The organism is Pseudomonas sp. HLS-6 TE3448 (assembly GCF_053629555.1).
Map to the genome: position 1 here is coordinate 3,772,007 of NZ_JBRJIO010000001.1, position 461,373 is coordinate 4,233,379.

Below are 461,373 nucleotides of genomic sequence, written 5' to 3' on the forward strand. Positions count from 1 at the left end.
CTATACCGCCTTCAGCGATGCGGTGGTCAGCGGGCTCTGGCAGTCCGTCGCGTTCTCACGACTGTTGGGCCTGACGGTGGCGTGTTGCGTACTGCTGGCCGTAGTGCTGTGGTGCACCCAGGCATTGGGCCGTTGGCTGGGCTTCAACCTGGAGGATCGCATCACCATCCTCTTTGCCGGCTCAAAGAAAAGCATGGCCACCGGTGTGCCAATGGCTCAGGTTTTGTTTGCCGGGGGTGGCATTGGCGCGGTAATCCTGCCGCTGATGATCTTTCACCAGATCCAGTTGATGGTTTGCGCGGTCTTGGCACAACGTTATGCGCGTCGCGTGGGTTGATACGGGTCGAGTTGTTGATTTCAGAACGGTCCTACAGCCAGCCGGCAGGTGGATCTGCTAGCGTCCAAGCTTTTCGGGCTATCGACCCATGGGGATACTGCTGTGCTCTGCCTGCCCACTGTTCGCTTGCTGTTTCCCGCTGCGGTTCTGCTGCTGACCGGCTGCCAGGCCCAATCCCTGCCATTGCCCAAGAGCGAAAAACTCTCTGCAGAAAAAGTCGCGCAGATCGCGACGACCATCGACCAGACCTACCCGAAGCTGTCCACCGACATACGCACCCAACTGCTCAATACCGTGGTGCAGTCGCTGGACAATATGGTGTTTGTCGAAGGCGGCGAGTTTCAGATGGGGGATTTTGGCTGGAAGTGTGACTATGACCCCAGCAATATGTGCGAATGGCCGTGTGGGGTTGAGCCAGAGCGGTTGTGCCCGATCAGCTTTCGTAACAATGACGACTTTGTTCATCCGGTAAAGCTGAGCAGCTACTATCTTTCAAAATTCCAGACCACGATACGCGATTTCGATCTGTTTTTTATTGCTCAAGGCAAGCCGCTGTATGACGCAGAAGATCGTAAGCGTGAGGACATACAGTTCCTGTACACACCCAATAATCCTGCACCGCCCAAAAGCTGGGATGAAGCCAAGGATTACTGCAATTGGCTGGGCAAGCTGAGTGGTTACCCAGTCGATTTACCCAGCGAAGCACAGTGGGAATATGCTGCTCGCAACCGTGGTCAGTATGTTTTTTTTGCTACCGATAACGGTGGTTTGGACTATGGGCGAAATTTTCCTCACCCCAATGAAACGCGCACCTTTGCTGTAGACCGTTTTGTACCCAACCCCCTGGGTATTTATAACCTCTCTGGCAACGCCGTTGACTGGGTTAATGACTGGTATGGTGCGGATTACTATCATCACTCCCCGGTGGAAAATCCAACCGGCCCAGAAACGGGAACACTGCGTGTACATAGAGGCTCAACCTATGCCGAAGGGCCGCTACTTTCTGCGAGTACGGTTCGGCGCTGGGCTGATGAGCCTGTAAAAAGCCGATACTTGCCCGGTTTTGGCTTCCGCTGCTCCATACAGTCCGATCAGCCACTCTGAGTAAGTAGCAGACAAGGGCGTAATCATCCGCCCTTGTCACTTTCAGTGCTTACGCTAGCCCTGTGAACCTGCCGCTGCGTTGCGCAGCCAATAGAATGTCCTGCTTGGTGCTAAAAGAGCTCGGCGACCAGGCCATGCGCTCCTCACTGCGTCCGGCTTTCGGACTGACGGCTAGCCCATCAATAAAGCGATTGAAGAAGCGTTGCTCGCGGGCATCGAGTAGCGAGTTGATTCGTGCCAGACTCTCCATGGCATTTACCTTTTGGGCTTTGGGATCGCAGTGTTCCAACACCTCGATAAACTGTCGCCAAGTGCGCACAGCTGAAAGCAGCATAATCAATGCACGCTCCCGACGCTCGTTAAAGCTCCAAACCAAGCTCTCTGACAACAGGTGGACCATGGGACCCATTGTCTCGGGCGGTAGCAGACTCAGGGGAATACGTTGCCCACCTATCCATACAGCGTGATACTTAAGTAAGTGGTCTGTCAGCCGTTCTGCTTCCAGCTTGGTCGCATTTCTTTTATTCCACCAAGCAGCCATTTCATACAAGCTTTCATGAAGTATTCTCTGGCTCTCATCTATAGGGTGACTAGCGACCTTAAATAGCCCTGCTACCAAGTAACTGAATGCTTCGTCAGTCACCCCCAGCAAATACCGGTAATCCACCTCTGCCAATGCTTTGCAAAACAGCAGGACCAGTTTTCCGACCAGTTCCACATCAACTACGGTAGTGAAACCGCCTCCTGCCCCTGGTCCCAGTACCAGCGAGCCACTGCAGCGGATAGCCACACGCCTTTCGGCAATCTCGATCCCAAACTCACCACTGGCGCCAATGCCTGCGGCAAAGTTCCCCTCCGCTTTGATCTGCGCCAGATTCACCCAGTTGCTGTTGGCATTCGCCTGCCCGGGCTCGATGTTGCCTGTGCCTTGCAGGTCGGGTTCGATCCATTGAAAGCTGCCGGTCAAGGCGCCTCCGGTTTGGGCGCCGGCAAACGCAGTGCCTTTGACCCCGATGTAGCCGCTTTTGCCGACGTCCAGGGTTGGCGTGCCGAGCAAGGCCGTTGCGCCCGCGGGCTGTTCGCGGGGTTTGTACTGTGTCTTTGTTGCCGCTTCCCCCTGTAATTGGGTGCCCACAAAGCAACTCAGCTCCAGCCGGCCACTCAGGCGGAACACGCCCAGGGGGTGGCGCACGGTCTTACCCTCGCCGTTGCGGTAGGTGATGCTGGCCAGGTAGCCGCCCTGGCTGGGGAAGTAGCTGTTGAAGGACACCGCGGCGTCGGCCAGGGAAAATTCGGCCGTGCCCTTGACCCCGACATCGATCAGCCCCTGCGCCGGGTTCCAGCTGTTGATGCCGGCACTGGCGCTGGCGGCGAAGCGCAAGGCCTGGGCGTCGGCCGAGACGGCGTAGCGGGCCGCGTCGGTGGCGTTGGAAGTCCAGGAGACTTCCTGGTGCAAGGTATTGAGCAGGTTGTCCTTGTCACTGCTCCACGAGGCCAGCTTGGCCTCCAGGCTACCCAGTGGCCCTGATTTGCGGGCGGTGCTGATCGCCGACTGAATATCCTTGATCAGTTCACCGGCCAACTGCTTGTTGAAGGGTTTACCAGCCAGAATCCGTGTACTGACATGCCCTTTCCAGTCGATGCGCTGGTGGAACGACGTGCGGATGTAGTGGCGACGGCTAGGGTCGCTGAACAGGATCAATTCCACCACATGAATACCGGTGCGCTGCTGATGCCCTTGTTCTGTTCTGCGCTCACGGCCTTTGCCGTGTTTGAGGTCGGGCATGGCCGCCGTGGAGCGGGTGCTGCTGGCTTCGGCTTCGCCCTTGCGCTGGGCAGCCAACTGCGTGCGCAGTTCGGTGATTTGCGCGTCGATATCCTGCACTTTCCGTTGCTGCAGTTGTTCCCAGTTGCTTTCGCGGCGGTTGCCCGAGAACAGGCTGGGCTTATAGCGTTGGTACCAGTCGCGGGCTTCCTGCAGCGTATAGAGTTGCCCGGACAAATCTTCCTCGGTCGTCGGCGCTGGTGTGCTCGGCTCAGCAGGTTCGACCGGCGCCTCACGGGTGAGCACGCCTGCGGCTTCGGCCTTGAGCGTCCAGTCCTCTTTGACGCAACGGGTGCAACTGCACGCGGCATAAGGCACTTCGATGCGGGCGCAGTGGCTGACAGGCTGGGCGGCTGCCAGCGTTTCGTGCAGTTCGTCCATCAGTTCACGAACGAAGGCGACTTCCTGTTTCAGGGCCTTGGCCTGCGGGGCGGTCAACACGCACAGGTGCGGCGAGCCTGTCACATGAACCACATCGACCAGTTCTTCCTGGCATTCGGTTCGGCCTTTAATGGAAAGGCAGGTCTGGCTGTCCGCGTGCATGCGCGGGGGCAACCGCGGACGCGAAGGCGTAGCAGGCAGGTTCAGTTGCCAGCCCACCTTGATCACATCGGGATCCTTGATGATGGGGTTGAGCGCCAGTACCTCTGGCACGCTAGACCCATTCTGCTGGGCGATGAGCACCAGCGTGTCGCCGGCTTTGACGGTGTAGGTGTTAACCAGCATCTGTTTGTCGTCCTTGTACGTTAGCGGCCCTCATGGCCAAGCCGCAGCCCTGAGTGCGCATAGCGATGAAGGTTGGGACGCTAACAAATGCCTATGAAAACCAATGTAGGACCATTCCTAGCGCTGCGACATCTCTATCCGAAAAATCGAGCACGTCATCTGGACTGTCTCCCGTGTAAGCGGCAGCATTGCCGGCGATACACCGATCGCCAGCAATGCCGACTACTACCGCTCTGCGTTCGCAGCCCTTACACACGGGCTTCCAGGATCAGGTTGAAGGGGGTTTCCGTTGCGCGGCGGAACCGGCTGAATCCCGCCTCGTTGAACACCTTGCGCAAGCGTGCCTCTCCGGCCTGCGCACCCAGGCCCAGGCCGACCTCCTGGGACAAGGAGTTGGGCGTGCAGATAAAGGTCGAGGCGGCGTAGAACAGCCGGCCCACCGGGTTGCTGTTCTCTTCCAGGGTGTCGTTGGCGTAGGGCTCGACCAGCAACACGGTGCCGTCCGGTTTCAGTGTTGCCCGGGCATGCCGGGCAGCCCCCACGGGGTCGCCCATGTCATGCAGGCAGTCGAAGTAGCAGATCAGGTCGTAGTCCGCACCGGGATAGTCCTTGGCGCTGGCCTGTATGAACTGCACGCGATCCTCTACACCGCCTTCCACCGCGCGCTGTGTTGCCGTGGCAATGGACGGTGCGTGGTAGTCAAAGCCGGTAAACCGCGACGCCGGGAAGGCCTGGGCCATGATCACGGTCGAGGCGCCATGCCCGCAGCCGACATCGGCCACCTTGGCGCCTGCACGCAATTTTTCGACGACGCCGTCCAGCGCGGGCAGCCACTCCGCGACCAGGTGCGCACGGTAGCCGGGCCTGAAGAAGCGCTCGGTGCCGCTGAACATGCAGGCGTGGTGCTCGCCCCATGGCAGGGCACCGTTGCCACGCATGGCTTTTACCAGCTTGTCCTTGTCGTGGAACAACGCTGAAATCACCACGGCGCCACCGGCGACGTACACCGGCGAGTCCTCTATCGCCAGGGCCATGGCCTGCTCTTCAGGCAGGCGGAACTGGCCCTCGGCATACTCCATGTAGCCTGACGCCGCTTGAGCACTCAACCATTCGCGCAGCAACCGGGCATTGCAACCGGTTTTGCTGGCCAGCGCTTCAGGGGTGGTGGGTTGGCTGTCGGCCATGGCCCGATACAGGCCCAGCTCTTCGCCAAGAATTACGTTGGCAAGCATTGCAGCGGCTCCCATGTCGGTCACCAGCTTGCCCATGAAGTCATTCAGTTTGGCCTCGTCCATGGTGTGTACTCCTTTCAGAAGACCACTATCAACGCAGGCACCGACCAGGTCGGTGACCTCCGGCCGTTACATCTGGGGGGAGGCTTTAAGTATAGTTCCGCACCGTAGTGACGGTGATCCGTTCGGCTCGCGCCCCGTGCTGGCTAGGAGCCGTGTTTGCCGAGCGCCTTGGCGACATCGGCCTGGATCTTGTAGGCCGGCGCTTCCACCGCGTCGTAATCACGGGTGTAGCGAGCGGCAAAGTCATCGACGCCCCATTGCTGGTACTGCTGCACATGCTTGAGCTCATGGGCCCATAGGGCGACGTTGTTCAGGGCGTCCTGCTCATGGCGGAAGACGATGATGTCCATCAAGGTCACGGCATTCACGTCGGGGTTTTGCAGCATGGCATTGGCGGCGTTCAGCTCCTGGGTATCGCCGACCTTGTAGCGGGCGCTGTCGAGGACCTGGAAGTCGTAGTAGGGTTCAAGTTGCACACGGATGTTCAGCGGAATCGGCTGAACATCACCCGCAGCGGCTGAATTGCGCGACTGCTTGATCCATCCGGCAAGGCCGGTAGCCGCAATTTGGCCGACTTGCGCAAAGACGGTACCGATCTCTGTTTGGCTGACCGGCGCGCAGAAGCAGCTGCCCATGCACACCTGGTACTGGCCGGTGGGGCATTGTGTGGTGGCGCCAGAGGCGAGCAGGGGGCTGCACAGGGTAATGCTCAGGGCCATCGAACGGCCCAGTGTACGCAAGGAAGCGGCTGGCATGAGGGGTCTGGAACCAAGGCTGATCGGCAATAAGGGCGGTGGATTCTAGCGACTGTTCGACCATTGAGAAGGCGGTAAGTTGCGTTGTCGGCCCGCAGTTATCACCTGTGTTCGCGGAGGCCTGGGGCCCGCGTTCCATGGCGCTGCCGACGGCCGTGTTGTTCAGCGCAGGGGGGCGGCGTAGAATCCCGGGCATCAGGCCGCACCCTCCATACTCATAATGATCTGTTGACTGCTCGCTTTACCCAGGGCTGCGCCCTTGGGTGGCGATAGCCTGCGCAGGTCTTTTGCGTATGAATTTGAGTTTCGAGTGCCCGTACAGGTACCGGGTTGGTTCTAGACCAGCCCGGCAGCGGCCCCTGTAGGCGGTGTGCTCCCAGAGCGTTGCCCATCTTTTGACAAATACACCCACGGATACGCGTGCCGGTAGTTGGTTGAGCGTGATTGCGCTGGCCCTGGCGGCTTTTATTTTCAACACCACCGAGTTCGTTCCGGTCGGCCTGCTGAGCGCCATCGGCGCGAGCTTTGAACTGTCGACCGCTCAGGTCGGCCTGATGCTGACGGTCTATGCCTGGGTCGTATCGTTGACCTCGCTGCCGATGATGCTGCTTACGCGCAATATCGAGCGGCGCAAGCTGCTGGTTCTGCTGTTTGTCCTGTTCATTGCCAGCCATGTGCTGTCCAGCATGGCCTGGAGCTTTGGCATGTTGCTGCTCAGCCGCATCGGTATTGCGTTGGCGCACGCTGTGTTCTGGTCGATCACCGCCTCGCTGGCCGTGCGCGTGGCGCCGCCGGGCAAGCAGGTGCAGGCACTCGGCCTGCTGGCGACCGGCACAACACTGGCGATGGTGTTGGGCATTCCGCTCGGGCGGGTGGTGGGCGAGGCGCTGGGTTGGCGGATGACCTTCATGGCGATTGCCGGGGTGTCCGGGTTAACCATGCTGTGCCTGGCCAAGTCCTTGCCGTTGCTGCCCAGCCAGAATTCCGGCTCGCTGCGAAGCCTGCCGGTGCTGTTCAAGCGGCCGGCGCTGGTGTCGCTCTATGTGCTGACCGCAATGGTGATTACCGCCCAGTTTACCGCTTACAGTTACATCGAGCCGTTTGTCGACGTCGTGGCGGCCATGAGCGGCGAGGTGACCACCTTGCTGTTATTGCTGTTCGGTGGTGCGGGGTTGTTCGGTTCGTTGCTGTTCAGCCGCTACAACAACCGCTTCCCTCGCGGTTTGCTGATGGCCTCAATCGCTGCACTGGCGCTGTGCCTGGCGCTGTTGTTGCCCCTCTCCGGTGGGGTATTGGCGCTGGGCGCGCTGTGCGTACTGTGGGGTGTGGCCATCATGTGTTTCGGGCTGGTGATGCAGGCCAAAGTGCTGAACCTGGCGCCGGATGCCACCGACGTGGCGATGTCGCTGCATTCGGCGATCTACAACATCGGTATCGGTGGTGGAGCCTTGCTCGGTAGCGTGGTGATCAGCCACGTGGGTGTGGCTCACATCGGCGTCGTCGGTGGTCTGCTGGCCGGGGCTGCACTGTTGGTGTGCGTGGTGACCACCTACCGCTACAGCGCGCCGGCCAAGGTTGTTTCGCAGTAGAGTGGCTCAGTAGCTGTTGCGTACTCGCCGGGTAGTACGCCAGTGGGTCAATACCCACCAGTAGACCAGGCCGTTGACCAGCAGCACCACGGCACACAGTACGATCTGGATCGAGGCGGTCAGCCCGGCCGGGTAGATCAACGGCCAGACATAGTGCTCAATAAACCCGCCGCTGTAGCCCGAACTGCCGGCGGCCTGGCGCAAGGTGTTTTCCCAGGCGGTCAGCGGGCAGGTCAAATGAAAGCCTTCGACCGCTGCGCCCCAGGCAATGGCCGGCACGTGGCACCAGATCAGCGGGCGCCACTTGAGCACCAGCAGTCCGCCAAAGAGCACAAAAAGAATGAACAGCAGATGAAACAGCACCAAACCATCGGCGCCCAGACGGTACAACATGATCACTCCTGAATCGGCTTACGGTCCCTGTTACGCAGCAGGATAATCCAGCTGCCATTACGGGCCGCAGTTTTATTTTAACGGGGTCGCTGGGGCTGCGCCGGTTAACATGAGTGACGGCCAGCCGCGGCTGCGGCTGGCCCCTGGTCGCTGAGAAGCCCCTCAAGGTGCTACGTGATAGGGGTTACGCGGGTCATGCTGCCAATCGAGGAAGGGTTTGCCGTTATCCTGCGCGACCATCTCGATACAACCCTGCACCGGGCAGGTGATCTGGCACAGGTTGCAGCCTACGCATTCGGCGTCGATCACCTCGTAGCGGTGACTGCCATCGGGCTGTTTCAGGCTGGCGATGGCCTGGTGCGAGGTGTCTTCGCAAGCGATATGGCAGCGACCGCAGCCGATGCAGGCCTGTTGGTCGATCCTGGCGATGACCTGGTAGTTGATGTCCAGGTACTTCCAGTCGGTGGTGTGGCCGACGGCCCGCCCGCTGAAATCCTGCAACGTGTGATAACCCTGGCTGTCCATCCAGCGTGAAAGGCCGTCCTTCATCGCTTCGACGATTCGAAAGCCGTGCAGCATGGCGGCGGTGCAGACCTGTACCGAACCACAGCCCAGCGCGATGAACTCGGCCGCATCGCGCCAACTGCCGATACCACCGATGCCGCTGATCGGCAGGCCCTGGGTGGCCGGGTCTCGGGCGATTTCGGCAACCATGTTCAGGGCAATCGGTTTCACCGCCGAACCGCAGTAACCGCCATGGGTACTCTGATTCCCGACAATGGGCAGGGCGACCATGCGCTCCAGGTCGACACTGGTGATGGAGTTGATGGTGTTGATCAATGACACCGCGTCAGCGCCGCCACGGTAGGCCGCACGTGCCGACTGGCGGATATCGGTGATGTTCGGCGTGAGTTTGACGATCACTGGCAGCTTGCTGTAAGTCTTGCACCAGCGGGTAACCTGCTCGACGTACTCCGGCACCTGGCCGACTGCCGCCCCCATGCCACGCTCAGGCATGCCGTGGGGGCAACCGAAGTTGAGCTCGATACCGTCAGCGCCGGTGGCTTCCACCAGCGGCAGGATGGCTTTCCAGGATGCCTCGACACAGGGCACCATCAACGACACGATCAGGGCGCGGTCGGGCCAGTCCTTTTTGACCTGGGTGATTTCGCGCAAGTTGATGTCCAGTGAGCGGTCGGTAATCAACTCGATGTTGTTGATCCCGATAACCTCGCGGTTGGCGCCATAGTGCGCCGAGTAACGTGAGGACACGTTGACCGCAGCCGGGTCTTCGCCAAGGGTCTTCCAGACCACGCCACCCCAGCCGGCCTCAAACGCACGGACCACGTTGTAGGCCTTGTCGGTGGGCGGGGCGGAGGCCAGCCAGAAAGGGTTAGGCGCTTTGATGCCCGCGAATTCGATCGACAGGTCTGCCATTTATGCGGCCTCCACGTGGTTCATCAGTTGGGCATGAATGGCCTGGGCTGCCAGCTTTCCGTGCTGCACGGCCTGGACGGTGAGGTCCTGCCCGAGTTGGGTACAGTCACCACCGGCATACACACCGGGGAGACTGGTGCGCATCTGTTCATCGACGCGAATGCGGTCGCCGTCGCGGGCCAGGAGTTGCCCGCTGGCGTCGTTCAGGGCGTGTTCATCGAAGGTCTGGCCGATGGCCTTGAAGATGGCATCGGCGGCCAGTTCGAAGGTTTCCCCGGTAGGCTGCAGGCGACCTTCGTCCAGGTGGGTACGAGCAAAGCGCATGCCGCGCACCCGACCCTGTTCATCCAGCAGGACTTCGTCGGGTTGTGCCCAGGTCAGCAGACGCACCTGATTGGCCTTGGCGATGTCCTGTTCATGTGCCGTTGCGCCCATGTCCGGGTAGCCACGGCGGTACACCAGGTTGACCTCACGAGCACCCAGGCGGGCCATCTGCACGGCCATGTCGATGGCGGTATTGCCGGCACCGAGCACGATGCAGCGCTCGGCCACTGGCAGTTGGCTCAGGTCGTCGGCCTGGCGTAGTTCGCAGATGTAGTCGGTGGCGGCGAGCAACCCCGGCGCGTTTTCGTTGGCCAGGCCGAGTTGACGGCTGGCGTTCAGGCCAAGGCCAAGGAACACCGCATCGAACTGTTGGCGCAGATCCGACAGGCTCAGGTTGTCGCCCAGTACCTGACCATGGCGTATTTCAATGCCGCCAATCTGCAGCACGAACGCCAGTTCGCGCTGGGCGAAGTCGTCGACCAGCTTGTACTTGGCGATCCCGTACTCGTTCAGCCCTCCGGCCTTGGGCCGTGCCTCGAAGATCACCACGTCGTGGCCATGCCAGGCCAGCCGATGGGCACAGGCCAACCCGGCCGGGCCGGCACCGACCACCGCGACGCGCTTGCCGGTAACGGGCGCGCGCTGGAAAGGGTGGGCGTCGAAGTCAGCGTGGTCCAGGGCGTAGCGCTGCAGCGCGCCGATCAGCACGGGTGCGCATTCCTGATGATGGTTGCGCACGCAGGCTTGCTCGCACAGCACCTCAGTCGGGCAGACCCGCGCGCAGCTGCCACCGAGGATGTTGGCCGAGAGAATTTTCTCGGCCGCGCCCTGGAGGTTGTCCTGATGAATGTTGCGGATAAAGGCGGGGATGTCGATTTCGCTGGGGCAGGCGTTGACGCACGGCGCATCGTAGCAATACAGGCAGCGTGCGCTTTCCAGCGCAGCCTGGCGGGCATTGAGCGGCGGCGCCAGGTCGCTGAAGCGCTCGGCCAGGGTGGCGTTATCGACGCCGGGGCGGGGGAGGTGATTCAAGGAGTCGATCACGGTGGTGGCCTCTGTTCTGATTGTTAGAGTCACTACGACCTGTGGAGCAGCGTCACGGCCTTGCTTTCAGCGTTTCACGGCGCTCGGCTTATGCAATTCGGCACGCTTGCTCAACAGGTCGAATACCGCAGGGTAGGCGGGCCGTTCGAGGTAGCGCCCGGCACCGCGCTCGGCGCGCAAGTCACCGTTGGCCCAGACCACGCGGCCTTGGCTGATGGTGTGGCTGGGTATGCCGCGCACGGTCTTGCCTTCGAAAATGTTGAAGTCGACGTTCTGGTGATGGGTCTTGGCCGAAATGGTCCGCGTGCCCTCCGGGTCCCAGAGCACCAGGTCGGCATCGGCGCCGACGCGCAGGGCACCCTTGCGCGGGAAGAGGTTGAAGATCTTCGCGGTGTTGGTCGAGGTCAGGGCGACGAAGTCGTGCACCGACAGTTTGCCGCTGTTGACCCCTTCATCCCAAAGCACGGCCATGCGGTCTTCAATGCCGGCCGTGCCATTGGGGATCTTGCTGAAATCGTTGCGCCCGGCGGCTTTCTGCTCGGCGCAGAAGCAGCAATGGTCGGTGGCGGTGGTGTGCAGGTTGCCTGATTGCAGGCCTTGCCACAGCGCCTGTTGGTGGCCGATTGGGCGGAACGGTGGGCTCATTACGTAGCCGGCGGCCGTCTGCCAGTCCGGGTGGCGGTAGACACTGTCATCCAGCAGCAGGTGCCCGGCCAGGACCTCGCCGTACACTGGCTGGCCCTTGGCCCGGGCGTAGCTGATTTCGTCGAGTGCCTCGCGGGTCGAGACATGCACCAGGTACAACGGCGTACCGAGGGTTTCGGCGATACGGATCGCGCGGCTGGCCGCCTCACCTTCGACCTGCGATGGCCGCGACAAGGGATGCGCCTCGGGGCCGGTGAGGCCCTGGGCCAGAAGCTTGCGTTGCAGGTGGTAGACCAGTTCGCCATTCTCGGCATGTACGGTAGGCACCGCGCCCAGTTCCAGGCAGCGCTCGAAACTGGCTACCAGGGTATCGTCGGCGGCCATGATCGCGTTCTTGTAGGCCATGAAGTGCTTGAAACTGTTCACACCGTGCTGTTGAACCAGTTCGCCCATTTCCTCCCGTACCTGTTCGCTCCACCAGGTGATTGCGACATGGAAGCCGTAGTCGGCGGCGGACTTCTCGGCCCAGCCACGCCACTGGTGGAAGGCTTCGAGCAGCGACTGCTGCGGGTTGGGAATGACGAAATCGATGATTGACGTGGTGCCACCGGCGAGGCCAGCGGCGGTGCCGCTGAAAAAGTCCTCGCTGGCCACGGTGCCCATGAAGGGCAATTGCATGTGGGTGTGCGGGTCGATGCCGCCCGGCATCAGGTACTGGCCGCTGCCGTCGAGTACCTCGCAGCCAGTGGGGACCTCGAGGTTGTCGCCAATGGCCTTGATCAGGCCGTCGGCGCAGAGCACATCAGCCCTGTATCGCTCTTCATGGGTAATCAGGGTGGCGCCACGGATCAACAACGTCATAGCGAAGCTCCTCACAGGCTTGACCGGTGTTCCGGTTCTACGTTTTGTGCCACGGGACGCTGCTGGCAGAATCCTGCCACTGCTGTCAGAAATTGAATCTAGTTGTGCTTTTTCGATTGGGCAAGAATATTTCTAATAAGCTTATTCCTAATTCAAGCTACTGATTTTTAAGGATAAAAAAACAAAATCAACAAATTGGTGCAGGCGCTCACCAAATTGACGCACTTGACAGAAAGCCGAAATGGTCAAGATTTCTCATGGGAAATCAGCGGTTTGACCGGGACAGGTGCGGGCCTATGGCAATCACCCAAAAATATTCCCTGCACCCCTTTGGTTCCCCAGGGGCGTACCTGCGTCAGGTGACCGTGAACCCAGTCGCCGCCGGGGTGCGTCCATCGGTGCTGTCGGTGCCGGGAAAGCGGCGTTGTACGCCGGTTTCAACACAATCGCAGCCGCCGTCGCCTGTTTCGGCACGCTTATTGTTTGCCGCCGCTGTGCGTTGGCCGGAGCCGCGATTGTTCAATGCAAGTGCAAGAACTCCAGCCATCGTCACGATGTGCAGACAATCAGAACAACAGTGGAGCGGCCATGCAGCAGATCAAATCGCAAGTGAGCGAACGCGACGGCTTGTTCGAGCTCGACGCCGGCAGTGATGTTCTCGAGAGCCCCCGGTACAACCACGATATTGCGCCGACCAAAGTCCACGAGCGCACCTGGAACAAATGGCATATCACTGCGCTGTGGGTCGGCATGTCGATCTGCGTGCCAACCTACACACTGGGCGGTGTGTTGACCGCCTACTTCGGTCTGACGGTTGGGGAGGCGTTGCTGGCGATCCTGCTGGCAAACGTCGTGGTGCTGGTACCACTGACACTCAATGCCTTTCCCGGGACCAAATACGGCATCCCTTTTCCGGTGTTGTTGCGCTCTTCATTCGGCATCATCGGCTCCAACGTGCCGTGCCTGATCCGTGCCTTGGTGGCGTGTGGCTGGTTTGGCATCCAGACGATGTTCGGCGGCCTGGCTATCCACCTGTTTTTTGGCGCGATCTCGCCCGAATGGAAAGCCTTGGGCGGCACCGGTGAGGTTATCGGCTTTCTGCTGTTCTGGACCTTGAACCTATGGGTGGTGTTGCGCGGTGCCGAGTCGATCAAATGGCTGGAAACCCTCTCGGCTCCATTGCTGGTGCTGGTGGGGGCTGGGTTGCTGTTCTGGGCCTTGCCGAACGTTTCCATCAGCGAACTGATGGCGCAACCGCCGAAACGCCCGGAAGGCGCGAGCGTGACCGGTTACTTTCTCGCCGGACTGACAGCCATGGTCGGTTTCTGGGCCACCTTGTCGCTGAACATCCCTGACTTCAGCCGCTACGCGAAAAGCCAGAAGGACCAGATCGTCGGGCAGATCATCGGTTTGCCGCTGACCATGTTCCTCTTCGCCGCCCTGGGGGTTGTACTGACGGCCGCATCGGCATCGCTGGTAGGGGAAACGGTGTCTGACCCGGTCAGCCTGATCGGGCACATCCAGAACCCGCTGTGGGTTGCCTTGGCGATGGCCCTGATCATCATCGCCACGCTGTCGACCAACACGGCTGCAAACATTGTTTCGCCGACCAACGACTTCCAGAACCTGGCGCCAAAATGGATCGGCCGTACCAGTGCCGTCATGCTGACCGGCGTGGTCGGGCTGTTGCTGATGGCCCATGAGTTGCTGAAAAAGCTCGGCCTGATCGTCTCTGAGGTAAGCCTGGAGTCGGTCTATTCCAACTGGCTGCTGGGGTACTCCAGCCTGCTGGGGCCGATTGCCGGAATCATGGTGGTGGACTATTTCCTGATTCGTCGGCAGACCCTGGACCTGGCTGGCCTCTACCGCGACGACGTGTATCCCGCCTGGAACCTGGCCGGTTTCGTCGCCTTCGGTGTGCCGGTGGCCCTGACCCTGTTGTCGCTAGGCAGCACGGCGTTCAGTTGGTTCTATGATTACGGCTGGTTTACCGGTTCGGCCTTGGGTGGGCTGATCTACTACATGCTTGGCAGCTTCAAGGCTTACCGCGCTGCGAGCGTCAAAGCCAGCGTTTAAACCCTCAGGCCCGTGGAGGCCCGTTGACTGATGCAGGAGATGCACATGCAAACAGCTCAGGACGTTCTGCAATCTACCCTCCACCACGTCGACGGAGGTCGACTCTGGCGTTCACTGATGGAGCTGGCGCAGCTTGGTGCCACCGCCAAAGGTGGCGTTTGCCGTCTGGCACTGACTGACCTGGACCGCCAGGCCCGTGACCTGTTCGTGACGTGGGCGCAGGCTGCCGGTTGTACGGTGACGGTGGATGCGGTGGGCAACATCTTTGCCCGTCGTCCAGGGCGCAACCCGACACTGCCGCCGGTGATGACCGGTAGCCATATCGACACGCAGCCTACGGGCGGCAAGTTCGATGGTTGCTTCGGGGTGATGGCGGGCCTTGAGGTGTTGCGCACCCTCAATGACCTGAAGGTGGAGACCGAAGCGCCACTGGAGGTGGTGGTCTGGACCAACGAGGAGGGCTCGCGTTTTGCTCCGTGCATGATGGGTTCGGGCGTCTTTGCCGAAAAGTTCACCCTTGAGGAAACCCTGGCCAAGACCGATGCCGAGGGCATCACTGTCGGCGAAGCACTCAATGCCATCGGCTACGCAGGATCGCGTGCGGTGACCGGGCACCCGGTGGGCGCCTATTTTGAAGCGCATATCGAACAGGGGCCGATACTTGAAGACCAGCAAAAGACCATTGGCGTGGTGCTCGGTGCCCTTGGCCAGAAGTGGTTTGACCTTAACCTGCGCGGGGTCGAGGCCCACGCCGGGCCGACACCCATGCACCTGCGCAAGGATGCGCTGGTGGGGGCAAGCGCTGTGGTGGCCGCCGTTAACCGCGTGGCACTGGAGCACCAGCCGCATGCCTGTGGCACCGTAGGGTGCCTGCAGGCCTACCCGGGATCGCGCAACGTCATTCCTGGCGAAGTGCGCATGACCCTGGACTTCCGTCACCTGGAGCCCGAGCGCCTGGCGTCGATGATCGCGCAGGTCAAGGATGTGATCACTGACACCTGTCGTCAGCATGGCCTGAGCTACACCCTGACGCCGACCGCCGACTTCCCGCCCCTGTACTTCCATGAACGTTGTGTGGAGGCGGTGCGTAATGCCGCCCAGGGGTTGGGCCTGTCACACATGGACATCGTCAGCGGTGCCGGGCATGACGCGATCTTCCTGGCAGAACTGGGGCCGGCCGGGATGATATTCGTACCATGCGAAGGCGGGATCAGCCACAACGAAATCGAGAATGCCGCACCGCAAGACCTCGCCGATGGGTGTGCGGTGTTGCTGCGGGCGATGTTGTCGGCAGCGCAGGCCATAGCGCGTGATCGGGAAGCGGCATGATCTCGAATTTACATTATGTGTATAGGGTATCTACTTGTTTTAATTAGATTAAATACCTGTACTTAAAGTAAATTCTAGCTTGTTATTTTGACCGCTTTCAGGGTTCTGTGACGGGCTTGCCTGCGATGGTTTCGAGGGGGCGTCAGTGAATGCGTGGCGCCTGCATCGTTGGCAAGCCAACGTCCCACAGGGGCAATTCAGGGCGTCGAACGCGGGCTTTGCGTCATGAGGTTGTCTTCATCCAGGCTTTCCTGAACCATCTGCAGAAAGGTTGCCACCAGTCGCCGTGAGCTCTGTTCGCGCAGGCACACCAGGGTTTCGGTCAAGCGTCGTTGGCAGTCGACAATCGGCAGGGCACAAACCCGCGCATCTGCGCCGAACTCGGCCGCCGACACCACCCCGACGCCAATGCCCACCACCACAGCCTCCCGCGCCGCTTCGCGGCCTTCGACCTGAATCGCCGGGCGAATGCGCAGGCCTGCGCGTTGCATTTCCTCTTCCAGGGTTTGCCGGGTCACCGAGCCCGGTTCGCGCAGCACGATGGGCGTGTCGTCGAGGTCCTGAAGGCTGATCGAGGCACGGTTTGCCCACGGGTGCTGGTGGGAGACGAAGGCGACCATCGGGTCGTCGCGCAAGGGCACGCAGAGCAGCCGTTGATCGTCGACATCGCGCCCCAGCAGGGCCAGGTCGGCCTGGTAGTTGAACAGGCGCAGCAGCGACTCGTCGGTGTTGCCCGTCTCGATCTTTACGCTGATGCCGGGGTAACGCTGGCAGAACCGGGCGATCTGCGGCAGCACGTGTACCGGGGCGTCTACCGCCAGTACCAGGGTGCCGGTTTGCAGCGCACGTGAATCCTGCAGCAGTTCGTGCGCTTCGTCCTCGCAGGCAAACAGGCGCTGGGTGATGCCCAGCAAGCGCTCACCCAGATCGGTCAGTTGCACCGAGCGTTTGTTGCGGTGGAACAGCAGGATGCCGAAACGCTCCTCCAGTTTGCGCACCTGATCGGAGATCGCCGGCTGAGTGAGGAATAATCGTTCGGCGGCACGGGTGAAGCTGCCGTGCAGCGCAACCGCGTGGAAAGCCTTGAGTTGAGCGTGTGAAACGGACATGGCGGCACCTGTTACAAGCTGAGCTTATATTTGAAATACGATAAATCGATTTTATTTATCAGTCAGTAATTGTTTCCATCGCTCTCAGCCCGCTGGCAACATTCGTTCGAGTGTGTCCCGGGCCATGGGCTCTGGACGACAGCGCAAACAACAACCGCGTATCCCCGGGATCCATCTGACCAGGTGATGGCCTTGCTTGGCCGTCACGCAGTGCGCAACACAAGAACAAGACAGGCGTTTTTTCCCAATTCTGCCGGCACACTCAGATTCCGAGGTCAGATTCACCATGAATAAACACATCGCAAGCATCAAACGTTGGCGCATGCAGATCTTCGCCATCACCTGGTTGGCCTATGCGGCGTTCTATTTCACCCGCAAGGCTTTCTCGGTGGCCAAACTGGGCATTGGCGAAGACCCCAGCTTCACCCTCGACAAAATGGCCATGGCCAACCTCGATGCGATCTACCTGACGGCCTATGCCGTCGGCCAGTTCACCTGGGGCATGCTCGCCGACCGCTTTGGTCCCAGGGTGGTGGTATTGGGCGGCCTGGTGATTTCGGCCGCCGCGGCGGTGGTCATGGGGAGTTATGCGACGTTCCCGATTTTCGCCACCTGCATGCTGATTCAGGGCTTGGCGCAATCCACCGGCTGGGCAGGGCTGTGCAAGAACATTGGCAGCTTCTTCCCGGCGGTTCAGCGCGGCCGTGTACTGGGGCTGTGGAGCTCTTGCTACGCCTTCGGCGGCCTGGTCGCCTCGCCGTTTGCTGGCTGGTGGGCGTACACGCTGATTGGCAGCTGGCACGCTGCATTTTTCTCCAGTGCTGCGGTGGTCGCTGTGGTGGCAGTGCTGTTCTTCTTCCTGCAGCGCAACAAGCCCGAGGACGTTGGCTTGCCGGCGGTTGAGCCGGAGCCGGAAAGCATGGTGCCTGGTACCACCCTGTGCAGCGTCTGGGCACCTCTACGCGAGATTCTGCGCAACCGCACGGTGCTCACCCTGGGCCTGGCCTATTTCATGTTGAAGCCGGCGCGCTACGCGATTCTGCTCTGGGGGCCGGTCATCGTCTTCGAGCAAATGCCGTCGCTGGGCAAGGTTGGCGCGGCCATCGTGCCCACTGCGTTTGAACTGGCCGGCTTGCTGGGGCCGATCATGATTGGCCTGGCCTCGGACAAACTGTTTGGCGCCCGGCGCATGCCCGCCTGTGTGCTCAGTCTGCTGGTGTTGACCGTGACGCTGGGGTTGTTCATGGGTGCGATGCACACCGGCAGCGTGATGTTGGTCGTGGCCTTGCTGTTTGTCATGGGCCTGACCCTCTATGGGCCGGATTCGATGATCAGCGGCGCCGCCGCAATTGACTTCGGTACCGCCAAAGCGGGCGCCACTGCTGCTGGTTTCGTCAATGGCTGTGGCTCGGTGGGGGCCATTCTTGGCGGCCTGCTGCCTGGCTACTTCGATACGGTCACGGTGTTCATTGTGTTTGCTGGCTGCGCCTTGTTCTCGGCGCTGGTACTGGTACCGCATTGGAACAGCCGCCCGGCCAGCCTGGCCGATACGGCAGCCGTCGCACCGAACACATCAATGGCAATCAAGCCAATGCGCACCTGAGTCGACAAGGAGACACACAATGAGGCCGTTCTGGTTACAGCAGGCATTGGACCAGGAAGAGGCGGCGCCTTGTGCGCCGCTGGCCGGTGACAGCCGTTGCGATGTATGCATCGTCGGCGGCGGCTACACCGGTTTGTGGACCGCGCTGATGCTCAAGGAGCAACAGCCGACGCTGGATATCCTGCTGATTGAGGCGGATACCTGCGGTGCAGGCGCCAGCGGGCGCAATGGTGGCTGTGCCTTGTCCTGGTCGGCCAAGTATTTCACGCTGGAGCGGCTGTTTGGGGTTCAGGAGGCCGTGCGCCTGGTCCGGGAGTCGGAACAGAGTATTCGGGCTATCGGCGACTACTGTACTGCCCATGGCATCGACGCCGACTACCGATTGGATGGCACCCTGTACACCGCCACCAACCCCGCTCAAGTGGGGGCGACAGACCGTGTGATCGCCGCGCTGGAGCGCCAGGGCGTGAATTCGTTCCAGCGTTTGCCATTGGCGCAGGTGCAGCGCCTGGCAGGTTCGCACAAGCACCTGGAGGGGTGGTTCTCGCCGGCGGCAGCAACGGTTCAGCCCGGTAAACTGGTACGTGGTTTGCGCCGGGTCGCGCTGCAGCGGGGCATTCGCATCCACGAACAGACTGCGATGACCGGCCTGCAGCAGGGGCGACAATCACAGGTACAGACCGCCCACGGTACGGTACACGCCGACCGTGTGGTGCTGGCCTTGAATGCCTGGATGGCACGGGCGTTCCCACAGTTCGAACGCAGCGTAGCGATTGTCTCCAGCGACATGATCATCACAGAGCCGTACCCACAGTTACTCGAACAGATGGGCTTGAACACAGGTATCAGTGTGCTGGATTCGCGGATTTTCGTGCATTACTACCACAACACCCCGGATGGCCGGCTGATGCTTGGCAAAGGCGGTAATACCTTTGCTTATGGCGGAAAAATGCTGCCGGTGTTCGATCAGCCGTCGCCTTACGAGCCGTTGTTGCGGCGAAGCCTTGGCGAGTTTTTCCCGGCATTGGCCGACGCACGGATCGCGGCGACCTGGAATGGCCCTTCTGACCGCTCGGTCACCGGCTTGCCGTTTTTTGGCCGGTTGCAGGGCGAGGGCCAGGTGTTCTATGGCTTTGGCTACTCCGGGAGTGGGGTGGGGCCTTGCCATATGGGCGGGCAGATTCTGTCCTCATTGGTTTTGGGGCTCGACAACCCCTGGACGCGCTCGCCGCTGGTCAATGGCCCGTTGGGCTATTTTCCACCTGAACCGATCCGTTACCTGGGGTCGTTGATGGTGCGCAATGCGATCCGGCGCAAGGAGCAGGCCGAAGACCATGGGCGCCGACCCCGCCGCCTGGATGTGCACCTAGCCAGGTTTGCTGCAGCGGCTGGCAAGGCCGACAAGGGTTGAGGCGATTTTTTGTCGATTGCGGCAAAGAGGGCGTATAAACTGCACCCACTTTGCCGGTCGCTACCTGAACCGGCGCTTGAAGCACAGAAAGAGAGTCGACATGGGCGCACAGTGGAAAGCCAAACATAAAGAAGCAGCAGCCAATGCCAAGGGCAAGATCTTCGGCAAGCTGGCCAAGGAAATCCAGATCGCCGCACGCGGTGGTGCCGACCCTGACATGAACTCCCGCCTGCGTCTGGTGGTCGAGCAGGCCAAGAAGGCCTCGATGCCTCGCGAAACCCTGGAGCGCGCGATCAAGAAAGGTGCTGGCCTGTCGGGTGACGTCGTGCAGTACACCCTGGTCAAGTACGAAGGTTTCGCTCCGCATCAGGTGCCACTGATCGTCGAGTGCCTGACCGACAACGTCAACCGCACCGTTGCTGAAATCCGCGTACTGTTCCGCAAGGGCCAGTTGGGTGCCGAGGGTTCGGTGTCCTGGGACTTCAACCACGTTGGCCTGATCGAAGCCAGCCCGGACAGCGCCGACGCCGACCCGGAAATGGCCGCCATCGAAGCCGGCGCCCAGGATTTCGAGCCTGCCGAAGAGGGCGCGACCCTGTTCATTACCGAAACCACCGATCTGGATGCGGTGCAGAAGGCGCTGCCTGAGCACGGTTTCAGCGTCATTTCGGCGAAAATCGGTTATGTACCGAAGAACCCCGTCACCCTCGACAGCGAAGAAAAGCTCGCTGAAGTCGAAGCCTTCCTTGAGGCCATCGATAACCACGACGACGTGCAAAACGTCTACGTCGGTCTGGCAGGCTAATACCTTCCCGTCACACTGCCGGGCAGTCTCGTTGCCTGCCCGGTGGTCGAGACGCCAGCATGGCGTTAACATCGGTCCTGCAATTGTTCCCATAACAACAATCAGGACGTTTATGAACAACACCCATGTACTTTCCATTCAGCAGTTGGCCTCGCCCGAGGGTTCCTGCTACGGCTGCGGCTGCTCCCATCCTACCGGTCTGCACGTTGAAAGCCATTGGGCCGAAGACGGCGTGCATGTGCTGTGCAAGCACACCCCGGCAAGTGAATTCCATGGTTGGCCGGGGCTGGTCTACGGCGGCCTGCTGGCGATGCTGGTCGATTGTCATTCCAACTGGACGGCAATGGCCTATCACTACCGTGCCGAGGGCCGTGAACCGGGTAGCCTGCCACGTATCGACTGCGTGACCGGGCAACTGAGCCTGACCTACCTCAAGCCTACCCCCATGGGCGTCGAGTTGGTGCTCAAGGCCCGCGTTGAAGGCGAAGTAGGGCGCAAGAGCCGGGTGATTTGCGAAATCTGGGCCGGTGATGTCCTGACCGTGACCGCCGACTCGGTGTTTGTTCGTGTAGACACCGAACGCCTGCGCCAACAGGCTCACACCCCCGCTTAAGGTTGTACGTCTTTGGAATGGCAGCCCTGTTGGCCGTGCAACGGGGGTGTCGCTCCGGCCCGCCTGTGTTGATGACTTGACCCGTTGAAAAGAGGTGTATACGCTCGCGCCACTCAGAAGCCTACCGACCGGTAGGTTTTGTCTGGGGCGAATTGGAAATCGAGCACATGCATACCGTAACGAAAACGCCATCACCGCCTGTTCGGTTTGCCGTGGCGCTGGCACTGATCGGCGCCCTGGGCCCTTCGGCAGTCGACATGTACCTGGCCAGCATGCCGACAATTGCTGCCGAATTCCGAACGTCATACGCCGCCGTGCAGTTGACCTTGACGGTGTTCCTGCTGGCCATGGGCGCCGGGCAACTGTTGTTTGGCCCACTGATCGATATGCTGGGTCGACGTCGGCCATTGTTGGCAGGGCTGCTGGTGTTCATCCTCAGTTCGGTATGGGCGGCCCGCGCAGACTCCCTCGACGCGTTGGTTGTGGCGCGCTTTGTCCAGGGCTTGGGCAGTGCCCTGACGCTGGTCGTGATCATGAGCATGGTGCGCGATGTCGCCGAAGGCGCCCGGGCGGCGCAACTCTTTGCCTTGCTGATGACCATTGAAGGCCTGGCGCCGGTTGTTGCGCCGGCCTTGGGGGGCGTTGTTGGTGCGCACTATGGCTGGCGAATGGTCATGCTGGTGTTGGCCGCGCTGGGTGCCGTCGTGCTGCTGAACGCCAGCCTGGTGCTCAAGGAAACCTTGCCTGCAGACCAGCGCATGGCCTTTCGACCCAGGGCGTGCCTGCGTACCTATGCAGGGATTGCCAGTGACCGGCAGTTCCTGCGCCCGGCGTTGGCGCTGGCGGCAGTGTTTTTCTTCCTGTTCGCCTACATTGGTGGCGCCGCGTACGTCTATCAGCGCCACTATGGGCTGTCGGTCGAGGCGTTTGGCACGCTGTTCGGAGCCACCGGCATTGCGATTTTGCTGGGGGCGATCACGGCGGGGCGGCTGGTGGCGCGCAAAGGGCTTGGGCGTTTGGCGTTGGTTGGTGCCGGCTGTATGTTGCTCGGTTCGCTACTGGTACTGACTGGCGCTGTTACCGCCAGCGGGCTGGTCGGGATCGTCGCAGGCATGGCCCTGGCCATGTTTGGGCTGGGCGTTGCCGAGGCCACGCTGATGTCGATGGCCATGGCTTCACAAACCCGTGCACTAGGCTCTACGGCGGCGTTGCTGGGGGCGTTTCAGTTGATCATTTCGTCGTTCGCCACGCCGTTGTCAGGCATCATGGCGCCTTTGGGCGCATCGCATTGGGCGCTGCTGCTGGCGCTGTCGGCTGCGTTGGTAGCGGTGCTGGTACGCGCCAGTGTGCGCTGTGCGCCTGGCGAGCAGCAGCATCTGGCCGGGCACTGAGGCCCGGGTAACTGTTTTCTGGAGAACGCTGCATGAGAACCCTGTCGCCTTCGGCAGAAAAGATATGTGTGATTGCCGTCGAGCATTTTGCCAACAGCGGCTACGACGCCTGTTCGCTCAATGACATTGCGGTGGCGGCGGGTATGCGCAAGCCATCGTTGTATGCGCATTTCAGCAGCAAGGACGACCTGTTCCAGGCCGTCTTCGAGCGTGCGGTGGAGGCAGAGCGGTTGTATGTCGAGGACTGTTTTGCTCATCCGCATGGCGATGTTCCCGGCGGGCTGTACTGCCAGCGTCTGGGTGAACGCTATCTAGGGTCGGCGCATTTGCGTTTCCTGCTGCGCACGGCGTTTTTTCCGCCGACGGAGCTGCGGGCCTGGATCTCTGCGGGTTTCGAGGGTTATCTGGCGCGGTTGGCGGCGTTGTTCGTTGCACGCATGAAGGCCTATCGGCCGACGTTCGAGGATGAGCAGGCCGTACTCTACCGGGATGCCTACATGGGAATTGTCGACAGTTTGGCGGTGGAGCTGATCTACGCCGGGCCTGAGGCCTATGCCCGACGGCTGGCCGCATTGTGGAAGGTGTTCGAGGACTCATTGGCGCGGTGCGGCGCCGAAAAATAAGACCTTAGTACCATGGCGGCTTCATTGAAGCGGTCCATACTCATCGTTCGCCCTTAAATAACAACAAGCTCAGGGTTCGACATCGATGACTTACCAGCACTGCTATGATCGCTCCATTGCTGACCCCGCTGCGTTTTGGGCCGAGCAAGCCAATGACTTGGCCTGGTACCGAAAACCGACACAGACGCTGACCGAAAACGCCGATGGTACGCACCAGTGGTTCAGCGATGGCCGCTTGAACAGCTGCTACCTGGCCCTTGATTATCAAATCGAGCAAGGCCGTGGCGAGCAAGTCGCGCTGATCTATGACTCCCCGGTAACCCACACCCAGCAAACCTTTACCTACCTGCAAATGCGCGACGAAGTCGCACGCCTGGCCGGCTTGCTGCGCCAGTTGGGTGTGGAAAAGGGTGACGGTGTCATCATCTATATGCCCATGGTGCCCCAGGCCGCCATGGCCATGCTCGCCTGTGCCCGCATTGGCGCGGTGCATTCGGTAGTGTTTGGTGGTTTTGCCGCCAATGAGTTGGCCCTGCGCATCGATGATGCCCGGCCAAAACTGCTGCTGACTGCCTCCTGCGGGTTGGAGTTCGACCGGGTCATTGCCTACAAACCCTTGGTCGACCGGGCCCTGCAACTGGCACAACATCAACCCAGGCAGGTACTGGTACTTCAGCGCCCGCAAGCTCGTGCCGAGATGATCGAGGGACGCGATCTGGATTGGCAGGCCGCCGTCGCCAGCGCTGAACCAGTCGCGCCGGTCGAGTTGGGCGCTGCCGACCCGCTCTACATCATGTACACCTCGGGCACCACCGGAAAACCCAAAGGTATCGTGCGCGAAAACGGCGGCAATGCCGTGGCGCTGAAGTTCGCCATGCAGCACATCTATGGCATGCAGCCGGGTGATGTCTGGTGGGGGATCTCCGATGTGGGCTGGGTGGTCGGGCACTCGTTGATCGTTTACGGGCCGCTGATGAATGGCTGCACCAGTGTGTTCTACGAGGGCAAGCCGATTCGTACACCAGACGCCGGTGCTTACTGGCGTGTGGTAGAGCAGTACAAGGTTAACGGGATGTTCTGCGCGCCGACAGCGATGCGGGCGGTTCGCAAGGAGGACCCCGAAGGCCTGTTGCTGCGTAAATATGACCTGAGCTCGTTGCGTCAGTTGTTCCTGGCCGGCGAGAAACTTGACTCCAGCACCCACCAATGGCTCGAGGCAACCAGTGGCAAGGCAGTCCACGATCACTGGTGGCAGACCGAAACCGGCTGGCCGGTGACAGCGCCTTGTGTCGGCCTTGATGGCAGTGGCGTGCGAGCAGGATCGAGCAACCGTGCGGTACCGGGGTACCACGTTCAGGTACTGGATGACGACGGGCATTTGCTGGGGCCGAATCAGCAAGGTGCCATTGTCATTGCCTTGCCGCTGCCGCCCGGCTGCAGCCAGACCTTGTGGGGCGACCATGCACGTTACGTACAGTCGTACCTGCAGACGTATCCGGGTTACTACCATACCGGAGACGGCGGTTACCTGGATGATGACGGCTTTGTCTACATCATGGGGCGCACCGATGATGTGATCAACGTCTCAGGCCATCGCCTCTCGACCGGTGAAATGGAAGACCTGGTGGCCGCCCATCCGGCCGTGGCCGAATGTGCGGTGATCGGTGTCTACGACGAGATCAAGGGCCAGGTGCCATTGGCACTGGTAGTGCTCAAGGACGCGACGCCAATCAGTGAGCAGCAGTTGCAGAGCGAGCTGGTTGCCCGCGTTCGCGAGCAGATCGGTGCACTGGCCTGCTTCAATCAGGTTCGTGTGGTCAAGCGCCTGCCCAAGACGCGCTCAGGGAAGATTCTCCGGGCCGTGTTGCGCAAGATCGCCGATCAACAGCCCTATACACCGCCATCGACGCTCGATGACCCCGCCGTGCTGGATGAGATCGAGGCGGTGCTCGCCAGCCTTGCTCGGGCAGGCTAAGGCGCTGACGGAACATGGCCTGTGCTCCAGGCCATGTTGGAGTTTGCGCAGGAGCGGAATAGATCGTGCACTTAGGTGTCCAGCGCCTTCTTTCTAGGCATATGCCTCGATAAAGCAATTGCGTATCTCGGCTTCCTGGCTGATGTCGGTCAGCCTGTCATATAGGGTCTTATCCAGCTCTTCATCGCGTCGATAGGGTGCTGTCAGTTCATAAATCTGCAACTGGATGGATATTGATTTAGTGTGAGTTTACTTTCGTGAAAACCAGCGTCTCGGCTCATATTGGGTGGGAATACAGCATGTGTGGAGAAAAATACTTACAAATGCAATCCATCCAACGGCATCATTGCCTTGAATGATAGGTTTTAATGTAGGGAAAACGACATCGTACCCGTACTTCACGGTGCTCATGTGAAAAGACCCAAAGAAAATGGCTAGGGACAATAATATAAAGAACCATTTCCACCTGAAGTTTTCGCCGGAAAAAAACCTCGATAAAAAATATAAAGAAAAAAGCGTTATCAAGGACAGTGCGAGATATATAACTGAAACGATAATAGTGCTTGTCATTGATTTTTGTGCTCCAGGTACATTGATCTACCTGTAACGCTATCGCTTACCGCTTCAAATGTAAGTGTGCTGGCCCCCATTGTTTTGTATGATCTTATGTAGTCGGTGTGTATATATCTAAATAGTCGCCATGAGTCTGGTCTTAATACCATTCTCCCGACGCCGTATGCAGAAAGCCCTAAGTCAATAGTACCATAAGCCATATTGCCTTCAAGGACCCCGCCACCGATTAGTTTAGCGCCCTCCTGATAAACTTTCCTGACGGGCCCTTGGGTGTCAGCGCGATTTTCCAAGAGGTTACGACCGTTCTCATAGAGGTTATTTGATCCATGGGCCATCATCGGGACACCCGCGAAAAGGCAAAGTGTTCCGGCTGATCCGTAGCAGATCCCGGCCCCTGTTGCTATCTGAAATGCCCCTGCGATTGCGCCAACGCCTTTCTGAGCGATCTCAAATGACTGGCTTAGCAGGCTGTCTTGTTCGTTTTTTAGGTCCTGTAGGCCTTGCTCAGGGCTTTTTTTGCCCTGCGAGACATCATTAACAATGCCTTTGGCGTAATAAGCGATCTCGCGGTTGAATTGTAAACGCAGTGCGCCGTCTTTGATATGTCGAACACCTAAGGTGCTGGCTTGGTTCCCAAGTTTTCCAGCAGCGGCACTGACCATCCAGTAATCACAGCTACCTGGCATGCAGCTTTCACTTGCTGGCTTCATTCGTTATTTTCCCATGTGCTATATCCGCTAGTGCCAGCAACGTGGTGAGTCCACGTGATGTCTCGGTAACGGATGGCTACATGTTCTTGCGGCTCGGCGTCACTCTGCAAAATAGCGTGAGGCATTTCAAATGTCAGGTCAGCAATAATCCCGCCATTGATGGTTACAGAATAGAATTTCTCCTGCAATCCAAAAGAAGACACTCGATAAAAACTGATTGTGCAGCTTATTTCCTCTCTGGATGAGAGCGCTTGAGCGAGGAGCGGTGAAGCCTTGTCCACGTTTTTGGTGATAATGATTGGACTATGTGTAGGCTTATTAATATTTCCGATGTTGACCATGTTGTGGGTGTAAGACAACACCATGATTTCGTCTGCATGCGCTGTCTGACACTTGTTGCCAATAGAGTCTTGGGTTGAACAACCCGCCGAAATCAGTCCTTGAGCCTTGCCGGTGATGGTCATGTAACCGTGGTTAGCCATGCGTGACACTCCTTTAGTCCGCCGGTCATCCTATTACAAGGGTTTGAGCTGTGCTGTAGGGCATTTCTGAAAATCTATAAAAAATATTTCGACCCCAAGAGCCGACTTCGGGGCCGTGAAAAATATGTCCTGATAAGGTTGTGGGTAGGTCGAGAAACGAGGGGGCTGACCTTGATTGCACTTTCTGTTCCGTTGTCCCCAACCCCATGTACCGCGAGGCTTCACCCTTGCGCAATCTGCTGCAACTGCCCAAGGCGGCTGCGGGTGCGGGCCAGGTCGTTGGCTGTCCCTTGCAGGGCGGCTTCCAATGGCTGTTCGCCAATCAGCACCAGGTACTTGTCCTGGTCGTAGAGCACGTCAATCAGGTTGATGAAACGCTGCTGGGCGGCGATCGAGCAGTCCGCCAGGTTTGGCAGGCCATCGATGACCCAGTGCTCGAAGCGCTGTGCCAATTGCAAGTAGTCGATGACGGCGGTGGGTTGTTCGCAAAGGGCCGCGAAGTCGAACGCAACACGCTCGCCGTCAACTAGCCAGGCCTGTACATCTCGTTTTCCCACTGCAAGGGCGGTGGGCTGCGCCGATGGCAGGTCGAGGGCAGCGCGTTGCTCGGCATTGCCTGGCCACAGGTAGCAACCTTGGGTAAAACGCTGGTGGCTGCCGCTGCCCGGCAGGCCCCGGTAGTCCTCGCCGCCCACTTCGACGACGTGCATGTGCTGTTTGATCAGGCGGATGACCGGTTCGAAACGCTGGTGGTAGAGCGGGTTTGGCAGTAGCCCTTCGGGTGGGTAGTTGGAGGTGACCAGCAGCAGGATGCGTCGCTCGAACAACGCCTTGAACAGTTGGGTGATGAGCATGGCATCACCGATGTCATGGACATGGAACTCATCGAAGCACAGGACTTTGCAGTCCTCGAGCAACTCGTCAAGGGTGCAGGCCAGCGCATTGTCGGCATGCCGATGACGGAACATGCCGTCGTGCAGCCGGGCGAAGAAGTCATGAAAGTGCAGGCGGCGTTTTTGCTCCAGGATGATTGCCCGGAAGAATCCCTCCAGCAACCAGCTTTTGCCGCGCCCGACACCGCCATAGAGGTACAGGCTGCGTGCCTGGCCCCGCGCCAGTTTTTCGACCTGCCCGGCCATGAAGCCGATCACCTGTTGCTGGCTGTGGCTCAGGGTGTAGCCCTGTTCGTGGGCTTTGTGCTGGAACCACAGGCGCAACTGCTGAGCGGGGCTATCGTTGAGGGTAGAGCCGCGTTGCATACGCTGGCGCAAGCTGCGCAAGGGTGAGTGAATCCAGGACGAAGAGGGCGGCTTTGCAGTCAACGTGGGTTCCTTGGCGTAAGGGGAACGAACAGCCCACCTAGAGCGAGCGCGGCTAATTTACCCAATAGCGACACAGGCGACCAGCGATCTTGAGCCCTGGCAGTGTTACGGTGCCTTGGGGCTTTCAGTGTGCGGCGCGACGCTCACACAAGGCCTCAAGACTGTCGCGCAGTGCCGCGCCATCGTCGTCCAGCGCCGGGCGGGCGTAGAGTGCCAGTGTCAACCCGGCGATGGGCGCGAAGCCTTCATTGACACCCAGTACGCGATGGCTGGGTTCAACACTGCGTGCCGGGATCAGGCTAACCCCCAAGCCTGCACTCACTGCCGCGCTGATGCTGGCTAGGCTGGTGCTGGAGTAACTGATACGCCAAGGGCGCCCGGCCGCTTCCAGCGCATGGATCATTTCCTGGCGATACAGCGCACCCACGGGGAACACCACCAAGGGCACGGGGTCGGTTATCGGGTGCCTGGCACTGCTGACCCAGGCCAACGGTTCCGGCCAGTACGCATGACAGTCACTGTCAGCGCCCCATTGCTTGACCAGCAGCAGGTCCAGTTCGCCATTACGGTACAAGTGCAGCAGCGGCAGGCTGAGGCCGCACTCGACCTCCAGGCGCATGCGTGGCCGCTCGGCCAGCAGGTGGCTCAATGGCGTCGTGAGAATCTCGCCCGCGAAGTCATCCGGCACCCCAAGACGCAACGCCACCTCCGGTTGCTGAGGGCTCAGGGCGTGGCGCGCTTCCTCTTCCAGGCGCAGGATGCGCCGGGCATAGCCCAGCAGCCGTTCGCCTGCTTCGGTCGGCCAGACCTGCCGCTGGCTGCGGTCCAGCAAACGGCAGCCCAGGCGTTGCTCCAACCGGATGATCTGTTGGCTGATGGTTGATTGGGTGAGGTGCAGGCGCTCGCCAGCGCGGGTGAAACTGCCGGCTTCGACGACTGTGACGAAGCTGCGCAACAGTAAAGGGTCAAGCATTCGAAATCCCACTGGCATGCATGAAATCAATTAATTTCATACTACCCCGGCGTCTCAGGATAATCACTGGCCTCTGTTGAATCTCATTAAAAGGCGCAAGCATGAACAGCGAAATGAACGCGCACCTGAGTCGGACCGGCGCGCTCGGCTGGCTGTTGGTGGTGGCGGTGGCGATTAACCTCAGGCCGATCCTGACCAGCATCGGCCCGTTGTTGGAGGAGATTCGCAACAGCACCGGCCTGGGTTACCAGCAGGCGGCACTGCTCACCGCGTTGCCGGTGTTGTGCATGGGCCTGGTACCGTTGCTGCAACCCTGGCTACGCCGCTGGCTGAGCGAGCACCACGGGATGCTTGCCGGGCTTGCAGCCATTGCCCTGGCGTGTACCTGGCGCCTGTTTCTGCACAGCGGTTCGGCGCTGATTGCCAGTGCCGCGTTGGCTGGCCTGGGCGTGGCCTTTATCCAGGCCTTGATGCCAGGCCTGGTCAATCGTTGGTTCCCCTCACGCCTGGCGTTGGCCATGGGCGTGTATTCGGCCGCGTTGATGAGCGGTGGCGGAATCGCCGCCGTGCTCGGCCCGCGGATCGCGGAAACGGCGGGGCACTGGCAGGCAGGGCTTGGAGTGTGGCTGCTCCCGGCGCTGCTGGCCCTGGTCTTGTGGTGCGTGGCGCGCCCCAGCGCGGAGCAGGCGCGCAGTGGGTCAGAGGCCAGGCGACACTTTTTCGGCAGCCGCCGCGCGTGGTTGCTGGCGGGCTACTTTGGCCTGATCAACGGTGGTTACACCAGCATGGTTGCCTGGTTGCCGGCCTACTATCGGCAGATCGGTGGCAGCGCCCAGGGCGGCGGCGAGTTGATCGGCTTGATGACAATTTTCCAGGTGTTGGGTGCGTTGGGCCTGCCGTTGCTGTTGCGGCGTTTGGCTGATCGGCGCCCGGGGCTGTTATTGGCCCTGTTGTCACAGTTGCTGGGCTTTGTCGGCCTGCTGATGCAACCTACATTATGGTCGGGGCTGTGGGTGGCGCTGATTGGTTTCGGCCTGGGCGCCTGCTTCAGCCTGAGCCTGACCCTCACCCTTGAACACTTGCGCGGCAAGCCTGCCGAGGCAGGGGCACTGGCGGCGTTTGTCCAAGGTATCGGTTTTATCATCACCGGCATCATTCCCTACCTGACAGGCTGGCTGCGGGATATCAGCGGCGATTTCCAGGCCTCGTGGTTGTTGCTGACCTTGACAGTGGTACTGATGCTCGTGGTGACCTTGCGCTTTTCTCCGGGCGGTTATGCCGGCGCCATGAGCGAGGAGGGTAAGCGTCAGGCGAGCCCTGTGGCCAGATGATGGGCGGCGGGTGTTTCACCCGTGTAACTGAAGGCGTGCCGTTGATCCGCAAAACCTACGCGTGGTCTGTGCGACGCCACACTCAAGGGTGTCAGCCATTTCCATTTGGAGGGCAACCCTCATGAAAGCCCGTTGGGTGTTGGTATCGGCCTTGCTGGCCTGTGCTGCTGTGCAGGCACAAGAAGCAGTACCGTTGTATCACTATGGCATGCCGCTGGATGTGGCCAAGGTGGTCAACCTGAGTGAGCCGGAGTCGATGCTGTGTGAGGTGGTAAAGGCACGTATGGTCTACAAGGATTCGGCCGGGCAACTGCGTAGCCTGGACTACCTGAAACTGGCGCAAGCCTGCAACCATGGCGGTTGATCCGCCGCCGTTGATGTTATGGCCTGAGTGCAGTCATGGTGCGTGTAGGTGTTGCTGAACGTCGTTGAGTGACCATGACCGCACACAAGGCTTTTGCCTGAGGTGAGTGAATCGGCGTAGCCTTGCCGTGTCAGCCGCAATGGATTCGCCCATGGCCCCGCGCAAACCCAGTATTCGCCAACGCAATGTCGACAGTATTCTCCTCGCTGCGGAAAAGGTATTTGCCGAAAAAGGCTTTGCCGGCACCGCCATGGCCGACATTGCCGAGGCTGCCGAACTGCCGCGTAGCAATGTGCACTATTACTTCAGTACCAAGGCAGAGTTGTATCAGGCTGTAGTGCTCGGCTTGCTTGAGGTGTGGAAACAGGATGCGCTGTGTTTCGAGCTGTATGACGATCCGAGGATCGTGCTCAGCAGCTACATACGCGCCAAGATGAATCATTCGCGCAGCCGGCCTCATGGCTCCAAGGTCTGGGCCGATGAAATTATCCATGGTGCGCCCAACCTCGGCACAGCCCTGGATGACAGCCTGTGTGGCTGGGCGAAACTGAAGGAGGCGAAAATTCGTCAGTGGGTCGAAGACGGACGCATCCTGCCGGTCGAGCCCTCAGGGTTGCTGTACATGATCTGGGCTTCGACCCAGCACTACGCCGATTTCAGCCATCAGGTCAGCCTGCTGAACGCGCATCAGCCCCTCGATGACCTGCAGTTTGAGCGCGCTGTGCAGACCGTCACCTGCGTCATCTTGCGAGGTATCGGGCTGGAACCCTGAGCGGCCACCCACTGGCAACGCCTGTTGTGGCATGCTTGCTGGCTTTGGTAACACCGGAATCAGGGAATGAACGGGCAGGATCTCAAGGACAGGCAGCAACTGCAGGCACGGCTTGAAAGGTGTGTTTCCGTGTATGCGCTGATCGACCCGTCTCAGGCGGGTGAGGGTGAAGACACGGTGTTGGATGGGGTTGAGGTGCGCTCGTTTGATGCCGCCCCGCGCTCCCTTGGCCTGGCGCTGAACAGTGAGTGGGAGCCCGAGTCCTGGTTGCTGCGCCTGAGCCCCTTGGCCATGGCGAGCTGGCCAGGGGAACGGCAGCCCGGCCTGAACTGGTTCAAGGTCGACTTCCGCCTGTCGTCATCGCCCGATGCACAAGCGTCGCTGTATGCCTTCAGGGCGCTTGACGATGCGCGAACGCCTTTGGAAATCCTCGATGTGCAGGTGCTGGACAAAGGCGAGACGCTTCGCAAACTGGTGCGCTTTAGCCAATTGCGCGGCCTGCCGGTTTCCTCCAAGGCGAGTATTGCCGAGTTGTTCCAGCAGGCTACCGATAATTGTGATTGGCCGATGTTGGTCGTGCATGATGTCGGCCAGGCTAACTGGAATTCACTGTATCCCAGTGCGATCTGCCCGTGCCGAGGCAAACACGCCGTGCTGTTCTACGACTGCGGTGTCCCGACTGGGTACAACTATGCCACCTTGCCCAGCCCGCCGTTGGACCCCTTTGCCAACGCGTCAGCCGAGGCACCGGTCATCCTGTCGCACTGGGACATGGACCACTGGGCTGGCGCTGCTGCCGGACAGCCGCTTTTCGGTGGCCGTGGTATTCGCATCGCGTGGGATCCACGGGCGCTTGATCGCCCCTGGATCGTACCCAATCAAGGGCGTGCGCAGAGCGGTCAGCGTGTTTCCAGCATGGGCTGGCGACTGGCGCTCGCCTTGGCGCGGCGGGGTAACCTCTACATCTGGCCGAGTCAGCTCAATGGCGTTGTCAGCCGTCAGGGCCATCGCATCATCAAGTGTCAGCCACAGGGTGGCCACAATGACAATAACAACACGGGCCTGGCACTGCTGATCAATGCCGGTGCTTCAAGGCGTGAGCCGCAGTACCTGCTAACAGTGGGCGATGCCGACTACGCGTCGTTATACCTTCATTACCCGCAAGTTCGGGCGTGTGGCTATCGAGGGCTGGTAGCCAGTCATCATGGTGGCAACATCAACAGTGTGCCGCCTGCGCCACTGGATCGCTGGAGCAAGCTGGTTTATTCACACGGCGCCAGGTACCACCATCCAACGCATGCTGCACGACTGGCCCACAGCGCCGCGGGCTGGCAACAGGTTCGCGAAACCCATCAGCGGCGCAATCGTCGTATTCGCGGAGGTGTTCAGCAACAGGTGGGCAGCGTGAGCCTGGGCAGTCACGTTGAGCCCTGCCTTTGCGCGCACCTGGGTGTGCCTGCCGATGCCAACTGCCCGATTCAGTAATGCCCGATCCGCTTTAGCGGTCGCCGCGCGCAAACGCGTGCAAGGTCTGGCCTTCCATCCGGTAGCGCACCTACGCATCCTGAGGCTGTGCGCCAATCGAACGGTAGAACTGAATGGCGACCATCGTAACCGTCAGGGTGTGACCATCAACTCTGCCGGCAGGCCAGCACCCATACTGACTGCATGGGTGCTGGCGTTCCTGCGGTCTAGCGGCGCACGCTTGCTGCGTGAATCAGCCTTGGCGTTTTACCACCAGCGTCAAGATGTCGTAGCTGGCCACCAGCTCGCCGAGCTGGTTGGTGACTTCGACATCCCAGGCCACGACCCCTTGCGGGATACCCTGCGGGCTCTTTTTGCCCTGGTCGATCTTGCGCTTGCAGGTCAGGCGCGCCTGGATGGTATCGCCGATGCCCACCGGATTGATAAAACGCAGGGTGTCCAGGCCATAGTTGGCCAGTACCGGGCCGGGTGCGGCGCTGACGAACAGCCCAGCTGCCGCCGATAGCACAAAGTAACCATGGGCGATGCGTTTGCCGAACTGCGATTCCTTGGCGGCGATGTCATCGAAGTGCATGTAGAAATGGTCGCCCGACAGGCAGCCGAAGTTGACCAGATCGGCTTCGGTCACGGTACGTCGATGGGTCAGCAGTGACTCACCAATCTGCAGGTCTTCAAAGTGACGGCGGAACGGGTGCACCTCGGTTTCGATCACCTCGGCGCCACGGACGTATTCACCGGTAACCGCCATCAGCATGCTCGGTGAGCCCTGCACGGCGGCGCGCTGCAGATAGTGCTTGACCGCACGCAGGCCGCCCAGTTCCTCACCGCCGCCGGCTCGACCGGGGCCGCCGTGCTTGAGCTGTGGCAGTGGCGAGCCGTGCCCTGTGGACTCTACTGCCGCTTCGCGGTCCAGCACCAGAAGGCGCCCGTGCCAGGCGGCAGCGGCGGGTATCGCCTTGGCGGCGACCTGGCGATCATGGGTGACCAGCGTTGCGACCAGGCTGCCTTTGCCGCGCGCTGCCAGCGCCAGGGCTTCGTCCAGATCGTCGTAGGCCATCAGTGTACTGACCGGGCCGAAGGCTTCGATATCGTGAGCACCGCCCTCGGCATGTGGATTGCGCGCCTGGAGCAGGGTCGGGGCGAAGAACGCACCTTCCGCGACGCCTTCGCCAACCGGGGCGAAACCATCGCGCTCGCCGAACAGCAGGTCGCAGCTTTGCAACAGGCTCTGCACACGTTCAGCGACATCGGCCTGTTGGCTATGGGAGGCGAGTGCGCCCATGCGTACGCCTTCCACCGATGGGTCGCCGACCACCACCTTGCTCAGGCGCTCGCGCAGGCGGGTAGCGACCGCGTCGATGTGCTTGGCCGGGACGATGGCGCGGCGGATGGCGGTACATTTCTGCCCGGCCTTGGTGGTCATCTCGCGGACCACTTCCTTGATGTACAGGTCAAACTCCGGGTCGTCCGGGGTTACGTCCGGGCCCAGAATCGCGCAGTTCAGCGAATCGGCCTCGGCCGTGAAAGGTACCGAATTGCGGATCAGGTTCGGCGTGACGCGCAGTTTGGCTGCGGTGTCGGCAGAACCGGTAAACGTGACCACGTCCTGGCCCTGCAAGCGGTCGAGCAAGTCGCCGGTGCCGCCGATCACCAATTGCAGGCTGCCGACCGGCAACAGGCCGGACTGATCCATCAGGCGCACGACTGCCTCGGTCAGGTAGCTGGTGGAGGTGGCCGGCTTGACGATACACGGCATGCCCGCAAGGAAGGTCGGCGCAAACTTTTCCAGCATGCCCCAGATCGGGAAGTTGAAGGCGTTGATGTGCACGGCCAGGCCCGCGCGCGGCACCAGGATATGGCTACCGGCGAAGTGGCCTTGCTTGCCCAGCGGCATGGCCGGGCCTTCATGGACGATGTTGCCCGAAGGCAGTTCACGGGTACCGATACCCGAGTAGGCGAACAGGGTGGCGTTGCCGCCTTCGATGTCGATCCAGCTGTCGGCACGGGTGGCGCCGCTGTGGTGCGACAGGGCATACAGCTGCTCCTTGCGTTCGCTCAGGTACAGCGCCAGGGCCTTCAGCCGGGCGGCACGCTGCTGGAAGTCCATGGCCATGAGTTCAGCCAGCCCACGTGCCCGTGCGTGTTCAATGGCTTCGGCGAAGTCTGGGCGCTCTTCGTGGCTGTAGGCCAGGACATGGCCGTCCAGGGCGCTGCGCAGGGGTTGAGCGCCGTGCTGGCCTATCCAGCGGCCGCCGATGAAGCTTTGCAAGGTTGGGGCGTGAGACATCAGGTGTTCTCCTACGTGAATAAGGCCGCTGCGCCAGCGCTGGCGCAGCGGGAGGGCGCTTACCAGAGCGCCAGGGTGTAGCCGACAATGAGGCGGTTCTCGTCCACGGCGTTGGTCAGGCCATTGCCGGAGCGGAAGGTGACGTTGCGCCAGCGCAGGCTGACGTTTTTCAGTGGCCCGCTCTGCACCACATAGGCGATATCGGTATCGCGTTCCCACTCACGACCGTTGTCCACGCTGGCCGTCTTGGCGTGACGACCGTCGGTGTAGCGGGTCATGAAGCTCAGGCCCGGTACGCCGAGGGCGGCGAAGTCGTAGTCATAGCGCACTTGCCAGGAGTCCAGGCCAGCGCGGGTGAAGGTGTTGTAGGTCACCAGGTTGACCACATAGGGGTCGCCACCATTGAGGAACGGGAACGCACTGTCGCCGGACTGCTGCTGGAAGTTGGTGCTGAACTTGTGGGCACCGACACCCAGGGTGAACATGCCGTTGAAGTTGCGGTTATCGATGCGCCCGGCGCGTTCGGCGCCGTCTTCACGGCTGTCGAAGTAGCGGATATCGCTGCGCAGGCTCAAGCCTTCGGCCAATGGCCAGGTATGCACCAGACCGACGAACTGCTGGCGGTAGATATCCTCCAGCTTGCCGTAGTAGTAGCTCAGTGCCAGTTGCGGGTTGATTGCCCAACTGCCGCCGGCAAAGTCGAAGGCGTCACTTGTGGCTGCGCCATACCCGATATCGTCACGGCTGGAGGAGTCGCGCAGATTGGTTTTGGTCAGCCGCCCGCCGTTGAAGGTCAGCCCGTCGAGTTCCTGGCTGGTCAGCAAACCACCCTGAAAGGTCGAAGCGAGCAGGCGGGTGTCGTTGTAGACCACCACCGGCAGCAGCGGCTGCAGGGTGCCCAGGCGCAGGACACTCTTTGATGCGCGCAGCTTGGCGGTCAAACCCAGTTCGCTGTAATCATCGTCCGGCTCCAGGCTGTTACGGCCGTAAGGCAGCAGGCCCGTACCCCGACGATCGCGGCTTGAGTCCAGTTTGATACCCAGTTGGCCCATGGCGTCGACACCGAAGCCCACCGTGCCTTCGGTGAAGCCCGACTCGATTTTCGTGGTAAACCCCTGTGCCCATTCGTCGGCCTTGGCCTGTGGCGCGTTGCTTTGACGAAAATCCCGATTCAGGTAGTGGTTACGCAGTTCGATCTTGGCGTGGCTGTCCTCGATAAAGTCAGCCAAGGCCGGTGCGGCGGCCATCGGCAGGGTGAGGCCAGCCAGCATGGCGGCAAGCTGTGGAGCGGAAGCAGTACGTATGTGGTTCATTATTTTTATACCCAACAGTCCTGTGACAGCGTTACGTAGTGGTCAGTGTTTACTGGCACCGGCGGCGCCGATTCCGGTCATCGAGCGAATGAACTGGGCCAGGTAGCGACCGCGTTCTTGCGCTGCTTGTGGTGAGCTGTCGGTCACTGAGAACACCCAGGCGCCAAGGAACGCCAGGCTCATGGAGAACAGGGCCGGGTTGTTGTAGGGGAACAGTGCCTTGTCGAAGTGCAGGACGTTGACCCAGACCGCCGGGCTGAGCACCAGCAGGGCGATAGCCGAGACCAGGCCAGCCATGCTGCCGGCGACTGCGCCGCGGGTGGTCAGGCCTTTCCAGAACATCGAGAGGAACAGCACCGGGAAGTTCACCGAGGCCGCAATGGCCAATACCAGGCCGGAGAGGAAGGCGATGTTCTGCGACTCGAAGAGCAGGCCGAGGATGATCGCCAGAACGCCGATGGCCAGGGTGGCAATACGCGACACGCGCATTTCTTCCTGCTCGGTGGCTTTGCCCTTGCGTACGACACAGGCATAAAGGTCATGGGAGACCGCCGAGGCACCGGACAGCGCCAGGCCGGCGACCACCGCCAGAATGGTGGCAAAGGCCACTGCCGAAATGAAACCGAGGAACAGGTTGCCGCCAACCGCTTGGGCCAGGTGCACGGCGATCATGTTGCCGCCGCCGATGATCGCGCCGCTGGCATCGCGGTAGGCTGGCTCGGTGCCCACCATGACGATGGCGCCAAAGCCGACGACAATCAGCAGCAGGTAGAAGTAGCCGATGAAACCGGTCGCGTAGAACACGCTCTTGCGCGCTTCCTTGGCGTCGCTGACGGTGAAGAAGCGCATCAGGATATGCGGCAGGCCGGCGGTCCCGAACATCATGCCCAGGCCCAGCGAAATCGCGTCGATCGGGTTGGACAACAGCCCGCCGGGCGCCATGATCGCTTGCCCCTTGGTGTGTACCGCTGCCGCGCCGGCAAACATCGCTTCAGTGCTGTAGCCAAAGTGACGCAGTACCATGAGTGCCATGAAGGTGGTGCCAGACAGCAACAGCACGGCCTTGATGATCTGCACCCAGGTCGTGGCCAGCATGCCGCCGAAGGTGACATAGAACACCATCAGTACGCCTACCAGAATGACCGCATACAGGTAGCTGATGCCAAACAACAACTCGATCAGCTTGCCGGCACCGACCATTTGCGCCACCAGGTACATCAGGGCCACGGTCAGGGTGCCAAACGCCGAGGTCAGGCGTACGGGTGTCTGTGCCAGACGATAGGAGACCACGTCGGCGAAGGTGTACTTGCCCAGGTTGCGCAAGCGCTCGGCAATCAGGAACAGGATGATCGGCCACCCGGCCAGGACGCCCAGTGCATAGAGCAGGCCGTCATAGCCATTGAGGAACATCATGGCGGAAATGCCGAGGAACGACGCCGCGCTGATCATGTCGCCAGCAATCGCCAGGCCGTTCTGGAAACCGGTCAGGCCGCCACCGGCGGTATAGAAGTCGCTGGCTGAGCGGGTGCGCCGTGCAGCCCAACGGGTAATGCCCAGGGTGAACAGGACGAACATCAGGAACATGCCGATGGCGTTCCAGTTCAACGGGCGGGCAGCATCGGCGGCGAGCGCCAGGTCGCTGATCATCAGGCCCGGCAGCAGTAAGGTAAATACGGGTTTCATTGGGCGCACTCCTGCCGGACTTTGTCGTTGAGCGGGTCGAGTACGTTGTTGGCGCGGTAGACGTAGATGCCGGTCAAGGCAAAGGACAACAGCACGATCACGACCCCGACCAGCATGCCGACCGAGGTGACCCCGCCACTCAGGGATTGACCCAAGGTGCTGGGTGAGAAGGCAACCAGCAGGACGAAGCCGTAGTAGATGACAAGCATGGCCAAGGTCAGCGACCAGTTCAGGCGCTGTTTACGCTTGACCAGCTGTTGAAAGTCCGGGTGCTTGCAGATGCTTTCGATATCGTTGGGTGTCATGGCGCTCTCTTGATCTTTTTTGTAGTTGTTTTGGGGGTATTGCCGGCTTGCGGCAGGGGCTGGCATTGCCGGCCCCTGCGGGTGGATCAAAGCTGGTCGAAATCCAGGACGACCTTGTCGCTGACCGGGTAGCTCTGGCACGAGAGCACGTAGCCGGCGGCCACTTCGTAGTCTTCAAGGGCGTGGTTGCTGTCCATCTCCACTTCACCTTCGACGACCTTGCACTTGCAGGTCGAGCACACGCCTGCCTTGCACGAGTAGGGCAGTTCGGCGCCGATGGCATTGCCGGCGTCGAGGATGCTCTGGCTGTTGCGCGGCAGGTCGAAGGCCAGGGCGCGGCCGTCGCTGATCACGGTGATCTGGCTGACCGCAGAATCTGCCTGGCGTGCCGCCTCGCGAGCTTCGCGACGCTGCTCGTTGCCGGCTGCGGCGAACAGCTCGAAATGGATGCGTTCGGCCGCCATGCCGCTGTCCTTGAGGCGGTCGCGGACGATCTCGGTCATGGCCTGTGGTCCGCAGATGAACGCAGCATCAAGACGCGGCACATCAAGCCAACGGCTGAACAGTTGCCCACACTTGTCCGCATCAATTCGGCCGTTATAAAGGTCGATGTCCTGCTGTTCGCGGCTGAAGACAAAAATCAGGTTCAAGCGCTGCAGGTAACGGTTTTTCAGGTCTTCAAGCTGTTCGCGGAACAGCGCACTGCTGCTGGCGCGGTTGCCGTAGAGCAGGGTGAAGTGGCTGTTGGGTTCGGTTTCCAGGGTGGTCTTGATGATCGACAGGATTGGGGTAATGCCGCTGCCAGCGGCAACCGCCAGATAGCGGCCCTGTCGCTCAGGGGCGAGGGCGATGTTGAAGCTGCCAGCTGGCGGCATGACCTCGAGCACATCGCCTGCGCTCAGCACGTCGTTGGCGAAGGCCGAGAAGCGACCACCCGGTACCCGCTTGACGGCCACACGCAACTCGCCGTCGTTGACCCCGGTGCAGATTGAATAGGAACGGCGTACTTCCTCACCGTCCAGCTGGGTGCGCATGACCAGGTATTGGCCCTGGGTAAAGCGAAACTGCTGGCTGAGCGTCGCCGGCACGTCGAACAGAATCGACACCGCATCGCGGGTTTCTGTGCGTACTTGCTTGACGGTCAGGCTGTGAAATTGGCTCATGGTGGCTCTCCATCACGCGCTTAGATGCACTTGAAGTAATCGAAGGGTTCGCGGCAATCGCAGCAGCGGTACAGGGCTTTGCAGGCGGTCGAGCCAAACTGGCTGAGCAGTTCGGTGTGCGCGCTGCCACATTGCGGGCAGTTCACGGTGCCGTCATCGCCGAGCAGGCTGCGTTTGTTGGCACTGCCCAGCGGGGGCGCGATGCCGTAGGCCAGCAAGCGCTCGCGGCCGGTGCTGGTGATCCAGTCGGTGGTCCAGGCCGGGTGCAACTGTCGTTCGAGCTGCGGCGCGCTAAACCCAGCGTCTTCCAGGGCCTGACGAATATCGGCTTCGATGACTTCAGTGGCGGGGCAACCGGAATAGGTCGGGGTGACCACGACATGCAAATGCCCGGCATTCCAGGCCAGTGCACGAACGATCCCCAGCTCTACCACGCTGATCACGGGCACTTCCGGGTCCATGACCCGGCCCAGCACCTGCCAGGCCTGGTCGAGGTCGCCGGGCGCCGCGTTGCGGGCGCCGAGGTCGCTGGCTATCAGCTCACCAGGTCGCATCGGGGTAGGCTCGTGGCAAGAACTGCATTTCAGCCAGCAGCAAGCCCAGGTGCTCGCTGTGCAGGCCCTGACGACCGCTGAGGTAGAAGTGGCAGGCCGGTGCCGGCACGGGCAGGGTGGCGCTGTCGAACGTTCGCTCGACCTGCTGTTGCCAGGCAGTGGCGATCTGCTGCGGGTCGCCGATAAGGCCCGCCGCGTGCAGGCGCTGCTCGACGGCATCGCTGTCGCTCAGCTCGACGGTGAAGCGCCACAGCTGCGGGATGGCTGCGAGCATGCGCTGGTGGCTTTCCTCGGTGCCGTCGCCCAGGCGCTCGACCCACTCGCTGGAGCGGCGCAGGTGATAGGTCACTTCTTTCACGGCCTTGGCGGCGATGCCTTGCAGGCGGCTGTCGCTGGAGTGGGTCAGGCCTTCCAGTACCGCCAGGTGCCAGGCGTCATAGAAGAACTGCTTGAGCACGGTGACGGCATAATCGCCATTGGGTTGCTCGACCAGCAACAGGTTGCGGTAGGCACGTTCGTCGCGGCGGAAGGCCAGGTGATCGGCATCTCGACCGTCATTGGCCAGCTCGGCGGCGTACTCCAGCCAGTTGCGGGCCTGGCCAACCAGGTCCAGGCCAACGTTCATCAAGGCCAGCTCTTCTTCCAGGGCGGGCGCCCGACCGCACCATTCACACAGGCGCTGGCCCTGGATCAGGGCGCTGTCGCCCAGGCGTAGCAGGTATTGGATCAGGTCCTGGTTCATCTTACATATGCCCCACTTCAGCCGGCAGCTCATAGAAGCTGGCATGGCGGTAGACCTTGTCTTGGGCGGGGTCGAACAACGGGTCTTTTTCGTCTGGCGACGAGGCGGTGATCAGTGCCGAGGGCACTACCCAGAGGCTCACCCCTTCGTTGCGGCGGGTGTACAGCTCACGGGCATTTTCGATGGCCATGGCGGCGTCGGCGGCATGTACGCTGCCGACATGCTTGTGGTTCAAACCGTGCTTGCTACGCACGAAAACTTCGAAAAGGGTCCACTCGGACATCTCGGCTACTCCAGATCAGGCGGCGTTCTTGTTGTGTTTTTTACGGGCGTGAGCAACGGCGGCGGCACGTACCCAGGCACCGTCTTCGATGGCCTTGCGACGGGTAGCGAGGCGTTCCTGGTTGCAGGGGCCGTTGCCCTTGAGCACCTCGTAGAACTCTTCCCACTGAATCGCACCGAAGTCGTAGTGGCCGCGTTCAGCGTTCCATTTCAGCTCCGGGTCGGGTGCGGTGCAGCCCAACAGTTCCAGTTGCGGTACGGTCTGGTCGATGAAGCGCTGGCGCAGTTCATCGTTGCTCTGGCGCTTGATCTTCCAGGCCATCGATTGCGCGCTGTTGGGTGAGTGTTCGTCGCTTGGGCCGAACATCATCAGGGCAGGCCACCACAGGCGATTGATGGCGTCCTGAACCATGTCCTTCTGTGCCTGGGTACCGTGACGCATCATGGTCAGGAGGATTTCGTAGCCCTGGCGCTGGTGAAAGCTCTCTTCCTTGCAGATACGGATCATTGCCCGCGAGTAGGGGCCGTAACTGGTGCGCTGCAGCACGACCTGGTTGACGATCGCGGCGCCGTCGACCAGCCAGCCAACGGCACCCATGTCCGCCCAGTTCAGGGTCGGGTAGTTGAAGATGCTGGAGTACTTGGCTTTGCCGCTGTGCAGCTTGGCGACTTCTTCGTCACGGTCGGCACCCAGGGTTTCCATGGCGCTGTACAGGTACAGGCCGTGGCCCGCTTCGTCCTGGATCTTGGCCATCAGTTGCAGTTTGCGCTTCAGGCTAGGGGCGCGAGTGACCCAGTTGCCTTCGGGCAGCATGCCGACGATTTCCGAGTGGGCGTGCTGGGAAATCTGTCGAATCAGGGTTTGCCGGTAGGCATCGGGCATCCAGTTCTTCGGTTCGATCTTGATTTCCGCATCGATCTTTTCCTGGAACGCGCGCTCCTGCTCGGACATCTCCTCCAGCGTCTTGAGGCGTTTTACGCCGGTCTCAACCAGTTGTGCGTACATGCTGTGTCTCCAGCCTTGAGGGGTGGGCTTGGGTCTGGCAGTAGTTATAAGTGATACATAATCAAATATCAAACACAAAAATACGTGTCGTATAAAATTTTTGTATCGCTTTTACCCGAACGGCGGGCGAAAAAAAGCCCCGCCGAAGCGAGGCTCTTTTCGTGCTGCTGGAATAGCCCTTATGGGGCGGGTTATGTGCGCTTGTCGAACACCCGACAGGCCTTGCCTTCGGAGCGTTTAATCGAAAACACGGGCTGCAGCACGATACGTGCACTGATGCCGATGTGGGTTTTGATGTGTCGGCTCAGATCGCCGCACAGGGCTTTCTGCTGATCCTCGCCAAGGTGCTGTTGGTCGGGCCTGAGCTCAACGTGTACATCGAGGCTGTCGAGATTGCCATTGCGATACAGATGCATCTCGTAGCACTCGGAAAGCTGTTTTATTTTCAGGACCTGTTCCTCGATCTGGGTCGGGAACACGTTGACACCCCGGATGATCAGCATGTCGTCACTACGTCCGGTGATCTTGTCGATGCGTCGCATCGGTCGGGCAGTGCCAGGCAGCAGGCGAGTGAGGTCGCGGGTGCGATAGCGAATCATCGGCAGCGCCTCTTTGCTCAAGGAGGTGAACACCAGTTCGCCCAACTCACCATCAGGGAGTACCGCCCCGGTCACCGGGTCGATGATTTCGGGATAGAAGTGGTCTTCCCAGACGGTAGGCCCGTCCTTGCTTTCCGCACACTCCATGGCGACGCCCGGCCCCATGATTTCCGAAAGGCCGTAGATGTCCAGGGCCGTGATGCCCAGGCGCGACTCAAGGGCGCTGCGTAGCTCAGGTGTCCAGGGCTCGGCGCCGAAAATACCCAGGCGCAGGGCCAGTTGGTGCGGGTCGATGCCTTGGCGCTCGATTTCATCGGCAATGTTCAGCATGTAGGACGGCGTGACCATGATGATGTCGGGCTGGAAGTCACGGATCAGTTGCACCTGCTTCTCGGTCTGGCCGCCGGACATCGGAATCACTGTACAGCCGAGGCGTTCGGCACCGTAGTGGGCGCCAAGGCCGCCTGTGAACAAGCCATAGCCGTAAGACACGTGAACTTTGTCGCCTTTGCGCCCACCGGCGGCACGGATCGAGCGGGCGACCACGTTGGCCCAGGTGTCAATGTCGTTCTGGGTGTAGCCGACCACGGTTGGCTTGCCGGTGGTGCCGCTGGACGCGTGCAGCCTGACGACATCGTGCATGGGCACGGCGAACATGCCGTAGGGGTAGTTGTCGCGCAGATCGGCCTTGTAGGTAAACGGGAGTTTTGCCAGGTCGTCGAGGCTGCGGATGTCGTCGGGGTGTACGCCGACTTCGTCGAAGCGCTGACGGTACATGGGGACATTCTGGTAGGCGTGACCGAGGCTCCAGCGCAAGCGCTCCAGCTGATGCTGGCGCAGTTGGTCGATGCTGGCGGTTTCCATCGGGTCGAGCACGGCGGCATTGCTGATCTGCATGTTCATGGGTTCACTCAAATTGTTTTTGTAAGGGCCGGGGCTACCGGCCTGAGTGCATGACGCCAAGAATACCTTGGGCGCCATGGCCTGGGGTGTACGTTCAGCCGTCAAGGCGCTCGATGATCAGCGCAATGCCCTGGCCTACACCGATGCACATGGTGCACAGGGCATAGCGCGCCTGACGTTCCTCCAACTCGATCAACGCGGTGGTCACCAGGCGGGCGCCGCTCATGCCCAGCGGGTGCCCCAGCGCGATCGCGCCACCATTGGGGTTGACCCGTGGATCATCGTCGGCGATGCCCAGTTCGCGCAGCACTGCCAACCCTTGTGCGGCAAAGGCTTCATTGAGCTCAATGATATCCATGTCGGCCAGGCTCAGGCCCGACCGCTCCAGAACCTTGCGGGTAGCCGGTACCGGGCCAATGCCCATGATCCGTGGTTCAACCCCGGCGGTGGCCATCGCCACGACCCGGGCGCGAGCTTTCAGGCCATAGCGCTGGGCTTCGGCGCGGCTGGCCAGGAGCAGGGCGCAAGCGCCGTCGTTGACGCCGGAGGCATTGCCTGCGGTGACCGTGCCATTGGCGCGGAACGGGGTACCGAGTTTCTGCAATTGTTCCAGCGTGGTTTCGGCGCGCGGGTGTTCGTCGTATTCGACCACCTTGGGTGGGCCTTTGCGCTGGGCGATCTGGACGGCGATGATTTCCTTGGCCAGTCGGCCACGGGCCTGCGCCGCGGCGGTGCGCTGCTGGCTACGCAAGGCGAACGCGTCCTGATCGGCACGGGAAATGTTGAACTGTTCGGCGACGTTCTCTGCCGTTTCCGGCATGGAATCGATGCCGTACTGCTGTTGCATCAGCGGGTTGACGAAACGCCAGCCAATGGTGGTGTCGAACAGCTCCGCCTGGCGCGAAAAAGCCTGCTCGGCCTTGCCCATGACCAGTGGTGCACGGGACATCGACTCGACGCCTCCGGCCAGCATCAATCCGGCTTCGCCACTGCGAATGGCCCGGGCCGCACTGCCGATGGCATCTAGGCCCGAGCCGCACAGGCGGTTCAGGGTGGTGCCGGGCACGCTCAGCGGCAAACCGGCCAACAGGGCAGACATGCGCGCGACGTTGCGATTGTCTTCGCCCGCCTGGTTGGCGCAGCCGTAGTACACATCGTCAATGGCGCTCCAGTCCAGTTGTGGGTGGCGCTGCATCAGTGCACGCAGCGGAACCGCACCGAGGTCGTCAGCGCGCACGCCACTGAGCGCTCCGGCGTAGCGGCCAATGGGGGTGCGCAGGGCATCAATGATCAATGCGTCGTTCATGCCGGGGTCTCCGTGTTCAGCACGCTGCCGCGCACTTTGTAGGACTTGCCGTGAAACAGGGCGATCAGTTCGCCCTGCTGGTTTTCAATGCGTACGTCGTAGTTGCCGGTACGGCCGCTGCGGCTTTGCTCGGTACACACCGCCGTCAACGTGTCGCCGAGTCGTGCCGGGGCGATGTAGTCGATGCTGCATCCAATCGCCACGGTGGCATCGTTGTAGCTGTTGCAGGCAAAAGCGAAGGCCGAATCCGCCAGGGCGAACAGGTAACCGCCGTGGCAGGTGCCGTGGCCCTGGAGCATGTCCTCGCGCACGCTCATGCCGACCCGCGCACTGCCAGGGGCGGTGGCGAGTAGGCGCATGCCCATGCCCTGGCTGGCCTGGTCGCGTTGGAACAGGGCCTGGGCGCAGCGGCTGGCCAGATCAAGACAGTCATTCATGGAACAGTGCTCCTTCGGCCAGTAGCCGACGCAGTTGCAAAGAAGGACGGTAACGTTCTTCGCCGTAAGCGGCCTGCAGGTTGCCCAGCACCTGGACAACCCGCTCGATACCGATGGCATCCGCCCAGGCCAGGGGGCCGCAGGGATAGTTGACCCCCGCGCACATGGCCAGATCCAGGTCCTTGGCGCTGGCAACGCCTTGCAACAGGGCGTCAGCTGCTTCATTGGCCAGCATGGCGACGGTACGCAGTACGCACAGGCCCGGGCTGTCCCGCAGGGCGCTGACGGCGATACCGGCACGGTTGAGCAGTGCGACGACCTGGTCGCGGGCCAGCGTAGGGGTGTCTGCCGCAGTGCTGATGGCCAACCGAGAGGCTTGTTGGTAATCAAGGGCGATGTCGAGCAGGACCAGGTTGTCCAGACCCTCCTCACGGGCCCGTTGGCTGGCCAATCGACCATCACTCAGCGCCACGGTGGCATCGCCGACCCGCAGCACGCCGCGGCCGGCTCGGCGTACCACGCTGATGCCGCTGGCTGCCAGTCGCGTGACCAGCGGTTCGAGCAGGCCGCTTTCGCCTTCCACGATCAGTTGCTCGACCACGGCGGTGCTGTGCAGGTTGCTCGGCTGGGGGCGCACAGCACCTTCACGGTAGTCATAAAAGCCAAGTCCACGCTTGCGACCCAAGTGGCCAGCGTCGACCAACTCTTTCTGGATCAATGAAGGCTGAAAGCGCATGTCCTGGTAGTAGGCGTCGAACACTGAGCAGGTGACGGCATAGTTGACGTCGTGTCCGATCAGGTCTGTCAGCTCGAAGGCGCCCATGCGAAAACCACCGGCTTCGCGCAACAGTGCATCGAGGCTGGCGCAATCGGCCACTCCCTCCTGCAGCAGACGCAGGCTTTCGGCATAGAACGGGCGAGCCACGCGGTTGACGATAAAGCCCGGCGTCGAGCGGGCCAGCACCGGTGTTTTGCCCCAGGCACGGGCGGTGGCCAGGATACAGGCTGCAACCTCTGGATCGGTGGCCAGGCCGCTGATCACTTCAACCAGGGCCATTAACGGTGCCGGGTTGAAAAAGTGCATGCCGACAACCTGGGCCGGGCGTTGAAGGCCTGCCGCCAGGCGGGTGATGGACAGTGACGAAGTGTTGCTGGCCAGGATGCAGTCACTGCGGCACAGGCCTTCCAGTTCGCTGAACAGTGCCTGCTTGATCTCCAGGTTCTCGACAATGGCCTCGATCACCAGCCCGGCATCGGCCAGAGCCTCAAGGCTATCGGCTGGCTGCAGCCGGGCGATGCAATCGGCCTGAGCGGTGGCCGCCAGCTTGCCGCTGGCAACGCGTTTGGCCAGCTGTTGGTCGATGTTGGCGATCGCCTGCGCGGCCGCGCCCGGACGATTGTCGTACAGCCGTACCGGGTGCCCGGCCTGGGCGGCCACTTGTGCGATGCCGGCCCCCATGGCACCAGCGCCGATCACTGCGATCAGGGTGTGCGGATTCAAGGCGGGCATGTTCAGCACCCCTTGAACACTGGGGTGCGCTTGGCCATGAAGGCGCTCACCCCTTCACGGTAGTCTTCGCTACGCCCGGCCAGGCGCTGGAGGTCGCGCTCGAGCGTCAGTTGCTGCTCGAAGGTGTTGTCCAGGCTGGCGTGCAGGCTACGTTTGATCAGGGCCAGGCCATAGGTCGGCTGAGTCGCCAGGTGTCGGGCCAATTTCAGTGCTTCATCACGCAAGTCAGCATCGTCGACACAGCGGTAGATCAAGCCCCACTCCACGGCCTGCTCGGCGCTCAAACGATCTCCCAGCAGGGCCAGGGCCTTGGCCCGAGCCATGCCGACCAATCGAGGCAGGGCCCAGGTGCCTGCAGAGTCGGGAATCAGGCCAATCTTGCAGAACGCCTGGATGAAGCTCGCGGAGCGGGCGGCCAGCACCAGGTCGCAGGCCAGCGGAATGTTGGCGCCGGCACCGGCTGCCACGCCGTTGACCGCACAGATAACCGGCATTGGCAGCTCACGCAGCGTGCGGATCAACGGGTTGTAGAAACGCTCGATGGATTCGCCCAGGTCTGGCACCGCTGCACCTGGCGCGACATTGCGGTCGCCCAGGTCCTGACCTGCGCAGAAGCCACGCCCCTCGGCAGTGAGTAACAGTACCCGCGCCTCGCCGCTCTGACGCACCGTCTTGAGTGCCTGGCGAACCTCTTCATGCATCTGGGTATTGAAACTGTTCAGTTGCTCAGGGCGATTGAGGCTGAGGCGTGCAACGCCGTCTTCAATGGAAAACAGAATGTGTTCAAACGTCATGGTGGCTGCCTTTGGTTGCAGGTCTGTCAATGTCGCGAAACGGACGCAGGGGCTTACTGGCCGTTGAAGCGGGCTGGGCGTTTTTCCTGGAAGGCGCGAATGCCCTCGTTTCGGTCGGCGGTGCCGGCGAGCAAGGTAAAGGCGTGGCGTTCAAAGCGCAGGCCGCTGGCCAGGTCGAGGTCCTGCGCCTTCAACAGCGCTTCCTTGGCCAGGCGTACCGCCAGCGGGGCCTTGTTGGCGATGGTGTTAGCAATCTGCAGGGCGCGTTCGACCGTCAGCTCTGGTGGTGTGATTTCACTGACCAACCCGGCCTCCAGTGCACGGCGTGCACTGATGGGCTCGCCGCTCAGGACCATCTGCATGGCGAGCGATTTGCCAACTGCGCGCAGTAGCCGTTGGGTGCCGCCTGCGCCCGGCATGATCCCCAGATTGATTTCGGGTTGACCGAACTGGGCATCTTCGCCAGCGATCAGGATGTCCGCGTGCATGGCCAGCTCGCAGCCGCCCCCCAGGGCATAGCCGTTGACTGCAGCGATCAAGGGTTTGGCGAAGCCGGTGATGCGCTGCCAGTGCGCCTGGCGGGGGTCGTTAAGCATGCCGACGAGGTCGCGCTCAGCCATTTCATTGAGGTCGGCGCCTGCCGCAAACGCCTTGCGGCTACCGGTCAGCACCACGGCGCGGATGGTGTCGTCGTGGTTGCAGCGTTCCAGTTCGTTCGCCAGTTCGGCGAGCAGTTCGGTGCTGAGTGCGTTCAGCGCCTGAGGGCGCTGCAGGGTGATCAGGCACACCGCCTGGTGGGATTGCACGGCAAGTGTTTGCGGCATGGCAAGGACTCTCGCAAGGCGGACGCGGCCTTTGGCCGGACTGGTTTTTTGGACGGGCCCCAGGGCCGTTTTTCCAGAGTATAGCCACAACGTGATACGCAAATACAATACTAAAATAAAATAGCGTGTCTTAAATTAGCGTGTCTCTTACTCGCGCCGCGTACTATTTCTGCCGATTTTTCTTGTCGAATGAGTCATTTCTGGATGTTTGGTGCTGTTGCAATGTGATACAAGAAAGACGATTTTTCAGCGAACAAAATTCCAGCTTTAGACGCGAGGAGCGTGCCTATGACGTGTTACAGCCTCGATGGACTGACGCCAGTGGTTCATCCAACGGCTTACGTTCACCCATCCGCCGTGTTGATCGGTGATGTAATCATCGGCCCGCGTTGCTATGTCGGCCCATTGGCCAGCTTGCGCGGTGACTTCGGTCGGATCGTGCTGGAGGAGGGCGCGAACGTTCAGGACACTTGCGTAATGCATGGTTTTCCGGACAGCGACACGGTAGTTGAACGCAATGGCCACGTCGGTCACGGCGCGGTACTGCACGGATGCCGGGTCGGTGCAGATGCCTTGATTGGCATGAATGCAGTGGTGATGGATAACGCGCATATCGCTGCGCGTTCGTTCGTTTCGGCCGGTGCGCTGGTCAAGGCCGGTTTCAGTTGCCCAGAGCAATCGTTGGTGCTGGGCTCACCTGCGCAGGTCAAGCGTCGGCTCAGCGATGAGGAAGTGGCCTGGAAGCAGGCCGGTACTCGCGAATATCAAGTGTTGGCGCAACGCTGCATGGCCTCGCTGCAGGAATGCACGCCACTGAGCGTCGTCGAGGCCGACCGCCGCCGTATCCATGACAGCGGGTTGCGCCCCAAGTCCTCGGGCAGCGCCTGAACAGCGCCCCGGCTGTGCCCTGAATGGTCATTGCTGACTGCCAGGGGTATATTTCTTATTTTTCGACCGGAACGCCCATGTCGTCCCTAGCTCCGCTCACTCAACTGATCGACCGTTTCCAGCAGCAAACGCCCATTCGCGCCAGTTCGTTGATCATCACGCTCTACGGTGATGCCATTGAGCCTCATGGCGGTACCGTGTGGCTGGGAAGCCTGATCCAGCTGCTCGAACCCGTTGGGATCAACGAGCGCTTGATTCGCACATCCATTTTTCGCTTGACCAAGGAGAACTGGCTAACGGCTGAAAAAGTCGGGCGGCGCAGCTATTACAGCTTGACCGGCACGGGACGGCGTCGTTTCGACAAGGCCTTCAAGCGGGTCTACGCCAGCACTTTACCGGCCTGGGACGGCTCGTGGTGCCTGGCAATGTTGACTCAACTGCCGGCCGACAAGCGCAAGCAGGTGCGCGAAGAGTTGGAGTGGCAAGGCTTTGGTGCGATTTCTCCGGTGGTGCTGGCGTGTCCACGTTGCGACCGGGCCGATGTGAACGCCACGCTTCTGGACCTCGGCGCACAGGAAGACACACTGCTGTTCGAGACCACTGCACAGGATGTGATGGCTTCAAAAGCACTGCGCATGCAGGTTCGCGAGAGTTGGAACATCGATGAGTTGGCTGCGCATTACAGCGAGTTCATCCAGTTGTTCCGGCCACTGTGGCAAAGCCTGCGCGAGCAGGAGCAACTCGACCCACAGGAATGCTTCCTGGCGCGCATCCTGCTGATTCATGAGTACCGCAAGCTGCTGCTGCGTGACCCGCAGTTGCCTGACGAATTGCTCCCTGGCGATTGGGAAGGGCGTGCAGCGCGGCAGTTGTGCCGGAATATCTATCGCTTGATCTATGCGGCAGCCGAGCAGTGGCTGGAGTCGGCGATGGAGACCGCCGACGGGCCGTTGCCGGATGCCAGCGCAGGGTTCTACAAGCGCTTTGGTGGCTTGCCGGTCGGCGCCGGGCCTGGCAGCGAAGCCGATACGGCGGACTAGCAGAAGCTGGCTCAGGTACCGTCTGGCGCGGACAGGAGGTGCTTGGCCCACGGCCGGTAATGCAATTCAAACACGGCCTGCGGATGGCAGCTTGTAGTGGTTTGCGGTGGAGCGGGGGTGGCCTTGAACGGTTGACCTTCCGTGCTGGTTTGGCGAAACGCTTCACGGATGATGCCAATCTCGCAGGCGAGCGCTGCCGCATACTGCTGGCGGACGAACTCAGGCAGGCGCCCGGTCCCCGCGCCGTCCTGCCACCATACCGTCAGGCCGAGACGGGCCAATGCCTCCAGCCACTGTGCTTGTCCGTTCGGTGACAGCTTGCCAGTGCTGAAGACACTAAGGTGCATGGGGCCACCTGCTTCGCGCAGGAAGGCTTGCAGCAGCGTGTGCAGCGCCTCACGGCGGTCGGCCTGTTGGAAGTGCAGGTCATCCAGTTCCATGGGCAGGTACCAACCGCTGACCGGAAGCGCCCAGGTGTCCTTTAGCCATTGCTGCTGAGCCAGCGATTGGCCCAGTTGTGCTTTCCAGTAGGCGATCAGGCCCGCGCCGTCCAGTTCGTCGATACGCCTGTAGTAGGCGTCGTCCATGTGCAGCCCGAGTACCAATTGCAGGCCCTGTTCATGGGCCAGGCGCAGGCTGTTGGCGAGCCAACCCTGGGCGCCGCCAAAGTCCTCGCTGCCGTAGCGGCTCCATTGCACGATCAGGGTCTGGACGCCCTGGTTTGCGGTTTCGCGCCAGAGGGTGCGCCACTGTGCCGGGCTCAGCGCCGCATCGCGGCTGAGCGGCTGGTAAAACAGACGTTCGTCAGCATTGACCAGAACACTCAGTATCAGCAGTAGCACGCCCAGTACGTATCGCCGCATCAGAAGTTCAACTCCACGCCCAGGAGCACGCCGTTGGCCCGCTCATATAGATTGCCGCCCAGCGCCTGCTGGTATTCGGTGCGAACTGTCAGATGGCCTCGGTAGGCGTTGTAGCGATCGTCATCGAACCACCATTGCCAGCGCAGGCCGAGGCCGGTGCGCAGGTCCTGACGCCAGTCGTTGCCGGGATCCTGGCTGGAAAACGCCAGAAAACCATAGGGCATCAGTGTTTGCGGGCGGGTAGATGGCAGTTTCCAGGTATGTCCCTGCTGGAAGCGTGATGTCCACTGGTGTTCGCCAGCGTGCGTCCACCAGGCAGCGTCCAGATAGAGAAACCGTTCATTCCAGTGGTTCTCCTCGACACGCCAGTCATTGCGGTAGTCACCTTGATCAAGGAACGAAGCAGTCGCGCGTATCAGCAGGTCATTGCTGCTCTGGGCATTGCCGCGCAGGTCGCCATAGTTGTCAGCGACCTTGCCGGGGCTGAGCAGTTGGCCGAGGCTGAGGCCGCTGTAGTGCTGATCGTCGATCTGGCGTTGCTGGTACAACTCGGCGTACAGGTTCAGGTTGGTGGTGCCCAAGGGCTTGTAGCGCAGGCCGAGCCCGGTCCCCATGCTTTGGGCATAGTGGCTGCGGTCCTGGCCGCCGAACAGCACTCGGCCATACACCGACAGTGTGCTGCCGTTGCGGCTCGGCTCATCACCCAGGGCATGGTCCCACAGGGCCAGCTGAACGTTTTGCGAGGCAGCACGGCGTTGCGGGTTGTTGCTGCGCAGGGTGTCGTTGGTCGAGACGCCCGCCGGCGACCAGGTGCTGGCCACGCTGATGCTGTCGCGTTGCGAAAGGCTTTGATGGGCGCGGCGTTGCCGGTACACACGGGCGGCAAGGCGGGTGTCATCGGTTCCGTCGTCCACCATGTTCTGTTCCAGGTCGATGATACGGCGCAGTTCCTGGCGGGCGGCCGCGCTGTTTTCAACCTCGTCGTAGCGCCAGGCCAGGGTTTCGCCGATGCGGTAGTCTTCTGGAAAGTCGTGGCTGGCCTGTATCAGGTAGGGCAGCGATTGCCTGCGCAGTTGTGGTGTGTCGGCGGCGGCCAGTCGCACGCCGTAGTCGGCGCGATAGCGCGGATTGTCGGGGGCGAGCCGTGCCGCTTCTGCCAGCCATTCACGGCTCTGCTGCGGGTCGTTGGCGTGTTGTGCGGTCACGGAGGCTGCATAGTAGTGATCGGCGCGCGGCTGATGGCGCAGGGCTTCGCGTTGCAGGGCCATGGCTTCGGCGAAAGCGCCACGGCGTTGCGCAATGGCCGCGCCCAATGCCCAGTCGTCGGCGCTGCTGTGTGGCGCAGCACGCCAATGCTCCCAGGCCTCTTGAGTGTGGTTGCTGTTCAAGGCGCTACGGGCGGCGGTGAGTCGGGCATTGGCGGTCCACTGATCGGAGGGCAGTTGCTGCCAGATCCTGTAGGCGGCTTCGGCGTCGCCCGCCGCGTCCAGTGCATAGGCCAATGGCACTTGGCTGGCCGGGTCGCCACGGCGTACGGCCGCCTGGTAATAGGCGACGGCCTCGCCGGGGCGTTCTGGCATCGCGCAGCGGCCCAGCGCACGCAACTCACCGATTTCACGAGGTATTGGCGGAGTCGCAGCGCGAACGACCTCGCAGTGACCACTCTGTGCCAAGCGTGCCAGCAGTTGCTCGCGGCTGGCGCTGTCGAGTTGCGGGATCAGGGTTTTCGCACGGCCTGCATCCAGTGGTCTGTCGACGCGGCTGTACAAACCACCTAACCGTTGCAGTAACACCGGTGGCCAGGCGCCTTGGCGACGGTCGTAGGCCTGTTCGAGCAGTTGTTGTGCACGGTCATCCTGATGGTGTGTGAGTTGCAGGTATGTCGCCTGATCCAGCGCCTCCAGGCTACCGTTGAGGTGGTAAAGGCGCTCCCAGGCATCAATGGCTTCACCCGGGCGATCGAGAGGATGCGCCACTGCTTCGACCGGCAGGCGTTGGGCCAAGGCCCTGCGGTCGCTTTGCTCGACGAGTTCCCTCAGTTGCTGACGCCGTTGCGGTTGCTCAAGGTCCTGCTTGGGTAATGCTTGCAGCCAGCGCAGCGCCAGGTTTTTTTGATCCAGCGCGATGGCTCGGTCGATCATTGCCAGGCGCATTTGGCGTGCCGCTTCGGCAGACGGCGGCTTGGCCAACAGTGCGCTCAGTGCTGTTTCGTCCAGGCGCTGGACGTAGGCATTGGCCAGGCGCCGCCACGGTTCTTCAGGCAACGGCCCGCGCGCGGCCAAAGGCGCGAGCTGTGCGATGGTTTGCTCACTGTTGTGCAGTTGCTCGGCCCAGTTGGCGCGCGCCATGCGCAGCAGACGATCATCACCTTTGCCTGGCAGTTGGTCGAGCCAGTCCAATGCCCGTTGGGCGCCCCCGAATTTGGCCAGGCTCAGGCTATAGGCTTGCCATAAGCGTATGCGTTGTGTGAGGTCACTGTCCGCGATCCAGCGCTCGACCTGGCTTTTACCGGGCGGGTCTTGCTCAATCCAGGTCAGGCGCAGTTGCAGCAGGGCGTCGGCGTGATCTGCGCTGGCGTCAAAGGCTTCGGCGACCTGTTCAGCCTCGCGGTAGCGTCGTTGCCGGGTAAGCGCCTCGATCAGAAGGGCGCGTGCATCATCGTTGTTGGGCACTTTCTCCAGCAGGTACCGGGTCAACCGCTCGACCTCTTGCCAGTTGTTGTTGCGCGCCTCGCGGTAGCTGCGGTCCATATAGGGGAAGCTGCGGAATCGCTCAAAACTACTGAGCGGCGCGGCGAGCGTCTGTGAACTGATACACGCCACCAGCAGGCTGGCAGCAATCAGCAGTGGACGTCGTTTCATGCCACTTCCTGCGCCATCTGATAGGCGATCCGCAGCTCGGCGGCCTGCTCGGCCAGCGTTTCCTTAAGAACCTCGGCGGTAATCAAACCGCGCGCCACCAGGTGCTCGCCGATGGACATCTGCTCCGGGTTGTAGTCAATGAGTACCTGATTGAACAAGCTGGTTGGCAAGATGCCACGCACCTGCAGCAGTGCGCCAAGCATGACCTGGTGATGGCTGACCCGCTCAAGGAGCGCAGCGTCGTCCTGATGCTTGGCCAGCACTGCGAGCATTTGCCGCGTGTCCTCCGGTTGCCAAGGGCTTGGGTAGTGATAACTCAATCCCAGGGTGACTCGCCCCTGGGGGGCCAGTTGGCAGCGTACGGGACGTTTCAACTGGCGACTGATCACACCCAGCGCTACCTGGCTGACAGGCCCCTCGCTGGCCAGAACCAGCGTCGGGCCGTCTTCAGCGACCGGCAGCACCGCATAAAGAATAGCCAGCCGACGAGGCAACTGGGCAATCAGCGCCGGGGTAATGTTGAACGGGTTGAGCGGCGCCCACGCCATGTCAAATTGCTCGGCAAGTGCCTGGACCAACTGCTCGCTGTCGATCAACCCTCGCAATAGCAGCTCACGCCCCAGGCGCCGGCGTACCGGGCTGGTCAGGGCATCCTGCAGTTGTGCTTCACTGATCAGCCCCTTGGCGACCAAACGCTGCCCCAACGGTTCGCGCATGGGGGTGGTCAGGGCCGGAAACTCGTGAGTGGTCTTGTCCCAGGCGACCCGTCGCGAGTCGCCCATCTCCAGGACTTGGCGCAGGGCACGCAGGTTGGCGAAAAAATTGACGAAATTGCTCCACATCATTCGGGGTGCCGAAAGCAGGCCCTCAATGATGCCGTAGTAACGGGTGACGAAATAACCGCGCTGAAGCAAACGATTGATCAACAGCAGGCCGTTGAGCCAGAGCAGTGTCGACAACAGGGCGCTGTCGGACAGGATGGACGGGAAGCGCCAGGCGTCGGGCGCGATTACCGTCACCAGCCACATGGCCAGCAACACCAGGAACAACAGGTTAACCAGAAAGCTCAGCAGGTAGGCAAACAGCCCGCGGCGATCACGCCAGAGGAAGTAGTTGAGTGCCCCGATGCGGCTCCAGCCCAGGTTGCTGGTGCCCTGAAAGACGATCCCCACGATCCAGCGCGACTTCTGGCGGATCGCGTTTCGCCAGTCACGCGGGAAGTGTTCGCGCACGCAGATAACCTGGGCAAATTCACGGCTCATGCCCCAATGCCACTCGCGCTTGAGCGCCAGTTGCGGGTCGCTTATCGAATAGCGGGCAAAGATGCACTTCATGCCTTTGTGCTTGAGCCTGAAGCCGATGTCGTAGTCTTCGGTCAGGCTCTGTACATCGAATGCGATACCGTCGCCGTCTTCAAGCAGTGCCGTGATAGCCCGGCGGCTGAAGCAGGTACCGACACCTGCGCTGGGAACCTGGCCGCTGAGCGCTTCGCGGACAATGACATCCTTGCCATGGTTTTCGGCGAACTCATCGACGTAATGACCCGCCGTGAACCCGTGCCATTGGGGGGCGAAGGGGTAGACCGGTATCTGAATCATGTCCTTGTCGGGCAGCAAGTAGTTGAACAGCCGCAACTCCATCGGCGAGATGACATCCTCGGCGTCATGCAGGATGAAACCGGCGAACTCGATCCTCGCATCGCGCTGGAAGCGCAGGATCGCGTCGATGATGTTGTTCAGGCAGTCGGCCTTGCTGGTGGGACCGGGGCGGGCACAGATGACTTTGTGAACGTTGGGATAATGCAGGCACACCGCATCGACATCGGCCTGGGTTTGCGGGTCGTTGGGGTAGGTGCCGACAAAAATCTGGTAGTTCTCGTAATCGAGGGTCGAGGCTGCCAGGCGCGCCATCTCGCCAACGACGCCCACTTCGTGCCAGGCCGGCACCATGATTGCCAGCGGTTTTTCCGGTACCTCGAACAGGCGGCGCTCGTCGGCGCGCGCATATTTGTCATAGATGCGAAAGCGTCGTACGAGTTTGCGCAACCAATAGATCAGGTCGATGAACAGATCGTCGAGCCCGAGCAGGAACATCAGGCTGGCCAGTACGATGGCCAGCAGCTTGAGGCCGAACAGCACGTAGGTCAGGGCGTCGACCAGGCCCAGGCTCATGGCATCTCTCGCCCGTTGGCGTTGTCCTCGAGCCAGCGGCTCAGTCGTTCGGCAATGCGCTCGCTGGCATGCCCGTCACCGTAAGGGCTGAGCACCCGGCTCATGTGGTGGTAGAGGTCGGGCTCTTCAAGCAGGCGGCTGGTTTCCTTGACGATCCGTTCGGTCTGAGTGCCCACCAGCAATACCGTGCCACCCTCCAGCACCGAGGGGCGCTCTGTTACCTTGCGCAGCACCAGCAGTGGCTTGCCCAGTGCCGGTGCTTCTTCCTGTATTCCTCCGGAATCGCTCAGGATCAGGTAGGCGCGGTCCATCAGCCAGACAAAGTGTCGATAGTCCTGAGGTGCGACCAACAGGATGTTCGGCTGATGCGAAAGCACCGAATAGACGGCCTTCTGGACGTGCGGATTAAGATGCACCGGGTAGACGAACTGAACATCGGGGTAACGCAGGGCCAGTTCGGCTATGGCCAGGCAGATACGCTCAAAGCCATGCCCGAAGTTTTCCCGGCGATGGCCAGTGATCAGCACCATGCGCTGGTCATCGCGCAAGGCCGACAGTGGCGAGCCGGTTGCCGGTTTCCAGTGGCTGCTCTTGAGGTGTTCGCGCATCCACAGCAAGGCATCGATGACTGTATTGCCGGTCACTTCGATCTGCTCCAGCACGATCCCTTCGTGCAGCAGGTTATCGCGGGCCTTCTTGGTTGGGGGGAAATGCAGGTCGGCGATGATCGTGGTCAGACGACGATTGGCTTCCTCGGGCCAGGGCGCCTTGAGGTTTCCGGTACGCAGGCCGGCCTCGACATGGGCAATCGGGATATGGCGGTTGAAGGCGCAGAGCGCAGCGATGAAGCTGGTGGTGGTGTCGCCGTGAACAAGGACGATATCCGGTTTCACCTGCTCGTAGTAAAGGTCGAGTTTACCCAGCAACTGTTGGGATAATCCGTTGAGGCTCTGGTTGTCGGTCATGACCTGAAGGTCGATGTCGACGGTCAGGCCGAAGTCCTTCAGAACGTGATTGAGCATTTCCCGGTGTTGCCCGCTGGAGCAGATGTTCAGCGCTATGTCGGGCCATTGGCGCAATACCCTCGCCAGCGGCGCCATCTTGATCGCTTCGGGGCGTGTGCCGAAAACCATCATGACTTTATAGGGCATGTTCGTGCTCCTCATAGCCTCCTTGCGCGTGCTAAAAGTTGTACGGTAATCATTTCCTGTAAAGGTTAGATACAAGCAGTTGCCCGAAAGCTTGTCCAATCGCTTGGTCGGACGCTTGAGGCCAAGCAGCGTAGCAGGCCTGGCACAAGTCATTGACGTAGGGGGGATACCTGAGCTAGTTTCCTGTTCATGACTTTACTCCCGCATTTGCCTCAGCACAGCATTATTACCGCCATTATCGTTTTGGCGGGCTAGCTGGCACTTGCACCGAACCCGCCCTGGAGGCGGGTTCTTTCTCTCTCTCCTGGGCACTTTGAAAAAAACCAGGAGTCACCGATGACCAGCCTTACCGCTTGCCCCAGCGTACCCACCGTCTTGACCACGATGCTGTCGGACTATGTGCGCAGGATTCTTGCCGCACCGGTGTATGACCTGGCCATTGAAACACCACTGCAATCGGCCCGTGCACTATCGGCTGCCTTGGGCAACGAGGTGTTGCTCAAGCGTGAAGACCTGCAGCCCACCTTTTCCTTCAAGATCCGTGGCGCGTATACCCGACTGAGTGCCTTGACTGCCGCCCAGCGCGCCTGTGGCGTGGTCACTGCGTCGGCAGGCAATCATGCTCAAGGCGTTGCCTTGGCGGCCCGCGAGTTGGCCATGACCGCCACCATCGTAATGCCAACCACCACCCCTGAACTGAAGGTCGAAGGTGTGCGCTCCCGTGGTGGCCACGTGGTGTTGCACGGTGACAGCTTCCCTCAAGCCCTGGCTCATGCGCTGACGTTGGCCGACACCGAGGGCATGACCTTTGTGCCGCCCTTCGATGACCCGGACGTCATTGCCGGGCAGGGCACTGTCGCCATGGAAATCCTTCGTCAGCAGCCTGGCAACCTGGATGCGATCTTTGTGCCGGTCGGTGGTGGTGGGTTGATCGCGGGGATCGCGGCGTATGTGAAGTACCTGCGTCCGCAGGTCAAGGTCATTGGTGTCGAGCCGGCGGACTCCAACTGCCTGCAAGCGGCCATGGCGGCCGGGGAGCGGGTGGTACTGTCACAGGTCGGCAGTTTCGCTGACGGTGTGGCCGTGGCGCAGATCGGTGCGCATTGTTTTGACGTGTGCCGTCACTTCGTGGATGAGGTGATCACTGTTGGCAACGATGAAATCTGCGCGGCGATCAAGGATATCTACGATGACACCCGTTCGATCACCGAACCATCGGGCGCATTGGCCGTCGCCGGCATCAAGCGGTATGTGGCATCGCGCGGTGTGAAGGGGCAGACGCTGGTGGCCATCGACTCGGGGGCCAACGTCAACTTCGACCGACTGCGTCACGTAGCCGAGCGCGCAGAACTGGGGGAGCAACGTGAAGCGATCATCGCGGTGACCATCCCGGAACAACCGGGCAGCTTCAGGGCGTTTTGCCAGGCACTGGGCAAGCGTCAGATCACCGAATTCAATTACCGCTATTACCCCGGCAAGGAGGCTCGCCTGTTCGTGGGCGTACAAACCCACCCCCAGCGGGATCCTCGTGCGCAGTTGTTGGCGAGCCTGCGTGATCAGGGCTACAGCGTGCTCGACCTGACGGATAACGAACTGGCCAAGCTACACATTCGTCACACGGTTGGCGGCCATGCTGGCCCCAGTGCCAACGAACGGGTCCTGCGCTTTGAGTTTCCAGAGCGCCCAGGCGCCTTGCTGGCGTTCCTTGAACGGCTGGGCAAGCGCTGGAACATCAGCCTGTTTCACTACCGTAACCACGGTGCGGCTGAGGCCCGGGTATTTACCGCTCTTGAAGTGCCAGAAGAGGAGCGTGCCGAGTTACCCGCGATGCTGGACGCCATAGGCTATCGCTACTGGGACGAAACGGATAATCCGGCCTACCAGTTGTTTCTGGGTTAAGCCCAGCGTTGCCTCAGATCAACACGCCGTTCAGCCTACAGGTAGATCCTGAGTGCAATCGCACATTGCATGAGGGATCGGACCATGAGCAGTACGTTTTTCATTCCAGCGGTCAACATCATGGGCATCGATTGCCTGGCAGAGGCAATGGATGCCATTGCCGGCTACGGTTTTCGCAAGGCCTTGATCGTCACCGATAGCGGCCTGGCCAAGGCCGGTGTTGCCGACAGGATTTCCGAGCAGCTGGCGGTGCGCGACATCGATGCCGCCATTTTTGACGGTGCCAAACCCAACCCCAGCATCGCCAATGTTGAGCAAGGGCTGGCCCTGCTGCAGCGTGAGCGCTGTGACTTTGTCATTTCATTGGGCGGTGGTTCGCCCCATGACTGTGCCAAGGGCATCGCGCTGTGTGCCACCAACGGCGGGCATATCCGTGACTACGAAGGTGTCGACCGTTCAGCCAAGCCGCAATTGCCACTGATTGCGATCAACACCACCGCCGGCACCGCCAGTGAAATGACTCGTTTCTGCATCATCACCGACGAGGCCCGCCACGTAAAAATGGCCATTGTCGACCGTAACGTGACACCGCTGTTGTCGGTCAACGACCCGGCGTTGATGGTGGCTATGCCGAAGTCACTGACCGCTGCAACCGGTATGGATGCGCTGACCCATGCGATTGAGGCGTATGTGTCGACGGCAGCCACGCCGATTACCGATGCCTGCGCGCTGAAAGCGATAGCGTTGATCAACGAGAACCTGCGTCAGGCCGTTAACGAAGGCTCCGACCTCAAGGCCCGCGAGAACATGGCCTATGCGCAGTTCCTGGCGGGCATGGCATTCAACAATGCCTCGCTGGGGTATGTGCATGCGATGGCTCATCAGTTGGGTGGCTTCTATGACTTGCCGCATGGCGTCTGTAATGCCGTGCTGCTGCCTCATGTACAGCGCTTCAACGCCAGCGTCAGTGCCACGCGCTTGCGCGATGTGGCCACGGCCATGGGTATCGAAACCAACGGCCTGACCCCGGAGCAGGGTAGTGATGCGGCCATCGCCGGGATCGTCAGCCTGGCACGGGCTATCGACATTCCGGTTGGCCTGGCGGTGCTCGGTGCCCGCGAAGAGGATATCCCGACGCTGGCGGCCAATGCGCTGAAAGACGCCTGCGGCCTGACCAACCCACGTCCGGCGAACCAGGCCGAGATTGAGGCCATCTTCAAGGCTGCGTTCTGATGTAACGCTGGCGCCGGTCAGCCCGGCGCCACGTTGTGGTCATTGGCAGCGGTTGCACGAAGTGAACTGCGACCACTGCGCAATCCTGCGCATGACCTGCAGGCGGATAACCAGAACGCTACCTTGAAATGTCCGCGTGGCCCGGTATTTATTACGAGTGAGGTTAGGCTCGTGAAAACCACCATTTGACTTTTCGTTTAACAGGGAGCGCAAACAAATGAATGAATATACAAATAAACGCAATCCATCCAATAAAGGGGGGCTCTGAGGTTATCTCTGGTCGATGCCCCAGAAACAGGAAGTCATTATTTTGAAGTATCTCTATGTAAGGGATCACAAAAAAGCCATTAAATACCAGGCAGGAATAAAATTTGGCGTAGCTTAAATCGCTGCCAGATAGGTGTACCTTTAGTAGGTAGGCCGCACTAATCCCGAAAATGGCTAAGACAGGGAAGAACCACAAAATCATTTGCCAGGCTCTTGAAATGATTGCTTTACTGTCTGAAAGTCGGTATACGCTTCAAAAGCCATCGCGCCAGTGCCCATGCCGTTATAGGAGCGCATATAGTCTGTCCTGATGTATCTAAATAAGCGCCAGGCATCCGGCTTTAATACGTATCGACCGAGGGCATATGCAGACAGCCCTAAATCGGCCGAACCATAGGCTATGTTCCCTTCAAGATGACCATAACCAACTGCTGTTGCTGCTATGTGATATCCCTTCCTGATTGGACCTTCGGTGTCCGTACGATCGTCTAAAAGATTGCGCCCGTTTTCATAAACGTTGTTTGCTCCATGGGCTATCATCGGCACACCCGCCAAGAGACATAGCGTACCGGCTGAGCCATAGCATATCCCTGCGCCTGTTATAATCTGCATTGCCCCGGCGATTGTGCCGGCGCCTTTTTTTGCAGCCTCCCATGACTGACTCAGCAAGCTGCTCTGTTCATTTTTTATAGCTGCCAGACCTTGTTCAGGGCTCTTTTTGCCCTGTGCAACATCATTAACAATGCTTCTTGCGTAGTAAGATACCTCGCGGGTAAATTGCAAGCGCAATGTGCCATCTTCAATGTGGCGGGCGCCTAATGTGCAGGCTTGATTAGTCAAGTTGCCAGCGGCCTTGCTTACAGCCCAGTAATCGCAGCTGTTTGGCTTGCAATTATTCTTTAACTGACCCATTCGTTACATCCCCATGAACGGTACTCGCCGAACGGTAAAATTCGCTAGAAGTTAGCAGTGCGGTTTGTTTCTTCTCTAGCCCTGTCGGTGATCGGCATATAATCGTGGTTCGCCATACCTACCACTCCTTTTAATCAGCTGAACATCCTATTCCAAGGGTTTCAGATGCGCTGTAGGGAGTTTCCGAAAAGCTATCCGAAATTATGTCGCAATGCGGTCTAGCGGCTCGGTAAACGAAACCGTCCGGTGTATGTCTACGGACACGCCACGAACCAGGCCGAGATTGAAGCCATCTTTGAGGCTGCGTTCTGATGTAAAGCTGGCGCCGGGCTGACCGGCGCCACGTTGATCAAACCACCCACGACAGCAGCATGATGAAGATGATGCCGACCACGGAGAGGATGGTTTCCATCATGCTCCAGGTCTTGAACGTCTGCGCTACGGTCATGTTGAAGTACTGCTTCACCAGCCAGAACCCCGCATCGTTGACGTGAGACAGGATCAACGAGCCAGCCCCGGTGGCCAGTACTAGCAATTCGCGGTTCACTCCGGGAATCATCCCGATCACCGGCGCAACAATTCCGGCGCCTGTGATGGTTGCGACTGTCGCTGATCCTGTGGCGATGCGAATCACCGCCGCTACCAGCCACGCGAGCATGATCGGCGAAATCTGCGCCTGGACGGCCATCTGCCCGATGACATTGCCGACACCGGTATCGACCAGCATTTGCTTGAAGCCACCACCGGCGCCAACGATCAGCACGATGGCGGCAGTAGGGGCCAGGCTTTGGTCCAGCAGTTTCATGATCTGCTGGCGGTTGAACCCGCGGGCTGAGCCAAAGGTATAGAACGCCAGCAACAGTGCGGCGAGCAGGGCGGTGATCGGGTGTCCGATCAGGTCCATCCACTGGCGGAAGATATGCTCGGCGGGCAGCACAACGTCGGCGAAGGTTTTCAGCAGCATCAGGAACACCGGCAGCAGCACGGTCATCAGCGTCACGCTGAAGCTCGGCAGGTTCTGCTGATCGGACTCACGCGCAATCTGCTCCATCAATGCCTGTGAGGGTGAGCCTGGGATATAACGCGAGATGAAGTTGCCATACAGCGGGCCAGCGATGATGGCGGTCGGCAGGGCAACGATCAGTCCGTAGAAAATCGTCTTGCCAATATCAGCATTGAAAATGCCAATCGCCAGCAGCGGACCTGGATGTGGCGGCACCAACCCGTGTACCACTGACAGGCCGGCGAGCAGCGGGATGCCGATCTTGATCAGCGACACACCGGAGCGTCGGGCAACGATGAACACCAGCGGGATGAGCAAGACGAAACCGATCTCGAAGAACAGCGGAATGCCCACCAGAAAGGCCGCGAACATCATGGCCCAATGGACGTACCGTTTGCCGAACGCACGGATCAGTGTCTGTGCGATCTGGTCGGCCCCGCCAGAGTCGGCCATCAGTTTGCCGAGCATGGTACCCAGTGCCAGGACAATACCGACGAAACCGAGCACACCGCCGAAACCGTCTTGAAATGACTTCATCACCTTGGCCACCGGCATGCCGGAGGTCAGGCCGAGGAAACCGGCAGCCAGTGTCAGGGCGACGAAGGGGTGGACTTTAAAGTAGGTAATCAGCAGCACCAGGCCGATGATGGTGAGCAGGGCGTCCAATAGCAGGTACGTGTCAGTTGCCAGTCCGAACATGGTTCAGAGCCTCATATTGTCTTTATTTTGGGCAGTATGGGTGGTGCTTGAAATGCCTGAGATAGCGCTATCTTTGGTGAACCGAAAAATCAGCCGTGGTCAGGCTGTTTGCGCCAGTACCGACTCACCGCAGGGCTTTAGCCATTGGTCCACCCTGGTTGCCAACTGATCGACCGGCAAGGTGGCATCCAGCACTAGTGTCAGCGGCTCGTCATGGGGGGCTTCAAGCGCTGCGAACTGGCTGTCGATCAGGCTGGCGGGCATGAAATGCCCCGGACGGGCGCGGACGCGCCGGGTGGCTTCTTCAGGGGACAATTCGAGGAAGACGAAACACAACGCCGGCACGGCATCACGCAAGGTCTGCCGGTAACGTTGCTTGAGGGCCGAGCAGGTGAGAATAGGGCGCTCGCCCGCGGCGATCGTAGCCTGCAGCTCTTCAGCCAGGCGTATCAACCAACCGGCGCGGTCGTGGTCGTCGAGTGGAATGCCTGCGCTCATTTTTTCGATGTTGGCGGCTGGATGAAAGGCATCGCCTTCGATCAAGTGCCCACCACTGCGTTCGGCAATAGCTGAACCAATGCGGCTCTTGCCGCATCCAGCTACACCCATTACCACTATCGCGGCCTGGGAAGTGTTCATCGGTACCTCCTGCAGAGCAAGATAGCGCTGTCTTTTGCCGGTAGAAAGATTGGCTCGGACGCTACCTGCCCAGATGTTATTGATTTTGTATTAGCAGTCTGGGTGTTCCTTGCAGCACGCACGCAGTTTTGCATTGCCTGACGCATGAGACAGCGCTACCTTAGTGCTCGTTCCCCATTCTTTGCAAGACAAAAATATCAGGCCCATGACCCGAATCGGCTCCCGCACTACCGGTCGTCCCACCCTGGCAGAAGTGGCCAGGCTTTCCGGGGTTTCCCCGATCACAGCGTCCCGCGCATTGCGCGGTGTCAGTACGGTTGCCCCGGAGCTGGTAGAAAAAGTCCAGGTGGCCGCGGCGACACTGGGCTATGTCGCCAACCCGGCTGCGCGTGCGTTGGCTTCGGCGCAAAGCCAGTCGGTGGTCGTGCTGATTCCGTCGTTGTCCAACCACTTGTTCATCGACACGCTCGAAGCGATCCATGAGGTCATGCGCCCGCGCGGGTTGGAGGTACTGATCGGTAACTACCACTACGACCTTGCCGAAGAGGAGAACCTGATCCGCAACTACCTGGCCTATCAACCCTGCGGCATTCTGCTGACTGGCTTCGATCGCACCGAGGCAGCGCAGCGGATGTTGAGCGCCAGTGCTGTGCCCTGCGTACACATGATGGAACTTGGCAACGCAGAAGGGGTGATCTCGGTAGGGTTCTCCCAGCGCGACGCTGGCCGCGCTGCCGCGCAACACCTGTTGGCCCGGGGGCGACGCAGGCTGGGCTTTATCGCCGCACAGCTGGATCCTCGTGTCATGCAGCGGGCTGAAGGTTTTCGAGAGGCGTTGGCCGAAGCGGGGCTGCAAGCGCCGGAGCTGGAGTTGCTGGCACCACAACCCTCATCCATTGGCCTGGGCAGTGAGCTGTTCAGCCAATTGATTGCCCAACACCCTGACCTCGACGGGATTTTCTTCTGTAACGACGACCTGGCGCAGGGTGCGATATTTCAAGCGTTGCGCCAGGGGATTTCAGTGCCAGAGCGTGTCGCGATGGTGGGGTTCAACGACTTGCCATCATCGGCTCACCTGGTACCCCGGTTGACCTCGATACGAACACCACGCGCCGCTGTCGGGCGTTGCGCGGCGCAAGCACTGCTGGCGGTGCTGGACGGCAAGAAAGGCGTGCAATCGGCACAGGACCTGGGCTTCGAGCTGGTTGTTCGCGAAAGCACCTGAGCCTGTGCTGAACGAATGCAGGGTGATGGCTTTTTGCTTGCGAGTGGCTAAGGGTAATCTATGCTCGGCAAAAAACGGCAAGGAGCTGAATGGCATGTTTGATTCTCATCGTAAGGCCGATCTTGCAGAAATCGAGCGGTGTAATCGGGCATTGGCTGATGCAAACGGGAAGTTGACCGCTATCAGCCAATCCATGGCGATCATCGAGTTCAGCCCGGACGGGGTGATACTCGAGGCCAACGACAACTTTTGCCTCACTATGGGCTACACCCTTGAGGAAATACGCGGCAAGCATCACCGTATCTTCTGCGAAGAAACGTTCGCCAAGAGTGAAGCCTATCGCCAGTTCTGGCGTGACCTGGCCCATGGCAACCCCTTGAGCGGCACCTTTGCGCGGTTGACCAAGGCCGGGCAGGAGGTTTGGCTTGAAGCCAGCTATATGCCGGTATTCGACGCTGACCGACATCTGACCCGTATCATCAAGGTGGCCTCGAACGTCACCCAACGGGTGACCCAGGAGCACGAGGCCAAGAGCCTGATAAATGCTATCAGCCGCTCCATGGCGGTCATCGAGTTTACCCCCGAAGGCAGGGTGATCCATGCCAACGAAAACTTCCTCACGACCATGGGTTATCGTCTGGACGAAGTGGTCGGTCGGCACCATGGCCTGTTTTGCCTGCCACGTGAGCGCGAGTCGGCAACTTACCGGGAGTTCTGGGCCTCGCTGAACCGTGGCGAATACCATTCGCACCGTTTTGAACGGGTCAACAAACGGGGGCAGGTTGTGTACCTGGAGGCGTCCTACAATCCGATCTTCGATACCAAGGGACGGTTGTACAAAGTGGTCAAGTTCGCCCGCGACATCACGGCCCAGGTCAGTACCCAGCAGTCTGCAGCGGAGGCCGCTCATGCGACCTCATTGCAAAACGATGCCTGTGCGCGAAAAGGTTCACAGGTCGTCCAGCAGGCGGTTCACGTGATCGAAGAGATCTCCGAAGAGCTCAACGCGGCTGCGCGCAACCTTGATGCCGTCAGCCAGCAATCCAAACTGATTGCGCAGATCGTCCAGACCATTGGCGGTATCGCCGACCAGACCAACCTGCTGGCACTCAATGCGGCCATCGAAGCCGCGCGTGCAGGCGATCATGGCCGTGGATTCGCGGTAGTTGCCGACGAGGTACGTAGCCTGGCTTCACGGACCAGCAAGGCCACGTTGGAGATCGTCGATGTCGTGCAGCAGAATCAAGACCTGTCGCTGAACGCAGTGGCGAGCATGCAGTCGAGCCTGTCTCGCACCGGGCGTGGTGTTGAGCTGGCAAACGAGGCGGGTGAGGTGATTCTGGAGATCCAGCAAGGCTCGCAGCATGTGGTCGATGCAATCAGTCAGATCAACTCGACACTCATGCTGAAGTGAGCCTAGTGGGTTGGGGTGCGTTGATTCAAATGCGCATCCAGGTCGGTCATGCTCTTTTCCAGTTTCAGGATCAGGGCGTGCAGTTCCTGTTGCGAGGGTTTTCCGGCGCAGGCCTGCTCTAGGGCTTCACAACACTGCACGACGCCGCGGGCCTTGAGCATTTTGGCCCCCCCTTTGATCCGATGCGCCAGTGCACGCACATCCTGATGCGTGGGAGAAGCGCCAAGTGACTGCAGTGCCTCAAGGTCTTTGGCGTTGCTCTCTGCCAGTTCCCCCAACAGGCGTGTGATCAGTTTCGGATCGCCCAGTGTCAGGTAGCGCAGGTTGTCGATATCGAAGCCGCTGCTGTCTGCGCTGGATGCGCTGTCTACAGGGCCAAGGCCACTTGCAGGTGCAGGATCGGCTTGAGGGCCGGCCCCGGCTGTCTGCAACTGGCGGCGCAACTCGTTCAGGCCGATGGGTTTGAACAGGCAGTCATTCATGCCGGAGGCCAGGCAGCGTTCTCGCTCTTCAGCTTGGGCATTGGCGGTCAGGCCGAGGATCAAGCAGGGGGGCAGGTTGTTCTCGGCTTCTGCACTGCGAATACGCCGGGTCAGTTCATGCCCGTCCATGATGGGCATGTTGCAGTCGCTGATAACTACATCGAAACGCTGGTTCTGCCATGCTTGTAACGCACGGCTGCCGTCATCCGCCAGGGTGACATCATGCCCCAGCACGCTCAGTTGCTTTTCAAGCAGCATCAGGTTGGCGGGGTAGTCGTCGACGACCAGAATGCTCAGCTTCGGACTGATGCCGTTCTGCGGCGCGTCCTCGGTTGGCAGGGTTGCCACGCTACTGGGGTCTATTCGTGGCAGGTAAAGCTCAATACAGATCCGGGTGCCTTGGCCAAGTGTGCTGTGCAACGTCAGGCGCCCACCCATGAGTTCACACAGTGTGCGGCTGATCACTAGCCCCAGCCCGGTACCTTGCTGGGAGCGCTGATGACTGGCTTGCACAAAGGGGCTGAACAAGCGGGCCTGGTCTTCGAGGCTGATGCCGACACCGGTGTCTTCCACGTCAAGCTGCAGGTCCATGTGCGGGTCTGAAGAGGTGCTGTCAGCGCGCAGGCTGACGGTGACATGGCCGTGTTCGGTGAACTTGATGGCATTGCTCAACAGGTTCGACAGTACCTGCCGGAAACGCAGGGGGTCGATCAATACCAGGCCGGGCAAGGGCCTTTGCAAGTCGGATCGCAACGTCAGCCCCTTGAGCCTTGCACTGCCTTCATGCATGCGCACGGTCGCGTCAATCACGGCCAGCAGGTCGGTCGGCTGAGGTGTCAGGGTCATGTGCCCTGACTCGATCCGGGCGATGTCAAGAATATCGCCGATCAGTTCCAGCAGGCCATTGGCAGCATCAGAGGCAACCTTCAGTGAAGCGGGGTCTGCGCGGTCTTGTTCGGCATCGATGACGGCCAGCTCCAACAGGCCGATGACTGCGTTCATCGGCGTTCGGATCTCATGGCTCATGGTTGCCAGAAAGGTACTTTTGGCCCTGTTGGCTGAATCGGCCTGTTCTTTGGCTTCACGTAACTCTTTAAGCAAGCGTTTGCTGAAACCCAACTGTTCCTGCAGCGCCTGTTCGGCCTCGGTACGTTGTCGAATCAGTTTGCGCAGGTAGTGGTTCCAGAAAAAAATGGCGCCAATCACCAGGCCGGCGCCGATCAGAATCTGCAGGATCAGTGCACGGTAGTTCTGCCAACGGTCATTGCTGATCAGTGCATTGGTTCGCCAGCGGTTGGTCAACTGGACCATCTCGTCCGGGGGGATGCTCAGCAGCGCCTTGTTAAGAATCGAATGCAGAACCGTGGCATCGGGCGCGGTGGCGAAGGCGGCGGTAACCGGTGTATCACCCAGCGTTGCACAGATCCGCAGACTGTCCTTGAACAACCTGCGAGTGAAGTAGACGGCATTCAAGTGAGTGCTGATGGCGGCATCTGCCCGGCCTTGAGCGACGTACTCCATCAGCGCCATGGCATTGGGCGCCTCGACCAACTGAATATCCGGGTGCTGCTTCAACAACTGGTCCTTGAACGCATAGTCGCGCACCACCGCCAGGCGTCGGTCCTTGAGCTGCTCAAGGCTCTGCGGTGCATCCTCGCGCAGGCTGGTGACAATCACTTGGGGGTTGGCCAGGTAGGGGCGGGTAAAATTGAGCCGGGCTTGCCGGGACGGGCCATACATCAGCGCCCCTGCTATGTCAGCCTGGCCATGTTCAACCTGCTCGATGATTGCCGATACCGAGGGAGCATCTACAAATTCGAACCTCAAGCCGGTGCGTAATGTGATCTGCTCCAGCAAGTCAACGGTGATACCGCGAAAGTGCTGGTTGTCATCCATGAACGTAAGCGGCGCGTAGGTGCTGTTCACTGCAACCCGTGCGATGGGGTGTTGTTCAATCCAGGCACGCTCAGTCGCATTCAGCGATGACGCTTCGCGGTTGAGCAGGATGCTCGCGTTACCACTGCTCCAGCGGCGCAGTACGTTCAGGCGGTCGCTGTCAGCGATATTGCCCAGGGCCTGGTTGACCAGGCGTAGCAAGGTCTGATTGTCGCGGGACAGCGCGAAGGAAAAACTGCTTCGATCATTTTTGACAAAATGCGAGATCCGCAAGCTGTCTTGAAAGTACCGGCCAATCAGATAGTCAGAACTGACGACATCACCGAAATAGGCCTCGGCCTGGCCCAAGGCCACGGCAGAAAGGGCGCTCAGGGTCGAGTTATAGAGTTGCAAGCGGGCAGCAGGGTAAAGCTGGCGAACCTCGGCCTCTGGCAGGTAGTGGTCCACCATGGCCAATGTCACGTTTGCCAGTGGGTCCTCTGCACTGCGGGGTTTGCCCAGTGGGGTGACAATGATGGGCTGGTCGTCGGCATACGGCTGACTCAGGATCAGCGTAGTGTCTGCCGCCTCATAGCCGTTGGCGCTGCCCAGCAGGTCGATGCGGCCTGCATCCAGGGCGGCGATGGCCTCACGGCGGCTTGAGAAACGTTGCACTTCAATCGGAATTTTCAACTGCTCGCCGAGCAGGCCTGCGTAATCGGCAGTCAGGCCCTCATAGTCGGTCTGGCTGAGGTTGATGTCGAACGGAGGGTAGTCCGGCGCCGAGGTGCCCAATACCAGCGTGCGCTTGTCTTTCAACCACTGACGGTCATCCTCCGACAGCGACAAGGGTTTACTGCTGCTCAAGGAGCGGGCGAGCAGCGTGCGCGGTTCGCCCTGGCTATCAGCGAAGGTGTGACTGGCTGTCAGCAATACCAGACAGCAGGCCAGAAGGGCCAGCCTCGGGCGCTTCATAGCATATTACGGTTGGCCAGATCGACCATTTCGACCAGCGAATTGACCTGTAGCTTCTCCATGATTCGGGTTTTGTAGGTACTGATGGTCTTTGGGCTGAGCTGAATGTCGTCAGCGATATCTTTGTTGGAGCGGCCTTTGGCGAGCAAGCGCAGCACGACCATTTCTTGAGCGGACAACTCTTCCAGGCGCTGCTTCTCAGTGCTCATCGGGCCGCGCAAGGACATGTCAGGGAAGTAGGAGTAACCGGACACAACCGCTTTCAAGGCCGCCATCAGGGAGTCGGCCGTCTCTTCCTTTTGAACAAAGGCGGAAGCACCTGCATCCAGGCACCTTCGGGCGTACAGCTCTGCTGCCTGTCCGGTGTACACCACAATGCGCGGCGGCTGATCCGCTTTCAGCAGACGCTGGATCACACTCAGGCCATCACGGCGTGGCAGCCCAAGGTCAAGAATGACAACGTCGGGTTTGAGCTTTTCAACCAACTGAATAGATTCTGCGCCGTCGCCGCACTCGCCCAGGACCTGGTGCCGCTGCTGTTCCAGCAGCATCTTCAAGCCAATACGAATAGTGGGGTGATCGTCGACGATTAAGACCTTCGCCATGCGCAACTCCTTGTCGTGAATGTGGGCCTTTTCTTGATTCTCTCAGGAAGGCGCGCCAGGCCGTTGTCGGCAAGCAGCGTACGATACGCAGAATAATAGCCAATGAGTATGGAGAGTATAGGAGCGTAGAAAAATATAGGTTGTTTAAGTGAAAAATCCTACGATCAAGGTGAAGCATGCCTAACTGCTATTGGAAAAACCGGAATCGCGGCCTCATATGAAGACGCGTTTCGGTGTGTCCTGCAGTTGAGAGGCTACTTGCTCGAGCGGGTTGGACAGCCGCTTTCCTTGACGATGCGTTGTTTCGAAGCAGGGTTGCGCACTAATGCTGCACCAACTCGTGGCGGACGGGCCGTTAGTTGACCGCCACAGTTTGGGCAGAGGCCCTTCAATTCATTGTTGTTGCAGTCTCGACAATAAGTGCATTCGAAGGAGCAGATGAACGCGTCCTGGCTGTCGCCAGGCAGATCGGTACCACAGCATTCACAGTTGGGGCGCAGTTCAAGCATGGTCGACTCCTTCATACTCAGTGAGTGTGCTGTCGCACACAGGTCGTCTAAGGCCGGTAGAGGTGTGCGTGGCCGGCACGGTATAGCGCCGATTCGGCAAAGGCATCTGCTGCCAGTACCCGTCCTACCAGAATCAATGCAGTACGCCGGAAGCCTTTGGCCTGGACTTGCGTCAGGATATCGTCCAGCGTGCCTTTGACCCAGTCCTGGTCCGGCCAGGTCGCACGGTGCACGACCGCGATTGGACAGTCCCCGCCATAGTGGGGGCGCAATTCTTCGACAATCTTTGCCAGGTGCTGCACTCCCAAGTGTATGGCAAGCGTAGCCTTGTGTGCGGCCAGGCTGGCCAGTTCCTCGCCAGCGGGCATCGGCGATTTGTCGGCATAGCGCGTGAGGATGACGCTCTGCGAAACCTCTGGCAGGGTCAGCTCGCAACCGAGTAAAGCGGCACTGGCGGCAGCAGCGGTGACACCGGGAATGATCTCGAAGGGAATCGCCAGTTCGCGCAAATGGCGAATCTGCTCACCAATGGCCCCATACAGGCTCGGGTCGCCACTGTGTACCCGGGCCACATCCTGGCCTTTGGCATGGGCTTCACGCATGGCCTCGATAATTTGCGCCAGGTGAAGCTCAGCGCTGTTGATCACGGTTTCGGCACGGTGCCCTTCGAGCACGGCAGCGGGCACCAGGGATCCAGCATAGATAATGACCGGGCAGCGATGAATCAGGCGCTGGCCCTTGACGGTAATCAGCTCCGGGTCGCCGGGGCCGGCACCGATGAAATAGACGGTCATGGGGTGAATCCTGAAGGTAAGGTCGATGCGAGGCGCAGATTATCCGTCAAAGGACGCGCCGCAGGCCAATGCCAGGGTGGCATTAAGGCTGGCATGGCGTGGAACAAGGAGCTGTGCAGGCATTGAGCCGTAGTGCTCGGCCAATGCAAGTGCAGCACTTTCAGCGACGCTGTAACAGCCGCTGTGGGCGAAGGCGGTGAGCGAACGGTGGGTCAGGCGTGATTCAAAGGTGGCTAACTGGGCAGCGCTGAAAAACAGCAGTGGAATGCCGAGTTGAGCGGCGAGGGCATGCAGGCCGGCCTCCTCGCTTTTCAGTTCGATACTGGCAAGGCCAAGCAGGTTATCGTGGCTGAGGCCATGGGCCTGCAGGGTTTGATCCAGTAGATCGCTCAAGGCTGCCACCGAACAGCCTCGGCGACAGCCCAACCCGGCGAATACTCGCAACGGATTGGGCCGTTCAGGCATTACGCCTGGCTCTGGCGACGGTAGAGCCAACTGCTGATCAAGCCCAATGCCAGCCAGAAGGCAGCGTTGGTCAGCAGTGAGGCGAGTTTGAATTCGGCCTCCAGTGCTTCCGGAGCCAAGGCCTCATGCGCGTCTGGCTGTGGTGCACCGATTACATGAGGGATGACCAGCAGTACGGCGCCCAGTAACTTGAGCAAACCGTTGTTGGCGAATGCAATAAGCCCCAAGCCAATGGCGGTGGCCGCTGCAGTACCGATCCACCAGAATTGGCGTTGCGCCAGATCGGCCGCGGCCGTTCCTGGCAACTCCGCTGGCAAGCCCAGCGTGGGCGCCAGGCAGAACACCGCAAAGCCTGCCAGGCCCCACAGTACGCCTGCGGCCCAACCAGCAGGCGCACGCAAGGTATACAGCCCCGCCAGTACCAGGGCAAAACCGACGGCCACTACCAGGTTGCTACCGGTCGTGGCCAGCAGCCGTTGCCAGCCGTCTTCGGGGGCCCAGGCTTGCGCATCGTGATGATGTTCGGCGGTACCCGCATCATGGCTGTGGGTTTCGACTGCAGGCGCTGCACTCTCGTAGGCTTCCGCCTTGATAATCAGCGGGGTGACCCACAGGCTTTGCAGCAAGGTCAGCAGCAGGGCAGCGAGCAGGCCGGTGAAGCCGGCCGTGCGGACAATGTGCTTGATCATGGCGCTGTCCCTTAGTGGCAAGGAAACGCGGCGCTGTGACGGGTGTCATGGGCAGCGTTGTGAACCGCCTCGATGTGCGAAAAACCCGCGAAGTAAACCAGGCACAAGCCCAGCAGCGATGCGCCGATAGCGACGACCAGGCGCTGGCTGCGAGTGGTACTGATGGCGGCGGAGTGGCTGTGGGCGGTTGTGACGGGCATGGTGCTTTCCTCTGAGGGGTTATCAGCAGCAGGCATGCGCAAGAAACCCATGGGCGGACTCACCCAGAGGTTGCAACAGCGCCCGCCCACCGCGGGTTTGTCAATTCTGTACTGGGCCGGTCTCCGGGCTTGCGAGGGCTGGCACTGTGCTTAGCCTGGAGCGTCACCTTCCCATGCCGCGTTGCTGGCACAGTGGTCTAGACGCTTTCCTCGCTTACCGTTGCGGGGGCAGCACCGGCATTGTCGCGCGTAACTCAGGCCGCGACGCACCGGTTTCCCGTTTCACCTCGTTAAAGGCACCCAAACGAAGGAGGTAGCAAATCATGGGCGCAGGTGCGCGTCAATCACAACGACGGTTGACCGACCCTGAACGACTGCGTAGCCTTGCCGTTTCGAGGTTCTCCGGTCAGCCCGGAGCTAAGACGGGAACGCGGTTTAAGCCGCGGCTGCCCCCGCAACTGTAAGCGTTGCAAAGCCTGGCATTGCCACTGCGTAGTTTTGCGGGAAGGCGCCGGTGCCGCTGGTATGTTCGCCAGCACGACGCAAGCCAGGAGACCTGCCTCGGACAGTTTCCGACATTCAACCGGGCGGGGTGATCCGGTAGCGAACGCGCACGGGCACATGACCCCCGTGGTTTTCGTCGTGCCCGCCCGCCATTGCTGCCAAGGGCAACGACATGAAAACACTGGCAAAACTCCCCGTCACCATCGTCACCGGCTTTCTCGGCTCGGGCAAAACCACGCTGTTGCGGCATATGCTCGACAATGCACAGGGTCGCCGTATTGCAGTCATCGTCAATGAGTTTGGCGAGCTGGGCATCGACGGTGAAATCCTCAAGCAATGCAGCATCGGCTGTACTGAAGAAGAGGCGAGCGGCCGGGTGTACGAGCTTGCCAACGGCTGCCTGTGCTGCACCGTGCAGGAAGAGTTCTTCCCGGTCATGCGCGAGCTGGTGGCGCGTCGTGGCGACCTGGACCATATCCTCATCGAAACCAGTGGCCTGGCCCTGCCAAAGCCTCTGGTACAAGCCTTCCAGTGGCCGGAAATCCGTAACGCCTGCACGGTCGATGCGGTCATTACCGTGGTCGACAGCCCGGCCGTGGCTGCCGGTACGTTTGCGGCGTATCCGGACCAGGTGGATGCCCAGCGTAAACTCGACCCGAACCTGGACCACGAGTCCCCGCTGCATGAACTGTTTGCCGACCAGCTGGCCAGTGCCGATCTGGTGGTACTGAACAAGGCCGACCTGATCGAGGCGCATGCCTTGGCAGCGGTACGCGCCGAAGTGGCCGAAGAGCTGCCACCCGCGGTCAAAGTCGTCGAGGCCAGCAGTGGCCGTCTACCGCTTGAAGTCTTGCTCGGATTGGCTGCGGAATCGGAAGCGCACATTGACGGTCGTCGCACTCACCATGACAGCCATCATGACGGCGAAGACCATGATGATCATGACCACGACGCTTTCGACTCCATTTCGATTGAGCTGCCTGAATCCGACGAGAGCTTGCTGCTTGATGCCTTGACCCAACTGGTCGTACGTCACGGCATCCTCCGCGCCAAAGGCTTTGCAGCCATTCCGGGCAAGCCGATGCGCCTGCTGATCCAGGGTGTCGGTACGCGTTTCGACAAGCACTTCGATCGTGCCTGGCGCGCAGACGAGCCGCGCAGTACCCGTCTGGTACTGATCGGCCAGGCGCTGGATGGTGCGACACTGGAAGCTGAACTGCGTACAGCGCTGGGCGCCTGACCCATGCACCTGCTGCGGACCCAGCCCGGCGGCTTTGTGCCGGATGACAGTATTGCCGACTTGGGCCAGACACCCGCCGAGCTGGTTATTCTCTGCAGCGGTGATTCACACCTGGCACTGCTGGCCGAAACGGCCCGGCAATTGCCGGAGGATTATCCCAGCCTGCGTCTGGCCAACCCGATGCAGGTGCAGAATCATGCGTCGGTAGACCTGTATGTTGACCAGGTGCTGCGCCATGCCAAGGTCATTTTGGTGTCGCTACACGGCGGCATTGGGTATTGGCGTTATGGCGTCGAGCAGTTGGTGGCATTGGCTGCCCAAGGCGTGCAGTTGATCCTGGTGCCGGGGGATGACCGTCCGGATCCGGAGTTGAGCAGCCTTGGCAACGTGCCGGCGGCAGACGCGGAGCGGCTCTGGCACTTTCTGCGGCAGGGCGGCAAGGCCAACGCGCTGAACCTCTTCAAATGCATGGCCAATCAATGGCTTGGGCGTGACTACAGCTGGGATATCCCCCAGCAGCTGCCCCGCACGGTGGTGTATCACCCGCAGCGCGAGGCGGCGGTACTGGACGACTGGTTCGCTGACTGGGTAGCCAGTCAGCCGGTGGTGGCTGTCCTGTTCTACCGCTCGCACCTGCAAGCGGCCAATACAGCCTTTATCGATGTGTTCTGCGAGCGCATCCGCGCCGCAGGGCTCAACCCGCTGCCCATCGCGGTGGCGAGCCTCAAGGAAGCCGAGTGCCTGGCCCAAGTGGAAGCCTGGCTGGACCAGGTCGAGGCCGCGCTGGTCATCAATACAACCGGGTTTGCCCAGTCCAGCCCGCAAAAGCCCCACCTTCGGCCATTTCGCCGCGATATTCCGGTGCTGCAGGCCATTTGTGCCCAAGACAACGAACCCGGTTGGCAGGCCAGCGAGCAGGGCTTGGGCGCACGTGATCTGGCGATGCACATTGCCTTGCCGGAGCTCGATGGGCGCATCATCACCCGCCCGATCAGTTTCAAGGACCTGGCGTGGCGCAGTGAGCGCAGCCAGTCGGATGTTGTCTGTTACCGTGCACAGCCGGAGCGTATGGACTTCGTTGCAGAGCTCGCACGCCGCTGGTGTGAACTGGCGCAACTGCCCAATGCCCAGAAGCGTGTGGCCCTGGTGCTTGCCAACTACCCGACCCGTGACGGGCGAATTGGCAACGGGGTAGGGCTGGACACCCCGGCTGCAGCGCTGAACATTCTACGGGCCCTTCAGGGGCAGGGTTATCCGGTTGGCGCCTTGCCGGACACTGGCACGGCATTGATCCAGGCCCTGCTCGGCGGTGTCAGTAACGATCTGGAAAGCCTTGATCAGCGCCCTTGTGCGCAAAGCATGGCGCTGGAGGACTACCGCGCCGCATTCGCCGCGCTACCGGCGGCCAACCAGGCTGCCGTGCGGGAGCGTTGGGGTGAACCTGAGCAGGACCCGATGTTCCGCAGTGGGCGGATGATGATCGCCGGCCTGCGTTTTGGCCTGACCTTCGTCGGTATTCAGCCTGCGCGTGGTTACCAACTGGACGCCAGTGCGGTTTACCACGACCCCGACCTGGTACCGCCTCATGGCTATCTGGCCTTCTACTTCTGGTTGCGTCATGGCTTTGCCGCCGATGCACTGATTCATGTCGGCAAGCACGGCAATCTGGAGTGGTTGCCAGGCAAGGGTGTCGGTCTTTCAGCGCAGTGCTGGCCTGATGCACTGCTGGGCCCGCTGCCAAACATCTATCCGTTCATCGTCAATGACCCGGGTGAAGGCGCCCAGGCCAAGCGCCGGACTCAGGCGGTGATCATTGATCACCTGATGCCGCCCTTGACCCGTGCCGAAACCTACGGCCCGTTGCGCGACCTGGAATTGCTCGCCGACGAGTATTACGAAGCTCAACTGCTCGACCCACGCCGAGCCACTGAGTTGCAGCGCGATATCCTCGCGCTGGTTCGTGACAATCATATCGATCGCGAACTGCAGTTGGAAAACAGCCTGGATGACGCCGCCGTCTGGTTGCCAAGGCTGGATACGTACCTGTGCGACCTCAAAGAGTCGCAGATTCGTGACGGCCTGCATGTGTTCGGAGAATCGCCCCAGGGCCGCCTGCGCCTGGACACCTTGCAGGCATTGCTGCGGGTAGAGCGGGGCGATGGCCGTGGTCAGCATGCCAGCTTGCCAAGGGCGCTGGCCAAGGCATTTGCCTTGGGCGTCGATCCGCTGGATTGCGATTTGGGCGCCGCCTGGCAAGGCCCGCGTCCGCATCTGTTGAATGAGCTAAGTGCCGACCCTTGGCGTACGGCGGGTGACACCCGTGAGCGACTGGAACTGTACGCACTGCGCTTGATCGAGCAGGCCTTGGGCGGCGTCGTGAGCTTGCCGGAAGAACCCTCCTGGAACGATGTCCGGGCGATTCTAGAGGCGCTGGTACAAACCGTCGCACCGCAGCTGGATGCCTGTGGGCCGGCAGAAATGCAGGGCCTGCTCGATGCGCTGGATGGGCGATTCGTGCCGGCCGGCCCGAGCGGCGCACCGAGCCGGGGGCGGCTCGACGTACTGCCAACTGGCCGTAACTTCTATACCGTGGACGTGCGCAACCTGCCGACCACGACTGCCTGGCGCCTGGGCTTTGCCTCGGCCAACCTGATACTGGAGCGCCACCTGCAGGACCACGGCGACCACCTGCGTCAGCTCGGGTTGTCGGTGTGGGGTACGGCCACCATGCGCACGGGCGGGGACGACATTGCCCAAGCCATGGCGCTGATGGGCGTACGCCCGGTATGGGCCAGTGGCAGTCAGCGCGTCGATGACTTCGAGATTTTGCCGTTGAGCCTGCTCGACAGGCCTCGGGTTGATGTGACCTTGCGGGTTTCGGGCTTCTTTCGCGATGCTTTCGGCAACCTGATCAAACTGTTCGATGCCGCCGTACAAGCGGTTGCAGCGCTGGACGAACCGGACGACCTCAACCCGTTGGCCGCGCGCGTACGGGCCGAACAGGCGGAGTTGCTGGCAACCGGCGTCGAACCGGAGCGGGCGCGACGTCAGGCAGGTTGGCGGGTGTTCGGGGCCAAGCCCGGCTCATATGGTGCGGGTGTACAAAACGCGATCGATGGTCGGCAGTGGAATCGTCGCGAGGACCTGGCCGAGGTTTACCTGAACTACGGCGGTTATGCCTATGGTGGCGCAGACGAAGGTACGCCTGCTCGCGGTCATTTTGCCCGTCGCCTGAGCCAGGTTCAGGCCGTGCTGCAGAACCAGGACAACCACGAGCACGACTTACTCGACTCCAATGATTACTACCAGTTCCAGGGCGGCATGCTGGCCGCCGTGGAAAGCCTCGGTGGCGCATCGGTGGCCAGCTATCATGGCGATCACAGCCAGCCGGAACGGCCACGCATCCGCACCCTCAAGGAAGAGTTGAACCGCGTCATCCGCGCCAGGGCGTTGAACCCCAAGTGGATTGACGGGGTCAAGCGTCATGGCTACAAGGGTGCCTTCGAGTTGGCGGCGACCGTCGATAACCTGTTTGCATTTGATGCCACTACGCACCTGATCGACGATCATCATTATCAGGCGCTGGCCGACGCCTATGTACTGGATGGCGAAACCCGGGATTTTATCCGTCAGCACAACCCCGATGCCTTGCGCGATATGACCGAACGCCTGCTGGAAGCCCAGCAGCGGGGCCTCTGGCAAACACCAGGCGCCTATAAAGAGGCGCTTGAAGAACAGTTGCTGGACGGTGAAGAAGAGAACTGAAATGACTGAAGCTGCACATTTTCCTCTGGCTGCGGTGGTCGGTGCCGATGACCTGAAACTGGCATTGTGCCTGACTGCAATCGATCCGAAGATCGGTGGTGTCCTGATCGAAGGTCCGCGCGGCATGGCCAAAAGTACGCTGGCCCGAGGCCTGGCGGACCTGCTCGGCGAAGGACCATTCGTGACCTTGCCCTTGGGCGCGACAGAGGAGCGACTGGTCGGTACGCTCGATCTGGATGCCGCACTCGGCCAAGGACGCGCGCAGTTTTCACCGGGTGTTCTGGCCAAGGCCGACGGTGGCGTGCTCTATGTCGACGAAGTCAACCTGCTGGCCGACCATCTGGTCGACCTGTTGCTGGATGTCGCTGCCAGTGGCACCAACCGTATCGAGCGTGACGGTATCTCTCACCGCCACAGTGCCCGTTTCGTGTTGATTGGCACCATGAACCCGGAAGAGGGCGAACTGCGACCACAGCTGCTTGACCGTTTCGGGTTGAATGTCGCCCTGGAGGGCCAGCCACTGCCGCAAGCGCGTGGGCATATCATTCGCCGGCGCCTGGCGTTCGACAGCGACCCCGTTGCGTTCTGCGCGCAGTGGGAGGAGGCGCAAGCCGCGTTACGGCTGCGCTGCCATGAAGCACGTGAACGCTTGTCCGCCATTGCCCTGGACGATCAAGCCTTGGTGAACATTACCGAGCGCTGCTTTGCCGCGGGCGTCGATGGCCTGCGTGCCGATCTGGTCTGGTTACGTGCCGCGCGCGCCCATGCAGCGTGGCGCGGCGCTCAGCACATCAGCGAACAGGATATCGATGCGGTGGCGGAATTCGCCTTGCGCCATCGCCGTCGTGATCATGCGACCGATTCGCCGCAGCCACAACCGCCCAAGTCGACAGGCAGCAGCCAGGCACAAGCGCAGTCAGAGGGTCAGTGGGGGGAGTTGCCACCGCAGGCAACCGCGACTGGCGTTCGACGCGAGGCGCCCAGCTGGCCAAAAAAGCCCTGAGCATCCGCCCGCCCAAGCACATTGTGGCGGATGCAAGGCCACATGCCGGTCGATTGAAGCGAGGTGAGCGGGGCGCAGCCGTTGCCAGCAGGCAGGGACGCGTTGCCTGGCCTGCCACGCTGCTCAAAGGGCGTCCACGTCAGCGCCTGGACCTATGCTGGGTTCAGCGTAGCGCCTCACCCCATGAACTGTGGGTGGTGATCGTCGATGCCTCGGCTTCAACTCGCCGTTACAAGGCGTTGAGCCATGCCAAAGGCTTGTTGGCCGAGTTCTTCGATCAGGCCTATCGGCAACGGGCACGCCTGGCACTGTTGACGGCCAGCGGCAAAGAGCCACGGTGGCAGCGTCAGGGGTTAAAAGCGTCGAGGGCGCTTGGCCCCTGGCTGGAAGCGCTGGGCGCTGGCGGTGGTACACCCTTGCTGGCGGCGCTGGAACAGGCCAGGCAGTGGTTGCTGCAGCGGGCCAAACGTTACCCGGACGAACAGCGGCGTTGCCTGATTCTGACCGACGGACGGCTTAGCGCCTGGCCAATGTTGCAAGCGTTACCCTGCACCAGTCTGTTGATTGACATGGAAATGGCGCCAGTACGCCTGGGGCGCGCTCGTCTGATGGCCGAACAACTACAGGCCGACTATCAACATATCGAGCAGTTCAAGCCGTTATAGGCCAGCCACTTAAGTGATGGCACTGATAATGCGGTTTGATATCACTGTTATAAGGCGCGTAATAAGTTCCTGCGTGGAAGTGCGTCAGAGTGACGCACTTCCACATTGACCTTACTGCTTATTCAGGCATCGACCATGGTTGTAGGTCGTAGCCTTTTTCGCTCAGTTCTGCCCGCACTTCTTCAATGAAATGCGCCAGTTGCGCCGGGTCGGAATAGGTACTGCTCGATACTTGCTTGCTGCCGATACGGGTGCTGGTCCGGTCGATCACCGCCAGGCTCAGCACGCCTGTACCGTTAGGTGAATCCCACGTTACGCATTGGAAGGGTTCAAACGCGTGAGTGGTGATTAGCAGTGCTTCGTTGACACGCAGCGAGGCGTTCATCGGGTCAGGTCCTCTCGTAATACCCAAACATTCATGGAGACCGCTACAGCGGTGAGTTACTTGTACTGATGCGCGCAGGGCTTGTTCAAGTCACATGCCTTATTAAAAAAAATCAGCGCGCTACGCTAACGTGTTGTTTTGCGGGTGTTGTTGGATATTCGGCGCCATAAAAAACTCCCGGCATCGCTTTCTTGCCAGCACCTGATGGACAAACGGTAGTGGGGACTGGACGGTTCGTTGCTACTGTTACAAACGGACTTGCCAACCTGCTGTTTTCACTGACTTTCCCAATAATTGACGTCAAGGATCGTTCATGCTCGAGCCCGCTCTGAGTCGCCGACTGTTGATTGTTGACCCCTGCGACGACTGCCATCGCCTGCTGCCTGGGTTGCGAAGTGTCGGCTGGGATGTCGATAGCTGTACGTTGGCGGCGGCCTCCGAGCAGCGCTGCGATGTGGGCTTGCTGCGCTTGCAGGCGTCGCACCTGCAGCACCCGGATGCCGTCAAGGATTTGATCAGTCGTAGCGGTACGGAATGGATTGCTGTGCTGAGTGCAGAGGAGTTGCGTACGCAGAATGTGGGGGATTTTGTCTGCGAATGGTTTTTTGACTTTCACACCCTGCCATTCGACGTCTCCCGGGTACAGGTCACGCTGGGACGTGCATTTGGTATGGCGCGCTTGCGCGGCAAAGGCGCGGTGCATGTGGGCGAGCCTGAGCACGAGTTGCTCGGCGACAGTCTGCCGATTCGTGAGTTACGCAAGTTACTCAGCAAGCTTGCGCCCACGGAGTCGCCGGTATTGATCCGTGGCGAAAGCGGCACGGGCAAGGAGCTAGTTGCACGCACGCTTCATCGCCAATCGCTGCGCCGAGATAAGCCCTTTGTGGCGATCAATTGCGGGGCGATCCCGGAGCATCTGATCCAGTCAGAGCTGTTTGGTCACGAGAAAGGCGCATTTACCGGCGCCCATCAGCGCAAGGTCGGCCGGATTGAGGCGGCCAATACCGGGACGCTGTTTCTCGACGAGATCGGCGACCTGCCGTTGGAGCTGCAGGCCAACCTGCTGCGCTTCCTTCAGGAAAAGCATATCGAGCGGGTTGGTGGCAGTCAGCCAATTCCTGTGGATGTAAGGGTCTTGGCGGCGACACACGTGGATCTGGAATCGGCGATCACCCGAGGACGGTTCCGGGAGGACCTGTACTATCGGCTCAATGTGCTGCAGGTGGTTACGGCGCCCCTGCGTGACCGGCATGGCGATCTGTCGATGCTGGCCAATCATTTTTCCCATTTCTACAGCCAGGAAACCGGCCGTCGCCCGCGCTCGTTCAGCGAGGATGCCTTGGCGGCCATGGGCAGGCACGATTGGCCGGGAAATGTGCGCGAGTTAGCCAACCGCGTGCGTCGAGGCCTGGTGCTGGCCGAAGGGCGGCAGATCGAAGCGCAGGACCTGGGCCTGCACGGGCTTGCCCTTGAGGTGGTTCCGATGGGCACGCTGGAGGACTACAAGCACCGTGCAGAGCGTCAGGCGCTGTGTGACGTGCTCAATCGCCACAGCGATAACCTGAGTGTTGCTGCGCGCGTGCTTGGCGTTTCACGCCCCACCTTCTATCGGCTGCTGCACAAGCATCAGATTCGCTGACGGGTCGCCACTGAGCATTGCCAGTTCTCCGAACGACGCCGAGGCATCGATGTAACGCATCGCGGACTTGGCGTCCTTCCAGCCCACATGACTCATCAGTGCTTTCAGGTCCCAGCCGCTGGCGGTCGCCCAAGTGGCGAAGCCGCGACGCAGCGAGTGGCCGGTGTAAAGCGCCGCGGGAACACCGCTGCGCTCGAAAATACGGCGTAACAGGCCGATCAGGCTGTTGCTGTTGAGCGCGTGCTCGCCGAGGTTCCCCCACCGGTCAAGTTTGCGGAACACCGGGCCGTAGGCAATCCCCGCAACCTCCAGCCAGCGCAGATAGGCTTGAACCGGGCAGAGCACCTTCAGTGCCGGCGCCTTATGGTGAACACCCAAGGCCAGGCGGTCGGCTTTGCTTTGCGGCAAGTAGATCGACAGGCCGGCACCTGCTTGCGCCTGAATGTGTTCGATGCGCAAACGTGCCAGTTCGTCCCCCCGAAAACCTTTCCAGAAGCCGAGCAGCAGCAGTGCGCTGTCGCGGCGAGCGCGTAACAGTCCGGGCATGTCCTGGCAGTGTTGCGCGTGCGTGGCCTCGCGCTCCAGGTGCGCGACCGCACCTTGCAGGTGTTGCAGCAGCAGGGGAGCTGCCTGCTTGGGCTGCGTGGGGTGCAAGCTGCGGATGCCTTTGATCATTTGGCGCACCAGCGGCGCTTTGGTCGGGTCGGCAAAGCCCTGGCTGGCATGCCATTGCCCTAGCGCGGCAAGGCGTTGCTTGAGGGTGTTGATGGAGTGCTCGCCCGCGTAGTCGGCCAGATAGCGGGCAATGCTTTCGGCGGTTGCCGGGAGAAAGCCGCCCCAGGTCACTTCGAAGTGTTCTACCGCCGCACGATAGCTACGCCGTGTGTTCTCGCGCACGGCGGCCTGTAGATAGCGATCGACGTTGTTCATTGCCCTTTCCTTGCGAATACGTACTGCCTGACAAGCTTCAGGTACGCATTCTAGCGTCTAAGATGCGATAAGCCTTGATTATTTAATCTTAGAATTTTGTTTTTTAAGTAATTTTCGAGGTAGTATCTGATATGTAATTACGTGGTACGTACCACAATACGAAATCGTAGGAGCACCCATGGCCCGAGGCGGTATCAACAAGGCAGTCGTTCAGAAAGCCAGGCAAGCGCTGCTGGCCAGGGGCGAGCACCCAAGTATCGATGCAGTACGTATCGAGCTGGGCAATACCGGTTCGAAAACCACAATTCACCGCTACCTGAAAGAGCTCGAGGCGCAGCAACCGGCCACGGTCGCCAGCACGCACACGCTAAGCGATGCACTGAGCCATTTGGTTGGCCAACTGGCTGAGCAGTTGCGCGAAGAGGCTGACTGCCGGGTAGGCGATGCCTGCGCCGTGTTCGAGGAAGAGAAACAGACATTGCTGGCGCAGTTGCAGCTCAGCCAGCAGGCCCTTGCGGCGCTGCAGCAACAGCAGCAGATTCAGGCTGCCGCGCTGGCCAGCGAATCCGCCGAACTGGCGACCACCCGCAGTGCCTTGCAGACCGAGCAGACCCGTAACGCGACACTGAATCAGGCCGTAGGTGAACTGCAGGTGCGTTTGGCGGACAAAGACGAGCAGATCCAGTCGCTCGAAGACAAACATCGGCATGCCCGTGATGCCTTGGAGCACTACCGCACGGCGAGCCGTGAACAGCGCGAGCAGGACCAACGCCGTCATGAGGGCCAACTGCAGCAGGTGCAGATGGAGATTCGCCAGTTGCAACAGAGCCTGATCGTCAAACAGGACGAGTTGACGCGCCTGAATCGCGACAATGAGCGCCTGCTCGTTGAAGCTCGGCAACTACAGCGCGAACGAATGGCATTGCAGGTTCAACATGAACAGCAGCAACAGCAGCTCCAGGCACTTAATGCCAGCCTCGCGCAGTCACAAGGGGCGCGTGAAGAGTTGCTTCGACAGGCACAGGCACAGGCCCAGCAGTTGGAAGAAAGCCGCTTGCAACAGGTGCTGCTGGTCCAGCGCAGCGAGCACCTGGAAGCGGCTTTACGCGAGCGTGAAGACGCATTGAGGCAACTACATGAAGCCGATCAGCCTATCGAAGATCGGCCGCACAACGACCTGTCACTGCACGACACCTCAACTTCCAACCGTGGTGAAGATCCCGTTGATCGGTGACACATTACCCCCATACGGCACCGTGGTGCCGGCTGCCAGGGCGATGCTGGCCCATACCCGCTGCATGCTCACATAATTGCCCAGCCAGTCACTGTGGTCGCCCTGCGTGCGGACATCAAAAAAACGACCATTGCCATTGCCACTCTTCAGCAACCCGGATGCGCCGCCCATCAATACCAACGGCATGTTGCGTGTGTGCTCCGGCGCGCCGTCGGCCATTTCACTGGTGAGCACGACCAGTGTGTGTTGGAGCAGGTTGTCGCTTGGTACATCAGGGTCTGCGCGTCTTGCCAACTCGTCCATGAACAGCTTGGCTTGGCGCACGTACCACTGCCGCGAACCCCTCCAGACTTCTTCACCTGCGTAGCGGTGTGCGCAATCGTGCGGGTTGGTTGTTGCGCTGACGTCGAGTATGTTCAGCGACTCGGCAGAACGACCCACCTGTAGGGTGGCGACCCGGGTCACACCGCAGGAGAGGGCCGTCGCAACGACCTGGTGATGGCTAGCCTGAACCTGGTTACGGAAGGCGGCTGAGCTGATCGGGTGGTCCTCGATACTGAGCGGCTCACACACCGAGGGGATGGCACCGTCCATATCGGTCTTGACTTGCTCCACGGCGTCGAGGTGATCTTTGAGCTTTTGCAGTTGTGAACCGGAAAGGCGCGACTGGACCTCCTGTATGTCTGCCAGCACTGGGTCAAACACATGTGCCCCACGCGCCTGAGTGTCTCGCGCGTCTTGACTGACCGCGCCGAACACCGCCTCGTACATGCGTACCGGGTTCTGGTGAGGTGCCCTGATCCCCTGTGCAGACCACGACACATACCAGGGGGTGCCATCGGTACCCGCGTGTGGCCCGGCGAACAGGCTGCGGTGCGAGGGCTGAGTGCCGGGCATGGCATCACCCAACAGGGTGTCGATCGAAGGCTTACTTGCCAGGTTGTCGCGCAGGGCATAGTTCCAACCATTGTGGCCTCCATTGCCCGGACCGAGGATAAATCCGCGCAAATACAGCGACTGTTCTCGGTAAGCCGCCAACTCCTGGCTGACCGCATTCAGCGTAAAATCACTGGTGTCGAGCGTGAAATCACGGTTTTTCAGGTCAAGGCCACGGCTGGCAGTACCGGCGACAGTGGGGAACCACAAACCATTGCCGTTATGTTCCGGGCCACTGTATGAGTCGACGGCCAATCCATCGGGGACAATAAAGAACACCACCTTGAGTTTGGCTTGCTGAGACTCCCCCAGCAGGGCCATCTTCGCCAAACCGACACGACTTAAGGGCAGCAACGCACCGGTGGCAGCCAGTTGCATCAGGAAGCGACGGCGACTTTTGAGCATGTCCATGATTATTCCCGTCCTTTTTTATGGAGAAAGGCATTGGAGGTAGCCAGGTTACGTATCATGTCGGTCAGCGAGCCCGAGGTTTTCAACCCCTCTGCCAACGTGTTCAAGGTGCCGGCGGTGCCCGCATCTGGCTCGTTGCCGAACGCAAAGCGGATGTAGCTATTGGCCATGCAGGATTGGGCTGCGTTGTTGGTGGGAATGAGCCGGGCGATGTCACGAACGTCCTGAACATGCGCCCATTCGATGAGGCCAGTGTTGTCGACGAAGGGGCCGGCGGCATTGATCGGCAGTTTTACCGGGTACTGGCCATAGTTGTAGGCATTCTCCTCGGTACGGTAACGCCCGGTCGCGTCATAGTGCTCCATTGATGCACCGGTATCGTTCATGTACTGGTGGCATTGCCAGCAGCTGCCCTGCGAGGCCTCTTTGCCGTTGACCAGGTCCCAGCGCTCACGGGTGGTCACCGCTTTGGCCGGGAACGTTGGCTCTCCGGGCATCGTATCGACCGGTGCGCCAAATTCGCGGCAGAACAACTGCTCACGGACCATGATCCCGCGTTTGACCAAGGAGGTGGCCTGATAGTCTGACGTTGCAGCTTGAGTCAGGCCCAGGTGCAGCAGGCCACCCCGACGGTCATCGACCGTCACCTTGCGCATTTCGTTGCCACTGACACCGGAGATGCCATAGTGCTCGGCCAGCGCCTGGTTCAGGAAGGTATAACCCGGGTTGAACAAGGCGTTGAAGCTGCCATTGCCGTTGGTCATCACCTCGCGTACCAGTCGGTACTGCTCGGCGGCCATGTCTTGAACAAGACTGGCACTCAAGCCGGGTTTTTCCTGAGCCCCGCGATTGGTCTTGATGTAATAGCTGATGAAGCGATTGAACTGCTCCACACCACGATCAGACCGCAACATTTCATCGACCTGCGCACTGATCTGCTCCGGTGTGTTCAGCAGCCCCTGCTCGGCCTTGCGTAACAGGGCAATGTCCGGAGTGGTCCCGAGGATCGCGAACGACAGCGCGGTCGCTGTTTCACTCGGTGTCAGTGTGTAGGTGCCGGAGCGCTGCGCATCGGCAACACCCAGTTCCGAACGGTAGAGGAAGTTCGGCGACAGCAGCAGCGCGGCAATCAGCGATGTCTGGCCATGTTCATCCTTCAAGCGCTGATAACGTGTGCGTTCTTCATTCGACAGCGGCCGGCGGAACACCTTATGCCCCAGGTCTGCCAGCGTCTCGGTGTTTGCAGACGCCGCGTTGGCAACGAACCAGGCCATGTCGTAGAGCGATTTCACGTCATCAGCCTGCAGCAGGCCATGGTCTGCATCGCCCGGGTACTTGAAGGTTTTCGGTGATTTATCCGCCGGTAGTTTTTCAGTGTTTATCGTGACGCCAAACAGATCCTGAACACTGTTGGCATACTCTAACGGGGTCAGCAGCCGCAGTTGGCGCTTACCATAAGACTCTGCCGGGTTCAGGTAGGGTGCCCAGACCACATCAAACAGGTGCCGGGAAATTTCCGACGCACACGTCACGTCACAGTGCCCGCTCACGGGCATGCTCATGATCTGTTTGACCAGCGCATCGCTGCCGGCAACGTTCCAGGTGGTCGCCTTGTTCTGATCGTTGAAGTAGTCAGGGGAGTGGCAGGTGCTACAGCTGGTTGCCAATACCTCCTGCCCCAGGTCAGTGACGGCGCGGTAGGTAATCGGCGTCAGCTCAATGTTGTTGCTGTCTTCGTTGATGGATACCGTTGTTTTCGTAGGTTCTGGAAGCTCCTTTGGATAGTAGGGGTAGATGAAGTCATATTCGCCATAGTTCAGAATTTCCTTGGCCTGACCGCCCCAGGGCACCTGGACCTCACGAGGTGCGGCGCCTGCGCTCTTGCTGAGCACGGTGACCTTCCAGAATGCGTCATTGACGGATGCAGGCTTGGCGGGCGCCTTGAGTGTGGCTTCAACCTCCACATGTGTTGGCCGTTTACGGTATTCCAGTTTCACGGCCCGGGTTTGGGTATCGATCTTGGTTCCGGCCTGTGTGTTACTGGCGAATGTGACATTTGTCGTGCGTTGGACAGGAATCCAGTCTGCGACATCGTTCAAGCGTACTTCGTACGTGCCGGGCTTCAAGCCATAAATCTGCAAGTCAGGGGTTTGAAAGTCAGGGGTGTTCCATGCCACCTGGAACATTCGAGTATGCCCATCAGGGTCCTTCAAGGTGCCGCTGACCATCTGGTCGGCCAAGTGCGCATCCGGTACAACGGTAGGTTGAAGGTGCAGCACCGTACCGGCTTGCATCCACTCCTTGGCGTCGAAACTGACGCGGTAGATCACGCCAGCCACATCGTCTGAAACCAGCAAGCTCTTGTCTGCCAGCTCGAGGAAGTCGGCCGGGCGGCCAACGCAGCTGTTGGTCAAACAATAGACATCGAAATTGTTCGGATCTTTAACCCAGCCATTGATCAACGGGATCTGATTAACCACCTTGGAATTGTTCTGGATACCCAGCATGCGAATCTCAAGCCCAGGCTCACCTGTCGCCCCCACACCGTGCGTAGCAACCAACAGGGGCTGTATGCCCTGGCCAAACAGGGGATTAGGCTTCCAGAACTTGATGCCCAGCGGTGCGGTATTGCTACCCAACTCATAGGCTGGCGGGGTGTGGTCGCTTTGATTGATGGCGGCGAGAGGTTTGTCCGAGATGATTGCACCCTTTACCAGCGGTGGTTGAGTGTCTCCTGGATTATTGAATTCATCGGCGGTAAAGCCGGGCGTACTACGACCAAACACGTAAGGCACGCCAAAGTGCATCGCATCATTTTTACCTTTTACAGCAGAACGCGCGATTCGATTGATTTCATCGGCGTTGGGGAAGCCCTGGCGATTGTTGTCGCTGAACCAGATCTTGTGGTCGTCGGGGTTCCAGTCGAAGCCCACCGAGTTGCGCACGCCCTTGGCCAGAATCTCCGACTTACCGGTTTCAAGGTCGTAGCGCAGCACTGTCCCGTAGCGTGGATCCCCAGGAATCATGCACAGGTTGCAGGGGATGCCAACCGCGGTATAAAGCCCCTTGTCCGTTGGATCAACGGGATTGAATTTTAACGGGTGCTTTTGGTGCCAGATGCGGTACCCCGGATGGACCAACGGTACCAGGGTGTCATCCGCCGGGAAGGTGATAACCCGCTCTGGCTTGGGATCGGTATACGTACTGTCGATATTTCGTACCCGGTACACACCGCCAGTGGTGGAATAGAACAGGTCACCATCGCGGTATGCCACGCCATGGGGTTCCTCAAGACCCGAGGCAACCAGGTAGATTCCCGTTGGCTTGCCCTCATCGTTCAATGGCAGTGCGTAAATGAAGTTGGCGGTACGACCGTCATACACATAGTTAGGGATCGCACTGGAGCCGACATACAACACCTTGTTGCCCATCGCCATCTGCCGAGGCTGAGACAATCCTTGGGCAAACAGCTCAACCTTGATACCAGGAAGGCCGCGTAGCTGGCTGATATCAACCGGGGGGCGGTACTTGACCGCAAACTGCTGTTTCTCACCGCTCTCTTGGGTGAAGCTGACCTTATTGGGTGTCGTCAGCGGCAGGTAGCCCTGCGCCGGGTCCATGATCAGGTCATAGTCACAGGCCTTCAGGCCTTCGATGGTTAGGGTGGTATTGGATTTTCCGGCGATCGGCACCGATTCGCCTTTGCAACGCAGCACGCCGGTGACTTCGATATCGCTACCGGGGCCTACACCCAGGGTGGTGGCTTTGTTAGGAAAATCACGCGTAACGGTGGAAAAGCTCAGCTCAAGTTTGTTGCTGCTCGGCGCGGCGTTACATTCGCCGAGGTCTTTCCAGGCATCCCCCCAGTTCGCCGACTGGCCGGGCGCATAAGCCGGTTGGTTACACCAGGCCCAACTGCCCACGCCATAGGGGGCCTCACTGTCCTTCCAGCACTCAAATGCGTGACCGACATTCGTTACCCAGGCCCCTTGTTGGTACTTCAAGGTTTTGCCGGCGTTGGCGTTGCCTGGCTTGCCTTGCCCCTTCACGGCATCAAGCGCGTATTGTTCGGCTTTGCAGGCCTCGGCACTTGCCTGCTTACCCGGTTCGAACTGGCTGGAAGAGGGGCGCTGCATGACCTTGCCATCGGTGGCAGCCTTGTTCTGTGCGTGAGCCTGCGTCGAAACAGCGCTACTGCAAAGAACGGTCAGTGTAAAAAACAGGTAAGGCGCACGCAGACGATGCTGCGCAGGTACGCGGGGAGTCGCCATAGTAGTAACCTCGTTGCACTCATACCAAGAGGAAATGACTTAGCCTTTGACTGCCGAGCAAGGGCCCAGCAAGCGCCAGACCTGGCTGTCTGGGGCAGGGGCTGTACCCTTGACCCACTGTTTTGCCGCATAGCGTTGCCCGTGGTAATGCACTTCATTGGGCGCGGTGTAATAGCGCTGGGCACTCCAGGGCACCGGGATGGTGCTAAGCAGGCTCCAGGCGTCGTTGCTGGAAGGCGGAGCGGTGCCGGTCGACCAGGATGAGATCCACACCGCGTGCTCGGCGCTGACTTTGATACCCGAGGCGTAATCCTTCGCCTCCCACGGCGTTACCTGCTCGGCCTCGGGGTCTCGGTAGTCGCACCCTGACGGTGCCGCAGTGATGGTTACGGTCTGTTCGGCAGAGGTCACACGGTGCCCCGCACTGTCGCTGGCGCGGGCGCTTACGCGATAGACGCCTGCGCCCACGTTGTTCCAGGTAAAGGTGTAAGGTGACGTGCTGTCTTGCCCGATCACGTCGGTGCCACGAAGAAACTCCACGAGGTGAATTGTCGCGTTGCCACTGGCAGTGGCGTTGGCGCTCAGTTGAACCGTCGCTGGCTCTACGGTTCCGCCGGCGACCGATACGCTGACTTCGGGGGGCTTGGGTCTGGCGCAGGGTAGTAGGCCGCTACAGTAGGCGCGGCGTCCCGCAATACACGGGCGTTGTCATGCTTGTCTTTCGACCCCAGAGGCAAGCCCTGGTAAGTCATCTGGGCATTCGACCAATAGTTGATGCGGCTGCAGCGCTGGCTGGCGTTACCCGGGCACTCATAGGCCATGACGGTACGCCAATGCCCGGGCCAGCGAATACCGTGGGCATAAACAGGCGTGACAGGCGCATCGTACTGATCCGGATCATGCCGGGCAGCCAAATTGTGGCCCAACTCATGGGCGAAGGTATGGTTGCTGAGGCACTTCGGGTCGGCGATGCTGACGCCGGCATTCTTGTTCAAGGCGGTGTAGGCCAAGCCACACACGTCGGGTATCACAGTAAGCAGGCTAAGCAGGTCGGCCCGACTGGCATCTCGTTGATACCGTGCGGGTTGTCCCAATTGTGCATCGTTGACATTCCACAACCGGGAGAGCACCTCTTTGCCGGTTGCAGTGCCCGATTCCGTCCAGTCGATGCGCTGCACACCGGCATTTTCAAACTGCACATTGATCTGACTGTTTTCCAGGCCGCTATTGGCCATGGCCAGCGCATTGGCGACGCTGGCGTCCATGTCGGGCATCAGCTCGAATGCTTTATTGGAAACCAGTGTCAGTACACGAATCACAACGGGTGCCGCGTGTGCCGCGGGTTTGGCGGGCGCTGCCGGCGTTGTTGCAGGCATGCCCGCAGGCTCCTCGTTGACCTCGTCATTGCCCTCGGGGAATTTTGACGCGTCGACCTTGACGACCGCATGCCGCCCGTCACCCAACGGCTCGATGCGATACAGTTGGTCATCAACCTTGACCACCCCCACCAGATGCGCCCCATGCCGTGTCAGGTAGGCCGTATTCTGGTCATCTGTCGGGCCTTGCCTGGCGCTGACGGTACCCTGCCAAGTAACAATGCCATCAGGCTGAGTACTGATTCGGGCCTTGTGGAATACCCTGGAGACCCCGGCCTCAAGGTCCAGTTGCAAGTCCCGGCTGGTTGCAGCGATTAATTCGCCCTGTACCTGAACCAGCGATATCGACAGGGTCGTCTTGTCGTCGGCAAGGTATCGCAGGACAGGGTTGGCGCTGCCGCGCAGTTGTTGTAGTGGCTCCTCGGCCAGTGGCTTCAATGGCCGCTCGGCCGCATGAGCGAGCAGGCTCATGCCTAGAGAAACAATCACGATGACCGATTTCAAACGTCGCGCCATTTCGCCACTCCTTCCTTGTTCACGAATGGGATCAAAGTAGGCGCTGCGCGAAGGGGTCGTCTACTGACAGAAATACCAGGGGGGGGGAGGGAAATGGTGGTTTGAAGAGGGCCTACGACAGAGGTCGAGCGACGGATTGCTGGAACCGTTGGCCGTTCGCATGACAGAATATGTGATTGCATAACGTTTGCTGAAGGCTCCACTCCCAGGACTGGTACCTTCCCGAAAGGATGGTAATACATGACTGATTTACTGACCCGACGCCAGGTTGTCGCCGGGATCAGCCTGCTGGGCCTGGGTGCTCTCGTAGGTTGTGATAGCTCAGGTGGCTTGTCGTTCAAGCACGGTAAAGACATGAGCAATCAGATCCTCGGGCGCTCATTCAAGCTGAAAGACCCTCAAGGCAATGAAAGAACCCTGTCGAGTTTCCGGGGCTCGATGCCCATGGTGTTCTTCGGCTTTACCCAATGCCCGGCGATTTGCCCAACGACGCTGGCACGTGCGGTGCAGATCAAGAAACTGATGGGCAAGGATGCCGATTTTCTTCAGGTGATCTTCATTACGCTCGACCCCGAGCGCGACACGCCAGAGGTGCTCGATGCTTATGTAAAAGCCTTCGACCCCTCGTTCGTCGCATTGTCCGGCACGCTGGAAGAGACTGCGCAGACCGCCAAGGAGTTTGGCGTGTTCTACGAGAAGATCCCCAGCGGCGAGACCTACACGTTGTCCCATACGGCAACCAGCTATGTTTATGACTCCCGAGGCGTGCTACGTCTTGGCCTGTCGCATTCCCTGACGGCAAAGGAATGTGCAGAAGACCTGCTCACTGTTATGGAGGTATGTTGATGCGTTCCACATTCGCTAGCTCGATGGTAGCCAAACCACTCAACCGCGCTGTGGCACTGTTCATGCTGCTGGGCGCAACATTGCCTGCGGTAGCGCAAACCGTCGTTGATGACGCCTGGGTACGGGCCACGGTGCCTCATCAGGCGGCAACCGGGGCATTCATGAAAATCACAGCCGACAGTGACAGCACGTTGCTCAGCGTTGAATCCCCGGTTGCCAAGACCGTGCAGATCCATCAGTCGCAGATGAAAAATGACGTCATGAGCATGCAGCCCGTGACGTCGGTGGCGCTGCCGGCAGGAACAGCCGTTACGCTGGAGCCTGCTGGCTACCATGTGATGCTGATCGACCTGGTCAAGCAGATCAAGGAAGGCGACGCGGTACCGCTGACGCTGGTGGTGAAAGATGCCAAGGGCCAGCTGGAACGCATCAACGTCAGCGCGCCGGCACGCGCGCTGAACATGCCAGACCATGAGCACATGTCGGGTCACATGCACATGGAGTGATTCTGTTCCAACCGGGACGAGTTCGCGTCGTCCCGGTGCTTCAGAAAGGTTCGTCGATGTACTTGAAGGGGTATTTGATGTCCTTGTAACGGCCGATTCTGCGTTTTGGCAATTTGACCTTCGGCTGTTTGATTTCCGTATAGGGTATTTGCGCTAGCAGGTGCGTCAGCAGGTTAAGCCGCACCCGTTTCTTGTCCTCCGACGGTGCAACGAACCATGGGGCCCATTGAGTGTCCGTTGCCTTGAACATTTCGTCCCGGGCACGTGTGTAGTCGTCCCAGCGGTTGAACGACAACACATCCATCGGCGACAACTTCCAGGTTTTTCGGCCATCGGTAATTCGGGCTCTGAGGCGGCGCTCCTGTTCTTTGGGGCTGACCTCCAGCCAGTATTTGAGCAAGATGATGCCCGAGCGCACGATGTGCCGTTCAAACATCGGCGTCAGCTCAAGAAACGTGCGCACCTGGTTTTCATCGGCAAACCCCATGACACGTTCGACACCCGCCCGGTTGTACCAACTGCGGTCGAAAATCACCACTTCACCACTGGCGGGGAAATGCGGCATATAGCGCTGCGAGTAGAGCTGGCTTTTTTCCCGCTCGGTAGGTGAGGGCAGAGCGATAACCCGAAAGACCCGCGGGCTGACACGCTCTGTCAATGCCTTGATGGTGCCGCCTTTGCCTGCGCCGTCGCGCCCTTCAAAAACCACCAGAACCTTTGCACCGGTCTCCACGACCCACTGCTGTAGCTTGACCAACTCAACATGCAATGCCTTCAGTTGCTTTTCATAGGTCTTGCGGTCGAGCTTTTTTTGCGATGGCTTGGCAGGATTGCGCGCTGTAGATTTCTCGTTTTTCATCGTTGCTCCTTTGCGCTACGCAGCTCTATTGGAGTGAAGCGTAGCCACTGCCATCCGATATGCGCTGCCGATAGTCGGCGGCTGAACGGTATGTGTGCTCACTTCACTCAGGGTGTACGACGAACCAGGCGGGCCACCCACGGGTTGGCGCTCAGGCCATGCAACAGCACACTCAGCAGAACGGTACAAATGGCGGTGGCGACCAAGGTGCTGGTGGACGCCAGTGGGTAGTCAATGATCATTACCGCGAAGACAATGGTCGCCAGCCCTCGTGGGCCAAACCACGCCATGAACAGGCGCGTCTCAAGGTCGAAGCGCGTTCCCAGCAGGCACAGCAACACGGGAAGCATACGTACGAGGGTCAAGCTGAGCAGGGCATACAGCCAAATATCCCAGGTCAGGCTGCTCCACGCTTTCGGTATCACCACCGCACCAAATACGCCCCAGGTGAGCACCGAGAGCAAGCTGGCAAACTCTTCGCTGGCCTGAAGCAGGTGATGTTTCTGCTCCTTGAACAGGTACCCGGCAAGCAGGCCGCCGACGAATGCGGCAATAAAGCCGCTGCCACCCAGCACTTGCGCCGTGGCAAAGCACAGCACCGCCAGCCCCGGCAGGGTGAGTTGCGACCATACCTGCATTTGCCACTGATGTTTCCAGGAGAGCTTTTGTAGTTGCCAGGCGATGAGCGTGAGGAGTATCCCGCTGAGCGCACCAATGCCAAGCTCTTCGGCGACCAGTTCCAGGGCGAGAAGTACCGGGTGTTGCGCTTGCTCTTCAACCAGTAACGCGAGGAAAAGCAAAAGTACCGGTACGCAGATCCCATCATTAAGGCCGCTTTCTACGTTAAGCCCTTCGCGCACGGGTTCGGCGACCTTCGGGTTGGTGACGACGGCTTTTCCCAGCGCCGCGTCGGTAGGCGCGAGCAGGGTTGCCAGGATTGCAAGCTCTATCAGCCGTACCTGCGGGAAGACCCAGAGCCCCACCAACCAGCCCAGTACGATGGTCAGAGGCAGACCGATCAACAGCAGGCGTAACGGCAACCCCTCATGGGCGCGCAGTACCTTGAGGTTTGCATTCGCAGCATCGCTGAACAATACAATGGCCAAGGTCAATTCTGCCAATGCCCTGAGGCCATCCTTGTCTATCCGCGGCTGCAGAATGCCCAAGAGCGCAGGGCCGAGTACGATCCCCACGAGCATGAACACCAGGGGGCCATTGAACAGCCGCTTCTCGAAACGCCCGGCGAAAATGCTGTAAACCAGCAGGAAGGCTGTGAATAGCGCAAGGTTCTGGTACATGTGCGGTTACTGTGGCGATGGACAGGTACTGCGCCCGTCACTGGCTGCTTGTGTAATCAACGTTACCAGTGCTTGAACGTTATGCTGGTGCGCGGCAACCAAGTCCTCAATCGTTACCCCCGAGGCCGTTCTGAATACGCTCCGACAACTCAAGGAGGGCGTGTTGTCCCCTGTGGTCAACGCGCGAAGTCGCCATTTGGTCTCGAGCAAGGCGTATTGCCCAGGCACCGAGTCGAATCGCTGAACATCCAGCCTCAAGCCGATCTTGTGCGAGGCTCCATTGCTGGGGAGCAAATCGACAAGCGCACTTTGCAGTTCGTCGGCGAGGCTCGCGCCCCACCATTCTGTCTCCAGAACGGCCAGGCCACTGTTGCCTTGGCGAACGACAATTTGCGGGCGGTCGACCTGCGGCGGCAGACTGAGCCGTTCAATCTGGATATCGAGGTGGCTGGAGCCCGATACGGCGGGGGCCTGGGTTGGCATCAGGGTGTGGTAGTGAATCGGATCGCTGCGGCACGCTGTGAGCAACAGTGCCAAAGCGATCGACAATGGTTTGAGCGGTAGCCGCATGGTGCAAACTCCTGCAATCAGTTACGCGAGGGTTCCAGGTTTTCTGCGGGTGCATCCTTGGGTCTGCCGCGCAACAGCGACTCGGGATGACGCCCGAAATAGTCCGACAGCTCCCGCAGGGAGCGCGACATACGCCCCACGTCATCCAGGGTTTGCTTGAGCTGCTCTCGCTGTGGCGAGTCGTCGGCCAGGGTCGTATTTGCCGATTGCAGGGTTTTGCTGATTTCTTGCAGCGTGCCGTGAACACCCGGCAGCGTGTTGCTGTTGAACTGTTGCAGGCCCTTGCGCAGTTCCACCAGATTACTGTCCAGGTTGTTGGCGATGCGCTCCAGTGGAAGTTTGTCCAGTTTGTCGAGCATTGACTGAAGTTTTTCCTGCAGTTGCTCCAGGCTTCCAGGCACCGTAGGCAAGCTGACGGGGCGCGCGTTTGGATCGAAGACCACCTTCTTCGCATCAGGGTAAAAATCCAGCGCAATATACAACTGCCCGGTCAGCAGATTGCCACTGCGCGCCTGAGCCCTGAGGCCATTGTCGATGAAGGTGCCGAACAGGCGTACGCTGGCCTGTTCGTCACTGGGATCATGCTTGAGCGCCTTGAGCATCTTGGCGTGAGCGGGCCCCAAGCGTTGCGGATAGATCACAATGCCAATGTTCGCCGGGAAGCTGTGGCGCTGCTCATCGTAGTCCAGGTTGACCGAGACGACCTTGCCGATGTCTATGCCAAGAAACTCCACCGGAGCGCCGACTTTCAGGCCGCGCAGTGCTTCATCGAAACGCAGTGACAGGTACTGCGCCTTGCCGTTAGGTGGCGCGAGGGCGGTTTCCTGGTCGGCAAACAGTTCAAAGGGGGAATCCTCAAGTGCTGGCCGGTCGTCAGGGCTGTAGTCCGGTGCACGAAAGGCGATACCGCCGACCAACAAGGAAGACAACGATTCAGTGCTCACCGCAAACCCATTAGCGCTGAGTTCGACGTCGACACCGCTGGCGTTCCAGAAGCGGGTGTCATTGGTGACGAAGGCATCATTGGGCGCATGGACAAACACTTCAATGTCCACGCCCTTGCCATCGGGCGCCAGGGTGTAGGACACCACCTGGCCGACGGGAATCTTGCGGTAATACACCGGCGAGCCAATGCCAAGCGAACCCAGGTCAGGTGCGCGCAGGGTGAAACGCTTTCCCGGCTCGCCGTAGGTGATGGGCGGTGGCACCTCCAGGCCGGTGAACGCTTTGGATCGCCCCTCACCTTGACCGACATCGGCACCGATGAAGTCACCGGACAGCAACGTGTCGATGCCAGAGACACCACCGGCGCCGATGCGTGGACGCACGACCCAGAACTGCGAACCGGTGCGGGTAAAGTGTTCCGCCTGTTTATCCAGTTTCAGGGTTGCAGTCACATTTTTCTGGTCGCTGCTCAACTGGACGTCAGTGACTTGGCCAATCACGACGTTACGGTATTTCACCGGCGTTTTGTTGGCGGTCAGCCCCTCACCGGTCTTGAAGGTGACAGTAATGACCGGGCCTTGTTGCAGCCAGTTATGCACCACCAGGGAAATGCCCACCAGGACTGCAATGATCGGAACAATCCACACCACCGAAACACTGAAGCGGCGGGTCTTGATGCTGGGCTGGCCGGGCATGGGTTGGCTATCAGGGGTTGCTGGCTTCATCCATGCGCTCCTCGGTTTTTTTGGGTTCCCAAATCAGACGCGGGTCGAAACTCATCGCCGAAAGCATGGTGAACACCACCACCAGACCGAAGAAGAGAATTCCCGGGCGCGGTTCAATGTCGCCAAGTGCCTGAAACTTGACCAGTGCCGCCACCAGGGCGACCACGATGACGTCGAGCATTGACCAGTAGCCAATGACCTCGACGAAGCGGTAGAGCTGTGCACGCTCTCTGCGGGCCCAGTCACTCTGGCGTTGTACGGTGACCAATAGCAGGGTCAAGGCGACGAATTTGGTCGCGGGTACGGCGATACTGGCGATGAAGATAATCGAAGCAATGTCCCAGGCGCCGTGCCCCCAGAACTCGATGACACCACTCATGATCGTGCTGTCGGCACCACTGCCGAACAGGCTCGTGTTCATCACCGGTAAAAGGTTGGCAGGGATATAGAAGATCAAGGCGGCAAGCATATAGGCCCAGGTGCGGGCCAACGCATCAGGCTTGCGTAGGTGCAGCGCCGCGCCGCAGCGAGGACAGGTGTGCGGGTGATCGGTCATGTCGCAAGCCATGTTGCAGGCATGGCAAAGGGCAAGGTTCAGCTCGGCGGCGAGTGCAGGCGTGCTCACGGCAACATCTCCCACAGATCGCGAACATCGCGCCCGGCAACCCTTATGATCAGCAAGCTCAACACGGCCAATGCAATCAGACCTATACCAGGCAGCACATCCAACATGCCCGCCAGTTTGAAAACCGCGACCATCGCGCCAAGCAGGCACACCTCAAGCATGCTCCAAGGCCTCAAGGTCTCAAGCCAACGCATGCACAGCTTGAACGCGGGAGAGCGTTTGGTAGCCATTGCAAAGGTCAGCACCCAGATCAACAGCACGAGTTGAAAGAGCGGCGCGATGATGATGGCGATGGCTGCCACGAGTGCAATGAAGGTGATAGGCCCGTTACTCAAGGCCCGCACCGAATCCCAGAGGGTTGCGCTGTTGCTCAGGCCTTGCAGACTGATACTCATGACCGGGTAGAAGTTGGCGAAAATCCACAGCACTGCCGCCGTAAGGCTCAACGCCAGACGTTGCTGCAAGGTCATTCCGTTGTACCGTTGAAGCACTGCGCCGCAACGCTGACACAAGGCTTTCTGATGTTTGGCAAGCGTGACTTTTTCGTACACGCAGTCACAGTGTTCGCAAATGATCAGACGATCAGTTTTCACCATGATCTGTGCTCTAGCAAAGGGCGAGGAACCGCTGTCACTAGCTCAATATAGAAGTGCGCTGCAATTGAGCAAATCAACCGGCGCGTTTTTAATCGCCAAGCGCTACTGTAGCCCCATAGTTTTTCACTTTGCTGCCCGCTTGAGGTGGCAGCAGCAGGGGCGGAGTGCCCCCACTGCAAACGGGTGTTCAGAGATCAAACGTGATGCCGGTGTAGAGCGCACGCCCGTCGCCAGGTGAATGCAGTGACGCATCGGCGCCATCCGGGTCGTACCAGACGTATTCGTAATAGCGGTTTGTCAGGTTCTTGAGCTGTACGTCGACACTGACCGACTCGGTTACCTTGTAGACAGCACCAAGGTTCATCAATACATAACCGCCGTAGGTACCTTGGGTGTTCTGCCGTTCCAGGTAGTAATTGGTCTGTCCATTCATCCATGCCGTCAACTGCAGGGCAGGGGTGGCCTGGTAGCTGACGCCGGCGTTGTACAAATGATGCGGTACGTGGTCGATTTCCTGGCCTTTACTGTCAGGCAAGGTCGCACTGGGCTGCAGGATCTTTGAATATTGCCAGGCGTAGGCCATCCAGAAATCGGTGCGCTCGTTGGGGTGCATATTCACCTGCAGGTCGTATCCCCAGCGCCGGGTTTCACCAACGTTGTCCGACTCTCCGCTCGGGTCGTTGAGACGGCGGCTGACCTCACCGGTGGCCTCCTGTTGCCAATAGGCGATACGTCCATCGACCCAGTCACTCGGGGTGAATTTGACGCCGGTTTCCCAGCCCTCATTGATCGAGGGCTCCAGGTCGGTGGTACGCGGAGGAATCTTGTACGCGGCTGCGCCTGTACCCACCTGAAATGTACGCCCCCAGTTGGCATAAACGCTGGCCACTTCCCAGGGTGAGTAAACAATGCTGAGCTTGGGCTGTTTGATCAGCCCGTAGTCGTTGATGTCGTAATCCGTGCCGGTCATTTCATTGGTGAAATCACCCTGGATTTTATCGACCCGGTAGGCAGGGACGATTTTCAACGACTCGAACGGTTTGATCTCGGCCTGAACATAAGCACCGTACGTGTCAAAGTCGAATGCTTGATCACGCGTCTGAGATTGGCGCACACGAGACTTGGTTTTGTAACGCTCACTCTTGTTCTGTTGCTGTTGCACATCTGCACCGGCTTCCAGCGCAAAGTCATACAACCCGTTGACTTCAGGGCGCCAGGTCAGGGAGGTAAGGGCACCGTATTGGGTTTCATAGGTGTCGCGCTCCTGTTGGGAGCTGGTGCGCCAGTACTGTGTCCAGCGACGGTCATCGTAGGTATTGACGTAGGTTTTAGCCGACCAGGCCAGGCTGTCGGTCAGCTCGGTATCGAAATGCAGGCTGACCTGGTTCATCCGCCGCGTGCCCTTGTCCGTCGCGTTGTAGCTGTTGGTCATAGTGGGATGATGGCGGGCGTCATCTTCTGTCAGGTAGCCGGGCTCCTGAGCTTCGGTTTCATAGTGACGGGCAATCAGGCCTATACGGTAGCTGTCGTCGTCCGGGGTATAGAACCACTTGCCTGACATGGAATACCGGTCAGCCTCGGCATGGTCACGGTAGCCATCGGCTTTCTGGTAGGCAATGAAGTAGTTTTGAGTCCAGTTGCTGCTTTCGATGCCCTTGGCCAATTGGGTCTCTTGGGTATTGAAGCTGCCATAGCGGACCCTGGCCTTGGTGTAGTCACCGCTGGTACGGGTCAACATGTTCACATTGCCTGCGATGTTGTTCAGACCGTAACGCGCATCACTGGTGCCGCGCACCACCTCGATGCTGTCGAGTTCGAGGGGGAAAATCATGTCCATATACGGCATGTTGCCGTCGTTGCTGTTGCTCGGAATGCCATCAATCAACAACTTGACGGCATTCACTTCGCCTTCACCGTTGAAGCCTCGGAAAGAAATTTTCCCCGAGGTAGTGCCTTGGTTGAACTCGGTGAGCATAACCCCCGGTGCGCGGCTGAACAGCTCCCAGCTGTAGTTGACTGGCATTTTTTCGAGGATATCGCCCCCAAGAACATCGACAGAGCTGACTACGCTGCTGGTTGCCAAGGGGCCTGCTGCTGCACCTGAAACAGTGACAGTGCCAAGGGTGAGTGTGGAGTCTTCGCTGCTTGAGGTTGCTGCAACGGCGATTGAAAGCGGATCAAATGCAGACAGGCTGGCGCTGAGCAAGGCAAGAAACGAGCGGGAAACAACGCGTTGTTTTACACGCGGCAAACTACATGGAGCAGGCATAACGCATACGTCCTGATGACCAAGAAAATTCAATCGTGCCAATGGCCGGGGCGAAATCGCCCTAGACCTGACAATGAATGCCTTGCCAGATACGGTCTGGAAGGCCTGGACTTAGTGATCAGGCAACAGGAGAGGCGCGGGGGTTGAGACGTGGCCAGAGCCGGCGGGGAGACGATGGTGGGAGCACCGGATTACGCAGTTCGGAATCGACAGCGAACAATCCAAAGACATGTCGAAAGTACGGCGAAGGCAACGCAGCCTGGCCATTGTGGCCACAGCAGCAATCGCCATGCTGCATACTGATTTTCAGTGACGCGGGTGCATGTGTATCGATCAGTTTGTCGAGCGCAGGCACACGAGAGGTAGAAGGGTTTGCGGAGCAGAAACCGCCCCACAGCGGCAACTGCAGATCTTGCGTCTGTAGCGCACGGCCTATGGGCATGGCCAACAGGTTGAGCAGCACAGCCAGGCAGGCAATCCAGGGGCTTATGCGTTTCAACGAGGCCATGAGGGGAAGGGCTGAGTTAAGAAGCCACTATTTAGCCGCAGTGGGGCGCAGATGTAAAAGTGCGTCAGTGTGCCATTTTGTCACATCCGGCGTGAGTGTATTCTGCCACCCCTGGCAACGGCGCGGCGAGCGGCTGGGACAAACGTTCTCTACCATAAAGCGCCAGTGCGACCATCAATGTACTTAGCCAGACAAATATCCCCGACCAAAAGGTATGGGACATAAAGTGCCAGCCTTGCAGCACCCGCGTCGTGCCGAAGACAAAACCAAGCAATAGCGCCCCCATCAGCACCTTTCTAGTGTGTTGCCAACGGTAGCGTCGCGCAATGAAGTACAGGGCCAGCATACTGAAGCCACCGGAAGCATGACCCCCTGGCCAACATCTTCCAGGGCCTGCCTTTTGCCACAAAGAGAAGTTATGGAACCACTCCATGCGAATTTCCTTGCCGCCATACAGTGTGGTTTCTACGGGGCAATACACGCCCGTGTGGCTTTTCAGGTAGTGGATAACACCCGTGCTCAGAGAAAAGGCCAATACGACAAACAGAAAATCGCGGCGATAACGGGTGGTAAAGCGCAACACGGGCGCGATACGGACGGCTTCCAGGACAGTTGTGACCCGCGATTGGGGATGAGGGGCGAGTCGAGGCCAGATAAACGACAGCAGTGATCCGATGATCGCTATTTCACCTGTCCAGTCCGGGATTACCCGGGCCCATTTATGAGTGATCTTTTCAAACAGCGTGTTGTGTTCAAGTGGAAACACACCGGTGACGGGGTCATAGAGCAGATCGCTGAATAAACGGTCGAGGTCTGCCAGGTCTGCCAGGTCGAACAGGACAAACACCGCCAACGCAAACAACAGGACATAACCCACGTTCGCCCGATAAAACGCTTTACGCGATATGGCCTGCATTGTTAGTTCACCGTTTGCTGTGCGACTTTCTGCCACTCATCAGCTGAAATGCTACCGAGAATTCGTGGCAGGCCTTTGTCACTGACCGAAACAAACAACGCCTGTGCATAGGCAATCGAGCGTTCGCCGCCCGGCACATTCTGCTCACGCTCAAACTGATCGATACAGCCACTGTGAGTCACCAGCACCAGATTCCGATTGGGCGTCTTGTGCTCAAGCACATTGTTGGCAAACCCCTTGTCGCAGAGCTTCAACCAGTCTTGACTGGCGACCGCATTACCGACAATCCGATCAGCTGTCTGCTGTGTCCTTAGCAAAGGACTGGCGAAAATATCGGTTTGCGCAAGACCAAGCGATTTGAGTCCCTTGCCGACCTGTGCAGCGGCCTGGCTACCATTGATGGTAATCCCCTCGTGCGCAGCAAGGCAGGGCGCCTTTGAGCGATCGCAGCGTTCCGCGTGGCGTATCAGTACAACAACTTCGCCTTTTTTCCAGCCCTCATAAACGCCGGCTTTGGCCATCGCACCGCTGGCGCTGAGGTCCGGCACATGCGGCCATGCCATGAACCAGACGGCAAGCGCCCCCAGTACAGCTGCCGCCGCAAGGCCAGCGGCAAGTTTGAGAGGGCGCGCGTACTTGTGGCGTAGCGCAAGGGGAAGGGCTTCTGCCCGGCCAATCACTGCGTGCAGCATCATGCAACTCCAGTGCAATATTTTTGAGGGGGCTGCGGCAAAGCACCGCGAAAGAGCGTTGTGCGCAGAAGATAGCGACGCGGGAAGAAATGACTCGTCAAACGGGTGTGAAGGGCGTGTGAAAACGGCTAAGGGTCAGTAGCCGTCAAGCATCTGGCAATTCATCCGCGCGTCCCCACCCGGCAGGCCCGGGCAGGGAAACACAAGGGTAGTGTCACTGTGTGACAGAAAGAGGTGTTTTGGGGCAGGCCGTTCCAAGGCCGATCAACAGTGCGCGCCGTTTTGGTTTCAGATAGGGCTCAACCTGCGCCAGCACGCAGGGTTGCAGTGCGTTGAGTTCTGCCGGGAGTGGTGCCTGGACAAACAGCAACCCGGGGGCCTCGGTGCGTGCCAGCGCCTGCTCGGCACTTATCGTCGCAACTGGACGCCCCATGTAATAGACCAGGCGCATATCCGGGGGGAGCAGGCTGTAAGCAGGCAGTTCAGGATGGGCTGCAGCAGCGCTACTGATTTGTGGGAACCCAGCGATCCGATGCGCAAAGGCTCTGGACTCGAAGCCCATATAGAACACGGTAAAACCCGCCAGCACGACAAGCGGCAGACCGATCATCAGCTTGCGCCAGGCATTGCCCACGCGCGACAACACCTCGCTCCACTGCCAGGCCAGCAGCAATGCAACCGCCGGATAGGTGGGTAGCAGGTACTTGGCGTGTTTTTCGGTAAACAGTGAGAAGAGGATCAAGGGCAGTACACTGCAGCAAAACAGCAGCATCAGCTCGGGACGGGCGCGAAGGCTGCGCCACAGTTGGCGCGGTTGAACCAGCAACACCAGCCAGAATGGAAAGAAGTCGCCAGCCAGGTACAACAGGTAGGCATACCAGGACTCAGCCCCCTGGCCCGAGATTTTTTTGACAATATCTTCATTCAGGATGCCAGCCCAAATGCCCCAGCCTTCCTGCAGCGAAACAGCCAAGTACCACGAACTACCGATTGCCAAGGCGATCAGCCAGCCCCATCCGTCACACAGGTAAGCCTTGGCCTTTGCGGAGCGCGTAATGCATGCAAACGCCAGAACAGGCGCAGTCACCCACAGCAAACAAACAGGCCCCTTGGTAAGGAGCGCGCATCCCAACAGGGCGTAACTGAGCCATACCCAGCCCCGACGCCCCTCATGAAACAGGTACTGCCAGGCGGCAAGCAAGGCCATGAAGCATAGGCCCGTGAGCGTCATTTCAATTTCTGCGCGGCGCGCGAAGAGGCTGAAACCGGCATTGGCGGCAAGAAAAATCAAGGCGAACAAACCAACCTGACGCCCTGCCAGACGCACCCCCTGCCAGTAGACAAGGCCGCAGCAAAGCGCGGCAAACAGGGCTGACGGCAGGCGCAGGCTCCATTCGCTCAGTGCCCCCAGCATTTGAGAGGACATCAGCGTCAACCAGTAGAAGAGCGGCGGCTTGGAGAGGTACAGATCACCGTTCATATACGGCAAAAGCCATTGACCAGTTTCCAGCATCTCTCGAGAAGTCACGGCACGGCGTGCCTCGTTCACACTCAAGAGCGGTATGCTGCCCAAGCCCCAGAACAGCAACAACAAGACCAGCATTAAAGCGATGATGGTGAAGGCGCGTGTTGCGTTGCCGGCAGCAAACTTCATGTGCAACCCCCTCGAACAGCCGCGTCAGGTGTATTTACTGTTTCTTGAACTGGTAAAACAGGTTCGGCTCACTGACCACATACAGGTTGCCATCACTGTCCATCGTCATGCCTTCGGCCTGAGGAGCGCTGTCCTTCATGTCGCTAATACCACCGCGTAACGAACGAATGCTGACAAAATTCCCGTCCCGATCCATTTCGGTAATGGACTTCGACTGATCACTCAGAATCAGCATATGGCCGGTGGCAGCATCGTAGTAGCCATCCGACAGATCCCTGGCAAAGACACTGCGATCGACCCACGAAGTAAGGTCAGCCACTTTGATCTTCAGTGGCGCCCCTATGGAATTGATCATCCCGGTGACTTCAAACAGCTGACGGGGATCCCGCTCCTTGATGGCGAACAACCGGTCATGTTCAGCATCGTAGGTCACACCCTCAAACCCTTTGTTCGTGTTGGTAAGATTGATCTCCAGGCTGATGAATTGAGTGTCATCGGCTTTGATCGGGCGAACCTCTGTCGGCAGGGTGATCACATTGAGTCGTTGCAGGTCTTCGTCGGCTACCACCACACGGCCTTGACCCAGATAAGCCAAGCCTTCGGTGTCTTTAAAACCCTCCAGCGGGTAGCGACTGACGATATCGCCAGCCTTGCTCAGTACCAACAACTCCATTGGCGTGTTGTTGGTGATGGCCAGCAGGCGATTCTGATCGTAGTCGTACGTGATGGCTGAGAGATTCCTCAGCGTGCTTTCCACCACCTTTCCATCAATGACCACCTTGTAGTCAGGTAACCAGATGTTCTGACCAGGCGCCGTGTCTCCTGCCCAGGCAGTGCGTAATTGAGCGTAGATCTGCTGATGTATGAAATAGCGTGACGATGCGGTATAGGCCAACACGAGCACGATCAACAATAACGCTGCGCCAATCCACTTCGGTGTAGCGAGAACCGGTAGCCCACGCGCTGTTTTCCCTGCAACTGAAATCACTGCATCAATCTCCAGGCAATACGAGGTAACCAGGCCGCTGACGGCCTGGTGATCAAATCAAGGAATTACAGGGGGCTGGTGTGCCAGCTGAAGCGGTACACGTTGGTTGGCGGTGCCGGGCGGCAACTACCGTTATCGGCGTCGGCACCGACCAGGAACCACTGCGCGCGCGACGTTTCGCCTAATTTACGAGCCTTGTCTGCCTGGAAGCAGCGCTCAAGCTCACTGGCGGGTACCAGTGCATAGGCCTTGGGATGCTCATGCAACCATAAGGCAGCCTGGTCGATCTTCGATCCGCTAAGGAAGCCAAAGTGGACAATCGGCTGCTTCGCGAACAACCAGTGCCCTTCGCGCCAATTGACAAGCACCAGATCGGCACCTTGGGTCAGTGCGGCGGTCTCGTTCATCAGCGTTTCATGTGGATTGCGACCTTCCTTGTGAGCTTCGACAAAACCGCGAGCAAACCAGAGGCAGAACCACAGGATCGCTACTGCTGTGAAAATCTTGCGCCCCATGGGGCGCTGGCCGAACCAGCGGCGAAGCAACCAAGGCACCAAGGGGGCAGCAACCAAGGCCAGGCCGGGCAGAGCCGGGTAGATGTACAACTTGCGTTTGCCGGTGCTCAAGCAGAAGAACAGCACCACGAGAATGACCCAGCCCAGCAATACCAGCACACGCCCGTCGTGCTTGAGCAGTTGCCGGCGCCACGCGGGTACCAGCCACGGCAAGGCGAGGAACATCGGCAGCCAATACTGCGGGATTACCTTGACGAAAAAGTACCAGAACGGTTCACGGTGATCCCATGCACTAGCGTAGCGATGAGCGGTTTGGCGTAACAGGATTTCCTTGATATAGGCCAGCTCTGCAGCATTGCCGCTCGACAGCGCCGTTACCACCAAAGGTACTAGCCAGACTGCAATGGCCAGCAGCATGACCAGCAACCCCAGCCACCAGCGTCGCCCTTGCCCAGGCATGGCAACCACACCCTTCCAGCCCTTGCTGACGGCATAGGCGTAGGGGATCAACATGAGCGCGGGGACAAAGCCGACCCCTTTACTGATCACCCCGAAGCCCATCGCCGCACAGCCCAGGTAGAACCAGCCCCAGGCGGGACCAAGCAAAAGATGACGAACCAGGCCGTACATGCCCAGCGCCACCCACAAGCATAAAAAGCTGTCGATCTGGCCTGTACGCAGAATACTGTAGGTCTGGTAGGTGGCAAGGAAGAGCAGGGCAGCAATGCGGCCGACACGGCGGTTCCACAAACGACGCCCGAGATCATGCAGCACTACCGTGGCGGTGACCGCCGAAAGTAGCCCGGGCAAGTACAATGCGACCTTTGGCAGGCCCGTCAACCAGGTGAAGAACGCAACCGCCCACATGAACAACGGCGGTTTATCTGGATAGATTTCAGCGGCACGATGTGGAATGAACCAGGAACCGCTTTGCAGCATTTCCAGAGCCACACCAAGAAAGCGCTCTTCGTCGACATTCATTGGTTGACGCAAGCCGAGGCCGGCGCCCACCAGTACAAGGGCTAGCAGGGCAAACGCGAGGCGTTCAGTCCTGTGGGAGGTGAACATACGCACCAGGCTTATTCCTTAAGCGTTTTGTTACGGGCAATCAGCTGTAGATTGCGCAAGTAGACGATGAAGCCGAAGGCTTGACCGGCGATGAAAACCGGGTCTTGCCGGTAGATCGCATACACCAGCAGCAGTGCACTGCCAAGAATGCTCAAGTACCAGAACCCCACAGGAATCAGGCTGCGTTTTTTGACTTCGCTATAGATCCACTGAAGCAAAAAGCGCCCGGTAAAGACAGCCTGCCCGGTAAACCCCAGGATGAGCCAGAGTGTTTCCCGAGTAATGTTCATACATCCACCTCTTGGGGGGTGGCGTCGAAACGGGTACGGCGGATTAGCCACCAGACACCCAGCAGGTCAAGAATCCCCACCAGTGCACGGTCCAGGTTGCCGTACTTAGAGGTCCCGGCCTGGCGATGGCGGTGATTGACCGGATGCACCAGCATTCGGCCTTTATTGCGCTGGATAAGTGCTGGCAGGTAACGGTGCATATGATCGAAGTAGGGCAGGCGCAAGAACGCTGCCCGCTCTATCAGCTTGAGCCCGCAACCAGTGTCTGGCGTAGCGTCCTTGAGCATGCGGCTGCGCAGGCCATTGGCGAATCGCGAAGCCCAGCGCTTGCTGGCTGTATCACGACGGTTCACCCGGTGTCCTGCGACGAGTTTGATGCCGTCGGCATCGCCTTCACTGCCACGAACCAATGCGATCATGCTTGGGATATCGGCGGGGTCATTCTGGCCGTCGCCGTCGAGCGTCACCAGCCAGTGCCCATGCGCGGCCTGAGCAGCGTTATAGATCGAAGTGCTCTGCCCGAGCGAACGCGCCTGATGCAAGATTCTCAACTGATCGAAACCGCTGCTTTTCAAGTTGCGCAGTTTTTCCAGCGTGTTGTCGGTACTACCATCGTCGACCACGATAATCTCGTACGCTTCGCCATCGAGAGCTGCACGTATCTCGTGCAGCAAAGGTGGTAGATTTGCCGCTTCATTCTTTGCTGGAATCAGCACAGAGATGTAAATGTTCTTGCTCATGACGCTCCCGCAACTATTTCTATGGTGTTGTGCCTTGCCTAGACTCGGTAATAGTTTCGGTACCACCTCACAAATTCAGCGACGCCCGTTTGAACTGTAACGGAAGGCGAAAAATCGACCCATTTGGCCAACGCCGAAACATCAGCCCAGGTTTTTTCAACATCGCCTGCCTGCATGGGCAATAAGTTGCGTTTTGCCTTGATACCCAGAGCGGACTCAAGGCACTCAACGAAGTCCAGAAGCTTTACCGGCTGACCGCGGCCGATGTTGTAAAGCTTGCTAGGAACGGCCGGTGCGACGGCGTCCTTCTCGGGCGACTGCCACGACGGAGGTCTCAACCGAAGGCGTACGATGCTCTCGACAATGTCATCGACGTAAGTAAAGTCGCGCGACATATTTCCGTCGTTGTAGATATCGATTGGCTGGTTTTCGAGGATCGCCCGGGTAAATTTGAACAGCGCCATATCTGGACGTCCCCACGGCCCGTAGACCGTAAAGAAGCGCAAGCCACTGGCCTGAATACCAAACAAGTGGGAGTAACTGTGAGCCATCAGCTCATTGGCGCGCTTGCTGGCGGCATACAGCGAAACCGGGTGATCGACGGCATCTTCGATACAGAACGGTAGCTTGTCGTTCGAGCCATAGACCGAGCTGCTCGAGGCGTAGATCAAATGCCGGGGCATGTGATATCGACAGGCTTCGAGCACATTCAGGAAACCAACCAGATTGGATGAGCCGTATGCATCCGGATTATCCAGGGAATAGCGGACCCCCGCCTGTGCAGCCAGGTGTATGACCTCGCTGAAGGCGTGCGCTTCGAACAAGGCGAGCAATGCTGGCTTGTCGACGATGTCCATGGTTTGAAAACGGAAGTTTTTAAACCCGGATAATGCCTTCAACCGGTCACGCTTGAGCTCAACGCTGTAGTAGTCATTGAGGTTGTCGATACCTAGAACGTCGACACCTTGCTCGCACAAGCGTTTAGCCGTGTGGAAGCCGATAAAACCTGCTGCGCCTGTAATCAGTACCGTCATTCGCTGTCCACCCGCCCACGTCCAATGCCGTAGTAGGCAAGGCCTGCGGCGGCCATGTGCTCGGGGTCAAACAGGTTCCTGCCGTCAAACACCACCCGGTCAGCAAGCAGTTGGGGAACCTGCTCCAGGTCAAGCACGCGGAAATCCTGCCATTCGGTGACGATCACCAACGCATCGGCACCTTGCAATGTGCCTTCCTTTGATGGCATCAACTGCAAGTCAGAGCGTTGACCATAATGACGCTCAAACTCCTGCATCGCTTGAGGATCATGGGCCTGAACCCGCGCACCGGCCTTCCACAAGGCTTCCAGCAACACGCGACTGGAGGCTTCACGAATGTCATCAGTGTTGGGTTTGAACGCAAGCCCCCACACCGCGAAGACCTTGCCGCGCAGTTCGTTGCGATAATGGCGCTGTATCTTTTCGAACAAGCGGTGCTTCTGTCGCTGATTGACCGCGTCTACGGCGCGCAACAGTTGGGTGTCGAAATCCACAAGCTCGGCTGTTTTTTGCAAGGCTGAGAGATCCTTGGGGAAACAGGAACCGCCAAAGCCGCAGCCGGGGTAGATAAAGTCGTAACCAATTCGCGAGTCGGAACCGATGCCACGTCTGACCATCTCGATATCGGCACCCAAATGCTCCGCCAGGTTGGCCATCTCGTTGATGAAGGAGATTTTCGTGGCGAGCATGCAGTTAGCGGCGTACTTGGTGAGTTCGGCGCTGCGCGCATCCATCTCGATGATTTTTTCGCGATTCCGGCTGAACGGTTGGTAAAGTTCGCGAATCAATTCAATGGTGGCAGGTTGTGCACCCCCAATAATGATGCGCTCAGGTCGCATGCAATCATTGACGGCGGAGCCTTCCTTGAGGAACTCGGGGTTGCTGACAACTTCAAAACGTAGCGCGCTGCCGTTGGATCGATCGGCAATCATGCTCTTGATTCGGTCGACGGTGCCTACAGGAGAGGTCGATTTATTGATAATGACCTTGTCGTGTGTGGCGTAAGCCATCAGTGTTTCGACCACCGCAAAAACGTTGCGCAGGTCAGCACTGCCGTCCTCACAGGGAGGGGTGCCCACTGCAATAAAGACGATGTCGGCAAAGGCAGTGGCCAACGCGGCGTCCGTGGTGAACTGGAGCCGCCCTGAGGCGAGGTTTTTTTCCAACAAAGCTGGGAGACCGGGCTCGAAAATAGGGCAGTGCCCTTCAAGCAGAGAAGCTATCCGCTGCTCGTCGACATCCACACAGCACACCGAATGCCCGACTTCGGCAAGGCATGCAGCTTGTGTAAGACCGACGTAGCCGGTTCCAAAAACAGTGACCTTCATCCTTTGCTATTCCTTATCGAAACGCATGCTATACACCTGGTAGCAGGCAGGCCGAGATGCTTTGCGAGAGCTCTGAAAAAAAATGTCACAAATTTGTTAAAATTTTGTTATTGCACCAAATTAATCCAGAAATACAGGAATGCCGCTCAGCCTTGCAGGGCAAGGCGCGGTTCGCGGTAAACGGCTGGATGTTTGGCTGAAAGAGGGTAGTCGATACAGTGATTACGGCCAGTTTCGCAGAACTGGAAATTCGCTTGTGAAGGGCGCGCCAGGGCCAAGAGCCCATAGATAGGCCTGCTTGTGGATGAATAGGATCGCTCGAGACGGAAAAGGCGTGCAGCAGAAGCCGGCCATCGAAACAGGAGGGAAGAGCACTCAGGGCTTGCGTAACGCGCGCGCAGGATCCCTCGGCTGGAAGGCCGTTGATCGTTAAGGTGGAATTTTTCGCCAAGCCTTCGTACAGCATGCTCAATCACCTTGATCTGCAATGCCCGCCATTTGGGCGTCGGTGACGGCCTGCCGTCGCATTGCATTTCTTGTTTTTATTGTTGGGCCGATAGACCCATGCCTCATCATCCGTCGAACCTCAGCCTAGAGCGTTATGGCTGCGCCGGAGTTGTGCTATATCAGGTTTTCGCATGCTACCTAGCGGTTGAGGAAAATTCCAGCGCAGGAAGACCCGAAACAAAGTGCAACACGCGTAGGGCAAGGGCCTGCACGGAGGAGGGCGTGGTTTTGCCAGGCCGGAGAAACACACAGCGTTTCTTACCGTAATAGACTTATAGTTATACGGTTCTTGTTGTATATTCTTACGAATAATAACCAGCGACTATCACGTGATGAGAGAACCAGAAAGGCGCGCTACTGCTCTAGCGTTGTACCCAGAGGACACACAAGAAGCGGCGGCCTTGCTGAAGCAAGCTGTACCCCTGATGATGCGTCACAGCATCCCTACCAACCCTGTGCACTACGCGCTTTGGTATACGTACTGCAGAGGGCAGGAGCCCGAGCTCAATCACCAACTGGATCGGCTTGTCCTGGAGGAAGGCGGTTTCCCCGCAGAGTCCGCCACCAAGCTTTTTCGCGACTTCATCATTCGAGACGAGTTGGAAGAGGCCCGCGCCGGGCAACAGCAAGCTATCGACCTCGTTGACGACATGGAGCGTGACGTCTCGCATAGCGTAAAGGTTAATCTGAACTTCCAGGCCAGCCTGGAGCATTGCATAGAGATGCTTGATGAACCGATCGCCTTGCCCAGCATACTGAGCGAGTTGCAACAGAGCACCCAGCTCATACAGGATCAACAGGCGCTTTTTCTCGGCCAGCTGCGCGCGGCCCAAAACGAGATCACCAGTCTGCGAGCAAAGCTTGAACGCGTTCAACTCGCGGCTACGGTCGACAGCCTGACGCAGGTATTCAACCGAAACACCTTCACACGCTTGCTGGAGCAAGCCCTGAGCAAAGGGCCTGATGATGGCGTAGCATTGGTCATGCTGGACATTGACCACTTCAAGCAGTTCAACGACCAGTACGGGCATCCACTAGGTGATCGAGTACTCCAGCATGTTGGCCAACTACTCCGCAACGCACTTCCTCCTCATGGCGTAGCGGCGCGCTATGGCGGCGAAGAATTCTGCGTCATCCTGCAACGATGTGCCGATATTGATAGCGTCTATGCCTTTGCCGAGCAGTTGCGCCTGAAAATCCGAACGCTGCGAATCAAGACACGGAGCACAGATGAATTGCTCGACACCGTAACCGCATCATTCGGCGTTGCCTTTGCCGAAAGTGATGACAGCGTGGAGAGTCTTATCACGCGTGCCGACGATGCTCTGTACCGTGCCAAGCGCAATGGCCGTAACCAGGTACAGTGACATTAGCGAAGGGCTGTCAACAGGGCAGGGTAGCGAGTTGCACCTGCCCCATGTCAGCCGCTTGATCGTGGCGTCTGTAGCATGAAGGCTACACGCCGTCCGGGATCTTCGATTGCATCATTTTTCTTCGATCCAGTCTTCTACCGTCCACAATGAACGTGCCATCCCCCACAGCATGAAGCGTTCGCTGCTCTTTGCGTGAACTGTCGAAGTATGCGGCGATGCCTTCGAGGACAACGATGTTGTATTTTTCGACGATATCAATGACCTTGCATTCGATATTCGCCACGCACTCTTTAATCAAGGGCGCCCCAACATGCTTTCCTTTCACAGGCGTTAGCCCGAACAATGCAAATTTGTCGGTGTCGGCGCCACTGCTGGTTCCAATACCCACGACATGATCAATCAGATCCACCGTAGGAATTGAAATCACGCACGCCCTGGATTTACTGAGCGCGGCGTATGAGTAGTTCCAAGGCCCTGTGGTGATCGCAATGATCGGCGTAAAGTCAACCACCATGGTCCATGAGAGGGTCATTATATTGTTCTTCTCACCCTCATTCGTGGTAACGAAAACAACCGGACCTGATTCGATCAGCGTGAACGCTTTACTGATGTTCATCTTTTCCATCACGTTGCGCTCACTCCGGCGTTTTTTTCAGATCCGCCGTCGAGGGTGACGCCATGACGCAGTACGTCAATACAAAATTCCGCTTCGTAAGGCGGAACATTGCATTCGACAATATCATGGGCAGCGACTTGTAGATGTACACCTACAATATCGGCATGGACCGGTTGCTGGCAGACATGCCGGTCGACCAGTACGGCAGTATAGATCCGGCGAGCGCCGAGTTGCGCGAGATACGCACAGGTACGCAGGAGCGAATGGCCTTCAAAAAGCACATCATCGACAATCAGCAAAGTGCTACCCGTGAGGTCTAGCGCACCCAGAAGCGGGTTTTCGGTCAATTGCGTGTGGGTATGCAGCACTTTCAGGTCATCGGCATAGCGCTTGACCTTCAGCGGATACAGCGGCAGTTCCGGCAGGCCGGTCTGACATGACAGAAGTCGTTGTAAACGCTGGGCCAGGGGCTCACCACGGCGCTGGATACCGATCAGTACTGCTTGAGTGGGCGGTAACAGCGCCGCAGCCTGTCTTGCCATCGCCTGCAATATGCAATCGAGTTCATCACTGTCGTACAAACGCAACCGTTGACCCGAAGGTATGATCGGCATGGCACGCTCCCGTTGAGGGCCGACAGATTGATCATAGCCCAAGGGCCGGTGTTGCTTTGGCGATTTCCCATGAAGTAAGGGCAGGGTGAGTGGAGGGGTGAATCACCGGTGATTAATAACTCAATTAAATACTCATTTAGTTGAGTTATAACTTCTGATTATTAACTTATCGTATCCGATGGGTCAGGGCGCTTCTACACATGTTTTCGCATCGCCGTAAATATCTTCGATCTGCTTCGCCTGAAGGACCTGCATTACCTAAGTACCAAGGACAACTAGCATACACAATGGCATTGATAGTTGCCTTATCCAGGCTGGACGACGGGCAGCCAGGATAATCAAACCAGGTCATCAGAACCTCTTTATGCTCAGCATCGAGCACACGCTTTTCGGAGCAACACAGTGATCGACATGAAAATCTAAAAAGTTGGGTTCATATCCCTGGCCGTAATCCGTACATGTTCGTAGAGACCTAAAAATCTGATTCAGTTGCACCTAAGGTTGCTCACCAGCATTTGCACCGCGCCGCCAAAATCGACCGAAACAAACCCGGTGACGCTTTGGGCAAGTTAGACGTTGATGCTATGAGCCAATCGTGATGATCCCGATAAACCGTTACAGTGGATGCTGGCCAGGAAGGCATCGCTAGCTGCTTGGCTGATGCGTAAACGACAGAGCTCTGACCTCGACAGGTTCTCACTTCAAATCTGCACACGCAGAGCCACAACGCATCCACACAAAGGTGCCCATAATGTATATTATGTTAAATAGTGTTTCTGGGCTGCGACGCCTTCTTTGTCTGCGTTTCGTAATCCCTGGACGGTAATTTTCCAAACTCGGACGCTTCGACCGAAGGAAATTCAAAGCCCTGCCCTTGTCTGCGCCACGCACAAGAACGTGCGCATGTTGTCCATGGCGCTGCCTCAAAAAACGACGGAAGCCTGTGTAATTCAATGAGTCATGACGGCCCCCACATTGACCCTCAAAAAATACTGCGCTATAAACACTCACAGTTTCTATTGTGCCTGACGCTTACCTCCAATCTCTTGATGCCAGATTCCATGACCGATACAGCCAAGCCGATCAAAAGCGCCAAGCCACGAAGCCGCTCATCCATCGGGGCTGTGCGCAGCCCTCAAAGCACCGAAGCGATTCTTGATGCGGCAACTGCCATCCTCAAGGAAAATGGGTACAAAGCGTTCACCATGGACGCATTGGTAGAGCGTGCAGGCTCCAGCAAACCCACCATCTATAGATGGTGGCGCAGTAAAGGCGCATTACTGCGCGATGTGTATGAGCGTGCAGCTGTGACGTTCGTTACATCCCCCGATACCGGAAACCTCGAGCAAGACCTGATCGAGCACTTGCGATCCTTGTGGGTGTGGTGGCGCTCATCCAGTGCTGGCGAGACGCTGCGCAGTGTGTTTATCGAAATTCAACTCGACATCGAAGCCATCGAGGAGTTTCGTACAGCCTTTCTTCCCCGCCGCGAGCGAACACTGCGGAAAATTTTTGCCAGAGCTGTGAGCAGAGGTGAAATCGTCGAAGGGCCGGCCATTGATGCTGCCGTAGCAATGCTGACCGGGACATCCTGGTTGCACTTGGTCACCGCAAATCTGGACAACCTGGAAGACATCGATCGTTCGGTTGCGCTTGTTGTACGAGGCCTTCGCATCGGCTGATGCCTTACAGGGAATAAATGCCGATGTTTTCTAACGCCCATAACGACACTGATAGTTTTTATAGGTTGCCCATCCTCCACTCGCGCCAACCGTGCGTAGGCATTTTTTGCGTCAGAGAATCCCGTTCATGAACACCAGAAAACACCGGGCTTTTAGAAGGGTTCCATCTACGTTACGCCATAGCGCGTACACCTCTATCGCCGTGCTGCTAGGCGCCCTCACCGGCTGCGCATTCAGTGACCTGACAACCAGCGCCCATATGAATACGCCGCAGGGTATGGAGCAGACCCTGGCCGATAGCGACATCAAGCTGTCACCTGCTGCGTGGCCCAGTGAAACCTGGTGGACCAGTTACAACGACGCTCAACTCAATGTGTTGGTCGTAGAGGCGCTGTCCGGTAGCCCGACGCTGCGTGCCGCGGCCGCGCGCGTGCATCAGGCCAATGCTCTGGAAGACATAGAGGGGGCATCGCTGTTGCCTCATGCAGAGGTTGGCATGAGTGTTACCCGCGAGCACTTCAGCTCCAACGGCACAACGCCTGCGCCGGCAAAAGGAACTTGGCAGAACGTCCATCTGGGTACGTTCAACCTAGGCTACGAACTGGACTTCTGGGGAAAGAACCGCGAGGCAGTGAACGCTGCGGTCGGGCGCCGTCATGCCCTGGAGGTAGACGAGCATGCGGCAGCACTCATGCTCTCGACTTCGGTGGTACAGACATACATAGCCTTGCAGGACAACTACGAGCAACTGGACCTGGCCCAAGCACTGCTGGATCAGCAGGAGCAGATTGAGAAGCTGACTCTGCAGCGATTTGCCGCCGAATTGGGTACGCAGATAGACATTAAGCAATCTCAAGCAGCTCTTCCTGCCAGCCGGGCCAACATCGCTGCGCTGAAGGAAGTGATCGAGCTCAACCAGAACAAATTGGCTTCGCTCTTGGGTAAAGGACCTGACCGTGGCCGAACAATCACACGGCCACATATGCGGGCAAGCAGTACTGTGACCCTGCCAACGGATCTTCCCGCCGAACTTATCGGTCACCGCCCGGATGTCGTAGCCCAGCGCTGGCGAGTAGAGGCATCAGGGCACGAGATCGAAGTCGCCAAGGCGCGGTTCTACCCCAACGTGAACCTCACTTCTTTCATTGGCATGCAGAGCCTTGCATTCGACACCTTCAACGACCACAGCAGTCGCATCCTCGGTGTATCCCCGGCCATCAGCTTGCCAAGCTTCGAAGGGGGTCGCCTGCGTGGCAACCTTGATGCGCAGAATGCAGCCTACGACCTAGCAGTAGAGAACTACAACCAGACAGTCATCGATGCGTTGCGAGACATTGCCGACCAGATTGCATCCCTGCGTTGGCTCAAAGAACGCTTGGCCCAACAAAACGAGGCTGTCGCTACGGCCCAGGCGGCCTCAGATCTGGTCAACAGTCGCTATGCGGCTGGCCTGGCAACTTACCTGCAGGTACTCGCCACACAAAACGCTACGTTGTCCGAGAAACGACAACTCGTCACTTTGCAGTCTCGTGCACTTTCCTTGCAGGCGAACCTCAGCCGAGCGCTGGGGGGCGGATATCGCCCTCAAATTCAACCTGATGCCGACGTAACTTCCACAGCAGCCCAAAAATCATGACCAGCAAAACACCGACACCCTCCTCCCCAGAGCAAGCCAGACCCTTCCGCTCCCCACAGTTGCTGTTGGCCCTGGCCATCGTGCTACTGGTCGTGGTCCTTGGAGGCTGGTACGCGACCCGTATGGGCGCAGAGTCTACCGATGATGCCTACGTTGAGGGCAATATCGTCCAGGTTACGTCCCAAGTCAGTGGTACGGTAACGGTCATCAGTGGCGACAATACCGATTATGTTGCTGCTCATAGCCCGCTGGTGACTCTCAACACAGTAGATGCCGAAATTCAGTTCGAGCGTGCCAAGTCCAACCTGGCGAGGGCGGTGCGCCAAGCACGAACCCAGTATTACCAGGTTCAGCAACTGGAAGCCGAGGTCAGCCAACGCAAGAACGACGTGCGCAAGGCCCAGGACGATGTGCGTCGACGTAATCAGCTCGCGTCCAGCGGCGCCGTGTCGCGGGAAGAGATCAGCCATACTCAGGAAGTGCTGAAAAACGCAGTTGCGGGCCTTGAGGGAACCCAGCACGCGCTGGCGGTTCGTCTGGCGATGGTCGATAACACTACGCTGCGCACGCACCCAGATGTCTTGGTGGCCGCCAGCAATTTGCGGGATGCATACATCGCTTTGCACCGTACGCAAATCAGCTCGCCGGTGAGCGGGCTGATCACCAAACGCACTGTTCAAGTCGGTCAGCGAATCAATCCCGGCGTGGCGTTGATGTCGGTGGTGCCGGTCGATCAGGTCTGGGTCAACGCCAACTTCAAAGAGTCCCAGATCGAAGACTTACGTATTGGCCAACCGGTCGAACTTCGTGCCGATGCTTACAGCCGTGACATCGTCTTCCACGGCACCATCGTAGGCTTGGATGCCGGCACAGGTAGCGCGTTCTCCCTGATGCCCGCGCAGAACGCAACAGGCAACTGGATCAAAGTGACCCAGCGCGTACCTGTGCGCATCGCCCTGGATGCCCAAGAAGTGCAACGGCACCCATTGCGTCTCGGCCTGTCCATGCGGGTCTCGGTAGATACACACGATCAAAACGGTGCTGTGTTGAACACGGCCAGCCCTACCCGTCCGGCCTACAGCACTTCCATTTTCGACAACGAGCTCAAGGATGCCAATCAGGTTGTTGAGCAGGTGATCAGCGCCAACGAGGATCATGGGCGTGACAACCAAAGTGTCAAACTTTAACGAGGGGCATCATGTACCGGAAAAATGCTGCCCTACTTGTAACGGTCGGATTGCTTTGCGCACTGGAGTACTTGCAGGCCGGAATGATTGCCTTCGCCTCGGCGCCGATTCGCGGTGAGATCGACGCCAGCCCTGAAGAATTCACACTTGTCGCGGCGCTTTATGCCTGCATTGCCGTTGTGGTGATCTCCAAGCAGCGCTGGCTGGTGGAGAGGCTCGGGTGGCGTAACTTCATGCTGGGTTCTATCAGCATCTTCGTAGTTGGCGCGCTGGTCTGTGGAGTCAGCGACGACTTGACGACCTTTACCGCAGGCAGAGTGATAATGGCATTGGGCGGCGCATCTTTCATGACGTCGGCCCGCCTGATGGTCAATTTCCTGCCCCCAGGACCAGGCCGTTTTATCGGTGTAAAAGTGTTCGCCACCGGGTTGGCCGTCGGCACCGCTTCCGCACCTTTCATTTCGTCCATGGTGGTTATTGAGGATACCTGGCATGCGATTTTCTGGGTTCTGATTACCGGGGCCCTGGTCGCTGGCTTGCTGGGTATGCGATTCCTACCCCGTGCGCCCGCTCCGATTGACGATCGAACACCCTCGACGCCTGCGAACATTCTGCTGTTGTCCGTGAGCAGCTTCTTTCTCTTGTACGTGTTGCAACGCTCCTACTACGACTTCTATAACGAGACATTCATTCTCGTTACATTCTCACTGTTAGCAGCGCTGGGGCTGTACATCTTCTTCCACGCCGAACACCGCAAAGACGCTCCGTTCCTCAAGGTCAGGGACCTCATGCAACCACGCTACCTACTCGGTGTCGCACTCTTCTGCTTCACCTATGTGGTACTGGGCGCAAATAACTACATGCTGCCGTACTTTCTGCAGACAGGCCTTGGATACTCTTGGGATACCATCGGGACTTTCCAGGCGTTTGGGCTCGGCGGTGCACTGGTGACGTGGCTGATCATGGCCGTGCTCATTCCGAAATTCCCGGCCCCGAAGAAATTCTTCCTGGCAGGCTTCGGCGCGCTGACAGGGTTTGGCTGGCTAATGTCATCCATCACAACGGACGCCAACATGTGGTCGAACATCTTGCCTGCGCTGTTCTTGAATGGCTGCTTCGTGATGCTGGTACTGGCAACTGCGGCCATGCAGACCTTCCGCGATGTAACCCATCACGACACACTGTTCGCCCACGCCTACCAAATCAAAAGCATGCTAGGTCAGATTGCCATGGCCATGGGTACAGCAGTGGCTACCTTGTTCCTGCAGTGGCGCACGACACTCCAGTACAACAATTTGAATGGACACTTCAGCCCCGGGGACCCTGTATATCTTGAACAGTCGCAGCACCTTGCGCAGGCCCTGACACCTCAGGTCGGCACGGCGGCGGCGAACCAGATCTCACTGTCGATGCTGACACAGAACCTCCACCAGCAATCAACCCTGATTGCCAGCATGGAATACTTCTGGTTTGTAATCGTTGTCGCGGTCATGGCACTGGGGGTATCGGCGGTTCAAAGAACCTTCAGGTGATTTGCCATCACGAAATCGTCAATGCGTTACGCCGGTATCCCGGTGAAAGAAGCCGGCATAGATCGCCGCTGGGTCAACCGGGCGGCGCAGTTCGCCATCCGATAGCCGCAGCCGTGGGAAAGCCGTGCTAGAAAAAAGAGCCGTCCGTACCCGAACGATACGGACGACCCAAAAACCAAAGCAGCAGTGTCGGGATAAAACTCAGAAAGGATATGGTTGGCCCGACGGCTCCACCGTTACCCATTTCACCTCAGTGAACTCTTCGATCACTGCACTGCCATCGAAGCGGCCATATCCGCTTTTCTTCATGCCGCCGTAAGGCGCCTGCGGCTCGTTTTGCACGGTCGCACCATTGATGTGAACGCAGCCAGCATCCAGTCGGCTGGCGAGGCCGAGTGCTTTGGTGACGTCACGGCTGAAGATCGAAGATGAAAGACCGTAGGCTGTATCGTTGGCAACGGCCAAGGCCTGCTCGGCCCCTTTTACCCTGACGATAGTGGTTACCGGGCCAAAGGTCTCCTCATCGTAGATGGCCATTTCCCGGGTCACGCAGTCGACCAATGTCGGGCCCATCAGTGCGCTCTGGGCGAGCCCCCCAGTGACAATTTTGGCTCCCTTGTTAACCGCATCATCCAGCAGATGATTGATCCGCTGTACGGAACCTTGACCAATCATGGGGCCGATCACACAGGCTGGAGATTTCGTCGGCAAGCCCGTCTCGAGTGCGCTGACTCGCTCGACAAAGCGGGCGACGAACACGTCCGCTACAGCTTCGTCCACCACGAAGCGCTCCGTGGACATGCAAATCTGCCCCTGGTACAAAAACGCGCCAAACACTGCGGCGTTTACAGCGCCCTCGATATCAGCATCATCCAGAACGATGAAAGGCGCTTTGCCCCCCAGTTCCAGCAGGCAACGCTTAAGATGGCTCGCACAGGTTTGCGCAATCATGCGACCGACCTTGGTTGAGCCTGTGAAGTTGACGCGACGTACGGTGTCATGGGCAACCAGTGCTTCGGTAACCGCCGCAGCATCTTCCGGAGCACTGATCAGAAAGTTGAGAACGCCCGCTGGCAAGCCGGCTTCGTAGAATGCCTCAGCCAGCAAAGCATGGGTGCGCGGGCTGCTCTCGGACCCCTTGAAGATCACCGTATTGCCGCACGCCAGTGGATACGCGATAGCGCGCGCGCCGAGAATGACCGGACCGTTCCATGGCACGATCGAAAGTACCGTACCGACAGGTTGGCGCAGGGTCATAGACAGAGCGCCGGGCTTGTCGGTGGGTATGGTTTCACCCTTGATCTGCGTGGTCATTGCAGCAGCTTCACGCAGCAGGTTTGCAGATGCCCCCACATTGAATTGCGCCCACAGCTGCGAGGCACCGATTTCATCGGCCATTGCGACGCAGAAATCCGTCATCTTGGCTTCGAGTGCATCGGCGGCGGCCAGCAAGATACGACGACGCTCTGTTGGCCCTGTACCAGCCCAGGTTCGGAACGCTCGCTCGGACGATTCTGCGGCACGCAGTGCGTCTGCAACGCTGCAAGCGGCACCGACGCTGACAGTATGCGAGCTGATGGGATCGACTCGCTGATAGGTCTTGCCGTCGGATGCGGATTGCTTCTGGTTATCTATCACCAGTTGTACAGTCATGGTAGATACCTCTAGGTAACAAAAAAATCAGGCTGCTGATACTGCCGGCATCCGCAAGATCGGCTTGATGGTCACGCCGCGCTCACTATCCGCCATGGCTTCGTTGACCTGATCGAACTCATAGAACTTGCATAGCTTGTCGAATGGGAACCGACCTTGCAGGTAGAGATCCACAAGCTTCGGAATGAACGCGTTGGCGACCACGTCGCCCTGGACGATACCCATGATGCGTTTGCCAGGGATCATCACTTCGTTGATGTTGAACGCTACTTCAGTTCCGAACTTGGTCGCGCCAACGATGCCGCAGGTGCCAAGCGTGGCCAGTGCATCGATGGCTTGGCGCAGCACTTCCGCGCGCCCCGAACACTCCAGACTGTAGTTGGCGCCGCCTGCGGTAATCTGTTGTATGCGCTCGACCGGGTTTTCTTCACAGCTGTTAATGACATGTGTCGCACCGAGTTCCAGCGCCAATTGAAGTCGGCTCGGGGTGACATCCACCGCGATGATGGTGGTCGCACCAGCGATACGGGCAGCCATGACTGAGGCCAGGCCGACTGCTCCTGCGCCGAAGGCGACGAAGCTGGAGCCAGCCTCGACCTTCAGTGCGTTCAGTACAGACCCTGCACCTGTCTGAATACCGCAACCCAGTGGCCCCAGCAATTCCAGCGGAGCCTCTTTGGCGACCTTGACCACGTTGCGTTCGTTGGCGATGGCATACGTCGAGAAGGATGACTGACCAAAGAAATGATCATGTATTGGCATGCCCGATTCACAGCCGCAGCTTGAAGCACTGCCATCCAAGCGACCGCCGCCAAAGTTCAGCGGGTGCATGTGCGTGCAGTGCGCCGGGTGTCCTGTCTCACAAGGCAGGCACAGGCCGCAAGACATGTAGGTCATCACAACATGATCACCCGGTTTGACCGTTGTCACCGCAGAGCCGACCGCATCGATCACACCTGCGCCCTCGTGGCCAAGAATGATCGGCATCGGTGTAGGGAACAGTTGGTCGCGTACTACCATATCGGTGTGACAGACACCCGATGCCACAACCCGTACACGAACTTCAGTGGGACGGGGTGCTTCGATCAGCACATCCTCGACCTTCAGAGGTGCACCTGACTCTCGCAGGACTGCCGCCTGGATACGCATCTTCTGCATATTATCGTGGGACATTTGCTTCTCCTCGAATACTCACACTGGCCAGCGGTGCGGATCAGGCTGGTTGCAGTGCACGTGGTCGCTGGCTTCGCTCGGTCGCTTTCTGGCTCACTGCAGGGCGCAAGCAAAAGTCGAAGGTCATTTCGGCAAAACGCCCTTCCACACCCCTTGCCTTGGCGCGCTCAGCGTCGTCGACAAATTGGATATCGCCGATCAGGCCGTCACGGGTTGCGTAGGCGAAGTCATCCCACAGGTACTTGTCGTTGGACAGGTTGATCTGGGTAGTGAGATGTTCATGCCCAGGCGCGGAGATGAAGAAATGCACGTGCGCTGGACGCTGCCCGTGTCTGCCAAGCGTATCGAGACACTCCTGGGTAGGGCCGGCCGGGTTGCAGCCATATCCGGATGGTACGATGCTGCGCGCGCGGTACCGGCCCTGCTCATCCGTGATGATCCGGCGGCGCAGGTTGTATTCGGATTGACTCTTGTCGAAGTAGGAGTAATTCCCTTCAGTGTTGGCTTGCCACAGGTCCACGACTGCACCAGCAATCGGCTGCCCCTGCAAGTCGACCACCTGCCCCTCAAGGAACATCACGGTCGCACGGTCATCCTCAGTCCCGTCATCCATGCGCGCGACACCTTCGCAGATCGGAGCGCCTGCGACATAGAGTGGGCCCTCGATCGTGCGCGGGGTTCCGCCAGTACGGCCCGCGGCTTCATCCTTGGCATCGGCCAGAAGATCAAGAAAGTGTTCAATACCCAGGCCGGCGACGAGCAAACCGGCTTCGTTCTTGGCACCCAGACGGTTCAGGTAGTCGACCGCTTTCCAGAATTCGTTTTCGGTAATTTCCAGGTCTTCGATTAGTCGCGCGACATCCTGCAGCACGCGCAGGATTATCTGTTTGCAGCGAGCATCGCCCTGGTCGTGATCAAAGCCGGCAGCTTGACGGAAAAACGCTTGAATTTCAGGCAGGTTGGAAATAGTGATCGCCATGGTGATGACACCTTCTTATATGTGTTCTGAGCGAGGCAAGGCATCAGCGCCCTGCCCTATCTTGGAATTGGATCAAGCCGCTTGCGCGTGCAAGCCGAGCTGCTCACGGGCCTGCAGCAGGTCTTCCTGCATGTCGTGATTCCACAGCCAGTCGAACCGCTCGGCGAGTACCTTGCCGAGCCGTTCCTTGTCTTCCAGTACCGCTGGGTCACGGAACTCGTAGAGTTCGCCAGCTTCCCAAGAGGTCCGCTGCACGCGGCATGCACGTGGCCGGCGTACTGCGTCATAGGCGTCGAGCACTGCCTGTGGACGCTTCTCCAGCACTTTCGGGTCAGCCAGCAGGCGCGCCAGCAGCCATGCATCCTCCAGCCCTTGCCCAGCACCAGCGCCCTGGTGCGGCAACATGGCATGGGCAGCGTCCCCGATCAGGCCGACACGGCCATAGACGTAACCCGGCAACTCCGCCAAATCGTGAAGTGCCCACAGCGAAGGCGTTGGAATGCATTCCAGAAGCACCTGCGCGGCGTCATCCCAGCCCTCGAACGCGGTCAGCATTTCTGCTTGTGTTGCGTTACGCACCCAAGGCGCATCGCTGGGCCAGACCGGGTTTGGTTGACTACGATCGGAGATGAACGCGACGACGTTGATCAAGCGCCCTTGCTTGACCGGGAAGGTCAGGATGTGGCCGTCCAGCCCAAGATACATCTGTGGAACATCGATAAGATGCTCATCAACGCCACGTGCCCGGTAGGCTTCGCGCAGTTGCTGGCTGTCAATGAGGCCTCGGTAGGCACAGGTACCGCTGAAACGAGGCGCAGCCAGTGGCTGGTTCAAGCCTTGCAGCACATGGTCACGGATCGAAGACTTGATGCCATCGGCACCGATCAACACGTCGCAGCGATGCTCAGTGCCATCAGTGAACGTTACTTGAACCTGTTCACCGTCCTGCTCCACGCGCTGGGCACGTTTGCCAAACTGGGCGATGCCCTCAGGGAGCTGGCTGGCCAGGGCGTCGAGGAAGTCGGCACGATGCACAGACGATTGCCCGACACCCTCGGCAACGCTGCACCCCAGATACTGGGCATCGCGCCCCATACGCCATTCGAACCAGATGTCCTGCCAAGGCGTAGGCGTGCTGTCAGCGATGTTGCGGTAGGGCTCGGCGATACCGAGGCCAGCGATGGCGCGCACGGCATTGGCGCCGAAGGAGACGCCTGCGCCTACTTCACCGAAAGCGGGCGCTGCTTCGAACAGTTGGACATTCAGATGAGTGTGACGGCACAGATCCAGTGACAGAGCAACGCCTGCGATACCACCACCGATAATCGAGACGTTCAGAGCAGAAGTAGAGGTTTGCATAGCAAGGTACCCTTGGGGCTGATTGTTATTGGAGTTCACGGATGATTACTGCTGCGTCGCTATTGATAAATACCGTGAAACCCATAAACGACATCACAGCTATGAATATTGCTCGCGAACACGAACGTCATGCGTTACCTGATTTCAAGCACGCAGGCCGACGTTCAAGCCGCTGAACACGCGCCCATCAGGAAGCCGCCTGCGTGCTGATCTGCACAGGCGACAGCACCTTGCGGTGCTTCAGAAAGACCAGGATCGCTGCCGCGCCAATGGCACCGGGTATGGCAAAAACCAGGAAGCTGGCCTGCAATGGCAAGTTTGACCCATGCAATAGCCCGCCAAGTACCGGGCCGATGATTGCCCCGGTTCGCCCTATTCCCATTGCCCAGCCCAACCCCGTGGACCGCACATGCGGCGGGTAATACTGCACAGCGCAAGCATTGGCCAGAATTTGAGTGCCGATGGTGCAAGCTCCAGCAATGGCGATCAGCAGATACAGCACCGCCAAAGGCGCCTTTATTGCCAGCAGGCTTAATGACAAGGCGCCGCAGGCAAAGAACATCAGTAAGACCTTGGTGATGCCCACCCGGTCGCCGAGCCAGCCACCTGCGATAGCGCCGACAATGGCGCCACCGTTCAGCACCAACAGGAACGCCAAGCTCGAATTGAGTCCGTAACCTGCGCTGTTCATTATCTTGGGTAACCACGAACTCAACGCGTAGACCATCAACAGGCAGCAGAAGAATGCGACCCACAAGGCCAAGGTGCTGACGAGGCGGCCATCACGGAACAGCTCCCCGATCGAGGCGGTTGAGCCACGCGCAACCGAATGAACCAACTGATCGTCTGCTTCGGGCAAGTAGCTTCGCGTCGTTTGCGCCAACAAGGATTTGGCCCGCTCGATTTGCCCGCTGCGCAGCAGAAAGTCCATCGACTCCGGCAACTGCCGCAGCAGCAGCGGGAGTATCAGCATCGGGATCAAGGCAACGTAGAATACCGCCTGCCATCCCCACTGCGGGATGAACAGCATACCCAGCCCCGCGGATAACATCCCGCCCAGCGAATAGCCGCTGAACATAATCGCAACCAAGGTGCTGCGTGATTTTTGCGGGGCGTATTCATTCATCAAGGCCACGACGTTCGGCATCACGCCACCGATCCCAAGCCCCGCAATGAAGCGACACAGCGCGAAGGCCGCAGGACTGGATGCAAGACCGTTCAATGCGGTGACGCCGCTAAACAGCAGCACACATATCATGATGGTCTTGCGGCGACCGACCCGGTCTGAGATCGATCCGAAAAACAAGGCGCCCAACATCATCCCGACCAGCGCACAGCTACCCAGTGCGCCCGCTTGCACTGCACTGAGCCCCCATTCGGTCATTAACGACGGCAACACCACGCCGTAGATCACCAGGTCGTAGCCGTCGAAGATGATGATAAGTGCGCACCAGACCAGAATTCGCGCATGAAAGGCATTGAAACGCGCCCCGTTTATCAGGGCCGAAACGTCGATTGTTCGCATGGCATTGCTCATTCTTGTAATTGTTATGGCGGGGCTTCAACCCCCTTGTTACGCCCTCAGCACCGTGGTGTATCGCTGGACGGTGACCAACAGGCTGAAGTGCGCTGAGGGTCATCATGACCAAGCCGACAGTGGTCTCACATGCAGCGAAACGAATAACCAGTATTTCCATCCTGAATATTCGTCACCACTTCACACACCTGATGCCGATATGGGAAATGCTTTCATCTAACGCCTGGGGCGAGCGTGCAGGGATACGGTTCGGCCAGGGAGAGCAGAGAGAGCAGAGAGAGCAGAGAGAGGTCAGGCTGGGGTTGCTGCCCTCCTCTGCGTTACGCCTGCAGCGCGCGCGGCCGCAAGCTGTGTTGTTCGTCGGGAGTTTCAGCTGCCGGTTGCAACTGGAAGTCAAAGGACAGTTCCGCAAAGCGCCCTTCTATACCTTGTTTGGCGGCCAGACCCGCATCCTCGATAAAGCGCACTTCCCCGATCAGCTCTTCGCGCGTGGCATAGGCAAAGTCATCCCAGAGGTACTTGTCCCCTATGGCTCACAACCGTAGCCGGAAGGAACAATGCTGCGAGCACGGTACCGACCGTCTGCATCGGTGATGATTCACAATGGCAAGCGTGGTACTCAGCGATCATCCTCATGAATCGACGAAGGATGGCGGCACAGGCCGGTCACTTCGATGTCCATGTAGGGGAACAGCGGCAGTTGCATGAGGGTGTCGTGCAGCGCTTCGACGCTGTCCACGTCGAACACACTGAAGTTGGCGTAGTGGCCGGCAATGCGCCACAGATGACGCCACTTGCCCTCACGCTGCAGGCGCTGGGCCAGTTCCTTTTCGTCAGCCTTCAAGCGGGCAGCCACTTGCGGGTCCATGTCCACTGGCAGCTTTACAGTCATCTTCACGTGAAACAGCATTTGCCAAATCTCCTATAAAAGGTTTCAAGTACGACGGAATCTGGCCAGGCGTTCTTCATCGAGCGTCAGCCCGAGGCCCGGCGTGGCAGGGACGTGCAACTGGAAGTCGCGGTACACAGGCGCTTCGGTCACGATTTCTTCGGTGAGCAGCAGTGGGCCGAACAGCTCCGTGTGCCATTGCATCTGATCCAGGGTGATGAACGCATGGGCCGATGCCAAGGTGCCCACTGCCCCTTCCAGCATGGTCCCGCCATACAGCGCAATGCCTGCTGCCTGGGCAATCTGGGCGGTGCGCAGCACGGCGCGAGGGCCGCCATTCTTGGCGATCTTCAGCGCGAAAATGCTGGCAGCGCCATCGGCCGCCAGACTGAAAGCGTCCTCGACACTTTCGATGGATTCGTCCGCCATGATGGGCGCCGGGCTGCGCTGGTTAAGCCGCACTTGCCCGCTTCGGTTGATCCGCGAAATCGGCTGTTCGATCAGGTCGATGCCGTTTTCACCCAGCACCTGGCAGCCCTTGATGGCCTGAGACTCGGTCCAGTATTGGTTGACGTCGACACGTACGCTGGCGCGATCGCCCAATGCTTTCTTGATGGCCACCACATGGACAAGGTCATGCTCCAGGGCATTGGCACCAATTTTGAGTTTGAAGATGCGGTGGCGACGTTGCTCGAGCATACACTCGGCTTCTTCGATGTCCTTGCCGGTGTCGCCACTGGCAAGGGTCCAGGCCACTTCCAGGGCATCACGCACCCGGCCGCCCAGCAACTCGCTGACAGGTAGCCCCAACCGCTTGCCTTGGGCATCGAGCAACGCCGTTTCCACTGCCGAGCGGGCGAATGTGTTGCCCTTGATGGCTTTGTCCAGGCGATGCATCGCCGCATTGATGTTCTCTGCGTCCTGGCCGATCAGCAAAGGCGCGAAGTAGCTGTCCAGGTTGCTCTTGATGCTTTCTGGGCTTTCATTGCCGTAGGCGAGCCCGCCAATGGTGGTGGCCTCACCGATCCCCTCGATGCCGTCGCTACACAACAAACGAAGGATGACCAGTGTCTGGCTGCGCATGGTGTGCATGGCCAGCTTGTGCGGGCGAATGGTCGGCAAGTCGACGATGATCGTCTCAAGGCGCTCGATTCGGGCTGCTTTCATTTCGGGTTCCATTACGCAAGGTAGAGGCTGGGGTGCGATGCCATTGCATCAATACCCATAGGATCTTGTTTCGTGTACCGTAGGATCGATCCATTGCATTCATTGAGTCCAATATTGTTTTCATCTCGAACAATACTCAGGAGGTATCGTGGATCTCAGGCATGTTCGTTACTTCCAGGCAGTCGCGAAAACCTTGAATTTCACCCGCGCTGCCGAGCGTCTGAACATCGCCAGCCGCCCCTGAGTCGCCAGATTCAGCAGTTGGAAGAACATCTGGGCACAGCATTGCTTGAGCGCAGACAACCGACGCAGGCCGGTTTTTCTATGAGCAGAGCGTCACCTTGCTCAAGCAGCTTGAACAGGTATGCGAAAACACCAGGCGTATAGGTGAAGGGCAGCGGCAATGGTTTGGCATAGGCTTTGCGCTGTCCACGCTCTATGCCGTACTGCCGGAGCTGATTACAGGTCTCACCGTGGGCCAGTGACATCAGTCCCATAACCCAGCGCTGCCTGGCAATCATCTCGACCATCAATCGTTAAGCGACGACGAGGCATCATGGAACTACGCGACCTGGATTTGAACCTGCTGCTGGTGTTCAACCAACTGCTGATCGACCGCAAGGTTTCCACCGCTGCTGAGCATCTTGAGTTGACCCAGCCTGCGATGAGCAATGCGCTCAAGCGACTGCGCACGGCACTGCAGGACGAACTGTTCGTTCGCACCTATCAGGGCATGGAGCCCACACCTTATGCGTTGCAACTGGCTGAGCCGGTGACACTCGCAATTCAAACGTTACGAGACGCGCTCGGTCGACAGGATGTGTTCGACCCCCGCACTTGCAACCGGCGCTTCACCATGGCCATGACCGACATCGGCGAAATCTACTTCATGCCCAAGTTGATGGACGCTTTGGCTGAGCTTGCGCCAGGCTGCACCATCAGCACGCTGCGCAATACCGCCGATACCCTTGCCGAAGGTTTGCAAAACGGGACCATCGATCTGGCGGTCGGGTTGTTGCCCCATTTGCAAGCAGGTTTCTTCCAGCGCCGCCTGTTCCATCATCGCTACGTGTGCCTATGCCGGGCAGGCCACCCCGCCACGCGGGAGCCCTTGACCGTAGAGCGTTTCACCCAGTATGACCACGTCAGGGTCGTTGCCGCTAATACAGGTCACGGCGAAGTCGATACTTTCTATTCAAGAGCAGGCGTGGTGCGCAACGTTCGCCTGGAAGTTCCCCACTTCGTTGCAGTGGGCCACATTCTGCAGCGAACCGACCTGCTAGCAACGGTGCCAGAGCGATTCGCGATCAGCTGTGAAGGCCCTTTCGACCTGTGTATATTGCCGCCCCCGGTTGAACTGCCGAACATCGAAATCAACCTGTTCTGGCATGCCCGCTTCAATAAAGATCCCGCCAATCGCTGGCTGCGACAACTGATGTTCGACCTGTTCTCGGATCACGAAACACCCGTTCGATAACCATTTAACGGTTGCGCTAGCCTTAACAAGGGATCTGAAGGCCCTCGCCTTAATCGACTTATCACAGGAACAATGCCGTGCTCAACGTGCGCACCACAGTAGAAACCGATGATCTTGATGTGTTGATCAAAGCCTTGGCACACCCGATCCGTCGTCAAATACTCTCGTGGCTGAAACAGCCTGCTGTGCACTTTCCCGATCAGTAATGAGGCGCTGATCGAAAGCATGCTGAAGGCCTTGCAAGATGCGCTGTAAATAAAAGTGAGCCTTCGTTATCACTCACGGAGGCTCATCCTGCCCAGTGCTGACGCATTGAGTTACCCGCGGTCCGCTGGTAACCGGTTAACCATGAAGTCGACGAAAGCCTTTATCTTGGGCAATGGTTGCCGGCTCGACGGCCACAATATAGTGAAATTGCGCCGATCTGACACATACGCTTCCAACAAAGATACCAGTCGCCCCTGTGCAAGAGCATCGACCAGTATGAAGTCGGGAAGGCAGGCAATACCCTGCCCGGCTTCAGCCATTGCCAGCAAGGGATCGATGGCATTGGCGACCGCACTTTGAGGAAGGTCCAGATGCACGGGTTTGCCGTGTTCGCTCAACGGCCAGGCATCCAGCTTGCCGCTCGAGGGATAGCGATAGTGTAAACACGCGTGACTTACCAACTCCGAGGGACGCTTCGGCGTGCCACGTTGTTCAAGATAGCCTGGAGTAGCGACGATGCGATGACTGAAACCCTGCAGTCTGCGCATCATCAATCTGGAGTCCTCTACTTCACCTATACGCATGACCGCGTCAAACCCCTCCTCGATCACATTCACGAGGCGATCACTGAAGTCCATCTCCAGCTCCACGGCTGGGTAGGTCTGTTGAAATGCGATCAGGTGGGGCATTAGGCGCATCCCCAACTGCGGCAAACTCAGTCGCAGCTTACCTTGCGGTTTTGCCGCCGACTGATGCAGTTCGCGCTCAGCCACCTCGAGTTCGGCGAAGATTCGGTGGCAGCGCTCCAGGAATAGCGCGCCTTCTGGTGTAAGGGTGATGGCTCGGGTGGAACGATGAAACAGCCGTACGCCAAGCCGCTCTTCCAGCCGGGCAATGGCTTTGCCGATAGCGGATGAGGACACCTCCAGACGCCTGCCGGCCTCCGTGAAACTGCGTGCTTCCGCGGCATAGACAAACGCCCCCAAGCCCCCCATCTGATCCATCATCGCAGACATTATTGCATCCAATTATTCCTGAATGTTAGGAATTGTAGCTTATTTTTCTTCACGATAATCCTCTCTATAGTCGTCCAACCGCTGTTGTCGAGCCTCTGATCATGGGCTCAAACGAATCGACGAGGTAAAGATGAGCTTCAAACATCCGTCCGCAACGTTGCCAACCGAACTGTCCAGCCACCGAGGGTTTGCAAGAGTGTTCCGCCCCGGGCACCTGACCTTCGGTTTCATTGCGCCTTTGGAGAGCTACCCGGAAACCCCTGGCCCGACACTGGCCAATCACACGGCCATGGCTCAGAAAGTCGATGAGGCAGGGTTCTCCGTCATCTGGCTGAGGGACGTTCCCTTCTATGACCCCCATTTTGGCGATGTCGCACAGGTGTTGGATCCGTTGGTCTATGCCGGCTATCTCGCCGCAGTCACCCGTAATATCGCGATCGGTACCGCCGGTATAGTGCTACCACTGCGCGACCCACTGATCGTTGCAAAGCAAGCTGCAAGTGTCGACCAATTGTTGGGAGGGCGCTTGATTCTGGGCCTTGCGGGCGGTGACCGGCCCATCGAATACCCCGCGTTCGGGGTTGAATTCGATAGCCGCGCCGACCGCTTCCGCGATGCGCTTGCGGTGCTCAGGGCAGCAACGGAACAGGACTGGCCAACTGTTTCTACGCTTTTTTATGGACAACTCACTGGCAGCCTCGACTTGGTACCCAAACCGTTGGCACCCAGGCTGCCAACCTTGGTTGTGGGCATGGCCGGACAGACGCTGGAGTGGATTGCCGAACACACGGACGGAATGATCGGCTACCTCAATAACCCCATCCGCGTGCCGAGCATCGTGTCCCAGTGGCAACAGGCTTCTGCCGGAAAACCGTTCAAGCCATACGGTTACGGAACCTTCTTCGACCTCGATTCAGACCCGAATGCACCACTGCAACAAGGGCGGGTAATGCGTGCCGGCCGTAATACCCTCATCGAATTGTGGTTGCGCCAGCAGGACCAAGGCGTTTCGCATGTCGCCCTGAACTTTAAACCACAACATCGCCCCGCCTCTGAAGTCATCGATGAGCTTGGTGAGTACGTGCTTCCGCATTTCCCTACCCATGTTCCCGCAGGCGCATAACCCATCTCAACGGAGTTTCACTATGCAACACGCTGTCCATGCGATGGATTTCATCTTTCAGACCAAATTGGGGACCTATCCCCTGGCGGTGCAGTGCGAAATGCTCGCCTCCCTGGGTTACCAGGGCATCACCGTATCGTCCTGGAGCGCTGAGCTCAGGGACCTGCCAAAGGTAAAGCGCGAATGGGGCCTGGACGTAGGCGCCATCTATGCGATCTACCGCAAGGGCCTGGAAGGCCGCATGATCAACCTGTTCGAAACGCTAGAAGGCTGTAGTTCCATTGAGCTCGCCCTGCACTCCGGTGACAGCATTCAAGACCATGACCTGCACATGCTCGAGCGGCTGCTGCCGATCTGCGAGCAACGCGGCATCCAGATCGCGCTGTATCCGCATATCCGTTACGGCATGCAGACGACCCGCGAGGCTGTTGAACTGTGCGAGCGTTTCGATCACGCCAATCTTGGCATCGTCTTCAACGGCTACCACTGGTATGCCTGCCAGGAAGGGGCACTGGAGCAACGACTGGATGCCGTCATGCCTTGGCTGCGTCAGGTGAACATTGCAGGTTGCCGCCTCTCTCCACTTGGTTGGGGAGGAGCGGCAACCATCGAGCCCTTGGATGAGGGGGAGATGGACAACTTCGTGTTGCTCGGCGCGCTGGAGCGCCGCGGTTACAAGGGCCGCTATGGGTTCCTAGGGTGGGAAAGCATGGGCGGCGATGTGCATGGCAATCTGCTGCGCTCGCTCACGGCATTCCGCTCCATGGAAGAGCGTCTGGCGCGTAATCCGCACTGGGCACTTATGACCGATCTTCCACGCTGACGCAGCGGTAACTGATGAACGCCATGAACAACCCCATCCACGCGCTCGACTCCTTTTTCTATACCTCAATGGGGGTATACAGCTTCCAGTCACAATGCGAGATGGTCGCTGAAGTCGGCTATGACGCAATAACCGTGGCGGCCTGGAGCGGACACCCACTGACCGATTTGAAACTGCTGCCGCAGGTGAAGGCAAAGCATGGGCTGGATGTAGCAGCCCTGTATTTGGTGCTGCATGAAGGGCGCAATGATCACCTGGTCAAGCAAATCGTCGAGTCAGTCGAGGGCGTGCAACTCATCGAATTGGCCATTCAAACCTCGATCAACGGCGTAAAGGCGATACTGCAGTCCATCGAGCGCTTGTTGCCTATTGTCGAGCGCAGGGGGCTAAAGCTAGCGCTTTACCCACATCGCAATCATGTCACCGAGACCACATCCCAAGTCGTAGAGGTGTGTCGATTTTTCGATCATCCTCAACTCGGCGCAGTCTTCAATGGCTACCACTGGTATGCCAGCCAAGAAGGCGACCTGCAAGGGCGTCTTGACGCCATGAAGCCTTGGCTGATGCAAGTGACCACCTCAGGGTCGACCCTTTCACAATTGGGGTGGGGAGGTGTTGCGACCATGGAACCGCCAGACCGGGGGGAACTGGACAACTTCGCATTGCTGGGTGCCCTTCAACGCATGGGATACAACGGCCGGATCGGTCTTCTCGGCTGGGATTACTGCGGTGACGTCTATATCAAGCTTCAGCGATCGCTCAAAGCCATGCGCGGCATCCAGCAGCGCCTGGCTGAACACCCAACCTGGGCAGACATCCCGCTCGCTCGCTAACGCTCTGGGTGCCGAGCAACGATGCCTGGCGCCCGCCTCTTCTACAAGGAGCTCTCATGACTGCACTCTCAGTACTTGACCTGATGATGATCGGTGAAGGCAACACCTTTTCCGATACGCTCGAAGGCGCCCGGTTGCTGGCCCGGCACGTCGAGCAGCACGGCTATCGCCGTTACTGGATCGCCGAACACCACGACTTGCCAGGCATCGGTTCGATGGCCACACCGTTAATTATCCAGCACCTGGCGGCGTCGACTTCGACCCTGCGCGTCGGCGCCGGCGGCATCATGTTGCCCAATCATTCGCCGCTGATCGTTGCTGAGCAGTTCGGTACGTTACATACGCTTTTTCCCGACCGGATCGACCTCGGTGTAGGCCGTGCTGCTGGCAGCGGCGGTCCGACCATTCGTGCCATCCGCGGCTTGGCGCAAGAGCGCGACTTCGCCCAGGACGTTGCCCGGCTGATCAATTACCTGCAAAACAATGGGCGCGAGCCAGTAAGTGCCCTTCCAGGGCGCCATGACGTACCGGTATGGGTGCTGGGTTCTGGCATGCAGGGCGCAGACCTGGCTGCGAAGATGGGGCTTCCCTACGCGTTCGCTTCACACTTCGCACCGCAGATGCTGATGCTGGCACTCGAGCATTACCGCACGAGCTTTCGCCCCTCCGAGTTCCTCGCCAAGCCCTACACCATGGCAGGAGTGAACGTGATTGCCGCACAAACACGAGCGCAAGCGCATTGGCTGGCGAGTTCACACCAGCAATGGGTGGTGAAGCTGCACGCAGGGCGGGCCGGCTTACTGCCAATGCCTGAAGAAGGGTATCTGAACAAGATCTCTGATTACGACCGGGAAGGTTTGAATCAGGCAATGGCCTGCACTGCAATCGGGGACATCGACGACGTGGGCACCTGGCTTCGTCAGTTCATCGCCACCACACAAGTCGATGAACTGATGATCGATGCGCGAATCCATGACCCTGTAGCGCGCTGCCGATCCTATCAATTGGCTGCGCAGTCTATTGCAGACCTGCTGGACAATTGAAAAACTTGGGCTCGAGCGGGAGAAATCCCGCTCATATTCCTACCCTCAGAGAATGTCGTCCACCACCCCGCCATCTACGCGAAGTGCAGCGCCGCTGGTAGCAGAAGCAAGCGTCGAACAGACGTAGACCACCATGTTGGCGACTTCGTCCATAGTCGCCGCGCGCTGAATCAAGGAAGTGGGACGATGCGACATGACGAAATCGGCTGCCAGCAGCCATTTGGCCAAGCCGCGGGATAGAGCCAGTTGAGGCATTTTCGACGGCTCCGTAATTGACCATAATTCCTTTAAAATCCGAAATTGGCAGCAATTTAGTCTACCTTCTGGGTATTTCAGTCTTGCCAAGGCGGCGAGGCAAAACGTTCAGCCAGGAAGTTGATGAGCGCGCGAACTTTGGGTGACAGGTGTTTGCGTGTCGGGTAGACAATGTAGACACCCAGTTCAACTGACTTGTACTCAGGCAACACCTCCACCAAAACCCCCGTGCTCAGGTCATTGCTGACCATGAAGCTCGGCTGCAAAGAAATACCGCCCCCTGCGACCGTGATGCTGCGACAGGTATCGCCATTGTTGCAGCGCACCGTCGACCGGGTGCGTACACTCTCGGGGCCAGAGGGCCCTGTAAAATGCCACTCATTACCGCTCGAAAAGTTCGTGTAGGCGATTGCACCGTGTTGTTCCAGGTCCGACAGGGTGGTTATGGCGGGGTGACTGGCCAGGTAATCGGGCGAAGCGCAAAGGCGCATCCGTGTCCCGGCAAGACGCCGACCAATAAGCGACGAACTTTCCATTCGGGCAATGCGCACCGCCGCGTCGAAGCCTTCGTCAACCAGGTCCACTTGCCTGTCGTTGAGGCTGATGTCCAACTCGATTTTTGGATAGAGCCGCATGAAGTCCGCCCAGACTGGCGCAAGGTGGAGTACACCAAAACTCAAAGGCGCATTGACCCGCAGCACGCCGGTGGGCTCCGGCGAGGCTGAAGTGACCGCCTCCTCTGCCTGATCCATCAATGCCAGCACTTCCCGCGCCTGGTGATAGAACTGCCTGCCTTCATCCGTCAACGAGAGCCGCCGGGTAGTGCGCTGAATCAACCGCACCCCAAGCCGCTCTTCCAGCGCATTGACATGACGCGATACTGCGGCCTTGGACATGTCCAGGGGTTCTGCAGCGCCGACAAAATTGCCCTTGTCGACCACAGTGCAAAACACCTGCATTTCGAGTGCACGATCCATTTTTGTCTCACTAAGTGGAACTGTAAGTCACATAAATGTGAGTTTATCCCAAAATTCAAGCCTATAGACTGTGCTCATCGGCCTTGTCCAGGCAGATCAAATGCATCAATTACCTAATTTCAAAAGCGGATACTCATCATGATTGACACTCGCACCGCCCCCTACGCCGCCCTTGCCATGCGACTGGCCCTGGGCATCATGTTCATTGCACACGGCCTGACCAAGGTTTTCGTATTCACCCCTTCGGGCACTGCAGGTTTCTTCGAGTCGATCGGCTTCCCGGGCTTTCTGGCATACCCGGTCATGGCGTTCGAAGTCATCGGCGGCCTGATGCTGGTGCTGGGTGTCTATGCTCGCTGGGTAGCTTGCGTAGCCGTGATTCAGCTGTTCGTTGCCGCTACCGTTCACTTCGGTAATGGCTGGAGCTTCACCAACGCAAACGGCGGCTGGGAGTATCCGATTTACTTGACCATCAGTGCTTTGGTCGTTGCCCTGTTGGGTGATGGCGCATACGCAGCCAAACCCGCCGTGAAAGCGTGAGCTGACTGCAGGCTCAACGCTACCTTCCCTTTCTGCTAATCGCGCTTTGCCCGGCCAGGTTCTCGCTCCCGTGTTCCCTTGGCCGGGATTTTCTTTTCGCCCCGCTTGAAAGAGTTGTACCTCTCCGTAGAAGGTAGATATAAATTCTACAAATATTGGATTTAAAGGCAGTTTATCGTTATCAATTTCTACACTACGATGAATCCACAGTTTGATTCGAGAGCAGACACTACTTTCCTTGCTTGCCTCAGCTGCTGACTTAACGTCTGCCCTCTTCCCGTCAGCAAGCTTTGAGGTACTCGTCCAATCACTATTCAAAAGGATTGTTCCTATGCCCGTAGTACGTGTCAGCTGGTTCGAAGGCAAAGACCATGCACAAAAAGCCGCTGTTGCCGCAGACATCACCGAGACGATCGTCAAAAACACCGGCACACCGGCAGAGTACATCTACGTCATCTTTGAAGACGTCAAACCATCGGATTGGGCTGGCGCCGGAAAGTTGTTCGCAGACGATCCTGAGAACACCTGAACCGTGTGAACACTCTCGCGCCGTTAGAACGTGACGGCGCGCTCCCATCCAGGCCAGATCATCGCCCACGACGAATTCATCCCATGCATCCCTACATTTCCTGCCTTTTTACCCTCGCCGTTAAACCGACCGATTTTCCGGAATTCAAAGCGCTGATCAGCAAGATCGTTGCAGTGACCAAGCAGGAACCGGGCACGCTGGTTTACGAATACAGCGTCAATGAAGACACCAACACCGTCCATATTTTGGAGCGTTACAACGCTGATGCAGTCGTCAGCCATGTGGACACCACCTTCGCTCCCTTCGGTGAGCGCTTTCTCGAGCTCTGCACAGTGAAAGGTTTGGTCGTTTATGGCACCCCGGATGCTGAAATCCGCAAACGCCTCGACCCCTTCGGCGCTGTGTACATGACACCTTTCGATGGCTTCAGCCGTTAACCGTTTTATTCAAGGAGTTCTTCATGTCGACGATTGCTCAAGCCATCAGGTCGCGCACTTCCATCAACCAGTACGACACCGAGCGAGGCTTGACTGACCAAGAGATCGCAAACCTGGTTGAACTGGCAACACTTGCGCCCTCGGCGTTCAATTCACAGAACTGGCGTTTTCTGGCGGTGCGAAGCCCAGAAGAAAAAGCCCGACTGCTGCCCTTGGCGTTCGGTCAGCAGAAGGTAGTGGACGCCGCCGTGACGTTCATCGTGTGCGGCACACTCGCCCCCCATGAGTCGCTGCCATCGGCACTGGAGCCCGCGCGCAATGCCGGCATTATCGACCAGTCGGTCTATGACATGTGGGTCCAGGCCGCTAAGGGCATGTACCAGGACAACCTGCAACTGCAGCGTGACGAGGCTATTCGCTCGGGCTCGCTCGCAGCGATGACCTTGATGCTGGCAGCTCAGGGTCAAGGCTTGGCGTCGACCCCGATGATTGGTTTCGATGCCGCGGCGGTAGCCAAAGCATTCGGCCTCACGGCGAATGACGTCCCTGTGATGCTGGTTACTGTCGGTTACCCCGGTGCCTCCAACTGGCCCCAGAAGCCCCGTAAAGCGGTGCATGAGGTTCTGGAACTGGTTTGACCGCAAAGCCCCTCTATTCACCGGTAGGGGGGCGACTCGGTGTGGCTAGATCCAACTTTATACCTGCCCCCCCCCGAGGACCGTATCTTGAGCTTCCCCATCGACAGGTTATCGCTCCGATCGCTCGTTGGAGACGACTTCCACCTCCCCCACTAAATCGCTGGCCAGCCCTGCGGCCTGCCGATTTTCAAGCGCTGACGATCAGCAGCTTTCGCACCAGTGACAATGTCCATCTGAGCTACTGGGAAGCCGGTAGCGGCCATCCCTTGATCTTCATTCCTGGATGGTCGGCCAACGGCGCATAGCGGGCGCCTCTTCATAAATAAAGATCGCCACCTGGCAATCATTCTTGCCAGCTCGCATGTGAGCTGCGCATCTGAAGTCAACTGCGAAATTGCCTCAAGAAAGCCAAGGCCCGATGGTCTTGGCTTTTCTGTTTCAGTCATACCAACAATCTCGATTAGTGAGACTATTAATCACATTTTGGCTGGTTTATCTCATTTTAATGGCCTATAGAATGACCTGATCGAAACGCAAACCAACGATCAGAGGTAGCTATGAAAATCACAGTAATTGGTACCGGCAACATGGGTTCGGGTTTTGCAAAGCAGCTCTCCAACGCGGGTCACACCGTACGTGTCACCGGCCGCGACCTCGCAAAAGCGCAAGCCTTGGCAGATCAGTATCCGAATGTCACTGCGTACGCCGCATCCGAAGCCTTGGGCGACAGCGATGCCGTGATCATTGCGACGGCCTACAACGATGCAGTTCCTGCATTGCACGGCTTGGGCGACCTAACCGGTAAGGTGGTCATCGATATAACCAACCCACTGAGCGCCGATTACATGTCGCTGACCATTGGCCACTCATCCAGCGCTGCTGAAGAAATCGCCAAGGCGGTACCCCAGGCGCACATCGTCAAAGCCTTCAACACCCTGTTCGCCCAAGTGCTTGCCGACGGCCCTGAATTCGCCGACAGCCAACGAGGCACCGTGTTTGTTGCCGCCGACCATGAGCGTGCCAAACAAACCGCGATCGCGCTGGCTCAAAGCATGGGCTGGAACACCGTTGACGCCGGTGGACTGGTTAATGCGCGGTATCTGGAGCCGCTGGCCGGGCTCAACATCTATCTCGGCTATGGCGCAGGCCTGGGCACGTCTATTGCCCCGGTGTGGTTGAGCAAGTAAACGTTTTTTGAGGATATGCCATGAACACGCCTTTACCTGTTCTCTTTGTGTCTCATGGGGCTCCCATGTTCGCAATCGAGCCCGGCCAAGCAGGGGATCAACTGGCCAAGCTCGGTCGCGAGCTGACGCAACCGCGCGCCATTGTGGTCATCTCGCCGCACTGGATGACCCGCGGCGAGGTCTGTGTCACTGCGAGCACTCATCCAGAAACCATCCATGATTTCGGTGGTTTTCCGGACGCGCTGTACGAGCTGCAGTATCCCGCACCAGGTGCACCGTCTCTGGCGCAGGAGATCGTAGATCTGTTGGGCGATGCCGGCTGGAAGGCACGGCTGGACGCTCGCCGCGGGCTCGATCATGGCGCATGGGTACCGCTGCTTTACCTGGCGCCCGAAGCATCCACGCCAGTGATCCAGGTATCCATGCCCATGCCAATGGATACTCACAGCGCATTGAAGCTGGGCCAGGCATTGAAGCCCTTGCGCGACATGAACGTGCTAATTGTCGCGTCGGGCAGCCTGACCCATAACCTGTACGAATTCAGAGGCGCAACTACTCACGGCGAAGCATACGTCAAACAATTTGCCGCCTGGACAGCGCACGTGCTCGAGGCCGGAGATACCGCACAAGTCCTAGATTACCGCCGCCTGGCGCCTGGCGCCGAGCGAGCCCATCCAACCGACGAGCACTTTCTGCCGTTGCTCATTGCCTTGGGCGCCGCAGGTGAAACCTACCATGTACGGATATTGGAGGGCGGTATCACCTATGGGGTGCTGGCGATGGACAGTTATGTCTTTTCCTCGGTAGCCCAAGCGCACATCGAGCCGACTCAGTTCAACAGAGGCAATGCCAACCATGCGTGACACCACGTTCTCCGACCCCGCCCGCGAACCGGGTACGGGTCTGATTTTCCGTAAGGCCTGCACCACTTCGTCGCCGAAGGGGCGCCTGATCCTGCTGCACGGAGTAGGTTCAAATGAAGCCAATCTGGCAAGCTTGGCCGCCTCGCTGCCCGAAGAGCTGGAAGTGATTCTGCTTCGAGGTCCGTTGCAACTCAGCCCGCAAGGATTTGCCTGGTTCCAGGTGACATTCACCAATGACGGTCCCTCGTACAATGAAGTGCAGGCTGAGACGAGCAGGCAACTGCTCCTACGCTTCATTGATGCCCTCCCCGCATTGCCAACTGTGATTGCCGGCTTCAGCCAAGGCGGCATCATGAGTGCCAGCGTCGCCCTAACCGAGCCTGAGCGAGTCGCAGGCTTTGCAATTCTCAGCGGCCGTATACTCCGTGAACTGGCCCCCATCATCGCCGAGCCGAATCGCCGCAAGCATCTGCACGCATTCATTGCCCACGGCCATGAAGACAACGTGCTGCCGGAGCACTGGGCGAAGGAAGCCGACGCCTGGCTGAGCACACTGGGGGTCGCTCACGAAACGCACTACTACAACATGGGTCACGAAATCGTTGCGCCAGAGCTGGCTGACTTCTCGCAATGGCTGGACAACACCTTTGCGCTCACCCCTTTACGTTGAGCACTCGGGTATCCTTTTGGGTAGCACTCACGCCTATCTGGTAAGTCTGCATGACTGACGACACGTTCAGCGGAATAAACATCTTTCTCGTAACGGCACGCTCAGCTACCTTCACCGAAGCGGCTGAGCGCTTAGGGCTATCTAAATCCGCAGTAGGCAAAGCCATAGCTCGGCTGGAGGAGCGACTCGGGACCTGCCTGTTCTACCGATCCACGCGCAAGCTGTCCCTGTCACCTGATGGCGAAGCCTACTTCGCCGTCTGGTCATCAGCGCTAGAGGAAATACGTTCAACCGAGAGCAGCTTTGGCAGTCAGTTGGGGGTTCCAGCAGGCCGGTTGAGAGTAGACATGCCCGTGGCGTTCGGCAAACAAGTGGTGCTGCCCGTATTGCTTAGCATGAGCCGCCGCTTCCCGCAGTTGCAGCTGACATTGACCTTCAGCGATCAGTTGGTGGACCTGACTGACGAGGGAATCGACCTGGCCATCCGATTCGGCAGCGTGGACAGCGTGCCGGGTCTAGTGGCGCGGCGCTTGACCTCCCACCGCTGGGTAACCTGCGCGTCCCCGGAATATCTCGACGAATTCGGTTGCCCCAAGACACTTGAGGACATGGCAGGCCACCGCGCCATCGTTGGCTATCGCCGTGGCGGCTTGTTGCCATGGAAAATGACTCAGGCCGGCCAGGCAATGAAGTATTCGCCTCCTGCCACGTACCAATTCGATGATGCCGAGGCCATGATCGCGGCGGCCGTGGCGGGACTGGGGATTTGCCAGATGCCCATCTGCCTGTTGGAACAATCGATCGCGAAAGGGGCACTTGTGCCGGTGCTGCAGGACTATGAGCCGGAGCCTGTAGAAGTTCATGCCCTGTGGTCCAAGAGCAATCATTTACGCCCCAAGATTCGTTGCTTGGTTGATGAGTTGCTAAGCCTTTTCGCAGCATCGCCCAGCACATCGTCGCCACGTTGATGGCCCACTACTGCTTAGGGTAGCCACTAACACTCTCATCAGGTTTTGACGCCTCGTTACGTTGCCTGATTCGGTATAATCCGCGGCGTGATTTCCATGCCCGAAAACCTTCCCGACCATCCTGTTTTGCTCAAGCAATTGCTCGAGCAAATGATCAATCAGCGCGCGTCTGACAAGGGCAGATTGTTGACAGCATGGCCACGTTAATACCGAGTCAGTGCCGTCCAGCGCTTGAGGCAGTATCCAGAGCTAAGGACGTGGCGGGCATGCTCGCCCGCGCGGCTCGGACTGAAGTCGTAAACGACTGCCTTGATCGCTGAAGATGGATAGAACCCGTGCTCTCAAATAGCTGCGGTCGCTAAAAATAGAAAACCCCTGAAACCATTAGGAGTCAGGGGTTTAGAAGTAGTGGTGCCCAGAGACGGAATCGAACCGCCGACACGGGGATTTTCAATCCCCTGCTCTACCGACTGAGCTATCTGGGCCGCAGCTGAATTAAACGTTTTTACGGCTGGAGCGTCAAGCATGAAATCAAAAAAAATCAATTAAATCCTATGCTTAGGATTTTCCATAATGTGGAAAAGCCACAAAGCTATTAGCGCTAAATAAAGCTGATGCCGCTCCCGCAAGGTCGCGAACACGATGAACAATTGAGCCTGATCACACTCAATTGAACACCCAGAGCACGCGGGTGAGCGTATCCGTCAGGTTGGCATAACGGAAGCTTGCATGGGGTTGTAGCTGAAAACTATCGTTTGCGTAGAGCGTCACGGGATCGCCCTCATCCAGCCAGACGGTCAGCTCGCCTTCAAGCACGAAGCAGCCCTGCTCCGAACTGTCGTCGAGGTACTCTTCCCCGCTGGTTGCCCCAGGCTCAAGACGGCTGTCAAGCATGGAGAAGCCGCCCGCTATCGTGGGCGAGACCAGGACATCGGTAATACCACCTCCGAAATACAGCGTACGACGCTCATGCGGACGCGTTACCCAACTAAGGTCACGGGGCTTGTTCAGGTTGTAAAAATAGGCTGTTGATACACCGAGTGTTTCGCTGATAGCCGTCAGGTCTGCCACGGTTGGGCGCGACACACCCCGTTCAACCTGGGAAAGAAAGCCAACCGATCGGCCAATGCGTTGAGCCAGCTCGCCCAGCGTCAGCCCTTTGAATTTGCGCAAGTCGCGAATCAGTATTGCCAGGCCTTCAACTTCTTCGTGCATTTTCATCATTAAACCCATCGATCAAAAAGTGCATGCGCTGCAAAGCCCTTACTCAACGCCTCAAAAAACCGACAACACGAATGCTTGCGCCTTATTGTCCAGGACACGGTTCACATACGCGTCAATCAACACCGGAGCTGCCGAGATTTTTGTGAAACGTGAGGGTAGAGAGGACAAGGCCAATCGCTCCCAAAGCGCTGCGCAGAGGTCGGCCAGGCAAGATGTCAGTATCGCAATCAGCAGGCTGTGAAGCGAGTTTGTGGGCCATGGTTAAGCGCAGCTGTAAAATTATTTAGTTATTTTCATGAAAAAATACATGAATAATTTCACAAATCAAGCGCGTCACGAAACTCGGCCGCAGCGTCGAGCGGTGCACGTTGTCGCTAGCGGGGCAAAACCCTGACGATGTACCAGGGCAAGTCAAGATCAAGGGCTCTGAAGGGTGATGCCTTTCAGCGACTGAGCGCAAAGCGAGCAGCTCGGCATGAGTCTGCAGACTGTCTGCAGAATCATGCCGAGGTGCTATGTCTTAATGGATAGCCTGATAAGTCAGGTCCAGGCACTTGCGAGCCTTTTCCACCAATTCGTCGATCTCTTCAATGCTGATCACCAGCGGCGGTGCGATGATCATGGTGTCGCCCACCGCGCGCATGATCAGGCCGTTGTCGAAACAGTGCTGGCGGCAAATCATGCCGACACCCTTGCCTTCGTAACGCGCCCGCGTGGCCTTATCCTTCACCAACTCGATCGCACCGAGCATGCCCAGGCCGCGCACTTCGCCCACCAGCGGGTGGTCAGCCAGTTCACGCAGGCGTTTTTGCAGATACGGTGCGGTCACTTCGCGAACCTGCTCGATAATCTTCTCCTCTCGCAGGATACGCAGGTTTTCCAGGCCCACCGCCGCCGCTACAGGGTGGCCGGAATAAGTGAAGCCGTGGTTGAAGTCGCCGCCTTCGCTGATCACCTTGGCCACTTCGTCACGCACGATCACACCGCCCATGGGGATGTAACCGGAGGTGAGGCCCTTGGCGATGGTCATCAGGTCGGGCTTGAGGCCGTAGTAGTCAGAACCAAACCACTGACCGGTACGGCCAAAGCCGCAGATCACTTCGTCGGCGACAAAGAGGATGTCGTACTTGGCGAGGATTTCCTTGATCTTCGGCCAGTAGGTCTGCGGCGGGATGATCACGCCGCCGGCGCCCTGGATCGGCTCGGCGATAAAGGCGGCGACATTGTTCTCGCCGACTTCCAGAATCTTCTTCTCCAACTGCTCGGCCGCCCACACGCCGAACTCGGCTTCGGTCATGTCACCGCCTTCGCCAAACCAGTACGGTTGCGGGATGTGCACGATATCCGGAATCAGGCCGCCCTGCTGGTGCATGCCGGCCATGCCGCCCAGGCCCGCGCCAGCCACGGTGGAGCCGTGGTAGCCGTTGATGCGGCCAATGATGACCTTCTTGTCCTTCTTGCCCTTGATCGCCCAGTAATGGCGAACCAGGCGCAATACGGTGTCGTTGCCTTCGGAGCCGGAGCCAGTGAAGAACACATGGCTCATACCTTGTGGGGCCACATCGGCAATCGCCTTGGCCAGCTCCAGCGCTGGCGGGTGCGCGGTCTGGAAGAACAGGTTGTAGTACGGCAGTTCCTTCATCTGCCGGCTGGCCACTTCGGCCAGTTCGTCACGACCGTAGCCGACTGCCACGCACCACAGGCCAGCCATGCCATCGAGAATCTTGTTGCCTTCGCTGTCCCACAGGTACACGCCCTTCGCCGAGGTGATGATGCGTGGGCCTTTCTCCGCAAGTTGTTTGACATCGCTGAAGGGTGCCAGATGATGATCACGGCTCATCGCTTGCCAGGCAAGCGTTTGCGAATTCTTTTCACTCATCTACTTCTCTCCATCAAAATACGCAGCCTGGCTGCGGGGGCATTTTTTTATATTGATAACGGCCAGTTTTCAGGCGGACTTCAACATCAGTTGGCGCAGTACCGAGCGTTGCCGGCAGGCTTTTCCAAACGACTGGAAGATCGTTAGGTAATGCGGGTTTTCAAGTACCTGAAACTCTGGATGCCATTGAACGGCAAGGGCAAAACCCTTGCTGTTTTCAACCGAGATCGCTTCCACCAATCCATCGGGTGCGCGTGCTTCCACTCTTAGCCCAGGCGCCAGTGAATCAATGCCCTGGCCATGTATGGAATTGACATCGATGATCGGCGGCAAGCCCATGCGGTCCATCACGCCGCCCGGCTGTATATGCATCTTGTGGCGTGGGCCGTACTGCTTTTCCATGGGCTCACCCTTGACTTCACGATGGTCCATGAACAAGCCGGTCTCATGAACTTTCTGGTGGAGGGTGCCTCCCAGCGCCACATTCATCTCCTGAAAGCCACGGCAAATACCGAGCACCGGAACACCCGCCGCGATGGCCGCACGCATGAGCGGCAAGGTCGTGGCATCACGCGCTGGGTCGTGATGGCTGCCCGGCGCACTGGCCGGACCGTTGTAATGGAACGGTTCTATATTGGACGGCGAGCCGGTGAAGATCAGCCCATCCACCAGGTCAATGATGTCGGCGGTATCTATCAGGTCAGCGAGACTGGGAATCACGATCGGCAAACCGCACGCCGCCTTGCTCGCAGCACGGGCATACTTCTCACTGATGGTCTGGGTAGCATGCAGCTCAATTTCGCTGGTGCATGCAGTGATGCCGATAACTGGCACACGTGGCATATCATTCTCCGGCAAATCAATCTTTCGAGTTGTATTCAAACTTGTGGGTAGAGCGTGCGGCGTAACGAGCGCATCAGGACTTACAAGAACCAGCGATATTCGCGCGCATTGATTTCGTTCAGAAAATCCAGTTGCTCCTGGCGCTTGTTTTCGCAGTAGACCATCACGAACTCACTGCCCAGCCCTTCATTGATCACCGGGTGGTGGCGCATGGCAGCCACTGCGCTCAGCGCGTCCTTGGGGAAGTCGATGCCGCTCTGGCGGTTTTCGTTCAGCGGCGCAATGGGTTCGACGCCGCGATCCAGGCCGTGCTCCATCCCCGTCAGAATGGCCGCCAGTACCAGATATGGGTTGGCATCGGCGCCAGCCAGCCGGTGTTCGATACGCAGGTTGCGCGGGTCGGACTCGGGAATGCGAATGCACGCGTCTCGGTCTTCAAAGCCCCAGCTAGCAAGGCTTGCAGCGTTGACCATCGCGCCGTAGCGGCGGTAGGCGTTGTGGTTGGGCGCGAAGATAGGCATGCAATGGGGCAGCAATTCCAGGCACCCCGCCACCGCATGGCGCAGGTTGCGCTGCTCGAAGCGTGCCAGGAGGTTGTTTCCGGCCTCGTCGTACAGGCTGACATGCACATGCATCCCGCTACCCGGGGCGTCCAGGTAAGGCTTGCTCATGAAGCTGGCGCGATAGCCGTGTTTCATCGCAACGCCGCGGGTACTGCGACAGAACAGCGCCGACCAGTCCGCCGCACTCAGAGCATCATCACTGTGGGAGAAGTTGATTTCGAATTGGCCAGGGCCCAGTTCCGCCGTGATGACATTCGCCGGCACGCCCTGCTCGTTGGCAACATCGACCATCTCGTGCAACACCGACGAAAAACGCGACAGTCGTTCGATATGCATGTTCGGCTGGTCGTCTTCATCATCGGTCGACGTATCGCGTGGGAACTGTGGCAGGCCGTCCTTAAGCTTGCGATCAAACAGGTAGAACTCAAGTTCGAAGGCAACCACCGGGCGCACGCCACGTCGGGCAAGGCGTTCGATCACACGGGCCAGCACTTCACGGGGCTCGAACTCGATAGGCTTCGAGGTGCCGTCCGAAGTGATCAGCATCTGCGCGATCACGTCCTTTTCCCAGCGCACCGGTTTCAACGTACCCGGCACCAGGCGCCGTGATGCATCCGGGTCGCCATCGGCAAAGCAATAGTCGCCAATATTGTACAGGCCGCCCTGGGTACCCAGCAGTACACAGTTCTGAGGCAACTTCAGGGGTGCCCCCGCTGCGACTTTCTCAAGCATATCCATGGGGTAGCGCTTGCCATAGAAGTGCCCGGGAATATCCAGCGCAATCAAGTCCACGTAACGAACTTCAGGGTACTTCGCTCGAAAAGAGCGCACTTCAGTCAGCAGATCCGGAAAGATGGCACTCATCTTCTTTTCCTTGTGAGGTGAACGAATTCAATTGAATACCCAGAACACGCGGGTGAGGTTGTCCGTCAGGTTGGCGTAACGGAAATGCGTGTGGGGTTGCAGCTGGAAGCTGTCGTTTGCATGGAGTGTCACGGGGTCGGCGTCTTCCAGCCAAACCGTCAGTTCGCCTTCGAGCACGAAACAGCCCTGCTCAGAACGGTCGCTCAGGTACTGATCGCCACTGGTGGCACCCGGCTCAAGACGGCTGTCGAGCATGGAGAAGCTGCCAGTAATACGAGGCGAGGCCAGTACATCGGTAATACCTGAGCCGAGGTACAGTGTGCGACGCTCATGGGGGCGAGTAACCCAACTGATGCCGCGTGGCTTACTCAGGTTGTAAAAGTACGCGGTCGATACACCGAGTGTTTCGCTGATAGCCGTGAGGTCCGCCACGGTCGGGCGCGACACCCCCTGCTCAACCTTGGAAAGAAAGTCATCCGAACGATCGACACGTTCAGCCAATTCGCCCAGTGTCAGGTTCTTGAATGTGCGCAGATCGTGGATAAAGATCGCCAGGCCTTCGACTTCTTCGTGCATCTTCATTGTTCAGGAGCATGCCGTGAAAATATTTGAGTTATTTTTCATGAAAAAATACATGAAAAATTTCACAGGTCAAGTCGAACGCTGAATTTGGCCGGACCATTGGTCAAGGCAGGTGCTCGCGCAGCAGCAAGCGCTGGGTGAAATCCAGCGCCAGCTACTCAGGTCATAGGGTTTGATTCAAACGAAGGGGACGGAGCAAAAGCTCACGCAGAAGAGGCAGGCCAAGCGGTCGCTGCGTCCTGGAAACGCCATTTTCTAGCGTCTGCCACGGGGCATCAAAGCAGCCTGTAAATCTCGGAAACCACGTGCATCGTTGCGTCTTCGAGCGTTCCTTCATTGCGGCATAGAAACCAGCCGTGATCTGCAATCGCTCGCTCGAACGCCTTGGTACTCGCGACCTGCTCCTCCTGGGTATGGAGCAGCGTACTGCTCAGCCCACGCGATCGTGCCGTTGCCCTCGCCCATGAAATATCAGGGGCGGTGACAACCCCTACATGCAGGTCTGGCACTCGCACGTTTCGCTCAATATTCAACTGCAGAATCTCTGCAAACGGGACTATCCGGCGAAACGCGGCATCCGACGGGTACCAGCGATCGATCAGGATGATGCTGTCCGGTGGCTGTTTAACCAGCACGTGCTGGGAAATCCAGGTACGGCTATCAGCAAAGCGTTCACAAACCCCCAACTCCAAATCCCGGCTGGGATTTCTGACGAGCGTGTTAACGAGGGCCATTGTTTCCCCCCTGTAGGGATCGCTTTTTTTCTCGCAAAGTCGGATCACCTTCTTGTTGTCCGCCCTCAGCACTTTCGTAACGGCCTCCAACAGTGTGGTTTTGCCGGTCCCCTTGGGCCCATCCAGAGAAATAAATAACTGACGATTCATTCTTCACATAACGATTGATATACGTCTTTTCCAAGACTCAAATCGCACAATAGCATTTTGCTTCCTTGACCATGGGGTATAAGCAGTGAGGACTCTCAGGTAAAACACTGCGATCTGGTGCATAGGCTAACACCCTGCTGTTTTACCCTCTTGACCAAACAGTGCCTTTCCAAAAAATCGATTTGCTCACCCTTGATCAGCACAGCACTGTTTTCTGAGGCTCAACACGCCTGCAATGAAAATCGAAGCCATACTTTCGTTTTCATGGAATATCCAGCTTAAATCGTAAAAACGAAGCTATGGCTTAGTTTTCCTTGACTTCATGGGTTTCGCCCACATAATCGCAGTTATAGCTTCGTTTTTACTGACAGCCAGACAGGTTGACCACACCATGAGCGCGCTCATACAGATCCATACCCCTGATGACTTGGGGAAGGCGGTACGCAAGGTTCGAAAGGCCCAAGGCATCACTCAGTCAGATCTGGCATTGATCGCTGGGAAGAGTCACGTATTGCTGAGAGATATCGAAACAGGAAAAGGCACTGTCTCTCTGGCCAGCGTTCTGCTCGTGATGCAGGAGTTAGGCATACGCCTCTACATGGATATACCCGGAAAATGAGAACACTCGAGGTTGTGATCAATGCGAATCACGTCGCGACGTTGAGAGACACCGCAGGCGTCTGGAGCCTTGAATACACCCCTGAATGGATTGCCAGCGCCGACGGTTACGACCTGTCTCCCGCATTTGCAAGAGCAAAGGGCGTGATCGTTGATGGTTCTTCAGAGCGCCCTGTTCAATGGTTCTTCGACAACCTGATGCCCACCTGAAAAATCTATCATTTTTCGTGCGTGCGGACTCCTACTACCTTGCCCCTCACTACGACCTCTTGTGCACGGCGGTCTATGGAGAGTTCGCAGCACCTTGGCTAGAGGCCGAACTGGTCTGGAAGCCAGAGGGTATCCCGCTCATGCAATGAATGCCGGTGAGAGCAGGCTTGTCAGGCGAATCGTTCATGGTGTGATCGCTGACATGGTGCGACAGCTGAAGGATTGATCGGGATATCTGTGAAACCAATTGCAGTAGCTACCATTAGACATTGCACATCCTTGCCGACGGCGATGCATTGCAGCTCGGCAAAGGCACGGACCTTCACTTAGCTGTCGTTCACTTTATAACCTGAGGGCGGAGTCAAGCATGCTGTACTTTCAGGAAATGCTGGGCACCGCCGTGTTTGCCATTACCGGGGTGTTGGCGATCCATAAGGTTGGTGTCGATTTGTTTGGGGCCGTGGTCCTGGGCATCATCACGGCAATTGGGGGTGGCACCCTTAGAGACCTGTTGCTCGATCAACCGATATTCTGGATTGCAGATTTCAACTACATCTGGGTTGCCTTGTTCGCAGCGCTGCTGGCTTTTTTTCTCACCAAGCGACTGCAACGACGCTATCGTCTGTTGCTCTACCTTGATGGCTTGGCGGCTGCCCTCTTTGGGTTGGTCGCTACCGAGAAAGTGCTGGGACTGCATCTTGCTGCGCCGCTGGCGGTGATGATGGGCCTGTTGACCAGTATTGGAGGTGGTATCGCGCGTGATGTTCTGGCCGCAAGACCCTCGCTGCTGATCTCACGTGAGATCTACGCCACGCCGATCCTGTTTGGGTGCAGCCTTTATGTCCTGCTGCGCAGTGCATTTCCGTCGATCTGGATTGCCGGTTGGGTGGCCTTGATATTCACCTCGGGCTTGAGGTTTCTCGCCATCTACAAGGAACTGCAAATGCCCGCGATTTTCTCCACCAAGCAAGGGTAAGGACTGGCCCAAGGTCGTGGCCGCTCACACGTAACGTGCGGCCTTTCTCGAGATCCGGCGTCGACTCCAGTACTTGCGAAACTCTTCAAGCCCGATCAGCGCCAGCACGAACGGTATTAACAACAGCCACACCTGCCAGGAAACCGGGCTGGTTCCCAGCAACTGGTTGCCCCAAGGGGTATAGGCGAACACCAGGATCAGCAAGACCTCGAGCATGACACCCCAGGTTATCAAGCGGTTCCCCCGCAGCCCTGTTTGCAGGCAAGACCGGCTTGCGCTACGGCACATGAAGACATTGACGATCTGCAACACGACGATTGCGACCATGCTGGCCGTGGTTCCCTGCAAGTAGAGCGCATCGCTGGAAGGCAGTGCCTGCCCCCACGTCCACCCTCCCCGCGTCAGCACAAAAAAGAACGCTGCCAATGTGCCAAGCGCTTCAACAAGCCCGAGAACCAGATAGCCTCGTAACGCCAAGGCCAGATTGAACAGACGTTGCTTGGGAGGGCGTGGTGGCCTGCGCATGATATCCGCGTCCGCCCGCTCTACCCCAAGCCCCAGCGCGGTCAATGAGTCGGTCCCCATGTCGATGGCCAGCATCTGCAGCGGCGTGATTGCCAGCGGAACCCTGGCAAGTGCGAAACACAGATAGGGGATCAGCTCAGCCATGTTGTGGGCCAGGATATAGGTCAGGAACTTGCGGATGTTGTCGAAGACTGCCCGGCCTTCAGCGATGGCGGAAACGATGCTCGCAAAGTTGTCGTCCAGCAGAACCATGTCGGCCGCTTCCCTGGCGACATCGGTTCCCGATACGCCCATGGCGATACCGACATGCGCATGCTTGAGCGCCGGCGCATCGTTAACCCCATCCCCCGTGACGGCAACGATCTCGCCCTTGCCTTCAAGCGCCGTGACAATACGCAGCTTCTGATCCGCCGAAATACGTGCACAGATGATTTGCGGTGCATCGAGCGCCAGCAGTAGCTGGGTATGCGACAGGTTCGTGATCTGCTCGCCACTGAGCACCAGCGGCGACGCAATGGTCACCAGGCCAATCTGCCGGGCAATGGCAACAGCGGTGTTAGGATGATCACCCGTGACCATGATGGTTTTGATGCCGGCCTGCCGACAGGCCATGATTGCCGCAGGCACCTCTGGCCTCGGTGGGTCCTGCAGGCCTGCGAGCCCTGCCAGTATCAAGCCTCGCTCACACGGTTCCTGCCCAGGTGGCAACCATCGCCAGGCCAGCGCCAGGACACGCAACCCTCGATCGGCCATGCGTTCTTGCGCGTTGAGAATGTTAGCCCTCAGCTCGCGTGAAAGCGGTTCTTGGCGCTGCAAATTCCAGGTCGACTCGCACAGCGGCAGCAATTTTTCCAATGCCCCTTTGCACAGCAACACCCGCCCTTCGGGGAGGTCATAAATCACCGACATACACATGCGAACGGCGTCGAAAGGCAGCTCGTCGATACGCTGTGCCCCATTCCACGGGGCGATCTGTGGCGCGGCCATGTGCATCAGCGCTTGCTCCATCGGGTCGCCACAGTACGTCGCGGTTTCACCCTGCCCGACAAGGCGCACGTTATGGCAAAGCCCGGCAACCCAGAAAAACGGCAGGTTCGCCTCGCACAATGTCGGTGGCAGGCCTTGCTCGACGTCCGGGTACTCACTGCCGTCCAGCCATAGGGTTTGTACGGTCATGCGGTTTTGCGTCAGTGTCCCGGTCTTGTCGGTACAGATCACCGTCACAGAGCCCAACGCCTCCACACAAGGCAAGTGTCGAATCAGTACCTGCTGGCGAGCCATGCGCTGAGTAGCCAGCACCAGCGCCAACGTCAGCGTCGGCAAGAGCCCTTCAGGTACCATCGCCACAATCAGGCCGATGGCGAAGATCAAGTCTTCCCAGAACGGAACGCCAAACAGGTTGCCCAGAAAGAAAAACAGCACGCTGATGCCCAATGAAAGTGCCAGGATGCTTCGGCTCAGGCGGATGATCTGAAGACGCAACGGCGACATCTGATCACCGCTGACTTGAGTCAGGTGTGCAATTCGCCCGAACTCGGTGTGGAGCCCCGTGGCAAATACGACGGCAGTGCCTTTACCGGACGTGATGGATGTACCGGCCAGCACGATGTTGCGGGCATGCAGCCGGTCTTCACTGTCGCAGGCAGATGCATCGCGCAGTTCGGCAGTGGCTTCGCCGGTGATCGTGGCGTTGTTGACCCGCATGCCAGAGGCTTCGATCAGCCGACCATCCGCAGGGACACTGTCGCCTTCCGCTAACAGCATCAGGTCCCCGGGCACCAGATCATCAATCATGATCGCTTGAACGGTTCCATCACGTTGTACCTGCACCTGCTGTGGCAACAACTTGACCAAGGCGCTTAAAGCCTTTTCGATGCGGTACTCCTGCCAGTATGAGAACACCCCGCTAATCAGGATGACGGCAACGATAGCCACGCCAAGGCGCCCCATGCCCTCACCGGGTACCTGCCATTCAACGGCAAAGGCCAGCAGTGCGGCAATCCAGAGCACAACGGAGAACAGTTGCGTGAACTCTGCGAGCAATGCCCACAAGCGGTTTCGGCGCTTGGCCGGTGCCACGTGGTTTGGCCCGAACTGCTGCAAGCGCCGCTGTGCCTCGCCAGAAGACAACCCCTGGGCCGTGGTGTGGAGGCTGGCCAGGGCATCGGTAACCGACTGCTGATGTATTTTCATGTGCGTGCCATTGGTGCCGAAAAGGAATGGACCGTTTCAATCACCCCATCAACAGCAAGTTAAGCTCAGGCAGAACTTGAGTTCAGGAATCCCTTGAGCGCCTTCAGCGAGCGGGTGTTGAGCACGTCATGTTTTTCCAGCCAGGCACGGCGTGCCTGTGCGACCCCATACTGCAAATAGGCAAAGTCGGCGCTGCGGTGGGCATCCGAGTTGATGCTGATGAGCACACCTTCATCCTTGGCGTACCGGCACTGCAGGTCCAGCAGGTCCATGCGTTGGGGCTGTGCATTGAGCTCAAGGCAGCAACCGCGCTGGCGAGCAGCCTTGATGATTGCGGGCAAATCCAGGTTCAGCGGGTCGCGCTGGTTGATGAGTCGGCATGACGGGTGCGCCAGCATCGTGAAATAGCGATGATCCATGGCCCGTAACAAGCGTTGGGTCTGCTGGCGCAGTGTCAGGAGAAAATGACTGTGTACTGCGCCAACCACCACGTCCAGCCGGCCCAAGATGTCATCCGGCAGGTCCAGGCTGCCGTCTTCGAGAATGTCCACCTCGATGCCCTTGAGCAGGGTAATGCCCTTCAGACGGGCATTTAGCGCATCAATCTGATCGATCTGCTTGAGCAACCTGTCGACATCCAGGCCATGGGCGACCCTGAGGGATCTCGAATGCTCGGTGATCGCCAGGTACTCCAACCCGGCCTGTTGTGCGGCCAACGCCATCACTTCCAGGCTGTGACTTCCGTCCGAAGCATCGGTGTGGGCATGCAAATCGCCTTTAAGGTCGCCCAACTCAATCAGCTTGGGCAAGGTGCCCGCTTGTGCCGCCGCAATCTCGCCGCGATCCTCACGCAGTTCAGGTGTCATCCATTCCAGCCCCAGCGCCTGATAGACAGCGCGCTCAGTGGCGCTGGCCACGCATTTTCTTGCGCTGAATACGCCGTACTCACTGAGTTTGAGACCTTGCTTTTGGGCCAGCTGGCGAATCGCAATGTTATGCGCCTTGCTGCCAGTGAAATACACCAGGGCTGCGCCATAGGCAGTTGGTTCGACCACACGCAGATCCACTTGCATACCGGTGCCCAGCACCACGCTGGCACGCGTGCGCCCGCGCACCAGCACAGTGGAAACGTCCTGATGCTTGAGCAAATGTGCGGTGACGTCCACCGACCGCGCAGCGGCAACCAGAATATCGATGTCCCCGACCGTATCGCGCATGCGTCGAACGCTGCCGGCAACCGTGGCAACCTCAACACCCGGGAGCTGTTTCAGGTAATCGGCAAGGCGACTGGCCACGGGAGCCACAACGGCCAGCGGCAGCCTGTGGTCCCTGCCGATCCCCTTCTGTGCCGCCTGCAGCAGCCGGGCCTCCATCTTTTCACCGAAGCCGGGCACATGACGAATGAGCCCCTCTTTGGCGGCGTGACACAGTTGCTGAACGGTTTCGATACCCAGGTCGTGATAGAGGTGTTTGATTCGTCTGGGCCCCAAGCCGGCGATGGAAAGCAGTTCGACCAAGCCCGCAGGCAATGCGGTACAGAGCCGTTGGCGTAGCGCACAGTCGCCGGTGGTAACGATTTCATTGATTTTGCCCGCAAGATCAACGCCGATACCTCTGAGTTTAGGAAGCGGCTCCCCCCGTGCGATCAGCTCTGCCACCTCGAAGGTCAAGGCCCTCAAGGTCCTTGCTGCATTGCGGTAGGCCCGAATACGGAAGGGATTGGCATCCTCGATTTCCAACAGATTGGCAATATCTTCAAAGACGGCGGCGATCTGATCATTTCCGACCACCTGCCCGGCCGTGGCCGAAGAAGGCAAAGCGGGTGCCGGCTCTTGAAGAGGTGCCACGGTCAGCTTCATAGCGCAATCGACTCGATGGACGTCATCAGATCAGCATTGCCGATCCCGCCAACCTGTCATTGATATACATCAGACATCGCCTGAATGTCGGTTCAAATTCACCCCCTGAAAATGTCGAACGGCTCGATTCTGAGCACCTTGCGTATCCCGACATAACTGGAGGCTGCGGCAATCAGCAGCACCAGGCCGAAGGCCAGCCCCAGGTTCCAGAATGTGATGATCGCGGCATAATTGGGCAGATAGGTGCGTACCGTGACGATCATCAACGTGACCAGGCCGACACCTAGACCGTACCCCGTGAGGGCTGTGAAGGTCGCCATGAAGAGGATCATGTAGATCAGCTCGCGGCCTTTGGCGCCAATAGCCTTGAGGGCTGCAAACTTGTCCAGGTTTTCCAGGATGAAGGTGTAAAACGTTTGCCCCGAGATGGATAGCCCGACCAGGAAACTGATGATGGTCATCGTCAGTATGTTGGTGCCAACCCCGGTCTGATAGATGTAGTACTCGGTGATGCGCTGATTGAACTCTTCCCTGGTCAAGGCGAGATAACCCAACTGGGCAACCTGCAGTTTGATGGCGGCTTGTGCGGCCTCGTTCCTGGGCTCCAGCAGAATGTACGACACCGTAAAGCGGGTGGTCGGGATGTATTCGATGGCGCGTCGGTAGGTGGTGTAGAGCGTCGGTACGCCGGTCAATCCGCTGGTCAGCACCTTGGCGATGCCGACGATGGTGCCGCGGTGGTCATTGAGCTCGAAGGCGGTGCCGATCCCGGGACTCTCCAGTTTCGAATATTCAGTATCGCGAACGACTATAAATGCGTTGTCTGCGTAGATGTCTTCGATAGCCCCCTGTTCAAGCTCTGGGCGACCGAACAGGCTGGTGTCGTCCAGGCCTACCACACTGACCGCTTGATAGGTGCCACTGGCTAACCTGACTTGCGCCCCGCCAATGAATACAGGCACTGCATAGCGCACCTGCTCCATGCTGCGTACAGCATCGAGCAGGTAATCCGGCAGCGGAATGACACTGGTCGGCGTATTCACGGCCGGGTCCATGATCCACATCGCTGCACCGATATTGGTCACCGTCGAGTAGGCGCGGTTCAGAATGCCGGCGAACATTGCAGTCATCTGCATCATCAGGAACACCGAGAACGTAATCCCGACCAGCAACGCCGAAAACTTGGCCTTGTCGTTCACCAGCAGTTTGAAGCCGATTTTCAGGATGCCTGAGTACTTCATGGCATTTGCCTGCTATCGGCGCTTGGGGGTGCATTCCACCAGCCGCCCCCAAGCGCAGCGAACAGCCCGACGGTGTCCTGGTGCCGCTGAGCCAGTGCTTGCAGATAGGCAATATTGATCTGCTGAAGCTGGACGTCGGCCACCAGCAGGTCCAGATAAGTCACCAGGCCGGATCGGTAGTTGGCTTGCAGCAAGCGCAACGCCTCCTCAGCACTGGCCTGCGCCTGCGCCTGCTTCAGAAGGACCTTCGCATCGAACTCCAACGCCTTGAGGGCATCGGCCACCTGGGCGAAAGACTCAAGCACGGTCTGTCGGTAATTCGCCGCCGCTTGCTGATAAGCATCAATCGCGGCTTGACGACCAAACCACAGGCTCCCCCCCTGAAACAACGGGATGTCGATCGAGGGGCCGATGCTCCAGAACCTCCCGGCACCCGCAAACAGTGAGCCCAGGCTTGAGCCTGCCGTCCCATAGGTCCCGGTCAGGCTGAAACTGGGAAACATCGCCGCCGTTGCTACGCCGATGTTGGCACTGGCGCGGTGTAGCTGCGCTTCAGCGGACAAGATATCCGGTCGCTGCCTCACCAGTTGCGAAGGCAGGCTGACCGGCAAATCGGTGGGCAGTGAAAGCGCTGTCAGTTCGATCTCGGGGACGCGCACCTCCGTCGGCGCGACGCCTTCGAGGGTGGCCAACAGGTGTTCGGACTGGCTGATTTTCTGCTCAAGTGCCGGCAGCAAAGCCTCGTTCGTGGCAATCAGGCTGCGTAGGCTGAGGCTGTCCGAATAAGGCGCCGTACCGCTACGTACCTGCACCTCAATGGTCTGTAACTGTTGCTTTTGCAGCCCGATCAACTGCTCCGTTGTGCGCAGTTGTGCGGCATAGCCCGCCCGTGCAATGGCTGTATTGACGACATTGGCGGTCAGGGCGAGGTAGGCCGCGCGGGTCAACCAGGTTTGGTGGTCGACTTCTGCCTGCAGCCCCTCCACGGTGCGGCGCGCGCCCCCAAAGATATCGAGCGTATAGCTGATCGTTCCACTCAGGGTGACAACATTGAACGTCGACCCTGCACTGTTCAGCCCTGGCTGTACCGGAGAACTACGCTCACGGGTCGCACCAGCACGCGCATCAAGCTGCGGATAGAAAACGCCATGACCGGCCATGAGTGTATTCTGGCTTTGCCGCAGGCTGGCCTCGGCAGCCTGCAGGGTCTGGTTGTTGGCGATTGCCTGGCGGACCACCGAGTTCAGAGCGTCAGACTTGAACAGTCGCCACCAGTCGAACGCAACGTCAGCACCCGGCGAAAAATGTTGCGTCTGGCCCTGCGCAGGGAGGGTGGCCGCTACCGGATTACGCACATAGGCGGTCTGCGGCGGCGCTGCCGGGCGTGAAAAATCAGGGCCTACCGTGCAGGCACTCATCAACATCAGCACGAGCATGGACAGCGCCCGTGCCTGTGGCCACAAAGGTCGATAGACGCTGCACAGGTCCATCATTTGCGTCCTATGAAGACATCCACCAACTGCCCCGGATACACCATCGGGAGGTCTTTTTTCTCGAACCGGAAAAGCACCGGCAACACCCTGAGGTCGACTTTCTCCTGCCGCTGATTGGACAACTGGATTTTCGGCGACACGTACGGCTGTACACGGACAAATTCCAGCGGCACCTTGATGTCCGAGCCATGAATCAGCATCTGTGCCTGGATATGTTCAGGCGCGGGCAAGCGGGTAATCAGGATCTCGTCCACATAGCAGCGTACCGCCAGGTGCGTCTGTTCAGCCCCCATCACCAGCAGCGGACTGAATTGCTGGGTGTACGGATCATAAGCGCCCTGAGGCGATACATAACTGCCCACCGTGGTATTGATAGCCAGGACCACGCCATCCACCGGCGCCATGATCGCGTATTGCGCCAGCGAGGCCTGCGTGGCCTTGAGCGCAGCCTGTGCTTGAGCGGCGTTATTTTTTGCAGTGTCCAGCGTGTCTTTGCTGATGGACTTGGGGTCAATCTGGTATGAGGCCACGCGCTTGAGGTACTGATCCTGGGCGGTTCGCAGGTTGGCCTGGGCCAATTCAACGTTTGCCCTGGGCACTGCATCATCGATGCTCACCAAAGGCATGCCGCGGGTGACCACCTGCCCCTCGTGCACCAAGACGTGAGTGACCGGCCCGGAAACCTGCGGATAAATCACGATGTTGGAGCCACCGGGCTGCTCGCTTTCGATGATGCCATTGGCATAAATGGCGGTTTCATAGGGGCTACTCGCCGGGGCGAAGGCTGGCGGCAAGGCATGGGGCGTACGCCCGAACAGATACGCAGCAACCAGCCCGGCCAGTACGCCGATGATCGCCAGCACAAACAGCACCCGGTTCTTCATGATGAAGTCCAGTCAGGTTCGCTGATACGGCCGTCCTCCATGTGGATGATTCGGTCGGCGTACTCGTTGATCCGCACATCGTGAGTGACGATCAGGATGCAACGCTGCTTGTTGAGGATCTTAGACTTTACAAAGGCAATGATCATCTTGCCCGTGTCGCCATCAAGAGAGGCAGTGGGCTCATCGAGAATCAGTATCTGCGGGCTGCCGATGATCGCACGGGCAATCGCCACACGCTGTTGTTCGCCGCCGGACAACTTGAGCGGCAGCACATCACCACGGTCCTTCAGGCCTACCACTTCAAGGCTCTGCTTCGCCTGCGCGATGGCCGCGTCCCAGTCACAATGCTTGAGGATCAAGGGAATCGCGACGTTCTCGGCAGCGGTCAAGCGCGCAAAAAGATGGTAGTCCTGAAACACGAACCCAATGCTATTGAGGCGTAACGCTGCCAATTGATCATTGTTCAAGGCCCAGATATCACATCCATTGATATGCACGGTTCCGGCGTCAGGCCTCAGGATGCCCGAGATCATGCTCAGGAGCGTGGTCTTGCCGCTCCCGGATGGGCCGACGATGAATACCATTTCGCCAAACTGAGCAACCAGCGAGACCTGGTCGACCGCTTTCATCCGTGCGTCGCCCTCCCCGAACCATTTGGTCAGGCCGCGCGAGACGATCGCTGGACGCGGGGCCGCAGCCGTTTGATCTGAACTCATGGGCACTCACTTGGCTTTATCGCCAGAACACTGCACGGCGCCTGGTGCAGCAGGTACTCGGCAGTGCTGCCCAAGCGTTTGTTCAAACCGCTGTGCTGCACCGTTCCCATGACGATCACGTCAGTCTGATGATCAACTGCAAACGCACAGATACTCGGCAAGGGTGTGCCCTCGATAAAGTGGCAGCGATCCGCTGGAACGCCATTGCGTTCGATCAGGGCCGAAAAGGCTTCGTGCTGGGCCTCTGACAACGCTTCGCAGATACCGGTGGCCAGCGGCAATGCACCGCCCCCCATATCCATGGCATACACCGCGGCCCAGTCATACACATGGACCAGGTCGAGCTGTGCGTTGCATTGTTCGGCCAGCTTCACGGCTGCGGCGATGATCTGGTCGTTGAAAACCAGGCCCTGCGCTTCACTGCGTAATACATCGACGATCGCCAGCACGTTGCGCGGCCTTGGGTGGAGGGCATTGGTGACCAGATGCACGGGCGCCGGACAATCGCGCAACAACCGCCAATCCAGTGGCGTAAAGAAGATCCGTTTCAACACCGACTCCTCCTGGGCATCCTTGATGATCAGCGCCAAGGGCATCTCATTGACGAAGTGCAGGATTTCCTCATAGGGGTCTTGAACCCAGACCACCTCACTGGTCACCTCGATCCGGTGCTTTCTCGCCTGCGCGGCTTGCTCCTCAAGCCATTGCCGATGGCTCTCCAGGTAGCCGTCACGGGCTTGCCGGATTTGCTCGGGGGCAAAAAAACCGGCCACCGCCAAGGCTTCGAGGTAATCGAATGCCACGATATGCAAAGGTAGTTGCATCGCCTGAGCCAAGGCCGTTGCGCGTTCAAACGCAGGCGTACGGGTCATTGATGATGGGGCAATCAAGAGCAAACGCTGGGTCTGGGACATGAGGCACCTCGGCGCGGGGCCATTTCAATGCTAGAACGACCACTCAAGGTTGAGCGCTTCGGGCGCGGACGACTTGATTTTTATCAGTTCAAGGCAAGTCGTTTACGTTGAAGTCCGTTTCGAAGGGGGAATGCAGTGGGCAGGTCACGGGTGCGCCGCGCCACAGGCCTGGAAATCGCTTTTTTTACGACTGAATTTGCCCGTCGAATAATCTCGAACTACAGTTTCAACGCGCCATCGCTCGTGTTTCAGGAGTCTTGTCTTTCACACATCCCGCAATAGCCAGTCAGTGCAGAATGGAGTTCTCATATGGCAATCAGCGCTATCGTCAATGCTGTCTTCAACATCGACAGCAAAACCTACACCGCGTCCCTCAACATCCCGAGTTCCGCCCCCACCAAGGACGCACCTTTCCAGTTCAGCGTGATCTCGCAGGCTCCGACGCCCGATGGAGGTAAAGCACCGGCTCCGCAGACACTGCTCGAGGTCGCCGTAGGCAGTACCAACCAGGTGTTCGTTGCCGTTTCACCGCCCATGGATGTGATTTCCGGTGCCATCGGCAGTGATGTGGTTCAAGACCTGAATGTTGTCGTGTCGGAAGGCACCTACAACCGCGAGAAGCATACCTTCAGCTAAGCAGCGCTCGAATGTGCGACGGGGTGTTCCTGACCACCTCGCCGCATCGAAGCCTATCGTCTGCGGGAGGGCCCTTCGCCCATGGATATCCGCATCTCGGCCCAGTTCGGCTGGTCAGAAATTTTTGGTGGAAAATTCAATAGCCAGAGCACCTGCGAACTGGACTTATCGCGGCAATACAGTCTGATCTACGCCGATCTGGCCACTCCTGGCGGCACCGGGCTCGACGTTTTCTCGTTGTTGAATGATGCGTTCGACACGCAACTGCCCACAGGAAAGATCCTGGTGCAGGATGCCGGCTTTTTCACCTTCAGCCATTTTGGCGATGGCGCGCCACCGAGCGGTACGACGCTGCTCAATGTATTCCCTCAGACGCCGATTCCCATGAGCGTGGCTGAAACGACCCTGTCCATGGACAGCACCTGTGGCTTCTGGCTCACGGTGCGACTCAAGGACATCGAGTTGTTCGACAGCTTGATCCAGATCGGTTATGACACCTCAGCAGGCGCCGGAGACACGCTCTCGCTGTCCGCACTATTGGCCAGCGGCACATCTGCAGGCTCTGCCGTAAAGCAGGCAGTCTATGAGGTGGCCCTGCCGAACTTCAAGTTGTTCGGCATGTTCGGTTTCGAGAACATCAAGGTGGGCTACCAGTTCACCACGGCCAGGCGACTGAGCATCAGCGGAAACCTGACCGTGACGGTGTTCAGCAACGACTATGCCTTCTCCGGTGCGCTGATTTCCGATGACGCAAAGAAAACCGTAACGGCCTGCCTGCAGGCGGCGCAACTTGATGCCACGATACCCTCGCTGTTCGGGGGGGCCATGACCGGCATCTCGTTCTCAAACCTTGTGTTCGGCGCCTATGTCCAGTATGGCGATGCCTCGGCACAGAAGCATTTTCAGGTGCAAGGTTCGGTGAAGGTGGGATCGGCTCAACTCACCGGGCAGATCTACCTGCAAAACGGCACGCCTCAGGTGGCAAGCGTCAAGGTCGACCAGACCCTATCAATCGGCGATCTGTTCAGACAGTGCCTGGGTATCAAGCAGCCGCCCACCTCGCTGATAGACATCACCTTCAAGGCCGGCAGCCAACTCTATTACTGCGCAACCGCAGGCGCCGCGCCGCTGAGCCTGAATACGTTCGCCTGCCCGGCGTCGGGAGGGACAGGCGTGGTGCCCGTCGCACCACCGGCCAGCAGCATTCCGTACCTGCCCGGTTTCAATATTCAGGCTGTTTTTGACCTGACGCTCGTCAGCACCCTCGAAGTGATCGGTAACATTCAGATTGCCAAGGATGGCATTACTGCGTCCATTGCCCTGACCAAACCCATCGACATCTATATTCTGACCATCGCTGCACCGAAGGCGACCAGCGCCACAGGCGGGCCGACGCTGTACATTTCCACGGTCGGCGATAACGCGTCCATGGGGTTCGCCGGCAGTCTGTGGTTCATGCAAGCGTCATTTGGCGTCGATATCACCGTGGCAGCAAGCAAGAACCAAAGCGGCAACCTGCAGATCGATGGAACGCTCACCGCCCTCTCCGATTACGCCCCCTTCCTGCCCAAGAACACGTCATTGGGGGTGCGCTACAGCAAGGATGGCGGGTTCCAGATTACCCACTGGCCAAACTTTGAATACCTGACCAAGGCCATCGACTTCATCAAGACCCTGCAGAAGCTGTCAAGTGAAGGCAAGCCTGGCTGCGGCCAACTGGCAGATTTCGCTTTCAATACGCTGCTCAAGTCCAACTTCACCATCAGCGTGTCGTTCAGTACGCAGAGTAACGGCGTAAGCTTGCAGCTTGACGGCAATTACACCCTTTCGATCGCCGACACCGCCCTCACTGCTGTGGCGATCCCCTTTCCCGGCATCGTTTCGATCCCCCTGCCCAACACTGCCAAGCTCTCTGAACTAGGCGCTTACATCGATAAAGCGCTTGAACAAGCGGCAGAGTCGTTCGTGCAGGGGCTACTCAAAAACAGCGAAGCCATTGCCACGCTTATCGCCCTGACAGCCGGCAAGGCGGCCGCCTCCTACGCTGCCACACTGGCGTGCCAACAACTGATCGAAGGTGCGGCCGCCGACGCAGTAGCGAGCACCGCAGCGGCGGCACTGGCGGCTGCCGAAGCCGCTGCCGCCGGTGCGGCGGGTGCTGCCGCCGCCGTAGCCGGTACGGTAACGGCTGTCGTGGCGATCCTGAACGGTACTGGCACTGGCACTGGCACTGGCACTGGCACTGGCACTGGCACTGGCACTCAGAGTGCTCCTACCCATCCCGCCGTCAATATCAACAACACGGTGGTGACACTGACGTGGGGCGGAGGCCAGGGTAACAGTGGCTACCATGCGCAACTGCTCGACAGTGCCGCAAAAGTTCTGCTCGACCAGCCCGGGCTGGCCATCGAGGCACGCCAGACCACTTTCGAGTTCGCCTCCAGTTGGCCTACCGGCACGTACAAGGCCCAGGTACAGGGCACCAATGCGTCATCCGCCAGCGCCTGGGTTGAGGCGCCGTTTCAGCGCCTGCCGACACCCGCGGACCTGGCCGCTCATCCCGACGACAGCCTCAAGCCTCCGAACACTGGCGTAACCTTGAGCTGGACGGCTGTGCAGAATGCCCTGTCGTACGTGCTTTCCAGTACCCATGCAGGCAGCACCTGGACGCCGGATCAAACGCTCCAGCCGACGACGCCGGGGCAGGCGCCGCCCACTCGCTGCAATGTGTTGTTCGATACGGTCGCGCCGGCTGGCGACTTCAGCTTCACCCTTGTCGCCCACGGCAACTCTGCCACGGTGCCCAGCCTGCCGAGCGAGGCTCTGGTACTGACTCGCCTCGGCACGCCGGTGAACCTGCAGGCAACAAGCTCAGGCGTCACCGCGACCCTTCGTTGGCAGCCAGTCCCCGGTGCCTCCGGCTATCAAGCGCTGATCACCGACGCAGACAGCGCCCTCCAGGTCAGCCTGCTGAACGCGAGTACACAGGGCGACAATCTGATTGCGTTACTGACGCTCAAGGGGGCCCCTGGAACGTCGCTCGTCTACCAATTGGCCGTGCAGGCGGTACCCGTTGCGGGTCAGTTGAATGTCATTGCCGGGGCACCTTCGAACGCGGTGAACGTCACGATCACAGCGTTTTCGAGCGCCGCCGACATGGCCAAGGCCCTTATCGCCGAAGCAGTCGAGGGGGGGCGATGCGGCCAATTGCTGCTAGACGCGTTCCCGAACCTGAGCCTGGACACCTTGGCCAGCGCCATGGCCCAAGCCGGTTATGCAGCCGCCGACACCAGCAAAGGACTGCTCCGCGCCTGGCCAGACACACCGCCGGCTGCGTTGGCGGCGGCGTTGACCCAGGCCTATCCGGACCCGGTTCAAATCGCGCGGGATATGCGCCATCAGGGAGCCCCTGGCACAGATTGCGCTCAGGCCCTGATCAAGGCGTACCCTGTCCTGACCGCCAAGGAGATGGCAAGCGCCATGGCGCAAGCCGGGTATCTGGCCGATGACACGTCAAGCGGATTGAAGGCGGCCTTCCCAGCCCTGTCGCCACTGGAGATGTCCGTCGCGCTAGTGAGTGCTTATCACTGAGGCAAAGAGCATGCGGTCACGCAAAGTGTGCTGATCGCCCCAAGGTCGGGTGGCATTCGACCGCCCTGTACAAACGCACGACCTGCATTATCACTACAAAGGAGCGTCACCATGATGATGGACGTACAACACATAGTCAGCCTCTTGGCCCCCTTGAAGCAGCAGGGCATGAGCCCGCTTCAGGCGGTGAATGCCCTGCTGTCGCAAGCATCGGCGGGCGACGGTTCGGTTGCGTTGGTAGTGCCCCATGAGGCGATCATCGCCAGCAGTGAAGCCGTGGCACGCGCCCTGACCCAGGTATTCGCGCCACTGAGCCCCGCAGAACTGGCCATGATCCTGCATGAGAGCTACCCCGCACTGTCGGCCCTCGACATTGGCAACGTCATCCTTGCCGCCGAGGTTTTTCCAGACACGCCGGCAGCAGTGATGTTAAGCGCCCTGACCGGCGCCGGGTTCGATGCGAACACCGCAGCCGATGCGGTGAATGTGCTTTACCCCATCACAGTCACGGTGCAATCCAACCAGCCCTGGCAAGCCACCGGGTTGCATGTCACAGGTCGCCAGGACACACAAATCAGCGCACAGGGCTCATGGACCGCCAACCCCGCAACCGGCATGGTGGGCCCCGCTGGCAACCGCGCATTCATCGCCAAACCCGGGTATACCCTGCCCGGTGCACCGGAAGGTGCGTTGGTCGCCAGGATTGGCGACAATGCGCCTTTCCTGGTAGGCACCCTGGGCCAGGCACCGGTCGGGCAGTCCGGGCAGATGCACCTGTGTATCAATGATGACGTCAATGGGATCTATGGCGCTGGGCTGAAGGATAACCACGGGACACTAGAGGTACATATCGTTACCCAACCCAGCTAGTACACAGCCACCAGGCAGCCGTTGCAGATAATCGGGCGGCTGTCTGGCAAACACCCGAGTGGGCTGATCGGGAGCCTGCGCGGTCATTCTGTGCCTGAGCGTTCCCGCTCGCCATAGAGCAAGGTTATGTTGACTCTTTTGTCAGCGTAACCCGGTCGGAATCTGATCGGCGCCGTCGCATGAAACAGGTCCGAGTTGAAGATGATTGCCCGGTTGCAGCGATACGGTATGACAACAGGCTTCGCACCTGCGTCTCTCAAAAAGGCAGAGATCCTGTCCCCTTGTCGGTTGTAGGCCTCGAAATCCCAATCCATTGGTGCTTCCACGTCATAGATCAGCAGCCCACCAGACGCCTGGTCCAGATTCGCCTCATCTGGCGTAATCCAGAAGTTCACGTTCACGGCTGCAAAATCCGCATGAGGGTGCGTTGCAGGTTGGTCATGCCGGTACTTGAACCCCCACATCTGCAACAGCGGATGCCGGCGACCAATCACATTCGGGAATGCCTGCTGGATCTCTTCGGCAATCTGCAACAACAACGGGCAATTGAAGCCGTCCCTGAAGAACGCGCCCAGGCGGTCATAGGCATACCTGTTGGCATGCCAGACGGTGGATTCCAGGCAGAACGTCTGCAACTCCGAGAGTGCTTTCGGCGTCAGGAAATCATCGATTACCACGATACCCAGCGTGCTTGCCAGATAGGCCTTCTCAGCGTCCAGGTTTACCCCGGTGCGCGACAACGCGTTTTCAGGCAGCCTCGCCGCCGGATAATGATGAACGATGCGCCCGTAAGTGCTCTTCATGTGCACAGCGTCAGCCACGCGCTGCCTCAACACAGCGTCGTTTTCGTTAAAACACTGAACCGCCTGGCCATAGCAGTCGATGATGCCATCGAAGACCTCGCCCAGCAGGCCGTGACTGCGTAAATACCGGTACTGTTCGAGGTCATGCTGCAGCTTGCCCGTCGATAACCTTGGCTCGGGTATCGTTACCAAGGGCGGATGGGCTGGCATCGGGTGATAAACACTGGCCCGGGTGACTGCGGCATACCGGGTCGCCCAGTAGCCCGCATCGACGAGATCGTTGGCCTTCAATGCCGTGCTGATCAGGTTGTCCAGTATTTCCGGGTCATGCGGGTAGCGCTCGACCAGCACCCGCCACATTGCCCTTGCTTCGTCGAACTTGCCAATGTGGACATACAAATGGGCAAGCAGGTAGGCAAGGTTCGCACGCGCCAGTTCAAATCCGGGGTCACGTTGCAAAGCCGTCTTGTAGCTGGCCAAAGCTTCTTCATTCTTGCCTTGCGCCTGCAAGGCCCAGCCCAGGTTGTTATGAGCCATAGGCCAGTCTGGCTGCTGTTTCGCAACAGCCCTGAAACAGACCTCGGCATCCTCGTAGCGACGAGAGAGGCACAGCCGGTGCCCCTCTTCGATCTGTGCGAGCCCGTCACCGGCTGCAGGCTGCTCATGCGCAGCCCGACCAGTACCCACCGCTGTGCCATAGCGAGGTGTTTGTGGCGCCAATGCTAGACAAACCCTCGAAACTGCTCCAGATACAAGCTCAGTTGCCTGGCATCGTCTATCGCTTCGTTGACGGTGCTTTCTACTGCGTCATTCCACGCGTGTATTTGCTCCCTGGCGGTATGGGTGTCGTCAAGCGCGGCCCAACTGGACTCTTGAACCTCAGTAACATCGAGCGCCCTTCGCTGACCATTTTCAGAAGCATTGAGCACAAAGTCATAGTTGAACAGAACGCTGCTTTCTATCAGTTTCGCCAGCATGCCGGTGCATCCAATAAACCCGACATAAACCTCGCCGTCGGTCGTGGCGATCGGAACCCCGGTGGTGGTCACTATCCCGCCAGGCGTCCTCATTTTGCTGATCTGGCCACCGGGCTGACTGTGCTCCTTGAGGCGAGTCTCCAGCGTGCGGGATGTATAGCCGCAATAGACCGGGAAGCACGCGCCGTCCGCGGTCGACGTGACGAAATAGAGGATATAGAGGCCAGCGCTTGTTACTGCCGGGGTATAGGTTCTGGTCATCTTGTAGGATGAGCCGCCATAGGCACGGATAATACCCGTTATGACCCGACTGTCCTGTTCTGCGTTCATGTGCACGTCCTTGTAGCCAGGGGTAGGAAATCGTTCGTACAAGAGCATAGCTGACGATTATCCAGCGGCCAGTTCCGCCTCTTTCTGCGCCCTGCGTCAGGGCTGTGGTCGCGGCGACTCCTCACGAGCAGGTGCTCGATGAAAAGACAAATAATTGATAACCATTACCATTAGTGTTACTTTCAGCAGCCCTACTTCACGCGCCCTGACTGCCGGGGCTATTGCGAAAACACGATGTTTGAACTGCAATCGGTCAGCTTCAGTGTTCCCGGACGAACCCTGCTGCACCCGCTGAACCTGAGAATCCCCCACGGCCGCATGGTCGGCCTGATCGGGCATAACGGCTCGGGGAAGTCGACATTGATCAAGCTGCTGGCCCGTCAGCAACTGCCAACCGAAGGGCAGATCACGCTGGACGACAAACCCCTGTCAGGCTGGCAGAACCGTGAATTCGCGCGACAGGTCGCTTACCTGCCGCAGCAACTGCCACCTGCCGACAACCTCACCGTGCGTGAGCTCGTCAGCCTTGGCCGCTACCCGTGGCACGGCGCCCTGGGGCGTTTTGGCAAAGAGGATCGCGAGCAGGTACAACGCGCCCTGGAGCTCACCCACACGCTCGTCTTTGCCGAGCGCATGGTCGACCATTTGTCCGGCGGCGAACGTCAACGTGTCTGGCTGGCGATGCTGCTTGCGCAAAACAGCCGCTACCTGCTCCTGGATGAACCCACCTCGGCCCTGGATATCGCCCATCAGGTAGAAGTGCTCGCGCTGGTCAAGAACCTGAGCGTTCAGTTAGGGCTTGGCGTGCTGGTGGTGCTCCACGACGTCAACATGGCTGCACGCTATTGCGACCATCTGCTCGCCCTGCATCAGGGGCGCCTGATGGCCGAAGGCAGCCCTGCCGAACTCATGCGCAGCGACACCCTGGAGAACATCTACGGCATCGCCATGGGCGTGCTGCCCCACCCTCAAGGCGGCTCACCCATCAGCTTCGTCTACTGACCCGGAGAGCATCCTGTTGCCTGCCATCGCGCTGCGTGCCGCTCTAACGATTGTGCTCTCTGTGTTGCTACCTGCCGCCTTCGCACAGCCTGTGACCTGGAACGATGATTTTGGTCCCGTCACCTTCAAGCAACCACCACGCCGGGTCATCGTGCTCGACTGGGGGCTTGTGGAGCAACTGCTGGCCATCGGCGTCACTCCCGTAGGGGTCGGCGAACCAGACGGTTATCGCCGCTGGGTATCGACCCCGGCGTTACCGACCAGCGTGGCCGATGTGGGGGCTCGTCGCGAGCCTAATCTGGAAGCCATGAGCCAGTTGCGCCCGGACCTGATCCTGGCAACACCCGAGTACGCCTCGATCCTGCCGCTGTTGAACGCGGTGGCGCCGACCATGCTCCTGGCCACGTTCGATGACAGTGGCCAGCCGTTGCAACGCTCGCGGCAGATCACAACGCTGCTTGGGCGCATGCTCGATCACCAAGCGCAGGCGGATGCCCTGCTCAAGCGAGTCGACAATCACTTCGCCGAAGCCCGGGCCGCGCTCGCCGGGCAAGCCCTGGAACCCTTGTACCTGGTCACCTTTCTTGATGAGCGGCACTTGCGCGTCAACGGTGGGCAAGGCCTTTACCAGGCGGTGCTCGATGAGCTCGGTTTACGTAACGCCTGGCACGGCCCCACCAGTTCCTGGGGGTTTGCGACCATTACCTTGGCGGCACTTGCCACCCCGTCCGATGCACGCCTGGTCCTGTTCGAGCCGTTGCCGGACGCCGCTGCGCTGAATCGCAACCCCATCTGGAAAGCCCTGAGCGCCGTGCGTGAGCAGCGCGTCGACAGCCTTCCTGCCGTATGGCCCTACGGCGGCGTCAGCAGTGCCGAGCGCCTCGCCCTGCTGCTAAAGCAGCGTTTTGCCCCGAGCGCCCAGCCATGATCCTGCGTTACATCAATCGCCACCCCGCACCGCTACTGACCCTGATGCTACTCGCAGCACTTGCCCTGGCAACCGGCAACCTTGCCACGCACCTGCCCCCTGGCCTGTGGTGGCAAGCCGTCAGCGCCCCCCAGACAGAACAACTCGACCAACTGCTGGTGCATTACAGTTGGCTGCCGCGAATGGCCATGGCCTGGTTGTGTGGCGCAACCCTGGCGCTGACCGGCTGCATACTGCAGCAAGCGTTACGCAACCCACTGGCCGAGCCTGCCACCCTTGGCATTGCTTCAGGCGCGCAACTGGCGTTGAGCATGGCCACCCTGTGGGCACCCGGGCTGCTCGTCCATGGCCGCGAATGGCTTGCGCTGGCCGGCGGCGCGGTGGCGCTGCTGCTGGTGTTCGCCCTGGCCTGGCGCAGAGCCTTCAGCCCGTTGGCACTGATCTTGGGCGGCATTCTTGTGTCGTTGTACTTCGGTGCGGTCAATGCCGGGTTGATGATCATCCACGGCCAGGAACTGGGGCCGCTGTTCATCTGGGGGGCCGGCTCACTCGTGCAACAGGACTGGCAGCAAGTAGCGTTTTTGCTGCCACGGCTGCTGCCGGCCCTGGGTGTGCTGCTGCTGATTCGTCCGCTGACCCTGCTTGGCCTGGAAGATTCCGGCGCCCGCGCACTGGGCCTTTCACTCAATGGCAGCCGTGTGATTGCCTTGGTGTTGGCCCTGTGGCTAAGCGGCTGCGTGGTGGCCAGCGTCGGCATGATCGGTTTTATTGGCCTTACAGCCCCCAGCCTGTGCAGCATGCTCGGTGCGCGCCGGCTGAAGGATCGACTGTTGTGGTCACCGGTGCTCGGTGCGCTGCTGCTATGGCTCACCGATCTGTTGGTGCAAAGCCTGGAAGGCTTTGACAGCGGCTTCCTGCCCACCGGCGCAGCGACGGCGCTGGTGGGTGCCCCACTGTTGATCTGGCTGATACAAGGCTTGCGCTTGCGCGGCGATGCGCCGCACTCAAGCGCCCACAGCAGCCGCCCCCGGTATTCAAACCGCATACTGTTGTCGGGCCTGGCGCTGTTGCTGGTCGCCACGGTGATGGTAGCGCTGGCCGTGGGCGATGGCCCGCAAGGCTGGACCTGGAGCCACGGCCCGATGCTTCAGGCGTTGCTGGAATGGCGCACGCCACGGGTGTTCGCCGCACTGGGCTGCGGAGCCTTGCTGGCGCTGGCGGGTTGCCTGATCCAACGCCTCACCGGTAACCCACTGGCAAGCCCGGAACTGCTCGGCATCAGTTCAGGGGCAGCCATGGGCATGTTGCTCGCCTTGATCGCACTGCCCGCTGCCAGCAACGGTACGCTGGTCGGAGCCAGTACCGCAGGCGCCGTGCTCACCTTCGCCGCGTTGCTGGCCTTGAGCCGACGTGACAACTTCTCGCCAACCCAACTGTTGCTGGTGGGCATCGCCGTCGGCGCGTTGTTCGATGCCTTGCTGCAAATACTCCTGGCCAACGGCGACTCACGCGCACAACACATGCTCAACTGGATGGCAGGCTCCACCTACCGCGCCAATGAGCAGACGGCGTGGCTGCTTGGGGGGATGTTGATGCTGTTCGGCGGGCTGTGCCTGATGCTTCATCGCTGGCTGGACATTCTGCCACTGGGTGAGGCCGCAACCCGAGGCTTCGGTGTCAGCCTTCGTGGTAGCCGCCTGGCATTACTGGGCTTGAGTGCGTTGATGACAGCCTGCGCCACGGTGGTCATTGGCCCCTTGAGCTTCATTGGCCTGCTGGCTCCGCACTTGACCCGTATGCTCGGGCTGGTACGGGCACGAGCACAACTGATGGGCGCCATTCTGCTGGGGGCCTTGGTGATGGTCGCGGCAGACTGGCTGGGGCGCAATGTGCTCTACCCTTACCAGATGCCCGCCGGTTTGCTGGCGGCGCTGATCGCGGGGCCTTACCTGATGCTGCAGTTGTGGCGGCGCTGAGCCGCCGGCTCATTCGACGCTCAGGCCGCGCTCAGCCAAGGCATAGCGCAACAACAGCTCATCGCTGATCAGCGGGCAATCGCTACAGCATTCATAACCGGGTAGCCCGTCACGCAGGCAACACTGGCGGCGCTGGCGGATCTGCAGCGGGCCTTGTGGCCCTGGCATCTGCACATAGCGCACCGGCTCGAACAGCCGGTTGCGCTTGCCGTGCGGCCACTCGCGAACCCTGATCAGCGCCTCGCCATGGGCCAGGGTGTCGGTCGGAAAGCCACGCTCGGCCAACACACCGACAATACTCTCCACATAGTTGCCGGCGTTGCTCCATAGCACCCGGGGCGACAGCTTGACCACGCGTGCCAGTGCATCGATGAAAGGCTCCAGGTTGCCCTCTATCAAGGGTGCAAATCGCTGCCAGGCATCATCAGGCGCTACCCGCTGACCCTGGTTCGGCAATACCAGGCGGGCAGGCAGCCCTTGCGCATCGATGACCACCTCGATGTCGTCCAGCGTGACGGGCAAGTGCCACCCCAGCACCAGGCTTGACGCCACCACCGCAGGCAGCACGGTCAGGAAATAGTCCTTGGACCATAAGGAGGCCAAGGCGCGCCGGTCGGCACCGGGATACCCCACGGCATACAGGTCCAGGCACTGTTCAAGCTGCTCGGCTTCAACAAAGCGTCGCCCTGACACCACCGGCTGGTCGCCGGCACTCAGGCTCAGGCCTTCGGCGTATACCGCCAGTTCTCCACAAAACAGAGGGGCCAATACATCGATCAAGAGCTGTACATCCGTGTAAGAGGCGGGCCAAAAGTCATTTCAAAAGGCATTACTGTGCCCGGTTTGCAGGCACAACGCCCAGTCGCTGGCGACAATGACGCAGGGCATCACGCAGGAGAAAATTGATCAGGGTCGGCGAGGCGTCCTCACGGCGTGCGGCTTCGCGCTGGGTATGCCCTTGCAGTTGGGTCATTTCAAAAATGCGCCGGGTGCGCTCGGGCAATTCCAACAAGGCGCGGTGCACCTGCTCAAGCATTGCCCGATGGATAACGGCAGCCTCCGGCGAGGGTTTGGAACACAACAGAACATACGCCTGCTCTTCCCCAACGCTGTGGCAGTTCTCCCAGTGCTGACGCCGCAGACGGTCGATGGACAGGTTGCGCACCATCCGGTAGAGATAACCCAGCGGATGGGCCACAGGCAGACAAACAGGCTGTTCACACAATTTGAGGTAGATATCCTGAGCAACATCTTCTGCCTGATAACGACAGCCCAGTATGGCGTTGGCTCTGTCGATCAATGCCTGGCGATTGTCCAGAAAAGCCATCAGTAGCTCCGGGTTGTTGTTCGTTCCATGAGTCGTCAAAGCGAAACACCTTCAGGTCAATAAGAAGGGGTGAGTCCGATCGCGAATAATGCTATTACAAACCATTATCATTAGCAATTAATGACAAGGTGTTACTACGCCGCGTTCGAGGCGAAACCGCCTGTGCGCTCAATGAAGCCAAAACCACGTGCATGGACCCATCCAGGCACGTGGTTAAGTTGCGCTCAAACCATTCAGGCGCCAGGCAACACCTCAGCCAGGCTGCGCAGGAACACTGGCTCCCGGACGATCCCGGCATGACTGCCCTCGATCTCCTGCCTGCTTTGCGTCTGCACGCCAATCCCCCGCTCCAATGCGGTCTGCGCAGCCATGGAAACCTCTGCCACTTCGCTTGACCACCAGCACTGCGGTGCCACATCGCAAGGCTTCAATGTGCAGTTAGCCGTCAGACCATTGAGGTGGCGCATCACGGCGAAACCTTGAGCGATATCCCCCTGCTCGATACGCGGCGCATCGCCACGTGATTGTGCGACCGCCCAGGCCAGTACGCCCTCGATCAACTCGGCATCGCTGCAGCCCTCGCGTCGCGCCTCAGCGATACGAGCCTGGACAGCGGCCAGCGGCACATCGCCGAACAACTCCACCAGGTAACGGGCAAAACCGCTGTCCAGGTCGGCGTGCTGCGCCTCACCCGTCGCAGCACCCACGCCAGGAACGAACGGGTCGACCAATCCAAGGAAGGCTACCGGTTCACCGGCCTCACGCAGCAACCGCGCCATCTCCACCGCGAGGGCGCCTCCCAGGGACCAGCCCAGCAGGTGATACGGCCCCTGCGGTTGAACCAGGCGAATCGCCTGTACATAGTCGTGGGCCATCTGCTCCAGAGAGCTGTCGCGCCAGCTCGGCTCTACAAAACTGCGGCACAACAAACCATCAACCTGCCAGGTCGCTTCCAATGCACGCGCCAGGGGGTAGTAACCAAACAGCGTGCCGCCGCCCGGGTGTACACAAAACAGCCGAGGGGCTCCTGCGCTGGCCTGATTGAGAGGCACACGCGGCGACACCTCGGCAGATGCCCCCTGCACCCGTTGCAACAGCTCACTCAAGCGCGGGTACTGCATCAGTTGATCGAGCCGGACCTTCAGGCCCAGTCGGTCTTGCAGTGCAGCGGTCAAGGTCAATGCCAACAGCGAATGGCCTCCGAGGTCGAAGAAGTTATCGTCAAGGCCCACACGCTCTACCTCCAGCACCTGCGCCCAGATACGGGCAACAGCCTGTTCAGTATCAGTCTGCGGCGCCCGATACTCACGGCCTGCAGCAGCGTCCGGCTCGGGTAGCGCGCGCCGGTCGAGCTTGCCGTTGGCCGTCAGTGGCAAGCTCGCCAACACCACGATCTGTGCCGGGACCATGTATTCCGGCAGCCGTTCGTGCAGGTGGGCCTTGAGCTCGTCCTGAATCGCCGGGTCCGGGCTGGCGACATAGCCCACCAGCCGGGGGCCACCGGCCCCTTCCTTGACCAGCACCGCCGCTTCGTTGACCTGCGGGTGGCTTTGCAACTGCGCTTCGATTTCCCCCAGCTCGATGCGGAAACCGCGAATCTTCACCTGCTGGTCGATACGCCCCAGGTATTCCAGGCTGCCATCGGACAGGCGCCGGGCCAGGTCGCCGCTGCGGTACAGGCGTTGGCTGGCATCGAACGGGCTGGCGATAAAACGTTCGCTGGTCATTTCCGGGCGATTCAGGTAGCCACGGGCCAGACCGGCACCACCGACGTACAACTCACCGGCAATGCCGACCGGTTGCGGGTTGAGGTCCGCATCCAGCACGTGCAGGCTGAGGTCGGCCAACGGTCGGCCAATCGGGCTCGGGCCTTTATGGGCAAGGTCTCGCTCGGTGATTTCCCGGTAGGTCACATGCACCGTGGTTTCGGTGATGCCATACATATTGATCAAGCGCGGCTGGCGATCACCGTAGCGCTCGAACCACGGCCGCAGGCTTTCCAGTTCCAGGGCTTCGCCGCCAAAAATCACGTAACGCAGGCTCAACGGCGCCGTGTTTTTCTGCGCCAGCGGGATCAACTGACGGAACGCCGACGGCGTCTGGTTCAACACCGTCACGCCCTCGTCGACCAGCAACGCCAGGAACTCTTCCGGTGACCGGCTGGTGAAATACGGCACGATCACCAAAGTGCCGCCATGCACCAGGGCGCCAAAGATTTCCCACACCGAGAAATCGAAGGCATAGGAATGGAACAGGGTCCAGACGTCGTCTTGGGTGAAACCGAAATCGCCCTGGGTGGCCTGGAACAGCCGCTCGACGTTGCGCTGGGTCAACTGCGCGCCTTTCGGTTGGCCGGTCGAGCCAGAGGTGTAGATCACATAGGCCAGTTGCTCCGGGTCGATGGTGACCTGTGGTGCGCTGCATGGCTCTGCAGAAAGGTCCAGGGTGTCCAGCGGCAATACCTGTACCGGCAACTGCAGGTCCAGGCTGGACAAGCTGATGACCTGTTGCAGGCCGGAGTCCTCGACCATGTAGGCCAAGCGCTCTGCCGGGTAGTCCGGGTCTAGCGGCACATAGGCACCGCCGGCCTTGAGCACAGCCAACAGGGCGACGATCAGTTCCGCTGAACGAGGCAAGGCCACGCCGACCAGCACATCAGTGCCCACGCCCAGGCGTATCAGCCGATGGGCCAGTTGGTTCGCGCGCTGCTCCAGCTCGGCGTAGCAGAAGCTGACACCCTGATGACGAATCGCCACGGCGTCAGGGCGCAGGGCCGCCTGTTCAGCGATGCGGGCGGATACCGGCACGAACGCCGGGAAATGCTGCTGCACTGCGCTCCACTGGGCCAACTGTCGCAACGCCACGGCATCGTTGAGCGGGATACGCCCCAACGCAACCTCGGCATCCTGGGCCATATTCAGCAAGATCTGCCGCAACTGCCCATCCAGGCGCATCAGTGTGGCTTGATCAAAGCATGAACAGTGGTAGCTGTAGCCGATCTCAAGGCGTTCACCGAGGTTGACGGTCAGGGCCAGCGGGTAGTTGGTCATCTCCAACTGTTCCATTGGGCCAAAGCGTGGGCCGCTGTCCGATGCCTGACGCAATGCCGCATCCACCGGGTAGTTCTCGAACACGATCAGCGTATCGAACAGGCCTTGGCCACCCTGCCCGGCCCAGCCCTGTATCGCGTACAGCGGTGTGTGTTCGTGCTCGCGCAGCGCCAGGTTGTCGGCCTGCAGCTTGCGCAAGTAGTCGCCCACTGCCTGCCCGGCGTCGAGCCGAACCAGTAGCGGCAAAGTATTGATGAACAGCCCCAGCCAGGATTCGGCGCCCTCCAGCTGTGTCGGACGCCCAGCCACGGTGACACCGGTGCACACGCTCTGCAGGCCGGTATAGCGTTGCAGCAACAGCAGCCATGCGCCCTGTACCAAGGTGTTGAGCGTAATCCGCTGGCGCTGGGCGAACGTTTGCAGAGCGGCCGTCTGCTCGACCGTCATTGCCTGTTTCCAGTTGCCCGAGCCCTCGCCGGCTGCAGGCGCGACCATGGTATTGGCCAGCAGGCATGGCTCATCGAGCAGGCTCAAGCGCTCACGCCAGAACGCCTCGCTGACGGTTGCATCCTGAGCCTGCAACCACTGGATGTATTGGCGATAACCGCCAGTGACTGGCCGCAGGCTGTGCGGGTCGGCATAGGCCTGCAGCACCTCACCGATCAGTTGGGCGCTACTCCAGCCATCAAGCAGCAAATGATGGCTGGTCCAGATCAGCCGGTAACGTTCGGGCTCGAAACGGATCAGGGTCAAACGTAGTAAAGGCGCCTCGTCCAGCTCAAAGCCACGGGCGTGATCGGCAGATGCGAATTGCTGCAACAACGACTGCACGTCACCCCGGTCACGATAGTCAAGTACCTGCAATGGCACCGCGACCTGGCGCCGAACCACTTGCAGCGGTTCAGGTAGATCACCGCGCCAGACAAAGCCCGTACGCAAGATGCCATGGCGTGCCAGCGCTATGTGCCAGGCGGCGCGAAAACGCTCGACATCCAGGTTGTCGACATCCACACAAAGCTGATTCACATAGGTTCCGGCCTCGGGTGCGTACAACGAATGGAACAGCAGGCCCTGCTGCATCGGTGCCAGCGGGTAGATGTCCTCAAGTGCATCAGCGCCCAGCGGCAGGCCATCAAGTTGCGACTGGCTCAAACGTACCAGCGGAAAGTCACTCGGCGTCACGCCGCCAGTACCGGCCTCCAGACAATGGTCGAGCAGCGCCTGCAAGGTGTCACGGTAGTCATCCACCAGCGCTTGCATGCGGGCAGTGCTATGGCGGGAGGTGTCAAAGCGCCAACTCAGGCTCAGCTCGCCGCCATAGACCTGGCCATTGATTTCCAGGCGCCGAGCCGGGCCGGATTGCGCGCCATGCTCACGACCGGCAGACTCAACGGCCGGTTGCAGCAAGCCGCCTTCAGCAAAGCTGCCATCGAACTGGCCGAGGTAGTTGAAGGTGATGTCAGCCCGCGGCAATGCCTGCATCGCGGCCCGGACCTGTGGCGTACCGAGGTAGCGGAGTGCGCCGAAACCGACGCCCTTGTGAGGTAGATTGCGCAGGGCCTCCTTGCAGCCCTTCAGTGTCGTTGCCGGATCGCTGTGAGCGCCAAGGCGCAACGGGTACAGGCTGGTGAACCAACCGACGGTACGGGTCAGGTCGAGGCCATCAAACAACGCCTCGCGGCCATGGCCTTCCAGATCAACCAGCACGCTAGGCTGCCCGCTCCAGGCGCACAAGGTACGGGCCAGGGCCGTCAGCAGCAGTTCGTCAATGCGCGTGCGGTACGCCGTGTTCGCGGTTTTCAGCAACTGGGCGGTGCGGGCCTTGTCCAGGGTCAGGGTCAGGCTTTCGATACCGCCGCCAGGGGTACCATCTTCGGGGAACTGATCCACGGGGCCGGCCAACTGCTGTTGCCAGTAGGCCACTTCCGTTTGCAGCACCTCGTCGTGGGCAAAGGCTTCCATGTGTTCGGCCCAGTACTTGTAGGCGCTGGTCTTGGCTGGCAACGGTAACCCGGCGTAGGCCTGCTGCAGATCCTCCAGCAGAATGCGCCACGACACGCCATCAACCACCAGGTGATGCACCACCAGCAGCAAGCGGGCCGTACCATCGGCCAGCCGAATATGCACGGCGCGCAGCAGTGGGCCGTCTTGCAGGCTGAGGCTGGCTTGCGCTTCGTCGCAATGGGCGGTGATTTCTGCGGCAGAAGACGCTTGGCGCTCCCACAACACGCCCTGTTCGTTCGGAGCTCGATGGTGTTGAACCCAGCGGCTCCCCTCCTGCTGCCAGCTCAAACGCAACGCGTCATGGTGCGCCACCAAGGCCTGCAAGGCACGGCTCAGCGCCTGGCTGTCCAGCGGTTGCGCAGCCTTGAGCAGCACTGACTGGTTCCAGTGGTGCCGCTGAGGAATCGGTTGTTCAAAGAACCAGGCCTGAATCGGCGTCAGCGGCACCGCGCCACTGACCGGGCCCTGATCAATGGCCAACCCGCCTTCCAGCGGTTTGGCCGCACGCGCCAGGGCTTGCAGAGTCTGGTGTTGGAACAGGTCTTTGGGCGTCAGCGCCAAACCGGCCTGCCGCGCACGGCTGACCACCTGGATCGAGACAATGGAGTCGCCACCCAACTCAAAGAAGTTGTCGTGCAGCCCGACCTGTTCCAGCCCCAGCACCTGTTGCCAGATCACGGCCAGTGCAAGTTCTTCCGGCGTGCTTGGCGCCTGATAAACCTGGCTTTCCCACACTGGCTCCGGCAGGGCCTTGCGGTCCACCTTGCCATTGGGGGTCAGCGGGAAGCGTTCCAGCACCAGGATCTTGCTCGGCACCATGTAGTCCGGCAACGCATCCTTGAGCTGTGCTTTAATTTCATCGCCCAAGCCATCATCGCGGCTCGACACCACGTAACCCACCAGGCGTTTGTCGCGTAGCAGCACCACCGCCTCACCGACGTCGGCATGGGCCTGCAGCCGCGCTTCGATTTCACCCAATTCGATGCGGTAGCCGCGCAGCTTGACCTGTTGGTCGATACGCCCCAGGTATTCCAGATTGCCGTCGGCCAGCCAGCGTACACGGTCGCCGGAGCGGTACAGCCGGCCACCGGTGGTGGAAAACGGGTCGGGCACAAAGCGCTCGGCGGTCAGGTCTGGGCGCTGGTGATAACCACGGGCCAGCCCTTCGCCGCCAATGTACAGCTCGCCCGCCACACCCGGTGGCAGCAGGTTAAGGTCGGCATCGAGCACGTACAGGGTGCGGTTGCCGACCGCACGGCCGATGGGGGCGTACGGTGTTTCGCACGGTACATTACCGTCTGCCCGCCACAGGGTCGGGGTGACGATGGTTTCCGTCGGCCCGTAACCGTTGATGATGCGCGGCGCTTTCAGGCCACGGCGCAGCAGCTCGAAGGTCTCCCGCGACACCGCTTCGCCACCAATGGTGCAGGAGCGCAGCCGCAACGACTGCGGATGCGCCAAGGCCCACTCGGCCAGTTGATGGGCATAGCTGGTGGGGAAATAGGCCACGGTAACGTCTTGGTCCACCAGCGTCTGGTAGCTCTGCTCTGCCGAGATCAGCCCCGGGCCACGCAGCACCAACCGGGCACCGAACATCATCGGCGACAACCACTGCTCCACCGCGCCGTCAAAACTGATCGAGGCAAAATGCAGGGCAATGTCTTCGGCGCTCATGCCGTACAGTTCCCCAGCAGCACGACAGTGCATGCTCAGGGCACCGTGCTCGACGGTCACGCCCTTGGGTTGGCCGGTCGAGCCAGAGGTGTAGATCATGTAGGCGCGTTGCTGCGGGGCGACCGTTAGTAACGGCGCCTGTGTTGGCGCGCAGCTCAGGTCCAGCTGGTCCAGGGCCACGACTTCGACGCCTTCCGGCCACTCCAGTGCCAGCGCGGCATCGCTCAGCACCCACTTCAGGCCCGCGTCCTTGGCCATGTAGGCCAGGCGCTCGGCCGGGTACTCCGGGTCCAGCGGCACGTAGGCGCCCCCGGCCTTGAGGATCGCCAACGGGGCGAGAATCAGTTCCAGCGAACGGTCCAGCGCGACGCCAACCAGGGTTTCCCGGCCCACGCCCAGATCGATCAAGCGATGGGCCAGCTGATTGGCACGCTGCTCCAGCTCGGCGAAGGTCAACGAGCGCTCGCCGCACACCAGCGCCACGCCGTCGGGACGCAAGGCGGCTTGCTGGCTGATGGCCTCATGCACCAGCGGCAGGTGTGGCGTAACCTCCGCTGGCTGGCTCCAAGTGTGCAGTTGGCGATGCTCGTCATCGGTCAACCAGTCCAACGCCAGCAACGGTTGCTGCGGTTGCTCCATGACTTGGCGCAGCACCGCCTCAAAACGCTGAGCAAAGCGCTCGATACTGGCAGGCAGGAACACATCCACGGCATAGGTGAACGACAGCACAATACGCCCGCTATCGTCTTCGCTGCTGTCCAGCCCCAGGTCAAACTGAGCGGCGGTTTCCACCTGATCCAAGGCTTCCAGGGTCAGCCCCGGCAGGTGAGCCAATGCGCCAAAGCGCTGCCGCTGATGGTTGAACAGTACCTGGAACAACGGGTTGTGGCTCAGGCTGCGTTCTGGATGCAACGCCTCAACCAATTGTTCGAAGGGCAGGTCCTGATTGGCCTGGGCGCCAAGGGCCCGTTCGCGTACCTGCTCCAGCAGGTCGGCAAAGCCTGCGTGGCTATCGACCACGCAGCGCAGCACCTGAGTGTTGACGAACAGACCGATCAACCCCTCGATTTCCAGCCGATTGCGGTTGGCCGTCGGCACGCCGATACGCAGGTCGCACTGGCCACTGGCCCTGTGCAGGCAGACGGCAAAGGTCGCCAGCAGTATCTGGAAGGTCGTCGAGCCCTGTGCCTGAGCGAACTCGCGCAGGCGTTGACCGAAGGCTTCGTCAAGTACACGCCGCTGCTGGGCACCGCGATAGCTTTGCACCGCTGGGCGCGGGAAGTCCCCCGGTAGCTCCAGCACCGCTGAGGTATCCCCCAACTGAGCCGTCCAGTACTCGAGCTGGCGTTGCAGCTCGCCGGCTTCGAGCCACTCGCGCTGCCATTGCGCATAGTCGGCGTACTGCACCGGCAACCCCGGAAGGTCCAGCGCATGGCCTTGAACACTAGCGCTATAGGCGGCAGCAAACTCATCCACCAACACGTTCATAGACCAGCCATCGGCAATGATGTGGTGCAAGGTCAACAGCAGCGCGTACTCGTCATCGGCCAAGGTCAACAGGGTGACCCGAAGCAACGGACCGTTAGCCAGGTCGAAGGGTTGCAAGGCTTCGGCTTCAACGGCGGCAGCCAGGGCTTCCGGGCCCTGCCCGCGCAAATCAATCGACCTGATGGCCAGGGGCGTCGGCGCATCAATCACCTGCCGTGGCTGTGCATCGGCATCTGCGATAAAACGGGTGCGCAGGCTTTCGTGACGCGCCACTAGCCCATCGAAAGCGTTCTGCAGCGCATTTCGATCGAGTTGACCACGCAGGCGCAGCGCGCCCGGAATGTTGTAGGCACTGTTGGCCGGCTCCAGTTGCGTGAGAAACCACAACCGTTGCTGAGCATAAGACAAGGCCAGTGGCAGGGTGCGATCAGCCGGGCTGATAGGCATCTGCGCAAACAGGTCGATACCTTTCTTCTTCAAGAGTGCGGCCAGTGCCTTGCGTTTTTCAGGGGCAAGGTCTTTCAAGGATGCGATCAGGCTTTGCATAAATTCAGTTCTGTCCTATTCCGCCAGCAGGGCTTCAAGTTCTTCAGTCGAAAGACCGTCGAGTTCCGCCAATGCCGCATGGATATCGTCTTGCAGTTCTTGGCGCGCAGCCTCGGCGTAAGGGCGCAATGCCTCGACATAACGGGCGAAGGCCTCAAGCTGTGGGTGTTCGAACAGCTCGCGCACACCAACGTCGAGATCGAACTCACGCTTGAGGCGTGAAACGGTCTGTACCGCCAGCAAGGAATGCCCGCCCCGTTCGAAAAAGTGGTCATCAAGGCCTACACGCTCCACGTCCAGTACCTGCGCCCAGATACGGGCAACAGCCTGTTCGGTATCGGTCTGCGGCGCCCGGTACTCGCGGCCTGCAGCAGCGTCCGGCTCGGGTAGCGCGCGACGGTCGAGCTTGCCGTTGGCGGTCAGTGGCAACGTCGGCAACACCACGATCTGTGCCGGGACCATGTACTCCGGCAGCCGTTCGTGCAGGTGGGCCTTGAGCTCGTCCTGAATCGCCAGGTCCGAGCTGGCGACATAACCCACCAGCCGGGGGCCACCGGCGCCCTCCTTGACCAGCACCGCCGCTTCGTTGACCTGCGGGTGGCTTTGCAACTGCGCTTCTATTTCCCCCAGCTCGATGCGGAAACCGCGAATCTTCACCTGCTGGTCGATACGCCCCAGGTATTCCAGGCTGCCATCGGACAGTCGCCGGGCCAGGTCGCCGCTGCGGTACAGACGTTGGCTGACATCGAACGGGCTGGCGATGAAACGTTCGCTGGTCAGTTCCGGGCGGTTCAGGTAGCCGCGGGCCAAGCCAGCACCACCGACATACAGCTCACCGGCAATGCCGACCGGTTGCGGATTGAGGTTGGCGTCCAGCACGTGCAGGCTGAGGTCGGCCAACGGCCGGCCAATTGGGCTCGGGCCTTTATGGGCAAGGTCTCTCTCGGTGATTTCGCGGTAAGTCACGTGCACCGTGGTCTCGGTGATGCCGTACATATTGATCAAGCGCGGCTGGCGATCGCCGTAGCGCTCGAACCACGGCCGCAGGCTTTCCAGTTCCAGGGCTTCGCCGCCGAAGATCACGTAACGCAGGCTCAACGGCGCCGTGTTTTTCTGCGCCAGCGGGATCAACTGACGGAACGCCGACGGCGTCTGGTTCAGCACCGTCACGCCCTCTTCGCTCAGGAGCTTGAGGAAGTCTTCCGGTGAACGGCTGGTGAAATACGGCACGATCACCAAAGAACCGCCGTGCACCAGGGCGCCAAAGATTTCCCACACCGAGAAATCGAAGGCATAGGAGTGAAACAGGGTCCAGATGTCGTCGTGGTTGAAACCGAAATCGCCCTGGGTGGCCTGGAACAGCCGCTCGACGTTGCGCTGGGTCAACTGCGCGCCTTTCGGCTTGCCGGTCGAGCCAGAGGTGTAGATCACATAGGCCAGTTGCTCAGGGTCGATGGTGACCTGTGGTGCGCTCGACGATTCTGCAGAAAGGTCCAGGGTATCGAGTGCCAACACCTGTACCGGCAACTGCAGGTCCAGGCTGGACAGGCTGATCACCTGTTGCAGGCCGGAGTCCTCGACCATGTAGGCCAGCCGCTCCGCCGGGTAGTCAGGATCCAGCGGCACGTAGGCACCGCCGGCCTTGAGCACGGCCAACAGAGCGACGATCAGCTCCGCTGAACGAGGCAAGGCCACGCCGACCAGCACATCGCTGCCCACACCGAGGCTCACCAAGCGATGGGCCAGTTGATTGGCACGTTGCTCCAGCTCGGCGTAGCAGAGGCTGACGCCCTGATGACGGATCGCCACGGCGTCAGGGCGTAACGCCGCCTGCGCGGCAATACGGGACGATACCGGCACGAACGCCGGGAAGTGTTGCTGCACTGCGCTCCAGTGCACCAGTTGTTGACGCGCGGTGACGTCATTCAGCTCCAGCCGCCCAAGCGGTTGCGCGGCATCGCGGGCCATACCGAGCATCAAGTAGCACAGTTGTGCCATCAGCTGCTGCACGGTTGTGTCATCGAATGCCGCACGGTCATGGCTACAGGCCAACGCCAATGCTTCACCCAGGTTAACGGTCAGGGCCAATGGGTAGTTGGTCATCTCCAATTGATCGACAGGGCCGAACTGCAGGGCCTGGTCCTGATGCTGGCGCAACGCCTGATCCACCGGGTAGTTTTCGAACACCACCAGCGTATCGAACTGCGCTTGCCCGCCTTGCCCAGCCCAGCCCTGTATCGCGTACAGCGGCGTGTGTTCATGCTCGCGCATGGCCAGGTTGTCGGTTTGCAGGGCGCGCAAGTAGTCGCCCACCGCCTGTTCGGCGAGCGGCTGCTGAATGACCGGCAATGTGTTGATGAACAGGCCCAGCCAGGACTCGACCCCTTCCAACTGCGTGGGGCGACCCGCTACGGTGACGCCGGCGCACACATGCTCAAGGCCCGTGTAGCGCTGCAGCAAGAGCAACCATGCACCCTGTACCAAGGTGTTGAGCGTGATCCGCTGGCGCTGTGCAAATTCGCGCAGACGATGTGTTTCGTCTTTGGTCAGCACCCGTGCGCATGCGCCATAACCGCTTTCCTGGCTCTGGGAGACAGCACTGGCCAACAGGCACGGTTCGTCCAGTGGCGCCAGCCGTGCACGCCAAAAGTGCTCACTGGCCTCAACATTCTGCTCTTGGAGCCAGTCGATGTAGTCACGGAAACCGCCTTTGACCGGTTTCAGTGCCAAGGGATCCGCGTAGTGGCGAAGTACCTCGCCAATCAGTTGGGCGTTGCTCCAGCCATCGAGTAACAGGTGATGGCTGGTCCAGATCAGTCGATGACGCTGGTCGCTGACGCGCACCAGGCACAAGCGCAGCAAGGGTGCGCGCTGCAAATCGAAGCCACGGGCGTGCTCTTCGCGTGCAACCTGTACCAGCGCCTTCTCGTCAACGGCGAGTTCACGCCAGTCGAGCACCTGCATCGGCACCTGTAACTGACGATGAACCACTTGTACCGGCGCTGGCAGGTCTTGCCAGGCAAAGCCCGTGCGCAGGATCGCGTGACGCTCCAGTGCAGCCTGCCAGGCGGCGCGGAAACGCTCGACATCTAGGCCGTCGATATCAACACACAGTTGGTTGATGTAAGTACCGGCGTGCGGTGCGAACAATGAGTGGAACAACAGCCCTTGCTGCATAGGCGACAGCGGGTAGATGTCTTCAATTTCACGTGGTGGGACGGCCAGGCCATCGAGTTGCGCCTGGGTCAGTTGCGCCAGTGGAAAATCACTGGGCGTCACACCGCAGGCCATTGGGCTCATGCAGTGATCAAGCAAGCGGATGAGTTCGCGCTGGTAATCGTCCAACAGCACCTGTAACCGGGCACGACTGAAACGGGCAGCGTCAAAGCGCCAACTCAAGCGCAACTCGCCGGCATACACCTGGCTGTTGATTTCCAGCGCAGCCAATGCGGGCGTACCCGCCCCCTGCTCCACCCCTGCCGATTCACTGGCGGGGTGCAGCAGGTCGTCGGCACCGAAACTGGCGTCGAACTGCCCCAGGTAGTTGAAGGTGACCTGTGCCGCAGGCAACTCATGCAACTGCGCGGCCCTTGCCAAGTAACGCAGGGCGCCATAACCAACACCTTTATGCGGCACCTGACGCAGGGTCTCTTTGCTCGCCTTCAGCGTCGTCGCCAGATCGCTGTGAGCGCCAAGGCGAACCGGGTACAGGCTGGTGAACCAACCAACGGTGCGGGTCAGGTCGAGGTCCGCGAACAACGCCTCGCGGCCATGGCCTTCCAGATCAACCAACACGCTAGGCTGACCGCTCCAGGCGCACAAGGTCCGGGCCAGGGCCGTCAGCAGCAGGTCATCAATGCGTGTGCGGTACGCCGCGTTCGCGGTTTTCAGCAACTGGGCGGTGCGGGCCTTGTCCAGGGTCAGGGTCAGGCTTTCGATACCGCCGCCGGGGGTGCCGTCCTCCGGGAACTGATCCACGGGCCCGGCCAACTGCTGTTGCCAGTAGGCCACTTCCGTTTGCAGCACCTCGCCGTGGGCAAAGGCTTCCATCTGTTCGGCCCAGTGCTTGTAGGCGCTGGTCTTGGCTGGCAATGGTTGCCCGGCATAGGCCTGCTGCAGATCCTCCAGCAGAATGCGCCACGACACACCATCAACCACCAGGTGATGCACCACCAGAAGCAAGCGGGCCGTCCCATCGGCCAGCCGCATATGCACGGCGCGCAGCAGTGGGCCGTCTTGCAGGTTCAGGCTGGCCTGAGCTTCGTCGCAATGGGCGGTGATTTCTGCGGCAGAAGCCGCTTGGCGCTCCCACAACACGCCCTGTTCGTTCGGAGTTCGATGGTGTTGAACCCAGCGGCTCCCCTCCTGTCTCCAGCTCATGCGCAAGGCGTCATGGTGCGCCACCAAGGCCTGCAAGGCGCGGTTCAGCGCCTGGCTGTCCAGCGGTTGCACGGCCTTGAGCAGTACCGACTGGTTCCAGTGGTGCCGCTGAGGAATCGGCTGTTCAAAGAACCAGGCCTGAATCGGCGTCAGCGGCACTGCGCCACTGACCGGGCCCTGGTCAATGACCAACCCGCCGTCCAGCGGTTTGGCCTCACGCGCCAGGGCTTGCAGAGTCTGGTGTTGAAACAGGTCTTTGGGGGTCAGCGCCAAACCGGCCTGCCGCGCACGGCTAACCACCTGGATCGAGACGATGGAGTCGCCACCCAGCTCAAAGAAGTTGTCGTGCAACCCGACCTGCTCCAACCCCAACACCTGCTGCCAGATAGCAGCCAGTGCACGTTCTTCCGGCGTGCCCGGTGCCTGATAAACCTGGCTCTCCCACACCGGCTCCGGCAGGGCCTTGCGGTCCACCTTGCCATTCGGGGTCAGCGGGAAGCGCTCCAGCACCAGGATCTTGCTCGGTACCATGTAGTCCGGCAGTTGCTGCCTCAATTCAGCGAGCAAGGTTTCAGCCAGGCTGTCATCCGCCGCAGCGACCACATAGCCCAGCAGATGCTTGCCATTGACCGCTACCAACGCTTCGCGAACCGCAGCATGGGCCAGCAGGCAGGCTTCGATTTCACCCAGTTCGATGCGGTAACCGCGCAACTTGATCTGCTGGTCGATACGCCCCAGGTATTCCAGTTGCCCGTCATGACGACGGCACACACGGTCACCAGTACGGTACAGGCGGCCACCGGTGCTCGAGAACGGGTCGGGGATAAAACGTTCGGCGGTCAGGTCCGGGCGCTGGTGGTAACCTCGCGCGAGCCCTTCGCCCCCTATGTACAACTCGCCGATCACGCCCGTCGGAACCGGGTTGAGGTCGGCATCGAGAATATGCGCCTGACGCGCCCCGACCACATCACCCAATGGCGCATAGGCGCGCGTTGACGGCCGACCATCGGCCTGCCAGAGCATCGGCGTGATGACGCATTCGGTCGGGCCGTAGCCATTGATCAACTGGCAACCCAGCGTCTGCTGGAGCAGGCTCAGGATTTGCGTTGGCACCGCTTCACCACCCAAGGTGCAGAGGCGAACCGCCAGCTTCCGCGGTTCACCGCGCAGGGTGTCGCCCAACTGCTGGGCATAGGACGGCGGCAGATCAAGCAGGCTGACCCGCTCGCTGTCCAGCACCTGCAACAAACGCTCGATGCCCCATACATCCTGCCCGCGCATCACCACCCGTGCCCCAGCGGCCAGCGGCAGCAACCACTGCTCGGCGGCGGCATCGAAGCCCAGCGAGGCGAACAGCAACATCGCATCATCCCGCGTCACCTGATAGATACCCTGCATCGCCGCCAAGTGACCGGCCAATGCACCATGGCTGACAGCCACAGACTTGGGCTTGCCGCTGGAACCGGAGGTATAGATCAGGTAGGCCAACTGCCCGGAATGCACCGTGACCTGGGGTTGGCTGTTGGATTCATGTTGCAGGTCCATCCGGTCCAGCACGTAGGCGCCAATACCCGTCGGCAGGCTCATCTCGGTCAGCGCTTCAGCCAGCACCCACTCAAGACCGGCTTCATGGGCCATAAGCGTCAGGCGCTCGACCGGCAATTCAGGGTCCAGCGGCAGGTAGGCAGCGCCGGCCTTGAGCACGGCCAGCATGGCGATCAAGGCGCGTGGCGTGCGCTGGCAGCAACACGCCCACGGGCTGCTCCGGCTGCAGTCCGTCACGGAGCAAGCGCTGAGCCAACTGGTTGCTGTGCGCATCCAGTTCAGCAAAGCTCATGTGCAAGCGTTTACCGTGCTCATCCCAGACCAGTGCCACCGCATCCGGCCGCTCAACCGCGTGTTGCGCGATGCGCTGATGAATGGGCAGTGCACCGCTGTAGCGGCTGGCGACTGCCGGTAGCTGACGCTCGGCGGGCAGTAGCAGGTCCAGGCCTGCCAGCGGTGCGCGAGGCTGGGCCAGCAGTTGCCCAAGCAAGCGCTCGAAGCGCTCAGCAAGACGGGCAATGCTCCGTGCTTCGAACAGTTCGACGGCGTAGGTAAAACTCAACTGCAATGAACCGTCCGCCGCCTCCAGGCTGTCCAGAATCAGTTCAAATTGCGCGTTACCCACGTGGTTGGGCAGCACTTCGGCGCTCAAGCCTGGCAACTGCCGTAAACCCTCTGCGGTTTCACGCTGATGGTTGAACATCACCTGGAACAACGGCGTACGGCTCAGGCTGCGCTCCGGTTGCAGCGCGTCCACCAGCCGCTCAAAGGGCACGTCCTGGTTCGCCTGGGCTTCAAGGCCAAGGGCATTGACCTGCTGCAGCAGTTGCGCGAAGCCCTCGCGCCCATCGACCTGAATACGCAGCACCTGGGTGTTGACGAAAAAGCCGATCAGGCCTTCGAGTTCCAACCGGTTACGGTTGGCTTGAGGAATACCGATGCGCAGGTCACGCTGGCCACTGTGCCGATACAGCAGCCAGGCATAGGACGCCAGGAGCAGCTGAAACAGCGATGCCCCGTGCTGCCCGGCCAATGCGCGCAAGCGTGTGCCGAAGGCGGCTGGCAAGGTCAGTACATGCTTGGCACCGCGCAGACTCGGCATTGCCGGGCGCGGATGGTCCAGCGGCAACTCCAGCAACGGCTGCTCGCCGCCCAGCCTGTCACACCAGTACGCCAGTTGTTCGGCGACCTGTGGGCCGTCCAGCCGCTGCTGTTGCCACAGCGCGTAGTCGGCATACTGCAGAGAAAGCGCTGGCAAACGCGCGGCGCGGCGCTCCTTGGCGGCGCGATACAGTTCGGCAAACTCCTCGATCACAATGCCCATCGAGGCACCGTCGGTGATGATGTGATGCAGGGTCACCAGCAACACCCAGCGGTCGTCCGCACGTTCCAGCAGGGTCACGCGCAACAATGGCCCATTGCCCAGATCAAACGGGCGCAAGGCTTCACGCCGGGCTTCTTCGAGTACGGCGGTGAACGACTGCCCATGCATCGGTACACGGGTGATGGAAATGGGTCGAGGCTCATCAATCAGCTGTTGCGGTTGGCCAGCGGCGTCGAGCGCAAAGCGTGTGCGCAGGCTTTCATGACGCGCCACCAGCGCGTCGAACGCCTGCTGCAGCGCCTGATGATCAAGCGTGCCCTGCAGTTGCAACGCAGCCGGAATGTTGTAGGCCGCGCTATCAGGCTCCATCTGCGCGAGGAACCACAGGCGTTGCTGTGCGGCCGATAACGGCAACACTGATGGTCGAGGTGCAGCCCTTAACGGTGCCTGCGCCGCAACCTGTTCAGGCAACTGTGCGACAGCGCTGGCAAAGCCGGAAAGGTCAGCGGCTTCAAACAGGCAACGCAACGGCACTTCACGCTTGAGTTGCCGACGAATGCGGCTGATCACCTGGGTTGCCAACAGCGAATGGCCACCCAGCTCAAAGAAATTGTCGTCCAGCCCTACCCGTTCAACACCCAGCACCTGCGCCCAGATCCCGGCCAGGCTGATCGCAGGCTCGCTGTCGGCGGCTCGCCATGCGCGGGCCTGCCATACCGGCTCAGGCAAGGCCAGCCGGTCGATCTTGCCATTGGGTGTCAGCGGCAGTTGCTCCAGCACCACGATCTGCACGGGCACCATGTACTCGGGCAGACTGCGACGCAGTTCGGCTTTAAGGGTTTCGGCCAGCGTTTCCCCCGCTGAAGCCGCGACATAACCGACCAGGCGCGTGCCAGCGGCGGCTTCTCGGGCCAGCACCACGGCAGCACGCACCTCGGCGTTGGCCAGCAGTTGCGCTTCGATTTCACCCAATTCAATGCGGAAGCCGCGAACCTTGACCTGATGGTCGATACGTCCGAGGTACTCCAGGACGCCATCGCGCCGCCAGCGCACCAGATCGCCTGTGCGGTACAAACGCGCCCCCGGCTCACCGAACGGGTCTGGCACAAAGCGCTCGGCGGTCAGGTCCGGGCGTTGATGGTAACCACGGGCCAGGCCTGCGCCGCCGATGTACAACTCTCCGGTGATGCCGACTGCAACCGGCTCAAGACGCGCATCGAGTACATAGGTCGAGGTCGCGGCGATGGGCCGGCCAATGGGTTGGTTCGCCGGGCTGACGGCGCGCATCGCTTGCGCGGTGGACCAGATGGTGGTCTCGGTGGGACCGTACAGGTTCCATAGCCGGGCACCGTTACTGCCCAGCGCTTCGGCCAGATCGCGCGGCAAGGCCTCTCCCCCGCAGATCAGGGTGTGCCGCGATGACGGCTGCCACCCGCTTTCCAGCAGGATGCGCCATGTCGCCGGGGTTGCCTGCATGACGTCGGCCTTTTCCAGCGCGGCTTGCAGCGCCAGGCCATCGCGGGCCTGTTCGGCACTGGCCAGCAGCACGCAGGCGCCACGCGTCAGCGGCAGGTACAGCTCCAACGCGGCGATATCGAACGACAGCGAGGTCACCGCCAGCCAGGACTGACCGGCAGCGATGCCCGGTGCCTCGGCCATCGATTGCAGGAAGTTGCTCAATGCGCCATGACGGACCATCACCCCCTTGGGTTTGCCGGTGGAGCCCGAGGTGTAGATGACGTACGCCAACTGCTCCTCAGCCACGGCAATGTTCGGGGCCGTGCTCGGCTCTGCGCCGAGGTCCAGTGTGTCCAGATGCAAGGCCTGGATCCCTTGCGCCACGTTCAGGCGATCTGCGACCACGGTGCTGGTCAATAGCAGCTCCAGGCCCGAATCTTCGATCATGTAGGCCAGGCGCCCCGCCGGGAACTCCGGGTCCAGCGGCACATAGGCAGCACCGGCCTTGAGCACGGCGAGTAACGCCACTAGCAGATGGGGAGATCGCTCCAGCGAGACCCCTACCCGCGCATCGGGGCCAACGCCCAGTGCCAGCAGCCGATGCGCCAGACGATTGGCCCGTTGCTCCAGCTCGACAAAGCTCAGGGTTGTGCCCTCGGCAACCAGCGCAGGTGCATCCCCCTGGCGTGCGGCGCAGGTTTCAATCAGGCGGTGCACCGCTGTCAGTTCCGGGAAGCTGCGGGTGTTGTTGGCCAAGGCCACGATGCTGCGACGCTCGTCCTCGTCGAGCAATGGCACCGCGTCCAGTGCACAATCCGGGGTCTGCGGCAGCACCTGCAACAGGCGCAGGAAGTGTCGCGCGAGCTGCTCAATACTGGCCGCGTCAAACAGGTCAGTGGCGTAGCCGAAGGTCAGCCGCAAGACGCCAGCGCTGTCCTCCTCACTGTCCAGGTTGAGGTCGAACTGCGCGTTACGGCTTTCACGCTCGAACGGCTCGACACGCAGCCCCGGTAACCGAGCCAGGGCATCAAGGTCACGACGCTGATGGTTGAACATCACCTGGAACAGCGGGTTGTGGCTCAAGCTGCGCTCAGGTTGCAACGCTTCGACCAGTTGCTCAAACGGCAGGTCTTGATGTGCCTGTGCCCCAAGGGCCGCTTGCTTGACCTGTTCAAGCAAGTGGGCGAAGCCCTGTTCGCCGTCCACCTCACTGCGCAACACCTGGGTGTTGACGAACAAACCGATCAACCCTTCACATTCCAGGCGCTGACGGTTGGCGATAGGCACGCCAATACGCAGGTCCCGCTGACCACTGTAGCGATACAACAGGACCTGAAACGCCCCGAGCAGCACCTGAAACAGGGTACAGCCGTGACGCTGGGCAAACTGACGCAGCTCATCGCTGAGCGCCGCCGGTACGACCAGCGCATGTTTGCTGCCACGGTAATCGCGCACTGCCGGGCGTGGGTGGTCGGCGGGCAGTTCGAGCATCGGCTGACGCTCACCCAGTTGGTGCCGCCAGTAGGCCAGTTGGCGATCCTGCTCACCCGCTTCCAGCCAACTGCGCTGCCACAACGCGTAGTCACGGTACTGGATCGTCAAGGCCGGGAGTTCGGGCTCGCTGCCGGCGCTGAACGCTGCATAGGCCTTGGCGAACTCGTCGATCAGTACCTTCATTGACCAGCCATCGGCGATGATGTGGTGCAGGGTTACCAACAGCACCTGCTCGTCATCGGCCAGACGCAGCAGGCCAACCCGCAGCAACGCGTCGTGTTGAAGGTCGAACGGCGTCAGGGCCTCGAGCGTGGCCGCGTCTCGCGCAGCGCCTTCACGTTTAGCGGCCGGCAAATCGCGCAGGTCCTGCTCGCGGATGTCCAGCGGTTGCTGGTTCAGCACGATCAACTGTGGCTGATCATCGTGACCACGCTGAATACGGCTGCGCAGTGTTTCATGACGCGCAACGATCCGCTCGAACGCACGCTGCAGGGCGGCACGGTCCAGTGTGCCGCTCAGGCGCAGCGAACCGGCGATGTTGTAGGCACTGCTCTGCGGCATCAATTGTGCGAGGAACCACAGGCGTTGCTGCGCGTATGACAGTACCCCACTGTGAGCACCGATCCCCGCAGGGATCGGCAGCAGGTTGAGGTTAAGGTTCTGTTCCCCCAAGCGTTGGAAAAACACCCGACGTTTCTCACCGGGCAGCGCCATGAAGCGCTGTGCCAGTTCTAGCGCGACAGTCTGGTCAAGCATGTTCAGTCAATCTCCAAATCGGTGAGAAGTGCTGCCATCCGGCGTGCGGTGTCGGCGTTCAACGCCTGGCTGTGGCAGGCATCGACCTGCGCGCAGAAACGCGTCAGGGTGGTGGCTTCAAAAAGCTCGCGTAGTGCAACCTGAGTACCCAACTGCTGTTGCACACGGGAAATCACCTGGGTTGCCAGCAGCGAGTGGCCGCCCAGTTCAAAGAAGTCATCGTCCAGGCCGACCCGCTCAACGCCTAACAGCTCGGCCCACAGGCCGGCTACAGCCCGCTCGGTATCGGTCTGCGGCGCCCGGTACTCGCGGCCTGCAGCAGCGTCCGGCTCGGGTAGCGCGCGACGGTCGAGCTTGCCGTTGGCGGTCAGGGGCAAGCTCGCCAACACCACGATCTGTGCCGGTACCATGTACTCCGGCAGCCGTTCGTGCAGGTGGGCCTTGAGCTCGTCCTGAATCGCCGGGTCCGGGCTGGCGACATAACCCACCAGCCGGGGGCCACCGGCCCCATCCTTGACCAGCACCGCCGCTTCGCTGACCAGGGGGTGGCTTTGCAACTGCGCTTCGATTTCACCCAGCTCGATGCGGAAACCACGAATCTTCACCTGCTGGTCGATACGCCCAAGGTATTCCAGGCTGCCATCGGACAGGCGCCGGGCCAGGTCGCCGCTGCGGTACAGCCGCTGGCTGGCATCGAACGGGCTGGCAATGAAACGTTCGCTGGTCAGTTCCGGGCGATTCAGGTAGCCACGGGCCAAGCCGGCACCACCGACGTAGAGCTCACCGACAATGCCGACCGGTTGCGGGTTGAGGTTGGCGTCCAGCACGTGCAGGCTGAGGTCGGCCAACGGTCGGCCAATCGGGCTCGGCCCCTTATGTGAAAGGTCTTGCCCGGTGATTTCCCGGTAGGTCACATGCACCGTGGTTTCGGTGATGCCGTACATGTTGATCAAGCGCGGCTGGCGATCGCCGTAGCGTTCGAACCACGGTCGCAGGCTTTCCAGTTCCAGGGCTTCGCCGCCGAAGATCACGTAACGCAGGCTCAACGGCGCCGTGTTTTTCTGCGCCAGCGGGATCAACTGACGGAACGCCGACGGCGTCTGGTTCAACACCGTCACGCCCTCTTCGCTCAGGAGCTTGAGGAAGTCTTCCGGTGAACGGCTGGTGAAATACGGCACGATCACCAAAGAACCGCCGTGCACCAGGGCGCCAAAGATTTCCCACACCGAGAAGTCGAAGGCGTAGGAATGGAACAGGGTCCAGACGTCGTCTTGGTTGAAGCCGAAATCGCCCTGGGTGGCCTGGAACAGCCGCTCGACGTTGCGCTGGGTCAACTGCGCGCCTTTCGGCTGACCGGTCGAGCCCGAGGTGTAGATCACATAGGCCAGTTGTTCCGGGTCGATAGTCACCTGTGGTGCGCTCGACGATTCTGCAGAAAGGTCCAGGGTATCGAGCGCCAACACCTGTACCGGCAACTGCAAGTCAAGACTGGACAGGCTGATGACCTGTTGCAGGCCGGAATCCTCGACCATGTAGGCCAGCCGCTCCGCCGGGTAGTCCGGATCCAGCGGCACATAGGCACCGCCGGCCTTGAGCACGGCCAACAGGGCGACGATCAGTTCCGCTGAACGAGGCAAGGCCACGCCGACCAGCACATCGCTGCCCACACCGAGGCTCACCAAGCGATGGGCCAGTTGATTGGCACGTTGCTCCAGTTCGGCATAGCAGACACTGACGCCCTGATGACGGATCGCCACGGCGTCAGGGCGCAACGCCGCCTGCGCGGCAATACGGGACGATACCGGCACGAACGCCGGGAAGTGTTGCTGAACTGCACTCCACTGCGCCAACTGCTGCCGCTCGGTAGCGCTGTTGAGCTGCACCCCACCCAGCGCTGTGTCACTGCCAGCCACCAGTTGTTTGAGCACCTGCAGCCAATGTGCGCCCAGCCGCTCAATGGTCGAGTGTTCGAAGCGTTCGGCGGCATACAACAGGCGTACGTGAACCACACCGTCAGTGTTTTCTTCGGTGTCCAGCACCAGGTCAAATTGAGCACTGCGCTCAGTCAGTTCCAGGCGTTCAAAGCCGAGCCCGGCGCGTTGCGCCAGGCCGGCGATATCGCGGCGCTGGTGGTTGAACAACACCTGAAACAGCGGGTGCGTCCCGGGTGTGCGCTGGCTGACCAGCGTCTCCACCAACTGCTCGAACGGCACGTCGGCGTGGGCCTGGGCGTTGAGGGTGACATCCCGGGCCTGGCCCAGCAGTTCGCCAACCGTCTGCACAGCAGCCAATTGCAGGCGCAGTACCAGCGTGTTGATCAAACAACCCACCAGCCCCTGGCTTTCGCCCTGTTCGCGGCCACTGACCGGCAAGCCGATGCGCACATCGTGTTGCCCGCTGTACCGCTGCAGCAGCAGACCGAAACCGGCCAGCAGCACATGGAACAAGGTACAGCCATTGGTTTGCGCGGTGTGGCGCAGATCCGCGAGCAATGCCCCGTCCAGCGTAAAGCCATGGCAGGCGCCACGCCCCTCCGACAGTTCCGGGCGGGCACGGTCATACGGCAGGGCCAGCGGTTCGCCCGCGTCCTCCAGTTGCGCGGTCCAGTAACCCAGTTGGCGTTGCATCTCGGCGCCATCCAGACGCTGACGCTGCCAGGCGACGTAATCGACGTAGTCCCACGCCAACACAGGCAACTGCGCAGTCCGCCCAGCCTTGGCGGCGGCGTAGCACTCACCCAGTTCGTCCATCAACAATGCCATGGACCAGCCATCGGCGATCAGGTGATGCAGGCACACCAGCACGACGTGGCGGTCCTGTTCAAGCTGCATCAGCGTGACCCGCAGCAACGACGCATGCTCCAGATCGAATGGACGGGCGATCTCGTCGGCGGCTATCTGATGCACTGCCGCAAGGCGTTGCCCCGGCGTTACATGACTCACGTCGACATCGCGCCACTGCGGTCTGCGCCCAGCGACGATCCTGAGTCGCGGTTGCCCAGCCTCATCGAAAAACGCGGCGCGCAGCATTTCATGGCGTTCCGCCAATTGGGCAAAGGCCTGGCGCAAGGCGTCATGCTGCAGTTCGCCGCTCAGTTGCAAGGCACCGGCAATGGTGTAGGCACTGCTTTGTGGGTCCAGTTGCGCCAGGAACCACAGCCGTTGTTGCGCCGCGGACAGGGGCAAGACGCCCGTGCGCGGTAGCCGGGGAATAGCCGGCGCCTCGGGTGCGGCCAAGGCCGTCGGCGCCGGTTGCAATGCCGCCAGGGCAGCAATGGTCGGCATGGCGAACAACTGTTTCGGTGTCAGCTTCAAGCCACGTTTTCTGGCACGGGCAATAATCTGCAGGCTCAGGATCGAGTCGCCGCCCAGTTCAAAGAAATTGTCGTCACGACCGACCTTGTCGCACTTGAGCACCGCCTGCCAGATCTCGGCCAGGAGGGTTTCGTGCTCGCCTTGCGGGGCCGCGAAGTGCTGCGTGGGGCTGGCCTCGGCCGGTGCGGTCGGCAAGGGCAAGGGCAAGGGCAAGGGCAAGGCGTTTCGATCGAGCTTGCCATTGGCATTCAATGGCAAACGCTCGAGCAGGATCAGTCGGGCCGGCACCAGATAGTCCGGCAGGTGCTGTGCAACGTGCTCGCGCAGGCTGGCCAGGTGCAGGTGTGTACCTGTTTCTGCTACCAGATAGCCCAGTAATTGCGGATGTTCATCGGCGTTCAGGCTGGCCAGTCGCACCGCAGCGGCCGCGACCCCCGGTAATGCACTCAAGCAGGCGGTGATGTCACCCAGTTCGACGCGGTTACCGCGAATCTTCACCTGATCGTCAGTGCGGCCGAGAAACTCCAGTTGCCCCTCACGCAGGCACACACGATCCCCCGTGCGGTACAGCCGCTCGCCCGGGAATGCAGGCGCGAAGACAAAGCGCTCAGCGGTCTGCCCGGCTTGCCCCAGGTACCCTCGCGCCAGGCAGCGACCGCTGAGGTACAGCTCTCCCGGCTGCCCGGCGGGCAACAACCGTTGCTCGGCATCCAGCACCCGCGCAACCACGTTGGCCAGCGGCCGGCCCAACGGCAGGCGATCGGGTGTCGAGTGATCAGCGCCCAGTGCCCAGGTCAACACGCCCACCGTGGTTTCACTCGGGCCATAGTGATTGATGATCCGGCAATCCGGACGCAATGCGCGAATGCGTTCCAACAGCGCCCTGTCGCAGGCTTCGCCCCCTACGATCAGGGTATGGCCGGGCAGCACATCGGCTGCGCGCTCGGCGTGCAACAGGCCACGCAAGTGGCTTGGCACGATTTTCAATACCTCAACCTGATGGCGCGTCATGTACTCGGCGAAGCGGTCGGGGTCAAAGCGCCGCTCCTGCCCGGGCACATGCAGCAGGCCGCCGTTACACAAAGCGCCGAACAGCTGGGTATGGCCCAGGTCTGCAGCACTGGTCGACACCAGCGCCATGCTTGCCTCGGAGGGCAATTGCAGGCGTTCGAGAATGGCCTGTACATAGTTGGCCAATGCGCCATGTTCGACCAGAACGCCTTTAGGCTGCCCGGTAGAGCCCGAGGTGTAGATCAGGTAGGCGCCCTGCTCGGCGGACACGCTCAGTGCCGGGGCTTCGGCGCTCTGGCCACTCAGCTCAGCGCTGTCCAGCGCCAACAGCGGATGCGCGCAAGCCACGGCCAACGTTTGGGTGGCTGCGTGGCACAGCAGCAACGCCGCACCGCTACCGTCAAGCAGCCTGCCAAGGCGTTCAGCGGGCTGGCGACAGTCCAGCGGCAGGTACACCGCACCGGCCTTGAGGATGCCGAGCAAACCGATGACCAGGTCAACCGATGGTTCGACACACAGGCCAACCGGCGTTTCCGGGCATACACCGCGCTGGATCAGTGCATGGGCCAGGCGGTTGGCGGCCGCTTCGACCTCGGCGCGACTCAGCCGTTGCTGTTCGTCCTGTAGCGCAGGGGCATCGGGATTCAGGGCCAACTGTTCGGCCCAGCCATCGAGCACCGTCACCCACGGGAACTCACGAGTATCGCCGCGCAGTTCACTCAGCGCGTGCGCTGCATCGCCTGGTAGCACCACCGGCAGTTGCTGCACAGGCTGTTCAGGTTGGTTGGCCATGGCCATCAGCACCTGCCGCACTTGCAGCAGCAAACGTTCGATCTGCTGGGCGGTGAACGCAGCGCGTTGGAACGAGAACGTAAGGTGCAGTTGCTCGTCGAGGCTGGCGATCAGGCTCAACGGGTAGTTGTTACGCCCACATGCCGCTGCCTCGGCCGCCTGATCGTCGAGCAGGCTCAGTTTCAGGCCCGCCGGTTGCTGGCGCAGCACCTCGTCCAGCGGGTAGTTCTCGAACACCAGAATGCTCTCGAACAGTGCGCCGCTCTGCACGCCGTCGCCGGGACGGGCCATGCGCTGCACGTCGGCCAGTGGGCTGTGCTCCAGCGCACGCAAGTCCAGGTTGGTGCGCTGCAATGCTTGCAACCAGGTCGCCACCGATTGCTCCGTCGGCAGCTGGACCCGCAGCGGCAAGGTGTTGATGAACAGCCCGACCATTTCCTCGACCCCGGCCAGCGGCAAGCCGCGACCAGACACCGTGATGCCGAACAGCACATCGCTGCTGTTGGCATAGTGCCCCAGCAACACGGCCCAGGCGCCCTGCAACAGGGTGTTGATGGTAACCCCCAGACGCTGCGCCGCAGCACGCAGATGCGCGGTTTCACTGTTTGCAAAGGTGCTGCCGAGTTCGGCATACCCCTGTTGCCCGGATGCCGTTGAAAGGCGACCCGGCAGCGGCGTCGGCGCCGTCCAGTCGGCCAATTGCCCACGCCAGAAGTCCTGGCGAGCCGCTACGGATTGCCGTTGCAGCCAACCGATATAGTCGGCGTACGGCCGTGAACCGATCGCGCCTGCCCCGGCTGCATGGCCATGATAATGGCCCAGCACATCGCGCAGGATCAGGCCCATGCTCCAGCCATCAAGGGCGATATGGTGGTTGCTCCAGATCATCCACCATTGCTCTTCAGCAACATGTAACAGGCCCAGGCGTATTTCACCGGCACGGCGGAAATCGAAACCGGCACGGCGTTCCCCGTCCAGCAGGTCCTGACGGCGTTGGCGCTGCTCGCTCAGGCTCAGGCCGCGCCAGTCATGGGCCTGCAGAGTGACCCGGGCATGGCGCTGCACCACCTGCAACGGCATGCCGACTTCTTCCCAGTAATAGGCGGTACGCAATACCGGATAGCGCTCGGCAACCCGGGTCCAGGCCGCAATCAATGCCTCCTGGTCCAGCAGGCCTTCGATGAGGAAGCCACGCTGGTAGAAGTAGGCATCCTCGGCGCCGTCTTGCAGAGCGTGGAACAGCATGCCCTGTTGCAGCGGCGATAACGGATAGACGTCTTCGATTTCGCGGGCCGCCAACGGCAAGCTGTCCAGTTGCTCCTGACTCAGGCGGGTCAGCGGGAAATCGCTTGGCGTCACCCCGCCCGCCTCGGTGCTCAGGCAATGTTCGAGGACTTCGTGCAACGCCTCGGCGTAGCCGTCCAGCAAGGCCTGCACACTGGCAACACTGTGCTGCGTCGTGTCGAAGCGCCAGTTCAGGCTCAGCTCGGCGCCATGCACCTGGGCATTGATTTCCAGGCGCTTGAGCGAGGGGGCTTGCGCGCTCTGTACTTGCCCGCACGACTCCGCTGCCAAGACGAACAGCCCCTGCGCAGCGAAGCTGGCGTCCAGTTGGCCGAGGTAGTTGAAGGTCACCTGCGCAGCAGGCAACTCAGCCAGTTGGGACGCCCTCGCCAGATAACGCAGGGCGCCGTAACCGACGCCTTTGTTGGGCACCTGACGCAAGGCTTCCTTGATTGCCTTCAGGTTCTCGCCGATGCCTTCGAAACGCATCAAACGCTGTGGGTACAGGCTGGTGAACCAACCGACGGTACGGGTCAGGTCGAGGTCCGCGAACAGCGCCTCGCGGCCATGACCTTCCAGATCGATCAGCACGCTGGGCTGCCCGCTCCAGGCGCACAAGGTCCGGGCCAGGGCCGTCAGCAGCAGGTCGTCAATGCGTGTGCGGTACGCTGTGTTCGCGGTTTTCAGCAACTGGGCGGTGCGGGCCTTGTCCAGGGTCAGGGTCAGGCTTTCGATACCGCCGCCAGGGGTGCCATCTTCCGGGAACTGATCCACGGGCCCGGCCAACTGCTGTTGCCAGTACGCCACTTCCGTTTGCAGCACCTCGCCGTGGGCAAAGGCCTCCATGTGTTCGGCCCAGTGCTTGTAGGCGCTGGTCTTGGCTGGCAACGGTAACCCGGCGTAGGCCTGCTGCAGATCCTCCAGCAGGATGCGCCACGACACGCCGTCAACCACCAAGTGATGCACCACCAGCAGCAAGCGGGCCGTCCCATCGGCCAGCCGAATATGCACGGCGCGCAGCAGTGGGCCGTCTTGCAGGCTGAGGCTGGCTTGCGCTTCGTCGCAATGGGCGGTGATTTCAGCAGCAGAAGCCGCTTCGCGCTCCCACAGCAAGGCCTGTTCGTTCGGAGCTCGATGGTGTTGAACCCAGCGGCTCCCCTGCTGCTGCCAGCTCAGGCGCAAGGCGTCATGGTGCGCCACCAAGGCCTGCAAGGCGCGGTTCAGCGCCTGGCTGTCCAGCGGTTGCGCAGCCTTGAGCAGCACCGACTGGTTCCAGTGGTGCCGCTGAGGAATCGGCTGTTCAAAGAACCAGGCCTGGATCGGCGTCAGCGGCACCGCGCCACTGACCGGGCCCTGGTCAATGGCCAACCCGCCTTCCAGCGGTTTGGCCGCACGCGCCAGGGCTTGCAGGGTCTGGTGCTGGAATAGGTCTTTGGGCGTCAGCGCCAAACCGGCCTGCCGCGCACGGCTAACCACCTGGATCGAGACGATGGAGTCGCCACCCAACTCAAAGAAGTTGTCGTGCAACCCGACCTGTTCCAGCCCCAGCACCTGTTGCCAGATCGCAGCCAAGGCCAACTCTTCGACAGAAGTCGGCGCTTGGAAGGCCTGGCTTTCCCACACCGGTTGCGGCAGGGCTTTGCGGTCCACCTTGCCATTGGGAGTCAACGGGAAGCGTTCCAGAATCAGGATCTTGCTCGGCACCATGTAGTCCGGCAGTTGCTGTTTCAGCTCGCTCAGCAGGGTTTCAATCAGGCCATCATCGCGGTTCGACACCACATAACCCACCAGGCGTTTGTCGCGCAGCAGCACCACCGCCTCACCGACGTCGGCATGGGCCTGCAGCCGCGCTTCGATTTCACCCAATTCGATGCGGTAGCCGCGCAGCTTGACCTGTTGGTCGATACGCCCTAGATATTCCAGATTGCCGTCAGCCAGCCAGCGCACGCGGTCGCCGGAGCGGTACAAGCGGCCACCGGTGGCGGAAAACGGGTCGGGCACAAAGCGCTCGGCGGTCAGGTCTGGGCGCTGGTGATAACCACGGGCCAGCCCTTCGCCGCCAATGTACAGCTCGCCCGCGACACCCGGTGGCAGCAGGTTAAGGTTGGCATCGAGCACGTACAGGGTGCGGTTGCCGACCGCACGGCCGATGGGGGCATAGGGTGTTTCGCACGGTACATCGCCGTCTGCCCGCCACAGGGTCGGGGTGACGATGGTTTCCGTCGGCCCGTAACCGTTGATGATGCGCGGCGCTTTCAGGCCACGGCGCAGCAGCTCGAAGGTCCCCCGCGACACCGCTTCGCCGCCAATGGTGCAGGAGCGCAGCCGCAACGACTGCGGATGCGCCAAGGCCCACTCGGCCAGTTGATGGGCATAGCTGGTGGGGAAATAGGCCACGGTAACGTCTTGGTCCACCAGCGTCTGGTAGCTCTGCTCTGCCGAGATCAGCCCCGGGCCACGCAGCACCAACCGGGCACCGAACATCATCGGCGACAACCACTGCTCCACCGCGCCATCGAAACTGATCGAGGCAAAATGCAGGGCAATGTCGTCGGCGCTCATGCCGTACAGTTCCCCAGCAGCACGACAGTGCATGCTCAGGGCACCGTGCTCGACGGTCACGCCCTTGGGTTGGCCGGTCGAACCAGAGGTGTAGATCATGTAGGCGCGTTGCTGCGGGGCGACCGTGAGTAACGGCGCCTGTGTTGGCGCGCAGCTCAGGTCCAACTGGTCCAGGGCCACGACTTCGACGCCTTCCGGCCACGCCAGTGCAAGCGAAGCATCGCTCAGCACCCACTTCAGGCCCGCGTCCTTGACCATGTAGGCCAGGCGCTCGGCCGGGTACTCCGGATCCAGCGGCACGTAGGCGCCCCCGGCCTTGAGGATCGCCAACGGGGCGAGAATCAGTTCCAGCGAGCGGTCCAGCGCGACGCCAACCAGGGTTTCCCGGCCCACGCCCAGGGCGATCAAGCGATGGGCCAACTGATTGGCTCGCTGCTCCAGCTCAGCGAAGGTCAGCGAGCGCTCGCCGCACACCAGCGCCACGGCGTCGGGACGCAAGGCGGCTTGCTGGCTGATGGCCTCATGCACCAGCGGCAGGTGTGGCGTAACGCCCGCTGGCTGGCTCCAGGTGTGCAGTTGGCGATGCTCGTCGGCATTCAACAGGTCCAGCTCGGCCAGCGGTCGAAACGCCCGCTCAGGCAACTGCGCCAGCAGGGCCAGCAATCGCTCGGCGATACGCACAACGCTGCGCTCATCAAAGCGCTTGTGCGCGTAGCTGAAGGTCAACACAAGGCTGCCGTCGGCCTGTTCTTCACTGTCCAGGCTGAGGTCAAACGGGGCATCCCCGAGCAGCCGTTGCAGGCCCAGCAATTGCAGGCCCGGCAAGGCGTGCAAGGCACTGTGATCCTGTTGCTGGTGGTTGAATGCCACCTGGAACAACGGGTTGTGGCCCAGGCTGCGCTCAGGCGCCAAGGCGTCCACCAGTTGCTCGAACGGCAGATCCTGATGGGCCTGGGCATCCAGCACCTCGCTGCGCGACTGGCGCAACAGCGCAACAAAGCTTTGCTGTGGATCGACATCGGCACGCAGTACCAGTGTGTTGACGAAGAAGCCGACCACGCCTTGCAGCTCCCGACGCGGACGATTGGCCACTGGCACGCCGAGACGGATGTCACGCTGCCCACTCAAGCGTTGCAGCAAGGCCTGGAACGCGGCCAGCAGCAGCATGAACAGGGTGCTGCCTTCGCCCAGCGCCAGGCGCCTTAACAGTGCAACCCGCGTGGCCGGCACGACCACACTGTAACGGGACGCCAACAGGGATGACTGCTCGCCGATAACGCTATCGACAGGCAACTCCAGGAGCGGCTGTTCGCCGCCCAGGCGCGACGTCCAGTAGTTCAATTGCCGCTGCTGTTCGTCGTCACGCTCAAGGCGCAAGCGCTGCCAATCGGCAAAGTCGACGTAGCCCACCGGCAGCGCTGGCAAGGTCAACGCCGTGCGGTCGCAGGGCTGCTCGCAAAAATGCGTGTAGAGCCGGGCGAACTCGTCGATCAGCACGTGCATCGAGCTACCGTCAGCGATGATGTGGTGCAGGTTGACCAGCAGCAACGCCTCATCGTCGGCGCGCTGAAGCACCTGTACACGGATCAATGGCCCGCACTGCAGATCGAACGGCTCACGCATTGCCTGATCGGCTCGTCTGCGCAGTTGCTCCAGGCTGTCGGCAGGCCAATGGTTGAAGGTCACCTGCAAGGCATCGACAGGCAGCAGGCGCAACCAGGGTTGGCCATCGCGCTGCGGGAACTCACTGCGCAGGCTTTCATGACGGGCGAACAATTGGCCAAAGGCCTGCTGTAGCGCGAGGCGGTTCAATACGCCACGCAGGTGCAAGGTCGCGGCGATGTGATACGCGCTACTGTGCGGTTCCAGCTGAGCAAGGAACCACAATCGGCGCTGACCGAGGGACAACGGCAGCGCGCCGCTGCGCGGCAACCGGCTGATCACCTCCAAGGCCGGTCGACCGCTGGCCAGCACGGTGTCCAGCACCGCAGCGAACGCACGCAGGGTGGGCGCTTCAAACAGCAGGCGCGGCGCCAACTGGATGCCGAGTTCATCCTGCAGGCGGGCCAGGCCCTGCATGGCAAGAATGGAGGTGCCGCCCAGGGCAAAGAAGCTGTCTTCGGGTAACACCTGCTCGACCTTCAGCACGTCCTGCCACAGCGCGGCGACATGCGCTTCCCGTGGGCTCAAGGCGGCGGCTGGCGCGTTGCCCGGCTCGCGCACCTGATCGGTCGGGTAAGACGCATACACGTCATCGCTGCCGGCCAACCACAAGTGGCGGCAGGTCGAGCGCTGCACTTTGCCACTGGTGGTCTTCGGCAATGTCCCTGGCTGCAACAACAGAATCACACTGGCCGGTTCTTGATGGGCCAGCGCCACGCACTCGCGAATCGCGCTGAACAAGGCGGACGGCGTGACCCGCTTCTGAACCGCACGGCTGACTTCCACGGCAATGCCGATACCCTCGCGGCCATCGACCTGCACCGCAAACGCCGCCACACGGCCTTTGCGCAGCAGATCGACTTGATCCTCGAGGTTTTTTTCGATGTCCTGTGGGTACAGGTTATGCCCGCGAATTATGATCAGGTCTTTGCTTCGACCGCTGACAAACAACGTGCCATCGTGTACAAAGCCCAGGTCGCCGGTGCGCAGGAATGTCTGCTGGCCGTCGCTCACGAAGGCTGCTGACGTGGCCTCGGGATTGCGCCAGTAGCCGTGGGTAACACTCGGCCCGGCAAAGCAGACTTCGCCAACCTGCCCGTCGGCCAGCGCGTGCAGTGAGCCCGGCGCGGCGATGCGCACCTCGTGCTCGGCCACCGGCCCGCCACACCCCACCAGGCAATCGCCCTGTTCTACGGCAACGGCCTGCCCCTGCGCCAGTTGATCGCGCACGAAGTGCTCGGCGCGCAAGCCCTGGCCTCGTTGACCGGCGCTGACGAACAGCGTCGCTTCGGCCAGGCCGTAGCACGGGAACAGCGCTTGTGGGTCGAACCCATAGGGTTCGAATTTCTCGCAGAACGCTTGCAGGGTGTCATGACGCACGGGCTCGGAGCCCGAGAACGCCAGGCGCCAACCGCTGAGGTCAAGGCCGGCCAGGGCACTGTCACGCACCCGCTCGACGCACAGGCGAAAGGCGAAATCCGGCCCGCCGCTGACGCTGCCGCCAAAGCGCGACACCGCTTGCAGCCAGCGCAACGGGCGCTCAAGGAAGTGCCGGGGCGACATCAACACCACTTCGATGCCGCTGTAGATCCCTTGCAGCAGGCTGCCGATCAGGCCCATGTCGTGATACAGCGGCAACCAACTGACGATCACATCGCGGTCATGAATGCCGAAACCGCTGCGAATCGCCCGCGCGTTGGCAATCAGGTTGTCGTGACCGACCATCACGCCTTTGGGCGTCGAGGTAGAGCCGGAGGTGTACTGCAAAAAGGCCAGGCCGTCAGGATCAATGCACGGCGGCTGCCACAGCGAAGCCAGGGCCGGGTCGAGTACATCGACCGCCATCAGTTCAATGCCGGCCAGTGCCGGCAGATCGCGCTGTAGCGCTTGCAGGCCCGGCAGCAAGGCACTGTCGGTGAGGATGAAGCGTGGCTCGGCGTCGCCGATGATCGCCAGCAAACGCTCAAGGTGCTGTGGCTTGAGCGATTCGGGTGGGTAAGCCGGCACAGCGACACAACCGGCGTACAGGCAGCCGAAGAACGCCCCGACATAATCGAGGCCGCTGGGGAACAGCAAGACCGCCCGCTCACCGGCCCCTGCACTGCCCTGCAGGGCAGCGCCGACGCTACGGGCGCGTACATCCAACTGGGCGAAACTGCAGGTCTGGCTGGTTTCGTCGCCATCGACCAGCCAGCGCAGCGCGGTACGGGTAGGTTGCCGCTCGGCGAGGTATTGCAGGCGTTCGACGAAAGTGCTGTCCGCGGGAATTTGCACGCTCATTACATCACTCGCTAAGAAAGAGTAGAAAAGCAGCGCCCGGTTGGGCGTCTGCACAATGCGAAGTCATCAAGAGGCCATTGACCCGTTTCAATCAGCTCGGTGGCCTTGAGCCATGGCTACCACCACCTTGCGCGGCCCTTCGAACGGGTGACGGGCGTGGGCGGTGAGCATGTTGTCGAGCATGAGGATGTCGCCGTTTTGCCAGGGGAAGCTGATCTCCTGTTCGGCGAGTACGCCGCGCACTTCATCGAGCAGGCTGTCCTCGATCGGCGAGCCGTCGGCGTAGTACACGTTGCGCGGCAGGTCGTGCGGTTCGACCACCTCCAGCAGCGAGGCACGCACCTCAGCCGGCAAGTTGGAGACGTGGAACAGGTGCGCCTGGTTGAACCAGACGTTGTCGCCGGTGCGTGGGTGCACCGCCGTTACCTGGCATACCTGGCTGGTACGCAGCTCACCGTCCTCCTTCCACTCACAGGCCACGCCGTGGCTGCGGCAATAGGCTTCGACATAGGCCTTGTCGGTACTGCCGAAGACATCTTCCCAAGCCACATCCAGGCCGTTGCCAAAGTTGCGCACATAGCGCAGGCCACGGCGGACAAGGTGTTCGCGCAGGCGCGCATCGATACGCCGGTACACCTCGCGGCTGTCGGCAATCGGCGTGGCGCCGCCAACCGTTGCGGCCTGGGCACAGTAGAACCAGATGCGCATCGGCCATTCGCGGGTGTAGGCCTGCTCGTTGTGCAAAGGAATGTGCTGGTGCTTGGGGTATTCGGTTGAGGTGTAGACGCCGCTCGACACCTTGCTGCGGGGTGTCGAGCCGAATTCGTAGCTGAGCAGCGGATGGCCGAACGCCGCCGCGAAGCCCTGGAATTCATCGATGCCGTTGACGTCGAAACCGCGGAACAGTAGCCCCCCGGCCTGCTCCAGGCGCGCACCGGCCAGGTCGCTGAGGGCGGCGAAGTTGGCCATCAGGGGCGCCCGCTCCTGCTTTGGGGTAATCAATAGCGGCAGGCTCTGGCCGGGAATCAATGCCTGGACGTCGACGCCCCAATCGGTGCAACTCATGCGTTCGTGCATCTGTGTAATCCTCCTGAACGCCGCCTCGGCGGCCTGCTGATTCATCCGCACACCCGTTCGCTGCGGCGCAATCGCGCAAGGTGTGCGCGCAGGTGGTCGAGCACCTGGGCTTCGCGCGCATGCAAAAAGAAGTGATCACCGACGAATGAGGTGCAACTGAAGGTGCCGAGGGTTTCACCGCGCCAGGCTTGCAGGGCGGCTGCGCCTATCGCGTCGCCATCACCGCCCAGCACGTGCACGGCACACGTCAGGGGTGGCCGGGGTACCGGGGCATAGTTGGCACACAGGCGAAAATCGGCGCGCAGCACCGGCAACACCATCGCCATCAGCTCAGGGCTGTGAATGACCGCTGCAGCCGTGCCGCCAAGCCGCTGCAACTCGTCGATCAGGTCAGCGTCGGCATCCAGCCGCGTGTAACGCTCATCGTCCCGATGACCGGGCGCGCTGGCACCAGAGAGGAACAGTTGCTCAGGTTGCGGCAACCCGCCGTGGCGCAAGGCATGGGCCACCTCGAAGGCAATCAGTGCGCCCAGGCTGTGACCGAAAAAGGCGTAGGGCGCATGAAGATCGGCACGCAACTCGGTGACCAGTTGTGCAACCAGAGGGGCCAACTGCTCGTGCAACGGCTCGCCAAAGCGAGCACCACGGCCCGGCAGCTCGACCGGTCGAACATCGAGCCAGGCCGGCAAGCCGCGGCGCCAGCGTGCATAGCACTGGGCGCTGGCCCCGGCATAGGGGAAACAGAAGAGTTTTACCACGAGGTCTTCTCCACCAATCGTCTACAACGCACCACAGAACCTGATGCGTGTATGGAACGTTATGCAGAGAAGACGAATGACAATGAGAATAATTTACAACAAGTGATACAGAACCAGATCAAGGCCTAGGAGCCAGTTCCAGGGTGTGATGTGCCTGCTGCTCAAGCCGTTTACGCTCGCTGATCATCGGCACCAGGCGACCGTTGGCCCAGCCCTCCAGCATGTCGCTGTAGTGCGCTGAAAAGGGATTGCCAGACTGACCGCTACTGAGGATGAAACCGGACGCTTGCGGATCATTGAGGTCATACACCGCACGCAGGCCTGGCCCGACATCGTCGAGGTACTGCCTACTGACCGGGTCGTAGTAGTAACCGGCATAGTTCACCGTATCCCGACCACCATCGTTGGCAATACTCAGGTTGAACAGCCGCGACAACACAGGCACATCGCCGAACACGGCATGACGGGACACGGCCTTGTGCGCATCGCCCCACTGCCACCCGCTCATGGCATCGCCGTACTGCTGGCTCAAATTATCCAGCGCTTGAGCCAGGGAGTCGCCCAGCAAACGTCGGCAGGCCGTGACGCCGTCTGCCTCACCCAGGGCTTCGCCACACCAGCGACTCGCCCCCGCGCGATCCGACAGCACCGAAGCGATAAAGGCAGGGTTGTGTGCGCCAATCTGCTCAAACAGGTCCCCCAGGCGTTCGCCATACAGGCGCTCGGTGAACAGGCGCAACCACTCGGCATAGATCAGCGGCTCGGCGCGCTCACGCAGCATCGCGCCATCCCAGTTGGCCAGGCGTTGCAAGGCTTCGCGGGTGCGGGAGTCTCGCTCAGGAACCTGCAACATCAACGGCAGCAACTGGCGGGCTACCGGATTGCTGGCGTCCATTTGCATGCGCTGCATGCCGTCGCGCGAATGGTTGACGCCTTCAGCCAGCAGTTCATGAATACGCTCAGCGCGATACGGCAGTACCCAGTTGGAGGTAATCCAGCGGTTGTAGCCCGGTGGCGTGATTTTCTGGTTTGCGGTGACCAGCTCGCCATTGGCCGGGTCGCGCTGTTGCGGCAAGTCGTCAAACGGTATGAACCCTTGCCAGTCATAGCGGGCCTCCCAACCGGGTGACGGGGCGCGGCCCATCAGGTCATTATCGGCTTGACGCTGCGGCACCCGGCCGGCAGCAATAAAACCGATGCTCCCGGCCGTATCGGCATAAACGATGTTCTGTTGTGGCGAGTGAAAGTTCCGCGTTGCGGCCAGCAATCCCGAACCATCGACTGCCAGCGCGGCCTTCAACGGGAATTGCAGGGAAAGGTCGTCATCACGCAGCCCGACCCACTCCAGTGCCATCACCCCGCCCTCGCCCGCCAGGTGCCCGGCGCGCTCCAGCACATCGGAAATCACCGGGCCATGGCGTGTGCTACGTACACGCAGCAGAACATCGTCGCCATCCTTGACCCGAATACGCTCCTCACGCACGGCAAACGCAGCACTGCCCTCAGGCGTCAGGTAATGGCTGCTGTCGCCGGGCAACTGCTTTTCCAGAAACAGATCGACGACATCCGAATGGGTGTTGGTGAATGACCAGGCGACGTGCTGATTACGGCCCAGAATGACCCCGGGCATGCCCGGCAATGTCGCACCGATGACATCCAGCCCCGGCGCATGAAGTTGCGCCAGGTACCATAAAGTGGGCGCGCTGAGCATCAGGTGCGGATCGTTGGCCAACAGTGGCTTGCCACTGTCGGTACGGCTACCGGCCAGCGCCCAGCTGTTGGAGCCGATGCCCACTGGCTGCCGCTCGGGCAAGGCAGCCAACAGCCCGGCCCATGGGCTGCCAGTGCCGGCATAGCGTTGCTTGAGGTCAGGCAGCACGGGGCGTTGATCGCCGGGATAGGCGGGCATCAGCTCGGCCACTTGCGCCGGGCTGAACTGTTGGCTCAGTTGTGCCGTGGCCAACTCATCCCAGAGATTGCCGGCCATGCGCCAGGCCATGAGCCGGAAAAACGCCAGCGAGTCGCTGGGCTGCCAGGGCCCTGGGCGAAAGCCGGCAATCACGAACTCTGGCGCCAATATCGGGTGCCCGGCCAGGTAGGCGTTGACGCCTTGGCTGTAGGCGTCCAGCGTGGCCCGGGTATTGGCATCCAGCACGGCCAGGTTGCGTTCGGCGATGGCCTGCAACCCCAGGGTGCGAAACACCCGGTCACTGGGCAACGCCTGGGCGCCGAACACCTCGGCCAAGGTGCCGGTGGCCATGCGCCGGTTCATCTCCATTTGCCACATCCGGTCCTGGGCATGCACGTAGCCAAGGGCGAAATAGGCATCAGCCGGGGTTTTCGCGAACAGGTGTGCGATGCCATCGGCATCACGCAGCACATCGACAGCGGCAGACAAGCCGCTCACCGACACCCTGCCCTCGGTTTGCGGCAACGAGCGCCAGGCGTAGACCGCCATGGCACCTGCCAGCAGCAGTAACGCCGCCAGCAGGAGGATGGCCAAGCGTTTCAGATAGATCATCGGGCTTCCGTTTCAACTGATCGATAGGCAATCACCGGGCGCCCTCAGTCGCTTGCGCTGAGGGCTGCCACGGCATCAAGAGAGGCGCGAGCCCGGGAAGGCCCCTGGAGCTCGACAAGTTGGCCGCCGTCCATCTTCAGCAAGCGATCGGCGAGGTGGAAATAGCGCTCGTCATGGGTGATGGCAAACACCGTTTTACCGGTACTGCGCAAATACTCCAGCACGCCGAGGTAGAACAGCTGACGGTATGCCGGGTCCTGGTCTGCGGCCCATTCATCCAGCAGTAATACGGGACGCTCTTCCAGCGCAGCCAGCATCAGTGCCAGACGTTTACGCTGGCCCTGGGAATAGGCCGTGCTCGGCAATCGCCCGTTGCTGGGCGTCACCTTGTCGCTGAGGGCCAGGCGCTCCAGCCATTGCGCCACCAGCGTCGAATCGGCCGTAGCGCCCTTGCCATCAAGCAACTGGGCAAACAGATGGAAGTCGGAGAACACCGCCGCGAACAATTGCCGGTAGGCAGGAAGTTGCTCCACCGCCAAAGGCTGACCATCAAGCAGAATCCGGCCGCTGTCGGGGATGCTCAAGCCACACAGCAGGCGTGCCATGCTCGACTTTCCGCTGCCGTTGCCGCCGATCAGGAACACCACTTCGCCGCGCTTCAGGGTCAGGTTCAACGGCCCTAGCGCAAACCCACCTTCACCGTCACGCTCGGCGTACCGGTAGCACACGTCTTCCAGCACAAGGTGCTCCCAGTCCGCTGGCAGCGCCTCAGGCAAGGCAAACCCCGCCTGATAGGGTGCCAGCGCCAGGCTGTCGAGTTTGGCCAGCGCGACATTGCCGGCAATCAGCCCGGGCATCGCCCCGACCAGCAGCCCCAGCGGTGTACTGAGGTACAACAGGCTGATCGCGAACGTGGTGGCGACGGCACGGTCAGCCCAACCAAAGTGGCTGGCGAGAAAGAAACTCACGCCGATGGCCACCAGCAGCATGACGCTGATCCAGTTGCTGTAGGCACTGTAGAACAGGTCGGCGCGGCTCTGGTGATAACGGTCCGCCTGGGCACTGCGCTCAAACTCCTCCTCATAGACCCGCCGCGCGCGGTGCCGATTGAGGCGCAATTCCTTACGCCCTTGCAGCACGGCAAGGTAACTGCCGTACAACTGATCGGCGGCCTCGCGGGCACTGGCCACTTCCCGGTTGGTGATCCCGAGCAAGCGCCAGGCCACCAACAGTGCCGCCCCGATCAGGGCCAGGGTCGCCAGAAACAAGGGCCAGGACAACCAGGCCAGGTAAGCACTGGCGGCGACGGTCAGTAGTGCGCCGTGAACCACCGCCGGCAGGCGTACGAAGGCTACCGACAAGGCTTGTACATCGACACTGAGGCTGGCCTGGAGTCGCGGCGCCCCCAAAGCGCCGAGGCGCGCCAGGGGCGTGTCGAGCATTCGCTTGAGCACGGTATTGCGCAGCGCCAGCACGCCGCGATGACCCAGCGTGGTCATGCCGATCTGCGCAATCACCCCCGAAACCATGACGGCAAGCAAGAGCACCGTGAACTGGGCCAATGCAGGCCCGAGTGCCGTACCGGGTTGAGCCAGACGCTGGTTGATGAACGCGATCACGCCAACACCGATGCCGGCATTCACGATGCTCAGCAGCGTAATGAACAGCGCGAGCCCGGGGTGGCGCCCAAAGAGCATTCGCATCAGTCTCATGGCCATGCCCTCCCGCTATGCACGTCGTCTGGGCCAGGCACCGGTAACGCGTAGAGCTGCCCGCCCTCCATTTTCAGAAGCCGGTCAGCGAGGTGAAAGTAATGATCGTCATGGGTAATCGCAATGACGGTCACACCCTGCTCGCTCAACTGCGGCAGCAACTGCTGATAGAAGGCACGGCGATACGCCGGGTCCTGATCGGCGGCCCATTCGTCAAGCAGCAACACGCCCCGCCCCTCGAGCACCGCAAGCAGCAGGCCCAAGCGTTTGCGCTGGCCTTGAGACAGTTCCAGATCAAGCAAGCGCGCCTGCTCGATGCGAACTTTGTGCGCCATGCGCAGCAGGGCCAGCCAGGCCTGAACAACATCACGCGGAGCATCCTCACCCGCCACGCCAAGGAGCTGGCGAAACAGGTGAAAATCGCTGAACACGGTACTGAACAACTGCTGGTAGGCAGCAAGGTCATGCTCGCCCACGGCTCGACCATCGACCCGCAGGCAACCGGTATCGGGCCGGTAAAGCCCGGTGATCAAGCGTGCCAAGGTGGACTTGCCGCTACCATTGCCACCGACCAGGAACACCCGCTCGCCGCGTTGCAGGGTCAGGTCCAGGGGGCCGACAACAAAACCCGAACCGTCCTCGGAGCGGTAGCGGTACGTCACGGCGTCCAGCTGCAAGCGCTGCCACCCCTCGAACGCCGTGGCAGCGGGCAGGTCGAATTCTTCCCGGTACGGCTGAAGTTGCAAGGCATTCAGCTTCTCCAGCGCCACGTTGGCCCCCAGCAGATTGGGAATCGCGCCCATGCTCGACACCAACGGTGCGCGCACGAACAGGATCACCACGGCAAAGGTCGACGCCACGGTGTAATCGGCCCAACCGTAGCCACCGACCAAGGCAAACACCAGCGCGAGGCTGGCCAGGATCATGCAGTTGACCCAGTTGCTGTTGGACCAATGGAAGGTATCGGCACGCACCACGTGATGAAAGTAGTCACCGGCACTGGCCAGGTACTCCTGCTCGTACAGGTGCTGCGCCCGGGTGCGGTTCAGTGCCAGCTCCTGTCGCCCCTCGATAACTGCGCGGTAATGCGCGTGCAGTGCATCATCCGCCTCGCGCAACTGGCGCATGTGCGCCTGGGTACGGCACATCAGCTGCTGGCTGACTACCACCATCAACGCCAGCCAGGCCAGGGTCGCGCCAAACAAGGGCAACGACAACCAGGCCAGGTAGCCAAAAGCGACCAAGGTGAGGATCGAGCCATAGACGATCTCCGGCAGGTTGATGAACCCGATGGTGATCTTCTGCACGTCGCCGCTCAGGCTGGCCAACAGACGCGCACTGCCCAGGCTTTCGAGACGATCCACATCCGAATCCAGCACTTGCTTGACCAACCTGCGGCGCAGACCATGAACAAATCGATGCCCAAGGCTGGCGATGAAGGCCTGCACGCCGAAACTCAACGCGAACAGCAATACCAACAAACCCGCGAACGCAAGCATCGCACCTTCGACAGCCCCCTCGGCGTCCATCAGGCGGTTCTTGATGAAGGCGATGACGCCAACATTCAGCACCGCGCTGGCCGCACTCAACAGCAACACCCCTAGCAACGGCCAGCGATACTGCCGGTAGATCAAGCCAAGCACCCCCATTCGTCCTCCCTTGGTTTAAACAGGTTGCGAAAAACAGCCTTTGCAACGGCCACTGCCAGCAGCGGTTACGCCCGCGCCTGTCGACCGCCCTCTTCACGCGCATGGCTCCAGGTCAGCGGTGGTGGCACGGGCGTTGTCGCATACAGCGGCTTTTCCGCGATGCTGTTGATGATCACTGCCGATCGCCACGCGGCCAGACTGAGTTGCGGGTCTGCAATGCCATGGGTGTATCGGCCCGCGTTCTGGACGTAAATCCGGTTACTCGCGGGGCCATCCCACTGCGCGGAATAGTCCTGATTGAGCACCAGGCCACCCTCCTGATCATGGACCAGCCGCGGAATCAAGGCGGCGATGCACTTGGGCAGGGTCTGCTGATAACCCGTGGCGAGAATCACCTCATCGGCATCGAGGCGTTCGCGGGCACCGTTGAAACCGTTGTGGTTCGTGAGCTGGAAATGGCCGCCGTGGCGCTGCATGGCCACCACTTCACGCTGCGGCAAAATGCGTGCAGGCACCGCTTGCGTGTTCAAGAACTCGTTCTCGTACAGCGCCTGGGACAATTCGCGCAAGGTCACCGGCGATACACCGTCGCCCGCCAGTTTCTGTTGAACCACCAAGCGGCGCTTGTCGGCTTCCGGCAGCGCATAGAATTCACGCACGTAGTCCGGAGAAAAGTATTCGTTGGTGAACGGGGTCTCATCCAGCGGTTCAAGGTTGGCACGGCGCGTGATCCAGTTCAGCTCGGACACCACCCCTCGACGCCCGGAGAGCACATCAAGGAAGATCTCCGCGCCACTCTGCCCGCCGCCCACCACGGTCACCCGCTTACCGGCCAGCGAATGCTGCGCATGCATGTAGCCATGGCTGTGCTGACAATGTTCACCGCCCAGCACGCGCCCCCACTCGGGAATGTGCGGCAGCAAACCGGTCGCGACCACGATATGCCGGGCTTTCAAGGACGGACGATTGGCGAAGCCGATGACAAAATCATGGCCATCGAACGTTACCTCCTGAACGTCGCTGGAAAACGCGACATTGGTCAACTGCTCAGACACCCAGCGCATGTAGTCCGCGTATTCGACGCGGCGCACATTCGTGTATTCCGCATTGATGAATCGGTAGAAGCGGCCTTTGTCGACCAGATAGTTCAGGAAACCATAGCGGCTGGCCGGGTCGACCGGCGTGACCATGTCCTTGAGGTAGGACGTCTGCATGTAGGTGCCGGGCAACATCATCCCGGCGTGCCAGTCGAAACGCGGCCTGCGCTCGAAGAAGCAACTGTTGAGCTGTGCCTGGGGGACCATAAGCGCGGCCAGACTCAGGTTGAACGGGCCGACGCCGATTCCGGCGACATCCAGACGCTTGGCCATTTGCAGCAGTTCCATCACGCGCTCCCTCTTGGTGCCCCCGCGCTACCGACTTCGGTCAGACAAGGAGGCATTGATACATGGGGCGGAGCAAACGCATCCGCCCCTCAATTCCCGGCAGTCGCCGGCCTGTCAGTGGGCCAATTGCTGTTGCAGGCTCAAGGGCCGCATGTCGGTCCAGACGCTGGCGATGTAAGCCAGGCACTCCTGCCGCAGGCCGCGCTTGCCGGCCTCCTGCCAACCTTCGGGAATCGCCTTGTATTCGGGCCATATGGAGTATTGCTGCTCACCATTGACGACCACGACGAAGACTGCGTTTTCACTGTCAAAACTCATAGTGTTCCTTCCTGTCGAACGGAATCATCGAAATGATTCGTAGGCAGATGCCTACAACCTGTTTGGGCTTGTCGAGGAAGTGACGAATGAGAATGATTTTAATTTAAGCGCAAGTCACCAGCGCCTGTTGGCCATGGTTCGGCGCATCGGCGAAGAACACTTCGCGCGGCAAGATCATCATGGCTGCGCGCTTGTGCGGGAAGTCGAATTCCTTCTCGCGATAGAAACCGGCCCGCTGCAGATAGTTGATCATCTTCGCGTTGTCGGCACGCGGCTCGGCCACCACGCGCTGGGTGCGGGCGTCATCAAGAAACAGGAAGTGCGCCAACGACGACAGCCAGGCACTCACCCGGTGAGCACCCCGGTAACGCTGCTCCCCGACCAGCATATGCACGCCACGGTCGTAATCTTGCACGTCGTAGTACGGCGCGATGCGGTCTTCGCGGGCCCAATAGGCCTCGAAGTACGCAAAAGGCTCATCATTGAAGCAGGCGATCAGGGGGTGCACTTTGGGGTCTGCCAGCAAAGCGTCCAGGTAGTCGCGATGCGCCTGCTGGCTGCCGGTCATTTCCCAGAACGCCGCTACACGCGGGTCATTCTGCCAACGGCTGAACACCTCCAGATCCTGCTGCGGATCGAGCGTGCGCAACGAAATCGTCTCAGCGATTTCCGCCACGTAACGTCGATACACCGTGCCAGGCTGACGCGGTGCACGTTGCGGATGGCGCTTGCCATTGCTCAAACGGTACTGCAACGGATACTGGCTGGACGGTGGATAGGCCAGCCAGGGTTGAGGATGCTGGCGGAACAAGTGCTGCGGGCAAATCAATGCTTCGCTGTCGGGTGCATGAACCGCCAGGCCTTCGCGCAACAAAAGGCTGACCTGAGCCTGCCCAGTAACCGACAGTGCAAGCTCACGTACCGGGTGCACCAGGAACGCCGCATGCAAGGCGGCCAGTGTCAGGTCCTTGACCCGCTCGACCTCGCACGGCCGCAGCATCAACCGGGCACGTTGGCCCCCCGTAGCCACGACGAGCGAGCCCACAAAGCGACCTTCGAGGTCGATGTTCAATTGATCACCCTGCTGCTCGATGGACAGTCGGCGGCCATCGACCTGCAGGAGGGATAAAGGAGAAAAAATCATGACAACACCTTGCTTGGCGGATGGGTTCACCCCCTCGATCCTGGAGGGGGCGAAGATGGCTACAGACGCTTACCAGTTGTAGGACACAGAGGTGGAGAGCATGCGCGGGTAACCGTAGTTGCAACGGAATTCCGTGCCTTGGCAGGTGGCATAGTTATTGTCGAGCAGGTTCTTGGCGTTCAACTGCACACGCCAGTTTTCCAGGTCGTAATGCACCATGGCGTCCACCAGGGCATAGGCCGGAATATCCAGTTTGTTGGCATCGTCACCGTAGCTGGAGCCGACATAGCGCACGCCAGCGCCAAAGCCCAGGCCTTTGATATCACCGTTCCTGAAGGTGTAATCCGCCCAGATCGAGGCCATTTTCTCCGGCACGTTGTACGGCCGGTTGCCTTCATAGTTGGTGTCCTTGGTGATCTCGACCTTGTTGTAGGTCAGGCTGGTAATCACGTTGAACGATTCGGTGATGCTGGCAACCGCTTCCAGCTCGACGCCGCGAGACTGGACCTCGCCAATCTGGACCTGCCGCTGGCCGCTCGGGTCGGTTGGATCGGGGGTCGGAACGTCCTTCTTGCGCAGGTCGAACAACGACAGCGTCACCGAGCTGTTGGAGCCCTTGGGCTGGTACTTGATACCCAGCTCATGTTGCTCGCCGGTGGTCGGCTTCATGAGGTCGGTGGTCAGGCCCACGTTGGGGGCGAATGATTGAGAATAGCTGTAGTACGGCGCCAGGCCATTGTCAGCCAGATACACCACACCTGCGCGGTAGGTCGCCTTGCGGTCGTTACGCTGGTTGGTACCCGCTGCGTTGCGCGCAGTCGCGTAGGCACCGGTACCACCGTCGCTGTCCTGGTTCACACGCGCCCAGTCAACCCGGCCACCCAAGGTAAAGGCAAACTTGTCGATCTTGAACTGATCCTGGGTGTAGATACCCAGCTGACGCACCTTACTGACCACGTCGTTGGACGTCGCCAGGTCGCTCGGTGTCCAGTTGCCGTAGGTTGGGTTATAGAGATCGAAGGGGTTCGGGTCACCGCCCGGGCTGCCCTGGTTGAAGATGTCGTAGGTGGTGTACTGCATGTCACCGCCCAGGGTGACGTTATGCTCGACAGGGCCGGTGTTGAAGTTTGCATGGGCCTGGTTGTCCAATGCCCAGCCAGTGACGGTGGTCTTGGAGGTCAACGCACCACGGTAACCCTGGCCAAAGTCGCCTGGTGCCAGGTCTGCCGTTGGTGCAGGGTTGTAATAACCCAGGCCATAAATGGACTTGTAGTCCAGGGTCAAATGGCGGTAGCGGAAATTCTGCTTGAAGCTCCAGACATCGTTGAACACATGATCGAAGGTGTAGCCGATGCTTTCCTGATCGCGATCGAAGTGGTCGAAGTCCGGCTCGCCAGCGAACAGGTCGGTGTCATAGCGGCCCAATGGGTTGGTTTTGACCGTGCCCTCGTACGGCAGGTACTGGAACACCGAGCCCAGGCGCTCGTGCTGAACCTGCGCAAGGACTGTCAGCGAGGTGTTGTCATCGATGTTCCAAGTCAGTGCCGGGGCGATGAACCAGCTCTCTTCGTCGACATGATCGATCTGCGTGGAGCCGTCCTTTATCTGCGCAGTCAGACGCCCCAGGAAACGGCCATCGTCATCCAGCTTGCCGCCAATATCGAACGCACCGACTTTCTTGTCGTAACTGCCGTACTCGGCCCGGATCTCACGAATGGGCGCCGCGGTCGGACGCTTGCTGACCTGGTTGACCAGACCGCCCGGCGAGCTTTGGCCGAACAGCACCGAGCTGGGGCCACGCACCACTTCAACACTTTCAAGGCTGTAAGGGTCGACACGCCACATGCCGTAGTTGCGGTTCAGCAGGTTCAGGCCATCGAGAAACAGGCCATCGTTGGACTGATCGAAACCGCGGATGTAGATGTAGTCATTGCGGTTATCGGCACCGAACGGCTCGGCGTTTACCCCTGCGGTGTAACGCAGGGCTTCGCTGAGGGTTTGCGCATCCTGTGCGTTCATTTGCTTGCGCGTGACTACCGTAACCGACTGCGGGTTTTCGATCAGCGGCACGTTGCTCTTGGTGATGCCCTGCGCTTGAGTGGCGACGTAACCGGTGTCTTCCACCGCCTTGGCCTCCACTGCCGAAGGCGCCAACTCCACATACGTCCCGGAGCCGGTATCGGCTGCGTTCTGAGCGTACGCCACGCCCATCGGCAGCAGCGAGCTCAACGCCGTCACAGCCCCCAGCCCCAGCCACTGTGACGAGAACGCACCGGCCCCGAATTTCCCTGCACTAGACCCCAATTTCATGACGCTCCCCGCTCCCTGTAGACGTTGTTGACTGTCGCTATTGAGAATAGTTTACAGTTGCGAACGCTAACAGGAAACACTTCACCCACGCAAACAGGTGGTAGCGCTAGCCTTGCGGCAGCAATTGTGTGCTGTAGATATCGAGTCGGGCATTCACCGGCCCACCAAGCCGCATCGGTTGAGATCTTGGGTCGTACTGCTAACCTGCGGGGGCCAGTGGAAGGTTTGGGTAGGGGGAGTCGTGGATCGTATCGGATAGCTAAACGAAAATCGCCGCATAGTTACGCGCCTAGAAAAACTCGCAAAACATTATGCGGCGATGGCCTCACCTACTTGTGCTACGTGGCGTTTGAGACAGTAATTTACGTATGAAATACGAGACCATTAAAAAGAATATATTTTATTCAGAGGACCTCACACCAATAACACATCGAATTTTTTAATCACGCACTTTTTGCCCCACTACGGGCGTGGCGTGGCACAATTAAATCATCAAAAAACCCTTACAGGGTGACCTATTTCATTTACAATCCGTAATCTTTCAGCAAGCATCATCAAGCGATTATACCTCTCTCTATGCTCAGGAAGGCTGTCCATGTTTTTACGAAAAACACAAACCTCGATAACCTTTATTCGCCCAGTCTCTGGCAAACCTGGATAAATATTGATGCCTTCCTTACCCACGAGCAGCACCTCATTATAACTAAACGTGTTCACCAACAAATCTTCCGGAGTACGAATCTGATTAAACCCACCCGGCATTACTACCTTTTTGCGAAGATTTACCCCTGAAAAAATAGCATCTGCCAAAGCAAAGGAGTTCGTTACTCGCCGCCCCCCCTTGGCACTTACGTCCTGTTCAGTCCCAATATGATTAGGAAAAGCGAGATCACGATGATGCGTGCCCAAAATGTTCTGAATCGGCACATCCAACACAAAGCCCAACTCACCAAAAGCAAGCGTCCGCCTTGGTAAAAGTATATCCAAAGCCGTCATGGCACTCGCATCAAAGAGCGATGCACTGATTATATCCCATGTTTTAAACAGATCTTCCGCAGGATTATTCAGCAGCGGACTGGTGGTCTCATAGCATTCACGTATTGTATGTATCAATGCCCGGCCCGGCCGTAATTTATTTGTCTCCCATCGCCTCAAAATCTCAACCTTACTCATAGCACACCTCCACATCCTGTTAAAGAATTACAACAACCACCTTCAAGCTATTAAATTGCCACTCATGGCCTCCCACGCACATTTATTGACACAAACGCTGCATTAACATCCACACAATCAAACCGCCTCACCCCCTGACTATCAAACGGCGCACCCGCACGACCCACACGTAACTGCAAGCGCACTTCTTCGCCCTCGAAATCAAACACCAGCTGACGTGCCTCGGGATCTTCGGTCGGGATTTGCCGTGCCTGGTCGATCAGGCGAAACCACGCCCACGGCCCGGTGCTTTTGCGGATGAGGGTGCGGCCGTCAAGCAGTGTCACGCTGGCCCGGATTTCGCTGCCCAGGGCTTTGCCGGGCCATTCGAACAGCGCCGACCCCAGCGGCCCATGGCTGTAGTTCAAGCGCGCACCGTCGTAGTCCAGGGTGAAACGGGCGATGCGCTCGCTCATCATCAGCGGGCTGAGTTCGAATGCCAGCTGTGCCTGGTGTTGGCCCGCCGGGAAAAAGCTGTCGCGCAGCTGTGCGGCGTTCTCCAGGGTGGCCAGCAGTGGCGCACTGACGCCGCCCACCGAAGCGCCCTCGTTCAAGCGCCAGGGGCGTGACCGGGTATCAAGCTGCCCGTCCAGGTGCTGCTCTACAAAGCGCTGCAGCACGCCGTCAGCCGCAAACAACCGGTTGAAATCGTCCAGCGACGCCTGGGTGTCTGAATCGCCGTCGAACGGGTAACGCCCGCTCAGCGCACGCTCACAGAGGGGCGCGACGTCGCTGGCCCATGCACGCTCAAGCACGTGTCGGGTGTGTTGCTGCACGTGCTGCTGACCGACCTGAACGATGTCCAGCATCATGGGTTGAAGCAGCGCGGGCAGTTGCTCCACCTCTTCCCTCAGGCGTTGCAACGAATCGCTGGCGTCCATGGGCACTTTCTGCCGCACGCCCTGTTGGCTGGCGTCGATGAACAAGGCGGTGTCTTTCAAGGCGAGCAGCAACTGCTCGGACGTGCTCGCCGGTGCCTCGGCCGCCAGCCATTGGTGCAGGGGCTTGAAATGCTGGGTGACCGGATGAGGCAACGGGCTGACCGCCGGTACCGGTTGAGCCAGGCCAACCCGCTGCTGCAAATGCTCGCCTTTCTGCAGGGCGCGCTCCAGCAAGCCGTGGGATGGTAGTACGGGCGACAGCTGGGTGTGGCGCGCCGCCGCGTGCAACAGTTCCAGCAACGGCGAGTCGCGTTGCGCCAGTTGCAACAACCGGCGCGGTACATGTTCGGACTGATCCAGGCCGCTGACTTGCAGGTCGTCGAAAAACGCCTCCCACTGCTCGATATAGGCCTGATGGTAGAGCGCTAGCACCTCGTCCTTGATGGGCTTGATGCTCAGCACCTCAGCCTGCCCCATCAGGCGTCGCTCTTGTACAAGCGCTAGCGCCAGCATTGGCTCGACGCGTGCGCTAAAACGCCGGTGCCCCTCCACGGTGTAAAGCCCCGGTACCCCACGGGCCTGGGATTCTCCGCTGCGCTTGGTGAACAGCAACAGGCCGCCCGCGCCCAGTACAGAGGCGATACTGAATTCGCTCAAGGTGCGATCATCCACCTGCTCCAGTAGCTGCCGGTACAACCGATGCGCCACAGGTTCAGCCGCCAGCTGGTTGCGCGCCTGCTCGATGAGCCCGCGGTCCAGTGGCCGTGGCGTAGACAGTGCCAGGCGTTTGAGCAACCGTTGCAGGTGCTCGTCAAACTGCTGATGCTGCGCGTCACTCAGGCGGCTTCCGGCACTGTCGCGAAAGGCGCTGGCGTACCACTCGCCCAGCGCTTGCGCATCAAAGCGCCCTTCACCGCCAAGCATCAGGTACAACGACAGGCTCTGGCGCAGTGTTGCTTCGCTAAGGGTTTGAGCACGGCGTAGACGATCTTCGAGACGCTGCAGCAGATCGGCCAGCACCTGCTGTTCAAGGGCATGCGCATAGGCTTGCGCCGCATGCAACTGCAATTGACGACCGGTCGACCAGGGCAACCAGCCCTGGTCGAGGGTGTGCGCCATGTGGGCGAGCCGATCAAGCCGCAGCAGGGTGTCGCCCCCCAGCACCGGGGTGTTGGCATGATGGGGCGCCTGCTGTAACGCTGCTATCTGTTGATCGGCGTGTTCCAGGCGACGGGTCTGATCGCGGTGCAGGCTGAGCAACAGCAGGCCGAGCATCAGGCTGATTGCCGGCACCAGAACGTGTGCCCATGACCTGCCCCATGCCAGCCCCTGGCGCATTGGCGTGCGCAGTCGGCCGGGGCGCCAACAGGTGTGCAACGCCCGCAACAAGACCGGGGCCGGCGATTCGACCGTGGCCGGTTGTGCACTGAAACGCACCGACTGCAGGGCGACCTGGGCAATGCCGCGTTCTTGGGCCAGGGCCGTTTCCAGCACCGCCTGCAGGCTCATGGAGAGTGCGCGCCACATCGGCGTGAAGCCGAACAGCATGGAGCGCACCTGAACATCCGGCTCGCGCTGAAGACGTTCGAGCGCGGTGCTGTGCAGGTCGGCAATCAGCGCCCTCATGCGCGGGCCTAAGGTCGCGAGCAGGTCTCGGTTACGCAGGGCAGGCGCAAACGCCAGGCTCAATTCACGCCGGTCTGCCGCCAGCCACGCCAGCGACTCCGTGTACCCAGGCAGTTGCTCACAACCGCTGACGATCACCTGCACCGACAGGGCGTTACCAAAGCGACTGGCCAGTTCTTCAAGGCGCGCACGGAGCATCAGTGCCAACTGATCGCGTTCGGCAACGCTCGCTTTGTGTAACTGCAGCGCCGACAGCACCAGCAGGATTCCGCGCGGCAGTGTGCCGCCAACCTCAGCCTGTTTGAGCTCATCGAGCAACAGACGCCACAGCCGTGCCTGCTCAGGTTGAGACGGGCTCAGCAGGCTGCCGTTGATATCGAACAGGGCGAAACCACTCACCGTGGCACAGCGCAGGTCGTCATCGGCGTTGCCGCTCAGGCCGAGCAACGGGCCCTTGTCCAGCCCGGGCGGGCCGATCAGCAAGAACCCCGGCAATCGGCCACTGGCGCGTTGAAACCAGGCCTGCAGCCGCTCGCGCAGCAGCCGTTCCCGGTCCGAACAGGCCTCCTGCGGCGCGGCGTCGGCCAAAGGCGCTGGATCGGTTTCCTTTGTGCGCTGACGCCGACGCAGCCATAGCACCAGAGCCAGGACGGCAAGCCCGGCGCAGAGCAGCAGACGGCTAGCCACGCTGGCCAAGGGTGCGTAACCATCGACTGCCAGACGCTGGCCATGCATCAGGACCAGGTACATCATAACTACAAGGCCCAGCAGCGCCGAACAGGCGAACAGCAGGGTTTTCATGGCGCGCAGAAGCATGGCAGCAACATCCGCAAGTAAAAGGTGTGTGGGAATGCCGTCTCAGTCAGCCTTGCGTGGGATAGGCGAAAATTTCCACGCGACGGTTTCGGGCACGGTTATCCGGGCTGTCATTGGCGAACAACGGTTCAAGCTCACCACGCCCCTCGGCGGTATAGCGCAGAGGGTCAATGTCATTGCCCACCAGCGCGCGAAGCACGGTCTCGGCACGGGCCAGCGACAATGCCTGATTGGAAATCAAGCGGGTCGCCACCGGCGTGTCGTCACTGTGGCCAATCACCTTGATGTGCACCGGCCACTGCTCCAGTGCAGCGGCAATACGCTTCAATACAGGCTCGTAGAGCGACGCCACTTCGCTACCGCCGGCAGCAAACAAGCCGGAGGAACTGATCGTGATGCGCACGCCAAGGCCGTCTTCAAGCAGGTACAGGCGACCGGCCCGTACGTCTGCGGAAAGCGCCAGGGCCAGTTGCTGCGCCAAGGTGTTCAGCGGTGCCTGCTCCAGTGCCTGCAACCGCACCAGGGTTTGGTAGGAACGGTTTTCCAGGTGATAGGCCAAGCCGGCCGCCAGCATCACCAGCAACGCCCCACACCCCCACCAGACATAACGGCGACGGCTGAAGTAGTCATGACGCCAACCACGCACCTGCTCATCCGGGCTGACCGCGGGCAGGTAGCCGCGTTGCATGCGAATCGTTTCGAACAGGTGGTTACGCCGCAGCGCAAGCGCGGCGCGCCCTTCACTCTGAATGCGGTAGCGGCCCTCCAGGCCAAGTGCCAGGCACAGGTACATCACTTCCAGCAGCGGGAGGTTTTCCTCAGGCTTGAGCTCTGCTGCATCGAGGTAGCCAAAAAAACCGTCTCCTCCCGAGGTCTGGCCATGGAAGATCATCAGCAGGCTGTGTTTCGACCACTCTCCCCTGCCCCATTCAGCACTGGAGATGGTCTCATCGAGCAGCGTACACATCGCATACTGGGCGCGCTCAACCAGGCTGACCGGTACGCGATCCTCCACCGCCTTTCGATGGAACGTACGCATCTGGGTGACCAGATGGGCGCGCAGATCATCAAGGTCGGGCGCCTGCTCAAGGCTGCGCAGCAGCACGACCTCATACAGCAGGTCACTGGCATGCAGCCCAAGCCCTTCGCTGCTCAGCGCGGGCAAGGCGTCATGTGGCCGCGCTGTCGGGGCCGGCAACGCCGACGCGCCCCAGCGCGCCTTGATGTTTGCAAGAGGGGTCCAGAAACGGCGTTTCATTGAGGCTCCTTGATCGCCCAGAAGGCCAGTTGCAAGCCCGGAAAATCACCGGCCACATGCAGGCCGAAACCGGCGCTGCTGCCAAGTGCCTGCCACAACGGGTTGTCGCGCTGAAGCTCGAAGTAGCTGAAGCCTGCGTAATACGGCAGTTCACGCGGCGCGGCCGGCAGAACACAGACGTTGATTCCGGGTAGCTGCAGGTCGACGAGGTCGGCAACGCGTTCGCTTGGCCCAACCTTCAGGCACGTCGGGAACACCTTGCGCAGTTCGTCATCCGGCACTTGCGCACGCACTGCAAGTACAAAGCGGGCGCTGCCATACAGGCTGGTGTCGAGCACCGCGGCAACACGAATACCGTGTTCACGCTCATTCAAGGCCAGGGGCACTACATCGGTTCCGGCCTGCGCACTGAGGATATGAGCCAGGTCGATCATGACGGGGTCGAAGCTGTCGGCGAGCCGATCATGCCGGTACACCGGATAGGACTTTGGCCGCTTGCTGGTTTCAGAGAAAATCGCCAACTCACCAGCCAGGGCGACCAACTCACGGAACAGGACCTCGGGGTGCAAGCCTGGGTAGCTGGCCAGGTGGGCGAGCATCGGCTCGGCTCGGTTGATCGTCTGCAGCATCAGAAAATGATGGACCTCGGCGATTCCACCCAGCCCTGGTACGCCCATGTTGGTCGCCAACATGTAGCCCCGCTGCCGAACACGGCCGAGGAAGTCATCCACGAATGCCGCCAGCCGCGGCGCCAGGCGCCAGTTCAGAACCGGAGCAATGAAGGCCTCATCCAGGCTGACCTGGCCACCGGAACTGCGTTCAAGCACCCGGGCGACATCCAGATACACATGTGACTGCTCGACGTCTTGCCGACGTGCCAGGCGCAGGTTGAGCCGGGCAAGCTGCAAGGTCGCCTCTGCGGCACCCTCGGCGGTGCTGTCCTGCACCGTGGCCTCCAGCCGATGGTAGCGCGACAGGCTGTCGGCGGCAGGTGCGTGCTCGACGTCAATGTGTGCAGCGCCCGCCCTGGGCAAGGCCAATACCACGTCCAGCCCGCGTGCGCCTTCAGGGACAACAAAGCCGGCCTGCGCCAGGCCTTGGCTATCGAGGCTGAACAGCGTGCCATCGGGTAGAACACCTGCACACTCGAGCAACTGGATTCGCCCCAGGAGCAACTGCGCCGGGTCGAGTTTCAGTGCGCTGAACCCCCAAACGTTAGCCTGTACCGCTTGCAACCCCTGAACCAACTGCGCCTGCACGTGGCGTTGTTGCTGTTGGAAATGTTGCGGCTGGAGGAACATGCCTTCCGACCAAACAACCCCGTCATTGCTGAGCATGTGTTAAGCCCTCTGCTAGTGGAATGGCCTGAACCGATACCCTGTCACGCGCCAGGTTCACCTTCAGTACCTCGGGGCTTTGGGCTTGAAAGACATCTACCGCGCGCCATTGAGCGTTATCCAGGTCGCGGTACTCCGCGACCACGCCCACCAGGCGCATCTGCGGATGGGGTACGAAAAGGTGTTCGCGCCGTTCGCCAGGGCTTAATTGAAACGTCTCGCGCATGAGCCAGGTCGCATCGGCCGACGACTCATTGGCATGCTCAAGCCGTGACAGATCCGCCTTGAGGAAGGTTGTGGCATCGCTCAGCTGATAGAACGTGAGCAACACAGGAGACGGACGACCGAAGAGGTTCGGATTGACATCGAGCGCCGCCACAATGTCCACGCGCTTTTTCGGGTCGAGTGGCGCAGGCGCCTGAAACCAGCCGAATGCCTGGCAGCCCTGCAGCAATCCCAGGGCCATCAGCAATGTGCCACGCAGCACCGTGCGCGGGACCTGTGCAATGGTGTTAGTCGCGGCCATCATCAGCCTCCTTGGGAGCTTTGGTTTTTTTCGGTTTTTGCGGTTGTTTGGGTGACGGCGCCTCTGCGGACGCCGAGCTACCCTCGCCGCCCCCGTTGATATCGACCTTGCCCTTGCCGTCGATGGCCACCATCGCGCCATTGATCGAAACCCCCTTGGGGCCCAACTCCACCGTGCTGGAACCGGCCTTGAGCACCAGCGTCTGGCCCGCTTCAAGGGTGATCGTCTGGCTGCCCTTGACGTCGACACTGCTGGCACCGAGCTTGAACTTGCCGCCAACCTTGGTATCGCTGTCTGCGCCGATGTCCAGTGAATGCGCGCCGCCCAACTTGACCTGCTGATCAGCGCCCACCTCGAGCGAGCAACTGCCGTTGATCGCACAGGCCTGGTCGCCACCGACATCAAGCGAGTAGTCCGTGCTGACCCGAGCGTTAAGGTCACCTTCGATGTGCTCGTGGGCGTCTTTCATCACCTGGCGGTAAGCGTTGCCGCCTACCTTGAGGTGTATGTCGTTGCCGATGTGTTCAAAGGCATCGTTACGCACCGTGATGTCCTGGTTGCGCCCGGCATGGAACAACAACTGCTCGGCGCCGCCCTTGTCCTCGAAACGCAGTTCGTTGTAGACATCCTCGGCACCCAGCGACTGACTCTTGATGCCACTGCGAGCGACCTGCGCGGGTAACGCGTAGGGTGGCCGCATGCCGCCGTTGTAGAGGCTCCCGGTCACCAGCGGACGGTCAGGATTGCCGTCGAGAAATTCCACCACGACCTCTTGGCCTACCCGTGGCAGGAAAACCGCCCCCCAGCGCTGCCCGGCCAGGGGTTGCGCGACACGCACCCAGCATGAGCAGTTCTCGTTGCGCTGGTCGCTACGGTCCCAGTGGAACTGCACCTTGATCCGCCCGAATTCGTCGACCCACAGCGGCTCGCCCTCCTTGCCGACGACGAACGCGGTCTGCGGACCAACGATCTTTGGCCGTGGCGTCTTGAGTTCGGCGCGGTAGCAACCGTCGCTGCGGATCGCCACGAGCTGACAACTGAAACGTGGGCCACTGACGCCGTAGGTCGAGGTCACACAGGTTGCCTGAAGCTGTGCCTGGACGATCAGGTACTGCGTGTTCTGATTGTCCTCGGGATGCCCCTCAAGGGTGAAGCAGCCCCCGGGCAGAAGATACGGCGCGCAACCTGCTGCGCGGATGCGCTGCTGTTCGGCATTCAGCGCCTGTACCCGAACCTTGGTCGCTGCCTCCCCCGCAGTGACATCATTGAAGTGCCCTGGGTAGTGGTAGTGTTCATAAGTGGCCTGATCATGTGCCATGACCACCGAGGCATCGGCGCCGAGCACGCTGGCTTCGCGGGTGTTGGCCTTGGTGAAATCGAAGTCCGTGGCACGCACTCGACCACTGCACACCACCTGCTCCGGCACCCACGCCGAAAAGCGATTGAACAGCTCGGGCTGCCCTCCACCCAGTTCAAACCGATGATCACCTTCAAGCAGCGTGTGCTCGCTCATTGAATCGGTGATCACCAGGCAGTGCCCTTCAGCGGTGTGCCGGAAAAAGTAGTAAAGCCCGGCCTCCTCCATCAGGCGGCTGACAAAGGCGAAATCGCTCTCACAGAACTGCACGCAGTATTCCAGCGCCGGGTACTGCTCAAGGGGCACACAGTCCAGGTTTCCCGGGTATGCGCTCAGTACCTCCTTGAGCACCTCAGGTACCGACATGTTTTGAAAAATCCGGCTGTTGCTCGCACAGGTTGCAAACCATAACCAGGGGCGCAGTAAAAACTCATAGCACGGCAGTTGGCCCTGATCCGCCACACGGCGGAAACCACAGATGTGCGCGTGCAGGACACGTGCAGGCGCTTGAACGTCGTACGGGAGCTCGACGACCAGGGGCTGGCCCAGCCAATCATCGGCCTTCAGTTCGCCCTCCGGGCTCAGGGCCTTGACCGTGTATTCAAACAACTGGCTCAGCCCCTCGCTACCGTCCAGGCCGGCGAACAACAGCGCACTGGAACCTGGCGGCCCGGCGAAGGAGCAGGAGGTAGGGGCGTGTTTTGCAGAAGCGCTAGTCACGTGCAGCCCTCAGGCAATCATCGTTTTACGGGTACCGGGCTGAACGATCTTGATCACGCCCCCCCAGTTGCACAGGCAGGTGCATTGGCTATGCAGCGCCGGCTGCCCCGCGAGATGGGTCTTGGTAGCGCCGGGTGTCCAGGGCGAGGCCGTTGCCGGCACACAGGGCATTGGGGTCAGTACCCCCATTGCCGCAGACGTCGCGGCGGAGACCGTCGGATTGGTCATCGACGAACACACGCCGAACGGGGCGATGTTGACCATCGGCTTGTGGTCCATGATGTTGGCGGCGGGCTGGCCTTCAACGTTGTAGCGGTTTACCGGCAGTACAGCCAAGTTCGCAGGCGCGGCCCCGAATGAACACCGTAACAGCGCCCCCATTACAACTTGTTCTGGCACAGCAGCCCCTCCGCTGAATAATTGGTTACGTTATGCGGCAACCGACACCGATGAAAACGTGAAGCGGTATTTTGGCCAAAACCACGAAGCGTTAAATAGGAAAAATCCGAGAGGCACGAAGGATTTTCAGACAGCGTTTTGTTTAACCCAATGGTTTGATCGCACACCCATTTCATCTATTCACCCGCCAAACTCATTTGCCAGTACGCCAAACAAGCAAACACCTCGCGCCCACATAGCCAACAGGCGCGCGGTGTTAAACCGTGCTGTTTTAAACCGAATTGTTTTAAACCGAGTTGTAGCGAAGCAGCCTCTGTGGCCTGAGCCACGCGCCTTAAAACGGGGAGTGCCGACTAAAAAAGGCCTTAGTCATTGGCAAACTCGTAAATAATCCCTGCATCGCCAACCGATAAACTGACCCGTTGAGGCACGGTCTGATTTATTTCGCCCAGCAAGAATGCGCGACTGAGCTGCGGTAAAAGCCCATTCGTCAAAATGGAATCAACCATGCGCCCGCCACTGTGTATATCGGTGCACTGGCTGACGATATAGTCCACCAATACCGCGTCATAGTGCAGCGGTACCTGATAACGCTGTTCTACGCGTGCGGCAACGCGCTTTAGTTGCAACTCGACAATACGGGCCAACATGTCGTCGTTGAGCGCAAAGTACGGAATGGCCACCAGGCGACCGAGCAGCGCGGGCGGGAACACGCGTAGCAGTTCCGGCTTGAGCCGCTGTTCAAGGTCTTGGTCCGTCTCGGTGCCTTGCCGGTTGAACAGCACTTCGGAGCCCACGTTGGTGGTCATCAGGATCAAGGTATTGCGAAAATCGATGACCTGGCCCTCGCCGTCTTCCATCCAGCCCTTGTCGAACACCTGGAAGAACACTTCATGGACGTCGGGGTGAGCCTTTTCAATCTCGTCGAGCAGGATCACGCAGTGCGGCCGACGGCGCACCGCCTCGGTCAAGACACCGCCTTCACCGTAACCGACATAGCCCGGCGGCGCGCCCTTGAGCGAAGCAACGGTGTGCGGCTCCTGGTACTCACTCATGTTGATCGTTACCAGGTTGTGCTCACCGCCATACAGCAGTTCCGCCAGGGCCAGGGCGGTTTCCGTCTTGCCTACGCCAGAAGGGCCGGCAAGCAGGAACACCCCTACCGGTTTGCCCGGGTGATCGAGCCCGGCACGGGAGGTCTGAATACGACGGGCAATCGCTTCCATCGCATGAGATTGGCCAATGACACGCTCACCCAGGCGCTCGGCGAGGTTGAGGATGGTTTCAATTTCATTGCGCTGCAGGGTGCCCAGCGGAATGCCGGTCCAGCCTTGCAGCACGCTGGCCACCGACTGCGCGTCGACATCCGTCAGTACCAGGGCAGGCACTTCAGACTGGGCGGCGTGCAAGCGCTGCTGCAATGCTTCGGTGCGCTCCAGAAAGGCGGCCTGCAGTTCAGCCTGCTCCACGCTTGGCGCGAGGTGCTCGGTGCAGAGGCGTTCGCGCAACTGCTGGATCTCGCCGACCCAAGCGGTTTGCGCCTGCCAGCGCTTTTCCAGCTCAGCACTGCGCTGCTGTTCATCGCGCAGTTGCTGCGAAAGACGTTGCAGGCGCTCAGGGTCGAGCAGGCCAATGGCCTGCTCCGTTTGCACCACCACTTTTTCAGCGCGCAGGTTTGCAATGCGCTCGCGGCTGTCAGCCAGTTGTGCGGGCATCGCTTGCTGACTGATGCCAACCCGCGCACAGGCGGTGTCGAGCAGGCTGATGGCTTTATCCGGGAGTTGGCGATCCGGCAGATAACGGTGTGACAGGTGGACGGCAGCCACCACCGCCTCATCGAGGATCTGCACCCGATGGTGACGCTGCAACGTGGGCAGCACACTGCGCAACATGGTGATCGCAACCTCGGGGCTCGGTTCGTCTACCCGCAGCACCTGAAAACGTCGCTTGAGCGCGGGGTCCTTCTCGATGTGCTTTTTATACTCGCTCCAGGTCGTGGCGCCGATCGTACGCAGTTTGCCCCGCGCCAGCATCGGCTTGAGCAGGTTGGCCGCGTCACCGGTACCGGCCTGGCCGCCTGCGCCGACCAGGGTATGCACTTCGTCGATGAACAAGAGTGTCGGTTGCGTGGCCGCCTGCACCTCGTCGACCACCTGGCGCAGGCGCTGCTCGAACTCGCCCTTGACGCTGGCACCGGCCTGCAACAAGCCGATATCCAGCGCCAGCACGCGGGCCACGAGGAACGCTTCGGGCACGTCACCGGCGACAATTCGCTGGGCAAAGCCCTCGACCACAGCGGTTTTTCCAACGCCCGCCTCACCGGCCAGCAATGGGTTGTTCTGACGCCGACGCATCAAAATGTCGATGAGTTGACGCACCTCCTCATTGCGCCCCAGCACCGGGTCGAGGTTGCCAAGCCGTGCCTGCTCGGTGAGGTCGCTGGTGTAACGCTGCAATGTGCTGGAAGCTTCACGGGGCTGGTCCGTTGGTGCTCCGTCACCGGGTACCACGGGCTGCTCCGGTGAACGCTGGACAATTTCGTGGAACTGTTCGAGCAGCGTCTCACGATTGATCTTCTCGAACTCACGGGACATTGCGAACAAGGTATGCCGCAAGCTTCCCGTGCCCAGCACACCGAGCAACAAGTGACCGCTGCGAATTCTGCTCGCATCCAGTTGCAGCGCCCCATACAACCAGCCGCGCTCCATGGCTTCGTCCAACTGAGCGGAAAGGTCGACGACCGAGGCCGCCTGCGCGGGCAAGCGGTCGAGGGCACTGATCAAATCGCTGGAAAGCGTGCCCGCGTTCAGGCCGAAGCGCTCGTTGATGCGTCGCAGGTCGGAGTCTGGCTGTTGCAGCACCAGCTGGAACCAATGCACCAGCTCAACGTAAGGGTTGCCTCGTACCCGACACAAGGTTGTGGCGGACTCCATCGCCTGATAAGCCAAGGTGTCGAGCTTTCCAAAAAGCTTGGCGCGGCTGATGTCAGTCATGGCGCAGTTCCTGTTGTAGTCATTGAAGACGAGCCGGGGTCAGAACACAGGCTCGTGGTTGAGTCGCGGGGCGGTTGCTGGACAACCAGGAGGTCAGGCCGAGGGACAGATTGCCCCCCAGACGCATCGGCGTATTGGCACTCGGTGCGAGCAGCAGTTGCACATCCCACTCAAAGCCGCAGCCCAGGTAGTCATCCACCAGGCGTGCCAGGTCGCGCAACGCCTCGGTGCCAGGCAAGAAGCGTGTCATATCGGCCAGCGACAGCGGCCCGAGTGTCACGCGAACGCTGTGCTGGACATTCCACGCCCTGCGCCCGAGCAAGGAACTGCGCCCCAGTTGCGCGGCCTCGGTGCCAGCACCCAATTGCAGTTGATCTGTCGGCGCCAATGCACTCCAGCGCCCATGCCATTGATGCAGGGTGACGGGCACCTGCAGGTGATCGCGTAACACACCCAGCAGGCCCTCGGCACTGCGTCGCTGGTCGAGGTATTGGCTGGCGTAATAGCGTTCGCTGTGCGGAACGAACGCTTGCACATACTCGGAAAAACGGTCCTGGCTTGGTCGGTCTGCGCAGACGACCGGGCGCGCCATCGCCCAGCTGCGATACAACAGGCACAGCAGGCGGTGGTGAAAGATGTCCAGAAAACCCGCCAGTGTTCCGTCGTTGTGGTTGATCTGCCGGGACAAGGCCTCTTCACTGAAGGGCAACGGCATCGGGCCATTGACCCCGGTCAGGCCAAAAAAGGTCACCCGCAACTGTGGCGGCAGCCCCTCGCGCAGTTGCAGGTTGCGCAGCATGGCCGGCTCGAAGGCCAGTGACACCGCCTGGCCCAGGCGCAGTAGATCCTCACGCAGGTGTTCCGACGTGCCCAGGCGCGGGCGCTGCGGGTCGAGCGCATCCAGGCAGCGCAACGCGCTGAAAAAATCAAAACGCCAGGCCTGACGCTGCAATTGCTCCCAAGGGCTCACAGGGTCATGCATTGGCTACTCCTCACCGGCCAGCGCATGATCATCCCGCGTCCCACGGTGTACAGCACGGTCTGGGTAAACGCATTGATGGCCGCATAGCGGGCGAAAAAAACATCCAGCACCGCACCGAAAGCAACAGTACCAATGCCCTCGCACGCGGCATCATCGAGGGTCAGATGCAGTTGCAAGCCACGGCCGAACGCTACCGGCCCGCTGCCGGGCAAGCGCTGCGTCAGCACGGTGGCGCGCAAGGAAACGATGCCTTCAAGCAGGCGCTGCAGCACCGCATCATCCGGGGCGATGTAAAGCGATAGCAGTTCGCGCAACGCCTGCGCCCCGGCCTGTCCATCGTCATTGGCCAGTGGCAGGTAGTTACGCGACAAATGCTGAATTGCCTGCCAGGGCCCCTCGCCCGAAACCGGCACAGCGAGCGGCGTCGACGGGCCGGCCAGCCTGCGAATGGCCAGCACGGGCGCACTGACATCCAGGACAAAATCGGTATTGCCCTTGCCAAAGCCAATGTGCAACGGCAGGTCGCGGTTTGAGCAGAGCACTTCAGCCGCCAGTTGATGCAGGTCTGGTCGATACGGCGGGTGCTGAGAGTCTACCAGGGCAATCGACAGGTCGCTGCCCGCATAAGACGGCTTGCCATGCAGGGCAGCCGAGCGCGGGCGGCTGGGCGCCCGGTGTACCTGGAAAAAGCCGGTGCCGGCTGCGTCGGTTGCCCGCGCCTGCGGCGAATACAATGGCACAAAGCGCTGGCGCTCGCGGCTGCCGCTAAAGTAGCCGTGCACCTCCAGCACCTGATGAACTTCGTGGTTCAAGGGGTTCGCCTGGTCGACCAGCACAGGAATCTCCGGCCGATGGTGCAACACGTTGATGCGATCAGTACGTTTTTGGAACAGGTTCTGCACCGGCGCACAGAACAGATTGAACATCGAACCATCGAGCCCGGCGGGCAGCTGATTGGACAACGGCGCCAACACGATCAGCAGTTCCAGGTGCTCACCATCGCACCGGCGTACTGCGGGGCCCAACCCGGACAGGTTGATAAAGCGCTGCCCTTCGGGAAACGCCAGAAAACGCCTGAGCAGCGCAAAGCCGGCGTGCCCGCTGACGCCACGCAAGGGTTCCTGTGTGTCAGGCGCGCCTTCAAGATTGGCCTGGGTGATGCACGCGGGCTCAATGAATTCGCACCACGCCGGGGTGTCCTCAGACGGCCTTGCAAGCACACCGACTGCACGCGAGAGCAGCGCTTCGTGAACCGCCAGCGCCCCTGCCCCACTCAAGTACACGCACAGCGCGTCCAGAGCAATCTGCTTGAACGTGACGCCCGTGGTGGTTCGCAAGCGCAGCCGCAACACCGAGTGCGCCTGGCCGGTAAACCTGGCAGGCAACCCTGATAGCAGGCTGGTACTGGCAAGGTAGTCGGCAGACTCGATCTGCACCGGCCACAAGGTGACCGGCTGAGTACTACGCCACTCACAACGCACGGTGCGCCCGTCAAGCTCGGCAACCGCGCTCAACGCGGTACTGGCGGGCAGGCAGAAGCCATTGAGCAGGCTGCCCTGATGTTTGTCCGGCGTGAACTGCACCACCGCCATGGACGGCAGTGGCATTAACGATTGAGGCTGGAGCTGCTCCAGCAGGTTGCCGGTGAACTGCGGAAACTCCGACGCCATCTGCAGTTGAATGCGGGCCGTCAGGAACCCCAGCCCCTCGAGCAGACGCTCCACACCGGGGTCGTGGCTGTGTTGGGTGTCCAGGCCAATGTGGCTTGCCACCTTGGGGTAGGCCTTGGCAAATTCGGCAGCCCCTTCTCGCAGGAACTGCAATTCGCGCTCGTACAAGCGCAACAGTCGCTCATCCATGCCGCCCCCTGAACGGTGCTGTATCGAGGTGTACCGCACCACTTTGGGTATTCCAGATGGAGCGAAAGGTGAACGGGTGAGCGACCTCTGCATCGCGCAGTTGCCCCTCGATGACCATCTGTATTTCGAACAGGGGCGCTTCGGTGCGGCTTATCCAGGAAACCTGCAAGCTGTGGCGAATCACCCTTGGCTCGTAGGCCAGAATGGCCTGATGAATACGCTTCACCAGAGCCTCCGGAGAAAAACTGGAGAGTGTCTCGCCCGCAATGCTGTCAATCCCGTAGTTCAGTACAGAGCGAGCGACGTAAGGCGCTTGGCTGAGGTCCAGTGTGCTGACAAGCCCACGGGTATTTAGCAGCGTGCTCAGATCTTCGCGTAAACGGGACAGTTGCCCATCCTTGCTTGCTGTGGCGTTCGGGGAAGCCACAGCATGGAAGTTCACGCTTAAACGCTCCAGCAAGGTATGGGCGCAGCTCTTCATGGGTAAACCTGATCGGTCACGATTAACTGGAAACACAACAGAATCGATACAACACGCTCAAGGTGAACCCCAATCAGCGTTCACCTTGGCTATGCCGACCGTGCTGTTACGCAGCTGGTGCGCTGTTACTAATTAAGTCGTACGATTTTTCCACGAAGCCTTTTTTCACCCCACCATCAAAATAATGGTACTCGTATTTGATCTCTGAAAAATTCAGCGTAATGTGTTCCGACGGACGATTACCACTTGAGCCTTGCGTAGAATAAGAGCTAACGATTGGATCGCCCAACTCAAGCGACACCATTTTCTGCAGCGTTTTATTTGACCCTGCGGCGTGCAAACTTACTATAGTAGCCTTAGTGAACGCCGTACCAATTTTCGCTTGAATAAAAAACTCCGGCGACGTCTTATCCGCTCCCTTTGTCAGCATCAGCTCAGAAACATGGGCATTACTAACATCACGATCATTCCCATGCACTTGAATGTGTCGTGCGGAATTAATAGCGTACGATTCGAAGACAATCCAATCTTCATAACCCTTGACGGTGGAAGTCCCTTTAATCTCCGGCTCAAATTTTACCAAAATCATGTATTTCTCCTAGCATATAAAATAGTGAGTATTTCACGCTTTTACAGATGGCAACTTCGAAACCAGGCGCAATGAAACCGTCAGGCCTTCCAGCTGGTAGTGCGGACGCAAGAAAAACTTGGCCCGATAAAACCCTGGATTCGCCGCGTCCTCTTCGACCATAACTTCCGCAGCCGCCAGCGGCTTGCGCGCTTTATCGATATCCGTCGCCGTTGCCGGGTTCAGATCGACATAGCGCATGATCCAACTGTTAAGCCAGCGCTCTAAATCCGCACGTTCTTTGAACGAACCAATCTTGTCGCGCACGATGCACTTCAAGTAATGGGCAAAACGGCAGGTGGCAAACAGGTAAGGCAAGCGCGCGGCCAATTGCGCGTTCGAGGTTGCATCGGGGTCGTCGTACTGCTGCGGGCTATGCAGCGACTGCGCCCCGATAAACGCCGCTACCGACGTGTTCTTGCAATGCACCAGCGGCATGAAACCGTTGTTCGCCAGTTCCAGCTCGCGACGATCACTGATGGCGATCTCGGTTGGGCAGGTCATGTCAACACCACCGTCTTCGCTCGGGTAGGTGTGCACGGGAAGCCCGCTGATTGCACCACCCGACTCGATACCGCGGATCTGCGAGCACCAACCAAACTGCTTGAACGACTGGTTGATGTTCAAGCCCATGGCATAAGCCGCATTGACCCAGAGGTAGTTGCTGGCGTCACCCTGGGTCACTTCTTCAAAGTTGAAATTTTCCACCGGCGCGGTTTTCGCACCGTAAGGAATACGCCCGAGGAAACGCGGCAGTGTCAGGCCCACGTAGCGCGAGTCTTCGGAACTGCGCAGGTTGCGCCACGCCGCATGCTCAGGGGTCTGGAAGATCTTGCTCAAGTCACGTGGGTTGGCCAGCTCTTGCCACGAGTCCATCAGCAGCGCGCCTGGGTCGGCAGCGCTGATCAGTGGCGCATGGGCTGCCGCCGCGATCTTGGCCATGGACGACAGCAGTTCGACATCCGGCGGGCTGTTGTCAAAGTAGTAGTCGGCAATCAGTACACCGAAGGGCTCGCCACCAAACTGGCCGTACTCGTGCTCATAGATCTTCTTGAACAACGGGCTTTGGTCCCAGGCCGCGCCTTTGAACTTTTTCAGTTCACGGGCCAGATCGCCCTTGGAGACGTTGAAGAAGCGAATCTTCAGCTTCTCGTCGGTTTCCGTATTGCTGACCAAATAATGCAAGCCGCGCCAGGACGCTTCGAGCTTCTGGAAGTCGTCGTGGTGCAAGATCGCGTTGATCTGGCTCGACAACTTGCTGTCGATCGCGGCGATAAGCGCCTCAATGGTGCTCAGCGTGTCGTCCGCAATCAGGTGCGTCGCGCTCAGCGCCTGCTCAGCCAGGGTGTGCACCGCAGCGTGCAGCGCTTCACTGGCCCGCTCGCTGCGCGGCTTGAACTCGCGTTGCAGCAGGCTGCCGAAACTATCGGGAGCATCGGTCGTCAGCTGACTGTCAGCGACCTGTATCTGTTCAGTTGCAACCATGGCGGCTTACCTCATTCAGTGGTTTGGGCAGGAGACTTCGCTTGCGCCAGCAACGAACTCATGAGCGCAGGGTCCTGGAGCAACTGCGCGACCAGTTGCTCAGCGCCACTCTTGCCATCCATGTAGGTCAAGAGGTTGGAGAGCTGATTGCGCGCCTCCAACAACTTGTTGAGGGGTTCGACATTGCGTGCGATAGCGCCCGGGCTGAAGTCGTCCATGCTCTTGATATCCAGGGCAATGGACAGCTGGCCTTCGCCGGTCAGCTCATTCTTGACTGCAAACTTCAACGACGGCGCAATGGCATTCATGCGCTCATCGAAGTTATCAATATCAATTTCCAGAAACTTCCGATCGGCCACGGACGGCAAGTGCGCAGTATTAGCACCCGACAAATCCGTCAATACACCGTTCACAAAAGGAATTTCTACTGTTTTCTCGGCCCCGTAGAGTTCGACGTCGTAGTCGATCTGAACCCGCGGCGCGCGGTTACGACCAATAAACTTTTGCCCACTATTACTCGACATGACACCCCCTCAAATAGAAACCTTAAACCCTCAATCTTCCTGTTCACCCGCCAACGCGCGCATCTCGCCAACACTTGACGGTGCAAGTTCGGCGATTATTTCCAGAAACTCTTTTCCCGCGAGCCGGCGCACTCTGCGGACCAACATGGGGATCGGACTGCTGGGCTCATGACGGCTGTAATACGCCTCGATCGCCTCAAGCGCGACGACCACCTCCTCTCGCGAGGAAAACGCTGTTGACCCTGCGTGCTGGTAAACCACCGGCGGTGGCGTCGGTCGCTCCTCCAGTCGCTCAATGGCCACTGCCTGGGCCGTGTTACGCAACCGGCTGTCAACGACCTGAATCCATTGCTGCAGGAGCAGCACCATGGAATGCAGCGGCGAAACCGCGTCCAGGCCGGTCTTTTCATCCAGGCACTGACCGATATCGACCAACAGCTTTTTAAGGCGCTTCAGCACGCCCAACCCGCGCATGAGATCCGCCGAACAAAGTGGCTCGATCAACCCGGTCAAGCGCACCAGCGAGGCGTCACGCTCCGCGGACTCGTTTGCACTGGAAATCAATGCCAGGTCCGAACAACAGAGGTTGTCGCCCCCTGGGATACGGGCTAGCACTTCGCGGCGCAGCCTGACACCGATGGTCGACGGCACCGCAAGTTCTGCAAGCGCATTGACCCTGACCAACGGATCAAAGTGATCTTCGGCACTGAGCCGGGGATGCACGCTCTCCCAACGCTCCCGAAGCAAAAAGGCAATCAACTGCAGGCCATTGGCAAAGCCCGTCAAGCCCTCACGCTCAAGCCATGCGCGCGCCAGGCAAACAGCCACGCGAAGATCATGTGTGCGTTTGAACAAACTGATGCAGCGCGCCTCGACGGAAATCCAGTCAATGGGTTCAGGGACAAATACATAATCGCCGTATTGCGACTCTTCCCGCACCGTTACTTGATTGAACAGCTCAAGGAACTCTGCATCGTATTCAAGATGCTCACCACACCCTTCATTGGCAAGCGCAGCAATAAAATTATCCACACTCATGCGTTAGCCTTTTGCAACAAACGTTAGTTGCGAAACTTGTTGATCGGGGCATGACAACATTGCTGCCCAGGCCTTGAATACAAACGGGGAAACGTGAAGAAGCGCTATAAGCACGCAACCACTAAAAATGCAGCGGGCTGTTTTTCAATACCCTGATAGCGACCCAATTACTGAAATGACTGTCAGCATGTTCTATCTATCGGTGTTTGCCGACGACGCTATTGTGCTGATCAACAGGGCCCGTGAAAGTAGGTTTAGTTACCGCAGCAATGTAGGACGCTTCCTGCGAAATGAAGGCGTCGTTACCCTATTGACCACAGATGCCTGCGCGCCGGGCCTCAGATGCCCTGTCACGGTTAACGGCCAGGGTGAACGCTTTGGTGCATGCATGCCCCGGCCAGTGCGCTTAAACTGAGCGCCTTAACGATGCCGTGCCCCCGGCACGACAGCCGCAGATGATCACCTCAAGCAAGAGACCCTTAATGGCAAACCACGACCTCACTTTCCTCCCCGATCCCGACCCGGAATCCATCTCATCTGACGTCGCCAGTTTCGGCGGCGTGCTGGTTTCAACGCAGATCCCGACCCGCGCTGACGGCAGCCTGGAGCTGGGCGGCATCGTCGAGCAGAGCGAATGCACCCTGCAGGCACTCAAGGTTGCGCTGGAGCGCGCAGGCAGTTCCATGGACCGTGTGATGCACCTGACCATCTACCTCACCGACATGGCCGACCGTGCCGCGTTCAATGAGGTTTACCAGCGCTTTTTCGCCAGGCCCTGGCCGGTGCGCGCCGCGATCGGCGTGGCGGCCCTTGCCGTTGAAGGCATGCGCGTAGAAGTCACGGCGATGGCCGCCAAGGGCTGAATACACGGTGTTATCCAGTGGCGGCCCTCCGCGAGCGGCCGCCACCGGGCAGCAGGTGGGTGCCGGTCAAGCGTTTCGCAGCTACAATGCGCGCCTTGACCGTGACAAACGACCAGAAAAACATGTCCCTGCCCAAGCATCACCTGGAATTACTCAGCCCCGCCCGCGATGTTGCCATTGCTCGCGAGGCTATCCTGCATGGCGCTGATGCCGTGTACATCGGCGGCCCGAGCTTCGGCGCCCGCCACAACGCCTGCAACGAAGTGAGTGATATCGCTCAATTGGTAGCGTTCGCCCGTCGCTACCACGCCCGGGTGTTCACTACCATCAACACGATCCTGCACGACAATGAGCTGGAGCCGGCACGCAAGCTGATCCATCAACTGTACGATGCCGGTGTCGATGCACTGATCGTCCAGGACCTGGGCGTGATGGAGCTGGATATCCCGCCAATCGAACTGCACGCCAGTACCCAGACCGACATCCGTACGCTGGAGCGGGCGAAGTTCCTCGACCAGGCTGGCTTCTCTCAACTGGTACTGGCCCGCGAACTGAACCTCAGTGAAATCCGCGCCATCGCCGACGAAACCGATGCGGCGATCGAGTTCTTTATTCACGGCGCGCTGTGCGTGGCCTTCTCTGGCCAGTGCAATATCTCTCACGCCCAGACCGGCCGCAGCGCCAACCGCGGCGACTGCTCCCAGGCCTGCCGCCTGCCCTACACCTTGAAAGACGATCAAGGCCGCGTGGTTGCCTACGAAAAGCACCTGCTGTCGATGAAGGACAACAACCAGAGCGCCAACATTCGCGCACTGGTGGAAGCCGGCGTGCGCTCGTTCAAGATCGAAGGGCGCTACAAGGACATGGGCTACGTGAAGAACATCACCGCCTATTACCGCCAGCGCCTGGACGAGGTCCTCGAAGACCGCCCAGACCTGGCCCGTGCCTCCAGCGGCCGCACCGCGCACTTTTTCGTGCCCGATCCAGACAAGACCTTCCACCGCGGCAGTACCGACTACTTCGTCAGCGAGCGCAAGATCGACATCGGCGCCTTTGATTCGCCAACCTTCACCGGCCTGCCGGTGGGTGTCGTCGAGAAGGTCGGCAAGCGTGATCTGCTGGTAGTCAGTCATGAGCCGTTGTCCAACGGCGACGGCCTCAATGTGCTGGTCAAACGCGAAGTGGTGGGTTTTCGCGCCAACATCGCCGAAGCCAAGGGCGAGTTCGAAGAAGATGGCGAAAAGCGTTACCGCTACCGCGTCGAACCCAACGAAATGCCCGAGGGCCTGCACCAGTTGCGCCCAGGCCACCCGCTGAGCCGCAACCTGGACCACAACTGGCAGCAAGCGCTGCTCAAGACGTCCGCCGAGCGCCGGGTCGGTCTTTCCTGGCTCGCTCGCCTGCGCGAAGATCGCCTGGAACTGACCGCCACCAGTGAGGAAGGCATCACCGCCAGCGCTGCCCTGGACGGCCCGTTCGGCCTGGCCAACAAGCCGGAACAGGCCCTGGAGCAATTGCATGACCTGCTTGGCCAGTTGGGTACCACCCAGTACCACGCCACGGCCATCACGCTGGATGCACCCCAGGCGTATTTCATCCCCAACTCGCAGCTCAAGGCGTTACGCCGCGAGGTCATCGATGCGCTGACCATGGCCCGTATCAACGCCCACCCACGTGGCAGCCGCAAAGCCGAGACAGATCCGCCACCGGTATACCCGGAGTCGCACCTGTCGTTCCTGGCCAACGTCTACAACCAGAAGGCCCGCGATTTCTATCACCGCCATGGCGTGAAGCTGATCGACGCCGCCTTCGAGGCCCACGAGGAAACCGGCGAAGTGCCGGTGATGATCACCAAGCACTGCTTGCGTTTTTCCTTCAACCTCTGCCCCAAACAGGCCAAGGGCGTCACCGGTGTGCGCACCAAGGTCGCACCGATGCAACTGATACATGGCGACGAGGTGCTGACGCTGAAGTTCGACTGCAAGCCTTGCGAAATGCACGTCATCGGCAAGATGAAGGGCCACATCCTTGACCTGCCGCAACCGGGCAGTGTGGTGGAACAGGTCGTCGGGCACATCAGCCCGGAAGATTTGCTCAAGACCATTCCTCGCGCCCCTCACTGAGTAATCATGTAGCGCTCAAGGCAAGCCGCATCCCCTGATTTCGGCCTGCACCTACAACAGGGCCCCTGGTTTTCCAAGGGCCCTGTTGTCATTCAAGGGCCTTGTCAGCGAGAAAGCGTGAAGTGGGAAAATACACTTTGAATGTTAACGATAATTACTATTATTATCGCGCCTTCAAATTGCTACCACTCGCCTCCAAGGATTGCGCCTTCCATGCGTCGCACGTTCGTCTCGCTATGCCTGCTTCATGCTGTTACACCCACCGTGTGGGCTAATCCTTCAAATGAAACCGAGCCACCGCTGGTCGAGCTGCAAGCCTTGAGTATCAATGCCGACGCCGCCGATGCCGAGCGCGCCGACGGCCCGGTGCAAGGCTACAAGGCAACCCGCTCGGCCAGTGCGACCCGTACCGACACCGCCCTGCATGAAACCCCGCAGTCCGTCAGTGTGGTGCCACGCGATGTGCTTGAAGACACCGGTTCGACCCGATTGCAGGACGCGTTGGACTACGCTGGCGGCGTTGGCCGGGCCAACAACTTCGGTGGCCAGGGCTTGACCACCTTTACTGTCCGAGGCTTTACCACCGGCGAGTTCTACCGCAACGGTTTTCCTATCAACCGCGGCTACCCGAACGCCCCCGATGCCAACACCGTCGAGCGGCTCGAGGTGTTACGCGGCCCGGCTACCAGCCTTTACGGCCGTGGCGATCCCGGCGGCACCTTCAACGTGGTCAGCAAACAGCCGCAGGTTGAGCAAAAGGTGACTGTCGGCAGCCAGATCGACGACCAAGGCATGCACCGCGCCACCCTCGATGCTACGGGTGCGCTCAACCAGGAGGGTTCACTGGCGTATCGTTTGAACCTGCTGGGCGAAGGTGGCGAGAGTTTCCGCGACAATGTCGAGAGTGAGCGTTACGACGTTGCGCCCGTGCTGAGCTGGCAGGTCAACGAGACTACCCGGATCGTTTTCGAGGGTGACTTCATGCGTAACAACCACCCGCTCGACCGAGGCCTGACGCGCTATGCCACGCAAAAAGGCAGCGCCTCGCGTGATACCAACATCTGGGAAAAAGGCAGCGACAACCTGCTGCACAATGACAACAACATGGCTCAACTGCGCTTCGACCACGCGCTGAACGACGACTGGACACTGGCCGGTGGCGTGCAGATGCTTGACGGCAGCCTCGAAGGCAACGCCGTGGAAGCCAACGCCCTGCAAGCGGACGGCCACACCCTGAACCGTAACTTCAACTATCGCAAGCTGGAGTGGACCGATCGGGACGTGCAACTGAACCTGACGGGGCACTTCGATACCGCCGGTTTCGCCCATACCCTGCTGACCGGCGTCGAGTACGAGGACTACGACTACAAGTCGATCATCCAGCGCTCTGCGACAGGGGCATCGGCTTACCCCATCGATATCTTCGATCCCGTGCTCGGCCAACCCCGCCCTGCCCTGACCCGAACCACAACCCATGACAAGGAAAACCTGAAGACCTGGGCGTTTTTTGTCCAGGACCAGGTAGCCCTGACCGAGCGTCTCAAGGCATTGGCCGGGGTACGCGTCGAGCGCTTCGAGCACGACTACAACAACTACCTGCCCAACAGCCAAGGCTGGGAAGCGGCCGACAACGCTGTCACCCCACGCTTTGGCCTGATGTATGACCTGACCGATACCCTTGCGGTGTATGCCAACACGGCGCGCTCGTTCAAGCCCAACAGCGGTGCCAGCCGCCAGGATGAGGGGTTTGCTCCGGAAAAAGGCAAATCCGTCGAACTGGGTATGAAGTGGGAAGCACTTGAACGTCAGTTGAGCGTCGATGCAGCGGTGTATCAGATCGTCAAGGAAAACGTCCTGACCGTCGACCCAGTCAATGATGACTACAAGGTTGCAGCGGGCGAGGTGCGCAGCCGTGGTCTGGACCTCAACATTGCAGGCAACCTCACGCCCGAGTGGCGGATTATCGGGGGCTATGCCTACGTTGATGCCGAGGTGACCAAGGACAACTCACTGGAGACTGGGACACGACTGGCCAACATTCCCCGCAACACCTTCAGCCTGCTCAACGTCTATGAGTTCCAGGATGGCATAGCCCAGGGGCTGGGGCTGGGCATGGGGGTCAAATATGTCGATGACCGGGCCGGGCAGACCATCGCACAGACCTACACCATGGACCGTTACAACGTGGTCGACCTGTTGAGCTTCTACAAGCTCAACGAACATGTACGTCTGAACCTCGACGTGAAAAACGTATTCAACAAAGGCTATGACGAAGGCGCGTTCAACAACTACGTCTATCCCGGTGCGCCGCGTACGGTTCAGGCGGGCATCGCCTATACCTTCTGACGCGTCAACGGCATACGGCCCAGCCACTGGACGAGCGGGTACTTGCGCACCGGCTCGTCGCCCTGTTGCGTTTGCTCAATTGCAGCGCACTTCTATAGTGAGCTGATGGGTTTGCGGCACCGTCCGCAACGCCACCTGTTGGCCGACACGGGTGGCGGCGTTCCGATCCCGTTCAGGAGGGACATACGTATGCCTGCAAACCGCTTTCTCGGTGTAAACAGCGGTCGGGAGCTGCTGGACGTGCTGATTCGTGCCGGGATGATCGCCGTGCTGGTGAGCTGGTGCTTTCAGATTTTCCAGCCGTTCTTGAACCTGATGCTATGGGCAGTGATCCTGGCAATCACACTTTACCCCTTGAATCAGAAACTCGCGGTCGTATTCGGCAATCGACCGGGACTGGCCAGCATCCTGCTGATTCTGCTGGGGCTCGCCTGCCTGATTGGCCCGTTGAGCTTGCTGGGGAGCTCAGTCGCCAACTCCGTACAAAACAGCATGCAGACGCTACATAACCAGGCCCTCGAAATTCCTCCACCGCCAGACTCGGTGCGCAGTTGGCCTTTGATCGGTGAAACCCTGTTTGGTATCTGGAGCCGTGCGTCCAATGACTTGAGCTGGGCATACTCGCAGATCGCCCCCCATATCAAAGGGGTCAGCAAAACCCTGCTGGTCCAGCTGGCGGGCATCGGGACAGGCGTCCTGGTGTTTGTCGCAGCCCTCATGATCGCCGGCCTGATGATGGCAAAAGGCGACAGTCTGCAGCACAGTGCCGTGGCTATCGCCTCACGCATTTCCGGTGCAGAGCGCGGCACACAGCTTGCAGCGCTGTGTACCTCCACCATCCGTGCAGTGGCCCAGGGCGTTGTCGGCATTGCCTTTATCCAGATGTTGATGGTGGGTATTGGCCTGGTCGCGATGGGCGTGCCCGCAGCCGGGTTGCTGTCACTGGTCGTGTTGCTGCTGGGCATTACCCAGCTGCCGACGATCTTGATCCTCCTGCCTATTGTGATCTATGTGTTCGCGCATGATGGCGTGAGCGTCGCGACCATCGTCTTCACGGCCTGGATGATATTTGCCGGGCTTTCGGACAACATTCTCAAGCCCCTGCTATTGGGACGAGGCGTGGCAGTGCCGATGCCGGTCGTGCTGATTGGCGCCTTGGGCGGGATGTTGAGCAACGGCATCATCGGGTTGTTCATCGGGCCGGTGATTCTGGCGGTGGGGTATCAGCTCTTCATGAACTGGGTCTATCAGACACTGCCAGATGACGGTCCCGACGCAAGTGACACGCCGGAAAAACCGCCCGCCGACTGAGCTCACGGCCACCCGGGCATCTGTGCGTCGGGCTGCGCGCCCAGCAGAATATCGAACAGCGCCTGCGCCGCAGCCGAAAGCTCATGGCCGGGCTTGGTCAACACTCCAATAGCCCGCTCCACCGGATCGCGCAAGGTAATGCACCGTGCGCCCAACTCCTGCATTTGCCTGGCGCACAACGCCGGTACCGTGCTGACACCCAGCCCGCTGGCAACCATTCGGCCAACGGTCGCAAGCTGATGGCTTTCAAACTCCACCGCCAACTTCAATTGCCGCGCTTGAAGGTGATCTTCAAGCATCACCCGCACGCTTGAGGGGCGTTGCAAGGTAATAAAGGGCTGCTCAAGCAAGGTTTGCCAGTCGACCTCTTGAAGTTCAGCCAGCGGCGAGTCGAGCGGCACCACGGCAACGAATCGATCACGGTACAGCGTTGTAAACGCCAGTGACGAACTCTGCAGCGGCTCAAAAGCGACGCCCAGCTCCACCTGGCGATCGCGGACCATTTCCACCACCTGCTCGTTGATCACATCGTTTACCGTGACGCCAACCTTGGGGTATCGCGTACGAAAGGTTTTCAGGATCGGCGGCAGCAGGTTGCAGGCGAACGATGGCATCGCCGCCAGGGTGACGCGGCCGCGCTGGAGCGTGAACCGCTGGCGGATTTCATCCTCTGCGTTGTCCCAGTCGGCGATCAGGCGGCGGGCCAGGGGCAATAGCGACTCACCTTCCGGGGTCAGGGTAACCGTGCGCGTGGTGCGGCTGAACAATCGCCCACCCAACCCCTCCTCCAAGGACTTGATGGTCAGGCTCAGCGCTGATTGCGACAGGTGCAACCGCTCGCAGGCCACGGCAAAACTCAGGCTCTGCGCCACCGCCCAAAAGGCCCGTATCTGCTTGACCGTCATGACTGCTCCTGTATCGCTGCGCTTTATTGAGGTTTATCGATCAATTCATCTTAAAAATCAATTTAACAAATATATGTATTGGCGCAACACTTCAGCACAAATGGCCCTGAACACGGAGAGAGTCAATGCAAGAAGTCGTCATTGTCGCCGCCACCCGCACCGCGATCGGCAGTTTTCAAGGCTCACTGGCTGCGATCCCTGCGACGGAGCTGGGTGCTTCGGTGATACGCAACCTGCTGCAACAGGCCGGGATTTGCGGCAGTGAAGTGGATGAAGTCATCCTCGGCCAGGTACTCACCGCTGGCAGTGGCCAGAACCCGGCACGTCAAGCGGCGATTCTCGCCGGCCTGCCCCATGCGGTGCCAGCACTGACCCTGAACAAGGTCTGCGGCTCAGGCCTCAAGGCGCTGCACCTCGGTGCCCAGGCCATTCGGTGTGGCGACGCCGAGGTGATCATCGCCGGCGGCATGGAAAACATGAGCCTGGCGCCTTATGTACTGCCGGCCGCCCGCACGGGGCTGCGCATGGGCCATGCCAGCATGATCGACAGCATGATCAGTGACGGCTTGTGGGATGCCTTCAACGACTATCACATGGGTATTACCGCCGAGAACCTGGTGGAGCAGTACGCGATCAGCCGTGAAGCGCAGGACGCATTTGCCGCAGCCTCCCAACAGAAGGCCTGCGCCGCCATCGAGGCCGGTCGCTTCATCGATGAAATCACACCGATCCTGATCCCGCAGCGCAAGGGCGAGCCCATTGCGTTCGCCACCGACGAACAGCCACGCAGCGCAACCACTGCCGAATCCCTGGGCAAGCTCAAGCCAGCGTTCAAGAAAGACGGCAGTGTCACCGCTGGCAACGCGTCCAGCCTCAACGACGGCGCAGCAGCGGTGCTGTTGATGAGTGCAGAGAAAGCCAAGGCCCTGGGCTTGCCCGCACTGGCCCGCATTGCCGCCTACGCCAATGCCGGGGTTGACCCGGCAATCATGGGCATTGGCCCGGTCAACGCAACCCGTCGCTGCCTGGAAAAGGCTGGTTGGACCCTGGACCAACTGGACCTGATCGAAGCCAACGAGGCCTTCGCCGCACAGGCGCTCTCGGTAGGTAAAGAGCTGGGTTGGGATGCAGACAAGGTCAACGTCAATGGAGGTGCCATCGCGCTTGGGCACCCTATCGGTGCTTCCGGTTGCCGGGTGCTGGTGACCCTGCTGCATGAAATGATCAAACGTGATGTCCACAAAGGCCTGGCCACGCTGTGCATCGGTGGTGGTCAGGGTGTTGCCCTGGCACTTGAGCGCGACTGATCAAGCCGAGGTGCAATAGAACAGCGCCGGTCAGCACAGCGTGTGCTGACCGGCGTGTTTGCTGGCGTTTTAGCCCAGCAACTGAACCTTGCCACTCGCCAACTCGTAGACCCCACCGACAATCTTCAAGCGCTTGGCGGCCAGCGCTTCGATCAACACCGCAGACGCCCCTTTCAGGCGCTCGACGTTGTCCAGAACGTTCTGGCGAATTGCGTTGTCGAGCACATTGCCCGATTTGCCCATCACGGCCTTGACCGAAGGCTCCACCGCTTTGGCAAGCGTGTCGATATGCCCTGGGAAGGTCGTGCCATCGGTTGCCCGCTGCACCCCTGCCTTTACCGCGCCACAGGCTTCGTGACCCAGCACCATGATCACCGGGGTGCCCAGCACCGCTACGGCGTACTCAAGGCTGGCCAGGCCATCGGTGGTAACGAAATTGCCGGCCACGCGCACAGCAAAGATGTCGCCACGGGCACTGTCAAAGGCGTACTCCGGGGCAATGCGTGAATCTGCACAGCTGAGGATGGCCGCAAAGGGGTTTTGCCCGGATGCCAAGGCTTCCCGCTCGGAGAGGAAGTCATGCCGACGGGCGACGCCCTCGACATACCGCTGATTACCGGCCATCAACCGAGACAGCGCCAGGTCGGGCGTCAGGGCATTCTGTGGTTTGGGTAACGGGCCATCCTTGGGTGCAGCGATCGCTGGCATGGCCGGTAGCATCATCGCCCCAGCTGTCAACAAGGCGGCACCGCCACCAAAACGTAAAAACTGTCGGCGACTGGCTTGGCTGGCCGTATTGCGTTGCTCGTTACATTCACACATGGGCATACCTTCTCGGAAGCACGTAAAACGCGCATTTTCCGGCTATCCGCCTCCCGTGAACGCCGGATAAGTCTGATAGTTCTGTAGGCGAAATCTTTATATGACACGTAAAGCCTCAACCCAGTCGACGCCTGGACCGCCAAGCCCCCGCGATGACTGCTTATCGTAAAGCAGCCATTATTCTGCGTATGCGCTGAATGTCGGCCTATATTGAAGGTGTCGATGCCGGTGAAGCGTGCGCGCCTGACACCTTCATTGACCCACGCTATTCCGGGGAGCTAGCGGACCATCCAAACCGTTGGAGGTGTCACATGAGCCAATATCAGCGCATCTTTCTCATCGCCGGCCCGAGCATGCGCCATTCGCCCGCCATGCAGCGCGCGCAAGCAATTGCCGATGCGACCGGGGCGGCCCTGCACATCACGTTGTTTATCGAAGATGTCGACATTCTGGGCCTGATGAGCGGTGGCGAAGCCTTGCGCAAACAACTGCAGGATGAGCACCGCAAGTGGCTTGCCGATGAGGCTGACGTCATGCGCCGCAGCGGCATTGATGTCACCAGCGAAGTGGTGCTCACCCGTACCGTGTACGAAGACATGCTTGAGCAGGTGAAGCGGCTGCAGCCGGACCTGGTGATCAAAGACGTTCACCATGAGTCATTGCTCAAACGTGTATTCATCACGCCGCTGGACTGGCACTTGCTCAGAGAATGTCCGGCTGCTGTGCATTTTGTCAGCCAGATTCAATGCCCATTGCCACGTGTCATCGTCGCTGCCGTGGACCTCGCCCCACAACACACGCAAAACCCGGCCTCAACTACCAACGACTGCATCATGGCGACGGCTACCCGGCTCGCTGAACAATGCGATGCTGAGCTCCACTTGCTGCACGCCTACGATACGGCACACACCCATATCACCGATGCAGGTGCCGGGACGGTAACGATGCCAGGGTTCAACAGTGAAGTACGCAAAGCACTGCAGCATGCGTTCACTCAGCTTGCCGAACACTATGGGATACCGCCTGAGCGACAACACCTTCTGGCCGGATTCCCCATCAAGGCGATTGCCGAATTTGCCGCGCAGCACCGCGCAGACGTCATCGTCATGGGCAACACCCATCACACAGGTCTTGATAAACGAGTAGGCAGCACCACCGAGCATGTGCTCTATCAAGTGCCCTGCAACATACTGGCAACTCGAGAAAAACTTGAACCCTGAGGAACCGTCCATGTTTACACCCGGTCATCTGCGTCGCACTAACAACCCGAATATCCCTGGCGTTCCAACGTTCGACATTGAGGTGTTCTATGAGGTCCGTCAGGTTCCCCAAGAAGGCATGCTGATGCACTTCACGATGTCCGGGGAGGTCAATGGTCGTGCTTTTTCCGAAGAGTTCGACATGCACCGAGATACCGCGCACAACTTTGCCAGCCTGATTGCCAAGCATGCGGTCAAAAATGGCGTACCACCCAATGCCAGCCCAATCATGCGCAATCACAGCGAATACGACGCGATGTTCAAGGATATTCGCGACAAACTGGGTATCAAGCCGGGGGATCCGATCAACCTGGATAACCTGGACAAAGACGGTCTCTGAGCCCTGCCCTGGTCGGTTGATCTACCTGGCACCCACAGCGCAAGTCGCCCCCTGAAGCAGCGAGCCCCTAAGGTGCCCGGTGATCACCGTCCGGATCGGCGGGCGGACTGTACCATTTGTCTCTGGGCACCCACTTCGCCTCGGGCGGGTCGCCCAGATAGTGCGGCGACATGATCTGCACGCCGTACTCATTGAACACGTCCTGGATATTGGCATGCAGCAGGGTCAACAACTCCGCACGCGGACGAGGTTGGCTCGGAATGGCTTGCGCCACTAACCGGTACTCGGGGTAGAAGTCCGACAGCGCCGTCTGGAACACCTGCGGTGGAGGCTGTTCGAGTACGCCCGTGGTACGCCGAGCAGCTTCCAACAACATCGCTTCCACCTGCCGCCAAGGCGTGTCGTAGCCAATGGTGACAGTGGTGTCGACGACATAACCAGCTCCTTGCACGGTGCGCGAGTAATTCTTGGTCACCGCATTGGTGATCATCGAATTGGGCAGGGTCAGCACTTCTCCAAGCCCGGTACGAATGCGAGTCGTAAACATCCCAAGCTCCGTCACAGTGCCTTCATGCTCACCGATACGCACAAACTCGCCCGGGCGCAATGTACGCGTGTAGGTCAGTATCAACCCGGCCGCCGCCTGCCCGACCACACTGCTGGCGCCCAGCGAGATCATCAGGCCGATCAGTACCGACAGGCCCTTGAAGGCTTCCGTATGAGCGCCCGGCAGGTACGGGTAGGCCATTGCCAGAGCAAACAGCCAGATGGCCAGCGAGGTCAGGCGCGTGGTGGGTTGCAGGGTTTCTTCGTTGAGCCAACCGAAAACACCCGCCATGGCGATACGCCGCAGCACGCTTTTGCTAAAACCACTGAAGCCACGAGCAATGAGGAAAATCGCCAGCACAACACCCAGCCGAGGCACAGCGTCGATCATGCTCTCGAACAATGACTGGGCAACGCTGAGCAAGTAGTTGTTCAGGCTCTCACCCCAAGGGCGCGTATACGGAAAGCGTGAAAGCACAAAGCCCAACCACTGATACGTGAGCAACACCACCAGCACCCAACGCACGAACCACAAGACACGGCTAATCAAGGGGTACAGGTAACTGGCGTCGATCAGCGGCATCTGGCCAATCTTCAACGACAGCGCATGCCGTTTCATCAATGCCGGCAGTACCGCAAGCAACCTGCGGCGAATGAAAAAGATCAACCACAACAGACCAAACAGCAGCAGAGAGGCCAACGCAGAGGCCAGCGCAGCCCGGAGCATTTGCTGCACACTTCGCGCTTCCTGGGTTTCAGCAACGACCAGGCGCAAGTTCTGCGCAGCACCCTGTGCCGCTTGCATCACCGACTCGAACTGCAGTTCATCAACGTCCTTGGGAGAGATGATGAAAGCCCGCCTGGGCCCTATCAGCACCAGATAGCTGTCCAACATCGGATCAACGCTGACCTCAAGCGAGTCTGCGCTGTCGAGTGCCTCATTGATTACTGCAGTGGCGTGCTTCACCCGCAGTTCCGGCACTTCGCCAAGCAACGATGCCCGAAAGACCGTAATTGTGCGGTTGGCGATCTTCAACTCAGCGCTGGGCAGCGGCTCTGTTGGCGTGTCGGCGGCAACACCCAAGGCTGGCATCAGCCAGCAGCACCACAAAAGTATCCCTACCAGCGCCCGACTACGCATACGCTCTCAGCCCCCTCGACACAGACGACCATCGCAGATGGTGTTTTCGCCAGTGTAGTCGCTGTTGCCAGAGGGGCAGCGGGAGCTATTCCCGAGAGCGGAGTTTAGGTCGACCTTTCCGGGGCGACGCAGGTAACGGCCGAACATGACGGTTCATATAAAGCCTTGTTTTTTGGTGGAGTTATGCCGCCAACATGCAGGACAAATGGCGTACAGCCTTCAGGATGAATTCGTTGAGTTATGCACCAGCATGCGAAAAACAGGGCCGTTAACTACCACAGATTACGCAACCTTGGAACATAAAAACGTAAGCTGCAGGCAGCAATAATAAGAAAAACAACTCCAACAACACCCCAATAGTAATGACCCTCAATCGGAACTATTGCCGTCACGCCCCACACAACGAACAACGCATAAAACATCGATGAACCAATAATGGCCAAATACAAACCAAAAATAGAAAAATCAATACGCATGACTTATGGAGCCTCATGAATACAAATTATAAAAATCAATATACCCTGCGTTCATAGGCGATATGGAGCACACGACACAAGAGGCCGAGAACCTGTCGCTTCTGCCATGGCCGGGGTGCTCAGCGAAAACCCGTCTTGCAGCAGGTGGATGTGCCGCATGGTTTCCAATGGATAAGGCTTACGGCCGCCACCCGCCTTTGGATGGAGCCCTCACAATGAGATAGCTTTGGAACTATCGGTTTTCCAGCCCGCAACCAAAAGCCCCGCAGACGTTGATCTGCGGGGCTTTCAAATATAGAGGCCGAGGTCGAACCGGCGTAGAAAGGTTTTGCAATTCGACAGGACGATGATCAGCACGCTGAACTGCGTCATCTGCCGCACACGACGCATCTTTCAGGGGCCTGCAAGCAATGCTTTTAATCCATCACAGATCTGTGTAAAACAGATCGGATCCAAAACGCACAGGGGTTTCAATCATGATCTACCGTCCATTGGGCCAAAGCGGCCTGCAAGTGTCCGCGCTGACCCTGGGCAGCATGATGTTCGGCGAACAGACCAGCGCCGAAGACTCGCTGCGTATCATCGACAAGGCCTGGGACCAGGGCATCAACTTCATCGATACCGCTGACGTCTACAACGGCGGCCGCTCCGAAGAAATTGTCGGCGAAGCCATCGCCCGCCATCGTCAGGATTGGGTGCTGGCCTCCAAGGTGGGCTTCGGCCCCGTGGATGGCGTTCCCAACCGCAGCGGGCTGAGCCGCAAGCATATTTTCAATGCCATCGAAGCCAGCCTGACACGCCTGGGCACGGACTACCTGGACATCTACTACCTGCACCGCGAAGACCACGGCACCCCGCTGGAGGTCACCGTATCCGCCATCGGCGACCTGCTGCGCCAGGGCAAGATCCGCCATTGGGGTGTGTCGAATTTTCGCGGCTGGCGCATTGCCGAGATCGTCAACCTGGCCGAGCGCATGGGTGTCGCAAAACCCGTGGTCAGCCAGCCGTTGTACAACATCGTCAACCGTCAGGCCGAACCTGAGCAGTTCACCGCCGCCGCCCATCATGGCTTGGGCATCGTCCCCTTCAGCCCACTGGCCCGCGGCGTGCTCAGCGGCAAGTACGCGCCCAATGCCACCCCCGACGCCAACAGCAGGGCCGGACGCCAGGACAAACGTATCCTGGAAACGGAATGGCGAGCCGAGTCGCTGGAAATCGCCCAGAAGATCCACGCCTACACCGAAACCAAAGGCGTTGGCATGGTCGAGTTCGCCATTGCCTGGGTGCTCAACAATCGGCTGATCAGTTCAGCCATCGTTGGCCCGCGCACCGAGGCCCAATGGGACACCTACAGCGGCGCCCTGTCGGTCGAGATCAACGCCGAAGACGAAGCCTTCATCGACGCGCTGGTGACCCCGGGCCATGCCTCAACCCATGGCTACAACGATGTCAGCCACTTCGTCAGCGGACGTCTGCCGCGCTGAGTACCGGGCCCAGAAGGTGGCTGATGGCAGCCTTGAGCTTCATCGGCCGCACCGGTTTGTTCAGCAAGCTGTGCCCCAAGGACCGCACTTGCTGCTTGAGTTCGTTGCTGTAGTTGGCGGTGATCATCAAGGCGGGCAAGGGTGTCGCGCGCCGGGCGTTGATCGCAGCCACGGCGTCAACACCATTGCGGTCGTTATCCAGGTGGTAGTCGGCAATCAACAGGTCGGCACCGGTATGGTCGATGGCCACTTGGCGAGCCAGGTCTGCTTCGCTCAGCGCGGTCACCACTTCGCACCCCCATTGTTCAAGCAAGGTGCGCATCCCCGCGCAGATCGCCGCGTCGTTGTCCAACACCCAGACGCGCGCGCCCTGCAGGCGTTCCACAAACGGCTCCAGCGGTGGCGCGGCGATGCGACTGCGAGGCCCGCGCTTGCTGCGCGGCACTTCAATGGAGAACACAGAGCCTTTACCCGGCGTCGAGCGTACCGCGATCCGGTGCCCTAGAATGCCGGCGATTTTTTCCACGATGGCCAACCCCAGCCCCAAACCGCGATCCTGATCCGGGCGCTGAACATCACCGCGCTTGAACTCCTGGAAGATCTCTCCGCGCTTGTCGGCAGCAATACCGATACCGGTATCCCAAACCTCAATCAACAACCGCTTACCGCGCCGACGACAGCCCAGCAACACGCGGCCTCGGGGGGTATAGCGGATGGCGTTGCTGAGCAGGTTGCGCAGGATGCGCGCCAACAGCTGGATGTCACTGCGCACTTTCAGGCTGCACGGTACGTAATCCAACCGTAAACCTTCAGTGTCGGCAATGTGGGCATATTCCGCCGCAAGGTTATCGAGCAGGTCACTCAGCGCGAAAGGCGCAACATCGGCCTTGATCACCCCGGCATCGAGCTTGGAAATATCAACCAGGGTACCGAGCAGGTTCTCCACATCATCCAGCGAGTTGCTGACATTGCGCACCAGCGCCGGGCTGCTGCTGGGCTGCTCCTGCAACGCGCTGGTAAACAATCGCGCCGCATTGAGTGGCTGCAGCAAGTCATGGCTGACGGCAGCGAGGAACTTGGTCTTGGACAGGTTGGCCCGATCGGCATCCTGCTTGGCCTCCCGCAGCCGCGCCTCGGCCGTGCGTCGTTCCTCGATCTCGCGCAACAGCTGCTGATTGAGGCTTGTCAGCTCGGCGGTACGTTCGCGTACCCGCACTTCGAGGTGTTGATAGGCCTGGTGCAAGGCCTCTGCAGTACGCCGACGCTCAGTGATGTCGCGAATCAGCACGAAGATTCCGACCACTTCACCACTGGCCAACTGATTAGGGACATAGGAGCGCAGCATGTAGCGTTCCTGGCCGTTGACGTTGGTTTCAGCCATTTCAAAGGTCACGCTCTCGCCCGCCAGCGCGCGTTCGACGTAGCTTTCCAGGCGCTGGCAGTGCTCGGGGCTGTGCGCCTCGCGCAGGCTCTGGCCGAGCATCAGGCCGCGTGGCCAGCAATACCACTGCTCGTACACCTTGTTGGTGAACTCGTAGACCAGATCGGCATTGAGGTAGGCAATGAGCGCCGGTACGTGGTCGGTAATCAGGCGAATCCAGCGCTCGCTTTCGCTCAGTGCTTCAGCATGCTGGTAACGCTCGGTAATGTCGGTGAAGGTGTTGACGAACCCACCTGCGGGCAATGGATGAGTACGTATCTCCAACATGCGCCCATCGTACAGGCGCTGCTCCAGTTCGCGGATGGCGCGGCCATTGGCATCGCGACTGGAGGGGGTCAGCAAGGCCAATTCGCTGTCGCCGATCACTTCGGCGAAGTCACGATGGGCGGCAATCGGTGCCAGCCCGCTGAGTTCGAGAAAGCGTCGATTCCACAATTCGAGAACACCGTCGGCACTGACCATCGCCACCCCTTGGGAGAGGTTGTCGACGGCCCGTTGCAACAGCCGCGTTTTCTGTGCGAGCGCCTGCTCACGGCGCTGGGTTTCACTGAGTTTGACCTCGGTGATATCGGTGAACAGCATCACCCGCCCACCGTCACGGGTCGGGCGCTCGCTGACCTGCAGCCAGCGCCCGTTATGCAGGCGGTACACCGCGTGTTCTTCAGCCGAGCCGCGCAACGCCTCGGCAAACAGGCCGGTGCTGTGCATCAGGCGCTTGACCTCGGCCAGGCGCATGCCACTGATGATGCGGATCCGGCTACCGGCCCAAAAGGCCTTGAACCGGCTATTGAACAACACGATACGCAGGTCCTGATCGAACAGCACGAACGCGTCCGAGATGCTCTCAATCGCATCGACCAGGTGCTGATGGGCCGTCTCGGCGCGCAATCGGGCGTCGCTGAGCAAATGATTGCTGGCCTTGAGTTCAGCCATCGCCTGGTTCAACGCATCGGTACGCTCGCGCACCTGCTCGGCCAGGACGACCGAGTGCTGGAATGCTGCGTAGGAGTCGTCAGGACGCGCAGCCCCCGACTCCAGGCGTTCAATCAGCGCCGCATTGATTCTGGCCAGTTTTTGATTGGCCCGCTGGAGCTGTGCAATCTGCTCCGCTGCGCAAATCTCGGGGCCGTCCAATGGCAACACCGGTGAAGGTCTGGTTGATGTGCATGCCATTGAACTGTTCTCCATAGGAGTTGAAGCCAAGCACTCGGCGTTCGCGCAGGAATGTACTGACGGCGGCAAAGTCATCGCTGCCTTCAAGCTCAAGGCGCCGCAGGAAGCAGTCGCAACCGATGGTCAACAGCAGCGGCCCCAGGCGTTGCTGCAACCCTTCGAACAACTGCTCCAGGTTGGGTATCAGCGGCCCGGGGTGCATGGCGCTGAGCACGATGCCGTTCTCCACCGCGCAGTAGAAACTCAGGCTCAAGTCATCGTGAACCTGTTGAATGGCCCGTACGTAGAAGCGCTCGTTGAGCCGAACGGCCAGCGGGTGCGCAGCAAAGGTCCGGTGATTGATCGCCTCAACCGGCACGCCGATCAGTTGTGCATATTCCAATGCCGCAGGTTCGGCATTGAGCTCATACACACGGCGCAGGTTGCGGTCAGCCCGGGTGACGACCAGCTTCTCTGTACGTGGCTGGATGTGGTGGGTGGTAAACACCTCGAAATCCAGCCAGGTATTGACCAGCAGTACCACTGCCGCGCCCGTGTGGAAGGCGCCGTCAAAATAGACATGGGTGTGGTGCAAGTAGTTGTCGTCGCCGGCCGAACCACCGAAATGCGGGATATCCCCCAGTGCCGCACTGAGGGCCGCGAGGAACATTTCTTCACGACTGGACAAGCCATCAAGCAAGGTCAGGGCGAAGCTGTGGCCCTTGATCGGTGCCAGGGTGTTACCCCGGCAACCACCGACCAGACGCTCAACCATGTGTTGAGCATCGATCAGGCTGAAGTGCTGCATGTGATCGACCAGTTCGGCGGCAATGGAAAACTGCCGATGGTCGAAACCCAGCGCCGTGACACACCCGCGACCGTAGCCGTCAGGGGTGATCTCTCCGGCACTGGTACAACCGGCCAGGCGGATCCCGCCAAAGCTTTGCCCCAGCGCCTGAGCCAAGGCTGGCAGGTCGTACTCGGCCGAGCAGAAAAACAGCACAAACCCCAAATGCGGGTGCAGCAGTTGCCGAGCCATGTCCTGCGCCACCTCGTCGGCGGCTGCGGCCCGTGACATGGCGCTGATGACACCTTCGGCCTGAAACTGCTGCATAACGGCCTCCTGGGTGGGGCGATAGCTCATGGCGGCAGTGTACGAGCGGTGCAGCACAGGCCGAATGCTACTTGGGTACTGGGTTGGCGTGTCGTTGGTTGTAGTGCCGTGGGTGTCAGGCGCAGGCCCGGTCAGGAACCAGAGGCATGGGAGCTCACCAGGTCAGCACGGCCCCCACCGCGAAGGTATCGGTGTCTTCGTTCTGGGCATCGCCCTCATGCCCGGTGATCTCGAACTGGTTGTACTCGGCCACCAGCTTGAGGTTGTCGTTGATGTCATGAAACAAGGCGACACCTCGGGTCTCGTAATCCGCCCCGGTATTGACCGCACCGTTGCCATCGTCGTTGGTCTTGCCATAGGACAATGCCACGCGGTTCTTGCCGAACCGGTACGAGCCCTGCATCAGGTAGCCCTTGCTGTCCACCTCACGCAACGTCGCTTCCCCGGCATTGTTGGTAAAAAACGGGTTGATCCCTTTGGCGGTAAAGCCGGAGCCGGTCAGCGAAAAGCTGCCCATTTTGGCCTGCACACCGTAGCCGAGCCCTTTGGAGGTCACCGTATCGACCGTACTGTCGGTGTTCTCCGAAGTCTGGTAGGAGCCGTTGAGCCAACTGTAGATCTGCGCGCCACCGAGGTCGAACTGATAGGTAATCTCGCTCTCGGTACGCGGGGCTTCCTGATAGGCCTTGCCCACATCGCTGTCATCGTTGGTATCAACCGGATCCATGATCCCCACCGCCACACGCAGCCCGTCCATCAGCGGCGTGCGGTAGGTAATCTGTGAGGTCGGGAACGGGTATGGATAGCCGCTGCCGATGTTGCCGAACGATACCCCGCCACCGTCCACCAGCCCCAGGGTGTCGCTGACCTGGCCATAACCGGCAAGCAACTCGTCGAGCAGGATGTTGGAGCGGGCAAACAGACCGAAGTCCTTGCCGATCAGCACTTCGCCCCACTCGGGGTTGGCCACGGTGCCGTAGAACTGCCGGACGTCGATGGCCGTGTCAGTGCCGTTGGTCTCACTGTCGTTGATGGTCACCCAGAACGAAGCACGCCCGCCCAGCTTCAGGTCATCGACCTGACGGGTCATGTTGAAACCCAGGTAGTTGGGCAGAAAGCCCATTTTCACCCGTGACTGGCGCCGATCGTACTGCTCACCCGCACGGTCGACATCACTGTTGACGTAGAAGGCGTTGATGTAGCCGTCGGTAGCGAAGGTGGTCTGGTCTTTGTCGTACAGCATGATTTCGGCCTCGGCCAAGGGGCTAAGGCCCAGGGCTGCGACGCTGGCGAGCAAGGGCAGGAAACGGGCATTGGCGTTGTTATTGTTGTGCATGGCGCTCTCCGCAAGCAGGGGGACAGGTGTCGGAGGCGATTATCGGAAGCCTGCGCTGGCTGCCCTACACTGCATTGGAGGCAAAGTGCTGCTGCTTTGGCCCGGCGTGACAGGCGGTGGGCCAAGGGCACTAGTACCGCGTACGGCGGTGCCACAACGCTAAAGTGCCAGTACTGTAGGCATAAGGCGTGGTTCGCCATGCAAAAATGCAGATTAGGACTGCAGTTTTGCGGATTGTATTCGGCAAATTTGCACTGCTACGATCCGGCAATCCTTGAAGGCTCATCCACAGCGTGACAATTCATGTGGAAAATCAATAACAAAGCAGGGAGATAGCGATGACCGCGCAAGCCCACCCTCCGGTCTCTGTCGACACGACCCAAGTACTGGCGGAGGTCCGCAACCATATCGGTTACCTGACGCTCAACCGCCCCGCCGGCCTCAATGCCATCACACTGGAAATGGTGCGCAGCCTGCACCAGCACCTCAAGGCCTGGAGCAGCGATCCTCAGGTACGTGCTGTCGTCCTGCGTGGCGAAGGCCCGAAGGGCTTCTGCGCCGGTGGTGACATCCGCTCGCTCTATGACAGCTACAAAGCCGGTGACAGCCTGCACAAGGACTTCTTCGTCGAGGAATATGCCCTTGACCTGGCGATCCATCATTACCGCAAACCGATCCTCGCCTTGATGGACGGTTTCACACTGGGCGGCGGCATGGGCCTGGCGCAAGGCGCCGAGTTGCGTATCGTCACCGAACGCAGCCGCCTGGCCATGCCGGAAACCGCCATCGGCTACTTCCCGGATGTCGGCGGCAGCTACTTCCTCTCGCGCATCCCCGGCGAGCTGGGCATCTACCTGGGTGTCAGCGGCGTGCAGGTGCAGGCCGCCGATGCACTCTATTGCGGGCTGGCTGACTGGTACGTCGAGAGCAGCCAGTTGGCCGTGCTGGACGAGCGCCTGGACAAGCTGAACTGGAGTGCCAACCCACTCAAGGACCTGCAAGGCGTACTGGCCAAGCTCGGCACCCAGGCGCTGGACAATCCGCCACTGGCAGGCCTGCGCCCTGCCATCGACCACTTCTTCGCCCAGCCCGACCTGCCGAGCATCATCGAGCAACTGCGCAGCGTGAGCGTCGCCGATAGCCGCGAGTGGGCCTTGAAAACCGCAGAGATCCTCGAGAGTCGCTCACCGCTGGCCATGGCGGTCACCTTGCAGATGCTTCGTCGGGGTCGCACGCTAAGCCTTGAAGACTGCTTCAAAATGGAACTGCACCTGGACCGGCAATGGTTCGAGCACGGCGACCTGATCGAAGGCGTACGTGCGCTGATCATCGACAAGGACAAACAACCGCGCTGGAACCCGCCGACCCTAGCGGCGCTGGAATCCAAGCGCGTCGACCAATTCTTCGAAGGCCTCTGAGGGCTGGAGTACGCACATGCAAGACCTGGAACTGACTGAAGAACAGATCATGATCCGCGACATGGCGCGCGACTTCGCCCGAGGCGAAATTGCCCCCCACGCCCAAGCATGGGAAAAAGCCGGCTGGATCGACGATGGTGTGGTCGCGAAGATGGGCGAACTCGGCCTGCTCGGCATGGTCGTGCCGGAACAATGGGGCGGCAGCTACACCGACTACGTCGCCTACGCCCTGGCGGTTGAAGAGATTTCCGTGGGTGACGGCGCCACAGGCGCGTTGATGAGTATTCACAACTCGGTAGGCTGCGGCCCGCTGCTGGCCTATGGCAGCGCCGAGCAACAACAGACCTGGCTTGAGCCACTGGCCACGGGCAAGGTCATCGGCTGCTTCTGCCTCACCGAACCACAAGCCGGCTCGGAAGCCCACAACCTGCGCACCCGTGCCGAGCTGCAAGGCGATCACTGGGTCATCAACGGTGCCAAGCAGTTCGTCAGCAATGCCCGCCGCGCTGGCCTGGCGATTGTCTTTGCCGTGACCGATCCAGAGTTGGGCAAGAAAGGCCTCTCAGCCTTCCTGGTGCCTACCGACAACGAAGGCTTTGTCGTCGATCGCAGCGAGCACAAGATGGGTATCCGTGCCTCCGACACCTGCGCCGTGACATTGAACAACTGCCGTATTCCTGCAGCCAACCTGCTGGGCGAGCGCGGCAAAGGCCTGGCCATCGCACTGTCCAACCTTGAAGGCGGGCGTATCGGCATTGCTGCCCAGGCATTGGGCATCGCCCGCGCTGCGTTTGAAGCGGCCCTGACTTACTCCCGCGACCGTATCCAGTTCGGCAAGCCGATCAACGAACACCAGAGCATCGCCAACCTGCTGGCCGACATGCAGTTGCAGATCAACGCCGCACGCTTGCTTATCCTGCACGCCGCGCGCCTGCGCAGCGCTGGCTTGCCGTGCCTGTCGGAAGCCTCCCAGGCCAAGCTGTTCGCCTCGGAAATGGCCGAGCGAGTATGTTCCAAGGCGATTCAGGTGCATGGCGGCTATGGCTACCTGGAAGACTACCCGGTTGAGCGTTACTACCGCGATGCGCGGATTACCCAGATCTATGAAGGCTCCAGCGAAATCCAGCGGATGCTGATTGCGCGGGAATTGAAGCACTACCCGCTCTGACCGCTACAAAAGCCAGCCTCTGCTGTGAGAGGCTGGCTTGCCAGCGCTACAAGCGCAGCGTAATAGCGGCCAAACCTCAGCGATCCACCCGACGCAACACGTCACGTTCATACTGCGGATACAGATGGCTGACGGTTCGGGTCAGCTCATACTGGGTCAGGCTGATCCCGGCAAAGCGCTCAGGGATCGGCGTTGCCAATACCTCGTTCATCTCAAGCCCTTGCAGGGCGCTGTCGTGCAGCAGCCCATCGAGCCATCCCAGGTAATCCACCATTTGCTCAAAGGGCGCCGAGTCATTGGCCAGCGGACCATGGCCAGGTACCAGCACCGTCCAGGGCAAGCCTTTCAACTGCTGCAAGTCCTGCAGCCAGACGTCCAGCCCCGGGCTGTGCGGTGTGGTCAGGGCGCGTTGATAGAACAACAGATCACCGGCGAACAGCACCCCGGTCTTTTCATCGAATACTGCTAGGTCCGCACCGCTGTGGCCGCTGAGCGCCAACAGACGCAAGGGGTGGCTGCCAAACACCTGCTGGCCGGGCTCAAGCACCTGGTCTGGCAAGCGCACCTGAGTGCCGCGCATCCAGTCACCCACCAGCCGGTACATGTTTTCGGCCAAGGCATCGCCCTGCTCCTTGAGCCGCACACCCGTCCCGGCCAGGGCCCCGACAGGCACATCGGCAAACGCCTGGTTACCCAGCGCATGGTCGGGGTGATGGTGGGTCAACAGCACCTGCACGACCGGCTTGTCGGTCACACGGGCGATGGCCTGGCGCAAGGCCTGGCCGTAACGCAGCGACGGCCCCGTGTCGATCACCACAACGCCGGCTTCTGTGACAATAAACGCGCTGTTGACGATGTTTGCACCATTGCTGCGAGAGAAGTTTTCGGTGCTGCCCTCCAGCATCCAGGTGTCGGTGGCGATCTGGCGCGGCATCAGCCGGTAGTCCAGATCGGCAAGGCTCGGCAGGCTGAACGCAGCCAGCAATAGCACTATCAAGCGCATGGGTGGGTCTCACTCCAGGGCAGCATCGAATTGATTGCCGTTGTTGTCGCGCAAGCGTAGCCGTACCGGGCCGGTATCGCGCAGATCGAAAGAAAGGCTGGGGTTCTCACTCACCGCCGGGTACAACACCAGGGTCGCCAACGAGTGGCCGGCGACGTCGAACAGTTCAGCCTGCTCGATGAAAAACTCCGGTGTGCCCGCCACCAGGCCATTGTCCATGGGGTGCGCAACGTGCACGCGCAGGCGACTGAACCCCTCTCGCGGGTAGCGGCCACCCAGTACCTGGCCCAGGCGCTGCTCCCAGTCAGGTTGGCTACGCACCACGCTGGGCGCCGTACAGCCGCCACCCGCCGCATCGATCAGGGTCGAGCCGACATGCCAGATGCCGTCTTCGGTCTGCACGGCTGCGCGCAAGGCCGTGGCCTGCTCAATACGGATACGGATCGCCAGCCAAGGCAACACATGAGGCCCCGGTTTAAAGTCGACGATTGTCGGCAAGGGGTTGAGCTCTGCCCAGGCAATGATGCGCGTAACCTTACCCGGCACGTCACGCGCATCGATTTGCAGCGGCACCTGGCGGGCGTCCTCGGCAAATGGCGGGGCAATCACGCGCACCCGCGCATCAAAAAGATAGGGGTCGTCCTTGATCCACTGTTTACGGTAGAACTCCCACATCACCGACGGTACCGGGTCCGGCCCTGGCTCAATGGCCTGCACAGGCATACCGAGCATCAGCAGCGCCAGCAGCAACGGCCCGCGGCTCATGGCTCACTCCTCGACGTGCACGCTGTCCAGGTAGCTGCGTACCGCCCAAAGCGCTTCCTGGCTCAGGTAATCTGCCATTTTCGGCATGTACACACGACCGTCGCGCACCGCGCCGTTGCGTACGCGCTCAACAAACCATTCATCGCCGTTCACGCCGGCATCGAGCAGGCGCAGGTCCGGTGCAATACCGCCGGATTTGGCCTCCAGACCGTGGCAGGCGGCGCAGTTCTGGTTATAGGCAGACGCACCGATCGAAACCGCCTTTTCCTGTTGTTCGGTGTTGCGATAAGGGTTTTCCGTGCGCCATTCGCTGCCCAGTTGCTCCAGACCGTCGGTCTTGACCGCCTGGGGAACGACGTTGCCATGGGCGAAGACTGCGCCCGCACTCAACAGGCTGCCCGTCACGATCAGGCTCAACCAGGCTTTCTTTACTGTTTTCATTGTTCTGCCCTCGACTTCTCTGCACGATGCACGCGAAAACCTCTCGACTGAAAGGTTCTGCCGGGCATCTTAGGAAGGCCGCAGAGGTGCCCCCATGCTGCTTTGGTGGTCGCGCCTTACTCCCTTGGTAGTAGGGCTTGTGGGGCAGTGCCAAATCATATCCGGGGTGGGAAGTTTTCCCGGGGCAGGCGGGAGTTTTTCCGTATCACGCAGCGCAGCAGCGTTCCAGTCTATGCAGGCCAAAACCTCCATTGGGAACACTCACCATGACAATAAGATCGTTACCCGCCGCGCTTTCGCCACTGTCCATCGCCGTGCAGACCGTCCTGCTGGTCGGCAGCCTTGCCCTGGCCCCGGCCGCCCATGCCAAGCCCGTGAGCTGGGAAGACATCGCCAACGACCACACGACCACCGAAAACGTCTTGCAGTACGGCATGGGCACCAACGCTCAGCGCTGGAGCCCGCTGGCTCAGGTCAACGACAAGAACGTGTTCAAGCTGACCCCCGCCTGGTCCTATTCGTTTGGCGATGAGAAGCAGCGGGGCCAGGAATCCCAGGCCATCGTCAACGACGGTGTGATCTATGTGACCGGCTCATACTCGCGGGTATTCGCCCTCGACGCCAAGACCGGCAAGCGTCTGTGGACCTACAACCACCGCCTGCCCGACAACATCCGTCCGTGCTGCGACGTGGTCAACCGTGGCGCCGCCATCTACGGCGACAAGATCTACTTCGGCACCCTCGACGCCCGGGTCATCGCACTGAACAAGGACACCGGCAAGGTCGTCTGGAACAAGAAGTTCGGCGACCACAGCGCCGGTTACACCATGACCGGTGCGCCGACCTTCGTCAAAGACCAGAAAAGCGGCAAGGTCCTGATGATTCACGGCAGCTCTGGCGATGAATTTGGCGTGGTCGGCCAACTGTTCGCCCGCGACCCGGACACCGGTGAAGAAGTCTGGATGCGTCCGTTCGTTGAAGGCCACATGGGCCGCCTGAACGGCAAGGACAGCACCCCGACCGGTGACGTCAAGGCGCCGTCCTGGCCGAACGACCCCACCACCGAAACCGGCAAGGTCGAAGCCTGGAGCCATGGCGGCGGCGCCCCTTGGCAGAGCGCCAGTTTCGATCCCGAAACCAACACCGTCATCGTCGGTGCCGGCAACCCTGGCCCGTGGAACACCTGGGCACGTACCGCCAAAGACGGCAACCCACACGACTACGACAGCCTCTACACCTCCGGCCAGGTAGGCGTCGACGCCACCACCGGCGAAGTGAAATGGTTCTACCAGCACACCCCGAACGACGCCTGGGACTTCTCCGGCAACAACGAACTGGTGCTGTTTGACTACAAGGACAAGGATGGCAAGCAGTACAAGGCCACCGCCCACGCCGACCGTAACGGTTTCTTCTACGTGGTTGACCGCACCAACGGCAAGCTGAAGAACGCCTTCCCGTTCGCCGACAACATCACCTGGGCCAGCCATATCGACCTCAAGACCGGTCGCCCGGTCGAAAACCCGGGGCAGCGTCCAGCCAAGCCTGAGCCAGGCCAGACGAAGGGCAAGCCGGTCGAAGTCTCGCCGCCGTTCCTGGGTGGCAAGAACTGGAACCCAATGGCCTACAGCCAGGACACCGGTTTGTTCTACGTGCCGTCCAACCAGTGGAAAGAGGAATACTGGACCGAAGAGGTCAACTACAAGAAAGGCTCGGCGTACCTTGGCATGGGCTTCCGTATCAAGCGCATGTACGAAGACCACGTCGGCTCGCTGCGAGCCATGGACCCGACCACCGGCAAGATGGTCTGGGAACACAAAGAGCGCCTGCCGCTCTGGGCCGGTGTACTGGCCACCAAGGGCAACCTGGTGTTTACCGGTACCGGTGACGGCTTCTTCAAGGCCTTCAACGCCAAGACCGGTGAAGAGCTGTGGAAATTCCAGACCGGTAGCGGCATCGTTTCGCCGCCCATTACCTGGGAGCAAGACGGCGAGCAGTACATTGGCGTAACCGTCGGCTATGGCGGCGCGGTACCACTGTGGGGTGGCGACATGGCCGAGCTGACCAAGCCGGTGGCACAGGGTGGTTCGTTCTGGGTGTTCAAGATCCCGGCCTGGGACACCAAGACCGCTCAGCGCTGATGTGAACCTCAGGGGCGCCTCTGGCGCCCATCGCCAGCAATGTCGGCAGCTACCGCAACGCGTTGTAGCTGCCGGCTTGCCAGCGATAGCCCTCTCACTGCCCCAGGAGACTCCCATGAAGTACCTTCCACTGCTGCTCGCCGTGGCCATGAGCCCCGTCTTCGCCGCCAGTAGCGACACCGGCGACGACACGCCGTTGACGATCAACGGCTGCGTCATCCAGCCCGAAAGCCAGTGCCCCGATGCAGACCTGCGCAATGCCGACCTGAGCAACCAGGACCTGCGCAAGATGAACCTGGCGGGCGCGGATCTGCGCGGGGCCAACCTGCGGCACGCCCGCCTCGACCTGGCCAACCTGGAAAAAGCCAACCTGCAAGGCGCCAACCTGACCCGCGCCAGCCTGCAACAAAGCAACCTGCGCCTGGCTGACCTGAGCGGCGCCAACCTGATAGCGGCGCAAGCCTGGGGGGTCTTTGCTCAGGGTGCCAATTTCAACGATGCCAACCTCAGCGCAGCCTACCTGGAGTTTGGTCGACTCTCCGGTGCCAAGCTGCACAAGGCCAACCTGCAAGCTGCGGACCTGGAAATGACCTGGCTGAGCAAAGCCGACCTCAGGGGCGCCAGCCTGGTCGATGCCAACCTGCAAGAAGCCAAACTGGGTGAGAGCAACCTGGAACAGGCCGACCTGCGCGGCAGTCGCCAGCACTATGCGAATTTTCAGGACAGCAATATGGAGGCCTGCCAAGGCTGCCCGGTTTCGTGGGACTAAGCGGCAATCCGCAGCAGGCCGGCGTCAATCGCCAGGTGCACCAGCTCGGCCTGCGAGCTGACCTGCAGTTTGCTCTTGAGCAAGGTCAGGTAGTTGGAAACGGTCTTGGCGCTGATACACAACTGCTCGGCAATGAGCCGGCTCGGCGTACCTTTAGCCAGCATCAGGAAGATCTCCGTCTCACGCTGCGTGAGGCCGCGAAGGCGTGCGTCGCCTGCCTGCATAGGGTGGGACTGGCAGGCCAGTTGGGTCGCCAAGGACTGTTCGATGTAGGCATGCCCGGACAGCACCCGACGAACCGCTTCCACCAGTACCTGAGGTTTCACGGCTTTGGACAAGTAGCCGCAGGCGCCGGCATCAAGCGCTTGTCGCACCAGGCTCAATTCGGTGTGTTCGCTGAAAAACAGGATTCGCAACTGCGGTACGCGCTGACGCAGGCGCCGGGTGGTTTCCAGGCCGCTGATACCGGGCAGGTCGAAATCCATGATCAATAACCCTGGCAGTTGCTCCTGCACCCGCTGCAGGGCCTCCTCACCACTGGCCGCCTCGGCAATCAGCAGCTCGGGCAACGCCTGGCGCAAGGTGTGTGCCAGGCCAAGGCGGACCATCGGGTGGTCGTCGACCAGCAAGATCTCCATACAGCCTCCGGCAGTGAGTGGGTTGGTCGTCGCAGACCTTCATGCTAGAGCTGCCACAACGCGCACAATCTAATACTTTGGTACTGCTTTAGCTGTCGATGGTCGCATTCACAAAGCGTCACGACTGGCCTGTAATGAAGGCATAACAAAAATGAGACTGCCGACCATGTTGCGTGCCATGTCCGCCCTCCTCTGCCTGACGCTATCTGCCGTCGTGGCACTGCCGGTGCTTGCCGAAACGCCGCTGTTTTCCAGCGATGGCTACCGCATTGCACTGTATCGAAGCCCCACCCCTGCCCACGCTGAACCGGCGCAAACCCTCGACACCAAACAGTTGCAAAGCCTGCTGCGGGAAACACCGGGGCCTGTGCTGATCGATGTCTACCGCCGCACCTGGTTGCATGGCCAGTTCATCGATAGCGAAGCGCATGCCAACCTGCCCGGTAGCCATTGGCTGGCCAACACCGGAGATGGCGAGTTGAGCGCCGACTGGGCGGCCTACTTCCAGAAACACCTGCACCGCCTGAGCGCTGGCGACCGGCAACGCCCACTGGTGTTCTATTGCCGCTCTGATTGCTGGTTAAGCTGGAACGCGGTCAAACGTGCTGCCAGGCTGGGCTACACCCGGTTGTACTGGTACCGTGACGGCATCGACGCGTGGGAGGCCGCCGGGCTGCCACTGAGCGCTGCAACACCCGAAGTCTTCCCCTGAGTTTCCTGCCTGCGAGCATGACCACAACAATAAGGTGCAAAGCCATGTACAAGATTCTGATCGCCGACGACCACCCGCTGTTTCGCGAGGCCATCCACAATGTGATCAGTGACGGCTTCCCAGGCAGTGAAGTGCTGGAAACCGCCGACCTGGATAGTGCCCTGGCCCTCACTCAGAGCGCCGATGACCTCGACTTGATCCTGCTTGATCTGAACATGCCGGGCATGCACGGTCTCGGCGGGCTGATCAACCTGCGTAACGAGGCCCCCACAGTACCGGTGGTCATTGTCTCGGCTGAACAGGACAAGCAAGTGGTCCTGCAGGCCATCACCTATGGCGCGGTGGGCTTCATCACCAAATCCTCACCACGGTCGCAAATGACCGAAGCCATCGAGCAGATCCTGAACGGCAATGTCTACCTGCCGCCTGACATCATCCGCACCCAGAAAAACACCAGCCGGCGTAGCCAGAGCGAGCCTCAGGGGTTTGCCCCGGAACTGCTCCAGGCGCTGACCCGCAAGCAACTGCTGGTGCTTGAACGAATGACCAAGGGTGAGTCGAACAAGCAGATCGCCTACAACCTCGATATCGCCGAAACCACGGTCAAGGCCCATGTCTCGGCCATTCTGCGCAAGCTCAACGTGCATAACCGGGTGCAGGCGATTCTCAGTGCCGGCGACATCGACTTTACCGCCTACTTGCGACGCTGAGCGGGCAGGTTTATCGCACTCATGCAAAAAGACTATTGAATCAGCGGGCCGCCCTACAGTAAGCTCGGGAACATCAACTGGAGCCAGACATGTCACTTACCACCCTCACTCAAGCACGTCACACCGGTCGCCTCGCGCAGCCGCTGCTGGCTATTGCCGAGTGCGGTACCTGCGCTCCAGCCAGCTTTTATTTTGGGTATTGGTTTAGCCAACGGCGCCGCTGATACCTACACCGGCGCCCACTTCCAAGGGGACGCCAGGCACAGAGAATACTCAACCCCCGGTCGGCTCCCCGACCGGGGGTTTTGTTTTTTGGGCGTCGTACACCACACACATTGAGGAACAGCACATGAACTACAGCACTTATTACCGTTACCCAGGTTGCATCGCGTGGCGATTTAGCCAGTTCCGTTCGGGCCTGCCAGCCGCCGCCGATCGGTCAAACACAGGTGGCAACGACACAGATGATCTTAATCCGGCCCACTGTCGAACACCTCGATAGGGCCGGCTGCGCGGGCCAGAACCCGCTCTTCGCCAAGGATTCCCGAACATGCAATCGTCCAGCCTCGCTCTGCCCCTGACTCACCCGCAACCTCAGGTTGCCGCCAATACCGCTGTTAGCCAGCGCCTGCCCAGCAGCCACATGCTCAAGCAGCACCTGCCGCTATCCAATGCGCTCAGCGCACAGGTCGAGCAGCACCGCCAAGCCGTCAAAGCCATCCTCGAAGGCCGCGATCCACGCCTGTTGGTCGTCGTCGGCCCCTGCTCCATCCACGACCCGCAATCTGCACTGGAATACGCCGAGCGCCTGGCCCATCTGGCCGAACGCGTCGATGACCAGATGCTGCTGGTGATGCGCGCCTACATCGAAAAGCCACGCACTACGGTCGGATGGAAAGGCCTGGTCTATGATCCGCAGCTGGATGGCAGCGATGACATGCACGGCGGCTTGAACCTGTCACGGCGCCTGATGCTGGACATGCTTGCGCTGGGCTTGCCGATTGCCACCGAGTTGTTGCAACCCATGGCCGCAGGCTACTTCGACGACCTGCTGAGCTGGGCCGCCATCGGTGCCCGCACGACCGAGTCACAGGTACACCGCGAGATGGTCAGTGGCCTGGCCCTGCCGGTGGGCTTCAAGAATGGCACCGACGGCAGTATCGGGATTGCCTGCGATGCCATTCGCAGCGCCGCTCATGGCCATCGTCATTTCGGCATCGATGCCCAAGGGCACCCGGCCATCATCGAGACCCTGGGCAATCCGGATACCCACCTGGTATTGCGCGGTGGTCACAAGGGCCCCAACTACGATCGCCAGAGCATTGAGCAGGCCCGCAAAGGGCTGGAAAGCGTCGGCCTGGCGCCGCGTATCATGGTCGACTGCAGCCATGCCAACAGCGGCAAGGACCCGGCCCGCCAACCACAGGTGTTCAACGAGGTGCTGGAGCAGCGCCTGCAGGGTGACCGCGCGCTGGTTGCGGTCATGCTGGAGAGCCATTTGTTCGACGGCTGCCAGGCACTGGGCAAGCAACCACTGCGCTATGGGGTATCGATCACCGACGGCTGCCTGGGCTGGAACAGCACAGAGACGTTGCTCACCAATGCCGCCGACGCACTGCGCGAGAATGCGCGGGAAAAACCCGGCGCAATCCTGTAGGCTCGCCATTTTAACGCCAAGGAGCCCTGTATCATGGCCAAAGCCACTGCCCGTCACATCCTGGTTGCCAGCGAAGCCAAGTGCAACGAACTGAAAGCCGAAATCGAAGCCGGTGCCGACTTCGCTGAAATCGCGAAGAAGCACTCCACCTGCCCGTCCAGCCGCCAAGGCGGCGACCTGGGCAGCTTCGGCCCTGGCCAGATGGTCAAGGAGTTCGACACCGTGGTCTTCAGCGCACCGGTCAATACCGTACAAGGCCCGGTGAAGACCCAGTTCGGTTACCACCTGCTGGAAGTCACCAGCCGCCAGGACTAAACGTCATCGGCATCCAGCGCACGGCCCCTGTGGGTCGTGCGCCTGGCACTGGGCCTGGAAGGATCGCAGTGCGTTGCCCCGCCGTCGTTGCGTACACTGTCAGAACGAACAGACACACACCGCCAAACGATCAGGCCAACCTTCCATGCGGTCAGCATTCTGCTACGTCCTCGCCCTGCTTTTGGTGCCAATCACCGCATTGGCAGCGCCTTCACACGCACTGACCGTCTACGGTGAAGCCCCCCGCTACGCCGCCGGCTTCCAGCATTTCGCCTACACCAATCCCGCTGCTCCGAAAGGCGGGACGATGCGCCGCTCGGCGCTGGAAATCGGCCAGTTCGACCATGTGTTGCCCTACATCGACAAGGGCATCGGCGTCAGCCAGGTAGACGGCTGGTTGTACGCACCCTTGGCGGTGCGCAGCGAAGATGAGCCCTATACCGTCTATGGTTTGGTCGCAGAGCGAATGGAGCGTGGCCCGGATGGCTTATGGTTGCGTTTCTACCTCGACCCGCGCGCGCGCTTTGCCGATGGAACGCCGATTCGCGCTGAAGATGTGAAATACACCTTCGCGCTGCTGATGCGTGAGGGCAACCTGAAGTACCGCACACAGTTTGCCGATGTTGCCGCGGTCGAAGTGGAGCAGCCAGGCCAGGTGCGCTTCCTCTTCAAGAACAATCAGAACCGCACCCTGCCGCTGGACCTGGCAACCCTGCCCGTGCTGCCTGAACACTGGTGGAAAACCCGCGACTTCGCAGCCGGTGGCGGCTTTGAAGCCCCACTGGGCAGCGGCCCCTATCGCATTGCACACATCGACAATGGTCGCAGCGTCACCTTCGAGCGCAATCGCGACTGGTGGGGCAAAGACCTGCCGGTCAATCGCGGACGCTACAACTTCGACCAGATCCGCATCGAGTACTTCGGCGATACCGATGTAGCACGGCAGGTGCTGCGCGGCGGCGGCTACGACTACAACCGCGAGTTTTCTGCCACCGGCTACACCTTGGGCTACAACGGCCCGGCACTGGACGACGGTCGCCTGCAGCGCGCACACCTGGCCCGAGAAGCGCCACAAAGCGCCCAAGGGTTTGTCTTCAACCTGCAACGGCCCGTGTTCCAGGACCGGCGCGTGCGTCAGGCATTGGCCCTGCTCTGGGACTTTGAGTGGAGCAACCGGCAGATGATGCGAAACCTGTACATCCGCCAGAACAGCTACTTTGCCAATACAGCACTGGCGGCAACGAAACCGCCAGATGCAGAAGAGCTGGCCTTGCTCGAACCGTTGCGCGGGCAGATTCCCGATGAAGCCTTCAGCCAGGTGTTCGAGGCGCCGAAAACCGATGGTTCAGGCTTGATCCGCGCCCAGCAACTCCAGGCCCTGGCGTTGCTGAACGCGGCGGGCTGGCGAGCTCAAGGCGACCACTTGGTCAATGCCCAGGGCGAACCCCTGAGTTTCACCTTCCTCAATGCCCAAAACGGCTTTGAGCGCTTGTTGCTGCCGTGGAAGAGAACCCTGGCACAGATCGGCATTACCCTGGACATCCGCCGTATCGACGCCTCGCAGTACATCAACCGCGTGATGGAACGCGACTACGACATGATCGTCACCGGCTACCCCGTATCGCCCTCCCCAGGCCTTGAGTTGTACAACTACTTCGGTTCCGCAGCCGCCGACGACCCAGGTTCAAACAACTACATGGTGCTGCGCGACCCGGCCGTGGACCGTTTGATCGATGGCCTGGTAAAAGCCGCAACCCAGGCGGACATGCTGCGCCATGCGCATGCACTGGACCGGGTGCTGCAATGGAACCACTACTGGATTCCCAACTACTATCCACCGGGCTCCTCTACTGTGTGGTGGAACCGTTTCGGCCAGCCGAAGGTGCAGGCCAGCAACGATGAGGCGCTGGACACCTGGTGGGAAATCAGCCCCACACCACTGACCAACGCACAGATGGCTGAACAGCTTGGCAAGGGCACCGTGGCCGGGAGCAAACCATGACCGGCTATATCCTGCGACGCCTGCTGCTGATCGTGCCGACCCTGCTGATCATCCTGCTGGTGAACTTCGTCATCATCCAGGCGGCACCTGGCGGCCCGGTGGAACAAGCCGTCGCCCGTCTGCAGGGCATCGGTGCTGGCGCCCCGGGTTCCAGCAGCGAAACCCTGCACAGCGGCTCGCGGGCCAGCCGTGGCCTGGACCCCAAGCTACTGGATGACATCAAGCGCCAGTACGGCTTCGACAAATCGGCGCCCGAACGGCTCTGGCTGATGCTGAGCAACTACGCCCGGCTCGACTTCGGCAAGAGCTTCTTTCGCGGCGCGACCGTCACCGACCTGATCCTCGAGAAAATGCCGGTCACGCTGTCCTTGGGCTTCTGGGCGACCTTGATTACCTACCTGGTTTCCATCCCCCTGGGCATTCGCAAGGCGGTGCATCATGGCAGTGCCTTCGACGCCTGGAGCAGCACATTGATCGTGATTGGCTATGCCTTGCCGGCCTTTCTCTTCGCCCTGCTGTTGATCGTGTTGTTCGCCGGCGGCACCTCACTGAACTGGTTCCCGGTACGCGGCCTGGTCTCGGAGAACTTTGCCGAGCTGAGCCTGCTGGGCAAAGTGGCCGACTACTTCTGGCACCTGGTATTGCCGGTCGGCGCCTTGGTGATCGGCGGCTTCGCCACCTTGACCCTGCTGACCAAGAACGCCTTTCTCAACGAAATCACCCGCCACTATGTACTCACCGCCCGGGCCAAGGGGCTGAGCCAGCGGCGGGTGCTGTATGGCCATGTGTTCCGTAACGCGATACTGCTGGTGGTGGCCGGCATTCCGCAGGCACTGATCTCGGTATTTTTCGCCGGTTCGCTGTTGATCGAGGTGATTTTCTCCCTCGATGGCCTGGGCCGCATGAGCTACGAAGCCGCCGTATCACGGGATTACCCGGTGGTATTCGGCTCGCTGTTCATCTTCACCCTGTTCGGCCTGCTGATCCGCTTGCTGGGCGACCTGTGCTACACCCTGGTCGACCCGCGCATCGACTTCGCGACGAGGAGCGCATGATGTTCAAGCCTTCACCGCTAGCCCTTCGGCGCTTCCAGCGTTTTCGGCGCAACCGTCGTGGCTGGTGGTCGCTGTGGCTGTTCATCGGCCTTTTTACCCTGTGCCTGGGGGCTGAGCTGATCGCCAACGACAAACCCTTGCTGCTGGGCTACAAAGGCGACCTGTATTTCCCAGCCTTCAAGCGCTACACCGAACAGGATTTTGGCGGGCAGTTGCCCTTTCAGCCCGACTACCGCAGCCAGTACGTGCGCCAGTTGATCGCGCAACAGGGTGGCTGGATGCTCTTTGCGCCGATCCCCTTCAGCGCCGACACCCCCAACTACGACCTGCTGCAACCTACCCCCAGCCCGCCGTCGACAGACAACTGGCTAGGCACCGACGACCAGGCCCGCGATGTGTTGGCGAGGGTGCTCTACGGCACGCGAGTATCGATCCTCTTTGCCTTGGCGCTGACCGCCGTCAGTACGCTGATTGGCGTTGCCGCTGGCGCACTGCAGGGCTATCACGGTGGTTGGGTCGACCTGATCGGTCAACGCCTGCTGGAAGTCTGGTCGGGCTTGCCGGTGCTGTACCTGCTGATCATTCTCTCTGGTTTCGTCGAACCGAACTTCTGGTGGCTGCTGGGGATCATGGCCCTGTTCTCCTGGCTGGCCCTGGTGGATGTCGTACGTGCCGAATTCCTCCGTGGGCGCAACCTGGAATACGTGTTGGCAGCACGGGCCATGGGCCTGCCTGATCGGCTGGTGATCCTCCGGCATATCCTGCCCAACGCCATGAGTGCCACCCTCACCTACCTGCCATTCATTCTCACCGGGGCCATTTCGACCCTTACCGCCCTGGACTTCCTTGGCTTTGGCATGCCTGCCGGCAGCGCCTCGCTGGGCGAACTGGTGAACCAGGGCAAACAGAACCTGCAGGCACCGTGGCTGGGCTTCACCGCCTTCTTCGCCTTGGCGCTGATCCTGTCACTGTTGGTGTTCATTGGCGATGCCTTGCGCGAAGCCTTCGATCCTCGGGCCTGAGCGGTGCATAATTCCTGACCCGGCCCCAAGGAGCGGTTCATGCACGACAGCGACAACCTCAAGGACTATCAGCGGGTACGCTTACTGGCGATTCGCTCGCTGTTCGAAATCATCGAGCAATCCAGCGAAGGCACGGTGATCGTTGACCGCGATGCACGCATCGTCTGGATGAACGAGCGCTATGCCCGCCGCTTCGGCCTGGAGGATGCCAGCAGCGCCATCGGCCAACCGTGCGAAGCGGTGATCCCCGGCACCCTGATGCGTGAAGTGGTCAGCAACGGGCGCCCCATACTGCTCGACATGCTCGACACCCCCAAAGAACCGCTGGTGGTGATGCGCCTGCCCATTCAGGATGCCAAAGGCGGCGTGATCGGCGCCATTGGCTTCGCCTTGTTTGATGAGCTGCGCAGCCTCTCGCCATTGCTCAAGCGCTATTCGAGCATGCAGCAGGAACTGGCCTCGACCCGCTCGCTGCTGCAGGCGCGCCAGGCCAAGTACAGCTTCGCCCAGTTCATTGGCACCAGCGCGGCAACCCTCGAGATCAAACGCCGTGCCCGACGCGGTGCAGGCAGCGACTCCCCGGTGCTGCTGCTCGGCGAAACCGGCACCGGCAAGGAACTCCTGGCCCATGCCATTCACGCGGCCTCACCGCGTGCGCACAAGGCGTTTGTCAGCATCAACAGCGCGGCCATCCCCGAGGCCTTGCTGGAAGCCGAGTTCTTCGGCACGGCGCCAGGCGCCTTTACCGGTGCAGACCGCAAGGGCCGCCCCGGCAAACTGCAGATCGCCCAAGGCGGCACCTTGTTCCTCGACGAAATTGGCGACATGCCGTTGCCGCTACAGAGCAAGCTGTTACGTGTACTGCAAGAGAAAGAGTACGAACCCGTTGGCTCCAACCAGGTGATGCGCAGTGACGTACGGATCATCGCGGCCACGTCGACAAACCTGGAGGCTGCCATGGCCAATGGCAGCTTCCGTGCCGACCTGTATTACCGGCTCAATGTCTTGCCGATCAATGTGCCACCGCTGCGCGCACGGCTGGAAGATCTGCCGGCCCTGAGCGAGGCGATTCTGGAAGACCTGGGCAGCCAGCATGAGCTGGAGGCCGAGGCCCAGGCGCTGCTGCTCCGGCATGCCTGGCCGGGCAACATACGTGAACTGCGCAACGTACTGGAGCGAGCGACCTTGCTGGCCGATCATCCACGACTCGGCGCGAGCGACATCCAGGCCGCCTTGGGCACCTTGGCACCGCTGGCGCAACAAGCGCCACAGAAAACCTACAAACAGGCCTGCGAAGATTTCGAGCGGCAGTTACTGACCGATACGTTGGCGCAGTGCGCAGGCAACGTGCCAGAAGCCGCCAGACAACTGGGCCTTGGCCGTTCGACCCTGTACAAGAAAATGGTTGCGCTGGGGTTGTGATCATCGCCGGCCTTGCGCGCAGCGCTTGTCTCCATAAAGAGAAACACCGTCTCTTTATAGAGACAGAAGCTATACAGCGCTAATCCGGCTGATTTCCAGCGCCACAGCGCACTCAGGCCAATCACTTGTCTCTGTTCAGAGAAAATAGCGCCTCGCATTGCGCTCAAAAACAATAAAACCCTTATATTTCAATACCTTGTAAAACTGGCACGAATCCCGCTATCTCCGTCGCATCAACAAAAACAAGATGCCTCAAGGAGACACTCGATGAGTGTAATCATCGCCCTGGCAGCGCTTGCGCTGCTGATGCTGGCTGCTTACCGTGGTTATAGCGTTATCCTGTTCGCCCCCATCGCCGCGCTTGGCGCGGTGTTGCTGACAGACCCTTCTGCCGTTGCACCCGCCTTTACCGGGGTGTTCATGGAGAAAATGGTCGGGTTCATCAAGCTCTACTTCCCGGTGTTTCTGCTGGGTGCCGTATTCGGCAAGCTGATTGAACTGTCCGGCTTTTCCCGCTCGATTGTCGCTGCAGCCATACGCGTCCTCGGTACCCGCCAGGCAATGCTGGTGATCGTACTGGTCTGCGCCCTGCTGACCTATGGTGGCGTTTCGCTGTTCGTGGTGGTTTTCGCCGTCTACCCGTTCGCGGCCGAAATGTTTCGCCAGAGCAACATCCCCAAGCGGCTGATCCCGGCCACCATTGCCCTGGGCGCGTTCTCCTTCACCATGGACGCCTTGCCCGGCACCCCACAGATCCAGAACATCATCCCCAGTACCTTCTTCAACACCACCGCCTGGGCAGCGCCGTGGCTGGGGCTGATCGGTACGGTGTTCGTTTTCTGTGCCGGCATGCTTTACCTGCAACGCCAACGCAACAAGGCCCAACGGGCCGGCGAAGGTTACGGCACGGATTTGCGCAACGAGCCCGAAACAGCCACCGACCTGACCCTGCCCAACCCGCTGTTGGCCCTGTCGCCACTGGTGTTGGTGGGGGTGATGAACCTGCTGTTTACCCACTGGATTCCCGCCTGGTACGGCAAGACCCATAGCTTGAGCCTGCCCGGCATGAGCACCCCGGTACAAAGCGATATCGCCAAGCTCACCGCAATCTGGGCGGTAGAAGCCGCGTTGCTGATTGGCATTCTGATGGTGCTGGTGTGCGGCTACAGGGCCATTCGCACGCGCCTGGCAGAGGGCACCAAGAGCGCCGTCAACGGTGCCTTGCTGGCCGCGATGAATACCGCGTCGGAGTACGGCTTCGGTGCAGTCATCGCCTCGCTGCCGGGCTTTCTGGTGCTGGCCGATGCGCTCAAGAGCATTCCCAACCCACTGGTCAACGAAGCCGTCACCGTCACCCTGCTGGCGGGCATTACCGGCTCTGCGTCCGGCGGCATGAGCATCGCCCTGGCAGCCATGTCGGAGACGTTCATCGCTGCCGCCAACGCCGCGAACATTCCGCTGGAAGTACTGCACCGCGTGGCTTCGATGGCCAGCGGTGGCATGGACACCCTGCCCCACAACGGCGCGGTGATTACCTTGCTGGCAGTCACCGGGCTAACCCACCGCGAAGCCTACAAGGACATTTTCGGCATCACCCTGATCAAGACCCTGGCGGTATTCGTGGTTATCGCCACTTTCTACGCCACGGGCATCGTTTAAGGAGCACAACATGAACTTCAACGGTAAAACCGCATTGGTGACCGGCTCTACCAGTGGTATTGGCCTGGGGATCGCGCAGGTATTGGCCCAAGCCGGTGCCAACCTCATACTCAACGGCTTCGGTGACGCCAGTGCGGCCATCGCCGAGGTTGCCCGTCACGGCACCCGCGTGGGCCACCACCCCGCCGACCTGAGTGATGTGCAGCAGATCGAAGACCTCTTCGCCTATGCCAACCGCGAGTTCGGGGGTGTCGATATCCTGGTCAACAATGCCGGCATCCAGCACGTTGCGCCGGTTGAGTCCTTCCCCACCGAGCGCTGGGACGCGATCATCGCGCTCAACCTGTCGGCCGTGTTCCATAGCACGCGGCTGGCACTGCCGGGCATGCGCCAACGCAACTGGGGGCGGATCATCAATATCGCCTCGGTGCATGGCCAGGTCGGCTCGGTGGGTAAAGCCGCCTATGTTGCGGCCAAGCACGGGGTGATCGGGCTGACCAAGGTGGTTGGGCTGGAAACCGCCACGACCCCGATCACCTGCAATGCTATCTGCCCTGGCTGGGTGCTGACGCCGCTGGTGCAAAAGCAGATCGACGACCGCGCCGCAGGTGGCATCGATCCGCAGCAGGCGCAACACGATCTGTTGGCCGAGAAGCAGCCGTCACTGGCCTTCGTCACCCCCGAACACCTGGGCGAGCTGGTAGCGTTCCTCTGTAGTGAGGCTGGCAGCCAGGTTCGCGGCGCCGCCTGGAACATCGACGGCGGCTGGCTGGCCCAGTAAGGCAGGTGCTTTGCCAGACGGGCTGCGGCCAACACAGCAATTCTGGCTGTCAGCCCCGAGGTTGGCGAATACACTGTTCTCAGGACGATAACAAAGAGGACATGGCATGAACGAGGTGCTCTGGCGCCCGACCGAGGCGCAAATCCAGGCCAGCCCGATGGATGCCTTTCGTCGGCAGATCAACCGTCGCCATGGGGTGCACCTTGACGACTACCATGACCTGCACCGCTGGAGCATCGAGCAGCGCGAGGCCTTCTGGCAGGCCCTGGCCGACACGTTCGAGGTGCGCTGGCATCAGCCACCCCGGCAAGTGCTCGAGGAAGGCCCGCACATGCCCGATGCTCGCTGGTTCAGCGGCGCGACCCTGAATTTCGCCGAGCACCTGTTGCGCCGCGACGACCTCCGCCGTGACAACTGCGCCGTGGTGTCTCTGCGCGAAGACGGCAGCCGTTTCACCCTCAGCCACACGGAGCTGGCCGCCCAGGTTGCAGGGCTGCAGCGCAGTTTCAAGGCGATCGGTATCGGTGTCGGCGACCGTGTCGCGGCCTGTCTGCCTAACACCTGGCATACCCTGGTGGCGATGCTCGCCTGCACCAGCCTGGGCGCCGTCTGGTCGTGCTCCTCGCCAGAGTTCGGTACCCATGGCATTGTCGACCGCTTTGGCCAGATCGAACCCAAACTGCTGATCGTCTGCGCGGGTTATCACTACGCCGGCAAAGACATCGACCAGACCGATAAAATCAACGAGGTACTGGCCCAGTTGCCAAACCTTGAGCAGGTGCTGGTGCTGCCGTACACCCGCACGCAAGCGCAGACTGCGGACTTCCACTGCGCGGCCAAGGTCAGCCTGTGGGACGACTTCTATCAGCCAGGCGGTACACCGACGTTTACGCCCCTGCCGTTCGACCACCCGCTCTACATCCTGTACTCCAGTGGGACTACCGGTGTGCCCAAGTGCATCGTTCATTCGGCCGGAGGTGTGCTGCTGCAACACCTGAAGGAACATGGCCTGCACAACAGCCTTGGCCCAGGCGACACCCTGTTCTACTACACCACCTGTGGCTGGATGATGTGGAACTGGCTGGTCAGCGGCTTGGCCCTGGGCGCGACGCTGGTGCTGTACGATGGCTCGCCGCTGTACCCTGACGCGGGGCGCCTGCTCGACCTGATCGACAGCGAGTCAATCAGCGTGTTCGGCACCAGCGCAAAGTACCTGACTGCACTGGAGCATGAAGGCCTGCAACCGCGGCTCAGCCACCGTCTGGAGCGCTTGCGCCTGCTACTGTCCACCGGCTCGCCGTTGTCACCGCAGAGCTATGACTACGTGTACCGCGCGTTCAAGCACGACCTGCATCTGGTGTCGATGTCGGGCGGTACCGACATCGTCTCCTGTTTCGTGATCGGCAACCCCACCCTGCCCGTAAGGCGTGGCGAGATCCAGTGCAAGAGCCTGGGCATGGCAGTAGAGGTCTGGAACGATGAGGGCCACCCGGTGATTGGCGAAAAAGGCGAGCTGGTCTGTACCCGACACTTCCCGGCGATGCCGTTGGGGTTCTGGAACGACCCGCAGGCCGAGCGTTTCAAGGCGGCCTACTTCAGCCAGTTTCCCGGTGTGTGGGCACAGGGCGACTATGCCGAGGAAACGGCCAGCGGCGGCATTATCATCCACGGCCGCTCCGACGCCGTACTCAACCCCGGCGGCGTGCGCATCGGTACGGCTGAGATCTACCGTCAGGTAGAAAAGATCGACGAGGTGCTGGAAAGCGTCGCCATCGGTCAACACTGGCAGGACGATGTTCGGGTGGTGCTGTTCGTCCGGCTGCGCGACGGTATCGTCCTCGATGATGCCCTGCAAACACGCATCCGCCAGACCATCCGTGCCAACACGACACCACGGCATGTACCCGCAGTGATTGTGGCGGTCAGCGATATCCCACGCACCATCAGCGGCAAGATCGTCGAGTTGGCAGTACGTAATGTGGTTCACGGTCAGCCGGTGAAAAATACCGATGCCTTGGCCAACCCCGAAGCACTGGCACATTTTCGCGACCGCGCAGAGCTGCGCGATGAGGCATAATCGGCGCTTTTCTCAGGCGTCACAGAGGTACCTACAGCCATGAAAGCACAGGCCCGCCATATTCTGGTCAAAACCGCCGAAGAGGCCGAGCAACTCAAGCAACGCATTGCCAAGGGCGAAGCCTTTGACGTGCTGGCCAAAAAGTTCTCCACCTGCCCTTCCGGCAAGCGCGGCGGCGATTTGGGCGAAGTGCGCCCCGGGCAGATGGTCGGTGCAATTGACCAGGTAATTTTCAAGAAACCCCTGCGTACCGTGCACGGGCCGATCAAGAGTAAATTCGGTTACCACCTGGTGCAGGTGTTCTTCCGCGACTGAACCCGGCCCGGGCTTCTCCAGCGGCGAGCCGCGGTAACCGTTCACCACCTGTCATTTCTGTCAGTTGTCAGTTTCGGCCATTGGGTTATACCCCTTGGAGCACACAGACGTGCGCCATTGAGGTACTCAAGCATGCGAAAATTTCGCTGGCTCATGACCCTCGGGGCCTTGCCCCTGTTGGGTGACGCCGCTTTTGCAGCCTGCAGCTTCGCCCCGGGGAGTGGCGACGATGCTTACGTGTGTGACAGTGGCATCGCTGCATCACTGTCCGACACCTCAGGCGACAACAGCCTGCTGATGCCCACGGATGGCACCGGCAGTATTACGGGCAACGTGACCTTTGGCGCTGGACGTGATCGGGTGCAGATTGATTCCGGCACCATTGCGGGCAACGTCGGCCAAGGGGGCGGTATCGACACCTTCGTCATGAACGGAGGACAGATCCAATCACTCACCCAAGGCGATGGCCTCGATACTTTTCTCATGAGCGGTGGGCGCATCGTCGGCGCGTTCGAGGATGGCGACTACGCCATCATGACGGGTGGCCGGATTGGCCGCGTGAACATGAAACTGGACGACAACCTGTTCGACATGTCCGGGGGCAGCATCGACGGCAACCTGGTGGCCGGCTTCGGCAACGATACGATCCTCCTCAGCAATGGCAACATCGGCGGCAACATCAGTCTCAGCGGGGGTACCGACAGCGTGACCATCAGCGGCGGCGAGGTCGGTGGCGACGTACTGCTGAGTTTCGGTAACGACCGTTTCATCTGGAAAGACGGCGGTGTAATCCGCGGCAGCGTGCAAACAGGCCCTGATGATGATCAGGCATTGCTGATCAACCTTGATGAAACACATCTGGCCACTACCCGGCTGATTGATGGCGGCGATGGCAATGACCACCTGATCTTCGACACCAGTAGCCCGGAGAACGGCGCGCGTTATGTGGGATGGGAGACCGTGTCATTGAACAATGGCTCGGTGCTCACCTTGAACGATACCCTCTTGCTGGGCGATACAAACAGTGGCACTGGCGTGCTGAACATCGATTCCAGCAGCCAGTTGCTGTCACACAGCGGCGCCGTAGCGCCACTGGCCGCCGGGCAGCACGCCACGCTGAACAATGCAGGGCTGGTCGACCTGAGTGGTGGCAGCGATGCGCAAGGGCGCCTGACACTGACCGGCGATTACATCGGGCTCAATGGGGTTCTCAGACTCAACAGCGTCCTGGCCAGCGATGCAGCCCATTCCGACCGCTTGATCGTCAGCGAAGGCAGCATTTCCGGCACCACAACCTTGCAGGTCAACAACCTGAACGGCGTTGGCGCGCAAACTGCCCAAAACGGGATACAGGTGGTTGAGGCGACAGCCGGCGCAACCAGCAGCGCCGATGCCTTCCGCCTGGGCTCGTCGCTGTCTGCCGGTGCGTATGAGTACTACCTGTTCAAAGGCGGCGTCACGGCGGGCAGCGAGAACAACTGGTACCTGCGCTCGAGCGTGATCGCCCCCGTCACAACGGCGGAGCCGGGTGAGGCGCCGCCCGCCCTGAGTGTGCCGGTCGCGGCCCCTGGAACCCCGGCATTACCGACAGCGATCGCCGGTGAGAGCATCCCCCTTTACCGCGCAGAGGTGCCACTGTATGCGGCAGCAAGCCGTGCAGCTGCGCTGCTGCCGCGCCTGACCCTGAGTACGTTCCATGAGCGCCAGGGTGAACAGAACCTGCTCAACGAAACCGGGCCGATTGCCGCCGGTTGGGCGCGAACTGTTGGTGATCAACTGCGGCAACGTTGGTCTGGTACGGTTACCCCGAGCCTTGACGGCGATCTGCGCGGCTATCAGGTGGGGCATGATCTGTATGCCGCGCTCGACAATGACGGCTACCGCCACCACCTGGGGCTGTACCTCGGTCATGCCCGGCTCACGGGTGATATCAGCGGTTTTGCCTTGGGTTTCACCGACAATCACGTCGGTGACGTGCGCCTGGATGGCGATAGCATAGGCGCCTATTGGACGCTGGTCGGCCCGCAACAGTGGTACCTGGATGGCGTGCTGCAGTACACCGACCTGGACGGTCGCACCCGCTCAGATCGCGGCGTCACATTGGACCTGAACGGCCACACGATTACCGGCTCGCTGGAAAGCGGCTATCCATTGCCCTTGAACAGCCGGTGGGTGGTGGAACCGCAGGCACAACTGATCGTCCAGTCGGTCAGCCTGCACAGTGCCAATGATGGGATCTCACGGATCAGCTACGACAACCAGCACGACATCAGCGCGCGCGTGGGCGCACGCCTTAAAGGCCATTTCCAGGCCGGTCGAGTACCCGTGCAACCTTACCTGCGCAGTAACATCTGGCAGAGCTTCGGCGGGCGCGACAGCGTCAGCTTCGACGCTGCCGATGCGATCAAGACAGATCACAAAAGCACCTGGATGGATGTCGGCGCAGGCCTCAGCGCCCAGCCAAGCCCCTCCCTCAGCGTTTACGCCAGCCTGGATTACGGCTACAACCTCGACAGCCGCCAACAGGAACAGGTCGGCGCCAACCTCGGCCTGCGTGTGAGGTGGTAGCGGGTCTCACGCGCGGCGGGCAGCCAGCAGACCAACACCTGCGCAGGCAAGCAACGACGCACTGACGCGGTTGAACAGCCGGCGCCGAGCCGGCTGGCTGAACCAGCGCTGCATGTACGCCCCCAACCAGGCATAAATAGCAATGGCCAACCATTCCAGCAGCAGGAACAAGCCACCCAATACCGCAAACTGTTCACTGACTGCAGTGTCGCTGGACACATTGACGAACTGTGGCAGGAACGCGGTGAAGATCAAAATGGCCTTGGGGTTGCCAGCTGCGACCCAGAATTCCTGACGCGCCAGGCGCAGGGTACCGGCATCGCGCTCCACGGCCACGCCGTCTTGCCCGACCGGCGCCCACCACAACTGCCAGGCGATGTAGAACAGGTAGGCCGCCCCCAGCACCTTGATCATCAGGAACAAATACTCACTGGCGTGCAAGACCACGGCCAGCCCGGTCGCGGCCAGGGCGATCATCCCGGCAAAGGCCAGCAGGCGACCGGCACCCGCCACGCAAGCGGTACGCAGACCGTAGCGGCTGGCGTTGTTAAGGGACAGCAGGTTGTTGGGCCCCGGCGCCATGTTCAAGGCAAAGCAGGCGGGCACAAACAGCAAGAGGCTCGAGATGTCCATGGGCCACTCCAAAAACCTCAAGACTCTCGCCTGGCCGACCTCACGTCAAGCGCGGCCAACTCCAGAAAGGAGAAATGCCCATTCAACCAGCCGCCGGTATCGATATGCCAGACATTACCGAGCACCCGCACTGATGGCCCTGGCGTATGCCCGACAATCAGCGCCCGCAAACCCGCGACAGGTGTCGGGTCATTCTGCTGCAAGCGCCGACGGGACCACTGGCAAATGTCCTGCGCGGCTTTCACCGGACCAACAGCCAGTTGATCACACCACGCCTGCCAACTGGGACACGGGCAGTCGGCGTGCAGCACACCGACCGGGCCAGCAAGCGTGTCGATCTCCAACGCCAGCGGCAAACGGGCAAATTGCTCGGCATATCGGGCCTGCTCTGCGGCAGGGCTGTCCAGGAACCAGGCACCACCATTGGCCCGATACAATTCAACATCGAGCCACTGTCCTTGAACATGGGCCACGGCAAGCGCCTCGTGATTGCCCTGCACGGCAAAGAACCAGGGGCGCTGCAACCAGGCAAGCACCTCTTCGCTGTTTGGCCCGCGATCAACCAGATCGCCCACGCTGAACAGGCGGTCCCTGCTGGCATCGAAGCCAATCAATGCCAGTGCCTGCTCCAACCGCCGAAAATGGCCGTGAATATCACCGACCGCGAAATCCCGGCCCCGTTCATTACGCGCAACGCGCTGCAAGCGTCCCACCGCGCCCCTCCTGCTGATACGAGGCTCAGGTTTTCACGAAGACAATCCAGGACGGCGAAGAGTCGATGATCTGCTCCTCGAACGCGAGCTGAACCTGGCCAAGGCCGAAAGGGGCTATTTACTTCAAGCATAGCCCGCCCTGAACACGTGCCTTCACGCCTCAGGCAAGCCAATCCGTGAACGGAGGTTTGCAAACGGGGAACTACAGGCACTCGTACACAGCACGTTTAACCGATGCATGCCAAGGCGCGCCCTCATAGAAGGAAATCAGGCTGCCCTCACCTTGCCGATGAACCTCAAGGTAGTCACTGGCAGTCACGCTGCCTGACACGCTGAGCTCATAGCCTCTGGAGATCGCCTTGCGATCCACCTGAGCATGCTGCTGTTGCTGCCAACGCGCCATGACACACGCGCTATAGTCGTCCGGCGACTTTGCCGAGCGCTCTGAAATCGTTGGGGAATTGGGCGTGAGGGCCACTGGCAATGAGCATCCCGCCAGGAGCACGCTGATCATCGCGGCGACGACTGTCTTCTGCATGGCACACCTTGAGCAAAAGCCGGCACTTTAGATCAAAGCGGCGGGGTTGTGACCTCACCAAAGGTCTAGCTAGGGCGGATAGGCGGCAGCGGCTATTAGCGCACGGCGTGACTGCTGACTTTTCGATTACATCACTTTCACGCAGCCTTCACAGCCCAACGCCTAAGGTCGCAACTGCTCCTTTGGAAACTCCACATCAGCCCGCCTCCCCTAGCGGGCTTTTTTTTGCTCGCCAGGGCTTGAATGCGTGTGGGGACTGGCGGTAGGCATTACAGCGTTGCCATTCAGCATCAGGTTATTGCGATTGCCGGTTCAGGCATCATGTGATGTTGCCGCAGAAGAGATTGACACTCCCGTCCATCGGGCCGGCCCTCAAGACCAGGACATAGTCCCCAGAGCGAAGCGCAGCCAGTGAAACAGGCGCTATGGTGGACAGCCGCATTGGTGACGACATAGACCTTGTCGTCATCGACTGATTCATCTCATAGACCGGCTTTGGCCCCATGCGCTCACACGTCCCTGAGTAGATATACGTGTCGATGTGCACAGGTAATGCCGTACCGCTTGGCACCCCGCCCAAAACAATCGAAAGCCCCGTCCTGTTTCCCGTCGTTGGCGACAACAACGCTGATGCCACATGGCCCGTGTTGTACTGAGTGGCGTTAAGAGCAACGTTGACCACCTGATGATCACCCGCTGTTGCCACGCCTGAGAGCAAGCCGGCTGTCACCAGCAATGCCAGTGAGGGTACTCTGTTCATCGTAAGCCTCCTGATTTTTCAGGTTACGTTGACGTGATCCCCCCACTAGATTCTAGTCAGCCAGCATCGGCGTGATTATCTTTCGACGACCGGTCCCACGCTACGCCCAAATGACCGTCTCGCTATTGATTATCGGTAGTCGATCAGGGTTGATTTCACGCTCACAATGAAGAAACGTCTGAGTTCTCTCGACATCAAAAGCCCGCATGGCCCTCTGCTTCATGATCAGGGATGAAACCCCGAAGTGCCCGCACTCCGGGCATACGAGCTCAATGCCATCCATTTCAGAGTCCACTTCCCGCGCGTCTGCAGAACAGATCAAGCACTTCATGGTTATCCCCTTAATCAGCACCACACTATAGCCTCGCAACTGCTGATAATTCCTGGTTACGATGCCGCAGATCCGGAGCGTGGCGAAGGATACGGCCCCTTCCCAGATACCCCCAGTGCGCGCTGCTGGTAGTGTTGCACGGCCCGCATCAGCGACTCGGCTTCCAGGCGAAGACGCTCAACCTCTTCAGGTGGCGTCGATGAATCTCTAGCCTTGTGATACGCGCAAACAGCCTCAAGGGCTCTTTTTAGAAGCTGCTCACCCGCCTTCATCATCTCGGTCAGATCCATGGTGCAGCCCCCAGGCTTGCTCGCTCGTCTGGAGTATAGGCAGCGATCTGGCTGCCCCCTGCATTTAGGCGCTAATGCCCTGTACCCCAGGGTCCTGGAAAGTGTATCTGTGCCGTATACCCACCGATCATCCGCCACAGATACACTTTGCAAAAAAACAGCGCTTGAAGAATCAAAGCGGTTATTTCTAGTCTGTCATCAGTGACGCCGGGCCCCTCTGACGGCATGCAGCCGCCATGTCGGAGTCATAGTTGGTAAAACTACGACTAACAGGAGAGGCTCATGACTGTCTTACATTCGATCATCTTCGCTGATGTGCTGGGCACTGCCGCCTGGCTCTGGCTGACTTTCCTTGCGATCGTCATCGCATTACTCGCCTTTGACCTCGGCGTCCTGCATCGCGAACACCGAGAAATCAATGTAAAGGAGAGTTTGCTACTGTCGGCGGGCTACATATCCATGGGCTTGCTTTTCTCCGTCTGGGTCTACTTCCAGAAGGGGGCCGACGCCAGTATGGATTACCTGACCGGCTTCTTGATCGAGAAGTCGCTCTCGATGGATAACGTTTTCGTCATCGCATTGATTTTCGGATTCCTGGCCATTCCCCGGGCACTTCAGCATCGCGTACTGTTCTGGGGAATCATGGGTGTGATCGTGCTCCGGGCCATCATGATTGGCTTGGGCGCTGCTTTGATCGCCGAGTTCAGCTGGGTTCTTTATATATTCGGCGCCTTCCTGCTGTTCACGGGTGTTAAAATGCTTTTTGCGTCGGTTAACGATCAACCCGATCTGGAGAACAATCGATTCGTCAAATTCCTGCGCAGCCATCTGCGCATAACAGAGCGCCTTCACGGACAATCGTTCTTCATTCGTCAAGCGGACAAGACAGGCAAGAAGGTGCTCTGGATTACACCCTTGTTCCTGGCGTTGATTCTGATTGAATGTGCCGACCTGGTATTTGCCATTGACAGTGTTCCCGCCATCTTCTCAATCACCCAAGATACCTTTGTCATTTACACATCAAATATCTTTGCCATCTTGGGCCTTCGCGCACTGTACTTTGCACTTGCCGCGATGATTCATCGTTTTACCTACCTGAAATACGCCTTGGCTCTGGTGCTCGTGTTCATCGGCGCAAAGATCTTTCTACACGACATCGTCGGCAAGGTACCTGCTGCAGTATCGCTAAGCGTCACACTTGCGTTGCTCACAGGTGGGGTATTGTTGTCACTGTGGAAGACGCGAGTACGGGCAGGCGATGAAGGCGATCACTGAATTGAGAGCCTGAGCGTGTAGCGCGTGAAACAGGAATTCGACCTGTGAAGGTCGCCCCCACCAATGGCGACCTCTCATCACCAAACGGGGCATTCACGACCGGAAGCCGTATAACTGCCGTCATACCCATGTATCCCTCCTGCGCGAATGCAGCAGGGATACGTTATTGTTCATTAAGGGTTGAAAGTCCACGTCCCTTTGCTAGTATCAACAACAACCTCGACAACATCACAGCGTCGATATTCGATGTTGTAGCTATAAGTAATCGTTTTACCAAAAGGCAAGCTTACTGGCTTTTTGGGATTAGCCATGCTTTCCGTACACTGATTGCGATTTACTATGACGCCATTGATCGTTAAGTCGTCCGCAACACTCACTATATTCACTGTGCGATACGGCGTTCTGACAGCGCCATACTTAAACAGTCTTTCATCGACATTTATTTTGACGGGCGATGTTTCTGCTTTTGGCTTTTCAGCGACTGTGTTCGCCAAATTATTGTCGAGCGGGCTTTTAAGCCCAGAAAGCCCAGCCATTAACAACGTTCTGGACGCCTTAATGCTTTCAGGCTTGCATGTGTGACTCCCTGTTTCCTTTCCCATTTGATCCATGAGACTAAAATAAGCACCTTGCTTACCTTCACGCGTTTCGTAAACAACAGCGATTGCACCATCAATATCAGCGTCAGTACCACGCAGAACGAATGACTGCACCCCTCCAGCATTATTCAAGATTTGCTGTGCGCCACCGGAAGGAGCATCAAGTTTAATCACACTCCCGCCTTCGTCAGGGTCATCATCTGCCCCCAGAAACTCGATATATACTGTATCACTGACGTGACTGAGGGTCATGACCTCGCCAGTATCGAGCGTACATTCCAGATCATAATTCTCATTCGCGTAAGCAGACGCGAAGATAGACGTAAGCAGTGCGGTTGCAACTATTTTCTTCATTAAGTCTCTTTCCTTAGATGGCAGCGCGGTGGAGCAAGCAGGACGATCAAGCGTGATACTGCTGGAAACTCTACGAGGGATGGCTATCTGCCACGTCGGGCCAAGTTTAAGTCGATTTAGCTTGGTGGTGGTAGATCTCCACTACTGCTGAGTGAAAATCGCTCACCCAACCCTCGGCAGCTACTTCCAGCTTGTCGTATCCCCTTGAGAGAGCATCTCCCGCTTCATCTGCCACGGCCTGTCTCCCGGCAAAATGACGCCTATCTTCACCGTCACTCTCCCAATCACGGAGCAAGGCACTTCCCTTCGCTCAACCTCTTCCGGAAAGAGAACGCCGTTAGCTTCGTTGTAACGGCGCAGTGCGTCCATTGCCTGCCGCCATAACGGCTGACCGGCTTTCATCTTCCCTTCCAGATCGTCCATGACTGAGCCCCGATCATTCGGTCAGGGCAGTCCAGGCGGCCTCTCAAGCCAGTTAGACTATTCGTTCACGGCTAACATCGCCAACAAAGGCTTGTACGTGTACTTGTGCTTGTCGGCATCGGCGAGAATAATGGGCTCCGCAAAAACTTATCAGCGAAGAAGTTATGTATTCAGTCAAGCTCATGATGGCCGGAATCCTGATTCCGTCCTGTGCCTTAGCTATCGATGCAAACCAGCCCACAGCGTGGACTCAAGAGCCTAAGACCTTCATGGGCGTGGATCTTCAGGGGGACTTCCTCAAAAATGTAGATGAGTGCTCGGCTAGCAAAAGCGCCTCAACAGAACCCTGTCGCATCGCTACCGAAACTCCGGCCAAATTTCTGATCCAGGGCGCCAAGTCCAACCGCGTGTTGCTCGGCTACCAGCTTATTGTCCACCTATCCGACAACAAAATTGAAAAGCTTGTGTTCGCGGGGCCGTCGAATAGTAGCGCCCTCGTTGCCGATATGCTGAGAACTGATTACGGCCCGCCTACAGCTAGCAAGATCAATCTGGTTAAAATGAAATCAGGCGCCACCTTTGATAACGAAGTTCTTCAATGGGAGGGCGAAAGCATATCCATCTGCTCTCAGCGCAACGACGAGGACCTCGGCACCTACAGCGTGGTGTTAACCAACTCGCCAATTTCTATCAGCAACCTACAGAATGAAGAGCAATCATCCAGCCCGGACGTATCACAACTGTGAGCGCGTCCAGCGCTGAAATCCCGCCACATCTAATTCAAACACAGTTCATTTATACAGGGCTGCGCCGCCGTCAAGGCAGCTTGATCAGCAATGATCCCGGCCCGGATATCGAGAATGTTTCGTCCAGCAATTGCCAGATCGTCGGCATCGTCGTGCGGTCGCCGCGGAATCTCTAAAAATGCCAAAAAAGAAGCGGCCTACAGACACCGCCACAGCAACCGCTGTTGACATTGAAAGATCCATTCAGGCCCTGAATAAAATGGCTGAACGCCTTTGGGGGGATGACCGCGAGGCCGAGACGAAAGCCCTCATCAATGCCTTGGATTCGTTAAACCGGGCGCTGGACCGGATCAGGCTTGGCGAAAGTTGCAGGATTGTGACGCTCCATTAGCGCATGACTCTGTAAATTTTCAGGGGCTTATATGCACCTCATGCCCTCGGGCAGGCCAGGCGCCTTGCTGATTTGCGCAAAATGGCCTCAAAGTCCGCTACGCCATCCAGCCCTTTGTATTCCAACCAGGAAAAGGCGGGATGTGGATCAGGGAGCCAAGTGTTACAATCAAGCACTTCAAGCTCGCGCTCGCTGCGCTGAGCATCCGTGAACGTCGGCAGTACGACACGCGCCATACCTACGCAACTATGTGCCTAATGGCTGGGATGAACCCTGCGTTCATCGCGAACCAACTCGGCCACAGCGTCGAGATGCTGCTTTCTACCTACGCAAAATGGATCAGCTCCTCCTCGGATTGGAGGGAGCTGGAGAAGCTGCCGACTAGAGTCTGATTGGCCCAAAATAGACTACGGCACCTAAACACACCTCTGGAACCCCCGCAGGATAAGCACTTGATTTCTACCGCAAATATCACCATGCAGTTCGGCGCCAAGCCGCTGTTCGAGAACGTCTCGGTCAAATTCGGCAACGGCAACCGTTACGGCCTGATCGGCGCCAACGGTTGTGGCAAGTCGACCTTCATGAAAATCCTCGGCAGCGACCTGGAGCCATCCGCAGGCCAGGTCATGCTGGAGCCGAACGTACGCCTGGGTAAGCTGCGTCAAGACCAGTTCGCCTATGAAGAATTCACCGTGATCGATACCGTGATCATGGGCCACGAAGAGCTCTGGCGGGTCAAGGCCGAGCGCGACCGCATCTACTCGCTGCCGGAAATGACCGAAGAGGACGGCATGGCCGTCGCTGAGCTGGAAACCGAGTTCGCCGAAATGGACGGCTACACCGCCGAGTCCCGTGCCGGTGAGTTGCTGCTGGGCCTGGGTATTCCGCTCGAGCAGCATTTCGGCCCGATGAGTGAAGTTGCCCCAGGCTGGAAACTGCGCGTGCTGCTGGCACAGGCGCTGTTCTCGGACCCGGAAGTGCTGCTGCTCGACGAACCGACCAACCACCTGGACATCAACACCATCCGTTGGCTGGAAAACATCCTCACGGCGCGTAACAGCACCATGATCATCATTTCCCACGACCGGCACTTCCTGAACAGTGTCTGCACCCATATGGCCGACCTGGACTACGGTGAGCTGCGCCTGTTCCCGGGCAACTACGACGAGTACATGATCGCCGCGACCCAGTCGCGCGAGCAGTTGCTGTCGGACAACGCCAAGAAGAAAGCCCAGATCGCCGAGCTGCAGACCTTCGTCAGCCGGTTCTCGGCCAACGCCTCGAAAGCCAAGCAGGCCACGTCGCGGGCCAAGCAGATCGACAAGATCCAGCTGGCTGAAGTCAAGCCTTCGAGCCGTGTCAGCCCGTTCATCCGCTTCGAGCAGACGAAAAAGCTGCACCGTCAGGCAGTTACCGTCGAGAACGTCTCCAAGGGCTTCGATGGCAATACCCTGTTCAAGAACTTCAGCTTCCAGGTCGAAGCCGGCGAGCGCGTGGCGATCATTGGCCCGAACGGTATTGGTAAAACCACCTTGCTGCGTACGCTGGTCGGCGAACTGCCGGTAGACAGCGGTGAAGTGAAGTGGACCGAAAGCGCCGAGATCGGTTACTACGCCCAGGACCACGCCTCGGACTTCGAAGACGATGTCAGCCTGTTCGACTGGATGGGCCAGTGGACCCAGGGCGGCGAGCAGCTGGTTCGCGGCACGCTGGGTCGCATGCTGTTCTCCAACGATGAAATCCTCAAGTCGGTCAAGGTGATTTCCGGTGGTGAGCAAGGCCGTATGCTGTTCGGCAAGCTGATCCTGCAAAAGCCCAACGTACTGCTGATGGACGAACCGACCAACCACTTGGACATGGAGTCGATCGAGGCCCTCAACATGGCGCTGGAGAACTACCCGGGTACGCTGGTGTTCGTCAGCCACGACCGTGAGTTCGTGTCCTCGCTGGCCACCCGCATCATCGAGTTGAGCGCCAACGGTGTCGTGGACTTCAGCGGCACCTACGATGACTACCTGCGTAGCCAGGGTGTAATCGTTTAACACTCGTAAAAAGCCTGCTTGAAGGCGATGGCGTGCTACCCGGCCCCGTCGCCACAAGCGGGACGCCTATAAAAGCAGGCTAACGGACCGCCAAGATTCGTTAGCCTGCTTTCTTTTTCCCTCGCATACAGCGATGATGGCGTTTCCAAACGCCCATCCTGTGTAGCCATGTCTGCGCTAGAACCCGCCGCACTGCCGGCAACGACGATTACCCGAAAAATCGTCTCGATCATCTTCTATACCTTTATCGCCTTCCTCTGCGTAGGGCTGCCAATTGCCGTGCTGCCGGGTTACGTGCATGAGCAGTTGGGCTTCAGTCCGGTTGTGGCCGGGATAACCATAGGCTTGCAGTACTTCGCCACGCTGGTCAGCAGGCCGATGGCCGGGCGCGTGGCTGATAGCCTGGGCGGCAAGCGTGCAATCATCTACGGCCTGCTCGCCATTGCCCTGAGCGGCCTGGCGACGGCGGCCTCGACACTGCTGGTCAGTATGCCCTTGCTCAGCCTGGCGGTATTGCTGACCGGGCGCGTGCTGCTGGGCCTTGCCCAAGGGTTGATTGGTGTTGCCAGCTTGAGCTGGGGCATCAGCCAGGTGGGGATAGCGCATACAGCACGGGTCATCTCCTGGAATGGCATCGCCTCTTATGGCGCCATCGCCATTGGTGCGCCGCTTGGGGTGAAACTGAACCAGTTGCTGAACTTCGCAAGCATCGGCCTGGTCCTGTTTGTCCTGGCGACATTGGCCCTGCTGGTGATCCGCAACAAGCCTTCGCTACCGGTCGTTGCCGGCGAGCGCCTGCCGTTCTGGACGGCCTTCGGGCGGGTAGCGCCCTGTGGTGTTGGCCTGACGTTGGCGTCCATCGGCTATGGCACCCTGACCACCTTCGTGACCCTTTTCTACAGTGAGCGTGGCTGGACCGGCGCAGCCTGGTGCCTGAGTGCGTTCGGGGTCTGCTTCATTCTGTCCCGCTTGCTGTTCGTCAATGCGGTGAATCGCTGGGGCGGTTATCCAGTTGCGGTTGTCTGCATGGCGACTGAAGCCGCTGGCCTGGCGTTGCTCTGGCTGGCGCCCTCCCCGCTACTGGCATTGCTCGGCGCGGGCCTCAGCGGTGCCGGGCTGTCGCTGGTCTACCCGGCACTGGGCCTTGAAGCCATCAAACAAGTACCCAGTAGCAGCCGTGGCGCGGGTTTGGGCGCTTACGCAGTGTTCTTCGACCTGGCCCTGGCCATCGCCGGGCCGCTAATGGGCGCGGTAGCTGCACATCTAGGCTATGAATCGATCTTCGGTATCGCGTCATTGCTGGCATTACTTGGAGTCGGGTTGGTACTGCTGCTGTCGCGGCGCAGCGCACATACTCACTGATCAGCCGTACGCCATCCCGTACGGTCCGCTCGCCCAAGCGTCTGACTGAAAAACAACGCCGCCTCCGACTGCAGCGAATGATGAATGCTGGCACGGTCGACGCCCTCGGCGTCGGTGCATAGCGCGGCCATGTGAACACGCTGGGCTTCATCGCATGGCGCCATGAAAATGAAATGCCCTGCACCGGCCAGCAGCCGGTAATCAGGACTGCGAGGCAGTTTACGCGCCAGCGCAGCGGCGTTCTTGTCGATTGCCAGCAACTGATCGCGATCACCACTGTAGATCAGCGCCGGTACTTTTACCCCGGCCAGGGCATGACGACCGAACATCAGGCTCAACGGCGCCATCAGCAACAATGCCTTGATCCTTGAGTCTGCGGCGGGCAGCAGGTCGTCACGGTCGGCGATCAGTTGCCCGCGCATCTTGCAGGCGTCAGCATCCAGTGGGCGTTCTTCACAATAACGGCGCAGGCGATCCAGTTCCGGGCGTGCGCCGGAAAGGATCAACGCGGTTTCACCACCCGCCGAATAACCAATCACCCCGACCTGCTCGGCGTTGACATAGGGCGCCAGCAGCTTGTCGTTCAGGGTTGCGCTGATGGCAGCGCTGATCTGCAGCGGACGCCCATAGAGGTTGCTCAGGGTGCCCAGTCGGCTGTGATCCTGGGCATTGTCCCCCGGGTGCACCACCGCCACCACCACAAAGCCCTTGCGTGCCAGTGCCGTTGCCAGGTCATGCAATGCCAATGGCGTACCGGTATTGCCATGGGAAAGCATCAAGAGCGGGAAACGCCCCATCGCAATGGGTGCCTCAAAACCGGCTTCCACCCGATAGCCTTCAACCCGGCTCCAATGTGCTGGCCCAGTGGCCGGGTAAAAGGCCAAGGCCTGCATCGGCTGTTCGTCCAGCGGGTCGGCGAGGATCATCCGGTGCAACCCCACATGCCAGCGCTCGCCCGCCTCGCCCGGCAGCGACAACACGATCCCGATCACCGCGAGGATGAACAAACCAGACAGACGCTGCATGGCTGACACCTTGTCCCTTTATAGCCAGCGATCAGCATAGGCTGGCGCACTGCGCGCCAGATGAAAACTGAATGAAAAAACCGACTGCCGGTTACCCCGGCAGTCGGCTTATGCGGTGGTTACTCGAAATCAGGCAGCTGCAAACAGCTCGTTATCGATCTGAGCGCGCGCTGCACTCATGGCATTGTTGCGGTGTTCATCGCCATATGCCAAGCCATGGGCGCGGACGAACTCGACATCGGTGATACCAATAAAGCCCAGGAACACCTTGAGAAAATCTTCATGACCGACACCGGTTGGCTGGCCAACATGCAGGCCACCCGAGGTGGATACGACAATGACTTTCTTGCCACCACACAGGCCTTCAGGGCCAGCCTCGGTGTAGCGGAAGGTTTTACCGGCAACCGCGATACGGTCGATCCAGGCTTTCAGTTGGCTGGGAACGCTGAAGTTGTACATCGGTGCGGCAATCACCACCGCATCGGCATCCAGAAACTCTTGCAGTGTTTCGCTGCTCAGTTGAGCTTCGTGCTTCTGGGCGGCATCGCGCAGTTCTTCTGGCGTACCAGCACTGACCAGGGTGGCAGCGGAAAAATGGCTGATGGCATCACTGGCCAGGTCGCGGTAAGTTACTTCTACAGTGGCGTCAGCCGCCTGCCAGGCCTGCACGACTTCACGGCTCAACTGACGGGAAGCCGAATTTTCGCCGAGGATACTGGAATCGATGTGCAACAGTTTCATGGGTGTTCTCCTGGATTTTGAAGACCGCGAGTCGGCGATCACGATGGAGAGAATCCTACCCAAACAGCGAATAGAGGATTAGTCGGCAAAAATGCGTTAGTTTGTCCTAAATACAGAACAGTGCAGGACAAGCTATGCAAGACCTCAATGATCTCTATTACTTTGCCCGGGTGGTTGAGGCCGGAGGCTTCTCTGCGGCCGGGCGTCTGCTTGGTATACCCAAGTCCCGGTTATCCCGACGCATTGCCGAACTGGAAGAACGCCTGGGGACTCGCCTGCTGCAACGCACGACCCGACAACTGAAGCTGACCGGGGTTGGCGAGCGCTACCTGCGTCATTGCCAGGCCATGCTGCTGGAAGCGGAGATGGCCGACGAAGCGGTTGCAAGCATGGTCAGCGAACCACGCGGGCGCTTGCGCGTGTCCTCACCGGTTGCGTTGGCCCATGCATTCTTGCCAGAAGTCATCAGCAGCTTCCTGGCACGCTACCCACAGGTACAGCTGGACATGGTGCTGCTCAATCGTCGGGTTGATGTGATCACCGAGGGTATTGACGTTGCATTGCGCGTACGCGACCAGGGCGACGAAGACCCTACCCTGGTCACGCGGCGTTTGCGCCAGGCACAAATGCTGTTGGTCGCAGCACCGAACTTCGCCGCCGAGCATGTCATCGAGCAACCACAGGACTTGATCAATGTACCCGTGCTGGGCGCGCTGGAGGCTGACCGCCTGGTTCACCTGCGCCTGCTGGATGCCAAGGGCAATCGCGAGGACCTGGCGCTGGAGGCGAGGCTTGGTATTGATGACTTTGTCGTACGAAAATCCGCCGCCGTTGCCGGCCTGGGGTTCACGGCCCTGCCGATCATGCATTGCGAAGAAGAACTCGCCCGCGGCGAACTGATCCGCCTATTGCCCGACTGGTCGCTACCCAGCGGCTATCTGCAGGCGGTCTACCCGCACAGGCGAGGTGTACTACCTGCCGTACGCGCCTGGATTGATCACCTGGTCATTTCATTTGAAGCCTGTGGAGAGCGTTATGTCTGAAGATGACGTGGTGCAGTTTTGCCTGAGCCTGCCGGGCGTACAGGACGATTACAAATGGGGGGGCGTCCGGGTGTTCTCTGTGGCCGGCAACAAGATGTTCGCCCTGATCAACCTGAACCGCGCCGACCTGGCCTTCAAGGTCGACAACGAGCTGTTCCTTGGCTATGTGGACAGGCCCGGTATTCGCCCGGCACCATATCTGGCTCGCGCCCACTGGGTCAGCATGGAGCAGCCCTACCCCATGGGCCGTGAAGAACTGTGCGATCTGCTGCAACGGTCGCACCAACTGGTGGTACGACGCTTACCGAAGCGTTTGCAAGCGGGCTTGTTGCTCTGATTGGCGCGGGCAGGCTCAGCGCTTACTGAAACAGTCTGCCCAGCCCGCGCCCCGCCAGCACCAGATAATCAACCCAGAACACCTGATGCGCGGCGACGATTGCCCAGAAGATCAACTGAAACGACAGTTTGCGGGTCTTGTGCCGAAAGGCCTGCTGAGCCACCAGGGCGCCTGGCCAACCGCCACACAGCTCAACGACGTGAAGCCATTTTTCCGGGGTCCGCCAGGTATTGTTGCGCGCCTTGCGTTTGTCGTTCCAATAAAGGAAGACGCTGAGCAGGCTGGCTATCGGGTAGAGCACTGCTGGCAACCAGGAATGCCCGCCCTGCAGCATCTGCAGCACACCCCAGGACGGAAACAGGCAGATACCGGCAAACAGCGACAGTTTGAGCTTGAGGTGTTGAACCGCGCCTCGGACTGGGGCCGGGCGCGGCTTGACAGCAGCCTGACGCACCCGGTCAGCTCTGCGCCGTTGCCCAGTCGACCAGCCCGAATTGCCAGGTGGCCAGAATGATCAGGCCGAAGGCAATCCGGTACCAGGCAAAAACGGCATAGCTGTGGCTGGCAATGAACCGCAGCAGCGCACGCACCGAGATCATGGCAAAAATGAACGAGACCACAAAGCCAATCGCGAACACCGGGAAGTCACCGGCCTGGAACAGTGCACGGTACTTGTAGCCCGAATACACCGCTGCACCCACCATGGTCGGCATGGCCAGGAAGAACGAGAACTCGGTCGCAGCCTTGCGTGACAGCCCGAACAGCAAACCACCAATGATGGTGGAGCCTGAACGCGAAGTGCCTGGAATCATCGCCAGACATTGGGCTACACCGATCTTCAAGGCATCGCTCCAGCGCATGTCGTCTACATGCTCGACAGACACCACATGCTCCCGACGCTCGGCCCACAGCATGATCACGCCGCCCACCACCAACGCCGTCGCAACGGTAATCGGGTTGAACAGGTAGTGATGAATCAGGTCGGCAAACAGCACACCCAGGACCACTGCCGGCGTGAATGCGATCAGCAGGTTGGCAGTGAAGCGTTGCGCCTGGCGTTGGCGCGGCAGCCCAACGACCACGTCAAAGATCTTGCCCCGAAATTCCCAGACCACTGCCAGGATCGCCCCCAACTGGATGATGATGTTGAAGGCCATGGCCCGTTCACCGCCGAAATTGATCAGATCGGCAACAACGATCTGGTGGCCGGTACTGGAGATGGGCAGAAATTCCGTCAAGCCCTCGACAATCCCAAGTATTACAGCCTGCATGGCGGTCCAAAAATCCATCATTCCCCCGTGAAGCGCTGCTCAAGGCAGGCCCCTTCATGTTTTCTAAAGTGGTGTATGCACGGTAAATCACAGCGACAGTGGATCGTGAAACCACGGAAAAGGTTCACGCCCCTCAAGGTTTATCGCTTTGGCGCCGAAATGCTAGCAGACCTGCCGGATAAACGCTGCTGATCTACGCAACAGATGCCTCTGGATCAAGCACTTAGCCCTTGGTCGACTAGGTAAGGGCAGTAAAAACGTGCTTGGATGCACAAGACAATAAAAATACCTGAGTGACCTACATGAAGACTCTACGGAATATGTCGATCAGCCGCAGGCTTTGGCTCATCCTGGTGGTGGCGGTGGTGATGTTGTTTGCCCTGGGGCTGTTGATGCTGCGCCAGATTCACGGTGACCTTTACCAGGCCAAGGCCGAAAAAACCCGCCATGTGGTCGAAACTGCTGCGGGCATCCTGACCTACTACCAAGGGCTTGAGGCAAGCGGTAGCCTGACCCGCGATGCGGCTCAGCAACAGGCGCTGAACGCTGTACGCGGCTTGCGCTACAACCAGAACGAGTACTTCTGGATCAACGACCTCGAGCCGAAGATGATCATGCACCCGGCCAACCCCAAGCTCGACGGCCAGGTACTCTCAGGCATCAAGGACCCAGACGGCTTCGCCTTGTTCAATGCCATGGTTGCGCTGGCCAAGGACAAGGGGGCTGGCAGCATCGATTACCGCTGGCCTAAACCCGGGGCGAGCGATCCGGTACAGAAAACGTCGTATATCCAACTGTTCAAGCCTTGGGGCTGGATCATTGGTTCAGGCATCTATATCGATGACATGAAAGCCGAGTTCAACCGGCAACTGCGTGATGCCTCGCTGCTGGGGTTGGCTATTGCGCTGATCATGGGACTGCTGGTCGTAGTGATCGCGCGCAGCATTTCCCGCCCCTTGCAGGAGGCGGTCGATGCCATGGCCACCATCGCCAGCGGCGAAAGCGACCTGACCCGCCGCCTAGACACCCATGGCCGCGACGAGATTACGCAATTGGGGACACACTTCAACAGCTTCACGGCACAGCTGCAGCAGGTGGTCGGCCAATTGCATGACGCTGCACGCGCGCTGGGCCACTCGGCAGTCGAGATGGGCGACAACGCCAACCAGGCCGAACTGCGCAGCGAACAACAGTCGCAGCAGATGGAACAGGTCGCCACCGCCATCAACGAGGTCACCTACGCGGTACAGGATGTGGCCAAGAACGCCGAACAAGCCTCCACCGAGATGCAAGACGCCCAGCACCGTGCAGAACAGGGGCAGCAGAGCATCCAGGGCAGCCTGCAACGTATCGGTGAACTCTCCGGCACCATTGATGAAGCCGTTGAAGTCATTCAGGCCTTGGCCAACCAGAGCACGAAGATTGGCAGCGTTCTGGAAGTGATCCGGGCCATTGCCGAGCAGACCAACCTGTTGGCGCTCAACGCGGCCATCGAGGCGGCCCGCGCAGGTGAGCAAGGCCGCGGGTTCGCGGTGGTTGCCGATGAGGTACGCCTGCTGGCGCAGCGCACTCAGCAGTCCACCGCCGAAATCCAGACCATGATCGAACACCTGCAAGGGCAGTCCGAAGCGGCAGTCAAGGCCATCGGTGCCAGCAGCACCGCTTCGCGCCAAACGGTTGAGCAGGCCAGTGAAGCCGGTGCCAGCCTCGATGCAATCAGCCAGGTGCTACTCAACCTCAATGCCCTGAACGCCTCGATTGCCAGCGCCACCTTGCAGCAATCCCATGTGGTTGAAGAGATCAATCGCAACGTGACAGAAACTGCCGACCTGTCTCGGCAAACCGCCAGTGCAGCACAACAGTCCAGCAGTGCCGGCCTGGCATTGCGCCAGCTCAGCGAGCGCCTTGAACAATTGTTGCGCCAGTTCCACGTCTAAAGCCCCGCGCACCTGTGGCGTGTTCTGCGCCACAGGTTACAATCCCCGCCTCTTTCGAACCTGCCTCAAGGAATGCCGATGTCCGGCCTCGAACTGTTCGCCGCCGTGCTCGGCGTCATTGCCGTTTGGCTCACCGTCAAACAGAACCCCTGGTGCTGGCCGATTGGTCTGGTGATGGTGCTGCTGTACAGCGTGGTCTTTTACGAGGTGAAACTGTACTCCGACATGCTGCTGCAACTGGTGTATGCGCTGTTGCAGGTCTACGGCTGGTGGCAATGGACACGCCCCGAGCGCCTCGCCGAGGCACGCCAGGTCAGCTCCCTGCAACCTGCACCGCTGCTGTTTGGCCTGGGCCTGGGCGCACTGGCAAGCCTGGGGTTGGGTGCGGCCATGGCCACCTGGACAGATGCGGCGCAACCCTGGCTGGATGCCACGCTGACGGCCTTCAGCCTGGTGGCGCAATTATGGATGGCGCAAAAGCGCCTGCAATGCTGGGCGCTATGGATTGTCCTTGACGTCATCTTCGTCGGTTTGTTTGTGTACAAGGCGCTTTACCTGACGGCAGCACTCTACGCCCTGTTCACCCTGATCGCTGTCCAGGGCTGGCGTGAGTGGCAACGCGACCCTGCCTTGGTGAACGCGTGAAAGTGTTGGTGCTGAGCGGCCCCGAGTCCAGCGGGAAGAGCTGGCTTGGCAGCGAAATCCAGGCCTGTTTCGGCGGCGAACTGGTTGGCGAATACGTACGCCACTTCATTGACCGCGAGCAACGTGACACCTGCTACGCCGACATCCCGGCCATCGCCCGTGGCCAGTTGGCCTGGGAGGATGCAGCGCGCGGCAGAGCGCCTGAGCTGTTGATCCTCGACACCCATCTGCTGAGCAACCTGCTCTGGAGCCGCACGCTGTTCGGTGACTGCCCACACTGGGTCGAATCAGCGTTGCTTGAGCGCCGCTACGACCTGCACCTGCTGCTCAGCCCAACGTCAGTTGAATGGGTAGACGACGGACAGCGCTGCCAACCGGAATTGGCCCAGCGCCTGGCATTTTTCGAGGAAAGCCGCGCCTGGCTGGAGCAACATCAACAACCGTTCATCGCCATCGACGGTGACTGGAACCGACGAAAAAACGCGGTTTTTGATGCGGTTGCAGGTTTGCTGTACCACTAAGCCATTGGGTTGTTACATCAGCGATACACTGCCACCTGCGCTAACCCCCGGTCTTGATGGGTTGACTCCATGATTGCCGAGCAGTGTAAACCTGGCGTAACAGGGTACGGGGTGCCCAGAAGGGCAACATCTGTCTCACCACCGTTACATCGCCCTGCCCTCCCCGCAGTCGCTTATCCGCAACTCTTTGATATTTCAAAATAAACCAAAAGCGGCACGCCTTCTGCTCTCCTTCTCACAACGCTGATAGGGCCAGCGAACTTGAAGAAGGAACCGCCGCCGTGGGGAATCAGAACAACCACCTGCTTCGTCTTCTGCTGATGGGATGCGCATTGAGCGCCACCTTCTGCCTGCCCGTTCAGGCTGCCGGGAATGGGGTCATCGTTCTGCAACGCGATGTACAGGCCCGCCCAGCGGTACGTCCCACCGGTACACCAGACCCGCACCCGACTACCGTCAGCGCCAATCCGTCCAAACGCGTAACAGCCCAAACCAATAATGAGCTCAGTGACGGCGATTTCGCAGGTGTTGCCAGCGGTTCATCGCTGATGACGCGCGTACTGACCCCAGACAACTCCGGCACTGTTCGCGGCCTGGGCGCGGCGCAACAGGTGCGTCTGCCTGGCATGGCCGGCGGCTCCGGGGCGGGCAGCGGTGGCGGTAACAGCATCTCCAATCAGGTCAATCAAAACGTTCAGCGTGGCATGGCTCCGCTGCAGATCCTGACGGGAGGCCGCTGAAATGAGGTACTCACTCCTGTTTCTGGCCCTGTGCAGCAGCGGCCTCGCGCTGGCCGGATCCCCAGTCAAGGATAATGCCAGTATCAACACAAGCGGCCAAGGCTACCGCGGCAATATCGCGATCAACCAGGCAGCGGGCGATCAGCAGCAACAGAACAACAGCCGGGCTATTGCCATCGGCACCAACGCCAATGCCTCAACCCAGATTCGTCAACACATCGATACTGCCACGAGCCAGGCACGTGATGCCCGGGCCGGTATTGGCGGCAACTCTTTCAGCAATGGCAGCGGCGCACTGGGTATCAACCAGTCAGCCGGTGCCAATACTCAACAAGTCAATGCCGTGCGGGTCAGCATCAGTGCCGTTCCGCAAAGCATCGACGACAGCGTCCTCGATCAACAAAACGTGGCGCTGGTAAAAGGCTCCGACCCAACTGATCAAGCACCCGGCAGCCGCCAGATCGCGAACAGCGATCGGGCCTTCACCGGCAGCCGTGGTGTGATCCAGTTGAATCAGAGCGCCGGGGTGGGCAACCGAATGGCAAACACCCTGAGCGTACGGGTTGCGGACTGACCCGACAGGTAACCAAGTAAAAACAACACTTAACTACCTAAAAAAAGCGGAGAAACACCATGAAACCTCAAATGGCACTTAAGCCTCTGGTTTTCGCACTCGCAGCGGTCATGGCTGTTGCTGCACACGCAGGCGGACGTAATGACGACCACGGCGGCCATAACGGTGGTCATAATGGCGGCCACAATGGTGGTCACAATAATGGCCAAAGCGTTCTGCTGGGCCTGCTGATCAATGCAGGCTCCCTGGCCAAAGTTGGCGACACCCAAAACAACTATGGGAACAGTGTCACCAACCAAGCCACTGAAAATACCGCCACGATGGACAACTCGGCCAACAACTCTCAGGGCAACCTGGGCGTTAACGTGGCCGCTGGTGACGGTAACCAACAAGACAACGTTGCCGCTATCGCCACAGCCGATGAGCGTTTCATCTTCGGTAGCGCTATCGCCGACTCCACCGCAACTCAAAATAACACCGGCAACACCGTTAAAAACTACTCGACCCAAAACGCTGCCACCCTCAACAACTCGGCCAACGGCAGCTCGGGTAACATTGGTATTAACGTTACCGCTGGCGACTTCAACCAACAGAAAAACAACATGGCGATCGCCGTATCCGGTGGCCGTGTGGCCTCAGCCACAGCGAATGCCACTCAGACCACCTCTGGCCTGGACGTCACCAACAAAGCTGACCGCACCTACGACACCAAAACACTCCGCTCCTCCTTCTACGCTTCGGGTTCCTACCAAGGCGACGGCAAAGGCTGGGTCGGCGGCGACGATCACCATGGTGGTGGCGGCCACAACAACGACGACCGTCGTGGTGGTGGCGGTGGTCATGACGACGACAAACAACCGCTCAAATTCCACGAAGAAGGCACCTTTGTGCTGAGCGGCGTAGCCACCTATCAAGTGCTGACCCCAAGTGGCTGGATCAACCCTGTGACCAACAGCGCCTCGCTGACCAACTCGCTGAACGGCGTGTCGGGCAACGTCGGTGCCAACGTCTCGGCGGGCTCGGGCAACCAACAAAGCAACTCGCTGTCCATCGCAGCAGGCTGCAAGGCTTGCCTGTAGACGCAACAGTGAACGGGGCCCTTCGGGGCCCCTTTCCTTGCTTTCACAGGGTGTGAATACCATGCGAATAGCCCTGCTAGCGGCGCTGATAGGTTTGGCCAGCGTGGCCGAAGCTGCACAGATGCCCATCGCCGCCCTGCCTGGCGGTACGGTCATTTACAAGCCAGTTCAAAGCCTGCGCGAGCGACGCTTCGCGGACCTGGTGCAACAGAAAACCGATTTCAGCTGCGGCGCTGCAGCGCTGGCAACCGTACTCAAGCAAGCCTACTGGCTGGACGTGGACGAGGCCCACATCATTGAGGGCATGCTGGCCAACTCCGATCAGGAACTGGTGAAAACCCAAGGTTTCTCGATGCTCGACATGAAACGCTACGTCGAGAGCATTGGCATGCGCGCCCGTGGTTACCGCATCGCACCAGAGAACCTTTCAAGCGTCAGCATTCCGGTTGTGGTGCTGATGGACATTCGTGGCTACAAGCATTTTGTGGTGCTACAGCGCACCGAAAAAGACTGGGTATACGTTGGTGACCCGGTACTTGGCCACAAACGTTATGCATTCGACGACTTCATCAAAGGCTGGAACGGGATCATTTTCGCCGTGATCGGCCCTGGGTACGACAAGGCCAATGCCCTGCTCGACCCGCCCGTACCTCTGAGCGCCAAGAACAAAATCAACAATTTCCATCCCGTCCAGGATGCGGAATTGATGGAGTTCGGCTTCATTCAGAGTGACTTTTTCTAATGACAAGGGGCATGAAGCTCTGGGGAGATACCCGATGAAGACTTCAACCTTGCTGGTTGCCGCCTGCCTGGCAGCCAGTTTGCCTGCCCAGGCGCAGGTATTTAAACCGATCGAGGTAAAAGACAGCGAATTGGCCGATCTGCGCGGGCGCTATGTGATGCCGGGGCGAATCATCAGCTTTGGTGTTGTGATGAACAGCACCTGGCAGAATGCCAATGGCGACCGCATCGGTGCAACGGCCACAATGCATGTTCAGCAAAACACCTTCAAGCCGCAGTTCTATGTCTCGCTGATCAACGACAAAGGTAATGGCAACGCCACGCCACCAGGCACCGGTAGCGTGTCGGGCGGTTCAGGGCTAAACAACACCCAGGGCGTTACCCAGACATTGCAGGCTGCCGGTGACTACAACACCGCGTACAACAACGTATCCATCAACGTGAAAGAGGGCAAGACCGCAACAGCCAATGGAACACCCTCAGGGCAGGTGCTGGCAGGCGGCTCAAGTATCAGCGGCAGCAACGGCGCTGGCACCCTGAACATCTCGGCAGGCGCCAATGGCATCAAGATGGGCATCAACGCCAGCAACAATCAGGGCTATACCGTGCAGAGCCTGGCCCAAGGCGGCTTGTCGCAGGCAGCAGTGCTGCTGGGCGGGAACAACGTTGTCAGCAACATGACACAGCTCAATGTCGTCCTGCGTGACAACATGCCCACGGCTGGAGCGCTGAACTGCAACCTTGATCAACTCAAGGGCCTTCGCATCTCAGGATATTGAACTACGCTCTGTCTCAACATTCGTAGATGGAAGGGACGGCTAACCCATGCATCGTTCGTTTTCACTGAAAGCTGCAGTATGTTTAAGCACATTAGTCCCGGCGACGTTCCTCCAAGCGGCGCCGGACCCTCAGGTAGAAGCGTTGAAACAGGAACTGCAGGCACTGCGCCAGCGCTATGACGCTCAGCAGCAGGCACTGATGGTCCTGGAGCAACGTGTTCGTCAAGTCGAAGAGCAACCTGCAGCGCCGCCGCCCAAACGCTTGACACGCTCACCGGCCTCACAACCGCGTACGGGCCAGACCGTTGCTGCATCGGGCACTGGCAGCTCCTACGGTGAGTCGCTGAAAGACGATTCGCAACCGGCGCAAAGTGTCTCCAACCTCTATGACGAAGCCAGCGGCTTTTTTGGTGGCGGCAAGTTCAGCGTTGAAACCGGTATTACCTACGCGCGCTACGATACCCGGCAGTTGATTCTCAACGGCTTCCTGGCACTGGACTCGATCTTCCTCGGTAATATCAACCTCGACCGGATCAAGGCCGACAACTGGACCCTCGACGTTACCGGGCGCTACAACCTTAACCAGCGTTGGCAATTCGACGTAAACGTACCTGTGGTCTACCGCGAGTCCACCTACCAATCCGGTGGTGCTCAAAATAACGCTCAAGGTATTACCGAACAAACCGTTACCCGTGACCCCACTATCGGTGATGTCAACTTTGGCGTGGCGTACAAGTTCCTCGACGAATCGGAAAGCCTGCCAGATACGGTCTTTACCCTTCGGGTCAAAGCGCCGACCGGCCAGGAACCCTTCGGTATCAAGCTGCTCCAGGACCCCAACAACGACAGCCTGTTCTACCCCGAGGACCTGCCGACCGGCAACGGTGTCTGGTCGATCACGCCGGGCATCTCGCTGGTCAAGACGTTCGACCCGGCGGTGCTGTTCGGCAGCCTGAGTTACACACACAACCTGGAAGAGTCGTTCAGCGATATCAGCTCTACCGTCGGCCAGAGCAATCCGGGCAAGGTCAGGCTGGGAGACAGTTTCCAGGTGGGTGCGGGGATCGCGTTTGCGCTTAACGAAAAGATGAGTATGTCGTTCTCGGTGTCCGACCTGATTGTCAAAAAATCAAAAATCAACCAAACGGATACCAATGATGGCTGGGTCACGGTGCCCAGCAGCGATGCCAACGCCGCCTACTTCAACGTTGGCATGACCCTGGCTGCCACCGATAAGCTGACCATCGTCCCCAACCTGTCGATCGGCCTGACCGACGACGCCCCGGACTTTACCTTCAGCCTGAAATTCCCGTACTACTTCTAAGCATCAAGCACGCCTTGTGGTCGCCTGCAGGTAGCGTCCACAAGGCCAACCTACGCCCGGCGGTCAAAAATGAAGCATCGGTTGCTGACTGTGCGGCTGCTCGGCTAACCAGCGCTCAAAGCTGTCGGCAGGCATGGGTCGACCAATCAGGTACCCTTGCCCTTGGTCACAGCCGGCATTGCGTAAAAATGCATGCTGGGCATGTGTCTCGATACCTTCTGCCGTAATGCGAAAGCCCAACGCGTGCCCCAGGTCAATGATCGACTGGGTAATCGCAACCCCGTCGTCATCATCAGGCAGATCCTTGATGAACGTGCGGTCGATTTTCAGGTGATCAATCGGCAGCACTTTCAGGTAGGCCAGCGAAGAGTAGCCTGTACCGAAGTCGTCGACGGCCGTTGCCACGCCCATCTGCTGCAACTGCGTAAGAATCTCGCAGGCGTGCTGCGGGCTCTCCATGAGCAAGCTCTCGGTAATTTCCACCTCCAGCAATGTTGCGGGAAGATCGTAACGTTGCAAGGCACGAGACAGGCTCTCGACAAAGTTGCTGCGCTCAATCTGCAACGCCGCCACGTTGATTGCCAACGGCCCGGGCAAGCGTTCACGCGCACGCCAGCAGGCAAGCTGAGCGCACGCAAGATCGAGGACTTTCTCACCGAGCGGAATGATCAGACCAGTACGTTCGGCCAGCGGAATGAAATCTGCCGGAGACACCAGGCCGTGCTCTGGATCACGCCAACGCAACAACGCTTCCGCGCCTTCGACACGGCCACTGAACAGGTCGATCTTGGGTTGGTACCACAGTTCGAATTCATTCTGCTGCAACGCCCTGCGCAACGCGCCTTCAAGAAAGATCCGCTGCTGCAACTGCTGGGTCATGTCGGGATGGTAGGTGCGATAGGTATTACGGCCGCTTTCCTTTGCCGCATACATCGCCGTATCGGCATGGCGCAGCAAGCTGTCACAGGTATGCCCGTGCTCGGGGTAGAAGGCGACACCTATACTACCGGTGACCAGCGCGGCCGTGCCCTTGAGATCGAAGGGCTGCTGCATGGCCAGCAGCAACCCTTGTACCTGCGCCATGACCTGATCGTCCTGCGGGCAACACAATACAAATGCAAACTCATCGCCGCCCAAACGGCACGCCGTGTCCTGGGCCGTGAGCAGCTCGACGAAACGCCGGGTGGTCTGCTGAAGAAGGAGATCGCCCAACGGGTGACCGAGGCTGTCGTTGACCAGTTTGAAACCGTCGATATCCAGTATCAACACGCCCAAGCGCTCGCCGTTGGCAATGGCAAGTTCAAGACGCCGCTGGAACAACAGCCGATTGGGCAGCCCCGTCACGGCATCATAATGCGCCGACTGTTCCAGCCGAGCCTGCGAGCGTTTCAGCTCATCGTTACGCTGATGAATCACCTGGTTGCTACGGATCAACTGCGCTACGAACAAGCAGAACACGCCTGTGCAGGCCAGAGAGAACATAAACAGCGGCGAAGCGAACAGGCTCATCGTCGGCCAACCGCCATGAGGGGTTGCAGCCAACTGCCAATGCCCACCCGGCACATCAACGTTGAGCGTCACGCCAGGCTCGTTGAACAACGTAGCCTGCCCCCAAATGACCGCGCCTTGATCCCCGCGACCGTCGGCGCCCCGCAAAGCCAGTTCAAACGCGCCGTCTTGATCCAGGCCCGCGGCCTTGAGCAGGCGGTCGGTATCGGCAACGATCGAAAGGTTGCCCCAATAGGTATTGCCCGACGGACCACCGACAAACACGGGACGCCGGTAGATCAGCCCTCGCCCGCCTTGATAAAGGTCAACGGGCCCGGCCAGCACCGCATGATGACTGTCCCGCGCACGCTGTAGCATCGGGTATTGCGTCGGCAATGTCCGATAGTCCAGCCCGAGCACACGTTGATTGCCCTCTAGCGGGAAGACATCAGCGACAACGTCCGCAGGTGCCACAGCGATGTGCCGTATATAGGGCACTGAAGCAATGGCCTGACGGGCCATGTCGCGGAAATGCTGAGGCGTGATGGTGCCATCAGCGCTGATGAGCTGAGCAATTCCTTCGGTTTCGCCGAACGCAGAACGTAGTTGAGCCTCAAGGCCGGCACGCAAGCCTGAAAGCCGCGCACTGGCATTGCCCATCAACTCGCTTTCCTGGCGCTGCACATCCAGATGGCCCAATGTCACCGACAAACCGATGCCCACCACCGCGAAACCGATCGGTAATAGCCTGAACAAAGGCGTGCGCATGCTGCGGGGCCAAATCCAGATACGAGCAAACGTTACGGTTCTGGTTGTCATACGCCTGCTTTTCACTGACGGGGCGACAGTTTATCGACCTTTTTCGAACAACATTGAGCGGTACTGGCTTTTTTTTACAGGCTGGCGCTATGCTGCAACTGAATCGTTTCACCCATATTCCAACAAGAGGTGCTACGCATGAACCATCTGCTTGATTCACTGTTCCCCAACGCCACCGAAGTGCCTGAAGCCTGGCGTTTGAGTGAACCGCTGGAGCAGCGCGATTACCTGGTCGACGGCCAACTGCAACAATGGCATGGCCCGCTGGCGACCGTGCGCAGCCCGATCTGGCTGAAAGGCCCTGACGGCGAACAGCAGGTGATTCTGGGCAGCGCGCCACTACTGGATGCCGAGACCGCGCTGACTGCGCTGGATGCCGCCGTACGTGCCTACGACAAGGGTCGCGGCGCCTGGCCCACGCTGCGTGTAGCTGAACGTATCCAGCACGTCGAGGCGTTCCTGGCACGCATGCGCGAACAGCGTTCAGCCGTGGTCAAACTGCTGATGTGGGAAATCGGCAAGAACCTGAAGGACTCGGAGAAAGAGTTCGATCGCACCTGCGACTACATCGTCGACACCATCAACGCGCTCAAGGAACTGGACCGCCGCTCCAGCCGCTTTGAACTGGAGCAGGACACCCTCGGGCAGATACGCCGTGCGCCCTTGGGCGTTGCGCTGTGCATGGGGCCTTACAACTACCCCTTGAACGAAACCTTCACCACCCTGATTCCAGCGCTGATCATGGGCAACACCGTGGTGTTCAAACCAGCCAAGTTCGGTGTGCTGTTGATCCGCCCATTGCTTGAGGCGTTCCGTGACAGCTTCCCTGCCGGGGTCATCAACGTCATCTATGGCCGTGGCCGCGATACCGTCAGCGCGCTGATGGCCAGTGGCAAGATTGATGTCTTCGCGTTCATCGGCACCAACAAGGCCGCCAGCGACCTGAAAAAGCTCCACCCGCGCCCACACCGCCTGCGCGCAGCCCTGGGGCTGGATGCGAAAAACCCGGGGATCGTGCTGCCGGACGTCGACCTGGACAACGCAGTCAACGAGGCAGTGACTGGTGCGCTGTCATTCAACGGCCAGCGGTGCACTGCACTGAAGATCCTCTTTGTGCACGAACAGGTGGTCGAGCAGTTTCTCGATAAATTTCAGCAGAAACTGGCAGCGCTCAAGCCCGGCATGCCCTGGGAGGCCGGTGTCAGCCTGACGCCACTGCCTGAGCCGGGAAAAATCGAATACCTCGATGGCCTGGTTGCCGATGCCCTCACCAAAGGCGCCGAGGTGATCAACCCCAATGGTGGGGACAGCCGCGGTTCGTTCTTCTACCCGGCCCTGCTCTACCCGGTGAACGCCAACATGCGCGTGTACCACGAGGAACAATTCGGCCCGGTAGTACCGGTTGTGCCCTACCGTGATCTACAGACCGTGATCGACTATGTACTGGACTCGGACTTCGGCCAACAACTGAGCCTGTTCGGCAATAATTCTGCGCAGATTGGCAGCCTGGTCGATACCTTTGCCAACCAGGTGGGCCGCATCAATCTCAATGCCCAGTGCCAGCGCGGCCCGGACACCTACCCGTTCAACGGCCGAAAAAATTCTGCCGAGGGCACCTTGTCGGTCCATGACGCGCTACGCGTGTTCTCGATCCGTACACTGGTTGCAACCCGATTCCAGGAAAGCAACAAGCAACTGATCAGCGACATTATCCGTAACCGCGAGTCGAGCTTCCTCACTACCGACTATATTTTCTGAACGACAGCAGCACCGCTGACATTCCCGTTTCCCAGCGCAAGAATCACTGCCTTGTGTGGGTGACAGGTGACGTTGCGGTGCATTTCGCTTACCTTGCCGACAAAGGATTTCTGGCCAGGACCGTGCATGAGAATCATCGAGAAAAACACTACGCTGGTGCGCACCCTTACCGCCGCCGAGAACGACCTGGTTTGTCGCTTTGTCGACGGCAGCCTGGAAGGTCATCGCCTGTTACAGGCCAACCAGTTCCTGATGAAGGTGCGCGCCGCTGGCCATTGGTTGGCATGCGAATGCCAGCAACAGGTGATGCCAATACTCAATGTCACCCTCAATAGCAACACCGGCACGCTGTTTCTGAAGAACAACCCAGGCACCCCCGAACATGCTGTCGACTGTCCATTCGGCAAGGCAGCACGCGAGGGTGAAAGCATACGTAGCGAACACACTCAGTTTCCAGCGGCATGGCTGCCCCCTGATACGCCACTGCGCTTGATCGGGGACTTTCCTCGCGACGAGGACACCAGCACTGCAAGCGGCACGGGCGAAAAACGCGAACAGCAAAAGCTGCTGTCCCTGCTGCTGACCCTGATCGAAGCCAGCGGCCTGAACGTCTATGCCACACACCTGAAGAAAGACCTGAGCGGACAGTTCGCCGAGCTGCGCGGAGTCGCCAGCCGCTACCCGTTGGTCGAGCGGGTACCGGCGAGCAACTACCTGGAAACCCGCCTGGACATGAAGCACATGATGATGCTCAAGGCACGCCTGCGAGAATCATCGGCCTTTGGCAACCACCGGCGCTATGGTTTGATCCTCGATTGCGTCAACCAGATCAAGGCACGCAAGGTATTCAACGACCGTAGCGAAGACGGCTTCGACTTCCAGGGGCATCACCTGCTCTGGGGCGGCAGCAAGACCCCGGGGCCGTTGTTGGCGCTGGCGATCTATTCCCCGACCCGTGCAGGCAGCCACTTTTACGAACTGATCCATGTCGCCAGCGTACCCGTACTCTCGCGCGGGCAGTTGTTTCCGATCTACCGCGACGAAGAGCGCGAGCCATTGAAGATGCTGCAGTCGCTGATCGACTGGATGGCCAGCAAGGGGGTCAAGGTCATCATGCGCCGACCGGTCATCGGCGCCGAGGTCATGGATGAGCTGGTGCTCAGCTCCGACCAGGACCGCGTGTTGTCGGTGTCACTGACCGAACAACCCTTGGGCCCGGAACCGGAGGTCGAACACTTCAAGCGTTACGCCGACTTCAAGAGCCTGGACACCTTCCGCAAGTACGTGGCGGGCTTTTTCATGCGCGAACGCGATTGAGGCCGCACTCACCATTGACGCTTGTCGGGCCGGGTCAACCCCAGCTTTTCAATCCGATAACGCAGCATGTCGCGACTCAAACCCAGTAAACGAGCCGACTTGGTGACATTCCAGTCGGTTCGATCGAGCATCTTGCGCACCATGTCCCGCTCCACCTCCGGAAGGCTCATGTTATCGACGGCAGCAGTAACGCTTCCATTGCCATTACGCCACTCGGCGAGCGGCTCTGAATACTCGAGGGGCTCATCCACCAGGCTCATGCAGACGTTCAGCTGATGCGGTGCAATCACATCGTGCTGAGCGAGTAGCACCGTCTGTTCGAGCATGTTGCGCAGCTCGCGGACGTTGCCCGGCCAACTGTAGCAAAGCAGCAACGACTCGGCCTCGTCGCTGAAACGCAGGTTCGGCTTGCCATAGCGCTTGCCATGCTGAGCAAGAAAATGCCGAGCCAGCAAAAGAATGTCTTCACCACGGGCATACAGTCGCGGCACCTTGATCGAGATGATACGCAGGCGAAAGAACAGGTCGCGGCGGAATTTGCCCTGTTGAACCATCTGTTCCAGGTTGCAGTTGGTCGCGCTGATGATCCGTAAATCGACCTTACGCTCCTTCACCGCGCCAATACGGCGGATGGTCCGGTCTTCCAGCAGTTTGAGCAGCTTGGCTTGCAGCAACAGATCCATTTCGCCAATTTCATCGAGGAACAACGTACCGCCATCTGCTGCTTCGACCAGGCCAAGCCGGCGATCCTTGGCATCGGTAAAGGCGCCCTTCTCATGGCCGAAGAGCTCGGCCTCCAGCAGGTTGGCCGGGATAGAGGCACAGTTGAACTCAATAAACGGCCCCTTGCTGCGCACGCCGTCAAAATGCAGCGCACGGGCGACCAACTCCTTGCCGGTGCCGGTTTCACCCTCCACCAACACAGGTGGAAGGTCGCCCCCGTCCATGCGTCGTTCAGCGTCCAGCAACTGGCCCAGGGTCTGTTTCAACGCGAGCATGGCCGGCGACTCGCCGATCAACGATTGAAACCCGGACTTCTGCGCCTCGCGCTCCTGATAGAACGACAACGTCCGCTCCATGCGGTCGGTGACCAGTGCCTTGTCAAGCATCAACTTCAATTCGGCCAAGGCCACGGGCTTGGTCAGATAATGAAAGGCTCCCTCTTTCATCGCCGCGACCGCATCCTCGACATTGCCGTAACCGGTCATCATGATCACCTTGAGCTCAGGCGCCCGGGCGACCAGAGTTCTGATCAGTTCATGACCATTCATGCCCGGCAGCGAGTTATCGGTCAGCACCGCATCGGGCTGCAGATGCTCCAGTTTCTCGAGCGCTTCCTCCGCGCTGTGGCACACCGTGACCTCAAACTGCTTGCGCTCCAGGTAGGTCTGGATGTTTCCGGCAAGTATTTCATCATCCTCCACTAGCAGAATGCTGTGTTCCATGGTCCCCTCCGGCCAATTTGAAAGTGAGGCAGACACGGGTTCCTTCCGCTTGACGGCTGGTCAGGCTGACCGCCCCGCCGAAACGCTCCATGATACGTTTGACCAACATCAGGCCGACCCCTAGACCGCCCTGCTTGGTCGTGAAAAACGGTTTGAATACCATCCGTTCCTGCTGTTCGCTCATACCTTTTCCGGTATCGCTCAACGTCAACTGTAGCTGCTGGTCATCAGCCAGCAGTGTCACCTCAATGCTCAGGCGCCCCCCCTTGGGCATCGCTTCCAGGGCGTTTGAAAACAGGCTGTTCAGTATCTGCGTGAGTAACACTTTCTGGCTGATCACCCTCGCCGAGGCCGGCAAGCGCGCCTCGACCCGCACCCCGCAACGCTCGGCCTGTTGGGCGAATGCAAGTTGAGTGTCCTCCAGCACAGCCAACAGATCGACCGCCTCGGCATCATCATCCACGGGGCGCAGGGACGCGAGCAGGTCGCGTACCCAGCGGGACATTCGGTCAACCTGGCTGATGATGTCACCGATATTTTTCTGAGCACCCTGGCTGGCAACCTCGTGAGCGAGTTCTGCACTGGAACGGATGGTTGCCAGCGGGTTGCGCAGGCTATGGGCTACCGCCGAGGACATCTCGCCCAGCGCAACGAAGGTTTCGCTGGCGATCAGTTGCGATTGCTGGCTCTGCATCATCCCGGCTGCACGCCGAACGATCCAGAACAGGCCGAGATAGATCAACAGCCCACCCAGAATGGTAGAGCCCCAGATCAGCACATAACCACGCTGAATACGCCTCACCAGGTCCTGAGGTTCCTTGTAGATTTCCACCATCGATACAACATGCGTACCGGTAGCATCGAACATAGGAATGTAGTTCTCGATAAACAGGTACCGTGGCTCGCGTTCGAACCGCTGCTCATCACGCCCCTCCTCGGCTTTGTGATAACTGGCGGAAACCGAGAGCTTCGACTTAAACGACTCCTCAAGGTCCTCATCACCGACAATTTTTCGGCCAATCAGCTCCGGGTTGGTTGACCAGATGACGGTCCTGTCGTCAGCGTAGGCGTTCGCCAACAGGGTATCGGGCAGGTGTTTGATGTGATCAAAAAACTCCGTCCTGGCGGCAACAGCTTCCTTGAGCGGCAGCCCCTCGATGGTGCCATCGTTGCGCGGGTCAAGCAGCTCACCCATGCTCACCCCGGCAATGATCCGTGCATGACGCACCTCGGCCTGGGCCATTGCTTGAATGAACTGAGCCGTCAACATGGCATCGCGCTCAACGCTGTCGGTGACAACGAAGCGTGTCGATACGTAACCCAGGCCTATGGCGACCGATGCGATGATCGACAGGCTCACGACCGAAAACCAGCGCAGTAAATTGAAGGGGCGCTGGCTGATCGCCTGCGTTTCTTTCTCGATTATTCGCGCATCGAGCATCTGCATTGGATTGCTCCTCAACAGCCGTTGCTGTACTGAAGCCTAGAGTGCGGTTGTATCGAGTTCTGCATCAGCCAGACGAAAGCTCAGTTGCACACAAGTGCCTTGGCCTTCTCGACTACTCAACCTTACCGTCCCGCCGAAACGCTCCATGACACGCTTGACCAGCATCAGACCAACACCCAAACCACCCTGTTTGGTCGTAAAGAAGGGCCTGAACGCCATTCGCTGTTGCTGAATACTCATCCCCTTGCCGTTATCACAGACCCGCAGCACCAGGCTCCGTCGATCCTGACGAACGAACTCCACGCTCAACCTTCCACCCCCTGCCATTGCCTCCAGCGCATTGGCGATCAGGCTGTTGAACAATTGCCCCAACAGCACCGGCTGGCTCATCACAGGTGTTGCCGGCAATGACGCCACGCTGACCTGAACCCCGGCTTGAGCGATCTGCACGCTGAACGCCTGTAGACACTCATGCAGAACCTGGGCCAGATCAACCGGGATGGCGTCACCATCCAGCGGACGCAATGACTGAAGCAACTCGCGTACCCACTGCGACATCCGGTCAACCTGGCTGATAATGTCAGCAATGTTTTTCTTCGCCGCGCCATCGTCGAACTCATCGGCCAACTCGGCGCTTGAGCGAATGTTCGCCAGTGGATTACGCAGACTGTGAGCCACTGCTGATGACATTTCGCCCAAAGCAACATAGGTCTGGTTTGCAACCAATCGCCGCTGTTGCTGCGCCAGGGTGCGCGCGGCCCTGCGCACAATGCCGTAAAGACCGAAGTAGACAATCGCAGCACCTGCCAGAGTGCCAACCCAAAGGAGCAGCAGCCCCTGCTCGATGCGGTCGATCAGGTCCCGAGGCTCCTTGTAGATTTCAACCATCGCCGTCACGCGTTCCCCATCGGTATCGAACAGGGGAATGTAGTTCTCGATGAACAGTTGCTGGGGGGGCGTAATGAATTTGCGCTCGCTGCGCGCATCCTCAACATCGTGGTAGCTGGCCGAAACACGCCGTTTGTGATCAAACGCCCGGTCCAGGTCATCGTCGGACTCAATCATCTTGCCAATCAACGCCGGGTTGCTCGACCAGATCACCATCCGATCCGGCGCATAGATATTGGCCAAAAGCACATCGGGCAGGTGCGCGATGTGATCAAGAAACTCTCCGCGCGCGGCGCGACGGGCTTCGGGATCAACATCGGCGAAGGCGTTGTCCAGGCGCGGGTCGAGCAGTTCACCCATGGTCCGCACGTTGGGAATCGATACATGGCGCACTTCGGCCAAGGCAATTGACTGGATGAACTGCGCAGTCAGCAACGCATCGCGCTCAACACTTTCACTGATGACAAAGCGGCTGGAAATTACCCCCAGGCCTACCGCGACCGAAGCGATCACGGCAAGGCTCACAGCAGCGTACCAACGCAGCAGGTTGAACGGCTTTCTCACCGCAACGGCGTTCAGGCTTGGTTGACAGTCCATCGTGGTCTCCAACGTTGGCACTCCTAGGGTTATAGCCTATTGCCATGCCCCCGGCCTGATTCCCCACACCTTTGCCCCAGCCAGCCCCCAACCCTGGGGCTGGATCCCCGTCTGGCAAGGCGTGTTTTTCTGGCCTGTTGCAACGCTGAAGCCCGCGCCCTGCTGAGGCTGAAGCGACGTTTACGACACTTGGCATGGAATTTGCCGAACCCCTGCAGACGCCCCAAATCATGGGTCAGCTTGTAGGAGGAACGCTCATGCACCGTCTACCGCCCCACCCTATGGCGCTGCTGGCGCTGGCAACACTTTTACACAACACGGCACAGGCCGCGCTGTTCGATGTTGACCCCGGCCCATACCTGCAGACCAACGGTAAGTTCGCCGCCTGGTATCAGGACAGTCATGGCCGGGTCCTGGATCTGTGCCTGTCCAAGGCAATCAGCACTCGGGTTGCCGGTGCACCTGGCGCCCCTTCTTACATGTGTACGCTGCTGCCAACACCGGATGTGTTCAACGACACCCAACCCATCGTCTTCCCCACAAACTTCCCTGATGAAGCATTCTGGTTCACTGCCGATGCCGCCATTGTCGATGCCACACGCGGTATCGACCTGAACTATGGCGCGGCCATCGAAGCGGCGTTCAGTGGCGGCCTGCCACTGGATAACGACCAAGTCAGCTTCGCCCGGGTGCGTATACGCGTCGACGTACCCACCGCCGGCACCTATGTCATCACGCACCCCTACGGTGTCGAGGTGTTTGACGTCACCACCCCCGGCAGGCGGGCCATCAACATGACCCGTGACATCGGCATCGGCGCCCCGCAAACCTACACCGGCGCACTTAAAGGCGATGTTGGCCCGTTCCTGCGCAGCGTCAACGGCCCCTATACCGAAACCAACCCGGAAACGGGGGCCAGCGAACGCTTCATCGGCGATCCAAACCTGGTTGAAGCGGTTACCGGCAGCCCGCTCAATACCAACTACCTGCGGATCGAGGGGCCCAACGGCCTGGACCTGCGTACCGAACTGTTCTCGGTATCCGGCAAGCTCTCCAGCGTCGTCCGCCCAACGCCGCTGATTCCATTGCGCAGTACCTACTCACGGCACACTGAAGACGGCAACCTGCGAGCGCAACAAGACGTATTCGTCCAGGCCCCGCCACAACCGGCGACGGTCACACTGAGCAGTGAGGCCCCTGCCCGGGCCTTGACCGAAGCCAATACCACCGGCGCCTGGTACACCCAATCGACACTTAACCCAAGCCTGCCGGCCACCCTGCAGGTAACCGCCGATAACCAGACAGCAATACCAGGCAGTACGCCCACCACCCAGGCAATGCCGCTCACTGACCTAGTGACCATACAGCGTGCCGAGTACAGCCTGGCCTCGGCGCAACTGACCCTGGTCGCCTCAAGCAGCGACGAAACCAGCCCTCCCACCCTCACTGCCACCACCGGTAACGGCAGCGCCATTGGCGACCTGAGCGGCGACGGAGCGCTCAAGAGCTTGACCACCGGTCTCTCGCCGATTCCGCCCGCCAGCGTCCAGGTGACCAGCAGCAACGGCGGCAGCGACAGCGAAGAAGTGGTTCTCGTGCCATGAACGCGATCACGCTTAGACCCGTAGCAGGAGGCAGCATGAATAACTGGCCACGCCTGGCGCTCTGCGCAGCCGGGCTCTCTCTCTCGCTGGCCGGCAATGCCTGGGCCGGCCTCGCAGCGGTAGACCCCGGGCCCTACACCCTGGCTACCGGACGCTATCCCATTTGGTATCAGGATCACGCCAACCTGTCACTGGAACTGTGCCAGTCGCGGGCTGCCAGTTCGCGGGTTGCCGCGACAGTCCCTCCGGCCTATATGTGTACCTTGCTGCCGGAACCTGGCATCTACGACGATGCCCTGCCGCTGGTATTTCCGGACAACTGGCCACCGGAAATGTTCTGGTTCCTGGCCGAGACCACTATCCCGGCCGTGGGTAACAGCGGGTTTTCCCTGGACGCCTACGTCGCCGGCATTGAAGCGGCATTCGCCTCGGGGAATCCACTTGATGGTGACCAACAGAGCTTTGCCCGGATTCGCATCCGCGCGTCGGTACCCGTCGCCGGTACCTACACCATCACTCACCCTTACGGGGTCGAAACGGTCAATGTCACCAGCCCCGGTCGGCGTGCGATCAATATCACCCGCGATATCGGTATTGGCGCACCGGGTGATTTCACTGGCGCGTTGAACGGCAACATCGGACCGTTCCTGCGCAGCGTCAACGGCCCATACACCGAGATCAACCCCGACACCGGCGCCAGCGAAACCTACATTGGTGACCCAAACCTCACCGAACCGGTCACCGGCAGCCCAAATGACACCAACTTTGTCCGCATTCAGGGCCCTAACGGCAGCATCGAGACCAACCTGTTCACACTGTCCGGCAAGGTCCTAGATCCGCGTGCGCAAACGCCGGTGGAGCTTGAGCGTGCCAGTTATCAGCGCACGGCTCAGGGCACGCGCCTTGAAGTGTTTGCCAAGGCTCCCGCGGATGCGACCCTGTGCCTGCGTGAAACGGTGGCCCTGGTACCGGGAACACCTCCTTCGGCCTGTCAGTACAACCTGCTGACCGACAATAACGGCTTGTTCTTCGTCGAGCGGCTGATACCCGATGCCCCACCCTCAGTGGTGGTCCTGACCGCCAGCAGCACCAGCGGAGGCACCCAACCCACCGCGTTGTCAGGCAAGTTGCATGATGTCGTCAAGGTGCAGACCGCTCGCTACGACTGGAGCAACCAACGGCTGCTGATCGAGGCCCGCTCGAGTGATGAAGTGCAGGTCCCTGACCTGATCGCGCAAGGCTATGGTCGTCTGTCGAAAAACGGCACGACGCAGAGCCTCACCATCAACGACCTGAAGCAACCGCCCGCCACTGTCACAGTCAAGTCCGCTGCCGGCGGTAGCGACACTGAACTTGTGCAGGTCGTTGGCAATGCGCCGGTGCAAGCGGCTAATCAGGCTCCGGTCGCACTGGCCGACAGCGGCAGTACCAGCTTTGGCGTACCGCTGACGCTGAACCTGTTGAGTAATGACAGCGACCCGGACGGTGACGTACCGCTGACGATCGTTGACCTGACTCAGCCGGCCAATGGCCTTGGCAGCGTGGCCTTGAGTGGCAGTACCGCCGTGGTCTACACCCCACCGCCGGTGGTCAACGCACCGCTGGTCGCAACCTTCAGCTACAAGGCCCAGGACAGCAAAGGGCTGAAATCGGACGCGACGACGGTGACCGTCAATGTCGCACCGAACCAACCGCCCACTGCCGTCAACGACAGCGCAGCCACGCTGGGCGTACCGATAACCATCAACGTGCTGACCAATGACACCGATCCCGAGGGCAACATCCCACTGACAGTGGCCAGCGTCACCCAACCGCCAACCGGACGCGGCACCGTTACCACCAATGGCACACAAGTCACCTACACGCCACCTGCCACCGTCACCAGCGCCTTCAGTACCAGCTTCAGCTACATCGCCAGTGACGCGTTCGGGGCGCTGTCGACCCCGGCAACGGTCAGCATGCAAGTGTCGCCAAAACCGGCCCAGGAAACGTTCACGGTCACCACGGCACAGGTCCAGGCACGTTCCAACAACCGCTACAACTGGGACTTCAGTGGTACTTCGTCAGTGACCACCGGCAATACCGTCACCGTGCAGGTCACCACCACCAACGGGCTGGTCACCCTGGGCAGTACAGCGGTGCCGATCACCGGACGCTGGCGGTTGTCGGTCAGTAACAGCACCACGGTGATCCCGTCAGCCAACCCAACAGCGACCATCACCACCAGCCAAGGCACTGTACGTACCGTGCCGGTCAACGTGCAGTAACCCAAGGAGAACTGTGCGATGCCGCGCCTACCCTCCCTGCTGCTCTGCCTGGCCTTGATCGGCCAGGCGGTGCAGGCCGACGACCTGATGGATAACGCCGACCTGGTCGCAGGCTCAGACCTGGGCGAGTCGATGACACTGCTGCCCGCAACGGCGCCATCCACTCAACAAGCGCTGATAGAGCAACAAGGCCAGGCGAACAACGCCACCCTTGGCCAGGATGGCCAGGCCCTGCTCGGTCATATCGTCCAGGCCGGTAGCGCACAGGAGGCGTACATCCTGCAACAAGGCAATGACCTGATGGCCGGTATCAGCCAGTACGGTTACGGCAACAGCGCATCGATCCGGCAGAACGGCAGTCACAACCGGGCAGAAATAGCTCAGATCGGCAACAGCAACAACGCCAGTATCGAACAAACCGGCACCGGACTTTCCAGCGCCGTGGTTCAAGCCGGAAACGGCCAGCAGGTGCAGGTCACCCAATACCGCTAAACCCTGGAGGCACTACCATGTTCAAGCTCGCTCCCTTAAGCGTCGCCATTGTCCTGGGCCTTTCCGGCCAGGCGATGGCAGATGACAGCCAGTCAAACCAGAACCAGTACGGTAACGAGAACATCGCCGAGGTCAAACAGACCATGGCAAGCTACAGCTCAGCCACTCAAAACCAGTACGGTGAGGGCAACAATTCCGCAGCCTTGCAGGACAACGCTACGGGTGACATCCAGCAAAACCATACCGGCCAATACAACGCCGGTTATGCTGAACAGTTGATGGAAACCGCAGGGCAGATCAAGCAACAGGCGGTCGGCAGCTACAACAACACCCATGCCAGTCAGTCGCTGGGTAACGGCAACCTGGCGCAACAGAGCCAGGAAGGTAGCAACAACTTCTCCTTCGTCTATCAGGATGGCCAGAACGGCAGCACGGCCATCACTCAGCAGTGGGGCAATGGCAACGAAGCCAACGTCGAGCAACTGTTTGGCGGCACCGCCAACCAGGCCTTGATCATGCAAACCGGCACCGGCAACTTCAGTGCTGCCGAACACCTCAGCCACCAGAATGGTCAGATCGGCATCTTCCAGACGGGTGACAGCAACTGGGCCTACGGTGATCAACGCGACGGCCAGGGCGGGTCCATCACCATCAACCAGAATGGTGCCTTGAACTCCACCGAAGTCTGGCAAGACCAACAAACCGCCAGCCAGGCCGTCCTGAACCAATATGGGCAAACCAACGAAGCGGTGATCGACCAGAGCTTCGGTGCCGACAACCTGGCGACCCTGACACAAACCGGCGGTTTCAACGCGATCTACGCCGATCAGTTTGAATCGCAGAACTCAGTGACCAACCTGTTCCAGAACGGCCACGGCAACGTCCACTACACCTACCAGACAGGCGACAACCATACGCTCAAAGCCAGCGCCAACGGCACGGGTAACAAGGTACTGGCAAGTAGCTGGAAAGGTGACAAGGCCGGCGGCCAGTTTGGCAGTGGACAACGTGCCGACATCAAACAGACAGGCACCGACAACAGTGCCAATTTCACTCAAGCCGATAGCAACAACGAGCTGTACTTTGAACAGAACGGCAGCGACAACATGTTGATCGCCGATCAACGGGGTACTGCCAACTACGCAGAGGGCATCAGCACCGGCGTTGCCAACAGCGTCAAGCTGGATCAGTCCGGCATGGGTAACCAAAGCTATGTGAACCAGTTGTACGGGGATCATAACCAGGTCGACATCAAGCAAACCGATGGCGTCAACCTGGCCTATGTGACCCAAGGCGGCTCAGCCAACCAGGCGACGGTCGATCAGAGTGGTACCAACATGAACGCCGCCATCCAGCAGTTCGGTACCGGCAACCAGGCTGCCGTGCTCCAGCAGTGATCATCCCGCCTTGGCCGCGACCGGTGATCGGCTGGTCGCGGTCTTTTTTTGTGTGCCGTCCGCAGCCGTTGGTGCGCCCTTTTCGGCGGACAGGATTGCTCGACGGCCCCCGGCCCACCGGCAGGTAATAAATTCCTGAATAGTCGTAGGATTTTTCCCAATCAGCCTGACGTGACCAAATAAGCTCAATCGCAAGGGTATGCTTTCCTCCTGCACCGACCAGCACACATGCTGCCGACACATCACAGGAGAGAACATGGTTTCCGTCAACGCCGCCGCCCTGCCCCCCACACCCCACATGAAGGCAACCTTGCAGCCTGCGCCTGCCGCAGTGTCTGTCAGCCTGGCAAAGCCCGCACCTCAGTACGGAGTGCAGGTCAACCTGTCAGAAACCGGCACGCACAAGTCGGCGCAGGAGAACGGCAAGCACGCGGATATCGACGCCAGCAACCTGCCCGAAACCGTGAAGACGGTATTGAAGTCGGTTCGGGAAATCCAGGAGCGGATCAACGAGAAGATGGACGAACTCAAAGCCGTAATGAATGACCATTTGCTCCCCATAAAGTCGCGTGAAGCGAAAATCCATGGTTTGCAAATAGAGCTGGCCAGCCTGACCAGCGAGCTGAACAAGGCCACACAGGTGCTACGCCGGACCGAAAACGAAATGAAACTGTCAACGGCCGAGAAGAACCTGTCCAAGGCCCTGGCCAATCCCTATCGATAACCCGGCAACATTGATCTGTACGCAAGGCACCAACAGGGTCTGGCCGATCACTGTGCCTGGTACTGGCTCAAGTACCGCTCCAGCACGGCGTTGTCACCACTGCCGTCGTTCGACACCTGCCACAACTTGCGCTCAATACCTTGGGCCAGCAAATGCCCGACGGCCGATTCAATCGCTGACAGCACGCACAGCTGTGCGGGCTCATTGGTGGTGTAGCCGACCTCGGCCTCCAGCAGCTTCTTGAACTCGATGAACTTGAACACCCCGGCACTGCGACCGACCGAGTAGATCGTCTTGCTGGTCATCACGTTGGCCAGTACCTGGCCCGTGCGTACATCCACGGCCCTCAGGTTGACCGATACCTGATCTACCCGGTATTCGCGGGACAGGTCGATACCCAGGTAACGTGCGCCTTCACCACCGCTACGGACGTTGGTGTCATAGGCAATGATGCCGCCTTCAAGCATAAGGTTGGCGGCCTGCAAAGGTGGCAGCTCTGCCTGAATGTTGACCGGAGTATCGGGCTTTTTCTGCGAAGCTCGAATGATCTTGCGTTCGGTCAGCAGATTCTGCAGCCCTTCGCGCTCCAGCACCACGAACCAGCCACTGGCCTGCATGGCATCCATCAGCATACTGGCAGCGCCTTGAGTCACGCTGGTGGAAAAGGAGCTGGCCGGGGTTGGCTTGTATTGCCCGGTCTGGTCACGGAAACCATAAACCACTGCCATCAACCGCCCCTTCGGACGTGGCATGTTGAGCAGGTCGTAATAGGTGGAGGCGCGAGGCGTCAGGGTTGGCGTCTCGGTGTCGTGTTCCGCCGGCATTGGTGTGCGCAGACCACAGCCTTGCAGACCGGCCAGGATCAACAGCATCGTCAGAAGTCGTTTCATGATCGTCACTCCCATTGACCCGACACACCTCAAGGATTGAGGCCGTTTACCTGGATTTCGGAAATTTCGCCGGTTGCCCGGTCCGTCACCTGGATGGTCAGCGCACCCGAATCGTCGATCACATTGATCAGGAACGAATCCGTGGACATGCTGCCGGTGTTGCCATTGGAGATGTTGTCCAACAGTTGCGACAGCAGCCGCGACTCCAACTGATTGGTGAAACGCTCCAGGGCCGAAGTGCCCGCGATAGAGGATCGGCTCTTGATCGACGGGTCCTCGTAATCATTCTGCGACTGCGCGTTGTTCAAGAGCCACGTGCCATTCAACGGGTTGCCGCCGAACGCTGGGTTGACAGGGGTGTAGACCAGCTCGGTGGCCGATGCCTGCTGACAGACAACACCAGCGGCCAACAGGCAGAGTGCGCGAGAAACAGTGCTCATAGTTCATCCCTCTCCAGATCGGTGGTGTCTTGCAGCAGGTTCTGAAGCTTGCGCTGGACAACCTCTGCCCTGACCAGGTCGGCAGCTTCATAGGCTGCGTCCTTGAGTTCCACGGTGTTGGGCGGCAAAAATCGCCGGTAGATCACGCGTTGCTGATACTCGACTGTCACCAGGCTGCCCCAGCGAGCCGACGGCCGCTCACGCACCACCAGGTTGAAATCCAGGCGGCTGGTGGCGCGCAGTCGCTCGGCGAAGCTGTAATAGAAGTCGCGGCCAATATGGGAGATCGTGTTATCGACGATGAACCCTGTCATTTCGTCTTCCTCTGCCGCCAGCGCCGGACCGGCCAGGGCCAGCAGCACCACGGCCAGCAGCAGCCGGTTCATGGCCGACTACCCGAGCGCCGGGCCCCGGCGCTCTCGGCAAAGGCTTTCTCGGCGACGAACTGCCAGTCGCTGTAATGCCCTAACCCCTCGAAATCGGACCATTGTGCGTCGAACCCCGCCTGTTTGAGCGGTACGTCATGTGACAGGCTGTAGATGCCGGTGATACGCCCATCCAACCCACGCATCAGGCCCCACTCACTGCTGTTGGTGATCGGGTCCGAATAGCGTTTGCGCAAATGCCGACGCGGTTGCGGGAAACGGTCATCCTCGACCAGGTCATCCAGCGATGCGGGGTACTGGGCCAGGCCCGGAGAACTGCGGTAGTAGCTGCGCAAGGCCTGGGCGTACTGGGCCCCGACCCAGAGCAATTCGCGCTCTTTATCGCGGCGAGCAACGCTGGACCACACCTGCCCGGTTGCAGCCAGGCCGATGCCCAGCACGGCGATCAGCATCAGCATGCCCAGATAAGTGAAACCGGCCTGGGCCTTACCATTCAGCATAGAGGCTGCCATCTCGGGCCCTCCCGCTTGCGCCGCTCTTGATATCGCCTACTGCGCCCGACACGCCCTCAGGAGGGGGCTGCAGCTGCCAGAGGTCGCGTCGTTCGGTAATCGGGTCCAGAGGCATGGCCCGCAAGTAGCGTTGTTCCACCAATTGCTCCAGGGAATCGGGGTAACGCCCGGTATCGCCGTAGTAGTGGTCCAGCGCCTCGCGCAGCACCGCCAGGCTTTGGCGCAGGGTAGTCTCACGGGCGTTGTCCAGGCTGTTGAAGTAGCGCGGTACGGCGATGGTCATCAGGGTGGCGATAATCGCCATCACCACCAGCAGTTCGATCAGGGTGAAACCTTTGTTCCGGCGCATATCGGTCACCACTGGCTGTAGGCAATGCCGTTGAGCCCCCTGCCCGGGGCGCGAGAGTAGATGTCGAAGACGTCATCACCTTCACGCGGGCTGTCGGCCGGGCTGTTGTAGGCACGCACTCCCCACCCCCCCTCATCGTCCCGCTTGGCTTCCAGCAGCGGGTCATGGGGAATACGCCGCAGGAAGTAGAACTTCGCGCCCTTGGCGCTGCGCACATCGCGCACGCCTTCTACCAATACCGCCAGGCTTGGCGGATAACCGCTGGCATTGAGGTTCTTCTCGATGTAACCGGCGTCGTAAGCGCGTTTGTAGGCATCAATGGCATCACGCACCTGATACAGCGCTGCCTTGAGTTGCTGCTCTTTGCCACGGCGTACCAGGGTTTCGGCCAATGGTGCGGCCATGGCGGCGAGCAGCCCGATCAGGGCCAGGGTCACCACCACTTCGATCAGGGTGAAACCGCCAGTGCTGCGTTTCATGATTCAAGGCCTCGGCAAAACGGCCAGCGGTGCTTCCTGCACGTCGCTAGGGCGGTTGAGGTTACGGATCTGCATGCTGGTTTCAGTGCCGGTAGGAAACTCCATGTCCGACGGGCTCTGGTAAGGCAGGTTGCGCACGATGCGCGGGGTGATCGACAGCACCAATTCAGACTTGCCCATGTTGTCCTTGTTGCTGCCAAACAGTCGGCCCAGCCCGGGGATATCGCCCAGCAGCGGAATCTTGTTACCGGAAGCGCCATGATCGTTGCGTACCAGGCCGGCAAGGATCTGCGTCTCGCCATCGTGCAGGCGCAGGCTAGTCTGGGCGTTGCGGGTATCGACCTGAACCGGAATGGTGCCTTGGCGAGTCGGCTCCAGCGGCGTGGCGTTGCTCACCTCCAGACCAATCTTGATCGCCACTTCGTTGTTCAGGTGCACCACCGGCGTCACCTCCAGCTTGAGACCGACGTCCAGGTAGGTAACGCTCTCGGTAATCACTGGCCCCTGGGTCGACGGCACCGAAGTGGCGCTGATGATCGGCACGCGCTGACCAATATGGATACGCGCCTGCTCGCGATTGCTGACCCGAATCACCGGGCTGGCCAAGGTATTGATGTCATTGTCCTGCGCATTGATCTTCGCCTGTGGCGACGGCGTGATAGTGATCCGGCTGGAATTGATGCCGCGCAGTTGGTCGAGCACGCTCACAGGCTTGCCCTCGCTGGTGACCACCCCGAAGGTGTTTGGCCATTGCAGGCCCAGGTCGAGGATGCGTGAACGGGCCACTTCCATGACCTCTACTTCCAGCACCACCTCGGGGTTGGACTGATCCTGGGACTGCAGCAGTTTTTCGGCCATGCGAACGGCATCCGGGGTATCACGCATGGTCATGGTGTTCAAACGCTCATCAACGAACACATCACGGGTCTTGAGCATGGTCTTGATCATGTTCATCGCGGTGTTGGCATCGATGCTGGTGAGGTAGAAGGTGCGCATCACCAGTTCCTGGTAGTCCTTGGTTTTCTGCGGCGAGTCGGGGTAGATCAACAAGGTGTTCTCGTTCACCACCTTCTGGTGCAACTGGTTCTGATCCAACAGCAGGGCCACGGCGTCTTCGATGCGCACCTCACGCACAAAGATCGTGGCTTTCAGGTCTGGCCGCAGGTCCTTGTCAAAAATGAAATTGAGCCCGGCGACCTGCGACAACACCTCGAAGATGGTCTTCAGGTTGGCATCGCGGAACTCCAGCGTGACCGGCTTTTCCAAGCGGGTACGCAACTGTGGGTTGGGCTGAGCGGTACGCGCCTGCACCTGCTCGATATTGCGCCGCAGTGTCAGGCCTTCGGCGTTTTGCGGATCGAGCAACAACACCTCGCGCATGTGCCGCTCCGCGCCGAACAGGTCGCCCTGACGCAATGCCGCCTGCCCCAGCGCGATGCGCTCACCCAGGTCCTGCATTTGTTCAATCTGGCGCACCGCGTCCTGCGCCCGACGGTTGTTCGGCTCAAGGGTGAGCACCCGTCCATAGCCCATCCGCGCCCCGGCAAAGTCGTGCCGCGAACGGTCACTGTCGGCCTGCGTCAGCAGCGCTTCAACCGACTTTGCCCGGCCTTGGGCCAGAGCAATGTTCAATTCGGTATCACGCGGTGCGCTTTTCAGGCCCTCTTCGAGCCGAGCAATGCCGGCTTCGTACTGGCCCTCCTCGATCAAGGCCAGGCCATCCTTGCGGGCAGCGGTCGAACCACAACCAGCCACTGCCACAAACAGCGCCAACAGCAGGAACGGCGCAGGCTTGCAAATCCTTGGCGAATTCATTGTGCACTCCCTACAGACAAAGTCTGGGACAATTGCATCGGCAGGTAGACCAGGCTCAGCTCCGTGGCGGAGATCTGCTCGATCCGGTAGGTGTCATCAATCACGTCGCCCTGACGGACGACATAGAGTTTTTCGCCGCTTTGCAGGAACACTTGTTGATCGTCGCGGTTCTGCAGGCGCCCGACGAAGTGGAACGGCAGCGCCGGGGGCACAGGTAACGCTTCAACCGGGGCCACGGCTACAGGCGCCTCGGTGACCGTGGCCAACACTGCGGCAGGCTTCCAGCTTTTACTGGCGAACAGATCGACTGCGGCCAGCGGAGCAGAATGCGCGCGGATGGCCTTGTTCACAGGCGCCTGCGCCGGGCTGCGGCTGACCGTGGCCACAGGCTCGGACATGTCCTGTTCGGCTTGTTCGAACCAATGCCCTGGCGCCCAGGCCGCGGCGGCCGCCACACCCAGGAAAACCAACCACAGCACCGTGCGTTGAGTGTTCATCACGACCTCGACAGGTAAAGGGTCATGCGGATACGCCCGTTAAGCTCGCTGTCACCGATCTGCTTGCGTTGCAGGTCGAGGTCTTCGAGTACCAGCGCTGGCAACTGTCCGAGCAACGCGCGCAGAAAACGGCGGATCTGCGGGTAGCTGCCGCGCAACGGCAGGAGGATCTGATAGCGGGCCAAGCGGGTCTTCGGATCGACCCCCAAGGCATACTCGCCGCGAGCCAGGCTAATTTTTTCGGCCCGGGCCAGCGCGTAGATCCTGTCGATCACCTCGGTGGCCTGCGGTTGTGCCGGCAGTTGCTTGTGAAAATCGTCCAGTGGGTTATGCGACGACACCGGCGCCACCCACTCTCCGCGCTGCAGGCGCTGCAACTGCCGCTCAGCCTCGGCGTACTGCTGACGCAAAGCATTCAGTTGCTGCCACTGCGGCAGCAGGCCAAGGCCGGTCAGCAGCAGCGTTGCCGTCACCAGTACGACCGTCGCCAGGCCTGGCCAGCCAAGGCGCAACAGCTGTTCGTGGACAATCAGGCTAGGGATGCGCATTGCCGGTCTCCCACGTGGCGGACAAGTTGAACTGCACCGGGTGCTCGGCCTGCCGCACGACAATTTCGTGATTAAGCAGCGATACATCGCGCAGCTCGGTACTGGCTTCCAGGCGTTTGTGAAACGCCAGCATTGCTTCAAGGTCGCGCGCCTCGGCTGCGATGCGCAGTTGCCCCTTGCGGGCATCCGGGCTCAGCGCAAGCAATGCGACATCCTCCAGCGACATGCCTTCGAGCATGGCGAACAGATGTTCCCAAGGCCGTTGCAATTGCTCGGAAACACTGCGCATCTGCGCCAGGCGCTCATCCTGCTCACGGCGCTGACTGGCCGACAGTGTCGGTTGCGGGCGTGGGCCAGTCCCCAGTTTCTGTTCGGCCTGGTGCAACCGGCCCTGCAGGGCGACCTGCTCGCTTTCCAGGCTCTGCTGTAGCCACAGCAGGCCAACCAGCGACGCCAGGCTCAGGCCAGCCACAACCCAGACCAGTCGCCCACTGCGGCGTGGTTGAAAGTCGAGTTCCAGGCGGCGCATGTCAGGCCACCACCCGAGCCATGACGCTGAGCACGTCCTGACCCGGCTCCACAAGGGGTGTCAGCTCACACAGTTCGACACCATCAAGCTGCGGGCGGCTCTGCACGCGCCCCGGGGCATGGACGAAAATTGCCAGGGGTTGCCCGTCCTGCAACTGGCACTCACGAGCAATCAACGCCTGCAAGGAGGCATCACCGTCACTGCCGCTTTGCGTGCGCAGTTGTTGCCAACCACCCTGCCTGGCCAGCAACACAAGGCTGCGTTGCGGCTCGGCCAGGACAAACAGAAAGTCGCCTTGCCCAAAGCGTGCGGCAAAACGGTTGTAGGCCCCCATCAGATAAGGCTGCACTGCACGCAAGCGCAGCCTGGACTCGACGCTCACCTGCTCCAACCCCTGCAATAACGCTTCCGGCACCGCCGCCGCCACCCTCGCCCGCCCACTCGCCTCCGGCGAAAGGCAAATCCGCCAGCCCTCCAGGCTCTGCCCGTAGTGCGCCTCGAAACAGGCACGGGCATAGCCCTGCAACTCTGCCGGGGTGGAAATCGCGTCGCTCCAGGGCAGCAGACAGAAACGGCAGTAGTCGGCCGACAGCAGCACGCGCAGTTCATTACGCCGACGGGGCTGCTCGCCGAGCAGGTTACGTAGCGCCTGCAGGGCTGTGGCGACAGCCTGGCTGCGTTCGGCAACGAACCCCTGGCTGCCAAACCAGCGCCGCTGGCCAAGACCGACACCGTTGGCACCCAGGACCGCGATGAATGGATCAGACGATAAATGTGACACGATTGATCTCCTCCAGGGTGGTCCGCCCCTCACGCACCAGCGCCAGTGCCGAGCTGCGCAGCAGGCGTAAGCCACGCTGGCAGGCCAGGGCCTTTATCCGGGCAATCGGTTGGCGCTCGACAATCATCTGGCGTAACTCGTCGTCCAGATGAAGCAACTCGGCGATGGCGGTACGCCCGCGGTAGCCGCTGCCCCGGCACTGGCCGCAGCCGCTGCCGTGGACAAAGCGATAGTCCTGGCAGTCCTGCTGGGCCAGGCCGGAGGCAGCCAGTTCCTCGTCGCTGGGCGTGCAAGGCACCGCACAATGCGGGCAGACCAGACGAATCAGGCGTTGGGCCAGCACGGCGTTGAGGGCCGAGACAAAACTGTAGGGGTCGACCTGCATCTGGCTGAAGCGGCCGATCACATCGAAGACGTTGTTGGCATGGATGGTGGTGAACACAAGGTGACCGGTGAGTGCCGACTGCACGGCAATTTGCGCGGTGTCCGGGTCTCGGATCTCACCGACCATGATCTTGTCCGGGTCGTGGCGCAGGATCGAACGCAGGCCACGGGCAAAGGTCAGGCCCTTCTTTTCGTTCACGGGGATTTGCAGCACGCCCGGCAACTGGTACTCGACCGGGTCTTCAATGGTGATGATCTTGTCCACCCCCCGGTTGATCTCACTGATCATCGCGTACAGCGTGGTGGTCTTGCCGCTGCCGGTGGGCCCGGTGACCAGCACCATGCCATAGGGCTCGCCGGCAAGCCGACGCAGGCTGCGCAGGGTTTCATCGGCAAAGCCCAGGGCTTGTAGCTGCACACCGCTGACCTGATCTGCCAGGTCCTGCTTGTCGAGCACCCGCAGCACTGCATCCTCGCCAAAGATGCTGGGCATGATCGACACCCGGAAGTCGATCTGCCGAGCGCTGATGCCGATCTTGAAGCGACCGTCCTGAGGCACGCGTTTTTCGCCGATGTCCAGCTCCGCCATGACCTTGATCCGCGAGACGGCCTGTTCGGCGAACTCCACGCCGCTGATCTTGCTGATGGTGTTGAGTACGCCGTCGATACGGTACTTGATCACCAGGCCGCTGCCGGTCATACCCAGATGGATATCACTGGCATGCATTTTCAGAGCGTCATAGAGGGTCGAGTTGACCAGTTTGACCACACGGCTCTGGTCTTCGCTGATGCTGGCCAGCGACAGGCTTTGCAGGGTTTCGGCTTCCAACCCCTCAACCTCGTTGTCGAGGGAGTCGACGGCATGGAAGCTCTCTTCATGACGCGCCAGAAAAGCTGCCAGGTCAGCGGCCTGCACCAGGTACAACGGTGCACCCTGCAAGCACTCATCGATCCAGGCCAGGCGTGCGTCGTCGAAGGGGTCGGCAAACACACCAATGGTTTGCCCGGCATGTTGCAGCAGGATGAATTCGCGCTTCAGGCACTGGGCCAGGCTGACCCGCTCAAACAGTGGGTTGGCAGCAAACAGGGCCTGGGTATCAAGTACCGGATAGTGCAGGCTGGCGCCCAGGCTGGCCACGAACGCCGCGAGTGGCTGTTCGCTGATGGCCTCGAGGGCCTGTAGCACGCGCTCACCGGTTTCCTCGGCCCGGGCCCTGGCCTGCGCCATCTGCTCGCGCCCCAGAGGAGCGCTGACAGCAGCATCGAGGGTTGCTTGTAGGCCAGGAAACGATGGTTGCATGGCAAGCACTCCAACGCAGCGGGGGCGGTAGCCCAACTGGCGCGGGAGGCTCTCTCGGCGGATGCCGGAACGTCTATCGCGCCCCTACTCCCCGGTGCGCTGCTTGTCGTCATCCAGCCCCGGCGGCTTGGCGTTGTTACGCCTGCGATCCGCCAGTACCCAGCTGCCGTCATACAACTGCATGGGGAAAGACTCCTTCTTGCCCTGACGTCGCTCGACGAACCCTTCAGCCATGCTTGCCCCGGCTCGCGCCTGGTGCTCAACGCCCATCAGGTCAAAGACTGCACGTGCCAACTCCGCTAGCGGAAACGGCTTGAACAGGATGTGACTGACACCCAGCTGAGTGGCACGCTCACAGACCTCGGCGGTCGGATGCGCGGTAATCAGCACGAAATGGCAGCGCCTGCCTTGCCGGCGGACAGCCTCCAGAACCTGAAACCCCTCCATATCGGGTAACCGGAAGTCGAGCACTACGACATCGGGGTTGACGCTGGCAGCAAGGCCAATGCCGGTTTCGCCGTCGTAGGCAACATGGACGTGCAGGCCTTGTGCAACCAGGTACGCCTGGAGGTTCTGCGCAAGGGTCTGTTCGTCATCGACAATCAGAACACTGTTAACCAAGGTCGACTCCTTGAAACTTCACAGACCCGGCTTTCCGGTCTGACTGAGTGCGGCCTTGTACAGGCTTACGCACACTTCATGCCAGGCGCGATAGGGTGTGTTTGGCAACGGTATGGCATTGATTTTCCGAGCTTCGCCCAAGACAACTGAACATAGCCCCCCCAACCCCGGGGACTGGCTGGCCTTTTGCCCCTAGTCTTTCCCCCAATACTGGGGAAGTCTAGCGCGACTCCAGTCGTTCAACGACGGCGTGATCACGCAAGCGTTTCAACAACGCCTGACGTGCCTGCATCTGTTGTCGTTCGTGCAGCATTTGCTTCGCCAGCGCAAGCCCCTGCTCCCCTTTGACAGCGGCAGACAGCTCCAGGTTCTGTTCAGCCGCCAATGTCTGTTGAAAGGCCAGGACTTGCGTGTCGTCAGGCTCTGCTACCTGGGACAGTTGAATGAATACCTGTTGCGCGGCTATTTCGCGGCGCGTGTACAGCGCGAACCCAGGCTCATCGAAGCCAGCTTCAGCCAGGCGTCGCGCAAACACATCGGCCGAACCGAAGGCCTGACGCAGTTGTTCGATATGCTTGGCAACAGCGGCATCGCTGACTTCAATACCCCGGCGCTGGGCTTCCTGCCAAAGCAGCTCCTTATCGATCAGTTCAGTCAGTGCCTGCTCGCGCAGACGCTTGTACAGGCTTGGGCTGCGAATACTGGTCAATGCCCGCCCCTGAGCCTGGAGGTAGTCGGCAAAATAGCGCTCCAGACGGAACTGGCTGATCGGCACGTCGTTGACCCGCACCACGGGCGGGCTGTCGTCCGCCCATGCCGCGATACTGGAGCAGAGCAAGCACAACAGAATGAACACGCGCATGATCCACCTCCGTCGAAACCACAGGGATGCCTCGCCAGCGATACAGACACGGCCAAGGCTGACACCTACTGGAGGTGAAAGCGTGGGCCCGGCAACTCGACACCGACCACATGAGCACGGCTCAAGCCCTGGCGTCGGCCTGGACCGAAGCTCAGCGGTGGGGTCAACCCCGTATCAAATCCATACACACCTTCCAACGCCGCCAGCAGTTTTTCCCGGCTGGCATCTCGCCCGGCGCGCTTCAAACCCTCAACCAACAGTTGCAACGAGCAGTAGGCGGTGACTTGAAGCAGTGTCTGCTGCCCCCCCAGCCCTTGGTTCTTGCGCACTTCGGCCAGTGCCGCGCGGCCAGCCTCGGTCCAGTCGCCGGGTACGAACGGATAGGCCAGAAACAGCCGTTGCGACCACTGGGCAGGCACGTTCGCAACCTCGCCGGCGACCTGGCTGGATGCGGCAAACAGATAAGGTGCCTGCCCGGCGTTCAGCAGGCTCTCGGTCAAGCGTGTCAACCCTGCGCCATCCCCCAGGAAGAACACCGAGCGCACCCCATCGGTAAGCGGCTGACGGGCCTCATAAGCCTCTCGGCGCAGCGCCCGCCAGCCCTCCTGATGCAAGCCTTGCTGTAATACATCAGCAAGGGCCGCCTGCTCCGGCCCGCTGTAGAGGATCAATGCCGACTGCTCTTTCACCCCCAAACGCTCGGCGGCGTAATCGGCCAGGCTGAGCAATTGCTCTCGCACACCGGGCAGAGGCTCGAATATCAACCGGCTCTGCACGCTGGCAGCGGGCAGGCTCAACGCACCGATCATCGGCACCCCGCTGCGCTCGAGCATAGGCGGCAATGCCGTACCCAGCGCAGGGGCCAAGGGCGATAAAAGGGCGAACACCCGCTCTTGCTCAATGAGCCGTTTGAGCGCCTGTTCAGCACTGGTTCGATCAGGCCCGGGATCGACCACGGTGAGCTGCAGTTGGCGCCCATGAATACCGCCCTGCTGGTTGATACGCTCGATACTGCCTTGCAGCACAGCACCGACCACCCGCGCGGCCTCGGCCAACGGCCCGCTCTGCGGCAACAGTGTGCCAATACGCAGTTGCCGCTCTTCGACCCCGGGGTCGCGGTCTTCGGCAAGGCGCTTGAGGTACGCCGTAAGGTTGCGTTGATCGGCCATGGACAGGACAAACCGTGGCATGGCCGGATCGAGTACATTTCCAGCCGGATCGCGGCCCTCCTGAATGACCCGCGCCAGGCTCGCCTCCGTATAAGCCGGGTACTGCCGCCCATTGACCCGATGTTCACCGGCCCCGCGAGTCAGGCGTTGCCAGTTCAACGCTGGCGGACGAACCCCGCCCTCCGGTCGGCCTGTGCCATCGGCCCCATGGCAACTGGCACAGGGCACCACACTGGCCGGCACCAGAATGTCCGCAGCCCCGACCCGGGCCGACACCTGCGCATCCCCAGTGGCCAGCCCTTCGCGGTACAGGCGTTTGCCGGCCTGCTCCTGTGGCGTCAACTCAAGGGCCTGCGCGACGCTACCCACGCCCATCAGCAGCGCCAGCCAAAACAGCCCCCAGCGATTCATGATCAACGTCCAGCCAGCGGTTGGGTCAACAGTTGCAGGCGCTGGGCGATCGCCTGCGGCGGCGCATCAGGGCGGATCTTACTCCAGCGTTTGCTGGCGACATCGCCGGCAATCAGCAGGGTTGAATGCTGCTCCGGACTGGGCACCAGATGCCCGAGCCGGGCCAGCACCTGCTCGACCTCGGCCTGCCCGCCGGTGAGAAACAGCCAGTTCGGTCCATCGACACCCTGCTTCTGCGCAAACGCTTTGAGCACCGCTGGCGTGTCGTTCTGCGGGTCACTGGTCACGGAAATGAAGTACACCTGGCGGGCCAACGACTCACCCAGCGCATCGCGGACATCCTTGAGTTTGCGGGTGATCAGCGGGCACGCATCATTGCAATGGGTGAAGATCACATTCAACAGCACCACACGGTCTTTCAGGACATCGCTGTAAAAACGCAGACTGTTGCCGTTCTGGTCCAGCACAGTGGTGTCAGTGAACCAGGTTTGCGCGTCCCGTGTTCCAGCCCCCGTGCTCGATACCGCAGGCGTCGCGCTGGGCGCGGCATGGCCCTCGTGGGCCATGGCCAGCGAGGCGAGAAGCCACAGGCAGGCCCCCAGGGCCACCCCTTCAAGGCGTTTCATGCTGCGCGGTACACCCGTTGATTGGCTCATGGCTGCTGCTCCTGAGCGACAGCGGTATGCCGGGCATGCACCCGACGGGCGCTGAGACGGTTGATCTCGGCAATCAGCAACGCCGGATCGGTGAAACCGTAATAGCGGGTCCAGTGGCCACTGTGCCCGTCACCGACCAGAATCAGCGGGGGATGTTGCCCCAGATCCGGGCTCAAGCTGCCCAGGCCCTTGAGGGTTTCATTCACCGCATATGGCGTACCGGTCAACCAGCTCCAACCCGGGCCTTTCTGGAAGGTCCGCGCGTAGTCCAGCAAGCGCTGCGGGTCGTCACGCTGCGGGTCGACACTGATCGACACCAACTGCACCTCCTCTCCCACCCGCCCGCCGAGTTGCTGCTGAACCTTGCCCATGATCGACGACACCACCGGGCATACCGTCGTGCAATGGGTATAGATAAAGCCCATGACCACCAGTTTGTCGCCCACCAGGTCCTTTTCCAGGCGCACAGGCATACCGTGCTGGTTCACTAACTGAACATCGGCAAAGCGCACATGTGCCTTTTCCTGAGTGGGTGCTGGCGCGGTATGCCCGGCGTGCCCGTCATGGGCCTGAACAGCCCCCAGGCTGATACCCAGCACGCAGAGTGTCAGCACAGCACTATGTTTGATTGCGTTCATGGCGAACTCCCGTCTGCAGTGGGTCATTGGGCATTGGCGGGCAACACCCGCACGCTGGTGTAATTCTTCTCGGCAAAGCCTTTGCCCAGTGAGGGCGCCTGTACATGCAGGTACCAGGCGCCCGCCTCAGCCAACTCCAGCGGCGCCTCATAAACACCCTCACCGACCTCGCGCACCGGGCTGTCTTTGGCTCGCGAAGACGGTGCCAGGAAATAGCGCAGTGTCAGGTCCTTGATTCCATTGCGCGGGGTACCATCGCCTTCGACGATCCGGAAGCGCGCGACAAAGGGGTTGCCCTGCACCACCTGTGGCCGCTCCAGCAGAAATTCTACCCGCGGTATGTGCTGCCGAGGCCCATTGGCCGACGCCAGCACTTCGGTGCTGAAGCAATGGATGATCTGCGGCTGATTGAGCAGAAAGGCCACATCGAACTTGCCCGCCGCTGGCAGTTTCACCGTCGAACTGTAGACCCCAGGGGCCACCTCGCGCAGGCTGCGGTCGATGACCAGGGCGGCACGGGCGTTATGCCCACGGTTGAGGTAACCCGACATCGGCGCGTTCATCCCCTCGGCATAGAAGTAGGTGGTGTTGTCCACGGGGTTTACAACAAATACCGAGTTCTCGTCGCGGGCCACGCTCAGGCTCCGGGCCAACGGCAGGTCACCCGCTTGACGGGGTGCCGCAGGCCCGGCATCAAAGCCCTGGGTAATCGGTTGGCGACCTTCACCCAGGGTGGCGAGGTTGATCATGGTGACCTTGGGTGAGGCCAGGCCACGGATATAGGCATAGGCCTTGGTGAACGTCAGTTGATAAGGCTCTGCCGACACCTCCAGTTCATGTATCGCCTTGTCAGTACTGGCATCGATGATCACCGCCCGGTTTTCCAGCGTGTTGAGCACGATCCCGAAACGCCCATCACGGCTGAAGCTCATTGGCCCTAGGCCTTGCCTGGCCTGAATACGGCTGCGCAGTCGATGGCTGGCCACATCGATCACGCTGATGCCGCCATCACGCCCATCGGCCACGTAGATCGCCTGAGACAATGCCGAGTACGCCACTGACAAGGGGTGCGGGCCGACCTTGAGGCTCTTCACCAGGCTCAAGTCGCTACTGTCGATCACGCTGACAGTACCGCTATCGCGATTACTGACAAAGGCATAACGCGAGTCCTGGCTGAAGGCAATTTCGTGGTGCCCGGCTCCGGTAGCAATGAACTTCAAGGTCCTGTGGGTTTGCCCATCGATCACTGTCACACCGCTCTGCGTGGCATCAGTCGCATTGTTGCCAACCCAGAGCAGGCGCTGGTCCGGCTGCATGGCAATGCGTACGGGCTGCTTACCGGCACTCAGCAACCCGGCCATCTGGAACGTCTCGGTGTTCACCAGTGCGACCTGATCCGCTGCGGGCAGGGTCACAAACACGTGTTTGTCATCGGCACTGGCCACCCAATCCATCGGAGGCTGAGGCAGGTCGATACGTGCCAGCGTGCTGGTCACGCCGCCCACCGATACCGACGGATCAATTACCGTCAAACTGGCATCCTTGTTCAACACCAGCAGGAAGTAACTGTTCAAGTCCAGTAACGGCCGGGCACCAATACTGCTCTTGAGGAACAGGCCAACCCGCGCCTTGCAACTCTTGTCACGCTCACTGGCCGCCTCACCGACACGTGCGGGGTCGATCCAGGCCCCGGGTGACACGCCCGACAACGGCTGCCCGGTGTTCTGCTCGGTGACCTTGAAGCGAATACTGGCAAAGCCGCCCTCACTCAAGGCGCCGGCAGAGCCCAACGGCCTGGCCTCGAACTCTACGGTGACCCCATCACGGCTCAAGCGATGGGCGCTATCGAGATCAGTGGTGGCGCCCACCGCGGCGATCTCGGCCCGAGGATCACACCAGAGGTTTTCATAGCTGATCCCCAGGCCTATGAGCGTCAACCCCGCCAGCATCCCCAGGTACAGTGGCTTGTTTCTCTTGTTCATTGCCTGTCCCCCATCCCGATTACGGTCTGACTACTGTGCTGGCGCAGTGGCTGGCGGTGCTTCGTTGGTGACCCGCAGAATCCCCCACAGCCCTGCGGCGTTACCGTAGGCAGCGTAATCACGGAACAGGTAGTCACCCGGTATGGCATTGGCACCACCGGCACTGCGGTGCATGAAGCTGAAGTGCGCAGCCGGCAGCACGCTCTCCTGGGCACCGATGTACATCGATTGTGGGTTGTAACCGAAGCGCACAGAGCCGATGCCCGGCAGTAACATCGGGTAACCCAGGGCGTCCGACTTCTCGGACTGCAAGGCGTGCTGTGCCCAGACGTGGCCATCGAGCTGGAACGTGGTGCCACGGCTACCGCCGGACGGCATCAGGATATGGGTACGGAACGGTTGCCCCGGCTTGGCCCAGAGCACCGGCGTTTGCGGATCACCGCCCACCAACGCATTGCTATAGGCCATATGCACGTCAGGCACATCGGCCCAGCCATGGCCATCGGCATGCCCAAACGGCGCGTTAGGCGCAAGGCCGAAGCGCAGCCACAGCGGCTCGGCCTTGTAGTTGATGGCCATAGCCGAGTTGTCCTGCGGGTCACTCCCTGCGCCGTTACCTTCAGCAGCGATACCCTCCACCGGCCGCCCATTGGCCCAACGCAGGTTCAGGGCCTTCTGCCAGACTGTGGCAAAATCACGGTAACTCGTCTGGCCCGGCGCCTGTACCGTCGCCGAAGCACGGCTATGTGCATCTTCGCTCCAGGTCGCCCCTACCGGCACGATGCTCATGCCCCCGCCCAAGCCTTTCTGCGGTTGCTTGATCGGGTCGGCTGGCGTCAGGTTCAGGCCACCGAACTCGATGGGCGTACTGTTGATGTTGTCCACCTGGCGGCCCAGTTGCGAAACCGGCTTGCCTTCACGCTCCAGGTGCCCGGCGTAGTACTGATAGACCTTGCTCGGATAAGCACCATTGCCCGTGCGCGGCGGTACGGTTTGCACCGGGTTGATGCCGACGTTGGTGCCGTCCGACTTGGTGATGTCATAGGCCAACAGCTGAGCATGCAAACCAACATGGCTGGAGGGCCGCATCAGGTTGTTGTTGAAGGTGGTCGAACCCTCACTGTCATTGCGGTTACGCTTGACCACCCCATGCATCACGGCAGTACTGGCAAGGTCTGGCATCACCAGTGGCAGGCGGTTTTCCAGGGTGACATTGATGCAGTCACCCGCGGCGGCACGCAGCACCAACGGCTCCACCGGTACCCCGGGCTTGAGTTTGCCCGTGATCGGATCAAGGTCGCTCTTGCGTACGTACAGCACCGCCGTCGGGTCATGCAGCGGGCCGCTCTGACCACCAATAGTGAAGGTTTCGCCGTCCTCGGGATCGGTCACCGTCACTTGCGCAATGCTGATCGGACGACTGTTATAGACCAACGTGCCGCCATTGGCCTTGAGCGGACCACCGACGTGCTGACCAATACCAGCCGGATCATTGATAGCCAGGTTCAGTGTATTGCCGAGGATATCGTTAGCCAGTGCCGCAACAACCTCATAGCTGCGTTGCGGTGTTGGCCGAGTACCAATGCCGTTGGGATTAGGACTGTAGCGCGGGCACACGCCATCAAAGGCGATGGTATTGCGCACGGCAATCGGTTTAGGGTTGTTCGGCAGCGCAAACAGGTCTGGGCGGACTGCCGTGTAGTTACGCATCACCCCCCACAAACCATTCCAGTAGCCTTCCAGCGATGCGTCCAGGGAATAGAGGTAATCGCCGGTCGGCGCAGCCGAGCTGGAAACCATCGACACCGGCGCCATGAAGCCGAGCTGCTCGGAAATCCCGACCATTTGCGACGACTTCCAGCCTGAGTTGGAGCTGTTGCCAAAGCCCGAACCGCTTTGCAGCCACTTCACACCATGCAGGGTCACGTTATGTTCCTCTTCGTGACCGCCGGCATGCATCCGCAGGCGCACATTGTCACCCGAGTAGGTGCGCAGCATGGGCGTGAACGGGTCACCCGGCTCACTGCCACCCTTGTTGATGTGCGGCGGGAACAACGTCGTGCCACCGGTTGGGCCAACTGCAGAAGTGACCGCCGAAGGGGCCAGGTTCATGGCCGGGATAGCACGGTCGGTGCGGCTTTGCATGCCATAGGCGAGGTCACCTGCCAGGCCATCGGCCTGCATGCCGCGCTTGCCGTCCGGGCCGATACGGTTCGGGTCGAACACCCGCAGCGCCAAAGGCTCGTTCCGATAGTTGACGACAAACATGCCAGGGTCATCCACCGAGATAGCCTGTGGGCATGGCCGGCTTGGACAGCCAGGCATCAACCCGCCACGGGCTTCTGCCACCGCTTCGAGCAGGCTGGCAGCGGCTTTGCGAACCGGCGGGTTGATGGCATAGCGGAAGCTGTCGGCAGTTGCCGGGAACGCTTGAGCATTGGGTATACCGTCTGGTCCGGCACCGACATACACCCCAGCTTCATAGGCATGCTGGAAGTCGCTGTACTCCAGGAAGAACTCACGGTAGCTGTCATTGCGCCCGTCACCGTCCAGGTCACCGGTACTGACCACCGCTTGCCATGAGGTTGGACCACCATCCTGACGCAATGCGGTGTTGTACAGCGCCTCACCCGTCTCGGCATGGAACCAGGTGGAGCCTGCAGGTTCGGCCAGCACAGTGGCGTACAGGCCCAATTGTTGGTGCGTCGATGGGCCGAGGTGGTCGTGGGTGAAGATAGTGCCCAAACCGCGATCGACGTTGTTCACGTTGACCACCGGGTCGGCGAACCAGCGCTGCATGGCGGTGCGTGCGCCCACCCAGTCAGCCCGACCATAGCGACCAAAGAACGGATGCGCCTTGGCATGCGGGCACTGCGCCGTACCTTCGCGGGAATCACCCGGCTGGCAGTCGTTGAACTCACGAATGGCCTCGATACGCTCCACCACACTGCCGGGCGAGAGTACACCATCTTCATAGTTCCAGCCGTTGGCCGAGCCGTCGGCAGCGGTGAGGTCCCACTTCGGCAGGTGGATATGCTGGCCGATCACGTCAGTTGGCGTGCGCACCTGATAGTCGTCCATCTCATAGAACGAAGGGATCAGGTTGGTCTGCTGGTACATCACGCAATCGAAGGTGTTGATGCGCATCACCAAAGGCTCTGGCGGGCGCTGTTTGTTGATCACGCCCCAGGCATCTTCCCAAAGAGCAAGAATGCGCGCTTGCGGGAAGTGATAGCCCACCTTGTTGTACACCGCGTCGAACTGAATGTTGGCGGCCTTGTACACCCGCGGATGATCTGCAGTGAACGCCGAGGCGCCGGTGAAGCTCATACCGTCCAGGCGCTCGCCGCTGTTGAACTCACCCGTGCCGGCGCCACGCGTCAGACGTTTGCCACGGTCGTCCATGCACGGTTCATAGAACGGTGCACCGGCCATGGGCAAGGCACCATTGGTTCGGAAGTTACGCGCCACCAACTGGTTGCCCGGCAGCACCGCAAAGCTGGGGTGATCGGGCTTGGCGTGGTAGGCCATGGCCGACTGCTCGACATCGGTGCCCTCTTCCGGCAGGAACACGGCCTTGGCACGGGTAACCTGCTTGGAGAAGTCCAGGGCGGTCGTCGTGGTCAATGCTTGACCGCCCGCGGCAACACCGTCCAGGGCGTGCCGTGGCAAGCCCCCGTCCCAGCCACCGACCTGATCGGGGTCCAGATTGCTCCACAGTGTATTGCCACTGTCGCGCAATTCACGGGCCTTGGCGGGGTCGAGCATATCCAGCGGTGGGGTTGGCGGGCGTTGCCCCACTGTGCTCTCCAGGCCACCGATCCAGAACGGATAGCCAGGGTTTTTCAACGTGCCATCGGCGTTGCGGTTGGCTTCGCTGCGATCAACCAATGCCAACGAACCGATAGCGCGAGGCGCAGCATCCTGAGCATCACTGTCGTCGCCAGCCACCTCGCCTTCATCATCGTCGTCGTTATCCGCCACCAGGGTCTCGGCCAGCTTCGGCACCACCGCAACCTTGCCCGGCATCGGCGCCATCGCCTTGCCAGGCAGCGGCACCACGGCAGGAATCGGCGTACCAGCGACAATTTCGCCATCCGGCAATGCCCGTGCCCCCGTGGCGGGCTTACCGCTACGCAATGCCCAAGGCTGGTCGTGAAAACCGGCCTGGCCCTGCTCGGAAACCTCCAGTCGCGTACCTTCCTCAAACACATCATGCACCCGCCACATGCTCCACATGCCTTGGGCAAAATGCGGGTAGAAGTGGCAATGGTAGATGGCATCGCCCGCTACACGGTTACGGTTGCCCGAGCCACCGTTGGCGATTTCGTAGGTGTAGCCGGCACCAGGGCCAATGCCCTGGGCGTCGACATAGTCAGAGTTGTCATCGTTGGGGTTGAACAGCCACTGATGGCCGTGCAGGTGGAAAATGTGCTGCTCATGGCCATTGTGCGTGTTGCGGAACTTGACGAAGTCGCCGATGTAACTGTGATTGACGTTCGAGGGTTCCGCAGGATAGAGCGCCATGCTGGCCTTGACCCCGATATCCTTCGCATCCGGAACCTCGCCAGGACGGATGTTTTCCAGGCCGACGTTGGCCGGCACATCCACCAGCATTGCCACGTCCCCCACAGTGTGAGCGCTCAGAAAGAACTCTTCATAGGCGCATGACAGGCAGTCATGCATAGGCCCGACACCCAGCCGGTTGGCAATGACCTCCGCGCCCATGCCACCTGAGCCGTAGTTGATCATGAACGAATCGCGTGTGGGTTCGAGTACGTGGCCCATTACCGGATCAGCCCAGTAACCCGGAAATGCCTGAGTACCTGCCACCTCATCAGTGAACATCGAGGCAAAGTCGCGGAATGGCTCTAGCCGATTGGGCAACGCCGGGTTGCGCTTGCCAATGCTTTCCAGCGGATAGGTCGAGGGTGGGAATGAGCCGTCAGGGTTAGGCCCCATGACAATCGCATCGGTTTCGCTGGAGATGATCTCGTTACCGTCGACCATGGCAATGATCGGCATACCGGCCTTGCCTTCACTGAGCCAAGGCTCACGTTGTGGGTAGCGTGCCTCATAGTCGACAATCGGCTGGCCGGTCGGGGCACGACCGGTAGCGCTCAGGCGCATTTCCTCTTCAGTCAGGGTGTTACGGTAGGTGCGCCCACCTTTGGGTACAACTACCACTTGCCCGAACAAGCCATTGGACACGTTGCCCGCAGCGCCTTCACCGCCAAAGGTCGCGCCCTTGCTGGTGGCGGCAAACGCCCCTTCGCGCTCCGCATAAAGGGTGTAGGTACGAGAGGCACCAGGAGCAACCAGGAAGTTGGCGTTGCGTCCGGTGTTGGCGGCGATATCGCCAATACTGTTGACCGGCTGCAGACCGTTGACCTGGAAACCGACATGACGGTCAGTAACCTGATCGTCGACAATCAGGTCATGCTCATCGTCCACCAGGTCCTTGTTCGGGTTGGCCTGGTACGCCAGCAGGTTCTGCAGATTGACGGTCAGGCAATCGCCCGCTGCAACCCGCAGCACGATGGGCCGCGGGCGCTTGTCCGGGCGCAGCGAAACCTTGCCGGGAACAGCTGCGCCACCTCGAGCCAATGACACCTGGTGCTCATCGACCACGTCCCCACGCAGGGCGAACATCATACCGTTGGCGTTCTGCGCCCCCAGACGGTTGAACATCATTGGCTGGTCTAGCGCGACGATGTTAGCCACCCAGGTGCGCTGACAACTGACAGCGGCTTCGGTGTAGCCCGGCAAACCAAGCAAGGCCGTAGCGAGCAACAGAAAAGGGGTCAGGACATTGCCTTTGATTGTGATCATCGGGGCTTGCCTCGGGTTACGTATGAACGTCAAACCCTGATCAGCAAGCGCCATGCCACAACAATTTTCCCTTCTGATTCAATACATTATTGTGAACAAACAGAAAAAGGTGGGGCTTAATGCCCGACATTCCCCACTTTCCCCAGGGATGGTGGGGCTAGGGCCGGGTTAGGCGCTATGGATGAATCATAGGGGCTTCCACAGGCTGAGTTGGATGCTGCCGCTCTGCCTTTACATGGGCGACCAGATCTGCCAAAGCCCGACTGCTGGACAATTCATCCGCGCGAATTCCGGCCACGGTCAACGCTGGACCATATGCGTCCTGCTCCAGCTGAATCGTCAGTGAGCCATCATCGAGGCAGGACACCACGCAGTGAGAAGGCAAAAAAGCCTGTTCGATGACCTGACGTAATTCAAGGCTGCAAATGCCGTGTAATGACATGATCAACTCCTGCGTATAAGGTGGTTGAAAAGGCAGTAATCCCCCTGTTTTCCGCGCATTTCAAATTGATAAATACGATGCTTGGGAACAGCGTCATGCACCGCCATTATTCTTGTACAACAACAGTGTTGATTCACTGTTTTGTACAGCCTTGTACAGCCCCGATAGAGCGCCGCCAAAAGGCCAATGGCCAGGTGATCTCATTGACAGTGCCGGACGCATCGGTCACGACACCAGCCCGGCCTGATGATCGACCAACAAAACCGCTGCATTGTGCTTGTCCAGACGGGTGCAAGGGACGCTCATGGTCTTGCTCCTTGTAGTTGAGGCACAACGTGCGGGATCGCAATACGGATACACCAGACTAGTCGGCGTTGTGGTCGCCGGCCTTGCCTTTGGTCATCTGGCCGAAGCGACCGGCATGAAAGTCGTCAAACGCCTCGGCAATCTCGGCCTCGCTGTTCATCACGAACGGGCCGTAACCGACGATCGGCTCGTCAATCGGCTCGCCACTGAGCAGCAGCACGCTGGCATCCTGAGTTGCCTCCAGCAGCACCTCATCGCCGTCACGCTCAAACAGCACCAGTTGTGCCGCACCAGCGCCCTGCTCGCCGTTGACCCTCACCTCGCCGCGCAACACTACCAACGCCGCGCTATGGCCCACCTCGAGCGGCAGCGACAATGACGCCCCGGCGTTCAGCTGGATGTCCCAGACGTTCATGGGCGTGAAGGTCCGGGCCGGGCCTTTATGGCTAAGGTACTCACCGGCAATCACCCGCAGGCTTCCCCCATCGTTGGCCAATGGCACACGCGGGATATCGCCATTGAGCAGGGTCTGGTAGCCCGGCGCTGCGAGCTTGTCGCGTGCCGGAAGATTGACCCACAACTGCACCATTTCCAGGGTACCGCCGGTGGCCGCAAACGTCGCAGCGTGAAATTCTTCGTGGAGAATGCCTTGGGCCGCGGTCATCCACTGCACATCACCCGGGCCGATCAAGCCGCCTGCCCCCGTTGAATCGCGGTGCTCCAACTCGCCCTGATACACAATGGTCACCGTTTCGAACCCCCGGTGGGGGTGCTGCCCGACCCCACGCCGGGCAGCGGTCGGGGTAAAGGTGTATGGGCCGGCGTAGTCCAGCAACAAAAACGGGCTGATGTGCCGCGCCAGGTTGTCGTAGGTGAACAGGCTGCGAACCGGAAAGCCGTCACCCACCCAATGGGGCTGGGGGCTGCGGTAGATGCCTTGGATCGTTTTCATGAGATACCTCCTCTCGTGCATGGCTATAACAATACGTATGCAACGACAGTGGCGGTAGACCCGCAAAAACGCCCTCAGCGTTCCATCTACAGAACAGTCGGGGCAGGACCGTGCAAGAGAAAATCCTCGACGCGCTTGGCGCTGTCAGCAGGATGCTCCTGCATGAAGCAATGCCCACCGGGCACCACTGCCGAGGTGACGCAACGGTTGATGCTTACCCAGCGCGCGACCGAGGGCGGTACGAAGGGGTAGGTCTGCTCGCCGTGCAAAACCAGCGTTGGCGTCCTGACCTTGGCCAGTGATGCCCACAACCGCCGCGGAAAGGAACTGAACAATTCCATCTCGCGGCTGGGCCGACACTTCAACGCTACCCCTTCGCCACAATCCGTCAAGGCATGCTCCACATAAGCCTGCAGCGCCGCATCGCTCCAGCCCTTGAAGGTTCCCCGCCCCTGAAGCCCTGCATGGGCAGCGGCACGGTCCGGCCAGTGGCTGCGGCGCGTGGCCGCCTTGCGCGCCAAGGTATGACGACGGTGCATGCCCACCATCGACGCCACGCCCAACACGGCGATCATCGAGCGGCTGAACAGCACCGGATCAAGCAGCACCGCCCGTTGAAACAGCGTCGGTTCATGGGCCAGGATCAAACTGGTCAATACCCCACCGAAGCTGTGCCCCAGCGCAAAACAGGGCACGTCGGCATAGGCGCCACGCCCGGCCTCAAAGGCTTCAACAGCCAACTCGGCGGTACGGTTCCAACCAAGAAACACCCCGCCATGGTCGCTGTCGCCATGGCCCTGGACATCGCTCAGCCACAGATCGAAGGACTCACTTAGCACCTCCAGCATGGGCCGGTAGGCCAGGCAGCAGAAGCCGGTGCCGTGCAGAAAATGCAACAACGGCTTGCCACTGGGCGGCGAACGCCAGCCACGCAAGGTGAAACCGGCTGAAGACGGAAAAGACCACGGAACGAGGTGCATGCAGGTCACTGAATACAGGGCGGCACAATAGCCAGGGAGGCTGATTACAACGTCGCCCCCTGGCAAGTTCAAGCACCTTGCGATTTAGTCGGCGTGTTTGTCTGAAATCGCCGGTTCCACGCCTGGCACGCTTACTGAAAACTGTGCGAGGCAAACAACAATGGGTACAGCGAAATCACCAGCAATGCGGCCATCAGCCAATTGAATGCCATCAACCAGCGCGGGTTCTGCAACACCTGGCGCAACGCACTGCCAAACATGACCCAGACACAGACGCTGGGCAGGTTGACCAATGCAAACAGTGTGGCAATGACCATGACATTGGTCAGGTAACCCTGCGCCGGGGTGTAGGTGGTAATCGCACCAACCGCCATCACCCAGGCCTTCGGATTAACCCATTGAAACGCCGCCGCGCCCCAGAACCCCAGTGGCCTGGGCGTTTCCGAGCGGGTCGCCGACAGCGGGCCGGACGTTGCGATCTTCCAGGCCAGGTACAACAGGTACGCGGCCCCCACGTAACGCAACAGGGTGTAGAGGGGAGGAAACGTCTTGAATACTTCACCGAGCCCAAAACCTACAGCCAGCACCATGACCATGAATCCGACACTGATGCCGACGGCGTGAGGAATCGAACGACGCACGCCAAAATTCACCCCGGAGGCCAGCAGCATGGTGTTGTTCGGCCCCGGCGTAATCGAGGACACAAAGGCAAAGAGCACAAAGGCTAGAAGCAGGTCGAGGGAGGCAAACATGGCGGCGGCATCCTTGGAGTCGTTGTGTCACGACACTAACGGAACCCGCAGCGGCAACAGCCATACAGTTACCGGAAAATAGTGCACTACACCTACCTGTGCCGCACCTGCGTGATGACGCCTGCCGACTACCCACGGGGTAAGCGAATCCGGAACTGCGCACCGCCCAGCGCCGACTGCTCCGCCGTCAGGCTTCCACCCTGGCTCTCGATCGCCCGTCGGCTGATCGCCAGGCCAAGCCCAAAACCACCGGTGGTGCGATCGCGGCTGCGGTCCAGGCGGTAGAACGGCTGGAAAATCCGCTGACGCTCCTCAGGTGGAATGCCAATGCCGTCGTCTTCCACCGTCAACAGGCAGGCACCCTGCTCGTCCATGTCCACGCGCAACAGCAAACTGCGGTGACAGTAGCGCATGGCGTTTCGTATCAGATTCTGAACCGCCCGCGCCGTGAGCCTCGGGTCGAGCACGAAACGCGGCAAGCCGGCTTCGGCCCGCACCTCCCACTCAATGCCACGGCCATCCAGTTCCTCGGCGAAACTGCCGAGGATACTGTCGACATACTCGGTCAACGACACCTCGACGCGTTCAGCCAACTGCCCTGGCGTCTGCAAGCGGCTGTAGGACAGCAGTTCCAGGACCAGCTCATCCAGTTCCCGCACATGGCCAACCAGTTCCAGCAGGCGCTTGCGACTGGCCGGCGGCACTTCGTCGAACAGCAACACCAGCCCGAAGTCGAGCCGGGTCAGTGGAGTGCGCAGTTCATGGGAGACGGCATTAAGCAATTCACGCTGTTGGGTCAACAAGCGCTCAATATCCTGGGCCATGGTGTCGAAGACCGTGGCCAGGTCGCCGATATCCGAGCGCGGCGAAATGTGCGTACGCTCCGACAACTGCCCTTGGCCCAGACGCTGGGCCGTCGCCTGCAGCCGTTTCAGGTCTCGCCAGTGCGGCCAGACCCAGAGCAACAGGCAACTGAGCAAGGCCGCGCCGATCAATACGGTAATCCCCCAGGACAACAGGTTGATCTCCAGGGGGTCCGGCGGGTTGCGCAACTCAACCAGCCACTGGTCGTCCAAGGGGGCAATGGCGGTGCTGTAGTAGCCCCATTCGCCCACCCGGACGACAAACTGCCCGGCGCCCAGCCTCGCGCGCTCGGCAGGGCTCAGTTCGGTCTCGTCCTGGCGGCGCAATTCGACTTCCAGCGGTGCAAAGTCAGCCGCCAACGCTTGCGCCACTTCAGGCCACTGGGTCGAGGGCACGTGCTGGAACTGCTTGAGCATCAAGCGCTGCACACCTTGGGCCTGCTGCAGGTTGTAGGCTTCGTAGCGCTCGTGGAACACGCTCAGGATCAGCTCGGGAATCAGGAAGATGGCCCCGGCGTAGCTGACGATGGTGATCAGGTACAGGCGGACAAGGATTTTCAGCATGGTTCGGGCAGCGCCTTCAGCATTCCCATTCGACTCGGCTGAACAAGTAACCCTTGCCCCACACCGTCTTGATCTTGCGTGCTTCGCCCGCATTGTCGTCAAACTTGCGGCGCAACTTGGAGATAGCGACATCCACCGAGCGGTCAGTGCCGTTGAACTCGATACCGCGCAGGTGCTGCAGGATGCAATCCCGGCTGAGTACCGTGCCGGCATTACGCGCCAGCACCACCAACAGGTTGAACTCGCCGCTGGACAACTCCACTGGTTGCGCGTCCCAGTGCACAGTGCGCTCGGTAAGGTCGATCTGCAGGCCACCGATCTGGATCAGGTCCGAAGCCACTTGAGGTTCATTGACACTACTGCGCCGTAGCAACGTGCGCACCCGCGCCAGCAGCACCCGAGGTTCACAGGGTTTGCTGACATAATCGTCGGCCCCCATTTCCAGGCCCAGCACCTGGTCATGACTGTCATCACGCGCGGTGAGCATCAGGATGGGCAACACGGCCGACTCGGCACGCAGCAGGCGACACACCTGCAAACCGTCCAGGCCCGGCAGCATCAGGTCGAGGATGACCAGGTCGGGCTTGTTACGGCGCGCTTCCTCAAGCACGTGGTCGCCGCGAGCGATCACCCGGACGAAAAAACCGTTGCGTTGCAGGTAGCTGGCGATCAATTCGGACAGCGCGCTGTCGTCTTCGACCAAAAGAATATTTGTCATGGAAAGTGCGTAAGCGCAAATGAGTTCGGCAGGATATCTAACCTCGCACACGCGAGGCGGTAATCTTCACACTTTTTCACAGACCGCCTACAGAGCTTAACAGTTGCGCCGGGGGTGCCTGCCTTAGCATGGCCGTGTCATTTTCGGAAGATCCGCATGTCCAGCCCAAGCCCCTCCCGTCTACGCACCCTGCCCGCCCTTGTCCTGCTCGGCCTGGCGCTGGCGGCCTGCGACAAGCAAGCCCCGGTCGAAGAAAAAGCACCGCCACGCCCTGTTTCGGTGGAAACCGTGCGTGTCGAACCCTTGGCCATCAGCAGCGAGTTGTCCGGGCGCATTCTGGCCCCGCGCACCGCAGAGGTACGCGCGCGAGTCGCCGGCGTGGTGCTCAAGCGGGTGTACCGCGAAGGCAGCGACGTCAAACAGGGGGAGGTCTTGTTCCGCATCGACCCGGCACCGTTTCAAGCCGACTACGACAGCGCCCGTGCCGCCCTGGCCAAAGCCGAGGCCAACCAGTTCCAGGCGCGCCTGCAGGACCAGCGCTACAGCGAGTTGATCGCCATCAATGCGATCAGCCGCCAGGACTACGACAACGCCCGCGCCGCCGCCCTCCAGGCCAATGCGGACGTCGCCGCTGCCAAGGCTGCACTTGAGCGTGCGCGCTTGAACCTGGGGTATGCCACCGTCACCGCGCCGATTTCCGGGCGCATTGGCCGTGCCTTGGTCACCGAGGGCGCACTGGTCGGGCAGAACGAGTCGACGCCTCTGGCGACGATCCAGCAACTGGACCCGATCCACGCCGACCTGACCCAGTCCACCCGGGAACTGAACGCGCTGCGCCGGGCACTGCGCGCCGGCGAGCTGCAACAGGTCGGCCAGGACCAGGCACGTGCCACGTTGATCCAGGACGACGGCACGGCTTACCCATTGCCCGGCAAGTTGCTGTTTTCGGACATCAGTGTCGACCCGAGCACAGGGCAGATTACCCTGCGCAGCGAATTCCCCAACCCTGATCTTGACCTGCTGCCGGGCAGTTTTATACGCGTTCGCCTGGAACAGGCCATCAAGCAACAGGCAATCAGCGTGCCGCAGCGCGCCATCCTGCGTGACAGCGCCGGCCAACCGCGAGTGCTGCTGGTGGATGCCGAGCAACGCATCAGCGAGCGCCCGATCGTGCTGGGCAGCGCGCAACAGGACCGCTGGATCGTCAGCGAAGGCCTGGTTCCGGGCGAGCGCGTAGTCATCGAAGGCCTGCAACATGTGCGAGTAGGTGATCAGGTGCACGTCACCCCTGCCGCCAAGGAAGCCGCTTCTGTCGTACAGACCACTGGCCAATGAGGGCCTGATCAATGCCGCAATTTTTTATTGACCGCCCGGTGTTCGCCTGGGTGGTCGCGCTGTTCATCCTGCTGGCCGGCGCGCTGGCCATCCCGCAACTGCCGGTGGCCCAATACCCTAACGTAGCCCCGCCACAGGTAGAGATCTATGCCGTCTACCCGGGTGCATCGGCACAGACAATCGATGAGAGCGTCGTCAGCCTGATCGAGCAGGAGCTCAACGGTGCCGACCACCTGCTGTACTTCCAGTCGCAAAGCAGCCTGGGCAGCGCCACCATCACCGCCACCTTCGAGCCGGGCACCAACCCTGAACTGGCTCAGGTGGATGTGCAAAACCGCCTGAAGATCGTCGAGTCGCGTTTGCCGCGCGCGGTCACTCAGCAAGGCCTGCAAGTGGAGAAAGTTTCCACCGGGTTCCTGATGCTGGTGACCCTGACGGCTGAAAACGAGTCTCTGGACGAAGTCGCCCTCAGCGACTTCCTGGCGCGCAACGTCATGAACGAGATCCGCCGCCTCAACGGTGTCGGCAAGGCGCAGCTGTACGGCGCCGAGCGCGCCATGCGCATCTGGATCGACCCGCAGAAACTGATCGGCTTCAACCTGACCCCCGAAGACGTCAACCTGGCCATTGCCGCACAGAACACCCAGGTAGCCCCCGGCAGTATCGGTGACCTGCCAGGGCGGGCGACCCAGGAAATAACCGCCAACGTGGTAGTCAAAGGCCAACTGTCGACACCGGAGGCGTTCGCCGACATCGTCTTGCGGGCCAACCCGGATGGCTCGCGGGTAACCCTCGGCGACGTCGCACGGGTAGAGATTGGCAGCCAGGAGTACCAGTTCGGCACGCGCCTTAACGGCAAGCCGTCGACCGCCTTCAGCGTGCAACTGTCACCGGGTGCCAACGCCATGCAAACCGCGACCCTGGTCCGCGCCAAGATGGACGAGTTGTCGCGCTACTTTCCGGCAGGCGCCCGCTACGACATCCCCTATGACACCTCGCCGTTCGTGAAAGTCTCCATCGAGCAGGTCATCAACACCCTGCTCGAAGCGATGCTGCTGGTGTTCGCGGTGATGTTTCTGTTCCTGCAGAATATCCGCTACACCCTGATCCCGACCCTGGTTGTGCCTGTGGCGCTGATGGGGACCTTTGCAGTAATGCTCGGCATGGGGTTCTCGATCAACGTACTGACCCTGTTCGGGATGGTGCTGGCCATCGGCATCCTGGTCGATGACGCCATCGTGGTGGTGGAAAACGTCGAACGGATCATGGCCGAGGAAGGCCTGCCGCCCCGAGAGGCCACCCGCAAGGCCATGGGCCAGATCAGTGGGGCCATCGTCGGGATTACCCTGGTGCTGGTCGCGGTGTTCCTGCCGATGGCCTTCATGCCAGGCTCCGTGGGAGTGATCTATCAGCAGTTCTCGTTGGCGATGGCCGTGTCGATCCTGTTCTCGGCCTTTCTCGCCCTGAGCCTGACACCCGCCCTGTGCGCCACCTTGCTCAAGCCCATCGAAAGCGGTCATGCGCAAAAGCGCGGTTTCTTTGGCGCGTTCAACCGGCGCTTCGAACGCCTCACCGACGGCTACCAATCCTGGGTGACCCATGCCCTCAAGCGCAGCGGACGCTACCTGCTGGTGTACGGCCTGCTGCTGGCCGGCCTGGGCTACCTGTTCAGCCAACTGCCCTCCTCGTTCCTGCCGACCGAAGACCAGGGCTACACCATCACTGACGTCCAGCTCCCGCCCGGTGCCAGCAAGCCACGTACCGAGCAGGTTGCGGCGCAGATCGAAGCGCACAACGCCGAAGAACCCGGTATAGGCAACACCACGGTGATCATGGGCTTCAGCTTTTCCGGCACCGGGCAGAACGCGGCACTGGTCTTCACCACACTCAAGGACTGGTCCGAGCGAAGCGCCGAGGACAGTGCAGCGGCCATCGCTGAGCGCGCCACCGCCGCTTTCAGCCAGTTCAAGAACGCAATTGCCTACTCGGTGCTGCCACCACCGGTCGACGGGCTTGGCACGTCCAGCGGCTTTGAGTTCCGCCTGCAGGACCGTGGCGGTCTCGGCCACACCAACCTGATGGCCGCACGCGATCAGCTACTGGCCGCTGCCGAGAAAAGCCCGGTGCTGATCAACGTACGTGAAAGCGCCCTGGCCGAAAGCCCGCAGGTGCAACTGGAGGTAGACCGCAAGCAGGCCAACGCCCTGGGCGTTTCCTTTGCCGACATCGGCACCGTGCTCAACACCGCCATCGGTTCGACCTACGTCAACGACTTCCCCAACCAGGGCCGGATGCAGCGGGTGGTGGTACAGGCCGAGGGCGACAGCCGCAGCCAGGTCGAAGACCTGATGAAAATCCATGTCCGCAACAGCAGCGGCAAGATGGTGCCACTGTCGGCGTTCACCCGCGCCCATTGGGTCTCCGGGCCGGTACAGTTGACGCGCTACAACGGTTACCCGGCGATCGCGGTGTCCGGTGAACCAGCGCCTGGCTACAGCTCGGGCGAGGCCATGGCAGAGGTCGAGCGCCTGGTCAGCCAGTTACCACTGGGCATGGGCCTGGAGTGGACCGGCCTGTCGCTGCAGGAGCGGCTGTCCGGCAGCCAGGCGCCCATGCTGATGGCGCTCTCGCTGCTGGTGGTGTTCCTGTGCCTGGCGGCACTCTATGAAAGCTGGTCGATCCCGACCGCGGTGCTGTTGGTGGTGCCCCTGGGCGTGCTGGGCGCGGTGCTCGCAGTGACCCTGCGAGGCATGCCCAACGACGTGTTCTTCAAGGTCGGCCTGATCACCTTGATCGGCCTGTCGGCGAAGAACGCGATCCTGATCATCGAATTCGCCAAGCATCTGGTGGACGAAGGCCACGACCTGATAGACGCGACGGTACAGGCCGCGCGCCTGCGCCTGCGGCCCATCGTCATGACCTCACTGGCGTTCATCCTAGGCGTCGTGCCGCTGGCCATCGCCACTGGCGCCAGTTCGGCCAGCCAGCAGGCAATCGGCACCGGGGTAATTGGCGGCATGCTCAGCGCAACGCTGGCCGTGGTATTCGTACCGGTGTTTTTCGTGGTGGTCATGCGCCTGGCGGGCACGCGACGACGCCAGCCTGAGGGCACGGTCAGCCTGGAAAGCTGATGGACAGCCAAAGCCGGTCATGGGATCGTGAGCGGCTTTGGCGCTACAGGTAAACATTCATGATCCAGCTTCCGTCGCCCTGCTCCATCCTCCTCTTGGCGGGCGGTCGTGGCCAGCGTATGGGCGGACGCGACAAGGGCCTGATTCCCTGGCACGGGCAGCCCCTGATTGCCCACGCCCAGGCCGTGGTGCGTCCACTGACCGATGACCTGATCATTTCCTGTAACCGCCACGCCGAGCAGTACCGGCCCTATGCCGATCATCTGGTCAGTGACGAATCAGGCGACTATCCAGGCCCGTTGGCCGGTGTGCTCAGCGGGTTGGCCCAGGCGCGTCACCCGTGGCTACTGGTGCTCGCGTGCGATGCACCGCTGATCGACCGCACACTGGTTCTTGACCTGCTGAGCCAGGCGAACGATCAGGGGCGACCGGCGATGATTCGTCAGGATGGCCAGTGGCAACCGATGTTCTGCCTGCTGCCGAGCAGCCTGCTCGACGACCTTCGCCAGCGCTGGAGCCAGGGTGAGCGCAGCCTGCTGCGAGCCCTGCTGGCGCAGCCACTGCAGGCGCTGGAGTATCCACTGGACGATCCACGCTTGAGCAACTTCAACTCACCAGAGCACCTGGTGCCATGACTGTCAGCAAGCGCGAACCGGACACGGAAACGCGATATAGCGACCGCACTCAAGGCCTGAGGTCGTTGAAGAACGCTTTACTGCCATCAACCTGAGACGATGCCCGGGGCAGGTTCTGCGCCTCCCCGGTCGGCGTCTCGACGTGCCAGTAACAATGCCTGACGGCGCGGGTAACCGCGACATAGGCCAGGCGCAGGACTTCGTCCTTCTGCGCGTTGTCGTAGGCTTCAGGGTCACCGCTACGGCCAAGCCCCGCCTGGCGATAGACCTGGTTCTTGTACGGGGAACGGGTGACGTGCTGACAATCGCCAAGCATGAACACCGCATCCGCCTGCAGCCCCTTGGCGCTGTGGTAGGTCAACTGACGGAACCGGCGCTGCCCCGGCGCAAGGCTTTTCTCATGGTTGACCAGCGAATACAAATGCTCTGAAATCAATGACTTATCACTGCTTTTTCGATACAACATCATCACCGAATCGCCCTGCCGGTAATGCGCCATCAACTGCTGGGCAAGCGCAGCCTCGTCACGCGGCTGTACCGTGACCGGCACCGCACCCTCGGCCGCCAGGCCGCAGGCCTTGGCTTTCTTGCCATTGATCGCCGGCGCCGGCTTAACGATGTGCTCGGCCGCATCGATGATGTGCTGGTGGCTGCGGTAATTGTCGCTGAGCATCACCCGCGTATTGGCTGGCGAAACGAATTCCTTGGCGAACTCCATGAAGTACTTGGGTGAGCTACCCCGCCAGCCATAGATCGATTGCCAGTCATCGCCCACACACAGCAGCGACGAATGCTGGGCGGTGCGCCCCACATGCAATGCCGGCCCACGCCTACGGATTTCACGCAGGCTGGCCCTTAGCCAGGAAACGATCTGCGGCGAGACATCCTGGAATTCGTCGATCATCAAGTGCGCCAAAGGCCTGAGCAAGGCATCGGGCAACAAGCGCAGGTTCTCGGGGTTGTTCTCCGAGAACAGGGCGAACATCCGGTTGTAGCTCATGATCGGCGGCGACTGCGCCAACAGGTGGTTCTCCAGCGCCCGCCAGTACAGGCTCAACGCCTCGAAGAACAGTGCATCGCTATCACCTGCCGGAAAACTCATGCTTGCGACTGCCGCGCCCACGTCCAGCCCGAGGTTCTCGATGAACCCGGCAGCACTGACGAAAGCATCCAGGAGCGGCACCGACGAGAGCTCGCCCTTGACCTTGTAGTCAAAGCCCGGCCCGGCCACGGCATCCGTTGCAAGGGAGGCAGTCAAGCGCTTGGCTGCAGAATAGTTTTCCAGCCATATCAAGGGTTTATCGCAGAAAGCTTGAAACAGTGTGCGCTTGATAACCCATTCGGCCCACACCGGTAACTTGGCGTTCGAACGCTTGTAGTCCTTGTTTTCACCGGGATCGAAGCCCAGTACCACCCAGGCATCGAGTTCGGCAATATAGCCATGGACGTGAAAACGGCTGCCATTGATCTCCACGGTTTCCCGGCGTGGCTCAATGCCCTTGATCGGCCACGCGCCCGCCCTGAACCAGAGGTCTTCAATCGTGTCGCACAACTCCTCGTCGCGCTCGGCGGACAGTTGCGTCACGGCCACACGCTTCTGCACGTCGGGATGATCGCGGTCCAATGCCTTGAGCTGCAAGGCCTGGCGCCGCAGGGACATGATCAACTCGGCAAAGCGTGGGCTGCCCTGCATCAGGTCGCGGTAGCACAGGTTCAGTTGCTGACGCTGGGCATCATTGATACGCAGGTCGAACGGGTTGGTCTCGGCATTCGACTCGCTGCCACCCGGTAACTCACTGCCCAGCGTCTCAAAGGCCCGCAGCTGGCTGAAGCCCGGCAGGCTGCGCACCAGTGGCAGAATCCGCGAATGGAAGGTGCGCACCAACTCGCGGGCCTCTACCGGGCTCAGGTTGATGCCCCACAGGGCAAACACCTGGGTCAGTCGTGCGATGAAGTCCTTGCGCGACTCGCGCGTGAACGTGACCACGGTCATGGCGTCCAGTTCATAGCCCAGGTAGTGACGCAACAGCAGAATACGCAGCACCAGGGACGTCGACTTGCCGGCACCGGCACCGGCAATCACGCAGGTCGAAGGCGTCTCACTGAAGATCATTTTCCATTGCGCGGTGCTTGGCTGCGCCTGGGCTGGCAAGCGCTGCGCAACGTCGGCCTTGAAGCGTTTTTTAAGCTCCGTGGTGAGCGGCAGGCGCCAATCGTCGAACAGGCTGTCGTCCTGCCCCGGCACTGCGTGGGCATCGGGGCGAGTATCACGGATCACCAGAACCTGGCGGCCAGCCTCGAAGCCATCGACACGGCCCTCCTCATAACCCTCGCGCAGGCCCTCGGCATGGCCGGTACGTTGACCGCTGGCATGCCCCTGAAACCACGAGTCGCGGTGCTGAGCCTGCAGCCGGCTCAGGCCTCGACCCAGTACACGGGCCAGCAGCCGTCTGACCCAGGGTAACTGGGCCGGCGGGGTTAATTCCGGGGGGTGCTTGGGGCGCTCGTGTGACACACCGACTCCAACTGAAAAGGGCTCTGCCGCCATGTTCGCTCCATTGACCGCAAAGCACCAGCCGAATGCTTACAGATCAGTCAATTAGGCGATGAAGTGAATCAATCACTGCACCTTAAGCATCTAATAAACCGATCAGAATCAGCCATAATTTACGCTTAATTTCGATTATTAATTGCGCGATCATCGTTTACATAAACCTTGCCGAGGAGATGAATCATGCTGCAACTTCGCCCGTTCGCCACACTGGGCCATGCCAACCACGGCTGGCTGGATGCCCATCATCACTTTTCATTCGCCGAATACTACGACCCCGAGCGCATGCACTGGGGCACCCTGCGGGTCTGGAACGATGACCTGATCGCCGCAGGCAGCGGTTTCCCACCGCACCCACACCGCGACATGGAAATCATCACCTATGTCCGCGAAGGCGCCATCAGCCACCAGGACAACCTGGGCAACAAAGGCCGTACGGAAGCCGGCGATGTGCAAGTGATGAGCGCCGGGACCGGGATCGTCCACAGTGAGTACAACCTGGAGAAGGTTGATACACGCATCTTCCAGATCTGGATCATTCCAGAGCGCAGCGGCGAAGCACCCTCGTGGGGCACCCGTCCGTTTCCCAAGGGTGAGCGCGGTGAAGGCTTCGTGACCCTGGCCAGTGGCCGTGAAGGTGATGAGCAGAGCTTGCACATTCGGGCTGACGCACGGCTGGTCGCGGCTACCCTGAAAGCCGGAGAAGGCGCCGAGTACGTGCTGGACAGCGGACGTCGCGGCTATCTGGTGCCGGCCAAAGGGCTGGTCGAGGTCAACGGCGTGCGCGCCGCTGCCCGTGACGGCCTGGCGATCGAAGATGAATCGTTGTTGCGGGTGACTGCGCTGGAGGACAGCGAAATCGTTCTGGTGGATGTCGCCTGACCGCCCCCCGCCAAGCCTGCTCCCATAGAACCTGTAGGAGCCGGGCTTGCCCGCGATACAAACGCCGCGAACCCACTGGCCCACCGACGCCATCGCAGGCAAGCCAGCTCCAACAGAGCCCGCACAGCCTGTAGGAGCCGGGCTTGCCCGCGATGCAGACGCCGCGAACTCATGGATACCCCGCCGACGCCATCGCAGGCAAGCCAGCTCCAACAAAGCCCGCGCCAGCCTGTAGGAGCCGGGCTTGCCCGCGATGCAGACGCCGCGAGCTCACTGACACCCCACCGATTCCATCGCAGGCAAGCCAGCTCCAACAGAGCCAGCGCCAACCTGTAGGAGCCGGGCTTGCCCGCGATGCAGACGCCGCGAACTCACGGATACGCCACCGACGCTATCGCAGGCAAGCCAGCTCCAACAGAGCCCGCGCAGCCTGTAGGAGCCGGGCTTGCCCGCGATGCAGGCGCCGCGAACTCACAGGCACCCCACCGACGCCATCGCAGGCAAGCCAGCTCCAACAGAGCCCGCACAGCCTGTAGGAGCCGGGCTTGCCCGCGATACAGACGCCGCGAACTCACGGATACCCCACCGACGCCATCGCAGGCAAGCCAGCTCCAACAGAGCCAGCGCCAACCTGTAGGAGCCGGGCTTGCCCGCGATACAGACGCCGCGAACTCACGGATACGCCACCGACGCTATCGCAGGCAAGCCAGCTCCAACAGAGCCCGCGCAGCCCGTAGGAGCCGGGCTTGCCGCGATACAGACGCCGCGAACTCACGGATACCCCACCGACGCTATCGCAGGCAAGCCTGCTCCAACAAAGCCCGCGCAGCCTGTAGGAGCCGGGCTTGCCCGCGATGCAAACGCCGCGAACTCACGGATACCCCACCGACGCTATCGCAGGCAAGCCTGCTCCAACAGGGCCCGCGCAAGCTGTAGGCGCGGGGCTTGTGCGCGACCGATGATCAAGAAATGGCGTTGTCGACCAATTCCTGGGCTTCGCTTACCAGGCGCTGCAAATGCGCATCATCGATAAAGCTTTCGGCGTAGATTTTGTAGATGTCCTCGGTACCCGACGGACGCGCCGCAAACCAGCCGTTGGCGGTCATCACTTTCAAACCGCCAATGGCCTGGCCATTGCCTGGAGCATGGCTGAGGATCTGCTGAATCGGCTCACCGGCCAGCTCAGTGGACTTCACCTGCTCCGGCGCCAGTTTGCTCAACAAGGCTTTCTGTTGCGGGTTGGCCTTGGCCTCGACACGCGTTGCGAATGGCTCACCCAGCTCGGCAGTCAGTGCCGCATAGGCCTGGCTCGGGTTACGCCCGGTACGTGCGGTGATCTCCGCCGCCAGCAACGCCGGGATCAGGCCGTCCTTGTCGGTGGCCCAGACACTGCCATCCTTGCGCAGGAACGAAGCGCCTGCACTCTCTTCGCCACCAAAACCGAGCGAACCGTCGAACAACCCTTCGGCGAAGAACTTGAAACCCACCGGTACTTCGTAGAGGCGACGCCCCAAGCGTGCCGTCACCCGGTCGATCAGGCCGCTGCTGACCACCGTCTTGCCGACGGCTGCATCGGCGCGCCACTGCGGACGGTTCTGGAACAGGTAGTCAATGGCAACCGCCAGGTAGTTGTTCGGTGCCAGCAGGCCGTTCGGCGTTACGATGCCGTGGCGGTCATGGTCGGGATCGCAGGCAAAGGCAACGTCAAAACGCTCACGCAGACCGATCAGGCCCTGCATGGCATAAGGCGAGGACGGGTCCATGCGGATCTGGCCGTCCCAGTCCACGCTCATGAAGCGGAAGGTCGGGTCGACCTCAGTGTTGACCACCTCCAGGTTCAGGCGATAGTGATCGGCAATGGCCGACCAGTAGCGCACACCGGCACCGCCCAGCGGGTCAACGCCCAGGCGCAGGTTGGCACCACGAATAGCATCGAAATCAATCACATTGATCAGATCGCTGACGTAGTTGCCCAGGTAGTCATGGCGATGGGTCGTGCTGGCCTTGAGCGCCTGCTCGTAGTCCATGCGTTTCACATCTTTCAGGCCATCGGCCAGCAGTTCGTTGGCCTTGGCCTCGATCCACTTGGTGACGTCGCTGTCAGCCGGGCCGCCATTGGGCGGGTTGTACTTGAAACCGCCGCTCTGTGGTGGGTTGTGCGACGGCGTGATGACCACACCATCAGCCAGCCCGCGGCTGCGACCACGGTTGTAACAGAGAATCGCGTGAGACACTGCTGGCGTTGGCGTGTACTCATCGTCCTTGGCCAGCATCACTTCGACGCCATTGGCCGCCAGTACCTGCAGTGCGGTAGCCGCTGCCGGGGTGGACAGTGCATGGGTGTCGATGCCGACGAACAGCGGACCATCGATGCCTTTGACCTTGCGATACAGGCAGATGGCCTGGCTGATAGCCAGCACATGGTCTTCGTTGAAACTCAACTCCAGCGAACTGCCGCGATGCCCGGAGGTACCAAACGCCACGCGTTGGGTGGCGATGCCGGCGTCCGGCCGGCCAGAGTAATAGGCGGTCAGCAGTCGAGGGATATCGACCAGAATCGACGCAGGTGCCGGTTTGCCCGCCAGGGGACTGAGCTTCATGCAAAACCTCAAGAATGGGTGTTCAGGGTAATGAAAGGACACAGTTTACTGGCAGTTTGACCTTAAGGCGACGAGGAAGCTCCCTGCCCTGACGACTATTTTTTTTGCGGTGCCCACCAGCCTGGAAACATCTGCTGTACCTTCTGCTCGGCGAACCGGTCATCAATCAGCATGACCACCCCACGGTCCTGCGGGCCACGAATGACGCGCCCTGCGGCCTGGATAACCTTGCGCACGCCCGGGTACAGGTAGGTGTAATCGAAGCCCGCGCCAAACCGCTCGGCCATGCGCTGCTTGATCTGCTCGTTGACCGGGTTGACTTGTGGCAGGCCCAAGGTGGCGACGAATGCGCCGATCAGGCGGGTTCCCGGTAGATCGACCCCTTCGGCGAACGCCCCGCCCAACACCGCGAAACCAACCCCTTGCCCACCTTCGACAAAGCGTTCGAGAAACGCTTGGCGTGCCTCCTCCGCCATCCCTTGCGACTGACGCCATTGGGGAATGGCCGGGTACCGCGTTGCCAGCATTTCAGCCACCTGCTGCAGGTACTCGAAGCTGCTGAAAAACGCCAGGTAGTTGCCTGGTTGCCGGGCGTACTGCTCGGCAATCAGCTCGCTGATAGGGGCAATGGATGCCTGACGGTGCTGGTAGCGCGTCGACACATTGCTCACCACGCGCACCTGCAACTGCTCTGCGACAAAAGGCGATGCCACTTCCAGCCAGGCAGTGTCGCCTGGCATCCCCAGCAAGTCGGCATAGAACTGCCGGGGGCCGAGGGTGGCGGAAAACAGCACAACGCTGCGCGCCGCCGCCATTTTCGGCGCGATCAATGCCGCGGGCAGCACGTTGCGCAGGCACAGGGTGGACAGGCTGCGCCGCCCCTGCCCCTCGCGCTTACTGATGTCGAACAGGAAGTTCCCATCAAAGACCTCGCTCAAGCGGCTGAACTGCAGCGCACGGAAATAGAAGTCCATCAGTGCAGGGTCCAGCCCCGACGGGGCCTGATTCATCTGTTCCTGAATCAGCGTCAGGCAGCGCTGCAAGGCCTTGAGAAAGGCCGTCGGCAACTCGGCACTGGCCCTGTAGAGCGCAACCTGGTCATTGTGCAGGGCATTCCATTGACGATTGAGTTGCTGCAGGGCACTGCTCATGCCGACAGGCTTGCTGCGACGCAGGCTCTGCAACAACCACTGATCGAGGCTCGCGCTGTACATCTGGCGGGCGCGCTCGACCAGGTTGTGCGCCTCGTCCACCAACACCGCCACCCGCCATTGGTTGACCTGGGCCAGGCCGTACAACAAGGCGCTTTGATCAAAGTAATAGTTGTAGTCGGCGACCACCACATCGACCCAGCGTGCCATCTCCTGGCTCAAGTAGTAGGGACAGACCTGATGCGTCAGCGCCACCTCGTGCAACGCAGCTTTATCCAGCAAGGCGACTTCCCGGGCCGCCTGGCGAGCCGCCGGCAATCGGTCATAAAAGCCCTTGGCCAACGGGCAGGATTCGCCATGGCAGGCGTTCTGCGGATACTCGCAGGCCTTGTCCCTGGCCACCAGCTCAAGGCTGCGCAGCGCCAACGTCGGGGCACTGGTCATGACCTGGCGCACCGCCTCCAGCGCCAAGGCCCTGCCCGGCGTCTTGGCGGTCAGGAACAACACTTTGTCCAGCTGTTGCGGCACGACAGCCTTGAGCATCGGGAACAACGTGCCCAGGGTCTTGCCGATACCCGTTGTGGCCTGGGCCATCAGACAACGGCCGGTGCTGACCGCCTTGTACACCGTTTCGGCCAGATCGCGCTGGCCGCTGCGCATCTGCGCATAGGGAAAGCTCAATGCCTGCAACCCGCTGTTACGCTCGCTCAGGCGCTGCATCTGCGGGATCGCCCAACCCAGAAACATCGCACATTGCTGCTTGAAGTACTGCTCCAATGCCTCGGCCTGGTAGTGCTGCTCGATACGCGTCTCGCGGTCACTGTCGACATCAAGGTAGACCAGCGCCAGGTGAATGTCGGTCAGTTGCCGCGCGCTGCACAGCAGCCAGCCATAAATGCGCGCCTGCGCCCAATGCAGCTCGCGGTGGTTATGCGGTTGGCTGGCAAGGTCGCCCCGGTAGGTCTTGATCTCCTCCAGACGGTTGGCTGATGGCGCGTAACCGTCGGCGCGGCCGCGCACGCGCAGTTGCTCGTAACAGCCCTCCAGGGTGACTTCTGCTTCATAGTCGGGCCCGCGCCGAGCAACCACCCGGCGATGCCCGGCCACTCCCTCCTGCGCCGTGGGCGACGGGGTGAAGCGCAGGTCAAGATCGCCCTGTTTTGCGGTGAATTCGCAGAGGGCACGCACCGCGACTACGTAGCTCATGACGCCTGCGGCGCCCATTGCACATGGCAGACCTCGACCGGCAGGCCATGCTCACTGCAGAACGCTATCCAGCGCAGCTGGTTGTCCTGCAGGCGGTCGCCAGGCCCCTTGACCTCGATCATTCGGTAACGCCGCGCCTCGGGCCACAGTTGAATCAGGTCTGGCATGCCGGCGCGGTTATGCTTGATATCTTCCAGCAAGCGCCGGAAACACGCGGACAGATGCTCAGCGGGAAGGCACGCCAAGGCCTGCTCCAACAGCGTTTCGTCAAGCACCTCCCACACCACGAAAGGCGACTGCAAGCCGCGCTTCACCGCATGGTTGGCGCGAATCGTCTGGTGATAGCGACCGTCTTCCAACTGCGCCAGGCAATCGCCAAACAGCGCCTCACGACGTGCGTGGAAACCGGGATCATGAAGGTCCTGAGGGCCACGTTGGAAAGGGTGGAAGAACGCACCCGGCAGCGGCGCGAAAATCGCGTCCCAGCAAAGCAGGCCGAACAGGCCATTGAACAGGCAGTTCTCGACGTAGAACACCTGACCGCCCTCTTCCTCCAGATGCTGCTGGACTGCCCGCTCGACACCCAGCGTCGAATGCTCGCGAGGCAGGTTGAGGTCGACCCGGTGTACGTCAGGTGCGCTGCGCCTCGGCTGCGCGGGCCCACCCAGCTTGCGCCGCAGGCGCGGCAGTACGCGGTCCAACGCCTGCGCTTGCAGTGCATTGAGCGGCTGTTCACTGACCGCCTCGGCCAGATTCAGCGCCGCCGCCCACTGTTCGTCGCGCTCCAACACCCGTATGTGGCGTAATGGCGCCTGCGGGTGCGCACTGAGCGGATAGATCTGCTGGGCCAGCGCCCAGTTACCCTCGCGCTCACACTGCTGGCCCAGGTGGAACAGCAAACGAGCGCGACGGCGTTCCAGCCAGGGGTTAAGGCTGTGCAGGCACTCGGCACGCGCCAGTACCTGCTCGACAGCCCCCCCCGCAGCCAACTGCTCGGCACACTCATGCAGGGCCAAGGCGACCTCGACATCGTTGCGCTCACGCATCGCCCGGGAATCGGCACTGAACGCCACCTGCTCGTAACGCAGTACGCCAAGGTCAGCCAATACGAATTCGGACCAGTCCTGGTGCAGATTGCCAAAGAACAGCAGGCGCAAGCGGTCGCACAGGGCTTGCAAGCGCCACGCGTAGACAACCTCGGCAAACCCCGGATACCACTCGGACAAACGACGTGGTTCTGGGTACAGCGGTGCCAGTTGCGCGAAGAGCTCGGGTTTGGCCGCACGCGGGCGCGTCAATGCCGTGGCGAAACAGTCAACGATTTCATCCTTGCGCAGCATCTGGAACAGCTGTTCCAGGCTCAGCACGGCATCATCGTCGACCCACGCCAGGACCACCAACGGCGCCAGGGCCTCGGCTGACGGGCCGATTTCGGCGTATTCCAACTTGCTTGCGCGGAACAACTGCCCCTTGCGCATCACCATGCGCACCAGCATCGCCCGTGTGGCCTGCGGTTGTTGGCGGAACTGGCGAATGAAATCATGCTCCTGCTCCGAGAGCAGATCGGCATAACGCAGCAGCAACCAGTCCAGTACCTGCTGGAAGTTGTGGAGGTAGTAAAACGGATCAGAAACAGGGTGAGCGATCACAGCAGGCAGGCAACCAGAATGTCCAGGCACTGGTTATACATACAGATCAGCTCTCTTGGCAACTTCCCGTGATCAGCGGCTTGCCATGGCCCTGCCAGGTGACAGATCGCTTACCGGGTGACCGAGCGTTTTACTCAACGTCTCGGCTTCAAGCCAGTACAACTTCTGCAAGGTCGACAGCGGCAAGCCACTGATATTCACCAGCCACTGAACAACCGGCTCAGGTGCCCGCTGCTCACGCAGCGCCTTGTGCATGTAGGGCAACGCAACCAGCATACCCGGGTGACACTGGCGCAAAAACGCCTCCAGCCGCTTGCCGCCTTCGATAAAGGGCGCAAACAGCAGACAGATCAACTGAGCCTCACTCAAGCCATAGGCCTGAGTGGCAAGATCAGCGGCCTGCTGGCGACGCTGCGCCAACTGATCGGCGCCCTGCCACGCTACCAGGACCTCGCGCTGCAGTAGCGGCGACATCTGCTTGCGCTGCATCCGAATACCGGCTCGCTTGAGGTAATCGCTCACGCCGTCCGCGTAGCACTGCCCGTGTACATGCTCGCGCCGAAGGCCCCACAGGTGCGCGCTCAGCAGTGGTGTGACGCAATCCGACTCGCTGAGCACGCACGAATGCTCACTGCACTGGAAACCAAGAAACGCGCTTAACACCTCAGACTCCGCGTCAAACGGCTGGTGAACCAGATCATCGATCGCAATGAACCGCAAAGGGCGTTGATTGCCGGAGAAGTACTGGGTTTGCAGCGACAGGCCCAGCAACCGTTGCAGGTGTTGACGCCGCACCGCGCTCAGCGCGTCGATCATCGCCCGGGGAAATGTCGCGACCTGGGCACTGAGGCCAACACCCGCTCGCCTCAGCTTGCGCCGCCCCCAGGCCAGGTAGCGCTTGCGCTCAGGCAAGGGGTCGGCGCTGATGACCGCATCCACACCGCCGTCCCATGCTATTGCATGCCGGTACAGGTCGGCCAGGCCCGCGTAACAGCACCCACAGAATGGGGGGCAAGCCACCCCGCCCGCCAGATGCCCGGCCAACAACAGATCGTTGCGGTCTGCCTGACGCTGGTTCGGCGACGAGAGCTGAGCACTGTCGAACGGCTGCATGACACCATCGTCGAGCACCAGCACTTCAACACGCGGGTCATCCTGGACAAACAGTGCCGAGTAACCACGCTCGATGTTCGCGATGACGTCAGCGGTCATGCCGGCATGCCGGGCGGTGGCAATGCGCAGGTTGAAGGTCGCGTGAGCGCGAGCCGCAATACTCAATTGCGCAGCCCGCAGAAATGCCAGGGCATGAACACTGTCTTTGCCACCCCCATGGGCATACATCACTTTGAAGCTACCGACGCGCTCATAGCCGCCCGCGGCGACGATTACGCGCTGGATCAACAGTTGCAATGAAGCGCGCTGAGCCTGGGAAAAGCGTTCCATCAGTCGCTGAAGGACTTGTCGATAGACATACTGCATGGCCTGGTCATGAACGCTACTCATAATGCTTACCTGCTGTACCGGAAAAGCTGACGACCGTGTTCGACCGCGAGAGCAGATCGGGGAGAAGAATGAAGGTGGCCATAGATATTTCCTACAGAGCCATAGGACGTCTAGAGGACAAACGCGCAGGCGCAACGCCTGCCCCAGGCTTTTTCGTGAATCCGCAGAGGTCGCCTTTAATCAGTCGAACAATCATTTCTCGCTCCGTGAGAGGACAGTGAGTGGGGTATCCAGTTAACGTGTCGGACAAGCCGCAGTACTTTTTCCTATTCATTCAACAGTAAGCCAATACGCGCTCATCCGTTTCAGCAAACCGAGTAGGAAATTTCTGAAGCTCACTCAGAGCGCCAAGCGCGGGCGTCTTGGCGTGGAATATCGCAGGCAAGCCCCCTGTGAAGTGACTTGCCTACGACGGTATTGGCGGGGGTAAATACCAAGGTGCCAACTATTGCAGTTGGCCATCCAATACAGCGATCTGCTTGAATCCGTCGCCGTCACGCAGCAAAAACACCGCATCCATACCCCGCTGCTGCGCCAAGGCAACGCCTTCATCCGGGCCCAGCACCATCAACGCGGTGGCCCAGGCATCCGCGTACATGCAACTGGTGGCAACCACCGAAACCGCCGCCAGCGGCGAGCTGAGTGCGCGGCCACGGGCCGGGTCCATGGTGTGTGAATACACTACGCCGTCGCGCTCGACCCAATGCCGGTAGTCACCGGAGGTGGCGATGGAGGCATCGCTGAGCTCCATGACCCCCAGCACCTCTCGACGGCCACGCAGCGGCTTTTCAATCGCGATGTTCCAGGGTTCGCCCGAGGGCTTGTGCCCGGCGGCACGCATCTCGCCATCGATGCCGACCAGGTAATGCCTGATGCCAGCCTGTTCCAGGCAGTGAGCCAGTTGGTCGACACCAAAGCCTTTGGCGATGCCGTTCAAGTCCAGGGTAATGGGCAAGCGTTTACGTACACGCTGAGCGCTGAAGTCGAGTTCAAGGGCCGCAGAGGCGCGGTTTCGCTTCTGGCTACCCTTCACCAGCGGCAGTTCGGCGGATTGGCCGCCCGCACCAAACCCCCAGGCGTTGACCAGGTCGCCCACGCCGATATCGAAGGCCCCCTGTGACTCATGCTCGATACGCAGCGCAGTCGACAAGACCCACAGCAAGGCGTCGGGAATCACCCTCCACGCCCCCACCGGCAAGGCGTTGAACTGCATCAAAGCGGAGTCGGGCTTCCAGGTGGACATCTGCTGGTCCACGGCATCGACCGCCTGAAACAACTGCGCACCCAACACCGCCAAGTCCTGGCCCGCTGGCGCATAGAAGACGGCGCTGTAGCGAGTTCCCATGGTTTCGCCATTCAGGCTGTAGCGCTCAAGCGCCGCCGCTTCAGAACACATCTTCACGGTATCGCCCCTGTACGTTAAGGGTTTCGACGTTCAGGCAAATGGGTGCCAACAGCCCATCAAACACCTGCCTGACGCTTTCTGCCATTTCACGCCCACCGCAGACCAGCACCTGCGCACCGCTCTGGATGAGCGCCTGCAACTTCAGCGCATCGGCGCGAATACGGTCTTGAACATAAGCGCGCTCCGCACCGCGAGAAAACGCCGTGCTCAAGTGATGGAGCCGTCCGTCCTCCAGGTAAGTACCCAGTTCGTCCTCATAGAGGAACTCCGTTGTGGCCGAACGCCCACCCCAGTACAGGTTGATCGGGCGCGCCCGGTGGTTCTTGCGGATAAAACCTACCAAAGGTCCGATCCCGGTACCCGCGCCCACCAGAATGACCGGTGCCTGCCCGGCACTGGGGCGGAAATGCGGGTGTTGCTGAACAAACGCTTCGATGCGACCGCCAAGCGGCAGCGTATGCAGGTATCCCGAGCACAGCCCCTGCGCATGCCGGCGCACACAGATCTCCACCACCCCATCGCTACGGCTGGTGGCAATCGAGTAGAACCTCGCCTCTTCCCCGCGGCTCGGTACCACACCCAGCAAGTCACCGGGCTCGAACGCTGGCAAGCGGTCCTTGCCCAGCAATCGGGACAGCAGATTACGACCGCTGCCGGGTACCGGTGCAAAACGCAAGACGGCGGTACTGGTTGCCTCGGTTTCGCCATAGACCACCCGCTCGATCAATTCGAGGCTGCGTGTCGGCACCGAGACGCGTGCCGGTTTCAGCAGCAATTCGACCCCCAATTGTTCGGCAAGGGCACTGCCCCACTGGCTGAAGGCCTCGGCATCGCCACGGTCAACCGTTGCCAAGGGCAGCAACATCGAGCAACCCGCGCCCTGCAAGGCATCCTGTACCCGGTGGGCATAGGCGCAGAACTGTTTGAAACGCGAGTCACCAAAGCCCAGCACCGCAACGCTCAGGTCCGGGCCCAACTGTGCCTGTTGCAGACGCGCCATGAACGCACTGGCGGAGTCCGGGGCGTGGCCGTCGCCGTAGGTCGAGGTCAGTACCAGCAGGCGCTTGGCCTGGCGATAGCGCGGTTGCAAGCTGTTCATGGTGGCGGTATGCACGGCATGGCCAGCGTTCGTCAGCGCATCATGCACGGCACTGGCAAATGCCCAGGTGGTCGCCGACTGACTGCCGACCAACACCACGGTATCCGCCTGTTGCGCGCCGACGTTGGCACGCAGTGTCGGCGTCAGCTTGCGCCGTTGCCACCAGATCAGTGTGCCGGTAATGGCCAACAACGGCACTGCCGACACACACAGGCCACACAGCAGGCTCAACCACCAGTAGCCTTCGCCGGTGTGCAATTGATAGACCGTCTCATACACCTGACGCGTCAGCGTGTGGGCCTGATAATTCAGCAGTTCGCCTGATGCCGGGTCGACGTAGCCATCGCCAGACGCAGTTCTAAGGGTGATGACTCCGTTGCTGTCATTGGGCTTGGGAAACTCCAGCTCACGCAGGTCAGCGATATCAACCGCCTTGAGTGCCTTGAGGTCAGCAACGGCCGCATGCGGGCCTTGTGCAACCTGGCTGGGATAGGCCGGCTCAAGCGCCATGCCATCGTCGATCAGGCCAAAGGTGACACCGGACATGTACAGGCCTGTCACCGACAGCAGTATCAGCCCCGGCAGGCTCAGGCGGCCAGCGGCCGAGTGCCAGCGCTGAGAACGGTCGCCCGTTGATCGGGACAGCAGCATGCGCCACCCGCCCATTTTGCGGGCCAACAGCACCACACCAGACAGTGACAGCAGCGCCATCGCCAGGGCGACGACACCACTGACGCCGCGCCCCACATCGCCCGCGAAAAACGAACGGTGCAAGTCCCGCATCCAGGCCATGAAGGCACCCGGCTCGTAGGACCCAAGCGCTGCTCCTGTGCGCGGATCGACACGCAAGGTGTCACCGCCGTGCTTCGAGTCGACGGTCACCCGAACTTCGCCTGACGGTGCGCGCTCGATCAGTTCGACACCGGCAACCTGTTGGGTAATCCGCGAGGCGACGACGGCGGCGCTGACACCCTGCAGCGGGCTGCCGACATCCAGACGCGTGAGTGTCGGTTGCAGTGCCAGGGTCACACCACTCAGGGCGACGACCATGACCAGCACACTCAGCGCCACACCTGGCCATGAATGAAGTTTGCGCAGCATTAGCCTGTACCTCACCGGTATCAGAGATCGTAACGGAAGCTATCGACGTAACCGTTGCCCGACGTGGCCTTGCCTGAGCCTTCGCGGGTCAGCGGCACCTGGACTTCGGCGCTGTTTTCGCGCTTGTCTTCCACCGCGGTATCGATGCGGATTTGATAGCCGGCGTCGATCAATGCATCAGCAATGTCCACCGACACTTTCAGCGTTTCACCACTGCCGACGCTGGCGCCACTGACGCCGTCGAATTCGGCAGCATTCAGGCCGCTGCCACGGGCCCAGTCACGCAGGTGCTTGTAGTACTTGGCCTTCTTGCCGGCCACCCACAGGGTACGTTCGTACTTGCCCTGGGCATCGGTCAGGTAAATGGCAACATAGGCACCGTTGCCCCGATAGGATTGCAGGGTGCTGGTGAGGGTGACTTCCCGAGCGTGAGCAAATGCTGGGGCAGCGGCGACACCTGCGAGTGCAAGGGAAAAGACAGCCTTTTTCATCGAGAAGCCCTCAGGCAGAGGAAAAGATGGCTTCACGATAACGGCCATTACTTAATGGAAGCTGAACAGGCTTTCAGCGGTACTTAAGGGTTCCTTAAGGTGCTTGTGCAGCAACGGCACGGGTACGGGCCCGGTCAGTCAGCGCGCGTTTTGCCCAGTAGCAGGAGCAATGACAGCGCCGAAAACACGGCACCCGCGTAGAACGCAATCGCCGCACCATAGGCTTGCCAAAGCCAGCCGGCAATCACACTCGCCAGCAGCAAGGCCAGCCCACCGACCAGGTTGAACACCCCGAATGCCGTGCCTTTCAGAGCGGCGGGCGTGGTATCGGCGACCAGTGTGGCCAGCGTGCCCTGGCTAAAGCCCATGTGCAGCCCCCACAGCGCAACCCCGGCCATCATCGCCCAGGCGCTTTGGGCATACGCCAGTACAACGTCAGCCAGTATCAGCAACACCAGGCTCATGGACAACAGCGCCGTGCGGCTCATTCGGTCCGACCACTTACCGACCGGGTATGCCGACACCATGTAGAAACCCGCCATCACCACCATGACCACAGGCACCCAAGTCGCCGCGAAACCTGCCTGCTGTGCACGCAGGATCAGAAACGCCTCACTGAAACGTGCCAGTGAAAACGCCGCACCAATGGCCACGACCCACCAGTACTCAGCGGAAAACTGCTTCAACGACGCCATTCGCAACGGCGCACGGAAATGCCGCTCGCCCGCCTCATGGACAGGCTCGCGGATCCCCACCAGTAACAACCCGACGGCCAGCGCTGCAGGAATCACGGCAAACCACAGAACCGACGAAATCGCCCCGGCAAAGATGGTCATCAACAGAATGGCCAGCAGTGGCCCGAGAAAGGCGCCCACGGTGTCCATCGCCTGGCGCAAGCCAAAGCAGGCACCGCGAATGTCGGCAGGCGCCACATCGGCGACCAGTGCGTCGCGTGGTGCGCCGCGTATACCTTTGCCGATCCGGTCCAGAATACGTGCGGTAAATACCACGCCTGCCGAACTGGCCAGTGGGAACAGTGGCTTGGTCAGGGCCGCAAGCCCATAGCCAAGCAACAGCAACTCCTTGCGCCGCCCGATGAAGTCGCTGAACGCACCGGAAAACACTTTCACGATCAAGGCGGTAGCTTCTGCCACCCCTTCGATGATACCTACCGCCAGGATGCTGATGCCCAGCTCACCCACCAGATACAGGGGTAACAGGCTATGCACCAGTTCGGACGACAGGTCCATGAACAGGCTGACAAAACCCAGCGTCCAGACCGTTCGCGGGATACGTGGAAGCGAACGATCGGCCCCCCTGTTCATCGAGTACCCCCTGACGATGACCTTGGCCGGCGGGAACTACATACCCGCCGCTGATGCAACCAGAGCATAGTCGATCGCCCTGCCCGCCTCCTGCGCCTTGGCCCTCGTCATGTTTGGGATTACGCCAGGACCTCTGGCTCGTTCACCGTGGGTTTTACCGTCGCCCGTGCGTCGAAAGCGCCACCCGTCAGCACTTGGTCTGCAAGCGTCACCGGCTTTTTCCCAGGCAACAGCGGGAACACCAGCTCGGCAAAGCGAATCGACTCTTCCAAATGCGGGTAACCCGACAGTACGAAGCTGTCGACACCCAGTTCGGCGTACTCCTGCAAGCGCGCCGCAACCGTTTGTGGGTCGCCGACCAATGCCGTACCCGCGCCGCCACGCACCAGACCGACCCCGGCCCAGAGGTTCGGGCTGACTTCCAGTTGGTCGCGCCGCCCGCCGTGCAAGGCGGCCATGCGTCGCTGGCCTTCGGAGTCCATGCGGGCGTAGTTGGCCTGGGCGCTGGCAATGGTGTCGTCGTCCAGGTGGCTGATCAGCCGTTCGGCGGCAGCCCAGGCTTGCTCGGTGGTCTCGCGCACGATCACATGCAGACGCACGCCAAAACGCACTGTACGCCCGTATTTCGCCGCACGTTCACGCACATCGGCAATTTTTTCGGCCACCGCGGCCGGCGGCTCGCCCCAGGTCAGGTAAGCATCCACGTGCTTGGCCGCCAGCTCATGGGCGGCTGCCGAGGAGCCACCGAAGTACAGCGGTGGATAGGGTGTCTGTACTGGCGGGAAGACGTTCGAAGCCTGTTTGACGTTGACGTGTTTGCCTTGGAAATCCAGGGTCTTGCCAGCCAGCAGTTGGCGCCACACGGTGAGGAATTCGTCTGCTGCTTCGTAGCGCTGGTCGTGATCGAGGTAGACGCCCTCTGCCGCCAGCTCAGTGGCATCGCCACCGGGTACGACATTGAGCAGCAGGCGGCCGTTCAGCGCCTGGTCGAGGGTGGCGGCTTGCCGCGCCGCCACCGTCGGGCCGCTCACAGAGGTGCGCAATGCGACCAGCAGTTTGATCCGCTGGGTCACCGGCACCAGGCTCGCAGCGGTGACCCACGGGTCCAGGCAACTGCTGCCGGTTGGAATCAACAAACCGTCGTAGCCCAGGCTTTCAGCGGTCACTGCAATCTGGCGCATGTAGGCGTTGGTCGCCGGGCGACCGGACGACGACTTGCCCAGGTAGCGGGTGTCACCAGAGGTGGGTAGAAACCAGAAAATCTCCAAGCTCATAGGTACAGGCCTCAATAAGGAATGCGCGGCTGACAGGGCAACCCGTTCTGGCGCAAGGCGCGCGGCATCCGTGCCGTCGGTATGTTGCGCGCGCTCTGCGGCGCGCTGAGCAGCAACGTGGCTGTATGGGACAGCGGTGAGCAAGAGCTGTACCAGCTGCCGACGGGCCCGGCTAAAAGCCTCTCGGGCCGGAGAAAACCGGCCGAGCGACCAGCGCTCATAGCCCGCTGACGGCGTGGCAACTATTGCCCAGCCAACAACACTGTTGATTGGCTGTTGCCAGGAAAACACCTGCACCGGGAACCCGCAGAAAAATCCACAGGCCGCGATCCAGAGCCCCCCGGCACGTCACGGCAACGCCTTAAGCTAATAACTAAAATGTCTTTATTTAAAGGTTGTTAGATCAATTACATTCAACAGCGCACACACCGATACTGTTGTGCCTTACGCAGCTCAGCAGTGTTGCCAGCCCAACAGCCCGTCTACGACTGGACGGCTGGGCGCCAAACGGGGCGCTACAAACACCGTCTTTTTACTCATAGGCCCGACCATGCAACTACTCACGCTGCCGCCCTCACCCGCACTGGCCACGTCGATCCGCGCCACTGCGCAGGTTTTCGAAGACCCTAAATCGCAAGCGCTGCTGGCGCACCTGCAACAGATCGCGCCCAGTGACGCCAGCGTGTTGATCATTGGTGAAACCGGTACCGGCAAGGAGTTGGTGGCGCGTCACCTGCACAACCTCAGTGCCCGGCGCAACAAGCCGTTTATCGCGGTGAACTGCGGCGCCTTCTCTGAAACGCTGGTGGAAGCCGAGTTGTTCGGCCACGAGAAAGGCGCCTTCACCGGCGCCCTGAGCGCCAAGGCCGGCTGGTTTGAAGAGGCCAACGGCGGCACGCTGTTCCTTGACGAGATCGGCGATTTGCCAATGCCCATCCAGGTCAAACTGTTGCGCGTGCTGCAGGAGCGGGAAGTGGTGCGCCTGGGCTCACGCAAGAGCATCCCGATCAATGTGCGGGTGCTGGCCGCCACCAACGTGCAACTGGAAAAGGCGATCAATGCCGGGCATTTCCGCGAGGATCTCTACTACCGCCTGAACGTCGTCAGCCTGGAGCTCAACCCTCTGCGTGAGCGACCAGGCGATATCCTGCCGCTGATTCGCCACTTCATTGCCGAGTACAGCAGACGCCTCGGCTACGGCGAGATTGTGATGGATGCCGAGGCTCAGCAGAAACTGGTGAACTATTCCTGGCCGGGCAACATTCGCGAGCTGGAAAACGTCATTCACCACACGTTGTTGATCTGCCGTGACAACCTGATACGCGCACATGACCTGCACCTGTCCAATTTGCGCATAGAGCGCCAGGAGAGCAGCAACCACAACGACAGCGCCGAAGCCTTGCTGGAACAGGCCTTCCAGAAATTGTTCGAAGAGGAAAGCGGTGCCTTGCATGAACGGGTCGAGGCACTGCTGCTGCGCGCCGCCTACCGTTTCTCCCACTACAACCAGGTGCACACCGCCAACCTGCTCGGCCTGAGCCGCAACATCACCCGGGCAATGCTGATCAAAAGCGGCGAGCTGGTGGTCAATAAACGCCAACCCGCACCACGCGAGACCGGTGCCAGGGCATTCAACCTGTCAATCTGAACACCCGTGATCAATACAAAGAAGCCCGGGGCTATCCCATCGATAGCCCCGGGCTTTTCAGCTTCAACAGCGCAAGCCCCTTCAGCGTGGCGCGAGGTACCCCAGCAACTGCACCCGGTCGGCCAGCGTCGCCGCTTTTGCGATCAGCGCCTCGGCATCGCCCTGAACCGGCACGCCGATCAGCAAGCGCCCTTGGGCGCGCCCCTGAATACGCTCGACGCCGCCGTGCAGCAAACGGCTCTGGGGCCCCAGAGCCCGGGCAATCGCCAGCAGGTCCACCTCGTGCCGGTGGCCGCTGAACTGCAGGCTCAACAGCCGCTCATCCGTCACGGCGCCCGGCCCAGCGTGCAACCGCTGCTGCAGATCGGCAGGTACGTCACTGAGCTGACGGCCCAGCAGGGTGCGGGTGACCTCATGCTGTGGGTCACCGAATAGTTGCCAGACCTCGCCCTGCTCCACCACCTCTCCGCGCTCCAGCACGACCACCCGGTCGCAGATCGCCCGGATGACTTCCATTTCGTGAGTGATCAATACAATGGTCAGGCCCAGGCGGCGGTTGATATCGCGCAGCAGGGCCAGGATTGCCTGAGTACTTTCCGGGTCGAGGGCTGAGGTAGCCTCGTCACAAAGCAGGATTTGCGGCTGGTGCACCAAGGCACGGGCAATGCCGACGCGCTGCTTCTGCCCTCCGGACAGTTGCGCCGGGTAGGCCTGATGCTTGTCCTGCAACCCCACCAGAGCCAGCAGTTCGCTGACCTTGCTGGCAATCTGCGTCTTGTCCACCCCGGCCATGCGCAAGGGCAGTGCCACGTTGTCCCAGACGGTTTTCGCCGACATCAGGTTGAAGTGCTGAAAAATCATGCCCACTCGCCGCCGCAACTGCACCAGCTGCGCGGCGTTGTACAGGCCGATATCCTGATCGTCGATCAGCACCCGACCGCTGCTCGGCTGCTCGAGGCGATTGAGGGTGCGAATCAGCGATGACTTGCCAGCGCCGCTACGGCCAATGATGCCAAATACCTCACCGTGACGAATTGCCAGGTTCAGGTTGCTCAACGCTGGCTGGGGATTGCCCGGGTAGTGCTTGCCTACCCCTTGCAGGCGGATATGCGCCGGTTCATGCAGGGTGCTCACCTGCGCCCCGCGACGGGCGGAGGGCGCCGGCGCCAGATCAGCAGGTACAACCTTGAGTGCAGTGTACTGGGTCATCTGAATGGGCTTCCTGACAGCCACGATGCCGACAGGGCTTAGAACCCTGGGGCAATCTGGCCTTTGTAACGGGCAAGGATGAATTCACGCACCTGTGGCGAGTTCAGCGCTTTGGCCAGTTTCTGCACGGCCGGGCTCTGCAGGTTGTCCGGACGGGCGACCAGGTACTCGACGTAGAGGTCCTTGCCCTTCTCGACAATCAGCGCACTGCTGGTGTCGATACCGGCTTCAAGGGCGTAGTTGGCAAACACGAAAGCCAGGTCGACCTGGCTTACCGAGCGCGCCAACAGTGCGCCTTCCAGCTCACGAATCTTCAGTTTCTTCGGGTTCTCGGCGATATCGCGCTGGGTCGCCAAGGTGTTGCTTGGGTCTTTCAGTTTGATCAGGCCAGCTTCATGCAGCAGTACCAATGCCCGGCCTGTGTTGACCGGGTCGTTGGGTATCGCCACCGAGGCGCCGTCCTTGAGTTCCGACAAGTCCTTGATCTTGGTTGAATAGGCGCCAAAGGGCTCGATATGCACGCCGACCACCGGCACCAGGTTGGTGTGGCGGGTCTTGTTGAACTCGTCGAGGAACGGCCGGTACTGGTAGTAGTTGGCGTCGAGGTTCTTTTCTGCCAGTTGCAGGTTGGGCTGGATGAAGTCGGAGAACACCTTGATGTCCAGATCGACGCCCTCCTTGGCCAGTGCCGGTTTCACGAATTCGAGAATTTCCGCATGGGGAACCGGGGTAGCACCCACGACCAGTTTTTCACCCGCCTGCACGCTGAACGCGACCACGGCAGCCAGAATGGCAATAGCCTTTTTCATTACAGTGACTCCTTGAACAGTAGAGGATTGGCCGTCGTGGGGTGGACGTGGGGCCACAGTTGGCAGCACTACCCGGCTGCCACTCGGGAGGATATTTTTCAGCGTCGGCTGTAACGCACCACCAACCGGTCACCGCTGACCTGCAGGGCCTGCACCAGGACAATCAGCAAAAGCACGGTGACCACCATCACATCGGTCTGGAAACGCTGATAACCAAAGCGAATGGCCAGATCGCCCAGGCCACCGCCACCGATCACCCCGGCCATTGCGGTGTAATCCACCAGGACAATGGCGGTGACGGTCACGGCAGCGATCAGCCCGGTGCGTGCTTCAGGCAGCAAGGTGTGCCAGATGATCTGCCAGGTGCTGCCGCCCATGGATTGGGTTGCCTCGACCAGGCCTCGGTCGACCTCGCGCAGGGCGGTTTCCACCAACCGGGCGAAGAACGGCGTGCAGCCCACCACCAGCGGCGGAATGGCGCCTGCCACGCCCAGCGAAGTACCGGTCAACAGCGTGGTTACCGGTACCAGAACAATCAGAAGAATAATGAACGGCAACGAACGCAGGGTGTTCACCAGCACCGACAGGCCGCGGTACACACCCGGGGTTTCGTGCAGCTGCTGTTTGCCGGTGAGGTACAGCCACACCCCCAACGGCAAGCCCAACAGCACGGTAAAGCTCAGCGCAGCGCCGAGCATGGTCAGGGTATCGAGGCAGGCCTGAGCGATTTCCCCACCATTGAGATTGGCGAACAGTTCGTTCATCCCTTCACTCCCCAGTGCAGTCCGCCCTACGACCAGTCATGGCGTGGCGGTTTAACCCCATTGAGCAACCAGTTGCCCACCACGTGGTACTTCCAGCGCACCGGGTCGTGCAGGGTATGCACGCGGGCGTTGCGCCAATGCCGGTCATGGTTGTGCAGGGCCAGTGAGGAACGCGTGCCGCCCAGTTCGAACAGACGGTTACTGGCTTCCAGGGCGATTTCCGTTGTCAGTACCTTGGCCTTGGCGACGGCCACCGAAGCCCGTGCCACCCCGTCTTCGTCCGGCGCCGCCCGCACGCTGTCCATGACCTTGCCGGCGCGCTCCAGCAATGCTTCTGCAGCCTCCAGGCGGATGCTCAGGTTGCCGACCTGGACGATAGTCAGCGGGTCTTCACTGGCCTTGGCCAGCCCGGCGTCGATCCATGGCCGCGCATGCTCACGCACAAAGCGCACGGTGTCGCGCAGCGCAGCCTGGGCAATACCGGCATCGATGGCGGCGGTGGTGATCTGCGCAAACGGCCCGGCCAGGGTCGGGTTCTCGTAAGAGCGGTAAGTCTGGAACACATTGAACGCCGGTACCCGCAGGTTCTGCGCCAGTACCGTACCGCTGGCGGTATTACGCTGCCCGATACTGGCCCAATCATCGACCACGGTCAGCCCATCGGTGTGGCGTGGCACAAAGGCCAGGTGCGCCCTGCCCTCGGCATCCAGCGCCAAGACGCCCAGCCAGTGAGCGTAGAGCGAACCGGTGCAGTAACCCTTGCGCCCATTGATGACGATGGACTCGCCATCGTGGGTAAAGCGCGTCTGGATGTCCTGTACCGTCTTGCCGCCCGTCTCGGACAGTGCGTTGGCGAAACGATTGCCCTTGAGCGCCAGGCCGAAGAAAAAGCGCTTTTGCGCCTCACTGCCCTGCAGGCGGATGTCTTCGAGCAAGCAATAGTGGTTTTGTGGAATCTGCCCCAGCGACGCATCGGCCGCGGAAATAATGGCAATCACTTCGGCCAGGGTGGCGTAGGACACCTCAGCGCCACCGAAGGCCTTGGGCACGGTAATACCCCACAGGCCGCTGTTGGAGAACACATCCACCACCTCGGCGGGCACCTGGCGCTGGCGATCACGCTCGGCGTCGCCCTCCAGCAGGAAAGCTGCAACCTTGTGCGCAACGGCAATGGCTTCGGCATCGCTGCGGATCACATGCGCATCCGGCTCGGAAAGTGGGTAGTGCGCGCTGGTCAGGGTGTTCGGCATAGGTTCCTCACGGCTTACTCATCGTCGGCCACCACCTTCGGCGGCCTTTTGATGAGGCAATGCAGGAGCCATGCCAGTATTTTTATCCTTATATTTCAGTATCTTATGATTATTTTTGAAATCCAAGCAGTGTAAAAAGCAACAAAGTGTTGGGTGCCTGTTGCCTGGCGAACAGTTCGCCAGGGATCCGCGTACTGCTACGCAGCAAAACCCCGCGATAAACAAAAGCGATACCCGCTTAAAGATTTCCAAGAGGCCGCCCCACGGCCTGCAGCCGTAGACTCACCCCACTCCGCGATGCGGTCAGGTGATTCCTGCCGGTCATCAGTGTTTTCGAATGCCCGGCGGAATTTTCACCACTACAAAAACAAAAGGTGAATGCGCATGCTCAATCAAACTGTCGATGTGAAAGCGTGGATCGACAACCGGCCCATGACAGGCTACCAGTGGCTTATTCTCGGTTTGTGCTTCCTCATTGTCCTGTTCGACGGCTTCGACGTCGCGGTCATGGGCTTCATCGCCCCTTCGCTGATGCAGGAATGGGGGTTGTCCCGTGCGGCCTTCGGCCCAGTGATGAGTGCCGGCATGGTGGGCCTGGCAATAGGTGCCCTGACCGCCGGCCCCTACGCCGACCGCTTCGGGCGCAAGCGGGTACTGGTTTTCGCCGTGACCGGCTTCAGCCTCCTCAGCCTGGGCTGTGCATTTGCCCGCAACCCTTATGAGCTGGCGGCCTTGCGCCTGCTGATCGGTATCGCGCTGGGCGCGGCATTGCCAAACACCACGACCCTGCTCTCGGAATACCTCCCCGAGCGCAATCGTTCACTGCTGATCACCCTCATGTTCACCGGGTTCAACCTGGGCTCGGGTGCCGGTGGCCTGCTGGCCGCCTGGCTGATCCCTCTGCATGGCTGGCAATCGGTACTGATGGCCGGCGGTATTCTGCCCTTGCTGCTCCTGCCCGCTCTTTGGTTCCTGCTGCCTGAGTCGGCGCGTTTCCTGGCGGCGCGCAATGCACCCGCGAGCCAGATCGCCAAGGTCTTGAACCGGCTGGGCGGCACCTTCGATGCGAACACCTGCTTTACCGTTGCCGAACCCAAGGCCCAGCATAAAGCACCTGTACGCATGCTGTTCAGTGAGCGCTATCGCCTAGGTACCCTGGCACTCTGGATGACCTACTTCATGGGCCTGCTGGTGATCTACCTGACCATGGGCTGGCTGCCAACACTGCTGCGTGACAGCGGCCTGAGCATCGAGCGGGCAGCCACCCTGACCGGCCTGTTCCAGATCGGCGGCACCGTCGGCGCCATCGTCGTCGGCTGGATCATGGACCGCCGCAACCCGAACGGCGTCATCGCCACATCCTATGCCCTGGGAGGCACCTTCATTCTCTTGCTTGGGGCCTTGAGCCTGGAGTCGAACTTGCTGGCCGTGGGCGTGATTGCCGCGGGCTTCTTCATGAGCGGTGCGCAAACCGGCCTGAATGCCTTTGCGCCCAACTACTACCCAACGGACTTTCGCGCCACTGGCGTCAGCTGGATGCTCGGCATCGGTCGCTTCGGAGCAATTTTCGGCTCGCTGATCGGTGGCGTGATTCTAAGCTTGGGGCTGGGCCTGCCCACCCTGTTCACCCTCCTTGGCTTGCCGGCCTTCATCGCGGCCCTGGCGATTCTGGCCAACGGTCAGGCAAGGCGCCGCGCCAACCAGACGTTGATCGCGCAATGATCCGCTTCGTTTAAAGGAAACTCACATGGCACGTATTATTGGTGGTCTTGCGGTCTCGCACACCCCAACCATCGGCTTCGCAGTCGATCACGATAAACAGGACGAGGCAGCCTGGGCGCCGATTTTCCAAGGCTTCGAGCCGATCAAGGCCTGGCTGAAGGAACAGCAACCCGATGTGCTGTTCTACATCTTCAACGACCATGTCACATCGTTCTTCTTTGACCATTACGGCGCCTTCACCCTGGGTGTCGACGAGCGCTACGACGTGGCTGATGAAGGTGGCAACCCACGTGCGCTGCCGCCCATCAGGGGCCATGCGGCACTGTCACGGCACATCGGCGAAAGCCTGATGAGCGATGAGTTCGACATGGGCTTTTTCCGCGACAAACCGCTGGATCACGGTTTCTTCTCGCCCATGTCGGCCCTGCTACCCTGTGAACCCGACTGGCCAGTGGAAATCGTCCCCCTTCAGGTCGGCGTCCTGCAGTTCCCGGTTCCCAGCGCAGCGCGTTGCTACAAACTGGGCCAGGCCCTGCGCCGCGCCATCGAGAGCTACCCGCAAGACCTCAAGGTTGCGATCGTGGCAACCGGCGGTGTGTCGCATCAGGTGCACGGCGAGCGCTGCGGCTTCAATAACCCGCAGTGGGATGCCCAGTTCATTGACCTGTTCGTCAACGACCCGGTGCGCCTGAGTGAAATGACCCTGGCCGAATACGCCACGCTCGGCGGCATGGAGGGTGCAGAAGTGATCACCTGGCTGATCATGCGCGGCGCGCTGTCATCGACGGTGAAGCAACTGCACTACGACTACTACCTGCCCTCCATGACCGGCATCGCCACGCTGCTGCTGGAAAACCAGGCGCGCCCAGTGCCGGCCGAACTGAACGCACGTCACCTGCAACACATGGGCCGTCAACTGGCCGGTATCGAGAAGCTGGAAGGCACCTACCCGTTCACACTGGAACGCAGTGCCAAGGGTTATCGCCTGAACAAGTTCCTGCACCGCATGATCGAACCGAACTGGCGCCAGCGCTTTCTGGACGCACCCGAAACCCTGTTCGAGGAAGCCGGGCTGAGCAAAGAAGAACGCGACCTGCTGCGCCGACGTGATTGGCGGGGATTGATTCACTACGGCGCGATCTTCTTCGTCCTGGAGAAGCTCGCCGCCGTCCTCGGCATCCCCAACCTGCACGTCTATGCAGCCATGCGCGGGCAAAGCCTGGAAGACTTCATGAAAACCCGCAACCAGCAAGTGCTGTACTCGGTAGCAGGTAAAACCGCACGCTGATCCATGGGCGGGGCCAGCGCGAAAAGGCGAAGGCCCCTACCCCCACCCGCTGCACCAGCGCCCGCCCAGGCCAACCCTGCAACAGCCCCATTCGACCTGCCCTGCAACGGGGCGGCGGGCCACGCTTTGCTCAAAAAACGGAGAACAACAACAATGAAAACAACCGTCACCCCTCGCTTGCTCTGCACCCTGGCGATTGCATCTGCACTGCCACTGGAGGGGTTCGCAGAGGGTTTCAGCGATGACGCCAGTGCGACACTGACTCTTCGAAATTTCTATCTGAATCGAAACTTCGTCGATCAGACCAGACAGGGCAAGGCCGAAGAATGGACGCAGAGCTTCATTCTCGACGCCAAGTCTGGCTTCACCCAAGGCACCGTCGGCTTTGGCCTGGATGTACTCGGCCTGTACAGCCTCAAGCTCGATAGCGGCAAAGGCACCACCAACACCCAGCTACTGCCGGTACATGACGACGGTCGGCCTGCAGACGACTATGGACGCCTGGCCCTTGCGGCGAAGGCCCGCGTATCGAAAACCGAACTGAAAGTCGGCGAGTGGATGCCCGTGCTGCCGATCCTGCGCGCCGATGATGCACGGTCACTGCCGCAGACCTTCCAGGGCGCCCAGATCAGCTCGCGGGAAATCGACCACCTGACCCTCTACGGCGGGCAAATCCGCGGCAACAGCCCGCGCAACGACGCCAGCATGGAAGACCTGTCGCTGTTCACCCGTACCGCGTACACCACTGACCGGTTCAACTTTGCGGGCGGCGAATACCGGCTGAATCAGGACCGCACGTTGATTGGCCTGTGGAACGCCGAACTCAAGGACATCTACCAGCAACAATACTTGCAACTGCAGCACTCACAACCGCTGGGGCGCTGGGTATTGGGCGCCAACCTCGGCTATTTCTGGGGCAAGGAAGACGGCAGCGCGCGGGCTGGCGAACTGGACAACCGCACCGCTTCCGGGTTGTTCTCCGCCAAGTACGGCGCCAGCACCTTCTATGTCGGGCTGCAGAAAGTCATGGGTAAAGACGAGTGGTTCCGCGTCAACGGCACCAGTGGCGGCGTGCTGGCCAACGACAGCTTCAACTCCAGCTACGAAAACGCCAGGGAGCGCTCCTGGCAACTGCGCTACGACCACGATTTCGCCGGTTTCGGCGTACCGGGCCTGACCTTCATGACCCGCTACATTCACGGCACCGACGTGCATAACAGCAGCACCACGGATGGCACCGAATGGGGCCGCGAGAGCGAACTGACCTACACCGTGCAAAGTGGCAGCTTCAAGGCCCTCAACGTCAAATGGCGCAACTCCAGCATCCGCCGTGACTGGGGCAGCACCAACAGCTTCGACGAGAACCGTCTGATCATCAGTTATCCGCTCAGCCTGCTCTGATCCACCCGCAACAGGCTGGCCGAACGTTCGGCCGGCCTGTTAGCCATCCACCTGCTCGCGAATCGCCTGGCGAATGATCGTCATCATGACCTGCGCGGCGGGCGAATGCAGGCAACCACTGCGGTAAGTCAGGCCAATGGCACGGGTGGTCTGCTTCAGCTGCACCGGCAGGATGCACAGCGCCCCCGAGGCAATGTCCTGCTCCAGTTGGTGGGCGGACACAATGGCCAGCATGTCCGAGCGCAGCAACAGCCCGCGAATGATCGCCAAGTCGCCACTTTCGACCACCGGCCAGGGCACGGCCAGGCCCGAGTCGGTGAACCACGCGTCCAACAATTGCCGCGCCGGCGAGCCGCCCCGTGGCAACACCCAGTGCGCCTCACTGAGCGCTTCGCGTCCAACCGGCACGCTGCACAGCGGGTGGTCACGGCGCGCCAGTATGACCATTTCCTCCGTCAGCAAGGCCTCGCCGACCAGGTCCGAGGCATAGTCGGCCGAACGCAAGGCCCCCAGAATGAAATCGACATCGCCGGCCCGCAGTTCGGTAGCCAGCAGGTCGAACGGGCTCTCGTTGGTGATCACGCGAATGCCGGGGTGCGCGGCCGTGAGCCGAACGATGGCGTCCGGCAGTATGCGGGTACGCCCCAACGGCAGCGCGCCGACATGCACCACACCCTGCAATGTGCCGCGCATTGCGGTGATATCGGCCTGAATATGCCGCAGTTCGTTCAGCGCACGACGGATCGGAAAGACAATCTCGTGGCTGGCCCGCGTCGGTTGCAAGCCCCGTGGTGTTCGCTCGAACAGCGATTGCCCACAACCACCCTCCAGCACCTTCAGCGCCGCACTGACGGCAGGTTGGCTCAAGCCAAAATGGCGCGCCACCGTCTGCATGTGGCAGGTCTCGCAGAGTTTGACGAACACCTGCAAGCGCCGGGCCTGGAACAGGTAGAGCGGCTCGACCGCTTTGCCCGCTGCCCCCTCCAATAGCCGTGGCACCGTCTCCAGCTCCGCCAGAACACGCCGTGCTCGGGGCAGCACCCGGGCGCCATAGTCGGTCAGGCGCATGCCGTTGACATGCCGCTCAAACAGCGGCACCTCGAGGCGCGCCTCCAGCTCGGCGATTGCCCGCGTGACCACCGACTGCGCCCGGTAAACAGCCTCGGAGGCCTTCGACACGCTGCCCAGTTCAGCCACCCGAACGAACGCTCGCACCTGCATCAGGTTTGGAAGCTCATCAGCCAACATTCGTGCTCATACCTTCTGGAAGTCTCATGCTGGCGGAACTATGCCCCTGCGTCTTGAGGACATCAATAAGAAAAACGCATACCTCGAACAACTGAACGCATTATTCGCCAGTGGCGCTGAGTGACATGCTTTTCAAAAAGCAGGAGGACACCTCGCCATGATCGATGTACAGAAAACCGCACTGGTCGTCAGCGCACATTCCGCCGATTTCGTCTGGCGCGCAGGCGGCGCCATCGCCCTGCATGCCGCACAAGGCTATGCCGTACATATCGTCTGCCTGTCGATGGGTGAACGCGGTGAGTCCGCCAAGCTGTGGCGCAAGGGCGACATGAGCGAGGAGCGGGTCAAGGCCGTGCGCCGTGACGAAGCCCTGGCAGCAGCAGAGGTGTTGGGAGCCAGCGTCGAGTTTTTCGACATCGGCGATTACCCGATGCGTGCCGATACAGACACCCTGTTTCGCCTGGCCGATGTGTTCCGTCGCGTGCAACCGGCCTTTGTCCTCAGCCACTCGCTGAAGGACCCCTACAACTATGACCACCCCTTGGCCATGAACCTGACCCAGGAGGCGCGCATCATCGCCCAGGCCGAAGGCTACAACCCCGGCGAGAAAATCCTCGGGGCACCGCCGGTCTACAGCTTCGAGCCGCACCAACCAGAGCAGTGCGAGTGGCGCCCGGATGTGTTCCTCGACATCACGGAGGTCTGGGACAAGAAGTACGCTGCGATCCAGTGCATGGCCGGTCAGGAACACCTCTGGGAGTACTACACCCGCGTGGCACTGCAGCGGGGCGTACAGGCCAAACGCAATGTCGGCATCACCTCTAGTCGCAACATTGTCTACGCCGAGGGTTACCAGAGCCTCTTTCCACGGGTTACGGAGCACCTGGCATGAGCGCACTGATCGGAAAAACCGGGATTGTCGTACGCAACGCCCCCCGTGCCGACGCCGCGCTGATCGACGAACTGGGGCGCTTCGGCGTAGCCACGGTGCATGAAGCACAAGGGCGCAAGGGGCTGCTCGGCGCGTCGCTGCGGCCCATCCAGCAAGGGGTGTCGATCAGCGGCTCAGCCGTCACGGTACTGGTGGCGCCGGGCGACAACTGGATGTTTCATGTCGCCGTCGAACAGTGCCGGCCAGGCGATGTCCTGGTCGTGGCACCCAGTTCACCCTGCACCGACGGCTATTTCGGCGACTTGCTCGCCACCTCGCTCAAGGCACGCGGTGTACGCGCACTGGTGATCGACGCCGGCATCCGTGATAGCCACACACTGCGTCAGATGGGCTTCCCGGTCTGGTCCAGCGCCATCAACGCCCAGGGCACGGTGAAAGAAGTGCTGGGCTCGGTCAACCTGCCGCTGGTCTGCGCCGGCCAATTGATCAACCCCGGGGATGTTCTGGTGGGCGACGACGATGGCGTCGTGGTCGTACGCCACAACGAGGTGCATCAGGTCGTAGAGGCCACGCGCAAACGCGCCGACCTGGAGGAACAAAAGCGTGTACGCCTGGCCAATGGCGAACTCGGTCTGGACCTCTACAACATGCGCCAGCGCCTGGCCGAAAAGGGCCTGCGCTACGTCGATAGCCTGGATGAACTGGAGGGCTGAGCATGAGCCAGGTACGTATACCTTGCCTGCTGATGCGCGGTGGCACCTCCAAGGGCGCCTACTTCCTGGCCAGCGACCTGCCCAGCCAACCGACACAGCGCGACCGCCTGTTGCTCGCGGTCATGGGCTCACCGGACAAACGCCAGATCGATGGCATCGGAGGCAGCGACCCGCTCACCAGCAAGGTCGCGATCATCAAGCCGTCTGACCGACCCGATGCCGACGTTGACTACCTGTTCGCTCAGGTACTGGTGGATGAACCACGGGTGGATTACGGCCAGAACTGCGGCAACATTCTTGCGGGTGTCGGTCCGTTCGCCATCGAAAAGGGGCTGGTCGCGATTCACGCAGCCATCACCCCGGTACGGATCTTCATGGAAAACACCGGACAAGTCGCGGTCGCGCAGGTACCGACACCGAACGGTGCCATCTGCTACGCCGGGGAAACCCGGATCGACGGCGTACCCGGTCAGGCCGCGCCCATACTCATCGAGTTCGCGGATGTCGCCGGTTCCAGTTGCGGCGCGCTGCTGCCAACCGGCAATGCGCGGGATGTCTTCGACGGCGTCGAAGTGACCTGCATCGACAACGGCATGCCGGTCGTGCTGGTGCGCGCTGCAGACCTGGGCTGCAGTGGTGAGGAAAGCCCCGAACAACTAGACGCAAACACACTGCTGAAGGCCCGCCTTGAGTCGATCCGCCTGCAGGCAGGACCGCGCATGAACCTGGGTGACGTCAGCGCGCGCAATGTGCCGAAAATGTGCCTGGTCGCGCCGGCGCAGTCGGGGGGTGCCATCAGCACCCGCTCGTTCATCCCCCACCGCTGCCATACCGCTATCGGCGTGTTCGGGGCCGTGAGTGCGGCCACCGCCTGCCTGATCGAAGGTTCTGTCGCACACGCCATCGCGCACCTACCGGGCGGTGAGGTAAAGCGTATATCGGTGGAGCATCCAACCGGCGAGTTCAGCGTCGAGATCCGCCTGCACAACGGCCAGATCGCCGGCTGCGGCCTGATCCGTACCGCCAGGCTGTTGTTCGAAGGAAGGGTCTGTGTACCGGAATCGCTGTCGCAGCAGTGAGCATGAACGATGGGGTCGCACTGTGGTTGCATGCCAGCCAGCAAAGGGAGCGCTGGGCTTCAGCGACCCGACGGTACCTTTGCCAGCGGCATCGTGCCCGTCACGGGCTATTTGTTGGCGATCACTGCGGCGAGTAACGGCGCCGCCTGCTCATCGGTCAGTGCAGGGTGAATCTCCATGCTCATGAGATCCGTCCATTCAAGTGCCCACTTTTGCATCAGCGCGGCATCGCTGGCTTCTGCGATACCGACACCGGTCATGCGCCCGATGGCATGCCAGCGCCCCAGCAGGGTCACACCTGCGGGTGGAGCGCCTCCCGTCTTGAGAAACCGCTCGATTGCCGCGTTACGACGTTCCGACGAAATTGACCAACTGACAATGAACAACATCGGCCACCTCCTGCCAGGGATTGGCACCTGTTTTTCGGTTCGCGCACCGAGCCTGCATAACAACCCAGATACGCTGCGGTTAGTACCGTTTGTACCGTTTGTACCGTTTGTACATTGCTCCTGAGTGAACTGAAACACTGCTCCCTTGTGAAGGCATAGCAGCCGCGAGCATTGACCGTACGACCACTGATCCTCTTTCCTCGCCGCAGCGCTGGCAGCTCCAGTGTGCTTTACTTCTGCCACCCGAGCGCTGAATGCTTGTGGAGCGCACAGCGCATGGCTTGCGAGTACACTCTGACGACAAGTATTGGGATACCAAGGTTGTAATCAGCGCGACAGGTGGGGCGTGTCATTGACCAGCCCTTGGGGAAACAGCGATGCCTAAGTTGGTTATACCCTTGCCCGACAATGACGCAGCGTTTCTTTCGACGGCCGCCGCTGCGGCGGCTCTTGCAGGAGTGCCTATCGAAACCCTAAACAGTCAGTGTTTTTGCATCAGCCTGGATAAAGACGCCCTGCGCGAGACCCTGGAGTCGACTCTCGGTCAGCCTGGCTTGTTTGAGCTTGTGCAGCAACGCTGCCCCCACCTATTTGCCGCCCATCCGGTCTTTATCGCACCAGCCCACTTGGATCGAATGGCGCAGGTCGTGCGCGCGGTCGAATCAGTCGTTGCACTCCCGGCTTACCGAGAGGAAGTGCTGGCTCACTCTCCTGCTATCGCACGACATGACCCAGGTGGGGCCAAGGGAGTGTTCTTTGGGTATGACTTCCATGTCACCCAGAACAATTTCGGCCTGATCGAGATCAACACCAATGCGGGTGGGGCGATGCTCAATGCAGTGTTATCAAGAGCGCAGCACGCCTGCTGCCCGGCTATAGAGCAGTTGCTGCCACCATCAAGAAGAGCTGAGGTAATTGAGAGCAGCATTAGTGCAATGTTTCGTCAGGAGTGGTCACAGTATGGGCGGGACAAACCGTTGCGCAGTATTGCCATTGTCGATGAGACGCCCAAGCAACAATACCTGTACCCAGAGTTCCTGCTGTTCCAGCAGTTGTTCCAACGCAACGGTATAGAAGCAGTGATCGTCGACCCCTCCGAACTGAGCCTGAGGGATGGACAGCTTTGGCATGAACAGTTGGCCATCGACATGGTCTACAACCGTTTAACCGACTTTTCCCTCGAGGCCGTTGGCAATGCCACACTGCGCCAAGCCTACCTTGAACGAGCCACGCTACTCACACCACACCCGCAAGCCCATGCCTTATACGCAGACAAACGCAATTTGGCCTTACTCTGTGATGCCCAACGATTGAACGCATGGAAGGTTCCACAAGCGACCCAAGATCTATTACTGACCAGCATTCCGCATACCGAAGTCATTACGGCAGAAAATGCTGAGCGCCTTTGGCAGGAGCGCCGGGGGCTGTTCTTCAAACCTTGCACCGGATTTGGCAGCCGGGCAGCCTACCGTGGTGACAAGCTCACCCAGCGGGTCTGGCAGGAGATTATTGCAGGTAGTTATGTAGCCCAAGCCTTGATCCTGCCAGGCCAAAGAACCCTATCAGCCGAAACGACAGTCTCAGTGCTGAAGTTCGACGTTCGTAACTACGCCTATGCTGGCGAGGTACTGTCAGTGGCCGCACGGCTATACCAAGGCCAGACAACCAACTTCCGTACGTTGGGCGGCGGCTTTGCTCCTGTGTATCCAGGCCCACAAAGAGCAGGTTGACGCATAGGCAGGCCTCCAGCCCATAACGTTGAAACCCAGCCGGACCGCACAGTGCCAGGCGGTCAGCCAAGGGCATTGGGAGCCAAAGTAGACGGTCGTGGCACCGCCTAACCGGCATAACCCAGTACGGGGAGGCCTATCGATCGCTTACTGCCTTGCATATTCTTTTACACAGATAGACAGCTGAGCCAGGACATAGGTCTCTGAACTGCTCTGTTTGAGAGATCATAGGCGGCTCAGAGCCTCGTTGACGTACCTCATATCCCTGCTGCTCAAAAAACCTGAGGCATTTGTAGTTAGCAGGTGCAATCGAGTAACGCCTAGTTCGGCTGCCTTTAGCTCAATGAGCTGAAGCAGCGATACCCCAACGCCTTTTGATCGATATGCAGGATCAACGATTATTGACCGCAGCAATCCATCCGCCTCATAGGTTTCAAACCCTCCCCATCCGACCGTCGTACCATTCAGCGTGAACTCAAAAAAGGTACGGCCTGGCAGCTCAATATCGTCTGCTGGTAAGTCAGCGGATTCCAGGGCAGTGCGAAGGCGCTCCAATTGCTTGCCAACAATTTCCGTTGCGAGGATCGTCATTCCGTTCTCCATACATTACCAGCAAGACTCTCCATACCGGAACACAGCTCGAAACTGAGCAAGGCAAGCTGCATCCATTACTCATCAACGATGATGGTTGCGAATGCAGTGGTCACGTCGCATGCAAACAGGTGGTCAGGTGAATGACGGCGTGATGGCGTAAGGTCTTTTTCAGGCTGTCACTTTCGCTGTTCTCCCCCACGAGTGATGTATCGTAGGCTCTGCTGACCGCAGAATGTCGTGCATCAAGCTTTTCGGGCTTAATCCCACTTGCTTTCCTAGAAATGATAAATAGCATCACTCCGTACAAAACGCCTGAGAGATATCGTCCGCTCAAGCCTGGCACTCACGAACTAGTATTTTTTCTACCGCGCACACGCAGCAATCTGCTACCAGACGTGTTGACCCGCACCTTAAGGCTATCAAGGAGCCGTCCAGAGCAGGGAGCAATTCGCGTCATAACGTGACGAATATCATCTAAAGGTATTGGCCATCATCATGAAAAAAATTACGCGAGCGCTCATTGAGAGTTCCCGATCGCTGACAGATCGGCTGGCGGCCCTGCATACGAAATTGATCGAGACGGTTCCAGGTGTAGACCGCATCGCCTGCGCGCTGTACGACCCGCAGGAAGACACACTAAAGACATTCATCAACAGCACACACAATGGAACTGCCTTGGTAGGGTATGAGTACCCATTGTCTGACAGTTACTCACTTAAAGCGTTAGCCGATAGTGGCGAATTTCGGGTTCTGGATGAGATTGCTTCAGCGATTTTCTCTGACTCTGCGCACTCAATCTGGCTCAAAGATCAAGGCTACCAGTCATCTTTCACTGTGCCGATCTATGATGAGGGCGAGCTGCTAGGATTCGTCTTTTTCGACTCGAGTCAACCTGCCACATTTAACGTGCAGGTACAGAGAGACCTTGTCCTCTACACCAGCTTGATCCGCATGTCGATTACCAGCGAGATATCAGCCATCAGGATGGCAGTCGAGACGACGCGTGTAGTGCGTCAGCTCACCGAGATGCGCGATTTCGAGACCGGTGCGCACTTGGAACGCATGGGCCGCTACTCGCACATCATTGCGCGCGCAGTTGCGAAATCACGCGGGCTCAACGACGAGTTTGTCGAAAGCGTGTGCCTGTTTGCCCCTTTGCACGACGTTGGAAAAATAGCCGTACCGGATCGAATCCTGCTGAAGCCAGGCCGGCTGGATGCCGATGAACGCGCGATTATGGAAACCCATGTCGAGAAGGGCATGGAGATCATCGAACGAATGATGGGCAAAGGAGGTATCAACGCATTTCCAGAGTCCTCCATACTCAGGAATATCGTCTTGTGCCACCACGAGCTTCTGGATGGAACGGGTTATCCACGAGGCCTTGTCGGTGATGAAGTGCCGCTAGAGGCGCGCATTGTGACCGTTGCGGACATCTTCGATGCGCTCACCTCTCAAAGGCCATACAAGAAACAATGGTCACTGGACGAGGCCTTTGCGGAGCTCAGCCTTCTCGCGGATCAAGGGAAGCTGGATAAAGACTGTGTTATGGCACTGATAGAACAGGCTGAGACGGTACAGCACGTTATGACGAAATACATTGATGCCGATGTTTAATTAGCCTAATGGTCGCTGCTTAAGGGACGCGGCAGGGATGGCAGTTACCTAACCCCGCGCAGATCTGTAAATACGGAACTACCGCTTACCGCTCCTGCATCGGGTACCAAGTGGCTTGATGTTCACGCCTTTACACCCACGGCAGTCTGGTCGCCACCGACCACCATGGCAAGTTCTACAAAACTGAAGGAGCGTGCGGGGCATTAACGCTTCAGGCTCATGGCGTCACTTGATAGCCGCGCTGCTGCATGCACGTGCTGTAGGCAGAGGATGTACTGGCGCTGTTCTGGTCCGCATTGCGCCGGTCTTGGCGCCGGTCCTGGCGCTGCCGCGATCCACCGACCGCCATCCCGGCCACCGCGGCATTCTTGGCCTGGTTCTGCCGGTAGTCTTGCTTTACATCATCGTCGACCCGGTCATACACCTCGTCATGCTGACGCATGCGCGCCCCGGCAACCGCCGCCCCCGCGACCGCGCCGGTAGCGGCACCACGGGCACGACCACCCGATTGCGTAGTGTTGGTGCTGCTGGCGCTGCCAGCCTGTGCCTGGCAGGCGCTGATGTCCTGCTGGACAGTCTCCGGGGACTGGCCCTTGAGCGGTGTAACGGTCTCGGCCGTGGCGCCAAGGCAAAATAGCGAGAGGAGCGTTGCTACGCAGGGAACAAGGGCGGTTCTCATAAGGGCTCCACTGTCATTTAGCGTGGTCTGAGGATTGAAGTCTAGCGCGACAGGTCGACCATACCCCTACGGCTGGACCTACGGTCTCAAGGGCACCGCGCGGACGCTTCGCGATAGCTGCCCCTGCGCTACTCACTCCAGTGGAAGTTAACCGTGCCGGTTGACGTGCCGGCGAGCGCAATGCTGCGCCGCTGTTCACGGCCATCAGTGCGGGCAATCACAAGGTATTTGTCTGCCGGCAACTGTACATACACCAGCGGCCCTACCTGACTCAGCGACAGTACAGGCTTGCCACTTTCAGTCTGAATCACCAGATCGACATTGCTGACGTACTGGTTAGCGGGCCCCGTTGAAAAGGTCAGGTGCAGGTTATAGCCCTTCGTCTGCTGAAGGGCCGTCGACTCGTCCAGGCCAATGCCTCCGCTGAGGTAGCGGATTCCGTTCTGCTCCTGAGGTTCCAGTTGTACCGCCGAGCTATCGACTGTTTCTTCAGTCGTCGCGTACAGCATCGCTGAAGACAGCCCGAGCAGCAGCGCCAAGGCAAGCCTTGAACGTGTCAGTTTATGAGTGAATATCATGATGACGTGCTCCTTGATGCGCTAGCGCGCATAGGGGTGACAACTACTTGGCTTCGTGGCCGATGATTCCGCCAATCGCGGCGCCGCCGACAGTGCCCATGGTGCTGCCACCGGTCAAAACGGCACCACCGACAGCGCCAACGCCCGCGCCAATGGCCGTGTTACGCCCCTGTGTCGACATGCTCGGACAGCCACTCAGGCTGACGAGCAAACCCACCATCAAGGCGCTATACGTGAATCTGTGCAAGGTGCTCATACTGTTCTCCGACGAATACTGGCAGGGATCTACCTATGACCCAGCATGCGCGTGCCCGTCCGCCAGCGTCTGTGCGCTAGTACACGTAGGCCTATGTGTTTCAGCGAACAGACCCTGTGTCGCCAATCCCTCAAACTCAGAAAACGGAGCGGCACGGTTCGACACCGCGTTCCGATTGGCTCCAAGGCGTAGCGCGAGCAAACGCCCTGCGCTGCCCTGTACTCACGACAAAGGACGTACACCATGGTCATTCATTTCAAGGTCGCCGGGCATCTCGCCTGCGGCCATCACGGCGACAACCTCAGCGCCACACTTGAGCTTTCAAAGGTGAAATGCCGCAGTTGCCGTAACACCGATGCCTTCAAGGCAGCCCGCAGAGACCTGCGTAACGCCACGCGCCGTTCCGCACGACACGCAAAGGGGGCTCACGCCATCAATGACTGGCGCGCGGATTGGCGGGCAAAACTCGCCGCAATGCCCGGTCGTCAGCGACTTCCAAGGGGCTTCCACGGTCAATCATTCGTCTAGCAATACAGGCGGCAACCGTTGGCTGGTTGCCGTGTATCTGGCGACTGATACGTTTTCTCGAAACGCTGTAAAACCAGCGCTTGAGCAGGCCTGCGGCCAGGCATCACACGTTCAGCAGGAACATGGCCTTGGCCAGAAACAGGATGCCGAGCATATGCAACAGCACACTGAGATGGAGCCACCGTGATCGTGATGCGGTCATGCGGCCGGTGCGCATCAGGTACACCACGCCGATGAACTGCACGAGGATACTCAGGGCCAGGCCGATTTTCAGCGCCATCATGGTCCCGAGGCTGCTGGCCAAGGGGTTGTGCAGCACCGCGCGATACTGCCAGGCCAACCCCAGGCCTGCACCGTAAAGCACCGGTATCACCCAGCGCATGACACTGCGCGCACGCAGGCCCAAGGCTTTGGACAACTGCTCGCGCGGGGCCTGCTCCAGTTGTCGGGTCACCCGACTGAGGATCATCACCTCAAAAAAAACACCGCCAATGAAAAAGGCTGCCGCCGTCAGGTGGATAAACTTCAACAACAGGTAACTCATAGCGTCTCCATCAGCCTGGGTGACCATCAGCGCGGGTGCGCCAGAGCATGGGCGCATAGCAGAACAGGTACTGGGCAAAGGCCCCCGCCCAGCAGGCAGCCGCCAGCCAAAGAGCCGGCTGGTGCCAGAAACTGACCGCCAATACGCGAAACAGGCTGCCCAGGTTGAGCAATACGAATGCCCAGGCAAACCCCTGTGGCAGCACCAGAGGACGCCCGGTATGCCCCAGCGAGACACGCGCCAGCATGGCCAGGACCAACCCGCCCAAGGCGCCGACCGTGAACGCATGCAACGCCAGGCTTACACTGCCGAGCAGACCGAAATGCCAGAGCGCCATGCCAAAGCAGGCCATTGCCAACCAGGCATACGCCACATGCAGTGACCACAACAACGGCTGCTTCAGCAGGCCACGATCAAACCAGCGCAACAGACGAATACCATGCCCCGCGGCCAAGGCAATAAAGACCAACCCCAGCCAGGCGTGCACCTGCAGCGCAAGCCCCGACGCATACAGGATCGCCAGCCAAACCGTGACAATCAGCAACGCCCAGTCCAGCCAGGCCCAAGGCTGAACGGCAGCCGCACGCCCGAGCCCCCGTTGGGTGAAGAATGGAATCACCCGCCCGCCAATCAACCCCATCATGGCGGCGACCAGCCAGACTGCCGCCCAGACACCTTGGCGCTGCCAACCGTCGTTTGCCTGCTGCAGCCCGAGCTGCGTCAACAGATCGGCCCCCAACAGCAACACCAGGACCGCCACAATCGGATAGTTACGGGTTTGCCGTACCGCCCACAGCTGATACGCCATGACCAGGGCCACACAGGCAAAGAACATCAGGTTGGCCGTCATCAGCAACGGTGGTGAACCCGCCCACCATGCCAGCCGAGCCGCCAACCAGATCACCACCAGCACGCCGAGGGGCTTGCCAGACAGGCCGGGGCGCCCCGTCCAGGTCTGTACCGCAGTCAGCAGAAAACCGGCAATGATCGCTCCAGCGAAACCGAAGACCAGTTCATGTCGATGCCACGCCAGCCAGCCGCCCACGGGCTGCGCTGTAATGCCATCCCCCAGCAAGGCGAAAACCCAGAGGGGCACGGCCAAGGCGGCCAAGGTACTGCCAAGCAGAAAAAAGGGCCGAAAACTCAGGCGCAATAATGGCCACGTGCTCATGGCCTGGCGTTTATCGAGAATCTGCATGGTTTCTCCGGGAGGCAGGCCGTTCAACCGCCTCAGTTTCGCAGCTCTATGCCCATGTCGCCATGACAGACATCAAGCATTGGGCCACAGATTTCGCCACCTGCTCACCTTGCTTTATGCGACGTGGCGGCAGCCTTGATCATCAGCGCCTATAGTCCAATCTCCTATCGCTGACAGGGAAGCGTGCGATGCCATCGCGTCGAATTCCACTTTATGTCCACATTGCCTACCTGTTCGTTGGCCTGCTGCTGACCTTCGCCATTTTCAGCAACGGCTATCAGTTTCTACAGAACCGCGAACAGATGGTCAGTGGCGCGAAAAAACACTTTGAACTGGTCCGTCAGCTCGCCATTTCCGAACTGGACGCCCTCTACCGACCCACGGTGAGTACGGTGTCATTACTGGCCCATCAGCGCCTGATGCGTGCGCAGACGCTTGAGGCACGCCTGGATAGCCTGCAGTTTCTGGCTGCCGCCCTGGATAGCCAGCCCGCATTGACTTCGCTGTACATGGGCTACGACACCGGTGATTTTTTCATGATCCGTCCGTGGCGCAATGAAGCCGCATTGGTTCCGCTGTTCAACCCTCCCGCCGGGACACGTTGGATCGTGCAGAGTATCCAGGTGATCGACGGTCAGCCATTGGGTGAGCATCTGTTCATCGGTCCGGACTTTCAGGTGATAGAGCGACGGGCACGGCCGGACTACCGCTACGACCCACGCGGCCGTCAGTGGTTTATCGCCGCTAAACAGCGCGGTGATCTGTACGTCACCGATCCGTACGTGTTTTTCTCCACTGGACAGCCCGGCGTGTCCTTTGCCCACCCCACCGAGAACGGCAGCGGCGTTGCGGGGGCAGACATCACCCTAAGCTCGCTGAACGCACTGCTGCTGGAGCTTAAAGCCACCCCGGACAGCCGCATCGCCCTGCTCAACGCCAAGGGCGAAGTGCTCAGCTGGCAAAAAGGTGCACCGCAGATGCTTGATGACGGCGCTGGCAAACTGCGCTTACCTCGCCTGGATGAGTTGCAGGCGCCGATACTGCAACGCCTGGTGAGCATACTGAACGAGCGCACAGAGGACGGCCTGAGCTTTCAGGCTGCTGGCGACGACTGGCAAGGCATCCGCATTGCCCTGCCCACTGTCGGCGGGCAGACCCTGACATTGTTGATGGCGGCGCCCTACCGTGAGCTGCTGGCCGACGCCATCGCACTGCGCAACCGCGGCATGCTGATTGCCTTGGCCTTGCTGGTCCTTGGCGTACTGATGGCCCTGGCCATGGCGCGCCTGGCGTCCAAACCCCTGCAAGCCTTGACCGCCGAAGCAGAAAAAATCGAGCACTTCAACTTCGACGAGCCCATCGAGGTAGAGTCGCAGATTGCCGAGGTGGTCGACCTGTCTCGCGCCATGGGCAGCATGAAAAACACCATTCACCGCTTCCTTGAGTTATCGATTGCCCTCTCCAGCGAGACCAACTTCCAGCGGCTGCTGGCCCATCTGGTACGTGAAATGCAGGAGATCACCAGCGCCGAGGTCAGCCTGATCTACCTGGCAGATGCTGATGCCACTCGCCTGCAACTGGCCCGTGTTCACTGCCGAAACGGCCCGTTCGACGCAGAGCCTGGCAGTGATATCGAGCTTGCCGTGGCTCATGATCATCCCGTGGTACGGGCCATGCGCGCGGCCACACCCTGCGCAGTGTCGGCTGATGAGTTGCAGCGCAACTTTCCGCCGTTCAGCAACATCAATCAGCCCTTGTCATTGTGGGTACTGCCGCTGAAGAGCCGGGCAGGCGATCTGCTTGGCGCACTGGCGCTGCTGGTCGACGAGCAGCACCACGCGCTGAACCCGGAACTGATGGCCTTTGTCGAGGCACTGTCCACAACCTCGGCGGTGGCGCTGAACACCCAGCGCCTGATCGATGAGCAGAAGGTTCTGCTGGAAGCCTTCATTCAGTTGATCGCCGGGGCCATTGATGCCAAGAGCCCCTACACCGGCGGGCACTGCCAACGTGTGCCTGAGCTGACCAAGATGCTCGCTCGCGCCGCCTGTGCCGAGCGCAGCGGGCCTTTCGCTACCTTCAACCTGACTGAAGAACAGTGGGAGGAACTGCACATTGCCGCCTGGCTGCACGACTGCGGCAAAGTCACGACGCCGGAGTACGTGGTGGACAAGGCAACCAAACTGGAAACCCTGCACGATCGTATCCATGAAATACGCATGCGCTTTGAAGTGCTCAAGCGCGACGCAGAACTGGCCTGCTGGCAGGCAATCGCGGCGGGTGGCGATAGCGATTTGCTGCAGGCCGCACTGGCTGAGCAGTTGCATGAGCTGGACGAGGAATTCGCCTTCGTTGCCCAGTGTAATGAAGGCGGCGAGTTCATGGCCCCGGAGCGGGTCGAGCGGCTACAGCGCATCGCCGCGCGCACCTGGCGGCGTACCCTGTCCGATCGCCTTGGCATTTCCCATGAGGAGAAAGCGCGCAAGAACCTCAACCCGGAGCCGGCACTGCCCGTCGACGAGTCGCTACTGGCCGACAAACCCGAACACATTTTCCCTCGCGGGCCGCGCGAACAGATGCCTGCCGACAACCCTTGGGGCTTCAAGGTCAAGGTGCCTGAACATCTGTACAACCGCGGCGAGCTCTACAACCTCAGCATTGACCGAGGCACCCTTGTCGAGGAAGAACGCTACAAGATCAACGAACACATCATCCAGACCCTGATCATGCTGGAGAAGCTGCCGTTCCCAAGGCACCTGCGGCGCGTGCCGGAGATCGCCGGTGGCCATCACGAGAAAATGGACGGTACCGGCTACCCCAAGGGCCTGACACGCGAGCAGATGAGTGTGCCTGCCAGGATGATGGCGATTGCCGATATCTTTGAGGCGCTCACCGCCGTCGACCGCCCCTACAAACAGGGCAAGACCCTGTCCGAGGCGATCAGGATCATGGGCTTCATGCGCAAGGATCAGCACATCGACGCGGAGCTGTTCGCGCTGTTCCTGCGCTCGGGTATCTATCGTCAATACGCCGAACGCTACATGCCCCCGGCGCTGATCGACGAGGTGGATATTGCCGCCTACCTGTAGCCGCTTGCGTTTATACGGATATCCCGGCCTGCTGCACAAAGGCACGCGCCTGGCGGGTCAGTTGATCGAGATGCCGGTCACGCTGCTTTTCCGCTTCCACCATCGCTTTCTTGCCCTGTTGCTGAAGCAGATAGGTGTGTATCTGGCGTACCTCCACTGAACGGTAGATGGGCGCTACATCCAGCACTGCCACATGCCCGTGGGTGCTGTGGTCACGGGTGTTCATCAGTACTTGCGGGCCACGCACGCCGATGACCTGAAACCCCATCGACTCGAAGCACGGCACTTTACCGGTAAAGCACGCCAGCTCGGCATGTGGGTAGCGACTCAGCATGGCCTGCACCATCGCCCGGGCAACGCCCTGACGCCGGTGGCTGATCGGCACGGCCATATAGGCGACCGAGCACGCCTCGGGATCACCCGTCGCGGGCAGGTACAGCAGAAAGCCGACAACCGTTGCCGGGTCGTCGGCATCCAGGGCCACGATCAGCTCGACAGGCATTCCCCTGGAACCGTCCATCGCCTCTAGATAAAGATGAACCTCGTAGCCAACACCGTATTGGTAAAGCCGATAGAGCGGGTTGCTCGGCGCAATGGCCACCGCGCTGATGTCCGTGACGTAATCGACGACCATCTGCATGATCTGGCTTCTGATCGCCTCGGGGGGTGGGCTTTCAAGGCGGGTGACAGTGAACATTGCGTTTCGAACTCCGGGACTAAGGCATGCCCATGGCCTGAGACGTTGGCGCTGGGCGCTGACATAATACCCCGTCTTTACGCCGCTGGCCTGCTACACGGCTCACCGATGATGAGGGGGTACCAGAGCAAAACCGCGCTCAACCGCGCAGGCGCCCTGCCAGTGCCGGTATCACTATCGCTGGCACCGGGCGTGCCAACAGGTACCCCTGGCCCAGCTCGCAGCCCAGCCGCAGCAGTTCGTCGGCGGTGCATTGATCTTCGATGCCTTCGGCCAGGGTTGCCAGCCCCAGCGAGCGCGCCATCTGGATGATCGCTTCGACGATGGCGTGGCCATCGGCGGCGCTGGTCATCCCGCGCACAAAGGACTGGTCGATCTTGAGCGTGTCTACCGGCAGCCGACGCAAGTACGCCAGCGAGGAATAGCCGGTGCCGAAATCGTCGATAGACAGCTTGATGCCATAGGATTTAAGGCTGATCAGCGTCGCCAGTACCTGCTCGGTGTCTTCGATCAGGCTCGACTCCGTCAGCTCCAGTTCCAGTGCCGACGCTGGCAAGCCGGCATCGCTCAGCGCCTGCTTGATCACCGTTTCCAGCGAGTGGTGGTGCAGTTGCACGGGCGACAGGTTGACCGCGACTCTTGGAATATCCAGCCCACTGGCCCGCCATTGTGCGGCCTGCCGGCAGGCCTGCTGGATAATCCAGTCGCCCATTGGCACGATCAACCCGCTTTCTTCAGCCGCAGTAATGAATCGGTCTGGCGAAATCAGCCCTTGGGTTGGATGCTCCCAGCGTACCAGCGCTTCGGCACCGACAATACGACCGCTGCCGAGCTCGAACTGCAACTGGTAATGCAGCGTCAGCTCATGCTGGTCGATGGCCTGGCGCAGGCTGTTGAGCAGTTGCAGGCGCTCACTGACCTCCAAGTTCATGGCAGCGCTGTAGAAGCGCCAGGTCTTGCGGCCGGCCTGCTTGGCCTTGTACATGGCCGTTTCAGCATTACGCAGCAATTCAGCCGGTGCTTCGCCATCGTGAGGGGCCAGGGCGACGCCGATAGACACTGAGGTTGAGATTGCCTGCCCGGCAATCCGGAAGGGCGCAGCCAGCAGGTCGAGAATGGTTTGCGGTACCTTGGCAATGTCATCTGCATTCACCGGGCCAGTCAGCAGTACAGCAAACTCATCACCACCATAGCGACACACGGTAGCCGTCGCAGGCAACCCCTCACGCAGGCGCTCACCTATCGCCCGCAGCAGGTCGTCGCCGTGGGCATGGCCCAGGGAATCGTTGACCAGCTTGAATGCATCGACATCCAGAAAGAGCAAGACGACCGGGTGGTCGTCACCCCGCATACTGACCAGCGCCTGCAGCGTCCGGTCTTGCAGCAATGCCAGATTAGGCAGGCCGGTCAGCGTATCGTAGAACGACATGACCTCGATGCGCTTCTCGGCAGCCTGGCGGTCGGCGATTTCTACAGCAAGACGCTCGTAGGGTTCGCGCACGCTTGAAACAAACACAATGCGGTAGATCAGGCAGTACGAGAGGACCTTGTACAGGTGCCCGGTCAGGCTGTAGAGCCCGTTGACGTTGTGATAGGCGGTAAAGCACAGCTCCGCAAGAATGGAGATCAGCGCGGCGGCCAGCAGGCCATTAGCGTCGAAGGAATGGTTATACCGCGCCTGCCAAAAGCGCGCTGCTGCAATGGCCAGCAAGCCGATGATGGCCCACTCCATGGCGATCTTGAACGGTGTGAGACCGCTGCCCTCAATGAAGGTACTCGGCCAGACTTCGGGAAAAAACAGACCGAGTACATAAACCATCGCCACCATCGTCAATGCCGCAAGCAGCATTGGCAAGCGCGGGGTACGGCTGGTCAACGGACGCCATGGGCGAATCGAGATCAGCAATAATGTCGCTGCGATCAGTAGACGCGACACCAACCAGAAATCAATCGCTTTTTCAGGGGACGCCGGGGTAACGAACATGGGCATGCCCTTGTAGGACAGCACATGGGCGAGATCAAGCAGCGCAATAGAGAGAAACGCACAACCGAGCAGCAACAGGTTACTGGGCTGCCCTGCCCGGTAGCTATGCCAGGTAACCGCAAACACCAGTACCGCGACCGTAATCGCAAAGATCTCACAAATCGCGTGCACCGCCACCGGGAACCAGTCGGCACTGCCATGCACGGCCGGCGGCGCAAACCATATGGCGAGCAGCGCAACGCCGAGTACAACGACCATGGTCAGGTGGTTGCTGTCGCGAGGCTGACGGTCTGTAGCGGGGAGTGTCGGAGAAGAACTGCTCGGATAGGTCATAGGCACAATCAGGCTGTGTTTCCGATAGCAGCATGGATACCGTCAGCTGCGGGCGGTCGCCATTGTATAAGGCGTCCTGAGCTAAAACCATATTTAAAATGGGTTTACTCGCGCACTTCAAGGCCCTGAAGCCGCGTAAATCAAGGCACGTACGTCCCAATATTGCGAAAACCCGGCGGGGTAAAGATTTTTATTCTCACAGGCAATGTTATAGAGTAACCAGATGAATGCCTAACAACCCCGCATTGCGAACGACCCATGACCCCTGCTCTTGCTCACACCACGACCACTGCCACTGCCAACCGGTTGCTCTCGATTGATGCCTTGAGGGGGCTGGTCATGCTCTTCATGTTGCTGGACCACGTCCGGGAGACCTTCCTGCTCCATCGACAAGTGTCCGACCCGATGGACATAACGGTGACAGAACCTGCACTGTTCGTCAGCCGGACCCTGGCCCACCTGTGTGCGCCTGTGTTTGTCTTGCTGACCGGGCTGTCGGCTTACCTGTTCGGTGAAAAGTACGCCGGTAAAAGCGATGTGAGCGGTTTTCTGTTCAAGCGTGGGCTGTTTCTGCTGGTACTGGAATTCACCCTGGTCAACTTCGCCTGGACGTTCCAGTTGCCACCCACGGTTATCTACCTGCAGGTGATCTGGGCGATTGGCCTGAGCATGATTGCCTTGTCAGCCCTGGTCTGGCTGCCGCGGCAGGTCCTGCTGGGTTTGAGCCTGCTGATCATTGTCGGCCACAACCTGCTCGACCCGCTGTGCTTCCCGGAAGGGACGGCGCTGCACGTGCCGTGGGCGATTTTGCATGATCGCGGCTGGATCGAGCTGTCGGATACCCTGCGGCTGCGCACCTCTTATCCCGTGCTGCCGTGGATTGGCGTCATCGGCCTGGGCTATGCCATCGGCCCCTGGTTCGCACGCAGTGCAACGCCGGCTGCACGCCAACGCAAACTGCTAGGCTGGGCAAGCCTCGGTTTAATTGGCTTTGTTGCCTTGCGCCTGCTCAATGGCTACGGCGAACGCCCCTGGGCGGCCGGCGAAACTCCGCTGCATACGTTGATGAGCTTCTTCAACATCACCAAGTACCCGCCATCCCTGCTCTTCCTTGCCCTGACCCTGAGCCTTGGCCTGTTGCTGCTGCTAACGTTCGAGCGCCTCCAGAAACACAAGACCATCGGCCCGTTGACCGTGCTCGGGTCGGCGCCAATGTTCTTCTACCTGCTGCATCTGTACGCACTGAAAGGGCTGTATGTGCTCGCCGTGGCGCTGTTTGGGCTGAACCAGGGCGACTATTTCGGATTCGATGGCATCTGGGCCATCTGGTTGACCGCCGGGGTGCTGGCGGTGGCGCTATACCCTGCAGTACGCAGGTTCGCGACTTTGAAGGCTCAACGCCGTGATATTGCCTGGCTCAAGTATTTCTAACGGCCATTGCACAGCATCGCCATGGTCGGCCCACGGCGATGCCGAGGCGGGATTAACCCAGCAATTGCGGATCGATCATGTCGCACTCAAAGGCCAGCCAGCCGCCATTCGGTTCGGCATGGCCGTTAACAATCGGGCCGTAGTAGGACAGGCCGTTCTTAAGGGTAATGCACACATGCGTCGGTGCTTCCGGCGCAGCCAGCTGACCAGTGAAATGCACCTTCTTCAGGTTGTCCGTCACCGCTTCCAGGCCAATGGCTACGTTTTCATTGTCGACCGCCTCGACCTCTCCCGCGCTTTGCTCAGCGCTGACGGTCACGGTGGCTGTGTCTTGGTACATGCTTGAACTCCATCGGCAGGGCATTCGGCACAGTGCCGCGCCAAAAAGACACTAGGGTAAGCCAGTGACGGCATTAGCTGAAGCGCCTACGCGAAAACATTTACCGGCGACACGGCCAAGGTGGCGGAGAAAAACCCATATCAGTTGAGCACCCAACGCTGGCGAATGCGGTCACTCACCGCGTCGACGATCAACACCAGCGCCAGCATGGCGATGATCACGGTGCTGGCCCGAGACTCCTGGAACAGGCTGAGCGTCATGTACAGCATCTGGCCCAGCCCTCCGGCACCGACGAAACCCAGTACCGCAGCCATACGGATGTTGTTTTCCCAGCGGTACAGGGTGTAGGCCAACAGTTGCGGCCAAAGGTTGGGCAGCATGCCGTAGCAGAACGCCGAAACCTGGCTGCCGCCCTGCAAGCGAATGGCCTGGGCCGCTGCAGTGGGTGTGTTCTCGAAGGCTTCAGCATACAGCCGGCCCAGCACACCCGCCGTGTGCAAGGCCAGCGCCAGAGTACCGGCATTTGGCCCAAGCCCTGCGGCCAGTACCATCAGCACCGCCCAGACCAGTTCGGGTATCGCCCGCAAGGCATTGAGCAGCAGCCGTGCGAGCCCACGCAAGGCTCCGCCGAACAATCCGGCCGCAGGCAATGCCAGAAGCAGGCCCAGCGCCGCCGCCAACAGCGTGCCTACACCCGAAATGGCCAGTGTTTCCAGCGCACCCCGCGCCACGGCCTGCAGGTGCTCGCGACTGGTATCAGGGTTGAGGAAACGCGCCGCGTACTCCCCCATCTTGCCCGCCCCGCCCTCACCCACCAACGCCCACAGATCCAGGCTCAAGTAAGCAAACGACGACACGATCGCGGCCAACACCGCAAACAGCACCAGCAGGTTGATCAGGCGCCTCATGCCAGCCTCCTGCGCAGCAAGCCACTGAGTTGATCGGCCAGCCAGACCAGCACCAGGAACGTCAGCAACATACTGGCCACTTCCGCGCCAGCAAACATGCGCATCGACAAATCGATCTGCTGGCCCAGCCCGCCAGCGCCAACAAACCCCATCACCACCGAAGCCCGAATCGCGCACTCCCAGCGGTAGATGGTGTACGACACCAGCTCTGTACCCGCACAGGGCAAAATACCGTAGAAAAAGGCCCCAAGACGCGTGCTGCCAGCTTGCAGCAACGCATGGGCAGGCCGCTGATCGACCGACTCGAAAATCTCCGCATAGACTTTGCCCAACATGCCGCTGTAAGTAATGGCGATGGCCAGCACGCCCGCAGTCGGCCCCAGGCCCACGGCCCTTACGAACAGCAACGCCCAGACGATTTCCGGCACACTGCGCAGAAACACCATGAGCGCACGCACCGGCCAGCGCAGTGCCACAGCCAAGGCACTGGGGCGCCCGCCCCGGGAGGCTGCGGACAACGACAACGCACGGGTGGCCAGCAGGCTGGCCGGGACCGCCAGGAGCAAGGCCAGCGTCATGCCCGCCGTGGCGACGGCGAGGGTTTGCAGCGTGGCGTCCCATAGCAACTCAAGGAACGCCTGGTCATGAGCCGGCGGCCAGAAAGCGCTGACGAAGCTGCCGATCTGACGACGGCTGTCGGCCTGAAACAACACACCGAGGTCGAGTTCGCTCAGGTGCAGCCCCGGCCAGAGCAGTGCCAGCGCCAGCAGGGTCAGCAACAGCCGTGGCGCGGTTGCCGGGTCGCGCAGGTCACGACTCAGCATCGGGGAATCTGCAGGGTCAGCGGCGCGACGGGCTGAACCGGCGAGGTCAGTTGCTCATTGGCGTACAAGGCATCAAGCAAGCCCTCGGTCACTTCAGCCGCCGGTTTGTCGAACACCAGACGGCCTTCACGAATACCGATCACCCGCGCGAAGTGGGCCAATGCCAGGTCCACCGCATGCAGGCTGGCAACCAGGGTAATACCCCGTACGCTGGCGTAGCTGCACAGGGTCGCCAGGCTATGCGCAGCGAGCACCGGGTCCATCGCCGAGACCGGTTCATCGGCCAGCAGCAGGTCCGGCTGCTGGTACAGCACACGGGCGATGCCGACTCGCTGCAATTGCCCGCCGGAGAGTTGTTGGCACTGCACGAACAGTTTGTCCGCCAGGTCGAGGCTCGACAGCACGGCGCGCGCGCCGGCCACATCGACGGGCCGCAGCAGGCTGAGCAACCCACGCAGGGTCCCCCACTGCCCCAGCCGGCCGGCCAGTACGGTCGTGACCACCCGCTGACGCGGCGGCAAGGGTGGCACCTGATGAATCAGCCCCAGGCGCGTACGCAGCTTTTGCCTCAGCCGCGCCGAAAGGTGCCAGGGCCGCTGGCCGAGCACCTCCAGCTCACCGCTGCCTGGTTTGATGGCGGTGGCGATCAGGTGCAGCAAGCTCGACTTGCCAGCACCCGAGGGGCCAATAATCGCCACCTGCTCGCCGGCCTCGATGGTCAGGTTCAGGTCACGCAGCGCTTGCAGCGCACCATGATTGAGGCAGGCCCCGGTCAGTCGGATCGTCATTTCAGCAGTTCAGCAGCCCGAGCGGCCTCTTCAATACCCGCATAGTTCTCCGGGCGCGTTTCGATGAAACGGGTAGCCGCCTGCAGATCAAGAATGGCCTTGTGCTCGGGGTTGGCCGGATCAAGGGCCAGGAACGCCGCCTTGATCTTCTGCGCCAGCGCCGGGTCAAGGCTGCCACGCACGGTCCAGTTGTAGTCGAAGTACGTAGGCGTCGTGGCGAACACGTGTACCTTGCTGGTATCGACCTTGCCAGCGGCCACCAGTTTGTCCCACACACTGGCGTTGAGCACACCGCCGTCGACCTTGCCCGCCTGCACCCAGGCAGCCGTGGCGTCATGGGCACCGGAATACGCTACGCGACTGAAGAAGGTTTCTGGCTTGATACCGTCCTTGAGCATGAAGTAACGCGGCATCAGGCTACCGGAAGTGGACGATACCGAGCCAAAGGCAAAGGTCTTGCCCTTGAGATCAGACAACTGTTTGACCTGCGGGTCGGCCGTGATGAATTTGCTGGTGAACCGGGCATCCTGCTCGCGCTGTACCAGCGGCGTGGCGCCAGGGCTTTTCAGGTGAACCTGAACGAAGGTGAAACCGCCAAGCCAGGCGAGGTCCAGACGGTCACTGGCCAAAGCCTCGACCACCGCCGGGTAATCGGCCACCGGCACAAATTCCACCTTCATGCCCAATTGCTGCTCAAGATAAGCGCCCAGCGGCTTGAACTTGCGCAGCAGCTCGGTTGGGGCTTCATCGGGAATCGCGCTGACGCGCAAGGTTTCGGTGGCCTGAGCCAGAAAAGCGGAACCACTCAGTACCAGGCCGGCAAGCAGTGCCAGGGTGTTTTTGAGCATGGGAGTTCTCCGGTTCGACAGCGCAATAGGTAGGGCTTACAGGTGCCGAATTATAGGAGTTAGCAGCGCAAAGACCAGCTTTGCTAGAATCCGGCGCTATAACTCCTTGAGGTGCGACATGAGCGAACCAATTCGCCTGACCCAGTACAGCCACGGTGCCGGCTGCGGCTGCAAGATTTCCCCCAAGGTGCTGGACGTGATCCTGGCCGGTAGCGGCGCCCAGCATCTGGACCCGAAACTCTGGGTCGGCAATGCCTCACGCGATGACGCCGCCGTCTACGCACTCGATGACGAGCGCGGCGTGGTCTCGACCACCGATTTCTTTATGCCGATTGTCGATGACCCCTATGATTTCGGCCGTATTGCCGCCACCAACGCCATCAGCGATATCTACGCGATGGGTGGCGACCCACTGATGGCCATCGCGATTCTCGGCTGGCCAGTGAACCTGCTGCCCGCAGAAGTGGCCCGCGAAGTGATCCGTGGCGGCCGCGCCGTATGCGATGCCGCAGGCATTCCCTTGGCCGGTGGCCACTCCATTGATGCACCCGAGCCGATTTTCGGCCTGGCCGTCACCGGCGTGGTCGAAAAGCGCCACATGAAACGCAACGATACCGCCACACAGGGCTGCCGCCTCTACCTGACCAAGCCGCTGGGGATTGGCATTCTCACCACGGCAGAAAAGAAAGCCCGGTTGCGCGAGGAAGACAAACACCTGGCCCGCGACTGGATGTGCACACTGAACACACCCGGCAGCCGCTTCGGCAAGTTGCCAGGTGTTCAGGCGATGACCGACGTTACCGGTTTCGGCCTGCTCGGCCACCTTGTGGAAATGGCCGACGGCAGCAACCTGACCGCACGCATCACCTACAGCGCCGTACCGCGCCTGCCCGGGGTCGATTACTACCTGGCCGAAGGCTGTGTGCCTGGCGGCACGCAACGCAACTTCGACAGTTACGGCGAGAAGATCGCAGCCCTGAGTGATGAACAGAAAAACCTGCTCTGCGATCCGCAGACCAGCGGCGGCCTGTTAGTTGCGGTAAGCCCCGAGGGTGAAGCCGAATTCCTGTCTGTAGCCGCCGAACTGGGCCTGACACTGGCCCCGATCGGTGAGCTGGTCGAGCGACAGCGGTACGCGGTAGAGGTGGTGTAATGGCTGACAACACCCACGACTACCGCACACTCTTTCTCAATGATGTGCCGCTGATGGACGTTCGTGCCCCCGTTGAATTCAACAAAGGTGCCTTTCCTGGCGTAGTCAACCTGCCGCTGATGAATGATCAGGAACGTCAGCGAGTCGGCACCTGCTACAAGCAACGCGGCCAGCAGGCGGCCATTGAACTGGGTCACCAACTCGTCTGCGGCGCTACCAAGGACGAGCGCATTGCCGCCTGGGCTGCCTTTGCCCGGGCCAATCCCAACGGATACCTGTACTGCTTTCGCGGCGGGCTGCGCTCTCAGATCACCCAGCAGTGGCTCAAGGACGAGGCCGGTATCGACTACCCGCGTGTAGTCGGTGGCTACAAGGCAATGCGCACCTTCCTCCTTGAGACCACCCAGCAGGCCGTGGCGCAGTGCGATTTCGTCCTGGTCGGCGGCCTCACCGGCACCGGCAAGACCGAGGTGATCCATGCCTTGCGCAACGCCATCGACCTGGAGGGGCTGGCCAACCACCGTGGTTCCAGCTTCGGCAAGCGCGCTACCGGCCAGCCGGCACAGATTGACTTTGAAAACCGCCTGGCAATCGACCTGCTGAAAAAGCGTGATGCCGGTATCGAACAGTTCGTACTCGAGGACGAGAGCCGCCTGGTCGGCAGCTGCAACCTGCCCCTGGAGCTCTACCAGGGCATGCAGCAGTACCCCATGATCTGGCTCGAAGACAGCCTGGAACACCGTATCGAACGCATCCTTCAGGACTACGTCACGGGCCTGTGTGCCGAGTTCATCGCTGTCCACGGCGAGGAGACGGGGTTCGCACAGTATGCCCAGCGCTTGCAAAACAGCATGGCGAACATCCAGAAACGCCTGGGTGGCGAGCGCTACAAGCGTTTCTCGACCCTGCTGCAGGACGCGCTCGATGAGCAGCAACGCAGTGCTCAGGTTGACTTGCACCGCGGCTGGATCGCAGGCCTGCTGAACGAGTATTACGACCCGATGTACGCCTTCCAGCGCGCCAGCAAGGGCGAACGGGTTGAATTCGTTGGCGAACAACAGGCCGTCATCGAGTACCTGCAACAGCGCATGGCACGCCACTAAGCGCTATCAATCGCCCTGCCCTACTTCAGATAAGACCTGAGCAGAGCGGCAATCTGGTCGACTTCGGCTTGCCGCTGCTGCGCTGTCAAATCCTCTGCTCCGAGGTGCTCACGAATGTGACCCTCCATCACCTCAGTCATCAAGCCATTGACGGCGCCGCGAATGGCCGCGATCTGCTGCAGGATCGCGATGCAGTCAGTGTCCTGCTCCAGTGCCGTTTCCAGTGCCGTTTCCAGTGCCGTTGCCTGCCCTTTGATCCGGCGAATCCGGGTCAGCAGTTGCTTCTTGCCTTTGGTTGTGTGTGCCATTGCATTCTCGCCAATTAGTATACTGGGGTATAGTATTCGAACCCCCTGATATCCCGAGCATGATACCCATGAATTCACTGGCCTCCGAGTACCGGCATTCCCATGTCTTCGACGAAGGGAATCCGCTGGCGGAAAAAAAGACCCGCTGGGCCCTGGGTTTGACCCTGGTGATGATGGTCGCAGAGATCTGCGGCGGCTGGTTGTCCAACTCGATGGCGCTGCTTGCCGACGGCTGGCACATGAGTTCACACGCTCTGGCGCTGGGCTTGTCGGTGTTTGCCTATCGCGCGGCCCGGCAATTGGCCAATGACGGGCGCTTTGCGTTTGGCACCTGGAAAATCGAGATACTGGGTGGCTACTCGAGCGCCATCGTGCTGCTGGGTATCGCGGGCTTGATGCTGTTCCAGTCCGTCGAGCGACTGTTCAGCCCCAGCCCGATCCATTATGACGAAGCCATCGCGATTGCCATTGTCGGGTTGGCGGTGAACCTGGCCTGCGCCTGGCTGCTCAAGGACGATCACTCGCATCATCACGATCATCACCACGGGCACGCTCATGAAGGGCATGGACATGGACATGACCACCACCATCACGACCTGAACCTGCGCTCAGCCTACCTGCACGTCATTGCCGATGCGGCGACTTCGGTGCTGGCAATCATCGCCCTGATCGGCGGCAAACTCTGGGGCGCGGTATGGCTGGACCCATTGATCGGGATTGTCGGCGCGGCAATGGTTGCGATCTGGGCCGTAGGCCTGCTGCGTGAAACCGGGCGCGTGCTGCTGGATGCCGAGATGGACGCGCCAGTCGTCGAGGAAATCCGCGAGGTGATCGAGCAGTTCCCCATCCAGGCGGAAATCGCCGACCTGCATGTCTGGCGTGTTGGTAAAGGAAAGTACGCCTGTATCCTCTCCCTCGTCAGCCACGGCTCATTCAACGCCGATGCCGTGCGCCGGCGGTTGAGTATTCACGAAGAACTGGTACACATTACGGTAGAGGTGAATCAGCCCCGCGCGGCGTGATCCACCTCTACGACAACGACAGCCCTGCGTATCACCCGCTAGCGGTGTCGGGTATCAAGACGGGCTTCAGGCGCGGGGCTTCTGCGCCTGATCCAGGGCGCGTAGCACCTGGACTTGCGGGGGTGTCGCCAGCCAGCCGCTGATGCGACTGCGGTAGGCCTGAAAATGCGCGCTGTCACGGTGAGCCTCCAGTGCTGCCTGGTCGGCATAGGTCTCGAACAACGAGAACCCGGCGCCACCGTCAAGGTCCGCAAACAGGTCATAGCACAGGTTACCCGGCTCTTGGCGGGTAGCGGCGACCATCGTGCGCAGCTCCGCCTCAACCTGTGCCTGGTGCTCCGGCAACGCGACTACACGGGCAATGACGTGAATCATCAATACAGTCTCCTCTCTGCGATATTCAGTGCTGAAGGGCGGCCAGTCTACTGGCTGACCTGATAGCGTTCCAGCCAGTGGGCGTAGGGCGTGGGCAGCACCCAGGAAGGGCGTTCTACCTGCAGTTGCAGTGCCGCCTGGTAGGGCCAATTGGGGTTGGCCAGGTGAGCGCGACCCACCATCACCAAATCCATCTGACCCTCGGCCAGGGTAGCTTGCGCGATTGCCGGGCTGTCGATGCCCCACGCAGCAGCCACCGGCAGTTCCGCTTCACGACGCACGCGCTCGGCAATCGGCGCAAGGAACGCTGGCCCCCATGGAATAGAGACGTCCGGCACAGTGAAACCCACGCTGACACTGAGCAGGTCCAGCCCACCCCGGCGAAATGCCTTGGCCAGCTCGATGGACTCTTCCAGCGTCGCCTCATCGCGACCGTCATATTCAATGACACCGAAACGCGCGGTCAGCGGCAGGTGCTCTGGCCAGACCTCACGCACCTGCGCCAGGGTTTCAAGCAGGAAGCGGCTACGGTTTTCAAAGCTGCCACCGTAGGCATCATCGCGCTGGTTGCTATGGCTGGAAAAGAAGCTCTGGCCCAGGTAACCATGAGCAAAATGCAGCTCCAGCCACTCAAAACCGGCCGCCAGGGCACGGCGTGCCGCCGCCACGAAGTCCGCGCGAACACGGGCAATGTCTTCGAGGGTCATGGCCTTTGGGGTTTTCGGCAGATGAGCACCGAAAGGAATCGCCGAGGGTGCCAGGGTGTCCCAACCACGGGCATCCTCTGCGCCAATGTGATCGTCGCCTTCCCACGGACGATTGGCACTGGCCTTGCGACCGGCATGAGCGATCTGAATACCCGGTACGGCACCGGCGCGCTTGATCGCAGAGGCGACCTCAGCCAACGCGTCGGCCTGGGCATCGTTCCAGATGCCGGCACAACCCGGGGTAATGCGCCCTTCCGGCGAAACAGCGGTAGCCTCGACAATGACCAGGCCGGCACCACCACGCGCAAGGCTGGTGTAGTGCGCCAGGTGCCAGTCATTGATCAAGCCGTCGGTGGCGGTGTATTGGCACATCGGTGGGACGGCAATGCGGTTGCGCAAGGTCACGCCCTTGAGCTGGAGCGGGGTAAAGAGTGCGGACATGTAATCAACTCGTCTGATGCTGAAACGAAGAGAAGGCAGGCTGAACAGCGCCTGCCTCAGGGGCAGCCAGCTCGCAGGCCTTAGAGCAGCTTGAGCAAGGCGTGGGCGGTGGCATCGGAGGACGCCGGGTTCTGCCCGGTTACAAGCAGGCCATCGACGACCACATGGCTGTGCCAGTCCTCGGCACGGCTGTAGACCCCACCATGGCCTTTGAGCATGTCTTCAACCAGAAAAGGCACCACGTCCGTCAAGTTGACAGCCGCTTCTTCGGTGTTACTGAAACCCGTCACCTGCTTGCCCTTGACCAAAGGCGCGCCGTTGGCGTCCACAGTGTGGCGCAGCACCGCTGGAGCGTGGCAGACCGCACCAACGGGCTTGCCCAGTGCCTGGAAACGTTCAATCAGGGCGATCGAGCGCGGGTCTTCAGCAAGGTCCCAGAGCGGACCATGACCACCGGGGTAAAACAATGCATCGAAATCATCGGCGTTGACCTGAGCCAAGGTCAGGGTGCTGGCCAGGGCCTTGCGTGCAGCCTCATCGGCCTGGAAGCGCTCAGTGGCGGCAGTCTGCGCGCCGGGATCGTCGCTCTTGGGGTCGATCGGCGGCTGGCCGCCCTTGGGCGAGGCCAGGGTGACCTGCGCCCCTGCATCGAGAAATGCGTAGTAAGGGGCTGCGAACTCTTCCAGCCAGAAGCCGGTCTTGTGGCCTGTATTACCCAGGGTGTCGTGGGACGTGAGCACCATCAAAATGTTCATCGGGTTCTCCTGCTATGGCCGCGGGGCCAGTGATGAGTCAGTGCCGAGGATCTTAGAGCGGGACTCGGGATTCGATAAATCGAACGCAGTGATTTACGGTATTCGATTAATGAATAGCAGGTAGCACCCGGGCTACAGGGCGGTGCCCAGTACCTGACGCAACTGCGCGCCACGCGCATCGGCAACGTCACTGATCAATGCATAGTTATAGTCACCGCGAGACCAGTAGCGCGCCTGCAGTTCGCCCTCGGTGCGCTCACCACTGGGCATCCGCACATAACGCTCACTGGGAGAACGCAGGAACAGGCTGACACGCTCACCGTTTCGGTCCTGGAACAGCAGCAGCGCGGCCGGGCCCTGCTCATTGCTCAGCAACCGTGCCCCTACCGGGGTAAACCCATAGGCCGAGAGGTCCGGCAGATTACCGGCATGCCTGAAGTGCTGGCCCAACCAGGCCTGCAGTTGCTCTGGGGTGTTTACCGACAAATCCAGGGAGGATGCATAGGCGAACAACCGGTGCGCCTGCACGGCGTCGGCCATCGGCGGGTTGCCTGCCATCAGGTTGACCTCCCGCGCCTGCCAGCCACCCAGCCCCCCTACACCCAAGGCGACCAGCAGCATCGCAGCACTGGCCCAGCGGCGCTGGCGACGCTGACGCAGGTCGCGGCGAACCCAGCCCGGGTCGAGACGCGGGTTAGGCGCCTGTTCGATTTGCCCTGCCAGGGCAGCACGCAAACGCCGGGCATCGGCACGCCAGGCATCAAGCTCGGCGGCCCGCTGCGGATGTGCCGCCAGGTACCTGTCAACCTCACGTCGGCGTTCGGGCAGCAACCGATCATCGACGTAAGCCTGTAATTCCTCTTCGGATGGGATCAACCGACTCATTTCAACCTCCGCAACCCAGGGGGCAACGGCGTGCCCTCGGTCAGTTCTCGCAGTGCTGCACGGGCCCGCGACAAACGCGACATCACCGTGCCAATCGGTACATCCAGGGCCTGCGCGGCCTCCTTGTAGCTCATGCCTTCAACACTCACCATCATCAACAAGGCGCGCTGCTCTGCCGAAAGCCTGGCAAAGGCAGCCAGGCCAGACTGAGCCTCGACAATGTCCTCGGTATTGTTCCCGACCTCTTCGGCCCGCCCGAACCAGCTCAGCCAGCGCATATGGCGGCGCTCTCGACGCTTGCTGTCGAGAAACTGCCGGTAGAGGATCGAGAACAGCCAGGCACGCAAGCTCGCAGGATCACGCTGCTGCGCGCCCCGGCTCAATGCTCGCTCAACCGTCGCCTGCACCAGGTCGTCGGCGCTCGTGCCCTCGCGGGTCAACCACAAGGCGAAACGGCGCAGCCGCTGAAGCATCTCGCGCAGTTGGTCGTCATCCAGTTCGTTCATCGAGTGATCCGTGATCTTCGTGCAGTCAGTGTACGAGGCAGACGGCCGACCGCGAATTTTATTCCAGGCCAATGGAATAAAACTTCAGCGGGTGCGTCGTACCCGCTCATTTACTGACCTGGATAGCACCATGAGCACTCCGCTAAACGGTCGCGCCCGTACGCTGCGCCTGACTGCCATCGGCCTTGGCGTCGCTGCAATGGGCGCAGGCTTTGCCTTTACCGCCGGCTGGATCGGCCCGGACCGGTTGACACCGAAACGTATCGTCGACACCTTCGAAGCTCAGGCCGGACACTACCCTGGCTACCGGAAAAACCACGCCAAAGGCCTGTGCGTCAGCGGCTACTTTGAAAGCAGCGGCCAGGCCGCCGAACTCTCAAGCGCTCGGGTGTTTGCCCAGCCAAGGGTACCGGTTATTGGCCGCTTCGCCATCGGCGGCGCCAACCCGCATAGCGCCGATGCCAGCGTCGCCACTCGCAGCCTGGCCGTGGAATTCACCACCGATGATGGGCAACGCTGGCGCAGTGGCATGAATACCCCGCCGGTACTGGCAGTGAACACCATCGAGGGTTTCTACGAACAGGTACTGGCAATGACCCCGGTACCCGCCACCGGTAAACCCGACCCGGCAAGGTTGCAGGCCTTCTTTGCCGCACACCCGGAAAGCGCGGCCTTTCGCCAGTGGGTCAAGGACTATAAGCCCTCCGACAGCTTTGCCAGTTCGGCTTACCACAGCATCAACGCCTTTCGCCTGATCGACGCCAAGGGCACCCCGCATTACGTGCGCTGGAAACTACAGCCACTGACCCCGTTCAGTGCATTACCGGCCCAGGTGGAAGACCCGAATTACCTGCAGAATGACCTGCGCAAACGCCTGACCGAAGGCCCCTTGCGCTGGAACCTGCTGTTGACCCTGGCCGAGCCGGGCGATGCGGTTAACGACCCTGCTCAACCCTGGCCTGAGCAACGGCGGCAAGTCAACGCGGGCACCGTGGTCATTGAGCAGGTCGATGCGGCCGAGCAAGGCGCCTGCCGTGACCTGAACTTCGACCCGCTGATTCTGCCAACCGGCATTGAACCGTCTGCTGATCCGATTCTCGCCGCCCGCTCGGCCGCCTACTCGGAATCCTTCAACCGCCGCAGCCGCGAAGCGGCCCATTCAGGAGTACAACCATGAACCCCTCCTTCCATCCCCTGCTGCGCGGGCTGCACTGGCTGATGGCTCTGCTGATCCTGAGCATGCTGTTCATCGGTGCAGGCATGATCAGTGACCTGTCACCCCGGCACACCCTGTTGGTCAGCGTACACAAGCTGGTGGGGCTGGCCCTTCTGGTCTTGGTACTGATCCGTATCGGCGTGCGCGTGTGCGTTGGAAGCCCCCCATTGCCGAGCGACTTGCCATCGCCTCAACGCTGGGCAGCCAAGGCATCGCACCTGGTGCTCTACGGGATGATGCTGGCCATGCCGCTGCTTGGCTGGGGCATGCTTTCGGCGGGAGGTTATCCATTACCCCTGCAGTTACCTGCACTGCTGCCTCAGGATATCCGCGTCTACGCCGTCCTTCGCCAGGCGCATGGCTGGCTCGCCTACCTGCTCTTCGCGACCGTGTTGTTGCACTTGGCGGCGGCGTTGGTTCACGGCTTGATCCGCCGCGACGGCGTGTTACGCAGCATGTGGTCGGGACGTGTCAATTGAGCGTGCGCTACTGAGGGCCCGAGTGTGCTTTAATGCGTCGCCATTTATTTTTGACACTAAGGCAGCTATGGATACGGGGACACGACTCAGACTGGTGCGTGAACGCAACAAGCTCTCGCAACGGGAACTGGCCAGACGCAGCGGCTTGACCAACTCGACGATCTCGCAGATCGAGCAAAACCGCGTCAGCCCGTCGGTCAGTTCCCTGAAGAAACTGCTCGAAGGCATCCCGATGTCTCTGGCAGAGTTTTTCAGCTTCGATGAACCGCCGCGCCAGGAACGCTTCGTGTTCCGCTCCAACGAACAACCCGACCTGGGCAATAGCGGCCTGCGCCTGTTGCTGGTCGGCGCCAGCGTGGAAGGTCGGCAAATGCGTATGCTGCGCGAACTGTATGCACCCGGCGCAGACTCCGGTGAAGAGCCGATCGTGCATACCGAGGGCGAGGAATGCGGCCTGGTTACCCGTGGCACCATCGAATTGCGCGTCGATGGCCAGGTCAGCGTGCTCAATTCCGGTGACGGTTACTACTTCCCCACCACCCTGCCCCACAGCTTCAAGAACATCGGCCCGGATGAAGCCGAAATCATCAGCGCCAACACCCCGGCGAACTTCTGACGGGCAAGCGCCTGCGAGCGTGAGCCTGCCTGCAAAGGTGTTGACTGGGTGTCAGTGAGTTCGCGGTGTGTGCATCACTGGCACGCCAGTTCCCACACGGTGGCGACGCCACCGCGAAGTCTCACCCTGTTTTCACATCCAGCCCAGCCAGTGCCACCAGGTCGCCGCGAACACCAGCATCAGCAGGTAGCCGATCAGGGTAATCACCACACCGACCCGCGCAAACTGCCTGGCATTGAAGGTTTCGGTACCCAGGCAGACCATGTTCTGCGGCGCGTTGATCGGCAAGATGAAGCCATAACTGACGACAAACCCCAACGCCATGGTCATCCCCAGGCGACTGAAGTCGCCCGGAAGCGTCTGCAGCACGGCAATCAGAATGGGCAGCAGCGCCGAGGTCAGTGCGGTGGCACTGGCGAAGCCGAGGTGGATAAGGATCAGGAACGCCGCAAGAATCGAGAACACCCCCAATGTACCGAGTTGGTCCAGGCCGGTATGGGCCACGACCTGCTGCCCCAGCCACTGCCCGGCCTGCGTCGTGAGCAAGGTAGTGCCCAGGCTGATCCCGACACCGAAGACAATCACCGTGCCCCACGGAATGCGCGACTGCACATCTTTCCAGGTCATCACGCCAAAGCGCGGCAGCAACAGCAAGACCAGCCCGGCGTAGGTGGTCGAGGTCGTGTCAAAGCGATGCAACTTGCCTTCGGTGGCCCAGGCCAGCAGCAACAGGACCGAAACGCCTAGCAGGCGTTTCTGCGCAGACGTCATCGGCCCCAATGCGGCCAACTGATCCGCCACCGCCGCCTTGCCACCGGGAATGCTGTCGCTCTCTGGCGGAAGCATTTTCAGTACCACGACGATCAGCACCAACGACATGAGCACCGCCCAGGGTGCACCGGCGATCAGCCAGTCAATCCAAGACACCCGCCCGCCGAGCATTTTGTCCATGAAGCCCACTGTCAGCAGGTTCTGTGCCGCTGCGGTCTGGATACCGATGTTCCAGATACTGGTGCCCTGCGCAACGATAATCATGATCCCGGCGGCGATGTTTGAGCGCTTGTCGACGCCAAAGGCCGCAATCACCCCCATCATGATCGGCACGACACAGGCACTGCGCGCCGTCGCGCTGGGCACTACCAGGCTAAGCAATACCGTGACTGCGACGGCGCCCAAGAGGATGCGCCGGGTGCTGACACCGACACTGGACAAGGTCACCAGTGCGATACGCCGGTCCAGCCCGGTATGGGTCATGGCCGCCGCAATGAACAAAGCGCCAACCACCAGCGCCAGCGCTGCGTTGGAGAACCCGGTCAAGGCCATGGTGATCCCGGCGGACGAACCGTACGTCACCGAGGGGTCGGCCAGGGTCGGTGCCGTGCCAAGCAAGAACGCCATCAGCGAGGTGATCATGATGGCGCTGGCTTCGTACGACACCGCTTCAGTGATCCAGATGACCACGGCAAATGCGAGGATCGCCAAAACCCGCTGCCCCGCCACAGGCAAGTCAGCCGGCAATGGCAGCAACAGCACCGCAATCAAGGCCGCAATACCGACCATAAGGCCCAATGGCAGCGAAGCCTTGGCGGTTTCTGAAGAAGGCGCGGAGGCCGGTGAATGCATGAGGATCTCCCTGAAAGGCATGTGCCGGTCATGATCCACCATCCCGATGACACCTGCGCTGATGCGGATCAATAAGCCCGGGGCCGGTATTGTCGGACAATATGTAGTGAAGATAAAAAAACACTACAAACCCTATTGACGCCGTTCATCGCCGCTTGCATGATGCAGACGTCTCCCCGATCGGGAGCGCTGGCAAGGGTGTTCCAGACGGCTCAACGGATCCAAGAGCTGTCGCTGGATGGGTACTGCCCAAAAGGCAGAAAGTAGAAGCCCCCTGTTGTGACGCTGCTGTAGCAGCTTTCTGTCAACGCTACATGATTGGCGCCAAGCAATAACTCAACAATTAATGGTGGTTAAGGGGGCTTTAATGATGAACTTGAACAATCAACCTACTATCGACGAATTGGCCCGGCTGTTCGCAGCACGCAAGGACAGTCTCGACAGCCACATTCTCTGGGTCTGCGACTCGGGCGAAGTTCGCATCGACAAGGTCTCGCCGCTGGCTGGCGAAGAAGAGTTCGAGCAACGCAACCCGAACATGCGTGCCCGCTTCAAGATGTACCGCCGTGGCCATGGCTACGTCGGCAAGAAGGCCGCTGCCGATACCCACTTCATCGGTAACGTACTGCAGACCCTGCAACATGAATGGGCCGCCGTACAAAACCAGCCTGGCGTACGCTTGATCGACCGTTACAGCTGATCACGTCATTGCAACGAGAAAGCCCGGCCTGAAAAGGTCGGGCTTTTTTCGTTCAAGGCGGTGCCGGCTCTGGCTACAATGACGCTTTGAGCTCATGAGTCCTGGGGATGAACAAACCTGCATTCGGTACCGGCGATGCATCCTACCAAGCCGCTGGCGGCATTGATGGCCTGCGCCGACTGGTCGACGATTTCTATCGGTTAATGGACGAACGCCCGGAAGCTGCACTCATTCGACGCATGCACCCGCAAGATTTGAGCATGGCCCGGGACAAACTGGCCTGTTTTCTCAGCGGCTGGCTGGGTGGACCACGGCTGTTCAGTGAGCGTTATGGGCCCATCTCGATCCCGGCATTCCATGCCCAGTGGCCGATCGATGAAACCCATAGCGCCCTGTGGCTTGAGTGCATGGCACAGGCCATTGCCTTGCAACCCTACGACGCGGACTTTGCCGAGTACCTGCTAACGCAGTTACGCGTGCCAGCCCAACGCATTGTCCAGGCCAGCCACAATCGCCACGGCACGCCCTAGGCCTGGCGCCGTAACGTTTGGGTTTCAATCGCTATCGCGCCCGTGGCCAAGGCCCGGGCCCGATCAACCCCCCACACCAACGCCCGGGTCATGCTTTCGCAAGGCCGGTTCGCATAGTATTCCTCGACCAACGCCTTGCCGTTGCGGGCATAGATACCCACGAACAACTGTGTAGCGCCAGTACGTGAAAGGCGGGTTTTCACATCAATACTGATGCCGTCGCTGAGTTTTTCATCATGGCTACGGCAGCTCAATTGCCGGTCTGCCCAGCGCCAATAAGTCGCTTCCCTGATACGCATTGAGGTCCTCCTCGATTGAATCGCACCTAGTAAGACACACAAGTGTTACAGCCGCGAGACCAACTGCTCAGGCGTTTGAGCGAGATCAATCAATCAGAAAAAATACCTTGCTCAACAGGCTGTTACCGACAAAAGGCATTAAAAAGCCCCTCATGCAGACGGGGCTATTCTTGACGTGTTCGTTAACGCTTCGGTACCACAACCCTGGGCACGAACTTGGCCAGACGACGCCGCTGCTGACTGACAGGCGGGTTCAGGCCTGACGCATCGTCGGCAGTCATGTTGGCGAAACCGAGCCTGACTGCCGCCTGGCCACAGCGGACCCGGCTATTGATTGGAAACTCGTCCCCATCGTCTTCAATGTAAGGATCACTCATCCTTGCGCCCCCTTCTGCGATAGACCGCTACCGGTAACCCATCGATTACCTGAAAATACCGGCCATCAACAGAAACTGAGACTAGCTGGTCATTTGCAGACTTACAGTCCGAAATGCAAAAAGCCCGACCAGCTGCCTCACCGAGGACACCGTTGACTCAGCGCCAGCGGCTCAAACGGCTCCACAAGCCCAGCAGCGTGTTCTCGATCGAACTGCTGGCGGCCAAGCCAACCCGCTCCTGCAGGCTTTTGCGCTCGGCAAAATGCAGGTGATAGAGGTTCGCCTCTCGGGCACGGTCGCTGAGGTACTCATCGCTGGTTTTCAGCTCATCAACCAGATGCTTGTTCAGCGCGGCAACCCCCAACCAGACTTCGCCGGTGGCGACCTCATCGATGTGCAACTGAGGGCGATAGCGCGACACGAAATCCTTGAACAGCTGGTGAGTGACGTCCAGGTCTTCCTGAAACTTCTCCCGCCCCTTCTCGGTGTTCTCGCCGAAGACGGTCAGGGTGCGCTTGTACTCACCTGCGGTCAGCACTTCAAAGTCGATGTCATGCTTTTTCAGCAAGCGATTGACGTTGGGCAACTGCGCCACCACGCCGATGGAGCCCAGCACGGCAAACGGTGCACTGACGATTTTCTCGCCGATACAGGCCATCATGTAGCCGCCGCTGGCCGCGACCTTGTCGATGCACACGGTCAGTGGTACACCCGCATGGCGAATGCGCGCCAACTGCGAAGCGGCCAGGCCGTAGCTGTGGACCATGCCGCCGCCGCTCTCCAGGCGCAACACGACCTCGTCACGCGGCGTCGCGAGCGTCAGCAGCGCCGTAATTTCATGCCGCAGGCTGTCGGTGGCAGACGCCTTGATGTCACCGTCGAAGTCCAGCACGAAGACCCGGCTTTTCTCGTCAGGTGTTTTTTTCTGCAACTTCTCGGCCTTGCCCTGCTGCTTGCGCAAGGCCTTGAGCTGGGCCTTGTCGAGCAGGCTGGTCTCCAGCCGCTCACGCAACTCCTTATAGAAGTCGTTGAGCTTGGTAACCTGCAATTGCCCACTGGCCTTGCGCCGACCCTTGCCACGCAGGCCGGCGAGGGCCGACAGAACAACCAGTATCGCGATCACCAGGGTCGCGGTCTTGGCGAGAAAGCTTGCGTACTCAGCCAGAAACTCCACAGTAACTCCTTAACATGCCTGCGCCCATACGGCGCGAACCAGAGCTCAAGCATACCGACGCTACCCCGCCCCTGCCAGCGCCTGAAAACACCGGCATTACAGTTCAAACAACCTTTTCAAACGCTTGTATGTTTTTTCATTGACAGCCTGACAGCGGCAACCTAACCTCGCCGAAACCCTTAATTCCGGCAGACGGTCGCAACGTGGGCAGCATTTACCTGATTCGACATGGCCAGGCCTCCTTTGGTGCAGACGACTACGACGTCCTATCGCCCGTCGGTGTTCGCCAGAGCACCGTGCTTGGCGAACACCTGGCCGAACTGGGCCTGCGCCTGGACCGTTGCCTGGCCGGCGATCTGCGTCGCCAGCAGGATACCGGGCGCCTGGCACTGGCGCGCATGCAGGAGGCAGGCGCCACGGTGCCGAGGCTGGAAACCGACAGCGCCTTCAACGAGTTCGATGCTGATACGCTGATTCGCGCCCTGCTGCCGAGCCTGCTGCCAGACGAGCCCCACGCACTGGATGTCTTGCGCAACGCGGCACAACACCGCAGTGAGTTTCAGCGTATTTTCGCCCTGATTGTTCGCCGCTGGCACACGGGTGACTACCATCACCCCGAGGTGGAAAGCTGGCAGGGTTTCGTCGCCCGGGTAGATGCCGGGTTGCAACGCGTGCTGCAACAGGCCGAGCATGGCGACAATATCGCGATCTTTACGTCGGGCGGCACCATTACTGCCCTGCTCCACCTGATTACCCGAATGACACCAGACCAGGCCTTCGCACTGAACTGGCAGATCATCAACACCTCGCTCAGCCAATTGAAGTTTCGTGGCAGCGAGGTGGCCCTGGCTTCCTTCAACAGCCAAGCCCATGTGCAGCTGTTGAAGGCGCCGGAACTCATGACCTATCGTTGAGTACCGGCCCATGGTGACCTTTGCCGGTCGCCGAAATCACTTAATAAGGAATGCACCATGACCTCTGTAGCTGATGCCGTTCAAGCCATGAAATCCAAGTTCAACCCAGCTGCCGCTGCTGGCCTGGACCTGGTTTTCGGTTTCAACGTGACCGACGAAGACAAGCACTACGCGCTGATCATCAAGGATGGCACCTGTGACCTGCAGGAAGGCGAAAACCCAGACGCCAACGTCACCCTGGTCATGGACAGCGAAACCCTCAAGGGTATCGTCAGCGGCGAAACCGACGGCATGCAGGCCTTCATGGGCGGCAAGCTGCGCGTTGAGGGCGACATGATGCTGTCGATGAAGCTCAGCGAGCTGTTCCCGGTTTAAGCCGTCTGCCGGATGCAATTGAAACCGAAGTGTTGCCTGCTTCGGTTTTTTTTCGCCTGCATTTTGCTGGCCCATCAGGACCGCTGATCGACCGGCAACACGACCGCCAATAAGGCCCTGCGGCACTTGTTCGGCCCGAGGGCCAGAATTAGATTAGCCAATAATCTCAGGCCTCAATCATAAGGGATAAGCATGACGCTCAACGACCAGTCCACCCAGGTCCGTCCCGGCGAAGAACTCGACGTCGCCCTCATCGACCCTTATCTGAAAGCACAGATTCCCGGCCTGGACGGCACGCCGCGCATCAGTCAGTTCCCCGGCGGGGCCTCGAACCTGACCTACCTGCTGCAGTACCCGCAGCAGGAACTGGTACTGCGCCGCCCGCCTTTCGGGCACAAGGCCAAATCGGCCCACGACATGGGCCGTGAGTTCCGTATCCTCAACCAGCTCAACCGTGGTTTCCCGTACTGCCCCAAGGCCTATGTGCATTGCACCGACGCCTCGTTGATCGGCAGCGAATTCTACGTAATGGAACGGGTCAAGGGCATCATCCTGCGCGCCGACCTGCCGGCAGAGCTGAACCTGAACGCCGAGCGCACCGAAGCCTTGTGCAAGAGCTTCATCGATCGCCTGGTCGAGCTGCATCAGGTCGACTATAGCGCCTGCAACCTGACCGACCTTGGCAAGCCTGAAGGTTACGTGCAGCGCCAGATCGAAGGCTGGAGCAGTCGCTACGAGAAGGCATTGACCCCTGACGCGCCGCGCTGGGAAGCCGTGGTCGCCTGGCTGCGCGAGAAGATGCCGGCAGACCACGCGCGCCCCGGCATCATTCACAACGACTACCGCTTCGACAACGTGATCCTCGATGCCGCCAACCCAATGCGGATCATCGGCGTACTGGACTGGGAAATGACCACCCTCGGCGACCCGCTGATGGACCTGGGTAACACCCTGGCGTATTGGATCGAAGCAACAGACCCTGCCCCCGTACAACTGATGCGCCGCCAGCCGAGTAACGCCCCCGGAATGCTGACCCGTCGCCAATTCGTTGATTACTACGCCGAACGGGCGGGCATCACGATCGATAATATTGATTTTTACTACACCTACGGCCTGTTTCGCCTGGCCGGTATCATCCAGCAGATCTACTACCGCTTTTATCACGGGCAAACCCAGGACAAGCGTTTCGCCCCGTTCATCCACATGAACAGACTGCTGGAGCATATGAGCCTGCAGGTCATCGAAAAATCCAGCCTTTGACACCAACAAGAAGAAAGGAAAAGCCCATGTCCAAGACCCAACTGTTCGACCTCGACGGCAAGATCGCCTTTGTCTCGGGGGCCAGCCGTGGCATCGGCGAAGCCATTGCGCACCTGTTGGCCCAGCAGGGCGCCCATGTCATCGTCTCCAGCCGCAAGCTCGAAGGCTGCCAGCACGTCGCCGATGCCATTATCGCGGCAGGCGGCAAGGCGACCGCCGTGGCATGTCACATCGGCGAAATGGAACAGATCCGCGAGACCTTTGCCGTTATTCGCGGGCAATTCGGGCGCCTGGACATTCTGGTAAACAATGCCGCCACCAACCCGCAGTTCTGCAACGTGCTGGACACCGACCTGAGTGCCTTCCAGAAGACCGTTGATGTGAATATCCGCGGCTACTTCTTCATGTCGGTGGAAGCCGGCAAGCTCATGCGCGAGCACGGCGGCGGCAGTATTATCAACGTCGCCTCGATCAATGGGGTTTCGCCGGGGCTGTTTCAGGGCATCTACTCGGTAACGAAAGCCGCCGTCATCAACATGACCAAGGTGTTCGCCAAGGAGTGCGCCCCGTTCGGTATCCGCTGCAATGCCCTGCTGCCCGGCCTGACCGATACCAAGTTCGCCTCCGCGCTGGTCAAGAACGAGGCCATCCTCAACACGGCCCTGCAACAGATTCCGCTCAAGCGCGTGGCCGATCCCAAGGAAATGGCGGGTGCGGTGCTGTATCTGGCCAGCGATGCCTCGAGCTACACCACAGGGGTGGCGTTGAACGTCGATGGCGGTTTCCTGTCCTGAGCCGCGCGGCGAGGCGGTTTGTTGGCTTGCCTGCGGCTGCAGGCGCCAGCAAGGCTGGCTCCAGCAGGCACCTGGCGGTACCATGTCGGCCCTTCTGCGCCCTGCCGAATTAAGCCGATTAAATGCCTTTTGAACTCAGCGTTGACCTGACCACCCTCGCCATCCTCGCCGCCGTTGCTTTTGTCGCCGGCTTTATCGATGCCATCGCCGGTGGCGGCGGATTGCTTACCACCCCCGCCCTGCTGACTGCCGGCCTGCCACCGCACCTGGTATTGGGTACCAACAAACTCAGCTCGACCTTTGGCTCGGCTACCGCCGGTTTCACGTTCTACCGGCGCAAGCTGTTCGACCCCATTCAATGGCGTCGAGGCCTGATCGGTACGGCGATTGGTGCATTGATTGGCGCGGTCACCGCCCATTACCTGCCCGCCGAGTGGTTGAACAAGATGCTACCGGTGATCGTCTTCGCCTGCGGCGTCTACCTGTTGTTCGGCGGCACGCCCAAGGCACCACTGGACGCCAACGCGCCAATCAAGAAAGGCAGGCAGTTTCCCCAAGGCTTTTCCCTGGGTTTCTATGACGGCGTTGCCGGCCCTGGCACGGGCGCCTTCTGGACCGTCAGTAGCCTGCTGCTGTACCCCATCGACCTGGTACGGGCCAGCGGTGTGGCGCGCAGCATGAACTTTGTCAGCAACGCAGCTGCACTGTCGGTGTTCATCTTTTCGGGGCAAGTGGACTGGCTGATCGGGCTGTCCATGGGTTCAGCGCTGATGGTGGGTGCGTTTTTCGGTGCACGCACCGCCATCAGCGGCGGCGCCAAGTTTATCCGCCCGGTGTTCATCACCGTCGTGCTCGGACTGACTGTCCGCTTAGCTTGGCAACACTGGTTCAGCCAGGCCTGAACGACGGGCTACATAAAGGTCAATCAGGTACCGGGCGATAGAGCGGCTTGCTGGCAACGGCGGCAATGCATCGACCCGGAACCACCGGGCATCCTCGATCTCGTCAGGCTGCATGACGATCTCGCCCCCGGCGTACTCAGCATGGAACCCCAGCATCATGGAGTGCGGGAACGGCCAGCACTGGCTGCCGACGTACTGGATGTTCTTCACCTCGACCTGCACTTCCTCACGCACTTCACGAACCAGGCAGTCTTCAGCGGACTCACCTGGTTCGGCAAAGCCTGCAAGGGTGCTGTACACCCCGGTGACAAAGCGTGGTGAACGGGCCAGCAGGATTTCATCGCCACGGGTGATCAGCACAATCATGCTGGGCGAGATACGTGGGTAGAAACGCAGGTCGCACGGCGCGCAGTACATCGCGCGCTCCCAGTGGATCTGTTGCATCGGCTGACCACAACTGCCGCAGAAGCGGTGTTCACGGGCCCAGGTACCGATCTGCGCGGCGTACCCCAGCACCTTGTAAATCTCGAAGTCACCTTCGAGCATGAACTGGCGCAGCCCACGCCAGCTGCAGCCGGGTACGTCCTGCTCGGCCTTGAGCTCCAACAGAAACACCGGTTGCCCATCAAAATAGCCGATGCCGTGTTCGCACAACACCTCCAGGCCCTGGCGCTTGAGCCAATCGCGGGGAAACAAGGCACCATTATCGTCGACCAGAAAACCCTGGGCACAGCGGGCGACCGCCAAGCCGCCGCTGATGTTCGTATCCAGTACCGCGGTTGTCCAACGCACTGACATATTCCGGTTCCTTGTGCGAGCCCGCGGCTGGGTGGTTTCAGTCGGCGAACTCGGGTTTCTGTTTACTCATGTGGGCAGCCATGGCTACCCGCAGATCGGTGGACTGCAGCATGGCAGCATTCCAGGTGGCGATGTACTCCAGACCATCGTCGATGCGGTGGTCGCGCATGTAGCTGAGCATCTCCTTGGTGCCGGCCACGGCAATGGGGGATTTTCCCGCAATTTCCTTGGCAATGGCAAAGACCCCGTCGAGCAGGCTGGCCTGATCGGTGAAGGTACGGTTGACCAGGCCGATTTGCCGCGCCTCTTCTGCGTCGATGGTACGGCCGGTATAGGCCAGCTCTCGCACCAGGCCATCGCCGATGATACGTGGCAAACGCTGCAAGGTGCCGACGTCCGCCGCCATGCCCATGTCGATTTCCTTGATCGAGAATTGTGCATCGCTGGCGGCATAGCGCATGTCGCAGGCGGTGATCAGGTCGATGGCACCCCCCAGGCAGTAGCCCTGAATGGCCGCCAGGACCGGTTTGCGGCAGGTGTCAACGGCATTGAAGGACGCCTGCATCTGCAAAATGGTGCGCCGCAGCAGGCGCGCATTGCGGCCAACGTCCTTGCCCAACTGGTTGGCCACCGAGGCCAGCAGCATCAGGTCGATGCCGGACGAGAAATGCTTGCCCGCGCCGCTTATCACCACGACCCGCACAGCATCGGTATCGTCGATCCATTTGAAAATGTCGATGATTTCCGCCCAGAACGCGGCGTTCATCGCGTTGACCTTTTCCGGACGGTTGATCTGTACATGGGCAATGTTGTTCGACAGTTCGACCTTGAACGCTTGATAGTCGGTCACAACGGCACTCCTCGGGCTAAGGCAGGGTTAGTCGCAGGACTATATCAAGGTGACGGCCGACACCCAGACCGTGGTTTTGCCAAAACAAGGACTACATCCGCCTTGATCTTGTCGCCCACATCCGGCAAGTTGCGCAGCTGTTGAATCATAAGGATACATTTTTCATGTCCCGCTCCCTGGCCGGCGCCCTGGCCCACAATTTTCTCGGGCAGTCGCCACGTTGGTATAAAGCCACCATTTGCCTGTTCCTGCTGCTCAACCCACTGTTGCTGTTTACCCTCGGCCCGGTAGTGGCTGGCTGGGTACTGGTAATCGAATTCATTTTCACCTTGGGCATGGCGCTCAAGTGCTACCCATTGATGCCAGGCGGGTTACTGATGGTCGAAGCCCTGTTGCTGGGGATGACCACGCCACAAACACTGTACGAAGAGCTGCAACACAACTTCCCGGTGATCCTGCTGCTGATGTTCATGGTGGCCGGCATCTACTTCATGAAAGAGCTGTTGCTGTTCGTGTTCTCGCGCATCCTGCTCGGGGTGCGCTCAAAGGCCCTGTTGTCGCTGCTGTTCTGTTTCCTCTCGGCGTTTCTGTCGGCCTTCCTTGATGCCCTCACCGTGACCGCGGTGATCATCAGTGCCGCCGTGGGCTTCTACTCGGTGTACCACCGGGTGGCATCAGGCAACAACCCACGCGAAGAGTCGCTGGTCGATGATGATCAGCACCTGGCCAACCTGCACCATGAAGACCTGCAACAGTTCCGCGCCTTTCTGCGTAGCCTGCTGATGCACGGCGCAGTCGGCACGGCACTGGGCGGTGTCTGCACCCTGGTGGGTGAGCCGCAGAACCTGCTGATCGGTCATGAAATGGGCTGGCACTTTGCCGACTTCTTCCTCAAAGTCGCACCGGTGTCCTTGCCCGTACTGGCCGCCGGCCTGGTGACCTGCGTGCTGCTGGAGAAACTGCGCTGGTTTGGCTATGGCACCTTGCTGCCGGACAACGTGCGCCGCGTGCTCGCCGCCTACGCCGCCGAAGACGATGCTGCCCGGACCTCCCAGCAACGCGCCGCACTGCTGATTCAGGGCCTGGCCGCCTTGATCCTGATTGTCAGCCTTGGCCTGCACATCGCCGAAGTGGGCCTGATCGGCCTGCTGGTCATCGTGTTGATCACCAGCTTCACCGGGATTACCGATGAACATCGGCTGGGCCGCGCCTTCCAGGACGCCATGCCATTCACCTCGTTGTTGGTGGTGTTCTTTGCCGTGGTCGCGGTCATCCACCAACAACAACTGTTCAGCCCGCTGATTGCAGCGGTACTGGCCCTGCCGGCCGAGCAGCAGCCCGGCATGCTGTTCATTGCCAACGGCCTATTGTCGGCGATCAGCGATAACGTCTTCGTCGCCACGATCTACATCACCGAGGTCAAGCAGGCGTTCCTGGCGGGCAGCATGAGCCGCGAGCATTTCGAAACCCTGGCGGTGGCGATCAACACCGGCACCAACCTGCCGAGTGTGGCCACCCCGAATGGCCAGGCGGCGTTCCTGTTCCTGCTGACGTCGGCCATCGCACCGCTGATTCGCCTGTCCTACGGGCGGATGGTCTGGATGGCCCTGCCCTACACCATCGTCATGGGCGGGCTGGGCTGGTGGGCCGTGACCTATTGGCTGTAGGCCAACAGCACACTTGAGCGCCGAACAGGGCTTCGACAGGCAACCGCCGGTCGAAGCCCTGTTTTTTTCAGCCAATTTTCAGCCAATCGGATGCCAGGCGCGGTGATCCCGTGCCAGCAGTTCATCCGCTGCAGCCGGGCCATCTTCGCCAGCCGCATACGGCTGTACATCACCGCCACACTGCCACGCATCGAGAAAAGGCTGTACCGCACGCCAGCCATTCTCGATGTTGTCGGCGCGCTGGAACAACGTCTGGTCGCCGGTCAGGCAGTCATAGATCAGCGTTTCGTAGCCCGTTGATGGCTGCATCTTGAAAAAATCCTTGTAGGCAAAGCCGAACTCCACCGTCTCCATGGCAAGGGTTGGCCCCGGGCGTTTGGCTTGCAGGTCAAACCACATCCCTTCATTGGGCTGGATCTGGATTTTCAGGTAGTTGGGCTTCGGCCGCTCGGCATCGCTGTCACGAAACTGCGCATAAGGTGCCGGCTTGAAGCAGATGGCGATTTCGGTATCACGCACGCTCATCCGCTTGCCGGTGCGCAGGTAAAATGGCACCCCGACCCAGCGCCAGTTGTCGATCATGACTTTCAACGCAACATAGGTTTCGGTCTGGCTATGCGGGCCAACCCTGGGCTCTTCGCGATACCCCGGCAGTTTCTTGCGCCCTTGTTTGCCTGCCGTATACTGCCCACGCACCGAATTTTTCAAAGCCATGGCCATCGACCAAGGCCGGATAGCCCCGATCACCTTGGCCTTTTCGCTGCGCACGGCGTCGGCGCCAAACGCCGCTGGCGGCTCCATGGCAACCATCGCCAGCAACTGGAACAAGTGATTTGGCACCATGTCCCGCAATGCCCCGGTGTGGTCGTAAAACCCGCCACGGCTTTCCACGCCGATGGTTTCGGCTGCGGTGATCTGCACATGATCAATGTAGTGATTATTCCAGAAGGCCTCGAACAAGCCGTTGGAGAAGCGGCTGACAAGAATGTTCTGCACCGTCTCTTTGCCCAGGTAGTGGTCGATGCGGTAGATCTGCTTTTCGCTCATCACCGCGAGCAACGACGCATTCAACGCCTCAGCGCTGGCCAGGTCGGAACCGAACGGTTTTTCCACCACAACCCGACGAAAGCCGTTGGCTTCGTCGAGCAACCCTGCACCGCCCAGTTGCCGGGCCACCTCGGCGAAAAAACGCGGCGCGGTAGCCAGATAGAAGATGGCATTGCCCGTGCCGCTCTTGTCGATCCGTTGTGCGATGGCTTGATAGGTGGTCGAGGCGAGGAAATCGCCAGTCAGATAATGAATACGCCTGGCCAGGCGCCCCCATCGTTTTTCATCAAAACAGCGTGCGCACTCATTACCCTGGTCGCGTTCACGCATGAAGGCTTCCAGACGCGCGGCAAACTCACGGTCGGCGGACGGGTTGTGATCGACCCCGACAATACGCATGCGCGGGTCAAGCAAGCCATCACGCTGCAGGTTGAACAGGGCGGGCATCAGCAGACGTTTGACCAGATCGCCATTGGCACCAAACAGAAACAGCGTACACGGTGCAGCGGTTTCAGCCTTGGCTAGCGTCATTCGAACTTCTCACTGTGCCCACCAAAACCAAAACGCATCGCTGAAAGCAGCTTGTCGGCATAGGTGCCTTGCTGCTGGCGTGAGCGGAAGCGCGCAAACAGGGCACTCGACAACACCGGCACGGGCACTGCCTGCTCGACTGCCGCATCAATGGTCCAGCGCCCCTCGCCACTGTCGGCAACGGCGCTGCTGAAACTGTCGAGTTGCGGATCGGCGACCAGCGCGCTGGCGGTCAGGTCTAGCAGCCAGGACGTGACGACACTGCCACGGCGCCAGACTTCGGCAATCTCGGCCAGGTCGAGGTCAAGACGCTGCTCGGCGGGCAGTGCTGCGCTGGCTTTGCTCTTGAGCAGGTCGAAGCCCTCGGCATAAGCCTGCATCAGGCCATACTCGATGCCATTGTGGATCATCTTCACATAATGACCGGCACCTGCAGGCCCGGCATGGATGTAGCCCTGCTCAGCGCGCCCGAGCGGCCCCGTGCGCCCCTCGGTACGGGTAACGTTGCCAACCCCCGGCGCCAGCGCGATGAACAACGATTCCAACCGTTCCACGATGGCTGCCTCGCCACCGATCATCATGCAATAGCCGCGCTCCAGGCCCCAGACGCCGCCCGAGGTTCCTACATCGACATAATGCAGTTGACGTGTGGCCAAGGTGTCGGCCCGACGGATGTCATCCTTGTAGTGGGTGTTACCACCATCAATAATCACGTCATCGGCTTCCAGCAGGTCGGCCAACCGGGCAATGGTCTGCTCGGTAGCCTCACCAGCTGGCAGCATTACCCACACGGCCCGCGGCTTGTCCAGCAGACCAACCATGTCCTCGAGGCTCTGCGCGCCGCGCGCGCCTTCAACGACCAGGGCATCGATTGCCTCCACGTTACGGTCGTGAACCACTGGAAGATGGCCATGGCGCATCAACCTTCTCGCGATGTTGCCGCCCATGCGGCCCAGCCCCACGATTCCCAATTGCATGACGATGGCTCCACTGGATGTCGGAAAATTCAGCCCGTTGTTGGGCTCAAGATTAGTCCAGAGAGAGGCATTGGCCGTCATAAAGCGCACCGACGCGCGATGACTGACCGGCCAACGCCTGCAGCAGCGCCGTCGTTCACTCAGGGTTGGCCGAGAAACACGTCATCTGCGGTTTTCTTGTCCAGTTTGGCGCGATAGATCGCAATCACCTGCTGGCCGTCGCTGGCCTGCGCTTTCTGCCACTGCAAGCCTTGTCGTCGTTGCTCGCGGGTTTTCACATGGGCAGCGCTGAAGTCACGCTCGGCTGCGTCGGCACTGGCGTAATGGAAATGGGCATACCAGAGCACTTCGCCATCCTTGTCACGTATTTCGTACTCATCCAGGTAGTCCACCAGCCGTTGCTGCTTGTCCTTCAACGGTTTACGCCTGACGGTACGTGCGATGGTGATCGCCTTCTGCTCGTGCAGGTAGGCAATCCGTGCAGCCGTTGGCAGTTGGCGTTTGATCATCTCGATACGAATCCGCTTGCCAGCCTCGCGCATCTGCTCGGACTTGTCCCATAAGGCCTTGTTTATCAATTCTGCAGACTGCCCCGTCACCGCCTCATCGGTCGCGTTGTCACGAATGAGCAGCGCATCGATCTGCGAGTACAAGTCAATCAAGGGCCGAGCCTGCAACACCAGCAGGTCCTCCATGTCAGAAGGCAACTGAGCCGTCAGTGACTGGGCCTGAGCACGCGCAATGGACTGATCGGCTTGACGCAACAGCGCATCGGCACGCCCCAACAATGTCCGCAGGGCAACACCCGGTTGCGCGGCGGCCTGTGTCCGTTGGGCCATTGGCACCTCGCGCCACACCGACTCGCCGGGGGTCTGTTCATAACTGGTAATGACCGTGTTCTCGATCGGGTCCATTACATCGACAATCGCCGGTTGCCCCGCGTGCCCCTCAGCACGGCGCTGCCCGATGACCAGGCGCTGCCCTCGGGTACGAATCAGCGTTTTACCCCGGCTGGAAGGCCCCGGTTTGGGCTTTGGCGCTTTGGGAAGGTGAGTGATCTGCTCTGCCAGCGCCTGTAATGCCTGGTCCAGGAGTTTATGAATCAGATCGCGCAGCGGCGCCAGCAACGCCTGATGTTCGGCTTCATCAAGGCTTTGACGGTAGTTATCGAGCGTGTCGAGTGATTTTTGGTAGCTTCGTACCGCGTTATCCAACACCTCCACCTGCTCCTGCGCCGACAAGGCAGGGTCCTTCGCATCGATTCTCAACCGACAGGCCAGTTTGGCTTGCGGAACGACCTGTTCCAGCAACACCGTGCTGCTGTCTTCGATCTTCAGCATGATCCCGAGGGCAATCGTGTACAACTGCGTCCCCCGCCAGGCCAGGGAGGATGACAACCCGACCTGAAGCAGTTGAATTTCCGTCAAGTAACGAGGGCCATCAGGAAGCGTTTTTTCCAATACTGGCGCCAGCGACTCCATGGCGTAAGTCGTCTCGGCAATTTCAGTGATTTGGGCCTGTTGCTTGGCACAATACTTCTCCAACAGTGCACGTTCCGGCGTACCGTGCCCCTTGAGCAACGCAGGCAACCCGCCTCGCCCCTCGAAACTGTCGACCAAGCGGTCGATCAACTGCTTGACGCTAAAGCGCTGCAAACGCAGCTCTGAAGACAGTTGCCCCTTGACCAGCATGTGCTGCCTGAGCATTTCGGCCATAATGCGCCGATAGCCGCTTACCGCCGAGAGGTCGTTCAGCGTTTGCATGTTGCTGATCACCTGCCCGACCAGTTCGTCGTGCTGACGCAGCCGTTCAATCAGGCTGGCCAATTCAGCCCCGGATAATTCCTCTGGGCGCCTGGGTGCGTCCCGCAGCGCTTCCAGTTGCGCACGCTGGGTTGTCAGCTCTCCCTGTAACGCTGCAATACGCGCCTGCTTGCTCACCTGGGCCGCACGTATACGCGCACTGCCGTGCATGCCACCGCGCAGGCGTAAACGCAGATCCAACGCCCAGGTGCCATCGGCCTGACGTTTCAGCCAGGGCCCCGGCTCATCCGGTGTGCGGCTGTCGGCGATGCGCACCCCCTCCTCATCCACTCGCACCGGGTAAACGTCATGGCCGATCTGAACCCAGTTTTTGTGCTGAAAGGAATACACGCCCTGCGCATCCGGCGAGCCGAGTGTGTCGATTGATTTAGCTGAGCGAAAACGTGCCAGCGCCCGAACCTGTGCACTCGACAACTCGCCTTGAGCCGAGGACCAGGAAAAGTCCAACTGATTGAGCACCGTACCGTTACTCAATACCGCGGGCGCCTCTTCAACACGCAGCGATATCGGAGCCTCGGTTGCCGGGGGTAACGGCGCAGCTCCCGCAGCCGATGGCCTTACCGGTAGCGGCAGTAACTCCAGGACGTACATCAGGCAGAACAACAGATCAAGCAAGGCCGGTACAAGTTGCGACGGGCTGGTCTGGCCATTGAGCTGCTGTACACCATGGGCGAACGCCAGCGCCCAACCCACAGCGGCCAAGGGGCCGCGCACAAATGGCAACAGCGTATTGAACAGCAGCCAACTGAGCGTTTGCCAATGCTTTGCACGGTCCTCGGCATTGGAGATGGACTGCAGGTCGGCAATGCGCAGCAGTTGCGCAACAGTTCCTTCATAGATATGCCGAGCGGCCTCACCCGGCAGTGCCAGGCTACTCAACACTACAGGTGCCGGCGTTTCGATGGCCTGGAAATCGGGTTCCAGCAGAACCCTTCGCAGGTGCGGCTCGCTGAAACCGCCATGGTCGTAGATCGGCCGTACCAGATCGGCCAAGCGGGACAGGATGTCCGCCTGCAACCCTGGGTCAGCCACAATCTGCTCCAACAGTGCCTTGCGTGAGGCAAACTGCAACAGCGGCGTGGCGTGCAGGGGTCGAAACAACAGCAGAGGCCCCGGCGAGGAAGGCTCTATCAAGTAGGTGTTCTCTACCTTGTCTGCCGAGGCGCCCGGTTCAGCGACAAAGGCCAGTGCGGACACCGTTGGCGACGGCTCCGCAGGCGATGACGTCAGTGCAACCGCCAATTCATAGCCCGCCTCGGTAAAGCCACATGCACCGCGAATGGTGTATTCAAGTGCCAGCAACGGCAGTTGCCCATACCATTGGGCCCTGAACAACGGATAGCGCAGTTCAACCTGCGCAGCATCATCACGCAGTTGGTTTGCCAACAAGGCCTGATACTGCGCGCCTGCATCGACGCTGCGGACCAGGTGCCTGACATAGTCAATGTCGAACCATTCCGGCAAGGCAGCAGCGCCTCGGGTGCGGACTTCAAGTGCCCCGGGGCGCAAGCTCTCGAGGTTGTCGAGTGCCAGTTGTGTCAGGCTGCGGACGCTGGTTTTAATCGTACCCTGCACCGTCAGGTTGCCAGCGCTACCCAACGCTGCACCGATCACCTCATGATTGAGGACTTCGATCTGCTCGATCGCCACGGCCTGGGCATCAGGGTGATCAAGCAGCATTTGTTGCTGCAGGCGCTTTTGTGCAAAGACCTCGATGGTCGGAATACCGTCGAGATAAGAACGGCCACTCATGACCTCCGGTATCTGTGCCACTGCCTTGAGGCACTGAAGGTAGCGATCCTGGTCGCTTTTGCGTGCGCTCAACAACCACTCTGGGAGATGCCGGGACAGCTCACGTGCATAATCAATGGCCTGCAGCTGCCCGATGGCTTGCATCGAGATCACGCCATCCAGCGTTGCAGCGAAGGCACTGCCATCAAGGTCCGCGCGCGTGCCCATCAGGTCAATCCAATGGAGCTGCTGCTCAAGCAGCAAACGCGCCTGAGCCTCGAACATATCGCCAAGGGTACGGGAAACGGCACAGGCGGTCGCACGGTGCTCGAACCACTGTTCAACATACTGCAGCAACGCCTGGAGTGAGTCGAAGGGTTGCAGATAGCCGCTCAGGTCGTACAGGTACACCTGGGTATTGTGCTCACCCTCCAGCCCACTGATGATCAGGCTGCTCATCAATTCGCCAGCGCCCCCCTGCTCGCCCGGCGGTACACCCAGCACGTACAGCTTTACCTTGGCCAGTTCGGTAACCCGTGAACGATCCGCCTCGACAGGGTAGCGGGCCAGTTCCGTCAGCAGTGACTGCTGGGTAACGGTAAGGCGACCCGACGCCTTCGCGACCTGGACTGCGCTTGCAAAATGCTGCCGCAGCCAGTGCTCAGTGCAACTGAGCGGCGTTTGCCCGTTGGGTAATGCGCGGTTCCAGAATTCGACCAGCGCCTGTTTGTACGCATCGAGAAGTGCAGTGCCGCAGGCATTGATCAGCAACTCCACGGCATGCAGATCAAGCGTCAGGGCTTGAGGAAATTCGGCGCCTTGCTCTTGCGTCAGGAAATCATGGCCGGGGGTAAGGTTGCAGGTCACTTTGCTGGCACACTGCTGAACCACCGCTTGGACCAGGCTCAGCGCGGTACTCGCCTGGTCAGAGACCGGCCCACGCACGGTGACATGCAGCGGGTCCAGCGTTGCGGGCAATTGCCGCGCTGCCCATTCTCGGCTCAGTAGTTGCTCGGCCACCGTGCCCAGGGTGGGTCGGGAGGCAACGATCCCGGCCAAGGTCATTGCCTGTGAAACATGGCGCTCGCGCCATTGGGCATAGTGTAGGTCTGTCATCTGAAAAGCCTTCTTGTATAGAACTGAAGGCCCGATTTGAACGCAGTGCTGCCAATGCCACGCGGTATCCTGATACCGCCCTGCAACAAAACCGCTTAACCTTCGCAAAACCCTCGCTAAAGTGACCAGCGGGTCACATATTTCACTCAAGCTCTCCTACACTCATAAAGCTGCCCGGATAACGTTTGGGGAATTTGCCCTGTCGCACCGGTCACGCCTGAAAAACGGGCTAACCACCCAGTAGTACCCAGGCCAGGGTTCCTGACAACAGGTGCGCCCCTTCCACCCTCCGTCTGAAACACGCCTTCGGCGGAAAGCATCAATGGGTGCGGCGTTTGCATGCAAGAAAACGAACACTTCAACACGACGTATAAAACAGAGAAATCGCTTTACCGCTAATGACCATTTCGGGTGCCATTACACCCGTTTGCATAGGGACGGAGAGACGTATGATTGATGCTGCTGTCGAACCTCATGTAACGCATTTCACTGCTCAAGTCATCGAGCCGGCCAGTCCCCCTTTCGCACCTGCAGCGACGCCATCCAGGCCCGTACCACAGCAAAACCCGAACAAGAAAAAAATCCTGTTCGTCACCTCCGAGATCGCCGATCTGGTCAAGACCGGTGGCTTGGGCGACGTCTCGGCTGCCTTGCCGCGCGCCATGAGCCACCTGCATGACGTGCGGGTACTGATCCCCGGCTATCCGCAGGTGCTGGAAAGCGACAATCCGATTCATCTGGTCGGGGAACTGGGCGGGCACGCCGCACTCCCTCCCTGCAAGATCGGCCGCATGGACCTGGCCGACGGCCTGGTGATCTATGTCCTGATCTGCCCAGAACTGTACCAGCGCGAAGGCACGCCCTACGGGGCAAACAATGGCCGCGACTGGCCTGACAACCACATCCGTTTCGCCCGCCTGGGGCTGGCCGCCGCCGAGATCGCGGCTGGCGAGGGCATGGTGCACTGGAAGCCCGACCTGGTGCATGCCCATGACTGGCCCGCTGGCCTGGCGCCGGCGTACATGCACTGGCGCGGCCTGCATACCCCAACCCTGTTCACCATTCACAACCTCGCCTATCAGGGGGTGGTCAGCCGGGCGTGCTGCCCGGAACTGGCCATCCCAGAACACGCCCTGCAGCAGGAAGGCATGGAGTTCTATGGCAAGCTGTCCTTCCTCAAGGCCGGCCTTGCCTATTCCAGCCACATCACCACAGTCAGCGCCACCTACGCGCAGGAAATCACCACACCAGCGTTTGGCTGCGGCCTCGACGGTTTTCTCTCGAGCAAGGCGCAGTCGGGCCTGTTGAGTGGCATTCCCAACGGCATCGACGAGAGCTGGGATTCGGCTACCGACACCCACCTGAGCCACCCCTTCAGCCTCAACGACTGGGAGGGCAAGGCGCGCAATACCCAACAGGTACGCACACTGTTCGGTTTGCAGCCCAGCGAGGGGCCACTGTTTGCAGTCGTGTCACGACTGGTCTATCAGAAAGGCCTGGACCTGACGCTGGGCGTTGCCGAATACATCGTCCAACAAGGCGGCCAGATCGCGATTATCGGTCGTGGCGAGCCGGAAGAAGAACAGGCCATGCGTGACCTGGCGCTACGTTTTCCAGGGCAGATCGGCGTACGCATCGGTTTCAATGAAACTGACGCCCGGCGCATGTTTGCCGGCAGCGACTTCCTGCTGATGCCGTCACGCTATGAACCCTGTGGCCTCAGCCAGATGTATGCGCAGCGCTTCGGTTCACTGCCGGTAGCCCGCAATACCGGCGGCCTGGCCGACACCATCGAAAATGGCGTCACCGGGTTTCTGTTCAACGAGTCTACGGTGGAGAGTTACCGCGAAGCCTTGAGCCGGGCCTTTTATGTCTATGCCAAAAAAGACCTGCTGCACGCCATGCGCTGCCTGTCGATGACCCAACCCTTCAACTGGTGCCAGGCGGTAGAGCCCTACGCCCGTTTGTATGAAGCGTTGGTAGAACGCGCCACTCAAGGTCACTCATGAGCACGAGGTAACGGGCATGCCCAAAAGCCCGGCCCAGTTGCCAACCCTCGGTAATCACCTGCTGGAGCACGAAACTAGCCGTTTCGCGCTCCGGGCACCGGAGCCTTCCCATGACTGACCACGCCTTGCTCTTGCTGGCGCACCGTGCCGGCCTGCAAGTGGACTGGACCGACGCCAACGGCCGTCAACAACGGGTCACCGACACCGTCCTGCGTAAAATGCTGGCCGGGTTGGGCCACCCAGCCGACACCCCAGCAGCCATCGAGAAGAGCCTGAGCGCACTGCTCAAAGCCCATGACGCCAAGCATCTCCCCCCCCTGTTGACGGTGGATCTGGGGCATCCTCTGGACCTATCGCACTACTTTGCCGCAGGCAGCACCTGCCAGGTGACACTGGAAGACACGCATGAAAAGTCACTGCAACTGGACGCCCATGCCATGCTGCCCGGCACGCTGCCAATCGGCTACCACCAGGTGGCGATTGACGGACGCACCTTCACCCTCGCCGTTGCGCCTTTGCGTTGCTACAGCCTGGCGGATGCCTTGGGTACCGATCATCCACGCTGCTGGGGGCTGAGCGCTCAACTCTATAGCCTGCGTCGCCCGGGTGATGGCGGTTTCGGTGACTGCCTGGCACTGGAGGCGCTGGCACGCAGTGCCGCCGAGCGCGGTGCTGATGCCCTGGCTATCAGCCCGGTGCATGCGATGTTTGCCAGCGACACTGAACGCTACAGCCCCTACTCACCGTCCAGCCGACTGTTTCTGAACAGCCTGTACGCCAGCCCGGCGATTATTTTTGGCGAGCGTGCCGTACGCCAGGCAAATGAACAGATCGGGCAAGAGGAACTGCAACGCCTCGAAGACCTTCCACTGATCGAATGGCCCAGTGCCGCGAAGGCCAAGCAGCGCCTGCTAGAGGCGTTGTACCGAGACTTCATCCAGCAGGAACACCCGCTGTACAACGACTTCCAGAGCTTTCGCGACACCGGTGGTCAAGCCCTGGAGCATCACTGCCGCTTTGAAGCCATGCTGGAGGCCGCCGCTGAACGCGGCATGGACGCTGACTGGCGGCATTGGCCGAAAACCTGGCACAACCCCTACAGCGCGGAGGTCGCAGCCTTCGCCGAGCAGCACGCCGAACGGGTTACTTATCACGCGTTCTGCCAATGGCTGATTACCCGCAGCCTTGAACGTGCACAGGACGCTGCCCGCAGCAACGGCATGAGCGTTGGCCTGATCAGCGACCTGGCCATCGGTGCTGACGGTGTTGGCAGCCAGGCCTGGAGTCGCCAGGACGAACTGTTGGCCGACTTCAGCATCGGCGCGCCGCCCGACCTGCTCAACCGTGCCGGGCAGAAGTGGGGCCTGTGTGCATTTTCCCCTGAAGGACTGCGGCGCAATGGCTTTCGCGCCTTTATCGAGATGCTCAGGGCCAGCTTTCAGCATGCCGGGGGCTTGCGCATCGACCATGTACTGGGCCTGCAGCGGCTCTGGCTGATCCCCTTGGACGCCGAAGCGGGTGACGGCGCCTACCTGCACTACCCGCTCGACGACCTGTTGCGCCTGCTGAGCCTGGAATCGGTGCGACACAAGGGCATTGTGCTGGGTGAAGACCTCGGAACCATACCGGAAGGCTTGCGCGACAAGCTCTCCGCACGGGCCATACTCGGCCTTCGTGTGCTGTTGTTTGAGCAGCATGGACATGGCCAGTTCAAGCCGATCCTTGATTGGCCGGACGATGCGCTGGCCACCAGCAGCACCCACGACCTGCCACCGCTGGCCGGCTGGCTGCAGGCCCGCGACATCGATTGGAACCAGCGTCTGGGGTTGATCGACGCCATCACCGAGCGGCACTGGCGCGAAACCCGCGTAACGGAATGCAAAGGCCTGCGCAGCATTCTGGAACAGAACTACCACCAGTCGCTCCCGGACAGTGATTCGCTCATCGATGCCTGCGTACGCTTTATCGGCCATACCCGCGCGCCGCTGGTGCTGCTGCCATTGGAGGATGCCTTGGGTATTGATGAACAGCCCAACCTTCCGGGTACGGTCAGCGGCCATCCCAACTGGCGTCGACGCTTCGCCCTGAACGCCGATGCCTTGCTCGATGACCCGGACGCCGCTCGCCGCCTGGAGCTGCTGGCGCGAGCCCGTGAACAAGCCTTCGAGCGTGACAGATGAATTCAACCCCGGCGATCTCGGCGCTGCTGCCCAGCGGTTTGCCTGCCACTGCAACACCCCACTTGATCCCGGCACAGAACCGGGACAACACACCTGTGCTTCTACCCTTTGTCTTGTCCTCTGCCAGCTGTTCGGGACGTGCTGACACATTTCCCGTCAATCTCGTTATCCAGCCTATCGCCTGAAACAGGAGCATCAAGATGAGTGTCGAGGAAAAACGCATTAAAGAATTCGCCTACCTGATCTGGGAGTCGGAAGGTAAACCCGACGGCCAGGAGCATCGCCATTGGGAGATGGCACGCAAACTGGCTGAGGCCGAAGCACTGGCACCCAAGGCAAAACCGCGCAAACCCAAAGCTGCCGCCAGCGCCCCCTCACGTGCTAGCCCCGCCAGCGCAGACAAGCCAGCGTCGGTGAAAAAGCCACGCACCACCAGAAAGCCTGCCGCACAGTAAGCGCACTGCAACGTCGGCCTGCCTGCACAGGCCGACGTATGAGCAAGCGACAGATGAACGGCGAGTGCATCCGTTGACGGCACGAGATGGCCCGGAACTGCGACCGCCCCCACCCACCGGCCCCATGAAGCAAGGACCTCCATGACGACACGCAAGCCCGCTGCGCCACTCCATGAACCTTCGCGATTGCGCGAGGGCCTGCCCTATCCGCTGGGTGCAACCTGGGATGGCCTGGGCGTCAATTTTGCACTGTTCTCAGCCAACGCAACCAAAGTTGAACTGTGCCTGTTCGACGCTGACGGTCAGGTGGAACTTGAGCGAATCGAACTGCCTGAGTACACCGACGAGATCTACCACGGCTACCTGCCCGACGCGCACCCAGGGTTGCTCTATGGCTACCGTGTGCATGGTCCCTACGCGCCGGAAAACGGCCACCGTTTCAACCCCAACAAACTGCTGATCGACCCCTACGCCAAACAGTTGGTCGGCGAAGTGCGGTGGTCCGAAGCACTGTTTGGCTACACCATCGGCCACCCCGACGGCGACCTGAGTTTTGACACCCGCGACAGCGCGCCCTTCGTGCCCAAGTGCAAGGTCATCGACCCGGCCTACACCTGGGGGCGCGATCAGCGCGTCAACGTCCCCTGGGATCGAACCCTGCTGTATGAGGCACACGTACGCGGCATCAGCATGCGCCATCCGGCCGTACCGGAGCCCCACCGCGGCACCTTTGCCGGTTTGATGTGCGAGGCGTTGTTGAGCCATATCAAACAGCTGGGGGTTACCTCCGTTGAACTGCTGCCCATTCATGCATTTGTCAACGACCAGCACTTGCTGAAAAAAGGCATGAACAATTTCTGGGGCTACAACAGCATCGCGTTTTTTGCCCCTCATCAGCGTTATCTGGCCAGCGGCAAAATCGCCGAATTCAAGGAGATGGTCGCGCACCTGCACGATGCCGGGCTGGAGGTCATACTCGATGTGGTCTACAACCACACCGCCGAAGGCAATGAGCAAGGCCCGACCCTGTCCATGCGCGGTATCGACAATGCCTCCTACTACCGCCTGATGCCCGATAACAAGCGGCTCTATATCAACGACTCAGGCACCGGCAACACCCTCGACCTGAGCCACCCGTGCGTGCTGCAACTGGTGACCGACTCCTTGCGCTATTGGGCTGGCGACATGCACGTGGACGGGTTCCGCTTTGACCTGGCGACCATCCTTGGTCGCTACCATAGCGGTTATGACGAGCGTCACAGTTTTCTTGTTGCCTGTCGCCAGGACCCACTGTTACGTCAGCTCAAACTGATCGCCGAACCCTGGGACTGTGGCCCCGGAGGCTATCAGGTGGGCAACTTCGCTCCCGGCTGGGCGGAGTGGAACGACCGCTTCCGCGACACCATGCGTGCCTTCTGGAAGGGTGACGAGGGCCAGTTGACGGACTTCGCCTCGCGTATGACCGCCTCCGGCGAGCTGTTCAACCGACGTGGCCGACGGCCTTTCGCCTCAGTGAACTTCATCACCGCCCACGACGGTTTCACCCTGCGCGACCTGGTGTCCTATAACCAGAAACACAACCTGGACAACGACGAGAACAACCAGGACGGCAGCGACCACAACCTGTCCTGGAACCATGGCGTCGAAGGCCCTACCGACAACCCCGAGATCCGTGCCCTGCGCATGCAGCAAATGCGCAATTTCTTCGCAACCCTGCTGCTGGCCCAAGGCACCCCCATGATCGTCGCGGGCGACGAGTTCAGCCGTACCCAGCACGGCAATAACAACGCCTATTGTCAGGACAGCGAGATCGGCTGGGTCAACTGGGACCTGGATGAAGAGGGCACAGCCCTGCTCGACTTCGTCAAACGCCTGACCGCACTGCGCCAGCACTACCCGGTGCTGCGCCGTTCGCGCTTCCTGGTGGGCACATTCAATGAAGCCCTGGGCGTCAAGGATGTCACCTGGCTGGCAACCGACGGCCACGAAATGACCATAGAGCAATGGCATGACCACCAAGGGCGCTGTCTGGGCATGCTGCTGAACGGGCGGGCACAGGCCAGCGGCATCCTGCGCCCGGGGAACGACGCGAGCCTGCTGTTGATCGTCAACGCCTACCACGACCCACGCACCTTCACCTTGCCTGCAGTCCCGGATGGCAACCACTGGAGCTGCCTGCTCAATACCGCCCGGCCTGCGGAGGGCAAGACCAGACGGCTGGCGTTCGGCAGCAAACTGAAGGTCAGCGGCCGTTCTCTGGTGTTGTTGGAACTGCACGCTGCCGAGGATGCGTGATTTCGGGCGTGCTGATCTTCGTCGAGGCGGCAGGCTCGTTTTTTTAGTTTTTACAAATCAGATAGTTAAGCCTTTTCGCACGCCTTGATCATTTTTCATACCGAAAGACACGAAAAGTGCGCAACAAGGAACGAGCGCGCCAGGAAAGATTCAACACCGTTGCAGTGCACTGCCCGCAAGCACTCCTTAGAAATGATTCGAAATAGCCAGCCCCGTTGAAAGACCCTCCGGGGCTATTAAAAATGAAGAAATCATAATTTTCAGCACATTAGATGCTCCAACGCTCCCCTCACGACACATTCACAATTTCTTGACGCATGCCTTGACCTCTCCTTAGCTTCAGGGAGTGAAACCATACAAAAATACTCATTCCGGGCCTCTAGCTCGCGTCTTTTCGCGCAAGCCTGGGGCTGGTTTGCTGGCGCGTGTCGCCCTCTGATTTTGTCGTACAGCCCGTGACATTCAGCCAGGCCATTGGCTGTTACAACAGAGGAGATCCGCCATGAAAAAAACATCGAGTCCTTCGGGCTTTGAGTATGTTTTCTACGCGGTTTCCACGTCGCTGCTAATCGCAACCCCTGTGGAAACCCATGCAGTGAGCCTAGAGGATAACGATTCGTTCTACGCACAATCGGCGGACCTGCCGGTTGTGTCGCTGCAACCGGTCAGCGTTGCGGGGTTGAGCCTGAGCAGCCTGAGCGGCTTCTCTGGACGCCAGGCGGAGCGCGCAATTCAGGTTCCACAGGACAGCATTGCCAGCCAATGGGCGCAGTTCCTTCCATCCCCTGGCAAGCCTGCAGGCACTGCACCGTACAACCTTGACGCGCCGAACCAGAACCTGCAGATCAGCCCCGACCTGTTCGTCCGTGAAACCAGTGATGGCAATACTCACCGTGCTGGTTTCTTCGTCGGTCACAGCAACTTGCAAAGCCGCTTTGATGGTATGCGCCCACGCGGCAGCGAACCGAAAAATGCGGTCAAGCTGGAAGGTGAAAGCCTGGGCGTCTATTGGAGCATGACCCATGACCAAGGCTGGCATGTGGATGCTGTCGCCATGGGTACCCGCTTCGATGCCAGCGGCCGCAACGAAAGCGGTACTCGCCTGGACGGTACAGGCCATGCGCTAACCCTCTCGGTAGAAGGTGGCTACCCCATTGGCCTGGGTGACAACTGGGTGATCGAACCACAGGCACAATTGATCAACCAACAGTACTACCCCGGGAACCCTAACCAGGCCGAAATGCTGCAAAGCCACGACAGCCTGCCGAACTGGAGCGGACGCGTCGGCGCGCGCTTGTCTGGACGCTATGAAGTGCGTGGCATGCCGATCGAGCCCTACGTGCGCACCAACGTCTGGTATGACTTCTCCAACGCCGACACCCTTAGCCTCGACAAGGTAGACAAAGTCAGCAGTAGCCGCAGCTCTGCCACGATTGAACTGGGGATGGGCCTGGTCGCGCGGATGACACCCAAGGTGAGCCTGTTCGTCAGTGCCGACTACAGCAGCGTTGTCGACGATAACGCCCTGAATGGCTTGATTGGCAATCTGGGTATACGGGTGCGCTGGTAGTGGCGTGGCCCCATCGTCGGCAACGCCGGTTCCTGCATGGGGCTCGGCATACCAGCCCCAGCAGGCGGCAGGCGGCTATGCCGGACGCAGGATCAACACCGCCAGCGGTGGCAGGTTCAGTGCCAGTGACCGCGCTTGCCCATGGCTGGCAATCGGCTCACTGGCCACGCTGCCACCATTGCCGTAATTGGACCCGGCATAGCATTCGGCATCGCTGTTGAGCACCTCACGCCAGTGCTCACCGCAGGGTACACCGATGCGGTAGCCCTCACGCGGCACAGGGGTGAAATTGGCGACCACCAACAACGGCTCACCTTTCGCGCTCCAGCGCAGCCAAGCGTAGACACTGTTGTGTGCATCGTCACCGATCAGCCATTGAAAGCCGCCTGGCAGGCAGTCCTGCTCATGTAACGCGCGCTCCTCGCGGTACAACCGATTGAGGTCCCCCACCAGACGCTGAACGCCCAGATGCTCGGAGTACTTGAGCAGGTACCAGTCCAGCTCACTGTCGTGGTTCCACTCACGCCACTGGCCGAATTCGCAGCCCATGAACAGCAGCTTCTTGCCAGGATGCGCCCACATGAAGGTCAGGTACGCACGAAGATTGGCAAATTTCTGCCAACGGTCGCCCGGCATCTTGTCAATCAGAGAGTGCTTGCCATGCACCACTTCGTCATGGGAAATCGGCAGGATGAAATGCTCGGAGTAGGCATAGATCAGGCCGAAACTCATCTCGTTGTGGTGGTGCACGCGGTGCACCGGATCGTTCTGGATATAGTGCAGGGTGTCGTGCATCCAGCCCATGTTCCACTTGTAGGAAAAGCCCAGCCCGCCCTGCTGAGTCGGCTGGCTGACACCGGGCCAGGCCGTCGACTCTTCAGCGATCATCAGCGCACCCGGCACTTCCTCGGCAACCACCGCGTTCAAATGCTTCAGGAAGTCGATGGCCTCAAGGTTCTCACGACCACCGTGACGGTTGGGTATCCACTCACCTTCGTTACGCGAATAATCGCGATACAGCATCGAGGCCACCGCATCGACCCGTAACCCATCAATGTGGAAATGCTTGAGCCAGTGCAGTGCCGAAGCCAGCATGAACCCATGAACTTCGGTACGGCCAAGGTTGTAGATCAGCGTATCCCAGTCCTGATGAAAGCCCTCCAGCGGGTTGTCATACTCATACAGTGCCGTGCCATCAAAACGTGCCAGGCCGTGGGTGTCGGTCGGGAAGTGTGCCGGTACCCAATCGAGAATCACACCGATGTCGGCCTGATGGCAGGCGTCGATAAAGGCAGCGAAATCCTCGGCCGAACCGTAGCGTGCCGTGGGCGCAAACAGCGACAACGGCTGATACCCCCAAGAGCCGCCGAACGGATGCTCCATGATCGGCATGAGTTCAATATGGGTAAAGTCCAGGCTCTGGATGTAGGGGATCAGGCGCTCGGCCAGCTCTCGCCAGTTGTAAAACCTTGCAACCTCACCCTCATCGTCCAGCTCGCACTGCCAGGAACCCGCATGCAGTTCATAAATTGACAATGGCGCATCGGTGGCCTGGCGAGCACTGCGATTCTGCATCCAGTAGTGATCCTGCCAGTCATGCTGCAGGTGCCCAGCCACCTTCGACGCCGTGCTCGGTGGCAGCTCCGTGGCCCGGGCCAAGGGGTCGGCCCTAAGCGGCAGGATCCCTTCATGGCCGAGAATTTCGTACTTGTATGCCTCGCCGGGATACAACCGAGGCACGAACACTTCCCAGACCCCGCTGGAATGGCGCAAGCGCATCGGATGCCGACGTCCGTCCCAGTTGTTGAAATCACCCACTACCGAGACCCGCCGGGCATTGGGCGCCCACACCGAGAAACACACGCCATCAACACCGTCCACCTGCATCGGCTGCGCACCGAAACGCGAGGACAGGTCGCGGTGATTGCCTTCGGCGAACAGGTAAAGGTCCGTATCACCCAGTAGCGGGCCAAAGCTGTAGGGGTCTTCGGTGATTTGCTCGTCACCCTCCCAACCGATCTTCAAGCGATAAGCCTGTGCCGTACCGATACGCCCGGTAAACAGTCCCTCTACGTCACCCTGCACCAGGTCGGCGAGCACCTCATCACGGTCACGGGCCAATACCTGTACCGTCAATGCCTTGGGCAGGTAGACCGTGACCCACTGAGCGCCGGCACCATCAAGGTGCGGCCCCAGGACTGCAAACGGATCGGCATGCTCGGCCTTTACCAGCGCCTCGATATCCCGTTGGTCAAGCCGCCCCTGCTCCCGCTTGTGCACGCTCATCTACTGCTCTCCCAGGTACTGATAAGCCCATGCAGACCATGCAAGGACACGGCCAACCGCTTGGGCGGTCGGCGTCATGAGCCCCTGCACCAGCCAACACCCTGGCAGCAGCATAGACGACTGAACGCAGCGTGCGCGCTTGATATGCGCGCTGGCGTTAACCGCGCTTGCAGGTATTGATACCCAACAATGCGTACGCCGGACAAAAGCGGAAAATACCGGTCAATACCGGCACTACGCCGATCCAGCCCCAAACGCCGATCACCCCGGCCAGGCTCAGGCCGATGAGGATCAGGCCAGCGATAACACGTAGGCTACCGTCGATGGTTCCAACATTTGCGTTCATGGTGATCTCCCGATCAATGCGCGCGCCGACGCTCCAGCGCCGCGAACAGCAACATGCCGGCCAGCATGGCCAACACGAAGACAACGCTTTGCCAATGCCCGGTTAACAACACTGCAACCGCCGGCCCCGGACAGATACCGGCAATTCCCCAGCCTATACCGAACACCAGACCACCGACGATCAAGCGACGATCCAGCTCACGCTTGACCGGCAGTTGCATGGGCAGGCCCAGTAACGACGTCGAGCGCTTGCGGGCCACGCTCATAGGCACAAAGGCCACAGCTATCGCTCCCACCATCACCAGTGCCAGCGAGGGGTCCCAGGCACCGCCCAGGTCTAGAAACGCCAGTACTTTGCCTGGGTTGGCCATCCCCGCCAGCAGGAGCCCGATACCGAACAACAGCCCTGCAAGAAACGCTGTCAGCTTGTTCATGCTCAACCTCCCCATAGATGACGCAGGACAAACACCGTGGCAAAACCACTGGCCATGAAACACAAGGTTGCCACCAGCGAGCGCCCAGACAACCGTGAGATGCCACACACCCCATGGCCACTGGTGCACCCGGCGCCATAACGTGTACCGATACCAACCAGCAAACCGGCGCTTACCAGACCAAACACCCCGTTCTGGAACTCAAGGCTTGGCAGCGCAGCAAAAAGCCCCCAGACCAATGGCGCGACCAGCAGCCCCAACAAAAACAGCGCCTTTTCGCTACGCCCCTCGCCGTCGCGCTGCAACACGCTACCCAGCAGACCGCTGATACCGGCAATCCGCCCGTTGGCCAGCACGAACAGGCTGGCCGCCAGGCCAATCAGCGCACCACCGGCCAGGGATGAGCCTGGCGTGAAATGTAACCAGTCGATGTTCACGAAGCCTCTCCTGCACAGAACAGTTGATACAGCGTATTGATCACCGCCAGCGCCGCCGGGCTGCTGATCCGGTAATAGATCTGCTTGCCTTCACGGCGGGTGGCAACCAAGCCCTCGCGACGCAACACCGCGAGCTGTTGCGACAGCGTCGGTTGTTGAATGCCCAGCAGCGCCTCCAGTTCACTGACATTGCGCTCGCCCTCGGTCAGTTGGCACAGCAACAGAAGACGATCCGGGTTGGCCAGGGCCTTGAGCAACTGACTGGCCTGGTCGGCATTGGCATGCAGTTGCTGGATATCGAGGGGCTGCACGTGGCTATTCATGTCAGGCGGGCTATTCAATTAAGATAATAACAATCTATTACTTTGTATAGTGTATGGCAAGCAAAACGCCACCGGGAGGCGACATTGCATCACTCCTTGGTGGCGTCTGCTGATCGACGTTGATTTACCCGTTGTTGCCCTGACGCGTGCGCAGCTCCTCGATACTGATTTCGCGCATGCGGAACTTCTGCACTTTCCCGGTAACAGTCATCGGGAACTCGTCGACAAAGCGGAAGTAACGCGGTGTCTTGAAGTGCGCAATACGGCTCTTGCACCACTGCTGCAGCTCGACATCGCTGGCGCTGTGGCCCGGGTGGAACTTGATCCAGGCCACGATTTCCTCGCCATAGCGGTCATCCGGAATGCCAATGACCTGCACATCGGCCACCGCGGGATGGGTGAAGAAGAACTCTTCCAGTTCGCGTGGGTAGATGTTCTCCCCGCCGCGGATGATCATGTCCTTGTTGCGCCCGGCTATGCATACATACCCCCGCTCATCCATCGTCGCCAGGTCACCGGTATGCATCCAGCCTGCCGGGTCGATGGCATCACTGGTTGCCGACGGGTTGCCCCAGTAACCGAGCATGACGCTGTAGCCCCGGGTACAGAGCTCACCAATCTGCCCACGCGGGACGACGCAGCCGTGCTCATCGATGATCTTGCTTTCCAGTTGCGGCTGGGTGCGCCCTACCGTGGTCACCCGCAGCTCCAGCTCATCGTCCGGCCCGGTCTGCAACGACACCGGGCTGGTCTCGGTCATGCCATAGGCGATCTGCACTTCACTCATGTGCATCTCATTGATGACCCGGCGCATCACTTCAATCGGACAGGTCGCACCAGCCATGATCCCCGTGCGCAGGCTGGAGAGATCGAACTCACCACGTTGCGGGTGATCGAGCAAGGCAATGAACATGGTCGGTACGCCATACAACGCCGTGGCCCGCTCTTCACTGACCGTACTCAGGGTCAGCAATGGGTCGAAGGCATCGTTGGGGTAAATCATGGTGCTGCCATGGGTGACGCAGCCCAGGTTACCCATGACCATGCCGAAGCAATGGTACAGCGGCACCGGGATCACCATACGGTCGTGCTCGGTAAGCCCCAGGCTTTCACCCACCATGTAGCCATTGTTGAGGATGTTGTAATGGCTCAGCGTCGCGCCTTTCGGGAAGCCGGTGGTGCCGGAGGTGTACTGGATGTTCACCGGCTGATCGAACTGCAGGCTGTGCTGACGGGCCAGGTACTCCTGCTCACTGACACCCTCGGCCAACGCAGCCAGATTACCCCAGGCGAGAAAACCGCCCGGCGGTTGTGCCGCAAGGCTGATCACACCGTGCAGATCCGGCAGACGCTCACTGTTCAACTGACCAGGCGCCTGATGTGCCAGGTCAGGCAACAGCTCGCCGAGCATCTCATGGTAGTTCGAGGTTTTGAACGCATCGGCACAGATCAGCCACTGGCAGCCTGACTGTCTGAGTACATACTCCAACTCACTGGTGCGGTAGGCCGGGTTGATGTTGACCAGGATCACACCGACCTTGGCACTGGCGAACTGGGCAATGCACCATTGAGCGCAGTTCGGCGCCCAGATACCCAGTCGATCACCGGTTTTCATGCCCAGCGCCATAAACGCTTTGGCATGCTGGTCGACACTGTCAGCCAGTTGCTGCCAGGTGTAACGTATCTGCTGGTGACGCACCACCAGGGCCTCACGATCAGCAAAGCGTGAGGCCGTGTGGTCGAAAGCCTGGCCGATGGTCTTGGCCAGCAAGGGTTTGTCCTGGCGGCCCTGGGTGTAGCTCGGTTGATTCATGGCGGTCCCTTTTTGTGTTTGTTCTGGGAGCGGATTCAAGCGGCTCTTACTCTGGCGCAAATTTACGTTAACGTAAAGGTCATGGTGCGATTGACAGTTAACAGCGGCAGGTTTACGTTAACGTAAAGGTTAGAAATGAACGGCCACGGTACTGGCCAGTCGCTGAAAGCCTGCGACACGGACCTCACAGAACACACCTCCCAAGAACAACCATTAAAGGTGCCAGCATGCGTTATCCGACCCTGAACTTTGCCCTTGGCGAAACCATCGACATGCTCCGCGACCAGGTCCAGGCCTTCGTTGCGGCGGAACTGGCGCCACGCGCCGCGCAAATCGACCACGACAACCTGTTCCCCGTCGATATGTGGCGCAAGTTCGGTGACATGGGCCTGCTCGGCATCACCGTACCGGAAGAATATGGCGGTGCTGGCCTGGGCTACCTGGCCCACGTGGTAAGCATGGAAGAAATCAGCCGTGGCTCGGCCTCGGTCGCCCTCTCCTACGGTGCGCACTCCAACCTGTGCGTGAACCAGATCAACCGTAACGGCACCCACGACCAGAAAACCAAGTACCTGCCGAAACTGATCAGCGGCGAACACATCGGCGCACTGGCCATGAGCGAACCCAACGCCGGTTCCGACGTGGTCTCGATGAAGCTGCGCGCTGACAAGCGCGGCGACCACTATGTACTCAATGGCAGCAAGACCTGGATCACCAACGGCCCGGACGCCAACACCTACGTGATCTACGCGAAGACCGATCTGGAGAAAGGGGCGCACGGCATCACCGCCTTTATTGTCGAGCGTGACTGGAAAGGCTTCACCCGCAGCAACAAGTTCGACAAGCTGGGCATGCGCGGCTCCAACACCTGCGAGCTGTTCTTCGACGACGTCGAGGTGCCGGAAGAAAACATCCTCGGCAGCCTCAACGGTGGCGTCAAAGTGCTGATGAGCGGCCTGGACTACGAGCGCGTGGTACTGTCCGGCGGCCCGACCGGGATCATGCAAGCCTGCATGGACATCGTCGTGCCGTACATCCATGACCGCAAGCAGTTCGGCCAGAGCATCGGCGAGTTCCAGCTGATCCAGGGCAAAGTGGCTGACATGTACACCCAGCTCAACGCCAGCCGTGCCTACCTGTATGCCGTGGCCCAGGCCTGCGACCGCCGCGAGACGACCCGCAAGGACGCTGCCGGGGTGATCCTGTACAGCGCCGAACGCGCCACACAGATGGCCCTGGACGCCATCCAGATTCTCGGCGGCAATGGCTACATCAATGAATTCCCTGCCGGCCGCCTGCTGCGCGACGCGAAGCTGTACGAGATCGGTGCCGGCACCAGCGAGATTCGCCGGATGCTGATCGGTCGCGAACTGTTCAACGAATCCCGCTGAGCTGCGATAAGGAAAAGGCGCCCATGGCTATCCTGCACTCCCAGATCAACCCGCGCTCGGCGGAGTTCGCCCACAACAGCGCGGCCATGCTCGAACAGGTTCAGGCCTTGCGCACCCTGCTCGCCCAGGTTCACCAGGGCGGCGGCGCCAAGGCACAGGAGCGGCATACCTCTCGTGGCAAACTGCTGCCGCGCGAGCGCATCGACCGTCTGCTTGACCCCGGCTCACCGTTTCTCGAAATCGGCCAACTGGCCGCCCATGCGGTGTATGGCGAGGACGTTCCGGCGGCCGGGGTAATCGCCGGCATCGGCCGTATCGAAGGCGTCGAATGCATGATCGTGGCCAACGATGCCACGGTCAAAGGCGGCTCCTACTACCCATTGACGGTGAAAAAGCACCTGCGCGCTCAGGCGATTGCCCTGCAGAATCGTCTGCCCTGCATTTACCTGGTGGACTCAGGCGGGGCCAACCTGCCGCGTCAGGACGAAGTATTCCCAGACCGCGAACATTTCGGGCGGATCTTCTTCAACCAGGCCAACATGAGTGCCATCGGCATTCCACAGATCGCGGTGGTGATGGGCTCCTGCACCGCAGGCGGCGCCTATGTGCCGGCCATGGCCGATGAAGCCATCATGGTTCGCCAGCAAGCGACCATCTTCCTTGCCGGCCCACCGTTGGTGAAAGCGGCCACCGGCGAAGTGGTAAGCGCCGAAGACCTCGGCGGTGCCGACGTACACTGCAAGACCAGTGGCGTCGCCGACCACTACGCTGACAACGACGAACACGCCCTGGCGATTGCCCGGCGCTGCGTGGCCAACCTGAACTGGCACAAGCTCGGCACCTTGCAGCAGCGCATGCCGATCGCGCCGCTGTATGACGCTGAGGAACTCTATGGCGTGGTTCCAGCCGATGCCAAACAGCCGTTCGATGTGCGTGAAGTGATCGCCCGCCTGGTCGACGGCTCGGTGTTTGATGAGTTCAAGGCACTGTTTGGTACCACCCTGGTGTGCGGCTTCGCCCACCTGCACGGCTACCCGATTGCGATCCTGGCCAACAACGGCATCCTGTTTGCCGAAGCGGCGCAAAAAGGTGCGCACTTCATCGAGCTGGCGTGCCAACGTGGCATTCCGTTGCTGTTCCTGCAGAACATCACCGGCTTCATGGTCGGCCAGAAGTACGAAGCCGGCGGCATCGCCAAGCACGGCGCCAAGCTGGTCACCGCCGTGGCCTGCGCCCAGGTGCCGAAGTTCACCGTGATCATCGGCGGCAGCTTCGGTGCGGGCAACTACGGGATGTGCGGCCGGGCCTACGACCCACGTTTCCTGTGGATGTGGCCGAACGCCCGAATCGGCGTGATGGGTGCCGAACAGGCGGCCGGGGTACTGGCCCAGGTCAAGCGCGAGCAGAGCGAACGCAGCGGCCAGCCATTCAGCGCCGACGACGAAGCGCGGCTCAAGCAACCGATCCTTGACCAGTACGAGCACCAGGGCCATCCCTACTACTCCAGTGCCCGGCTCTGGGACGACGGCGTCATTGACCCGGCACAGACCCGCGATGTCTTGGGCCTGGCCTTGTCGGCGGCACTCAACGCACCGATCGAGCAAAGCCGTTTCGGCATTTTCCGGATGTGACCGATGAGCGACTTCACGACCCTCGAACTGATCAAGGACCCACGCGGTTTCGCCACACTGTGGCTGAGTCGCGAGGACAAGAACAACGCCTTCAACGCACAGATGATCCGTGAGTTGATCCTGGCCATCGACGCCGTCGGCAACGATGCCAGCCTGCGCTTCTTGCTGCTGCGCGGACGCGGACGGCACTTCAGCGCCGGGGCAGACCTGGCCTGGATGCAGCAATCGGCACAACTGGACTACAACACCAACCTGGACGATGCCCGCGAACTGGCCGAGCTGATGTACAACCTGGCCAAGCTCAAGCTACCGACCCTGGCAGTGGTGCAAGGCGCCGCCTTCGGGGGTGCGCTGGGGTTGATCAGTTGCTGCGACATGGCCATTGGCAGCGAAGATGCCCAACTGTGCCTGTCGGAAGTACGTATCGGCCTCGCCCCTGCGGTGATCAGCCCGTTCGTGGTTCAAGCCATGGGGGAGCGTGCCGCACGCCGCTATGCACTGACCGCCGAGCGTTTCAGCGGCCTGCGTGCCCGTGATCTGGGTTTGCTGGCCGAAGCCTACCCCTTGGCCGAACTGGAACAGCAGGTCGAGCTATGGGTCACCAACCTGCTGCAGAACAGCCCGCAGGCGATGCGCACCAGCAAAGAGCTGTTGCGTGAAGTCGGCCATGGCGAGCTCACCCCTGCCCTGCGCCGCTATTGCGAAACCGCCATTGCCCGAATCCGGGTCAGCGCCGAAGGCCAGGAAGGCCTGCGCGCCTTTCTGGAAAAACGCACGCCGAACTGGCACGTCGAACCCAACAAGAAGGAACCGCGCCCATGAGCCGTCCCACGCTGACCACCCTGCTGGTTGCCAACCGTGGCGAAATCGCCTGCCGCGTCATGCGCACCGCCAAAGCCCTTGGCCTGACCACCGTGGCCGTTCACAGTGCTGTGGACCGCGAGGCCCGGCATAGCCGCGAAGCCGATATCCGCGTTGACCTGGGCGGAGCAAAAGCCGCTGAAAGCTACCTGGATGTTGCGAAGTTGATTGCTGCGGCCAAGGCCAGCGGCGCCCAGGCCATTCACCCCGGCTACGGCTTCCTTTCGGAAAACGCCGGCTTTGCCCGCGCCATCGAAGAGGCCGGCCTGATATTCCTCGGCCCACCCGCTTCGGCCATCGAGGCCATGGGCAGCAAGTCAGCGGCCAAAGCCCTGATGGAAACCGCCGGTGTGCCACTGGTACCGGGCTATCACGGTGAAGCCCAGGACCTGGAAACCTTCCGCGCGGCCGCCGAAAAGATCGGTTACCCGGTACTCCTCAAGGCGACGGCCGGTGGTGGCGGCAAAGGCATGAAAGTGGTCGAACAGGAAAGCCAGTTGGGCGAAGCCCTGGCGTCGGCCCAGCGTGAGGCGCTGTCGTCGTTCGGCGATGCCCGCATGCTGGTGGAAAAATACGTGCTCAAGCCCCGCCACGTGGAAATCCAGGTATTTGCCGACCAACACGGCAACTGCCTGTACCTGAACGAGCGTGACTGTTCCATTCAGCGGCGCCACCAGAAGGTCGTCGAGGAAGCGCCAGCGCCCGGTTTGAGTGAGCAACAACGTCAGGCGATGGGTGAAGCCGCTGTGCGCGCGGCTCAAGCCATCGGTTATGTGGGGGCCGGTACCGTAGAATTCCTGCTCGACGCCCGGGGCGAATTCTTCTTCATGGAGATGAACACCCGCCTGCAGGTCGAACACCCGGTCACCGAAGCCATTACCGGCCTCGACCTGGTCGCCTGGCAGATCCGTGTTGCCTGCGGTGAGCCGTTGCCGATCACCCAGGCACAGGTACCGCTCAACGGTCACGCCATCGAAGTACGCTTGTACGCAGAGGATCCGGCCAACGATTTCCTCCCGGCCACTGGGGATCTGACGCTGTACCGCGAGTCGGCTCCCGGTGCTGGGCGTCGGGTCGACAGCGGTGTCAGCGAAGGCGACAGCATTTCGCCCTACTACGACCCAATGCTCGGCAAGCTGATTGCCTGGGGCGAAAACCGTGAGCAGGCACGCCTGCGCCTGCTGGCGATGCTCGACGAGTTCGCCATCGGTGGCCTGAAAACCAACATTGCCTTCCTGCGGCGCATTCTCGCGCACCCGGCGTTTGCCGACGCCGAGCTGGATACCGGGTTCATTCCACGCTATCAGGCGCAACTGTTGCCTGAAGCCGACACGCTACCTGCCGAGTTCTGGCAAGCGGCTGCCGAAGCCTTCATCCAGAGTGAACCGCTGGTACAACGCGATGACGACCGGCATTCGCCATGGGCCACCCACAGCGGCTTGCGCCTGGGCGTGCCAGCGCATATCAGCCTGCACCTGCGCTGCAATACCGAAGAACAGGCTGTCAGCCTTGACCACAGCGCGCCCTCAACCCTGACGCTGCGCGGAGAGCAGTTGGTCCACGAGCACAACGGCTTGCGTCGCCAGCACCTGGCGATCCGCCGTGGCAATACGCTGTATCTGCAGTGGAATGGCGAACTCCAGGCAATCACTCAGCTCGACCCGATTGCCGAAGCCGATGCCAGCCACAGCCATCAAGGCGGCTTGGGCGCGCCCATGAACGGCAGCATTGTGCGGGTCATGGTGGAAGTCGGCCAGGTTGTCGAAGCCGGTACGCCACTGGTGGTGCTGGAAGCCATGAAGATGGAACACAGCATCCGTGCACCGCATAACGGTACAGTGAAAGCCTTGTTCTGTGAGGAAGGCGACATGGTCAGCGAAGGCAGCGTACTGGTCGAGCTGGAAGGCACGGACGTTTAATACCACCTGCGACGCCAGTAGCCTGGGAGACCGGCTGCTGGCGCCGAGCGAAGGGTGCCGATCAGAACTTCATCGTGGCCTGCACCACCACACCGATCATTTCACACGCGTCATCGCATACAACCTTGGGATAGGTCGGGTTGAGCGGGCGCAGATAACGCTGCCCGCCTTCCTCGATCAACTGCCGGAAGACCGGCGTCGTACTCGTGGGCAAGCGGGCAATCACCAGTTTGCCGGGCAGTGCCGATAGCCCCGCGTCCACCAGGATCAGCATCCCGGCGGGCACACTCAAGCCCACCGGCGCCGTCATCGCATCGCCCTGCACCTCCAGCCAGAACGCCGAACCCTGGGCGTAATAATCGGTGGCTTCAAAACGTGCCTCAGGGTCTTCCACCCCGAGGCTTTCCCAGTGCGTGACCGGGTAGCGAAAATACAGATTGTGCTGTGGGATACGTCCTTCGGCATCTGTAGCCGAATTCTGATCGTCACCATAGGAACCGGAGGATTCGGCGAGTTCGGTAACCAGCGCGAACTCCATCGGCGGCAATCCGAGCACCACCAGAATCTGGTTCATCGTCTCCAGTTTTGGCCGGCGCTCGTTGCGCAACCAATGCCCGACGGCGCCTTGGGTCACCCCAATGCGCTCACCCAACTTTTCCTGCGTGATCTTCAGCTCACACATTCTGGCCCTGACCAGGGCAATCCATTTATCCATTGCTGGCACGATACGGACTGCCCCGAAGCTCTCAATACACAAATTGTAGTATTTAAAACGTCGAAATAAATACATCTCGTACTTATCGTTAATACACCCACCCACAATCGCCACAGGCAGCCCCCATGAGCTCACATTCACCGGATGCACTGGATGCCAAACTGGACAGCGAATCGCTGAGCAGCAGCGACGCCGCCCGACGTGCATTGGACTACTACCTCAACCCCCCACAGCGCGCCGCAGAAATGGAGGCACCGTTTTTTGTCCCGCGCCCCGATCTTGGCCGCCTGAAAGCCAGCGAACACGCCTGCAGCCTGCTGCGCTGTGCGTCGGCAACCACCTATGAAATGGCAGACGACCTCAAAGGCACACGGCGCGACATGGCGCTGTCAGTGGTGCACATCATCAACATGGCATTGGCTCTGGTGGAGCACAGCCTGGGCGAGCGAACTGGCTTGCCGCCAGGAATCGAAAGCACCTGACTCGGCGGGTGAGTAATGGCCCGAATGGGTCATCACGCGGGAAAACAGACACACCGAGAAACCTATTTTCTGCCATGACAGAAAATTCACTTGACCTGCAAATGATAACGATTATTATTGGCAGCAACTGGTCGCGAGACTGGTTGGATAAACTGAAAGCTCACAGGTCGGACTCTCAGGTTATCTCCTCATCAGGCTAATCACGGTTTTTGACCCGGCTTTTTGCCGGGTCTTTTTTTTTGCGCTTGTCCCGTCCGAATGGCCGCATTCAAGCACCACGCCCCACCCGTTTTCTTGCAAGGAGCCCGTACCATGACCCCTCTGTTGCTGCCCCTTGAATCCCCTGCCCTCGCCGCCCCTGGTGATCAGGCACTGCTGCAGCGCCTGAAAAAACTCCCGCGCCGCGCTCAACAGGTGTTCCTGCTCAATCGCCTCGATCAATGGTCGTTTGCCATGATCGCCGAACACCTGGCCGTCCCTCCAAGCACGGTGGAGCGGTACATGAACCAGGTGCTGCAAAGCGTGCAACCCGCCACTGACCCGCTAGCCCGTGAGGCCGGGTACTGGTATGTGCGCCTGCAAAACCCGCAGATCACCGCCAGCGAACGTATCGACTTTCGCCGCTGGCTGGACAGCGCCCCCGCCCACCTGAAAGCCTTCCATGCCACTGAGCTGCGCTGGCGCAGCCTGCTCGCACCCGCGCAGGTACTGGGCGATGGCCGCGGCTACCGTCGGGTTCGTCCGGTACTGTCCCTGGGTGGTTGCTCGGTCGCCATTGCCGTACTGCTCGGTACGCTGCTGACACTCGGTTTCTGCGCCTGACGCAGGGGTGTAGAGTAAAGGGCACAACAACGCTGAAGGAGCCTGGTAATGAGCGTGACGCTGTCCCCCCTGCACATCACTTGCGATTTCGATTCCGGTAACATCGTGGTTCGCGACGCCAGCGAGCCCTCTCAGGTGCGCCTGGCGATCCGTCCCGATACCCGCAGCGATCATTTCCAGTGGTTTCACTTCAAGGCCAGCGGGCTGACCCCAGGGCACACACACCGCTTCACCCTGGAGAACGCTGGGCAATCCTCCTATAACCAGGCATGGGACGGCTATCAGGCGGTTGCCTCTTATGATCAGCAACACTGGTTTCGGGTACCGACCCAGTTCGACGGCCAGGCACTGCACTTCCAGCTTGAGGCCGGCGAACAGCAGGCCTGGTTTGCCTACTTTGAACCCTACTCCCGCGCCCGCCACAACCAACTGATTGAACGGGCAATCAGCCTGCCTGGCGTGGAACTGCTGGCCACAGGGCGCAGCGTCGAAGGGCGAGACATCCCGCTACTGCGCGCAGGCGACGGCGCAGCAGGCAAACGCAAGCTGTGGATCATCGCCCAGCAGCATCCCGGCGAGCACATGGCCGAGTGGTTCATGGAGGGCGTGATTGATCGCCTGCAGGCCAACGATGCAACGGTTCAGGCGCTGCTGAAGGTGGCCGACCTGTACCTGATCCCGAACATGAACCCCGACGGCGCCTTCCACGGGCACCTGCGCACCAATGCTCAGGGCAAGGACCTCAACCGCGCCTGGCAGGACGCCAGTGTCGAACACAGTCCGGAAGTGTTCTTTGCCCAGCAACAAATGAAACTGCAAGGTGTCGACCTGTTCCTCGACATTCACGGCGATGAAGAAATCCCTCACGTCTTCACCGCAGGCAGCGAAGGTACACCAGGCTACACGCCCCGTATCGAGCAACTGGAAAGCGCGTTCCGTGAGCGCTTGTGCCGCCTGACCGCGGACTTCCAGCAAGTGCATGGCTACCCGCGCGACAAACCTGGGCAGGCGAACCTGACCCTGGCCTGTAACAGCGTTGCGCAGGCCTATGGCTGCCTGGCACTGACCCTCGAAATGCCGTTCAAAGACCACGACGACGCACCCAATGCCGTTACCGGCTGGTCTGGGCAGCGCTCCAAAGCGCTGGCCAGTGCGGTGCTGGATACGCTAGCGCCGATGGTCGGCGACCTGCGTTGAGTGCTTGCGGTTGGCCCTGGTGCGTTCAGCGCGTCGTGGCCAACCGTAACCGATAGCTTCCCGGGCTCTCACCCGTCCATTTCTTGAAGGCCCGGTGAAAGGCACTGGGCTCCTGAAAACCCGTCTGCTCGGCAATTTCCGCGACACTCAGTTCACTGCCACGCAGGCACTCGAACGCCATCGCCCGGCGCACTTCATCCTTGATCTGCTGGAACGAACAGCCCTCACGCTCCAACTGCCGACGAAAACTGCTGGGGCTCAAGCCTTCCCCCTCGGCCATGGCCAACAATGTCGGCCATTGCCCGTACTGCCGTGCACGCAAATGCCGATAAACCCTTGCTGCCAGGCCGTTCTGATTACGGTAGCGAATCACCAGCCACTGCGGCGCACTGTGCAGGAAGGTCTTCAGTGCCCCCAGGTCCTGAACCACCGGCAGGCGCAGGTAGTCGGCAGCAAATTCGATTTCGGTATGCCCCGCCCCCAACTGCAGGTTCGGCCCCCACAGCAGCGCGTCATCATCCAGCGGGGCACGGGAGTCGGCCAGCTCCGTGCGGTCGATGCCGATACGCCGCCCACTCAGCCAGCACAACAGGCTGATCACCAGCACCAGGAAGGTTTCTTCTGCATAGACCCGGGTTTGTGCATCGGCCATCGTCGACTCCAGGCGGATCACCGCGCGCTGCCCCTTGAGGGTCAATACACCCTTGAGGTCACGCAGGAACAGCGCAAAGTAACTCAAACACTGGCGCAAGGCTTTTTCCAGGTTGGGCTCCTGGATCAGGCCACGGCAGATCAAGGCAAAACTGCCCAATGGCATGCCGTGGCTGTCGAGGTGGAAGAACTCGTCATCCAGTTCGTGAATCAGAATAAGCCAGAGCCGGGCGAAGGCCTTCGCCGGCACCCGGGCGCCCGGCTCGTCAAGCAGCTCAACAGCGATGCCGGCCTGCTCCAGCAGCGCAGCCGCGCGCGCAGGCTGATCACGCAAGCCATGAAGCATGACATGAACAAAATACACCGCGACCGAATCGTTTTCCCGCATGGCTGGTTCCGCTGTAACACGCACTGGTATGGCAAAAAATGCCAGCTCGTCTGGACAGTTATGGCATAGGACGACAGCGTCCCTTTGCCTAGACTCGACTGCATCCTGAAGCTGGTGCCCGGCATTCTCGCAGAGCCGAACACTGCCACGCCACGCTTTCGCACTCTGGAGTCGACGATGAACAACCACGAAATCTATGTAGTCAGCGCCGTACGCTCGGCCATTGGTACATTTGGCGGCTCGCTGAAAGACCTGCCGCTGGCGGATCTGGCCACTCAAGTCTGCCGCGCCGGCATCGAGCGCGCCGGCATCGACCCGGCCCAGATCGGCCATGTGGTCATGGGCACCGTGATTCCAACCGAAGCGCGCGATGCCTACCTGGGCCGCGTTGCAGCAATGAATGCCGGCATTCCCAAGGAAACCCCGGCCTTCAACGTCAACCGCCTGTGCGGTTCGGGCCTGCAGGCAATCGTCTCCGCCGCCCAGAGCCTGATGCTGGGCGATGCCGAAGTCGCACTGGCCACCGGTGCCGAATCCATGAGCCGTGGCCCTTACCTGCTGCCACAGGCCCGTTGGGGCGCGCGCATGGGCGACCTGCAGGGTATCGACTATATGGTCGGCGTCCTGCATGACCCCTTTGAACACTTCCATATGGGCATCACTGCCGAAAACGTCGCGGCCAAACTGGGCATCAGCCGCCAAATGCAGGACGAACTGGCCCTGACCAGCCAGCGCCGCGCAGCCCGTGCCATTGCCGAGGGTCGCTTCGCCGGGCAGATCGTCACGATCGAAGTCCCTGGGCGCAAAGGGCCACAGCAGTTCAGCATTGATGAACACGTGCGCGGCGAGGTCAGCCTTGAGCAACTGGCCGGCATGAAAACCGTATTCAAGAAGGACGGTACGGTCACCGCCGGTAACGCCAGCGGCCTGAACGACGGTGCCGGGGCCTTGGTGCTGGCCACTGGCGAT

General features: G+C 60.3%; 370 protein-coding genes, 1 tRNA gene, 12 pseudogenes and 2 riboswitches (2 of these 385 only partly in view). Of the genes and pseudogenes, 155 read left to right on the plus strand and 228 right to left on the minus strand.

Annotation, left to right across the window (positions count from 1 at the left end; genetic code table 11):
* A protein-coding gene (locus tag AB7M23_RS17425) for a bile acid:sodium symporter family protein (protein WP_454241492.1) crosses the window boundary here: on the plus strand, nucleotides 1-337 show its 3' end. It extends 629 nt beyond the left edge of the window; 337 of the gene's 966 nt are visible here — the last part of the coding sequence; the start codon falls outside the window, past its left edge; it ends in the stop codon at nucleotides 335-337.
* Between the two features lie 102 nt (nucleotides 338-439).
* Complete coding sequence (locus tag AB7M23_RS17430) at nucleotides 440-1,441, plus strand: formylglycine-generating enzyme family protein (RefSeq protein ID WP_454241493.1); 1,002 nt, start codon at nucleotides 440-442, stop codon at nucleotides 1,439-1,441.
* Between the two features lie 49 nt (nucleotides 1,442-1,490).
* Here the strand turns inward: AB7M23_RS17430 and AB7M23_RS17435 are convergent, their stop codons facing one another.
* The 3 genes from AB7M23_RS17435 to AB7M23_RS17445 form a co-directional block, all read right to left on the minus strand.
* Nucleotides 1,491-3,992: a LysM peptidoglycan-binding domain-containing protein gene (locus AB7M23_RS17435; RefSeq protein WP_454241494.1), complete on the minus strand. Its 2,502-nt coding sequence runs from the start codon at nucleotides 3,990-3,992 to the stop codon at nucleotides 1,491-1,493.
* Nucleotides 3,993-4,240: 248 nt separating this feature from the next.
* Nucleotides 4,241-5,287 (minus strand): class I SAM-dependent methyltransferase, encoded by a 1,047-nt coding sequence (locus AB7M23_RS17440; protein ID WP_099774708.1) that lies wholly within the window; start codon nucleotides 5,285-5,287, stop codon nucleotides 4,241-4,243.
* Nucleotides 5,288-5,430: 143 nt separating this feature from the next.
* Entirely contained in the window at nucleotides 5,431-6,042 is a 612-nt protein-coding gene (locus AB7M23_RS17445) for an eCIS core domain-containing protein (RefSeq protein ID WP_083199920.1), read from the minus strand.
* Nucleotides 6,043-6,437: 395 nt separating this feature from the next.
* On the opposite strand from AB7M23_RS17445, the gene AB7M23_RS17450 reads away from it, so the two are divergent.
* On the plus strand, nucleotides 6,438-7,631 hold the full coding sequence (locus tag AB7M23_RS17450) for a sugar transporter (protein WP_065761935.1): 1,194 nt from the start codon (nucleotides 6,438-6,440) through the stop codon (nucleotides 7,629-7,631).
* A 6-nt stretch (nucleotides 7,632-7,637) separates the two neighbouring features.
* Here the strand turns inward: AB7M23_RS17450 and AB7M23_RS17455 are convergent, their stop codons facing one another.
* From AB7M23_RS17455 to hydA, 4 genes are all read right to left on the minus strand, one after another.
* Nucleotides 7,638-8,024 carry a DUF2784 domain-containing protein gene (locus AB7M23_RS17455; RefSeq protein ID WP_454241495.1) on the minus strand — a complete coding sequence of 129 codons (387 nt, stop codon included), beginning with the start codon at nucleotides 8,022-8,024 and terminating at the stop codon, nucleotides 7,638-7,640.
* 162 nt (nucleotides 8,025-8,186) lie between these two features.
* Nucleotides 8,187-9,461 carry an NAD-dependent dihydropyrimidine dehydrogenase subunit PreA gene (gene preA, locus AB7M23_RS17460; protein ID WP_454241496.1) on the minus strand — a complete coding sequence of 425 codons (1,275 nt, stop codon included), beginning with the start codon at nucleotides 9,459-9,461 and terminating at the stop codon, nucleotides 8,187-8,189.
* Nucleotides 9,462-10,829 (minus strand): NAD(P)-dependent oxidoreductase, encoded by a 1,368-nt coding sequence (locus AB7M23_RS17465; RefSeq protein WP_454241497.1) that lies wholly within the window; start codon nucleotides 10,827-10,829, stop codon nucleotides 9,462-9,464.
* 66 nt (nucleotides 10,830-10,895) lie between these two features.
* A complete protein-coding gene (hydA, locus tag AB7M23_RS17470) occupies nucleotides 10,896-12,335 on the minus strand; it encodes a dihydropyrimidinase (RefSeq protein WP_330522644.1) in 1,440 nt (479 codons plus the stop codon).
* Nucleotides 12,336-12,923: 588 nt separating this feature from the next.
* Here hydA and AB7M23_RS17475 point away from each other — a divergent pair.
* Both AB7M23_RS17475 and AB7M23_RS17480 read left to right on the plus strand, forming a co-directional pair.
* Complete coding sequence (locus AB7M23_RS17475) at nucleotides 12,924-14,411, plus strand: NCS1 family nucleobase:cation symporter-1 (RefSeq protein ID WP_454241498.1); 1,488 nt, start codon at nucleotides 12,924-12,926, stop codon at nucleotides 14,409-14,411.
* A gap of 45 nt (nucleotides 14,412-14,456) precedes the next feature.
* On the plus strand, nucleotides 14,457-15,740 hold the full coding sequence (locus AB7M23_RS17480) for a Zn-dependent hydrolase (protein ID WP_409277107.1): 1,284 nt from the start codon (nucleotides 14,457-14,459) through the stop codon (nucleotides 15,738-15,740).
* Between the two features lie 197 nt (nucleotides 15,741-15,937).
* Here the strand turns inward: AB7M23_RS17480 and AB7M23_RS17485 are convergent, their stop codons facing one another.
* A complete protein-coding gene (locus AB7M23_RS17485; RefSeq protein ID WP_454241499.1) occupies nucleotides 15,938-16,849 on the minus strand; it encodes a LysR family transcriptional regulator in 912 nt (303 codons plus the stop codon).
* A 286-nt stretch (nucleotides 16,850-17,135) separates the two neighbouring features.
* On the opposite strand from AB7M23_RS17485, the gene AB7M23_RS17490 reads away from it, so the two are divergent.
* From AB7M23_RS17490 to AB7M23_RS17520, 7 genes are all read left to right on the plus strand, one after another.
* Nucleotides 17,136-18,452: an MFS transporter gene (locus tag AB7M23_RS17490; RefSeq protein ID WP_102052278.1), complete on the plus strand. Its 1,317-nt coding sequence runs from the start codon at nucleotides 17,136-17,138 to the stop codon at nucleotides 18,450-18,452.
* Between the two features lie 19 nt (nucleotides 18,453-18,471).
* Nucleotides 18,472-19,863 (plus strand): FAD-dependent oxidoreductase, encoded by a 1,392-nt coding sequence (locus AB7M23_RS17495; protein WP_454241500.1) that lies wholly within the window; start codon nucleotides 18,472-18,474, stop codon nucleotides 19,861-19,863.
* A gap of 100 nt (nucleotides 19,864-19,963) precedes the next feature.
* The gene (locus AB7M23_RS17500) at nucleotides 19,964-20,668 is read left to right on the plus strand and encodes a YebC/PmpR family DNA-binding transcriptional regulator (protein ID WP_102052280.1); all 705 of its coding nucleotides are present in this window, start codon (nucleotides 19,964-19,966) and stop codon (nucleotides 20,666-20,668) included.
* A gap of 112 nt (nucleotides 20,669-20,780) precedes the next feature.
* A complete protein-coding gene (locus AB7M23_RS17505) occupies nucleotides 20,781-21,281 on the plus strand; it encodes a PaaI family thioesterase (RefSeq protein ID WP_065758377.1) in 501 nt (166 codons plus the stop codon).
* A 167-nt stretch (nucleotides 21,282-21,448) separates the two neighbouring features.
* A complete protein-coding gene (locus AB7M23_RS17510; RefSeq protein ID WP_454241501.1) occupies nucleotides 21,449-22,672 on the plus strand; it encodes a multidrug effflux MFS transporter in 1,224 nt (407 codons plus the stop codon).
* Between the two features lie 32 nt (nucleotides 22,673-22,704).
* Entirely contained in the window at nucleotides 22,705-23,295 is a 591-nt protein-coding gene (locus AB7M23_RS17515) for a TetR/AcrR family transcriptional regulator (RefSeq protein ID WP_454241502.1), read from the plus strand.
* An 85-nt stretch (nucleotides 23,296-23,380) separates the two neighbouring features.
* Nucleotides 23,381-25,270, plus strand: a complete 1,890-nt coding sequence (locus AB7M23_RS17520) for a propionyl-CoA synthetase (protein WP_102052282.1) — start codon at nucleotides 23,381-23,383, stop codon at nucleotides 25,268-25,270.
* A 566-nt stretch (nucleotides 25,271-25,836) separates the two neighbouring features.
* Here the strand turns inward: AB7M23_RS17520 and AB7M23_RS17525 are convergent.
* The 4 genes from AB7M23_RS17525 to AB7M23_RS17540 all read right to left on the minus strand — a co-directional run bounded on the left by AB7M23_RS17525 (nucleotide 25,837) and on the right by AB7M23_RS17540 (nucleotide 29,330).
* On the minus strand, nucleotides 25,837-26,553 hold the full coding sequence (locus AB7M23_RS17525; protein ID WP_454241503.1) for a DUF4225 domain-containing protein: 717 nt from the start codon (nucleotides 26,551-26,553) through the stop codon (nucleotides 25,837-25,839).
* Complete coding sequence (locus tag AB7M23_RS17530; RefSeq protein WP_065758381.1) at nucleotides 26,550-27,035, minus strand: Hcp family type VI secretion system effector; 486 nt, start codon at nucleotides 27,033-27,035, stop codon at nucleotides 26,550-26,552. Before AB7M23_RS17530 ends, AB7M23_RS17525 begins: the two co-directional genes overlap by 4 nt.
* Before the next feature lie 221 nt (nucleotides 27,036-27,256).
* On the minus strand, nucleotides 27,257-28,357 hold the full coding sequence (zapE, locus tag AB7M23_RS17535) for a cell division protein ZapE (RefSeq protein ID WP_454241504.1): 1,101 nt from the start codon (nucleotides 28,355-28,357) through the stop codon (nucleotides 27,257-27,259).
* Nucleotides 28,358-28,481: 124 nt separating this feature from the next.
* Entirely contained in the window at nucleotides 28,482-29,330 is an 849-nt protein-coding gene (locus AB7M23_RS17540; protein ID WP_065758382.1) for a LysR substrate-binding domain-containing protein, read from the minus strand.
* Nucleotides 29,331-29,431: 101 nt separating this feature from the next.
* Here AB7M23_RS17540 and AB7M23_RS17545 point away from each other — a divergent pair, with 101 nt between their 5' ends.
* The 4 genes from AB7M23_RS17545 to AB7M23_RS17560 all read left to right on the plus strand — a co-directional run bounded on the left by AB7M23_RS17545 (nucleotide 29,432) and on the right by AB7M23_RS17560 (nucleotide 33,282).
* Complete coding sequence (locus AB7M23_RS17545; protein WP_454241505.1) at nucleotides 29,432-30,661, plus strand: cyanate transporter; 1,230 nt, start codon at nucleotides 29,432-29,434, stop codon at nucleotides 30,659-30,661.
* A 121-nt stretch (nucleotides 30,662-30,782) separates the two neighbouring features.
* Nucleotides 30,783-31,025, plus strand: a complete 243-nt coding sequence (locus AB7M23_RS17550; RefSeq protein ID WP_454241506.1) for a DUF2790 domain-containing protein — start codon at nucleotides 30,783-30,785, stop codon at nucleotides 31,023-31,025.
* Between the two features lie 151 nt (nucleotides 31,026-31,176).
* Nucleotides 31,177-31,797, plus strand: a complete 621-nt coding sequence (locus tag AB7M23_RS17555) for a TetR/AcrR family transcriptional regulator (RefSeq protein ID WP_099774730.1) — start codon at nucleotides 31,177-31,179, stop codon at nucleotides 31,795-31,797.
* Between the two features lie 66 nt (nucleotides 31,798-31,863).
* Nucleotides 31,864-33,282 (plus strand): hypothetical protein, encoded by a 1,419-nt coding sequence (locus tag AB7M23_RS17560; RefSeq protein WP_454241507.1) that lies wholly within the window; start codon nucleotides 31,864-31,866, stop codon nucleotides 33,280-33,282.
* 232 nt (nucleotides 33,283-33,514) lie between these two features.
* Here the strand turns inward: AB7M23_RS17560 and paaZ are convergent, their stop codons facing one another.
* The 15 genes from paaZ to paaF form a co-directional block, all read right to left on the minus strand.
* The gene (gene paaZ, locus AB7M23_RS17565; protein ID WP_330522633.1) at nucleotides 33,515-35,569 is read right to left on the minus strand and encodes a phenylacetic acid degradation bifunctional protein PaaZ; all 2,055 of its coding nucleotides are present in this window, start codon (nucleotides 35,567-35,569) and stop codon (nucleotides 33,515-33,517) included.
* Between the two features lie 59 nt (nucleotides 35,570-35,628).
* Nucleotides 35,629-36,882: an OprD family porin gene (locus AB7M23_RS17570; protein ID WP_102052286.1), complete on the minus strand. Its 1,254-nt coding sequence runs from the start codon at nucleotides 36,880-36,882 to the stop codon at nucleotides 35,629-35,631.
* A gap of 42 nt (nucleotides 36,883-36,924) precedes the next feature.
* Entirely contained in the window at nucleotides 36,925-38,565 is a 1,641-nt protein-coding gene (locus tag AB7M23_RS17575) for a cation acetate symporter (RefSeq protein WP_218060839.1), read from the minus strand.
* Nucleotides 38,562-38,870 (minus strand): DUF485 domain-containing protein, encoded by a 309-nt coding sequence (locus AB7M23_RS17580; RefSeq protein ID WP_102052287.1) that lies wholly within the window; start codon nucleotides 38,868-38,870, stop codon nucleotides 38,562-38,564. Before AB7M23_RS17580 ends, AB7M23_RS17575 begins: the two co-directional genes overlap by 4 nt.
* A gap of 86 nt (nucleotides 38,871-38,956) precedes the next feature.
* The gene (gene paaE, locus AB7M23_RS17585) at nucleotides 38,957-40,033 is read right to left on the minus strand and encodes a 1,2-phenylacetyl-CoA epoxidase subunit PaaE (RefSeq protein ID WP_065758390.1); all 1,077 of its coding nucleotides are present in this window, start codon (nucleotides 40,031-40,033) and stop codon (nucleotides 38,957-38,959) included.
* 20 nt (nucleotides 40,034-40,053) lie between these two features.
* Nucleotides 40,054-40,587, minus strand: a complete 534-nt coding sequence (gene paaD / locus AB7M23_RS17590) for a 1,2-phenylacetyl-CoA epoxidase subunit PaaD (protein ID WP_454241508.1) — start codon at nucleotides 40,585-40,587, stop codon at nucleotides 40,054-40,056.
* Nucleotides 40,574-41,329 carry a 1,2-phenylacetyl-CoA epoxidase subunit PaaC gene (paaC, locus tag AB7M23_RS17595; protein WP_454241509.1) on the minus strand — a complete coding sequence of 252 codons (756 nt, stop codon included), beginning with the start codon at nucleotides 41,327-41,329 and terminating at the stop codon, nucleotides 40,574-40,576. The genes paaD and paaC overlap by 14 nt, the downstream gene beginning before the upstream one ends.
* 1 nt (nucleotide 41,330) lies before the next feature.
* Nucleotides 41,331-41,612: a 1,2-phenylacetyl-CoA epoxidase subunit PaaB gene (gene paaB, locus AB7M23_RS17600; protein WP_454241510.1), complete on the minus strand. Its 282-nt coding sequence runs from the start codon at nucleotides 41,610-41,612 to the stop codon at nucleotides 41,331-41,333.
* A 15-nt stretch (nucleotides 41,613-41,627) separates the two neighbouring features.
* The gene (gene paaA, locus AB7M23_RS17605; protein ID WP_065758394.1) at nucleotides 41,628-42,617 is read right to left on the minus strand and encodes a 1,2-phenylacetyl-CoA epoxidase subunit PaaA; all 990 of its coding nucleotides are present in this window, start codon (nucleotides 42,615-42,617) and stop codon (nucleotides 41,628-41,630) included.
* A 191-nt stretch (nucleotides 42,618-42,808) separates the two neighbouring features.
* Entirely contained in the window at nucleotides 42,809-44,119 is a 1,311-nt protein-coding gene (gene paaK / locus AB7M23_RS17610; RefSeq protein WP_099774743.1) for a phenylacetate--CoA ligase PaaK, read from the minus strand.
* 94 nt (nucleotides 44,120-44,213) lie between these two features.
* On the minus strand, nucleotides 44,214-45,425 hold the full coding sequence (pcaF, locus tag AB7M23_RS17615; RefSeq protein WP_454241511.1) for a 3-oxoadipyl-CoA thiolase: 1,212 nt from the start codon (nucleotides 45,423-45,425) through the stop codon (nucleotides 44,214-44,216).
* Nucleotides 45,422-45,862, minus strand: coding sequence for a hydroxyphenylacetyl-CoA thioesterase PaaI (paaI, locus tag AB7M23_RS17620; RefSeq protein ID WP_454241512.1), 441 nt, complete (start codon nucleotides 45,860-45,862; stop codon nucleotides 45,422-45,424). Before paaI ends, pcaF begins: the two co-directional genes overlap by 4 nt.
* Nucleotides 45,855-47,372: a 3-hydroxyacyl-CoA dehydrogenase PaaH gene (paaH, locus tag AB7M23_RS17625; RefSeq protein WP_454241513.1), complete on the minus strand. Its 1,518-nt coding sequence runs from the start codon at nucleotides 47,370-47,372 to the stop codon at nucleotides 45,855-45,857. Before paaH ends, paaI begins: the two co-directional genes overlap by 8 nt.
* Nucleotides 47,373-47,374: 2 nt before the next feature.
* Complete coding sequence (gene paaG, locus AB7M23_RS17630; RefSeq protein ID WP_102052294.1) at nucleotides 47,375-48,166, minus strand: 2-(1,2-epoxy-1,2-dihydrophenyl)acetyl-CoA isomerase PaaG; 792 nt, start codon at nucleotides 48,164-48,166, stop codon at nucleotides 47,375-47,377.
* A gap of 53 nt (nucleotides 48,167-48,219) precedes the next feature.
* Nucleotides 48,220-48,990, minus strand: coding sequence for a 2,3-dehydroadipyl-CoA hydratase PaaF (gene paaF, locus AB7M23_RS17635; protein ID WP_454241514.1), 771 nt, complete (start codon nucleotides 48,988-48,990; stop codon nucleotides 48,220-48,222).
* 288 nt (nucleotides 48,991-49,278) lie between these two features.
* Between paaF and paaY the strand changes: the two genes are divergently transcribed.
* Nucleotides 49,279-49,878, plus strand: coding sequence for a phenylacetic acid degradation protein PaaY (gene paaY, locus AB7M23_RS17640; RefSeq protein WP_454241515.1), 600 nt, complete (start codon nucleotides 49,279-49,281; stop codon nucleotides 49,876-49,878).
* 77 nt (nucleotides 49,879-49,955) lie between these two features.
* Nucleotides 49,956-50,918: a phenylacetic acid degradation operon negative regulatory protein PaaX gene (gene paaX, locus AB7M23_RS17645; protein WP_454241516.1), complete on the plus strand. Its 963-nt coding sequence runs from the start codon at nucleotides 49,956-49,958 to the stop codon at nucleotides 50,916-50,918.
* An 11-nt stretch (nucleotides 50,919-50,929) separates the two neighbouring features.
* On the opposite strand, the gene AB7M23_RS17650 is transcribed toward paaX, so the two are convergent.
* Genes AB7M23_RS17650 through wecB form a run of 4 tightly spaced genes read right to left on the minus strand, consistent with a single transcriptional unit; the run spans nucleotide 50,930 to nucleotide 57,964 of the window.
* On the minus strand, nucleotides 50,930-51,781 hold the full coding sequence (locus tag AB7M23_RS17650) for a DUF4434 family protein (RefSeq protein ID WP_454241517.1): 852 nt from the start codon (nucleotides 51,779-51,781) through the stop codon (nucleotides 50,930-50,932).
* Nucleotides 51,781-54,642: an NfrA family protein gene (locus AB7M23_RS17655; protein ID WP_454241518.1), complete on the minus strand. Its 2,862-nt coding sequence runs from the start codon at nucleotides 54,640-54,642 to the stop codon at nucleotides 51,781-51,783. The genes AB7M23_RS17650 and AB7M23_RS17655 overlap by 1 nt, the downstream gene beginning before the upstream one ends.
* Entirely contained in the window at nucleotides 54,639-56,813 is a 2,175-nt protein-coding gene (gene nfrB / locus AB7M23_RS17660; protein ID WP_454241519.1) for a cyclic di-3',5'-guanylate-activated glycosyltransferase NfrB, read from the minus strand. Before nfrB ends, AB7M23_RS17655 begins: the two co-directional genes overlap by 4 nt.
* Nucleotides 56,810-57,964, minus strand: coding sequence for a non-hydrolyzing UDP-N-acetylglucosamine 2-epimerase (wecB, locus tag AB7M23_RS17665; protein ID WP_454241520.1), 1,155 nt, complete (start codon nucleotides 57,962-57,964; stop codon nucleotides 56,810-56,812). The genes nfrB and wecB overlap by 4 nt, the downstream gene beginning before the upstream one ends.
* 336 nt (nucleotides 57,965-58,300) lie before the next feature.
* Between wecB and ilvA the strand changes: the two genes are divergently transcribed.
* Together ilvA and yiaY are read left to right on the plus strand one after the other, a co-directional pair.
* A complete protein-coding gene (ilvA, locus tag AB7M23_RS17670; RefSeq protein ID WP_454241521.1) occupies nucleotides 58,301-59,863 on the plus strand; it encodes a threonine ammonia-lyase, biosynthetic in 1,563 nt (520 codons plus the stop codon).
* A gap of 84 nt (nucleotides 59,864-59,947) precedes the next feature.
* On the plus strand, nucleotides 59,948-61,096 hold the full coding sequence (gene yiaY / locus AB7M23_RS17675) for an L-threonine dehydrogenase (protein ID WP_454241522.1): 1,149 nt from the start codon (nucleotides 59,948-59,950) through the stop codon (nucleotides 61,094-61,096).
* Between the two features lie 465 nt (nucleotides 61,097-61,561).
* Here yiaY and AB7M23_RS17680 read toward each other — a convergent pair whose 3' ends face one another.
* The 3 genes from AB7M23_RS17680 to AB7M23_RS17690 form a co-directional block, all read right to left on the minus strand.
* A complete protein-coding gene (locus AB7M23_RS17680; RefSeq protein WP_454241523.1) occupies nucleotides 61,562-62,275 on the minus strand; it encodes a DUF4225 domain-containing protein in 714 nt (237 codons plus the stop codon).
* A 349-nt stretch (nucleotides 62,276-62,624) separates the two neighbouring features.
* Nucleotides 62,625-63,977, minus strand: coding sequence for a GntP family permease (locus AB7M23_RS17685; protein ID WP_102052304.1), 1,353 nt, complete (start codon nucleotides 63,975-63,977; stop codon nucleotides 62,625-62,627).
* A gap of 99 nt (nucleotides 63,978-64,076) precedes the next feature.
* Entirely contained in the window at nucleotides 64,077-64,616 is a 540-nt protein-coding gene (locus AB7M23_RS17690; RefSeq protein WP_102052305.1) for a gluconokinase, read from the minus strand.
* Nucleotides 64,617-64,821: 205 nt separating this feature from the next.
* Here AB7M23_RS17690 and gntR point away from each other — a divergent pair, with 205 nt between their 5' ends.
* The 3 genes and pseudogenes from gntR to AB7M23_RS17705 all read left to right on the plus strand — a co-directional run.
* A complete protein-coding gene (gntR, locus tag AB7M23_RS17695) occupies nucleotides 64,822-65,841 on the plus strand; it encodes an HTH-type transcriptional regulator GntR (protein ID WP_454241524.1) in 1,020 nt (339 codons plus the stop codon).
* 193 nt (nucleotides 65,842-66,034) lie between these two features.
* Nucleotides 66,035-66,718 (plus strand): annotated as a pseudogene (locus tag AB7M23_RS17700) (PAS domain-containing protein); the annotation flags it as partial.
* 114 nt (nucleotides 66,719-66,832) lie between these two features.
* Nucleotides 66,833-67,255 (plus strand): annotated as a pseudogene (locus AB7M23_RS17705) (methyl-accepting chemotaxis protein); the annotation flags it as partial.
* A gap of 2 nt (nucleotides 67,256-67,257) precedes the next feature.
* On the opposite strand, the gene AB7M23_RS17710 reads toward AB7M23_RS17705, so the two are convergent.
* The 7 genes from AB7M23_RS17710 to AB7M23_RS17740 all read right to left on the minus strand — a co-directional run bounded on the left by AB7M23_RS17710 (nucleotide 67,258) and on the right by AB7M23_RS17740 (nucleotide 73,849).
* Nucleotides 67,258-70,587, minus strand: coding sequence for a transporter substrate-binding domain-containing protein (locus AB7M23_RS17710; protein WP_454241525.1), 3,330 nt, complete (start codon nucleotides 70,585-70,587; stop codon nucleotides 67,258-67,260).
* Complete coding sequence (locus AB7M23_RS17715) at nucleotides 70,584-71,192, minus strand: response regulator (RefSeq protein ID WP_454241526.1); 609 nt, start codon at nucleotides 71,190-71,192, stop codon at nucleotides 70,584-70,586. The genes AB7M23_RS17710 and AB7M23_RS17715 overlap by 4 nt, the downstream gene beginning before the upstream one ends.
* A 254-nt stretch (nucleotides 71,193-71,446) precedes the next feature.
* A complete protein-coding gene (locus tag AB7M23_RS17720) occupies nucleotides 71,447-71,701 on the minus strand; it encodes a DUF1272 domain-containing protein (RefSeq protein ID WP_454241527.1) in 255 nt (84 codons plus the stop codon).
* A gap of 47 nt (nucleotides 71,702-71,748) precedes the next feature.
* A complete protein-coding gene (gene cobM, locus AB7M23_RS17725; protein WP_099774775.1) occupies nucleotides 71,749-72,495 on the minus strand; it encodes a precorrin-4 C(11)-methyltransferase in 747 nt (248 codons plus the stop codon).
* A gap of 39 nt (nucleotides 72,496-72,534) precedes the next feature.
* Nucleotides 72,535-72,960, minus strand: coding sequence for a cobalamin biosynthesis protein (locus AB7M23_RS17730; RefSeq protein WP_454241528.1), 426 nt, complete (start codon nucleotides 72,958-72,960; stop codon nucleotides 72,535-72,537).
* Nucleotides 72,960-73,649: a CbtA family protein gene (locus tag AB7M23_RS17735; RefSeq protein ID WP_454241529.1), complete on the minus strand. Its 690-nt coding sequence runs from the start codon at nucleotides 73,647-73,649 to the stop codon at nucleotides 72,960-72,962. Before AB7M23_RS17735 ends, AB7M23_RS17730 begins: the two co-directional genes overlap by 1 nt.
* 11 nt (nucleotides 73,650-73,660) lie before the next feature.
* Entirely contained in the window at nucleotides 73,661-73,849 is a 189-nt protein-coding gene (locus AB7M23_RS17740; protein ID WP_065758417.1) for a CbtB domain-containing protein, read from the minus strand.
* Between the two features lie 97 nt (nucleotides 73,850-73,946).
* A riboswitch (cobalamin riboswitch) is annotated at nucleotides 73,947-74,168 on the minus strand.
* A 59-nt stretch (nucleotides 74,169-74,227) separates the two neighbouring features.
* A riboswitch (cobalamin riboswitch) is annotated at nucleotides 74,228-74,427 on the plus strand.
* Between the two features lie 98 nt (nucleotides 74,428-74,525).
* Between AB7M23_RS17740 and cobW the strand changes: the two genes are divergently transcribed.
* From cobW to AB7M23_RS17760, 4 genes are read left to right on the plus strand one after another with little or no spacing between them, the layout of a single operon-like run.
* On the plus strand, nucleotides 74,526-75,593 hold the full coding sequence (cobW, locus tag AB7M23_RS17745) for a cobalamin biosynthesis protein CobW (RefSeq protein ID WP_065758418.1): 1,068 nt from the start codon (nucleotides 74,526-74,528) through the stop codon (nucleotides 75,591-75,593).
* A 3-nt stretch (nucleotides 75,594-75,596) separates the two neighbouring features.
* Nucleotides 75,597-79,358 carry a cobaltochelatase subunit CobN gene (gene cobN / locus AB7M23_RS17750; protein ID WP_454241530.1) on the plus strand — a complete coding sequence of 1,254 codons (3,762 nt, stop codon included), beginning with the start codon at nucleotides 75,597-75,599 and terminating at the stop codon, nucleotides 79,356-79,358.
* A 1-nt stretch (nucleotide 79,359) separates the two neighbouring features.
* On the plus strand, nucleotides 79,360-80,361 hold the full coding sequence (locus AB7M23_RS17755; RefSeq protein WP_454241531.1) for an ATP-binding protein: 1,002 nt from the start codon (nucleotides 79,360-79,362) through the stop codon (nucleotides 80,359-80,361).
* Nucleotides 80,362-80,414: 53 nt separating this feature from the next.
* Entirely contained in the window at nucleotides 80,415-81,026 is a 612-nt protein-coding gene (locus AB7M23_RS17760) for a vWA domain-containing protein (protein ID WP_371917202.1), read from the plus strand.
* A 118-nt stretch (nucleotides 81,027-81,144) separates the two neighbouring features.
* Here the strand turns inward: AB7M23_RS17760 and AB7M23_RS17765 are convergent, their stop codons facing one another.
* Entirely contained in the window at nucleotides 81,145-81,411 is a 267-nt protein-coding gene (locus AB7M23_RS17765) for a hypothetical protein (RefSeq protein ID WP_454241532.1), read from the minus strand.
* Between the two features lie 313 nt (nucleotides 81,412-81,724).
* On the opposite strand from AB7M23_RS17765, the gene AB7M23_RS17770 reads away from it, so the two are divergent.
* Complete coding sequence (locus tag AB7M23_RS17770) at nucleotides 81,725-83,050, plus strand: sigma 54-interacting transcriptional regulator (RefSeq protein WP_454241533.1); 1,326 nt, start codon at nucleotides 81,725-81,727, stop codon at nucleotides 83,048-83,050.
* Here the strand turns inward: AB7M23_RS17770 and AB7M23_RS17775 are convergent.
* On the minus strand, nucleotides 83,003-83,980 hold the full coding sequence (locus AB7M23_RS17775; RefSeq protein WP_454241534.1) for a site-specific integrase: 978 nt from the start codon (nucleotides 83,978-83,980) through the stop codon (nucleotides 83,003-83,005). The two genes, AB7M23_RS17770 and AB7M23_RS17775, sit on opposite strands and share 48 nt — an antisense overlap.
* 178 nt (nucleotides 83,981-84,158) lie before the next feature.
* On the opposite strand from AB7M23_RS17775, the gene AB7M23_RS17780 reads away from it, so the two are divergent.
* A complete protein-coding gene (locus AB7M23_RS17780) occupies nucleotides 84,159-85,214 on the plus strand; it encodes a DNA-binding protein (RefSeq protein WP_454241535.1) in 1,056 nt (351 codons plus the stop codon).
* On the opposite strand, the gene AB7M23_RS17785 is transcribed toward AB7M23_RS17780, so the two are convergent.
* From AB7M23_RS17785 to AB7M23_RS17800, 4 genes are read right to left on the minus strand one after another with little or no spacing between them, the layout of a single operon-like run.
* Nucleotides 85,176-86,561 carry a DUF1552 domain-containing protein gene (locus tag AB7M23_RS17785; protein WP_454241536.1) on the minus strand — a complete coding sequence of 462 codons (1,386 nt, stop codon included), beginning with the start codon at nucleotides 86,559-86,561 and terminating at the stop codon, nucleotides 85,176-85,178. The genes AB7M23_RS17780 and AB7M23_RS17785 overlap by 39 nt on opposite strands.
* Nucleotides 86,562-86,563: 2 nt before the next feature.
* Entirely contained in the window at nucleotides 86,564-90,832 is a 4,269-nt protein-coding gene (locus AB7M23_RS17790) for a DUF1592 domain-containing protein (protein WP_454241537.1), read from the minus strand.
* A 39-nt stretch (nucleotides 90,833-90,871) separates the two neighbouring features.
* Complete coding sequence (locus AB7M23_RS17795) at nucleotides 90,872-91,528, minus strand: Ig-like domain-containing protein (protein WP_454242191.1); 657 nt, start codon at nucleotides 91,526-91,528, stop codon at nucleotides 90,872-90,874.
* A complete protein-coding gene (locus AB7M23_RS17800) occupies nucleotides 91,435-92,724 on the minus strand; it encodes a zinc-dependent metalloprotease family protein (RefSeq protein ID WP_454241538.1) in 1,290 nt (429 codons plus the stop codon). Before AB7M23_RS17800 ends, AB7M23_RS17795 begins: the two co-directional genes overlap by 94 nt.
* A 240-nt stretch (nucleotides 92,725-92,964) precedes the next feature.
* Between AB7M23_RS17800 and AB7M23_RS17805 the strand changes: the two genes are divergently transcribed.
* Both AB7M23_RS17805 and AB7M23_RS17810 read left to right on the plus strand, forming a co-directional pair.
* Nucleotides 92,965-93,570: an SCO family protein gene (locus AB7M23_RS17805; RefSeq protein WP_454241539.1), complete on the plus strand. Its 606-nt coding sequence runs from the start codon at nucleotides 92,965-92,967 to the stop codon at nucleotides 93,568-93,570.
* A complete protein-coding gene (locus tag AB7M23_RS17810) occupies nucleotides 93,570-94,076 on the plus strand; it encodes a copper chaperone PCu(A)C (RefSeq protein WP_454241540.1) in 507 nt (168 codons plus the stop codon). The genes AB7M23_RS17805 and AB7M23_RS17810 overlap by 1 nt, the downstream gene beginning before the upstream one ends.
* Nucleotides 94,077-94,116: 40 nt before the next feature.
* Here the strand turns inward: AB7M23_RS17810 and ppk2 are convergent, their stop codons facing one another.
* From ppk2 to AB7M23_RS17900, 18 genes are all read right to left on the minus strand, one after another.
* Nucleotides 94,117-94,935: a polyphosphate kinase 2 gene (gene ppk2 / locus AB7M23_RS17815; protein ID WP_454241541.1), complete on the minus strand. Its 819-nt coding sequence runs from the start codon at nucleotides 94,933-94,935 to the stop codon at nucleotides 94,117-94,119.
* 107 nt (nucleotides 94,936-95,042) lie between these two features.
* A complete protein-coding gene (locus AB7M23_RS17820; protein ID WP_454241542.1) occupies nucleotides 95,043-96,233 on the minus strand; it encodes a cation:proton antiporter in 1,191 nt (396 codons plus the stop codon).
* Nucleotides 96,234-96,239: 6 nt separating this feature from the next.
* Nucleotides 96,240-96,803, minus strand: a complete 564-nt coding sequence (locus AB7M23_RS17825; RefSeq protein ID WP_454241543.1) for a PqiC family protein — start codon at nucleotides 96,801-96,803, stop codon at nucleotides 96,240-96,242.
* Nucleotides 96,804-96,820: 17 nt separating this feature from the next.
* On the minus strand, nucleotides 96,821-98,473 hold the full coding sequence (locus AB7M23_RS17830) for a PqiB family protein (RefSeq protein ID WP_454241544.1): 1,653 nt from the start codon (nucleotides 98,471-98,473) through the stop codon (nucleotides 96,821-96,823).
* The gene (locus AB7M23_RS17835) at nucleotides 98,454-99,041 is read right to left on the minus strand and encodes a paraquat-inducible protein A (protein WP_454242192.1); all 588 of its coding nucleotides are present in this window, start codon (nucleotides 99,039-99,041) and stop codon (nucleotides 98,454-98,456) included. Before AB7M23_RS17835 ends, AB7M23_RS17830 begins: the two co-directional genes overlap by 20 nt.
* A gap of 53 nt (nucleotides 99,042-99,094) precedes the next feature.
* Entirely contained in the window at nucleotides 99,095-99,694 is a 600-nt protein-coding gene (locus AB7M23_RS17840) for a paraquat-inducible protein A (protein WP_454241545.1), read from the minus strand.
* Between the two features lie 187 nt (nucleotides 99,695-99,881).
* Nucleotides 99,882-101,963 (minus strand): TonB-dependent receptor, encoded by a 2,082-nt coding sequence (locus AB7M23_RS17845; RefSeq protein WP_454241546.1) that lies wholly within the window; start codon nucleotides 101,961-101,963, stop codon nucleotides 99,882-99,884.
* Between the two features lie 118 nt (nucleotides 101,964-102,081).
* Entirely contained in the window at nucleotides 102,082-102,471 is a 390-nt protein-coding gene (locus tag AB7M23_RS17850; RefSeq protein ID WP_454241547.1) for a DUF2946 domain-containing protein, read from the minus strand.
* Nucleotides 102,472-102,535: 64 nt separating this feature from the next.
* A complete protein-coding gene (locus AB7M23_RS17855) occupies nucleotides 102,536-103,387 on the minus strand; it encodes a phosphatase PAP2 family protein (protein WP_454241548.1) in 852 nt (283 codons plus the stop codon).
* A 2-nt stretch (nucleotides 103,388-103,389) separates the two neighbouring features.
* Nucleotides 103,390-104,082, minus strand: coding sequence for a lipopolysaccharide core heptose(II)-phosphate phosphatase PmrG (pmrG, locus tag AB7M23_RS17860; RefSeq protein WP_454241549.1), 693 nt, complete (start codon nucleotides 104,080-104,082; stop codon nucleotides 103,390-103,392).
* A 211-nt stretch (nucleotides 104,083-104,293) separates the two neighbouring features.
* Nucleotides 104,294-105,733, minus strand: coding sequence for an ArnT family glycosyltransferase (locus tag AB7M23_RS17865; protein WP_102052329.1), 1,440 nt, complete (start codon nucleotides 105,731-105,733; stop codon nucleotides 104,294-104,296).
* Between the two features lie 34 nt (nucleotides 105,734-105,767).
* Nucleotides 105,768-106,661 (minus strand): SdiA-regulated domain-containing protein, encoded by an 894-nt coding sequence (locus AB7M23_RS17870; RefSeq protein ID WP_454242193.1) that lies wholly within the window; start codon nucleotides 106,659-106,661, stop codon nucleotides 105,768-105,770.
* 125 nt (nucleotides 106,662-106,786) lie between these two features.
* Nucleotides 106,787-108,304 (minus strand): ArnT family glycosyltransferase, encoded by a 1,518-nt coding sequence (locus AB7M23_RS17875; protein ID WP_454242194.1) that lies wholly within the window; start codon nucleotides 108,302-108,304, stop codon nucleotides 106,787-106,789.
* A gap of 11 nt (nucleotides 108,305-108,315) precedes the next feature.
* The gene (locus AB7M23_RS17880; protein ID WP_099774808.1) at nucleotides 108,316-108,594 is read right to left on the minus strand and encodes a lipid-A-disaccharide synthase N-terminal domain-containing protein; all 279 of its coding nucleotides are present in this window, start codon (nucleotides 108,592-108,594) and stop codon (nucleotides 108,316-108,318) included.
* On the minus strand, nucleotides 108,591-109,334 hold the full coding sequence (locus AB7M23_RS17885) for a glycosyltransferase family 2 protein (RefSeq protein WP_065757769.1): 744 nt from the start codon (nucleotides 109,332-109,334) through the stop codon (nucleotides 108,591-108,593). The genes AB7M23_RS17880 and AB7M23_RS17885 overlap by 4 nt, the downstream gene beginning before the upstream one ends.
* A 38-nt stretch (nucleotides 109,335-109,372) precedes the next feature.
* Nucleotides 109,373-110,368 (minus strand): NAD-dependent epimerase, encoded by a 996-nt coding sequence (locus AB7M23_RS17890; protein ID WP_099774811.1) that lies wholly within the window; start codon nucleotides 110,366-110,368, stop codon nucleotides 109,373-109,375.
* Nucleotides 110,365-111,696 (minus strand): UDP-glucose dehydrogenase family protein, encoded by a 1,332-nt coding sequence (locus AB7M23_RS17895; RefSeq protein WP_454241550.1) that lies wholly within the window; start codon nucleotides 111,694-111,696, stop codon nucleotides 110,365-110,367. The genes AB7M23_RS17890 and AB7M23_RS17895 overlap by 4 nt, the downstream gene beginning before the upstream one ends.
* A gap of 85 nt (nucleotides 111,697-111,781) precedes the next feature.
* Nucleotides 111,782-112,162 (minus strand): hypothetical protein, encoded by a 381-nt coding sequence (locus tag AB7M23_RS17900; protein WP_454241551.1) that lies wholly within the window; start codon nucleotides 112,160-112,162, stop codon nucleotides 111,782-111,784.
* A gap of 373 nt (nucleotides 112,163-112,535) precedes the next feature.
* On the opposite strand from AB7M23_RS17900, the gene AB7M23_RS17905 reads away from it, so the two are divergent.
* Nucleotides 112,536-113,570, plus strand: a complete 1,035-nt coding sequence (locus AB7M23_RS17905; RefSeq protein WP_454241552.1) for a GGDEF domain-containing protein — start codon at nucleotides 112,536-112,538, stop codon at nucleotides 113,568-113,570.
* Between the two features lie 88 nt (nucleotides 113,571-113,658).
* On the opposite strand, the gene AB7M23_RS17910 is transcribed toward AB7M23_RS17905, so the two are convergent.
* Together AB7M23_RS17910 and AB7M23_RS17915 are read right to left on the minus strand one after the other, a co-directional pair.
* Complete coding sequence (locus AB7M23_RS17910; protein WP_454241553.1) at nucleotides 113,659-114,201, minus strand: flavin reductase family protein; 543 nt, start codon at nucleotides 114,199-114,201, stop codon at nucleotides 113,659-113,661.
* Nucleotides 114,201-114,806, minus strand: a complete 606-nt coding sequence (locus AB7M23_RS17915) for a phosphoribosyltransferase family protein (RefSeq protein WP_454241554.1) — start codon at nucleotides 114,804-114,806, stop codon at nucleotides 114,201-114,203. Before AB7M23_RS17915 ends, AB7M23_RS17910 begins: the two co-directional genes overlap by 1 nt.
* 953 nt (nucleotides 114,807-115,759) lie before the next feature.
* On the opposite strand from AB7M23_RS17915, the gene AB7M23_RS17920 reads away from it, so the two are divergent.
* From AB7M23_RS17920 to AB7M23_RS17935, 4 genes are all read left to right on the plus strand, one after another.
* Nucleotides 115,760-116,488, plus strand: a complete 729-nt coding sequence (locus AB7M23_RS17920) for a TetR/AcrR family transcriptional regulator (protein ID WP_330522571.1) — start codon at nucleotides 115,760-115,762, stop codon at nucleotides 116,486-116,488.
* 127 nt (nucleotides 116,489-116,615) lie between these two features.
* Nucleotides 116,616-118,124 (plus strand): efflux transporter outer membrane subunit, encoded by a 1,509-nt coding sequence (locus AB7M23_RS17925; protein WP_454241555.1) that lies wholly within the window; start codon nucleotides 116,616-116,618, stop codon nucleotides 118,122-118,124.
* A complete protein-coding gene (locus AB7M23_RS17930; protein WP_454241556.1) occupies nucleotides 118,121-119,311 on the plus strand; it encodes an HlyD family secretion protein in 1,191 nt (396 codons plus the stop codon). Before AB7M23_RS17925 ends, AB7M23_RS17930 begins: the two co-directional genes overlap by 4 nt.
* A gap of 11 nt (nucleotides 119,312-119,322) precedes the next feature.
* The gene (locus tag AB7M23_RS17935) at nucleotides 119,323-120,843 is read left to right on the plus strand and encodes an MFS transporter (protein ID WP_454241557.1); all 1,521 of its coding nucleotides are present in this window, start codon (nucleotides 119,323-119,325) and stop codon (nucleotides 120,841-120,843) included.
* Nucleotides 120,844-121,044: 201 nt separating this feature from the next.
* Here the strand turns inward: AB7M23_RS17935 and AB7M23_RS17940 are convergent, their stop codons facing one another.
* The 8 genes and pseudogenes from AB7M23_RS17940 to AB7M23_RS17975 form a co-directional block, all read right to left on the minus strand.
* A complete protein-coding gene (locus tag AB7M23_RS17940; protein WP_454241558.1) occupies nucleotides 121,045-122,496 on the minus strand; it encodes an aldehyde dehydrogenase in 1,452 nt (483 codons plus the stop codon).
* A 27-nt stretch (nucleotides 122,497-122,523) separates the two neighbouring features.
* Nucleotides 122,524-123,669, minus strand: coding sequence for an NAD(P)-dependent alcohol dehydrogenase (locus AB7M23_RS17945; protein WP_454241559.1), 1,146 nt, complete (start codon nucleotides 123,667-123,669; stop codon nucleotides 122,524-122,526).
* 40 nt (nucleotides 123,670-123,709) lie between these two features.
* A complete protein-coding gene (gene catA, locus AB7M23_RS17950) occupies nucleotides 123,710-124,648 on the minus strand; it encodes a catechol 1,2-dioxygenase (RefSeq protein WP_454241560.1) in 939 nt (312 codons plus the stop codon).
* Between the two features lie 72 nt (nucleotides 124,649-124,720).
* Nucleotides 124,721-126,007 carry a salicylate 1-monooxygenase gene (gene salA, locus AB7M23_RS17955; RefSeq protein ID WP_454241561.1) on the minus strand — a complete coding sequence of 429 codons (1,287 nt, stop codon included), beginning with the start codon at nucleotides 126,005-126,007 and terminating at the stop codon, nucleotides 124,721-124,723.
* 187 nt (nucleotides 126,008-126,194) lie between these two features.
* Complete coding sequence (locus AB7M23_RS17960) at nucleotides 126,195-127,532, minus strand: MFS transporter (RefSeq protein WP_454242195.1); 1,338 nt, start codon at nucleotides 127,530-127,532, stop codon at nucleotides 126,195-126,197.
* A 332-nt stretch (nucleotides 127,533-127,864) separates the two neighbouring features.
* A pseudogene (locus AB7M23_RS17965) lies at nucleotides 127,865-128,142 on the minus strand (dioxygenase family protein); the annotation flags it as partial.
* 21 nt (nucleotides 128,143-128,163) lie between these two features.
* Nucleotides 128,164-128,454, minus strand: coding sequence for a muconolactone Delta-isomerase (gene catC / locus AB7M23_RS17970; protein ID WP_014756783.1), 291 nt, complete (start codon nucleotides 128,452-128,454; stop codon nucleotides 128,164-128,166).
* A gap of 24 nt (nucleotides 128,455-128,478) precedes the next feature.
* A complete protein-coding gene (locus AB7M23_RS17975; protein WP_454241562.1) occupies nucleotides 128,479-129,600 on the minus strand; it encodes a muconate cycloisomerase family protein in 1,122 nt (373 codons plus the stop codon).
* Nucleotides 129,601-129,748: 148 nt separating this feature from the next.
* On the opposite strand from AB7M23_RS17975, the pseudogene AB7M23_RS17980 reads away from it, so the two are divergent.
* From AB7M23_RS17980 to AB7M23_RS17990, 3 genes and pseudogenes are all read left to right on the plus strand, one after another.
* Nucleotides 129,749-130,070, plus strand: a pseudogene (locus tag AB7M23_RS17980) (LysR family transcriptional regulator); the annotation flags it as partial.
* 86 nt (nucleotides 130,071-130,156) lie between these two features.
* A complete protein-coding gene (locus AB7M23_RS17985; protein WP_330522561.1) occupies nucleotides 130,157-131,077 on the plus strand; it encodes a LysR family transcriptional regulator in 921 nt (306 codons plus the stop codon).
* Between the two features lie 86 nt (nucleotides 131,078-131,163).
* A pseudogene (locus AB7M23_RS17990) lies at nucleotides 131,164-131,280 on the plus strand (ArsR/SmtB family transcription factor); the annotation flags it as partial.
* 114 nt (nucleotides 131,281-131,394) lie between these two features.
* On the opposite strand, the gene AB7M23_RS17995 reads toward AB7M23_RS17990, so the two are convergent.
* Nucleotides 131,395-132,288: a LysR family transcriptional regulator gene (locus AB7M23_RS17995; RefSeq protein WP_330522737.1), complete on the minus strand. Its 894-nt coding sequence runs from the start codon at nucleotides 132,286-132,288 to the stop codon at nucleotides 131,395-131,397.
* Nucleotides 132,289-132,430: 142 nt separating this feature from the next.
* Between AB7M23_RS17995 and AB7M23_RS18000 the strand changes: the two genes are divergently transcribed.
* From AB7M23_RS18000 to AB7M23_RS18015, 4 genes are read left to right on the plus strand one after another with little or no spacing between them, the layout of a single operon-like run.
* Nucleotides 132,431-133,423 carry an LLM class oxidoreductase gene (locus AB7M23_RS18000; RefSeq protein WP_454241563.1) on the plus strand — a complete coding sequence of 331 codons (993 nt, stop codon included), beginning with the start codon at nucleotides 132,431-132,433 and terminating at the stop codon, nucleotides 133,421-133,423.
* A gap of 22 nt (nucleotides 133,424-133,445) precedes the next feature.
* Complete coding sequence (locus AB7M23_RS18005) at nucleotides 133,446-134,246, plus strand: sugar phosphate isomerase/epimerase family protein (protein ID WP_454241564.1); 801 nt, start codon at nucleotides 133,446-133,448, stop codon at nucleotides 134,244-134,246.
* A 23-nt stretch (nucleotides 134,247-134,269) separates the two neighbouring features.
* Nucleotides 134,270-135,079: a sugar phosphate isomerase/epimerase family protein gene (locus tag AB7M23_RS18010; RefSeq protein WP_454242196.1), complete on the plus strand. Its 810-nt coding sequence runs from the start codon at nucleotides 134,270-134,272 to the stop codon at nucleotides 135,077-135,079.
* 56 nt (nucleotides 135,080-135,135) lie between these two features.
* Nucleotides 135,136-136,122, plus strand: a complete 987-nt coding sequence (locus AB7M23_RS18015; protein WP_454241565.1) for an LLM class flavin-dependent oxidoreductase — start codon at nucleotides 135,136-135,138, stop codon at nucleotides 136,120-136,122.
* 45 nt (nucleotides 136,123-136,167) lie between these two features.
* On the opposite strand, the pseudogene AB7M23_RS18020 reads toward AB7M23_RS18015, so the two are convergent.
* Nucleotides 136,168-136,395: pseudogene (locus AB7M23_RS18020) on the minus strand (SDR family oxidoreductase); the annotation flags it as partial.
* Between the two features lie 59 nt (nucleotides 136,396-136,454).
* Nucleotides 136,455-137,354 carry a LysR family transcriptional regulator gene (locus AB7M23_RS18025; protein WP_330522556.1) on the minus strand — a complete coding sequence of 300 codons (900 nt, stop codon included), beginning with the start codon at nucleotides 137,352-137,354 and terminating at the stop codon, nucleotides 136,455-136,457.
* Nucleotides 137,355-137,492: 138 nt separating this feature from the next.
* Here AB7M23_RS18025 and AB7M23_RS18030 point away from each other — a divergent pair, with 138 nt between their 5' ends.
* The 9 genes and pseudogenes from AB7M23_RS18030 to AB7M23_RS18070 all read left to right on the plus strand — a co-directional run bounded on the left by AB7M23_RS18030 (nucleotide 137,493) and on the right by AB7M23_RS18070 (nucleotide 143,186).
* Nucleotides 137,493-137,894: a DoxX family protein gene (locus AB7M23_RS18030; RefSeq protein ID WP_330522555.1), complete on the plus strand. Its 402-nt coding sequence runs from the start codon at nucleotides 137,493-137,495 to the stop codon at nucleotides 137,892-137,894.
* 331 nt (nucleotides 137,895-138,225) lie between these two features.
* Nucleotides 138,226-138,423: a tautomerase family protein gene (locus AB7M23_RS18035; protein WP_454241566.1), complete on the plus strand. Its 198-nt coding sequence runs from the start codon at nucleotides 138,226-138,228 to the stop codon at nucleotides 138,421-138,423.
* An 83-nt stretch (nucleotides 138,424-138,506) separates the two neighbouring features.
* Entirely contained in the window at nucleotides 138,507-138,860 is a 354-nt protein-coding gene (locus AB7M23_RS18040; RefSeq protein ID WP_330522553.1) for a putative quinol monooxygenase, read from the plus strand.
* Nucleotides 138,861-138,883: 23 nt separating this feature from the next.
* Nucleotides 138,884-139,498 (plus strand): nitroreductase family protein, encoded by a 615-nt coding sequence (locus AB7M23_RS18045; RefSeq protein WP_330522552.1) that lies wholly within the window; start codon nucleotides 138,884-138,886, stop codon nucleotides 139,496-139,498.
* A 156-nt stretch (nucleotides 139,499-139,654) separates the two neighbouring features.
* Nucleotides 139,655-139,800, plus strand: a pseudogene (locus tag AB7M23_RS18050) (alpha/beta fold hydrolase); the annotation flags it as partial.
* A gap of 255 nt (nucleotides 139,801-140,055) precedes the next feature.
* Nucleotides 140,056-140,685 (plus strand): NADPH-dependent F420 reductase, encoded by a 630-nt coding sequence (locus AB7M23_RS18055; RefSeq protein ID WP_454241567.1) that lies wholly within the window; start codon nucleotides 140,056-140,058, stop codon nucleotides 140,683-140,685.
* A gap of 20 nt (nucleotides 140,686-140,705) precedes the next feature.
* Complete coding sequence (locus tag AB7M23_RS18060; protein WP_454241568.1) at nucleotides 140,706-141,548, plus strand: DODA-type extradiol aromatic ring-opening family dioxygenase; 843 nt, start codon at nucleotides 140,706-140,708, stop codon at nucleotides 141,546-141,548.
* Complete coding sequence (locus tag AB7M23_RS18065; RefSeq protein ID WP_454241569.1) at nucleotides 141,541-142,218, plus strand: alpha/beta hydrolase; 678 nt, start codon at nucleotides 141,541-141,543, stop codon at nucleotides 142,216-142,218. The genes AB7M23_RS18060 and AB7M23_RS18065 overlap by 8 nt, the downstream gene beginning before the upstream one ends.
* 50 nt (nucleotides 142,219-142,268) lie before the next feature.
* A complete protein-coding gene (locus AB7M23_RS18070; protein WP_454241570.1) occupies nucleotides 142,269-143,186 on the plus strand; it encodes a LysR substrate-binding domain-containing protein in 918 nt (305 codons plus the stop codon).
* A gap of 409 nt (nucleotides 143,187-143,595) precedes the next feature.
* Here AB7M23_RS18070 and AB7M23_RS18075 read toward each other — a convergent pair.
* The 7 genes from AB7M23_RS18075 to AB7M23_RS18105 all read right to left on the minus strand — a co-directional run bounded on the left by AB7M23_RS18075 (nucleotide 143,596) and on the right by AB7M23_RS18105 (nucleotide 150,025).
* Nucleotides 143,596-143,671 (minus strand) — tRNA-Phe (locus AB7M23_RS18075).
* A gap of 181 nt (nucleotides 143,672-143,852) precedes the next feature.
* Nucleotides 143,853-144,407 carry a helix-turn-helix domain-containing protein gene (locus tag AB7M23_RS18080; RefSeq protein ID WP_099776672.1) on the minus strand — a complete coding sequence of 185 codons (555 nt, stop codon included), beginning with the start codon at nucleotides 144,405-144,407 and terminating at the stop codon, nucleotides 143,853-143,855.
* A 523-nt stretch (nucleotides 144,408-144,930) separates the two neighbouring features.
* A complete protein-coding gene (locus AB7M23_RS18085; protein WP_454241571.1) occupies nucleotides 144,931-146,289 on the minus strand; it encodes an aspartate aminotransferase family protein in 1,359 nt (452 codons plus the stop codon).
* Nucleotides 146,290-146,358: 69 nt separating this feature from the next.
* Entirely contained in the window at nucleotides 146,359-147,132 is a 774-nt protein-coding gene (locus AB7M23_RS18090; protein ID WP_099774825.1) for a gamma-glutamyl-gamma-aminobutyrate hydrolase family protein, read from the minus strand.
* Between the two features lie 80 nt (nucleotides 147,133-147,212).
* Complete coding sequence (locus AB7M23_RS18095; RefSeq protein WP_454241572.1) at nucleotides 147,213-148,559, minus strand: glutamine synthetase family protein; 1,347 nt, start codon at nucleotides 148,557-148,559, stop codon at nucleotides 147,213-147,215.
* Between the two features lie 27 nt (nucleotides 148,560-148,586).
* Nucleotides 148,587-149,141 carry a helix-turn-helix domain-containing protein gene (locus AB7M23_RS18100; protein ID WP_454241573.1) on the minus strand — a complete coding sequence of 185 codons (555 nt, stop codon included), beginning with the start codon at nucleotides 149,139-149,141 and terminating at the stop codon, nucleotides 148,587-148,589.
* 275 nt (nucleotides 149,142-149,416) lie between these two features.
* Nucleotides 149,417-150,025, minus strand: a complete 609-nt coding sequence (locus AB7M23_RS18105) for a dTMP kinase (RefSeq protein WP_454241574.1) — start codon at nucleotides 150,023-150,025, stop codon at nucleotides 149,417-149,419.
* A 391-nt stretch (nucleotides 150,026-150,416) separates the two neighbouring features.
* On the opposite strand from AB7M23_RS18105, the gene AB7M23_RS18110 reads away from it, so the two are divergent.
* The 4 genes from AB7M23_RS18110 (at nucleotide 150,417) to AB7M23_RS18125 (ending at nucleotide 151,829) form a co-directional block, all read left to right on the plus strand.
* Nucleotides 150,417-150,644: a helix-turn-helix domain-containing protein gene (locus AB7M23_RS18110; RefSeq protein ID WP_454241575.1), complete on the plus strand. Its 228-nt coding sequence runs from the start codon at nucleotides 150,417-150,419 to the stop codon at nucleotides 150,642-150,644.
* Entirely contained in the window at nucleotides 150,641-150,853 is a 213-nt protein-coding gene (locus AB7M23_RS18115) for a HipA N-terminal domain-containing protein (protein WP_454241576.1), read from the plus strand. Before AB7M23_RS18110 ends, AB7M23_RS18115 begins: the two co-directional genes overlap by 4 nt.
* The gene (locus AB7M23_RS18120; RefSeq protein ID WP_454241577.1) at nucleotides 150,823-151,002 is read left to right on the plus strand and encodes a HipA domain-containing protein; all 180 of its coding nucleotides are present in this window, start codon (nucleotides 150,823-150,825) and stop codon (nucleotides 151,000-151,002) included. Before AB7M23_RS18115 ends, AB7M23_RS18120 begins: the two co-directional genes overlap by 31 nt.
* A 218-nt stretch (nucleotides 151,003-151,220) precedes the next feature.
* Nucleotides 151,221-151,829, plus strand: coding sequence for a trimeric intracellular cation channel family protein (locus tag AB7M23_RS18125; RefSeq protein WP_102052952.1), 609 nt, complete (start codon nucleotides 151,221-151,223; stop codon nucleotides 151,827-151,829).
* Between the two features lie 24 nt (nucleotides 151,830-151,853).
* Here AB7M23_RS18125 and AB7M23_RS18130 read toward each other — a convergent pair whose 3' ends face one another.
* From AB7M23_RS18130 to AB7M23_RS18160, 7 genes are all read right to left on the minus strand, one after another.
* Complete coding sequence (locus tag AB7M23_RS18130; protein WP_454241578.1) at nucleotides 151,854-154,547, minus strand: cation-translocating P-type ATPase; 2,694 nt, start codon at nucleotides 154,545-154,547, stop codon at nucleotides 151,854-151,856.
* A gap of 65 nt (nucleotides 154,548-154,612) precedes the next feature.
* The gene (gene polX / locus AB7M23_RS18135; RefSeq protein WP_454241579.1) at nucleotides 154,613-156,394 is read right to left on the minus strand and encodes a DNA polymerase/3'-5' exonuclease PolX; all 1,782 of its coding nucleotides are present in this window, start codon (nucleotides 156,392-156,394) and stop codon (nucleotides 154,613-154,615) included.
* A 110-nt stretch (nucleotides 156,395-156,504) separates the two neighbouring features.
* Nucleotides 156,505-157,647 carry an ABC transporter permease gene (locus tag AB7M23_RS18140; protein WP_454241580.1) on the minus strand — a complete coding sequence of 381 codons (1,143 nt, stop codon included), beginning with the start codon at nucleotides 157,645-157,647 and terminating at the stop codon, nucleotides 156,505-156,507.
* Complete coding sequence (locus AB7M23_RS18145; RefSeq protein ID WP_454241581.1) at nucleotides 157,644-159,137, minus strand: efflux transporter outer membrane subunit; 1,494 nt, start codon at nucleotides 159,135-159,137, stop codon at nucleotides 157,644-157,646. Before AB7M23_RS18145 ends, AB7M23_RS18140 begins: the two co-directional genes overlap by 4 nt.
* The gene (locus AB7M23_RS18150) at nucleotides 159,137-160,024 is read right to left on the minus strand and encodes an efflux RND transporter periplasmic adaptor subunit (RefSeq protein ID WP_454241582.1); all 888 of its coding nucleotides are present in this window, start codon (nucleotides 160,022-160,024) and stop codon (nucleotides 159,137-159,139) included. The genes AB7M23_RS18145 and AB7M23_RS18150 overlap by 1 nt, the downstream gene beginning before the upstream one ends.
* Nucleotides 160,021-160,740, minus strand: coding sequence for an ABC transporter ATP-binding protein (locus AB7M23_RS18155; RefSeq protein ID WP_454241583.1), 720 nt, complete (start codon nucleotides 160,738-160,740; stop codon nucleotides 160,021-160,023). The genes AB7M23_RS18150 and AB7M23_RS18155 overlap by 4 nt, the downstream gene beginning before the upstream one ends.
* A complete protein-coding gene (locus tag AB7M23_RS18160) occupies nucleotides 160,737-161,654 on the minus strand; it encodes a universal stress protein (RefSeq protein WP_454241584.1) in 918 nt (305 codons plus the stop codon). Before AB7M23_RS18160 ends, AB7M23_RS18155 begins: the two co-directional genes overlap by 4 nt.
* 309 nt (nucleotides 161,655-161,963) lie before the next feature.
* Between AB7M23_RS18160 and AB7M23_RS18165 the strand changes: the two genes are divergently transcribed.
* The 3 genes from AB7M23_RS18165 to AB7M23_RS18175 all read left to right on the plus strand — a co-directional run bounded on the left by AB7M23_RS18165 (nucleotide 161,964) and on the right by AB7M23_RS18175 (nucleotide 166,751).
* The gene (locus AB7M23_RS18165; RefSeq protein ID WP_065761036.1) at nucleotides 161,964-162,290 is read left to right on the plus strand and encodes a hypothetical protein; all 327 of its coding nucleotides are present in this window, start codon (nucleotides 161,964-161,966) and stop codon (nucleotides 162,288-162,290) included.
* Between the two features lie 81 nt (nucleotides 162,291-162,371).
* The gene (locus tag AB7M23_RS18170) at nucleotides 162,372-165,881 is read left to right on the plus strand and encodes a hypothetical protein (RefSeq protein ID WP_454241585.1); all 3,510 of its coding nucleotides are present in this window, start codon (nucleotides 162,372-162,374) and stop codon (nucleotides 165,879-165,881) included.
* Between the two features lie 111 nt (nucleotides 165,882-165,992).
* Complete coding sequence (locus AB7M23_RS18175; RefSeq protein ID WP_454241586.1) at nucleotides 165,993-166,751, plus strand: hypothetical protein; 759 nt, start codon at nucleotides 165,993-165,995, stop codon at nucleotides 166,749-166,751.
* Between the two features lie 83 nt (nucleotides 166,752-166,834).
* Here the strand turns inward: AB7M23_RS18175 and AB7M23_RS18180 are convergent, their stop codons facing one another.
* The gene (locus AB7M23_RS18180) at nucleotides 166,835-168,241 is read right to left on the minus strand and encodes a tetratricopeptide repeat protein (protein WP_454241587.1); all 1,407 of its coding nucleotides are present in this window, start codon (nucleotides 168,239-168,241) and stop codon (nucleotides 166,835-166,837) included.
* 35 nt (nucleotides 168,242-168,276) lie between these two features.
* Entirely contained in the window at nucleotides 168,277-168,861 is a 585-nt protein-coding gene (locus tag AB7M23_RS18185; RefSeq protein WP_454241588.1) for a hypothetical protein, read from the minus strand.
* A gap of 234 nt (nucleotides 168,862-169,095) precedes the next feature.
* Between AB7M23_RS18185 and AB7M23_RS18190 the strand changes: the two genes are divergently transcribed.
* The 3 genes from AB7M23_RS18190 to fhuB are packed head-to-tail and all read left to right on the plus strand — an operon-like array spanning nucleotide 169,096 to nucleotide 172,767.
* Complete coding sequence (locus AB7M23_RS18190) at nucleotides 169,096-169,863, plus strand: ATP-binding cassette domain-containing protein (RefSeq protein ID WP_454241589.1); 768 nt, start codon at nucleotides 169,096-169,098, stop codon at nucleotides 169,861-169,863.
* A 16-nt stretch (nucleotides 169,864-169,879) separates the two neighbouring features.
* The gene (locus AB7M23_RS18195; protein ID WP_158240130.1) at nucleotides 169,880-170,791 is read left to right on the plus strand and encodes an ABC transporter substrate-binding protein; all 912 of its coding nucleotides are present in this window, start codon (nucleotides 169,880-169,882) and stop codon (nucleotides 170,789-170,791) included.
* Nucleotides 170,788-172,767 (plus strand): Fe(3+)-hydroxamate ABC transporter permease FhuB, encoded by a 1,980-nt coding sequence (fhuB, locus tag AB7M23_RS18200; RefSeq protein ID WP_454241590.1) that lies wholly within the window; start codon nucleotides 170,788-170,790, stop codon nucleotides 172,765-172,767. Before AB7M23_RS18195 ends, fhuB begins: the two co-directional genes overlap by 4 nt.
* Nucleotides 172,768-172,776: 9 nt before the next feature.
* On the opposite strand, the gene fhuF is transcribed toward fhuB, so the two are convergent.
* From fhuF to tssA, 30 genes are all read right to left on the minus strand, one after another.
* Nucleotides 172,777-173,547 carry a siderophore-iron reductase FhuF gene (fhuF, locus tag AB7M23_RS18205; RefSeq protein ID WP_454241591.1) on the minus strand — a complete coding sequence of 257 codons (771 nt, stop codon included), beginning with the start codon at nucleotides 173,545-173,547 and terminating at the stop codon, nucleotides 172,777-172,779.
* 49 nt (nucleotides 173,548-173,596) lie between these two features.
* Nucleotides 173,597-174,094, minus strand: coding sequence for a sigma-70 family RNA polymerase sigma factor (locus AB7M23_RS18210; protein ID WP_065761045.1), 498 nt, complete (start codon nucleotides 174,092-174,094; stop codon nucleotides 173,597-173,599).
* Nucleotides 174,095-174,327: 233 nt separating this feature from the next.
* The gene (locus tag AB7M23_RS18215; protein WP_454241592.1) at nucleotides 174,328-182,856 is read right to left on the minus strand and encodes an amino acid adenylation domain-containing protein; all 8,529 of its coding nucleotides are present in this window, start codon (nucleotides 182,854-182,856) and stop codon (nucleotides 174,328-174,330) included.
* 15 nt (nucleotides 182,857-182,871) lie between these two features.
* The gene (locus AB7M23_RS18220; protein ID WP_454241593.1) at nucleotides 182,872-189,018 is read right to left on the minus strand and encodes an amino acid adenylation domain-containing protein; all 6,147 of its coding nucleotides are present in this window, start codon (nucleotides 189,016-189,018) and stop codon (nucleotides 182,872-182,874) included.
* Nucleotides 188,900-193,813, minus strand: a complete 4,914-nt coding sequence (locus AB7M23_RS18225; protein ID WP_454241594.1) for an amino acid adenylation domain-containing protein — start codon at nucleotides 193,811-193,813, stop codon at nucleotides 188,900-188,902. Before AB7M23_RS18225 ends, AB7M23_RS18220 begins: the two co-directional genes overlap by 119 nt.
* A 2-nt stretch (nucleotides 193,814-193,815) precedes the next feature.
* The gene (locus tag AB7M23_RS18230) at nucleotides 193,816-206,718 is read right to left on the minus strand and encodes a non-ribosomal peptide synthase/polyketide synthase (RefSeq protein WP_454241595.1); all 12,903 of its coding nucleotides are present in this window, start codon (nucleotides 206,716-206,718) and stop codon (nucleotides 193,816-193,818) included.
* Between the two features lie 87 nt (nucleotides 206,719-206,805).
* A complete protein-coding gene (locus tag AB7M23_RS18235; protein WP_454242197.1) occupies nucleotides 206,806-207,783 on the minus strand; it encodes a TauD/TfdA family dioxygenase in 978 nt (325 codons plus the stop codon).
* A gap of 53 nt (nucleotides 207,784-207,836) precedes the next feature.
* Nucleotides 207,837-208,553, minus strand: a complete 717-nt coding sequence (locus tag AB7M23_RS18240) for a thioesterase II family protein (RefSeq protein WP_099774857.1) — start codon at nucleotides 208,551-208,553, stop codon at nucleotides 207,837-207,839.
* A 118-nt stretch (nucleotides 208,554-208,671) separates the two neighbouring features.
* Nucleotides 208,672-211,074, minus strand: coding sequence for a penicillin acylase family protein (locus AB7M23_RS18245; protein ID WP_454241596.1), 2,403 nt, complete (start codon nucleotides 211,072-211,074; stop codon nucleotides 208,672-208,674).
* A gap of 44 nt (nucleotides 211,075-211,118) precedes the next feature.
* The gene (locus tag AB7M23_RS18250; RefSeq protein WP_454241597.1) at nucleotides 211,119-212,786 is read right to left on the minus strand and encodes a multidrug ABC transporter permease/ATP-binding protein; all 1,668 of its coding nucleotides are present in this window, start codon (nucleotides 212,784-212,786) and stop codon (nucleotides 211,119-211,121) included.
* Nucleotides 212,783-214,435: a multidrug ABC transporter permease/ATP-binding protein gene (locus tag AB7M23_RS18255; RefSeq protein WP_454241598.1), complete on the minus strand. Its 1,653-nt coding sequence runs from the start codon at nucleotides 214,433-214,435 to the stop codon at nucleotides 212,783-212,785. Before AB7M23_RS18255 ends, AB7M23_RS18250 begins: the two co-directional genes overlap by 4 nt.
* Before the next feature lie 65 nt (nucleotides 214,436-214,500).
* A complete protein-coding gene (locus AB7M23_RS18260) occupies nucleotides 214,501-215,820 on the minus strand; it encodes a lysine N(6)-hydroxylase/L-ornithine N(5)-oxygenase family protein (RefSeq protein ID WP_099774865.1) in 1,320 nt (439 codons plus the stop codon).
* A 114-nt stretch (nucleotides 215,821-215,934) separates the two neighbouring features.
* Nucleotides 215,935-216,138 (minus strand): MbtH family protein, encoded by a 204-nt coding sequence (locus AB7M23_RS18265; protein WP_099774866.1) that lies wholly within the window; start codon nucleotides 216,136-216,138, stop codon nucleotides 215,935-215,937.
* Between the two features lie 103 nt (nucleotides 216,139-216,241).
* Nucleotides 216,242-217,282: a GNAT family N-acetyltransferase gene (locus AB7M23_RS18270; RefSeq protein ID WP_454241599.1), complete on the minus strand. Its 1,041-nt coding sequence runs from the start codon at nucleotides 217,280-217,282 to the stop codon at nucleotides 216,242-216,244.
* A gap of 69 nt (nucleotides 217,283-217,351) precedes the next feature.
* Nucleotides 217,352-219,592: a TonB-dependent siderophore receptor gene (locus AB7M23_RS18275; protein ID WP_454241600.1), complete on the minus strand. Its 2,241-nt coding sequence runs from the start codon at nucleotides 219,590-219,592 to the stop codon at nucleotides 217,352-217,354.
* Between the two features lie 492 nt (nucleotides 219,593-220,084).
* Nucleotides 220,085-220,765, minus strand: coding sequence for a hypothetical protein (locus AB7M23_RS18280; protein WP_454241601.1), 681 nt, complete (start codon nucleotides 220,763-220,765; stop codon nucleotides 220,085-220,087).
* 62 nt (nucleotides 220,766-220,827) lie between these two features.
* Nucleotides 220,828-224,127 (minus strand): type VI secretion system membrane subunit TssM, encoded by a 3,300-nt coding sequence (gene tssM / locus AB7M23_RS18285; RefSeq protein ID WP_454241602.1) that lies wholly within the window; start codon nucleotides 224,125-224,127, stop codon nucleotides 220,828-220,830.
* Between the two features lie 46 nt (nucleotides 224,128-224,173).
* The gene (gene icmH, locus AB7M23_RS18290; RefSeq protein WP_454241603.1) at nucleotides 224,174-225,385 is read right to left on the minus strand and encodes a type IVB secretion system protein IcmH/DotU; all 1,212 of its coding nucleotides are present in this window, start codon (nucleotides 225,383-225,385) and stop codon (nucleotides 224,174-224,176) included.
* Entirely contained in the window at nucleotides 225,382-226,722 is a 1,341-nt protein-coding gene (gene tssK, locus AB7M23_RS18295) for a type VI secretion system baseplate subunit TssK (protein WP_454241604.1), read from the minus strand. The genes icmH and tssK overlap by 4 nt, the downstream gene beginning before the upstream one ends.
* Nucleotides 226,709-227,248, minus strand: coding sequence for a type VI secretion system lipoprotein TssJ (gene tssJ / locus AB7M23_RS18300; RefSeq protein ID WP_454241605.1), 540 nt, complete (start codon nucleotides 227,246-227,248; stop codon nucleotides 226,709-226,711). Before tssJ ends, tssK begins: the two co-directional genes overlap by 14 nt.
* Nucleotides 227,235-229,325 carry a type VI secretion system Vgr family protein gene (locus AB7M23_RS18305; RefSeq protein ID WP_454241606.1) on the minus strand — a complete coding sequence of 697 codons (2,091 nt, stop codon included), beginning with the start codon at nucleotides 229,323-229,325 and terminating at the stop codon, nucleotides 227,235-227,237. The genes tssJ and AB7M23_RS18305 overlap by 14 nt, the downstream gene beginning before the upstream one ends.
* A 9-nt stretch (nucleotides 229,326-229,334) precedes the next feature.
* The gene (locus tag AB7M23_RS18310) at nucleotides 229,335-229,706 is read right to left on the minus strand and encodes a DUF4280 domain-containing protein (RefSeq protein WP_454242198.1); all 372 of its coding nucleotides are present in this window, start codon (nucleotides 229,704-229,706) and stop codon (nucleotides 229,335-229,337) included.
* Between the two features lie 383 nt (nucleotides 229,707-230,089).
* Nucleotides 230,090-232,717: a type VI secretion system ATPase TssH gene (gene tssH, locus AB7M23_RS18315; RefSeq protein ID WP_454241607.1), complete on the minus strand. Its 2,628-nt coding sequence runs from the start codon at nucleotides 232,715-232,717 to the stop codon at nucleotides 230,090-230,092.
* 19 nt (nucleotides 232,718-232,736) lie between these two features.
* Complete coding sequence (gene tssG, locus AB7M23_RS18320; RefSeq protein ID WP_454241608.1) at nucleotides 232,737-233,699, minus strand: type VI secretion system baseplate subunit TssG; 963 nt, start codon at nucleotides 233,697-233,699, stop codon at nucleotides 232,737-232,739.
* The gene (gene tssF / locus AB7M23_RS18325; protein ID WP_454241609.1) at nucleotides 233,684-235,558 is read right to left on the minus strand and encodes a type VI secretion system baseplate subunit TssF; all 1,875 of its coding nucleotides are present in this window, start codon (nucleotides 235,556-235,558) and stop codon (nucleotides 233,684-233,686) included. Before tssF ends, tssG begins: the two co-directional genes overlap by 16 nt.
* Nucleotides 235,551-236,039 (minus strand): type VI secretion system baseplate subunit TssE, encoded by a 489-nt coding sequence (gene tssE / locus AB7M23_RS18330; protein WP_245704339.1) that lies wholly within the window; start codon nucleotides 236,037-236,039, stop codon nucleotides 235,551-235,553. Before tssE ends, tssF begins: the two co-directional genes overlap by 8 nt.
* Before the next feature lie 106 nt (nucleotides 236,040-236,145).
* Nucleotides 236,146-236,628, minus strand: coding sequence for an Hcp family type VI secretion system effector (locus AB7M23_RS18335; RefSeq protein ID WP_065760176.1), 483 nt, complete (start codon nucleotides 236,626-236,628; stop codon nucleotides 236,146-236,148).
* 33 nt (nucleotides 236,629-236,661) lie between these two features.
* Nucleotides 236,662-238,152 (minus strand): type VI secretion system contractile sheath large subunit, encoded by a 1,491-nt coding sequence (gene tssC, locus AB7M23_RS18340; RefSeq protein WP_454241610.1) that lies wholly within the window; start codon nucleotides 238,150-238,152, stop codon nucleotides 236,662-236,664.
* An 11-nt stretch (nucleotides 238,153-238,163) separates the two neighbouring features.
* On the minus strand, nucleotides 238,164-238,676 hold the full coding sequence (gene tssB, locus AB7M23_RS18345; RefSeq protein WP_102052920.1) for a type VI secretion system contractile sheath small subunit: 513 nt from the start codon (nucleotides 238,674-238,676) through the stop codon (nucleotides 238,164-238,166).
* A 30-nt stretch (nucleotides 238,677-238,706) separates the two neighbouring features.
* Entirely contained in the window at nucleotides 238,707-239,714 is a 1,008-nt protein-coding gene (gene tssA, locus AB7M23_RS18350; RefSeq protein ID WP_454241611.1) for a type VI secretion system protein TssA, read from the minus strand.
* 482 nt (nucleotides 239,715-240,196) lie between these two features.
* Here tssA and AB7M23_RS18355 point away from each other — a divergent pair, with 482 nt between their 5' ends.
* The 4 genes from AB7M23_RS18355 (at nucleotide 240,197) to AB7M23_RS18370 (ending at nucleotide 246,357) form a co-directional block, all read left to right on the plus strand.
* On the plus strand, nucleotides 240,197-240,577 hold the full coding sequence (locus AB7M23_RS18355) for a RidA family protein (RefSeq protein ID WP_099774894.1): 381 nt from the start codon (nucleotides 240,197-240,199) through the stop codon (nucleotides 240,575-240,577).
* Between the two features lie 122 nt (nucleotides 240,578-240,699).
* A complete protein-coding gene (locus AB7M23_RS18360; protein WP_065758367.1) occupies nucleotides 240,700-242,700 on the plus strand; it encodes a peptidase U32 family protein in 2,001 nt (666 codons plus the stop codon).
* Between the two features lie 213 nt (nucleotides 242,701-242,913).
* The gene (locus AB7M23_RS18365; protein ID WP_454241612.1) at nucleotides 242,914-245,046 is read left to right on the plus strand and encodes a TonB-dependent siderophore receptor; all 2,133 of its coding nucleotides are present in this window, start codon (nucleotides 242,914-242,916) and stop codon (nucleotides 245,044-245,046) included.
* Nucleotides 245,047-245,235: 189 nt separating this feature from the next.
* Complete coding sequence (locus AB7M23_RS18370) at nucleotides 245,236-246,357, plus strand: AI-2E family transporter (protein WP_102052916.1); 1,122 nt, start codon at nucleotides 245,236-245,238, stop codon at nucleotides 246,355-246,357.
* A 2-nt stretch (nucleotides 246,358-246,359) separates the two neighbouring features.
* On the opposite strand, the gene AB7M23_RS18375 is transcribed toward AB7M23_RS18370, so the two are convergent.
* Nucleotides 246,360-247,262, minus strand: a complete 903-nt coding sequence (locus tag AB7M23_RS18375) for a LysR family transcriptional regulator (protein WP_099774899.1) — start codon at nucleotides 247,260-247,262, stop codon at nucleotides 246,360-246,362.
* A gap of 125 nt (nucleotides 247,263-247,387) precedes the next feature.
* Between AB7M23_RS18375 and AB7M23_RS18380 the strand changes: the two genes are divergently transcribed.
* Complete coding sequence (locus AB7M23_RS18380; protein WP_454241613.1) at nucleotides 247,388-248,569, plus strand: acetyl-CoA C-acetyltransferase; 1,182 nt, start codon at nucleotides 247,388-247,390, stop codon at nucleotides 248,567-248,569.
* 69 nt (nucleotides 248,570-248,638) lie between these two features.
* On the opposite strand, the gene AB7M23_RS18385 is transcribed toward AB7M23_RS18380, so the two are convergent.
* The gene (locus tag AB7M23_RS18385; RefSeq protein ID WP_454241614.1) at nucleotides 248,639-249,391 is read right to left on the minus strand and encodes a carbonic anhydrase; all 753 of its coding nucleotides are present in this window, start codon (nucleotides 249,389-249,391) and stop codon (nucleotides 248,639-248,641) included.
* A gap of 311 nt (nucleotides 249,392-249,702) precedes the next feature.
* Here AB7M23_RS18385 and AB7M23_RS18390 point away from each other — a divergent pair, with 311 nt between their 5' ends.
* The gene (locus AB7M23_RS18390; protein WP_454241615.1) at nucleotides 249,703-250,611 is read left to right on the plus strand and encodes a universal stress protein; all 909 of its coding nucleotides are present in this window, start codon (nucleotides 249,703-249,705) and stop codon (nucleotides 250,609-250,611) included.
* Nucleotides 250,612-250,621: 10 nt separating this feature from the next.
* On the plus strand, nucleotides 250,622-250,990 hold the full coding sequence (locus AB7M23_RS18395; RefSeq protein WP_330523588.1) for a DUF5064 family protein: 369 nt from the start codon (nucleotides 250,622-250,624) through the stop codon (nucleotides 250,988-250,990).
* 67 nt (nucleotides 250,991-251,057) lie between these two features.
* On the opposite strand, the gene AB7M23_RS18400 is transcribed toward AB7M23_RS18395, so the two are convergent.
* From AB7M23_RS18400 to AB7M23_RS18410, 3 genes and pseudogenes are all read right to left on the minus strand, one after another.
* The gene (locus tag AB7M23_RS18400) at nucleotides 251,058-252,677 is read right to left on the minus strand and encodes a mechanosensitive ion channel family protein (protein WP_454241616.1); all 1,620 of its coding nucleotides are present in this window, start codon (nucleotides 252,675-252,677) and stop codon (nucleotides 251,058-251,060) included.
* A gap of 272 nt (nucleotides 252,678-252,949) precedes the next feature.
* Complete coding sequence (locus AB7M23_RS18405) at nucleotides 252,950-253,153, minus strand: hypothetical protein (RefSeq protein WP_145991817.1); 204 nt, start codon at nucleotides 253,151-253,153, stop codon at nucleotides 252,950-252,952.
* Nucleotides 253,154-253,249: 96 nt separating this feature from the next.
* A pseudogene (locus AB7M23_RS18410) lies at nucleotides 253,250-253,357 on the minus strand (IS5/IS1182 family transposase); the annotation flags it as partial.
* 272 nt (nucleotides 253,358-253,629) lie between these two features.
* On the opposite strand from AB7M23_RS18410, the gene AB7M23_RS18415 reads away from it, so the two are divergent.
* Nucleotides 253,630-254,637, plus strand: a complete 1,008-nt coding sequence (locus AB7M23_RS18415; RefSeq protein ID WP_065758353.1) for an aldo/keto reductase — start codon at nucleotides 253,630-253,632, stop codon at nucleotides 254,635-254,637.
* On the opposite strand, the gene nahK is transcribed toward AB7M23_RS18415, so the two are convergent.
* From nahK to AB7M23_RS18430, 3 genes and pseudogenes are all read right to left on the minus strand, one after another.
* Complete coding sequence (gene nahK, locus AB7M23_RS18420) at nucleotides 254,615-257,251, minus strand: hybrid sensor histidine kinase/response regulator NahK/ErcS' (protein WP_454241617.1); 2,637 nt, start codon at nucleotides 257,249-257,251, stop codon at nucleotides 254,615-254,617. The two genes, AB7M23_RS18415 and nahK, sit on opposite strands and share 23 nt — an antisense overlap.
* Nucleotides 257,199-258,344, minus strand: a pseudogene (gene nosP / locus AB7M23_RS18425) (nitric oxide-sensing protein NosP); the annotation flags it as partial. The pseudogene nosP and the gene nahK, both read right to left, overlap by 53 nt.
* A 154-nt stretch (nucleotides 258,345-258,498) precedes the next feature.
* Nucleotides 258,499-259,680 (minus strand): porin, encoded by a 1,182-nt coding sequence (locus AB7M23_RS18430; protein ID WP_099774913.1) that lies wholly within the window; start codon nucleotides 259,678-259,680, stop codon nucleotides 258,499-258,501.
* Between the two features lie 338 nt (nucleotides 259,681-260,018).
* Between AB7M23_RS18430 and AB7M23_RS18435 the strand changes: the two genes are divergently transcribed.
* Nucleotides 260,019-261,098, plus strand: coding sequence for an enoyl-CoA hydratase/isomerase family protein (locus tag AB7M23_RS18435; protein ID WP_454241618.1), 1,080 nt, complete (start codon nucleotides 260,019-260,021; stop codon nucleotides 261,096-261,098).
* Nucleotides 261,099-261,114: 16 nt separating this feature from the next.
* A complete protein-coding gene (locus tag AB7M23_RS18440) occupies nucleotides 261,115-262,266 on the plus strand; it encodes an acyl-CoA dehydrogenase family protein (protein ID WP_065758349.1) in 1,152 nt (383 codons plus the stop codon).
* A 76-nt stretch (nucleotides 262,267-262,342) separates the two neighbouring features.
* On the opposite strand, the gene AB7M23_RS18445 is transcribed toward AB7M23_RS18440, so the two are convergent.
* From AB7M23_RS18445 to pedF, 3 genes are read right to left on the minus strand one after another with little or no spacing between them, the layout of a single operon-like run.
* On the minus strand, nucleotides 262,343-263,269 hold the full coding sequence (locus AB7M23_RS18445; RefSeq protein ID WP_454241619.1) for a quinoprotein relay system zinc metallohydrolase 1: 927 nt from the start codon (nucleotides 263,267-263,269) through the stop codon (nucleotides 262,343-262,345).
* 9 nt (nucleotides 263,270-263,278) lie between these two features.
* Nucleotides 263,279-264,034 carry a quinoprotein dehydrogenase-associated SoxYZ-like carrier gene (locus AB7M23_RS18450; protein ID WP_454241620.1) on the minus strand — a complete coding sequence of 252 codons (756 nt, stop codon included), beginning with the start codon at nucleotides 264,032-264,034 and terminating at the stop codon, nucleotides 263,279-263,281.
* A gap of 3 nt (nucleotides 264,035-264,037) precedes the next feature.
* Nucleotides 264,038-264,475: a cytochrome c-550 PedF gene (gene pedF, locus AB7M23_RS18455; RefSeq protein WP_454241621.1), complete on the minus strand. Its 438-nt coding sequence runs from the start codon at nucleotides 264,473-264,475 to the stop codon at nucleotides 264,038-264,040.
* Between the two features lie 266 nt (nucleotides 264,476-264,741).
* Here pedF and exaA point away from each other — a divergent pair, with 266 nt between their 5' ends.
* Nucleotides 264,742-266,613, plus strand: a complete 1,872-nt coding sequence (exaA, locus tag AB7M23_RS18460) for a quinoprotein ethanol dehydrogenase (protein WP_065758345.1) — start codon at nucleotides 264,742-264,744, stop codon at nucleotides 266,611-266,613.
* Nucleotides 266,614-266,728: 115 nt separating this feature from the next.
* Nucleotides 266,729-267,382: a pentapeptide repeat-containing protein gene (locus tag AB7M23_RS18465; RefSeq protein ID WP_454241622.1), complete on the plus strand. Its 654-nt coding sequence runs from the start codon at nucleotides 266,729-266,731 to the stop codon at nucleotides 267,380-267,382.
* Here the strand turns inward: AB7M23_RS18465 and AB7M23_RS18470 are convergent.
* The gene (locus tag AB7M23_RS18470) at nucleotides 267,379-268,020 is read right to left on the minus strand and encodes a response regulator (RefSeq protein WP_454241623.1); all 642 of its coding nucleotides are present in this window, start codon (nucleotides 268,018-268,020) and stop codon (nucleotides 267,379-267,381) included. The two genes, AB7M23_RS18465 and AB7M23_RS18470, sit on opposite strands and share 4 nt — an antisense overlap.
* Before the next feature lie 166 nt (nucleotides 268,021-268,186).
* On the opposite strand from AB7M23_RS18470, the gene AB7M23_RS18475 reads away from it, so the two are divergent.
* The 13 genes from AB7M23_RS18475 (at nucleotide 268,187) to AB7M23_RS18535 (ending at nucleotide 284,315) form a co-directional block, all read left to right on the plus strand.
* A complete protein-coding gene (locus AB7M23_RS18475; RefSeq protein WP_454242199.1) occupies nucleotides 268,187-268,732 on the plus strand; it encodes a PQQ-dependent catabolism-associated CXXCW motif protein in 546 nt (181 codons plus the stop codon).
* Between the two features lie 44 nt (nucleotides 268,733-268,776).
* Nucleotides 268,777-269,442, plus strand: coding sequence for a response regulator (locus tag AB7M23_RS18480; RefSeq protein WP_454241624.1), 666 nt, complete (start codon nucleotides 268,777-268,779; stop codon nucleotides 269,440-269,442).
* A 550-nt stretch (nucleotides 269,443-269,992) separates the two neighbouring features.
* Entirely contained in the window at nucleotides 269,993-271,099 is a 1,107-nt protein-coding gene (locus AB7M23_RS18485) for a 3-deoxy-7-phosphoheptulonate synthase (RefSeq protein ID WP_099774929.1), read from the plus strand.
* 33 nt (nucleotides 271,100-271,132) lie between these two features.
* Nucleotides 271,133-271,414 carry a peptidylprolyl isomerase gene (locus tag AB7M23_RS18490; RefSeq protein ID WP_065758339.1) on the plus strand — a complete coding sequence of 94 codons (282 nt, stop codon included), beginning with the start codon at nucleotides 271,133-271,135 and terminating at the stop codon, nucleotides 271,412-271,414.
* Between the two features lie 145 nt (nucleotides 271,415-271,559).
* The gene (locus tag AB7M23_RS18495) at nucleotides 271,560-273,416 is read left to right on the plus strand and encodes an extracellular solute-binding protein (RefSeq protein WP_454241625.1); all 1,857 of its coding nucleotides are present in this window, start codon (nucleotides 271,560-271,562) and stop codon (nucleotides 273,414-273,416) included.
* On the plus strand, nucleotides 273,413-274,471 hold the full coding sequence (locus AB7M23_RS18500) for a microcin C ABC transporter permease YejB (RefSeq protein ID WP_454241626.1): 1,059 nt from the start codon (nucleotides 273,413-273,415) through the stop codon (nucleotides 274,469-274,471). Before AB7M23_RS18495 ends, AB7M23_RS18500 begins: the two co-directional genes overlap by 4 nt.
* Complete coding sequence (locus AB7M23_RS18505) at nucleotides 274,471-275,493, plus strand: ABC transporter permease (protein WP_454241627.1); 1,023 nt, start codon at nucleotides 274,471-274,473, stop codon at nucleotides 275,491-275,493. Before AB7M23_RS18500 ends, AB7M23_RS18505 begins: the two co-directional genes overlap by 1 nt.
* Before the next feature lie 39 nt (nucleotides 275,494-275,532).
* Entirely contained in the window at nucleotides 275,533-276,915 is a 1,383-nt protein-coding gene (locus AB7M23_RS18510) for a sigma-54 interaction domain-containing protein (RefSeq protein ID WP_454241628.1), read from the plus strand.
* Between the two features lie 267 nt (nucleotides 276,916-277,182).
* Nucleotides 277,183-278,574: a GntP family permease gene (locus AB7M23_RS18515; protein WP_065758334.1), complete on the plus strand. Its 1,392-nt coding sequence runs from the start codon at nucleotides 277,183-277,185 to the stop codon at nucleotides 278,572-278,574.
* A 10-nt stretch (nucleotides 278,575-278,584) separates the two neighbouring features.
* Entirely contained in the window at nucleotides 278,585-279,355 is a 771-nt protein-coding gene (gene hbdH / locus AB7M23_RS18520; protein WP_454241629.1) for a 3-hydroxybutyrate dehydrogenase, read from the plus strand.
* Nucleotides 279,356-279,461: 106 nt separating this feature from the next.
* On the plus strand, nucleotides 279,462-281,432 hold the full coding sequence (locus AB7M23_RS18525) for an acetoacetate--CoA ligase (protein ID WP_454241630.1): 1,971 nt from the start codon (nucleotides 279,462-279,464) through the stop codon (nucleotides 281,430-281,432).
* Nucleotides 281,433-281,471: 39 nt separating this feature from the next.
* On the plus strand, nucleotides 281,472-281,747 hold the full coding sequence (locus AB7M23_RS18530; protein WP_065758331.1) for a peptidylprolyl isomerase: 276 nt from the start codon (nucleotides 281,472-281,474) through the stop codon (nucleotides 281,745-281,747).
* Nucleotides 281,748-281,879: 132 nt separating this feature from the next.
* Entirely contained in the window at nucleotides 281,880-284,315 is a 2,436-nt protein-coding gene (locus tag AB7M23_RS18535) for an autotransporter family protein (RefSeq protein WP_454241631.1), read from the plus strand.
* Nucleotides 284,316-284,321: 6 nt separating this feature from the next.
* Here AB7M23_RS18535 and AB7M23_RS18540 read toward each other — a convergent pair whose 3' ends face one another.
* From AB7M23_RS18540 to AB7M23_RS18555, 4 genes are all read right to left on the minus strand, one after another.
* The gene (locus tag AB7M23_RS18540) at nucleotides 284,322-284,948 is read right to left on the minus strand and encodes a LysE family translocator (protein WP_454241632.1); all 627 of its coding nucleotides are present in this window, start codon (nucleotides 284,946-284,948) and stop codon (nucleotides 284,322-284,324) included.
* Between the two features lie 17 nt (nucleotides 284,949-284,965).
* Entirely contained in the window at nucleotides 284,966-285,661 is a 696-nt protein-coding gene (locus tag AB7M23_RS18545) for a metallophosphoesterase (protein WP_454241633.1), read from the minus strand.
* Nucleotides 285,662-285,863: 202 nt separating this feature from the next.
* Nucleotides 285,864-286,199: a hypothetical protein gene (locus AB7M23_RS18550; protein ID WP_454241634.1), complete on the minus strand. Its 336-nt coding sequence runs from the start codon at nucleotides 286,197-286,199 to the stop codon at nucleotides 285,864-285,866.
* A 319-nt stretch (nucleotides 286,200-286,518) separates the two neighbouring features.
* Nucleotides 286,519-286,959, minus strand: a complete 441-nt coding sequence (locus AB7M23_RS18555) for a hypothetical protein (RefSeq protein ID WP_454241635.1) — start codon at nucleotides 286,957-286,959, stop codon at nucleotides 286,519-286,521.
* A gap of 903 nt (nucleotides 286,960-287,862) precedes the next feature.
* Between AB7M23_RS18555 and AB7M23_RS18560 the strand changes: the two genes are divergently transcribed.
* Nucleotides 287,863-288,855: a TerC family protein gene (locus AB7M23_RS18560; RefSeq protein ID WP_454241636.1), complete on the plus strand. Its 993-nt coding sequence runs from the start codon at nucleotides 287,863-287,865 to the stop codon at nucleotides 288,853-288,855.
* A 173-nt stretch (nucleotides 288,856-289,028) separates the two neighbouring features.
* Here AB7M23_RS18560 and AB7M23_RS18565 read toward each other — a convergent pair whose 3' ends face one another.
* Together AB7M23_RS18565 and AB7M23_RS18570 are read right to left on the minus strand one after the other, a co-directional pair.
* Complete coding sequence (locus AB7M23_RS18565; RefSeq protein WP_454241637.1) at nucleotides 289,029-289,808, minus strand: hypothetical protein; 780 nt, start codon at nucleotides 289,806-289,808, stop codon at nucleotides 289,029-289,031.
* 180 nt (nucleotides 289,809-289,988) lie between these two features.
* A complete protein-coding gene (locus AB7M23_RS18570; RefSeq protein ID WP_454241638.1) occupies nucleotides 289,989-290,231 on the minus strand; it encodes a DUF4113 domain-containing protein in 243 nt (80 codons plus the stop codon).
* A 164-nt stretch (nucleotides 290,232-290,395) separates the two neighbouring features.
* Here AB7M23_RS18570 and AB7M23_RS18575 point away from each other — a divergent pair, with 164 nt between their 5' ends.
* The 5 genes and pseudogenes from AB7M23_RS18575 (at nucleotide 290,396) to AB7M23_RS18595 (ending at nucleotide 294,772) form a co-directional block, all read left to right on the plus strand.
* Nucleotides 290,396-290,977 (plus strand): hypothetical protein, encoded by a 582-nt coding sequence (locus tag AB7M23_RS18575; protein WP_454241639.1) that lies wholly within the window; start codon nucleotides 290,396-290,398, stop codon nucleotides 290,975-290,977.
* A gap of 178 nt (nucleotides 290,978-291,155) precedes the next feature.
* Nucleotides 291,156-291,368, plus strand: coding sequence for a hypothetical protein (locus AB7M23_RS18580; protein ID WP_454241640.1), 213 nt, complete (start codon nucleotides 291,156-291,158; stop codon nucleotides 291,366-291,368).
* 81 nt (nucleotides 291,369-291,449) lie between these two features.
* Nucleotides 291,450-291,760: pseudogene (locus AB7M23_RS18585) on the plus strand (integrase).
* Nucleotides 291,761-291,820: 60 nt separating this feature from the next.
* Nucleotides 291,821-293,410 (plus strand): ABC-F family ATPase, encoded by a 1,590-nt coding sequence (locus tag AB7M23_RS18590; RefSeq protein ID WP_065758321.1) that lies wholly within the window; start codon nucleotides 291,821-291,823, stop codon nucleotides 293,408-293,410.
* A 168-nt stretch (nucleotides 293,411-293,578) separates the two neighbouring features.
* Nucleotides 293,579-294,772, plus strand: a complete 1,194-nt coding sequence (locus AB7M23_RS18595) for an MFS transporter (protein ID WP_454241641.1) — start codon at nucleotides 293,579-293,581, stop codon at nucleotides 294,770-294,772.
* On the opposite strand, the gene AB7M23_RS18600 is transcribed toward AB7M23_RS18595, so the two are convergent.
* A complete protein-coding gene (locus AB7M23_RS18600) occupies nucleotides 294,766-295,797 on the minus strand; it encodes an alpha/beta hydrolase family protein (protein ID WP_454241642.1) in 1,032 nt (343 codons plus the stop codon). The genes AB7M23_RS18595 and AB7M23_RS18600 overlap by 7 nt on opposite strands.
* Nucleotides 295,798-295,926: 129 nt before the next feature.
* Nucleotides 295,927-296,538 (minus strand): FMN-dependent NADH-azoreductase, encoded by a 612-nt coding sequence (locus AB7M23_RS18605; protein WP_454241643.1) that lies wholly within the window; start codon nucleotides 296,536-296,538, stop codon nucleotides 295,927-295,929.
* Nucleotides 296,539-296,672: 134 nt separating this feature from the next.
* Here AB7M23_RS18605 and AB7M23_RS18610 point away from each other — a divergent pair, with 134 nt between their 5' ends.
* Nucleotides 296,673-297,581: a LysR substrate-binding domain-containing protein gene (locus AB7M23_RS18610; protein WP_454241644.1), complete on the plus strand. Its 909-nt coding sequence runs from the start codon at nucleotides 296,673-296,675 to the stop codon at nucleotides 297,579-297,581.
* The gene (locus AB7M23_RS18615; RefSeq protein ID WP_454241645.1) at nucleotides 297,574-297,918 is read left to right on the plus strand and encodes an MmcQ/YjbR family DNA-binding protein; all 345 of its coding nucleotides are present in this window, start codon (nucleotides 297,574-297,576) and stop codon (nucleotides 297,916-297,918) included. Before AB7M23_RS18610 ends, AB7M23_RS18615 begins: the two co-directional genes overlap by 8 nt.
* 22 nt (nucleotides 297,919-297,940) lie before the next feature.
* On the opposite strand, the gene AB7M23_RS18620 is transcribed toward AB7M23_RS18615, so the two are convergent.
* Complete coding sequence (locus tag AB7M23_RS18620) at nucleotides 297,941-298,372, minus strand: DUF1294 domain-containing protein (protein ID WP_454241646.1); 432 nt, start codon at nucleotides 298,370-298,372, stop codon at nucleotides 297,941-297,943.
* Nucleotides 298,373-298,376: 4 nt separating this feature from the next.
* Nucleotides 298,377-299,207: an undecaprenyl-diphosphate phosphatase gene (locus tag AB7M23_RS18625; protein ID WP_454241647.1), complete on the minus strand. Its 831-nt coding sequence runs from the start codon at nucleotides 299,205-299,207 to the stop codon at nucleotides 298,377-298,379.
* A gap of 374 nt (nucleotides 299,208-299,581) precedes the next feature.
* On the opposite strand from AB7M23_RS18625, the pseudogene AB7M23_RS18630 reads away from it, so the two are divergent.
* The 10 genes and pseudogenes from AB7M23_RS18630 to AB7M23_RS18675 all read left to right on the plus strand — a co-directional run.
* Nucleotides 299,582-300,271, plus strand: a pseudogene (locus AB7M23_RS18630) (cache domain-containing protein); the annotation flags it as partial.
* Nucleotides 300,272-300,391: 120 nt separating this feature from the next.
* Nucleotides 300,392-301,126 carry a methyl-accepting chemotaxis protein gene (locus AB7M23_RS18635; protein ID WP_371918265.1) on the plus strand — a complete coding sequence of 245 codons (735 nt, stop codon included), beginning with the start codon at nucleotides 300,392-300,394 and terminating at the stop codon, nucleotides 301,124-301,126.
* Between the two features lie 78 nt (nucleotides 301,127-301,204).
* Nucleotides 301,205-301,771 (plus strand): nicotinamide riboside transporter PnuC, encoded by a 567-nt coding sequence (pnuC, locus tag AB7M23_RS18640; RefSeq protein ID WP_454241648.1) that lies wholly within the window; start codon nucleotides 301,205-301,207, stop codon nucleotides 301,769-301,771.
* A complete protein-coding gene (locus AB7M23_RS18645) occupies nucleotides 301,768-302,292 on the plus strand; it encodes an AAA family ATPase (protein WP_454241649.1) in 525 nt (174 codons plus the stop codon). Before pnuC ends, AB7M23_RS18645 begins: the two co-directional genes overlap by 4 nt.
* A gap of 281 nt (nucleotides 302,293-302,573) precedes the next feature.
* Nucleotides 302,574-303,032: a hypothetical protein gene (locus AB7M23_RS18650; protein WP_454241650.1), complete on the plus strand. Its 459-nt coding sequence runs from the start codon at nucleotides 302,574-302,576 to the stop codon at nucleotides 303,030-303,032.
* Nucleotide 303,033: 1 nt separating this feature from the next.
* Nucleotides 303,034-303,606: an adhesin gene (locus AB7M23_RS18655; RefSeq protein WP_454241651.1), complete on the plus strand. Its 573-nt coding sequence runs from the start codon at nucleotides 303,034-303,036 to the stop codon at nucleotides 303,604-303,606.
* Nucleotides 303,607-303,665: 59 nt separating this feature from the next.
* Nucleotides 303,666-304,685, plus strand: coding sequence for a heme utilization protein (locus AB7M23_RS18660; protein ID WP_454241652.1), 1,020 nt, complete (start codon nucleotides 303,666-303,668; stop codon nucleotides 304,683-304,685).
* Nucleotides 304,686-304,746: 61 nt separating this feature from the next.
* The gene (locus AB7M23_RS18665; RefSeq protein ID WP_099774965.1) at nucleotides 304,747-305,427 is read left to right on the plus strand and encodes a C39 family peptidase; all 681 of its coding nucleotides are present in this window, start codon (nucleotides 304,747-304,749) and stop codon (nucleotides 305,425-305,427) included.
* A 34-nt stretch (nucleotides 305,428-305,461) separates the two neighbouring features.
* Nucleotides 305,462-306,205, plus strand: coding sequence for a hypothetical protein (locus AB7M23_RS18670; RefSeq protein WP_102051616.1), 744 nt, complete (start codon nucleotides 305,462-305,464; stop codon nucleotides 306,203-306,205).
* A 46-nt stretch (nucleotides 306,206-306,251) separates the two neighbouring features.
* A complete protein-coding gene (locus tag AB7M23_RS18675; protein ID WP_454241653.1) occupies nucleotides 306,252-307,529 on the plus strand; it encodes a hypothetical protein in 1,278 nt (425 codons plus the stop codon).
* 63 nt (nucleotides 307,530-307,592) lie between these two features.
* Here AB7M23_RS18675 and AB7M23_RS18680 read toward each other — a convergent pair whose 3' ends face one another.
* Entirely contained in the window at nucleotides 307,593-309,785 is a 2,193-nt protein-coding gene (locus AB7M23_RS18680) for a putative bifunctional diguanylate cyclase/phosphodiesterase (RefSeq protein ID WP_454241654.1), read from the minus strand.
* 189 nt (nucleotides 309,786-309,974) lie between these two features.
* On the opposite strand from AB7M23_RS18680, the gene AB7M23_RS18685 reads away from it, so the two are divergent.
* On the plus strand, nucleotides 309,975-311,594 hold the full coding sequence (locus tag AB7M23_RS18685) for an NADP-dependent glyceraldehyde-3-phosphate dehydrogenase (protein WP_454241655.1): 1,620 nt from the start codon (nucleotides 309,975-309,977) through the stop codon (nucleotides 311,592-311,594).
* A gap of 126 nt (nucleotides 311,595-311,720) precedes the next feature.
* Nucleotides 311,721-312,911 (plus strand): hypothetical protein, encoded by a 1,191-nt coding sequence (locus AB7M23_RS18690; RefSeq protein ID WP_454241656.1) that lies wholly within the window; start codon nucleotides 311,721-311,723, stop codon nucleotides 312,909-312,911.
* A gap of 8 nt (nucleotides 312,912-312,919) precedes the next feature.
* On the opposite strand, the gene AB7M23_RS18695 is transcribed toward AB7M23_RS18690, so the two are convergent.
* From AB7M23_RS18695 to AB7M23_RS18705, 3 genes are read right to left on the minus strand one after another with little or no spacing between them, the layout of a single operon-like run.
* Nucleotides 312,920-314,356 carry a sigma-54-dependent transcriptional regulator gene (locus AB7M23_RS18695; RefSeq protein WP_454241657.1) on the minus strand — a complete coding sequence of 479 codons (1,437 nt, stop codon included), beginning with the start codon at nucleotides 314,354-314,356 and terminating at the stop codon, nucleotides 312,920-312,922.
* Entirely contained in the window at nucleotides 314,325-315,803 is a 1,479-nt protein-coding gene (locus AB7M23_RS18700; protein WP_454241658.1) for a sensor histidine kinase, read from the minus strand. Before AB7M23_RS18700 ends, AB7M23_RS18695 begins: the two co-directional genes overlap by 32 nt.
* Before the next feature lie 36 nt (nucleotides 315,804-315,839).
* Nucleotides 315,840-317,288, minus strand: a complete 1,449-nt coding sequence (locus AB7M23_RS18705; protein ID WP_454241659.1) for a sensor histidine kinase — start codon at nucleotides 317,286-317,288, stop codon at nucleotides 315,840-315,842.
* Nucleotides 317,289-317,545: 257 nt separating this feature from the next.
* On the opposite strand from AB7M23_RS18705, the gene AB7M23_RS18710 reads away from it, so the two are divergent.
* The 5 genes from AB7M23_RS18710 (at nucleotide 317,546) to AB7M23_RS18730 (ending at nucleotide 323,772) form a co-directional block, all read left to right on the plus strand.
* Nucleotides 317,546-318,892 carry a hypothetical protein gene (locus AB7M23_RS18710; protein WP_454241660.1) on the plus strand — a complete coding sequence of 449 codons (1,347 nt, stop codon included), beginning with the start codon at nucleotides 317,546-317,548 and terminating at the stop codon, nucleotides 318,890-318,892.
* 35 nt (nucleotides 318,893-318,927) lie between these two features.
* A complete protein-coding gene (locus AB7M23_RS18715; protein WP_454241661.1) occupies nucleotides 318,928-321,159 on the plus strand; it encodes an Ig-like domain-containing protein in 2,232 nt (743 codons plus the stop codon).
* A gap of 18 nt (nucleotides 321,160-321,177) precedes the next feature.
* Entirely contained in the window at nucleotides 321,178-321,651 is a 474-nt protein-coding gene (locus AB7M23_RS18720; RefSeq protein WP_454241662.1) for a curlin, read from the plus strand.
* Nucleotides 321,652-321,668: 17 nt separating this feature from the next.
* Nucleotides 321,669-323,048, plus strand: a complete 1,380-nt coding sequence (locus tag AB7M23_RS18725) for a curlin (protein WP_454241663.1) — start codon at nucleotides 321,669-321,671, stop codon at nucleotides 323,046-323,048.
* A gap of 256 nt (nucleotides 323,049-323,304) precedes the next feature.
* Nucleotides 323,305-323,772: a hypothetical protein gene (locus tag AB7M23_RS18730; RefSeq protein ID WP_454241664.1), complete on the plus strand. Its 468-nt coding sequence runs from the start codon at nucleotides 323,305-323,307 to the stop codon at nucleotides 323,770-323,772.
* Between the two features lie 47 nt (nucleotides 323,773-323,819).
* Here the strand turns inward: AB7M23_RS18730 and AB7M23_RS18735 are convergent, their stop codons facing one another.
* The 26 genes and pseudogenes from AB7M23_RS18735 to AB7M23_RS18860 all read right to left on the minus strand — a co-directional run bounded on the left by AB7M23_RS18735 (nucleotide 323,820) and on the right by AB7M23_RS18860 (nucleotide 350,430).
* Entirely contained in the window at nucleotides 323,820-324,662 is an 843-nt protein-coding gene (locus tag AB7M23_RS18735; protein ID WP_454241665.1) for a CsgG/HfaB family protein, read from the minus strand.
* A gap of 29 nt (nucleotides 324,663-324,691) precedes the next feature.
* Entirely contained in the window at nucleotides 324,692-325,102 is a 411-nt protein-coding gene (locus AB7M23_RS18740) for a curli assembly protein CsgF (protein ID WP_454241666.1), read from the minus strand.
* A complete protein-coding gene (csgE, locus tag AB7M23_RS18745) occupies nucleotides 325,099-325,488 on the minus strand; it encodes a curli production assembly/transport protein CsgE (protein WP_454241667.1) in 390 nt (129 codons plus the stop codon). The genes AB7M23_RS18740 and csgE overlap by 4 nt, the downstream gene beginning before the upstream one ends.
* Complete coding sequence (locus AB7M23_RS18750) at nucleotides 325,485-326,000, minus strand: type II secretion system protein (protein ID WP_454241668.1); 516 nt, start codon at nucleotides 325,998-326,000, stop codon at nucleotides 325,485-325,487. Before AB7M23_RS18750 ends, csgE begins: the two co-directional genes overlap by 4 nt.
* The gene (locus AB7M23_RS18755; RefSeq protein WP_454241669.1) at nucleotides 325,975-326,349 is read right to left on the minus strand and encodes a type II secretion system protein; all 375 of its coding nucleotides are present in this window, start codon (nucleotides 326,347-326,349) and stop codon (nucleotides 325,975-325,977) included. Before AB7M23_RS18755 ends, AB7M23_RS18750 begins: the two co-directional genes overlap by 26 nt.
* Before the next feature lie 5 nt (nucleotides 326,350-326,354).
* Nucleotides 326,355-326,828 carry a type II secretion system protein gene (locus AB7M23_RS18760; RefSeq protein WP_454241670.1) on the minus strand — a complete coding sequence of 158 codons (474 nt, stop codon included), beginning with the start codon at nucleotides 326,826-326,828 and terminating at the stop codon, nucleotides 326,355-326,357.
* Between the two features lie 3 nt (nucleotides 326,829-326,831).
* Nucleotides 326,832-328,643 (minus strand): secretin N-terminal domain-containing protein, encoded by a 1,812-nt coding sequence (locus tag AB7M23_RS18765; protein WP_454241671.1) that lies wholly within the window; start codon nucleotides 328,641-328,643, stop codon nucleotides 326,832-326,834.
* The gene (locus tag AB7M23_RS18770; RefSeq protein WP_454241672.1) at nucleotides 328,640-329,140 is read right to left on the minus strand and encodes a hypothetical protein; all 501 of its coding nucleotides are present in this window, start codon (nucleotides 329,138-329,140) and stop codon (nucleotides 328,640-328,642) included. Before AB7M23_RS18770 ends, AB7M23_RS18765 begins: the two co-directional genes overlap by 4 nt.
* Nucleotides 329,140-329,688 (minus strand): type 4a pilus biogenesis protein PilO, encoded by a 549-nt coding sequence (gene pilO, locus AB7M23_RS18775; RefSeq protein ID WP_454241673.1) that lies wholly within the window; start codon nucleotides 329,686-329,688, stop codon nucleotides 329,140-329,142. Before pilO ends, AB7M23_RS18770 begins: the two co-directional genes overlap by 1 nt.
* Nucleotides 329,675-330,217, minus strand: coding sequence for a pilus assembly protein (locus AB7M23_RS18780; protein WP_454241674.1), 543 nt, complete (start codon nucleotides 330,215-330,217; stop codon nucleotides 329,675-329,677). The genes pilO and AB7M23_RS18780 overlap by 14 nt, the downstream gene beginning before the upstream one ends.
* A 1-nt stretch (nucleotide 330,218) precedes the next feature.
* The gene (locus AB7M23_RS18785; RefSeq protein ID WP_454241675.1) at nucleotides 330,219-330,998 is read right to left on the minus strand and encodes a hypothetical protein; all 780 of its coding nucleotides are present in this window, start codon (nucleotides 330,996-330,998) and stop codon (nucleotides 330,219-330,221) included.
* Nucleotides 330,979-332,610, minus strand: a complete 1,632-nt coding sequence (locus AB7M23_RS18790; RefSeq protein WP_454242200.1) for a GspE/PulE family protein — start codon at nucleotides 332,608-332,610, stop codon at nucleotides 330,979-330,981. The genes AB7M23_RS18785 and AB7M23_RS18790 overlap by 20 nt, the downstream gene beginning before the upstream one ends.
* Nucleotides 332,611-332,766: 156 nt before the next feature.
* Nucleotides 332,767-333,303, minus strand: coding sequence for a response regulator transcription factor (locus AB7M23_RS18795; protein WP_454241676.1), 537 nt, complete (start codon nucleotides 333,301-333,303; stop codon nucleotides 332,767-332,769).
* Between the two features lie 220 nt (nucleotides 333,304-333,523).
* Nucleotides 333,524-334,165: a SurA N-terminal domain-containing protein gene (locus AB7M23_RS18800; protein ID WP_454241677.1), complete on the minus strand. Its 642-nt coding sequence runs from the start codon at nucleotides 334,163-334,165 to the stop codon at nucleotides 333,524-333,526.
* Nucleotides 334,166-334,230: 65 nt separating this feature from the next.
* A complete protein-coding gene (locus tag AB7M23_RS18805; protein ID WP_454241678.1) occupies nucleotides 334,231-335,745 on the minus strand; it encodes a cytochrome c/ABC transporter substrate-binding protein in 1,515 nt (504 codons plus the stop codon).
* Between the two features lie 2 nt (nucleotides 335,746-335,747).
* Nucleotides 335,748-336,401 (minus strand): SCO family protein, encoded by a 654-nt coding sequence (locus AB7M23_RS18810; protein ID WP_454241679.1) that lies wholly within the window; start codon nucleotides 336,399-336,401, stop codon nucleotides 335,748-335,750.
* Nucleotides 336,398-337,039 carry an SCO family protein gene (locus AB7M23_RS18815; protein ID WP_454241680.1) on the minus strand — a complete coding sequence of 214 codons (642 nt, stop codon included), beginning with the start codon at nucleotides 337,037-337,039 and terminating at the stop codon, nucleotides 336,398-336,400. Before AB7M23_RS18815 ends, AB7M23_RS18810 begins: the two co-directional genes overlap by 4 nt.
* A gap of 23 nt (nucleotides 337,040-337,062) precedes the next feature.
* On the minus strand, nucleotides 337,063-339,021 hold the full coding sequence (locus tag AB7M23_RS18820; protein WP_454241681.1) for a cytochrome D1 domain-containing protein: 1,959 nt from the start codon (nucleotides 339,019-339,021) through the stop codon (nucleotides 337,063-337,065).
* A 30-nt stretch (nucleotides 339,022-339,051) separates the two neighbouring features.
* A complete protein-coding gene (gene mnxG / locus AB7M23_RS18825) occupies nucleotides 339,052-344,853 on the minus strand; it encodes a manganese-oxidizing multicopper oxidase MnxG (RefSeq protein WP_454241682.1) in 5,802 nt (1,933 codons plus the stop codon).
* Between the two features lie 175 nt (nucleotides 344,854-345,028).
* Entirely contained in the window at nucleotides 345,029-345,295 is a 267-nt protein-coding gene (locus AB7M23_RS18830; protein ID WP_454241683.1) for a DUF1652 domain-containing protein, read from the minus strand.
* A gap of 228 nt (nucleotides 345,296-345,523) precedes the next feature.
* A pseudogene (locus AB7M23_RS18835) lies at nucleotides 345,524-345,601 on the minus strand (hydrolase); the annotation flags it as partial.
* A gap of 58 nt (nucleotides 345,602-345,659) precedes the next feature.
* Nucleotides 345,660-346,553, minus strand: coding sequence for a pirin family protein (locus tag AB7M23_RS18840; RefSeq protein WP_454241684.1), 894 nt, complete (start codon nucleotides 346,551-346,553; stop codon nucleotides 345,660-345,662).
* A gap of 86 nt (nucleotides 346,554-346,639) precedes the next feature.
* Nucleotides 346,640-347,533 (minus strand): alpha/beta fold hydrolase, encoded by an 894-nt coding sequence (locus AB7M23_RS18845; RefSeq protein WP_454241685.1) that lies wholly within the window; start codon nucleotides 347,531-347,533, stop codon nucleotides 346,640-346,642.
* Nucleotides 347,534-347,664: 131 nt separating this feature from the next.
* The gene (locus tag AB7M23_RS18850) at nucleotides 347,665-348,285 is read right to left on the minus strand and encodes a LysE family translocator (protein WP_102051607.1); all 621 of its coding nucleotides are present in this window, start codon (nucleotides 348,283-348,285) and stop codon (nucleotides 347,665-347,667) included.
* A gap of 128 nt (nucleotides 348,286-348,413) precedes the next feature.
* Nucleotides 348,414-349,712: an ATP-binding protein gene (locus tag AB7M23_RS18855; RefSeq protein ID WP_454241686.1), complete on the minus strand. Its 1,299-nt coding sequence runs from the start codon at nucleotides 349,710-349,712 to the stop codon at nucleotides 348,414-348,416.
* Nucleotides 349,713-349,728: 16 nt separating this feature from the next.
* Nucleotides 349,729-350,430, minus strand: a complete 702-nt coding sequence (locus AB7M23_RS18860; RefSeq protein ID WP_099774986.1) for a response regulator transcription factor — start codon at nucleotides 350,428-350,430, stop codon at nucleotides 349,729-349,731.
* Between the two features lie 156 nt (nucleotides 350,431-350,586).
* On the opposite strand from AB7M23_RS18860, the gene AB7M23_RS18865 reads away from it, so the two are divergent.
* From AB7M23_RS18865 to mobA, 3 genes are read left to right on the plus strand one after another with little or no spacing between them, the layout of a single operon-like run.
* Nucleotides 350,587-351,765 (plus strand): efflux RND transporter periplasmic adaptor subunit, encoded by a 1,179-nt coding sequence (locus AB7M23_RS18865; protein ID WP_454241687.1) that lies wholly within the window; start codon nucleotides 350,587-350,589, stop codon nucleotides 351,763-351,765.
* 11 nt (nucleotides 351,766-351,776) lie between these two features.
* Complete coding sequence (locus AB7M23_RS18870; protein WP_454241688.1) at nucleotides 351,777-354,896, plus strand: multidrug efflux RND transporter permease subunit; 3,120 nt, start codon at nucleotides 351,777-351,779, stop codon at nucleotides 354,894-354,896.
* 59 nt (nucleotides 354,897-354,955) lie between these two features.
* Nucleotides 354,956-355,531, plus strand: coding sequence for a molybdenum cofactor guanylyltransferase MobA (mobA, locus tag AB7M23_RS18875; RefSeq protein ID WP_454241689.1), 576 nt, complete (start codon nucleotides 354,956-354,958; stop codon nucleotides 355,529-355,531).
* A gap of 49 nt (nucleotides 355,532-355,580) precedes the next feature.
* On the opposite strand, the gene AB7M23_RS18880 is transcribed toward mobA, so the two are convergent.
* A complete protein-coding gene (locus AB7M23_RS18880; protein ID WP_454241690.1) occupies nucleotides 355,581-358,079 on the minus strand; it encodes a UvrD-helicase domain-containing protein in 2,499 nt (832 codons plus the stop codon).
* Between the two features lie 186 nt (nucleotides 358,080-358,265).
* Here AB7M23_RS18880 and AB7M23_RS18885 point away from each other — a divergent pair, with 186 nt between their 5' ends.
* Nucleotides 358,266-358,964 (plus strand): pirin family protein, encoded by a 699-nt coding sequence (locus AB7M23_RS18885; RefSeq protein WP_454241691.1) that lies wholly within the window; start codon nucleotides 358,266-358,268, stop codon nucleotides 358,962-358,964.
* 962 nt (nucleotides 358,965-359,926) lie between these two features.
* On the opposite strand, the gene pgm is transcribed toward AB7M23_RS18885, so the two are convergent.
* The 9 genes from pgm to ssuD all read right to left on the minus strand — a co-directional run bounded on the left by pgm (nucleotide 359,927) and on the right by ssuD (nucleotide 373,768).
* Nucleotides 359,927-361,564 (minus strand): phosphoglucomutase (alpha-D-glucose-1,6-bisphosphate-dependent), encoded by a 1,638-nt coding sequence (pgm, locus tag AB7M23_RS18890; RefSeq protein WP_065757608.1) that lies wholly within the window; start codon nucleotides 361,562-361,564, stop codon nucleotides 359,927-359,929.
* Between the two features lie 95 nt (nucleotides 361,565-361,659).
* Complete coding sequence (locus tag AB7M23_RS18895; RefSeq protein ID WP_454241692.1) at nucleotides 361,660-363,921, minus strand: ATP-dependent DNA helicase; 2,262 nt, start codon at nucleotides 363,919-363,921, stop codon at nucleotides 361,660-361,662.
* Nucleotides 363,918-365,570 carry a VRR-NUC domain-containing protein gene (locus AB7M23_RS18900; protein WP_454242201.1) on the minus strand — a complete coding sequence of 551 codons (1,653 nt, stop codon included), beginning with the start codon at nucleotides 365,568-365,570 and terminating at the stop codon, nucleotides 363,918-363,920. The genes AB7M23_RS18895 and AB7M23_RS18900 overlap by 4 nt, the downstream gene beginning before the upstream one ends.
* Before the next feature lie 72 nt (nucleotides 365,571-365,642).
* Nucleotides 365,643-367,073, minus strand: coding sequence for a hypothetical protein (locus AB7M23_RS18905; protein ID WP_454241693.1), 1,431 nt, complete (start codon nucleotides 367,071-367,073; stop codon nucleotides 365,643-365,645).
* Between the two features lie 445 nt (nucleotides 367,074-367,518).
* Nucleotides 367,519-368,469 carry an FAD:protein FMN transferase gene (locus AB7M23_RS18910; protein ID WP_454242202.1) on the minus strand — a complete coding sequence of 317 codons (951 nt, stop codon included), beginning with the start codon at nucleotides 368,467-368,469 and terminating at the stop codon, nucleotides 367,519-367,521.
* Nucleotides 368,459-370,678: a PepSY-associated TM helix domain-containing protein gene (locus tag AB7M23_RS18915; protein ID WP_454241694.1), complete on the minus strand. Its 2,220-nt coding sequence runs from the start codon at nucleotides 370,676-370,678 to the stop codon at nucleotides 368,459-368,461. Before AB7M23_RS18915 ends, AB7M23_RS18910 begins: the two co-directional genes overlap by 11 nt.
* 20 nt (nucleotides 370,679-370,698) lie before the next feature.
* Nucleotides 370,699-371,169, minus strand: coding sequence for a DUF2271 domain-containing protein (locus AB7M23_RS18920; protein ID WP_065757613.1), 471 nt, complete (start codon nucleotides 371,167-371,169; stop codon nucleotides 370,699-370,701).
* A gap of 134 nt (nucleotides 371,170-371,303) precedes the next feature.
* Nucleotides 371,304-372,494, minus strand: a complete 1,191-nt coding sequence (locus AB7M23_RS18925; RefSeq protein WP_454241695.1) for an MFS transporter — start codon at nucleotides 372,492-372,494, stop codon at nucleotides 371,304-371,306.
* Between the two features lie 119 nt (nucleotides 372,495-372,613).
* Entirely contained in the window at nucleotides 372,614-373,768 is a 1,155-nt protein-coding gene (gene ssuD / locus AB7M23_RS18930; RefSeq protein ID WP_065757615.1) for an FMNH2-dependent alkanesulfonate monooxygenase, read from the minus strand.
* Nucleotides 373,769-374,318: 550 nt separating this feature from the next.
* Here ssuD and AB7M23_RS18935 point away from each other — a divergent pair.
* Nucleotides 374,319-375,416, plus strand: coding sequence for a sigma-54 interaction domain-containing protein (locus AB7M23_RS18935; protein ID WP_099775011.1), 1,098 nt, complete (start codon nucleotides 374,319-374,321; stop codon nucleotides 375,414-375,416).
* A gap of 81 nt (nucleotides 375,417-375,497) precedes the next feature.
* Here AB7M23_RS18935 and AB7M23_RS18940 read toward each other — a convergent pair whose 3' ends face one another.
* From AB7M23_RS18940 to AB7M23_RS18955, 4 genes are all read right to left on the minus strand, one after another.
* Nucleotides 375,498-376,625 (minus strand): methionine ABC transporter ATP-binding protein, encoded by a 1,128-nt coding sequence (locus AB7M23_RS18940; RefSeq protein ID WP_454241696.1) that lies wholly within the window; start codon nucleotides 376,623-376,625, stop codon nucleotides 375,498-375,500.
* 38 nt (nucleotides 376,626-376,663) lie between these two features.
* On the minus strand, nucleotides 376,664-377,434 hold the full coding sequence (locus AB7M23_RS18945; protein ID WP_330523340.1) for a MetQ/NlpA family ABC transporter substrate-binding protein: 771 nt from the start codon (nucleotides 377,432-377,434) through the stop codon (nucleotides 376,664-376,666).
* Between the two features lie 98 nt (nucleotides 377,435-377,532).
* Entirely contained in the window at nucleotides 377,533-378,198 is a 666-nt protein-coding gene (locus AB7M23_RS18950; RefSeq protein WP_099775017.1) for a methionine ABC transporter permease, read from the minus strand.
* 26 nt (nucleotides 378,199-378,224) lie between these two features.
* On the minus strand, nucleotides 378,225-379,448 hold the full coding sequence (locus tag AB7M23_RS18955) for an SfnB family sulfur acquisition oxidoreductase (protein WP_102051590.1): 1,224 nt from the start codon (nucleotides 379,446-379,448) through the stop codon (nucleotides 378,225-378,227).
* Nucleotides 379,449-379,832: 384 nt separating this feature from the next.
* Between AB7M23_RS18955 and AB7M23_RS18960 the strand changes: the two genes are divergently transcribed.
* From AB7M23_RS18960 to AB7M23_RS18970, 3 genes are all read left to right on the plus strand, one after another.
* Nucleotides 379,833-381,170 carry an MFS transporter gene (locus tag AB7M23_RS18960; RefSeq protein ID WP_099776685.1) on the plus strand — a complete coding sequence of 446 codons (1,338 nt, stop codon included), beginning with the start codon at nucleotides 379,833-379,835 and terminating at the stop codon, nucleotides 381,168-381,170.
* A 25-nt stretch (nucleotides 381,171-381,195) separates the two neighbouring features.
* Complete coding sequence (locus AB7M23_RS18965; protein WP_454241697.1) at nucleotides 381,196-382,458, plus strand: gallate dioxygenase; 1,263 nt, start codon at nucleotides 381,196-381,198, stop codon at nucleotides 382,456-382,458.
* Nucleotides 382,459-382,611: 153 nt separating this feature from the next.
* Nucleotides 382,612-383,859, plus strand: a complete 1,248-nt coding sequence (locus AB7M23_RS18970; protein WP_454241698.1) for an OprD family porin — start codon at nucleotides 382,612-382,614, stop codon at nucleotides 383,857-383,859.
* A 39-nt stretch (nucleotides 383,860-383,898) separates the two neighbouring features.
* Here the strand turns inward: AB7M23_RS18970 and AB7M23_RS18975 are convergent, their stop codons facing one another.
* Nucleotides 383,899-385,107 carry a LysR family transcriptional regulator gene (locus AB7M23_RS18975; RefSeq protein ID WP_454241699.1) on the minus strand — a complete coding sequence of 403 codons (1,209 nt, stop codon included), beginning with the start codon at nucleotides 385,105-385,107 and terminating at the stop codon, nucleotides 383,899-383,901.
* Nucleotides 385,108-385,264: 157 nt separating this feature from the next.
* Here AB7M23_RS18975 and galB point away from each other — a divergent pair, with 157 nt between their 5' ends.
* The 3 genes from galB to AB7M23_RS18990 are packed head-to-tail and all read left to right on the plus strand — an operon-like array spanning nucleotide 385,265 to nucleotide 387,791.
* Nucleotides 385,265-385,999: a 4-oxalmesaconate hydratase gene (gene galB / locus AB7M23_RS18980; RefSeq protein WP_102051588.1), complete on the plus strand. Its 735-nt coding sequence runs from the start codon at nucleotides 385,265-385,267 to the stop codon at nucleotides 385,997-385,999.
* The gene (locus tag AB7M23_RS18985; protein ID WP_102051587.1) at nucleotides 385,996-386,712 is read left to right on the plus strand and encodes a 4-carboxy-4-hydroxy-2-oxoadipate aldolase/oxaloacetate decarboxylase; all 717 of its coding nucleotides are present in this window, start codon (nucleotides 385,996-385,998) and stop codon (nucleotides 386,710-386,712) included. Before galB ends, AB7M23_RS18985 begins: the two co-directional genes overlap by 4 nt.
* A gap of 2 nt (nucleotides 386,713-386,714) precedes the next feature.
* Nucleotides 386,715-387,791, plus strand: a complete 1,077-nt coding sequence (locus AB7M23_RS18990; RefSeq protein ID WP_099775031.1) for a 4-oxalomesaconate tautomerase — start codon at nucleotides 386,715-386,717, stop codon at nucleotides 387,789-387,791.
* 107 nt (nucleotides 387,792-387,898) lie between these two features.
* Here AB7M23_RS18990 and AB7M23_RS18995 read toward each other — a convergent pair whose 3' ends face one another.
* A complete protein-coding gene (locus tag AB7M23_RS18995; RefSeq protein WP_065757618.1) occupies nucleotides 387,899-388,180 on the minus strand; it encodes a DUF3303 domain-containing protein in 282 nt (93 codons plus the stop codon).
* A 377-nt stretch (nucleotides 388,181-388,557) separates the two neighbouring features.
* Between AB7M23_RS18995 and AB7M23_RS19000 the strand changes: the two genes are divergently transcribed.
* Nucleotides 388,558-389,910: a hypothetical protein gene (locus tag AB7M23_RS19000; RefSeq protein ID WP_454241700.1), complete on the plus strand. Its 1,353-nt coding sequence runs from the start codon at nucleotides 388,558-388,560 to the stop codon at nucleotides 389,908-389,910.
* A 225-nt stretch (nucleotides 389,911-390,135) separates the two neighbouring features.
* Here the strand turns inward: AB7M23_RS19000 and AB7M23_RS19005 are convergent, their stop codons facing one another.
* Complete coding sequence (locus AB7M23_RS19005) at nucleotides 390,136-390,501, minus strand: GNAT family N-acetyltransferase (RefSeq protein ID WP_454241701.1); 366 nt, start codon at nucleotides 390,499-390,501, stop codon at nucleotides 390,136-390,138.
* A 498-nt stretch (nucleotides 390,502-390,999) separates the two neighbouring features.
* On the opposite strand from AB7M23_RS19005, the gene AB7M23_RS19010 reads away from it, so the two are divergent.
* Nucleotides 391,000-392,121, plus strand: coding sequence for an HD domain-containing phosphohydrolase (locus AB7M23_RS19010; RefSeq protein ID WP_454241702.1), 1,122 nt, complete (start codon nucleotides 391,000-391,002; stop codon nucleotides 392,119-392,121).
* A 217-nt stretch (nucleotides 392,122-392,338) separates the two neighbouring features.
* Here AB7M23_RS19010 and AB7M23_RS19015 read toward each other — a convergent pair whose 3' ends face one another.
* The 3 genes from AB7M23_RS19015 to AB7M23_RS19025 all read right to left on the minus strand — a co-directional run bounded on the left by AB7M23_RS19015 (nucleotide 392,339) and on the right by AB7M23_RS19025 (nucleotide 393,634).
* The gene (locus AB7M23_RS19015) at nucleotides 392,339-392,800 is read right to left on the minus strand and encodes a hypothetical protein (RefSeq protein ID WP_065757620.1); all 462 of its coding nucleotides are present in this window, start codon (nucleotides 392,798-392,800) and stop codon (nucleotides 392,339-392,341) included.
* A 128-nt stretch (nucleotides 392,801-392,928) separates the two neighbouring features.
* Nucleotides 392,929-393,378, minus strand: coding sequence for a hypothetical protein (locus AB7M23_RS19020; RefSeq protein ID WP_099775038.1), 450 nt, complete (start codon nucleotides 393,376-393,378; stop codon nucleotides 392,929-392,931).
* A 43-nt stretch (nucleotides 393,379-393,421) separates the two neighbouring features.
* Nucleotides 393,422-393,634, minus strand: a complete 213-nt coding sequence (locus AB7M23_RS19025) for a glycine zipper 2TM domain-containing protein (protein WP_454241703.1) — start codon at nucleotides 393,632-393,634, stop codon at nucleotides 393,422-393,424.
* 243 nt (nucleotides 393,635-393,877) lie between these two features.
* On the opposite strand from AB7M23_RS19025, the gene AB7M23_RS19030 reads away from it, so the two are divergent.
* Complete coding sequence (locus AB7M23_RS19030; RefSeq protein WP_454241704.1) at nucleotides 393,878-394,162, plus strand: hypothetical protein; 285 nt, start codon at nucleotides 393,878-393,880, stop codon at nucleotides 394,160-394,162.
* A 103-nt stretch (nucleotides 394,163-394,265) separates the two neighbouring features.
* Here AB7M23_RS19030 and AB7M23_RS19035 read toward each other — a convergent pair whose 3' ends face one another.
* Nucleotides 394,266-394,706 carry a CopD family copper resistance protein gene (locus AB7M23_RS19035; RefSeq protein WP_454241705.1) on the minus strand — a complete coding sequence of 147 codons (441 nt, stop codon included), beginning with the start codon at nucleotides 394,704-394,706 and terminating at the stop codon, nucleotides 394,266-394,268.
* Between the two features lie 10 nt (nucleotides 394,707-394,716).
* A complete protein-coding gene (locus tag AB7M23_RS19040; protein ID WP_454241706.1) occupies nucleotides 394,717-395,904 on the minus strand; it encodes an NnrS family protein in 1,188 nt (395 codons plus the stop codon).
* A 188-nt stretch (nucleotides 395,905-396,092) separates the two neighbouring features.
* Between AB7M23_RS19040 and AB7M23_RS19045 the strand changes: the two genes are divergently transcribed.
* Nucleotides 396,093-398,993: an HD domain-containing phosphohydrolase gene (locus AB7M23_RS19045; RefSeq protein ID WP_454241707.1), complete on the plus strand. Its 2,901-nt coding sequence runs from the start codon at nucleotides 396,093-396,095 to the stop codon at nucleotides 398,991-398,993.
* Between the two features lie 10 nt (nucleotides 398,994-399,003).
* On the opposite strand, the gene AB7M23_RS19050 is transcribed toward AB7M23_RS19045, so the two are convergent.
* Both AB7M23_RS19050 and AB7M23_RS19055 read right to left on the minus strand, forming a co-directional pair.
* Nucleotides 399,004-399,690 (minus strand): GNAT family N-acetyltransferase, encoded by a 687-nt coding sequence (locus AB7M23_RS19050; protein WP_454241708.1) that lies wholly within the window; start codon nucleotides 399,688-399,690, stop codon nucleotides 399,004-399,006.
* 139 nt (nucleotides 399,691-399,829) lie between these two features.
* Nucleotides 399,830-402,007 carry a putative bifunctional diguanylate cyclase/phosphodiesterase gene (locus AB7M23_RS19055; RefSeq protein WP_454241709.1) on the minus strand — a complete coding sequence of 726 codons (2,178 nt, stop codon included), beginning with the start codon at nucleotides 402,005-402,007 and terminating at the stop codon, nucleotides 399,830-399,832.
* Between the two features lie 258 nt (nucleotides 402,008-402,265).
* Between AB7M23_RS19055 and AB7M23_RS19060 the strand changes: the two genes are divergently transcribed.
* A complete protein-coding gene (locus tag AB7M23_RS19060) occupies nucleotides 402,266-403,438 on the plus strand; it encodes a DUF1624 domain-containing protein (protein ID WP_454241710.1) in 1,173 nt (390 codons plus the stop codon).
* Between the two features lie 52 nt (nucleotides 403,439-403,490).
* On the opposite strand, the gene AB7M23_RS19065 is transcribed toward AB7M23_RS19060, so the two are convergent.
* The 5 genes from AB7M23_RS19065 to AB7M23_RS19085 form a co-directional block, all read right to left on the minus strand.
* The gene (locus AB7M23_RS19065; protein ID WP_454241711.1) at nucleotides 403,491-403,778 is read right to left on the minus strand and encodes a hypothetical protein; all 288 of its coding nucleotides are present in this window, start codon (nucleotides 403,776-403,778) and stop codon (nucleotides 403,491-403,493) included.
* 140 nt (nucleotides 403,779-403,918) lie between these two features.
* Complete coding sequence (gene phnE / locus AB7M23_RS19070; RefSeq protein WP_454241712.1) at nucleotides 403,919-404,686, minus strand: phosphonate ABC transporter, permease protein PhnE; 768 nt, start codon at nucleotides 404,684-404,686, stop codon at nucleotides 403,919-403,921.
* Complete coding sequence (locus AB7M23_RS19075) at nucleotides 404,683-405,510, minus strand: PhnE/PtxC family ABC transporter permease (protein WP_454241713.1); 828 nt, start codon at nucleotides 405,508-405,510, stop codon at nucleotides 404,683-404,685. The genes phnE and AB7M23_RS19075 overlap by 4 nt, the downstream gene beginning before the upstream one ends.
* The gene (locus AB7M23_RS19080; RefSeq protein ID WP_454241714.1) at nucleotides 405,504-406,298 is read right to left on the minus strand and encodes a phosphonate ABC transporter ATP-binding protein; all 795 of its coding nucleotides are present in this window, start codon (nucleotides 406,296-406,298) and stop codon (nucleotides 405,504-405,506) included. Before AB7M23_RS19080 ends, AB7M23_RS19075 begins: the two co-directional genes overlap by 7 nt.
* Nucleotides 406,295-407,146, minus strand: a complete 852-nt coding sequence (locus AB7M23_RS19085) for a putative selenate ABC transporter substrate-binding protein (RefSeq protein WP_065757636.1) — start codon at nucleotides 407,144-407,146, stop codon at nucleotides 406,295-406,297. Before AB7M23_RS19085 ends, AB7M23_RS19080 begins: the two co-directional genes overlap by 4 nt.
* A 118-nt stretch (nucleotides 407,147-407,264) precedes the next feature.
* Between AB7M23_RS19085 and selD the strand changes: the two genes are divergently transcribed.
* Both selD and mnmH read left to right on the plus strand, forming a co-directional pair.
* The gene (selD, locus tag AB7M23_RS19090; protein ID WP_454241715.1) at nucleotides 407,265-408,299 is read left to right on the plus strand and encodes a selenide, water dikinase SelD; all 1,035 of its coding nucleotides are present in this window, start codon (nucleotides 407,265-407,267) and stop codon (nucleotides 408,297-408,299) included.
* Nucleotides 408,299-409,402, plus strand: coding sequence for a tRNA 2-selenouridine(34) synthase MnmH (gene mnmH, locus AB7M23_RS19095; RefSeq protein ID WP_454241716.1), 1,104 nt, complete (start codon nucleotides 408,299-408,301; stop codon nucleotides 409,400-409,402). The genes selD and mnmH overlap by 1 nt, the downstream gene beginning before the upstream one ends.
* Nucleotides 409,403-409,422: 20 nt before the next feature.
* On the opposite strand, the gene AB7M23_RS19100 is transcribed toward mnmH, so the two are convergent.
* Nucleotides 409,423-409,710, minus strand: coding sequence for a metal/formaldehyde-sensitive transcriptional repressor (locus tag AB7M23_RS19100; RefSeq protein ID WP_454241717.1), 288 nt, complete (start codon nucleotides 409,708-409,710; stop codon nucleotides 409,423-409,425).
* Nucleotides 409,711-409,778: 68 nt separating this feature from the next.
* Between AB7M23_RS19100 and dmeF the strand changes: the two genes are divergently transcribed.
* Nucleotides 409,779-410,732: a CDF family Co(II)/Ni(II) efflux transporter DmeF gene (gene dmeF / locus AB7M23_RS19105; RefSeq protein ID WP_099775058.1), complete on the plus strand. Its 954-nt coding sequence runs from the start codon at nucleotides 409,779-409,781 to the stop codon at nucleotides 410,730-410,732.
* A gap of 66 nt (nucleotides 410,733-410,798) precedes the next feature.
* On the opposite strand, the gene AB7M23_RS19110 is transcribed toward dmeF, so the two are convergent.
* The 5 genes from AB7M23_RS19110 to AB7M23_RS19130 form a co-directional block, all read right to left on the minus strand.
* A complete protein-coding gene (locus AB7M23_RS19110; protein ID WP_454241718.1) occupies nucleotides 410,799-411,107 on the minus strand; it encodes a putative quinol monooxygenase in 309 nt (102 codons plus the stop codon).
* 47 nt (nucleotides 411,108-411,154) lie between these two features.
* Nucleotides 411,155-412,255, minus strand: a complete 1,101-nt coding sequence (locus tag AB7M23_RS19115; protein WP_454241719.1) for an NADH:flavin oxidoreductase/NADH oxidase — start codon at nucleotides 412,253-412,255, stop codon at nucleotides 411,155-411,157.
* 80 nt (nucleotides 412,256-412,335) lie between these two features.
* Entirely contained in the window at nucleotides 412,336-413,010 is a 675-nt protein-coding gene (locus AB7M23_RS19120; RefSeq protein ID WP_065757643.1) for a type 1 glutamine amidotransferase domain-containing protein, read from the minus strand.
* A gap of 132 nt (nucleotides 413,011-413,142) precedes the next feature.
* Complete coding sequence (locus AB7M23_RS19125; protein WP_454241720.1) at nucleotides 413,143-413,895, minus strand: anti-sigma factor family protein; 753 nt, start codon at nucleotides 413,893-413,895, stop codon at nucleotides 413,143-413,145.
* Complete coding sequence (locus AB7M23_RS19130) at nucleotides 413,892-414,401, minus strand: sigma-70 family RNA polymerase sigma factor (RefSeq protein ID WP_065757645.1); 510 nt, start codon at nucleotides 414,399-414,401, stop codon at nucleotides 413,892-413,894. Before AB7M23_RS19130 ends, AB7M23_RS19125 begins: the two co-directional genes overlap by 4 nt.
* A 130-nt stretch (nucleotides 414,402-414,531) precedes the next feature.
* On the opposite strand from AB7M23_RS19130, the gene AB7M23_RS19135 reads away from it, so the two are divergent.
* The 3 genes from AB7M23_RS19135 (at nucleotide 414,532) to AB7M23_RS19145 (ending at nucleotide 416,712) form a co-directional block, all read left to right on the plus strand.
* On the plus strand, nucleotides 414,532-415,578 hold the full coding sequence (locus tag AB7M23_RS19135; protein ID WP_454241721.1) for a catalase family peroxidase: 1,047 nt from the start codon (nucleotides 414,532-414,534) through the stop codon (nucleotides 415,576-415,578).
* A complete protein-coding gene (locus tag AB7M23_RS19140; protein WP_454241722.1) occupies nucleotides 415,575-416,096 on the plus strand; it encodes a cytochrome b in 522 nt (173 codons plus the stop codon). Before AB7M23_RS19135 ends, AB7M23_RS19140 begins: the two co-directional genes overlap by 4 nt.
* Before the next feature lie 67 nt (nucleotides 416,097-416,163).
* Nucleotides 416,164-416,712, plus strand: a complete 549-nt coding sequence (locus AB7M23_RS19145) for a cupin domain-containing protein (RefSeq protein WP_065757648.1) — start codon at nucleotides 416,164-416,166, stop codon at nucleotides 416,710-416,712.
* Between the two features lie 132 nt (nucleotides 416,713-416,844).
* Here AB7M23_RS19145 and AB7M23_RS19150 read toward each other — a convergent pair whose 3' ends face one another.
* Nucleotides 416,845-418,335: a DASS family sodium-coupled anion symporter gene (locus AB7M23_RS19150; RefSeq protein ID WP_102051649.1), complete on the minus strand. Its 1,491-nt coding sequence runs from the start codon at nucleotides 418,333-418,335 to the stop codon at nucleotides 416,845-416,847.
* A 370-nt stretch (nucleotides 418,336-418,705) separates the two neighbouring features.
* On the opposite strand from AB7M23_RS19150, the gene AB7M23_RS19155 reads away from it, so the two are divergent.
* Nucleotides 418,706-419,035 (plus strand): hypothetical protein, encoded by a 330-nt coding sequence (locus AB7M23_RS19155; RefSeq protein ID WP_065757698.1) that lies wholly within the window; start codon nucleotides 418,706-418,708, stop codon nucleotides 419,033-419,035.
* A 107-nt stretch (nucleotides 419,036-419,142) separates the two neighbouring features.
* Nucleotides 419,143-419,565 carry a group II truncated hemoglobin gene (locus tag AB7M23_RS19160; protein ID WP_454241723.1) on the plus strand — a complete coding sequence of 141 codons (423 nt, stop codon included), beginning with the start codon at nucleotides 419,143-419,145 and terminating at the stop codon, nucleotides 419,563-419,565.
* On the opposite strand, the gene AB7M23_RS19165 is transcribed toward AB7M23_RS19160, so the two are convergent.
* From AB7M23_RS19165 to sohB, 3 genes are all read right to left on the minus strand, one after another.
* A complete protein-coding gene (locus AB7M23_RS19165) occupies nucleotides 419,562-419,864 on the minus strand; it encodes a hypothetical protein (RefSeq protein ID WP_065757650.1) in 303 nt (100 codons plus the stop codon). The two genes, AB7M23_RS19160 and AB7M23_RS19165, sit on opposite strands and share 4 nt — an antisense overlap.
* Before the next feature lie 182 nt (nucleotides 419,865-420,046).
* Entirely contained in the window at nucleotides 420,047-420,241 is a 195-nt protein-coding gene (locus tag AB7M23_RS19170) for a hypothetical protein (RefSeq protein ID WP_065757651.1), read from the minus strand.
* Nucleotides 420,242-420,398: 157 nt separating this feature from the next.
* Nucleotides 420,399-421,415: a protease SohB gene (gene sohB / locus AB7M23_RS19175; RefSeq protein ID WP_454241724.1), complete on the minus strand. Its 1,017-nt coding sequence runs from the start codon at nucleotides 421,413-421,415 to the stop codon at nucleotides 420,399-420,401.
* Between the two features lie 203 nt (nucleotides 421,416-421,618).
* Between sohB and AB7M23_RS19180 the strand changes: the two genes are divergently transcribed.
* The 5 genes from AB7M23_RS19180 to AB7M23_RS19200 all read left to right on the plus strand — a co-directional run bounded on the left by AB7M23_RS19180 (nucleotide 421,619) and on the right by AB7M23_RS19200 (nucleotide 425,660).
* The gene (locus tag AB7M23_RS19180) at nucleotides 421,619-422,329 is read left to right on the plus strand and encodes a histidine phosphatase family protein (protein WP_454241725.1); all 711 of its coding nucleotides are present in this window, start codon (nucleotides 421,619-421,621) and stop codon (nucleotides 422,327-422,329) included.
* Nucleotides 422,330-422,386: 57 nt separating this feature from the next.
* Entirely contained in the window at nucleotides 422,387-422,704 is a 318-nt protein-coding gene (locus AB7M23_RS19185) for an SCP2 sterol-binding domain-containing protein (RefSeq protein WP_065757654.1), read from the plus strand.
* 192 nt (nucleotides 422,705-422,896) lie between these two features.
* Nucleotides 422,897-423,964 carry a phosphotransferase family protein gene (locus AB7M23_RS19190; protein ID WP_454241726.1) on the plus strand — a complete coding sequence of 356 codons (1,068 nt, stop codon included), beginning with the start codon at nucleotides 422,897-422,899 and terminating at the stop codon, nucleotides 423,962-423,964.
* Between the two features lie 26 nt (nucleotides 423,965-423,990).
* Nucleotides 423,991-424,758 (plus strand): SDR family oxidoreductase, encoded by a 768-nt coding sequence (locus AB7M23_RS19195; RefSeq protein WP_065757656.1) that lies wholly within the window; start codon nucleotides 423,991-423,993, stop codon nucleotides 424,756-424,758.
* 122 nt (nucleotides 424,759-424,880) lie between these two features.
* Complete coding sequence (locus AB7M23_RS19200; protein ID WP_065757657.1) at nucleotides 424,881-425,660, plus strand: TSUP family transporter; 780 nt, start codon at nucleotides 424,881-424,883, stop codon at nucleotides 425,658-425,660.
* Here the strand turns inward: AB7M23_RS19200 and nudC are convergent.
* Nucleotides 425,628-426,458: an NAD(+) diphosphatase gene (gene nudC / locus AB7M23_RS19205; protein WP_330523307.1), complete on the minus strand. Its 831-nt coding sequence runs from the start codon at nucleotides 426,456-426,458 to the stop codon at nucleotides 425,628-425,630. The genes AB7M23_RS19200 and nudC overlap by 33 nt on opposite strands.
* Nucleotides 426,459-426,495: 37 nt before the next feature.
* Nucleotides 426,496-427,308 carry a crotonase/enoyl-CoA hydratase family protein gene (locus tag AB7M23_RS19210; protein WP_454241727.1) on the minus strand — a complete coding sequence of 271 codons (813 nt, stop codon included), beginning with the start codon at nucleotides 427,306-427,308 and terminating at the stop codon, nucleotides 426,496-426,498.
* 164 nt (nucleotides 427,309-427,472) lie between these two features.
* Here AB7M23_RS19210 and nhaB point away from each other — a divergent pair, with 164 nt between their 5' ends.
* Nucleotides 427,473-428,975, plus strand: a complete 1,503-nt coding sequence (nhaB, locus tag AB7M23_RS19215; protein WP_099775076.1) for a sodium/proton antiporter NhaB — start codon at nucleotides 427,473-427,475, stop codon at nucleotides 428,973-428,975.
* A 78-nt stretch (nucleotides 428,976-429,053) separates the two neighbouring features.
* Here nhaB and zwf read toward each other — a convergent pair whose 3' ends face one another.
* The 3 genes from zwf to AB7M23_RS19230 form a co-directional block, all read right to left on the minus strand.
* Nucleotides 429,054-430,553 (minus strand): glucose-6-phosphate dehydrogenase, encoded by a 1,500-nt coding sequence (gene zwf / locus AB7M23_RS19220; RefSeq protein WP_454241728.1) that lies wholly within the window; start codon nucleotides 430,551-430,553, stop codon nucleotides 429,054-429,056.
* Nucleotides 430,550-431,530, minus strand: a complete 981-nt coding sequence (gene gnd / locus AB7M23_RS19225) for a phosphogluconate dehydrogenase (NAD(+)-dependent, decarboxylating) (RefSeq protein ID WP_330523302.1) — start codon at nucleotides 431,528-431,530, stop codon at nucleotides 430,550-430,552. Before gnd ends, zwf begins: the two co-directional genes overlap by 4 nt.
* A gap of 140 nt (nucleotides 431,531-431,670) precedes the next feature.
* Nucleotides 431,671-436,200, minus strand: a complete 4,530-nt coding sequence (locus AB7M23_RS19230) for a dermonecrotic toxin domain-containing protein (RefSeq protein WP_454241729.1) — start codon at nucleotides 436,198-436,200, stop codon at nucleotides 431,671-431,673.
* Between the two features lie 449 nt (nucleotides 436,201-436,649).
* Here AB7M23_RS19230 and glgA point away from each other — a divergent pair, with 449 nt between their 5' ends.
* The 5 genes from glgA (at nucleotide 436,650) to AB7M23_RS19255 (ending at nucleotide 444,709) form a co-directional block, all read left to right on the plus strand.
* Nucleotides 436,650-438,209: a glycogen synthase GlgA gene (gene glgA, locus AB7M23_RS19235; protein ID WP_102051561.1), complete on the plus strand. Its 1,560-nt coding sequence runs from the start codon at nucleotides 436,650-436,652 to the stop codon at nucleotides 438,207-438,209.
* A gap of 110 nt (nucleotides 438,210-438,319) precedes the next feature.
* Nucleotides 438,320-440,389 (plus strand): 4-alpha-glucanotransferase, encoded by a 2,070-nt coding sequence (malQ, locus tag AB7M23_RS19240; RefSeq protein ID WP_454241730.1) that lies wholly within the window; start codon nucleotides 438,320-438,322, stop codon nucleotides 440,387-440,389.
* Between the two features lie 200 nt (nucleotides 440,390-440,589).
* A complete protein-coding gene (locus tag AB7M23_RS19245; protein WP_454241731.1) occupies nucleotides 440,590-440,844 on the plus strand; it encodes a DUF2934 domain-containing protein in 255 nt (84 codons plus the stop codon).
* Between the two features lie 141 nt (nucleotides 440,845-440,985).
* Complete coding sequence (gene glgX / locus AB7M23_RS19250; protein WP_454241732.1) at nucleotides 440,986-443,139, plus strand: glycogen debranching protein GlgX; 2,154 nt, start codon at nucleotides 440,986-440,988, stop codon at nucleotides 443,137-443,139.
* A 502-nt stretch (nucleotides 443,140-443,641) separates the two neighbouring features.
* Nucleotides 443,642-444,709 (plus strand): autotransporter domain-containing protein, encoded by a 1,068-nt coding sequence (locus tag AB7M23_RS19255; protein ID WP_099775084.1) that lies wholly within the window; start codon nucleotides 443,642-443,644, stop codon nucleotides 444,707-444,709.
* Between the two features lie 75 nt (nucleotides 444,710-444,784).
* On the opposite strand, the gene glgB is transcribed toward AB7M23_RS19255, so the two are convergent.
* The 6 genes from glgB to AB7M23_RS19285 form a co-directional block, all read right to left on the minus strand.
* Nucleotides 444,785-446,995 (minus strand): 1,4-alpha-glucan branching protein GlgB, encoded by a 2,211-nt coding sequence (gene glgB, locus AB7M23_RS19260; RefSeq protein WP_102051557.1) that lies wholly within the window; start codon nucleotides 446,993-446,995, stop codon nucleotides 444,785-444,787.
* Nucleotides 446,996-447,152: 157 nt separating this feature from the next.
* Complete coding sequence (locus tag AB7M23_RS19265) at nucleotides 447,153-447,341, minus strand: YgaP family membrane protein (protein ID WP_065757671.1); 189 nt, start codon at nucleotides 447,339-447,341, stop codon at nucleotides 447,153-447,155.
* A gap of 13 nt (nucleotides 447,342-447,354) precedes the next feature.
* A complete protein-coding gene (locus AB7M23_RS19270) occupies nucleotides 447,355-447,774 on the minus strand; it encodes a DUF6691 family protein (protein ID WP_099775086.1) in 420 nt (139 codons plus the stop codon).
* A gap of 2 nt (nucleotides 447,775-447,776) precedes the next feature.
* Complete coding sequence (locus AB7M23_RS19275; protein WP_454241733.1) at nucleotides 447,777-448,211, minus strand: YeeE/YedE family protein; 435 nt, start codon at nucleotides 448,209-448,211, stop codon at nucleotides 447,777-447,779.
* Nucleotides 448,208-448,534: an ArsR/SmtB family transcription factor gene (locus tag AB7M23_RS19280; protein ID WP_065757674.1), complete on the minus strand. Its 327-nt coding sequence runs from the start codon at nucleotides 448,532-448,534 to the stop codon at nucleotides 448,208-448,210. Before AB7M23_RS19280 ends, AB7M23_RS19275 begins: the two co-directional genes overlap by 4 nt.
* A 124-nt stretch (nucleotides 448,535-448,658) precedes the next feature.
* Complete coding sequence (locus tag AB7M23_RS19285; protein WP_065757675.1) at nucleotides 448,659-450,347, minus strand: AMP-binding protein; 1,689 nt, start codon at nucleotides 450,345-450,347, stop codon at nucleotides 448,659-448,661.
* Nucleotides 450,348-450,574: 227 nt separating this feature from the next.
* On the opposite strand from AB7M23_RS19285, the gene AB7M23_RS19290 reads away from it, so the two are divergent.
* The 4 genes from AB7M23_RS19290 to AB7M23_RS19305 are packed head-to-tail and all read left to right on the plus strand — an operon-like array spanning nucleotide 450,575 to nucleotide 456,149.
* A complete protein-coding gene (locus tag AB7M23_RS19290) occupies nucleotides 450,575-451,738 on the plus strand; it encodes an isovaleryl-CoA dehydrogenase (RefSeq protein ID WP_065757676.1) in 1,164 nt (387 codons plus the stop codon).
* 23 nt (nucleotides 451,739-451,761) lie between these two features.
* Nucleotides 451,762-453,369, plus strand: coding sequence for a carboxyl transferase domain-containing protein (locus AB7M23_RS19295; RefSeq protein WP_065757677.1), 1,608 nt, complete (start codon nucleotides 451,762-451,764; stop codon nucleotides 453,367-453,369).
* A 3-nt stretch (nucleotides 453,370-453,372) separates the two neighbouring features.
* The gene (locus AB7M23_RS19300) at nucleotides 453,373-454,191 is read left to right on the plus strand and encodes a gamma-carboxygeranoyl-CoA hydratase (protein ID WP_065757678.1); all 819 of its coding nucleotides are present in this window, start codon (nucleotides 453,373-453,375) and stop codon (nucleotides 454,189-454,191) included.
* Nucleotides 454,188-456,149 (plus strand): acetyl/propionyl/methylcrotonyl-CoA carboxylase subunit alpha, encoded by a 1,962-nt coding sequence (locus AB7M23_RS19305; RefSeq protein WP_065757679.1) that lies wholly within the window; start codon nucleotides 454,188-454,190, stop codon nucleotides 456,147-456,149. Before AB7M23_RS19300 ends, AB7M23_RS19305 begins: the two co-directional genes overlap by 4 nt.
* Nucleotides 456,150-456,210: 61 nt before the next feature.
* Here AB7M23_RS19305 and AB7M23_RS19310 read toward each other — a convergent pair whose 3' ends face one another.
* The gene (locus AB7M23_RS19310) at nucleotides 456,211-456,864 is read right to left on the minus strand and encodes a LexA family protein (protein ID WP_454241734.1); all 654 of its coding nucleotides are present in this window, start codon (nucleotides 456,862-456,864) and stop codon (nucleotides 456,211-456,213) included.
* 125 nt (nucleotides 456,865-456,989) lie between these two features.
* On the opposite strand from AB7M23_RS19310, the gene AB7M23_RS19315 reads away from it, so the two are divergent.
* The 3 genes from AB7M23_RS19315 to AB7M23_RS19325 all read left to right on the plus strand — a co-directional run bounded on the left by AB7M23_RS19315 (nucleotide 456,990) and on the right by AB7M23_RS19325 (nucleotide 459,365).
* A complete protein-coding gene (locus AB7M23_RS19315) occupies nucleotides 456,990-457,346 on the plus strand; it encodes a DUF6124 family protein (protein WP_065757681.1) in 357 nt (118 codons plus the stop codon).
* A 312-nt stretch (nucleotides 457,347-457,658) separates the two neighbouring features.
* The gene (locus AB7M23_RS19320; protein WP_454241735.1) at nucleotides 457,659-458,168 is read left to right on the plus strand and encodes a sigma factor-like helix-turn-helix DNA-binding protein; all 510 of its coding nucleotides are present in this window, start codon (nucleotides 457,659-457,661) and stop codon (nucleotides 458,166-458,168) included.
* Between the two features lie 48 nt (nucleotides 458,169-458,216).
* Entirely contained in the window at nucleotides 458,217-459,365 is a 1,149-nt protein-coding gene (locus AB7M23_RS19325; protein ID WP_454241736.1) for a M14 family metallopeptidase, read from the plus strand.
* A gap of 25 nt (nucleotides 459,366-459,390) precedes the next feature.
* Here the strand turns inward: AB7M23_RS19325 and AB7M23_RS19330 are convergent, their stop codons facing one another.
* Nucleotides 459,391-460,404: an AraC family transcriptional regulator gene (locus AB7M23_RS19330; RefSeq protein ID WP_099775092.1), complete on the minus strand. Its 1,014-nt coding sequence runs from the start codon at nucleotides 460,402-460,404 to the stop codon at nucleotides 459,391-459,393.
* A gap of 177 nt (nucleotides 460,405-460,581) precedes the next feature.
* Between AB7M23_RS19330 and AB7M23_RS19335 the strand changes: the two genes are divergently transcribed.
* Nucleotides 460,582-461,373 carry the 5' portion of an acetyl-CoA C-acyltransferase family protein gene (locus AB7M23_RS19335; RefSeq protein WP_454241737.1) on the plus strand. It continues 393 nt past the right edge of the window, so only the first 792 of its 1,185 coding nucleotides appear in the window; the start codon lies at nucleotides 460,582-460,584; its stop codon lies off the right edge, out of view.

Excerpts from the sequence above, each read along its gene's own strand:
- AB7M23_RS18940 (WP_454241696.1), bottom strand. The coding sequence starts at position 376,625 with ATGACCCAGTACACTGCACTCAAGGTTGTACCTGCTGATCTGGCGCCG.
- AB7M23_RS18600 (WP_454241642.1), bottom strand. The coding sequence starts at position 295,797 with ATGCAGCGTCTGTCTGGTTTGTTCATCCTCGCGGTGATCGGGATCGTG.
- AB7M23_RS17810 (WP_454241540.1), top strand. The coding sequence starts at position 93,570 with ATGCGTTCCACATTCGCTAGCTCGATGGTAGCCAAACCACTCAACCGC.
- tssB (WP_102052920.1), bottom strand. The coding sequence starts at position 238,676 with ATGTCGAGTAATAGTGGGCAAAAGTTTATTGGTCGTAACCGCGCGCCG.
- AB7M23_RS18025 (WP_330522556.1), bottom strand. The coding sequence starts at position 137,354 with ATGGATCGTGCACTCGAAATGCAGGTGTTTTGCACTGTGGTCGACAAG.
- AB7M23_RS19325 (WP_454241736.1), top strand. The coding sequence starts at position 458,217 with ATGAGCGTGACGCTGTCCCCCCTGCACATCACTTGCGATTTCGATTCC.
- AB7M23_RS17770 (WP_454241533.1), top strand. The coding sequence starts at position 81,725 with ATGCTCGAGCCCGCTCTGAGTCGCCGACTGTTGATTGTTGACCCCTGC.
- AB7M23_RS17890 (WP_099774811.1), bottom strand. The coding sequence starts at position 110,368 with ATGACGGTACTGATTACAGGCGCAGCAGGTTTTATCGGCTTCCACACG.
- AB7M23_RS18570 (WP_454241638.1), bottom strand. The coding sequence starts at position 290,231 with ATGGACGATCTGGAAGGGAAGATGAAAGCCGGTCAGCCGTTATGGCGG.
- paaH (WP_454241513.1), bottom strand. The coding sequence starts at position 47,372 with ATGCCCGCCTTGAATCCGCACACCCTGATCGCAGTGATCGGCGCTGGT.
- AB7M23_RS17825 (WP_454241543.1), bottom strand. The coding sequence starts at position 96,803 with ATGCGGCTACCGCTCAAACCATTGTCGATCGCTTTGGCACTGTTGCTC.
- AB7M23_RS19050 (WP_454241708.1), bottom strand. The coding sequence starts at position 399,690 with ATGTTCACTGTCACCCGCCTTGAAAGCCCACCCCCCGAGGCGATCAGA.
- pcaF (WP_454241511.1), bottom strand. The coding sequence starts at position 45,425 with ATGAACGACGCATTGATCATTGATGCCCTGCGCACCCCCATTGGCCGC.
- AB7M23_RS17960 (WP_454242195.1), bottom strand. The coding sequence starts at position 127,532 with ATGCGAACAATCGACGTTTCGGCCCTGATAAACGGGGCGCGTTTCAAT.
- AB7M23_RS19200 (WP_065757657.1), top strand. The coding sequence starts at position 424,881 with ATGCCTTTTGAACTCAGCGTTGACCTGACCACCCTCGCCATCCTCGCC.
- glgB (WP_102051557.1), bottom strand. The coding sequence starts at position 446,995 with ATGAGCGTGCACAAGCGGGAGCAGGGGCGGCTTGACCAACGGGATATC.
- AB7M23_RS18275 (WP_454241600.1), bottom strand. The coding sequence starts at position 219,592 with ATGAAATTGGGGTCTAGTGCAGGGAAATTCGGGGCCGGTGCGTTCTCG.
- AB7M23_RS18910 (WP_454242202.1), bottom strand. The coding sequence starts at position 368,469 with ATGTGTTCTGAAGCGGCGGCGCTTGAGCGCTACAGCCTGAATGGCGAA.
- mnxG (WP_454241682.1), bottom strand. The coding sequence starts at position 344,853 with ATGATCACAATCAAAGGCAATGTCCTGACCCCTTTTCTGTTGCTCGCT.
- AB7M23_RS18405 (WP_145991817.1), bottom strand. The coding sequence starts at position 253,153 with ATGCGTATTGATTTTTCTATTTTTGGTTTGTATTTGGCCATTATTGGT.
- paaX (WP_454241516.1), top strand. The coding sequence starts at position 49,956 with ATGTCGTCCCTAGCTCCGCTCACTCAACTGATCGACCGTTTCCAGCAG.
- gnd (WP_330523302.1), bottom strand. The coding sequence starts at position 431,530 with ATGCAATTGGGAATCGTGGGGCTGGGCCGCATGGGCGGCAACATCGCG.
- AB7M23_RS18975 (WP_454241699.1), bottom strand. The coding sequence starts at position 385,107 with ATGTTGGCTGATGAGCTTCCAAACCTGATGCAGGTGCGAGCGTTCGTT.
- AB7M23_RS17855 (WP_454241548.1), bottom strand. The coding sequence starts at position 103,387 with ATGCAGGCCATATCGCGTAAAGCGTTTTATCGGGCGAACGTGGGTTAT.
- AB7M23_RS18680 (WP_454241654.1), bottom strand. The coding sequence starts at position 309,785 with ATGCGCACGCCTTTGTTCAGGCTATTACCGATCGGTTTCGCGGTGGTG.
- tssF (WP_454241609.1), bottom strand. The coding sequence starts at position 235,558 with ATGGATGAGCGACTGTTGCGCTTGTACGAGCGCGAATTGCAGTTCCTG.
- galB (WP_102051588.1), top strand. The coding sequence starts at position 385,265 with ATGATCGATGTACAGAAAACCGCACTGGTCGTCAGCGCACATTCCGCC.
- AB7M23_RS18065 (WP_454241569.1), top strand. The coding sequence starts at position 141,541 with ATGCGTGACACCACGTTCTCCGACCCCGCCCGCGAACCGGGTACGGGT.
- AB7M23_RS18485 (WP_099774929.1), top strand. The coding sequence starts at position 269,993 with ATGCAATCGTCCAGCCTCGCTCTGCCCCTGACTCACCCGCAACCTCAG.
- AB7M23_RS18445 (WP_454241619.1), bottom strand. The coding sequence starts at position 263,269 with ATGCGCTTGATAGTGCTATTGCTGGCTGCGTTCAGCCTGCCGAGCCTT.
- AB7M23_RS18095 (WP_454241572.1), bottom strand. The coding sequence starts at position 148,559 with ATGAGTGCCATCTTTCCGGATCTGCTGACTGAAGTGCGCTCTTTTCGA.
- AB7M23_RS18255 (WP_454241598.1), bottom strand. The coding sequence starts at position 214,435 with ATGGGGGTGCTTGGCTTGATCTACCGGCAGTATCGCTGGCCGTTGCTA.
- paaF (WP_454241514.1), bottom strand. The coding sequence starts at position 48,990 with ATGCCGCAAACACTTGCCGTGCAATCCCACCAGGCGGTGTGCCTGATC.
- AB7M23_RS18125 (WP_102052952.1), top strand. The coding sequence starts at position 151,221 with ATGCTGTACTTTCAGGAAATGCTGGGCACCGCCGTGTTTGCCATTACC.
- AB7M23_RS18655 (WP_454241651.1), top strand. The coding sequence starts at position 303,034 with ATGAGGTACTCACTCCTGTTTCTGGCCCTGTGCAGCAGCGGCCTCGCG.
- ppk2 (WP_454241541.1), bottom strand. The coding sequence starts at position 94,935 with ATGAAAAACGAGAAATCTACAGCGCGCAATCCTGCCAAGCCATCGCAA.
- AB7M23_RS18215 (WP_454241592.1), bottom strand. The coding sequence starts at position 182,856 with ATGCAAAGCCTGATCGCATCCTTGAAAGACCTTGCCCCTGAAAAACGC.
- AB7M23_RS17560 (WP_454241507.1), top strand. The coding sequence starts at position 31,864 with ATGAACGGGCAGGATCTCAAGGACAGGCAGCAACTGCAGGCACGGCTT.
- AB7M23_RS17500 (WP_102052280.1), top strand. The coding sequence starts at position 19,964 with ATGGGCGCACAGTGGAAAGCCAAACATAAAGAAGCAGCAGCCAATGCC.
- AB7M23_RS18355 (WP_099774894.1), top strand. The coding sequence starts at position 240,197 with ATGGCAAACCACGACCTCACTTTCCTCCCCGATCCCGACCCGGAATCC.
- AB7M23_RS19130 (WP_065757645.1), bottom strand. The coding sequence starts at position 414,401 with ATGAACGAACTGGATGACGACCAACTGCGCGAGATGCTTCAGCGGCTG.
- AB7M23_RS17835 (WP_454242192.1), bottom strand. The coding sequence starts at position 99,041 with ATGGCTTGCGACATGACCGATCACCCGCACACCTGTCCTCGCTGCGGC.
- AB7M23_RS17775 (WP_454241534.1), bottom strand. The coding sequence starts at position 83,980 with ATGAACAACGTCGATCGCTATCTACAGGCCGCCGTGCGCGAGAACACA.
- AB7M23_RS18770 (WP_454241672.1), bottom strand. The coding sequence starts at position 329,140 with ATGAACACTCAACGCACGGTGCTGTGGTTGGTTTTCCTGGGTGTGGCG.
- exaA (WP_065758345.1), top strand. The coding sequence starts at position 264,742 with ATGACAATAAGATCGTTACCCGCCGCGCTTTCGCCACTGTCCATCGCC.
- AB7M23_RS17865 (WP_102052329.1), bottom strand. The coding sequence starts at position 105,733 with ATGAAGTTTGCTGCCGGCAACGCAACACGCGCCTTCACCATCATCGCT.
- AB7M23_RS18115 (WP_454241576.1), top strand. The coding sequence starts at position 150,641 with ATGAGAACACTCGAGGTTGTGATCAATGCGAATCACGTCGCGACGTTG.
- AB7M23_RS18550 (WP_454241634.1), bottom strand. The coding sequence starts at position 286,199 with ATGCAGAAGACAGTCGTCGCCGCGATGATCAGCGTGCTCCTGGCGGGA.
- AB7M23_RS19140 (WP_454241722.1), top strand. The coding sequence starts at position 415,575 with ATGAACCCCTCCTTCCATCCCCTGCTGCGCGGGCTGCACTGGCTGATG.
- AB7M23_RS18945 (WP_330523340.1), bottom strand. The coding sequence starts at position 377,434 with ATGAAAAAGGCTATTGCCATTCTGGCTGCCGTGGTCGCGTTCAGCGTG.
- AB7M23_RS18490 (WP_065758339.1), top strand. The coding sequence starts at position 271,133 with ATGGCCAAAGCCACTGCCCGTCACATCCTGGTTGCCAGCGAAGCCAAG.
- AB7M23_RS18510 (WP_454241628.1), top strand. The coding sequence starts at position 275,533 with ATGCACGACAGCGACAACCTCAAGGACTATCAGCGGGTACGCTTACTG.
- paaK (WP_099774743.1), bottom strand. The coding sequence starts at position 44,119 with ATGAACATGCAGATCAGCAATGCCGCCGTGCTCGACCCGATGGAAACC.
- AB7M23_RS18310 (WP_454242198.1), bottom strand. The coding sequence starts at position 229,706 with ATGGGGGCGCTGTTACGGTGTTCATTCGGGGCCGCGCCTGCGAACTTG.
- paaZ (WP_330522633.1), bottom strand. The coding sequence starts at position 35,569 with ATGTCTCACGCCCCAACCTTGCAAAGCTTCATCGGCGGCCGCTGGATA.
- AB7M23_RS19000 (WP_454241700.1), top strand. The coding sequence starts at position 388,558 with ATGCCTAAGTTGGTTATACCCTTGCCCGACAATGACGCAGCGTTTCTT.
- AB7M23_RS18430 (WP_099774913.1), bottom strand. The coding sequence starts at position 259,680 with ATGCACAACAATAACAACGCCAATGCCCGTTTCCTGCCCTTGCTCGCC.
- AB7M23_RS17440 (WP_099774708.1), bottom strand. The coding sequence starts at position 5,287 with ATGGACGAGGCCAAACTGAATGACTTCATGGGCAAGCTGGTGACCGAC.
- AB7M23_RS18780 (WP_454241674.1), bottom strand. The coding sequence starts at position 330,217 with ATGCGCCGCCTGGAACTCGACTTTCAACCACGCCGCAGTGGGCGACTG.
- AB7M23_RS19060 (WP_454241710.1), top strand. The coding sequence starts at position 402,266 with ATGACCCCTGCTCTTGCTCACACCACGACCACTGCCACTGCCAACCGG.
- AB7M23_RS18575 (WP_454241639.1), top strand. The coding sequence starts at position 290,396 with ATGTATTCAGTCAAGCTCATGATGGCCGGAATCCTGATTCCGTCCTGT.
- AB7M23_RS18885 (WP_454241691.1), top strand. The coding sequence starts at position 358,266 with ATGCTGCAACTTCGCCCGTTCGCCACACTGGGCCATGCCAACCACGGC.
- AB7M23_RS18735 (WP_454241665.1), bottom strand. The coding sequence starts at position 324,662 with ATGAAACGACTTCTGACGATGCTGTTGATCCTGGCCGGTCTGCAAGGC.
- AB7M23_RS18690 (WP_454241656.1), top strand. The coding sequence starts at position 311,721 with ATGAGAATCATCGAGAAAAACACTACGCTGGTGCGCACCCTTACCGCC.
- AB7M23_RS18615 (WP_454241645.1), top strand. The coding sequence starts at position 297,574 with ATGTCTGAAGATGACGTGGTGCAGTTTTGCCTGAGCCTGCCGGGCGTA.
- AB7M23_RS18210 (WP_065761045.1), bottom strand. The coding sequence starts at position 174,094 with ATGGCTTTTCTGGACAATCGCCAGGCATTGATCGACAGAGCCAACGCC.
- AB7M23_RS18185 (WP_454241588.1), bottom strand. The coding sequence starts at position 168,861 with ATGAACGCAGAACAGGACAGTCGGGTCATAACGGGTATTATCCGTGCC.
- AB7M23_RS18845 (WP_454241685.1), bottom strand. The coding sequence starts at position 347,533 with ATGCACCTCGTTCCGTGGTCTTTTCCGTCTTCAGCCGGTTTCACCTTG.
- salA (WP_454241561.1), bottom strand. The coding sequence starts at position 126,007 with ATGCAAACCTCTACTTCTGCTCTGAACGTCTCGATTATCGGTGGTGGT.
- AB7M23_RS19285 (WP_065757675.1), bottom strand. The coding sequence starts at position 450,347 with ATGAATCAACCGAGCTACACCCAGGGCCGCCAGGACAAACCCTTGCTG.
- AB7M23_RS18740 (WP_454241666.1), bottom strand. The coding sequence starts at position 325,102 with ATGAGCACTGTTTCTCGCGCACTCTGCCTGTTGGCCGCTGGTGTTGTC.
- AB7M23_RS19030 (WP_454241704.1), top strand. The coding sequence starts at position 393,878 with ATGGTCATTCATTTCAAGGTCGCCGGGCATCTCGCCTGCGGCCATCAC.
- AB7M23_RS17710 (WP_454241525.1), bottom strand. The coding sequence starts at position 70,587 with ATGAAGCGCCCGAGGCTGGCCCTTCTGGCCTGCTGTCTGGTATTGCTG.
- hbdH (WP_454241629.1), top strand. The coding sequence starts at position 278,585 with ATGAACTTCAACGGTAAAACCGCATTGGTGACCGGCTCTACCAGTGGT.
- AB7M23_RS19025 (WP_454241703.1), bottom strand. The coding sequence starts at position 393,634 with ATGAGCACCTTGCACAGATTCACGTATAGCGCCTTGATGGTGGGTTTG.
- AB7M23_RS17945 (WP_454241559.1), bottom strand. The coding sequence starts at position 123,669 with ATGTCCCACGATAATATGCAGAAGATGCGTATCCAGGCGGCAGTCCTG.
- AB7M23_RS17940 (WP_454241558.1), bottom strand. The coding sequence starts at position 122,496 with ATGACTGTACAACTGGTGATAGATAACCAGAAGCAATCCGCATCCGAC.
- AB7M23_RS18905 (WP_454241693.1), bottom strand. The coding sequence starts at position 367,073 with ATGAGTAGCGTTCATGACCAGGCCATGCAGTATGTCTATCGACAAGTC.
- csgE (WP_454241667.1), bottom strand. The coding sequence starts at position 325,488 with ATGAACCGGCTGCTGCTGGCCGTGGTGCTGCTGGCCCTGGCCGGTCCG.
- AB7M23_RS18960 (WP_099776685.1), top strand. The coding sequence starts at position 379,833 with ATGCTCAATCAAACTGTCGATGTGAAAGCGTGGATCGACAACCGGCCC.
- tssG (WP_454241608.1), bottom strand. The coding sequence starts at position 233,699 with ATGCATGACCCTGTGAGCCCTTGGGAGCAATTGCAGCGTCAGGCCTGG.
- AB7M23_RS17935 (WP_454241557.1), top strand. The coding sequence starts at position 119,323 with ATGTACCGGAAAAATGCTGCCCTACTTGTAACGGTCGGATTGCTTTGC.
- AB7M23_RS19230 (WP_454241729.1), bottom strand. The coding sequence starts at position 436,200 with ATGACAGACCTACACTATGCCCAATGGCGCGAGCGCCATGTTTCACAG.
- AB7M23_RS18955 (WP_102051590.1), bottom strand. The coding sequence starts at position 379,448 with ATGCCGAACACCCTGACCAGCGCGCACTACCCACTTTCCGAGCCGGAT.
- AB7M23_RS17570 (WP_102052286.1), bottom strand. The coding sequence starts at position 36,882 with ATGAACCACATACGTACTGCTTCCGCTCCACAGCTTGCCGCCATGCTG.
- AB7M23_RS19135 (WP_454241721.1), top strand. The coding sequence starts at position 414,532 with ATGAGCACTCCGCTAAACGGTCGCGCCCGTACGCTGCGCCTGACTGCC.
- AB7M23_RS19330 (WP_099775092.1), bottom strand. The coding sequence starts at position 460,404 with ATGCGGGAAAACGATTCGGTCGCGGTGTATTTTGTTCATGTCATGCTT.
- AB7M23_RS18080 (WP_099776672.1), bottom strand. The coding sequence starts at position 144,407 with ATGAAAATGCACGAAGAAGTTGAAGGCCTGGCAATACTGATTCGCGAC.
- ssuD (WP_065757615.1), bottom strand. The coding sequence starts at position 373,768 with ATGAGCTTGGAGATTTTCTGGTTTCTACCCACCTCTGGTGACACCCGC.
- AB7M23_RS18635 (WP_371918265.1), top strand. The coding sequence starts at position 300,392 with ATGGAACAGGTCGCCACCGCCATCAACGAGGTCACCTACGCGGTACAG.
- AB7M23_RS17850 (WP_454241547.1), bottom strand. The coding sequence starts at position 102,471 with ATGGCCTCGTTGAAACGCATAAGCCCCTGGATTGCCTGCCTGGCTGTG.
- paaG (WP_102052294.1), bottom strand. The coding sequence starts at position 48,166 with ATGACGTTTGAACACATTCTGTTTTCCATTGAAGACGGCGTTGCACGC.
- AB7M23_RS18595 (WP_454241641.1), top strand. The coding sequence starts at position 293,579 with ATGTCTGCGCTAGAACCCGCCGCACTGCCGGCAACGACGATTACCCGA.
- AB7M23_RS18370 (WP_102052916.1), top strand. The coding sequence starts at position 245,236 with ATGCCTGCAAACCGCTTTCTCGGTGTAAACAGCGGTCGGGAGCTGCTG.
- AB7M23_RS18395 (WP_330523588.1), top strand. The coding sequence starts at position 250,622 with ATGTTTACACCCGGTCATCTGCGTCGCACTAACAACCCGAATATCCCT.
- AB7M23_RS18495 (WP_454241625.1), top strand. The coding sequence starts at position 271,560 with ATGCGGTCAGCATTCTGCTACGTCCTCGCCCTGCTTTTGGTGCCAATC.
- AB7M23_RS18850 (WP_102051607.1), bottom strand. The coding sequence starts at position 348,285 with ATGTTTGCCTCCCTCGACCTGCTTCTAGCCTTTGTGCTCTTTGCCTTT.
- AB7M23_RS17925 (WP_454241555.1), top strand. The coding sequence starts at position 116,616 with ATGAACACCAGAAAACACCGGGCTTTTAGAAGGGTTCCATCTACGTTA.
- AB7M23_RS17755 (WP_454241531.1), top strand. The coding sequence starts at position 79,360 with ATGACTGAAGCTGCACATTTTCCTCTGGCTGCGGTGGTCGGTGCCGAT.
- AB7M23_RS19305 (WP_065757679.1), top strand. The coding sequence starts at position 454,188 with ATGAGCCGTCCCACGCTGACCACCCTGCTGGTTGCCAACCGTGGCGAA.
- AB7M23_RS17805 (WP_454241539.1), top strand. The coding sequence starts at position 92,965 with ATGACTGATTTACTGACCCGACGCCAGGTTGTCGCCGGGATCAGCCTG.
- AB7M23_RS17445 (WP_083199920.1), bottom strand. The coding sequence starts at position 6,042 with ATGCCAGCCGCTTCCTTGCGTACACTGGGCCGTTCGATGGCCCTGAGC.
- AB7M23_RS19245 (WP_454241731.1), top strand. The coding sequence starts at position 440,590 with ATGAGTGTCGAGGAAAAACGCATTAAAGAATTCGCCTACCTGATCTGG.
- AB7M23_RS19065 (WP_454241711.1), bottom strand. The coding sequence starts at position 403,778 with ATGTACCAAGACACAGCCACCGTGACCGTCAGCGCTGAGCAAAGCGCG.
- AB7M23_RS18060 (WP_454241568.1), top strand. The coding sequence starts at position 140,706 with ATGAACACGCCTTTACCTGTTCTCTTTGTGTCTCATGGGGCTCCCATG.
- AB7M23_RS18090 (WP_099774825.1), bottom strand. The coding sequence starts at position 147,132 with ATGCCACGTGTGCCAGTTATCGGCATCACTGCATGCACCAGCGAAATT.
- AB7M23_RS19020 (WP_099775038.1), bottom strand. The coding sequence starts at position 393,378 with ATGATATTCACTCATAAACTGACACGTTCAAGGCTTGCCTTGGCGCTG.
- AB7M23_RS18165 (WP_065761036.1), top strand. The coding sequence starts at position 161,964 with ATGGCAATCAGCGCTATCGTCAATGCTGTCTTCAACATCGACAGCAAA.
- AB7M23_RS19190 (WP_454241726.1), top strand. The coding sequence starts at position 422,897 with ATGACGCTCAACGACCAGTCCACCCAGGTCCGTCCCGGCGAAGAACTC.
- preA (WP_454241496.1), bottom strand. The coding sequence starts at position 9,461 with ATGGCAGACCTGTCGATCGAATTCGCGGGCATCAAAGCGCCTAACCCT.
- AB7M23_RS18465 (WP_454241622.1), top strand. The coding sequence starts at position 266,729 with ATGAAGTACCTTCCACTGCTGCTCGCCGTGGCCATGAGCCCCGTCTTC.
- nhaB (WP_099775076.1), top strand. The coding sequence starts at position 427,473 with ATGTCCCGCTCCCTGGCCGGCGCCCTGGCCCACAATTTTCTCGGGCAG.
- AB7M23_RS18040 (WP_330522553.1), top strand. The coding sequence starts at position 138,507 with ATGCATCCCTACATTTCCTGCCTTTTTACCCTCGCCGTTAAACCGACC.
- AB7M23_RS18800 (WP_454241677.1), bottom strand. The coding sequence starts at position 334,165 with ATGCGCGTGTTCATTCTGTTGTGCTTGCTCTGCTCCAGTATCGCGGCA.
- AB7M23_RS18830 (WP_454241683.1), bottom strand. The coding sequence starts at position 345,295 with ATGTCATTACACGGCATTTGCAGCCTTGAATTACGTCAGGTCATCGAA.
- AB7M23_RS18915 (WP_454241694.1), bottom strand. The coding sequence starts at position 370,678 with ATGCTGCGCAAACTTCATTCATGGCCAGGTGTGGCGCTGAGTGTGCTG.
- AB7M23_RS17875 (WP_454242194.1), bottom strand. The coding sequence starts at position 108,304 with ATGTTCACCTCCCACAGGACTGAACGCCTCGCGTTTGCCCTGCTAGCC.
- AB7M23_RS19295 (WP_065757677.1), top strand. The coding sequence starts at position 451,762 with ATGGCTATCCTGCACTCCCAGATCAACCCGCGCTCGGCGGAGTTCGCC.
- AB7M23_RS18105 (WP_454241574.1), bottom strand. The coding sequence starts at position 150,025 with ATGAATCGTCAGTTATTTATTTCTCTGGATGGGCCCAAGGGGACCGGC.
- AB7M23_RS18810 (WP_454241679.1), bottom strand. The coding sequence starts at position 336,401 with ATGAGCCAATCAACGGGTGTACCGCGCAGCATGAAACGCCTTGAAGGG.
- AB7M23_RS19310 (WP_454241734.1), bottom strand. The coding sequence starts at position 456,864 with ATGGATAAATGGATTGCCCTGGTCAGGGCCAGAATGTGTGAGCTGAAG.
- paaD (WP_454241508.1), bottom strand. The coding sequence starts at position 40,587 with ATGCGACCTGGTGAGCTGATAGCCAGCGACCTCGGCGCCCGCAACGCG.
- AB7M23_RS18380 (WP_454241613.1), top strand. The coding sequence starts at position 247,388 with ATGCAAGAAGTCGTCATTGTCGCCGCCACCCGCACCGCGATCGGCAGT.
- malQ (WP_454241730.1), top strand. The coding sequence starts at position 438,320 with ATGACTGACCACGCCTTGCTCTTGCTGGCGCACCGTGCCGGCCTGCAA.
- AB7M23_RS19015 (WP_065757620.1), bottom strand. The coding sequence starts at position 392,800 with ATGAGAACCGCCCTTGTTCCCTGCGTAGCAACGCTCCTCTCGCTATTT.
- AB7M23_RS19155 (WP_065757698.1), top strand. The coding sequence starts at position 418,706 with ATGAACTTGAACAATCAACCTACTATCGACGAATTGGCCCGGCTGTTC.
- AB7M23_RS17685 (WP_102052304.1), bottom strand. The coding sequence starts at position 63,977 with ATGTTCGGACTGGCAACTGACACGTACCTGCTATTGGACGCCCTGCTC.
- tssK (WP_454241604.1), bottom strand. The coding sequence starts at position 226,722 with ATGCTCAGCAATGACGGGGTTGTTTGGTCGGAAGGCATGTTCCTCCAG.
- AB7M23_RS18175 (WP_454241586.1), top strand. The coding sequence starts at position 165,993 with ATGATGATGGACGTACAACACATAGTCAGCCTCTTGGCCCCCTTGAAG.
- wecB (WP_454241520.1), bottom strand. The coding sequence starts at position 57,964 with ATGCCCTATAAAGTCATGATGGTTTTCGGCACACGCCCCGAAGCGATC.
- AB7M23_RS18530 (WP_065758331.1), top strand. The coding sequence starts at position 281,472 with ATGAAAGCACAGGCCCGCCATATTCTGGTCAAAACCGCCGAAGAGGCC.
- AB7M23_RS18525 (WP_454241630.1), top strand. The coding sequence starts at position 279,462 with ATGAACGAGGTGCTCTGGCGCCCGACCGAGGCGCAAATCCAGGCCAGC.
- AB7M23_RS18010 (WP_454242196.1), top strand. The coding sequence starts at position 134,270 with ATGAACAACCCCATCCACGCGCTCGACTCCTTTTTCTATACCTCAATG.
- AB7M23_RS18155 (WP_454241583.1), bottom strand. The coding sequence starts at position 160,740 with ATGAGTTCAGATCAAACGGCTGCGGCCCCGCGTCCAGCGATCGTCTCG.
- AB7M23_RS18610 (WP_454241644.1), top strand. The coding sequence starts at position 296,673 with ATGCAAGACCTCAATGATCTCTATTACTTTGCCCGGGTGGTTGAGGCC.
- AB7M23_RS18390 (WP_454241615.1), top strand. The coding sequence starts at position 249,703 with ATGAGCCAATATCAGCGCATCTTTCTCATCGCCGGCCCGAGCATGCGC.
- cobM (WP_099774775.1), bottom strand. The coding sequence starts at position 72,495 with ATGACCGTCTATTTCATCGGTGCCGGCCCCGGCGACCCGGAGCTGATT.
- AB7M23_RS18715 (WP_454241661.1), top strand. The coding sequence starts at position 318,928 with ATGAATAACTGGCCACGCCTGGCGCTCTGCGCAGCCGGGCTCTCTCTC.
- AB7M23_RS18805 (WP_454241678.1), bottom strand. The coding sequence starts at position 335,745 with ATGAATCGCTGGGGGCTGTTTTGGCTGGCGCTGCTGATGGGCGTGGGT.
- AB7M23_RS17740 (WP_065758417.1), bottom strand. The coding sequence starts at position 73,849 with ATGCCCGTCACAACCGCCCACAGCCACTCCGCCGCCATCAGTACCACT.
- AB7M23_RS19010 (WP_454241702.1), top strand. The coding sequence starts at position 391,000 with ATGAAAAAAATTACGCGAGCGCTCATTGAGAGTTCCCGATCGCTGACA.
- AB7M23_RS18535 (WP_454241631.1), top strand. The coding sequence starts at position 281,880 with ATGCGAAAATTTCGCTGGCTCATGACCCTCGGGGCCTTGCCCCTGTTG.
- AB7M23_RS18675 (WP_454241653.1), top strand. The coding sequence starts at position 306,252 with ATGCATCGTTCGTTTTCACTGAAAGCTGCAGTATGTTTAAGCACATTA.
- AB7M23_RS18750 (WP_454241668.1), bottom strand. The coding sequence starts at position 326,000 with ATGGCAGCCTCTATGCTGAATGGTAAGGCCCAGGCCGGTTTCACTTAT.
- glgX (WP_454241732.1), top strand. The coding sequence starts at position 440,986 with ATGACGACACGCAAGCCCGCTGCGCCACTCCATGAACCTTCGCGATTG.
- AB7M23_RS18280 (WP_454241601.1), bottom strand. The coding sequence starts at position 220,765 with ATGAGTAAGGTTGAGATTTTGAGGCGATGGGAGACAAATAAATTACGG.
- AB7M23_RS18450 (WP_454241620.1), bottom strand. The coding sequence starts at position 264,034 with ATGAGCCGCGGGCCGTTGCTGCTGGCGCTGCTGATGCTCGGTATGCCT.
- icmH (WP_454241603.1), bottom strand. The coding sequence starts at position 225,385 with ATGAAACGCCGTTTCTGGACCCCTCTTGCAAACATCAAGGCGCGCTGG.
- AB7M23_RS17515 (WP_454241502.1), top strand. The coding sequence starts at position 22,705 with ATGAGAACCCTGTCGCCTTCGGCAGAAAAGATATGTGTGATTGCCGTC.
- AB7M23_RS17975 (WP_454241562.1), bottom strand. The coding sequence starts at position 129,600 with ATGAAAGCAGCCCGAATCGAGCGCCTTGAGACGATCATCGTCGACTTG.
- AB7M23_RS18230 (WP_454241595.1), bottom strand. The coding sequence starts at position 206,718 with ATGAGCGTGCAAATTCCCGCGGACAGCACTTTCGTCGAACGCCTGCAA.
- AB7M23_RS17495 (WP_454241500.1), top strand. The coding sequence starts at position 18,472 with ATGAGGCCGTTCTGGTTACAGCAGGCATTGGACCAGGAAGAGGCGGCG.
- AB7M23_RS17840 (WP_454241545.1), bottom strand. The coding sequence starts at position 99,694 with ATGGTGAAAACTGATCGTCTGATCATTTGCGAACACTGTGACTGCGTG.
- paaE (WP_065758390.1), bottom strand. The coding sequence starts at position 40,033 with ATGAGCCAATTTCACAGCCTGACCGTCAAGCAAGTACGCACAGAAACC.
- AB7M23_RS18990 (WP_099775031.1), top strand. The coding sequence starts at position 386,715 with ATGAGCCAGGTACGTATACCTTGCCTGCTGATGCGCGGTGGCACCTCC.
- AB7M23_RS18475 (WP_454242199.1), top strand. The coding sequence starts at position 268,187 with ATGTTGCGTGCCATGTCCGCCCTCCTCTGCCTGACGCTATCTGCCGTC.
- AB7M23_RS17920 (WP_330522571.1), top strand. The coding sequence starts at position 115,760 with ATGAGTCATGACGGCCCCCACATTGACCCTCAAAAAATACTGCGCTAT.
- AB7M23_RS18840 (WP_454241684.1), bottom strand. The coding sequence starts at position 346,553 with ATGAAAACGATCCAAGGCATCTACCGCAGCCCCCAGCCCCATTGGGTG.
- AB7M23_RS18555 (WP_454241635.1), bottom strand. The coding sequence starts at position 286,959 with ATGAACAGAGTACCCTCACTGGCATTGCTGGTGACAGCCGGCTTGCTC.
- AB7M23_RS17455 (WP_454241495.1), bottom strand. The coding sequence starts at position 8,024 with ATGTTGTACCGTCTGGGCGCCGATGGTTTGGTGCTGTTTCATCTGCTG.
- nahK (WP_454241617.1), bottom strand. The coding sequence starts at position 257,251 with ATGGCATGCACATCAACCAGACCTTCACCGGTGTTGCCATTGGACGGC.
- AB7M23_RS17885 (WP_065757769.1), bottom strand. The coding sequence starts at position 109,334 with ATGAGCAAGAACATTTACATCTCTGTGCTGATTCCAGCAAAGAATGAA.
- AB7M23_RS18140 (WP_454241580.1), bottom strand. The coding sequence starts at position 157,647 with ATGAAGTACTCAGGCATCCTGAAAATCGGCTTCAAACTGCTGGTGAAC.
- pgm (WP_065757608.1), bottom strand. The coding sequence starts at position 361,564 with ATGAAGCTCAGTCCCCTGGCGGGCAAACCGGCACCTGCGTCGATTCTG.
- AB7M23_RS18260 (WP_099774865.1), bottom strand. The coding sequence starts at position 215,820 with ATGGAACTGCTGCAAATGGCCAAGCGTCTGGATGTCGCCGGAATCGGC.
- AB7M23_RS17915 (WP_454241554.1), bottom strand. The coding sequence starts at position 114,806 with ATGCCGATCATACCTTCGGGTCAACGGTTGCGTTTGTACGACAGTGAT.
- AB7M23_RS19165 (WP_065757650.1), bottom strand. The coding sequence starts at position 419,864 with ATGCGTATCAGGGAAGCGACTTATTGGCGCTGGGCAGACCGGCAATTG.
- AB7M23_RS17715 (WP_454241526.1), bottom strand. The coding sequence starts at position 71,192 with ATGGCGAAGGTCTTAATCGTCGACGATCACCCCACTATTCGTATTGGC.
- AB7M23_RS18415 (WP_065758353.1), top strand. The coding sequence starts at position 253,630 with ATGATCTACCGTCCATTGGGCCAAAGCGGCCTGCAAGTGTCCGCGCTG.
- gntR (WP_454241524.1), top strand. The coding sequence starts at position 64,822 with ATGACCCGAATCGGCTCCCGCACTACCGGTCGTCCCACCCTGGCAGAA.
- AB7M23_RS17790 (WP_454241537.1), bottom strand. The coding sequence starts at position 90,832 with ATGGCGACTCCCCGCGTACCTGCGCAGCATCGTCTGCGTGCGCCTTAC.
- AB7M23_RS19320 (WP_454241735.1), top strand. The coding sequence starts at position 457,659 with ATGACCCCTCTGTTGCTGCCCCTTGAATCCCCTGCCCTCGCCGCCCCT.
- AB7M23_RS18170 (WP_454241585.1), top strand. The coding sequence starts at position 162,372 with ATGGATATCCGCATCTCGGCCCAGTTCGGCTGGTCAGAAATTTTTGGT.
- tssH (WP_454241607.1), bottom strand. The coding sequence starts at position 232,717 with ATGACTGACATCAGCCGCGCCAAGCTTTTTGGAAAGCTCGACACCTTG.
- AB7M23_RS17880 (WP_099774808.1), bottom strand. The coding sequence starts at position 108,594 with ATGAACATTACTCGGGAAACACTCTGGCTCATCCTGGGGTTTACCGGG.
- AB7M23_RS18950 (WP_099775017.1), bottom strand. The coding sequence starts at position 378,198 with ATGAACGAACTGTTCGCCAATCTCAATGGTGGGGAAATCGCTCAGGCC.
- paaB (WP_454241510.1), bottom strand. The coding sequence starts at position 41,612 with ATGTCCGAGTGGACCCTTTTCGAAGTTTTCGTGCGTAGCAAGCACGGT.
- AB7M23_RS18070 (WP_454241570.1), top strand. The coding sequence starts at position 142,269 with ATGACTGACGACACGTTCAGCGGAATAAACATCTTTCTCGTAACGGCA.
- AB7M23_RS18710 (WP_454241660.1), top strand. The coding sequence starts at position 317,546 with ATGCACCGTCTACCGCCCCACCCTATGGCGCTGCTGGCGCTGGCAACA.
- AB7M23_RS18815 (WP_454241680.1), bottom strand. The coding sequence starts at position 337,039 with ATGAACGCAATCAAACATAGTGCTGTGCTGACACTCTGCGTGCTGGGT.
- AB7M23_RS19170 (WP_065757651.1), bottom strand. The coding sequence starts at position 420,241 with ATGAGTGATCCTTACATTGAAGACGATGGGGACGAGTTTCCAATCAAT.
- AB7M23_RS17730 (WP_454241528.1), bottom strand. The coding sequence starts at position 72,960 with ATGCCTGAACGGCCCAATCCGTTGCGAGTATTCGCCGGGTTGGGCTGT.
- AB7M23_RS19055 (WP_454241709.1), bottom strand. The coding sequence starts at position 402,007 with ATGACCTATCCGAGCAGTTCTTCTCCGACACTCCCCGCTACAGACCGT.
- AB7M23_RS18480 (WP_454241624.1), top strand. The coding sequence starts at position 268,777 with ATGTACAAGATTCTGATCGCCGACGACCACCCGCTGTTTCGCGAGGCC.
- AB7M23_RS18755 (WP_454241669.1), bottom strand. The coding sequence starts at position 326,349 with ATGCGCCGGAACAAAGGTTTCACCCTGATCGAACTGCTGGTGGTGATG.
- dmeF (WP_099775058.1), top strand. The coding sequence starts at position 409,779 with ATGAATTCACTGGCCTCCGAGTACCGGCATTCCCATGTCTTCGACGAA.
- AB7M23_RS17575 (WP_218060839.1), bottom strand. The coding sequence starts at position 38,565 with ATGAAACCCGTATTTACCTTACTGCTGCCGGGCCTGATGATCAGCGAC.
- AB7M23_RS18130 (WP_454241578.1), bottom strand. The coding sequence starts at position 154,547 with ATGAAAATACATCAGCAGTCGGTTACCGATGCCCTGGCCAGCCTCCAC.
- AB7M23_RS18665 (WP_099774965.1), top strand. The coding sequence starts at position 304,747 with ATGCGAATAGCCCTGCTAGCGGCGCTGATAGGTTTGGCCAGCGTGGCC.
- AB7M23_RS17680 (WP_454241523.1), bottom strand. The coding sequence starts at position 62,275 with ATGGGTCAGTTAAAGAATAATTGCAAGCCAAACAGCTGCGATTACTGG.
- phnE (WP_454241712.1), bottom strand. The coding sequence starts at position 404,686 with ATGAGGCGCCTGATCAACCTGCTGGTGCTGTTTGCGGTGTTGGCCGCG.
- AB7M23_RS18760 (WP_454241670.1), bottom strand. The coding sequence starts at position 326,828 with ATGAAACGCAGCACTGGCGGTTTCACCCTGATCGAAGTGGTGGTGACC.
- AB7M23_RS19075 (WP_454241713.1), bottom strand. The coding sequence starts at position 405,510 with ATGCTGAGTCGTGACCTGCGCGACCCGGCAACCGCGCCACGGCTGTTG.
- AB7M23_RS17580 (WP_102052287.1), bottom strand. The coding sequence starts at position 38,870 with ATGACACCCAACGATATCGAAAGCATCTGCAAGCACCCGGACTTTCAA.
- AB7M23_RS17435 (WP_454241494.1), bottom strand. The coding sequence starts at position 3,992 with ATGCTGGTTAACACCTACACCGTCAAAGCCGGCGACACGCTGGTGCTC.
- AB7M23_RS17655 (WP_454241518.1), bottom strand. The coding sequence starts at position 54,642 with ATGAAACGACGTCCACTGCTGATTGCTGCCAGCCTGCTGGTGGCGTGT.
- AB7M23_RS19145 (WP_065757648.1), top strand. The coding sequence starts at position 416,164 with ATGGATACGGGGACACGACTCAGACTGGTGCGTGAACGCAACAAGCTC.
- AB7M23_RS19255 (WP_099775084.1), top strand. The coding sequence starts at position 443,642 with ATGAAAAAAACATCGAGTCCTTCGGGCTTTGAGTATGTTTTCTACGCG.
- AB7M23_RS18670 (WP_102051616.1), top strand. The coding sequence starts at position 305,462 with ATGAAGACTTCAACCTTGCTGGTTGCCGCCTGCCTGGCAGCCAGTTTG.
- AB7M23_RS18235 (WP_454242197.1), bottom strand. The coding sequence starts at position 207,783 with ATGAGTTGCACCGATTGGGGCGTCGACGTCCAGGCATTGATTCCCGGC.
- AB7M23_RS18790 (WP_454242200.1), bottom strand. The coding sequence starts at position 332,610 with ATGGCGCAGGCCAGGGCCCGGGCCGAGGAAACCGGTGAGCGCGTGCTA.
- fhuB (WP_454241590.1), top strand. The coding sequence starts at position 170,788 with ATGATCCTGCGTTACATCAATCGCCACCCCGCACCGCTACTGACCCTG.
- AB7M23_RS19115 (WP_454241719.1), bottom strand. The coding sequence starts at position 412,255 with ATGTCCGCACTCTTTACCCCGCTCCAGCTCAAGGGCGTGACCTTGCGC.
- AB7M23_RS18015 (WP_454241565.1), top strand. The coding sequence starts at position 135,136 with ATGACTGCACTCTCAGTACTTGACCTGATGATGATCGGTGAAGGCAAC.
- AB7M23_RS18925 (WP_454241695.1), bottom strand. The coding sequence starts at position 372,494 with ATGAACAGGGGGGCCGATCGTTCGCTTCCACGTATCCCGCGAACGGTC.
- pilO (WP_454241673.1), bottom strand. The coding sequence starts at position 329,688 with ATGCGCATCCCTAGCCTGATTGTCCACGAACAGCTGTTGCGCCTTGGC.
- paaY (WP_454241515.1), top strand. The coding sequence starts at position 49,279 with ATGACGTGTTACAGCCTCGATGGACTGACGCCAGTGGTTCATCCAACG.
- AB7M23_RS18560 (WP_454241636.1), top strand. The coding sequence starts at position 287,863 with ATGACTGTCTTACATTCGATCATCTTCGCTGATGTGCTGGGCACTGCC.
- AB7M23_RS18435 (WP_454241618.1), top strand. The coding sequence starts at position 260,019 with ATGACCGCGCAAGCCCACCCTCCGGTCTCTGTCGACACGACCCAAGTA.
- selD (WP_454241715.1), top strand. The coding sequence starts at position 407,265 with ATGAGCGAACCAATTCGCCTGACCCAGTACAGCCACGGTGCCGGCTGC.
- AB7M23_RS19300 (WP_065757678.1), top strand. The coding sequence starts at position 453,373 with ATGAGCGACTTCACGACCCTCGAACTGATCAAGGACCCACGCGGTTTC.
- AB7M23_RS18730 (WP_454241664.1), top strand. The coding sequence starts at position 323,305 with ATGGTTTCCGTCAACGCCGCCGCCCTGCCCCCCACACCCCACATGAAG.
- AB7M23_RS18935 (WP_099775011.1), top strand. The coding sequence starts at position 374,319 with ATGCAACTACTCACGCTGCCGCCCTCACCCGCACTGGCCACGTCGATC.
- AB7M23_RS17895 (WP_454241550.1), bottom strand. The coding sequence starts at position 111,696 with ATGAAGGTCACTGTTTTTGGAACCGGCTACGTCGGTCTTACACAAGCT.
- AB7M23_RS18265 (WP_099774866.1), bottom strand. The coding sequence starts at position 216,138 with ATGAGTTTTGACAGTGAAAACGCAGTCTTCGTCGTGGTCGTCAATGGT.
- AB7M23_RS18055 (WP_454241567.1), top strand. The coding sequence starts at position 140,056 with ATGAAAATCACAGTAATTGGTACCGGCAACATGGGTTCGGGTTTTGCA.
- AB7M23_RS17690 (WP_102052305.1), bottom strand. The coding sequence starts at position 64,616 with ATGAACACTTCCCAGGCCGCGATAGTGGTAATGGGTGTAGCTGGATGC.
- AB7M23_RS17530 (WP_065758381.1), bottom strand. The coding sequence starts at position 27,035 with ATGGCTAACCACGGTTACATGACCATCACCGGCAAGGCTCAAGGACTG.
- AB7M23_RS19195 (WP_065757656.1), top strand. The coding sequence starts at position 423,991 with ATGTCCAAGACCCAACTGTTCGACCTCGACGGCAAGATCGCCTTTGTC.
- AB7M23_RS19110 (WP_454241718.1), bottom strand. The coding sequence starts at position 411,107 with ATGATTCACGTCATTGCCCGTGTAGTCGCGTTGCCGGAGCACCAGGCA.
- AB7M23_RS18005 (WP_454241564.1), top strand. The coding sequence starts at position 133,446 with ATGCAACACGCTGTCCATGCGATGGATTTCATCTTTCAGACCAAATTG.
- nudC (WP_330523307.1), bottom strand. The coding sequence starts at position 426,458 with ATGTCAGTGCGTTGGACAACCGCGGTACTGGATACGAACATCAGCGGC.
- AB7M23_RS18720 (WP_454241662.1), top strand. The coding sequence starts at position 321,178 with ATGCCGCGCCTACCCTCCCTGCTGCTCTGCCTGGCCTTGATCGGCCAG.
- cobN (WP_454241530.1), top strand. The coding sequence starts at position 75,597 with ATGCACCTGCTGCGGACCCAGCCCGGCGGCTTTGTGCCGGATGACAGT.
- AB7M23_RS17480 (WP_409277107.1), top strand. The coding sequence starts at position 14,457 with ATGCAAACAGCTCAGGACGTTCTGCAATCTACCCTCCACCACGTCGAC.
- pmrG (WP_454241549.1), bottom strand. The coding sequence starts at position 104,082 with ATGATGCTGCACGCAGTGATTGGCCGGGCAGAAGCCCTTCCCCTTGCG.
- AB7M23_RS17650 (WP_454241517.1), bottom strand. The coding sequence starts at position 51,781 with ATGCGGCGATACGTACTGGGCGTGCTACTGCTGATACTGAGTGTTCTG.
- AB7M23_RS18965 (WP_454241697.1), top strand. The coding sequence starts at position 381,196 with ATGGCACGTATTATTGGTGGTCTTGCGGTCTCGCACACCCCAACCATC.
- pnuC (WP_454241648.1), top strand. The coding sequence starts at position 301,205 with ATGTCCGGCCTCGAACTGTTCGCCGCCGTGCTCGGCGTCATTGCCGTT.
- AB7M23_RS17820 (WP_454241542.1), bottom strand. The coding sequence starts at position 96,233 with ATGTACCAGAACCTTGCGCTATTCACAGCCTTCCTGCTGGTTTACAGC.
- AB7M23_RS17540 (WP_065758382.1), bottom strand. The coding sequence starts at position 29,330 with ATGCTTGACCCTTTACTGTTGCGCAGCTTCGTCACAGTCGTCGAAGCC.
- AB7M23_RS18365 (WP_454241612.1), top strand. The coding sequence starts at position 242,914 with ATGCGTCGCACGTTCGTCTCGCTATGCCTGCTTCATGCTGTTACACCC.
- AB7M23_RS17475 (WP_454241498.1), top strand. The coding sequence starts at position 12,924 with ATGCAGCAGATCAAATCGCAAGTGAGCGAACGCGACGGCTTGTTCGAG.
- AB7M23_RS18110 (WP_454241575.1), top strand. The coding sequence starts at position 150,417 with ATGAGCGCGCTCATACAGATCCATACCCCTGATGACTTGGGGAAGGCG.
- AB7M23_RS17525 (WP_454241503.1), bottom strand. The coding sequence starts at position 26,553 with ATGAAGCCAGCAAGTGAAAGCTGCATGCCAGGTAGCTGTGATTACTGG.
- AB7M23_RS17490 (WP_102052278.1), top strand. The coding sequence starts at position 17,136 with ATGAATAAACACATCGCAAGCATCAAACGTTGGCGCATGCAGATCTTC.
- AB7M23_RS18865 (WP_454241687.1), top strand. The coding sequence starts at position 350,587 with ATGTCCAGCCCAAGCCCCTCCCGTCTACGCACCCTGCCCGCCCTTGTC.
- AB7M23_RS19265 (WP_065757671.1), bottom strand. The coding sequence starts at position 447,341 with ATGAACGCAAATGTTGGAACCATCGACGGTAGCCTACGTGTTATCGCT.
- AB7M23_RS18625 (WP_454241647.1), bottom strand. The coding sequence starts at position 299,207 with ATGGATTTTTGGACCGCCATGCAGGCTGTAATACTTGGGATTGTCGAG.
- AB7M23_RS18145 (WP_454241581.1), bottom strand. The coding sequence starts at position 159,137 with ATGGACCTGTGCAGCGTCTATCGACCTTTGTGGCCACAGGCACGGGCG.
- AB7M23_RS17765 (WP_454241532.1), bottom strand. The coding sequence starts at position 81,411 with ATGAACGCCTCGCTGCGTGTCAACGAAGCACTGCTAATCACCACTCAC.
- AB7M23_RS18335 (WP_065760176.1), bottom strand. The coding sequence starts at position 236,628 with ATGATTTTGGTAAAATTTGAGCCGGAGATTAAAGGGACTTCCACCGTC.
- AB7M23_RS18920 (WP_065757613.1), bottom strand. The coding sequence starts at position 371,169 with ATGAAAAAGGCTGTCTTTTCCCTTGCACTCGCAGGTGTCGCCGCTGCC.
- nfrB (WP_454241519.1), bottom strand. The coding sequence starts at position 56,813 with ATGAGCCTGGGCCTGGTCGACGCCCTGACCTACGTGCTGTTCGGCCTC.
- AB7M23_RS18440 (WP_065758349.1), top strand. The coding sequence starts at position 261,115 with ATGCAAGACCTGGAACTGACTGAAGAACAGATCATGATCCGCGACATG.
- AB7M23_RS18685 (WP_454241655.1), top strand. The coding sequence starts at position 309,975 with ATGAACCATCTGCTTGATTCACTGTTCCCCAACGCCACCGAAGTGCCT.
- AB7M23_RS18500 (WP_454241626.1), top strand. The coding sequence starts at position 273,413 with ATGACCGGCTATATCCTGCGACGCCTGCTGCTGATCGTGCCGACCCTG.
- AB7M23_RS18540 (WP_454241632.1), bottom strand. The coding sequence starts at position 284,948 with ATGGACATCTCGAGCCTCTTGCTGTTTGTGCCCGCCTGCTTTGCCTTG.
- paaC (WP_454241509.1), bottom strand. The coding sequence starts at position 41,329 with ATGAACCAGGACCTGATCCAATACCTGCTACGCCTGGGCGACAGCGCC.
- cobW (WP_065758418.1), top strand. The coding sequence starts at position 74,526 with ATGAAAACACTGGCAAAACTCCCCGTCACCATCGTCACCGGCTTTCTC.
- AB7M23_RS17545 (WP_454241505.1), top strand. The coding sequence starts at position 29,432 with ATGAACAGCGAAATGAACGCGCACCTGAGTCGGACCGGCGCGCTCGGC.
- AB7M23_RS18360 (WP_065758367.1), top strand. The coding sequence starts at position 240,700 with ATGTCCCTGCCCAAGCATCACCTGGAATTACTCAGCCCCGCCCGCGAT.
- AB7M23_RS17505 (WP_065758377.1), top strand. The coding sequence starts at position 20,781 with ATGAACAACACCCATGTACTTTCCATTCAGCAGTTGGCCTCGCCCGAG.
- AB7M23_RS19185 (WP_065757654.1), top strand. The coding sequence starts at position 422,387 with ATGACCTCTGTAGCTGATGCCGTTCAAGCCATGAAATCCAAGTTCAAC.
- AB7M23_RS18855 (WP_454241686.1), bottom strand. The coding sequence starts at position 349,712 with ATGCTGAAAATCCTTGTCCGCCTGTACCTGATCACCATCGTCAGCTAC.
- AB7M23_RS17905 (WP_454241552.1), top strand. The coding sequence starts at position 112,536 with ATGAGAGAACCAGAAAGGCGCGCTACTGCTCTAGCGTTGTACCCAGAG.
- AB7M23_RS18400 (WP_454241616.1), bottom strand. The coding sequence starts at position 252,677 with ATGCGTAGTCGGGCGCTGGTAGGGATACTTTTGTGGTGCTGCTGGCTG.
- AB7M23_RS18160 (WP_454241584.1), bottom strand. The coding sequence starts at position 161,654 with ATGTCCCAGACCCAGCGTTTGCTCTTGATTGCCCCATCATCAATGACC.
- AB7M23_RS17785 (WP_454241536.1), bottom strand. The coding sequence starts at position 86,561 with ATGGACATGCTCAAAAGTCGCCGTCGCTTCCTGATGCAACTGGCTGCC.
- AB7M23_RS18150 (WP_454241582.1), bottom strand. The coding sequence starts at position 160,024 with ATGAAGAACCGGGTGCTGTTTGTGCTGGCGATCATCGGCGTACTGGCC.
- pedF (WP_454241621.1), bottom strand. The coding sequence starts at position 264,475 with ATGAAAACAGTAAAGAAAGCCTGGTTGAGCCTGATCGTGACGGGCAGC.
- AB7M23_RS19005 (WP_454241701.1), bottom strand. The coding sequence starts at position 390,501 with ATGACGATCCTCGCAACGGAAATTGTTGGCAAGCAATTGGAGCGCCTT.
- AB7M23_RS18245 (WP_454241596.1), bottom strand. The coding sequence starts at position 211,074 with ATGATCTATCTGAAACGCTTGGCCATCCTCCTGCTGGCGGCGTTACTG.
- AB7M23_RS18085 (WP_454241571.1), bottom strand. The coding sequence starts at position 146,289 with ATGAGTGAAAAGAATTCGCAAACGCTTGCCTGGCAAGCGATGAGCCGT.
- AB7M23_RS18705 (WP_454241659.1), bottom strand. The coding sequence starts at position 317,288 with ATGGACTGTCAACCAAGCCTGAACGCCGTTGCGGTGAGAAAGCCGTTC.
- AB7M23_RS18505 (WP_454241627.1), top strand. The coding sequence starts at position 274,471 with ATGTTCAAGCCTTCACCGCTAGCCCTTCGGCGCTTCCAGCGTTTTCGG.
- AB7M23_RS18000 (WP_454241563.1), top strand. The coding sequence starts at position 132,431 with ATGAGCTTCAAACATCCGTCCGCAACGTTGCCAACCGAACTGTCCAGC.
- AB7M23_RS18565 (WP_454241637.1), bottom strand. The coding sequence starts at position 289,808 with ATGAAGAAAATAGTTGCAACCGCACTGCTTACGTCTATCTTCGCGTCT.
- AB7M23_RS17485 (WP_454241499.1), bottom strand. The coding sequence starts at position 16,849 with ATGTCCGTTTCACACGCTCAACTCAAGGCTTTCCACGCGGTTGCGCTG.
- AB7M23_RS17930 (WP_454241556.1), top strand. The coding sequence starts at position 118,121 with ATGACCAGCAAAACACCGACACCCTCCTCCCCAGAGCAAGCCAGACCC.
- AB7M23_RS19120 (WP_065757643.1), bottom strand. The coding sequence starts at position 413,010 with ATGAACATTTTGATGGTGCTCACGTCCCACGACACCCTGGGTAATACA.
- AB7M23_RS19315 (WP_065757681.1), top strand. The coding sequence starts at position 456,990 with ATGAGCTCACATTCACCGGATGCACTGGATGCCAAACTGGACAGCGAA.
- AB7M23_RS18580 (WP_454241640.1), top strand. The coding sequence starts at position 291,156 with ATGCCAAAAAAGAAGCGGCCTACAGACACCGCCACAGCAACCGCTGTT.
- catA (WP_454241560.1), bottom strand. The coding sequence starts at position 124,648 with ATGGCGATCACTATTTCCAACCTGCCTGAAATTCAAGCGTTTTTCCGT.
- paaI (WP_454241512.1), bottom strand. The coding sequence starts at position 45,862 with ATGAATGACTGTCTTGATCTGGCCAGCCGCTGCGCCCAGGCCCTGTTC.
- mobA (WP_454241689.1), top strand. The coding sequence starts at position 354,956 with ATGATCCAGCTTCCGTCGCCCTGCTCCATCCTCCTCTTGGCGGGCGGT.
- AB7M23_RS18120 (WP_454241577.1), top strand. The coding sequence starts at position 150,823 with ATGGTTCTTCGACAACCTGATGCCCACCTGAAAAATCTATCATTTTTC.
- AB7M23_RS19270 (WP_099775086.1), bottom strand. The coding sequence starts at position 447,774 with ATGAACAAGCTGACAGCGTTTCTTGCAGGGCTGTTGTTCGGTATCGGG.
- AB7M23_RS18375 (WP_099774899.1), bottom strand. The coding sequence starts at position 247,262 with ATGACGGTCAAGCAGATACGGGCCTTTTGGGCGGTGGCGCAGAGCCTG.
- tssE (WP_245704339.1), bottom strand. The coding sequence starts at position 236,039 with ATGAAGAGCTGCGCCCATACCTTGCTGGAGCGTTTAAGCGTGAACTTC.
- tssC (WP_454241610.1), bottom strand. The coding sequence starts at position 238,152 with ATGGTTGCAACTGAACAGATACAGGTCGCTGACAGTCAGCTGACGACC.
- AB7M23_RS18470 (WP_454241623.1), bottom strand. The coding sequence starts at position 268,020 with ATGGAGATCTTGCTGGTCGACGACCACCCGATGGTCCGCCTTGGCCTG.
- AB7M23_RS18880 (WP_454241690.1), bottom strand. The coding sequence starts at position 358,079 with ATGGCGGCAGAGCCCTTTTCAGTTGGAGTCGGTGTGTCACACGAGCGC.
- AB7M23_RS19040 (WP_454241706.1), bottom strand. The coding sequence starts at position 395,904 with ATGCAGATTCTCGATAAACGCCAGGCCATGAGCACGTGGCCATTATTG.
- AB7M23_RS17555 (WP_099774730.1), top strand. The coding sequence starts at position 31,177 with ATGGCCCCGCGCAAACCCAGTATTCGCCAACGCAATGTCGACAGTATT.
- AB7M23_RS18030 (WP_330522555.1), top strand. The coding sequence starts at position 137,493 with ATGATTGACACTCGCACCGCCCCCTACGCCGCCCTTGCCATGCGACTG.
- AB7M23_RS18700 (WP_454241658.1), bottom strand. The coding sequence starts at position 315,803 with ATGCAGATGCTCGATGCGCGAATAATCGAGAAAGAAACGCAGGCGATC.
- AB7M23_RS18820 (WP_454241681.1), bottom strand. The coding sequence starts at position 339,021 with ATGAACAAGAGAAACAAGCCACTGTACCTGGGGATGCTGGCGGGGTTG.
- AB7M23_RS19290 (WP_065757676.1), top strand. The coding sequence starts at position 450,575 with ATGCGTTATCCGACCCTGAACTTTGCCCTTGGCGAAACCATCGACATG.
- AB7M23_RS18225 (WP_454241594.1), bottom strand. The coding sequence starts at position 193,813 with ATGCTTGACCAGACTGTCGCGCTAGAACTGGCACAGCGCTTCATGGCG.
- yiaY (WP_454241522.1), top strand. The coding sequence starts at position 59,948 with ATGAGCAGTACGTTTTTCATTCCAGCGGTCAACATCATGGGCATCGAT.
- paaA (WP_065758394.1), bottom strand. The coding sequence starts at position 42,617 with ATGTACGCACAACTGGTTGAGACCGGCGTAAAACGCCTCAAGACGCTG.
- AB7M23_RS19100 (WP_454241717.1), bottom strand. The coding sequence starts at position 409,710 with ATGGCACACACAACCAAAGGCAAGAAGCAACTGCTGACCCGGATTCGC.
- AB7M23_RS17720 (WP_454241527.1), bottom strand. The coding sequence starts at position 71,701 with ATGCTTGAACTGCGCCCCAACTGTGAATGCTGTGGTACCGATCTGCCT.
- AB7M23_RS17985 (WP_330522561.1), top strand. The coding sequence starts at position 130,157 with ATGGAACTACGCGACCTGGATTTGAACCTGCTGCTGGTGTTCAACCAA.
- AB7M23_RS18100 (WP_454241573.1), bottom strand. The coding sequence starts at position 149,141 with ATGAAGATGCACGAAGAAGTCGAAGGCCTGGCGATCTTTATCCACGAT.
- AB7M23_RS18895 (WP_454241692.1), bottom strand. The coding sequence starts at position 363,921 with ATGAGCTACGTAGTCGCGGTGCGTGCCCTCTGCGAATTCACCGCAAAA.
- AB7M23_RS19045 (WP_454241707.1), top strand. The coding sequence starts at position 396,093 with ATGCCATCGCGTCGAATTCCACTTTATGTCCACATTGCCTACCTGTTC.
- AB7M23_RS17735 (WP_454241529.1), bottom strand. The coding sequence starts at position 73,649 with ATGATCAAGCACATTGTCCGCACGGCCGGCTTCACCGGCCTGCTCGCT.
- zwf (WP_454241728.1), bottom strand. The coding sequence starts at position 430,553 with ATGACGCTAGCCAAGGCTGAAACCGCTGCACCGTGTACGCTGTTTCTG.
- AB7M23_RS18970 (WP_454241698.1), top strand. The coding sequence starts at position 382,612 with ATGAAAACAACCGTCACCCCTCGCTTGCTCTGCACCCTGGCGATTGCA.
- AB7M23_RS19125 (WP_454241720.1), bottom strand. The coding sequence starts at position 413,895 with ATGAGTCGGTTGATCCCATCCGAAGAGGAATTACAGGCTTACGTCGAT.
- tssJ (WP_454241605.1), bottom strand. The coding sequence starts at position 227,248 with ATGGCCGCGACTAACACCATTGCACAGGTCCCGCGCACGGTGCTGCGT.
- AB7M23_RS18515 (WP_065758334.1), top strand. The coding sequence starts at position 277,183 with ATGAGTGTAATCATCGCCCTGGCAGCGCTTGCGCTGCTGATGCTGGCT.
- tssA (WP_454241611.1), bottom strand. The coding sequence starts at position 239,714 with ATGAGTGTGGATAATTTTATTGCTGCGCTTGCCAATGAAGGGTGTGGT.
- AB7M23_RS18270 (WP_454241599.1), bottom strand. The coding sequence starts at position 217,282 with ATGATTTTTTCTCCTTTATCCCTCCTGCAGGTCGATGGCCGCCGACTG.
- AB7M23_RS18870 (WP_454241688.1), top strand. The coding sequence starts at position 351,777 with ATGCCGCAATTTTTTATTGACCGCCCGGTGTTCGCCTGGGTGGTCGCG.
- AB7M23_RS18725 (WP_454241663.1), top strand. The coding sequence starts at position 321,669 with ATGTTCAAGCTCGCTCCCTTAAGCGTCGCCATTGTCCTGGGCCTTTCC.
- AB7M23_RS17910 (WP_454241553.1), bottom strand. The coding sequence starts at position 114,201 with ATGGAAAAGATGAACATCAGTAAAGCGTTCACGCTGATCGAATCAGGT.
- AB7M23_RS19160 (WP_454241723.1), top strand. The coding sequence starts at position 419,143 with ATGAACAAACCTGCATTCGGTACCGGCGATGCATCCTACCAAGCCGCT.
- AB7M23_RS17550 (WP_454241506.1), top strand. The coding sequence starts at position 30,783 with ATGAAAGCCCGTTGGGTGTTGGTATCGGCCTTGCTGGCCTGTGCTGCT.
- AB7M23_RS18250 (WP_454241597.1), bottom strand. The coding sequence starts at position 212,786 with ATGAGACTGATGCGAATGCTCTTTGGGCGCCACCCCGGGCTCGCGCTG.
- AB7M23_RS17510 (WP_454241501.1), top strand. The coding sequence starts at position 21,449 with ATGCATACCGTAACGAAAACGCCATCACCGCCTGTTCGGTTTGCCGTG.
- AB7M23_RS17780 (WP_454241535.1), top strand. The coding sequence starts at position 84,159 with ATGGCCCGAGGCGGTATCAACAAGGCAGTCGTTCAGAAAGCCAGGCAA.
- AB7M23_RS19035 (WP_454241705.1), bottom strand. The coding sequence starts at position 394,706 with ATGAGTTACCTGTTGTTGAAGTTTATCCACCTGACGGCGGCAGCCTTT.
- hydA (WP_330522644.1), bottom strand. The coding sequence starts at position 12,335 with ATGACGTTGTTGATCCGTGGCGCCACCCTGATTACCCATGAAGAGCGA.
- AB7M23_RS17520 (WP_102052282.1), top strand. The coding sequence starts at position 23,381 with ATGACTTACCAGCACTGCTATGATCGCTCCATTGCTGACCCCGCTGCG.
- tssM (WP_454241602.1), bottom strand. The coding sequence starts at position 224,127 with ATGCTTCTGCGCGCCATGAAAACCCTGCTGTTCGCCTGTTCGGCGCTG.
- AB7M23_RS18765 (WP_454241671.1), bottom strand. The coding sequence starts at position 328,643 with ATGAATTCGCCAAGGATTTGCAAGCCTGCGCCGTTCCTGCTGTTGGCG.
- catC (WP_014756783.1), bottom strand. The coding sequence starts at position 128,454 with ATGCTGTTTCACGTGAAGATGACTGTAAAGCTGCCAGTGGACATGGAC.
- AB7M23_RS19080 (WP_454241714.1), bottom strand. The coding sequence starts at position 406,298 with ATGACGATCCGACTGACCGGGGCCTGCCTCAATCATGGTGCGCTGCAA.
- AB7M23_RS19150 (WP_102051649.1), bottom strand. The coding sequence starts at position 418,335 with ATGCATTCACCGGCCTCCGCGCCTTCTTCAGAAACCGCCAAGGCTTCG.
- AB7M23_RS18605 (WP_454241643.1), bottom strand. The coding sequence starts at position 296,538 with ATGAAACTGTTGCACATCGATTCCAGTATCCTCGGCGAAAATTCGGCT.
- AB7M23_RS17830 (WP_454241544.1), bottom strand. The coding sequence starts at position 98,473 with ATGAAGCCAGCAACCCCTGATAGCCAACCCATGCCCGGCCAGCCCAGC.
- AB7M23_RS18985 (WP_102051587.1), top strand. The coding sequence starts at position 385,996 with ATGAGCGCACTGATCGGAAAAACCGGGATTGTCGTACGCAACGCCCCC.
- AB7M23_RS18190 (WP_454241589.1), top strand. The coding sequence starts at position 169,096 with ATGTTTGAACTGCAATCGGTCAGCTTCAGTGTTCCCGGACGAACCCTG.
- ilvA (WP_454241521.1), top strand. The coding sequence starts at position 58,301 with ATGACCAGCCTTACCGCTTGCCCCAGCGTACCCACCGTCTTGACCACG.
- AB7M23_RS18995 (WP_065757618.1), bottom strand. The coding sequence starts at position 388,180 with ATGTTGTTCATTGTCAGTTGGTCAATTTCGTCGGAACGTCGTAACGCG.
- AB7M23_RS18860 (WP_099774986.1), bottom strand. The coding sequence starts at position 350,430 with ATGACAAATATTCTTTTGGTCGAAGACGACAGCGCGCTGTCCGAATTG.
- AB7M23_RS18695 (WP_454241657.1), bottom strand. The coding sequence starts at position 314,356 with ATGGAACACAGCATTCTGCTAGTGGAGGATGATGAAATACTTGCCGGA.
- AB7M23_RS17800 (WP_454241538.1), bottom strand. The coding sequence starts at position 92,724 with ATGGCGCGACGTTTGAAATCGGTCATCGTGATTGTTTCTCTAGGCATG.
- AB7M23_RS18385 (WP_454241614.1), bottom strand. The coding sequence starts at position 249,391 with ATGTGTGAATGTAACGAGCAACGCAATACGGCCAGCCAAGCCAGTCGC.
- AB7M23_RS17845 (WP_454241546.1), bottom strand. The coding sequence starts at position 101,963 with ATGCCTGCTCCATGTAGTTTGCCGCGTGTAAAACAACGCGTTGTTTCC.
- AB7M23_RS19280 (WP_065757674.1), bottom strand. The coding sequence starts at position 448,534 with ATGAATAGCCACGTGCAGCCCCTCGATATCCAGCAACTGCATGCCAAT.
- mnmH (WP_454241716.1), top strand. The coding sequence starts at position 408,299 with ATGGCTGACAACACCCACGACTACCGCACACTCTTTCTCAATGATGTG.
- AB7M23_RS17995 (WP_330522737.1), bottom strand. The coding sequence starts at position 132,288 with ATGGATCAGATGGGGGGCTTGGGGGCGTTTGTCTATGCCGCGGAAGCA.
- AB7M23_RS18660 (WP_454241652.1), top strand. The coding sequence starts at position 303,666 with ATGAAACCTCAAATGGCACTTAAGCCTCTGGTTTTCGCACTCGCAGCG.
- AB7M23_RS19085 (WP_065757636.1), bottom strand. The coding sequence starts at position 407,146 with ATGCTCAAAAACACCCTGGCACTGCTTGCCGGCCTGGTACTGAGTGGT.
- AB7M23_RS17900 (WP_454241551.1), bottom strand. The coding sequence starts at position 112,162 with ATGCTGTACGAAGGCTTGGCGAAAAATTCCACCTTAACGATCAACGGC.
- glgA (WP_102051561.1), top strand. The coding sequence starts at position 436,650 with ATGATTGATGCTGCTGTCGAACCTCATGTAACGCATTTCACTGCTCAA.
- AB7M23_RS18035 (WP_454241566.1), top strand. The coding sequence starts at position 138,226 with ATGCCCGTAGTACGTGTCAGCTGGTTCGAAGGCAAAGACCATGCACAA.
- AB7M23_RS18045 (WP_330522552.1), top strand. The coding sequence starts at position 138,884 with ATGTCGACGATTGCTCAAGCCATCAGGTCGCGCACTTCCATCAACCAG.